Genomic DNA, 461,373 nt, shown 5'->3' on the forward strand with positions numbered 1-461,373 from the left:
AGGTTCATCCTCTTCCTTTGCTTTCTGAAATTGTGCTAGCAGCATAAATACGATATTTGGTAACCAGCATGCTAACCCACCAGCAAGAGCAGAGGCCCCCCATTCTATACTATTTGCACAGAAAGCCCCACTGAGGATCACTAAAGTTATAAACTGAACAGACAACTGCTTTGCAGCATGCTTGTTGTCATAAAGGGATACAGACATAACTTTTTTGATACTCCCAGCTCTTCTCAGCCTCAGAAACGCTAAGTGTTGTATAAAACTGCCTTTGCTTAAATGTGTCAAGAGACAAAAACGAGCAAATTATACGGGCAGGCGAAATGAATTCAATCAGTAAGTAGCGAAAAGGTGAATAAATATTTAATTTTTTCGAGTTAGCGCAGAATTGTCGCAGTAATAATTAATAAATAGTTAATGATTTGCTACATACTTACAGTTAAACGTGATCAATATCACATTTCGTATTATTCGCTTTATTTATTCATTCAATTTTCTTCGTAAGAAAAAATAGAATTAATCTGTAAATCAAATAATTAAAGAATTCAATTTTTGAACAAAAAACTGCCGCTATAAAGCAAATATTTCAATATTAACTAACTATCAAGCTAAATCGATTAAGTAAAAATTGGCAATTAACCCCATATTTACTTTCAAAACGCTGTTTTGGAAACTTATTCGTTATTGCCGTGTAAACAGTACGTAAAATTCGAGTGTTAACTACCCCGTTAAAAATAATAATAGCCGTCAGTTTTTTAAACCTTCGGCTATCGCTCTAAATGATAAATTTTTTTGACGAGAAGCAACTTTATTTTATAGATATTTTAACTAAATGGCGTTGTTCATCAAGTTCAGGAACTTCCAGTTCAATGATTGATTCAACCTTAAACTGCTCAGGTAATGAGGTGATTTCGTCATTATGGATCATACCTTTGAGCGCATAAAAATGCCCTGTCGGGGAGGGTAAATGGTGACACCAGCTCAACATATCATCCAATGACGCGAAAGCTCGACTGATAACCCCATCAAAACCAGACCCAACTGGGTATTCTTCAACACGAGATTGAATCGGTTCGATATTCGTCAAACCAAGTTCGTGTTGAACCTGTTTTAAAAAGCGTATGCGCTTCCCTAAGCTGTCTAATAAAACAAAGTGGGACTCAGGTCGAACAATAGCTAAAGGAACCCCTGGTAAGCCAGGACCTGTTCCTACATCGATAAACGTGGTCCCGTTGAGTTGACCGTTCACCACTATGCTATCCATAATATGGCGAATCAGCATCTGTTGCGGGTCACGTACAGAAGTTAGATTATAAGCTTTGTTCCATTTAACTAATAACTCAACGTAACCAATTAATTGCTGTTTTTGTTTATCTGTTAGGTTGATATCCGCTTTTGCTAACAATTGGTTAAGTTTTGATAATAAATCCATTTTTATGCGCTCCGGCGTAACATGCCTTGTTTTTTAAGCCAAACAAGTAAAATAGAGATTGCAGCCGGGGTAATACCTGAAATACGTGAAGCTTGGCCTATGGATGTTGGTTTATGGTCGTTCAGTTTAGCCATTACTTCGTTAGATAACCCTTTGACTTGTTTGTAATCAAGGTCAATAGGTAATATCGTGTTTTCATTCCGTAGCTGTCTTTCGATCTCTTCTTTTTGACGAGCGATATAACCTTCATATTTAACCTGTATTTCAACCTGATCGGCAGCTTGAGGATCATCAATACCTGGAGCAAAAAGGTTAAGTGAGGTTAACATTTTATAGGTCATTTCAGGGCGACGTAGTAAATCTTCCCCGTTAGCTTCTTTTGATATTGGTACCGTTAAAATTGCGTCGATTTCTGCATGGTTATCAGATTTTGGATGAACCCAAATATCTTTTAAGCGTTGACGCTCTTTTTCAATCAATTCAACTTTGTTATTAAAATGAGCCCAGCGAACGTCATCAACTAACCCTAGTTCACGCCCTTTTTCAGTTAAACGTAAATCTGCATTGTCTTCACGCAGCATCAAACGGTATTCTGCACGTGAAGTGAACATGCGGTAAGGTTCTTTAGTCCCCAAAGTACACAGGTCATCGACTAAAACCCCAATATAGGCTTGGTCACGACGAGGGAACCAACCTTCTAACCCAAAGGCATATTGTGCAGCATTAAGGCCTGCTAGTAGCCCTTGAGCACCAGCTTCTTCATAACCTGTTGTGCCATTAATTTGACCAGCAAAGAACAGGCCATTAATAAATTTACTTTCTAGAGTTTGTTTGAGATCTCTAGGGTCAAAGAAATCATACTCAATAGCATAACCAGGGCGAATGATCCTTGCATTTTCCATTCCTTTCATGGAATGAACTATTTGCATTTGGACATCAAATGGTAAGCTGGTGGATATACCATTTGGATAGATTTCGTTGCTGGTTAAGCCTTCGGGTTCTAAGAAGATCTGATGTGAGTCTTTGTCTGCAAAGCGCATCACTTTATCTTCGATCGATGGGCAATAACGCGGGCCTATACCTTCGATGATCCCTGCGTACATTGGGCTACGATCAAGGTTATTTCTGATCACATCATGGGTTTTTTCATTGGTGTAAGTGATGTAACAAGGCATCTGTTGTGGATGTTGATCCTGTGAGCCTAGGAATGAAAAAACAGGCATAGGATTATCACCTAGTTGTTGTGCTAACTGGGTGAAATCGATGGTTCTTGCATCAATACGTGGTGGAGTTCCCGTTTTTAAGCGGTTAACTCGTAATGGCAATTCCCTTAAACGTTGAGAAAGGGAAACTGATGGCGGGTCACCAGCACGACCACCACTGTAGTTTTCTAAACCTATATGAATTTTTCCATCAAGAAAAGTCCCTACCGTTAATACCACTGCTTTTGCTTTAAATTTTAAGCCCATGCGGGTAACAGCGCCTGTGACTTGATTATTTTCAACAATTAAGTCTTCAACAGGTTGTTGGAAAATCATTAAGTTTGGTTGATTTTCTAAAGCGGTTCTAACTGCTTGTCGATAAAGAACGCGGTCTGCTTGTGCACGAGTTGCACGTACTGCCGGCCCTTTACTGGCATTTAATGTTCTAAATTGAATGCCAGCTTTGTCAGTTGCAGTTGCCATTAAACCACCAAGGGCATCAATTTCTCTAACCAGATGTCCCTTACCGATCCCACCAATGGCTGGGTTGCAAGACATCTGGCCCAATGTATCAATATTGTGAGTCAGTAATAGGGTTTGACGCCCCATACGTGCAGCTGCCATTGCTGCTTCAGTACCGGCATGACCACCACCAATTACGATGACGTCAAATTGCTCTGGATAAAACATGTGTGAACCTTAAACGTTAGAAAATGCTGACTGTGCATTTGAGGAGAGGATTCTACTCAAGTTTTAGGAAGACACCAAGTTTTAGGTATCTCCCTTATATAGTATTAAGATCTTTTTATTTAAAGATCTCTTTATTAGATCTATTATTAGGATCGCTCGTTTCTGTGGATAAGTGGATTTTCACTTTAAAGATCATAAAAGTGTAAAGGATCATATACTGTGAATGATCCGTGATCCTATTGCGTATAAGCTGGGATCAAAAAGGTGACTTATACACAGGCAGTGGTCGACCTAAAACTTATACTATGGATAACTACCGGTTAATACCGTGATCTTCCCTGAGTTACCCACAGCTGACTGCTGGTTTAATAACCAAATCATAGTTCGTTTGCCCAAATTTTAACCCATTCTCCCGCGGGATCTTCAGGTATTTCGTGTTGCTGGACATCAATTTCAAAACATTCACCGATCCTTTTTGCCCCTTTTTCGCTTAATAACGAATCAAGTTTGTGGATCGCACCACAAAAAATGTCATACTCGGAACTACCGATCCCGACTGCACCAAATTTAACTTTACTTAGATCTGGGGATTCTTTTTGTATGCTTTCAAATAAAGGCTGAATGTTTTCTGGTAAATCACCTGCACCATGTGTAGAGCTAACCACCAGCCATAACCCTTCAAGTGTTAAGTCATCAAGACTAGGACCATGTTGAATTTCTGTTTCATAACCTAATTCGTCCAAAATCTCAGCCATATGCTCTGCAACATATTCCGCACTGCCCATTGTACTGCCACTTATTAAGGTTACTTTTGTCATGGTGATTCTCTTTCACGATAATTGCTGGCTATTGTACGCTGTGAATGAGCTGGGATCTACCTGTGGATAATGTGGTTATATAATTTTTTTTTCTAAGGGCTAATTGTTCGCAAGATTGGGTTCTGTAAGGAGATCAACGTTTCGGTGGATTGTATTTCATCAATCGTTTGAATTTTGTTGATAAGTACGTCTTGTAACGCATCAATTGACTTGCACATGACTTTGATAAAAATGCTGTATTGCCCAGTTGTGTAATAAACCTCAACCACTTCTTCTAAGGCATCCAGTTTTTTTAGTGCTGTTGGGTAATCTTTAGCACTTTTTAAAATGATGCCAATAAAACAGCAGACATCAAAACCTAACCGTTTTGGGCTGATATCGATACGAGTTCCTTGAATGATTCCAGCTTGCTTCATTTTCTCTACGCGAACATGAATTGTACCTGGGCTAACAGAGAATTTTTTTGCTAATTCCGCATATGGTGTACGTGCATTTCCCATTAATTCGTGAAGTATGTCACGATCGAGATTATCGATTTGATAATTTTCAGGCATTATTTCACCTCCATTTTAACGATTATTCATTTTTATACCCTTTTTTTTGATTAAAATAAACGCCAATGGCTTTTTTTAATGAAGTATATTGAATTTATACCTCATTTTGTTGCTTAATCTATACATCAGCTAATACAGCAATCAAATTATGGGTACAAAATTATGGACAAGTCATTCATCGAACATCAGCAACAAATTAGTTTTGTTAAATCATATTTCTCACGTTTACTTGAAAAGGAATTAGGCTTAATTGAGGTTCAAGGCCCAATCCTGAGCCGTTTAGGTGATGGTACACAAGATAACTTATCCGGTAGTGAAAAAGCCGTTCAAGTAAAAGTGAAATCAATTCCAGGTGCAACCTTCGAAGTCGTTCACTCATTGGCTAAATGGAAACGTAAAACGCTCGGTCGTTTTGGTTTTAGTAAAGGCCAAGGTTTATATACACATATGAAAGCGTTGCGTCCGGACGAGGATCGCTTAACCCCTATCCACTCTGTCTATGTTGATCAGTGGGATTGGGAAAAAGTGATGGCAGATGAGGAGCGTACTCTTCCTTATCTGAAACAGACAGTGGGTAAAATCTATAAGGCAATAAAAGAAACAGAAGCTGCCGTAAGTAAAGAATTTGGTTTGGCACCGTTCCTGCCAGACCAAATTCACTTTATCCACAGTGAAGAGTTACTACAGCGTTACCCTGACTTAGACGCTAAAGGTCGTGAGCGCGCTATCGCGAAAGAACTGGGTGCTGTATTCTTGATTGGTATTGGCGGTAAGTTATCGAGCGGTGAATCACATGATGTACGTGCACCAGACTATGATGACTGGACGACAAAAAATGAAGATGGTTTTTGTGGTTTAAACGGTGACATCATTGTATGGAACCCAGTATTACAAGATGCTTTTGAGCTGTCCTCTATGGGTATTCGTGTAAGTCCTGAGTGCTTGACATACCAATTAGGCCTGACAAATGATGAAAAGCGTATGGAATTAGAGTGGCATCAAGCGTTAGTGAAAGGTGAAATGCCGCAAACTATTGGGGGTGGCATTGGTCAATCACGTTTAGTGATGTTGCTTCTGCAACGTCAACACATTGGCCAAGTACAATGTGGCGTGTGGGGCGAAGAAATGCAAGAGTCAGTTGAAGGTATGCTGTAGTTAATGAATGTAGTTAGCGACTAAAGCGGCGTAGTAGCCTGCTTTTTAACCCAGTATCAAAGCGCCAAATATGGTCAAAAATTTTCATGATGCTGGGTTTCCCATAATTTGATACGGATACCGCATGGAAGCGGTATTTCCCCATCTTCTGCATTGATTTAATCTTCTGAATTAATTCATCGGGCAAACGTTGAGCCACAAAATCAGAAATTACCACTGCATCTGCATCAGCCCACTGCTTTGACTCTAATTTTATTGCTGTTTCTTGCAAACAAGCGGCGAGATCGGTCCCACCTTTAAAGGTCTGATGTAAAAAACGAATACATTGATCTAAGCCATCGGCAGATAATAAATCGTAGTGCACTATTTCAGTGGAGAATAACATGACATGGCATGACCGGTTATCTGCCAGCGCAATTTTCATCAGGGCAAGGCAAAAGGCTTTGGCACATCGTTCATTTAACCCCCCCATTGAACCAGAGGTATCGATACATACAACGAATGGTCCTCTTGGTTGCTCTTCGTTATGATGATGTGTGATTGGCCGAAGTATTTTTCTTTCTTGCCAACTCTCACCTTGTAAACGATAAGTCAAAAGTTGTTTTTCAAGCAATTTGCGATAAAACTCAAACTCTATATCTTCAAGTCCTAACATGGCTAATTCCGCGGGTAATAACCGTAAAATATCATCGCTTTGATTTAAACCATTAACTTGTTCGGGGACAGTTTCAGGGACTTTTTCCATGATAGTCATTGGTTCAAGTATGACGCTATCATCTGGAATGGCTTGGGCTGTTTGGCTGCGCCCTAACAATTGGGCTATTTTTTCCAGTTCAGGTTGTTGGCGTAAAAACTCACTATAACGATTTAACAATTGGTCATTATAAGCTGAGGTCATATTGGCCCCTTTGCTTAGATCCCATAAGCGGCCTGCTGCACGCTCATTTTCACCGAGTATATCTTCTAAATTTCCACTTAACGCTAGCCGACGCTGTAATTCCGCCAGCAACTGTTCTTTTTCTTGCTCCAACAGTTCTTTATGAAGAGTCGTAACTTGAAAAATTAAGCTAATACGCCATCTTTGGACAAACAGTGATTGTCTTGCACCACGGTTTTCTATTTTGCCACTCTGTAACTGATAAGCTTCACGATAAAAAGGGGAATCAAGTTGATGAAGCTTTTCAATTACAGTAGGGAGTTGGGTAAAAAAAGCATCAGTGGAAATTCCTAATGACTGGCGATACAACTCAAACTCTTCAGAAAGCTGTAAAGGGACGAGTGCATCTTTCATCCTTTGTTTGAGATCTTTTTTCCAACTGGATAAATCTTTTAGTAAGGCTTTTTTCAAACGTGGGTGTTTTTCGAAAAATACGGCCAATTGTGGGGTAGCGAGAAGAGAAATAATGATCTCTTCAATTAATTGACCTTCATTAACCGAAAGTAGCATTTCGAGTGTGGCTAAACTCATCATAATTATTCAGCCACTTTACCCGTGATTTGGTTGCGTAGTTGGATGAGTCTCTCGGATACGTTAATAAAGCTTTGTTCTATATCTGCTATCCAATGGGGCTCGATAAATAAATTTGGTTGCTGTTTTTCAAATTGATAGCGAGCTGCTTGGATATCATTTTGAATTTTATCCAACTTATCTAACCATTCTTGGTTATTTATCGTAGGTATGTTACTTGCTGTTTTATCCTGTAGATATAAAGTCGATGATTGGTGACTCACATCTAATAATTGAATTTGGTTTAAATTATTAATCTCTGCGGCCAATTCTTGGGCAAAACCAATTCCGTTGAGGTGAGCTGATAACGTTGTTCCTTTATTTAAAAAGTTTATCAGGGATTTTTTATCCGTTGTCACAAAGGTGACTTTCATATTATGTAACTGCAATGGGCGATGTAAAAATAGCGTAATACGCCCTTCAGCAATATTCTCTGGGAGTACATATGAGGCTTTGCGAGCAAACATTGCATTGTTTTTATTTACTTTAAATGCGTCTTGGTTGTTTTGATCTTGGGTTGATGACATCCATTGTTGGTAAGTTAGCTCTATTTCGTGCATTAATTTACGTTGTTGCCAGCCATCCTCTTGCAGTAGAGATTGCAATAATTTAGGCAAGGTGTTCATGGATTGCATATCGTGCCATAGGCAATCTTTTAGTAGCACAATATCAAGGGGGGATACACTACTTCTACCATTGAAAAATGCACTTGCTTGCAGTAGATAAACCGCTTTTTTCCATCGCCTGTCAGAAACATAAACTTGCTTATCTGTTGCATCTAATTGTTGACGTAGTTGATAAATAAGCTCAAAACAGTGATCGGGTAGCGTAATTTTCGGTATTTCTTGTTGCCACTGTTGGTATTCTTCATCACTGATTTTTAAATGTTCAGGTACTTGTGCTTCATCTAAGGATGATTTTCCAGTTAGAAGTGCGCGGAAATTTTGTTTTTCTTGTAGTTTATCTAACCAAATACGCACTAACATACGGTCAAATAGTGCTTCTAGGCTACTATCTGCATCAGGAAGTTCATTAGAAGCGGTAACTAATAGCCGCATCGGAATACGTTTTTCTTCGTCACCATTACGAAACTTGCGTTCATTTACTGCCGTTAGCAAAGTATTTAAAATAGCGGGGCCGGCTTTCCAAATCTCATCAAGAAAGACAACTTCAGCATCAGGTAAATAGCCTTTAGTTAGCCGTTGGTAGCGCCCTTCATCTTTTAGTGCCTGTATTGATAGTGGGCCAAATATTTCTTCGGGAGTCGAAAAACGTGTCATTAAGTATTCAAACGCATTTGCATGGCGAAAAGCAAATTTCATTCGTCTCGCTATCAAGCTTTTTGCAATACCTGGAGGGCCTAAGAGAAAAACACTTTCCCCACTTAATGTGGCTAATAAACATAAACGAATAGCCTGCTGGCGTTCATATAAACCGCTTTCAAGGTAATTGCTAAGTTGAGCTATCCGTTCAGATAATTGCATCGATATTCCTTTCATTGAATAACAAAATTCAATAATGTTGTAGTTACGCTTAATTCTTAGGTTATCCGTCCTTTTATAAACAGTGCAATCAAATTTGTCATTTTTCTTTTGTGTTATTTGATTTAAATCGTGTGTAGCTGTATTAAGGCGAGAAAATCTTAATCGAAAGAGGGCTGATTTGAACTGGGTGGGCTCATGAGTATAAAACTATGAGCCCGCGCTGAGGATTAATAATTATTAATAAGGTGCATCTGGCGTGGTAACTCGAATTAATTTTTCATTCACAAACTCACGAATGCCCGCAAGTGATTGTTCTCGACCATAACCAGAAAGCTTAGTTCCACCGAAGGGGAGCTCAGGGGCAATTCCTGTGGTATGATTGATATAAACCATCCCTGTGACTATTTGGCGAGCCACTTTTATTGCTTCCGCTTCATTCTTACCAAAGACAGTTCCACCTAAACCGAATTCAGTCGCGTTAGCTAATTGAATGGCTTCATCTATATTTTTTACAGCATAAATACAAAGTACTGGGCCGAATATTTCTTCATGATAAGCTTTCATATTCGGTTTTATATCTGTCAATATTGTGGGTTGCATAAACGCCCCTTCACGATCTAATCGCTTACCGCCAAATACCAGTGTTGCTCCCTCTTTTACAGCCACTTCAACTTGATTAATAACGTCGTTTACTGCTCCTTCGCTACTTAATGGGGCGAGTTGCGTAGCTGGGTCCATTGGGTCACCCACAATAATTTTTTCATAGATTGCTTTTGCTTTTGCGATAAATTCTTTCGCAACGTTTTCTAATACAATAATACGTTTTGGTGAAACACAAACTTGCCCTGCATTCCATAGACGGCCAGCAGTCGCTGTCGCAACCGCACTATCAATATCTGCATCAGCTAGCACAATAAAAGCATCACTCCCTCCTAGCTCAAGTGTTGATTTTTTTATTACTTTGCTTGCTTCAGAGGCAAAATTGGAACCAGCAGGTTTACTTCCTGTTAAAGATACGGCTTTGACTCGTTCATCTGAAACAAGAGCTGAAACTTTTGAGCCAGGAATGAATAAATTGTTGTAAACGCCATCCGGTAGGCCTGCTTCAATAAATATTTTTTCCATTATTTCAGCGCATTGGGGAATATTTGAAGCATGCTTTAAAACAATGGTATTCCCTGCCATTAGATTAGCAGCAGCTGTTCGAGTTATTTGATAAAATGGAAAATTCCATGGTTGAACAGTCAGGAGTACTCCGATAGGTTCATAAGTTAAGAAGGCTTTTCCGTGTTTAACATCAATTTCTTTATCCGCTAATAAACGGCTTCCTTCATTCGCATAGTAGTCAAAAATATTTGCGCATAATTCGACTTCGCTTATCGATTCACTTAATAGTTTTCCCATTTCTGTTGTACAGATTTTTCCGAGAAGCTCTTTTTTATCTCGCATAGTTTTTGCTATGTTATGTAAAATTACTGCTCGCTCTGTAAATGAGCTTTTTTTCCAAGTCAGGTAGGCGTTATCTGCTTTGCTGAGTATTGTATCGACTTCCTCCGCACTCATTTCTTGATAAATCTTTTCTACTTTATTTGTTGCTGGATTAACTGATTTTATTGATGATGTCATATTCATTTTTTATTCCTTACCGCAACGGTTAAAGATAAATAATTTAACCTATCTTAAATTACATTTGATATGTCACCATAAAATGAGCTTAAAATGAATTTAAATGGCATTTTTCATCAAAAAATTCGTGTAAACAAATTTTAATTGTTTTTGAATGTTTTTTTTTATGTTTATTTATGAATCAATAGAAACGATTCAGCTTAAGCTATTCAATTAGTTATCATTTTTTATTTTTTTAACGCTAACGAAACGTTTCGATGTTGATCACAAATATTAACCATCAATATTGAGTTGTGACTCATCTTTACTATGATTACATGAGCGAAACGTTTCGCTTACTAGAATGGCGGTGAAAAATGAAAAAGGGTGTTTTACTTAATGCCAACGTGACCTCTGTAATTGCCAAGTTAGGTCATACGGACCAAATAACGCTTGCTGATGCTGGTTTGCCTATTTCTCAAGGAACTGAGCGTATTGATTTAGCCATTACTCAAGGCTTACCCGATTTCATGTCAGTTTTAAGTGTTATTACTCAAGAGATGCAAGTCGAAAAAGCCATTCTAGCTGAGGAAATTAGTACCAATAACCCACAAATGGAAGATGCTATTTTAGCTCACTTACAACAGCTAGAAGTCACTCAAAATAATACGATTGAAATTATCTATTGCAGCCATGAACGTTTTAAACAACTGACTCATGACAGTAAAGCGGTGATCCGCACCGGAGAATGTTCACCGTTCGCTAACATTATTCTTTGTTCTGGTGTGACTTTCTGAGGTGATTATGCAACCTTTATTAGAACTTATCGGAATCGATAAATCATTTCCAGGGGTAAAAGCCCTTAATGGGGCGACATTAAATGTCTATCCTGGAAAAGTCATGGCGCTGGTGGGGGAAAATGGGGCTGGCAAATCAACCATGATGAAAGTACTAACCGGTATCTATAGCAAAGATGCAGGTAAAATCCGCTATCTAGGCAAAGAAGTAAAATTTAATGGCCCTAAAAACTCCCAAGAAGCAGGCATTGGTATTATTCACCAAGAGCTAAATCTTATTCCTGAATTAACTATCGCGGAGAATATTTTTCTTGGTCGAGAATTTGTTAATGTATTTGGCAAAATCGACTGGAAAAAGATGTTTAGTGAATCAGACAAACTTCTTCAACGTCTTAATCTTGATTATAACAGCCACCAAACTATTGCTGAGCTCTCTATTGGTGAGCAGCAAATGGTCGAAATAGCTAAGGTTCTGAGTTATCAATCCCAAGTTATCATCATGGATGAGCCAACCGATGCTTTAACTGATACAGAAACAGCTTCTTTATTTAGAGTTATTGAAGACTTAAAAGCGCAAGGCTGTGGCATTGTGTACATTTCTCATCGGCTAAAAGAAATTTTTGAAATTTGCGATGATGTAACTGTTTTTCGTGACGGCCAATTTATAGGTGAAAAACCTGTTAGCGAATTAGAAGAAGAAAAGCTAATTGAAATGATGGTAGGACGAAAACTAGAAGATCAGTATCCGAGAGTTGATGTTCCTACTGGTAGTGTGCGCTTACAGTTGCAAAATATATCCGGTCCCGGAGTCACTAATGCCAGTTTTAGTCTAAAAAGTGGTGAAATTTTAGGGGTTTCAGGGTTGATGGGGGCAGGTCGCACGGAATTGATGAAAATTATTTATGGCGCGGCAGCGAAGAAAACAGGGACTATTACTCTTGAAGGTAAGGAAGTCACATTAAGAACTCCTCAAGATGGCCTAAATAACGGCATTGTCTATATTTCTGAAGACCGCAAACGTGATGGTTTAGTACTTGGCATGTCAGTGAAAGAAAATATGTCATTGACGGCACTACGTTATTTTAGCCGCGTAGGTGGTAGTTTAAAACATAAAGAAGAACAACAAACTGTCAGTGATTTCATTCGATTATTCAATATTAAAACGCCATCAATGGACCAAATTATTGGCAACCTTTCTGGTGGTAATCAGCAAAAAGTGGCAATTGCTCGGGGGTTAATGACGCGACCTAAAGTCCTGATCCTTGATGAACCAACTCGCGGGGTTGATGTTGGAGCCAAAAAAGAAATTTATCAATTAATTAACCAATTTAAGAAAGAAGGACTGAGTATCATTTTAGTTTCTTCAGAAATGCCAGAAGTGATTGGAATGAGTGACCGTATTTTGGTTATGCATGAAGGTCATATCAGTGGGGAGTTTTCCGCCAAAGACGCAACTCAGGAAGCCTTAATGGCTGCTGCAGTGGGTAAACATTATGGCTCAGTTCAGGAGTTATCAGCATGAGTTCAACTACCGCATCATCAAAACGCTGGTTCAGCAAAGCATGGCTGATGGAGCAAAAATCATTAATAGCACTATTAATTTTAATTGCGATCGTATCGACATTAAGCCCTAATTTTTTTACGGTTAATAACTTTTTCAATATCTTACAACAAACCTCTGTGAATGCCATTATGGCTGTTGGAATGACATTGGTCATTTTAACCTCAGGAATTGACCTGTCTGTCGGCTCATTATTAGCATTAACTGGGGCTGTGGCAGCTTCTATGGTGAGTACTGATGTAAATGCTTTAGTCGCTGTTGCTGGTGCATTAGCATTGGGGGCTGCAATTGGCGCATGTACCGGTGTTATTGTCGCAAAAGGTAAAGTTCAAGCTTTTATTGCAACTCTAGTCATGATGTTATTACTACGTGGGGTTACTCGCGTGTACACCGACGGAAGCCCTATTAATACAGGGTTTAGTGATAACGCAGATTTATTTGGTTGGTTTGGTATTGGGCGTCCATTTGGCATTCCGACCCCTGTTTGGTTAATGATCATTGTTTTTGCGGCTGCATGGTACATGTTGCATCACACACGTCTAGGTCGTTATATCTATGCATTAGGGGGGAATGAATCAGCAACTCGCCTATCTGGTATTAACGTCGACCGCATTAAAATTATCGTTTATGCCTTATGTGGCTTGTTAGCTGCATTGGCGAGTGTAATCGAAGTTGCGCGTTTATCATCAGCACAACCAATGGCGGGTAATGGATATGAATTGGATGCCATTGCTGCGGTTGTTCTTGGTGGTACCAGCCTTGCTGGTGGTAAAGGCCGCATTGTCGGAACCTTGATTGGTGCCTTGATCCTTGGTTTTCTAAATAATGGCTTAAACTTATTAGGTATTTCGTCAAACTATCAGATGATTGTAAAAGCTGTCGTCATCTTACTTGCGGTACTTGTTGATAATAAAAAATAACCCTACAGGAAAATTATTATGAAGATGAATAAATTAGCAACACTATTATCTGCGGTTGCACTGAGTGCAACGGTCAGTGTTAATGCGATGGCGAAAGATAGCATTGCATTAGTTATTTCTACACTTAACAATCCATTCTTTGTGACGATGAAAGACAGCGCACAAAAAGAAGCTGATAAACTGGGGTATGAATTGATCGTCTTAGATTCTCAAGATAACCCAGCTAAAGAGTTGGCAAACGTACAAGATCTAACTGTGCGTGGCACAAAACTTATGTTAATCAATCCAACTGATTCAGACGCGGTCGGGAATTCTATTTTAATGGCTAACAAAGCTAACATTCCTGTGATTACATTAGATAGAGCAGCAAATAAAGGTGAAGTTGTCAGCCATGTGGCATCAGATAACCGCATGGGGGGGAAAATGGCGGCTGACTATATCGCAAAAAAAACGGGTAATGAAGCAAAAGTCATTCAATTAGAAGGGATTTCCGGTACTTCAGCAGCGCGTGAGCGTGGTGAAGGTTTTAATACTGGAGCAAAAGAGCATAAATTTAATTTACTGGCGAGCCAACCTGCTGATTTTGATAGAACAAAAGGCTTGAACGTCATGCAAAACTTGTTAACGGCACATCCTACTGTCCAAGCGGTATTTGCTCAGAATGATGAAATGGCTCTAGGTGCTTTAAGAGCTTTACAAACTGCTGGTTACTCTGATGTTCTTGTTGTTGGGTTTGATGGCACTAATGATGGCATCAAAGCAGTAGAAAGCGGTAAATTAGGGGCAACCATAGCACAGCGCCCAGACCAAATCGGTATCGTTGGAGTACAGATAGCGGATAAAGTCTTAAAAGGTGAAAAAGTTGAATCTACGGTTCCAGTTGAATTGGAATTAGTGGTAAAACAATAAAAAATAAAAACCGCCGTTTACTATTATAACGGCGGTTCATTTAGTTTGTGGGTTATTACGTCACAATAAAAAGGAAATAAACGTTATGGCTACAGCAAAGCTAGTGGTTCTCGGTAGTATCAATGCTGATCATATATTAAATGTTAAGCAATTTCCGCAGCCGGGTGAAACGGTGAGGGGTGATCACTATCAAGTTGCATTTGGTGGTAAAGGCGCAAATCAAGCTGTCGCCGCGGGTAGAAGCGGTGCTGACATAACTTTTATTGCTTGTGTTGGTGATGATGGCATTGGTTCTAGTATTAAAAAACAGCTTAGTTTGGATAATATTAAAACTGAGTGTATTGATGCCATTCAAGATGAAACTACTGGTGTGGCATTGATTTATGTGAACCAACAAGGTGAAAACATTATTGGTATCAGTGCAGGCGCAAATGCACAATTGACGACAGAAAGGCTTGCTAGCTATCAACAAAAAATTATCGAAGCTGATGCTGTTTTAATGCAATTAGAGTCACCTCTTGATACGGTACAAATGGCTGCTGAAATTGCCAATAAAAATAATACACAGGTAATTTTAAATCCAGCACCAGCCCAGTCATTGCCAGATTCATTATTAACACTAGTCGATATCATTACACCAAATGAAACCGAAGCTGAGCATCTAACAGGGATTGCTGTTAATGATAATAAAGGGGCACAAGCAGCTGCACAGGTATTGCACGAAAAAGGGATCAGCAAAGTGATGATAACGCTAGGGTCCCGAGGGGTTTGGTATAGTGAACAAGGCTCACAAGGGAAAATAATTCCTGCATTTAACGTAAAAGCAGTAGATACTATTGCGGCAGGTGATACATTCAATGGGGCTTATGTCACTGCACTATTGGAAGGTAAGGCAGATGAAGACGCAATTATTTTTGCTCATGCTGCCGCAGCAATTGCTGTAACTCGTCCTGGCGCGCAGCCATCGGTACCTTGGCGTAAAGAAATTGAACAATTTTTGACTCAACAGGATTAGCTTGTGGCAACAATGAAAGATGTGGCACGTTTAGCGGGGGTGTCGACATCCACAGTCTCTCACGTGATTAATCAAAATCGCTATGTTAGCGAAAGTATAACTCTGCGCGTCAAAAATGCGATAGAAGAGCTAAACTATGCCCCTTCAGCATTAGCTAGAAGCTTAAAAATGAATCGCACTAATACAATAGGGATGTTACTAACAACAAGTAATAACCCATTTTATGCAGAAGTAGTACGTGGTGTTGAACGTAGTTGCTACGAGCGCGGTTATAGTTTGATCTTATGTAATACTGAAGGTGACCTTCAACGTATGAACCATAGCTTAGAAACGTTATTACAAAAACGTGTTGATGGGCTATTAATTATGTGTACAGAAGTTCAAGGCCCATCGAAGGATGTGTTTACTCGCTACCCTAGCGTTCCGACCGTTATGATGGATTGGTCACCATTTGATTCAGTAGGAGATGTGATTCAAGATAACTCATTTCTTGGGGGGGAAATTGCTACCCGTTATCTTATTGATTCGGGTTTTACCCGAATAGCCTGTATTGCGGGGCCTCAAGATAAGTCTCCAGCAAGGGCTCGTTATCAAGGTTTTATTCAAGCGATGGAACAGGCTAAAATTGAAGTTAATGAAGATTATATTATTTTCAGTGACTTCGAATTTGCTGGTGGTTTTGAATCAATGAATAAACTGCTTGAGTTATCAACGCCTCCACAAGCTATTTTTGCAGGGAATGATGCCATGGCTGTTGGGGCTTATCAGGCTATATTCCAAAAAGGAATCAAAGTGCCTGATGATATTTCAATCATTGGTTATGATGATATCGACCTTTCACCTTATATGATCCCACCATTGACGACGATCCATCAACCAAAAGATAAACTAGGCAAACAGGCTGTTGACCAACTTATTTATCGTATGGATAACCCTGAAGCAGATGCCAGTGTTTTAGTATTAACACCTGAACTTATTGAGCGTCAATCGGTCAGGAAATGCTAATTTTTAGCCTTTTTTGCTTTATTTTTTATTAAGTTATCCCCATCAGTCTTACTTAATAATAAAAAGACAAAAGCGGATATTAAGGTGATAGCACCGACAGTAATAAAGGTATAATGGAAATTATCGACGGTATTGCTGTTAGGCTGTCCACCATAGAAGTTCAATATTGCTGCGCTCACTGCAATACCGAAACTTATCGATAGCTGTTGAGTCACGGCTAACATACTGTTCCCCGCACTTGCATTATTATCTGTTAGGTCAGCCAAACATATCGTATTCATTGCGGTAAATTGTACAGACATTACCATACCTAAAATGAATAAAGGGACTATTAACAGATAAATCGACATACTTGGTGACTGCAAGGAAAATTGAGCAATCATTAATCCAATAATGATGGTGATAACAAATAATGTATTACGGTACCCATATTTAGTGAGTATTTTTGTAACAGCGGATTTTGCTGTGATTGAACCAATCGCTAATGGTGCCATCATCATACCAGCAACAACAGCTTCATAGCCAAAACCAACTTGTAGCATTAATGGCATTAGAAATGGAATACTGCCAGTACCTAGTCGAGTTGCAACATTCCCACTGATACCAATAGAAAAAGTGCGAGTTTTAAATAAATTTAAAGGAATAATGGCGTGCTTAATTCGCCTTGCATGGAAAATATAAAGAAATAGGAAAAGAAACCCAATTGCAACAAGAGATACTGGTATAGATGTAGGTAGCGATTTATCACCAAAGAAATCGAGGCTGACAGATAGCATTACTAAACCGAATCCAAACAATAAGAAACCGAGGGTATCAAATTTTCGCTTCGGCATTTTAAAATCAGGCATATGTTTTAACGCATAAAAAATACCTAAAACGCCAATAGGAATATTAATAATAAATATCCAATGCCATGTGGCGTAGGTCACTAATATACCACCTAGCAGAGGCCCTAATATTGGCCCAACTAACCCCGGTATTGTGACAAAGTTTAATATTGGCAATAATTCACTACGTGGATAAGCTCTAATTAGCGCTAAACGTGCAACTGGCATCATCATTGCCCCACCAACCCCTTGAATAACCCTTGACGTTACTAAAAAATCTAGGGAGGGTGAAAGTGCACACAATAAAGAACCTAAAGAAAATAATGAAACTGCTAAAATAAAAACACGCCGTGTCCCAAATCTATCAGCAAACCACCCACTTACAGGGATCAATAAGGCAACAGTTAATGTGTAACTGACTACTGCTGATTGCATAGCAAGGGGGGAGTGATGAAGGCTCTTGGCAATATCAGGTAAAGCCGTATTCAAAATAGTGGCATCAAGTGCTTGCATGAAAAAGGCCATGGCCGCAATCCATGGAAGACCAGACATATTTTTGGCTGTCTTGAACATCAGTTACCTATCTAAAAAATTGAATTCCAAAATCGGTGAGTTATCTCGTTAGTTTTATTTCTGAGTATTCGTTAATAAGCTATAGCAAAAATTAAGGGCATCTGCACTTTTGCCTTCAATAATTGCATTCGCGAGCTGTTGATGTGTATCAACTTCAATTACTTCATTATCAGTGATTACATCAAAATAACGCTGATAGATAGAGCGAAACAGATTAGCAAAAGAGATCAAAAAAGGGTTAGCGCAAGCTTTATAGATAGTTAAATGAAAATGGTAGTCAATTTTTATCCATCGTTCTCTATCAAATTCTTTTGCTAGTAATTGCATTTCACTCGCTAAAAGTTGTAAAGATTGTTTTTGTTCTTGTGTTGCATGTAATGCAGCAAGATAACAAGCTTGGGGCTCAATTGCGAGACGAACAACTTTAAAATGTTTAATAACAACGGACTGTTCTTCGCTATTCGACCACCACTTTAAAAGGTCTTGGTCCAAAAAATTCCAATTTGAAGAAGGCATCACACGAGTGCCAATTTTAGGGCGGGCTAATACCATTCCTTTTGCCGCGAGTATTTTTATTGCTTCTCTTATTGCTGTTCTGCTTGCTTGGAATTGTTCTGATAAATCTAATTCATTGGGTAAAATGGAGTCAGGTAAATAGGTACTGCTTAAAATTAACTGTCCAAGATTCTCTGCAATAATATAAGAGCGGTTCTTCTGTGAGGCAGTTTGTTGCTTACTTAATTCCATAATTCATCTCAATACGCATTTCTTAGATACTTATATTACGCGAGTAAATGAATAATTGCTGCTGAAATAGTCAATATACAGACCTTATTTAACTTATAAAGCCTGTTTTGGCTAAAAAAAACGCGAACAAAATAAAAAAACAAAAAAACACTTGCTAGATTTTCTGGGCTCCCTATAATGCGCATCCGTTGTCACGATAAACCGGCTCGAAGAAAACCTCGAAGCCTTGTGATAACAGAGGTGAGAAAGAAAAAGTTGAAAATAAACGCTTGACTTTCTAAATAAAAAACGTAATATACGTCACCTCGCGACAACGACCTAAGTTAATAAAAACTGGGTCGAATTTCCAAAAGAAATGTCGCAACGCTCTTTAACAATTTATCAGACAATCTGTGTGGGCACTCACAGGACACTATCAAAAAAATATTTGATTTTAAGTCTTGAAGAGTGACTAACACGTTAATTCATATATATGAACTAATAGGTAATCTGGTTTCTTCGGAAATCAGGCGACAGTAAACATTCTTTGAGCATCAAACGCTTTTAATTGAAGAGTTTGATCATGGCTCAGATTGAACGCTGGCGGCAGGCCTAACACATGCAAGTCGAGCGGTAACAGGGGAAGCTTGCTTCCCGCTGACGAGCGGCGGACGGGTGAGTAATGTATGGGGATCTGCCCGATAGAGGGGGATAACCACTGGAAACGGTGGCTAATACCGCATAATCTCTTAGGAGCAAAGCAGGGGAACTTCGGTCCTTGCGCTATCGGATGAACCCATATGGGATTAGCTAGTAGGTGGGGTAATGGCTCACCTAGGCGACGATCCCTAGCTGGTCTGAGAGGATGATCAGCCACACTGGGACTGAGACACGGCCCAGACTCCTACGGGAGGCAGCAGTGGGGAATATTGCACAATGGGCGCAAGCCTGATGCAGCCATGCCGCGTGTATGAAGAAGGCCCTAGGGTTGTAAAGTACTTTCAGTCGGGAGGAAGGCGTTGATGCTAATATCATCAACGATTGACGTTACCGACAGAAGAAGCACCGGCTAACTCCGTGCCAGCAGCCGCGGTAATACGGAGGGTGCAAGCGTTAATCGGAATTACTGGGCGTAAAGCGCACGCAGGCGGTTGATTAAGTTAGATGTGAAATCCCCGGGCTTAACCTGGGAATGGCATCTAAGACTGGTCAGCTAGAGTCTTGTAGAGGGGGGTAGAATTCCATGTGTAGCGGTGAAATGCGTAGAGATGTGGAGGAATACCGGTGGCGAAGGCGGCCCCCTGGACAAAGACTGACGCTCAGGTGCGAAAGCGTGGGGAGCAAACAGGATTAGATACCCTGGTAGTCCACGCTGTAAACGATGTCGATTTGAAGGTTGTTCCCTTGAGGAGTGGCTTTCGGAGCTAACGCGTTAAATCGACCGCCTGGGGAGTACGGCCGCAAGGTTAAAACTCAAATGAATTGACGGGGGCCCGCACAAGCGGTGGAGCATGTGGTTTAATTCGATGCAACGCGAAGAACCTTACCTACTCTTGACATCCAGAGAACTTAGCAGAGATGCTTTGGTGCCTTCGGGAACTCTGAGACAGGTGCTGCATGGCTGTCGTCAGCTCGTGTTGTGAAATGTTGGGTTAAGTCCCGCAACGAGCGCAACCCTTATCCTTTGTTGCCAGCGATTCGGTCGGGAACTCAAAGGAGACTGCCGGTGATAAACCGGAGGAAGGTGGGGATGACGTCAAGTCATCATGGCCCTTACGAGTAGGGCTACACACGTGCTACAATGGCGTATACAAAGAGAAGCGACCTCGCGAGAGCAAGCGGAACTCATAAAGTACGTCGTAGTCCGGATTGGAGTCTGCAACTCGACTCCATGAAGTCGGAATCGCTAGTAATCGTAGATCAGAATGCTACGGTGAATACGTTCCCGGGCCTTGTACACACCGCCCGTCACACCATGGGAGTGGGTTGCAAAAGAAGTAGGTAGCTTAACCTTCGGGAGGGCGCTTACCACTTTGTGATTCATGACTGGGGTGAAGTCGTAACAAGGTAACCGTAGGGGAACCTGCGGTTGGATCACCTCCTTACCATTGAAGTGTTTTTGTGAAGTGCTCACACAGATTGTCTGATGAAATAGAGTAGCAGTATCAATAGGCTTGTAGCTCAGGTGGTTAGAGCGCACCCCTGATAAGGGTGAGGTCGGTGGTTCAAGTCCACTCAGGCCTACCAAAATCGAATTGATGCAGCGTTATAAATCAGCTCGTTTACTCAAAAGTAAACGTCGCCAATTTATGCCTTGCCTAAATCCGATTTGTCATTTTAATGACTGAGATTGATACTGAAATTACCTTTATGGGGCTATAGCTCAGCTGGGAGAGCGCCTGCCTTGCACGCAGGAGGTCAGCGGTTCGATCCCGCTTAGCTCCACCATAAATTTTTCTGATTATTCAGAATAGATTAGTCAAATAGTCTATTGCGAATAATTATGCTCTTTAACAATCTGGAACAAGCTGAAAATTGAAAACAACGCACATTGTTTATCGCTTAAACAATGTGAGAGTCTCTCAAAAATCTCAACTTGAAGTGTTTTTCAAACACACAAGCGAGTGGCATGAGCGAGCAGTGTGAAATTCAAGGCGGCTAGCGCACAGCAAGCGCAGCGTACAATAGTACGTGAGCATTGCGAGCACTACCCAACGAAGAAGTTCACCACGCACAGCCATGACGTTAAGTGTCGTCTGATAAGAAGACACCTTCGGGTTGTGAGGTTAAGCGACTAAGCGTACACGGTGGATGCCTAGGCAATCAGAGGCGATGAAGGACGTGCTAATCTGCGATAAGCGTCGGTAAGGTGATATGAACCGTTATACCCGACGATTTCCGAATGGGGAAACCCAGTGCAATCCGTTGCACTATCGTTTGATGAATACATAGTCAAACGAAGCGAACCGGGGGAACTGAAACATCTCAGTACCCCGAGGAAAAGAAATCAACCGAGATTCCCCTAGTAGCGGCGAGCGAACGGGGAGCAGCCCAGAGTCTTAATCAGCATTAGTATCAGGAGAACGGTCTGGAAAGTCCGGCAGTAAAGGGTGATAGCCCCGTATCTGAAGATGCTAGTGTTGTGAACTCGACGAGTAGGGCGGGACACGTGTTATCCTGTCTGAATATGGGGGGACCATCCTCCAAGGCTAAATACTCCTGATTGACCGATAGTGAACCAGTACCGTGAGGGAAAGGCGAAAAGAACCCCGGCGAGGGGAGTGAAATAGAACCTGAAACCGTGTACGTACAAGCAGTGGGAGCCTTGATTTATCAGGGTGACTGCGTACCTTTTGTATAATGGGTCAGCGACTTATATTCTGTAGCAAGGTTAACCGTATAGGGGAGCCGTAGGGAAACCGAGTCTTAACTGGGCGAATGAGTTGCAGGGTATAGACCCGAAACCCGGTGATCTAGCCATGGGCAGGTTGAAGGTTGGGTAACACTAACTGGAGGACCGAACCGACTAATGTTGAAAAATTAGCGGATGACTTGTGGCTGGGGGTGAAAGGCCAATCAAACCGGGAGATAGCTGGTTCTCCCCGAAAGCTATTTAGGTAGCGCCTCGTGAACTCATCTTCGGGGGTAGAGCACTGTTTCGACTAGGGGGTCATCCCGACTTACCAACTCGATGCAAACTACGAATACCGAAGAATGTTATCACGGGAGACACACGGCGGGTGCTAACGTTCGTCGTGAAGAGGGAAACAACCCAGACCGCCAGCTAAGGTCCCAAAGTCATAGTTAAGTGGGAAACGAAGTGGGAAGGCTCAGACAGCCAGGATGTTGGCTTAGAAGCAGCCATCATTTAAAGAAAGCGTAATAGCTCACTGGTCGAGTCGGCCTGCGCGGAAGATGTAACGGGGCTAAACTATGCACCGAAGCTGCGGCAGCGATATGTAAATATTGTTGGGTAGGGGAGCGTTCTGTAAGCCTGTGAAGGTGTACTGTGAGGTATGCTGGAGGTATCAGAAGTGCGAATGCTGACATAAGTAACGATAATGCGGGTGAAAAACCCGCACGCCGGAAGACCAAGGGTTCCTGTCCAACGTTAATCGGGGCAGGGTGAGTCGACCCCTAAGGCGAGGCAGAAATGCGTAGTCGATGGGAAACGGGTTAATATTCCCGTACTGGTGATAATTGCGATGGGGGGACGGAGAAGGCTAGGCTGGCCGGGCGACGGTTGTCCCGGTTTAAGGATGTAGGCAGGTGAATTAGGCAAATCCGGTTCACTATATGCTGAGGTCTGATGACGAGTCACTACGGTGGCGAAGTAGCTCATGCCCCGCTTCCAGGAAAAGCCTCTAAGCTCTAGATTATCACTAATCGTACCCCAAACCGACACAGGTGGTCAGGTAGAGAATACTCAGGCGCTTGAGAGAACTCGGGTGAAGGAACTAGGCAAAATGGTGCCGTAACTTCGGGAGAAGGCACGCTGGCGCTAGGTGAAGTGGTTTACCCATGGAGCTGAAGCCAGTCGCAGATACCAGCTGGCTGCAACTGTTTATTAAAAACACAGCACTGTGCAAACACGAAAGTGGACGTATACGGTGTGACGCCTGCCCGGTGCTGGAAGGTTAATTGATGGGGTTATCCGTAAGGAGAAGCTCTTGATCGAAGCCCCAGTAAACGGCGGCCGTAACTATAACGGTCCTAAGGTAGCGAAATTCCTTGTCGGGTAAGTTCCGACCTGCACGAATGGCGTAATGATGGCCAGGCTGTCTCCACCCGAGACTCAGTGAAATTGAACTCGCTGTGAAGATGCAGTGTACCCGCGGCAAGACGGAAAGACCCCGTGAACCTTTACTATAGCTTGACACTGAACATTGAGCCTTGATGTGTAGGATAGGTGGGAGGCTTTGAAGTGTGGACGCCAGTCTGCATGGAGCCAACCTTGAAATACCACCCTTTAATGTTTGATGTTCTAACGTTGCCCCGTTATCCGGGGTGCGGACAGTGTCTGGTGGGTAGTTTGACTGGGGCGGTCTCCTCCCAAAGAGTAACGGAGGAGCACGAAGGTTGGCTAAGCATGGTCGGACATCATGCGGTTAGTGCAAAGGCATAAGCCAGCTTGACTGCGAGAGTGACGGCTCGAGCAGGTACGAAAGTAGGTCTTAGTGATCCGGTGGTTCTGAATGGAAGGGCCATCGCTCAACGGATAAAAGGTACTCCGGGGATAACAGGCTGATACCGCCCAAGAGTTCATATCGACGGCGGTGTTTGGCACCTCGATGTCGGCTCATCACATCCTGGGGCTGAAGTAGGTCCCAAGGGTACGGCTGTTCGCCGTTTAAAGTGGTACGCGAGCTGGGTTTAGAACGTCGTGAGACAGTTCGGTCCCTATCTGCCGTGGGCGTTGGAAGATTGAAAGGGGCTGCTCCTAGTACGAGAGGACCGGAGTGGACGCACCACTGGTGTTCGGGTTGTCATGCCAATGGCATTGCCCGGTAGCTAAGTGCGGAAGAGATAACCGCTGAAAGCATCTAAGCGGGAAACTTGCCTTGAGATGAGTCTTCCTGACCCTTTAAGGGTCCTAAAGGAACGTTTAAGACTAAGACGTTGATAGGTTGGGTGTGTAAGCATAGCGATATGTTGAGCTAACCAATACTAATGAACCGTGAGGCTTAACCTGACAACACCGAAGGTGTTTTAGAGATTGAGATGACGTTGATTCAATGAGCGTGAGAAGCCGAAAGGCGAGGGACATGGCAGCTTGTTCAAGATTGCAGTTCTGGTTTAGTGACGAAATGTGCTAAACGGGAACGAACCGAATTTGTCTGGCGGCAATAGCGCGGTGGTCCCACCTGACCCCATGCCGAACTCAGCAGTGAAACGCCGTAGCGCCGATGGTAGTGTGGGGTCTCCCCATGTGAGAGTAGGGAACTGCCAGACATTAAATTAGTGAGAAAGCCACCCAATGGGTGGCTTTTTTGCGTTTGGGGGTTAGGTGATGAGGCGTGGCAGTGTGGAGCGAAGAGTGATGTGTTCAGTCTCAGGGCGACTCTGATTGTGAGGGCTCTGCCTAGGGGAATGAGGCATTGAGACCACTGCATATTTTATTATCCTGTAGGCTAACTTCTAACTTCTAACTTCTAACTTCTAACTTCTAACTTCTAACTTCTAACTGCTAATGTCTAGCTTTTAAATTAACAGTCTGATTAGCAGAGGACTAGGTTAACCCCTCATTAGTACAGAGATATTCTTTTCCTGCCCATCTCGTTTTAACTTGTTTATTCCTTTATTCCTTATGAACTGAGCGGACTCTGTTTTGTAACCCATCATCCTGATTTTTTATTCCTCAAGTTTTCGTTTGGCCGTGATTTGAGGCGGTGTTAATCCTCCCTCAACGGTGCAATAACATTGTTATGTTGAATAAGTGTGTGGAATTTAAAGTAGTAAGTAACAGCTCACTTATCGAGGTTGGTTTAATCCACTGAAAAAATAAGAATAAATTAATCAGCTAGGGAGGGGTAGAGATGTTTGGCACTAGTTCATGCGGAAAGTGTAATGATATTGGTGTGGTGAATAGGCGTGTCGGATCTAGAGTAGTGAGTAACAACTCACTGAGTTGGGGGATCAAATGCAGTGTGAAGCTAGCGTGAGTTTGGCTGTAGAGTAAGGACTGAGCAAGGCATGAGGAAGTTGGGCATCTGTTCACTCTGAATGCACTGTGATATGGATGTGTTGAATGGGCATGTCGGATTTAAAGTAGTAAGTAACAACTCACTTGTCGGGGTTAGTTTAATATGCTAAAAAACAAAATTAAATCAATTACTTAGGGTGGTAGCTAAGCTGGGAGTAGAGACGTTTGGCACTAGTTTATGCGGAAAGTGTAATGATATTGGTGTGGTGAATGGTAGTGTAGGAATCAAAGTAGTGAGTAACAACTCACATTTCTAATGTAGTAACAGGAATGAGGAAAATTATTTGTCTTTACTGCTAATATGTCGCTAGCTTGCTTTATTGAGAGATAGATTATTTATAATTGATTAAAAATAATAATGACTAAATGAAACTACTTTACTTGTTTTTCCTTCTTTTGCCATAAAATATCTATCGGTTTAATGGTTTTTATGGTGTTAATTAGTTCATTAATAACGTCTGTTTTTTCATCAATAAACTCATAAATATCAATAGATAAAAATAAACTAATCAATTTTACTCATATAGAAAATTAATATTTCTTTAGCCAGTTTATGATGAAAAAAAACTCAATTGTTTATTTTTTTATATAAAAATTGTTAAATTGATGTTTCATTTACTTGCATTTATACTATTTTAAAGTAGTTAATATCATTTCAAGTTATCACGTTATAGATGAAGTTTGCTTATAAATGAAATTATCAAAGGAAATAGTTAGCGTTCGGATACGAAAGATAATCGACTAAGCGCGCTGTATTTCTGGTTAACAATGTCTGTGTACCAAAGGTGGATCAGATGAATAAAACAAAAAGTGCGAATCAAAAAATTTTTGATCAGATCCTTTCTGTGAATAAGCAGAAAGAGAATGAATTTAACAATGGCCAAGATGGCGCCACGATCCTTTCCTTACTTGTGATGTTCTTTGTTCCATTTTTACTGCTAAATGTCGTAAGAAATGCTGTTGGGATTGATTATAGTTTTGCTTCTGTTATTGGGATGCTGGCAATTAGTGGGATTATTACTATCGCACTGTTTAAGACATTAAAAATTAGCTCTCAATTTGCAGATAAACATATTGTTTTAGACCGATTGCTTTCTCGTTACACACCGAAAAATAAACAAGAATTCCAACAATTACAAGAGGAAAGAAAAACAAAATCTGCCGATTTTTATTCTCTTGTAGAAGATTGGGTTAATGTAGAAAAACAATACTATGCAAGATAGAACCGAATAACGATAATAAAAATATTCTTAAATATTATTAATATCCTTCTTTTCTCTACGCAGAAAGAAGGATTTTTTTTGTCTGACCTAAACCACCCACCTCCTTATGAGGCTGTCTTTTATACATAAGTCCTTCACATTATCTGAGAAATTTTTTTGAACTAAATGCTTAGCTTACGATCAGCTCTTCAACGGATTTAATTGGGGCTCCTGAGATGATGGAAAGTAATAATGAGCGGGCTAAAGAACAACATGCACATACTAAACTTGGAGAACCAAAAAGACCGGTCAGGTTTGTAATAAATGGCCTCAAACTTAGCTCGGTATCCAAGTAAATCGGTAGTAAAATCGTTTAGCTCACTGGCCAGTATGGAGGGAGATAGGAACGTTAACATATTCGCAGAGAATATTAGTGAAGCCATTTTTAGTGCGACAGTAAAACTGGTCACTGCTATTCCTTTCTTCTCGCGATAGAAGATGCTACCAAGCTACAATTATCGTCCTACTCAAGCAGATTTAGGGTATGTGAACCAAGGTAATCATCATCGAGGTTTGCTTACTCATAGCCTTTTGTTGTTTGCTCCTAAAACACTTAATATATCGGGTTAATTGAACAATAAAGATGGTCGCAAGACCTGAGGTATCCGTTGTAAGGGTTTAAAATGACCTTACAAAGAAAAAGAAGGTGATAAATGGGAAAGAGCATTATGTAATATCGCTGCTTATCTAGGCACCACGGTAGCTAATGTTATCGTGAAGCTGACGTCTAGAAAAAGAGGTAGATAAGTTTTACTCGAAAGATTGCTGATAGGGTTACACTATTAGCCTGTATCCTTATTGGAGCAATCACTGCGTGGTTTTAGTCTGACAATAACAAACGGCTCGATACACTGAACCGTTTGTTGTGGTAATAAAGTCAGATTTAGTGAGACTTACCTTGTTCAATACCCAAACCAATTTGTGAACGAATAAATTGCTCTTTAAAGCGTTCTCTTTCCATTTTCCCTTGTTCTGAATTGTCAGTAACAGAGAATAACCATGAGGCAACGAATGCAACAATCATGGAGAAGAAAGCAGGATATTCATATGGATAGATTGGTTTTTCATGATGAAGAATGCTGACCCATATAGTTGGACCTAGGATCATTAAGACAACGGCGGTAATCAGCCCTAACCAGCCTCCTGCTAATGCACCGCGAGTCGTGAGTTTGCGCCAGTACATTGATAGTAAAATAATAGGGAAGTTACAGCTTGCAGCGATGGAGAATGCTAAGCCGACCATGAAAGCAATATTTTGTTTTTCAAACAAAATACCAAGGCCAATTGCAACAAAACCTAAGATGACAACCGTAATTTTTGAAACGCGTAATTCATCTTTTTCGTCAGCCTTACCATTTTTTATTGCCATCGCATAAAGGTCATGAGATACCGCAGAAGCGCCTGCGAGTGTCAATCCAGCAACAACCGCAAGGATGGTGGCGAAGGCAACCGCAGAAATAAAGCCAAGGAAGAAATTGCCCCCAACAGCATCAGCAAGGTGAACTGCAGCCATATTAGTTCCGCCAATGAGCGCCCCAGCAGCATCTTTAAATGCAGGATTTGAACTGACAAGCACAATAGCGCCGAAACCAATAATGAAAGTCAGTATATAGAAATAACCGATAAATCCTGTTGCATAGAACACACTCTTACGCGCTTCTTTGGCATCACTTACGGTAAAGAAACGCATAATAATATGAGGAAGACCGGCGGTACCAAACATTAATGCCAAGCCAAGCGATAAGGCGGATATCGGGTCAGATACTAGGCCTCCAGGGCTCATAATAGAAATGCCATTCTTATGGATTTCTACAGCCTCTTTAAATAATGTATTGAAATTAAAGCCTACATGTTTCATGACCATAACCGCCATGAATGTTGCACCAGCAAGTAAGAGAATGGCTTTGATGATTTGTACCCATGTAGTTGCTAGCATCCCACCAAATAATACGTACAACACCATGAGAATACCAACGATAACCACGGCTACATGATAATTTAAGCCGAATAATAATTCGATCAGTTTACCTGCCCCAACCATCTGGGCAATGAGATAGAGTGCTACAACGACAAGTGAGCCAACAGCAGACAAAATACGAATTGGTCTTTGTTTTAATCGGTAAGATGCTACGTCAGCAAAAGTGTAGCGACCTAAATTTCGTAAGCGCTCGGCAATTAAGAATAGAATGATCGGCCAGCCAATTAAAAAGCCAATCGAGTAAATTAAGCCATCATAGCCAGAAGTATAAACAAGAGCGGAGATCCCCAAGAAAGAAGCTGCAGACATAAAGTCCCCTGCAATTGCCATCCCATTTTGGAACCCTGTAATTTTCCCACCGGCAGTATAGTAATCGGAGCGAGAACGTGTTCTTTTTGATGCCCAGTAGGTGATATATAACGTGAAGCCAACAAAAAGTAAGAACATGATAATTGCTTGGATATTGATAGGCTGACGTTCCACATCCCCTGTCAATGCGTCTGCAAACACGATTGATGAGGTAAAAAAGAGAATGAGTGAGAGCAATATTTTCATTTTTCTACCTCTTTTAAGATTTCTGCCGTTAAACGGTCATATTCACCGTTGGCACGAATAACATATAGCCCAGTTAATACAAATGAAATGACGATTAGCCCAACACCGACAGGGATCCCCCTTGTGATGTAAGAGCCTTCAGAGATAGGTGTACCTAACCAGCTTGGATCAAAAGCGATAAGAAAAATAAAACCTACATACAACACGAGCGTTATTATCGATAACAACCATGAAAAGCGACTACGTTTCCTGACCAATTCCTTGAAGCGAGGGTTATCCTCTACCTTTTCGTAAGCAGTAGCATTCATCAGAGTTCTCCTCTGTTATACTCGTCATACTTCAAGTTGCAGTGTCGTTGGCGGTGTTCACTCGTACTAGTCACATATCTATATATGCTCTTAGTGACTCATTCACTTGCCTTCTAGTTGCACCTCAAATTATTTAGAGTAAATCGTCTTATTGGGATGTATGTAAGGCCACCCGGTAAAGGCGGCCCTTTTGGCGTTATGACATACTCATAGACTGTTTTTCTTCGAGTAGTTTTTCGACAACACCTGGATCTGCCAGAGTGGAGGTATCTCCAAAGTTACTGGTATCTCCTGATGCAATTTTTCGTAGGATACGACGCATGATTTTACCGGAACGGGTTTTTGGTAATGAATCCGTCCAGTGAAGAACATCCGGTGTTGCAATTGGACCAATTTCTTTACGAACCCAATTGCGAACTTCTGTGTATAGCTCTGGAGATGGCTCAACCCCTGATATTAATGTGACATAAGCATAAATTGCTTGGCCTTTAATATTGTGAGGAATACCAACTACTGCGGCTTCAGCCACTTTTGGATGTGCAACGAGGGCTGATTCTATCTCTGCGGTACCTAAACGGTGACCTGAGATATTCAATACATCGTCAACACGACCTGTGATCCAATAATAGCCATCTTCATCACGGCGAGCACCATCTCCACTAAAGTACATACCTTTAAAGGTTGAGAAATAAGTTTGCTCGAAACGCTCGTGATCGCCAAATAAAGTACGGGCTTGCCCCGGCCATGAATCGACAATCACTAAATTACCTTCTGTAGCCCCTTCGATAGGCTCACCAAGGTTATCAACTAATGCAGGTCGAACACCAAAGAAAGGTAAAGTTGCGGAACCGGGTTTCAATGTTGTTGCACCGGGAAGTGGTGTGATCATGAAGCCACCAGTTTCTGTCTGCCACCATGTATCAACCACAGGGCAGCGGCTATTACCAATTTTTTTGTAGAACCATTCCCATGCTTCAGGATTAATGGGTTCCCCCACAGAGCCTAAGATGCGCAGAGAACTACGATCAGTGCCTTCAATGGCTTTATCACCTTCAGCCATTAACGCACGGATTGCAGTTGGTGCAGTGTAGAGGATATTGACTTGGTGTTTATCAACAACCTGACTCATTCTGTTTACTGATGGATAGTTAGGCACACCTTCAAACATTAAGGTTTTTGCCCCATTGGATAATGGCCCATATAACAAGTAACTATGGCCGGTAACCCAACCCACATCAGCAGTACACCAATAGACTTCACCTGGGTGATAGTCGAAAGTGTATTTAAACGTGAGCGTTGCATAAACTAAATAGCCCCCAGTGGTATGGAGGACACCTTTAGGTTTACCTGTAGAACCAGAGGTATACAGAATGAATAGGGGGTCTTCAGCACTGATTTCTTCAGGAGGACAGTCTGTACTGACACCTTTAACCACGTCATGCCACCATAAGTCACGTCCTTCAACCCAACTCGGTGGATTACCAGTACGCTGATAGACGATCACATTGGATACGGTGGTTACATGTGGGTTGGCTAGTGCATCATCCACATTTTTTTTCAGGGGGATTGCACGGCCTGCGCGTAGGCCTTCATCAGCAGTGATGATAAGCTTGGCTTTACAGTCAATGACACGACCAGAGACTGCCTCAGGAGAGAAACCCGCAAAAATGACTGTATGGATGGCACCAATACGAGCACAAGCTAGCATGGCTACAGCGGCTTCTACAACCATTGGCATATAGATAGCAACGACATCGCCTTTGCGGATACCTTGTTGCTTTAACACATTTGCAAACTGACAAACATCTTGATGCAATTCACGGTAAGTGACATTTTTTGACGATGATGGGTCATCGCCTTCCCAAATAATAGCTACTTGGTCGCCTTTTTCAGCCAGATGACGATCCAAACAGTTTGCACTTAAATTTAAAGTGCCATCTTCAAACCAACGGATATCGATATGTCCGGGGTCAAAAGATGTGTTCTTGACACGGGTGTACGGTTTAATCCAATCAACGATTTTTCCTTTTTCGCCCCAAAATCCTTCAGGGTCTTGAATCGAGCGTTGGTACTCATCGTTATACTGTTGTTCGTTTATCAGGGCATTTTTTGCAATTTCAGCAGGAACGGGATGTTTAGTTATTTGAGTCATATTATTATCTCCTTGCAGATGTTAATACTATGTCAAAAAATGGTTAACTAAAGCACGAAATATAAATTTGTTTTTCTTTTGCGCGGAAGATCACGTATTAATTGTAATGGGATTTGCAGAATTATCATTTGATGCTAAATATTAAATTAGTGTATTAACCTTAAAATATAGCAAATGTTAGAATTAAAGAAAAATAAAAGGCGGTGATATTGGTATTAGTTACTGTATAAGGGAGTTCTTGTAGCGAATGAGAAAACCCACATTTTTTTTATGGATTTGATAATGATTTTCATTAACAGTAAAATAACTATAATAGATAGTAATTCACAAGGTGCGAAGTTAAGCAAGTGCATACCCTATGAGCCTTGTGGTGAAAAATGAGAAACATAGCGGTATTTACGTCACTGGAGACAATAATATGAGTTATACATTACCTGCTTTACCTTATGCTTATGATGCGTTGGAACCACATTTTGACAAACAGACCATGGAAATCCACCACACTAAGCACCATCAAACCTATGTGACTAACACAAATACAGCGTTAGAAAAACTGCCAGAATTAGCAGGTTTGGACATCGATGTTCTGATTCAAAAATTAGATCAAATTCCAGCTGATCAGCGCACTTTTGTACGCAACAACGCTGGTGGTCACTCAAACCATAGTCTGTTCTGGAAAGGTTTGAAATTAGGTACTGAATTAAAAGGCGAACTGAAAGCGGCTATTGAACGCGATTTCGGTAGCGTTGATGCATTTAAAGAAGTATTTGAAAAAGCTGCTGCAACTCGTTTTGGTTCAGGTTGGGCATGGCTGGTTCTGAAAGATGACGGTAAATTAGCTGTTGTTTCTACAGCTAACCAAGATAGCCCATTGATGGGTGAAGCTATCTCAGGTGCTTCAGGCTACCCTATCATTGGTTTAGATGTGTGGGAACACGCTTATTACTTGAAATTCCAAAACCGCCGTCCTGATTATATTAAAGCGTTCTGGTCCGTTGTTAACTGGGACGAAGCTGCCGCACGTTTTGCAGCAAAAGCTAAATAATTAATTTTTTAATTAAATAGCGAGTGGGCGTAGCATCATAGATGCTACGCCTTTTTATTTTCCGGTGTATTGGATTGTTATCTGTCTTGGCATTCTTTATGATGAAGTCTCTATCGCTATTCAAATGGAGAATATCGTCAATGTCATGTTTACCCCAAGTTTTTATCGGTAAAGTCCAAGAGACTCAATCTTGTGGTCAAAGTGCGATCCATAAACAGGCTGCGGATGGTTTGCTGGCTTTAGGGCAATTAGGGCTAGAAGGGGATGAACAGGCAGAAAAACGTTTCCATGGTGGGCCAGATAGAGCCCTATGCCATTATCCACGTGAGCATTATCATTATTGGTTGAACGCTTACCCTGAGCTTGAGGATTTATTTGTTGCCTCTGCATTTGGGGAAAATATATCAACACAGGGTATGACCGAAGAAAACGTATTTATCGGGGATATTTTTGCATGGGGTAATGCGCGGATACAGGTCACGCAGCCTCGCTCTCCATGTTATAAGCTTAATGGGCTTACGGGGATCGAAAACTTTGCACAGTTGATGCAAGAGCGTGGTTGCTGTGGGTGGCTTTATCGGGTGATAAAAACAGGAAATGTCAGCGAAAACGAACCATTAACGCTATTAAGCCGTAATAGTGACGTTTCAGTACAAGAAGCGATTATGATTGCTTTTCATGCCCCCTATGATGAACAACTCTATCAGCGGTTGCTAAGTGCAGCTGGGTTATCCGCAAGCTGGAGTTTAACCATGCAAAATCGCTTAGAACACCACCAGATTGAAGAATTTAGCCACCGTTTGTTTGGAAAACGGGGCTAGGTTGCCGTATCTCAAAGTTAGACATGCCTAATTTTTAATTAGGCGTTTTTTTTTTGGCGTTCCGTTAATTTTTTACTTTATTATTTACTCAATTCACTACGTTTACTTTGTAGTTCGTTTTGTAATTGCGCTAATTCTGATTCAATTATAGGTATTGCCCTTTTTAAATGAGCTAGCTCTAATTTATAGATTGAAGGCATTTCATTATCGCTCAAGATACGCTGATTATCTGAGGTACTACCACGGATTAGCTTGTCATAATCGTTTTGTAATTTCTCTGTAAGCTGTGTTAATTGCGATTTTAACTGAGTTAATGCTTTAAATTTATTTGGGTTATGTTGATAACTTGAACTGAGTATATTATTTCTCGACTTTTCTATATCACTTTTTAATTTCGATAGGTTAGCCATTAGCCCTGAATATTCTTTATCATTTGGTCTCCAATACGGTTCTTTATATAAGTCATTAATAAATATATCAACTTTAGCTTTTATATTCTGGGTGTTTTCCTTAAGTTCAATAACTCTTTTTTGCTTTATCGTTTTATTTTTGGTCATTAGTTCAATGATATTGAGCGTATTGGCTCTTTGTGGCGCATTGCGTCTGATCTCATGAATAGAGGCATCAGATAATTTATTAAATGCCATTGTGTATGCCTTATGGATACAGAGAGACTTGTTTTCAATAACGTTAGAGTGCTGAAGTGTTAAGGTTTTATTTAGTCTACTAACAGACTCTTGGATATTATAGTAATTGTTAACGGTAAGTTTTTCAGATGAATTGGAGATGTTCTTTAGGAGTTTTTTTATATCAGAATGGCTGATTTTTCCTTTTTTATCCGCTTGGTTAACAGCGGTTTCAAAAAAACACTCAAGTGATGAAGTTGATGGAGTCTGTGGTAATTCTGTACGCATGATATTCTCATTTTAACGGTAGAGGATAATTTTCATGTTTACATAAAATTATTAAAAAAGGCTTTCATTAATACCCCAAAATTATCTGTTTTTTATAATAGGGTCTTTGTTGGCTCGTACGATAAAGCTGAATATAGGTGCGAAAGAATAAATATCGAAGAGGACATTTTTTGAATTTTGAGTAAGATAACGATTTCAAACCTCCAAGCACAAAGGTTGGTAAAAACGTATGCTGCAATATGATTTAAATGATCTCTATTACTATGTGAAAGTCGTTGAGCATGGTGGTTTTTCCCAAGCGGGTTTAGCTCTTGGGGTTCCTAAATCTAAGTTAAGCCGACGTATTGCAGATTTAGAGAAAAAGCTAAATGTTTCTTTAATTTATCGTTCAACTCGCCAATTTCATGTCACAGATGTAGGGCAGGTTTTTTATCAGCAATGTAAAAATGTGGTGGATGAAGCCGAAATTGCTCACGAATTGATTTGTTCTGTTCAGTCTCACCCGAAAGGTACGATAAAACTGTCTTGTCCTGTTGCATTGTTGCAAGTGTATCTTAATGAATTACTTGTTGATTTTATGGCGCAATACCCAGATATCGATATTCAGATATTGGCAGTTAATCGCCCTGTTGATGTGATCAGTGAAGGGCTGGATTTGGCAATTAGGGTGCGTTCTTTACCTCTTGATGACTCCGGTCTAATGATGAAAGTGCTGGGGTATTCTCGCAGGATATTGGTTGCAAGTCCGCAGTTATTTGTAGAACGAGGGGCACTTATTGAGCCTGAAAAGCTGGTGGATTACCCGATGTTAGCGAATACAGAGCACTCGCAAAACTATACGTTAACACTGAAAAATAGCGATGACCTGAGTTTTACACAGCATTTCACCCCTAAATTAGCCACAACTGATGTGTTAACGTTATACCGCGCGGCACTTAAAGGGATTGGCATTGCAAGGTTGCCTTATGGCGTGGTGGAAAAGGAAATTGCCTCAGGGGACTTGGTGGAGGTATTACCTGAATGGCGTTTCCCTGAAGATATTATTCATGCGGTTTATCCATCTCGCAAAGGGTTGTTACCATCAGTACAATTATTATTGAATTATTTAGCAGATAACATTTCACCGTCAGTAAAATAACCCCCCAATAGCCTAAGGTTATCGAGGGGTCATACATTATTTATTGTGTTTCAGGAATACGGCCAAATTTGCCGCTGTTGAAGTCATTTACAGCTTTATTAATTTCGTCCATGCTATTCATAACAAATGGGCCGTAACCAACAACCGGTTCGTCAATCGGGTCACCGCTTAGCAGTAATACTAAGGCATCTTCTGTTGCTTCTAGCACAATGTTGCTTTCTGTATTATCAAGGATCATCAGTTCACCTTCATTTAAGGCAGAACGCCCATCAACAAATATTGAACCGCGTAGCATGACTAACCCTACGTTACGACCTGATTTTGTCTGTATGCCAACAGTTTTTCCCTGATTGAGTTGTAAATCCCAAACATCTAACGGGGTATAGGTTTTGGCTGCCCCTTTGTGGCCTAAATAATCCCCTGCAATCACACGCAGTGTGCCTGCTTCGTTCGGCAGTGTGACTTTTGGCATAGTTTGGCTTTCCAATAACTGGTAGCCGGGTGCCGCTGATTTGTCTTTTGCAGGTAAATTGACCCACAGTTGCACCATATCAAGAGTGCCACCTTTTTTCATAAAGGCATCAGACTGATATTCTTGATGCAAAATACCCGATGCCGCAGTCATCCACTGAACATCGCCTGGACCTATCACACCGCCTTCACCAGTAGAATCATGATGAGCTACTTCCCCATCATACACTATCGTAACGGTTTCAAACCCACGATGAGGGTGCTCACCAACTCCTCGATTCTTTGCTTCTGAGCTGGGGAAATTGAAAGGACCTGCTCTATCGAGTAATAAGAATGGGTTGAGGTATTTCCCATGGTTATCGTAAGTAAACATTGAACGGACAGGAAAGCCGTCTCCTACCCAATGGCTACGAGGAGATTGATAGATACCAATAATTTTTTTCATGGTTTTGCTCCTAAACTGTTTTGATGACTGAATAATAAAGGAGCAAATCATTCGGCAGTAGGGGCAAAAATAGGTTTCATTGTTCCAATAAAAGAACAATCAAGGTTGAGGTTATTATCCTATTTATAGAACAGAGTTTATCAAAATCCAGACTACTCAGCTTAAAACTGATGAATTAATCTAAATAACACGAAAACGGAGCGGTTATCGTTCTATTTTTGATTCTAAATAAATTTCTGACTTCATCGATTGAGAGGCTTTATCATGAGTATTCCAGCAAACTTTAATGGCCAGCGCCCTGTTATTAACCCAAACGATGCTGTGATGTTATTAATTGATCACCAAAGTGGGCTTTTCCAAACTGTAGGTGATATGCCAATGACTGAATTGCGTGCTCGCGCATCTGTACTGGCTAAAATGGCTTCACTGGCAAAAATCCCAGTGATCACTACGGCTTCTGTACCTCAAGGCCCCAATGGTCCGTTGATCCCAGAAATTCACCAAAATGCACCACATGCACAATATATTGCACGTCGTGGCGAAATTAATGCATGGGATAACCCTGAGTTTGTGGCAGCGGTAAAAGCGACAGGCAAAAAACAACTGATTATTGCAGGTACCATTACTAGTGTTTGTATGGCTTTCCCTGCGATTAGTGCGGTGATGGATGGTTACCAAGTATTTGTTGTTATCGATGCATCAGGTACTTATAGCAAGATGGCACAAGAAATTACCTTGGCTCGTGTGGTTCAAGCAGGGGTTGTCCCTATGGATACAGCCGCGGTTGCTTCTGAGTTACAAGGCACTTGGAACCGTGAAGACGCTGCTGAATGGGCAATGGCCTACACGCAAATTTTCCCTGCTTATCAATTATTAATTGAAAGCTACAGCAAAGCGCAAGATGTTCTGAAAAATAATGAGCAATTAGATTCTGAACGTTAATTCGCGATAACCCCCACATTTAACTTACGAAATTAATTCAGGCAGCTTAATGACTGATAAAGCTGCCTATTTGTAATTGAATTTTAAGGAAATATGATGAAAAAGCTTACATTACCTTTGCTGGTTTCTTTGTTTGCGCTTGGTACAGCACAGGCCGCAGACTATAAATTAGATGCAACTCATACTAAAGCCGTGTTTTATATTGACCACTTTAATACTTCTACCAATAGTGGCGGTTTTCACAATATCACCGGAGATATGAGTTATTCTCCGGAAAAACAAACTGGTAGCGTCAGTGTAAAAATTCCAGCGGAGACCTTAAATACTGGGTTATCAGCATTTGATAATCATATTAAAAGTGAAGATATGTTAGATGTTGCAAAATATCCGACCATTGAGTTCAAATCGACTAAATGGAATTTTGCAGACAACAAACCTGTTTCTATTGATGGTGTGTTGACTATGAAAGGCCAATCACATCCAGTTCAGTTAAAAACTACCAAATTCGGTTGCTATTTCAGTCCAATTTTTAATGCTGATGTGTGTGGTGGTGATTTCGAAACCACTATTGACCGTACGCAATGGGGGGTTGATTTCCTAGTGAAGGATGGCATGGCCAAAAATGTCACTATCCAAATTCAAGCCGAGGCTATTAAACAGTAATTGATGGGGAGTTAAAGATTTATTATGTTGAGTTTTACACGAAAAAATACGTTTGTGACATCGACATTATTTGCTGTTGCACTGACTCTTGGTACCGCACAGGCGGCGGAATATAAAGCTAGCGATAAAGAAGGCCCAATTAAAATTGTGAACTTGGATGAATTAGAAAGCCAAGTTGCCAAAAGTATGGATAAAGGTGCTTTTGGTTATATTCGTGGTGGTGCTGAAGATGAATTGAATCTGAAGAAAAATACGCAACATTTTGATAATAAATATATTATGCCAAGAGTGATGCAGGGAATTGAAATTTCAGATATCGACCTTTCAACTGATTTTTTAGGAATTAAACTAAAAACCCCTATTATTCAAGCGCCGATGGCGGCCCAAGGATTAGCACATAAAGACGGGGAAATTGCGACAGCAAAAGGTATGGCTAAAGCAGGTTCTATTTTCTCGTTAAGTACCTACGGTAATAAAACAATTGAAGAAGTGGCTGAAGTTTCAGGGGAAAACCCGTTCTTTTTCCAGCTTTATATGAGTAAAAATAATGCATTTAACGAATTCACGTTGAAGAGAGCCAAAGCAAGTGGTGCTAAAGCGATTATTTTAACCGTTGACTCTCCAGTTGGTGGGTATCGTGAAGATGATATTCGTAATAACTTCCAATTCCCACTAGGCTTTGCCAATTTAGAGCTATTTGCTAAGCAAAATAGTGATGGTTCAAAAACAGGTAAAGGTGCAGGGATCAGTGAAATTTATGCGCAAGCAAAACAAGCCTTTACACCAGCAGATATTCAATACGTGAAAAAGTTATCAGGATTGCCAGTAATAGTTAAAGGTATTCAATCGCCCGAAGATGCTGATGTTGTGATCAAAGCAGGTGCTGATGCGATTTGGGTCTCTAATCATGGTGGTCGCCAGTTAGACAGTGGTCCCGCGTCTTTTGATGTATTGCCGTCAATTGCTAAGGTCGTTAATAAACGTGTTCCAATTGTATTTGACAGTGGTGTGCGTCGCGGTTCACACGTATTTAAAGCCTTAGCAAGTGGGGCAGATGTTGTGGCTGTAGGCCGTCCTATTTTATATGGCTTAAATTTAGGTGGTGCTGAAGGCGTAAACTCGGTGATCCAGCAACTGAATAAAGAACTTTCTATCAATATGATGCTAGGCGGGGCCAAAAATATTGAAGGAGTTAAAGCGACGAAGTTGTATACCGACAAAGATTTTCAATAATTAAAGTCAAACTCATTGGTTAATAAAAAACGGGAAAATTTTCCCGTTTTTTTATTCATTAATAAACCAATATTTAAGCTGTAAACCCGCCATCGATATTTAAATTTGCTCCCGTTATATAAGCAGCAGCTGGGCTAGCTAGGTACAATACAAAATCAGCAATCTCATCAGCGCTAGCATAGCGTTTTAAAGCCATTATTTGTTTTAGACTATCTGCGAACTCGCCTTGTTCTGGATTCATATCAGTGTTTACAGGACCTGGCTGAACATTGTTGACAGTGATCCCTCTAGCAGCTACATCTCGAGCCATACCTTTTGTTAAGCCAATAATAGCTGATTTACTCATTGCGTAGGCAGCTCCACCTTCGAATGGAACCCGTTCTGAGTTAACACTACCAATGTGAATTATTCGTCCATTATTATTCATAACAGTTAGGGCTGATTGGCTAGCAATAAATAAGCTGCGTACATTTAGGGAATAGGAGCGATCAAATGATTCTAGAGGGAGAGTTTCTACTGAGCCAAATTCAAGAATACCAAGACTGTTAATTAAAATATCAATAGAACCAAATTTATCAAATGATTGTTTGATTGCAGCTATAATTTCATATTCATTTGCACTATTGGCTTTTATTGCCATGACTGTACCGGAATACTGGGCTGTTTCAGTGATCAACAATTTTGCATTTTTATCTGATGAGGCGTAGGTGAAAGCAACATTTGCACCTTCTTTGGCTAGTTTTTTTACTATAGCAGCGCCAATACCACGTGATCCGCCTTGGACAATAGCATGTTTATTTTTGAATAACATAGAATGACCTTATTAGTTAAATAATTTAAAAATCACTAAATAAGGTATTTAATAGATAAAAGAGGATAGACTCCAGATAGAAAAGTAGAAGGAGTTTGTGAAAATAGTTGGCTATGTGTTAATGAAAGAAAGCGCTCACCCATTGATGAGTAAGCGCTTTTTATTTGATTAGCGTTATGGGCGTTTTACAAAACCAATAGCTTCATACACTTTATCTAAAGTTTGTTGTGCACGAGCAGACGCTTTAGTCGCTCCTTCATCCATGATTTGATTCAGAAGCGCTTCATTATCGCGGAATTCATGATAACGAGTCTGTAAGTCAGTCAACATGCCAGAGACGGATTCTGCAACAGCACCTTTAAGGTGACCGTACATTTGGCCTTCAAACTCAGCTTCTAGCTCTGCAATTTTTTTACCAGTGACACCTGACATAATATCTAACAGGTTAGAAACGCCAGGTTTGTTTTCTAAATCATAACGAATGCGTGGTGGCTCTTCTGAGTCCGTCATGGCCCGTTTGATTTTCTTCACAACCGATTTTGGGTCTTCGAGTAGAGCAATGACGTTATTGCGGTTGTCATCAGACTTAGACATTTTCTTGGTTGGGTCTTGCAGTGCCATAATTCGTGCACCGCCACCTGTAGGGATGAAAGGGTCAGGAACAGTAAATATATCACCATAAATTGCATTGAAGCGTTGGGCTATGTCACGGCTTAGTTCAAGATGCTGTTTTTGGTCAATCCCAACAGGAACCTGATTAGTTTGATAAAGCAAGATATCAGCAACCATCAAAACGGGGTAGTCAAACAGGCCTGCGTTGATATTTTCTGCGTGACGCGCTGATTTATCTTTAAATTGGGTCATACGGCTTAATTCGCCGAAATAGGTATAGCAGTTTAATGCCCAACTTAATTGTGCATGCTGTGGGACATGAGACTGTACAAAAATGGTGCTTTTTTTCGGGTCAATCCCACAGGCTAAATAGAGCGCAAGTGTATCGAGGGTTCTTTTACGCAGTTCGACAGGGTCTTGGCGAACAGTGATAGCATGTTGGTCAACGATACAGTAAATGCAGTCATAGTCGTCTTGCATTTGTACCCACTGACGTAATGCACCCATATAGTTACCGATGGTTAATTCACCGGAAGGCTGTGCGCCGCTGAATACGATAGGTTTTTGGGGTTGCTGTAAATTTTCAGTGGGAGTGCTCATGTTTGTTATGTCCTTGCTTATTTTATTTCAGATAAACCAATTGTGGGTAACAAGCCTGCAAAGTGTGTCAAGACACAGTCAGGTTCGCTCAAAGCAATAGATTCACCGTAGTTATAGCCGTATGTCAGCCCGACACTCGGGCATCCTGCGCTTTGTGCTGCAATAATATCATTACGGGAATCGCCGACAAAAAGCAATTCTTCTTTACGTAAACCGAATGTGCCCATTGTTAAGTAAAGGGGAGCAGGGTGTGGTTTTAGGGCTTTTACATCGTCACTACCCAATACAAGAGAAAAATAGCTATCAATGCCTAATTTTTTTAGTAGTGGAGCAATAAACGGCGTAGCTTTATTTGTGACGATCCCCATCGGTATGTTGTGTTTTGCTAATTGTTCTAAGGTTTCTTTTACTTCAGGGAATAGCTGACTACCTGTTGTGACAGAAACTGCATAGAATTTATCAAAACTGGCTCGAGCTTTTTTTTGTAATTCAGCTGTGATGTCGGCTCCTGCCCAAGAAAGCGCGCGTTCAACGAGAACATCAACCCCGTTACCTACCCAAATAGAGACGCGCTCTTTACCTGCTGGAGGAAAACCAAACTCTTTGAGCATATTATCGATGGCTTCAGCTAAGCCACCGGCACTGTCAACGAGAGTACCATCTAAATCAAAGGCAATCGCTTTAATATCTTCTAATACAACTTGAGTCATTGAGATACCTTTTGTAGTTCGTTACGCATCGCATCGATGACTGTTTTATAGTCTGGTTGATCGAAGATGGCTGAGCCTGCAACAAAGGTATCCGCTCCAGCCGCCGCGATTTCTGCAATATTGTTCACTTTCACACCGCCATCGACTTCCAAACGAATATCATAGCCACTTTCATCAATAAGTTTGCGGACTTGGCGCAATTTATTGAGGGTTTGTGGGATAAAGGATTGACCACCAAAGCCTGGATTAACTGACATCAGTAAAATCATATCCACTTTATCCATTACATAATCAAGGTAACTCAGTGGTGTTGCTGGGTTAAATACCAACCCCGCGGTACAGCCATGTTCTCTGATGAGTTGTAATGAACGATCAACATGTTCACTGGCTTCAGGATGGAAGCTTATATGAGTTGCACCTGCTTTGGCGAAGTCAGGGATAATCCTATCAACAGGTTTTACCATGAGGTGGACATCAATCGGCGCAGTAATACCGTAGTCACGCAGGGCTTTACAAATTGGAGCACCAAAAGTTAGGTTAGGAACATAATGATTATCCATTACGTCAAAATGCACGATATCAGCACCAGCTGCAAGAACATTGGCGGTATCTTCGCCTAAACGAGCAAAGTCAGCAGATAAAATAGATGGGGCAATGAGAAAGTTTTTCATTATCGTCTCCGATTATTAATCGTTATCTGAGAGCCATTCAGCACTAGTCACAAGGCTTTGCATTTTTTTGTCAGTTTTTCTAGGAGAAAGGCTATTAGGTTCCCCCGTATATAAAGCCAGTAATTCATTGACTTTGCTACGGTTTAATATATTTCTACTAATGGTACGACGTACTTTTACAATATGTAATTGAGCTTGATGATACCACTCTCTGGTTAACGGGGTATCATGATTCGATATCAGCACTGGGATCCTGTTTTCCGTTGATAACTTCTGTGCCAAAATCGCTAAATTTTGTTGCTCGCTCGCATTAAAGGAATTGGTATGATAAGCCGTAAAATTGGCAGTATCAGATAAAGGAGCATAAGGCGGGTCACAGTAAATGACGGCACCTTCTTTAGCATTGAGCAAGGTCTCGCCATAGTGCTGGGTAATAAATGTTGCTTTTTGCGATTTTTCAGCGAACCACAGTAATTCTTCTTTAGGGAAATAGGGCTTTTTGTAGCGACCAAAAGGCACGTTGAACTCACCGCGTGAATTATAACGGCATAACCCATTATAACAGTGACGATTTAAGTATAAAAAAAGGATACTACGTCTTTCAGTGTCATTGGATTGGTTAAAGGCTTCACGCATTAAATAGTATTGTTCTGAAGTATTATATTCAGGTGTGAAGATTTGCTGGGCCTCTTCGATAAAAGAATCAGCATGGTCTTTAACAGTATTATAGAGGTTGATGAGGTCACTGTTGATATCTGCCAGCATGTAAGAATCATAGCTAGTATTTAAAAACACTGACCCTGCACCAACAAAAGGCTCAATTAAGCAATCACCTTGTGGAAGATGTTTTTTTATTTCTTCCACAAGGGGGTATTTACCCCCAGCCCATTTTAAAAAAGCGCGTTTTTTTTTCATGCCGTCTTATTATTACAATCGTTTAGAGTAAAAACATTCATACTCTGTCAGGACAACACAATGCGCCCGGGGAAAAACGTTGTTATTTTTGATCCTGTTTGACTTGTTTCATATTTCTAACCCACGGCTTTTTCGCTTGAACAGCAGAAGGTAGAGTTGCTATTGCATTTTTTGCGTCAGTGACTGAATTATAATTACCGTGAATGAGAACATACCAAGTTTGCCCATTACGAATAGTTTTGTAGACCTTGTAATTGGCAAGTTTGTTTTCTTTAGCAAATGCTTCCAGCGTATCTGAACGGCTTGCACTACTAAGTTGCAGAGTGTAGGTACCCGCAGGAGCTGACATGACATTGCTGCCATGGTTATTGGCCGCAGCCTTAGTCGGTTGCTTAGGTTGTACCGGATGTTTTGGCTCAACCACTTTCGCAGGGGTTTTTTCAGGTGCTGTTGGCGGTGCCACAGGTTGCTGTTCTGCAGGTTTGATTGCTGGCGGTGTTACATTTTGTGGTTGTGTTGTTTCAGCGGTTGGTGTTTGGCCTTGATTTAAAGCATCTACCACATCACCTGGGATTTCGATCCGCTCACCCAAGCCATTAGGTTGAGTTTTTGGCTCACCTTGAGTTGGTGTCGGTGTGATTTGAGATCCTGAGATTTCTTGTGCCTGACCCGTCTGAGCTTGCTCTTGTGAGTTTGTCAAAGAGGATGAGTTAGACAAATCAATATTTTGTTGGTTGTTAGTGCCGGTTGTTTGCAACTTTTCATGCTCAGTAGGCGCTTTTAACGCAGAACTGATCGCAATAATGAGTAGTAATAAAACTAAAACACCGACACCAATCATAATATGTTGGCGTGAGAGTGCTAATTTAGGCTTTGTAGCAGCGGATTGGCGTGAACGCCCTGTCGGTCTATCTGATGTATCTGGCCTAAGATCATTTTGGCCTTGATTATCTGGTTTAAATTCGTCCATCTTCCTCTCCCGAATAAAATTTGCCTATAGTAGAGATAAAATGTCTCTTATCAGTACAACCTGTTAGCGACCAAGCAGAATATCGATGCTTATTTTTAAAGCATATATGCTTTCGTAATACCGTGCTAGCCATATTGGTATTGTGCATTTCCAGATTATTGTATCTAGGCGTAGGCATACCTTATAATTTAACGACTTTAGCGTACATCTACCAGTAACATTTTAAAACGCTTGTAAAAATTCAGGGTTTTCTCTGTTTTTGGTAACGTATCTGACCATTTTGTCATATTTTTATGGCATGCAGGAAGATATCGCTGCAATGACAGTTTGCGCATCGATGTCCGCGCGCATTTCTGAATGCCCGATAGTGGTAGGTAAAATTAAATGCAGTTTTCCACCCATTACTTTTTTATCGCGCATCATATGCGGTAGATAATCATCTGGCTTCATTTGTGAAGGGCCTTTGACAGGAAGTGATGCACGTTCTAAAAGTGCTATCACCCGTTGGGTTTGCTCCGGTGTAAATTGGCCTATCAATTCAGCAGTTCTTGCTGCCATAACGATACCTGCTGCAACGGCTTCACCATGTAACCAGACACCATAGCCCATATGAGCTTCAATGGCATGCCCAAAGGTGTGACCTAAATTGAGAAGCGCACGTAACCCACTGGTTTCTTTTTCATCAGCAGCAACGACTTGTGCTTTCAATTCGCAACAACGACGTATGCAGTAGGCCATCGCTTGGTTATCTAGCGCGACCAGAGCATCAATATTGTTTTCTAACCATGTAAAAAAGTCACCATCAAGAATTATTCCATACTTAATCACTTCTGCTAAGCCGGAGGCTAATTCCCTTTTGGGTAAGGTTTTTAAACAATCAAGGTCAATAACTACCGAGGCAGGTTGGTAAAATGCCCCAATCATATTTTTCCCTAGAGGATGGTTTACTGCGGTTTTACCGCCAACAGAAGAGTCCACTTGAGATAATAAGGTGGTAGGAATTTGGATAAAACGTACTCCGCGCTGATAGCTAGCAGCAGCGAAACCCGTAAGGTCACCGATAACCCCCCCACCAAGAGCGATGAGGGTAGTATCTCGGTTATGGTGCTTTTCAAGTAGTGCGGTAAAAACATCGTTCATGATGAATAGCGATTTGTATTGTTCGCCATCAGGAAGAATGATGCTGTCAACCTTTACGCCAGAAGATTCAAGAGCGTGTTTTACCTTTTCAAGATAAATTGGTGCAAGCGTTTCATTTGTCACTATCATTGCGCGTTGCCCAGTAGTTAATGGCCAAAATGCCCCAGGTTCGTTATATAAACTTGGCGCGATATTGATTGGATAACTACGTTCGCCCAGAGTAACAGTGACTTTTTCCATCTTGCTTTACCTTGAGTTCATTATTTTATGAAAATAACACCATGATTAATTAGTTTTTCTCTAATAGCTCAATGATTTGGCTTGCGACAACTTTAGCGCTTTGTTCATCAGTATGAATGGTAATATCAGCAATTTCTTCATACATAGGATTGCGCTCGTCAGCCAGTTTTTCCAGTACTTCACGTGCCGGTTCGTCAACTTGTAATAGAGGACGCTTTTTGTCACGTTGTGTACGGGATAATTGTTTCTCAATGGTCGTTTCAAGATAGACAACGACTCCACGAGCGGACAAGCGGTTACGGGTTTCTTTGGACTTAACAGAACCGCCACCCGTTGCTAATACGATGCCTTGTTTCTCAGTGAGCTCATTGATGATTTTTTCTTCGCGATCGCGAAAGCCTTCTTCACCCTCAAGGTCGAATACCCAGCCTACATCTGCGCCAGTACGTTTTTCTATCTCGTGATCAGAGTCGAAAAACTCCATATTAAGCTGTTGAGCCAACTGACGGCCAATAGTGCTTTTGCCAGCACCCATCGGTCCAACCAGAAAGATATTGCGTTTCTCTGCCATGTTTTTTGGTATTACTACGATTATTCGTTAATGATCACCCGCCCCGCCAATCGAATTAGCGGCGGGACCTATAAACTGAAACCTCATTAGTGATGATGTGAGATCAGATAAGAAAATTATCTCAATACATCAACCCGAATTGCAACTATATAAATGCGGCACTAAGCGAACAAAGTGCCACATTTAAAATTACAGGTCTCAATGTTTGAGCCGTCTATATTGCCTAATGCATTGTTTAGCATAGTTTTAACAGGTTTTGCCTATAGGTAGTAGCGCATGATTTCTGTTATTTTTAGAGCAAAATTGTTGTGGCTGTTTTATAAGCGACTGACAGCTTGTTCTTTAATCTACGGATAGTTAGAACACTCAATGGATAACCTTGTATGCTAAAACGACGCCAGCGTCAAATTTATCCGGTAGGTTTATAGCATAAAAATATTTTTTTTGACTAATCTTTGGCTTATTGTTTATTCAACTCATTGAAGTATATGTGTTATTTTATTCGCGTTAAATATTGATAAGTTTTGGCGTTATAAAAACAATAAGAACCCTTCTATCTATATGTTCCGCAGTATTTGTAAATAATGACCCTAAGAGAGGAATTTGAGAGATAAATGGTAAACCTGTCTCTGTTTTTTCTTGTTTTTGCTGAAAAATGCCACCTAATATTAGGGTTTCATTATTTTTAATAGTGACGGATGTTGATATTTCTTGCTTATTTATTGCTAAATGGTGACTTTGGCTACTGGTTAGTGCGGTATCTGGCGAGTTATGGCTAATTTTTAGGTTCAACTCTACTTTTTCATTGCGGATAATGGTCGGGGTGACATCCATACCTAGTACAGCATCTTTAAATTGTACGTGAGTTTTCTTTTCATTGCTTGTGACATAGGGTATTTCTGTACCTTGTTGAATACTCGCAGGTTGTTGGTGTGAGGCGATTAACCGAGGGCTAGCAATAATGGAGAGTAAATTTTCTTTTTCTAAAGCGTTTAATTTTAATTCAAGTAACCCATCGCTTAGTTTTAACACATTAAACGAAAATTGCCCCGGTGCGGAATGATAACGGTTATAACGGTTAAGATGACTGTTGGCTGTATTCCCCGCTAATATTCCCCACTCAAGCCCTAATTCTTGTAATGCGGTTCGGCTACTACTAATAATATGCGCTGTTATTTGAACTTGTTTATTGGGTTTATCTTTTTGTTTTATCCACTCTTCTAGTAAGGCTATTCGCTGTTGATTATCTTTGACTATCACACTATTTGTGGTGTGGTCATGATGAATAGATGCATTTTTTGATAACAATAAAGTTTTGGGGTGCTCTAGTTGAGTGCGTATTTCTAGAGCATCGATTGAAATTAATTGAAAAATTTTTTCAATTAAAGGGTCTGTATGTTGAGAAGATAGGCTCGTAGCCATCACTGGACTAGACTGTGTTTGTTCCTCTACGGGATGTAAAGGCGCAAATGGGTCTCGTATTTCTTGAGCTGATAGCCAAAAAGCAGGCAAAAAGAAACACCCTATGATAGCTACGAGTATCGGTGTGTTAATTAACTTTCTATTCATTACTATTATCATCCTTGATAGCGAAAGTGTGGTTAATTGATGAAAAAGTGACTGATGCGAGTATGGCACCTTGCTTTGAAGTTAATTTTATATCTGAGTAACGGTATCGTTGAGTATTAGGCAAAGTGAGAAGTTGCTCTATAAAGCGATAGACACTGATGAAATCCCCTTGAACTTCGAGGAAATAGCCATGGCTACTCGTTGGTTGTAGTTGGTTTAATATGACAGTTGAATGGTTCAGTAATGTATTAAGTTGTGAAAGTAGTTCTAGTGGTTCACCTTTAGCATCGACAATTTGCTTTAGAACATCTGCTTGCTGTTCTAATAGATGTAAGGGCGGAAAGTGCTGTAATTGTCTGGTTTCTTTTGTTATTTTTTCAATTAAACTATTGTTTTCCGATTCTAATTCAAGACGTAGTATTTCATTTTCTTTCCAGTATGAAAAATAGCCTGCAAATAAAAATAAACTGATAAATAGCCAAATGGGTATGGTTTGCTGCCAAAAAGGGCGATACCAAAAAGCATGAAGTGATTCACTCATTAGCTTCTCCTTGGCGTATAGCGGTTAAATGTAACCGGTGTACTTGGTTTGTACGGCTGAGCTTTTTTAATTGGATGTGGTTTAGCCCTCGCTCTTTAAGCTTAGGGCTTAGTAAGCTAACATTTTGGAAGTCATAACTGCGGGCTTTTATTTCTATTTTATTATCAACTAATTGGACGGTAGTAAGCCAACTTTTTAATGGTGTGATTAATGGCAAGTCTTGTAATAATTTGAGTAAAAACTGGTTATTGTTCATAACCTCATCCAATCTGTTTTTTTGGTTAATCAATTCGAGGAGTTGTTTTTTCTGGAGAGATACTCGTTGTGCTAACTGTTGCGTTTGCTCATATTGTTGTTGATGGTGATATTTTATTTTTTGTTGCTTTTCAATTTCCAATTGGTGAAAAAAGACTAAAAAGCAACAAGTGATAAGCACTGAGCAACCAGCAACCAGAGAAAAAATAATAAATAACCGTTGTTTCTTCACAATTTGCTGCTGCCGCCAAGGCAGAAAGTTAACTTGATATAGTTTTGATAACCCCATGAGTTAAATATCTCCATGCCGTAATGCTAGCCCTGCTGCTATCACAAAATCCCCTAACTGATGGGGGATTTTAAGATTGTTATGCTGAAAAGCTTGGCGTAACTCCCAGCTATGTATTGCTTCAATGCTATGTTTATCATGAATGTTTTGATGGTCGGTAATGAGGTAAATGGGTAATATCGGTGATGACTCTTCTTGGTTGAGTAAAGACAATAATGCAGATAGCGTCGGGGTTTCGGTGTCGGGTAGATGGTTATAGTTGGCAGGTTGACTAATAGGGCCAGACCACAGCCACTCACCTTGCCTATAGTGAACTAGCCAGCTTTCATCGGGTAAGCCCGCATGGCGAGCAACATAACGCAGCGCAACGGGGGCGACATCAATTGCCAGTAGATTGAATCCGCTTTCTGCTAATAATTTTTGCCAAAAGTTAATTTCTGATTTTCGAGCCCCATTAAAATAAACGTGTTGATTGATTACTCTATAATCCATTGCCAGTTCTTGAGCATGCATAGGAAAACGTTTTTCAGCTTGCAGTTGTAGGTACCAACCTAATTCTGGTTGCTGTAGATTAATTTGGCTAGGTAATGCAAATTGTTGTTTTAGTGTCCTAACTGCAGGTAATGCGATAGATACAGAACAGTTTTTAGGTAATTTCTGACGCCATTGTATTAAAATATTCAGTAGAATCTTGTATTGTTCATGGTCTGATTTGTCAGCAATTTCGAAGGGAAGTTGTTGTTGCCAGCATTCACACAAAGACCAGTGTTTCTTGCGACGTTTAGCGGCAACTAGCTGAATTTTGCTTTGATATAGGTCGATTCCAATGTTCCATTTTGATGTGTACATAGTTAATTTCCTTATCATTAACCAATAAATTACATTTTCTATTGTGCTGTATAAGCTTTATACTATGCGTTAGTGATATCTAAACCCTCTTGTTTGCCAGGCATGGGAATTTTCAGGTGAAGTTCGTAAAATATTTTTTTATTCTTGTTTTCTGTTGCATTTTTTTGGGAACCGCTTCGATATATGGCATGTATAAATATGTTGAAGGTGAGTTGCCTGATGTAGCAACAATGAAAGACATCCGTCTGCAAATTCCAATGCAGGTATACAGCGCTGATAATGAACTGATTGCTCAATACGGTGAAAAACGTCGTATTCCATTACCGCTGACAGAAATTCCACCATTGATGGTAAAAGCATTCATCGCAACCGAAGATAGCCGTTTTTATGACCACCACGGCATCGACCCAATTGGTATTTTTCGGGCTGTTTCGGTGATGGCTTCATCGGGTCATGCATCTCAAGGGGCGAGTACGATTACTCAGCAACTGGCGAGGAATTTTTATTTAAGCCCTGAAAAAACCCTTATGCGTAAAGCTAAAGAGGCTTTCTTGGCGATTCGTATTGAGCAGCTTTTTACTAAAGATGAAATTATGGAGCTATACCTAAATAAAATTTATTTGGGTAACCGCGCTTATGGTGTTGGGGCTGCTGCTTATGTGTATTTTGGTAAAACTGTTGATGAGTTGACGCTCAGTGAGATTGCAATGATTGCAGGTTTGCCTAAAGCACCATCAACGTTTAACCCTCTTTATTCGTATGATCGCGCGGTAAACCGCCGTAATGTCGTACTTTCTCGTATGTTTGAAGAAAAATATATTACGCGAGATCAGTATGAACAAGCGAAAAATGAGAAAATAGTTGCTTCTTATCATGCACCAAAAATAGATTTTTCCGCACCTTATTTAGCCGAGATGGCTCGCCAAACACTGTATGATAAATACGGTGAAGACGCCTACACTGACGGGTATAAAGTATATACCACGGTGATCCGTAAAGATCAGGAAGCGGCAACAACCGCGGTACGTAATAACTTGATCGATTATGATACTCGCCATGGTTATCGTGGCCCTGCTGATGTGTTATGGAAACCAACAGAAACAGCTTGGGCATCAGATAAAATTATTGAAAAATTGAAAAAGATGCCAGTCTATGGCCCTTTGATGCCAGGGGTTGTTGTATCGGCAACAGGGTCTGAAGCTCAGGTCATGTTGGCTGATGGTTCGCAAATTTCAATTACGATGGCTGGTGTACGTTGGGCTCGTAAGTTTATATCGGATACGCAACAAGGCGCCTCACCAAGAGCCGTTAATGCAGTGGTACAAGCTGGCGAACAAATTTGGGTGCGTAAAGTTAAAGACAACTGGTGGTTAGGGCAAGTACCAGATGTTAATGCCGCATTTGTTGCATTGAACCCTAACGATGGGGCTATTATTGCCCTTGTTGGTGGGTTTGATTTTAATATGAGTGAATTTAACCGCGTTACTCAATCTTTACGCCAAGTTGGTTCAAATATTAAGCCGTTTCTTTATACCGCAGCAATGGATAAAGGCTTGACGTTATCATCATTATTAAATGATGTGCCGATTAGCCGTTGGGATGCGGGTGCGGGCTCAGATTGGCGTCCAAAAAATTCCCCTGCTCGTTATGATGGTCCTATCCGTTTGCGTCAAGGGTTAGGGCAATCTAAAAACGTAGTTATGGTGCGAGCAATGAGGGCTATGGGCGTTGATTATGCAGCCGATTATTTGACTCGCTTTGGTTTCCCACCTGAGAATATTAACCGTACAGAAGCGTTGGCATTAGGTGCACCTTCATTTACGCCAATGCAAATGGTACGTGGTTATGCTGTTATGGTGAATGGGGGTTACCTTATTGACCCATATTATATTTTGAAGATCGAAAATCATAATGATGAAGTCATCTTTGAAGCGAAACCAAAATTAGCTTGCCCAGATTGCACTCATATTCCAGTTATTTATGGTGATACAGAACGTACGATTGCGATTAAAGGCATTGATGATGAATCAACAGAGGAAGTGACACAATCCGGTAATAACGCAGTGGTACAAGAGCCTACAATGGAGCTGGCGACAGCTGGGAATACTGACGCAAATTCTGATGACCGGTATGCACCGCATGTGATAAATACGCCTCTCGCTTTCTTAATTAGGGATGCGATGATGACGAATATCTATGGGGAACCTGGCTGGTCTGGAACTGGCTGGCGTGCGGCAAGAGATTTAGGTGGTCGCCGTGATATTGGTGGGAAAACAGGAACAACCAATAGCTCAAAAGATGCTTGGTTCTCTGGTTATGGCCCGGATGTAGTCGCATCGACGTGGATTGGTTTTGATGATAATAAACGAACACTCGGTCGCGGTGAGGCAGGGGCGAAAAGTGCTCAGCCGATGTGGGATGATTTTATGAAATCCATCTTAGAGGGGGTGCCAGTGAAAACAATGAAGCCACCTAAAGGTGTGATTTCGGTATCGATTGATAGTCGTACAGGTAAATTAGGCTCTTCCCGTAGAGAATACTTTATTGAAGGAACCGAACCGAAAGAACATGCAATACAAGAAGTTGGAACAACAATTTCAACAGAAAGTGGCTCTACTCAAGAGTTATTTTAGGGTTATTGCCTTGTTTAACGCACCCCATTGTTGACTAAGAACATGGGGTGTTTTTTTATCATGAAAGTTAAGGTAGGCATGAAAAAAATACAGAATATATGTATTATTACTTACTGCTTTTTAAGTAACGCTCAAGGTAGAAAAGTGCGCTAATATTCCTTGCCTCGTTGAAGTCAGGGTGCTCTAGCAACTCCATCATGCGTGATATAGGCCAGATTATTTGTTGTAGTGGTTCCGGCTCGTCACCTTCGAGTTTTTCGTGGTATAAGTTTTCAGCTACGAGGATATTCATTTTACTTGAAAAGTAAGAGGGGGACATGGTGAGCTTGGCTAGCTGAATAATATTATTAGCACCATAACCAATTTCTTCTTTAAGCTCACGCTGTGCAGCTTCTAGAGCGACTTCGCCGGGGTCTATAGCGCCTTTAGGGAACCCTAATTCATAGTTTTCAATCCCGACTGCGTATTCGCGGATTAGGATTAGGTTATCACCCATAATAGGAATAATAAGAACAGCTTCGCGTTTTGCTGGGCGCATTCTTTCATAGACTCGTTTTTCACCGTTGCTAAATTCGAGATCAACTGACTGGATGCTGAATAATTTTGATTGAGCAACATCTTGAATATTCAAGATTTTAGGTTTTTTTAACTCTGTCATAACGATTTCCGAACAGGATGAGTGAAATCTATTGCTAAAAGCGTATTTCATTTATTTATGTGGCACATTTACCTAGTACTCTAACTATGACCTATATCAAAAAAAAATGATAGATATTATCGAGTAGATAAAATGCTGCTAGTATAACCATCGCATAAACATAGCACAGATAAATAAATAAAATATTTTTTTACAACATATTGTAATTTAAAACAAAAACCATAAATAGAATAGGAATTGGCTTATTTTGAGAAAGCAGCAGGGTTGCTATGCTTTTCTTATTCATTTTTCATTGGGGAAACAATGCTAAACCATGTCATTATAACGGCTATAATTGTTATTAGCCTAACTATAATGGCTTCCTTCCTTTATTTCAGGCGGGGGCGGCGTTCTGCTGTCTATCAAATACCCTCAGTAGCAGCTCCTTCCTTCAGAAAAATGATTGATTCAGACTACCAGATAATATCCCAGTACTTAAATTATTGTTTATCTGTATCAATGACTCCCTCTCAACTTCCGTGGCAAATCAAAAAAAACTCGATTATTGCGACCGTTTGCCATTCACTGACGCGTTTTAATTTACGCCAAGAGCAAGGGAATAGTTGGCGCTATTTTATTGATACAATTGAGGTTCAGTTACCTTCACAGCTCGAACCTTTCTTACAACGTCAAAATGTTATGGAAATAGTGGAGACCGATCACTTACCGTTAATTATCTCCATCAATAGTCATTCCTTAAGGGATTTTAGTCACGAGTGGCAGGAAGAACAAAGTTTGGGTTCAGACTGGCCTGAGGCAGCTATTCAAGAACGTGGTCAACAAAATATCGAGCGGCTACGGGTTCGTAAGGAAACAGTTGAAGAGCATCGACTTCATAATTCTACAGGCTGGCTTGGTGCCGCGATTGTTTGTTTAAGCTTTTTGTTTGGCTATTTAACGCTGATTTCTATTCCTTTGTTACAGGAGTGGGGCTTGGTGATTACGATTATTTGTTTTGTTAGCGGGCTGCTGGTCTTATTTCGCTCAAGAATGTTTCCTCGTAAATACCAAGATATTCAGTGTATTCACGGGGAACCAAAGCGTTGGGAACTCTATGGTGAGTTAGATAAAAAATATTCTACGAACACCTCAATTGGCGGTATTGATTTACATTATCCAGCTCATTGGGAAAATTATTTAAAATATGAATCAAATCAACCTGTTAATATTGATTTTTATGCATCGGGTGAGGTTGTCAGACATGGAAAATACCTTTCTTTGCATGAAGAAGAACGTTATTACCCTTACAAACGATTCAAAAAAAATGTGTTGATGCTAATAGGTGCCTTGTTTGCCATAGTATTAGTTTTTTCATATCAATCAATGAGTTTACCTATAAAACTAGGTTTTGCTTGGTTTGGCGGCACAGAAAAAATTACCGTTGAAAACCCAAGTGACCTCGCTTCCCGCCAACTTAAAATTGGGGATACGTTAGTGGCTCAAGGGAAAGGGATGTGTTACCGACCTCCTAATTTGAATAAAGAAAACCAAGCACAGTTTGTGCCGTTTGATTGTTCAGGTCTTTATTGGAGCGATGTCCGTTTACTAACAGAGCCCCAGTCTGAGGTGGTTGAACAGTCAATTTTATTACTCAATACGGTTAAAAGCCAATTACACCCGGATAAAAACGCCGTTGGTGTTAACCCTAGATTACAGCGTGATATCATGAAATCAGGTATGAATATTATCTTTGATTTCTCTGCCATTATTCTGAATACCGAACAGCTGTGTCATACTTCTAATCGCTGCCTAAAGCTAAAAAGTGCCTTAATGAATCTTGGAAGCACTGAGGATTGGCCAACTCTGGTGAGTAAAGCTTCTGCTGGAAAATTGAACGGAGCGCATGTTTTATTACGCGCAGGAAGTGCAGAGGCCTTGGAAAACATCGTAGAAGACACCACATATGAATTCATTAAGGCAGAAATAGACAGAGAAGTACGGAAAATTAATAGTCCGCCACCTGGAGGCGTGTTATTGATTAGCGATGAGAATAAGCCTTTAGTTGATTTGATATCAGGGGCTTCCTTTAATGAACTGTCACCGTTGCAGCGTTGGTATGAACTACAGAGGTTATCGAGCCTTCTGAGTAATACACCTTTTAATATTGAAGGTATAATTACCAATCTGTCTACGGATGCTAATGGCACATTGCACATTACTTTACATGAGGAGCCAAATGCAGCTGTGGTATCCCAGTATGTATGTAGCTCGCTTTTTGTACTGTTTTTGATGGCTTGTGCATTGCTCAATGGCTCACTGATTGTGCTGCGTATTTTGAATAATAAGAAGCGTTTGCGTAATATTACACAATATTATGATAAGTGCTTTGAGGCTAATAATCCTTCCTATCGTCGATAGTGTTATCCCGAAAATAGTGGGAGCCTCAACTTAGTTTGATTCAGACTGATTTTGAGGAGGCACTATGAATCAACCTTCTGTAGAACCTGTACGCCTCGATAAATGGCTGTGGGCTGCGCGATTTTATAAAACCCGTGCAATTGCTCGAGAGATGATTGAAGGCGGCAAAGTACATTACAATGGGCAGAGAACAAAACCTGGCAAAATTGTTGAACTGCGAGCATTAATTAAGCTTAGGCAAGGTAATGATGAGCGAACAGTTGAAATTATTGAAATTAGCAGTCAACGCCGAGGAGCTCCGGATGCACAGCGACTTTACTGTGAAACAACAGAAAGTATTGCTCAACGGGAAAAATTAACGCAAGCGCGGAAAATGAATGCGCTGACGATGCCACACCCAGATCGGCGCCCGGATAAAAAAGAACGGCGCACTCTGTTAAAGTTTAAACATACAAATTCTCATGAGCCGTCTTAATGATGGCCAGAGTAATAGAGAGATATTATGGCAAAGCAAGATTTACTCCATCGTTTTCTATTTGAACAACATTCTGTTCGTGGGGAAATGATCAGTGTCGATGACACTTTTGAACGTATTTTAGAAAATCATGACTATCCTGCCGCAGTAAAAGGCTTATTAGGTGAATTACTCGTTGCAACTAGCTTATTAACAGCAACATTAAAGTTTGATGGTGATATTACTGTTCAAATCCAAGGTGATGGGCCAGTTAAGCTAGCGGTTATCAACGGTAATAACTTACAGCAAATGCGTGGCGTTGCCCGTATTGATGGCCCTGTTGTTGCTGGTAGCACACTGAAGCAAATGGTTGGCAACGGGTTTATTGTGATCACCATTACACCGACCCAAGGTGAGCGTTATCAAGGTATTGTTGCGATTGAAGGCGACTCTATTGAGGAAAGTATTGATGCTTATTTCCGCCAATCTGAACAGCTACCGACTCGTTTATTTATTCGTGTAGGTGAGGTAGACGGTAAAGCGACTGCTGGTGGGATGTTGTTGCAAGTTTTACCCGCGGCTGACGAAACCAGCCATGATATTTTTGACCATCTTGTGCAACTCACTGCGACAATTAAAGGTCAAGAGCTCAGCACATTAGATGTGAAAGAGGTTTTACATCGTCTTTATCATGAAGAAGATGTCACCTTGTATGACCCTCAAACTGTGGAGTTTCGTTGTACATGTTCAAGGGAGCGTTGCGAAAGTACATTAGCAACTTTACCAAAGGAAGATGTTAAGGATATTTTGCAAAAAGATGGGAAAATTGATATGGAGTGTGAATTTTGTGGCTCACACTATGTATTTATTGAATCCGATATTCAAGGGTTAAATAATGAGCTAAATCAGCAACTTCACTGATACGATTTAGCAACCTAATTATGTGACAAGGGTGCAATTCTGCACCTTTTTTTTATAATTTTAAAGCATTATTACGTGCTCTAAGTCTCATTATGAATTAAAAAAAATTATACATTTTCAATTCTTTGATAGCAATCGCTGTTAATTAGTCGTAAAGAATTATGATCATCCGCAGATTAATTATGTTTACCAGGAGCAATATAATGAGCGCTAAAAGCATTACCCTGAAGGAACTTGAAAAGTACGGTATTCATGATGTGGCTGAAGTGGTTTATAACCCAAGTTACGAGCTATTATTCACGGAAGAAACTAAGCCCGGGCTAGAAGGTTATGAGCGCGGTACTGTGACCACCTTAGGTGCAGTTGCGGTTGATACAGGTATTTTTACCGGTCGTTCACCAAAAGATAAGTACATTGTTCGTGATGATGTGACTCGCGATACAGTGTGGTGGGCAGACCAAGGTAAAGGTAAAAACGACAATAAGCCAATGTCACAAGAAGTTTGGGCGGATCTCAAGCATATCGTGACAGAACAGCTGTCAGGTAAACGTTTGTTTATCATTGATGCATTCTGTGGCGCTAATGCCGACACTCGTCTAAAAGTCCGTTTCATCACTGAAGTTGCTTGGCAGGCACACTTCGTTAAAAACATGTTCATTCGGCCATCAGATGAAGAGTTAGTGGGTTTTGAGCCTGACTTCATTGTGATGAACGGTGCTAAATGTACTAACCCTAACTGGAAAGAGCAGGGGCTAAACTCTGAAAACTTTGTAGCGTTCAACCTGACTGAGCGTATGCAGTTGATCGGCGGCTCTTGGTACGGCGGCGAAATGAAAAAAGGGATGTTCTCAATGATGAACTACCTTCTGCCGTTGAAAGGTATTGCTTCTATGCACTGCTCTGCTAACGTCGGCGAAAAAGGCGATGTTGCTATTTTCTTCGGTTTATCAGGAACAGGTAAAACCACACTGTCGACTGATCCAAAACGTAAGTTAATCGGTGATGATGAGCACGGCTGGGATGATGACGGCGTATTCAACTTCGAAGGCGGTTGCTACGCGAAAACTATCAATCTGTCTAAAGAAGCAGAGCCAGATATCTATGGTGCTATCAAACGAGATGCACTGCTTGAAAACGTCATGGTGTTAGCAGATGGTACGGTTGATTTCAATGATGGTTCAAAAACAGAAAACACCCGTGTTTCTTACCCGATTTACCACATTGATAACATTGTAAAACCTGTTTCTAAAGCAGGCCATGCGACAAAAGTTATCTTCCTGACGGCGGATGCATTTGGGGTTTTACCACCAGTTTCTCGTTTGACGCCAGAACAAACTCAATACCATTTCCTTTCTGGTTTTACCGCCAAACTCGCGGGTACAGAGCGTGGTGTGACTGAGCCAACGCCTACTTTCTCAGCATGTTTTGGCGCTGCATTCTTATCGTTGCATCCAACACAATATGCAGAAGTATTAGTTAAACGTATGGAAGCAGCAGGTGCGAAAGCATATTTAGTGAATACAGGTTGGAACGGTACGGGTAAACGTATTTCAATCAAAGATACCCGTGCAATCATTGATGCTATTTTAAGCGGTGATATTGAAAAATCTGACATGATTAAATTGCCAGTCTTCGATTTAGAAGTCCCAACAGCATTACCTGGTGTGGATACTAATATCCTTGACCCTCGTAATACTTATGCAGACAAAGCACAGTGGGATGAAAAAGCCAAAGATTTAGCTGAGCGTTTCGTGAAGAATTTCGATAAATATACGGATACCCCAGCGGGTGAAGCATTAGTTAAAGCAGGTCCGAAACTGTAATCGTTGAATGTATATTTTCATGAAAAAGGCTCTACCTTAGGTAGAGCCTTTGTTGTTTTAGGCGTGTTATTCAGCGGCAGGTAAATCAAATAATAAGATTTCGCTGTCTTCATCTGCTTTAATTGTTAGGCTGTTTTCTTGCCAAATTGCTAAGCCGTCGCTAGTTGTGGCTTGTTGCCCATTGACTTCTACAGTCCCTTTTACCACTTGAATCCATACAACTCGTTTATCTGCAATGTTGTGAGTTTGTATTTGATCCGCGGGCAATGCCCAACGCCATAATTGCATATCTTGATAGACTTTTAATGAACCATCTTGCGCATTTGGTGAAAGCACAAGTTGTTTGCCATCTTTTGAATCAAAACGCTTTTGTTCATAACGTGGTTCAATGCCTGTTTTTTCAGGGATAATCCAAATTTGGTACAAATGCAGTTCTTTTTCATTGTCCGGGTTATATTCTGAGTGACGAATACCGGTGCCTGCACTCATAATTTGAAATTCACCTGCGGGAATTTGCTCCATATTGCCCATGCTGTCTTTATGTTCCACCGTGCCATTAAGCACATAGGTTAAAATTTCCATATCTTTGTGCGGGTGTGTCCCAAAACCTTGGCCTGCAGCAATAAAGTCTTCGTTAATCACCCTTAGTGCTGAGAACCCCATAAAATTTTCATCATAGTAACTAGAGAATGAGAAAGTGTGCCAACTATCGAGCCAACCATGATTAGCATGACCTCGTTCATTTGCTTTACGTAGATAGATCATAGTGTTATCTCCTTTACGGACTTCAACTTTGGTTGAACTCACTCTTAATGTATTGATGATAGTTTAACCTGTTTTCACTTAGAGAAAAGTAGCTACCATTAACCATAGAGTTCAAATAATTTGAATAAGTATGCCATTGTTGGATGAGATAAATCGTTAGATGAGGAAGATTCGATAGTGAACATATTACAGAACTGCTGTATCAGGTAAAAAAATAGCCAGCGCAAGGCTGGCTAAAGTAAACACTGGAAGCAATGTGAGCAATGTCGTACCCCCAACAAAAGGTGACTAAGTAACCGTATTGAGGAGGTGATGATAATGATAATAGTTATCACTATCGTTTGTAAAGCATTATTTTTAACCAAAATAATATATATTATAATTAAATCTGTAATTATATGATTTGTATGAATTTAAATATTAACCATTATTTTTCAATGGATTAAGTATATTAGTATTAGTCGTAAAAAATAATTTTCTATTTAAAATATCTTGAATTAGCAAATACCTAATCGATATGCCCATTTGACGAGCCCCACGGAGCTGTGTGTACCTAGTTTTCTCATTAAGTTAAGACGGTGTGTTTCAACTGTTTTTATGGTGATTTTTAAATCTTCTGCAATATCGCGGTTACGGCGTTCTTCTGAGATTAGCTTTAATATTTGCCTTTCCCGAGTTGTTAGTCGTACTGGTTCTTTAGTTTGGGTTAACTCAAATATTTGAGCTTCACTTAAAGAAGGGTCAATAAAAACTCGATTCATAAAGACAACAGATTGCAAGGCTGATAATAAGGTTTGCTGAGAGCTATTCTTTAAAACATACCCCATAGCGCCCGCATTCAGTGCAGAACAGGCCCGATGCTCCACCCGATCTGCTGTCAGTACAATAATATTGAGGTCATGCCAACGTTGTTTTAGCCGACAAATGACGTCAATACCATCCATGCCAGGTAAGCCTAAGTCTAATATAACAAGATCGGGATTTAATTTCTGACAGGTTTCATAGACCTGTAAGCCATTACAGACAACACCGATAACTTCATACTCAGGAAGATATGAAAGAAAATGCTTAATACCAGCACTTAATAGTTCATGGTCTTCGACTAATAAAACTTTTTTCTTCATATTAAAATTATAGATTCAATTATTATTGATTACATTTTTATCGATAAATAGCTATGGATGTCAAATAATATTTTTTATTTAAATTAATATATATAAATAAAATATTAAATTTATATTCTATTTTTATTTAATAAATATACTAGCCAATTATCACCATTAATCATTTCCCACGTTGCACCTTGGGATAAAAGTGATTGAGCTAACCGCTCTCTGAGTTCCGTAACTTCAGGGTTCGGGCTAGCTAACAGTAACCCACGAATGGAATTAAAATCAAAACAGCAAGATTCTAATTCGTGAATAAATTTAATAAATGAAATGGTTGCCATTCTTTTATTTTTTGAATGTGCTGTGGAGGAAAAGTCACAAATTATTAGTTCTTTATCATTTAACCTATAAGTTAATTCAAAATGAGTGAACTCAACCTTCCAACCAATAAAAATACTGCTATTATTAAAGAAAGCTTTTTGAGGCTGCTTCCCTTTTCTATATAAATACTCGGTGACTGCATCTAATTGAGCCATATTTTGTATTCTTTCTTAATTTAGTATAGTCATTATTCTATTTGCACTATTTACATTCTTACAGAGGATGTAATTCTTTCTTGTAATGATATAATTTCGCGTGTTATATCTAACATACGTTTTGACGCTTCAGAGGCTTTATCGGCTGTATTTGAGAGCAATTTATGGTACTCAATCGCTGAGTTAGACTGAAAATCGCCTAATAATTGTTTTTTTTGTGCATCACGAGTTGTACTCGCCATACTTACTGATACCGACCCTTCTACCATTTTTCCAATCCCGTTAGTCCCTGCGGAAATAAACTCACCACCTAGACTTGCCCCCTTAGCCATGCCGAAGCCTGCACCACCGATACTGACGACGCCTGAAGTTGTTTTTGCAATAGCGTTGGATAAAGCTGCTTTATAATTAAGTTGTATTGAATCCTGTTTGGTCGATATTGCCGTGAGCTCTTTTTTGAATGCGGTGCTTTGTTGAGATGCAAAGAAGTCACGTTGCATATCGCGAATGTCACTATTCATTTTTTGTAGCATTGAAATGATGGCATCCATCATGGCATAAACATTCGTTGATGAGGATATCGAAGCGTTTTTTATATCAGATTGATTTGGACATATTTGTTCTATATCTATTGTATTTGAGTTGATGTTATTCATTTTTAATCCTTATTTAAGGTAATTAGTTATTTTCTAGAGAAATTTAAATAAGCGTTATCATTATTGCTAATTGCCGATGCAATTAACCCGTCATCTATGTTAATAAAACAGCTTGTGTCATTAATTAATGACTTAATTGTATTAGAGTCAATAGACTCTAACGAGTCTAGTATGGAATGACTGATGTTGGTAATTTGATTACCTAATTCAGTATAGTCATTTAATTGTTGGGCGAATACTTGTTGTATGGAACTCACCCCCTCATTTAAAACTTCACTTTTGCATGAAGTCGTTTTATTTATTTCTGGAATAGTCACTGTTGGATGGTTTTTATTTTCTGGGGAGTAATGATAATTCACTCCTGAGGTTGATATTTGTTTTAGTGCATCAGTAAATACTTGTTTACTGGAATTTATTGTACTCTGGTTAATTAACTCGGCACTCATATGGCCTAATGTATAATTTACCATATATACAGTACATAAAAGAGGTAGCACTTGCTCTCCTCTTTTGCGCATACTTTCACCAACTTTTCCTATTAATTCAATTAATAATGAAGTGATATCTGTAAACCTTGTTTTATTACAATGTGAATTTATTGGTTTAATGGCATCGTTCCAATCTGCATTTTCGGGTATACAGTTGGAAAAACTACCGGGAGCTGCCTCTTCTAATTGAGATAATAATATTTGCTGTTGGGGAAGGTTGTTTCTGACAGTATTTAATGCAATAGCGACTTCACTCAGTGCCACCTCGATAAGTTCTGAACTTAATGGTTTTTCGCTTAAGTTTCTAAGTAAAGGTGCTAATAAGCTCCCGTTAGAAACGAATATTGCGTTTGATTGATTTTCCTCTCTTTTCGTTGAAAAATAATCAATAAATTCACTATTCGGGTGCTCATGAGTTATTGAAGTGGTATGCATAGCATTAAACCATTGAAGAAGCGATATGTGCTTGGGTTGATGCTATCGTACTTAGTAATTTAGTACCATCTTGAACTACAGCGGCTTTGTCTTCTTGCAATGAGCGTACTTTTTTTACGGTTTCTTCTTTTTCTCTTTCAAAGAATTCAAACATATTTTGCAGCCAAGTTTGATCTAGCATTAATTGGTCAATTTGTTTTTGTAATTTTGCCTTTTGGATTTCTAAAGACCCCATCGTTACTTGCTGTGCGCCTGATATCACACCTCGGGATGTTTGCAAAAACATATCAACGCGAGATACTGATGCTTTACTGACGGCTTTTAAAACATCTTTTTGTATTTGTCTGGTAGTATTGCTAATCAATTGCTCTGTGGTTAGTTCTATTCCATCTTTAGCCACTTTTTTAGCTGCTTTCTTTGCCGCTTTTTCAACGGATTTAGTGACAAGTTCTTCTATTGCTTTTTGTGAAAATGAATCAATCATTTTATTAAATATTGTTTTTCCTGCTTTTTCAGCAGCTTGCTTCCCTAGTTGATTGATAATTTGATTACCAATTTGCGTACTGACTTCTTGGCCAACTGATTTAGCTATCCCTTTAATGGCTGTTTGACTGCCTTCTTTTATTGCCACATTTAGTGCTTCTCCTGCTCCTTCTTTTAAGACTTGAGTTGCCACTTTTGGAACAATTTTAGTCGCGATTGCATTACGCACTGCACTGGTAATATCAATAGCCGCCCCCATAAGTTCAAATGACATCTGTGTGATAGCAAACTTGTTGGCCGCAGCATGATATTTTTCAGCGTTATTGGGGTCTATCAGCGCCATGGTATTGGCTACCGCTTTGCCAATACCTGCAAGCCCAGCCATGAAGTCCATGCTTCCACTTGCAGCCATCATGGCATTACCTGATAAGAAGCCACCAACCATTTTGGTCACACCGACGACAACTTCTACTGCGGCAATAACCCAGTCAAAAATAACACCAAAAACACCGGCTTTTCTGGCTTTATCTTGTTGTTCAACGGCTTTTTCCATTTGCTCGCGAATATTTTTGACTTCTTCCATTCGTAGCATGTCTTGTTTTTTAGTCAGAATTTCAAGCATTTCCCCTTTAGTTGAGGCAATGTCCCCTAAAACCTGACCAACGAGTAGTAATGATGCGGCAAACATTGAGTTCATTGGTAACCCTTCAATTTTGGCTAAAGACATATTTAGCATAGGGTTAGATGTATTATTTCTTTCATTATCAGGAGAGAGCTGCTGTAATGTTTGGAATACTTCTTCTAGATCAGAAGCAGCTTGTGTTTGAGAAACCTCTTCTTTACTGGCTCGTGGAGTTGCCAGTTTTATCATTGGTGTATTTTGCGCTGTAGCAACATTATTTAACTCACCAAATTGCAAAGGGGTTGTCTGATGAGTACTTTTAGGTAAAGTGGTCGATATATCATGTAACCTATTTTCTGTAGATATATCTGTTCGATAAAGAGAACGCTCAAGAAGCATTGTCATTGTGATATCTCCGATATTGGATTTAGCATTTTTTGAGCACTTTGTTTGATTTCTTGATACTCTTTTAAGTCATTACACCAGCGAATGGCAGCATGAAATGCTTTATTTGCGTATTCAGTATTACCCAGCAAGTGATAACTGAGGCCTGTAAAAAAGGCGGGGCGAGGGTCATCTATTTTAATCGTCCCTGCACGTACGAAGTTATTTATGGCATTTTCATGTTCACCTAAACGTTGATGGCATAACCCTAGAGCAAGTAAATTTTCGGGGTTCCATTGTTCTAAACAAGTTAATAGATAATAAATATTGCGTGCAGCGGAAAAATCATTGGCATTAAACAATTGGTTGGCATATGCATAGAGTCGTTCTAATTGCTGGTTATCTAAGCCAGCAATTAGTTTTAAAGAACCACCACGCGCTAAAAAATGCTGCAAATTGTCGCTATTTTCATTTTGTGACAGAGTGCTAACTGTTTTTGGCATATAAATCTCATGATGATAAAAGTATCAAAACGTTAATTAGACGAAAGTACGATACTGTTTTTTAACTACACTTTTGTTTTTTTCTGGTGAAAAAAGGTCTCTGTTTTGACCCGTATTTTCAACAGAAAGTTGTTTAAATTGTTTGCTTAATTGATTAAAAATCAGTTTTACTTCTTCTGATTTTTTAATGATTTTTTCTGCTCCAATATCACTTTGCATTACATCATTAAATTTCGCTAACTTACGTAAAGCAATTGGGTCCTTATCTGCTTTTTTATGTAACTCGCTAATTTCATTCTGTAGTACTTTGAATTCATTAATTTGCTTTTTAACATTTATTCTGCAACGTTGCAGTTCGTTAAGCATGCTTTGAAATTGATCTAATTGTTGCATCTTTAATCCTACGATATTTGGTTTTATAGATAGCTATCAATTTATTTTTAGGCTGTTAACGAATAGATTGAGCGATTGATTTAGTTGATTCAGCATTCATGCTTTGGATACTGTTTGCCATTGTGACTGCGGTATTAAAGTTTTGCATGAGTTGCTGTAGTTTAAGTTGGCTTTGTTGAACAAAATCAGAAGCACGACCGGAAGCTGATTCTAAAGCTGATTTAACGGCAGTGAGGTCACCTTTATCTAATTTGCCATTTTTTCCTTGCATAAAGTCATCAATATTTTGGTTGCCATCAATCATGATATTGTTAACGCGCATATAATGAATGACATCAGGTGGAAGCTCTCCAGTAGAGTCTGGTTTATCTAAATCAGCAATAATACGGTCAACTCGATTCGCCATATCTTGTGCATCACGAGAAACTTCTGTTTTCTTTGACATGGCTTCAAATTTAGAATTTGCTAATTCAGTAAATAACAACATAATGTTTTCCATTGTGACCATGGCTGTTCCCATAAGAGAATGATTTGTCATGGCACTTCGATAATTATTATTTTGAATACTGTTATTGTTATTATTTTGAATGCCATTATTACCATTATTTACTATCACATCACCTGTTGAGGGAGTGGTTGGTGTATAATAGCTATTTTGACCTTCATAATACCCGTTTTGATCGAAATCTATATAAACCATGTTATTACCCTTTTTGTTAAAGTTAAAATATAAAAATTTCTTAATTTAGAAGTTAGATAATAAATATTTTGATTTTGAATTTTTTCAAATTTACATGGAAACTATCATTTTTGATTTTACAATTATGATGTTATATGTAATTTATATGCTTAGTTATTGTTTTAATGAGGAACAATGATGTCAGGTTAATACCTTATATTTTCTCATGCGTTTTTACTAGAAAATAAACGAATGTCTTTTTATTAATAAGGGTAATGTATGTCTGCGATAAAGTTTATTATCAGCAAAAACTCAGGTCAGTTATCTTTGAATGGAAAAACCTATACATTCCCAGAAAATTGTTTAGTCATTACCAATGATGAGGCAATTATAGTAGAGTCGATATTAAAGAATCAGCTATTATCTGTAGACTTTGATTCGAGCAGTTTACATAAGGTTTACCCTGAAATAATTAACCTATTGCTTCCTCAAGAAAAAATAACTTATTCAATTGAACCCATCAGAATTATTCGAGCAGAAAGGAATGTATTGGATGTTTTTACCTATCTATTGCAGCTTTCAGAGGATAATTTTTTACACTTTGCTTATACTTATTGTTTAGGGTTAGATAACGTATATTTTTCCTCTCTACTTTATAAATATATTTCAGGTAATAAAGACTTTTGTAGTTTTATTGAAAACCATTTTATGCGTCAGTGGTCCGTTGTTCGCTTAGCTCAGGAATTTGATTTACCTGTGCGTAAGTTTAATGAGTTATTTTTATGTACATATGGTCAAACAGCTAAACGCTGGTTGTTGGAGCGACGGATAAAACATGCAAAGAAACTGTTAAGTACAACATCCATGAGAGTCATTGATATTGCCATAGAATGCGGGTTTTCAAGTCATGCCCATTTTACGGATAGATTCCGTCGTTATATAAATTGTAGTCCAAAGCAATTTCGCAATCGTTCGCTTCAAATAAACAGCTATAACACGAGGGAGTAACTATGGACATAGAAGCGATTACTAACCAACTTTCGCAACTCGTTGATAAAGCGGGTAATGAAGTGCAATCAAAGGTGACCGCAGCTGACCTTAATGACCCAGCAAGGATGTTACAGGCACAATTTGCGATACAACAATATTCTGTTTTTGTGAGTTATGAAAGTGCGATTATGCGGGCAGTGAAAGATATGTTGTCAGGGATAATTCAGAAGATATGAATTTATTAGATTTCAGTATGAGGCAACTTATTATTGAAAGTGGATTAGCGGCTGTAAATAATGGGCTTTATATTCAAGCTGAAGCTATTCGTCATGTATTACCATATCTGACGGAAAATGAAAGTGCCTGTAATATTATTGATGCAACCATACTTATTGGAATGAATAATTTATATCTTGCCGAAGAAAAATTACAGAGTGATAAGTCTCCAGAAGCAGAGCTACTAAAGCAATTTATTGAATATATAACAATAAGCAATAATTGATTGTTATACTCATAATATATTAAAAATAGGATATTAATACGATGGATATTACATCTGTATCTACTGCCGGTGTGCAAACATTAACAGAAAAACTCCCCTCCATTGAACGAGCTGAGGATGTCGATTTATTTACAAATATGCTTTTTGAACAACCCACACTTAACCCAGAAGAGATGATAATCGCTTCATTACAAGATAAATCATTGTCAATTTCAAATACAATTAATAATGCACGAGCAACTGTCGATGTTCTGAATAACCCGGCAACTATGTTAACGGCACAATCTTTTCTTAAAAATGCTATGGTGGAAGTGGATTTAATTGCAAAAGTGACTGGGCAGCTATCTCAAGGAATTAATAAACTGGTAAGTATGCAATAATGAAGTTTTTTATTCGTTTTAGTTCTATCGTGTTAATTTTATTTTTTTTAACGGGTTGTAAAGTTGAGCTTTATAGTGACTTATCTGAAGAAGAAGCAAATCAGATGATTGCTTTATTGATGCTGAGAAATATTGATGCAGAAAAAAACATTATTAAGGGAAGCGGCGTTACTATTAATGTAGAAAAAGATGATTTTGCCAATGCAGTTGAAGTATTACGCCAGCAAGGTCTACCTAATAAACGAACAGAAAATATTGCTGATTTATTTCCTCCGGGGCAGTTAGTCACTTCTCCAGCACAAGAACAGGCAAAAATAACTTATTTAAAAGAACAAAATATAGAAAAAATGCTACTGAGTATGGATGGGGTTATTATTGCTCAAGTTGCTATATCGGAAAGTACCAATGTAAATCGTCGTGAAATACCGCCGCCTACCGCTTCAATATTTATTAAGCATGCGCCGGGTATCAATATGCAAAGTAGAGAGCCAGAAATTCGTAGAATGGTCCAAAAATCTATCTCAAATTTAACAGTAGAAAATATCAGTATCGTTATGCAAATGGCTGATTATCGACATAAACAGGCGAAGTTTCTGGATAAGACCAAAAATGGCTGGGAATGGCGAAAGTACCTTCCCTGGATAGTTGTGGCAGCCATAATGACCAGTGCTATTGTATTATTAATTGTATTAAGAAATAGACCTAATATATGAATAATATTATTGAGGTTGAACAACAACGATTACATGAGTTGGTATGGCGTCCAGGTAAATGGATGCATGCATCTTGGTGGAGAGCATTCGAGTTATCTCAATGGCAACAGGTGTATCAGCAATCTCCATCTTGCCAAGGCGCAATAGATAACATGATTCTTCGCCGCAAAGACTTATCTTTTTCTCCTATATTAAAGCAGCTTGAACCACGTCAGTATCAAATTTTGGCATTAGAAACACGTTTAATGAAGTTGTTTCTTGCGATGGGGATTCTGGTATTAGCTTGCCCTGATTATCTGGTACTTCGTCGATATCGTTGCCGTTTGACGGATATTTTCGGTGAGCAGGGGTGTGAGCAGCTATTGGCAATAGGGACCTTCTATCATTCTCCTTCTCAGGTTATTTATTCTGAAGAGGATTTCATCGAGAAAGCCCAAGGGATAGGACTAAGTTGGTGGTATGCAGAGAAAACCGATTGTGTGGTCTATCACGCGTTGAAAACAACCTTTCCAAATTACCCGCCCCAAGAAGCCCCCCGTCTTGGTAGTATTTTTCCTTGGCTATTACGTATTGGGCGTTTTTTATGAAGGTGATTTCAGTTCCTGTAATTTCATTGCCTGACTTACCTGTATTTGGGCCTATTATTCCGACAGAGGAGTTAATAAACTGTTTTTCTGCAAACAATATTATAGAAATAGCCCAACAAAAAGCTCAAATTATCTATCAAGAGTCTCAAAAATATCTAGATGAAACAAAACAGGAATGTCAGAGCTTACGAGAACTAGCTTATCAAGAAGGCATGGCTTTATTGGAAGAGGAAGCTCCATTGATTAGGCAGAAGATTGCTACTGAGTCTATTGAGTGGTTAGTGTCAGAACATCAACTAGAACAAAACATTTTAATGTGTTTGGAGCCACGTTTAAGGGAAGTGCTAGTTAGCGTGCTTGATATGTTTTTTATTGAAAATGATAGTACTGGATTATTGTTCAATCAGCTTCGCACTAAACTAGAGGAAATAAAGAATGAAAAGTCAGCAACGCTTTATATTCATCCTAGTCAGTACAATAAATTAATAAAGCTTTTTTCTGGTTACCCGTGGCTACATATTCAAGTTGATGAGACGAAAGACAAAGATGAGGCATTGCTTTCATCATCTTTATTTAATCTCCATATTAATCTGAAAGAACAATTAGAATCAATTTGTGCACATTTGTTATTAGCTGAAGAGGAAACATGTAATGCCTGTTAAAGTAGAATCTATAGACCCGCGACTCTCTTTAGTGAAAAACCAGCAATTGGCCCAACAAAATATTGAGTTGACGCGCCAAAATGAACAAAGAAAATTAGTGACGCAAGTCATCCCTGCACAATCAGCTCTTGAAATAGCGCAAAATCAATTGAATACAGAAGTTCCTGAACTTGATAGTTATCTCTCTGATGGTTATTTGATACAAGAAACCCAAGGAAACATTGGGTTAGCCATTGGCAACTTTGTGCGAATGAGAGGTGGTCATAACCCTAGAGTATCTGAACGTCCAACCCGCAGCATGTTGCAGCGTCTAGCCAAAAACTTAGAGGATTCAGACCCTACAAGTGTGGGAGAGTTGCGCCATCGAATTGGCGGAGTAACTAAGGTTGAAGAGATTGACGACCTTCTGAATAGTTTTCAACGGCATCATTTAGATACTGCCGAATGTATTTTGCTACTTGCTAGTATGTTAAATGAAAAAGAAAATGATCAATCCTCTAGCCATGTACTGAAACAAACACTAGAAAAAGTGATGGCAGGAGATAATGAGTGGGTTTTAAAACTATTTACGCATTTAGAGTGCGGTGCTGTTACCCCACAAGCATTAGGTGAATTACGTTTTTTATATCAGCAAGCAACAAGTAACCAACCTGAATTACTTTATTGGTTTAAACAATTTAGTCAATTTGAAGGTAGTCAACAACAGCTAAGAACACTTATTCGTACTTTATCTTTTGAGCTCTCAGCAGGTTATAAGGCAACGGATATTCGCCTAGCGGCAGTGATTACTGATTTAAAATGGTTATTGCAGTTTTTAACTATCGAAGTACAAAGCAAACATTTAGCAAACTCCCTAGATTTACCAAATATAACAGATAAGCATGTGACCTGCTTATTATTGGAAATAGTACAACAATCTTGGTTATATTCTGATTGGCTAGAAAGTAAAATTAGTTTACAGACATCAGAAAAACAGTATAAATATGCTAGAGGATTAATGGAGTTAATCAAATTATTACCGGATGACTGCTTTTCGGATTACGACCAACGAGAAATGGTTATTAGTGTATTTATTGAATACTTACAACAATTAAATGAATTAGAATAGTGACTTTTTTCGTTTTTATCAGGTAAATACCTGATTATATCTATCTAAGTTTTATTAGAATATGTTAATAATAATGAAAAATACCTTTATTTTAAATTTCTTTTTAAGAATGTAGATGGAATTACAAACAAAACGGTGGTTAGAAAGGTTTTTGCAGCTGGTTGAATTACCTAGTGATGGTATTTCTGCAAAAATGGAGTTTTTACATCCATGTTATCGTTTTTATATTGAATATATCAACAATAATATCATTCTTACCGTAGGTAAAAAGGTAGAGCTTGTTTATCAAGAAAATATATTAGAGAAATTATTAACACAACGCATCCCTGCGAGGACTAAGGGGACATTATTACGTCCTTGGGTAGGGGGAGGTTATCAAATGCTAAGTTGTAAATTAAATACAACGAGCTCTATTTCTCATTGGGTTTATTGTTTTAAAACAATGCAACGCTTACTTGATGAGGCTATCGGATTAAAATAATGGAATTTATTAGGCAATTTTTAATCGTTATTTCTCGCCGACAAGATATTTTTCTCGTTATTTTGTTGTTAGTCGCTATATTTATGATGATTATCCCGTTACCAACAGGGCTAATTGATTTCCTTATTGCACTGAACCTAATGATATCCATTCTCTTAATGATGATGGCCATTTATATTAAAAGCCCATTAGAATTCTCGACTTTTCCTGCGGTGTTATTAATTACCACTTTGTATCGCTTATCTTTAACAATTAGCACGACTAGGCTGATCCTCTTACAAGCAGACGCCGGCGATATTATTGATACATTTGGTAAATTTGCTGTTGGTGGTAATTTAGGCGTAGGGCTTATTGTTTTTATGATCATTACTATCGTGCAGTTTATCGTGATAACTAAAGGCTCTGAGCGTGTTGCAGAAGTTAGTGCTCGTTTTTCATTGGATGCAATGCCAGGTAAACAAATGAGTATTGATGGTGATTTACGTGCAGGCACTATTGATGCCGATGAGGCACGGAGGTTACGCGGTTTAGTCCAAAAAGAAAGTCAGCTTTTTGGTGCTATGGATGGTGCTATGAAATTTGTTAAGGGCGATGCTATCGCGGGTATTATCATTATATTAGTGAATATATTAGGAGGAACAGCTGTTGGTGTGATGGTGCATGATATGAGTGCTAGTACTGCATTTTCTACTTATGCGATTCTTTCTATTGGTGACGGTTTGATCAGCCAAATACCTGCTTTATTAATATCGATCACTGCTGGGATTATTGTGACCCGTATATCTGGAGAAGAAAAAAATAACCTTGCGGGTGATTTGGTTATGCAAATAAGTAAGCAATCGCAAGCAGTCGTATTAACCTGTGCTATTTTACTGGTATTTGGTTTTTTACCTGGTTTCCCAACGGTTTATTTCTTTATTCTATCAGCTATTGTCTTTGCAATTTCATTTTTTACTAAAAAAAGAACGGCGACGGAACAGGATGAATATATCAATTCAGATTTAAGTGGTAGTTCAGCTAACCAAACTATCAGCCCCGGTTCAACCCCATTAATTATCCGGATGGCTAAAGATTGCTGCAATAAGAATATATTGGCTTCTCAAATTGATATCTTCCGTTTCCAAAAGTTTGAGCAAATTGGTATCCCTTTGCCGGAGATTAATTTACAAGTAGATAATAATTTACCCTCTGGTTCTTTAAAGATTTTATTATATCAGGAGGTTGTCCTCGATATCATTTTACCTAAAGGCCTGATGTTAGCCGATATTAGTTCACCAGATATTACCCAAGCTAAACAGAGAGATAAACTATCGTTCGGTGGTAATCAATCATTACAGTGGGTTTCACCTGATAATAAAGACGTATTATCAGCCATGAATATTACGCTTTATCAAGATGAAGCGACAATTATTCATTGTTTATCAATTGTAGTCGACCGCAATGCAAAAGAATTTATAGGCGTGCAGGAAACACGTTTTCTGATGGATGCAATGGAAGGGAAATATGCTGATTTAGTTAAGGAAATACAGAGGCAATTACCTATTGGGCGTATTGCAGATATACTTCAGCGTTTAGTTTTAGAAAATATATCTATTCGTGATCTACGCACAATCTTTGAGTCATTGATTGAGTGGAGCCCTCGAGAAAAAGACCCTGTCATGATAACTGAGTATGTGCGAATTGGCTTACGTAGGCATATTATCGCTAGACATAGTATAGGGCAGCCGTGGATCAGTGGTTGGGTTATTGGTGATAATATTGAGAATCATATTCGTGAAGCTATTCGGCAAACTGCTTCAGGTTCTTATTCTTCATTAGAGCCTAACTTTAGTGAAAGGCTAATAGAAAAGATTAAAGAGGTGACTCAGAATAATTATCAAACTCAAAATGTGCTAATAACGACAATTGATGTGAGGCGTTTCCTCCGTAAAGTTATTGAACGGGAGTTTTATGGGTTAAAGGTACTCTCATTCCAAGAGATTGGTGAAGATGCTGAACTACGTATTATTGGTAATATTGATCTTATTGGGGAACATGAGTAATGCGTCAGCCCGATTATAATATTATTTATAATACATTGTTTGAACGTTTAAAGTTCCCTGTAAATAGCGAAAGCTTAAGTGTTCGACTAACGGGGAAAATCGTTAAAATTGGCCCAACATTGTTACGTGCATCATTACCAGGTGTCAGCCTTGCTGAGTTTTGCCACTTAAAACCTAGCGGTATTGATGCTGAGGTCGTTTCTATTGATGGTGATTATGCATTGTTATCCCCTTTTTCTGAGCCTCTGGGAGTTACCGTTGGGTCGGATGTTATTCCTACAGGGCATTGTTACCAAATTTGTGTTGGTGACTTTTTGCTTGGCCGTGTACTTGATGGTTTAGGTCGACCGCTTGATCACTCCAATCTACCTCAATATGGAGAGTATCGAACTCTGAACGCTGATGTACCCAATCCTCTCCTTCGGCAAATTATTGACACGCACTTGCCATTAGGTGTGCGTGCGATTGACGGGTTATTGGCTTGTGGGATAGGGCAGCGAATAGGTATTTTTGCGGCGGCAGGGTGTGGCAAAAGTACCTTGTTAGGCATGATTAGTGAAGGGTGTGAGTCTGACATTATTGTATTGGCTTTGATTGGTGAAAGGGGACGAGAAGTTCGTGAGTTTTTAGAGCACACTTTAACCCCGCAAGCATTGAAGCGTTGTGTGATAGTTATTGCGACCTCTGATAGATCTGCGCTAGAGCGTTTGAAAGCTGCATATACGGCAACAACAATCGCTGAATATTTTCGCGACCAAGGGAAAAATGTGTTGTTAATGATGGATTCATTAACACGTTTTGCCCGCGCATCAAGGGAAATAGGGCTTGCTGCGGGGGAGTGTGCTACATCGGGTGGATATCCCCCCAGTTTTTATGCTCAATTACCCCGTCTATTAGAGCGAGCTGGGCGAGCTGAATCAGGAAGTATTACCGCTATTTATACTGTCCTTGTTGAGGGCGATAACATGAATGAGCCCGTTTCAGATGAGGTTCGTTCAATTCTAGATGGACATATAGTTCTTTCGCGAAAACTAGCGCAGGAAAATCATTACCCTGCGATTGACATCAATGCGAGTATTAGCCGAGTTATGGGGCAGGTTACCAGTGAGCAGCACCGTAAAAATGCAGGGAAATTGAGAAAATTACAAGCTGCTTGGAAAGACATTGAACTGTTAGTCCGTGTTGGTGAGTATCAAACAGGGCAAGACCCTGAATCCGATGAAGCATTAATGAAAAGGCCAATAATCAGGGAGTTTCTTTGCCAACCAACCGATGAGCGGGTTAAGTTCCAAGATACACTGGATATGTTATGCAAAATTATCAAACAACCTTAACGGCTTTATTTGCTTTAAAAAAGCGCCGTGAAACGCGACTTCGTTCTATTTTAACGCAATTAAATCAACAGATAAGTGAGCAAATTCAGGTTAATGAAAGTTTGATGAAACTCAGGGAGGAACTCTGTGAGCAATGGAAACATTATGGTTCACATGAACAATTACTGACACCCAGTGCTATTAGAGAGTATCGCACTACGTTGACAAATTATTACCTGCAAGATCAGGCAATTCTACAAAAAAGTAGTATGGCTAAAAGAATATACAGTGAATTACAGATAGAAAAAGAACAACAATTAAGTTTATTACAAGAAAATATAATCGAGCAAGAAAAACTAAAACTCCTAATGGAATAAACTATGTGTACTAAAGTAATGTCATCACGCCGCAATGTTATTATATTAAATAATGGTATGGACGATACGGCATCTCACCAAGATGCTCAACATCAGTTTGAAGAATTATTGACTATTCCAATAAAAGGAGGGGTCAATAATAATGATATAACACAAGAACGAAAGTGTTTAAGTTATATAGATGTGTCAAATAGCGCTGAATTATGTGAGCAGTTACTGAAAAAATTATCGTTGAATTGTTCTAACAATCAAAATAATCAATTAAAGTGGTGTTTAACAAATGGCCCATTAGCAGGGATGATTATTGAGGCTGATTATAATGAGGTAGGTATATCTATTTGTCTTTATTTGAATACTTCTTTATATAATCAAGAGTTGAATAAAATTATTGAGCAAATAAAAAGGGGGCTTTCGATAAAATTTAATTGCTCGATTTTTTTAAAGGTTAATCATGCCGATACCTGAAATTAATAATAGAACAGCAAAACTTATTCGTGCAGTAGGTACAGGTTGTCAATTAATCGGCGATGAAGGAACTCTATCTTTAACATTTGAGCATCGGAATTTGGCAATCGGTTTGTTACTGACAACTTGTATAAATGGTAATTCTATTGATTTTTGGGTAGATGAAAATGAATGGTGTCAATGGGTTAGTCCAGTACTTGCTATTCCATCATTTTCTATGGTTTCTGATGAGTTTAAGGACGTACTCGCGATATGGACAATAGATACTCTCAAGGCATGCATTGATATTGATGATTTTCAGTGGCCAACAGTTAAACAGATAAGCACGGGCTCTTTACCGCAAGGCGTGGGGTGGCAGTTGTGTGCGAAACATCATAATAGAATACTTAATTTTCACGTTATTGAAGCCCCTGATAGCTGGTTAGAGGTACTCATAGAGAACGGTTCGATAACTGATGAACAAGAAATAAGCTCGCCAATTATGATTGGGGCAAAGTTAGTGGCGGGTTGGTGTTTATTAAATAGTCAGCAAATATATTCTATACAAGAAGGTAATGCGCTGGTGCTTCAACAGCAAGCAGAGATTACTCGTGGGGAGTTTTTTCTTTTTACTCATCGGCCACTTGCCATTGTTTGTCAAGATGGCGAGTCAGGCATATTTAGCGTGGAGACATTAATGGATACTTTTGATGACTGGATTGATATACCTACAGATAGCTTAGCCAATACAGATAATCAAATTTCAAATACATTGATTCCTGTTTCAGTGGAAGTTGCTAATTTGAATATTTCAATTAATGAGCTAAGCCAGATCCGGCCGGGGTACTTATTTGAAAGTGAAAAACATTATAATACACCTGTTTCATTAAAAGTTGGTCATCGTATTTTTGCTTTTGGTACACTATTACGCATAGGGGAACGATTAGCGGTTAGAATAGATACATTATGCTAATTGATTTTATAGTGGCTGGTTAAGCTTGACTGCTTGTTGAGGCAATAGGCTAACAAGCAGTCAATAAATTAAATTTCATCATCAGGTGATAAATGATGATTGTCTGTGGGCGGTGATGATAAAAATAATGAAATTAATTTATTTGCTATATTAGTGTTATTTTCTGATATTGGTTCAATATCAAGTAATTCATCTGCTTCGTCATCTTCATTAAATTTATATATATCATTTCTCTCCTCTGAAACCTTATTTAGATTTATATTGTCGATATTTTTTTCTTTATTAATCAATGTGTTGTTTATTTTACTTTCAAGGCTATTATTATATTCATCTAAATTTGACTCCATAATTTTCAATTCGGAGTTGGAAGAGATTTCGTCAAAAAACTCACTCCAGGTTAAAGTGTTTTCCGTATTTTTATTGTTTAAATTCAATGTGTTATCATTAATTAATGGACGCTCATTATTAGGCTCTTTTTTTACGGTAGTACAAGCGATTAGCGCCATACACGGTATTATTAAAAGAATGAGTTTAATCTTCATTTTTGGGGTTTTCTTTTTCATAGCTTAAATTCATAACCATACGCAAAATATTAGCGACAGGTTCAAATAAGCTTGGGTGAATATAATGACCTACTGAGGTTTTCTTCGCTAATGCACGGGCTAAATCAATACTCTCTACAATAGGTACTCCTGATTTCTCTGCAAACCTAATAATATTTAAGGCTCGGCTATTAAAGCCGACTTCAATGACTTTCGGTAATGGTGTTTCATTAATTTTATAATACAGACATACTGCAACATGTGTTGGGTTCTTAATCACGACTGTTGATTTAGCGACATTTTTAGATAAGCTCCCACTTTGAATTTCTCGGTGTATTGCTTTCCGTTTGCTTTTTAATTCAGGGTTACCTTCACTATTTTTATATTCTTTTTTAATTTCATCAATAGACATCATCAATTTCTTGGTGTTGTTATATCTCTGAAATGCGAAGTCAGCAATACCAAATATAATATAGAATCCAATTAGAGTTAAAATCATCCAGTAAAGTAAATGAATACATAAAATAACGCCATTAATAACAGGGTTCAAAGGTAAAAACTGTATTGAATTAGTGTTTTGAGCTAGTAACAAGTAAAAAATAAGTGCTAGTGTTACTGTTTTAAATATAGATTTAACAAATTCAAATAGATTCTGCATTGAGAACATCTGTTTTGAATTAGATAATATATTGAGTTTTTTAAATGATGGTGTTAACGCTTCTGTTGCCAATAATGGCCCAACTTGAGCCATTATGGTAAAAACAGACGTCAATATGATAACGCCGGCTAAACCACCAGTAAAACGGATCACGATAGAAGAGAAAGTATTTAGCCACTGGCCAATCGCTAAATGACTATCATTGTTAATAAAATTAATATTAGTATTAATCATCAATTTTAAGGCATTCCAAAGTTCAGGGCCTTCAAAACTAAAATAAGTCAGTAAAATGACTAGCTGCATACCGCTGGTTATTTCATTACTTTTCGCTACTTGGCCTTTTTTTCGCGCATCTTTGATTTTCTTCGATGTGGGCTTTTCTGTTTTCTCACTCATTGAAAAAGTCCCATAAATTTAGGCTGATATTCAAATAGTCTAGGCTATAGGCCAATAAATGTTGGAACGCAAAACTGAAGCAGATAATCAGCATTAATAAGGAGAATGCACTTTTGATTGGCATCGCTAAGAAGAAAACATTAAGTTGTTGCGCTGAGCGGTTAATTAACCCTAAAGCCATATCAACTAAGACGATGACGACTATGGCTGGCATTGCAAAGCGAATACCTAGTTCATACATGAGTTGCCATAAACTGGAGATAAAAGAAAAAGCATCAATATGATAATTTAATGTACTGGCTGGTGGGATAGAAATATAGGAATTATAGATAGCTGCTATTAGTTGGTTAAAACCTCCACTAATAAGAAAAATAACATTAAATACTTGGCTAAATAACACTCCAAATAGCGAGGATTGTTGCCCTAATAATGGGTTAATGATACTTGCCATTGAAGAACCGCGCATGGTATCTATTATTGTTCCTGCTGCATCCATTGCCCAAAAGGGAATTGCAGCACAAAAACCGAGTATTAACCCAATGCTCACCTCACTAATAATTAACCATAAGTATCCACTAATATTAAGGTTAGATTGGGTCCAATTGGGGTACATATAAGCAATAGGTAATATAATCACTAAAAGTAGTGAGTTCCTAACTAAAGTACCGCCTAGGTTAGAGCTATTCAGCAAAGGAACAAGAAGAAAAACACCTAAGCAGCGTAACATGCTTAGTCCAAGGATGGGTAGGTATTCAATCCAGATGGTCAAGAGCTTACTCCCTCATATGAAGTATCATGTCAAAAACTTGATCTGCATAAGTAAGAATTACGTCACCCATCCAGCGATAGCTGATTGCAAGTGTAATAGAAACAGCAATTAACTTGACAAGAAATTGAATTGTCTGTTCTTGTATTTGGGTTAATGCTTGTAACAAACTAATTAAAATTCCCACACATGATGCGACGACGACGACAGGTAAAGATAAAAGTAAAACAAGCCACATCATTTGTTTTGCTAATTGGATTACCATAGTTTCACTCATTATTTATGGCCTTAGTGTTACGAAAATGAAAGAATCAGTTGCCTAAGTAATTTTTCCCAGCCCCCCATCAATACAAAAATTAATAGTTTTAAGGGCATAGATATTGTCATCGGCGAAACCATCATCATTCCCATTGCGAGTAATACATTGGAAACAATTAAGTCGATTGCAATGAACGGTAGGAATAACAATAAACCTATTTTAAAGGCTTCAATAAGTTGGCTAACGGTAAAAGCGGGGAGTAGGATAAGTAAAGATTCATCTGGAATTTTATCATGATACTTTTCAGGCCAAATTTGATGACCGATATTGGCAAAAAAAAATTGTTGTTCAGGGTCTGTATTTTTTTTAAGAAACTCTCTATAAGGTAATAATATATTTCTTTCAACTTTCTGAATAAATAGCGGTGATTCTATTTCTATAGGCTCATTAATTAAATTACTTTGGATAGCAAGAATAATAGGGGCCATTGTAAATAAGGTTAAGACGAGTGCTAAGCCATAGATTGCGATATTTGGTGGTGTTTGCTGGATACCTAATGCATTACGCAGTAAAGAAAATACAATCGCTATTTTTAGGAATGACGAACCTAATACGAGAGCTAAAGGAAAAATAGATAGCATAAATAATATAAGAATCAATTGTAATGGCTGGTCTAATAAAGGCATCTAAAAATTCCAGAAATATCATGTGAATGATATTATGAAGTTGGATGCTGTTTTTGAGTATAAGGTAAAAGCCTGAGTTTATAAGGCTTTTAGTTCCCTCACCATTGTTCAATGTTTATTTTTTATGGATAAGTTGTTAATTTATATGGTTGGTTACGCTAAAGTGTAACTGTATATTAATATAAATATCGTATTTTTATTTATGCTAGAAATAATTCCATGTTTTATTTGTGATATTATCCTGATTAAAATGTTTATGAGGTGAATGTAATTATAGTTAACAGTTAAATATAGTAATTGTTTTGTGTGTTTCAATAAAGTAATTACAAAATTAATTTTATCATTTCTATATTGATAAGTTATATTAGTGATATTTCAAGTATATTCAAATATTACTTTTTTTGTTGCTTTTTTAAATTTAATCATAATTAAAATTCATGTTGTATACTTATTGATAATTTCATTTTTTTACAAGGAATGATATTTATCAAGAAAATTATCTGGCGGGTGACATATTATTTAATTTTGTTTTGTTACTATTTGTATTTGTGAATGATTTATTGTTTTGTATTATACCAAAAATGTATGGGAGAAAAATTAATTCTGACTGAATATCTCAGGGCTATAGATTATTAGATGATATTTTTATAATCTCTGTCTGTAAAATTATAGGTAAACCAATGAAAAAAGATCATATGGCTGAAATAAGCGAAAGTATTATTCATGAAATAAGAACCCCGATGAATGGTATTATTGGTGCTTTAGAGTTATTGCAACAGACATCACCAACACATCAGCAACAAAATTTATTAGCAATCATGCGTACATCTGCTGATTATATGCTAGATGTTATTAATAATTCATTCAATTTTAAAGAGATAAACTATAACTTAGGTTATGAATTGGTTGATTTATTTGAGCTTATTGATAAGGTCATGGTCATTGTTAGTTTTGAGGCAAAAAGAAAAGGATTAGCGTTATCAACGTATATTTATCCAGATACTCCTAAAAAGGTAAGGGTAAGCCAAATAAGTTTAATGCAAATACTTATTAATCTAATTGGAAATGCGATTAAATTTACAACTGAAGGTTCTATAAAGATTAAAGTAGGTATAGATAAATCTAATTTAGTTTTCGATATTATTGATACTGGAATAGGTATTGATATCAGCCAACAAAATAAAATATTTAAACCATTCTTTAAGGTGAATTTAAATGAAAATGGCAGTGGGTTAGGGTTAAGCATATCAGCAAATCTTATTAAGCTAATGAATGGTAAAATAAAAATACAAAGTCAGTTAGGGAAAGGAACTCATTTTAAATTATATATTCCAATGAAAAGCGATGAGTGTTTAAGGAAAGTGTTTAATTCATCAGCTATAAAATATATTGGCTTTGGTCAACAATTACGTTTATGGGAAATTAATCTGAACTTAGGAAAGAGCAAGTTATTAGACTATTCAGATTTTAATGTCCCATCTGGCTTTTTTTGTAATAATTCATCTGGATTTAATAGGAAACATAAAGGGAAGCAACATAACTTAGCGTCTTCTACTTTATGGTCATTAAAAATTTTAGTTGTTGATGATGTTTCCCTGAATCAAAATATAATAAAAATAATATTGGAAAATATGGGGCATCAAGTAGATTTAGCAAGTTCTGGTTCTATAGCTATTGATTTAGGCAAAAAAAACATTTATGACATGGTTCTAATGGATTTGAATATGCCAATGCAAAATGGGTTTGAAACGCTTTTACGTTGGAGAACATTAGAAAATGAAATATTAGACAATGACACTCCTATTATTGCCACAACAGCGGGGGATAGAGGTATACAGTATAATGATAATACAAATGTGAAGTTTAATGATTGTTTATTGAAGCCATTTAATATTGATAGATTGTCTGATCTTATTGAAAAAGTTATTATGATTCAGTTGGGAAGGGGGATTGAATTAGCTCAAAATAAAAGAAAAAATGATGCCATAATTAATATCAATGAATGTGATGATTTGAGGTCTAGGTTTAAATCAACATTTGAACAGTTTTCAACGCAAATTGAAATTGCATGGCATGAAAAACAGGGAAATAAATTTTTAGCAGTATTGCATTCAATAAAAGGGTGCGCAGCGTTGACAGGTATAAATGGTATTTATGATGCTTGCCAGTACTTAGAGAGCAAAGTTAAAATTGGTGAATGGTCTGAGAAAGATAAGCATATTTTATTAGAGCAAATATCTCTTTATTGCTAATTTTTATTTATTTAAATTAATATGTAAATGATAAATGATAAATGATAAATGATTTATCGACTAATCATTTATCATTTTAAATGTATTTTTATATTTTAAATATAAAAAAGATCGGGCTAAGTTATAATGAAATTTCTATTTGGTTTTACTGTTTACATAAATTAATAATTTTACTCATGAAAGAGACGAAAGTATTTATTGCATCTGCTGCGGATTCTCCATTTTTTAAAGCAAAAGGTGAAAAAACAGCTCTCAATTCTATATAGTCATTAATATTTAATAAGGCAGGCTGCCCAAAGTAAAAATATTGGTTAGTATTATCCATTAATTTTGACAATATTATTTCACTATGTAAAGCAGTATTCAGCTCATCTTTGGGGCTTAATACTGACCATATCATGGGCATCTCATCTACCGTGAATATATTAATGTCAGGCATCTCATGTAAACTAATAGTGATTGCAGAGTGGTTATCAATTTTATTATTTTGAAGTATATCTTCACGCCCTATATGGCTAATTGCACTAGTAACTAATTCAGCTAAATCAATATACATTCAGTACCTCCGGATGATAACGTTTCCATATTATGACAATGATTTCTTCTACTTGGTAATGAGAGTTTAAGATATGGTATATTTTCTCTCTCAATATTGAATTGTTTGTTTCATTCAGTCTATTAGTCAGGTCTTCTTTAGAAGCATTGATTCTGAATAATAAGCCATCACGATAACCACCTGATTTATCTTGTTTTAATTTACGTTCTAAACTTGTTAACTGTGACATTTTTTTATATTTAAAGGTTAATTGGAATTGATAAAAAATTTTGTTTATATATTAACATTAGAGTATTCATACTGAGAGAATACACCTTATAGCCATTTGGTAAAATACTTCCTTTATATAGTCTCATATTGTTAGATAGTTGTAGGTAAATATATTCATCATTACCTCCAATACTTATAATTTTCCCAGGTAAAAATTCATCAATAATATTTTTGTTAGGAATATTTTGATAGTTTATTTTCATTCTTGTTTTTTGTGACTTATTGAAATCACTAATGATAATATTTAATTTTTCTAAATCTTTATCTGGAACTTTTCCGCTAACTAATAATTTATTATTTTCAATTGAAATATTCAGTCCCTCTAAAAGTGATTCTGAATCAAGAAAATGAAGTGTTTTTTTAAATTCTTCTGAGCGGTCATTAATGACAACCCAACTTTTTAATAAACTAATTTGATTTATTTGAGCTTGTGTTTGCTGCCAATGATTATCAAATTGAATATCACCATAAATTTTCACGCTATCTAAGCTATTACCTTGAGTAATATCAATATCATGATAACCATTCATTTCTAGTGTTTGACGAACTAGGTTATGTAGTGTGCTAACATCGATGCTTTTATTATAAAAGGAGAAACCAAATTGGGCGAATTGCTCTTGTAGTTGATAAATCGTATTTTTTGAAACTGATACGCCGCTGAGATGAATTATGCCATTATTATCAAAGCTTGCTTGCAAACCTAGGTGATCTGGTTGTTTCATTTGTTGCTCTAACCAAATAACTTTATCAAATGGCTCCTCATTTTCTGGAGATATGTCAGTTGAGATCCCTATAGCAAGGAGTACTAAGAATAAAAAAATGATGGCTATTGTTAGTGTAACAACGTGAGTTTTATTTTTATTTCTTCTTAGCGGAATTGCTAATGTTGGTAATGGTTGTTCTATATCTCCAAATATAAAGACTAATCCAGCGAGGTCTATCACTCTTTTTTGAGGCAATAGCTCATTAGTTTCCCAAGGCAACCCATCTACCCAAAGGGGAACAGGCTGAGACAAGCGAATGCCTTGTTCATTCACGATCAATAGTGTTTCCGCATTTAACTCTAGTGGTAAGGCGATATCAGGTGTTTCTCCCCCTAAGCGAATTTCACCGAGTGGGAGTGCTAATTCTCGACCCGCTAATATTCCACTTAGCCATTTTAATTTATAAAGAGGTTTCATCATTGGTATAGGTTGGCTGGCTGTGCTTTAATAAGAAACAAGCGTATTGTGCTACGATTATTTTTTTGAGAAGAGTTAAATAAACCTCCAATAATAGGAATATCACTAAGCAATGGGATTCTGCGTTCACCCTCACTATGCTCATCTTGTACAAAACCACCTAATAATAAGCTTTGCCCAGCTTGCAAAAGAGTTTGGGTAGAAACTTCAGAACTTAGTGTTTGAGGTAGTGGTTCTAATTCACTAGTTGAATGGATTTGCCTACCATCTTGAATTGATAGGGTTAGCATGATTTCTTTTTTTCCCTGCTCTTCAATTAGCCGAGGTGTTACCCGTAATAATGAGCCTGTTGATATCGAGTCCAATTTTGCTGTATTGTCAGCTATGAGTTTTGTATGGAATGTGATACTCCTATCTAGAACAGCTTGGTTATTATCTAATGTTACAATTGAAGGGCGAGATAATATTTGTGCTTTAGCATTTTGCTGAAGTGCATTGAGTTTAATCATAAAATTACTAGTATTAGAAACGATAGAAGAGAAGCTGCTGGTATCAGGTATTCCGTTATTATTTAAGCTTATATTTCCACCGCCAATTTGGGCGGATGCTGACCAATCAATGCCCAATGTACTTAAGTCTTCGGCATTAACATCAACAATGAGCACTGATATTTCGATAATAACTGGTTTTTTATCTAATTGAGTTATGAGTGAGGCATAGCGTGGCATTGTTAGTTTTCTATCACGAATAATAATTGCATTTTGTCTTTGATCTACAGAAAACATAGGAAGATTGCTATCTGTTGGAGATGGTTGCCCTTGGTTTTGTAATAATGGTAATGTTCGGCCCTGAGCCATATCTTTTAGGACACTAATAATGCCGGGGACAATAATTTTTTGGCCTCGATATTCATAATTTCCATCCGCTGCATTAGCGTACTTGAGAGGAAATACACGGATCTCTTCTTGGTTTTGGTCTTGATTTAATTTTTGTGCATCAATACGGGTTGCCATTGCCTCAATGCGTTGAATACATATGGGAACACCTTGTATTTGTAGGGTATTAGATGCAGAAATAATACTAGCTTGGCAGTAAGGTTGACCTAATATATTACTGTTTTTTAATTGCTGAATAAAAGTATTTATATTTAAATAAGTTGGAGCTATAAGTTCGGAGCTTACTTCTTGAGCTTTGTAGAAATAAAGTGCTTGTCCATCATAGTACCAAGCGAGCTTATGCATACGAGAAATCTTATTTAATGCTAATTCAGGGAGCATTTTAGGGATGGTCCCGACAAAAATATCATCTATTTGATTACTCACAATTACAGGAATATTATAATTTGCTCCGAAATCACGTAGGACTTCTGAAAGCTTATTTCCTCTACTCGAAATAAAAAAAAGTGAGTCATTTTTCCATGGTATTGTCGATGCTAAAGCCCCATAGCAATGTAAGGCAGCTATTGTTATAAAAACAAATAATATTCTTATCATTATATTAGTTCTAATTATCGGTTAATATCGTGTTTGTATAGTGTTTAAATAGCCATTTAACTAGTTTAGTCTGTTGATATATTAGCTTTTTATACTGCTGATGATTTAGTTCTTTGCTGTAATGACGTAGTAAATATAAACGGTTAGATTCTAAAATAAGGCTATCATCAGTAAAACTGCACTTAGATGCCAGCCATAAACAAACATGCATTAGCCATTTTGTATTTATATTTTGTAAGCCAGTATCTATCGCTAAGCACATACCATAAGCATAGTTCCCCACCCACGCTGGGGTACCATTAATATCAAGGAGCACTCTATCGGTTAGTGAAGTTATCTGTTTTATGTTTTCTTGGGCTATGAATGGAGCTGGGAGTTTCATATAACCTCTACAATGATAAAAATAGAAGCGTATTTTGAAGCGTTTTAGAATTTAAGATATAAGGTAATACCCTGAGTTATATTTATTTATATTTCAGCCAGTTTTATTTTTTAGTATAAAAATATAATATTAATTAACTTTCTGATTAGCAAAAAATATTTCACTATAAATTATTATCTTAAATATATAGGGTCTATAGATATTCCACTGGCTTTCATGATAAGTTTTAGATTAAATATGTGATTGGAACGATATCATCAAAACATATCAATTTATTTGTGCTGTCTTTTTATGGCAACTTAATAAAACCTATATGAAAGTTAACGGATAAATGCTTTTATCTTTACCGTGTGATTGATAAAAATAGGGAGACAGTAGATGTCTATTATTCACCAATCTGTAATCGTCATGCTACCTATAAATTTCTCAAAGGATATTAAAAACGTATGTCTTGGGGCTGCAATCAAAAATCGTAAATACCGATAAGCACGCCGTTTTAATTAAAAGGACTAATTATGCCAATATCAGCGTTGCAGTACAGAGTTACAGCAGGAGCTTATCAGAATAAGCTGCACAATAGTTTTAGGATGAACTCTATAGAACAGACTCGAGGCATAAACTCTGACCATTCAGCCATTCCGGATGAAATACACCTTTTAGGACGAAGTATTAGCAGAGTTGTCAATTCTCATGAACAGTTGAGCAGATCATCGTACCAGACTACAAATCCGCGACAGGGTATAGCAGCCCCACTGCTAATGTTGCTAACCGAAGTTCAGTTAACCTATACCCCTGTTGTTGCAACTAGCCCAACAACGGTATCCGAGAGCGAAATGAAACCTTCAATGTCTGAAAATGTTGAGCGATCGGCTAACAGTAATCACTTCTGGGAGACCATCCAAGAGGCCAGTGTATTACCTGCAGCAGGATATCAAGATAAAGAAAAAAAGCTGCCTATAAAAAATCGGTCATCTAGATATGCGGTTTTTAAACAGAAAACGACGACCTCTCCACCTGAACCTGATGATGTTAAAACCGTAAAGTTGGATTCTTCGTGTTTTGAAAAAAGACAAAACTTATCCCGCCCAGATGTATTCAGACAGATTGGTGAAACTTTAAAGAACCCAGTAAGTGAACTTGCAAAGGAATCTCAGGTTATTCATTATTATAATAATAATTACGGATGCCCAACCCCAGAAGAAAGGGTAAATCTTTTATCGATAACCTCAAAGGTAGACAAAACGATATCGGCAATTACAGCATTGCTACCTGGTAGTCAGCCACTTGTGGTTACACAAAGATTGGGTGGGGCTCTATTCAGAATGATAGCGGATAGCATCGATAATCAACAACTGAATACGGATGATTTATTTGAAGTAAATGACCAACTTATTACTTTGGGTAAAAGCATCGTAGCTACCTCCCCAAAAGATTCAAAAGGACAAACAATTGAAGGTCAGTTAAGGGTGCCTGAGGGCTTATCTTTTAAAAATAACAAATTGTCAGTTAATATTAAAGGGACTGACAGAGAGTTTATTATTAAAAATGGTAGATATTTTACTAATATTGATGGTAAGCACCGAAGAATATCTTACTCTTTGAAAAATAAGCAATGGGTAAGAACTCCCAAGTACATTAAAACATCAGGTGAAAAAGTTTACTTCCCATTTAGGATAGGTAAACTATTAAATGGGAGCATAGACAAAAAAACACTGGTTTCAATAAGCCCAAATCAGCATGGTATCTATACCGTAACAAGTCAAACATCTGCAAGATCCTTTCATGCAATAAAAATTGGTTATAAGTTCTATCGTTACATCCCAGAAAATGGAAGGAGTGCGAGTTTAAGTGGTGTTATAAAAACTGACAGTGCTGACATAAAGGTGTCTCGGTTCGGTAAAAGATATTTCATTGTCAATGAAAAGAAGAAATTATCCGTAAACTACTCACCATGTCGACTGGGGCGATCACCGGGTTCTTCGTGCTTACATTTTTCTGACGGGCTGATAAGCAAGCTTAATGAGAACAGGAATAATGGGGTCCCCGAAAGACGAATCCGAGGGATTAAACCATCTGAAACTAATCCTGGATTATATGAGTCAGAAAAAGGGACACTTTATCTAAAATACGATAATGTTTATTTCAAGTTAATTAGCTCACAGGGTTGGATAGATGAGCCACAGTTTATGGTTACGGGTAAAAAAATATTTGGTAGTAAGAAAATAACCCCTGTTTGTTTTAGCAGGGAACGAGGATTTAATTATATAAATACGCCTCTAGAAAATATGATGGAAAGTGTTGGCATGCCAGAAAAAGTGGCAATGTCTCATATAAAAAACCAATCTAAGATACAACCAGTTGTCATTGGTACAGGAAGTTTAAGTGAGGTTTATGATATAGGGGATGGGTTTGTTAGCAAAATCTATAAGAGCAGAATTAATAAGACTCACAAAAGTAGGCTCTCTTCAGCAAAAAAAAATGCAGAAGGATTTAATCGGTATTATGGAAAAGGTTCAGGTACAGTAAGAGTTACTCCATACAAAGATGGTTCTGCAACGGTGTCAGTGAAATTGAAGAAAATAGATGGGTATGTATTAAGTAGTATTAAAGACTTATCTAACCCTGTGTTATTAGAAGAAATAGAGACGGCAATTAAAACGAGTAAACCATCTGAGAAACTATCTTCTTTATTGCAAAGTCATGGGATCTCACATAACGACATAAATAAGGGGAATATCATATATAATAATGGCGAGTTCTTTGTGATAGATTTTGACTCAGCCGATTTTTTACCAAAAGGTGAGATAGTTAGTGAGTCAAAAACTAATACTATGAGAAATAGTTTCGACCGTATCTTTAATGAAATCTTAAGAGAGATAGGAAACCGCAGAAAGGAGCACTAAAGGCTAGAACCTTGTGAGGGCCTGTGCCTGATAAATGGGCTATCCGTGCGGGTAATGAACCGGTATTGATATCCGATAAGGGGTTCGGATATAAATCAATATTTCTATAGTGGTTATAAATATATTTATAATATTAAATCAAGCACACTAACTATTCGTTTATGATATGAAAGATAATTTAATGATTGCTGCTAATGGCTGAGGTCTATTTTTAAAAGTGAGTTAGATGTAAAGCCAGTTATGGTAATGTGTGTATCTAATCTAGCTATTCGGTTGATTTTAGGGAAGATGGATGGCTTCTCCTAAATGCATGAATAATATTGATATTTAATATTTGTTACTTTTTATTTTTTGTTTAGAACTGTTAATCGTTTTATATTGTTTCACCTTAAATTTAGATGATGTTAGTCACATTCCTACACAGATACATACAAGGTTATAAATCAACGCAATGGTGATTTTATGTTAAAAAAAGCAAAGTTAATCAATATTCCAATTGAATATATAGAAAAATATCAATACTTTAAAAAAAACGGATATACTTCCTTATCTCTTAGTTCCTTCATTATTGAGGCGACTAGAAAAGCACTTGATGAAAACAAAGTAGAGGATCAAAATGAAATGTTAAAATCGCGTACTCGAATTACTCTAACTCGATAATACTATCTCAGTATTTTATAATGACACCGATAGCCCCGAAAGGGGCCATTTAATATAAAAAATATAAATTTAATATCTAAAAAACATATTTTAAACTAACTAAATATTATTGATAATAAGTTAATGTCTAGCAATCTCACTCTTATTTATAATTTAAATAGGGTGTAAATGGTTTTTTACTGTATGTTAGAATACACATTTTTAATAGTTCAACCGCTGTGAGTTTAAAGCTGGTTAAGCACCCAAGTAATGAACGAAAGTTTGAATATAAAAAAATATCTAAACTTATAGAACTGTCTATAGGTTATATATAATAAAGGAATAATATAGATAATGGTTTTTTACATGACTTCCTAACATGAAAGGTTAAAAAAGAGTTTCATGGGAAAATCTCAAGGATAGTTATGAATATGGTTCTTTGTTAAGTAAGGGCTTTATTGGCTGTCTTAGACAGTGCTGATTGAGTATAGTGAGAATTAAAAACCCGAGTTCTATGGCGTAACCTAACCACCTTAAAGCGTTTAGAATTATTAGAGCTATCTAATTATAAATTTCAATTTCGAAAAATTTAAATTGGGGGTTAAGTGTACGGCGGTTCTGTCTTCCGAGATGATTGCTTATTTTAATTCGATCATGACCTCGGCCGCGCTTGGGACTTTTCGGTGATGGCTTTAATCAAGCAATGAGCAGATTGTTTTGGTTGATGGTGAGCAATATCACGCTCACCAATTCGGATGACCGTATTTTTATGCGTTCAGTTTAAGGTAAATTTTCAGCACATGCTGCTGCTGAACTCCATGCCCACTGGAAATTATAGCCGCCTAACCAACCCGTCACATCCATGACTTCACCAATAAAATACAAGCCAGATACTTTAAGCGATTCCATCGTTTTAGATGAAATTTCATGTGTGTCCACTCCACCAAGTGTAACTTCAGCGGTACGATAGCCTTCAGTTCCATTAGGTTGTACCTGCCATTGATGTAAGGTGTTATGTAGTGCTTCAACCTGAGGGTGATTAAGTTGCTTTAGTGGACACTCAGGGATTTGCCCTAGCGCCTGTAATACCTCGATTAACCGTTTTGGTAATAATTTAGCCAGTGTATTTTTAAGTGATTGGTTAGGGTGTTTTTGTTTTTCTACCATAATAAAGTCTGTTAATGAAAGGTTAGGAAGTAAGTTAATACTTACATACTCGCCAGGAAGCCAGTAACTAGAAATTTGCAAAATTGCAGGCCCAGAGAGACCACGGTGGGTAAACAAGATATTTTCTTTAAATACGGTCCCATCCATTGCTGTAACCTCAGCAGGAACGGATATACCTGAAAGTACTTGTAATGCTTCTAACAGTGGCTTGTGTAAAGTAAAAGGCACTAATGCTGCACGTGTAGGAATAATGGTATGCCCAAACTGTTCTGCGAGACGATAACCAAAGGGTGTTGCACCGAGACCGGGCATAGATAACCCTCCGGTTGCAACAACGAGTGAGTGGGCACTCACATTTTCCCCGTTGATAGTAACTAAGAAACCATTATCTGTTTTTTCGACGGCGGTGACTTCACTGCGTAGCTTGATAGCCACATTTGGTAAATCACATTCAGTTTTTAGCATATCGACGATATCTTGTGCGCTATTATCACAAAAAAGCTGCCCTAATGTTTTTTCATGGTAAGCAATATTATATTTTGCGACCAAGGCAATAAAATCCCATTGTGTGTAGCGAGCAAGTGCTGACTTACAAAAGTGAGGGTTACTTGAAAGGTAATTGCTATGTTCTGTGTACATGTTTGTAAAATTGCACCTGCCACCCCCGGACATCAATATTTTTCTGCCGAGTTTTTTTCCGTTATCAAGCACCAGCGTATTTAAGCCTCGTTTGCCAGCGAGTGAGGCACAAAATAAACCTGCTGCACCTGCACCTAAAATAATAACGTCAATATTTTTCACAATAAGGTTCTCTATATATTTGATTTTAAGCATAATTACATTATGAACATAGATATTTTACGTCATCTTGTCATGATTGTAATGTAAAGCTTTGAGGTAGAACTGATGAAAAGTATGTAGGACGTATTATAATTAGAGAAATTCGGCAAAAAATAGCAAATGATGATTATTTTCTGGAAACATCGTTAAAAAGTTGCAAAAATTCAGAATAAATTTGTTTAAGCCAATCTATTGAAATATATGGGGTAATTACTATGAGGTACTTTTTTGATGGGTAGTTAAATCAAAAAAAGGTTAGATTTTGCTTCCACCGCCAGCGTTTGTCACTGATAATGCGCCGCGTTCATGTCCAACATATAATGGCTTAACGTCTATGCTACATCTTTTTACAGGTTTAGAATTTCATACAGGTCTATTATTAGTTCTAGCACTGTTATTTGTGCTGTTCTATGAGGCTATAAATGGCTTCCATGACACCGCTAACGCGGTAGCAACGGTTATTTATACCAGAGCAATGCGGGCTCAGTTCGCAGTTGTCATGGCAGGGGTTTTTAACTTTTTCGGTGTCTTGCTGGGAGGGTTGAGCGTTGCGTATGCAATTGTCCACCTCTTACCAACAGACCTCTTGCTTAATGTGAGCTCAGCTCACGGCCTTGCAATGGTTTTTTCATTGCTTCTGGCTGCAATCATTTGGAACCTTGGAACGTGGTACTTAGGTATCCCTGCTTCAAGTTCACATACGCTGATCGGGGCGATTATCGGGGTGGGTTTAACCAACGCGATTGTAACTGATTCATCTGTAGTTGATGCCTTGAACGTACCGAAAATGATCAGTATTTTCATGTCATTGATTTTATCTCCCGCAATTGGTTTTGTGATAGCTGGTTTGATGATTTTCTTTTTGCGCCGTTATTGGAGTGGCACAAAGAAACGTCGTCGAATTCACTTAACCCCAGCAGAACGTGAGAAAAAAGATGGGAAGCGTAAGCCACCATTTTGGACGCGTACTGCATTGATTTTATCTGCGGTTGGTGTCAGTTTCTCCCATGGTGCGAACGATGGCCAAAAAGGCATCGGTCTTATCATGCTGGTGCTAATTGGTGTTGCGCCAGCGGGCTTCGTGATGAATATGAATTCAAACGGCTATGATATCGCTAAAACGCATGATGCGGTTGTCCACCTGCAACAATACTATGAAACACATAAACCAGCGTTAAACCATGCGATAGAAAATGCCCCTGTGGTGGCTGAAAGCAGCGATGAGCCCGGTGGTGAATTCCACTGTGATAGTTCCCGTACTGGTGCGATTTTAAATCAAGCGCAAACCATGCTGGATGGCATTCAAAGCTATGAAGAGCTAACGCCTGATCAACGTAATCATGCACGTCGTTTATTGATGTGTATCTCTGATACCGCAAATGCTGTTGCTAAGTTACCAGAAACGAGTTCGAAAGATGCGAGTTTACTGAAAAAATTGAGTAATGACTTGCTGTATACCGTTGAGTATGCGCCACTTTGGATCATCATTGCTGTTGCCTTAGCGTTATCGTTAGGTACCATGTTTGGTTGGCAGCGCGTTGCTGTTACCATTGGTGAGAAAATTGGTAAGAAAGGCATGACTTATGCGCAAGGTGTTTCCGCGCAAGTCACGGCGGCGGTTTCCATCGGTGTTGCAAGTTACACTGGGATGCCTGTTTCAACGACGCAAGTTTTATCTTCAGCAGTCGCTGGTACCATGGTTGTCGACGGTGGTGGTGTGCAAACTAAAACCATCAAGAGCATTGCTTTAGCGTGGCTACTGACTCTGCCTGTCTCAATTGTGTTATCTGGCGGTTTGTACTGGCTATCATTGCTGTTTATCTAACAGCGCTTAACTTGGCTTCATATCGTTTGTATGGGGCCTTTAAACGTTACATGAACATAGTAATATAAATATACGAAAGAGTGATGGCCGTAAGGCCATCACTCTTTTTTTATCGTTAGGTGGGTGAATATTATTAACCTGTCACTAATAAGTAGATTAGGCTTACAGCAACAAGAATGCTAAGTCTACTTATCATCATAAATTGCTTACGAATTCGCTCACAGCGTAAAATGACTTCTGGGTCGTAGTGGTCAATATATTGTTTATTATTGATGTACCTAACCAATCGCAGCTGTTTGTTCAGTTGACCATGGGTGGTAAAAAAACCATTACCATCAACGGATTGGTAGAGCAGAGGGTCTGAATCCCTTAAAATGGACAATAAAACACGAATTGAAGAAAAATACCGCATCATATTCAAGATACATAAAATACATAATGCCCAAAACAATGCAATCATACTGAACATAATCCCCTCCTTAGAACCTAGGGGCTATTGACCTTTTGATTGGTTCTCTCAGCAGCAAAGCTATCGCTTTACCGTAATGCTATTGATTTTCATGCCTTGTATTAATGAGAAGTGACCAGCAAAGTTCAACTGCGCCTAGCTCACTGCAATTGTCACAAAGGAAATACAGCAAAACGTTGCACTTAAACTAAGTTTTTTTATTGTAGGATATATTCTTGCTTAAAAAAAGTGCAGCGGGCACAAAATTATGATGACTATTTGTTTATATTGAGAAAATTGTCAGTAGTTTCTATGTATGTTCGTCTAAAATATAAAAGAGCATGGGAGAATGTTTTACGCAATTTTAGTGTATCCTTAGCTCAAATTGTTTAGGCAAATATATTAATATTGAATGAATGATGTTATTGTTTTATAAAATGTTATATGAACTGATGATTTAAAGGTTAATCTGCTTAGATGTGATCAAAGCAACACTTAATAATCACAATTTGCAGGTATAGTATTCATAAAGATGTGGTGAAGGCATAACCACTGGATAATCAGCATTTGGAAGGAGTTTACTTATGGCTTACAAACATATTCTTGTGGCGGTAGATTTATCACCTGAAAGTAAAGTATTACTGGATAAGGCTGTCTCTATGGCAAAACCTTACGGGGCCAAAGTATCCATGATCCATGTTGATGTGAACTATTCGGACCTCTACACAGGTCTTATTGATGTCAACCTTGGTGACATGCAACAGCGTATTACGGATGAAACTCGTAACGCTCTGAAGGACTTGTCTGCAGGTGCAGATTATGAAATCCAAGAAACTCTTAGCGGTAGTGGTGATTTAGGCCAAGTACTGGTTGATGCGATTAAAAAATATAATATGGATTTAGTCGTCTGTGGTCATCACCAAGATTTCTGGAGCAAGTTAATGTCATCTGCTCGTCAGCTAATCAATACAGTTCATGTGGATATGTTGATTGTGCCATTAAATGACGATGAAGAATAAGTCACATCGCTAAATTAGAAAAATTATTCACTAAAAACGCTTGCTTATGCAGGCGTTTTTTTTGTTACAAAATATGTACTTCGAGGTGGTTATTGGCAGGTCAAGCGATTTATTTTGCATTACAGTGAAAAAAAACCTTGAATTTAGAATACAAACTAATGATATATTCAATAGGCAAACACAAATCAACCTCACATTTCCTAAAAATAATGACAAGAAAGAGTGAGGCACATCACAACAACTACATGTTAAAAAGGAAGACATAGATGACACAATCACTATCTTCGTTCTTGGAGTCTGTCCAAAAAAGAGATCCTTCACAGCCTGAGTTTTTACAAGCTGTGCGGGAAGTATTCACTTCTCTTTGGCCTTTTTTAGAACAAAATGCAAAGTATCGTGACCAAGCATTACTTGAACGCTTCGTTGAACCTGAGCGCGTTATTCAGTTCCGCGTATGTTGGGTTGATGACCACGGCAAAGTGCAAGTGAACCGTGCTTGGCGTGTTCAATTCAGTTCAGCCATTGGGCCATTCAAAGGTGGAATGCGCTTTCACCCATCCGTTAACTTATCAATTCTGAAGTTCTTAGGCTTTGAGCAAACACTGAAGAATGCGTTAACAACATTACCGATGGGCGGAGGCAAAGGGGGGTCTGACTTCGATCCTAAAGGGAAAAGCCATGGTGAAGTGATGCGTTTTTGCCAAGCCTTGATGACTGAATTATATCGCCATATTGGCTCAAACACTGACGTACCTGCTGGGGACATTGGTGTGGGTGGACGTGAAGTCGGTTTCATGACCGGTATGATGAAAAAACTGTCTAACGACACCTCTTGTGTATTTACGGGTAAAGGTCTGTCTTTCGGTGGGAGTTTGATCCGCCCAGAAGCGACTGGCTATGGTTTAGTTTACTTTACTAATGCGATGTTAAAACGCCATGGCTTAGGTTTTGATGGTATGCGAGTTGCTGTTTCTGGTTCAGGTAACGTAGCACAGTATACGATTGATAAATGCATGGAACTGGGTGCTAAAGTTGTCACAGCTTCTGATTCAGGCGGTACTGTGGTGGATGAAGATGGTTTTACAACAGAAAAACTGGCTCGTTTAGAAGAAATCAAAAATAACTATGGTCGCATTGAAGAGTATGCCAAGGAGTTTGGTTTAACTTACTTAGCGGGTCAGCAACCGTGGAATGTGCCAGTGGATATTGCGTTACCTTGTGCAACACAAAATGAGCTAGATATTGATGCTGCAAAAGTGTTGATTAAAAATGGGGTCAAAGCAGTCGCAGAAGGGGCGAATATGCCAACAACTATTCCGGCAACGGAGTTGTTCCTAGAAGCGGGTGTTTTGTTTGCGCCAGGTAAAGCCGCGAATGCGGGTGGGGTGGCAACGTCAGGTTTAGAAATGGCGCAAAATGCGGCTCGTCTCAGTTGGAAAGCTGAAAAAGTAGATGCTCGCTTACATCACATCATGCTGGATATTCACCAACACTGTGTTGAATTTGGGGGTGAGGAGAAACAAACAAACTATGTTCAAGGCGCTAACATCGCAGGCTTCGTGAAAGTCGCAGATGCAATGCTTGGGCAGGGTGTGTTGTAATTCTCTGACCTGTAAACGTACGCGAAAGGGCGGCTGTATTATATTGATAATTTCACCTGTACATACGCCCTTCGCCGTTACGTTTTAATCACTATTTTTAATGCACGGATATATATCAAATCGATGGCTTTTTGTCGTAATTGCAGAAGGCGCTTTTTGTCCCGCTAGGGGCTCTGCGTAATCAGGGCGTTTAACAACCACTCTTCGTTTTGCTAAGGCGATAGCTGGTGCGAGTAAGGAATCCGCATCATCATCAGCCCCTACCAATGACTGAAACACCCGCATTTCTTTCTTAACTAAAGCGCTTTTTTGCCGATGTGGATACATTGGATCAAGGTAAATAACATCGGGTGCGTGAGTCACTTCTTTTAAAGCGGTAATGCTAGAAGCATGGATCAAAGACATACGCTCTTTTAACCACTCTCCAATTTCAGCGTCTTGATAGCCCCGCTGTAGGCCATCATCTAATAATGCAGCCACAACAGGGTGGCGTTCTAACATACGGACACGGCAGCCTAGAGAGGCTAAAACAAAGGCATCACGGCCAAGGCCAGCCGTCGCATCTATCACGTCAGGAAGATAATCTTTTTTAATTCCAACAGCTTTGGCGACAGCTTCACCACGACCACCACCAAACTTTCGTCGATGAGCCATGGCTCCTGACACAAAATCCACAAAAATCCCCCCGAGTTTGGGTTCATCCAGTTTACGTAGTTGTAAGTTTTCAGGGGTTAGTACCAGAGCCATCACCGCGTTAGGGGTATGAGAAAGCTGCCATTTTTCAGAAAGTTGGGAAAGGGCGCCGCGATCGGCACCCTCTTCACAGATCAATTGGATCGCAGTGCTATTAGCCATGAATACCATAGCTCTTTAACATCGCGTCTAGTTCTGGTTTACGGCCACGGAAGCGCTCAAATAGCGCCATTGGTTCTTCAGAGCCGCCGCGGCTTAAAATATTGTCAAGGAATGACTGACCAGTTTGGCGATTAAAAATACCTTCTTCACTGAAACGCGAATATGCATCTGCGGCTAAAACATCTGCCCATAAATAGCTGTAATAACCCGCAGCATAACCCCCTGCGAAGATATGGCTGAAGGCATGCGGGAAGCGTGCCCATTTAGGTGAAGGCACTACCGCGACTTTATCTTTAATGGCGTATAAGGTTGGCATAACTTGAGCCCCTTTAGCTGGGTCATATTCAGCATGCAAGGTGAAATCAAATAAACCAAACTCTAATTGGCGTAGCACAAACATTGCAGATTGGTAGTTTTTCGCAGCCAGCATGCTACTTAGCATTTCTGCAGGTAATGGTTCGCCTGTTTCATAATGCCCTGAAATAAACTCGAGTGCTTCAGGTTCCCAGCACCAGTTTTCCATAAACTGACTTGGTAGTTCTACCGCATCCCATGGTACCCCATTGATCCCTGCTACATCAGCAACATCAATCTTCGTTAACATATGATGTAAGCCATGACCAAACTCGTGGAATAGTGTGATCACCTCATCATGGGTAAAGAGTGCTGGCTTATCACCTAATGGTTTGTTGAAGTTACAGGTTAGATAAGCAACTGGGTTTTGTAATGAACCATCTTTATGCACCATACGGCCCATGCAGTCGTCCATCCAAGCTCCACCACGTTTGTGTTCACGTGCATAGAGGTCTAGGTAGAAGCTACCGCGTAAAGTATTGGTATCATCGTATAACTCAAAGAAACGCACATCTTTATGCCATGTTTCTACATCATTGCGTTCTTTTGCCGTTAACCCATAAATACGGTGAACGACTTCAAATAAGCCATTAAGGACACGTTGCTCCGGGAAATAAGGGCGTAGTTGCTCATCACTTAATGAGAATTTATGCTGTTTCTGCTTTTCGCTATAATACGCTAAGTCCCAAGACTCTAGGGTATCGACACCATAATGCTGTTTTGCAAAGGCGGCTAATTCAGCAAGTTCATCTTTACCTTGCTGGTGGGCGCGTTGTGCTAAGTCATTTAAGAAGCCTAATACTTGCTCTGGTGATTCTGCCATTTTTGTTGCCAGAGATTTATCAGCGTAGTTTTTAAAACCTAATAATTGTGCAAGTTCATGGCGTAATGCCATTAACTCATCAATGAGTTCGCTGTTATCCCATTTACCGGCATTTGGCCCTTGGTCTGAAGCACGAGTGCTATATGCATGGCTCATTTCACGGCGCAATTCTGCGTTGTCGGCGTAAGTCATGACAGGTAGGTAGCTTGGCATATCGAGGGTTAATAGATAACCTTCTTCACCTTTGGCTTCTGCCATGGCTTTAGCTGCCGCGATGGCGCTTTCTGGCATACCCGCTAATTCTTTTTCATCTTTAATGAGTTTCGTCCACCCCATGGTGGCATCAAGCACATTATTGCTAAATTTAGAGGCAATCTCTGACAAACGCGCAACAATTTCACCATAACGTTGCTGTTTTTCAGGGGGTAAGCCAATTCCAGATAGCTCGAAATCACGTAAAGTATTCTCGATAGATTTCCGCTGTGATTGGCTGAGTGAGTTAAATTCAGCGCCTTCTTTTAATGATTTATAGGCTTGATATAAAGGTTCGTGCTGACCCATCCACGTACTGAATTCAGACAGCAGCGGTAAACATTGTTCATAGGCTTCACGCAACTCAGGGCTATTTTTTACCGAATGCAGGTGGCTCACTGGCGACCAAACTCTGGAGAGTTTATCGCTGGCTTCTTCTAACGGTTGGCACAGGTTATCCCAAGTATATTGGTCTGTGGCATCAAGGAGGTTTTCAACTGTTTGACGGTACTCGGTGAGTACGTGCTCGACAGCAGGAAAAACATGTGCAGGCTCTATAGTAGAAAAGCGAGGTAGGGCAGAATCGGTTAATAATGCATTTGTCATAAAACATCCTGTGATTGCAGGCTTGTGCTCGTAGGCCAAGGCTTACTGTGTTGACAATAAAAGTTAAATGGTGAATTTATACCCAAATACGATTGGTGTATGGGACATAAAATTAGCGCACCATTATGAATATAAGAAAGTATATGGGGGCAGAAATGTAAACCTCAATATCAAGATAACGTTTTTTCTTATCAGCGCTTATCAATAAGTGGGGTTTTTATTAGCTTTTATCAATAAAGGTGATAGTTGCAGTTTCAATGCTTTAGAAAATAATGGATTCAGTCTATAATCATGCTCCAATCTATAGGTTATAGAGGAAGATCGTCGTCTCCGGTGAGGCGGCTGGATTTCAAATCCAGTTGGGGCTGCCAGCAGTCCCGGGCAGGTTCGACTCCTGTGATCTTCCGCCACTCAAGTTCAATACACCTCCACTGAAGTCAATTAAACCCTTTAAATTCAACATATAAAAGCAATTCATAATCAACTCAGTTCAACTGGGGTTACCCCACATCAACCCCCAGTTGGGGGTTGATGTGGGGGTGCATTTAGGTATGGTATATCTTGCACCCCCAAATTCTCATTTTTTTGTAACAGATAGGGCTTACGGAGGTTTTGTTATGGCTCTGAGTGATATAAAAATTAAAACGGCAAAGCCGCTAGATAAGCCCTACAAACTTTCTGATTCAGGTGGGTTATATCTGATCGTTAATCGCAATGGTTCTAAATATTGGAGAATGAAGTACCGCTTCGCAGGTAAAGAAAAAATGCTTTCTATTGGTGTTTACCCGAAAGTGACATTAGCGGAAGCAAGAAATCAACGTGATGATGCGAAAAAACTGTTGGCTCAAAATAAAGATCCAAGTGAATAAAAAGGTCACTTCCGGTTAAAAAGCAGTCTATCAATCACCGTCGTAGGAATAAGTCCTTGCAGTTTTAGATAAATTTGATAAATAATTTAAATATAAATACCCGCAATAGAGGGGCTTATAACTAACACCGCCCTAATTTAAGAACCCTGTTTTATTAACTTATCGATATACGTAAAGAAATTTATACTACGAACACGATAGAATTATTAAATAGTGTTGTTCGTTACCCGATTAAAAAATCATCGGGTAATTTTTTTTGGGTATTTAACAGGCATGAATTTACCATAAAAGTGAACTATGCTGATATAAAATTATCTACAGGTTCGATTTTTATCTAAAAACACTTGTATTATATACTTCTGCATATTTTTAATTATTTAAAAATTAAAGTATCTTAAATAAGTTAATATTAAATATACTCAAAAATTAAGACCCCACCACCACTGATGTTGCCAAAAGATACATTGGATCTACTTTTTCCTAATGTAATTCCTATATCTAGTGTTTTATTAGTAATACTTTGAAGTGTCGTGATTAATTGCTTTTTACCATCAACTGCCAACTCACCGTACCAACCAGATGACACATTTCCTAAATCTAAACTTGTACGAGTTGGATTTGCACTATCAATAGGTTTTGAGGGCTGGTAAGTTACTTTAATATTTCCAGGATAAGTACAGCTAACGGTTACACTTTTAGTTAGATTTACTCCATCAGCTATTGATTGTGGTAAAGATCCAAAATTAAAATCTAGTTGAGTCTTATCTACACGACAAGTATTAATAACGGTTACATTAAAAGTAAGTACAGCTGAATTTTTAGGTTGGATAAGCGCAACAGAACTTAACCATTTAGCTGGTATATTTGGGTTTCTGACACCAAATAAAGTCGTGTTTACTTTAATAATATGCGGTGTATTTCTAATTGGGAGATTCGTATTACTGATTAATGTAATAGGAGTTTCTCCACTAAATGATTGTGGCGTATAAGGGGTTCGCGAACAGGTTGCACGGCCAACATTACCTGAGCTTTGCCCTATCTGTGCATATTGTGTATTTGGATATCCATTGATTGTACCTAATGATTGGGGTAATAAAATTCTAAAAGTAAATTTTTCATTGGTAATAGGATCTACATAATCCACTGTATTTGGTGCAATCACATATTGCATATTAGTTGAATTAGGTGAATTCCCGTATGGAGGACATGCACGAGATCCCCATGCATACTCAGTCATTTTTCCTCCCATACTACTTAGCTTAGCTCTTAACGTTAAATTGACACCATTAAAGTTAGCGCCCGTCCAAGTCGTATCAGCTGTAAATTGAGTACCACTATACCCCATGACTGTCCAGTCATCTGGATCACCAGCATTGCTAATACTAGAAATAGCCAGTAGTGAAGCAGGTAACAAATAAAAAACGGTTTTCATCATAAAATATAATCCAAATTATAAATAACTCATTAGGATAGCAACAGTACTATCGAAGCTACCTTCCGTTAATAGTAATTTATTGGGGGTAATTAACGAAGCTCGAAGGATAAATGAGCCTTGTAGCTCATTACTACCAAAAGGAATCCATTTATTTAAATCAAGATTAGCATTACTCTTGGTTAAAGAGATTCCCAGCCCATTCTTTGATGTTCGTAATACGTTGTTACCAACTTGTGTATAGACACCATATTTAGTTGGATATAGATACAAGTTCATAACTTTATTAGCTGGAACTGAACTTCCTGTACAGTTATATTTTAACTGAATATCCTTATAGGCTGTTCCATTTTCAACTTCAGAGAAGTCAACATTATCAAAATTTATAAATAATGGTGATTCATTATTTTCACCTAAAATAGTACAAACAGGAGCAACTATAGTTGCTGTAATATTAATTTTTACATCAGCACGGCCATTATTAAAATCAGCAGCAGTTACTACTCTAGAAAAAAGTAATAATAATAAGAGTGACTTTCTTATTTTCATTATATAACTTCCTATTATTAGTTATAATTAACCATAATGCTTGCAGTTCCATGTACGGTTCCTGGTCTAGCAAAGTCACCTTTTTTTAGATATGTATTCAGTACTAACTCTGCTTTATTTTCTGAACTCACTCTAACCTCAAGTGGTTGATTAAACGAAATTAGTTCGCCATCAAGGCTCTCAAGACCAACGATTAGACCTGTTCCTCCTTGTGTTGTTAAATAATCAATTCCATTTTGTTTATATATATTTGTAGAAGATAATGAAATTTTTATTATTTTATCCATCATAGTAGGCGTACAGTTTTCAAATTCAATTTTTAATGGTTTTTTATCTGAAATATTGCCATTAACCTCAATATAACCTAGTGAATAAGGAATGAATTGAATGGTTATCTCTGACTGTTTAATTTCACATTTTTTATCAATGAGATTTCCATTGAAATTAATAAGCAAATCACTCGAAAAAGCAATAGGAGTCATAGTAATAATTAATATGGAAAATATGAATTTAATCATAATTTAACTCCATGATAGCTGAGCTGCCTTTAGTATTTTTATTTTGTATATAAAGTATGTTTTTACCAGAATAAAGTGGATGATAAATATCATATACTGTAGTTGTTATGTTGTTTTTTTCGATCAATTTAGCCTTGGCTTGTAAAGGTATTTTAATATTTTGATTATTTACTAAACATTGTTCTAGTTCAATAAAAAAAATATCGTTATTATATTCATCACCCAAAATAACGCACGGAGAGTACATTAATCCTACTTTAAAATGCAGTTTTCCACTTAAACTATCCATTTTAATAGCCGATGTTACATCATGTGATGGAAAAGAACGATTTTCATCATATTGACTAGCTACACTGCTTAATGAAATAAAAAGTGAGAAAATTACTACAGAAAAATATTTCATTGTACCCTCATTTTATAACTGGCTATTGTTGACTATCAGCTTTGCATACTGATGATTTGCAGTTAAAGGAAACAGTTGGTCTACCACCGTAATCATTTATGTAGGTTAAGTACGGTTTCTGGAAATGTGTACTTTTAACTTGATGACTTCCAAAAGGGTCAATCATAAATGAATCAAATGCGCCATTTTCAGATTTGTTTTTGTCACCCGCTAACCCAATGACCGTTAAATAAAATGGAGAGGTATTTTTAATAATATACCCATCATTTACTGTATTCAGCTCTAGATCTAAGGCCCAATCAGTTTTTGCTTTATCTAAAATAGGCTCTGGGCGATAAAATAATTTAATTCTTGATTGTAATGCAACTTGCATTACGTTTGGCTTATCGCTTTTCGGTGGTATCTCTCTTAAATTAAAATAATAAATAGACTCTCTATCTTTAGGTAATTTAGATACATCCGTAGTTGAAATTCTAATCATACTTTTTATATTTGGTTCTAAGCGCTGAACTAACGGTGTCGCAATTAATGGTCCTGTTGTAATTTTATTTCCACCTTTATCGTCAATCCAAGCTTGAGCTAAATACGGCAAGGTGTCACTCTGGTTTTCGATATTAATAATTACAGGGGTAGAATCACCTTCTACTATTGCTCTAGTTCTATCAAGAGATACTGCCGCTATGCTATTTTGTGCTACCAATAATAGCGGAAGTAATAAAAATTTATTTTTCATAAAATTCTCTACTTTTTGCAAATTAAAATAATTTGGTTTGCATTATCTAAATTGGGTAATGTTGTATTACACTGATTTTTATTAGACCAATTGATATTTAGCTTTTCTTCAGATTGAACAGCTGTTAACCATACTAATCCGTTATCGCTAATTATCCCGACTTCTCTACCTTTTTCATTTAGTACTTGAGCACCAAATGGAGGAGAACCTGAATTATCTGCCATTTTAATAGTTGCAAATAATTTGAATCCCTTATCTGCACTTATTTTTCTGTATCCAATTGCACCTTCTGTTAATGCAATATCATATATCGTATTTGATGACTCAATATTATCTGGTAATTTACTCATATCAACATTATAGCTATTTTTGTAATAGCTGGTCATATTCGGAATAACTCCGATCCCTATTCCATTTGTTACTGTTGAACCATTATTTAAAGGAACATCAGCGATATTATTTGTATCTATCATTAACCTAGCTGCAGATGAATATGATGAGCTATGTAAAGCAATACCATGCTGTGTTAATGTTACACCACCATTTAACCCCATACCTAAGCTAGAATCACCTTTATCTGAGATTGAAATATTACTATTTAAAGACGCATAACGAGTTGATAAATCATACATACCAGCTAGCGTACTTTGTTTTTTAGCATCCTTACCATAACTTGTTGATGCGCTTAAGTTATAGTAATCATTATCCTCAGTTAAGGTAGATACAGAAACACGCGAATTATAGGTGTCATTATATTTCATTGTGTCAAAAGTGTAGAACTGCTTGCCAAATGGAACTGAAAGCATCAAGCTAATTTGGTCATCATATTTATTTTGGTAATAACTTCTATTTGCTGATAGCGTTATACTTCCTCCTTGTAAATTTAAATAAGGAATATTAACGCTTTTACCTATATTTAGGCCGTATTGATGAGTTTGACCTCGATCCCAATACTGTTGTAATTGATAATTTAAATTTATATTAAATTCACCTAGACGCTTTGAAAGACTTATTTGATAGCGTTCTTTTTCATTATCAATAAATTTATTATTTCTTAAATCTAAATATTGAGACATAGTATAAAATTTTCTATCAGTAAAACGATACCCCGCAAAAGTTAGATCCATATCGTAATCATCAAAAGTTTTAGAGTAATTAATACTATATGAGTTACCTGATGGACTATCATGATCTAACTGCGAAAAAGAGCGAGCTATATTTACAGATAAAGCACCAAACTGATTCATAAATCGGCCAAAGCCTAATGAAACTTGTTGATAACCTTGGCTTATATCTGAGGCTGCATTTAATGACCAATTATTATTTAAACCATGTGAGACTTCTCCTCTGAAGAAAAAAACGCCTCTATATACTGAATGGTCTCGTTTAATTGGTTGCCCTGCAGTTACATTATATCGAGTAGTTCCAGGACGAGTTAAATAAGGCACATTGGAACTATTAACAATAAACTGTTGTTCAGATCCATCTTGCTCCATAATTTTTACGTGTAATTCACCACGAGTACCACTATTCAATGATTGAATTTTAAATGGACCAGCAGGTACATTGCCATCATATATTACCCTTCCTAATTGAGTAATAACAACGCGAGAATTAGTTTTAGCTATTCCTGTAATTTCAGGAGCATATCCTCTTAGTCTAGGAGGTAACATTGAATCGTTTGTAAATAAAGATAATCCTGTAAATCTAAAAGGTTCTAGTATCTGTGATGGTGTTGTACTTTCACCCACGACTAATTTAGCATCTAATGCTTTAATATTTCTATATAAATAAATTGCATTAAATAAAAAATTACGAATTGTTGATGTTTGGCTATTTGACTCTTGTCTTTGATAATTACCATAATATTCACTTCGTAAACGCCAAGCACCCATATTAGCACCAAGATATCCACTGATCGATGCAATTTGATTTTTTAAACTGTCATTATCGCTATATTGATAGTTGGCATTGTAATCTAATAATAACCCGCTGATCCCTTCATCCCAAAGGGTTTTGGGTAACCAGTTTACATCCATATACTCTAAATATAATTGAGGTATATTTATGATTACCGTTCCCTCAGGTAAATTAGGAGTAACACTAACACCCTTCAAAGCCAAGAAATTAATACATTCCCCGTTATTCCAATAGGTCAGTTCTTTCACATATTTTTCTTTAAGGCCTAAACTATTAATATAGTCTTTATCAATACATATATCACTCACAGAATCATCATTATCATTAGCTATAATTTTAATAGGAGAGGCCGATTGAGTTAATTGAGTACTATTAATAATTATATTAAAAAAATAAGTTCCAGGAAGAATAAAATTTGGATTTTGAAACCTTGATACGTCAATATTCGCTTTATCTGTGCTATCAAGTATATCTGTATTGAACTCTACAGAATAGGATACTTTGTTAAAAAAAAGCATCGACACCATTAAAATGGTCATTTTTTCTTTTATTGATAACATCGTAAATACTCATTAAATTAATAGTAATCAATATCAAATGTAATGATACTTGAAAATTCTCCTACTTGTGGCCTAAGCCCATCATCAACAACAATTTCAGATAAAAAGTTTAATTGTTGTTCATTGACTGATTTCGTTTTGCCTGCAACTCTTTTTAAATCATAAATGGGATAATATTCATTAGGCTTGACAATGTTATTTCCGTTTAATATATAAATAGCCAAACCATCGGCATCATTAAATTTAAATCCATTAAAGTTGCTTGTTACTGAACCTGAAAATTTTATTCTTATAGGTGATTTCTCATCCTCAAAATAAGAATTTGATAGCTGACAGTTTTTTAATATTATTTTAAATGGTTTGATTATCTTTTTATCTTTAATTCTACTTAAAGGGTAATCACCAAATTGAATAATTTGATCTTTACTTGTTAGTTGCATTGAACAACCCGAGGCTAATATTTCACCTTTAACTGTTGCTTGTCCCCAATTCATTGCTGCAAATGCTGGAATGCTAAAAAAATGAGCAAAAAAAGTGGCAATAATTAACAAGTTTTTCATAATAATATTCTTTTTCAGGTAATATACTCCTCCACATAATAGTGAAGGAGTGTATATAACTTACTGGTATGCGATTTCGAAAGTAGAAATAGTTGTGAAATCGCCCGCTGTTACAGCAGCAGCACCTGCTTTTTTAACAAAAGCAGAGTAAGTTAATGTATTGTCACCATCGCGCAAATTTAAGTTAGCAGGAGTACCAAAAGTAATATCTTTAATACCTACAGCAACGTTTGCAGCACTGCCTGTAGTTGCTAAAAGATTTTGACCTGCAATTTTACTTACACCATCAAAAGTAATAGTTGCTGTTTTAGTTACTGTAGTTGGATTTTGTGGATCGCTGTTATCAATTGATGTTAATTTACAGCCTTTCAGATTTAAATCGAAGTTTTTATACTTTGAATCTCCATCATTTAATTGACTTAATGATAGTTGGCCAAAATCAACAATTGTAGCAGTACCACCTTGTCCTGCATCTAAGTTACAAGGCGTATCGCGAACTTCACCTTTGAAAGTAACAGTACCAGTATTAGTATCTGCAATTGAAGCAAATGACGTTGTTAACATTGCTGCTACTAATACAGACATATATTTGTTATGTTTCATACTATTTCCTAATATCATTGTTAAGATGTTAATATTTATGTTTTTGAGAATGGAATTATATTAATTTCATTGACTAACACAGATAAGTATATCTGTATAAGAAAGAGTTTTTGCTATATAAATTTCTTTATTATACAGGAATATGAATAATGTATTATTATTTGATAATGTAGTGTTTACTCATTACTAAAATTTTATTTCTCTCATTTCAAATAGGATGAGTATGAAACAAAATCTGAAAATGATGCATTCATAATTGATAAAATAAATATCAAATCTGGTAATGATAGGCCATTTGAACCTCGTTCATATCGTGATATTTGCTGTTGACTTACTCCTACTAATTTACCTAATTGTGCACCAGTTAATCCATTTTTAAGTCTGGTTTTTCTTATAAAATCACCAATTTCTAGGTTTATATTTTTTACAATGAAATTTTTTTGGGTGCTAATCATAATAAATTCCTCAATAATTTATTTAATTAAACTAGTGAAGTTATAATTTCTTACTGATTTAATTTTCATTTAATCTAGCTTTTATTTTTATTTATTTAAAGATGTTTATATCGATCGATTAGTTAACTTTGATAGGTTTGCCCTATTAAAGTGCTGTTATTGATCGGTTGTTCGGATCAAAATGTGACTTTAACTACTATTTAAAGAACATAACAATATGATTTTATGGTTTTTTTTTGATTCGATATTATGTTGTTAATTTCGAGCAGGACTATAATTTATTTATTTACATTACAACTTACGTATTAAATAAAAAACATTTTGTTACATATAAGTACGTATTTATTATATTTTGTTTCATAATAATATTGTTACATTTTAAATTAATTACAGTAAAAACTATAACGGTAGGGTTATTTTGATTTTATATTAGGGTAAGATTATTCTTAGTATCGTCTGTCTTTTTAATTAACATAATAGTATATACATTCTACATTTTAGAGTGTTAAATAGAATGAAAGAGTTATAGATGTTTTTAGAATTAATGTAGTCCTCTATAACATAAAGCTTAGATTTTATATGAGTTTTATTCGGGTTTAATAGTTTCTCTATTTAAATCCTCTTCTTTTCATTTTTCGTAGAGTATGATAATTGCCGTTACTACTAGCTATGATGAATTTTGCTATAGCGGTTAACTATTAGAGTTTACATTGTTTACTCGATTATCAATGAAGTTACATGACATGTATATTCGCCCAATGATAATACTTAAGCTTATTGAGGGTGATTTTAACGACTGAGTCATTGACTTCAATTGATATCTTTAGCATGAAAATGGAGTTTATCTACTGCTGTATTACGTTCAGAGTTAGAGTGCTTAGGCAGTAAATCATAAATTGGCAAAGGAGGGGCTTCTCTCACTAGAAGTCAGTCTTAGAAAAACCAGTCATACCATCCAGCCCCATTTCACGACCTAATGCCGTCATGGGGTGGACAATGACCAGCCCTCGCACGGTTTTTTTCAGCTTACCAAGATCAGCTTGTTCTTTCTTCGTAATAGGGCGTTTGAATGGCATATCTACCAATTTTTGCGCTTCTTTACTTAATTTTTTGTTACGTACCTCTTTTAGACGAGCGATTTCAATTTCCAGCGTCGCTTTTTCTTTCTCTAGCTCGGCGTATTTTTCTGCTTCATTCGTCAATTGCATACTGGTCATTTGGTGACGAATAAGGTCTAAACGGTCGCTAAGAAGCTTAATTTGTGTTTTTTCGATTTCTTTCATTATTTATTAACCGTGGATAAATTTTATTGTGGGCAAGTATACACTATTGCGGGAAAGAGAGGGAAAAGAGATGCTGGCTAATGCCCCTTTGAAGTTACCTTTATCGTTCACATCCATGTGATGAAAACAACATAACTACCTTATAAATCAACTTATCACTCAACTATCCATCGTATTTTATTCTTTTATGTCTTAGTGACATCATGATTAAGTGCTTGCATTGCGGTATCATCACTGCCCTTTCTGACATATTATATTTAATTTTCTAAAAAATTATTATTTTTAGTTAATTTATCGTTGGTATATAGCGAAATATAACGAGGTATAGATGAGATCATAATGACTAAACGTAAATTTATTACACGTACAGAAGTTAATTCTTTATTGGAGGCTACAAAGCAAGGTCGCTATCCTAATCGCGACTATTGTTTGTTATTAATGAGCTTTTTGCATGGGCTAAGAGTGAGTGAGCTCACTCATATCACAATGTCTGATATTGATTTGGTGCAGAAAGTGATATTTATTAGGAGACTAAAAGGAGGGTTGTCTACCGTACAGCCTATAATTCCCGAAGAGTTTACTGTGATTGAAAAATGGCTAGTTGAACGAAATTCTTGGAAAACAGCAGGATCAGATTGTTTATTCATTTCACAGAAAGGAAGCCAAATTTCTCGTTATCAAATTTATCGTTTATTTGAACAGTATGGAAAAATAGCAGGGCTTCCTGTAAAGCTTCATCCTCATATGCTAAGGCACGCATGTGGTTATGCATTAGCTGATTTAGGTAGGGATACACGATTAATCCAAGACTATTTAGGGCATCGAAATATCGCTCATACTGTCATTTATACTGCTAGTAATGAAAAAAGATTTAGCGGTATTTGGTCGAATAAATAAGCAATTTAATGACTTGTGTCAACATAAAGCTAACATTAAACATAATAATATGAACTAAACACCAAGAATACCTCAGTTATTTAGGCAATTGATATGATAAAGCTGAGGTATTCTTATGCATATTAAGGGCAAGAATTATTTTTAAAGCCATAAATAACATGTTCAAATGACTTATTTTCCAACCTCTAAAAATAAAATTAGTTAATAATTTTATCTATTCTTTTTTTTTGAATTATCATAACTTAATTACTCCAATTAAGGGTATCAGTAACCCGCTTGCGTTGTTAACTAATTGTTATCATATTTTAATCATTTCTTTTACAGTGATAGTCTATTTTGGATTATCTAATAAAGTTTCTCTGTTAAATGGCGTGTTATAAGCGAGGTTTTTTAGATGATAAATTCATATTTTTTGTTTTTGTAAGATTAAAAATCTATATTTTGTGGTTTTTGATGTATTAACGCAGTATGTAATAAAAAAATTAATCAATTATCGATGATAATCAACTGAATGAATAAAATGCCTATAAAAATCAAGCTACAACGCAACATAATAAATCAAAATGTTTAAATTACCTAATAAGTATAATTATCAGGCTAACCAAAATCAAATAGCATAAAATTCTGTTACTGTAATGCATTTTAGAGGTAATTATTAATTAATGTAAAAAATTGTCATTAACAACAAAAAGTTATCATTCATGATTTTTATATGCAATAAAACCAACCAGTCAAATAATCTAAATCTACCAGTTTAGTAGATATATTAAAGATTTTAATTCTGACGATTCTTATATAAAAAACAATTTGTCTAAAACTTATTTAACGCAACATTTTGATTTATTTTGTTGCGTTTTTTTTCATGTAAAAAATGAATTGTTTGTTTTATGAGCAGCTCTGATTGTTTTGCCACATTACACAAGGCTTTATTGGTGAGATATGAAAAGTAATAAATTAAAGACCAGTATAGATAGCTTTCAGAAAATACTAACCGAACAAATTGGCATGGAATTATCCTATCTTAGAAAGGAGAAAGGGCTTAGTGGTAGTGAGTTAGCTAAAAAATTAAAGATATCACAACAACAAATATCTCGTTATGAAAGAGGAATATGTAGCATTAACTGTGGAATGCTATTTTCAATTTTATTCTATCTAGAAATCAGCCCGAGTGCATTTTTTGAAAGTGTATCATTGAAAATAAATGAAAAACATCCTAGTGCTAATTCATTTATTCATAATAGTGAGTGTTTGTCCGATGGAAAGGATAACTACCATTATATTTTTAATCGACAAACAGAAGTTATTTTAAATTCTTTATACAGCAAATAGTTATTTTAAAAATAATAAATTCTAACTATGCCCTACATCATGTCGGGTAATCATCACGTTGTTATATATAAATGAGGTTCAAATGAAAAAAGTATTTTTAGCCGCACTAGTTTCTGCCGCTATTGCATCTCCAGCACTGGCTGACCAAGGACATGGTAAAGTCACCTTTAAAGGTGAAATTATCGATGCACCTTGCTCAATTAGTTCAGATTCTATTGACCAAACAGTATGGTTAGGCCAAATCGCTAACTCTATTTTAGCGAATGGTGGTACTTCTAGCGCTAAACAATTCAATATTGAATTGGAAGACTGTGTATTCCCGAAAGATGCAGATGACAAAGTGTACAACGATAAAGTGAGTATCACATTCTCTGGTTCTAGCGCTGCTTTCAACTCTAAATTATTGGGTGTAACAGGTTTAGATGCAACAGACCCAACTATTGCTGGCAACGTAGGTATTCAATTAACGGATACTAATGGTGCAGCATTAGATATGGGAGTTGCAACAGCTCAAGAACACCAATTACAAGCGGGTGATAATACATTGCGTTATAGCGCTTATGTACAAGGTGCGAATGTTGCGGTTGATAAAATTCCATTAGGTAAATTTGAAGGCGTAACTAACTTTACCTTAACTTATAACTAATTGATTAGTTTAAGAGGAATACCTTTGTGTTCCTCTATTAATCACCAAACTAAGTCAGAGGTTAAAGTGAAAGGATTTATCTATTTGCGAAGAAAAGCATCTTCTCTATTTCTTCTAACATTATTTCTTTCGCCACAAATGGCAGCATCATCTCATGGATGGGGAAAAGTCACGATGAATGGCGAAATAGTCGATACTGCCTGCGCAATAGATATTGGGTCTAGGGATCAGACCATTAATATGGGGGTGCTTCCAACAAGCTATATTCGTGAAGTTGGGAAAGGCCCCATAAAAGAATTCAATATTAAGCTCATTGATTGTCGTTGGGAAAAATATTCGAAAGATAATAACGAATGGAATTCACTCGAAGTCACTTTTGATGGCCCATCTGAAGGTGATTTTTTCACACTCTCGGGTGAAGCAAAAGGAGTGCAATTGGCATTGCATGATATATCTGGATATTCCATTACACCAGGAAAACCATTACCTGTATTAGGAATTACGCCAGGGACAATGATCCTGAAATATCAAATGCAATTAGTCACCAATTATCATCCTGTTAAAGCGGGTAATTACCAAACCTTATTAAGGTTCAAGGTCGATTATTATTAATTCTAAGAAATTATATTGGTGTTTTAGGGATGTTTTTTATGTTTTTTAAACAACACAAAATAAATATAATAACGACAACGATAATGATTACATTTGGAACATTATCCGCTCAGTTATATGCTGCTGATACTATACAATTTAATACGGCGTTATTTGATTTAGAAGACAAAAAAAACATTGATATTAAGCAATTTTCACGTGCAGGCTATATTATGCCTGGCACCTATCCCCTCAAAGTACAAGTCAATAAAGAAACTTTACCTGAGCAACGGTTTTCATTCTATGCGCCAGAGAATGACCCTGAAGATAGCCTCGTTTGTATCACACCAGAACAAGTCCAACAGCTAGGGTTAACAGCCAGTTCGTTGAAGCAAATTACGTGGTGGCATAATAATGAGTGTCTTGATTTATCCAGCTTACCCGGCTTTCAAGCTCGAGGGGATTTATCTGACTCAACATTGTATCTGAGTATACCTCAAGCCTACCTTGAATATAGAACAGCTAATTGGGACCCGCCCTCTCTGTGGGATGAAGGGGTTTCAGGGGCTATTTTAGACTACAATATAAACGCAAGAGCGAATAAGCCTCATGATAACAATAGCAACTATAATGTGACAGCAAATGGTGTCGCAGGTGTGAACCTTGGTGCATGGCGTTTCAGGGGAGATTGGCAGGGACGTGCTCAACGAGAAAATGGCTCGAACAGTAAAAATGAGCATGATTTTCAATGGAGCCGACTATACGCCTATAAAGCGTTAACCAGTATTAAAGCGAAATTGACCTTAGGTGAGGACTATTTTAACACGGATTTATTCGACAGTTTTCGATTTACAGGTATTGGCTTACGCTCTGATATCTTAATGTTGCCGCCTAATTTACGTGGCTATGCACCTGAAATAACGGGTGTTGCGACGACAAATGCGACGGTGATTGTTAGCCAACAAGGGCGGATTATTTATCAAGAACAAGTCGCTGCGGGTCCTTTCCGTATCCAAAATTTAAGTGATGCGACGACGGGAAAACTGGATGTTCGAATCGAAGAGCAGGATGGTTCGGTTCAAGAATATCAGGTTGAAACAGCCAATATCCCTTATTTAACTCGACCAGGCAGTATTCGATATAAATTAGCGATGGGTCGTCCAACGGATATGGATCATCATGTCAATGGAGATACATTTGCGAGTGGTGAAATGTCGTGGGGTGTCACTAATGGTTGGTCATTGCTTGCAGGCTCATTAAATAGCCAAGACTATAATGCATTCAACGTGGGTGTAGGCCGAGACTTACTGGCATTTGGTGCCTTATCTTTCGATATTACGCATTCAATTGCAAATATTCCTAATGATAAAAAACTCACGGGTAATTCTTATCGAATAAACTATTCAAAACGTTTTGATGACTATGATAGCCAAGTTCAATTCGCGGGTTACCGATTCTCAGAACGCAGCTTTATGACTGTAACCGATTTTTTAACGGCTAAAGATTCAGGTGAGCGTCAAGGTAGTAATAAAGAAATGTATGTGATTTCTTTAAATAAAAACTTTAGGGAATCGAGAATTACAGCTTATTTAAACTACTCGCACCAGACTTATTGGGATAAGCCAGAAAGTAATCGCTACAATTTAATGGTGACAAAAACCTTAGATTGGGGAAGCCTGAAGAACATTAATATTTCGTTATCGGCTTATCGCAATAAATATAATGAAACAAATGATGATGGCCTGTATATCTCAGCGTCAATGCCTTGGGGAAATGGTGCAAATATTGGTTATTCATTGCAAGCAACACGTGATGATACCGTTAATCGAGCAACCTATTATGACAAATTGTCCGATAGAACCAATTATCAAGTCAGTGCAGGTTCGACCAACAAAGGTGGAACCGCAAGCACCTATATTACCCATTATGGTGATAATACTAAGTTAACTGCAAATGCCAGCTATATTCACAATAATTACACGTCATTTGGGGTAGGGGCACAAGGCGGGTTTACCATGACTTTAAATGGTGCGGATGCTCACCGAGTCTCAAATATTGGCGGAACTCGTTTACTGATTGACACCGATGGTGTGGCTAAGATCCCTGTATCAGACCGAGGTATCCCTATTGCATCAAATGCATTTGGTAAAGTGGTTGTTCCTGACTTAAATAGTTACTACCGCAGTAAAGTTAAAGTTGATTTAAACGCATTACCGAATAATGCCGAAGTAACGGATTCTATTGTTCAAGCGACATTAACAGAAGGTGCGATTGGCTATCGCAAATTTAATGTACTGTCTGGTGAAAAGATGATGCTTTCAATGCGTATGTCTGACGGTTCTGCACCACCATTTGGTGCTCAGATTACGAATTTGAAAGGAAAAGAAACGGGAATAGTCACCGATAATGGATATGCCTATGTTAGTGGTATCAACCCAAATGAAGTCATGATTATTCATTGGGGTGGCGAAGCACAATGTGAAATTAATTTTCCAGAAAATTTAGAAACAATTCATCAAGGATTATTTATTCCTTGTAAACCATTATCAAATAAACGTAATGAAGCAGATAATAATCTGTAGATGAGTGATTGCTATGAAAAAATTAACTAATTTATATATCAGTACTATTTTACTAAGTTGTTTAGTTAGCGGAAGCGCATTCTCGGCAATTGCTTTAGATAGAACCCGAGTTATTTTTAATGGCGATCAAAAAAGCGTTTCAATTACTATTACTAATAAAAATAATCAACTGCCTTATTTGGCTCAAGGGTGGGTTGAAAATATTCAAGGGGTAAAAATTACTTCACCGTTTGCAGTATTACCTCCGGTGCAAAGAGTTGAACCCGAAAAATCAAGCCAAGTCCGTATTGAAGCGCTCCCTGAAATTAGTCAGTTACCTCAGGACAGAGAAAGTGTTTATTACTTTAATTTAAGGGAGATCCCACCAAAAAGTGATAAGCCGAATGTTTTGCAATTGGCGTTACAAAGCAAAATTAAATTATTTTATCGCCCTAAAAGTATCATGCTAAGTGAAACAGAAATGCTGAATAACCCTTGGCAAGAAAAAACACAGCTTATTAAGCAAGGTGACCAATATATCATTAAAAATCCAACTCCCTTTTATATCACGATTATTGGTGCAGCTGAACGTAAAGATTCACCAGTAAATCAGAATTTTAAGGCAGTTATGGTTGCACCATTTAGTGAAGAAAAATTAGGGGTTCCAAGTTCTACTGTGGGATCAAACCCAGTATTGACCTATATAAATGATTATGGTGGCCGACCAAAACTTCAATTTAAATGCCAAGCAAACACATGTCAGGTTGTTCCTGAAAATAAATAGAGAGGAAAATGATGATTAATCAAAAAAGCTTTTCCCTACTCTTTGGATTATCTCTCATATTTCATTCATCTGTTATATATGCGGCATCAAATAATGCCTTTTATAACACGACAGGAAATTGGGATGTTGAAGGTGCAAATGGCAAAATTTTCGTTTATGGCTCGTTAACGGAAAGCGCCTGCCATTTATCGATGGATTCTGCATTTCAATCTGTTGATTTAGGTAACATTGAAACGGCATCATTAAAAACAATTGGGGCTCAAGGCCACAAGACACCGATAAACATCGAATTACTGGATTGTATCGAAACCCCAACTGTTTTGCGAAACAATAAATCAGGTAATGTTACATGGAGTATTTCTCAGCCTGGCATGAAAATTAGGTTTATCACGCCAGTTGTTCCTTTTAGGCCGAACATAGCGAAAGTTGAAGGTGTGAATGGACTTGGATTACAGATAACTAATCCTAAAGGGAAAGAAATTGCTTTTGGTGAGTATAGTGAACCTGAGCTTATTTCTACGGGGCAAAATATTTTAACTTATTATGTAGCACCCGTAAGAATTGCAGAGAAATTACAAGCAGGGGCTTATCGAAGTGTTATTTCTTTTCAAATAACGTATGAATAATCTTAATAGATTGTCTGATATAGCATTGAAGGTATTTATATGAATAACTTAAATTTCAATTTTTATAAATTTAAAAAAATAATACTCTCCATGCTATTTAGTTTGTTATTTTTTTCGTTACCGAGCCATGCCAAAAATGGCCAAATAGGTGAAATTAAAATACGAGGGCAGCTTGTCGCTGAAGCTTGTACAGTAAGGCCTGGTGATGAAAATATCATTGTGGACTTTGGTACTATCGTTAATAAGTACCTCTATATTAACCAAAAAACGCCACTTGAAAATTTTAATATTCATTTAGATGATTGTGATAATAGTATTTTTAAAACGGTGACCGTTAAATTTACAGGAAGCGAAAATACTCATTTACCTGGCCTTCTTGCATTAGACTCTGGCAGCATGGCTTCGGGGATCGGAATTGAAATCTTAGAATATAGTGGTAAAAAAATTCCCATTAATAGTACGACATCTGCATACAATCTAGAGAATGGTACGAATATTTTAAGTTTTAATGCAAATGTACAAGGGGAACCTGACGCAATAAAAAATAAAAGTATTGCGTTTGGCCATTTTACTGCAACCGCTGTTTTTAGTTTAATTTATGATTAAGGTATCAGTAACAATGAAGATATTAATATTACTTCTCGCAACCTTATTATTTTCTCCGGCCATTTTTGCATTCCAGTGTAAAACTAATGGGGGACAAGAAGTTGGTGGGGGAACGCAAAGCATTTATGATGTTCCTCTCGATAATGATATTTTTGCTGTACCTAATCGTATAAATGAATTCGCGGATGTGAGTGATTTTATGACCTGCCGTAATGAAGCCCCCAATGCTTATGTCGATTATTTAAATGTGACTGGTGCTGACCTTGGCCCTGTATTTAAGAATAACCCTGAATTAAAAGCGGGTGTCGTAGTGCGCGGTGCTTATTATTTAGCACCATTTAGCGGTAAAGAAATTCAAGTATTTCGTTTAACTACAGCAAGTGAACCTTTACAAATTAAATTATATTTACAGGTAAATGTTAAACCAACGCCATCAGTATTGGTTAGAAAAGGCGATTTGCTGATGACATTAGATCTCCATAAATATGCGACATTTGTAAATAGTAATCAGCATATTGACCACGCCTATTTTAAATGGAATTTTTATGCAGGTAACGACGTGGTTGTTGGAACAGGTACATGTGATATTAATGATAACCAAATCATCATTGTTGATTTTGAAACAGTAAATGCATCGGGTATTTCAACGGTGGGGAGTGCAAGCCGTTTTCAACGTAACGCAGAAATCACTTATAGTTGCGAAGATAATAATCTGACAGCGCCAATAAAGATGATTATTAGCGGAGAAACGTCGACTTTTTCATCTGATGCTTTACTTGTTAGAACTGGAGATATTGGTAGCCAAGGTCCTATTATGCCTGGATTGGGTGTTGAGATTTATCATCAAGGACAAAGAGTTTCCCCTATGAATGGGCACTTCGATTCAAAAATAGAAAATGGGCATGGTAGAGATACATTAATGTTTACGCTAGTTAAAAAACCTAATTTATCTCCAAATGAATTGATAGAAGGCCAGTTTAGTTCAGCAGCGACCATTATTATGTCCACTCCGTAGCAATTAAAGTAGAGAGGTTTTTATGTTGATGAAAGCCTCTAACTTTTCTCGTCAACTCCCTATGGTTACTGAGTAAATTGTGTGTATAAGAAAATAATTTTTTATAGACACATTTTGGATTAGACAAAATAAGTTAAATACACCAAATTTTGAATTGTCATCGTTATTATATTTTCTTAAATATCATCACATAATTTCTCTATCAATGAAGCTCAAAACCTATCAGGTCTCAGCAGCTACAGGTATAATCACATAATTATCTGATAGATTTAGAGGCAAAGATGGCAAAACTTACCTTACAAGAGCAAATGTTAAAAGCGGGATTGGTGACAAGCAAGAAAATGGCCAAAGTCCAAAGAACAACAAAAAAGTCACGGGTCCAAGCTCGCGAAGCCAGAGAGGCTGTTGAGGAAAATAAAAAGGCACAACTAGAGCGTGATAAACAGCTAAATGAGCAACAGAAACAAGCGTTGTTAGCAAAAGAATATAAGGCGCAAGTGAAACAATTGATTGAAATGAATAGGATTAATATTGCAAAGGGCGATATTAACTTTAATTTCACAGATAATAATGTAATAAAACAAATCGTTGTAGATAAAACCACTCAGACTCAGCTGATTAATGGTCGTCTCGCAATTGCACGCTTACTAATTGATAACACGGATGTATGTGAATATGCCATTATTCCTGCGAGTGTAGCCGATAAAATCATACAAAGAGAGGCAGATTGCATTGTATTAAACAATGCATTAAGCCAAGAGCAGCAAGATGAAGACGACCCATATGCTGACTTTAAGGTGCCCGATGATTTGATGTGGTAATACTTTTCCATGTTTTAAGTTACCACATTAGTATGATTTAATTGCTTTTTAAAAGGGGCTCGTGCTGTATGCTTTGACCCGTTCCTTGCTAATTGGATGGATAAAATGCAGTTCACTCGCATGCAACATTAAGCGCAGAGCATGTTCTGTATTGGCAAGTAGGCAGCCACCATATAAGTCACACCCTAAAATAGGGTGGCCTAATAGTTGGCAGTGAATACGGAGTTGATGGGTTCGGCCCGTTTCGGGGGTTAATAGTACTCGAGTTAATGGCAATGTTGCTCCATTGTCGAGTGTGTGAGTCAAGCGTTCGATAACTTGATAAGCCGACCGCGCGGGCTTGCCTTGGTGTTCACAAATGGACATTCGAGGGAAAAGCTCAGGCTTTTTGGCGATTGCGGCGTCTATTACTCCATGGTTATTATTCAAGTGCCCACAAAGGAGTGCATGGTATTTTTTCGTCACGGATCTTTGGCTAAATTGCTGGTTAAGTGCCGCGTTTATCTGTTTATTTCGCGCTACAACCATTAACCCCGAGGTGCCAAAATCGAGGCGGTGCACTAAGGTGCAATTTGGAAATATTTGCGCTAAGCGGTAGTGCACAGAATCTAAGTTTTGTGGGTTTTTTCCTGAAAGGCTTAGCAAACCACTTGGTTTATTAATAAGAACAAGGTACTCATCCTGATAGACAATTTCTATCTTATCGTGACAGGGCGGCGCAATAAAGGTGTCGATGATTTCAGTCATTAGCCTTTCCAACAAAAAATAGCGGTTGATAATAACCAATTTTTAGTCGGCAGGCGAATGCTTGCCACTTGCATCACGTAAATTTATCACTCAGACTAAAAGCAAAGCCGTAGTTTACACATGTATTGTGCTCTATACTGCGCATTGTAAAAACTGAGTCAATAAATGATTAACTAGGTGGTAATGGCAATGAATGGAACAATCACAACATGGTTTGAAGATAAAGGTTTTGGATTTATCAAAGATGAAAATGGCGATAACCGTTATTTTCATGTGGTTAAAGTTGCCAATCCTGACTTAATTAAGAAAGATGCTTTAGTGACTTTTGAACCTACCACGAATACAAAAGGGTTATCTGCTTATTCGGTAAAAGTTATACCTGAGAGCAAATATGTATATATTGCGGGTGAGCGCATTAAAATAACCTCCATCAAGTCTTATCGAGTTTATAGCGAGGAAGTCCCTGCGGATACCCGTATTGATAAAGAAAATACTGTGTTATCTGTCGGTGCATTGATGAATAGTATCAAGCCAAAATCTGCTACTCAGCCGGGTGAAATGCGTTCACTAAAAAAATTGGATATTCATACGTTACATGGTACGACGTTAACTTTCTCTGAAGATGAAATTGACATTGATGACGCAGTAAAACTACTCAAGTTTTAATTATTCGGTTAACTCTATATTTAAAAATTGATTTTATCATCAAAGAGCCGTGAATGACGGCTCTTTTGTTTAAGCATCATCAACTGACCTTCCACCTTCTATATAGTATGTCATATCTCACCTCCTCCTTCTTTTAGTTAAATAGCTAAAATTGTCTTTATTTAGTACGTCGGAGGGTATCGGCCGAAAGTTCGAAGAGCGCTAAAAAACTTATCAACCTGAGAAGCCAGTTAAGCAGGTGGGTTCTTAAGGAGTAGGCTTGTTTGGATCACCGATAAAATAGGTGGCACAGTTATCAGAGTGCTTATCTAGTATGAATATCTTTAGATTGAATGACAGAATAAAGAATTTATACGTTGAATCTTAAATGCATCAGAGTATTCTTAAGTGATTAAATGATGCTTGATTTAATAACAAGCGGATGGATGAGTATTAAAAATGATCAAGATTAATTTAAGTGTTAATAGAAAATCAATAAAAGGTATTTTTATCACACCTCGTAGTTATTCGTAACATTTAGCCCGCATACGCATCTTGTGTGTTATTTTTAGCGACAAATTATGTACAAATATTAATTTCGGTATTTATGTCTGAATAAACTCAACAATGAACGCATTCTTGGTATATAACACTGAAATACCTCTCTAAATATCAGTTAAGTTACATATAAAACACATAACTTATTGATATCAAATGAAAATAACAATTTGAAAACTATTTGAAAACCATAAAAATGGATTTCCCACCGGTTTGACAACCTATATGAGTAGAATTAATATTATCCACGAACTCTGGTAGACAAGAGTTAATTAAATAGACATAAAGATATTTTAAAATTAAGTTTTTAACCCTAAGCTAATTTAATTTTTTATTAAATAGCCAAATAAATGTATTTATTTTTTGGATTTAATAATGAGATAAATCATATTAAATCTTCATTAATAAAATAAAAACTTAATCTGTAATTCTAAAATTTATATACCCATTAATTTAATCTTTAAATTAAGACGTTCTCACATACTTAGGAATGATTATTATGAAATTGAATAAACTTGCTTTAGTTGGTGCATTCGCGGTTGCTACTCTTTCTTCTCAAGCTTTTGCTGCACAAGATGCAACTGTTAACTTTAATGCACGTTTAGTTGCTGCAACTTGTGATATCAGCGCTTCTAAAGATTTAGTTAGCTTAGGTACACACTCAACTGAAAACCTAGACACAACTAAAGCATTATCTGAAGCAAACTTTAACTTAGTTTTAAATAACTGTACTAAAGTTTATGACGATTCTGCAAACCAAACTGCTGATGCAACGACTGTTTCTATCTTAGCAATAGGTGAAGCATTAACTGGTCACTCAGATATGTTTGCTGACGCTCAAGCATCACAAATCGGTGTTAAATTAGCTGCTGGTAAAGCAAAAACTGAAGTTAAACCTAACATTGCAACTGAAATTACTGACCTGAAAATAACCGGTAAAAATGACTACATCATCCCAGTTGTTGCTGGTCTGTACGCAACGGCTTCTGATGCTGTCGCACAAAACTTAAATGTGCCAGTAACATTCAGCGTAGCATACGACTAATCACCGTCGTGCGTTAATTTAGCTAGTAAAGCAGGCAGTTATTTATTACTGCCTGCAAATTATAAGAGAAAAAAAGAATGCTAAAATTAAAATCCTTACTTTTTATCTTATTTGCTTTTTCGTTTTCTTCTCAAGCGGGTGTCGGTTTAAGTCAAACCCGTATTGTTATTGATGAAGCAACAAACTCTGCTGCAATTACTGCACGAAATGAAGACAGTAAATCGTATTTAGTCGCCAGTTTTATTACACAAAAATTAGATAGCAAAACACCTTCTGAAGGTTACTTTGTCATTACGCCTTCTATTTTTAAATTAGCGCCAAAACAACGTAATATTATTAAAATAAAAGCGCTCACACACAAGTTTCCAAAAGATCGTGAAAGTATGTATTACTTTCACTCAAGAAATGTCCCTGAATCCGATAAAGCGGATGGGGTAAAAGTCGGGTTAGAAAGTGTTATTAAAATTTTCTATCGACCGGCTAATCTGCCGATGCAGCAAGAAGAAGCATTTAAAGGCATCAAAACTAAAAGTACCTCCAATGGCGTTAAGGTAGTCAATAACTCGCCTTACTATATCAATTTGGCTGGTTTATCTGTTAATAACAAAGCGATTAAGCTTAATAAACAAAATAATGTTATTGCCCCATTTGCTGAAATGAACTTTGTTTCTCAATCAAAAGTGGGCGCTGTTAAGTGGGCTGTTATCAACGACCTTGGAGGATACAATGAATATCATGGGACTGTTGAGTAAAGGGATATTAGCGCTAAGTGTCATTGTATTCTCAGGCTCAATTATTGCTCAGAATGGGCAAATACAGTTCAAAACCAAAATCATAAAAGGAACTTGTGAGTTTGATGATAACAGTGAGTTAGATAAATATATTGATTTTAATAAAAGTGGAATGCTAACAGCATCTGATGTTGACGAAAGCCCAATTAATCAACCGATAAAAACTGAAAGTTTTTCTTATACCATTACTTGTCAGAATTTCCCGGCAGGTACTGAAAAGAAAATTAAAATAAAATCTAAATCGGCCGCATCAACAACATTTAATAATGGTATTTTTTTTGGATTAGCAGATACAACTAAAACGGGTTTTTTACTTGAATCCTGCGACAATAACAACCAAAATTGTCAGGCGGTGAAAGATGAAGGGATTTCCACATTTCCTTCCACAACCAGCGATTCAATTGTTGTGAATTACCAAGTTAGCCTTGTCAAACGAGAGAATAACGTTAAGCCAGGCGATGCTAATGCTGCGGTTACTTTTGAATATTATCAGGATTAAGAGCCATGAAAAAAATAAAACAGGGGTTACTGACTTTTTTAATGCTCCTCATGCATTACCCCGTGATGGCGGCAGATGATTACAAAGTAGAATACCAATTTTCTGTTTTATTTTTAGCTAAGACCTGTGAAATTGATGTCCCAAATGAAATTATATTTGGTAATGCATCTGGTGTCACAACCGTCAGTGAAATTAAAAAGGATACGGTGGCAAAGAATTTCTCGATTGGTTTAAGAAATTGTACTACGACGGATCAAAAAACGGCGGCGGTTTATTTAGCATCAGGTAATACATTAAATGGCAGCAAAAACTTCTTCAATGATGACCCAAATGGTGTCATCGGTGTTCAGTTATTAGAAGGAAATCGGGTTATTGATGTTAATCAGAACTCATTATTAAAGCCAGATGCAGCCTCAATAATTTGGGATAATATTCAAAGTGTCAGTGAAACAAAAATGGTGACAGCCAAATTACGTTGCGCTGAAAGCAATTGCAACCCTAGCGATGGTGATTTCTCTGCAACATTAACTATTGGCTATTATGCCGATTAATAATATAGCGGAAGTTTAAATGAAAAAGATAATACAAGCCTTATTAGGCATAGTTTTTGTATCACAAGCTTCATTTGCTGCGGTTTCACTCGACCATTCAAGGGTTATCTTTACTCAGAATGATAAAAGTCAAAGTATTACAGCACATAATAGTGGTGGGAAAAAATATCTGGTACAAAGCTTAATTTTTTCAACCTTAGAAAAGGAGGGTGAGGCTAGTGAAAATTTCACAGTCATACCTCCAATTGTAACACTAAAAGAAAATTCAAATAACGCATTGAAAATCATACCAAAATCATTAGGCGATTTACCTAATGATAGAGAGTCCTTATTTTATCTCATGTCTAATTTTATTCCTGAGACACAACAAAGGAATAATGATGATAGCGATAAGGTGAACACAAGATTCAACTTATCAACAAAAATTGTAATAAAGATGTTCTACCGTCCAAATGGAATTAATGGTCATGTTAATGATTACATTAATAAACTAACAGCAACTCAGGTAGGAAAGAAAATTGTAATTAAAAACCCATCTCCTTATTACTATACCTTAGTAAATATAAAGATGGATAACATCGATTATGATAGTGATAGAGCACCAATGGTAGCCCCATTCTCAACAGTTGAATTAAATACAAATAGAAAAATATCAAAGTTAGAGTGGAGCATAATCAATGATTATGGTGGAGAAACAAAAGCAAAACCACTCATCTTAAAGGGTACTCAACATGATTAAAAATAGCGTATGGTCCTTTTGGTTTATTATTCTACTTTATCCACTAATTGCATCGGCGGATAACTCAACAGGATTTGACTTTGTACTAAAGCGTTATGTTTATAATGAAAGCAACTCAGGCGGTATTAGTGTTGATATGACTAATGCAAACCCCGATAGCTATTTAATGGAAGCTTGGGTTGCTAATATTGATGAAGCGACCTTACTTCCTAAAAGTGAAAATAAAAATGAGCAAGTTCCATTTATTATCTTACCTCCGCTAAAGAAAATGGACCCGAATACTCAAACCTCATGGAATATCCGTCGAATTAGTAATCAAATTAATAATACTGATATACCAAAAGATAGAGAAAGTTTGTATTGGATTGGGATTAGAGCTATTCCTGGTGAAGGGAAAAATAAAAAAGAAAATAGCGTCCAATTGAATATTATCCCAAATTTCTATTTTAAATTAATCTATCGTCCTAAAGCGATTGAAGAACTTAAGACAGCGGAATTAGCGAAAAAAGTTAAGATAACTCGCAAAGGTAATTTATTACAGATTGAAAATCCAACCCCGTTCTATCTATCATTTGATTATTTAAAAGTGGCTGGAAATAGTATTAAAAATGAAGGTAGGGAAATAACATTAACGCCTTTTTCAACCAAAGATATTACATTACCTAATTCGAAGGCTGGAAAAATCGAATGGCGATTTACCGATGAATATTTAATGGAATTACCTCCTCAATCCATAGAATAAACATCGATTGAAACATAAATAACAAGAATAAATAACGAAAGGTGATGCAGTGAAAGGGATAAAAATAAAATTAATTGCATTAGAGGTCTTTATTTGTTGCTATGCAATGGCCCCCTCTTTTATGCATGCCGAATCGTATTTTGACCCCGGCCTATTAATGCACGGCAGTGGGATAGACGTTTCTCAACTCGATTTAAATGACTTTGCGGATAACAATACATTAACGCCCGGCGTCTATGACGTGGTCGTTAATGTTAACATGATCCCGTCAGGGGAATTTAATCTCGCATTTGAAAAACAGCAAGATGGTCATGTTGCCCCCGTCTTTACAGTCGGCGAACTGAAAAAACTGGGTGTTAATACGGCATCTCTGCCCAAGTTAAGAGATTTGAGTGAAGACACGAAGATTGAAAACTTATCCAGTTACATTGCCGATGCTGCCATCACCTTTGATGTACAAACGCTGACGGTGAATTTATCCGTCCCTCAAATTGCCATGGTGCCAAACTTTGCAGGCTATGTACCGCCTGAATTACGCGATGATGGCGTTACAGCGTTAGTGATGGACTATGTCTTTAACTACAGTAATAACCGCCAACTGGGCAAATATCACCAAAAAGCAGGAACCAGTGATTCTCTGTTTAGTAATATCAATGCAGGGATCAACATGGGGCCATGGCGCCTAAGAACGAGCTATTTATATAACTACAGTAAAAGCAGTGGGTCTTCCAGCACAAGTGACTCCAACTTTTCCAATACTTATATCTATCGCACCATTAATGCGATTAAATCAACGCTAAAAGCCGGGGAAATCTCGACAGGCGGGAATATTTTTGACGCCATTCCTATGAAAGGCGCCACGCTAAAATCAAACCCTCAGCTTGACCCTAGCAGCATGCAAGGGTTTGCACCTATAGTGGAAGGGGTGGCGAACACCAATGCGACTGTCACCGTGCGCCAGAACGGCAGTGTGGTCTACCAAACTTTTGTGGCGCCTGGGCGTTTTATTATTCGTGACATCCCTGCCAGCGGCTTAGCCGGGGACATGGAAGTCACGGTTGAAGAAGAAAATGGCAAACAAACTGTTTTCACTCAGGCTTATTCCTCGCTGCCAATGATGGAGCGCCAAGGCGCTTATAATTATGAAATTTCCGCGGGTCGTTACAATGGCGGAATTGCCGTGGACTCTGAGCGGAAAAACTTTACGCTTGGTTCCTTCAGCATCGGGCTACCACATAACATTACCACCTATGGTGGGGTGTTAGTTTCTAATGGGTATAACTCCTTTGTGGGTGGGGTCGGCTTATCGTTGGGTGTATTAGGGGCGTTATCTACCGATATTACCCACTCGGATGCTCGATTTTCAGGGAAAAGCCTCAAAGGGCAATCCTATCGTATCCGTTACTCAAAAAGTTTGTTGTCAACAGGGACCTCATTTGACTTAACGGCATTACGTTATACCTCTGAGAACTTCTATTCGTTCTCAGATTACAATAATGCCGGTTATGCGATTAAAGATGACTTAGCGCCTTGGACGGGAGCGCGTCAACGTTATAGTTTCCAAACCTCAATTAACCAATCTTTTGACTCTTATGGTTCCCTTTCTTTAAGAGCGTCAAAAAATACTTATTGGGGCGGCCAAAACTCAAATACCTCGGTTGGGATGTCTTATAACAATAACTATAAAGGGGTTTCTTATAGTCTCAGTTATATGGTTGACCGCGTGAAGAGCTATAACAATACTTGGCCTGAGAACCGCGTGGTTTCCTTTGATGTGTCTGTGCCGCTCAGCTTATTGACGAACAGTGAAATGGCACAAACCATGAGCGCGCGTTATGGGGTCAGTGTAGATCAGCACGGTGAAACTCGTCATCAAGTAGGGTTAACTGGTAGCGCGATGAATAGCCGCTTTAGTTATGGTCTTTATCAGAACTATGACAGTTATAATAACAATTACGGGGGAAGCCTGAATGGGACTTACTCCGCGAATAATGCAACATTATCAGCCGGTTACAGCTATTCAGATATGAGTCGCTCAATGAACGGTACCCTAAGTGGCGGTGTAGTTGCGCATTCAGATGGGGTCACATTATCGCCAAACGTGGGGGATACGATTGCGATTATCACCGCAGAGGGGGCAAAAGGGGCGTCATTATCCTCTGGCGCGCAATTTGACCGCTTTGGGAATGCCATTATTCCTCAGTTATCCAGTAACACGGCTAACCAAATTGCGGTTAATGTGAACACATTACCGGATGATACGACCTTTAAAGACACCTCGATGATGGTATATCCAACGGAAGGGGCGGTTATTAAGCGTAGGTTTAAAACCAAAATTGGTTATCAAGCGATTATTAATCTGAAAGCCACGGGGAAAATCCCACCTTTTGGGGCGATCGCGACGTTAGTATCAGAAGACGATGAAAACGATATCAATACCGGAATTGTGGGTTCAAATGGCCAACTTTACATGAGTGGGTTACCAAATACTGGTCGTATTAACGTTAAATGGGGTGGTCAATCGGGTCAGTGTACCATTAACTATTCTGCATTAGACACGATTGCAGTTACTGCAGATTCGCCAGTAAGAACTTTAACGGCGGAATGCCAGTAGTCAGACGGGCTAAAAAGACACATTATTATTTATTTTTTACCTATTTTTTGCTTATGTTCATTCATCGATACTAAGCAAAAGATAGGTAATTTTTTTGCTTTCATTAAATTGTCGGGCTAACTCACAAAAAACTCTCTTTAACTCCCCCATTGCACTATGATCTATCGTATAATCGGCGGATTGAGCACCTACATTGATTTAATGTGACTGACTAAGTTATTTTTGGGTCAATAATATGATGGGTTAACTCATCACATTGATAGGAGGGGGTATGCTAGATTTTTTGAAAAATTACGATAATTTAACCATTAGCGAAAAGAAAGTATTAAAATATCTTACAGATAATATAGCGGATATCCCTTATTTAAATATCAATGAATTAGTTGCTAAAACCTTTGTATCAAAAACGGTAATTATTAATTTATCCCAAAAATTAGGGTTTAGTGGGTTCAAAGAGCTTAAGTTTCAAATTAACAACTCTATTTTAGAGCAAAATAAAATAGAAAAAGTAAATATATCATCGTATAAAAAACAGTTAGAAAAGAATATTAATAAGAGCTTTACCTTAATAAATGAAGAACAAATTAAGGATTGCGCTAAGATTCTGCATGGCTCTAGAAATATTTTTATTGTTGCAAGAGGGACAAGCAAAGCGGTTGGCTACTACCTTGAGCATTTACTTTTTGCACTCGGTTTACACTGCTTTTTTATCAATGACTACAATCTTTCTGATTCCTTCACTCGGTTAGTCAGCAAAGATGATACCGTGATATTTATTTCTTTATCTGGTGGGACTAAAAAAATTATTGAAACGGCTAAAATTGTTCAGTTAAAAGGGGCGAATATCATTAGTATGACTGCATTTAACACGAATGAGTTAACCACCTATACTGATAACTCGCTTTTCTGCTTTGCTGATAGTTATGACACTAAGCGCGATGACACAAAATCGAGAATTGGTTTTTTTATTCTCGTCGATTTACTGATTAATGAACTAGAAAGCTTACTTTAGTTACTGCTCCACTTAGTTTTAATTTTCACTTAACACGCTTTTAAAAAGTGTCGTTTCAAAATGACCTAGGTCATAAATCATGACCTAAGATAATCTTTAAAACCGAGACATCATTTCTTTTATAAAACCCCCGAGCTAGTATGCCTTTAATTCTAATAATAGAAGTCATAAGGAAAAAGTATGGCCAGAAGAAAGTTTGGTGAATCTGTTCAACGCTTTGGGAGAACATTACTCCTTCCGATCGGTGTTTTAGCACCTATTGGTATGATATTGGGCATCAGTGGCGCGTTAGTTCAAACTTATATGATCGCGCGTTTTCCATTCCTTGGAAATGAAACTGTTAACGCATTACTCATCAGTATTCGTTCTATTGCAGGGGTAATTTTCGATAATATTCCTCTTTTGTTCGCCATGGGGGTTGCTTATGGTATGAACCAAAGAGATAAGGGGATTGCGGTTTTTGCCTCCGTAGTCGGTTACTTGACCTTGTTGATTACCATGAATATCTGGTTAGTTCTAACAGGTAAACTTGCTGATGCAGCAATCATGAGTCAAGTGGGGCAGATAAAAGTACTTGGCATACAAACCTTAAATATCAGTGCTGCGGGGGGGATCATTACAGGGTTAATTGCATCATGGGCAACCGAAAAATACTATAACCTTGAACTACCAACCGCATTTGCATTTTTCTCAGGTAAGAAATCTGTTTCCATCATTATGATTGGCTTGATGATCATAGTTGGTGCGACACTTCCTTTCATCTGGGAAGTGTTAGTTATGGGATTAATGAAACTATCAGCCGTCTTTTTAAGCCCAGTAGGTCCGTTCTTTACTGCGGGTGGTGAGCGTTTATTTATTCCTTTTGGTTTACACCACGTTTGGAACGTATTATTTAGATTTACAGAAGCGGGTGGTACGTATGTTATTGATGGACAAACCTTTGTCGGTGTTGTTCCTGCATTAACAGAAGTCTTATTTAAACAAGGCCCTGACAGTGAATATTGGGCTATGATGCCAAGCTTGACTCGCTTTATGGCACAGCAGCAAATGTTAGTGACCTTGTTCTTGTTCCCAGCGATCGCATTAGCGATTTATAAAACATCGAAAAAAGAAAACCGTGCAGAAGTGAAATCCATGTTAGTTACGATGGTATTAACTGCGATGCTCGGAAACGTGACTGAACCACTCGAATTTACTTTCGTATTTATTGCACCTTTACTGTATTTAATTTACGCCATCATTGTAGGTATCGGCGCGGTATTATTGTCTTTGGCCGGCGTCGCTATTGGTTATATTCGAGGAACAGTATTCGATTTTACTATCTTTGGATTGCTGTACGAGCACACTAACTGGATATTCTTAGTCATCATCGGGAGCTGTTTAGCGGTTGTCACTTATTTCATCTTCTACTGGGCGATTATCAAATTTGATATTAAAACGCCAGGACGTGAAGAATCGAGTAACTTGAAAAATACATTAATTAAAGAAAAGCGTTATGGGGAAATTGCGGAAATTCTGGTTGAAGCTTTAGGCGGTAAACAAAATATTCGTAACGTAGATAACTGTATTACCCGTATGCGTATCGATGTCGCAGAAGTCAATAAAATCAATAAAGATTTAATGTTGGAATCAGGATGTACCGCATTCTTCTTTCCATCGGCAAACCATGTCCACGTTGTTTATGGACCGAAGGTTGAGTTTGTTCGCAATGCTGTTGATGAAGCAATGAAGAAATAGAGAAGGGACACAAAATGAGAGCATTATACGATTCTAAAAGTAAAACAATTGATGACCGTGGTATAAAAGATCTGCTATCTAATGAAGCGAAATATAAAACTTGGTTAATGTTTGAATCAATGTTAGCTCAAGCGCAAGCAGAGTTGGGGTTTATTCCCCAGTCTGCGGCAGATGAAATAAAAGAAAAAGCGGTTATAGAGAATATTGATTTTGAAGAAATGAACCGTATTTACCAAAAAATTGGCCATGGCTTTGTACCTTTTTTGAAGGTACTCGTGAACGCCTGCTCAGAAGAAAGTGGTAAATACATTCACTACGGTATTACTACGCAGAATATTCAGCAAAGTTCACAGCTGTATATGATGAAAACAGTACACAACAAATTTATGTTGTTGCTGAGCGAAATTATTGAGAACTTATCGAATTTAGCCGAAAGAACCAAACATATGGTCATGCCAGGAAGAACTCATGGGCGTCATGCTATTCCGATTACCTATGGCTATAAGGTTTCAGTTTGGATCAGTGATTTCATTGATTGTTATCAGCGCATGCAAGAATGTGAAAAACGCGTATTCACCATTATGATGGGAGGGGCGGTTGGTGCATTTAACTCGATGCCAGAAGTTGGCATGGCAGTGCAAAAAAGAGTCGCTGAATTAACTGGAATGGAAGCGATGGAAGTGCCATCAAGAAACCTCAGTACCCATAAATTAGAATATATGGCGAATTTGGCACTGATGGCTAACATTTGTCATAAAATCGGCGAAGAAGTTTATAGCACAACCTTAGAAGAAATAGCGGAAGTTTCTGAAGGGTTTACTAAGGGTACCGTTGGCAGTAGTACGATGCCCCATAAAATTAACCCAAAATTAGCCAAGGGAATTATTGCTAATTCGCAGAAACTTTATTCCTTACCAAGTGTAGGAATGTATTCTGCAGTAAGACCATATGAAGGGGACAGTAGTTCCTATATGTTATTCGATGGGCTAATAGAAGAAGCTTTAGAATTGACGACAGAAATTCTCTTAAGGACGGAAGAGCTGTCTAGAACCATCGTTCCTCATGAGGACAGAATGCTACATAACGTACTGAGAAATAAAGGATTAGATAATACTGAGTACGTCATGATGAAGATGGCAGAAAAATTAGGTAAAGATAAAGCTCACGCACTGTTATATGAAGAAGCGATTAAGACGGCAGCTGATGGTGAAGATTTTTATACCAACCTGACTAAAAATAGTGTGATCACCGCAGCGTTCAGTGATGACGAAATCAAAGCCATGTTGGACCCAAGATCCTATATTGGTTTATCGGTGGAAATCGCGGAAAAAGAAGCAAGGCGAGGATTGGCTATTTCGCAACAAATCAAGCAACACTATAAATAAAATCATTAGTCATTTCTAAATAAAGAGTTACCTATTTTATTAGGTAACTCTTTTTAATTATATAACAGTGCTGTTATATAATTTTATAGTTTGTGTTAATTGATATGTTTGAATATAAGAAACTTATTCATTATATATAGATATACTTTTTAAATTGGTGGTAATTATTATCTCATCAAGATGGATATTATCTATGTTAAAACAATATCGATTTACTGCGAAAAAAATTGATTTCTTATTACCGAGTATTAACCACGCCTCAGAAAAACAAAGTACTATTTATATTTATGCTACGGGCTATTTTGATAATGACGAGGAAATAAAAAAAATCAAATTAGATCTCACTGATTTGGCCGTAAACTCAGCACCATTTACGGCTTTGCTCGCCTTTGTTTTTGGTTCAAAAGGGGTTGATGCCAAAACGGGCTTTGTTCCTCCAACTGAACTCGTTTTCACTTGTACAGAAAATAAATGGAATAAAAATACCTATGATATCGTTTCGTTAGCGATTGAATCTGAGGGGCTTTGGCCGTCGTAAAACCATCGCTACTCACTGCTGAGTAGCGATATGCTATGACGATAATTTTAATTTCCAGCTAATGCTCTAGGGAATAATAAATTATTTTCTAAATTAATATGGTTCATTAAATCATCGATTAGTTCATTAATACCATTATATAAAACGCGCCAAGTCGTACAGGCTTCTGGTGGTGGCGTTACATTATGAGTAATGCTTTTGATCGCTTCTAATAAATCGCCAGCGTCATCATGTTCTTGCTCCATAACACTAATGGGGCCAGCTGCATTTTGCCCTAATCCATTTTTGATCATTGGAAATAAAATACGTTCTTCTTTCATCATATGACTTGCAAGCTCTTCAAGTAGAGCTTCTAAGTATTTGGATAACCCATTGGGTACCGTGGGTTTGTTGGCATGAACTCGTTCTACTTTTTGCGCTTGTAATATGAGCTCGGGTAACTGTTCTCTATGCCTGTTATGATAACGAACAACAATGAAATCAATAATTTCACTAAGTGGTGCTTCTCGCCAATCTTTTTCTAATGTCTCTGTAGATAATTCAGCTAATTGGTTTTCTAACAGCTCAATATCTAAATTTAACTTTTCCGCGGAACGGCTTAGCGTTTGCTTTCCACCACAACAAAAATCCATATTATATTGGCGAAAAAATGATGAGGCTCTTGGAATAGATAACGCCAATTGTCCGAGTGTTTTATCTCTTAATTGCATGTTGGGGTCCTTTAAAAATAATACAGCCTTGAGGTTGTTATTGTGAGTCGGTTTTAAGCTGGCAGCGCCCATTGACGAGCAATATCTCGTCCATATGCACGGCAGTCATCTAACGTTTTTGTATCTGGTTTCCATTTGGCTTTTAAAGACAAGGCGGTATTAAAGCCAGCATCCATTAAACGAGTTTGCACGCGGTCAACAGCGCCGCCATTCCACCCAAAACTACCAAAAGCCGCGGCCTTTTTATTTAAGAAACGTAAACCCGTAAGTTCCTCTAGCATTCCTGCAATTTTAGGCATCATGACATTATTCATCGTTGAGGTACCGACTAGTGTACCTTTAGACCTAAATACATGAGTAATAATGTCATTTTTATCACTGCGAGCGACATTGAATATTTTAACTGCAACGTTCGGATCTGCTTCATTGATGCCTTGGGCAATTGCATCTGCCATTAAACGCGTATTATTAGACATCGTATCGTAGAAAATAGTAATGCGATCTTCTTGGTAGTCCGCAGCCCATTTTAAATATAATTCAATAATTTGTGTTGGGTTATCGCGCCATACAACACCATGAGAGGTTGCAATCATATCGACGGGTAGGTTAAAGCCTAAAATTTCGTTCACTTTTGGTGTGACAAGACGGCTAAATGGCGTCAGGATATTGGCGTAATAACGCTGACATTGTTCAAAAAGTTCATTTTGGTCAACTTCATCATTAAACAAGCGTTCATCACAATAATGCTGTCCGAAAGCATCGTTACTAAAAAGTACTGCATCTTCAGTAAGATAAGTCATCATGCTATCTGGCCAATGCAGCATTGGCGTTTCAATAAAAATTAATTGCTTATTATTGCCAATATCGAGGGTGTCACCGGTTTTAACAATTTGGAAATTCCACTCTGGGTGATGATGGTGACCATTGATTGAGTCTATGGCATTGGCGGTACAGTAGATAGGAGTGCGAGGGATATAGCTCATCAGTTCAGTCAATGCACCCGCATGGTCTTCCTCTGCATGGTTAATCACAATATAATCAATCGTGTTTAAATCTATTTGTGCACGGAGATTACGAACAAATTCACGGCTAAATTTATGGTCGACGGTATCAATGAGTACATTTTTTCCTTCACAAATCAAATAGCTATTATAGCTGCTTCCCTTTAGTGTTTTGTATTCAGTTCCATGAAAGTCTCGTACTTCCCAATCACGTTGCCCAACCCATTGAATATTATTTTTTACATGAATAGCCATCTTAATTTTCCCTATATTTTCGATATATAGAGATACATAATCAATATTCATGCCAATAATATAATTTATTGATTTTATGCGTTTTTTGTATTTTGAGAATTAAATGTAGGTCATAATGACTATACTTAGAGTTGTCATTATGACTATAATCTTAGTCAAATTGACTATAAGGATGCATGATGGGGTTTTCCGTAGAGGCCTTGGCAAAAATCGCAATAGAGTTACAAAGTGGCATCGAGCATTCAGACCGCTTTCAGCGCCTGATCACCACATTAAGGCAATCACTAAAATGTGACGCCTGTGCTTTGTTGCGTTATGAATCGGGTCAATTTATTCCGTTGGCTATTGATGGGTTAATGCCTGATGTTTTAGGGCGGCGGTTTTTATTAGACGCTCACCCACGCCTTGAAGCCATTGCAAGGGCTGGAGATGTCGTACGTTTTCCTGCCGACAGCCAACTTCCAGACCCCTACGATGGACTAATACCGCATCATCAACACCTTAAAGTTCATGCTTGTGTCGGCTTACCTTTGTATGCAGGGCAAAATTTAATTGGTGCGTTGACGTTAGATGGTATGGAGCCAGACCAATTCGATGCATTTAGTGATGAAGCGTTAAGATTGGTTAGCGCACTAACCGCAGGAGCATTAAATAATGCATTGCTGATTGAACAGCTTGAAAAGCAAAATATACTCCCCAGCCAGCCCGCTTTATTTAAACCGACAGGTCAGACTGAAATTATTGGTTTATCAATCCGTATGCAACAGTTGAAGAAAGAAATTGAGATTGTTGCGACCTCTGAATTAAATGTTTTAGTGGGGGGAGAAACCGGAACAGGCAAAGAACTCGTTGTAAAATCCATCCATGAAAAATCCCTTCGTGCTGACCATCCATTAATTTATTTAAATTGTGCGGCATTACCAGAAAGTGTTGCAGAAAGTGAATTATTTGGGCATGTAAAGGGGGCTTTTACGGGGGCAATTACCCACCGCAGGGGCAAATTTGAAATGGCCGATAATGGCACTCTATTCTTAGATGAAATTGGTGAATTGTCACCATCATTGCAAGCTAAATTACTGCGAGTTTTACAATATGGTGATATACAAAGAGTGGGGGATGACGGTAGTTTACGGGTAAATGTGCGTGTATTAGCTGCAACGAACAGAGATTTACGTGAAGAAGTTTTGGCAGGAAGGTTCCGTGCAGATTTATTTCATCGTTTAAGTGTATTCCCATTATTTGTGCCGCCTCTAAAAGAGCGCGGCGAAGATATTATGTTATTAGCAGGCTATTTTTGTGAACAGTATCGGCTGCGATTTGGGTTGTCTAGTGTGGTATTGAGTGCGCCATTGCAGCAGTATTTACTTAACTATTCATGGCCGGGCAATGTCCGTGAACTAGAGCATGCGATACATCGTGCGATAGTTTTGACTCGTGCATCAAGTGAGACTGGCGATATTATTTTACAGCCACAACATTTCACATTTGATTACCATGACCATGAATTAACAACTACGGCTCCATTAGCAATTCCAACGATAAAAAATTTACGCGATGCGACAGATGATTTTCAGCGCAAACTGATCACACAGGTATTAGAGCAAAACCATCAAAACTGGTCTGCTTGTGCAAGGGAGCTCTCTTTAGATATTGCCAACTTACACCGATTAGCAAAACGACTAGGCCTTAAATAAGCTCTAGAATACTGAGAGTTTGTTAGCCTTTGGTGCTTATTTTCTCTAACCCATTGATAATAAGATTTAGCCCATCAATAAATCGCTGGTCGTAGTTGTTAGAAAATAGCATTTCTTTTGCTTCCCATGTGTAGGGGAATTTGTCTTGCGACAACTGATTAAACTCAGACTCTTTATTAATTAAATCGCTATCAGCAGAAAAAATAGCGGCTTGCTGTTCAATACAGCAACCTAAAATAAAATAGAAAACAGTCATGGTGCTGCTAGCGGCTTGATTGGCAGAAACCCCTGATTGCACAAATGTTTTAATCAACGCGTTATTAATGCGTAATACGTTATCGGAAATAACATAGGTTCCAGCAAAAACACGGGCGCCGTCTCGATGTTGTAATAATGCATCTCTTAGTTGAGATGTGAGCGTAATCAGATTCGCTTTCCAATCTTGTTTATATTGAAAATTAATCGCCACTGTCGCGACAATGTGATCAGCCATTCCTTCAAGCAAGGCTTGTTTATTACTGAAATGCCAATATAACGAAGCTGCCTTAATACCTATGGCATCGGCAAGTTTTCGCATGGTTAACCCTTCAATCCCCTCAGTTTCAAGCAGTGTTAAGGCTGTTTCAAGTACCTGTAAACGTGTGATTTTTGGCGTTCTCATAAATAATTCTCATTTTGTTCTTTATTATCTAACAATGTTAGTTTAACATATTTTATAAACCTAACAATGTTAGATTATCAATATTATTCATCCAGTCGGCAATGCTTAACATACTGTTAGGCTGCATTGAGGTTAATAAAATGACGACAAATGAATCTAAAACATTATCAAAAAGAATCATTTCCTTAACACCGTGGCTTAGTGTGTTATGCATTGGTTTTTTGATCTTTTTTGCAACCTTGAATTGGGACCAATGGCAGGGAACTAAACGTTACCAAGAATCAAATAATGCTTATATTAAAGCAGATTCAGCTATCTTAAAGTCGCGTATGACAGGGTATATTTCTCGTATTTTAGTTGATGATTATCAATTGGTTAAGCGTGGTGACGTTATCGCAGAAATTAATAATCAAGAAGAGCATTTCAAGCAGCAAATAGCGCAAGCTAATTACCAAAAGGCTCAACAAAATCTCAGCAATCTAGCGGATGAAATTAAAGAGCAAGACCTGACTGTTCAAATGTTATTTAGCCGTTACCAAGCCGCGAGTATTGAAGTTCAGCAAATGAAGCGGAGCCCATTGCTACGTAAAGCATTAATTAAAAGTGGCGCAATTACCCAACAAAATTATTTGGATGCCAATTCAGATCTACAACGCTTAATGAAATTAGAACAAGCAGCGAAAGCGGAATGGGAACAAGCCAAACAATCGTTACATATATTAAGCCAGCAAGAATCAATACGGGTCGCAGAACGGGATATTACCTTTGCGAATTTAAAACAAGCGGAGACTCAAACTTCTTATGCCACTATTACCGCTCCATTTGATGGGCAATTAAATAAAGTTAAATTGAATATTGGTAGCCTTGTTACACCCGGTACAGAGATTGTTACTGTCACACCTAATAAGCAGCCTTATATCATTGCAAACTTAAAAGAGACACAACTGAAAAATGTCTATGCGGGGCAAGCGGTATCTATCATGGTTGATGCTTTTCCAGATTCCACTTTTAAAGGTGTTGTGCGCGATATTGGAGCGCAAAGCAGTGGGGAATCCGCATTAATTCCCGCGGATAACAGTAGTGGGAATTTTACTAAGGTTGTTCAACGTATACCGGTTTATATTAGTTTTTTATCTGAACAAAATCATTTAGATAGGTTGCGTCCAGGTATGTCAGTAGTTGTGGATATTGATACACAAAGTATGGCTAGAAAAGGTAAATAAGATGTTCTTAAGCTTATTTCACGGTGCAAAGGAAACAAAACCTTTATTAGCTGTAGTTTCTGTTTTTCTTGGCGCTATTTTATCGACATTATTTACTCGTATGTTTTCCCTTTCATTAGGTGATTTACGGGGGGTTTTTGCGCTTGGTGTTCAGGAGGGAAGTTGGTTAAACATTGCTTTAAATGCAGCTCAATTAACCAGTATGACATTAACCCCTTGGTTTATGGTTATTTTAGGCGCTGAAAGGATATTGATGGCAACAAGTGCTATTTTACTGGGTGTTTTTGTTGTTTTTCCTATTATTGGAGGAAATTATGGGTTTACAGAATTACTAGTTATTCATTTTATTATTGGTTTGAGCTTAGGTGTTTATTTGCCAATGACAATTTCTTTAGCACTAAGAAATTTACAACCTAATGTCTGGTTGATTGTCATGGCTGCTTACAGCTTAAGGGTTTCTTTAGGAATGGATGCGGGGGTTGGTGTTTCTGGGTCATTTATTGAGGTTATTGGCTGGCAGTGGCTGTATTGGGGATGCGCATTGTTTGCTGCAATGATATGCATATTCGCATGGAAAGGATTACCGCTAAGTGAAATAAATTATGGGCTTTTTGAGAAAACAGATTGGGGAGGAATGCTCCTTAAAATTCTAAGTTTGGTTTTATTATATATAGGTGTTGTACAAGGTGAGATGTTGGGTTGGGGGGATTCCGGCTTTATTATTTCTTGTCTTATCGGGAGTGCTTCACTGTTTACTATTTTTATCGTGAGAGCATTATATTTTGAGCAGACCTTTGCTCATCCCAATTGGTTAGCTAATCGAAATTTGTGTATTTGTTTTATTATTTCTTGTTTGTACGGTTTCTTAATGTTGACTAATTCCCTATTTATTCCTTCATTTTTATCGTCTGTGGGGGGGTTAAAACCATTCCAAATTGGTGAAGTCACGAATATTGCGTTTATCGCTTATTTAATTTTTAGCCCAATTGCCGTTTGGTTTGCTAAGCGGGTTGATGGCCGATTACTAATGACGCTTGGTGTTGTATTAATGGGTTATAGTTGCCTGCTCGGTATGCAAATTGATTACCAATGGCGTATACATGAATTTATTCCGTTAATGATCATACAATCCGTTGGTGAATGTTTAGTATTAATCGGGTTAATCTCGTTATTTGTCGTGAATATGCAACCGCAATTTGCGCTGCATTTAGGTGCTTATGTTTCAATTGCAAGAGTACTAATGCCCGGGCTTGCTGGGGCATTAATGAATACGTATTTACGTATTTCTTTTGATGAGCATTTTGGCCATAAAACTGCGTTTATTCAAACAGGTGAACAAATGCTAAGTACTGAAAATAATACTATGTCTATAGTATCGTTAATTAATCGAGAATCATATGTTGGCTCGTTTATTGATGGATTTAGTCTTATTTTCGTCATTGCTATCATCGTACTTGTACTGATTTGTTTTTTAAAACCTAGCCCAGAGAATCATATTGTCCCTTTTAGTCGCTAATCTCTAACCTCCTTCAGGGGGAGAGAAAACAATGCATTGAGTTTTTCTTGATTAAGTATTCTTTCAATTGTTCAAGTTCTTTAATCGGCTTATTTTGGTTTTGTAACCGATTAATAAGTTGGTTTAGCTTATTAGGTTCTAAGTGATTTTGCTGTATTCGTTTTTCAAGGACAAGTAATGCACGTTTCTTGGATGGAGAATGGGCAAATTTTTTGTTAAGGATAAATAAATTTAGCCAAATACCATGGTTGATTTCAAAAAAATGTATTGTAGAGGTAAAAGGTTGTTTATTTTTCCTTGCTAGTAATAACCCGCTAAGTAAGCGATGCATTATCTGGGTTGTTGATGGTTTGTTGCCTTTTAATAGCAAATTTATCCCTTGCTTAAATTGCTGTTCTGAGAGATGAATTAATTGCTGGTAACGTTTTTTAGGGTTGGTTGGGAAAATCCAAGCAAAAGCCGCCATCGCGACGAGCGGGCCGGATACCACTGCGATAGCATTACCCACATTTTGCGCAAATGTGAGGGGAAATGGGTAGCTAGGTTGTAGTAAAATCAGCGAAACCATGATGTAGTCAAATGCGATCAGAATTAATTTATTGTGTGAATAAATCACAACGCCACTGATGATTACTGGGATGATTAACAATGTCATCTGCCATGATGATGAGGCGAAAGGCCATAAACACCAAGTGCAAATTAATGCGACAATCGCGCCAAAAAATTGCCCGGTAAAGATGTATTTCATAAACTTTGCTGGGTAATCGATAGAAGCAAACAGTGCTAACATTACGGAAAGACCGAGTGTGAGATAGGCTAAAGCTTGCCATTGTGTCCATAGCCACAAAACCCCCACGGCACCTATGGTAACAAAGGAACGCGTAAAAGCATGCCAAGCAGAAATCTTATTTTGATGAAGTTTTAGCGGGTCATTTTGATTCGTGCGTTTGATTGATTTACCTAACATTGCGTAGTAAAGGGGGATTAGCAGTGTTTTGAGCGCACCATTCGGGCACAAAGATAAAATATGTTTCCATTGGGTATCCGTGGGCTCCTGTGATGGGAAATAGAAAGATGGCATGGATTGAAATTGTTCTAAGTGTAGCAATATCTGGCTTTGGGAAATAAGTTTTTGCCGTGCTTTGGCGACCTGTTTACGGTGATAACGCCAGCCAATACGGTTAGCTTCTAAAATATCTTCATAGCTCACCATTGCCTGCCACAGTTGTTCAATATCCTGTTGTTTGATAGGCTTTTTTTCCTCGATCACTTGGTGCATAACTTGATAAAACTGCGTATCAATTTGGTTTTTAAGGGTAATCACAGGTTCTTGTTCACGTTTTGGGGTAAACAAAAAATTGAATACCACCGCTGAAAGCACTCCGACAAGGATTGTCCACAATCTATCCCAAGCTACCATAAACAAGTCATCGGTGCTGTGAACACTGAGCATACTGACCATCACCGCAGAGTAACCTGCCAAAAAGGTACCATAGGCCACGAAGCCTTTTTGTAGTTGGCCTATGCCACTACATGCACCTAACCACATAGCTAATCCTACGATAAACAATAAGGGGTTGATGAGATGTAGTTGAATTAATACCACCCCAGCTAATACGCCTATCACGGTTCCCGCGAAACGCCACCAACTTTTTTCCAGTAGGTTTTCACGCCAAGGTTGTGCTGAGGCCCAGACGGTCATAGCGGCCCATTGTGGGTGAACAAGTTGTAAATATTGTGCAATAAAAAGGGCGGCAATCGATGCGCAAGCGGTAATGATAGCAAAACGAAAGCGCATAGGGTTAAACCCTAAGCGAAGCAGTAAATTTGTATTATGTGGCATAGATTATCGATAAATTTGGCGTGTTAAATGGGTTAGTAGTTGATAAAATCAACCAATTGCGGTGTGATTATCGACTAATTAGTTGATAAAATCAACTAAAGAGGGTTTTATGCGTACAGAACAGGCTCGGGTATTTGGGGTGATCAGTCGAGCGGCTCACCATTATATGAAATGGATGGGGGAGCCTTATGGGCTCAATGCGATTGAATGTTTGATGATTTTACATGTTCATCAATATGATGCCTCTACACTAGAACAAATTTCGAAAGCGATGGTGGTGGATAAATCGGTAACAACGCGAGGGATCGGTAAGTTTTTAGACAAAGGCTGGATAGTGAAAACCAATAGCCAAACTGATAAACGGGCTTACCATATATCGTTGACGCCACTTGGTCACACTATCGTGGGTGAATTGAATGATAAGTTAGATAAGTGGAATGACTACTTAGCCGCTGATCTATCTGAACTGGAAGCGCAGCAATTATTTGCTTCCTTGGAGAGCCTAGCTAAGCGTGCGGTTGAAAGTTCAGCAGATGATTTTCCTTTGATATGCGAAGGGAAAACACAGTGAGACTCAATAAAAAGCCAGTTGAGTTTAGCAACTGGCTTAGTGATTAAATCAAGTTGTTATTTAAATACTAGGTTTATGAGGATATCGGTTTCCTCCTTCCCAATAAAATTCTATTTCGTTAACAGTTGCTGATTTATCACCAAATTTCAAATGAGTTTTTAGATTCCCCGTTCCATACTCACTGCGTAAACAATTACTTAGTACAGAGTACTTTCTCTCGATACTATTGAATTTATATCGTCCTGACGTGGTAAATTCAAAATAGTTCTGAAAATCAACATTATCTGCACTATTTTTGACGTGTTCAACGGTATGGTTAATACGCAGTGGCGTCAGTAATTTTTTACTGCCTATATCCAGTTTAGTGATTGGCTGGATCATAAAATGTCGCGGGTTTCTAAAGATATCCAAATTCGCTTTACATTTATTATTGCTATCATCTTTATTAACTTCAAATTTATAGTCGGGCTTTATGATGCTGTATTTGCCATTTTTTTCATCAATAATTTGACCGACGGCTGCAACGACTTGAGGGGCTAACGATTTGACGTGATCGAAGCCATTCTTGCTATTCACATTGAAAGGTAAAGGTTTTTTCTCTCCCGCAAAACCAGTGATAACATCAGTGAATGACAGGTGGATCACATCACTTTTTTGATATTGTAGAATGATATTATTATTTCGGTTAACAAAATCGTAGCGACTGCCAACTAATGAACGAAGCTTACTAACAGCTTCTGAGTCAATATGTTGTTTTCACGTTTTTCCTAAATAATAGTTAATGTTGAGGCCAATGCGTGAATCTTGCTGAGTGAAAAATCCTTGTCTGCCTCGAGCCGAACTTGAGCGTTGCCAGTTCGATTTAGCCATTGTTGAATAGAATCACTTGCTGTTGACATCGCCATATTGCGAGCTAGCTTTTCGGCTGAATCTACACTGGGTTTATTTGAGAGAAATTTACCCGCTTGAGTGGTGAATTGAGCGAACTTCATTTCTTCGGGGGTTGGCGTTGCTGCCGGTTGGGGCTGTTTTATATCATCCCACTGGATTGTTGGGAGGGGAGCCATGGGGATATCTAATTCATCACCCGGCTTTAATTGTTCAAATGAATGGGCGAAGGTACTGAATTGATTCAATTTCCTTAGTGAATTCACGGACATATTATAGTGTTTAGCGATGGTCGCCGTGCTTTCTCCCTCTTTTAAAACATAGGGTTGGGTTTGACGGTAGTTTAGAGAGGCGGTGTTTGGCAACCATTTAACGTTATTGTTATTTGAACTACTCGCCATAATTGGGGTGAAGGTACAGGCCAAAGGAAAATTAATTTGGCTAATAATATTTAGCCAAGTTATTATTTTGTAATGTTTAGGAATAGGGTCCCGTGCTCCGGTTTTCATCAAATAGCTCCGAATAGAATAAATTAAGAATATGTTTATGGTGTATTTCAATGGAAATACCTAGCTCCATCCTTGGGGCTAAAATAAACGTCATAGAGTGATAATTAATTTATTTTATGGTTTTATTTGAGCGGTTATTTCATTAATGATATTGTTTTTTGTATAAACTCGTCACGGAATTTTAATTGAATTATTATTTATATACTTATTTTGTTGATGATACTGAAAGTGTGATTTTTTCTGACAAACTCCTAGGTAATTCTGTTACTTTATTGTTCATCAAGATTAACTCACCATTTTTTTCAACTCGGATGCTAATGCCTAAATTTGGAGCATTATTAACAAGCTCCTCAAGTAAATCGAGTTTGAAACTAATGACCTTGCTAGCTTCATTGGTGTGTAGTTGATAGTTTAATAAACTCTCTTTTGGTGATGCTAATGTATCTATTGGGCTGATAGATAGAGTAATTTCTGAATTTTCAGGAATGATTGACTGTGAATAAATCTCCCCTTGTAATTGGTGGTCTGTGTTGCTTAGAAAGTTTTTAGGAAAATAGCTACAGCCTAACAATGTGCTAATAAATAATATAGGTAACAAAGACTTATATGCTTTTCTTAATGCTTTAATAATTAGCATGATAATAACTCAACTTATTGGAATGAACGGACAAAGATTTTCTGGAAGAAACATTTAATATAAGAATATAATGTGTTTCCTAAATTGTATTTTGATAAAATAGGCATCTCTGATTTTTCCCCAGTATATAAAATGCCAATTCTAGGTAAGGTCATAATCAAATTTTCGTCTAAATCAACCTTTTTAAAAGATTGGCGTAACTGCCTAACTAGCTTGTAATAGCTACTTTCAGTCACAATAGTTCCTCTTTTCTCCCAAATTTCATACATAACTTCTCTCTTGTTGCTTGTCTTAGTTAATAATATTTTTAATAAACAAGACTCGTTTTCGGTAAGATTAGCGGATATTTTCCCTCGTGAAAGGGTTCTTTTTAATGGGTCATAAACGACTTGTTCAGCTAATAAGACCGTTGGCTCGATTTCATTGTAATCAACACTACTCATACATTTTTCCATAATTAATAAACTGATAATAAGTCATATCTACCCTAACTGGCGATAATATATGCTTCAATATAAAAAAATGATGTTACATAAAAATAAGGTCGTTTTTTTATATTAAGACATATTATGACAACAGGGTAAATTTAAGGCATTTATGGTGGGTATATATATCAAAAAAATAGTGATATTTTTTATTTTTTTGTTGGGCGAGTTCAGGTCGTATGTTTTTTATTAAAAATTAAGACGAAATTTATTAATGATTGATAATACCCCCAACAATTGAAATTGATGGGGGCGGTAAAATTAAATGATCTCAACATCATCCTCATCATCAGTTTCTAATTTTATCTGACCAATATTACGGTTGAGTTGTTCTGATATAGGTGCACTCATCAGGCTGATTGAGATATAACGCTTTAAAGCTTTATTAAATCGGTCATTAAGTGACGGGACTTTTTCATCTGGGCGTGATGAAAGGGCTTGAGAAGCTCCAGCAATAAACTCTTCTTTTTCATTTTTACTTAAGTGGATCATGGTCTTAAAAAAGTAGGCAAAGAACTCTTTCTCGCTATCTTTTTGTTCTAATTGATTAATGAAAAGATCAATTTTCATTTTTGTCTCCGATGACATGGGGATAGCCGTAGTTTTTTTATCATTTAAAGTAGATGAAGAGGTTGGGTTGGACGCCGCTGTCATTTTTTGTTGAATGTCTTGCTTCGATGACAAAGTAAGTTCTGGCGTTAACGTCAACAGTGGTGATGAGTTTAGATTATTTACTAATAGAGTCATGTTCGCCTCGATGAATGTTCAATAATGTAATTAGCGCTTGATACGCTTTTTTCCGTTTTTCTATAATTTGGCAGCGGTTAGCGACAGAAAAAATTTGCGGTAACGTATTTTTGGCAGCAATTGATGGCGAAAAATAACAAATTTTATTATCTACCTCTAATGCAATGGTTGTGCTACTTGTATTTGTTTGAACTTGTATTCCAGAATGCTGCTCTTTCAAAAAGGGTTGCATATCAGCGGGAAGGTGTAGGTTTATATTACAAGGGTTTTCCTGTTGATGAAGAAAATAATCTGCCACAATATCCTTTATGCGTGGGTCACTAAACAATTTAACGAGTAACGTTTCAAGTTGTTCTGCACTTTGGCTAAGTCGTTTTTGTAATGCGATTTCGCTGTTATTAAGGCTTTCAATGAAATCGGCAAGTAATTGTTTAGCACCATCATTATAACCTTGCTGATAAGCGGTTTGGTATATGCTTTCTTTTTCACTTACTGCCTGCTGGTAGTAATCATTTGCCTTAGATTGAGCATATTGAATTACATTTTTTTGGTATTGAGAGGCACTTAAAGCTCGTTTTTTAATTAACACTCTTTCTTGTGAAGTCTCTTTAACTGATGGCGGTATTTTCATTGTTTTTGTTTCTATTAATATAATGGCATATTTCTTCAATGATATTCCAAGGCAACATTGTTTCTCTATGTGCTGGGATCATTTGTTGAATTTCACGATTAAACATATACTTAGCACGTAGGATATAAGCGCTGCCAAAAGGGGCTAAACTCGATAAAACCTTTGCAGCACCTAATGCAATTAATGCGGTAGGTGCATTATTGTTTAATATATCTTGGGCATTTAATGGCCTGCGGAAATATCGGCGTAATGTTTCACTATTTGGTAATTTCCTTGATTGTTGCTGAGACTCAGTTTGCATTACCCCTCCAATGTGCACTGCCACAATGGGTAATTGCTTCCAGTGTATGGATAGTACGTTAGGCAATAAGGGAGTACGAGGGTTTGCGCTGGGTAATGCGTATTGTTCTATCAGTTTGTGGTTATGCTGCTCCTGTAATAAAACAGGTAATTGATGATAAAAATCACCATTAAATTCCGAGTGGAAATAGCTACCAGGTGCAAGAAAAATATCTTGCTGTTGAATAAGGAGTTTATTTAGTCTCTGCATTGGGCGCATTCTCAACCATTTTTATGGGGGCTTTTTTATTTGCTTGGCGCTTCCAGATAAAAACTAATAAGCCAAACAATAAAACGATAATGCTAATAATGGCACCCAGAATGATTGGGTTAATTAAACCTGTCGGTTCTGATTTAATTTGGTATTGCAATGGTGGTCGGTTAACAATCACCACAGAAACATTATCGTAAGTGGTTTCTGCAAAGCTACTGTTTAAAAACAGTTTGATCTTATTCATCATCATCTTGGGGTCTTCATTCCCTGAATATGTCACCAGACTTGATATTTTTTGTACTTGTTTAGCCGAACCATTGCCATTTAATGGGTAGCTGACATGTACTCTGGCATTGACGACTTGTGGAATAGACAGTAATGATTGTTCAAGGCGTTGTTCAATCAAAGAAAGTAAACGTGTTCGCTCTGCTTGCGGAGAAGCGACCAGTGAATCACCAGGAAAGGCTTGGATAATTTCGACTGGGTCTTTTGATGGCAAGTTATACTGGCGCAATAAGTCGACAGCAATCACGAAGTTGTCGGGGGAAACTCGAATGGAGTCTCCCGTTTTATTATCGTGTTTACGGTGAGCTTCAACGCCATGCTCCTGCAAAATCGCTAGCACCTCGTTGCTTTGCCGTTGGCTTAAGTTACTGAGTAGTAATTGGTTATCACACCCCAGTAATAAACCTACAAAGCTAATTAACAGTAGTTTCTTTAAAATATTCATGGCTTATTGTGCTTTTAATACCGTATCAATCGCGGAAACACTTTTATGTGTTAGTGTACTCACCATACTCATGGCTAAATTGTAATTACCGACTTGATTTTGAATTTCAAGTAATTTAGCTGGGTTACTGACATCTGTATTATTGGCTTGATTAATTAAATTGGCTTTTTCATTACTAGCTGCTGCAGTATATTCTGCAAATAATTGTTTTACTTTGTCTTCAAATGAACCTATCGGTACTGCTGTTTTAATATCATCGGTAATATTAGGTAATGTAGAAAGTGATATTGGGGTAATCATAAATTTATCCTATAGAAAATAAGGGTGCTATATATAACAGCTCCCTTATAGGCTTATTAAACGTTACGGATGATTGCTTGAGCGGCGTCTTTAATCGATTTCATGACGTTGCTTTGTAATTGACGTGCCATATTATAGTTACCACTTAATGCGGTAATCTGACCTAGTACTAATGGATTGTCTACTTCAAGTGTGGAATTATTAAGCATAGCATGTAATTCGTCTGCGATCGCTTTTGTTCTTGTACTGATACCAGCGGAAGCACGGTACATCATCCCATATTTACTTCGTATAGAGTCGATGGTTTCGAAGGTTGATGCGTCCCATTCTCCTGTAGTTGAACCTGTAGTTGAACCTGTAGTTGAACCAGTAGTTGGCATAATAACTTCCTCTTTTTTGTTAATATTAAAATCTATTTGAATTGAATAACCAATGGTTGTTACCTAATAAAATATAACCATTGGATTTTGTGATAAAAGACTTGCCTGTTAATTCATTATTGGCTAATGAAATAGAAAATTGAATTTGTCTTTCTCCCCATTGTTGATAAAACGAACTTACGAAAGTTATTAATGAAGTAGTTTGTTTGTCATTTAAACTATCTTTAATAACGAAGATTGTTTTGTTATTTTCGGTTATTTTATGCCATTGAACATTACTTTCTGTTAATCCTAGTTCGGATTTTTTTATTAATTCATCAATGTTTGAAGTTTTAAATTCACTTTTACTATAACATTGAAAATAACTTGAGAATGTTTGGTTGATAAACTCTATTTCTTTACTTGATATTTTTTCTTTTAATAGTTTTATAGTAGGGTTGCATGGGTTATCAATATTTATTTTTAACAAGTTAGGAATGAATTCTGCTAGTTTATTCTCTATTTCATATTCAACATAACTGATTTTATTTATTTTAAATTGATTGCGATACTTAGATTTTAATAGACGTTGCATGCTCCAATCTAAATCCCTTTGAGTTTTAACTAAAACCAGGATTTCATCTTTTTTGCCTTCAGTGACCACGACTGGGTAATGGTTTCCATTAATCAACTCTTCAATAGCGTGTCTTTTTTTCTCTACTATTGTTTTTGTTGTTTCGGAATTATAGGGAATAGACATGAAACCGATAAATGCCAGTGTGATTATTGATATACCGATTATTATTTTGCTGGCGTATGGCGATTTTTTAAATTTATGCCTCATTTTTTCTGTTTTAATAGTACTGTCTGGAATAGTTTCCTCCATAAGAGGGAGCTCCCAAGGTGTATCGATACGTTTAATCGCAAAAGGAAATAGCTCTTTTAAAACAGTCTCATGCAGATTGATTGGGATGATTTTACTTTGATTTTTAGTATGAAGGTCAATCGCGATCTGGTCTTCATAGGAAATGATTGAGAAGGTAAAAGCTTCCTGATGGCTGGGTATCGAGTAACTCGTGAACCCTTCATCAGAAATATTAGTTTTGTAATCATTATCCTCACCAATAATAATCAAGTTAGCATCTAAATTTATTATTATTTCCTGATCGCACATTTCACCACTGGCGATCCTCATAATGTAAGTGCGGTTATTTATGTCTGTCATACATGTAATCTCAATAAAATTATTTAAACGTATTAAACAGTGAAAATATTATTCAGTCAGCTGAATAGATCTTATTCATTTACACTAAGGGGTGAGGAGGCAAAGTATGAAGTATTCTGCTTTATTCCTTTGTGTTTTGTGCGAGCATCCCGCACCCTGATTCTAAATATTAATCAATAGAAAGGGCTTATATAATGCTAAAGAAAGACATTGCTGCATTATTGAAACATGGGGATCTCTGTTTTTCTTTGCAGGATAAACTGATTTTGGCAGTTCCCTCTGAGGGAGCAGCGACTTTTTGTTATAAATCTCCATATTCAAACTTAAATATTCAATTTGAAAAAAACGCTATATTTATCGCCAATGATGCAGTGTTGAGTACTAATAACAACCCAAACTGGGATATTTACTCAATAGAGTTATCAGAGTTAGTTGAAATTCTTGCTGTTATTGATACTGCAACAAAGCAATCTTTCCTTTCTAAGAAAGCGAAATGTGGTTCTAGTAATGAAATAGTACAAGAATATATTCCATTGGATGAAGAGTTTTTTACAACCATATCAGTTAAAAATGTTGTCATCGATTTAGTCATTAGAGAGCAACCTGAATTTGAGTTTTGGTGCAATATATTGCGTAAATATGAAGCCTACGGAATGATGCGATTTATTCTTTCTGCAGCGCAGAGTGATAAAAATGCCAATATTAATCAGCTTTGTGCTCGTTATGGAGTTTCAGCCTCTTATTTTAGACAGCTTTATCGAGAAAACTTTAATAAAACAGCGAAGCGAAAGATTATGAGTGTTCGCATGGCAAACGCTATTTTGCAATTAATTGAAAGTGAAAGCTCAATTTTGGATGTGGGATTAGAAGCGGGTTACTGCTCTGCCTCACACTTCACCAATGATCTTAAAAAAGAGTTGGGACTTACCCCTTCAGAAATAAGACATCTTGGAGACAATTTATATGAGCAGTAACAAAAGAGGAGTGGTATTACTGGCACTCCTTTTATTATCGATGAGTGGTTATTCAGCTCAGTCTGAAGTTTTTGTTGCACAACCTGTAGCTCAAGAAAAAAACCATGACACATTTGTTGCAAATAATATTGCTGTTGGCAAAGTTTTTGAGGCGGTCGCTGAGCAATTAAACAAGCCTATTATTTTAAGTAAATTAGCGGCACAGAAAAAAGTAACGGGCAATTTTAATCTAGCCAATGCGGATGAGATGTTTAAAGCATTAACTCGCCGTATTGCATTAGTGTGGTATGACGATGGTGCCAGTATTTATGTTTACGATAATAGTGAAATGCGCAGTACGATTATACCGACTCATGGTGTTAGTAGTGGGCAGGTTCTCAATTATATTCAACGTAATGGCATTTATGATGAACGCTTTCCTGTTCGTTCTCAAGGAGGTGATAGCTTATTGTTTGTTTCGGGGCCGCCTTTATATGTTGAGCTAATTAAGGCTGCGGCACTGTATTTAGATAAGCAGATTCAACAAGAAGAACAAGTGGGCAGTGAGGTTGTGGTTATCTCTTTAAAACATGCCTCAGTTACTGACCGAAGCTATACATCGCGCGGCCAAAGTACAACGGTACCTGGCATGTTAACGGTCATTTCAGCTTTATTTAAAGATAACGGAAACACCGTTGAAGAAACGATTAATGTTCAGCCAGCCAAATTGAACTCAGTAGAAGATTCAATTGATGAATTATTAGATGCTCCTATTGGTGAAAGTGTTCCATCACAGAAACAAGTGATAGTGAAAAGCTCGTCAGGGAGAAATGTACTCTCGCTGGTGGCGCACTCTGATAGCAATAGTTTGATTGTCAAAGGTAGCCAAGAACAAATTAACTATGTTAGGCAACTGGTTAGGACCTTAGATACTCGTCGTCGACAAGTCGAATTATCTTTGTGGATTATTGACATAACACGATCAGAGTTAGACAACTTGGGGGTGAATTGGGAAGTTGGCACCTTTAAAGCGGGTCGAGGGGCTGTCGCATTTAACCGTAGCACACTATCAAATAGCCAAGATTTTTTATTACAGATTGATGCATTAAGTAAAAAGGGAAATGGGCATATTGTGTCACGTCCTGTTTTATTGACTCAAGAAAACATTCCTGCTTTATTCGATAACAACACCAGTTTTTACGCTAAGTTACAAGGTGAGCGCATTGCGACATTAGAGCAAGTGACTTACGGAACCATGATCAGTGTGATGCCTCGTATTTCTGCGGGTCATCAGGTCGAAATGGAAGTTAACATTGAAGACGGTGCACAAAGTCATGGAAGTGATGGTAAAGCTTCAAGTGTTGAGGGGTTGCCATCGATTAACCGCACGACCATTAATACTGTTGCTCGTATCGCGAAAGACAGCAGTTTACTTATCGGTGGTTATACGCGTGAACAATATATTGAAAATGAAAGCAAAATTCCTGGACTAGGCGATATTCCTTTTGTTGGCGGCTTATTTAGTAGCTCGTCAGTTAATCAGCAAAAAATGGTAAGGTTGTTTTTGATCCAACCGCGTTTATTAGATGAAAACGAAGCTTGGGATGGGCGTCAGTTTTCAGAAAAAACGCGTATTACACAGCACAATAGTCAGTTGCATGGCACGGTACAATTTCTCCAACAGTATATGAGCGAGTCATGGCAATAACGCCACTGAACTATAGCAACCGTTTTTCGGTTGGTACGCAAGATAAAAGCAGGGCGTCAGCGAAGAGTAATACTGACGACAGTGACGAGGTAACCCGAGGGTTAGGGGTCATTGACAGCAGCAGCGAATATGCCTCAATGGCCATGTTAGCGGCAAGCCATATTCGCAGAGGAAGTTCTCGTAAAGACCCTGAAGAAGAATGGATGCGCTTTGCTGAGCGTATTTTAGATAGCAATGCAGATGGAAAAATTACCCAAATTGAGGCTCTGCTAAATAAGCAGTTAATGAATCCTCGGCAATTACGCACTTTATTATTGCAATTTTTTCCAGATCCTAGTGATTTATTAATGGCGCTTGCTTCATTAATTCATCGAAAAAAGTTTAAAAATGAGCAAATAGCATATCTCGAAACACTTTATGAGCAATTATTGAATGAAGAAAATGCGCGTAGTGCACAAGCTGGCGCTAACGTGGCATTACTTGCCAAGGCATTTGCTCAAAAATTGAAACAAAGCGCAGGGAACTTGCGTAGTGTTTACCGTGAATTCATTGGTTATGACGGCCCTGTCGTATATTTATATGAACAATGGGTTGAAGTCATGGAACTCCAAGAGCGGGAAAATATGATGCGTTATTTGGCTCGAGCCTTAGCGTGTGATCTACAAGCATTGCCGCTTGGTGATGTGAATATCAGTGAATTTGGTAATTTTTTTATTCGAGTTGGTCGTTTACGTGAACTGCAATCTCTTGATTGCATCTTTAGCCAGAAAATTTTTCAAGCGGATTTTTTTCGTTATCAAATAGATAACCAAAAATTGGTGTTAGAGAAATCCCTCAGCCAAATATTTATTAGCGGTATTCGTGGGCTAGCTGATTTTGAAGAGCAAATTGTCATATTTGTGAATAAAGAATTACGGTTCATGCACACAGAGACGCGAGCAAGGTTTTTGCAATTAGTATTTTTGGCCTTTTCTACTATTCCGATTTCGGTATTTCCTATATTGGAATCAAGGGATGAAATATTGGAACATTTAAAAAAACAAATGAATGACATTGTGGCACAAGAAATTATCAAAAAATAAAAATAGGAAATAAATAACTCTATGAAAAGCATAACTGGATTTTTATTACAAATCCGCCAACGGCCAGAGTTAATGGTATTGGTTATTATGGTGATGGTAATTGCGATGTTAATTATTCCATTACCTACAATATTGGTCGATTTATTAATTGGCTTAAATATTATGATTTCAGTCCTCATTTTTATGAGTTCTTTCTATATTACACGGGTACTGAATTTTCAATCATTTCCATCCATATTATTAATAAGTACATTATTTAGATTGGCGCTATCAATTAGTACTAGTCGTTTGATTCTATTAGAGGCGGATGCTGGGGATATTATTGCCACGTTTGGTGAGTTTGTTATTCAAGATAACTTAGTCGTTGGGATGGTGGTTTTTGCCATTGTGACTATCGTACAATTTATCGTTATTACCAAAGGTTCTGAACGTATTGCTGAAGTTGCCGCTCGCTTTTCTTTGGATGCGATGCCTGGTAAACAAATGAGTATTGATGCAGATTTACGTGCAGGTGTTATCGATGAGGCAACCGTTAAAGAGAAACGAGGCGATTTAGAAAAAGAAAGCCAGTTATTTGGTTCATTCGATGGTGCAATGAAGTTTATTAAAGGGGATGCTATCGCCGGTATTGTTATCATTTTTGTAAACTTAATTGGTGGTATCTCTGTTGGGACAGCCCAGCAAGGTATGGATGTATCAACGGCCTTAAATACTTTTTCATTATTAACGATAGGTGATGGTTTAGTTGCACAAATTCCAGCGCTGCTGATCTCTATTAGTGCGGGCTTTATTGTCACTCGTGTAGGGGGCAATGATAAAAACTTAGGGGAAAACATTGTCTCTGAGCTATTTGCCAACAATTTTACTATTTTAATTACTGGTTTAATTGTATTTTTCATGGGCTTTTTGCCGGGCTTCCCGACGAGTATATTTTTACTTCTCTCTGCTCTTCTTTTTGGGTTGTTTGGTGTTCGTCATTACAAAAACCGTAAGAAGAAAACTCATGAGACCCAACAAGAAAGTCAGTGTGTTAATCCTGAAGTGACCGAAGGGGAAACTCAGCGTGCAAATCAAGAATTTGAGGAAGAATATATTCCTGAAACACTACCCATTATTATTTCTGTTAATCAGGATTATAAAACGCATTTAGAAGAACATCGTTTTCTAACGCGAATGAAAAAAGATGTGTTTATTCGTTATGGGTATCGTATTCCTGATATTGCGATTAATTACTCTCCTATTGTACCCGAAAATAAAATTGTGGTTTTAATTAATGAAGTTAAAGCGGGTGAATACGATATTTATTTTCATGGTCATCGCCTATTAACACAAACGGATGAGTTGGAGCATCTTGGAATCGAATTAACCAAGTACACTGATGAATATGGTGTTACGAGCCATTGGGTTGCGGACCAAGAGAAACAAAGCATTGAACAACTAGGGTTATATAGCCGTGATGATATTACGGAAATGATTGATTGTGTTAGTACCTTGATGCTGCGTCATATTAATGAATTTTTTGGTATCCAAGAAACTAAAAACCTACTTGACGACCTTGAGAGAAAATACCCTGAACTACTGAAAGAGTGTTATCGCCATGTAACAGTACAGAAGGTTACAGAGGTTTTCCAGCGTTTATTGATGGAAAAAATATCAGTACGGAACATGAAGCTCATTATTGAAAATTTGGTGCAATGGGTACCTAAAGAAAAAGATAGTTTGATGTTAGTTGAGCATATTCGCAGTGGTATGGCGCGTTATATCTCTTCGCGTTTTGCCGTCGAGGGGCGTTTAAATGTATTAATGGTCAATTCAGTGACTGAAGACACGATCCGCCAAGGAATTCGCCAATCATCTGGAGGGGTGTATTTACACCTTGAACCAGAAACCAGTAATGCGTTGATTCAAGCAGCTGAGCTAGCGTTAGAAAATAGCTACTTGTCTGTTAGAGATATCAGCATGTTAGTGCCAGTTGATATTCGCCGTTTTGTTAAAAAAATCCTAGAGGCTCGATTCCCTGAATTGGAAGTGCTCTCTTTCAATGAAGTTTCTGAGACCGTAAAAGTTAACGTTATTAATACAATATAACCAATAGCAATTACCGATAGTAAAACATTATCAAATAAACATAAGGAATAAAAATATGAAATACCGTTTTGTAGAAGTACTAAATGAATATTTAGGTGAAATGGGACGTGATGATTTAATTAATACCCAATTAGATTGCCACTCGAATATTCAATTAGAAATGAATGATTCACCGGCAATTAATATTGACCTAACATCGGACGATATTATTATTTGGTGTGCTTTATCAGAGTGTAATTATAGCCGTTTAGATTCGGTGAGCGGTTTATTATTGAAATCTATGATGGAGTATCCGCCTAATAATTTCCAAGTTGGTCAGCCTGCTTTAAATTTGGTTGATGACACGCTTATTTTATCTGCAGTTTTAAAAAATTCAGCTTTGAATGAAATGTCATTATTTTCAAATAGTTTTGAAGAGTTTTTTGAGCGCGCAAATGTATTGCGTGATCAACTTTCAGCCTAAATTATCAAGATAAAAAATGAAACTCTTTGATATCTGCGCGCATCCTGCGCGCATTCATGGATGCCTAATTGAAGCACCCCTACAAGGGGTGTTTATTGGTGAAATTTGTTTTATCGAACGGTCTATTTCGTATCCAGAGATTATTGCGAAAGCCCAAGTTGTGGGCTTTAAAGAAGGTTTAACGGTATTAAGTTTAATTGGGCGTATTCAAGGTTTAACGCGTGAGGTGGTTATTCGCCCAAGTGGCTACCCATTTGTTTTTTCTGTGAATGAATCGTTGGCAGGGAAAATTTTTAATGCGGCGGGTGAGCAAGTTGGACAATTAACTGAGAATGCTGATGAAGTTTCTTATCTTGATAACCGTTTGCAACGAATTGATAGTCCACCGGCTAACGTTACACAACGGCGTCCAATTGATGAGCCTTTAATGACAGGTGTCCGTGCAATAGATGGGCTATTGACCTGTGGTTTAGGGCAGAGAATTGGTATTTTCGCTGCGGCGGGAAGTGGAAAAACGTCATTGATGAATATGATCATTAACCATGCTAGTGCGGATATTCATGTGGTGGCTTTAATTGGGGAACGAGGTCGAGAAGTTATTGAGTTTATAGAGGAATTGAAGCATTCCCCTCATGCTGCACAAACTATTTTAGTGTATGCCACATCGGATAGCCCGCCAATAGAGCGTTGCAATGCCGCATTATTAGCGACGACTATTGCGGAGTATTACCGTGATTTAGGGCGTAACGTGTTGCTATATGTTGATTCCATGACGCGCTACGCAAGGGCGTTACGAGATGTTGCATTGGCAACGGGGGAATTACCGGCAAGGCGTGGATACCCTGCCTCTGTATTTGAGCAATTACCCATGTTACTCGAACGTCCCGGGCGTTTGAAACAAGGTGCCATCACGGCTTTTTATACGGTTTTGCTTGAGAGTGAAGATGAGGCTGATCCTATTGGTGACGAAATTCGCTCAATCCTCGATGGACATATTTATCTTAGTCATAAACTTGCTGGCCGGGGTCATTATCCCGCCATTGATATTTTGCAAAGTATCAGCCGTGTTTTCCCCAAAGTCACTTCACTAGAGCATAGAAAAGCCGCGGGCGAAGTACGTGAAATGCTTGGGAAACTTGAGCAACTTCAGTTGTATTTAGATTTAGGTGAATACCGTGAAGGGGAAAATGTGGATAACGATAGGGCACTAGCAAAGCAAACGGATATTGAAATGTTTTTAAAACAAGGGATGGAACAGCCTGAAAGTTCTGAAGATATATTGACGCAACTCAATCGATTAGTGTCATGAGTGTTAAAAACTTATTACTTCTCACTGAGCGCCGCTTAGATAAAACACGGCAAGAACAAGGAAAAATAAACTTAGCTATCTATGAATTACAGCAAAATATTTCCGAAGTTCAGGAGCGGGTCAGAATTTTAGCGGCACAAGTTATTTTATATGAAAAGTCTCAAGAACTAAAACCGATTGCATTTTGGGAACGCCAACGCCTCAAAGCTGCGGTTTTGGCAAATATTGCGCAATTTGAATATCAAATCGACAGCATGTCGGTACAAATAGAAAAATACCAACAATTAGCAGAACAAATAAAAGCACAGGCACTTTTGTTACACAACAAGTGTGAAAAATTCCAAAAATATCTCAAACAGCAACGTACTAAACAATGTTTAAAATCAGAGCGTCAGCAGCAACATGAAATAGAGGAGCTATTTGTTCATGTCAGCAATTAAATCACTTTCGAGTGAAAAAGTAATCAATAATACCACTGAGCTAGTTGGAGCAATCGTAAAACCAACACATGGCTATAACCAACAAGGTAAAGAAAACGCAAATGCTCTTTCTTTTCAGCGACTCGCTAAGAAAGTCGCAAATGTTTTTGCACAAAAGACATTACTTAAACCAAAAACACAATCCGATTTTGCGAGTAATACCCTATGTTTAGGGGGGCAATATACTGCTTCTATGGGGATTGCGGAGCCGGTCGTTTCTATGCCTTTACGCTATTTACCCCAAAATACAGACCACATGATGTTGGAAACTGAACCGCAGAATGTATTACAAGTGGAAGCGCTGATTGTAGAACATTTTACTCCCCAATTAGAGATAGATGGCACATGGTTACTTAACGGTGAGTCTAACCCGTTGTTATTAGAGGGGAATGAGGAAGATAGCACATTGATTCTAGGCGATGTTCAAGACGATTTAGAAGATTATACGCTGTTAGATGATGATATTCCGTTAATCAATATGAGTGGTATGCCAATTCTTCATACACACAATTCTGATGCAGTGTTAAAGCCGAATAGCTTATTGCGTTCATCCGGCGCAATGGAAGGTGAGGCTACTGAACAACCGGTGTTAAATTTATTCAACAATGAAAATGATGTGAAAGCTTCAGTTGCGAATAAAGGTCAACAGCATGTTTTTTCTACCCTGTTGTCCCCCGAAAAGCCATTTATCTCAGAGGTGATTACCGCTGAAAAAATGATGGGGTCACCAGAGTCAATACAGACAAGTAGTGAGGGGCAAAGCAGTAATGAGCATGGGGTAGCGGCCTTAGAAACAATGCTAGAAGGTCACCAACCGAGTGTTGATGAGCATGCAGGAATATCCACAGAGCGTTTTATGCAAATTCTGACGAAAAGTGAGAAAAACCAGTCCGTTTTGCAAGAGAACACAAATAATGATGGCGCTAATATAGCTCGAAATAGCCCGATGCCTGTTGAAGTTGCGATGGTGCCACAGGCTCAGGTTGCCGTGGGGACCCCAGCTAGCGAGCTGTCCTCGACCGCGCAAAAGGTGGAACAATGGATTGAGCATAGTAATGCAATTAAGAATGCTCAAGTGAATGAGAGTTCACCGCGAACCTTAACTTATACCTTTCAGCAATGGAAGAATGCACCGTCGGTAACGTTTGAATTAGCGACAAAAACAGATGTTATTGCCTCTACCTATAGCCGCGAGGTACAGCATGTGTTGCAGGACAATAAACATTTATTAAGTAGTGAAAAAAATATTTATTTCCGCCAAGAACAAGAACGCGGTCAGCATGACCAACAGCAAAAACAGCGTCAGCAGGAACAGCATCAGCAAGAAGAAGATTAAATATGTTGAAAATTCGGCGAGTCAGTCAGCGAGAAAGGCAGTTAAAAACTTGGCAGCAACAATACCAAGTCGAGGTGGTTACCCACGGTACACATTCACAGCAGCGTTATTTCAATGTGTGTTTACAGAAGGAAATGCAACAGGTGAATGTGTTGACGCATGTTGAGGATTGGTGCCGGTATCGCTGGCCTGACTTGGCGCATTATGCATGGAGTTCATTAAGTAGCCAAATGCTCTGTGACATTTTTGCTTTCGAAAATAAGGACAAATGCTTTTTTGATAGCCAGTTTAATTACCAATCGGTTGAAGTTATTGATGGTAACGCGATTAACCAGTTTAGTTTGTCTGTGAAAGAAAAGCATCTTGGAAAGGCTTTTCTTTGTGCTCCAATTGACGGTTTGGCAGTACGTGAGCAAGCAAATGGTGGTTTGGAAAACCTCTCACTCCTCGCTGATTGGGTGTTAGGGGGCAGTTATATTAGCCTCTCATTACTGCGTTCATTAGCACTGGGAGACGCACTTTATATTCAGCAACTACAGTTGCACATGTTGGTCGCTGGGCGTGTATTTGCTCGGTTCCAAAAACAAGAAGAAGGCTTATTTATGATTGAAGAAATATTATTACAAGAAGACGGTACAGATACTCAACCGACAGAAGAATATCAAGATGAAATTGAACGCCCATTTAATTTAGCGGATATGAATGTCAAACTTACATTTGTATTAGGTCATAGTGATATTGCGGTTACTGAGCTTAATAATATCCAACCAGGTTCTATTTTTTCTATTGGGGAAAATAAAGAACGCGAAGTTAAAGTCTATGCAAATAAGCAACTCGTTGCTGAAGGTGAGCTTATTTACTTAGGTGATGATAGTGAATTAGGTTTGGAAATCACTCGCATAATTAGCCTAGGTGACTCAAGGGTTTAATATGCCAACGGTACCACAAGAAATCCCTTTATTAGCATTAGTTGCATTTTCAACATTATTACCCTTTATTATTGCCGCAGGAACGTGCTATTTAAAAATATCGATTGTATTAATTATGGTTCGTAATGCAATGGGTGTACAGCAAGTTCCTTCGACCATGGTATTGAATGCAATTGCTCTATTATTATCTCTATTTGTGATGATGCCAGTATTGCAGGACGTGAATAACTATATGCGCCAAGAAAGCGTCGATTTTAGTAATGTTGAATCGATTGATAACTTTGTTGATGACGGGCTAGGACGCTATAAAACGTATTTGCAAAAGTATTCTGACCCACAATTAGTGACTTTTTTCGAATCCCTTCAACAGGGGCGTACTGAAGACGAAATTAGTAAAGAAGAAGCCGAACCAACATTATTTTCATTATTACCTGCTTATGCGTTAAGTGAAATTAAATCTGCATTTGAAATTGGCTTCTATGTGTACTTACCATTTGTTGTTATCGACTTAGTTATTTCCAGCATTCTATTAGCATTGGGAATGATGATGATGAGCCCTGTAACTATTTCAGTTCCTGTGAAATTAATTTTGTTTGTTGCTATTGACGGATGGACGTTAATTTCCAAAGGGTTGGTAATGCAATATTTTGAACTTGCACAGCATTGACGTGGGATATTGATATGGATGAAATTGTATATATCAGCAATAAAGCAATGTTATTAATTGTTGTTTTATCAGCAATCCCTGTCATTGTTGCGACGGTTGTCGGGTTATTAGTAGGGTTAATACAAACCGTGACCCAACTGCAAGAACAAACGCTACCTTTTGGCGTTAAGCTATTAGCTGTATTTGGTTCGTTATTTATGATCTCCGGGTGGTTAGCCGATAAGGTAATAAATTATACAATAGAGGCAATTACCATTGCGATTCCTGCGGTAGGGTTATTCTAATGAGCCAAGAGTTAGTTTCGCTGGCATCATATTTGTTTTTTTTGTTTCAGCAGGAACTCATAAAACTAGCATTAGCATGGTTACGAATAGCGCCCGTGATGTTCTTTTTGCCTTTTTTTAGCAATAAGCTATTAAATGGAGGGGTCATCAAAAACTGTGTAGTTATGTATATTGCATTGGGGTTATGGCCATTTTTTGCAGGGGCAAATATTCAATGGGATCAAACAAATTTAGCTGAAATTTTTTTATATGAAATCGTAGTCGGTTTAATATTGGCTTTCATCTTAGGTTTACCTTTTATGATCGCAAGTGTGATTGGTGAGCTAATTGACACTCAGCGTGGTGAAACCATTAGCAGTATTGTTGACCCTGCAAGTGGGACGGAAGCGTCTGAACTTGCTGTTTTCTTGAGTTACATTGTTTGTATGGTATTTTTAGCGCAAGGAGGGATGTATCAACTTTCTGTAATTTTTGCACAAAGTTATCATTTGCTGCCATTGGGGCAAGGGTTTTCCTCTTTTAATAGTCTGCCTCTGGGGGAATGGTTGAATAACATGGTATTAAAAGGTGTTATTTTAGCTGCGCCGATTATTGTAACTTTATTTATTACAGAGGTTGCACTAGGTTTATACTCCCGCTTTTGTCCTCAATTAAATGCGTTTTCATTATCATTGGCAATAAAATCAATAATTGCATTTATTGTATTCTTACTTTATTTTCAAAATGAAGTGCCAGATATATTAGTAAATATGATTTCATTGTCACCATTACAAAGTGTTTTTCTTGCTGATTAATTTTAATTAGGCTAAGAACTATGGTGAAAAATTATGGCAGAGAAAACAGAGAAGCCTACTGACAAAAAAATTAAAGACTCCGCTAAAAAAGGGCAAAGTTATAAAAGTAAAGATTCAGTAGCAGCAATTGTATTAGTCGTAAGTGCTTTTGTATTCGATGGAATGACAAGTTTAGAAGACTTGGCATTTTTAATGAGGAAAATACTACAATCACCGTCGAATATTAATATCGATACTTTACTCTGGGAGTTTTTTGTTATTTTTATTGGTGTTTTATTACCTATTTTACTAGCATGTTTTTTAGCGGGAACAATAATTTCATTATTACAAAGCCGTTTTAGGCTCGCAACAGAAGCAATAAAGCTTGATTTTACTAAATTAAATCCTATCGCGGGCTTAAAAAAAATATTTTCTTTGAACTCACTAAAAGAACTGATCAAAGCATTTTTATATTTAATTGTATTTATTGTATCTGCAGTGGTCTTTTTTTATCTTTGGCGGCACGATATTTTTATGCTTTATCGTACTGTCATCGATGGGATGATCCATCAATGGGCAAGTTTATCGACTACATTTATTGTGGTATTTTTGTCTGTTGCACTGTTGATTATTTTAGTGGATATGATCACTGAGTTTTTCTTATTTATTAAAAACTTAAAGATGGAAAAACAAGAGGTTAAAAAAGAGTATAAAGATAACGAAGGGGACCCTCATATTAAAAGTGCACGTAGAGGGTTGCATCAAGAGTTGTTATCAGAAGAAGTTAAATCTAATGTCCGTAATTCGACATTTGTTATGGCCAACCCCACTCATATTGCAATGTTAATTTATTATGATTCAGATATTGCTCCATTACCTTTTTTACTGTCAAAAAGTCGAGGCATGCAAGCTAAAGCTATTATTAAATATGCTGAGCAACAAGGTGTCCCAGTTGTTAGGGATATTCCTTTAGCAAGGAACATTTGGCGGTTATATAAGAAAGACAGTTTTATAGATGAAAATGGGTTAGAGGAAATCATGCAAATTATATCTTGGTTAATTAGGGTCGAATTAGTGCAAATGGGAATAGATGTGGATGAAGCTTTGAATGAATTAATGAGGAAGGAAAGACATTGATTTATAATTTTCTCGAATGAAATTAAATAATTCATAGAATAAATCGTTTTTTTAAAGCCAAAAAAAATCTGATTAATTATGATGCAAAAGTAAAAATGCATCATATATTCAATATTAATGCAAAGGTAAATAAATGAATAATACCCAATATGAAGAATCACAAAATATTGATATGGACGAATTGCTCGGAAATATCACAACAGCACTAATGGATGGTGCGACTTATAAAGATATCCATGGTATCCCACAAAGTACAATGGACGGTATCTATTCCTATGCTTACGAATTTTATCAGCAAGGAAAATTAAAAGAGGCTGAAACTTTTTTCCGCTTTTTAAGTATTTATGATTTTTATAATACAGATTATGTCATGGGGCTTGCTGCAGTTTATCAATTAACGAAACGTTATGACAAGGCCACTGAATTGTATGCTTTAGCGTTTGTTCTTGCCAAAGACGACTACAGGCCGTTATTCCATGCGGGGCAGTGTAATTTAATGATGAAGAAAAGTAGTGCGGCACTGCATTGCTTTGAAAGTGTATTGGAAAGCAGTACTGATGTTGATTTACAAAACAAATCACAGGCTTATTTAACGGCATTAAAGAAAAATCTTGCAACAGTAGAGCCCAAGGACCCAAGCTCTAATACTTAAGGATATAAAAATGGTTGATATTTCAAATAGTGGAAATAGCGAACGAATAAAAAATATTCACACTTTTCTGAAGGGTGAGAACCCGTTAGCTTTGACGGAAGATATCACGAAATCAGTTCTAGTCTTAGAAGAAGCCTGCGGGGCATTAGCTTCAACAGAACAAATGAAACGTTCTCGTGCTGAAAATTCGCCACAATTAAATGCACCAAAAATGCGGGCGATGGCTAAAACAGCAAACCCGCAAGGGGCAAATTCGCCTCAGCAAGAAAAAAGCTTTAATGCAAAGTCGTTACTGATAGAAACTTTTTCAACAATACGCCAATTGTTGCACGAAGGGAATATTAGTGAGTTGAGTAACAAAATAAAGCTACTGAATGTAGAGTCTGAATCAATCAGAGAACAAGGTAATATCCTTTTAGATACTTTTAAGAAAAACACCGATGCATTGAGTAGCTTGCATGACCAATTTGAGGAGCAGCAAAAAGAAGATAAAACACTGCGAGCGGAGTTAAATAGCTTAAACAGACAATCTGATTCTTTACAAGAACAGTTCGAACAGGCTGGCCTTAAGCTACAAACTGCACAGGAACAATTAGCTGAAATCAATGAGTTAATTACCATACCTCCAGTCAACTCCACCGATGCAGAAGATATTGAAGCATTGAATAAATTGTCACAGGCAAAGCAATCTTTAACTCAGACAATTGAAGGGTTAACCAGCCAAAGCAATAAATTATTAGCAGATAAGCAACAGTTAAACCAATCAATAGCCACGCTAAATCACCAAATCAACCTATTAAATATTCAAGTACTGGCAACAGCTGAGTCGGTAACAAAACAGGCGGAAATTGCACAGGAAGATAGCCATAAGCTAAACCAGTTCTTTGAAAATGCACCACGCAGACCTGACATTGATGGTGATAAATGGGAGAACACGTTAGCACTTTTAACCATGCTAACGGCCCAGCTTAAAAAAGCGATGAACGAAGACTCTATTCGTAGCATGAAAGAGCAAGAAGAGGTCATGATGAAAATCAATGAAGCCTCTCGGAAAGACTCAGAGAAAAAAGCCAAAGAGGCCGCGGAAGCTGAACGTAAAGCGGCAGAATCAAATAAAGCCGCTTCTTGTGCGAGTAAAATTTTCAGTTATGTCTTATTGGCTGTTTCAGTGATTGCTACGGTGGCAACTTTTGGTGCTGCTGCACCGTTGACGCTTGCTATTGCCGCCATTGGGATTGCGATGTCAGTTGCAGATATTGTTCTGGAGGAAACGGGACATGGCAGCTTAATGCAAATGCTGGCAACTGAAATTTCTTCTGTAGTAACCGATATGCTGATTGAGTTTGGTGTTGATAAAGATAAAGCGCAGCAGATCGGCAGCATTGTTGGAATGATTGTTGCCGCGGTAGCGTTCTTAGCTGTCTCATTAATTTCAATGGGGTCGATGATAAAAAACATTGTTAACACAGTGAAAAGTGCCGCTAAATTATTAATGAAAAACGTGGGGACATTGCTAAAAAATACTATTAAAGCAATGCCTAAAAACCTAACGAATGCATTAGGGAATATTGCAAATAATACTGCCAAAGTAAGTGATTCAGTTGCTGATAGCGCAGACAGTATGGTGAAACTATCTAAGTTGGCTAAGTTATCGGATAAGTTTGATGAGGCAAAACATGTCACCAAAGCGATTAGCCAAGTGGTGGCTAAAGCTGAGAAATCCTCAGACTTAGTCTCCATTGGTGGGCAAATGGTAAAAGTGAGTGATTCTGTTGCGGATGGTGCAGGTAGCGTTGCGAAATTAAGCAAACTCACTAAGTTAGCTGACAAAGTTGATGATGTGAAAGATACGGTAAAAACTGTTGAAAAAACAATAGATAAAGCCCAAAAAATCGAGAAAGTGAAGAATCAAAGTGTGGCGATGGCAAAAGTGGAAGTCGTAGCAAAAGGCTCGGGTGCTGCGCTAACCGTAGCCAGTGCAGCAACAACAGGAGGACTCAATTTACATGCAGCATCTATGGGGGAAAAAATGAAGGAGATGCTTGCAGGGATGATGCTAAACAATGCGGCGATAGAAGCCATTACTGAGTTGCTAAATCAGTTAATTAAAGCCATGTCAAAGAATTATGAACAGTTTGATGAAATGTTCACAACCATGCTTAACGGTCTTCAGCAATCTAGCCAAAACAAAGTCGATATGATGAAAACAGCGCGTTATGCGTAAATTAAGGAGTAATTAAAATGACAGCCATTACTATGCAACCAGCGATTTCAAATAAAACTATCTTCAATACTGGAGGAATAACTAACTCTAAAGAGATACCTACATCAACGTTGGTAGGAGGAAGTCAGGAAATCAGCTTGTCTAATTTACCATCACTTATTGAGAATGAACTATCTGAAAAGCCAATATTAAATCTACCTGTAATTGAGCAGATGAAGCCAGAGCAATTAATATATGCGCTTTCAAGCCTTGATGTGCAAGAAATGGAAAATATTGAGCAGATCTCAAGCCTATTACAACCGAAAATTGCGAATGAATTGCAACGTATTTTTGAACAAGCAGAGCAAAAGGCAATTGGGCAAGTTGATTTAGCCAAGCCTCGTCAATTTCTTGGAATTATAAGTAGTGACATTATTGTAGAAATATCAAAACTTATTCGTAAAGTTGCCTCTGAGATAAAAATTTCTGACCGTCAAATAAGCACCGCTTTTAATGTGTTGAGTGGCAAAATGGTAGAAGCAGCAGCCGCATCCACAATTAAAGAAGGCAAAAAAATGATGGAAGGCGCTATTATCAATTTTAGTGTTTCTTTAGGCGTGAGTGGCGCAGGGGCAGCATTCCAAGCAAAATCGCTACATACCCAGAGTAAATCAATTAATACGAATTTAAAATCAGGTATTAACAATATCAATGCAGGTGACAGGTTATCGCAGCTAAATGGTCAAGCATATGCATTAACGGGTAAAACCAATGGTGGAGCTGTGTTAAAAGGCAAGGATGGATTGTCTATTGAACTAACTGATCAAGCCACAATGGGGCAAAAAGCATTAGTCGCTAAAAATGGTCAAGATGCCGCCAACAGTACGAAAGCTTATGGTCAAAATCAGCTTAACGAACACAATAATATTGCTACTAAAGAGAGTATAAAGCGTGGTGTTGCAGAGCAAGGCGCTCGTTTATCCGATAGTGCGGGGAATATGGCGGCATCAACATCACAGGCAGAAGCAAAAGCCCAAAGTGCTAACGCGATGATAGAGCAAGACATTTCATCCGCTGCGCGTAAAGTGTCTGAAAATGCGGATAAAGCGATTAGTGAAAGTGGTGAATTGCTGAAGAAAATGAATGAGACGCTAAGAGATGTTCGCGATGGCAATATACGCACATTCCAAGCTGTGGTAAAAGGCTAATAGGAGCTAATAATGGAGGTAATATTCTCAACTGTATTAGCCAATTCTCAAGTTTCCTATGTTAAGCCTTTTGTAGAAATGGATTTCCCGCCTATTGGGTCGGGTATTCTTATTGACCCGAATGCCGATATTTACCAGCAAGTGGACAGTTATTTTCAACAGTTGGGTTATGAAGTACCAAGCCCTGCAGTGCGCACCCAAGTAGAATCAAACCAACTTGCTCAAATCACTGAGCAAGTAAAAACGTTATTGCGTGAGTTAAAAATATCGGGAGATAAGGCGTCGAGAGTACTATTAGGCTTAAACGAAGAGTTTGAACTTGAACCTAGTGGCGCAACGATGATGCGAAAGAAATCATCGAATACATTACCCCCGATTGAAGATGGTAGAAAGCACATTGGTGCCATTAGTGGCATGATTGATAATATTCATAAAGGTTACCAAAAAGAATTTGGTGAAATAATAAAAGCAACCACAAAATATATGCAAGGTGTGAATACGGCATTAGGTAAAATACCCGAATATATTAAAGCAGGAGACAGTGGAAAGATAAAACTGCAAAGAACAGCTTTATTAAATAGGCTAGATGAGCTTTTTGAGCCTTATACCGACCATAAAAAAGTAAGAGGAAATAAACCGTCAATTAAAGATTCTGATGCGGCAAACATTAAATACTATGAAGATTGGTCTAAGCCAGAAACTAGCGCCGAAAAAATCTATGAAATCAAATATAGTGAGCCTGTTTTTGAATTTTGGAAAAAGAAACTGGACGGCCAGGGATTTAAAGTCGAAACAAGAGGTTCTGATGATAGTAAAGTTATTCGAATTTATCCAGACCTGAAGCCACTACGCGAAATTATGAAATCAATCTATGATATTGATTCTTCTGGTGATGGGTGGGCAAGTAAAGGCGTAAATTTGCTTGCACAGAGCGTACAAAGTATGCAAACAGCGATTGACGCACAAAAAAATGTGATTAATAACTCTGTTTCACGTTTATTAGAAACATTCCGTCAAGATAATAGCCACTTTGATACATTAACTCAGTTGCTAGTTCAATTAATAAAAGATTTAAACCAATATAATAGTGGTTTTATCAGTATGTGATCTTTCTTGGTATAAATTAAAAATATTAATTATCATAAGGACTAACTATGATTAGTACTCAGAATAACTCTGGGATTCATAACATCTCTAATTCTCTCCATCATAATTTAGTTAATAAAGATGGTAATGTATTTTCTTCTAATTTAAATAATATTCATTCATTGGAATCCGAAAGTATTTTACCTAAAAATAATATTAAGAACGAAATTAATATTTCTGGTAATGTTAGTGATTTACACCGTAATAACCACCAGAAGCAAATAGACAATATAACACAGCTAGTTATTAAGTCAGATAGTAGCATTACTCGTAATATGGTGGCGAAAGTTTTAGGAGCGGGTGCTCATGGCAGTACAATTCAGCAAGAGTTAAACCTTCGTCCAGAAACAGCTTTAGTGACATTAACGTTATTTGCTCCTGAAGAACTCCCCTCAGCATTAGTTTCTGCAGCCGCAAAATTAATTAAAGAAATAGATGGAATACAAGATTTAAATACGGATGAGAATATTGAGGTTACGCTAAAAAAAACACAGGGAAATTTAGATAAACAGTTAGATAAATTCTTATCGGATAATATTACACTGGAGAAATTAGCTATTTGTTATCAAGAAAAATATGTTGACTCTGCAATTAAACACCAACTTAGTGCGTTTTTTTCTGACGAGGTGATTAATAGCCGTTCAACGGATAGCTTTTTGGTGAGTGATTTAAATATACAAAAAGGAAGGGATATCGAAAATACTATAAAGGAGTACAGTAACCTTGAACAGAAAAAATATGGTGATAAATATCAGCATTTAAATAATTTATTTCGTTATATTGAACAAAAGATAGAAATTATTAGCCCATTAAAAATAAAAATGGCATTGAGTGAGCCTGTAAAATCAGCAACACCATCAGTGAAAACAGAGGATGACGTTATTGATGGCATGTATAATCCAACAGAAAAAATGGGTGCTCCATCATCCAAGATAACAAATAGTTATAATACAGAATATCACTATCACTTAGGCTCTCCATTTAGCGAAAATATTAGTCAGATAAGTCATCAAGAACCTGGAGTAAGTAACACATCGTTTCAGGAGCCTACACAGGCTACAAATGATAAGGATTCGGCATTACCACCATCGAAAAAACCACTAACACGTGTTGTATTCAGCCAGCCAGTACAAGAGCCCGATGTGGATTATGATATGGACAATGCTAAAGACCAGGAAAATACTGAAGTAAAACAGCCTATTATTGAAAAGCCAGTTACGGCATCTAATAAGGTATCACCGTTGAATAATACCTCTTTGGAGCCACAGGATAGCTCTCACTTGATTAGGACTGAAGCTTTGGAAGAGTCTCGTTTGCCATCAGGGGAAAAATCCATTGAGGCGAAGCCAAAAACAACGGAGTTTTTCATTAACACTCAGCCAAAAAATGATTTTACGGTTAACCGTTACCAGAAAGATGAAAATAATCATTGGGTGCTGAAAAAACCTGATGCACAAAAACCAGTGACTTTAACGGCGAATGGGGCACTGACTCGTAATCAGTCAGATAAAGAGGTTTATCGTGGTGAACGTGAAGCAACAAAAGTCGTTGTGGATACTAGCTCACATCTCCCTAATGCGGGGTCGCTAGTGACATTAACTGAGCGTGGTGCACTGACGCGAGGCCAAGCGGAAAAAGAGCGTTATGCTGTTGCAACGGAAGAACAGATGAAACCTCTAAATGGTATTATTGGCTATCAGAACGCGGCGACTAAAGGTGGATCACAATGAGTCAAGTTCACCAACAATGGTTAGAAAATACTATTTATGCGCTGCGGGCTTATTCAGGTATTAAATTACAGGTTACGATGGATTCAAGTATTATCGAAGATCTGCATATTGACTCATTAGAAATGCTGGAATTGATAACGGAAATTGAGCGATACACTGGTTTGCCCCTTCTAGACGAAATCTGGATGAAATGGCGCTATTTACGCGATATTGTTAATTACCTATTGAGCGTGAAATGAAGATGAAAAGCCACTTAATATAAATAGTGGCTTTTCTATTTCCGTAATCAATATAACTAACATCGAGGTATTTTACATTTTCTGATTCTTTATGTTTTCCCCAAAAATTTCTTCTTTTATTTTCAGTCATATAAATTTCATATTTCTATCATCAAGTGATAATGCTCACAAAATAACATTCCCTCGTTTGCTTAATTCTACGCGCGTAGACTATCCTTTAAGTAAATAAAAATACCAGTTAGATTATTTTACAAATAGGCTTTGCGCCAATACCAAGGGTTTATGACTATGGCAACACATTTAAATACCGAGGCTAACCAACAAGCCGCACAAGAGCGGTTAAATACGCCTGAAGGGAAAAAAGATTTTCGCCGAGCGATTTTTTCCTGTTGGTTAGGGACAACCATGGAATATGCCGATTTTGCTCTCTATGGTTTAGCAGCAGGTATTATTTTCGGTGATGTTTTCTTCCCTGATGCGACGCCGGTTATGGCACTGTTATCCAGTTTTGCCGCGTATTCTGTTGGGTTTATCGCTCGCCCAATCGGTGCATTATTTTTCGGCTGGCTAGGTGATAAACATGGTAGAAAAATGGTGATGGTGATTACCATTGCACTGATGGGGATATCTACAACCCTAATTGGCGCAATTCCAAGTCACGCGCAGATTGGTGTTTGGGCGCCGGTTTGTTTGGTTATTTTACGGTTTGCTCAAGGACTTGGCGCTGGGGCTGAGCTATCTGGTGGAACTGTGATGCTCGGGGAGTACGCTCCGGTCAAGCGGCGTGGGTTAGTCTCTTCGATTATTGCCCTAGGTTCAAACAGCGGAACATTACTGGCTTCAATGATTTGGTTGATAGTCTTACAGTTAGATAAAGAAAGCCTCATGTCATGGGGATGGCGTATTCCGTTCCTTGGTAGTATTTTGATCGCGCTGGCAGCGTTATTTATTCGCCAACATATGCGTGAAACCCCTGTATTTGAACGGCAAAAAGCCCAACTGGCAGAGGAGCGTCGCCAAGCGTTGGCGTCTGATGCTGTAAGTCACCCTGTTGATAACCGTACCTTTTGGCAGAGAACGCGTGCATTTTGGACCATGGTTGGCTTACGGATTGGCGAAAATGGGCCGTCTTACCTAGCCCAAGGTTTTATTATTGGTTATGTCACCAAAATATTGTTGGTGGATAAATCGGTACCGACAACTGCGGTTTTAATTGCCTCGATCCTCGGTTTTGCCATTATCCCTTTTGCCGGCTGGTTATCTGACCGATTTGGTCGCCGTATTATTTACCGCTGGTTCTGCTTATTGTTAATGTTGTATGCAGTCCCCGCCTTTATGCTACTGGATTCACGGGAACCGCTGGTTGTGATCCCAACGATTATTGTTGGAATGGGGTTAGCATCTCTGGGGATTTTTGGCGTGCAAGCGGCATGGGGTGTAGAGCTATTTGGGGTACGTAATCGCTATACAAAAATGGCCTTTGCTAAGGAGCTTGGTTCTATTTTGTCGGGGGGAACAGCACCGCTTGTCGCCTCAGCGTTATTATCTTGGACTGGGCATTGGTGGCCAATTGCTATTTATTTTATGGGGATGGCATGTATTGGTCTAGTTACCACATTTTTTGCACCAGAAACGCGAGGCCGTGACCTTAACTTGCCAGAAGATGCAATATAAGTGAACGCCGGTGGTATATAAAAACCAGAGTGGCTGCTATTCTTTCGTAAGATAATAGTAAGTGAAAAAGGAATTGCTGCGTGCCTGATGTGAACTATCGTAAAGTGACGCGGGTAGATGTTGCCCGCGAAGCCGGAACTTCTGTTGCAGTGGTCAGTTATGTGATTAATAACGGTCCCCGTCCTGTTGCTGAGGCGACGAAACAGAAGGTGTTAGCGGCGATAAAAAAAACGGGGTATCGCCCGAATGGTATCGCTAAAGCACTGGCGTCTGGCAGTACACAAACCTATGGGTTGGTGATCCCTGATATCTCTAACCCTTTTTTGGCTTCTATTGCACATGCATTGCAACGTGAAGCTTTCAAGCATGGTCATGTCTTGTTATTAGGGGATGCAGGGGATTCCCGTGTGCGTGAAAAAGAACTGATTAACAACCTACTTTTACGCCAAGTCGAAGGGTTGATTTATACCAGTGTTGACCGTCATCCGTACATTGACCTGATCCAATCTTCGGGTACCCCTTGTGTGATGTTAGATAGGGTCGACCCTACCGAAGGCGTCAGTGCTCTTCAAGTCAATGAAAAGTTGGCAGCCTATAAAATCACTCGCCATCTCATTGAGCATGGTTTTAAAGATATTGGCATTATTTGTGGGCCGATTGAAATGCTTAATACCCAAGACCGGTTAAGTGGTTGGGAAAACGCTTTGGTAGAAGCCAACCTTGGAATACAGAAAAAATGGGTTATTGCAGGGCAATATACGCGTGATTGGGGTTACCAAGCTATCTATCAAATGCAGAAAATAGGGTTCCCTGAGGCCATTTTTGCAACCAATGAGTTACAAGCTTTTGGTTGTTTGAAAGCCTTAGCTGAACTAAAACTGCGGGTACCAGAGGACATTGCTCTGGTGTGTTTTAATGGTACTGTGCAATCGGAGTATACTGTTCCTACACTCACGACTGTTCGACAACCTGTTGATAAAATAGCAGAAAAAGCGATACAGATTCTACAAAACTGGCCAAATAAAGAAGCCATTTGTGAGGTGGATTTTGAGCTACAAATTGGGCACTCCTGCGGGTGCTGATAATGTATTATTTCAGGGAAATTTATGCGTGTAATTATTGATTGTGACCCGGGAAACGGCGTTGCAGGCGCGAATGTTGATGATGGGCTTGCTCTTGCACTTGCGATAGCAGCGCCAGAAATTCAACTAGAGATGATCACAACCGTTTCAGGGAATACGCCTAGTGAGGTTGGTTTTAATGTGGCCAGCCATTTAGTCAACTCGCTGAATGAGGACATTCCTGTTTACCGCGGGGCGTCATCGGCACTAATTGAAGCTAGCGGACCATGGCGCGAATTATTAGATAATGGCGCACAGCGGGCGCAACTTAACTATTTGTGGGATAACCTTCCCCCTGTGCCTGCTTTACCTAAATCAGCACCAGAAGCTGCGTGGCGTATTGGTGAGCGGGTGTGTCAGAACCCGCATCAGGTCACTATTATTGCGATTGGTCCTTTAACCAATATCGCCATGGCCATGCAATTGTTCCCTGAAATGGCAGAGAAAGTGGCTGAAATTGTTATTATGGGAGCGGTATTTAATGTCCCTGGTTATATTAAAGATACCAATTTTGGGCTAGACCCAGAGGCGGCCCATGCGGTTTTGAATAGTGGTGCCAATATTACTTTAGTGCCAATGGATGTTACGGTACAAACACAGATGGTACAGAGTGACCTCGATAAGTTTTCTGTACTTCAATCCACATTGAGCCAATTTCTTGTTAATACTATGCGCCCGTGGATTGATTATTCGCGGGCTACGCGTCAGCTGGCGGGGTGTTGGGTTCACGATGTGTTAACCGTTGCATGGCTATTAGATAAAAGCCTAGTAACCTACGAGAAAAAACAAGTGGGTATTGAGCTGCAAGGGGCATTACGTGGAAAAAGCTATTATTATGATGCGTTACGTTTACGAGTCGGTATTCCTGAGCCAATGGCAAAACCGATTACAGTATTACAAACTGTAGATAATCAAGGTTTACTGGGTTTAATTTTTGCCTCGGTTAGCCGATATACTGCAAAGCCAGCCTGAAGCTAGCGCCATTCGGCGCTAGTTCAATGAACTGACATTAAGCTATCGATTTTTGCATTGTGCCGTAGGCGAGTTTGCCTTTATGGAAAGAGGCATGCCTTGGTGAAATTCGCGCAACGGCCTCAGCTGAGCAAGATGCGTCGACGAGAACAAAGCTAGCATCATCGCCTTTGGTGGGCCAAATTTGCTGGCCTTTGGTATCTAATGGCAAAATATTCCCTGTCGCAATTGCTAAAGCGCGAGACAGTGCCAGTTCATCTGGGCGAGTATACAACTGAGCATACAAGTTGGCTTTTTCGAGCATATCACCCAGCCCAAACGGTGACCAATGGTCGATAACGCTGTCTGTTCCGGTCATCACAAATACGCCATTATTATTTAATATTTTCAATGGCATATGTAATGTACCTATCGGTACTGTTGAGGCGATAGTCATTTGTTGTTCCGCCAGTTGCCTTGCGGTTTTTTCGGCTTGTTCTGGGCTCAGTGTTGCAAGAGCAAAGGCATGGCTAATCGTTACTTTACCGCGCAAACTTGGGTTTTCATTCACTGTTTTGATCATATACTCGATGGCAGCAAAACCCGCAGGGCTGGTTTCATGTAAATGAATGTCTACGCCTTTATTATAATCGAGAGCGATTTGGAACATCGTATCGAGAGATTTTTCCATTGCCCCATCAACGTTAGTGGGGTCTAAGCCTCCCACATAATGGGCGCCAGCTTGCATGGCTTCGCGCATTAAGGGTTCTGATTTTGACAACAATAACCCATGCTGTGGGAAAGCGACAATTTCACAAGTTAAATCTTGTTGGTGTTCATTAAGTACTTTTTGTAGGGTTTCTAAATTTTTTAATCCAGAAACGGGTTCGATATTACAATGGCTTCTGGCAATGGTTGATCCATGGGATTGGATCAACGTGATCAGCGCATTGGCTCTTTCTTCGGTGAAGGGTTGCAGTTCAGGTAACAGTTTCTGCTCTAGGGTGATCATATCCATAATTGTTTTACCTTCACGTGACTGTGGCGCTTGCCATGGCCCGCCATAGAAGGTTTTATCAAGGTGGATATGCATATCGCGAAACGCCGGTAGCATCAATTTGCCTTGAGCGTTATAAGCATTTAGCTGGTGATTAGTATGTTGTTTATTCGGTAAAATGGCGACAATTTTACCTTGATCGATTTCAACCGTTTGCAATGCGGTTTTAGTGCCAATCACCGTAGTATCGCGGAAATTAAAGCCTGTTTCGAGTAATACATCGTCAAGGTAATAATGGCTGTCGGTAATGCGAGTAATATCGGATGACATTGTGGGTTGATTTTGCGCGGATGCAATACCTGATACGGTACCAAAAAGGGTACAAGCAGCGGCGACTTTGGCGCTAGTGGAAAGGAACTCTCTTCTGCCGGATGATTGGTCTGCTTTCATAGAAACTCCTTGTGATCATGAAATAGAGTCGAATTTCCAGTTTTTGATCAGCAGTTCACCATCCAGATCGCTATTTTGCGATCTGGGGGTGATATTGAGACATTAACGAGAAACTCTAGCGTTCCAAAATAATGGTACGTTGTAAATAACCCTTACCCTTGGATGATATGGGTTCCCGTCTCACCTCGTAAGGCTTCCGGTAGTTTTTCTGGTGTGGTGATAATCACACGTTTACCGCCATTGGCAATAAATGACAGGCTCGCTTCGATTTTCGGTAACATACTGCCTGCGGGGAAATGGCCTTCTTCCATATAGCGTTGCATGTCGCTAGTGGTCGTTTCACCAAGAGCTTTTTGCTCTGGTTTACCGAAGTGAATGCAGACTTTTTCGACACCGGTAGTAATAATCAAAATATCGGCATTTAATTCTTTCGCCAGTAATGTCGTGGAGAGGTCTTTATCTATCACTGCATCAACGCTTTGGTAGCCACCATCGCCATTTTGAATAACAGGAATGCCACCGCCTCCAGCTGCAACCACTACGTAGTCATGTTCCGTTAAGGTACGGATCGCTTTTGATTCAACCACACGTTTTGGTTCTGGAGATGCGACTACTCGGCGATAGCCTCGACCGGAATCTTCGACAAAATGCCAGCTCGGGTTCGCTTGTTGTAATTCTTTAGCCTGTTGTTCTGTAAAAAATGCACCAATTGGCTTGGTTGGGGCGCTAAAGTTAGGGTCGTTCTTATCGACTTCAACTTGTGTAACAACTGTAATAGCTTGGCGATTGTGACGTTTCGCTAGCACGTTAGTGAGTGCCTGCTGAACTAAATAGCCAATGCCACCTTGAGTATCAGCGACGCAGTTAGCAAGGGGGGTTAACGGCAAACCTTCTGTTTCATGGGCTATTTCAGCGCGGCGTAGGTCTAATCCAACTTGGGGTCCATTTCCATGGGTCAAAACAATGTTGTAGTTACCCTCAAGCATGTCACTAATATGCAGTGCCACTTCTTGAACGGCTTTTTCTTGAGCTTCGATAGACTGGCTGTTGTTATCTTTGATAATACTGTTGCCCCCGATGGCAACAACCACGAGTTCTTTCATTGTTAATGTTTCCTGATACAGAGATTTAGCTCACAGCCGGTGTACTGTAGACACCGGCTATAAAAGGTTGGTTTGATTACACTGACTTACTGAGTTTCTCAGATTGTTCAGCTTGTTGTTCTTCCACCGATTTACGGCTATCTAAAAAATATTTGAGTACAAATAAAGCTGCCATCATGAGGTAAGCGTAAACAAACATCAAGGTTGAACCGGTTGCAATTCCTACTGCTGGGGAGTGAATAATTCCAAAGAATACTAATATTGCGCCAGCTGCCGCAGCAATTGCCCCACGTAGTGGTTGGTTGAGGATAGCGAAGATAGCGATACAACCCCATAGCATACTTGCCAATGGCGCACCGTTACCTAAGTGTACAAGACCTTGATAATAAACACCTTTGTGTAGTAATGTTTCAACGCCTATTGCACTTGCTGACGTCCCTGCGGCCCCCATCACACTGTTGACCATAGTGAGCGCCCAGTTAGCAATCCATGGGAATAGACAGATAAAGATAACAGGCACTTCAATCTTCGGTGTTTCTCGTACCACTTGGTTGGCAGTGACAACACCGATAAACACCAATATTGGTACGATAGCTGTCATTGGAATGATAGCGAGCATGAATGCACCGATACCAAACAATGGGACAATAAACATGGTGATACCTGATGCTAGCGTATAACCAACACTGGCCCCCATTGCTTTCCAGCCAGCATGCCCAACATAAACAGTGACTGGGAATGGGTTACCCATGAAGCAGCCAACAGTTGAAGATAAGCCGTTAGCTAACATAACCTTACGGGTATTGTATTCATCACCTGCAGCGTGAGCACTTTCAATGTTTTCAAGGTCAAAGATATAGTTTGCTAAGCCCAATGGTACCGCAGAAGCTAAATATGGAAGTGCATGCGGTAAGCCTTGGAAGAAGCTGTCAATATGAATCCCTGGAGGGTTAAAGCCGAATGACGCCATAGAGTCTTTTATTGCCTCTGCACTTTGCAGCCCAGAAGCCCACGCAAGTACTGTTCCCGCGATAAGCAATAATAAACCGGTAGGAATACGTGCAAAGATAGGCTTTTTACCAAACCAGTTAATGAAAATTAATAATAAAACAATAAATGAAACGGTTGGTGCTTCAAAGGCTTGCAGCATTGGGTTCATTGCTAGCAATAATAGCCCAAGCCCAGAAAGACAAGATAACAGCACCGTACGAGGGATCATTTTACGGATAGTTTCGCCTAAGAATGAGCCACCAACGAGGATCATTGATTCAACGAAACACCAAACCAATGCGATTTGGATAGCAAACTCAGCATTCTGCGTGGTTTGGTACACCGGCATAATGACTAAGAAGGTCACGGTAAAGATAGAAGGTGCACTTGGCCCTGATGGCAGAGCGGTTACATCGCTGCGCCCTGTTTGTTTGATCATTTGCTGGCCAAAGTAAGCATAGCTAATACTGGCAAGTAAAACGGCGAGACCAAAAGCGGGTGCAATGCGACCATAAACAAGTTCAGATGGGATACCAACAACGAAAATTAATAAGCCCATCATGGTGAGTAGATTAGTTAAGTTATTGGTCATTAAGCCAAAATAGGCAGCCAAGTCCCCACGTTTCCACTTTATATTAAATATACTCATATAGTATTCCCCTGTATACCCGTCATACTTTGAGCCACAGCTGTGTTGGCTGCTCTTAGCTATCTAAGTCACATACATAAGTATGCTCCTTGGGATATCTTCGTTTGCCGCCTTGCTGCAACTCAAATTATTTAGGGTATACACGCTAGAGGGTGTATATCATGATATTCAAAGTTGCAGTTTATCTGTGTTGCTGAATATTCAGGGTATTTGTTTTATTTTTATTGCCCAACCGAAGTTGGGCGTCTTTTTTATGATTGAAAACTAAGCATATTTCTGTGCGTAGGCCAACATGGCTTTTTCAAAGCAATCAAATGGCGGGTGAACAATACCTGCTCCAATCATACCGATACCTGCATCTTTGTGGGCAATTGCTGTGTTGATAACAGGTAAAATACCGCTGGCTGAAACTTTGGTAATATCGATGGCTGTCGGGATACCCATAAAGCCGAGTAATGGGATAGTCACATTCGGGTTTTCACCGAGTGTGATTTCGCGCATTTGACGTGAGAAATCTACCGCCTCTTCTACCGTACCACCAACCAGCGCAACGATGGCAGGTGCGGTTGCCATTGCAAAGCCCCCAATACCGTAGGTTTCTGTGATTGCCGAGTCACCAATATCTAAGCCAGAATCCTCAGGCTTATAACCTGCAAACATTGGGCCAATAACTTGCTGTGAAGGCCCTGTAAACCACTGACCCGGTAATCCGCTGATACGTAAACCAAATTCATAACCATTACGAGCCATGGTGGTGACAACGGTACTGTATTCAATACCATGTGCTGCATCCATTGACGCTTTACACATTGCCATCCAAGTTGGGCCGGAGAAGTAATCACTACTTGCCACAAAATCAAACACTTCTTTTTGTTGTGCGACAGAGAAATCAGTTTGAATAATTCCTGTCGTTAATGCTTGGATCAGTAAGGTGGTACCAGCGTTATTACGGTTATGGCACTCATCCCCCATGTGTAAGGCTTGGGCTAGCATTAAACGCAGGTCAATTTCACCTACAATTTTCATTGCGTCGCGTAGCATTGGCCCTAATACATCACGCATCCAATTTAAACGGTCAATAACGCTTTGGTCATTGGCACCCATGCGTAGGATTTTCGCCATTTGTTCACTGAGGTTGGTGAATGCGCGGTTGCCATAGGTTTTGTTTTCAACGATATGCATAAACATAGATGCAGACGTTACCCCAGCCATTGACCCAACACAGTCGTGTTCATGGCAAGGGGAGAAAATAACCTCACCAGATGCCGCTACGCGCTCTGCATCGGCTAAATCTTTCGCGAGCCCTTCAAAGACCAGCGCACCAGTAACTGCCCCTTTCATAGCTCCACACATGTCTTTCCAAGCAACGGGTGGACCGGCGTGTAGGATGGTGTTTTTAGTCATGCCCGGTACCACATTAATCGCTTGGTCATAGCCAACTAATACTGGTTGGGATTGAATAATGCGCTCAAGGGCTTGTGCGTTAGCCGCTGCAATTTTTTCTTGTAATGCCGCATTACCTTCAATTTGGTCGAGGGCGCGGATCACTGCCACGTTCCCTTGTCCTGGAGGCGTCCAGTTTAGGTGAGTGACTGGAACATGTTGTTTTTTCAGGTCATCACTGAACATCTCGATGCCAACGTTGATAACATTTAGCGGTTGTTTAAATAATGAAGTCATTATGCGTTCTCCCCTTTCCACACAAACTCACGTCCTAATAAACCCGTATTGGTGCTGCTACTTGCCCAGATGACCCCTGCATCTGTCAGCATTTTGACTTGTGCATCCATGGATGGAGTATCTTGGTCCGTACCGAGTACATAGCCTAAAATTTCAAGTTCACGACCATCTTGTTTAGCGATGTTTTTAGCTTCTTTGATAGCATCAATCATGACGCCAACGGGGTCTTCGTGAGAACCGAAGCCTAAAACAAAGTCCATCATAATCACGCCGACCTCAGGGTCGCGAGCTTCTTGTAATAAGCGTTCGATACGGTTGGTCGGGTCGATCATTGGGTGAGGTTTACCATTAGTGAAATCATCATCACCAAAGTCGAGGAAAGTGTGAGCGATACTTTGATTTAAGTCTTTCAGGCGGTAGTCAGGGTTTGGTTGAATATTGCTGTAAACATCATCGTATTTTTCCAAAGCGGCAAACATCGCTTCATCGCATAGCGTTCCGCCACAGAATAAGCCACGAATATATTTTTGCTCAGGTTTGAGCTTCGCTCTGACTTCTTCAATTAAAGGCCAGTTTAGAGAATGTAAATCTAAATCTTCTTTACGAATACCCGTTAATAGCACTGCTTTTAGTGCCGCCTCTTTGGGGCTTTGTGCAAACGTTAGCCCAGGTTTATCTTCTGGTAGAGGCTGGCTACCTAAGAAACAAACAACGACTGGTTTGTGGCATTTTTCAGCTTGTTCTAGTACTTTCTTTGCAACAGCGGCGGCTGGTGGCTTAGAAATGAGGGCAATAACTTGGGTTTCATCATCGGCATCTAACATCTTTAGGGCATCAATCATCATGATCCCGCCAATTTTCTCACTTAAATCGCGGCCACCGGTACCAATTAGTTGAGAAACACCTGCACCAAATTCATGAATACGAACGCTAAGCTCTTGGCTGCCAGTACCGGATGCACCGATGATCCCAATGCTGCCACGGCGCACGCTATTACCAAAACACAATGCAGTGCCATTGATAATTGCGGTTCCGCAGTCTGGGCCCATCATGAGTAGACCTTTCTTGCTAGCGAGTTGTTTGAGTGCTAATTCATCTTCAATTGAAACGTTGTCAGAAAATAACATCACGTTGAGGTCGTTTTCTAATGCAATGCGGGCTTCACGGGCGGCAAATTGGCCATTCACAGAGATTACCGCAAGGTTAGCATCGGGGATGTGGGTTTTCGCAGAATTAACCGTGGCATATTTGGCTTCGTGTTGGCCACCACCTTGGTTTTTTTTATTAAATAAGTCTTCAATGGCAATTAATGTGGCATCGTTAGCATCATCGCTTGGCCCTTTAATGACAATCATTAAATCGCCATTTTTAGCCTCTTCCAATTCAGGGGTTAATAGCCCTAAATTTCTGAGTACGCCTTTATTCATTTCTGTTGCCATCGCAACAAAGGCTTGTTCAACATTATCAAGTTGATTGGCCTTTGTTGAAATAGACATCAGTGACACGGAATCAAAATAAGTATTCTTTTTTATGACAACTTTAGTCGACATAGTTTTCTCCGAAATAATGGGTGAGATACAGGGCATCACGTAAGCCAAATAGCATGTCGCTGCCAGAACTTGACCCGATATTTAAAATCTCTAAAAATTGTGGATAAATATTTGTCTCTTTCGCATCAACTAACATTTGAATTAATTGCTGCATATTTTCGCGATATTCTTGGTTTAAGGCTTTCTCTAGGGTTATGGCACTTATAGGCGTTGTTTGGCTTTTGCTTTGAATAATTCCTTGATAAAACTCAGGATAAAAAGCAAAAGCAGGGTGCTCCTTTAACAATAAAAATGCCATTAACCCAACTAAATAGTCATCACCGGATGGTGTTAACCCGATACCTAAGCCAACAAATTGGCGAATGATATGGGGTAATTTTTGTTGGTCTTTATTAATCAATAAATCAATCAGTTTTAACCGTAACTGAGCCAGTTGTTTAGCTATTGATAGATAAAAGACGTTATCTCCCTGATAATTAAATAGGGAATCCACATTATGATTTAAAATTATGTCCAAACTTTTTATTTGGTTTGCTATATATAATAAATAATCTGGGTTAGTTAATTTTTTATAATCAAAAATAATAATGGGTAATTGCCATTTTTTACATAACGAAAATGAAATTAAATAATTTTCACCAATAACCATTTCATTATCTGAAAAATAAATTGGGTCTCCTACTTTTAAGGTTAAAAGAGAAAAGTCTTTATTTATTAATCGGCAACTATTTGGTGCATTGTCTAACTGAGAGCTTAATAAAGTATAAAGAATATTGCCTATTGAGATATTTATCGCTTTATTGAAAACCTGCTCTACTTTTCCTGTAAGCTGCGGCTGATGTAAAACCTGAAGAAAATGTGTATCAGCCGTAAGCCCGTATAACCTTTGCCGATGAGATATGGATGCGTTCACATGCCTCCTGATCGGGACGGTTCGATTATGCCCCCGCGGCAATCAATAATTCAGCTATTTCGTTATAGCCTTTTTCACGAGCCAACTCTAACGGCTTTTTACCATATTTATCGGTCATATGCGGGTTTGCGCCGTGGTCTAATAGTAATTTGACAATTTGTTGTTGCTTTTCGCCACCATCATTTAAAACGATTGCTTCAAGTAATGGTGTCCAACCGACGAAGTTGGTATGGTTTACATTGATATCAGTTTTTTCGAGTAACTCACGAACAATATCTACATGCCCTTTTTCGCTTGCTGGGGTAATTCCAACGCCACCAAAGCGGGTCAATAAATCTAAATTTGGTTTTGCAGGTAATACAAGGCGCAATAATGTTAAATCATCATTTAAACAGCTTAATAAAAAAGGGTTAAAACAAGTTTGGTCCTGTTTATTAATGTCAGCACCTGCACTAATCAGAAAAGAAACACATTCATAATGTTTATTCAGGCTAGCATTGACGATAGCAGTGCGGCCTTGACGGTTGGTGGTGTTAATATCCACACCTTTTTCAAGGCAATTTTTTAATAATTCTAATTGTCCTTGTTCAGCTGCAGTTAAAAATTCGTGAGCGAGAGTATTGGAGGTCATCATTTTCCCCTTAGGTTGGTTTATTGTTATCACCAACATAGATAAAGACAATTTAAAGATTATTTATGATGTCCAAAGCATAGCAATTGTCATTAATAAAAAGAATCCGTTTAAATTTAATTCATCAATTAAGCACTCGATTATTGAATTCAATTCAACAATAAGCCTTTTTTGTGCGTGTAAGCATTATTTTTCATCGTTTTTTGATGTGTTTTGGGTGTTTTATAGCCAAAATAGTGTGATTTTTTTTGTTAATTAAACAGGCTAATAATGATTTGATCAGTTCTGTGATGGACATCAACTTGAAAGTGTTAAATTTGTTAAGATTGTGAATTGTTTGATCATTTTAACATTGAATGTTAATACTTGGTTTGAGTATTTAATTCAATAATATTAAGTATTTTGAATATTAATAGCCACATTTAAAAATGTGCTTTTGTATTTAAAAAAGCTAAATAGAATTAAACCTCTTCTCGTTATGAATAATTCTGTTAAGCTATAAATATATGGTCGAAAAATAGTCTATTATTCAGCCTGTTGAATTTTATTCACAGATAGTCGTCATATTTTGAGTGCTAAGAGTTAAAAAAAAACAGTTTGGTTTATTTTTGTTCAATTTGGGAATACAACGATGAACTCAATTTTCACTGAAGAAAATTTACTGACTTACACGACAGCAGCAAAATTTGCCAGTTTTAGTAAGGCGGCAGAGGAGTTAGGGGTGACAACCTCTGCGGTGAGTTACACGATTAAACGTATTGAAACCTATTTGGATGTCGCGTTATTTATTCGTAATACGCGGAATATTGAGCTGACAGAAGCTGGCTATTACTTTTATCGTAAAGCAACTGACCTACTGAATAACTTTCATTTAATTCAAAAAAGTATTTATTCCATTGAGCAGGGGATTGAAGCGCGAGTTCGTATTTGTATTAACCAGTTATTATATACGCCTTACCATACCGCTAAGTTACTGCAAATATTAAAAAAACAGTTTGCTACTTGCCATATTACGGTGACAACCGAAGTGTATAATGGTGTGTGGGATGCGATTATTAATAACCATGCCGATATTGCGATTGGGGCTCCGGGAACACTGATGGATGGCGGGGGGATTGATTACACTGAAATTGGCGCCATCCATTGGCAATTCGCTATCGCTGCCACGCACCCTTTGGCATTAATGCCTGAACCGATTGCTGAAAGCCAGTTGCGTTTGTATCCCAATATTATGGTCGAAGACACCGCGCATACCATTAATAAACGTGTAGGGTGGCTGCTTCATGGGCAAGAAGCCATACAAGTTCCTGATTTCAATACTAAATGCCAATGTCAGATATTAGGGGAAGGGATTGGCTTTTTGCCTGATTATATGGTGAAAGAACATGTAAAGACTGGCCGGTTAGTCACTAAAAACATACAAAACCCGCGGCAGGATTCACATATGTTATTAGCGACACAGCACTCAGCGACTGGGCTTGTGACTCAATGGATCCGTAAGGAATTCGCAGAAAAAGGGGTTTTAACAGAATTATACAGTGACTTACTAAAACCCATTAATTAACGGCTATTGGCTAGCAACTTCGAGTGCTTTATCAATAGCATCGGGGATCACCGAACCGTGAGTTTTTCCATCAAATAAGGTAAATTCACAGGTTCTTTGCTGGTTTTGTATTTCCTCACACACTTGGCGAGCGTTGATCCAGCTTTTACGTTCTTGATAATTCTGTATTTGCTCTTGACTGAGCTTAGATAAATCAGGGCTTTCTTCCAATCCTCCTAATGTGACGAAAAGCGGCGCAGCGGCTTGTGGGCGCGTCAGTTTTGCTAAATCGACCATTTCCCCTTTACCCCACCAAAGAGACGGGCTAGCCGTGATGTAGAATTGAAAATCATTAGGCTGCTGCTGATAAGCCATTAAGGTAAATAACCCACCAAATGAATGGCCAAATAGGGTTTGCTTGCTTTTATCAATAGGAAACTGTTGCTCAACCCATGGACGGATTGTGTGAGTTAAAAATTGGTATAGCGCAGGGGAACCGCCACCTTGTTTAAAATCGTCACCTGAAACGGGTGGGGTGTAGTCGAGAGTTCGCCACGTTTTGGGAAATGCTTCGTCGACAGGGTAGCCAAGGCCTATAATAATCGGTAGTTTATCCGCTGGCAGCTTTTCAACTGCGCGATTAACCGCTTTGGGGTATAGGCCATTGCCATCAAGCATGTACAGTACAGGGCGCTTGACCGTGGAGTGATAAGGTACAGCGCTATAGATACGTAATGCGCGGTCACCATACGCCATATCCGTTTGTTGAATATCGTAAAACTGGCTGACTCGCTCATCCATACTAGGGATAGTTTGGCTAGGGCGTGCTAATGCGGAACTTGTCATACACAGTAGTAAGCTGGAAATTAACAGTTTATTCATGTTTTTTTAAGCTAAAGAGGCTACCTCAATTAAGGTAGCCGTCAAAAATTAACAAGATAAGCGCTTAGAAACTGACGTTGACGTTTGCCCAATAACGGCGTCCGTCTTCGACGTCCCAGTTGCCATAATTTTTATCAATCGCAGGGCCTTTTTCATTACCAATATTTAACACAGCAAAATTAAGCTTAGTATTTTTAAACAATTGGTAAGTTGCACCGACATCCATAGTGGTGTAACCGCTACGATAACGCGGGTACTTAGAACCATTACGTTGTGCTGCCCATATTTGTTTGCCTTCATAGCGTGCACGGGTATATAGGCTTAAATCTTCGCTGTACTGCCAGTCCAATTTTGCGTTAGCCATATGTTTTGGCGTTTTATCCAATGCATAGCCCTTGAGTGAAATACCGTTACCTAATTTTTCATCATCACTTTTACGTTCTGAATCAGTATAGGTGTAGTTTAAGCTCAATTTCCAATCTTGGGCAATTGGAATACCTGTTGCAACTTCAACCCCTTTGGTATTGGCTTTACCGACGTTATCGTAAGTGTATAACGTAAGTTTAGGGTGTGCAGGATCAGGTTTGTTCAATGAATAGCTAGTGAGTTTATTTTTAAAATCAGTATTAAACAGCGTTAAGCTGGCATTAAAACCAGATTCATGATCATAAGCAATACTGATTTCTTCGCTGATACTTTTTTCAGGCTTTAGGTCTGGGTTACCGTAGATAATGCCGTTACCACCTTGGGTTGAGGTACCATAGCCTTTGCTGATTTCACGTAACGTTGGGGCGCGAAATGCAGATGAAACACCACCTTTGATGGTAATTTCATCCGTTAAATAGTAAACGGCATAACCCCGAGGGTTCCAGTGGTTACCATAAGTTTCATGGTGATCCAAACGCAGCCCTCCGGTGAGGATCAGATCGTCAGTTGCGGTGAATTCATTTTCAACAAACAGAGCCGACTGATCGACCGACATACTGGTTTTTTCCATAATGCCTTTTCCGACTAAAGAACTGTCCTTTAGCTTGGAATATTGATACTGCCCACCGACAGTAAGAATGTTATCTGGCAAGAAAGCGACCACTTTTCCATCAACGACCGTATTAGTAATTTCAGGTACACGAGCTTCATAGCCACCTTCCCAGTAGCCTGTTGTTTTATTGCGATCTTGAGACTTGATTTTACGTTTGGTTTGTTCTTGGTAAACACTCAATTCGGTATGGAAAGTATCCCATTCGCCTTTATAAGTAAGGGCGGCATGGTTGCGATCATTATGCCATTCGTCTTTTGAGTTATATTGTTTATCACCACCACGAATTTCATACTCACCAACTGATTTACCTGGTGTAGAGGTTTTTTCTTGGGTGCTGCGACCTGCTTCAAGTAAGAAGGTTTGGTTTTCTTGTGGAGTGAAGGTTAATTTTGCGGTTAAGCTACGGTTATCGCGCTGATGATGGCCTTCTAAAATTTTATCTTCTTGGCGATAATTACCACCACCATATAACTGCAAGCCTAATTTATCTTGAATTAATGGCCCCGATAGGTAGAAGTTACCGTCAGTCGAATTACCACTATCACTATTTTCTTGGATAATGGTACCTGCGGTGACGCTACCGCGCCACTCATTGGTCACTTTTTTGGTGATGATATTAATCACACCACCCATTGCATCGGAGCCATACAGAGAGGACATTGGTCCGCGGATGACTTCGATACGCTCAATCGCTTCCACTGGTGGCATAAAGCCAGCTTCAAAACCACCGCTACCATTTGGACGCGATTCACGGCTATTTTGGCGACGACCATCCACAAGGATCAACGTATACTCGCCGGGTAAGCCTCGAATATTAATATCTTGTTTATTAGCGGCACCAACTACACTGACACCTTCAACATCTTTTACGGCGTCAGCTAAATCACGTACCGGTTTATTTTGCAATTGTTTTGCGCTGATTACGGTCACACTGGCAGGGGCATCACGTAATTGTTGTGAGTAGCCTGAAGCACTGACGACCATGGTATCTGAATTGTTATCTGCTGCTGTAGCATTAAACGTGGCTAATGCCGCACAAACCCCTGCGGCAATAAAAGAGTAGTGATAGTTCGAAGTCATGATTATCCCTGTAAATATAAATGAGAATGATAATTATATTGTTTGCGAATACTATCACTAAAACATATCAAAAATAAATAATTGCCTAGCTAATTTATAGTCAATATTTGATCTCGAATAAGGTTTTTTACTTACTCTTAACTTGTACAGCTCATTGATGTTTCAGTCTTAACATAAAATTAATATTTAACATTGGGTTAGGAAAATTTGTGATAAGTAAATGTACAGTAGACGGAGTGTTTGTGACGAAAAAAGAGAACAATGATTTCACGAGTACCGCAGCAAAGGGTGAGCGCTTTATGGTTCTTGACGGAAGGGAAAAACAGAATATACGAATCTGTAAGGGCAAGAGGATATTACAGAGGCTAAGTCGTGATTAAACGATTATTATTCAATGTAACCACAATATATTTTTACTATTGAGTATTTATCTAATCTAAAAAAGAAGATTAATTATAGGTTAAGTTATTTTATTTGTCGGTGCAATTAACTTTATTTTTATATAAAATAGTTAGTGCAGGTATGTTTATAAAATTAATCTCATATACTATGGGGTTGTGTTTTTTATGTTTAAATATCATTATGTTAACTTTTATTTTGGAATGGTTTTAATTTTAATGCACGTGTTGTCTATTGCTTTATTATATATACTCCGTAAATATAGAGTAAAACATAATATTGAATTTGGAATTTGAGACTTATTATGAGCCAATCGCCACAGACAGAAATAAATAATCAAAAAACGACAAATGAAAAGCGCAGAAAAATATGGATGGTTATTGCTACAATTATTATCATTCTATTATTTGTTGCTTATGGTATTTATTGGTTTCTCATTTTACGTTTTCAAGAATATACCGATGATGCTTATGTTTCAGGCCTACAAATCCCCATTGTTGCGCAAACAACAGGGAATGTTACCCAAGTTAATTTCGAAAATACCGACTTAGTTAAAGCTGGGGATGTATTGGTGGTGTTAGACAAAACCAATGCACAACTATCCTACGAACAAGCGAAACATGACCTTGCCACTACTGTGCGCAAAACCAAAGAGTTATATATCAATGGCGATGAATATCAGGCACAAATCCAAAAAAATCGGGTGACACTTGCGCAAGCCCAACAAGACTATCAGCGCAGAGCAGCGTTAGGGCGTAGTGGGACGATCTCAAAAGAAGATTTACAACACTCCCAAGAAGCCGTACAGCTTGCGCAAGCCGCGCTCGATATTTCCATTCAACAATATAATGCAAATCGCGCTTTGTTACGCAACACCGAGTTGAAAAAGCAACCTGCAATTTTACAAGCGGCTGATAGCGTGCGCAGTGCATGGATTAATTTGCAGCGGACAGAAATTAAAAGCCCAATGACAGGGTACGTTTCGCGGCGTAATGTCCAAGTGGGTTCCCAAGTTAGCCCACAAAGCTCATTAATGGCAATTGTCCCTGTTCAGCCAGTGTGGGTAGATGCCAACTTTAAAGAAACCCAGTTAGAGAAAGTGCGTATTGGTCAATCTGCGACTATTAATAGTGACTTTTATGGCGAAGATATTGTGTACAGTGGCACCGTTGTGGGGCTAGACATGGGGACAGGGAGTGCATTTTCTTTATTACCTGCACAAAATGCGACGGGTAACTGGATCAAAGTTGTTCAACGTTTGCCCGTACGTATCGAATTAGACCCTGAACAAGTAGCAAAATACCCACTTCGTATTGGCTTATCAATGAATGTAACTATTGATATTAAAGACCAAAGTGGCCCAGTTTTAGCGGAAGTTCAGCGCACAACACCTGCATTTGAAAGTGATGCGCTGGTCTTAAAACTTAATGATGTTGACCAGATAATCGACACCATTATTACGAATAACGCAGATTAGCCTGAAAGGAGCTATTGTGGCAGATATTCAACCGCTGAAGGGGGCGAAGCTGGTATGGGCAACCATTGCGTTATCCCTTGCGACTTTTATGCAGGTTCTCGACTCAACAATTGCTAACGTCGCTATCCCAACGATTGCCGGTAATCTTGGTGTTTCCGTGTCTCAAGGGACATGGGTCATCACTTCTTTTGGGGTATCGAATGCAATCTCTATCGCTATTTCCGGTTACCTTGCCAAGCGTTTTGGAGAAATACGGGTTTTCTTATGGGCAACCGCACTTTTTACTTTATTTTCATTGCTTTGTGGTTTCTCTGATAGTTTAGGAATGCTGATTCTGTATCGTGTTTTACAAGGTGCGGTTGCTGGGCCAGTTATCCCACTGTCACAAAGCCTGATCATGCGTTGTTATCCACCTAAAATGCAAAATATGGCATTGGCATTTTGGTCAATGACGATTATTTTAGCGCCGGTATTCGGCCCTATTTTTGGTGGCTATATCAGTGATAATTTCCACTGGAGTTGGATCTTTTTCATGAATATACCACTCGGTATTTTTGTGATTATTGTCGGTTCTATCATCTTAAGAGGAATGGAATCAACCATAGTGAAAGTGCCGTTTAATGTGATTGGCTTAGCATTGTTATCGGTAGGTGTAGGCTGTTTACAGGTGTTGTTAGATAAAGGCAAGGAGCTAGGTTGGTTAGCTTCAAATGAAATTGTCATATTAGGCGTGATTTCAGCCATTGCACTGGTGTTCTTAGTGATTTGGGAGCTAACAGATAAAAACCCAATTGTTGAACTATCTCTCTTTAAGTCGCGTAATTTTACGATAGGGACGGTGTCAGTTAGCTTAGCCTATATGGCATATTTTGGGGCGATTGTATTGTTGCCGCAACTTTTACAGGAAGTTTATGGTTATACCGCCACATGGGCTGGGCTTGCTTTAGCACCGATAGGCTTGCTTCCTGTACTTTTTTCGGCACCAGTCGCAAAACTCTCCGATTTCCTCGATATTCGCTGGATAGTCACCTTTAGTTTTGTGTTTTATGCGATTTGCTTTTTTTGGCGGGCGTATACTTTTGAACCGAGCATGGGGTTTTCTGCGGTAGTATGGCCGCAGTTAGTGCAAGGCATGGCCGTAGCTTGTTTCTTTATGCCGTTGACGACATTGACGTTATCAGGGTTACCTCCGGAAAAACTTGCCTCTGCCTCTAGTTTAGCCAACTTTTTCCGTACCTTAGCAGGGTCGATTGGGACTTCAATTACTACGACTATGTGGAGCGATAGAGAAGCCCTTCATCATAGTCAACTGACAGAGCATATTACGGATTACAACCCTGAATCTTTAGATATGTACCAAGGTATGGCCGCTCATGGGCTCAGTACAGAACAAACATCTGGTTTTATTGCGAAGGAAATTACCAACCAAGGGCTGATTATCGCGGCTAATGAAATTTTCTGGTTATGTGGCTGGGTATTTATCGCATTGATTATTACAGTGTGGTTCGCTAAACCCCCATTTGGTAATAAAGCGAAGTGATGTTATCTGGTTTTGGCCCAAAAGAGGGAGCAAATAGGTTTGCTCCTTTTTCATTCTATAGCTGAGATTTGGGAATGATGTTCTCAAAGCTAAGTTTAGGACGGTTGGTTTCAACTTTCTGTAAAGGGGCAACTTCTTTAAAGGTACTTAGGCAGCGGATCACTAAATTTTGGTAATCTTTTGTCCCACTGCTTTTCCAAGCAATTTCTTTGTCTGATAACGCACGTAACACTTTGGCAGGCGTTCCAACAATCAAGCTATTTTCTGGAAATATGGCCTCAGCTTTTACAAAGGCACAGGCGCCCACAATTGAGTTTTCACCAATTACTGCTCCATCCATAATCACGCTATTCATACCGATTAAAGCGTTACGTTTGATATGGCAACCATGCAAAACCGCACCATGACCGATGTGCCCTTCTTCTTCGACGATGGTTTCGTACTGTGGAAACCCATGCATGATGCAATTATCTTGAATATTGGCACCATCTTTAATGATCAAGCGGCCAAAATCACCTCGTAAGCTGGCATTGGGGCCGATATAGACATTTTTGCCAATGATTACGTCACCAATGACAACCGCGGTAGGGTGAACAAAGCTTTCAGTGCTGACGACAGGTGTAATACCATCAATTTGATAAAAAGGCATATAGGCTCCTTTAATGTAAGTTTAGGCGGCGATATCTCTTAAAACTCCGCCAAAACGCCGATAGTAGGCGCTCGAAGGTTGAGGAAGTTCCCCTACCGTGGTTTCACATCGTTCTGAAACATATTGTGTTGCGGCTTGGTCAATTCGTTGGTAAATATTGGTACAAAGGTGGCGAGCAATATGGCCCTCCCATTGTGCTGGAAGCAGTTCATCAGGCAACAAAGGGTCTTTTAGTGTGACTCGGCGATAGAAGTGAATTAACAACAAACGTAATTGGAAGCAATGTTCTGGGGATATTTGTGGCTCAGTATTCTCTTTAAGGAGTAGTGCCAAGGGCCTAAATAATGAAATAAATTGGTGGTAATGCTCTGATATTTCTTGCAAAGACCAAGCTTGTGATACTAACTCTTTCAAGTTTTTTTCTGAACGGCTATAAGGGTAATCTGCATGAAAATAGATGGCGTGCTCAGTGGCATTGAGCTCATTTAATAGAGAAGGAACATCAGCTTGTGCGCAGCTCGGTGCTGCCATGAGAGAGGTATTAAATTGGCCAAACCCTAACCAGCTAAGTTCTTTTTTTAGCCTGGTTTTTTCATCTTTATCAGCCGCTTCCAATAATAGTAGTTCCCATTTCCCATCCCAATCAGGCTGTTCAGCAAGGTAGATTTTACTTTCTGCTCGGCGGAATCGGCTTTGCCCGCGTTCAGAAATGCGGTAGTAGCTACGGCGACCAATTTTCTCAACATCTAGCCAGCCTTCTTTTTGTAAACGAAACACAGAAGTGCGAACAAAGCGATCGCTAAACCCCATCGGCTCTAATAGTTTGGTTAAACTGCCTAACCACACCTCGCCTCCGCGGTGATGTAAAGCATCACCGTAGAGTGAACTAATCAGAGAGGTCCCGCTAATGGGTTGGCTTTCTATGGCATGTTGTATAAATTGGCTGAGTTTATTATCCATTTATATTTCATCTATAAAATTTATGTATCAGAAGGCTTACTGAATAGTAGACATAAATTTAAAAGTTGTCTTCCATTACCTTTAATTAGTGCTATTTTTTGGCATTAAGGCATACCAAATAAGCTAACTTCAATATGCCTTAATGAGTTGAATTAAATCGCAATTCGAGTATCAATAACACGCTCCGCTTTACCTTGGGAGCGGGGGATATCACCGCAATTGACAATACTGATCCGGGTGCTAATCCCTACCATCGATTTGATACGATGTTTTAAATGATGGCAAATATTGCAGCGCTCATCATAGGTAAGTTGCTCAGGGTGCTTGAGCTCCACGCGGACTGACAAATTATCCATATTACCTTGGCGACCAATTTCTAATTGGTAATGTGGAGATAGCTCTTTGAATTGCATAATTTGTTCTTCAATTTGGGAGGGGAAGACATTTACGCCACGTATAATCATCATATCGTCAGAGCGACCAGTGATTTTACCAATACGGCGCATATTACGATTTACCCCGCTCATTAAGTGAGTCAGGTCACGAGTCCTATAGCGAATAACAGGCATAGCCTCTTTTGTCAGGGTAGTAAACACTAACTCACCATGTTCACCATCCCCCAGTGTTTTAAGTGTATCAGGGGAAATGATTTCTGGGTAAAAATGGTCTTCCCAGATGGTTGGGCCGCTAGCGCCTGCGTCAGCACACTCCATAGCTACGCCTGGCCCCATGACCTCTGATAAACCATAAATATCTAATGCTTTGATCCCAAGGCGAGTTTCAATTTCTGAGCGTAGTGATTCAGTCCAAGGTTCCGCACCAAATACACCTAATCTAAGTGAGCACTTACTAGCATCTCCACCCATGATTTTTTCAAGCTCATCGATGATACTTAAGCAATACGATGGGGTTACCATAATGACATCAGGCTTAAAATCGGCGATTAGTTGCGCTTGCTTTTCTGTTTGGCCACCAGACATTGGGATCACCGCAGCACCAAGGCGCTCTGCACCATAGTGAGCACCTAGACCACCGGTAAATAAACCATAACCATAGGCGACATGAACTTTATCACCGCGAACAGTCCCCGCTGAGCGTAGGCTACGGGCAATTAAATCAGCCCAATTATCGATATCCCGTTGGGTATAGCCAACAACTGTCGGGCGGCCTGTCGTGCCAGAGGATGCATGAATACGAATAATTTGGTCCATTGGCACTGCGAAAGTACTAAATGGGTAGTTTTCACGTAAATCTTGCTTTGTTGTATAAGGGAATTTTTCGATATCACTAAGTTGTTTAAAGTCGTCAGGATGTACCCCTGCATCGTCGAATTTCTTACGGTACATAGGCACATTTTCATATGCGTGAGTGAGTGTCCACTTCATCCGAGAATACTGTAATGACTCGATTTCATCGCGTGAGGCAAATTCGATTGGGTCGATGTTGTCTTGTATCATGCTCATAATTGCCAGTCCTCATAATTATTATATTTACCAGTTCACATTGATGTTGTTTCTGGTTTTAGCCTGAGCAGGTGTAGGGTTCAGGCTGTTTTTATTGGTATTAAGACGTTGTTTAGACTCGTTCAATAACCATAGCTATCCCTTGACCAACACCAATGCACATGGTGCACAACCCGTAGCGACCTTGTTTGCGATGGAGTTCGTTGACAGCGGCAATGGCCAGCCTTGCACCACTCATACCTAATGGGTGACCCAAGGATATTGCCCCACCGTTGGGGTTAACATGTGGGGCATCGTCAGGTAAACCTAACCCCCTTAAGACAGCCAGTGCTTGTGCTGCAAAGGCTTCGTTTAATTCAATAACATCCATTTGCTCTATACTTAGACCGGCAACCTCTAGGGCTTTTAATGCAGCAGGAAGTGGGCCAATTCCCATCAACCTTGGTTCAACACCACAAGTCGCTGTCGCGATAACGCGTGCTCGTGGGGTAAGCCCTTGCTGCTTAGCAATGCTTTCGGATGCAATGATTAATGCAGCAGCACCATCATTGACCCCTGAAGCATTACCCGCGGTGACCGTTCCGTTTTCACGAAAAGGGGTTTTTAGTTTTTGTAATTGTTCAAAGGTTGTTTCCGCACGAGGGTGCTCGTCTTCAGTGACAAGTAACTCATTTTTGCGTTGTTTAACGGTGACAGGGGTTATTTCTTGCGCAAAAAACCCTTTGATTCTTGCGGCTTCAGTACGTTGTTGGCTGCGCAGGGCGAAAGCATCTTGGTCCTCACGGCTGATCTGATATGTTTCAGCAACGTTTTCAGCTGTTTCTGGCATAGAGTCAGTTGAAAACTGTTGTTCCATTAACGGGTTAATAAACCGCCAGCCAATTGTCGTATCAAAGACTTGAGCTTGTCGTGAGAAAGCCGATTCGTGTTTTCCCATTACGAAAGGGGCGCGGCTCATTGACTCTACGCCACCTGCAATCATCAAACCAGACTCTCCCGCTTTGATACTTCTTGCCGCAAACGCAATAGCATCAAGGCCTGAACCACATAATCGGTTAATGGTGGTACCGGAAACAGAAACTGGTAAGCCCGACAGTAAACTGGCCATACGCGCGACATTGCGGTTATCTTCCCCTGCTTGGTTTGCGCAACCTAAAATAATGTCATCGACTAGTGACCAATCTAGCTGTGGGTGCCGCGCCATTAATGCTTTGAGAGGCACAGTGGCGAGGTCATCGGGGCGTAATGATGCAAGCGCACCACCATAGCGGCCAATAGGTGTGCGAACACCGTCGCAAATATAGGCGTCAATCATGATGGTTCTCCTACTAGACGGTGCCCCAGCCGATGTGAACGACCATGAAATAAGGCTAATGTTTTGCCGTCTTGGTTGACTATTTCAACTTCATATAGGCCATTTTGTTTACCTTGATGTTTCATTTGCGCTATTGCAGTGAGTAAATCACCTTCAAAACCGGGGCGAATGAAATCGATAGAGCACATAGAGGCAACAGCAGCGTGCCCTTGGCTGTTGCAGGCATAGGCGAAGGCGGTATCTGCAAGGCTAAAGAGTTGCCCCCCGTGACAGGTTTTATGGCCATTTAGCATTTGTGCTGTAATCGGCATTTTTAGTTGCGCAAAACCTTCCTCTACTTTTTCAATAGACATGCCCATAGCTTTTGCGCATGCGTCATCTTTGTACATCATGTGGGCTGATTGTTGAGCAAGGGTAACATTTGGTACGGAAATCATAGCAACTCCTTGAAAGATAAAGATTGATGGCCTACAGCTAACTGCCTTAATAATGGGTTGGGCCGATAGCGGCTATCCCCATAAAACTGTGTTAAGTGCTCAAGTACTGTTAATACTCGTTGCCAGCCAAGTTGCGCTCCCCAAGCTAAAGGGCCTTTGGGGTAATTCACACCAAAACGCATGGCGTTATCCGTATCCAGTGTGGTTGCTATCCCTTTATTGACGACATCCAGCGCTTCATTACATAACATCGCAACAGTTCTCATTGCTAAGAGTGCAGGGTAGTCAGGTAGTACAATCACGTTTTTCCCAAGCGATTGAAAAAATGCAATTGCTTGCTGGTTTTGTTGCACGTTATTTTGTGCAGCACAGCTGAGAGTGACTGCCGTTGCAGCAAGGTAATTAGCAGATAAATCAAATTGCACGACAGCTTGCCCCAACTTTTGCGCATGAGATGATGTTGATTCACCATTTGTTAACATAATAATAACGTCATTAACAATGAGTGTTGGGGATTGTTCTTGCTGTTGTGTTGATCCTTCGAGTGAGATCCCACTTTCAGATAAAAGCTGCACAAATTCAGGAAATATTTGCCAATTCCCACATACTTTGACCTGTTGTGGTTGGTCAAGAAGGGCTTTTGCTGAAAATAATGGCTTAGGTTGCGGTTTGTTATCATCGTAATGATAGAAACCTTGTTTTGATTTACGACCGAAATGCCCAGCCTGAACTAATTCTAACTGCATTAATGAGGTTTGAAATCGTGGGTCATAGCCGAAGGCTTTAAACACCGATTCAGTCACCGCATAGTTGATGTCATGGCCGATTAAGTCAGTAAGTTGTAATGGCCCCATGGCAAATCCACCTGCATCGCGTATTGCGCAATCTAACGTTGCGGGGCTGCCAATTTGCTCTTCAAGGGCTCGTAATGTTTCTGCGTAAAATGGTCTTGCCACTCGGTTAACAATAAAACCAGGGGTAGAACGGCAAATAACAGGGACTTTACCGAATGACTTGGTCAATATTTTTAATTGTGAAATAACGTGGTCTGATGTTTCTAACCCACGAACTACTTCGACTAACTTCATCACGGGGGCGGGGTTAAAAAAATGCAGCCCAGCAAGGCGTTCAGGGTGCTTTAATTGACTGGCAATGGCAGTAATTGAGAGCGATGAGGTATTACTTGCAAATATAGTTTTTTCGCTACAAATAGCTTCTAAATCGTTAAAAATAGCTTGTTTTATCTCTAATTTTTCTGCGATAGCTTCAATGACCAGTTGCGCATTCGCTAATTGAGATAAATTTTGCACCACAGTAATGTTTTCGATGATGCTTTCTGTCGCTTTGGCTTCAGCTTTCCCTTGGGTAACCCGTTTGCGTAAACGTTGGGTCATTGCTGATACTGATTGGGTTAATACCTGTTGATTAACATCAAACAGTAAAACAGTTAAGCCTGCTGTAGCTGCCACTTGCGCAATACCAATGCCCATGGTGCCTGCGCCAATTACGGCTACAGTCTGGATGCGAGTATTCAAAGGTAAAGTCATGGTTATCTCCCTTTGAATTGCGGTTCGCGTTTATTTAAAAAGGCACTGACCCCTTCGCGGTAGTCTTCACTACGCCCCCCTAAGCGTTGTAAATCACGCTCAAGGTCAAGTTGTTCATCAAGGGTATTGGTTGCCGCGGCGTAAATCGCTTTTTTGATTAACCCTAAACCGTAAGTCGGTTGAGTAGCTAAATGCATAGCCAACTGGTTTACGGTATCGGATAGCTCTTCGTTTTCCGTGACTTGCCAAATCATTCCCCACTGCAAGGCTTGCTCTGCACTAATTTTATCGCCTAATAATGCCATTCCCATGGCTCTTGCATGGCCTGCAAGTTGGGGCAAAAACCAGCTTCCACCAGAATCGGGAACTAGCCCCAAGCGGCAGAATGATTGAATAAAACTCGCACTTTTTGCTGCAATTACGATATCCCCTGCAAGGGCAATGGCAGCGCCTGCGCCCGCAGCAACACCGTTAACGGCGCAGATGATTGGTTTTGGCAAAGAGGTTAAACGGCGGATTAACGGGTTATAGTAGGTTTCAACGGAGAAACCAAGGTCAGGCGTTTCGTTACCTACGCTGACGTTCCGGTCGTTAAGGTCTTGACCAGCACAAAACCCTCTACCAGCTCCGGTGATCACTAAACAGCGTATCGTTTCATCTCGTTCCGCAAGCTTGATAGCATCACTAAGCTGACGATGCATTTCATCGTTAAAGCTATTAAGTCGATCGGGGCGGTTTAATGTAATAGTGAGGACCCCATTCTCTTGCGTTGCGAGGATCATCGCTTGGTTTGTCATAATTATTTCCCTGTAAACTGAGGTTTTCGTTTTTCAAAGAATGCATCGATCCCTTCGCGTCGATCTTCGGTGCCGGCTAAGGCGACAAAGTACTGACGCTCAAGTTGTAAACCTTCAGCCAAATGATTTTCTTGGGAATGAATTAGCGAAGCTTTTGCCGCCCGAACCGCTAAAGGTGCATGTATTGCAATGCGTTGCGCAATTTTCTGAGCTCGTTCAACAACTAATTCATCCACACAAATTTCGCTAATTAGCCCTGCCTGAAGAGCGTGTTTTGCATTGATAGGCTCCCCTGTGAGTACCATTTGCATGGCAAGAGACTTACCAACGGAGCGGATCAGCCGTTGTGTCCCCCCCGCACCGGGTATTAGACCGAGTGTTATTTCAGGCAAGCCGAAACGTGCGGACTCCCCCGCAATAATGATGTCGCTAGCAAGCAGTAGTTCAAACCCAGCGCCTAAGGCGTAACCATTAGCAGCGGTAATGATAGGTTTTGATATCATTGAGAGCCGCTGCCATACTTGGGGTCGTCTATCAGTGATAGCGTTAGCAACGGTTTGTTGCTGTAATTCTTTAAGATCAGCGCCAGCAGCAAAAAAACGTGAATTCCCAGTGATAACGATCGCGCCAATCTCATCATTGGCAGCTGCTTGCTCTAAGTTTTGCACTAAGAGTTCTAAACAATCGGTACTTAATGCATTGCGTACTTCTGGCCGATTGAGTGTCAGTGTCAGTACCCGGTTGTTTTGGTGAGATAAAATCCAAGGGTTTTCCATTGTGGCTCCTACACATCAAAATCCAGAACGACGCCATCTCCTTTAGGCCAAGACTGGCAGCTAAGAATATAACCATCAGAAATTTGGTCAGGCTCTAAGCTATAATTGACGCCCATTTCGACTTCTCCTGCACGCAATTTACATTTACAAGTTGCGCAAACCCCACCTTTACAGGCATAGGGCAAGTCGGCTCCTTGGCGTAAAGCGGCATCAAGAATGCTGTCATCTTGGCTATCCATACTGATGTTCATTGTGCGACCATCAAGGTGGATACTGACTTGACGAGTTTCGGTGGCGAGGGCGGAGGTCGGCTTGAATTTGATACCGGATGTATTAAAGCGCTCGGTATGAACAAACTCTTTTGGCATACCATAATTGATTAATGTGTCGTGTACTTCATCCATCATACTTTCTGGACCACAAATAAAAGCGCGGTCAAATTGTTGAAAATTCAATAACGTTTTACCTAATGCATTGAGCTGCTGTTGGCTGATGCGTCCACTTAATAACTCGCTATCTTGTTGCTCTTGGCTAAATAGGTAAAGTACTTGAAAACGCTGTGCAAACCGGTTTTTGAGGTCTGCAATGCTTTTTTTAAACATCACCGAACGGCTATTGCGGTTACCATAAATCAACACAAAGTGACTTTTGGTTTCCGTCTGTAATGTGGCTTTAATAATCGAAAGTAGGGGGGTGATCCCTGAACCGGCAGCGATAGCAAGATAGTGCGCCTGAGTATTCGGCTCAGGTTGATAGCCAAATTGCCCTTGAGGGATCATCACCTCAAGGCTATCACCGACAGTTAGATGTTGGTTGATAAAATTGGAAAACCGACCTTCGTAGATCGCTTTAACGCCAATTTTCAGTGTGTTTTCATCGGGTGAGCTACAAATAGAATAACAACGGCGTAAATTTTCCCCCTGAATGGAGGCTTTTAAAGTCAGGTGTTGCCCTGGTCGATAATGATATTGCTCGCGTAACGCATCAGGAACACTGAATGTCACTGCGACAGCATCAGGGGTGTCACGTTCAATAGCGGCAATATTTAAACGATGGAATACAGTCATGAGGGTGCCCCTAAATACATTTAAAGTAATCAAACGGTTCTAAACATTCAGTGCAGCGATACAATGCTTTGCAGGCTGTTGAACCAAACTCACTAATTTTTTCTGTTTGTTGGCTATCACAGCGTGGACAACAGACAGCACCTTTGTGTTCAGGGTGTTCACAGGATGTTCCTTGCGGGGGTGCGATACCGAATTCCCGTAAGCGCCTTTTGGCGTCTTGGTTCATCCAGTCAGTTGTCCAAGCTGGGGTCAGCATCACTTCAATATCGATATTTTGGAACCCTGCTTTACCAAGAACCGTTTTGATTTCATTGATTAAAAATTCAGTTGCTGGGCAACCAGAATAGGTAGGTGTAAAAATAACTTTCCACCCTTGTTTGTTAGGTACCACATTGCGGATCATGCCAAGATCAGTAATAGAGAGTGCTGGCAGCTCAGGATCAGGAATTTGCTGAAGCTGTTGCCAGATCACATGAACTTGGGGGGATTGAAGCTGGTTAGGTTGCAGTCTCTGTTCCATCACGTCACCACTGGCTATTTGGGTAAGCACGTTGCATAAATTGCAGCTGTGTTAATAACAGACCTAAGTGTTCAGTGTGGCTACCTTGCTTACCACCGATGCGATAGGCCTCTTTTTCAGGTATGTTGAGTGTCGCCTCGGCAAATGTTTCATTGACCGTATTTAGCCAAGTTTCTTTTAGGCTGCGTGGGTCAACGGCTATGCCCACCTCGCTGAGTGCAACTTCAATAGCGTCTGCATGGAAGAGTTCACCGGTAAAGCGCCATAATTCATCAACGGAGCGCTGAATTCTCCTGTGACTCTCTTCGCTACCATCCCCTAAGCGGATCATCCAATTACGGCTAAAACGTAAATGATAAAGGGCTTCTTTTAAGGATTTTTCAGCTATCGCTGAGAGTTGTTTATCGTGGCTATGAATCAGTGATTCATATAATGGAACGTGATAAGCATCTATAAAGAATTGGCGCACTAGGGTATCGGCAAAGTCATTATTCGGTTGTTCGACGAGTAATAGGTTGCTAAATTCCCTTTCATCACGCAAAAAAGCGAGGGTGTCCTCATCATATCCGGCCCCTTTTAATTGCGCTGCATAACTTAAAAAATGACGAGCTTGCCCCAATAAGTCTAAGCCGATATTAGACAGTGCAAGGTCAATTTCAATTTCAGGGGCATGGCCACACCATTCGCATAGGCGCTGTGCAAGAATTAATGGGGTATCACCGAGCCTTAATGTGTAGTGGTGGAGCTGTTGTTGTTGATCCATCGTAAGCTCCTTACATGTTTTTGATACCATCAGGGATGGTATAGAAAGTTGGGTGGCGATAGACTTTGGTATCTGCAGGGTCAAAAAATGTGCTCTTGTCTTCGGGCTGTGAGGCGATTAAATGTGCAGCTTTTACCACCCAAATCGAACAGCCCTCGCTGCGCCTTGTGTAGGCGTCGCGGGCATTTTCCAGCGCCATTTGGTCATCGGCCGCGTGTAAGCTACCAACGTGGCGATGAGCAAGCCCTTGTTTGCTACGGACAAAAACTTCATACAGTGGCCAATCTTGATTGCTCATGGGGTTTTCCTTTTCAGTAAGTGGTTAAATGAGTTAAGCGGCAGATTTAACGGCTTTTTGTTTGCGACTATGTGCCATTGCGCCTTCACGTACCCAAGCACCGTCTTCCCATCCTTTGCGTTTCGCACCAACACGTTCGTGATTACAAATGCCATTACCTTTAATGACTTGATAAAATTCTTCCCAGTCAATTTCGCCAAATCGGTAGTGACCAAGTTCTTCATCCCAAACCAAATCAGGGTCAGGAATAGTCATGCCGAGTGCTTCAACCTGCGGAACTGTGTTATCCACAAATTTTTGGCGTAATTCATCATTACTGAAGCGCTTGATTTTCCAAGCCATACTTTGTGCGCTATGCGGTGAGTCTGAATCATTTGGGCCAAACATGGTCAGTACAGGCCACCAAAAGCGGTTTATTGCATCTTGCAGCATTGCTTTTTGTTCTTCACTTCCTTGTGCAAGCGCCATAACTGCTTCATAACCTTGACGTTGATGGAAACTTTCTTCTTTACAGATTTTCACCATGGCGCGTGCATATGGCCCATATGATGCGCGGCACAGAGCCACTTGGTTCACAATGGCTGCCCCATCGACTAACCAACCAATTACACCAATGTCAGCCCAGCTTAATGTGGGGTAATTGAAAATGGAGGAATACTTCATTTTTTCATCAAGTAGTTTTTGGTAAATGTCTTGGCGAGAGCAACCGAGGGTTTCTGCTGCGCTATACAGATATAGACCATGCCCTGCTTCATCTTGAATTTTGGCCAGTAAGATAGCTTTGCGGCGCAGTGTTGGTGCGCGTGTTAACCAATTTGCTTCCGGTAACATGCCAATCACTTCCGAATGGGCATGTTGGCCTATTTGGCGGATAAGGTTCTGCCGATAAGCATCGGGCATCCAGTCCTTGGGCTCGATGGAAATATCGGCTTCGATTTTGGCTTCGAAGTTAGCCTGATTTTGCTCGCTCATTGATTTTTCCATTAAGTGATTCGAAAATTAAATGTAATTTTTGAATGATGAATCATATTTATTTAACATTAATGCTAGGAATGGTTAACAAAAAGGTCAATGTTTATTAACCTGCTTTTGCGATGCGCCTCACAATTAATAATTATTAAATCAATATAAACAGTTGGTTATATTCGGTATGTTTTATGTGGTTTTAATATGAAAGATGGTTTTTATGCGGAAATGTTTTTAATTTGTTAAATTTAAATTGGCATCTATGCTTGTATTTATGATACATATTTACAATCAAATATTATTTAGTGTTTTTATTTCTGGAGAGGAATATGTCACATTTAACAAGTTATATTATGGGGAAGTGGGTACAAGGTGAGGGGGAAGGGCGGAAAATTTACCATGCTCTGACGAATGAAACCTTATATACGGTAACGACCGAGGGGCTGCCATTAGCGGATAGCTTAGAATATGGTCGAAAAGTGGGTGGTGAAACCTTGTCTGCACTCACATTTCAGCAACGTGGTCAAATGCTCAAATCATTGGCGAAGTACCTGCTAGAACATAAAGCACACCTCTATGCTATTTCAGCACAAACCGGGGCGACGAAAGCGGATAGTTGGGTTGATATTGAAGGGGGGATTGCCACTTTATTCTCCTATTCAGGTTTAGCAAACCGTGAATTACCAGATGATACTATTTGGCCAGAAGATGAAATGATCCCGCTATCGAAACAAGGGCAATTTATTGGTCGTCATATTTTGACATCTCGTCGTGGGGTTGCTTTGCATATCAATGCGTTTAATTTTCCTTGCTGGGGGATGCTGGAAAAGCTGGCTCCAACGTGGTTGGCTGGTATGTCTGCGATTATCAAGCCTGCAACAGCATCCGCGCAGGTGACTCAAGCGATGGTGAAGCTAATGGTTGAGAGTGGTCTGGTTCCCGAAGGGGCGATCCAGTTGGTTTGTGGTGGTGTGGGTAATATGTTTGACTACCTTGATTTTGAAGATGTCGTGACATTTACCGGTTCTGCGGCGACAGGGCAGAAGCTAAAATCACATCCCACAATTATTGCGAAATCGGTTCCATTCACCATGGAGGCAGACTCACTAAACTGCGCGGTATTAGGGAATGACGTACATCCGGAACAACCTGAATTTGCTTTATTTATTAAGGAAGTAGTTCGTGAAATGACGGCAAAAGCAGGGCAGAAATGCACCGCTATTCGTCGGGTTATTGTGCCCAAAAATCAGCTTGAAAATGTCAAGCAAGCGCTACTTAAGCGTTTATCGAGCACGACGATGGGTGACCCTGCGGTTGAAGGGGTTCGTATGGGGGCATTGATTAACTTAGAACAGCGCCAAGATGTGCAAGACAAAGTCGACTATTTGCGTCAAAACGGCTGTGAAGTCTTGTGTGGTGGGCAGTTTAATCAACTGGATATTGTGGGGGGAGACCCCAAGAATGGGGCATTTTATCCACCAACTTTACTCTATTGTGCGGAACCTTTTAAACACCATGCGGTACATGAAACCGAGGCTTTTGGGCCAGTCGCAACCTTAATGTGCTATGACAATGATGATATTCAGCAGGCTGTACAATTAGCCATTTTAGGGGGAGGAAGCTTAGCGGGGACATTAGTGACCGCAGACCCGCAAGTAGCTCAATCGGTAATCCGTATGAGCGCAAGGGCTCACGGCCGGATGCTGATTTTAAATGAAGCTTCAGCGTTGGAGTCAACAGGGCATGGTTCTCCACTCCCCTTATTGGTACATGGTGGGCCTGGGCGTGCGGGTGGTGGTGAGGAGCTTGGCGGGCTTCGGGCAGTGAAACACTATATGCAGCGTACAGCCATTCAGGGCAGCCCATCGATGTTAACTTCTATTACAAAACAATGGATTAGGGGCGCAGATACCGTTGCTGACGTAGTGCATCCATTCCGCAAACACTTTGAGGACCTCGTGATTGGCGATACGCTGCTAACAGCAAGACGCACAGTGACAGAAGCGGATATTACTCATTTTGCTTGCCTGAGTGGTGACCATTTCTATGTACACGTCGACAAAATTGGTGCGGCGCAATCCTTATTTGGTGAACGCATCGCTCATGGGTATTTTGTTGTTTCGGCTGCGGCAGGGTTATTTGTAGATGCGGGTGTTGGGCCTGTCATCGCTAATTATGGAATGGAAAACCTACGTTTTATTGAACCTGTTAAAATTGGTGATACGATCCAAGTTCGCCTAACATGCAAGAAAAAGATTAAAAAAGTGCAAAAACTTGCTGAAGATACACCAAATGGCGTGGTTGAATGGGATGTGCAAGTCTTTAATCAGGACAACACAGTGGTGGCGTTATACAGTATTTTAACCTTAGTGGAACGACGGGAAGGGGATTTTTAGTCATTACTTGTTGCCAAACTATTGGTTGAATAAATAGGTGCTTTTTCAATCATTTTCTGCTTTTATTGAGTTATTGTTAATTTGACCTAGGGAAAGTGAAATGAAAACGCACCACCAAGCGGTTTACCAACAATTTGACGAGCAGGCTAATTCGTATTTAACCAGCCAAGTTCATGCGCAGGGTGAAGACTTACAGATTTTACAGCAATTGCTGCAAGCGAGTCAGCAGGCACATGTGCTTGACCTAGGTTGTGGTGCGGGTCATGCCAGCTTTCATGCGGCTCAGTTAGTAAAGTCAGTGGTTGCCTATGACTTATCGGATTCGATGCTCAATGTGGTCGCTAAAAATGCACAGGAACGCGGGCTCAACAATATTACGACATGCAAAGGGACTGCGGAGTCATTACCATTTGAAGATAATTCGTTTGATATGGTGATTAGCCGTTATTCAGCGCACCATTGGCATGACGTAGAAAAAGCGCTGCGTGAGGTGCATCGTGTTTTACAGCCTGCAGGAAAAGGCATTTTTATTGATGTTGTTTCTCCGGGGCACCCGTTGTTAGACATTTATCTGCAAACGGTTGAAGTTCTCCGTGATACTTCACATATTCGAGATTATTCGGCGGGTGAATGGTCTGGTATGCTAAATAACGCAGGGTTGTTCGTCAGTGGGGTCAAAAGTTTTCGTTTGCCGCTGGAGTTTACCAGTTGGGTTGAGCGGATGCGAACTCCAGAGCTTTTGGTTAATGCGATCCGTCAATATCAAAAAACATTAAGTCATGAGGTAAAAAGCCATTTTGCGGTTCAGGAAGATGGCTCATTTACCTCAGATGTGATGCTATTCGAATTTCAGCGCCAGTAAATAATTACTCGCTTATAAACTGTGCTTGGTTCAATTGGCTAAGCGCAGTATTTACTGCAAAAATTTCACCACGAACTTCAGGAATACCAAATGATTTCAAGCGTGCGCTGTGTTTTTGTAGGTAAGCTTTGGCATCAGCCTCAGAAGTAAACAGATAAACCCCACCGGCTTGTTGGGTTTGCTGGTTTTCTGTCCAAATTTTCCATACAAAGCCAGGTTCTTGGTTAATCGAATTGGCTAATTCATCCATTGCTATGGTCATTTCTGCGCCCCAAGGCCCTTGGTAGGGGAAATCAACTTGTAAGATAACGTTCATATATACTCCTTATTGTTAGCGCCGTATGATATCCCCTAACGCAAATAATAACTTTGCGATTTATCGTATTTTAAACAGCCTACTGTTTTAGACTATTACGTTTCCCTGCTTCAAAAGCTTCTAAAGTGGCTAAACGGGCTTGCTTATGGTCAACAATCGGTTCTGGGTAATCGAGAGGTGTATTGTTGATTAGAGACCATTCATGGGGGGTATGAATATATTTATCGGGTACGTTATTTAGCTCTGGCAGCCAGCGGCGTATAAATTTCCCTTGGGCATCGAACTTTTTCCCTTGGGTTGTTGGGTTGAAAATACGAAACCACGGGCAAGCGTCGACCCCCGTTGATGCAGACCACTGCCAACCACCATTATTTGCGGCTAGGCTGCCATCAATCAGTTGGCTGATGAAATATTTTTCACCTTTGCGCCAGTCGATAAGCAAATCCTTTACTAAGAAGCTTGCGACAATCATACGCAAGCGATTATGCATCCAACCAGTTTCATTAAGTTGTCGCATGGCGGCGTCAACAATAGGATAACCTGTTTTTCCGGTTTTCCATGCGTCGAAATCAGTTGATGAATTATTCCAATGAATATGTTGAGTCCATTGAATAAATGGCTGATAGCGACAAAGACGTGGAAATGCGACGAGTAAATGGCTATAAAATTCACGCCAGATCAATTCATTTAACCAAGTGAATGCACCGCTATCAGGGTAATCTAAAACATCTGGGTTTTCTGCTTGTAACCGGTTAAAACACTGCCGAGGTGATAGTACACCAATGGCAAGATATGGCGATAATTGGCTGGTCCCGTGAATAGAGGGGATATCTCTATCTTGCTGGTAGCGTGTGACGTGTTGAGTACAGAACTGCCTTAGCTGTTTTAAGGCGGCTTGTTCACCAATAGGGAATTGCTGGGAAACCGCTATGTGCTCATGTGGGAATAAAGGGGCGGTTTCTTTGATATTTAAAGAGTCGGCTCTTTTGTTTGGTACACGCAATGAACGGCAGTCTGTGGCGGTTAATTGGGTGAGAAAGGCACGACGAAAAGGGGTATACACTTGGTACATTTCCCCCTTTTGGTTGGTCACAGAACCCGGCGGCAATAACAAAAAATCATCAAAAGCATGAATATGCATTCCATGAGCATTTTTTACCAGCCAGTCATCCCTTTGTTTTTCATTCCATTCATATTGGCGATTAAAGAACAAGGCATCAGCTTGCTGAGTTTTAGCATAGTTTAATACCCACTCGGCCGCATCCATAAAATTCGCCACCGTTTGGCAAACTAATGGGATACCTAATTTGGCAAGAGAACGTTGTAATTCAATGAGATGCTGGTGGATAAACGAAATTTGCCTTGGCGATACATCGTGTTGTTGCCATTGTTCCGGCGTGGCGGTGAAGAGGGCGATAACATTGGCTTGGGGGTCCGCACAAGCAGAGGATAGTGCTTTGTTATCAGTGACCCGTAAATCATTGCGGAACCAGATAAGATGACAAACTTGTTTGGCTGCCATCGCCTCCCTCCTTGGGATATTCAGTTTTATTCGTTGTGTTTAAAAAGCAGAAGGGCCATATTTCAGGCCCTACAGTGTTTAATCTAATTTAGGGTGCTGGTTGATTAAAGATTGGCGTTTTTTCTCAAGCTCAGCAATTTCTTGATCAATATCTTCAACTCTTTGCTCAATATTGTCAAAGTGCTCACTTAAAATTTCTTTTGCTTCTGCTTTATCTGATGCCGCAGGTGTTGCCCCTCGCAATGGTTTATTGGCTGTTTCTGGCATTCGAATACCGGTGTATAAGCCAATTAGTGCGATTACAATCAGGTAATAAGCAGGCATATACAAGTCGGTAGTTGATTCAACTAACCAAGCCGCAACGGTTGGAGTGGCACCCGCAATTAACACGGAAATATTAAATGCGATGGCAAGGGCACTGTAACGAATATGCGTTGGGAAAATCGCCGGTAAAATTGATGCCATAACCCCAGTAAAACAGTTCAGTAAAACAGCTAGAATTAATAAGCCAAGGAAAATTAAGCCAACTGAACCGCTATTTATTAACATAAATGCTGGATAGGCTAAAAGAATTAACCCTACGCTACCAGTGATAACAAATGGGCGACGGCCAATTTTATCACTGGTTAAACCGATAATCGGTTGAACAAATAGCATACCAATCATAATTGCAATGATGATGAGTACACCATGGTCAGTCGAGTAATTTAAGTTATGTGATAAATAACTTGGCATGTAGGTAAGCAACATATAATAAGTTACATTAGTTGCTATCACTAATCCAACACAAATAAGTAAGCTTTTCCAGTACTTAGATGCAACTTCACGCACGGAGACTTTTGGTGGATCTTGAATATTAGCTTTATCTTGTTGCTCTAATGATTCGATATGTTGTTGGAATGCAGGCGTTTCCTCAAGGGAATGACGCAGATAAAGGCCGATGATCCCTAATGGTAATGCTAAGAAGAATGGAATTCTCCACCCCCAATCATGGAAGTTAGCCTCACCAACGATACTGGAAATAAGCACCACAACACCGGCACCCAATACGAAGCCAGCAATAGAACCGAAATCTAACCAGCTTCCCATAAACCCACGTTTACGGTCGGGTGAGTATTCAGCAACAAATATAGCGGCCCCGGAGTATTCGCCACCCACAGAGAAACCTTGAGCTAATTTAGCAATTAATAGCAGTATGGGTGCCCAGATACCAATCGTTTCATAAGCGGGAATTAAACCAATACAGAAGGTACTTACAGCCATAATAATAATGGTCATTGAAAGCACTTTCTGACGACCGTATTTGTCGCCAAGTATCCCGAATACGACCCCACCTAAAGGCCTAACTAAGAAAGGTACTGAGAAAGTCGCTAATGCTGCAATCATCTGAACGCTCGGTGATGCGTCCGGAAAGAAAACCTGACCTAAGACATAGGCTAAGAAGCCGTAAACACCAAAGTCAAACCATTCCATCGCATTACCCAGCGAAGCGGCGGTAATTGCTTTTTTAAGTTTCCCGTCATCAATTATTGTAATATCACTAATATTTAACGGTTTTTCTTTTTTCTTCTTGAATTTCATGAAACCATCCTCTTATTTGAATGTGAACAACCAAAACAACTGCATTTAAGATGTGGGTTTTCATATCTGAATAAAATGCAAAACCTTATTATTTAGAATAGTCGTTGTTTAAGTAATAGATAAGTTTTTAATATTTTAATGTAGCGCTGAATAACAGGCCTAAAGCAGGGAATTTGTGGGTAGAGTAATGAGAGAGTTTGTCCTGTAAATACAGCAAGAAGATCACCTTAAGTTATAAAATCCGAGGGTAATATTACATTAATATCGCTTAAATGTAAAATATAGGTATTTTATGCTAGTTATTAAGGGGAAGCTAAGCGCTAATTTCATAAAGTGTATTTTATGATTGTTACTGTTGTATTGTCATAGTTTACTGGCTAAATAGCCTCTTGGTGATACTATTAAAACCATATTAATCAATGTGTTGTATTTTAAAATAAGAAAAGCCGTCTATGATAAATATTAGTGCATCATAGGAGGGTATCATGAATTGTACAATAAGAATTTCAGCAATTAACATCTATCGACCATTCTTGATAAGTAAAAATAATTGCATTGTAGAGGAATGCCTGAGTGCAAGAAGAGACAATCAGAGACGGATAAATCTTCATTCAAAGAAATCTCACATTATGTTTTCATCAAATAAAAACGCGTTAACGATGTTAATTAATGCGGCAAAACCAATTATCAAGGATGATGATATTGATGTTCTTATCCTTGCCTCTACAATGATTAAGTCTTTTTCATCGACTCAAGCAACTGTCATTCATAATAAATTGAATATTAAAAATAATTGTTTATGTATTGATGTGAATGCATATTGCTTAGAAATACAAGGAGTTATTGAGCAAGCGATAATGCTACTTAAGTCAAAATCCGCTTATCGTAAAGCGCTTGTTGTTTTTTCTGACCACCTTTCATCACCTGTAAACTCCAATAAATTATTAGGTTCAAAATTATTCAGAAATACAGCTATAGCTACAGCTATTATTTTAGAAAAAATAGAGGGTCGTTTAAGCGTAAGCCTAGCGGATAAATGGCACTATTTTGATCAGAATCATTATTTTCACGGGTAAGTTTCGGTGGCTAATATTAAATAATTGAATCATTATTTTATTGTTGATAGTCATATATAGATGGGTAGCAAAAAAGCAAATAATACTCTCTAAGAATTATTTATTTGAAAGTGTATTGTAACCCTTCGCTAATTAATTTGTGCTGTCAGTGCCTTCTTCTTTTGATAATAACGGTGGATTATGTTGTTCTTTTTTATAATCAGCTAGACAAGTAGGAATGCCGAATTGACTTAGTTACAATCAATTAAATAGTCAGTCATTTGTATGCTTAGTTATAAACGAGAGTGGCAGAATATAAAGAAGGACTTTGTTGCTTACCTCAATAATATGCAGTTTATTTTAGGAAAAAATATGCTGTGTATAACATGCGATTTAAAAGAGTGCCAATATGAAAAAACAGAGTGTTGCATCCTATATTGCAAAAGTACTTGATAATGCAGGTGTTAAACGTATTTGGGGCGTTACTGGAGACTCATTGAATGGCTTAACCGATAGCTTACGCCGTCAAGGTGCTATCGAATGGTTAGGAACCCGCCATGAAGAGGTTGCTGCTTTTGCCGCTGGGGCAGAGGCCCAGTTGACAGGAAACTTGGCAGTGTGTGCAGGTTCCTGTGGACCAGGTAACATGCACCTTATCAATGGGTTGTATGACTGTCATCGTAATCGAGTGCCAGTATTGGCGATTGCAGCGCATATTCCATCAAGTGAAATCGGCAGTAATTATTTCCAAGAAACGCATCCTACAGAACTGTTCCGCGAATGTAGCCACTACTGTGAAATGGTGTCTAATCCAGAACAAATTCCACAGGTTTTAGGGATTGCCCTGCGTAAAGCGATTTTGAATAAAGGGGTGTCTGTTGTTGTGATACCCGGTGATGTAGCATTAAAAGATGCACCTGAAACCGCAAAAGAAACATGGTATCAGCCTCAAGCTCCGTTAATCATGCCTCAGCGTAGTGAAATTGAAAAATTAGCTCAGGTACTTAATCAATCTAAGAATGTGACCCTGTTTTGTGGGAATGGTTGCGCGGGTGCTCATGATGAAGTGGTTAAGTTAGCTGAAACACTGAAAGCTCCTGTTGTACATGCTTTACGAGGTAAAGAACATATTGAATGGAATAACCCGTATAGCGTTGGTATGACTGGGTTAATTGGCTTTTCATCAGGTTACCACGCCATGATGAATGCGGATACTGTTGTATTATTAGGAACTCAATTCCCTTACCGTCCTTTCTACCCCAATGAAGCAAAAATCATTCAAATTGATATTAATGCAGGTAGCCTAGGGTCACACTGCCATATTGATATGGGGTTAATTGGTGATATTAAAGCGACACTTGATGCGTTACAGCCTCATTTACAGACCAAGCAGGAAACAAAACACCTCGACGGTGCTTTAAAACATTATGCAGAGGCACGTAAAGGGTTGGATGACCTTGCTAAACCGGGGCATGAGGGGTTGATCCACCCACAATATTTGGCAACAAAAATCAGTGAACTTGCTGCGGAAGATGCTATTTTCACTTGTGATGTTGGCACTCCAACCGTTTGGGCTGCGCGTTATTTGAAAATGAATGGCAAGCGTCGTCTTATCGGCTCATTTAACCATGGTTCAATGGCGAATGCGATGCCACAGGCTATTGGTGCACAGGCGGTTGATAAGAAACGCCAAGTCGTTGCGATGTGTGGCGATGGTGGTTTTAGTATGTTAATGGGGGACTTTATTTCCCTTTCACAAATGCAACTGCCAGTGAAGATTATTATCCATAATAATGGGGTGCTTGGGTTTGTCGCGATGGAGATGAAGGTTGCAGGTTTCTTAACCGCAGGGACTGATCTACATAACCCTAATTTTGCCGCTATTGCCAATGCTGCTGGTATCAAAGGGATCCGTGTTGAAAAAAGCGAAGACCTAGAGGGAGCCTTGAAAGACGCATTTGCTCATGATGGTCCGGTGGTAGTTGATGTACTGACTGCTAAGCAGGAACTGTCAATGCCGCCAGAAATTGAAGCTCAAGAAGCAAAAGGTTTTAGTTTGTATATGTTAAAAGCGATTATGACTGGTCGTGGTGACGAAGTTGTACAATTAGTGAAAACTAACTGGTTACGCTAAAACGTTATTGTTAGTCATCAGAAGCCCAATTCGCCTGAGTTGGGCTTCTGTGTTTGTGGCACCGTGACTGTTTACGAGTCAGTCAGAGTAACGTGGCTTTAGGATTAAATTACCCCTTCAGATATCGACTTTATGGCTTAGCAAATCTGTTGTTTCTGGTACTGCGTTATAAATCAGAATCTAAACCAGCAGGAATGATAGGGCTGTTAACTAATGGGTTATGGGATGCATACAGTTCCCTTAGGGTAGGGGGTAGATAGGGAAGCTGAGTAAACTGGTTATGAGAAATATCTAAGGTTATTAGCGGTGTTTGGCTTGTTTGTAGGTAAGTCAGCTGATTATTCGATACGTTTAAATCAGATAAAGCGTATGGCAGCATTGGCATGTTGGTTAATTGATTATTATTGGCCTGTAAGCTAACCATATAAAGTGGAAGTCTTGGTAAGTTGGTTAACTGGTTATTAGCGATATTTAATCGTTCTAAATCTTCAGGAAGACTCGACAAACTCGTTAGCTGGTTATGAGAAAGATTTAATGTTATTAGTGAGTCTGAAAATATGGGCAGGGAGGTTAACTGATTATTAGCCACATTAAGCGAACGCAAATTAGGCGGTAGAAAAGTGGGTAAACTACTAATATTCTGGTTTGATAAATCAATATTATCGCTATTTTGCGCAAAACATCGTTGTATTATATCGGCAGCCTCATTTCGGTTCTCTCCTATCGGCGCGTTATTTACCCAGCTATTTAAAGCAAAATTAAGATGTTCAGCATGATAATCGCGTTCAATTAATGGTATATCCATGCACATGGAACCATTTTGACGAAAAGTATCTATGGTGCAGGTAACGGTATTTGTTCCTGAATAATAGCCAGTTCTAAAATTACTTTGGGTACTGGGTGAAGCTAATGATTGTAATGTCAAAAAAATTGCTAGTTGCTCATTCGGTTGTAACCTAGCATTCGAAAAAAGGTTATTAAAGTGTTCATTTGCTCGTTCATGAGTTTCTGGTGGAAAACATTCTTCTATTGCTTGCCATAGAGTATTTAATTGGAATGTACCTATATGATTGTTAATACTATTAATTTGGTTGCTATTATGACCAATGCTAAAATTATTCAATGTTACCCCCTTATAAATACTGGTTATTTCTGGGCGATATAAATATAAAGTTATAAGAAATCAAATCAGGGGATGACCTTAAATTTAAAGCGGTATGGCCTTCCAAGAAAAATATTTAATAAGTGAAAAGGAATTACCTTCTTGCTGTAAAGTCTGCCAAGCTCCCCAAATATTCAGGTTCACTTAATGGTATGAGGACAGACTCAGCTAGACCATGAGTGGCGTTTATTATAGTGCACTCAGCGGCCTCCATTCCCCTTACATATTCTGTCGTAAAATTGTTTTGATGCCCTTGTGAAGCTAATGATTTTAATGTCAAAAAGCTTTCAAGTTGCTCAGGCGGTGTGACTAATAGATCACCATGATAAAAATCATTAAGGCATTCATATGCAAGGGGTTCTAATTTGGGAGAGAACCATTCTCTTATATGGCCCCATATTTCGTCGGCTTCGTTAGGTAGTTCATCGTCAAAAAGCCTGTCACCTTGAACATGATGTAAATGGTTTGCACCCACATTGAAATTATCCATAATTATTACCTGATAAAATTTAAGCGATTCAGATAATAAAACATAAGGCCAAAATGAATTAAATCAGGTCATTACCTTAACTTTTAGCTGAGGGTTAATAACCCGCAGCAGATTGACTACGCCACAAATGGGCGGCAACAAGGGCTCGCCAAGGAGAAAACTGTGTTAGCCATTTTTCTGTTTCCTTAGCCGTTGGTGGCTCTTGTGTAGTCAACAACGTTTGCAAATTACGCCTGACCGCAACATCGCCATGTAAAGAGCCATTTAAGTAATTAAATCCACGAAGGAGTGCATAGCTAACCGTCCAAGGACCAATACCTTTAATTTGTAATAGTTGTTCAGTGATGAAATTTACGTTCTCATGGTTTATTTGCTGTGATAAGTCAATTTGTTGGTTCTCTATTGCGTCACAAAGCGCTCTCAGAGCAACGACTTTACCAATTGAAAACCCTGCTTGGCGAAGGGTATCGTCACTAACTCGAGAAACTTGCAGTACATCCGGAAAACACCAAATTCCTGAGGTATGTTGAAGCCCAACTGCTTGGATAAATCTTCGGCGAATTGCAATTGCGGCATGAACACTGATTTGTTGACCAATAATAGCCCAAACTAAGGCTTCAAAGGCATTAGCTGATTGATAAATTCTTAATCCCTGTTGTTTTTTAATCAGTTTCCCAATTATTGGGTCTGTCATGTATTGCGCTTCAAACTGTTCAACTGGTTGGTTTAATCCTAATAAATGTTTTGCGAGAGAATGAAGCTCAGACTCTTGAGGTATAACGGTTGGCGAGTCAATTTCCAGTGATAGCGTTGCTTGCTGATTTTTAATCATTAAATTTAATTTTGCAGCTTGTTGTTGCCAGATTAATCCTTTGTGCAAGGTATTTCCTTCAACAATTTCTGCGACATTTTGTTGGTCTCTAAGATGAAAGGCGAAGAAATCACTAGAAAGATAATGTGAGGGTAGGGGGAGTTTAACTAAAAATGTTTTCATTATTAAGACCTTATAGGATTTTTCTTTATTCACTATATATTGTGATTAAGCGCATTTAGTTACTCATTTTTTATTAATTAAATATGCTATCTTACTTAAGTCTATTATTTTTGTAATGACATGATGGTTATCTCTAATAAGGACGTGTAGATGAAAATTGAAAATGGGAGTTTACCAGATAGTACTTCGACACCACCGCCAAAACCTACCCCTGAACTAAAAGGGATTGGTGGGTGGCTAATTTTGCCTATGTTAGGGATCGTGCTGTCTCTTATTGTGCTCCCTTTTGTAATTTATAGCCAAAATGCCCAAGTGATCGAATATTGGCATGAACTAACTAACCCACAATCCGATTCATTTATTCCGTTATTTAAAGAGCTGATTTACTTCGAAGTGCTAGGTAACGTTATTTTATATGCTGTCTTACTTTTTCTTTGCTACGTCTTTTTTACTAAGAAAATGTTGACGATTAAAGTGTATATTTTTTTCCAGCTTTTTTCCTTAGCTTTGACCATCACGGATATTCTATTAGCGAGTAGTTTGTTAGGTATAGCGGTGGATGCCTCAGATATTAAGGATATATTCAGAGGTTTAATTGGTTGCGCTATTTGGATACCCTATTTCTTAGTATCAAGACGCGTTAAAAATACGTTTGTGAACTAGTTTGTGTTGTTTCAACGATAATTTATTAAGCAGGAGGCATGATGATTAAGTGTAAAAGAGTCTATGACCCTGTTGCAGATGACGATGGTTACCGGGTACTCGTTGACCGGCTATGGCCAAGGGGGATCAAAAAAACCGACTTACAGCATGATGAATGGAATAAAGATGTCGCACCAACAAATGAATTGCGAAAATGGTTTCATCAACACACTGATCAATTTGTACAATTTACCGAGCACTACCTGCAAGAATTAAACCATACAACGGCATGGCAGCCGTTAGTTTCACAAGCAAAGCAGGGGAGTTTAACGTTATTATACAGTGCAAAAGACACGCAACATAATCAGGCTATTATACTCAAAGCATTTATTGAACAAAAAATGCAAAACTCATAAAGGTTATCGGAATGGATACGCACCAATCAACCACTCAAATAGGGCAGCCAATAGTACAAGGTGTTTCTCAGACGGTTGCGAAAAAACCACTACAAGGGGTCAGTGGATGGTTGATTTTACCCGTTATAGGGTTATTTTACATGTTATACAAAACGGTCATGATGTTATTGTTAGATATTGCACAAGTAAAAACCGTTTGGCCATTAGCGACACAAGCTGATTCTGACTTTTACGTTGCTGGTTTTTCGACAGGGTTTTACCTGTTACAAACAGGCTATGGGGTTTTGATAGCCTTATTTCTGTGGACATTTATTGCTGCAGCAAAATGGAAAAAAAGCGCGAAATGGTTATTTATCATTACCATGTTACTGTATACCGTGATGATTATTGTGGCTCGCTTTGTTTTCCCCTATACATTCGGTATTGAAGTTAATTATTCGAATGTGATTACAGCGATTAATGGGAGTTTCTACTGCGCCTTATGGGTCCCCTATTTTTTGGTGTCTAGCCGAGTAAAAAACACCTTTATTCGTTAAAAATTGGCCACCTTGGGTTATGGTGGCCAATAGTGTTAATCATCAGAGAGATTTAACGTGTTGGTGATATTGCACCGTTCAATGAATGCTTCATCATGAGAAACCAGTAATAAACTACCTTGATAATCGTTGAGTAAGTCCTCAAGTAACTGTTTTGAGTCCAAGTCCAGATGGTTATCGGGTTCATCAAGTAACAAAATAGCCGGCGGGTTAGGGCTATGAGTGAGCGCTAACAAGGTGGCTTTCAATTGTTCACCGCCACTAAGTTGTGTTAGTGGCTGTAATGATTTCTCCCCTCGAATGCGTAGCATACCAAGCTGTGTGCGCCATTGTTCAACGGAGAATAATGGTTGGTATTGATGAAGTGCTTCCCCAACCGGCAAGGATTTATCCAGTAAACTCAAATGCTGATCTAAATAACACACTGTGCCACTTAAACGATATTCTCCTGAGACCGCCGGAAGATACCCCATTAATACCTTGAGTAACGTGGATTTCCCGCAACCATTGTTGCCCTGAATATGCCAGTGTTCTCCACTGTATATAGTGAATGAAAGTGGTGATGAATGGCCATAAGGTAACATTAATTCAGAAGCGAAAACGGTTACTTTTCTTCCCTCACTTTGGTAGTTAATCGCCATTTTTTGCGGTTTGATATGGCGAATTTTTTCATGGTTTTCTTGTTGCTGATTTTGTAAGTTATCCATGATGCGCTGATGGCGGTCGGCAACTTTTGACTGCCTTTTTTCGGCACGATTTTTCTGCATATCAAGTAGTAACAAGGATTGAGAACCACCATAGCGAATCTTCTCTCCTTGTTTTTTACGTTGAGCCGCTTTTTTCAATGTGATCTGTTGTTGTTTTTTCTCTTGATTAATTTGTTTTTCTAAACGTTCGGCTTGTGCATCAATTGCCGCTATTTCGAAGTTTTTCTGAGTGTCGTATAAGTCATAATTCCCTCCATATTCATACAACCCTTTAGCGGTTAGCTCAAAGGTGGCGTCCATCTCCCCGAGCAATGCCCGATTATGCGATATAACTAAGCACCCAGCGGTATGTTCAGATAACTTTTCACTTAGCCATTGTCGACTCTGCGCATCTAAGTGATTATCGGGTTCATCAAGTAATAGAAAACTATTTTTCTGCAAAAAAGCACGGCAAAGGGCGAGACGTGTGCGTTCGCCACCACTTAAAGATGCAATAGGGGTTTCCATGGAAACGGGTAGTCTGGCTGAGTCCAATAGATTTTCCCATTGAGATGGCAAATGCCATTTATCTTCAACCTGTTCGAAATCATCAAAGGTGCCATTTCCTGATTTAATGCGGGCAAATGCATAATAAATCTCAGAGATGCCTAAAGCATCAACCAATGTATCACCCGCTAATCGAGTTAACTGATCGACGTGGAGAAAGGGAATATTCCAGTGTACGTTACCTTGTGTAGGGGGGAGAGTTTTTGCAAGAAGTCGCATTAAAACCGACTTACCAGTGCCATTATTCCCGATTAAGGCGTTTTTTTGGCAAGATAAAGTCCCGCTCAGTGGGGGAAATAGGGCGGTTTGGTTAAATTCAATATTAAGTTGTGAAAAGTGACAAGCAACAGTCATATGCACCTCCAAAATTGCGAGGACAGACAACGTTGTTGACTTATCAATAAGCGTCGATGAAAGTGGTTGCCTGCCAGGAACAGAAAAATGAATACCAAATTGGTATTGGAAAATATTTTCTGGCAGTGCTTAATTCATCGTGGGGCGTACCTACTAAGTTGAGTAATTTGGTAAGGTGAATGGATATTATAAGCTGTTTAGCGATAAAGTGTCCAATTTTGTTGGCGACTTTAGGCGCGTTGATTTCTCACCACTCCCTCTTTCTAGGGGTTAAGATAGAGCCGCAGCGCCTTTACAGAAACCTCATACTACGACCAGTCATTTGAATGCTCTTTTGATAAATGAGGTAAGAGTGATAAGAAAACCTCTATTTTTCTTTCGTTGGTCATATCGACAAAATCATCCATCGCAATTTCCACACTATTGATAACATTATTACGGATGGCAAACTTATACATCAAATGCCCAGTCCAGCTTCGATGAACATAAACATAACCCTCTTCACTATAAGAGAGCCATTTATCTTCCATACATAAGGGTAGCCAACCATTCAGTATGTTCTTCACCTCGGTTTCTGTCAGTGTGTAGTTTAAATGATGAACTAGTGGTTCGTTTTCAAAGAACTTTAGGTTTTTAAACTTATTTATCATTATATTTAACTATCAATAGATATTTATAAGCACAGATTATCAGATATGGGGTTGAGGTCAAAGTGAACTCACGGTTGCTTACGCATTAAACTAACAGCATGCGTGCGCGTCCCGTAAGATGACGTTAGGCCTAGATGTGACGAGTAAAATTTAAGGGGTATTTTGATTCAATAGGGATATGTACTTTATTAGGATTAGGTTTCAAAAAGCGGATGACATGGCATAAATGAGAGGGAACTAAGGTAGTAAGGTATCATCAAAGTTACCTTATCAGTGATATAGCGCCAAATTAAAAGGCCTGACCCCTGTTGAACAGTAAAATCAGGCCTTACAAGTCACTTAACTAAAAGCCCCTAATCTAGGGAAACATTGTTTAGCGAGTCATGATATTTTGCCGTTATACAGAAGCACGCTCAGATAGCGAATGCTCTGATAACCACTGTGCAATACGTTGTTTTTCTTCATCATTTAGCCACATACCGAGCTTAGTACGGCGCCAGATAGCATCATCTAATTCAGTTACCCATTCATGTTTAACTAAATAACGTAATTCAGCCTCGTAAACATTGGCACCAAAGGCTTCACCGAGATCACTGAGTGAATTCGCACCTTCAAGGATTAATTTACTGTTGCTACCGTAAGTTCTGGCAAAACGCAGGGCTAAGCCTTCAGGTAGCCATTGATAATGTTGGCGCAGTACACGTGCATAGCCGTCACGGTCGCAACCTTCAATATCCCCGCCAGGTAATTGACCATTTTTAGTCCAAGGGCTACCTGCATTCGGGTAGTAGGTGGCGAGCTTATTGACAGCGGCTTCGGCTAATTTTCGATAAGTCGTTAATTTACCACCAAATACAGACAGTAATGGGGCTTTACCTTGTTCATCGTGAATATCTAATGTGTAGTCACGAGTGATGGCTTGTGGTGAATCAGATTCGTCATCACATAGTGGACGAACACCTGAGTAATCCCAAACGATATCGCTAACCGTTAGCTGTTTTTTGAAGTGGTCATTATATACTTTCAGTAAATAGTTAACTTCGTTTTCATCGATTTTGACATCTTTCGGATCACCTTTGTATTCCACATCAGTGGTACCAATGATTGAGAATTCATCCATCCAAGGGATCACAAATACAATACGGTTATCTTCGTTTTGTAAAATATATGCCTGTGGTTCGTCGTGTGCACGAGGAACCACAATGTGGCTACCCTTGATTAAACGAATACCGTAGGGTGATTTCAGTTTCAAGCCATCATCGAAGAACTCTTTTACCCAAGGTCCTGTCGCGTTTACTAACCCTTTAGCTTTCCATGTGTGGGTCTCACCAGTACGTAAGTCTTGAGCTTCAACCACCCATAGGCCATTTTCGCGATAAGCACGAGTTACTTTTGTGCGAGTACGAACTTCACCATTCTTACGTACTACTTCTTGAGCGTTTAACACAACTAAACGCGCATCATCAACCCAACAGTCCGAATATTCAAAACCTTTGGTTAATTCAGATTTTAATACGGAGTTTTGGTTAAATTTTAAACTTTTACTGCTTGGTAAACTGACGCGTTTTCCCAAATGGTCATATAGAAATAAACCAATACGGATCATCCAAGCTGGGCGTAAATGGGGTTGGTGAGGTAAACGGAAACGCATTGGAAAAGCAATATGCGGAGCCAAGCGTAGCAGCACTTCACGCTCTGCTAATGCTTCACTTACCAACCTAAATTCGTAATGTTCAAGGTAGCGTAAGCCACCGTGGATCAGTTTTGAACTCGCAGATGAAGTTGCACTCGCTAAGTCTTGAGCTTCGAGCAGTAATACCGATAATCCACGACCCGCAGCGTCTGCTGCAATACCAGCGCCGTTGATCCCGCCGCCGATGACAATCAAGTCTTTAGTTTCCATGCATCCCCCTGAGATGTTCGAAACACTTTCAATAATGTTCGTTTTCGCTCATTTGATTGTAATCAAATTCCATTAGTATGCCAACTAATAATGAAGAAAAAATAAAAAGTGCGTGATATTGGTAACAAACTTTTTCCAATACCCACATTTAAAATAATGTTATTTACAAAGGGAAATTTGAGTTTCGAGCGAAAAAGAACAAGGAACGGAGGATATAAAAAATTAAAGCGAGGGGCAGATATTCAGAAGCATGATGGCAGGCTGGTGCGCTGCCATCATGAACATAATGATTTGATTAGCAAAGTTCGAGCTGGACGTTATGTTGTTCAATCACTTTGAGAATGCTATCAGGTGGTTGTTTGTCGGTGAATAGGTAATCGATTAAGTTCATGTTACCGAGATTAACCATCGCATTACGGCCAAACTTAGAGTGGTCGGTGACTAACATGACACAGCGTGAATTCTCAATAATTGCGCGTTTGGTACGAACTTCGTGGTAGTCAAACTCAAGCAAGGAGCCGTCCATATCAATACCACTAATACCAAGAATGCCATAATCCAACCTAAATTGAGAGATAAAATCCAACGTGGCTTCACCAACAATTCCGCCATCACGGGAACGGACTTCACCTCCCGCTAAAATTAAGCGAAAGTCTTCTTTTGGCATCAATAGAGTAGCAACGTTCAAGTTATTGGTTACTACTCGCAAATTTTTATGATTCACTAACGCATGGGCGACCGCTTCAGGCGTCGTACCAATATCAATAAATAATGTGGCGCCATCAGGGATTTGACTAGCGACATGTTGTGCAATACGCGCTTTTTCATCTGACCACATAATTTTACGGTCGTTATAAGCGGCATTTACGGAACTTGAAGGTAGTGCCGCGCCGCCATGGTGCCGCTGAATTTTATTTTGTTCAGCGAGGTCATTGAGGTCTCGTCGGATGGTTTGAGGGCTAACCTCAAAATGTTCGACAAGTTCTTCAGTACTGACATATCCCTGAAGACGCACAAGTTCAACGATTGCATCATGTCTCTGGGTTTGTTTCACAGCGTTGGCCTCTAATTATTAAAATGTTTTATCTGGAGCTCTGGTGTTTGAAACTTTGCCTATTATCCCATACTCCCATCAATAAGCCGATAATTAACCCTGAAGTATGTGCGGCATTGGCAATATGCATCCCTAAAATATCGAAGTAACCGAAAAAGAGCCAGATAATTGAAAATATCATTAGCCCCCGTGGGATGCTGATACCACTTTCTGGCCGGCGTTCGCCGGTTAACCAAACGTAGCTAACCAAGGCATATACCACACCAGATAAGCCGCCAAAATTATTTTCACTAAATAGTGATTGACCCCAATTACTGAATAAGGCTGAGACCAATAGAATGGTGAAGAGTTTCCCTGTTCCCAGTTTTCGTTCAACTTGCCCAGCAAGGAACCACCATAATGCAAGGTTGAAGCCAATGTGCGATAACGAAAAATGCACCAATGCAGGGCTAAACCAGCGCCAAAGTTCAGATTGTTGGTCGCCAATTGGCCAAGCTAGGTAACGTAAAACTTCACGCGCATCTGTTATTTCTACCCAAAGATATACAATAATCGACAACACAATAACAGCGATAGTTAAAGGGCCTGATTGCTCTTTTAGGTAATTCCATGTGAGGTAATTTCGGTACTGAAATTGGGTATCTGCACTACCGGTATGCCAACTAGCTTCTAGATAGCGGGGGTGGTTAGGGTCTTGTAAAAAGATATCGAGTTCTTTGCGTACTTGAGAAAGATGTTGGTCATCTTCTAACCAAAGTTCAAATAGCGGTTGCTCCTGCGATGGCTGCATTTTTAAATGAATATTTTGGCTTGCCATGTAATCAACAAATGCTTGCGCCATTCTCGGGTTAGCAAAAGAAGTGATGTGGATCATGAATACGTTTTCTCATCTAGAGCGCCGTGACGGCTTGTGGATATTCCCTTAACCAAGCTTCAAACCCGCCATTAATGCTGTAAACAGATTCATAGCCGATGTTGATCAGATATTGTGCAGCACCTTGACTGCTATGCCCGTGGTAACACATGACCATGACGGGTTGTTCATAATCCGTTTGTTCCAAAAACTGACTGAGTGACTCGTTGGTAAGGTGATAAGCCCCACTTGCATGGCCTGCACGGAAGCTTTGTGGATCACGTACATCAACAAGTATAGCAGTGCCTTCTAACCAATGTTGATAGGCTTGCTCGGGTGTTAGTGTCTCGAAATGGTCCATAAAATACCGAATATAGTAGGGAAACTCCCATAAAAGATAAAATTAGGCACCTGTAAGCAGAAAAACAGGTGCCAGACATCAATGGCAATTAGTAGAAAGAGTGCTCGCCACGTTGGTGCTCAGTTAGGTCTTTAACGCCTTTTAACTCACCATCAAACATTTTCAGTAATTCTTTTTCGATACCCTCTTTGAGGGTGACATCGACCATAGAACAACCATTACAACCACCACCAAATTGTAGGATAGCAAAACCATCATCGGTGATTTCCATCAGAGAAACACGGCCGCCATGGCTGGCTAATTGAGGGTTTATTTGTGATTGTAAAACATACTCAACACGCTCAATTAATGGCGCATCATCAGAGACTTTACGCATTTTTGCGTTTGGTGCTTTTAACGTTAGTTGTGAACCCAGTTGGTCAGTGACGAAATCAATTTCAGCATCGTCCAAGAATGGGGCACTAATTTCATCAACATAAGCAGATAATTTTTCGAACTTCAGTTCTTTATCTGTTGCTTCAACGGCACCCGGTGGGCAGTAAGACACACCGCATTCTGCTGTTGGTGTACCTGGGTTGATGACAAATACACGGATTTGGGTTCCTGGCTCTTGATTTTCCAACAACTTGGCAAAATGAGCCTGTGCTGCTTCAGTAATATTAATCATAATCATTTGCTCAATAATAGTTGACTGCTTTAGTTGGTTATAATACGCCCATTTACCCCTTTCCTACAAGGTGCGACAGAGTGACCACGCATCAACAGTATGCGCACCCGCACAAATCAACAATTTTGCTGCGGAGTTCATTGTAGAACCTGTGGTAATAACATCATCAATAATAGCGACATGTAGGCCTGAAACTGACGTTTCTAAGGTAAATGCACCTTTAAGGTTAGCTCGGCGATGCTCTCTTTTTAGTGTAATCTGTGCCAGTGTATCATGACTGCGTAATAATGAATTTTGTGAATAGGGAATATTTAACCATCTGGACAATATTTCACCAATTAAGGCCATGTGATCAAAGCCGCGAAACCATAACCGACGGCGATGTAAGGGAATAGTCATGATTAAATCAGGTTTTTGCCATTGATGATGGCGGTAACCAGTGAGCCAAAATAAAACAAAAATTCGGGCTAAGGAAAAGGCAAGTTGTGGCTGTTTATTAAATTTAAAACAATGAATGAGTTTACGTAATGGGGCTTGATACGGTGTTACAGTGATCAACTGGTGCCAAGCTGGGGGGCTCTTTAGGCAACGACCGCATTCATTAATAGGCAGCTCACAGGGCAAAGCACAACGAGAGCAACTCACCGGCATTTTCGGTAACCCTTTGAGGCAAAATGAACAAATGCCCTGATGACTTAATTTTAGTGATTGGTGGCATAGCCAACAGACCCCTTCCATTGTTAGCATGGTAATGTCCTGTTAAAAATATTCGACTAAGAAATGAACGAAGAGAGTGTAACCATGACAAAGTTATATTGGCAGACCGTTGGCGATGGAAAGCAAGATATTGTGTTACTACACGGATGGGGGCTGAATGCGCAAGTTTGGCAAACCATTATTCCGCGGGTCGCTTCGCATTTTCGTATTCACTTGGTTGATTTACCTGGTTACGGTCGTAGCCAAGGCTTTCCGCCAATGAGTATTCAATCTATGGCGGATATTTTATGGGCACAGGCTCCGAAAAATGCCATTTGGTTAGGGTGGTCATTGGGGGGGCTGGTGGCAAGTCGTATCGCTCTTGACCATCCCTATGAAGTGACAGGGCTAATAACAGTAGCATCATCCCCTTGTTTTAAAGCCGATGGTAGTGACTGGGCGGGGATCAGACCTGAGGTTTTATTAGGTTTTGAGCATCAGCTCGCCGCTGATTTCCACCGCACCGTTGAACGTTTTCTAGCACTGCAAACGCTTGGGACAGAAAGCGCAAGAAATGATGCAAAGTTGCTAAAATCAGTTGTTCTCGAGCAGCCTATTCCGACGGTAGAAACGCTAAATGCGGGGCTTGAGTCATTACGTACCGAAGATTTGCGTGAGGAATTGAAAAAACTGCCAGTGCCATTCTTACGCATTTATGGTTATCTTGACGGGCTTGTCCCACGTAAAGTGGTGCCCGTATTGGACGAGCTTTATCCACACTCTCCGTCTGTGATTATGCGCAATAGCGCTCATGCCCCGTTTATTTCACATCCTGATGAGTTTTGTGAGTATTTATGTGACTTTCAAAGCCGATTGGAAGAGTAAATAGAACCATCAGTCATTAAGGGGGTTTTTAAAGCGTATATTCTGCTAACTATAGTTCCATAGCAGGCTTTTTATTACAGCACTTTATGCTATCCCCTTACTTCAAAAGGAATCGATGATGGTTAATGATTTATTGACACAAACTAAACCCCAATATTCCGGCAGAGGTCTGGTTTTTTAAGAATTCAACTATGCGATAAAAAGAATTGCAGGTTTATGACATTCCTTCAAGGTGCCTCACTTTATCTTATACACAAAGTGCGCACAGTCGGTGCTTTCGGGGCAACCCTTGCAACTGCTACCTGTCAAACAAGCACTCACATCGACTTTTTCAATTTTGCCTAGACTCACTAGCTTTTCAGCCATGGCTTGAACCAACGGAATTGGGGTATTGAGGCGTTCACTCAGTAAAGTGATGTCAGCTTGCCCATATAAGGCGATTAAATCTCGAACTTGTAACAAGCTGACCATCACGTTATTCCTTAGTGGCAGGCATTGCCTGAACATCCAGAGCATTGCGCCGCAGTTTTACTTTTTATATTCAATGTGACCCGACTACGGACACGGCGTAAGAACATAAATAAAACAAGATTGAAAGCAACTACCGCAATGATAGTTATTAAGCTACTTTGTGGGTGCTCACTAAATGTCGCTATTTGGTAAAACAGTGCAGAAAGGCTATAGGCCACATTGAGCCCCCAAAGAATGGAAAAACTCATCCAGCTTTTATTGGTTTCGCGAGCGATAGCCCCCATCACAGATACGCAAGGCACATATAGCAAGACAAAAATTAGATAACTATAAGCCGCGATGCCAGAACCAAATTTCGCCGCCATGGTACCCATAGAGCCTGACTCCATCTCACCGTCCCCTTTACTGGCTTCGATAGGGTTCGATAGCGCACTTAATGTAAAGGTTTCTTTTAAGCTATCCCAAGTATCGGATACCGCATCCTCTAACTCTTCCCACAAATTGAAAGATTCAGCATCAAATGGTTCGGCGGTGATCGCTTCGGCGGTATACAGGGTATTTAATGTACCCACGACCACTTCTTTGGCCATTGCTCCCGTGATTAATCCGACGGTGGCTTGCCAGTTGTCCGCGTGAACGCCGATTGGCTGTAATGCAGGCGTGATAACTTTACTGACCGAAGCCAGTGCCGAATCATTAATATTATCAACGGGTTTACCTGAGAAGGAGAAGCTGTTTAATGCACCGATAAAGATACTGGCAACGACGATAACCTTACCAGCACGTACCACAAAGCCTTTCAAGCGTTGCCAAGTTTGGATCAGTAACGTTTTGACGTGAGGAACGTGGTAAACCGGTAATTCCATAACGAAAGGGGAGGCTTCACCGCGCATTAAAGTGTGTTTGAGTAGCAATCCTGTCAGGATAGCGACCACAATCCCTAAAATATACAGGGAAAAGACAACACTAGCGCCGTTTTTACCGAAAAAGGCCGCGGCAAATACTGCAAAAATTGCCAGCCTTGCGCCGCAAGACATAAATGGTGCCATTAGAACAGTAATCAGCCTTTCACGCGGTGCATCAAGAGTACGTGCGCCCATAATGGAAGGAACGTTACAGCCAAAGCCAACAATTAAGGGCACAAATGATTTGCCGGGTAAGCCCAGTGCTTGCATGAGCCTGTCCATTACAAATGCCGCACGAGCCATATAGCCGGAGTCTTCGAGTATTGAAAGAAATAGGTACATCATCCCGATTTGTGGTACGAGTGGTAAAACGGTATTAATACCACCACCAACACCTTGGGCAAGGAAGATGGTTAGCCAATCAGGGAAACTCAAATAATCTCCCAGCCACTGGAGACCATGAATAAATATGGCTTCTGATGCCCCCTCGAAGAAAGGTTGTAGTGCTCCTCCGATATTAATTGCTAATACAAACATCAGGTACATGACAAACAAGAAAATCGGGACACCAAGCCAGCGACTGAGAATAAATCTATCCAGTGATTGCGTTAATTTGTTGGGTTCAGCAGCACTATTATTAATAGCGGCATGGCAAATAGTCGCAATAGACTGATAGCGAGAGTCTGCAATGAGTAACTCGGGTTCTTCATTCAAACTCTCTTTAAGTTGTTGGCGTGTCGAAAGTAATTGCTCTTCTGTTATTTCTGCACGTTGGCGGCTGTAAATATCCCCTTCGAGGATTTGTAATGCTAACCAGCGGCGTTGTTGGTGGCTAAATTGCTGTGATGATATTTGATCTGACAGTGAGTCTACCGCTTGTAATAATTGAGGTGGATATTCGACAAGGGCTTTTTGGCTATTTTGTGGATGAGTATCAATGGTTTTCTTTAATTCATTAATACCAGTCGCACGTGTTGAAACCATTGGAATGACAGGGCAACCCAGTTGTTTCTCCAATTGAGCAATATCAATATCAATATGTTGGCTTTGTGCGATATCCAACATATTAAGAGCAACAATACAAGGAACACCGAGTTCAACTAACTGTAATGTAAGATAAAGGTTGCGCTCTAGGTTTGATGCATCCACCACATTGATTAGCATGTCAGCTTCGCCACTTAGGATAAAGTAACAGGCAATTTGTTCATCTAGTGAGGTTTGCTCGGAAATTGTGGTGAGGGAATAAGTCCCTGGAAGGTCAACAAGCTCAATCTTATGGTCGTCTGTGTGGAAGCGGCCAACTTTGCGTTCAACCGTGACACCTGCCCAGTTACCGACGCGTTGTCTCGAGCCCGTTAGCTGGTTAAATAGGGTCGTTTTGCCTGCATTGGGGTTGCCAATTAAGCCGATAGTCAATCGTTTCATAGTGTTTGCCAATAATATAAAAAGAATACTTAAGCGGTAGGCGCTTCATCAAGGTTAAGCAGGGCGAGATCCTTTTTACGTAATACTAAGCTCACGCGATGCGTTTCTATCTGCACAGGGTCACCAAATGGCGCTAAGCGCACGACTTTAAATACAGAACCCGGTAGCAAACCAAGGGAAAGAAGTTTTTGTCGGTAAGCGGGGCTTATCTCTGGTGAAAAACCAATTATTTTATAGCTGCATTGAGGAAGTATAGCCATAGTGTCTTCCTATTAATTCAATTTATAATGATATCAATACTTATTGCTAGAAATATGGGTATCAATAACTTGATAGCGTAACCCAACAAAAATTAATCTAATTAACAATGAGAATTATAATCATCTACTTTTGTTCTATTTAGCCTCTTTTTTCGTCAATTTGACTTGATGTGGATCAACGAAGCATTGAGTTAGCCCTGTTTTCTTAATCGGTGGGGCTGTTGAAACGCTGGGGTATAAGAGTATTTTGAAGTGTATTAACGAGTGTGAAGTGAATTAATTAAAAATAATAGGCATCGCAATTATTTTATAGCGATGCCTATTTAACGTAATTAACGTTTTTTGCCAAATGCGGCAGCCAGTGCATCGCTCATCGCACTGTTACCAGAAGATGATGAGTTTTGGCGTGCATTACCCCTTGGTTGTGCTGCTTTGCGTGGGTTTTTGTCTTGCGTTGGAGCTGCTCGACGAGGTGCGCTATTCGTATCACCAGCTTGCTCATCCAGACGCATCGTTAGCGCAATACGTTTACGCGCGATATCGACATCTAGCACTTTGACTTTTACGATATCACCCGCTTTTACCACTTTGTGAGGGTCTTCAACGTAACTATTTGATAGAGAAGAAATATGAACGAGCCCATCTTGGTGAACACCAATATCTACAAACGCGCCAAAGTTGGTTACATTGGTAACTGCGCCCTCTAAGACCATCCCAGAGACAAGGTCATTCATGGTCTCAACCCCTTCGGCAAAGGTGGCCGTTTTAAACTCAGGGCGAGGGTCACGACCCGGTTTTTCTAATTCTTTAATGATATCCGTGACGGTTGGGACACCAAATTGTTCTGTGGTGAAATCACGTGGGCTTAAGGCATTAAGCACTTGTGAGTTACCCATAATTTCTTTTAGTGGTTGACGGACAGACTCAAGGATTTTTTCAACAATTGGGTAAGACTCAGGGTGAACGGTCGAAGCATCCAATGGGTTCTTACCATTAGTGATACGTAGGAAACCTGCACATTGTTCAAATGCTTTTGGCCCAAGGCGCGTGACTTTCAGTAACTGCTTTCTATCATTAAATTGGCCATTTTCATCACGCCAATCCACCACATTTTGGGCGATCATCTTGCTTAAACCGGCAACGCGAGTCAGTAAGGCAACTGAAGCTGTGTTTAGGTCGACACCAACGGAGTTTACGCAATCTTCAACTACAGCATCGAGTTTACGTGCCAACTGAGTTTGGCTAACATCGTGTTGATATTGACCAACTCCGATAGATTTAGGGTCAATTTTTACCAGTTCAGCGAGAGGATCTTGTAGACGGCGTGCAATAGATACGGCACCACGCAAAGATACATCCAATGTTGGGAATTCAAGCGCAGCAAGCTCAGAGGCGGAATAGACCGAAGCCCCCGCTTCACTGACGATGACTTTTTGGGCTGTTACTTCAGGGTATTGTTTTTGGACTTCTGCAAAGAAGCGTTCAGTTTCTCGCGATGCAGTCCCATTACCGATTGCCACGAGTTCCACATGATGTTTTTGACACAGCGCGGCAACAATCGTTGCTGCTTTAGCCGCTTGGCCAGTGTGTGGGTAAATAGTATCGGTTGCAATCAGTTTACCTGTTGCATCAACTACTGCGACTTTTACCCCTGTACGCAGGCCAGGATCGAGCCCCATAGTTGCACGCATGCCTGCGGGGGCGGCCATCAGCAAATCACTGAGATTACGGGCGAAAACGTTAATAGCCTCTTCTTCTGCTTTTTCGCGCAGAGAACTCATTACTTCCGTTTCCAAGTGCAGAAGCACTTTGACTCGCCATGTCCAGCTGATCACCGCTTTACGCCATTGGTCAGCTGGGGCGTTATTCAAATGTACATCTAAGTGGCGAGTGATGATCTCTTCACAGTAACTTTCTTTTGGTGGCTCATCAAATTGTGGGTCACAATTTAATGACAGCTGTAAAATACCTTCATTACGACCACGGAACATAGCAAGTGCACGGTGCGAGGGGACTTGAGCTACAGGCTCTTGGTGCTCAAAGTAGTCACTAAATTTAACGCCTTCTTCTTGCTTACCTTCTGCAACAACAGAAACAAGGTGGGTATTCTTCCAAATATAGTCACGAACTTTGGCCAATAAGGCGGCATCTTCGGCAAAACGCTCCATAAGAATATAACGTGCGCCATCTAAGGCTGCTTTTATATCCGCTACGCCTTTATCTGCATCGATGTAAGCTTGGGCTAGTTCTTCAGGGGACTGGCTTGGGTCTGTCCACAAGGTATCCGCTAATGGCTCAAGCCCTGCCTCAATGGCGATTTGCCCACGGGTACGACGTTTCGGTTTATACGGTAAATACAGGTCTTCAAGTTCAGTTTTATTGAGGGTAGTATCAATCGCAGAGGCAAGCTCTGGGGTTAATTTCCCTTGCTCTTCAATCGATTTCAGGATGGTTTGCTTACGGTCATTCAGTTCGCGTAAGTACCCTAAGCGGCTTTCTAGCTGGCGAAGCTGAGTATCGTCCAACCCTCCGGTAACCTCTTTACGGTAACGAGCGATAAACGGGACAGTATTACCTTCATCTAATAAGGTGATGGCAGAAAAAACCTGTTTCGGTTGGGCATGCAGTTCTGCTGCGATGATTTGGCTTAGAGTTTCATTCATGTCGTGTTTAAATACCTACTGAAAGAACAATTAAAAAAATTTACTGCACTGTTATACTTGGTGATAGCCATAATTTCCAGACTGAATTTAAGCCTATTGGTAGGAAAGTCTCAGATTATGTTCTATAAATTATTATAATCACTGTCTCTATTGACGAATATTTTAAGGTTATGACAAAAAGTCTTTTAATTACGCGCGAAGGTTGGGATGCGTTAGACAAAGAGCTAAAGTATCTGTGGAAAGAAGAACGGCCTAGAGTAACCCAATCTGTTTCTGAAGCAGCAGCCCAAGGGGATCGTTCAGAAAACGCAGAGTACATATACGGTAAAAAAAGGTTACGTGAAATTGATCGGCGTATCCGGTTTTTATCTAAAAGATTGGATCAACTAAGGATAATCGAACCTGACCCTCGGCAAGAAGGCCGTGTCTTTTTTGGTGCTTGGGTTAAACTTGAAGATGAAAATGAAAATATCAGAATATTCCGGATAGTCGGGGCTGATGAGTTTAACCCTACAAAACAATGGATTTCAATCGACTCTCCCGTGGCGCGAGCCCTGATTGGTAAACGAGTCGATGATGAGATAATAGTAAATACGCCAGGAGGGCAAGTAACCTATTTCATATTGGAAATAAGTTATCGTCCACTAAGCATCTGAAGTGTAAAATGATTCATTAAATCCTATGTTAGTGGTAAATTAGTAGGCATTAATATTTTTTTGCTTACTTTGATTAAAAAAATAATTTGAAAGATGCACATCTTGAGGGCTACAAAATGCAGGAAAGTTATAAGGTTCTTGTCGTCGATGATGATATGCGTTTACGTGCACTGCTAGAGCGTTACCTCACAGAGCAAGGCTTTCAGGTAAGAAGTGCCGCAAACGCTGAACAAATGGACAGAATCCTGACGAGGGAATCAATTCATCTGATAGTATTAGATTTAATGCTACCGGGTGAAGATGGGTTATCAATTTGTCGTCGTTTACGCAGTCAAAATAACCCAATCCCTATTATTATGGTTACCGCGAAAGGTGAAGAGGTTGACCGCATTGTTGGTTTAGAAATTGGTGCTGATGACTATATTCCAAAACCTTTCAATCCACGCGAATTACTGGCTCGTATCCGTGCGGTACTTCGTCGCCAAGCAAATGAACTACCGGGAGCGCCATCTCAAGATGATGCTGTCATTACATTTGGTAAATTTAAGTTAAATCTTGGAACTCGTGAAATGTTTCAAGGTGATGAAAATATGCCATTAACTAGTGGTGAATTTGCGGTATTAAAAGTGTTGGTTTCTTATCCAAGGGAACCATTATCTCGTGACAAGTTAATGAGCTTAGCGCGAGGCCGTGAATACAGTGCGATGGAACGTTCTATCGATGTTCAAATTTCACGTTTACGCCGTATGGTTGAAGAAGACCCTGCCCATCCACGCTATATTCAAACAGTTTGGGGCTTGGGTTATGTGTTTGTTCCAGATGGAAGTAAAGCATGAAGCGACTGAGGTTCTCACGACGTAGTACATTTTCTCGCTCGTTATTTTTGTTCGTTGCGTTGTTATTCGCAAGCCTAGTGACCAGCTATATGGTCGTGTTGAATTTTGTTGTGATGCCTAGCTTACAACAGTTTAACAAAGTACTGGCTTATGAAGTTAGGACGTTGATGACAGAGAAAATGGTTCTACAGGATGGGACCTCGGTGCGGGTATCCCCCGCGTTACGTAAAAAAATCTATAATGAATTAGGTATTACCTTTTACGCTCATTCAGCTGCAATGGAAGAAGGGTTGAATTGGGCGAAAGAGTATGATTTTTTAAGCGAACACATGTCGGATTATTTAGGCGGTAAGGCAAATGTTCACCTCGAATTAGGCCGTGAATATCCGATTTTGTGGCTGACATCTTACCTCGCGCCTGATATTTGGGTGCGAGTCCCCTTGACTGAGATAGGTCAAAATCAATTTTCCCTCGTTTTCCGTTATACACTGACTATTTTCCTGACAATTTTTGCCGGAGTGTGGCTGTATATTCGTTATCAGAACAAGCCGTTGCTTGAATTGGAATACCATGCTGGTGAGGTTGGAAAAGGGGTTATTTTACCGCCCATGCAAGAAAAAGGCGCGACTGAGGTAAGGGCGGCAATTCGTTCCTTTAACCATATGGCCGCTGGAATCAAAACGCTAGAAAACGACCGAACTGTTTTAATGGCAGGGGTTAGCCACGATTTAAGAACGCCATTAACTCGTATTCGTTTAGCAACAGAAATGATGAGCCCAGAAGATAGCTACCTTGCGGAGTCTATCAATAAAGATATTGAAGAGTGTGATGCGATCATCGGTCAATTTATGTCCTACCTGAAAACAGGGCAAGAAATGGATATGGAATTCTGCGACCTTAATTCAATCCTTATGGAAGCGGTCAATTCAGAAAGCAATGTGATCGGTGAAATCGAAACAGCGCTGGAGCCGGGCTCAATGATAGTAAATGGTAACCCGTTAGCTATCAAACGCGCTATCACGAATATGATTGTCAACGCATATCGTTATGGTAATGGTTGGATTAAAGTAAGTAGTGGTAAAACGGAAGATTCTGTTTGGTTCCAAGTGGAAGATGATGGTGTAGGTATCAAAGAAGAAGATATTCACCGGTTATTCCAACCCTTTGTACAAGGCGAAAAAGCACGTAGTAATAAAGGGACTGGTTTAGGCTTGGCGATTATTCGCCGGATTGTCGATGCCCATGAAGGGAGCATTGAAATCCATAAGAGTGAGCGCGGTGGGTTTGCGATTAGGGCTTTGCTTCCCCTTAAAGAGAAAGAAGACTAAATACTCTTCACACTTTGCGCCGCAGCGTTGTTGGCTGCGTTCGGCTACTCGGGTCACATACTTATGTATGCTCCCCGAGATATCCTCTCTGGCCGCCTAGCTGCAACACAAATTGTTTTGAGTATTATTTGTATCAAGTAGGAAAAAGAGGCTCTCTTTTTTAGGGTCTACCTACAACTTGAACTATTTAGCGCTATTCCTTTACTTTTCACACTTTGCGCCGCAGCGTTGTTGGCTGCGTTCGGCTACTCGGGTCACATACTTATGTATGCTCCCCGAGATATCCTCTCTGGCCGCCTAGCTGCAACACAAATTGTTTTGAGTATTATTTGTATCAAGTAGGAAAAAGAGGCTCTCTTTTTTAGGGTCTACCTACAACTTGAACTATTTAGCGCTATTCCTTTACTTTTCACACTTTGCGCCGCAGCGTTGTTGGCTGCGTTCGGCTACTCGGGTCACATACTTATGTATGCTCCCCGAGATATCCTCTCTGGCCGCCTAGCTGCAACACAAATTGTTTTGAGTATTATTTGTATCAAGTAGGAAAAAGAGGCTCTCTTTTTTAGGGGCTACCTACAACTTGAACTATTTAGCGCTATTCCTTTACTTTTCACACTTTGCGCCGCAGCGTTGTTGGCTGCGTTCGGCTACTCGGGTCACATACTTATGTATGCTCCCCGAGATATCCTCTCTGGCCGCCTAGCTGCAACACAAATTGTTTTGAGTATTATTTGTATCAAGTAGGAAAAAGAGGCTCTCTTTTTTAGGGTCTACCTACAACTTGAACTATTTAGCGCTATTCCTTTACTTTTCACACTTTGCGCCGCAGCGTTGTTGGCTGCGTTCGGCTACTCGGGTCACATACTTATGTATGCTCCCCGAGATATCCTCTCTGGTCGCTTAGCTGCAACACAAATTATTTTGAGTATTATTTTATAGTTGCAGGATAAAAATATTTTTCGCTTTTATGACAGTCTGTCATTTTTCTTTTTGATATTAGTTTTGAAGTTTTGTTTTTATAACTAATTGAATCTTAAGTTATAAAATTGTATTTTTCTTCGATTTTGTTTTCTCGCCAGCGAAAAAATCAGCAATTGTCATAAAACTGTCATAAAAACGACATGTTGTCGTAACTAAATTGTCCTATTTTTCCTACCGTGACATACACCCAACAATTTTATACTTGATTGTTTCTATACATCCCCGGAGGGATTATGAAAATGACGCGTACCACCTTAGCAAGCGTAATGGCAGCAACTTTATCTTTGACCGCAATGTCTTCTTTTGCTGCTACCAGCCTGACCGGAGCTGGCGCGACTTTCCCCGCTCCTGTTTATGCAAAGTGGGCAGACTCTTATCAGAAAGAAACAGGTAATAAAGTAAACTATCAGGGGATTGGCTCTTCTGGTGGTGTCAAACAAATTAATGCAAAAACCGTTGATTTCGGTGCCTCTGATGCGCCATTAACTGACGAAAAACTGAAAAAAGATGGTTTATTCCAGTTCCCAACAGTCATTGGCGGTGTTGTTCTGGCTGTCAACGTAAAAGGCATTGAGTCAGGGCAACTGACTTTAGATGGCAACACTTTAGGGGATATCTATTTAGGTAAAATTACCAAGTGGAATGACCCTGCTATTGCTAAGTTAAACCCAAATGTTAGCCTACCAGACCAAACTATCGCAGTCGTCAGACGTTCTGATGGCTCAGGTACCACTTTCGTATTCACTAGCTACTTAGCGAAAGTTAGTGCAAGCTGGAAATCAGATATTGGTGCGGGCTCAACAGTTAACTGGCCAAAAAATAGCGTAGGTGGTAAAGGTAACGATGGCGTTGCAGCATTTGTTCAGCGTCTGCCAGGTTCTATTGGTTATGTGGAATATGCTTACGCAAAACAGAATAATCTTGCTTATACTAAACTGATATCTGCGGATGGCGAAGCAGTCTCGCCAACAGGTGAAAGTTTCAGCGCAGCAGCGAAAAAAGTTGATTGGTCTAAATCTTTTGCTCAAGACCTCACGAACCGTGATGGTGCCAATGCATGGCCAATCACATCGACAACTTTTATTTTAGTACACAAAGAGCAAGCTAATGCTGAAAAGGGCAAAGCAACGCTCGACTTCTTTAACTGGGCCTATGAGAAAGGTGGTAAGCAAGCGGAAGCATTAGACTACGCAATTTTACCTGAAGAAGTGGTGACAGCTGTTCGCGCAGCATGGAAAACAGAAGTAAAAGATAGCCAAGGTAAAGCACTTTTCTAAGTGAACCTCGGGTTGGCAGTGGCAGGCGGATGTTAGAGGATCTAACATCCGCTTTCTAAATGAAGTAAATTAAATCCTACGTAAGCAAGTAGGTGTGGAATGAGAACAAAGCGCATGGCCGAAAAAACAACGGCATTTAAAGCTCCTAGCAAATCAGGTGATGTGATTTTTGGTGCATTGGTAAAGATTGCCGCGCTAATCACTTTATTAATGCTTGGGGGTATTATTATCTCCCTTATTTTTGCATCTTGGCCAAGTATGCAAAAATTTGGTTTTTCGTTTTTATGGACCAAAGAGTGGGATGCTCCAGCGGAAGAGTTCGGTGCGCTTGTGCCTATTTATGGCACGATTGTGACATCGTTAATTGCTCTGATCATTGCGGTACCCGTGAGTTTTGGTATCGCCTTATTTTTAACTGAGCTTGCACCTAACTGGTTAAAACGGCCTCTAGGTATTGCAATTGAACTCCTTGCTGCTATCCCAAGTATTGTTTATGGGATGTGGGGGTTATTCGTCTTTGCGCCGTTGTTTGCGGAATATTTCCAAGAACCAGTGGGGAATGTGATGTCGAGTATTCCGATTGTTGGTGAGTTATTCTCAGGCCCAGCATTCGGTATCGGTATTTTAGCTGCGGGGATCATCCTCGCGATTATGATTATTCCTTACATTGCGTCTGTTATGCGCGATGTATTTGAACAAACTCCTGTGATGATGAAAGAGTCAGCTTATGGTATTGGCTGTACTACATGGGAAGTGATCTGGAACATCGTTCTGCCTTATACCCGTAATGGGGTAATTGGGGGGGTGATGTTAGGTCTAGGCCGCGCATTGGGTGAAACCATGGCGGTGACATTCGTGATTGGTAATACTTATCAACTAGATAGCGTGTCATTATTTATGCCAGGTAATAGTATCACCTCTGCATTGGCGAATGAGTTTGCAGAAGCAGAAAGCGGCTTGCATACCTCTGCCTTGATGGAGCTTGGGCTGATTCTATTTGTTATCACATTCATTGTGCTAGCAATCTCCAAGCTGATGGTTATGCGCCTTGCGAAGAATGAGGGCCGTTAATATGTCGTTATCTCAACCTATTGCCGTCAATCAAAAAGAACGCGCTCGCCGTCAAGCATGGCGCCGTCAAATCAATAGAATGGCTCTATTGGTTTCGATGTTAACCATGGCTTTTGGCTTGTTTTGGTTAGTTTGGATTTTATTTTCTACAGTGACGAAAGGGATTGATGGGATGTCCCTCAATCTGTTTACTGAAATGACCCCACCGCCTAATACAGAAGGTGGCGGCTTAGCAAATGCCATTGTTGGTAGTGGTTTACTGATCCTCTGGGCTACGGTTATCGGTACTCCTTTAGGGATCTTAGCGGGGATTTATTTAGCAGAGTATGGCCGTAAGTCATGGTTAGCTTCGGTAACTCGTTTTATTAATGACATCTTATTATCAGCGCCATCTATCGTTGTAGGTCTGTTTGTGTACACCATCGTGGTTGCACAGATGCAGCATTTTTCCGGTTGGGCTGGGGTTGTTGCACTTGCATTGTTGCAAATTCCAATTGTTATTCGGACAACTGAAAATATGTTGAAGTTAGTGCCGGATAGCTTGCGTGAAGCCGCTTATGCACTCGGCACACCAAAATGGAAAATGATTTTATCTATTACGCTAAAAGCATCTGTATCCGGGATTATCACGGGGATTTTGCTGGCTATTGCACGTATTGCGGGGGAAACCGCACCGTTACTGTTTACTTCACTGTCGAATCAGTTCTGGAGTACAGATATGAGCGAGCCAATTGCCAACTTACCAGTGACTATCTTCAAATTTGCAATGAGCCCATTCTCTGAATGGCAAGAGCTTGCATGGGCTGGGGTGTTATTAATTACCCTATGTGTCCTACTGATTAATATCATTGCGCGTGTTGTGTTTGCACAGAAAAAACACTAAGCCCGGATAACTAAAGATTTAGAGAGAAAAGTAAACCATGATTAATGCAAACGAAATTGCAAACAGTAAAATTAAAGTTCGTGACCTCAACTTCTACTATGGCAAGTTTCACGCGCTGAAAAATATCTCTTTAGACATTGAAAAGAATAAAGTGACGGCATTTATCGGCCCATCAGGCTGCGGTAAATCCACATTGTTACGTACCTTTAATAAAATGTATGAGCTGTATGGCGAACAACGTGCAGAAGGTGAAATTTTATTAGATGGTCAGAATATCCTGACGGACAAACAAGATATCGCGTTATTACGAGCAAAAGTAGGAATGGTCTTTCAAAAACCCACTCCATTCCCAATGTCTATCTACGATAATATTGCATTTGGAGTCCGTTTATTTGAAAAATTATCGCGTGTAGAAATGGATGAGCGTGTGCAATGGGCACTGACAAAAGCTGCATTATGGAATGAAACTAAAGATAAACTCCACCAAAGTGGTTATAGCTTGTCTGGTGGTCAGCAGCAACGTTTATGTATTGCTCGTGGGATAGCTATTCGCCCAGAGGTATTGTTACTGGATGAGCCTTGCTCTGCACTTGACCCTATCTCAACGGGTCGTATTGAAGAATTAATTAGTGAATTAAAATCAGAGTACACTGTGGTGATTGTTACCCATAATATGCAACAGGCAGCACGTTGTTCTGATTATACGGCATTCATGTACTTAGGGGAGTTAGTTGAGTTTAATCACACTGACAAGATGTTTACGACCCCTGAAATGAAGCAAACTGAAGATTATATTACTGGCCGCTACGGTTGATATGGAGCCGACGATGGATACGCTGAATCACAACAAACATATATCGGGGCAGTTCAATGCTGAACTGGAACATATCCATACTGAGTTGATGACAATGGGAGGGCTGGTGGAAGAACAGCTCACCAAAGCCATTACGGCCATGCATAATCAGGATGAAGCCTTAGCACGTGAAGTTATTGAGAATGACCATAAAGTCAATATGATGGAAGTGGCGATTGACGAAGAGTGCGTAAAAATTATTGCCAAGCGCCAGCCAACAGCGAGTGATTTGCGTCTGATTATGGCAATTTCAAAAACCATTGCAGAATTGGAAAGGATTGGCGATGTTGCGGACAAAATCTGCCAAACTGCATTGGAGAAATTCTCTCATCAGCATCAGCCTTTGTTAGTGAGTTTGGAATCATTAGGCCGTCATACGGTACAAATGCTACATGATGTACTTGATGCATTTGCACGAATGGATCTTGAAGAAGCCATCCGTATTTACCGTGAAGATGAAAAAGTTGACCAAGAGTATGAGGGTATCGTACGTCAATTAATGACCTATATGATGGAAGACCCGCGAACAATCCCAAGTGTATTAACGGCACTGTTCTGCGCACGCTCCATTGAGCGCATTGGCGACCGTTGTCAAAATATCTGTGAATTTATTTTCTACTATGTGAAGGGGCAAGATTTCCGTCACGTCGGTGGGGATAGTCTTGAGAAGATGTTAACGAATAAATAATTACTCGAATACTCGTCATATTTCGTGCTGTGGCGGTGTTGGCTTCGCTCGGTTACTCGGGTCACATACTGATGTATGCTCCCCGAGATATCCTCGCTTGCCGCCTAGCCACAACGCGAACTATTTAGAGTATTAATATATGAGGTTAATGCATTCAATACCTATCATACCTCAAGCTGTAGTTCTGATATTTGAGTTCGACTACTCGGGTCACATACTTGTGTATGCCCTTAGGGATAATTTTATTTGCCGCCTAGCTACAGGCCGAACTATTTAGAGTATTACTCTTGAATATCGGCGTCAGCTTACTTTAGAACAAATTGTTTAGCGTATAAAACGTTCTTCTACCGACTTTCTTCTTGCTCAATAAGAGTCTATTGATGGTTTAACCATGTTCGGGGTCCTTGTATAAAGTTTCCCCCTTTCTTTATTCACTTCATTTATTCCTCTTAGTTATAAATATATTATTTAATAGTATTTCAAGTGCTAAGAGATAGTTGATAGCTTGTGACGGTCGATTTACATAAATTTACCGCCAGAGGTGTTCAATGAAAGCTCGTATTCTCTCAACTGTTCTACTCACAGGTTTGGCGCTGACAGCGAATGTCGCTAGCGCAGATAAATTAGATGATATCAAGCAAGCCGGAGTGATCCGCATTTCAGTCTTTGATAGCAACCCGCCCTTTGGTTTTATTGACCCTCAAACTAAGAAATTGGCTGGTTATGATGTGGATATCGCACAAGAAATTGCTGATGGCCTAGGGGTAAAACTTGAGCTTCGTCCGACTAACCCTGCGAATCGTATTCCACTTTTAACTTCTGGCAAAGTTGATCTTATTGGGGCGAATTTTACCATTACCGATGAACGCGCAAAACAAGTTGATTTTTCCATCCCTGATTTTGCTACCGGGCAAAAATTTATTGCCCGTAAAGGCGTCTTAAAAACCCCTGATGATATTAAACCTCTGCGTATCGGTGCAGATAAAGGCACCGTACAAGAAGTCACTTTACGTGAGCGTTTTCCAGACACTAAAGTGATTTCTTACGATGATACCCCACAGGCATTTGCTGCACTGCGTAATGGTAACGTACAAGCTATTACCCAAGACGATGCAAAATTGGTGGGTTTATTAGGTAATTTACCTGAGAAAGTTAAAGTTGATTTTGAAATTTCGCCATTCAGCCTAACAAAAGAATATCAAGCACTTGCAGCAAGCAAAGGCGAAACACGTTTGGTTGAAAACGTCAATGAAACACTGTTGAAATTAGAGAAAGACGGCAAAGCCGAGGTGATTTACAACCGTTGGTTTGGCCCAGAAACTAAAGCCGCTCAACCACGTGGTGACTTTAAGTTTGCACCATTAAGCGAACAACAGCCCCAATCTTAATGGCCTGAAATAAAAAAATAACTTGTTGGTTACCCTGCACATTGTGCGGGGTTCTTGGTTAATAGAACCAAGTAGAATGGTGATTGACTATGTTTGAGAAATTTTTCAGCGGTAATTTTTGGTCAGAACATCTGCTGGCACCACAGTACCTTGAATGGTTCGGCTATGGTTTTTTGATCACAGTTTGGATCTCTGTGTGTACCATTATTGCGGCTACTTTATTAGGTTTTCTAGTTGCATCAGCAAAGGATAGCCAGATTGCTCCTCTTCGTTGGGGAGTGAACATCTATATTTCTATTTTTAGAAACACGCCTTTGTTGGTGCAGCTATTTTTTTGGTATTTCGCTTCTGGTGAAATTTTACCATCTGCCACAATGGAATGGTTGAATACACCCCATGAAATCCAATTGTTGGGGATACCCGTGGGGTGGCCATCATTTGAATTTTGGGTATCCGGAATTTCTGGTTGATAAAATGTCAAAGATGTAAAGAAGAAAATCTTTCTCAGCGGATTATCTGATTGATCCTCTTCAGCCTACTCTACTGCCAATTTTCTGTTTCCACCTTCGCCTGAGTCTTCATAGCGATGCTGACTAGGGAGGACAGCGAGAGCTGGGCAAGCGTCAAAGCGGTTCTGGTTCATGCGCAATCCGGACACCTGCACAACATTCCTCTTGTAAGAAACCGATCAAATTCTCTAGGTGCCCATACTCGGGTATACAGACAATCGTGCGGCTATGTTTCTCCTGCCGGATCAGCCCTACCTTGGCCATGCGCGCAAGGTGATGTGATAGCGTCGAAGCAGGAATACCCAGCCCCTTCTGGATATCTCCGACCGAAGCCCCATCATGGCCAGCTTTGACCAGAAAGCGGAACACGGACAGTCGGTGACTATTCCCTAGCTCAGCTAAGCTGGCTGCAACCTTTTCGTGATCCATAGCACGCCCCAATAATTCGATGTTTCTAGAATTATAGTTGACAGGTCGGATAAACGCAAGTAGACTGCGTACATCATTTCGATAAAACTAGAAATATAGGAGTAATATTGAATGTCACCTCAACTCCAAGACGCTCTAGGCATGTTCGCCTTTCTCGCTATCGAGCTATCGGTTTTATTCATTGGCATTAGCTTGCTGGTCGGAGTTCTTCAACGTCACATCCCACCATCCAAGGTGGAAGCGTTACTGACTTCCAGTGGGAAGCGAGGCTATTTTCTTGCTGCTGGTTTAGGAGCTATAACGCCCTTCTGTAGTTGCTCGACTATCCCCATGTTGAAAGGGTTGATTCAGGCACGGGCCGGTTTTGGGCCGATGATGGTGTTTCTTTTCACATCTCCGTTGCTGAATCCTATCGTCGTCGGCCTGCTGGTTGCCACGTTTGGATGGACACTTACTGCTATCTATGTGCTCGCCGCTTTGGTGGTCGCGGTAGGTGCCGGATGGCTGCTTCACACGCTTGGCTTCGAGCGTTATGTGCGCCGGACGGCGACACAAGAGAGCAGTGGATGTAGTTCATCAGCAAGCCCGTGCAGTGCTACATCGACCGCATCGAGTTGCGGCACCAACAGCTGCGACACCACTCCGAAGACGGCTTCTTGCGGGGCTGATAGGAAGACAACAGTCTCTACGTCTAGCGAATGCTGTGACAGTCAACCCACTGTCACGGTTAAGAAAGAAGGGAAGTACAATGGTGTGTGGCGGGAAGCTTGGTCGGACTTTATCGATGTGTTGCCTTACCTGCTCATCGCTATTGCGATTGGCAGCGTGATCTATGGTTTCATGCCCACTGACTTATTGGAGCAGTATGCAGGCCCAGATAATCCCTTTGCCATTCCAGTTGCCGCTGTCATCGGCGTGCCGTTGTATATTCGCGCTGAAGCCGTCATACCTCTGGCAGCGGCTCTGATGGCCAAAGGCGTGGGTGCCGGGACGGTGCTTGCGTTGATCATCGGCAGTGCCGGAGCCAGCCTGACTGAGCTCATTCTGTTGCGCTCTTTGTTCACGCTGAAGCTTTTAGCGGCGTTTTTAGCAGTCATTTTTGCTATGGCGATGATTGCCGGTTACGCCACCTACCTGTTTTTCTGATCAAGGCGGGAGATGATTAATTCGTTAAGCCTTCCTGGTTACCAGTTGGTGGATTCTGATGAGCAGAATGAAGACATACATTTTCGGCTTGAAGCACCTACACCAGTAGCCTGCGAGGGGTGCTGCGTGCAGGGTGAGTTCGTGCGGTTCGGCAAGCGTGATGTTCCCTATCGTGACCTGCCCATCCACGGCAAGCGGGTCACCCTCTGGGTAGTTCGTCGCCGGTACACCTGCCGGGCCTGCAAGACCACCTTCAGGCCCCAGCTACCGGAGATGGTGGACGGCTTCCGCATGACGCTGCGGTTGCATGAGTACGTGGAGAAGGAAGCCTTCAATCACCCCTACGCCTACGTGGCTGATACCACGGGCCTGGACGAGAAGACGGTACGCGACATTTTCAACGCCCGCGCCGAATTCCTGGGGCGCTGGCACCGCTTCGAGACGCCCCGCATTCTCGGCATTGACGAGTTGTACCTGAACAAGCGCTACCGCTGCATCCTGACCAACATCGAGGAGAGGACCCTGCTCGACCTGCTGGCCACCCGCCGTCAGGACGTGGTGACCAACTACCTGATGAAGATGAAAGACCGGCAGAAGGTCAAGATCGTCAGCATGGACATGTGGAATCCCTACCGAGCAGCGGTCAAGGCGGTGCTGCCACAGGCCCGCATCGTGGTCGATAAGTTCCATGTGGTGCGCATGGCCAACGATGCCCTGGAGAAGGTGCGCAAGGGCCTCAGGAAGGAGCTGATGCCCTCCCAGAGCCGAACCCTCAAGGGTGACCGGAAAATCCTGCTGAAACGCGCTCACGAAGTCTCAAACCGGGAACGCCTCATCATGGAGACCTGGACCGGCGCATTCCCACAACTGCTGGCCGCCTACGAGCACAAGGAACGTTTCTACGGCATCTGGGACGCTACCACACGGCCCCAGGCAGAAGCCGCCCTGGACGAGTGGATAGCCACCATCCCGAAGGGCCAGAAGGAAGTCTGGAGCGATCTGGTCAGGGCTGTAGGCAACTGGCGCGAAGAGATCATGACCTACTTCGAGACGGACATGCCCGTCACCAACGCTTACACGGAGTCCATCAACCGACTGGCCAAGGACAAGAACCGTGAAGGACGTGGTTACTCCTTCGAGGTGATGCGGGCACGAATGCTCTACACCACGAAGCACAAGAAGAAGGCCCCGACCGCGAAGGTCTCTCCGTTCTACAAGAAAACCATCGGTTACGGACTGCCGGACTTCGCAGAGGAACTCAACTACGGGGTCGATCTATCAACCATCTGATAATGGTATCAGGTTGGTGGGGTAAAGGTGCCCCATCAACCATTAAATCCGTATACCCTGAATTTTTAGCGGGTTTTGTTGGTTTGACCTTGTATACCGTACCCTTTATTGCTGAGGAAATTCGAGCAGGTATCAGGGGCGTTCGTCAGGGGCAAAAATATGCTGCTTTCGCTTTGGGGCTAACTTCTTGGCAGGCGATGAAACTCGTGGTGTTGCCTCAAGCGGTTAAAATCGCTATGCCGCCTTTACTTGGCCAATATATGAATGTGGTAAAGAATTCATCGTTAACGATGGCGATTGGGGTGGCGGAGCTTTCTTATGTATCGCGGCAAGTGGATAGCCAGTCATTACAAACTTTCGCCGCATTTGGTGTTGCCACAGTGTTGTACATTGCCATTATTGCATTAATGGAAGGCTGGGGGCAGTGGCGCCAACAACGTAATTTAGCTCAAGGGGCATAAAATGGATTTTTCGATTATTGAGCAAAACTGGCAATATTTATTATTAGGTACTTTCCCTGACGGCCCACTCGAAGGCGCTGCTTTAACCTTACTCATGAGCTTACTTGCAGGGGCGGCTTCTATAGTATTGGGGACGTTGGGTGGTATTGCGTTAGCCATGCTGCGTGGTTTCTGGGTTAACCTATTTGCCGCTATTTTAGGCTTTTTCCGTGCAATTCCTGTGATTATGTTGATTTTTTGGACCTACTTTCTGTTGCCTATTTTGCTTGGCGCAGAAATCCCTGGGATTGCTACTGTGGTATGTGCATTAGCGTTGATTACTTCAGCATATCTAGCTCACGCGGTAAAGGCGGGGATTTTAGCGATTGGTAAAGGGCAGTGGCAAGCTGGCATGTCTTTGGGTTTTAGCCGTTGGCAGGTGCTTTGGCACATTGTTTTACCACAAGCGTTACGAATGATGGTACCTTCATTTATTAATCAATGGGTTGCATTAATTAAAGATACCTCTCTAGCTTATATTGTGGGGGTTGCTGAATTATCATTTTTAGCTACTCAAGTGAATAACCGTGAAATGGTATACCCGCTCGAGGTTTTCTTATTTGTGGCGTTTATTTATTTTGTGATGTGTTTTGCGGTGGAAATTATTGCGAATAGGGTAGCGAAAAGGCTAAGCGCACAAAATGAACCTCAAAAACGAGCCGCGAAGCGTAGCTTATTGTTTTGGCGTAGGCAAAAGCTATTGGCGCTGTCTTAAGTCAACATAGCGGTGTAATAACCGCTATTATCTCAACAACACTTATCTGATTATTTTTCTTATTTCAGCTTGCTGTATCAGTTAGTTAGGACATTTTTGCCTATTATGGTTTACGCAATCGTTTTCTTTTGTGATTTTTAATTGTAGTATAGGGCGAAAAAAACTTTTTTTGGGCGCTATATCTAATGAGTAATCAATCTTCTAGCTCGGCACAACCGCAGGGCTTGTTTCAGCGTGTTTTTAAATTACAGGAACACGGCACAACCGCACGAACAGAAGTTGTTGCAGGCTTCACGACCTTTCTGACGATGGTGTATATCGTCTTTGTTAACCCACAAATTCTTTCTGTTGCAGGGATGGACATTAAAGCGGTGTTTGTTACCACCTGCTTGATTGCTGCTATTGGTAGTATCTTGATGGGGCTATTAGCAAACTTACCAATCGCGGTAGCACCTGCAATGGGGCTGAATGCCTTTTTTGCTTTTGTTGTCGTCGGGGCCATGGGGTATTCGTGGCAAGTCGCTATGGGCGCGGTATTCTGGGGAGCGGTTGGTTTATTTATTCTGACATTGTTCCGTATTCGTTATTGGATTATTGCTAATATCCCGCTTAGTCTTCGTGTCGGGATCACCAGTGGTATCGGTTTATTTATTGCCATGATGGGGTTAAAAAACTCAGGCATTATTGTTGCAAACCCAGATACACTGGTCTCAATTGGTAACTTAACTCACCATAACGTTTGGCTGGGGGCGCTGGGTTTCTTTATCATCGCAATTCTGGCAGCGCGTAATATTCATGCAGCAGTTTTGGTGTCTATTGCCGTGACTACATTGATCGGTCTTGCGCTGGGTGATGTGAAATATTCGGGTGTGTTTTCCATGCCACCAAGTATCACTAGTGTGGTTGGGCAAGTCGATTTTGCTGGTTCTTTAGATTTAGCGCTATCAGGTGTTATTTTCGCCTTTATGTTAGTAAACCTGTTTGACTCATCGGGCACTATGATTGGCGTGACGGATAAGGCTGGGATTACCAATGAACGCGGGACATTTCCACGAATGAAACAAGCCCTGTATGTGGATAGTTTGAGTTCGGTAGCAGGTTCTGCAATGGGAACATCATCAGTGACTGCGTATATTGAGAGCTCTTCAGGGGTATCTGTTGGTGGGCGTACTGGCTTAACCGCAATTGTTGTGGGCGTTCTATTTCTATTGACCATGTTTATCTCACCTCTTGCAGGTATGGTTCCTGCTTATGCAACCGCAGGTGCCCTGATTTACGTGGGTGTGTTGATGACTTCAAGCTTAACGCGGGTGAAATGGGACGATTTAACCGAGTCTGTGCCTGCATTTATTACCGCAGTAATGATGCCGTTTAGTTTCTCTATTACCGAAGGTATCGCACTGGGCTTTATTGCCTACTGCGCAATGAAAATTGGTACGGGGCGCTGGCGTGATCTGGGGCTGTGCGTCATTTTAGTTGCGGCGATGTTCCTGTTAAAAATGATCCTAGTCGACGCCTAACATGTGCTTCATATTTTGAACTGTAGCGGTGTTGGCTGCGTTTGCTAACCCTAGTCACATACTTTTGTATGCTCCTAGGAATTAGAAATTCTTCCGCCTTGCTACAGCTCAAACTATTTAGCGCATTAATATTCGTCATACTTCAAGCTGTGGCGTTGTTGCCTACACTTGGTTACTCGGGCCATATACTTGTGTATGCTCCCCGAGATAACCTCGCTTGGCGCCTAGTCACAACTTGCATTATTTAATGAGTTAATCATTTCTCTTTTTATTATTTGCCCCCTCCATGCCCTAAATAATTTGTGTTGCATGAGCGTACATGCAACGCAAATTATTTAGGGTATAATTAATAAACTACTGCTGTGAAGGTCAGGTGAGATAAAAATCTACTGAAATTGCAAACTAGTACTTTCCCCCTTCATGGGAAACTGCTAGATTTCGCAGCAGAAACTGACTTTATCAAGGTATCAGGCCATGAATTCACCAAAAAAACCGGCAAGTAAGCCAAAGAAAAAATACCGTAAAACGAAAGAAGAATTGAACGCAGAAGGTCGTGAGCGTAAGCGCGAAAGTAAACATCGTGGTAATAAATCAGGTAGTCGCTACCAAGATAAGTCATCAAGCAGCCAAAATAATGGGCAAAATAACATTGTTGACCCACGCTTAGGCAGTAAAAAACCAGTGCCTTTAATTGTTGATGATAACTCAGCGACTAAACCTGTGGTTGAGAAAAAACAGCCAGTGGTTAAAGAAAAATTAACCCCTGAAGCTGAGTTAGCATTGTTAGAAAGTGATGACCGTTTAGATGGTTTGTTAGCACGTTTGGAAGATGGTGAGACCGTTACCGCAGAAGAACAGAAATATATCAATACTTGTTTAGACCGTATTGATGAGCTGATGAACATTTTAGGCATAGAATATGCTGAAGAAGAAGAGGAAGAAGACGAAGAAAAACTCGATGACATCATGCGTATCTTAAAAAGTAAATAACTTCGTTTAACCATCCCTCGTATATTCGGGGGATGTCGCTATTATTTTTCATAAATACACTTTTCTTTGATGTTGCATCAAGTCTCTTTTCTTTAACATCTTTATACTCGTCATATTTCAAGTTGCAGCGTTGTTGGCTATGCTCATTCGCTCTAGTCATATACTTATGTATACTTTTAGCGACTCATTCACTTGCCGCCTAGCCACAACTTGAAATATTTAGAGTCTATAACGTTATGTATGCTATAAAATTTTCACATCACCGAATAACAAATTAAATAAGGTGCAACCCGTTGTGATGGTTTAAGCTTTTGGTCAATTGAGGAATGTTATGTCAGAGCAAAATATTGTTTGGGACCTCGCTCTCATTCAAAAATATAATTATTCAGGGCCGCGTTATACATCGTACCCCACTGCCTTGGAATTTAACCAAGATTATGACGAAAGTGCGTTTGTTCAAGCAACTCAGCGTTATCCCGACCGTCCTTTATCGCTCTACGTTCATATTCCTTTTTGCCATAAGCTTTGTTATTTCTGTGGCTGTAATAAATTAGTTACTCGCCAAAAACATAAAGCAGATGAATACCTACAAGTCATTGAAAAAGAAATTATTCAGCGTGCAGCTTTATTAAAAGGACGTATTGTTACTCAGATGCACTGGGGAGGCGGTACACCAACTTATCTTGATAAAGTGCAAGTTAGCCATCTAGTCGGTTTATTGAAAAAGCACTTTCATTTTGCAGATAACGTAGAGATGTCGATTGAAGTCGACCCGCGTGAAATTGAGTTGGATATGATAGACCATTTACGCGCTGAAGGGTTTAACCGCCTGAGTATGGGGGTACAAGACTTTAATAAAGAAGTGCAAGTATTGGTTAACCGAGAGCAAGATGAAGAGTTTATTTTTGCTCTAATTAAGCGAGCAAAAGAAACAGGGTTTACTTCAACCAGTATTGACCTTATCTATGGCTTGCCAAAGCAAACGCCAGAAAGTTTTGCTTTTACCCTGAAAAAAGTGGCAGAGCTGTCACCTGACCGATTAAGTGTATTTAATTATGCACATTTACCTAATTTGTTTGCAGCGCAGCGTAAAATTAAAGATGAAGATCTGCCAAGCGCAGAGCAAAAACTGGATATTCTTCAAGATACGATAGCTACACTCACTGGAAATGGTTATCAATTTATCGGTATGGATCACTTTGCACGCCCAGAAGATGAACTTGCGGTAGCCCAGCGTGAAGGCATACTGCACCGTAATTTCCAAGGATATACCACCCAAGGGGACTGTGATCTGTTAGGGCTCGGCGTCTCGGCGATTAGCATGTTAGGGGATAACTACGCTCAAAACCAAAAAGATTTAAAAACCTATTATGCACAAGTCGAAGAGCAGGGGCATGCGCTGTGGCGTGGGTTGGTATTAACGGATGATGACTGTTTACGTCGTGATGTTATCAAAACCTTAATTTGTAATTTCCAACTGAATTTCGCACAAATAGAAGCACTATATCCAATTGATTTTAAATCTTACTTTGCAGAAGACTTAAACTTATTGATACCAATGGCAGAAGATGACCTAGTCGAAATTAGCGAAACAGGGATTAAGGTGACTCCTCAAGGACGTTTACTTATTCGTAATATTTGCATGTGTTTTGATGTGTATTTGCGTAGGCAGATGAGGCAGCGGCAGTTTTCCCGCGTCATCTGAATGCTCGTCATATTTCGTGCTGTAGCGTTGTTGGCTACGTTCACTAACCCTAGTCACATACTTTATGTATGCTCCTAGGGCTTAGTTTCTCTTGCCGCCTAGCTACAGAACGAACTATTTAGAGCATTTACTCTTCGTCATATTTTATGCTGTAGCGTTGTTGGCTACGTTCACTAACCTTAGTCACAACTTAGCGTATGCTTCCCGCGCTGTTTTCACTTTGACGCCTAGTGGTACTCGAACTATATAGAGCATCTACTCCTCGTCATATTTCGTGCTGTAGCGTTGTTGGCTACGTTCACTAACCCTAGTCACATACTTTATGTATGCTCCTAGGGCTTAGTTTCTCTTGCCGCCTAGCTACAGAACGAACTATTTAGAGCATTTACTCTTCGTCATATTTTATGCTGTAGCGTTGTTGGCTACGTTCACTAACCTTAGTTACAACTTAGCGTATGCTCCCCGCGCTGTTTTCACTTTGACGCCTAGTGGCACTCGAACTATATAGAGCATCTACTCCTCGTCATATTTTATGCTGTAGCGTTGTTGGCTACGTTCACTAGCCCTAGTCACATACTTTATGTATGCTCCTAGGGCTTAGTTTCTCTTGCCGCCTAGCTACAGAACGAACTATTTAGCGCATTTACTCTTCGTCATATTTTATGCTGTAGCGTTGTTGGCTACGTTCACTAACCCTAGTCACATACTTTATGTATGCTCCTAGGGCTTAGTTTCTCTTGCCGCCTAGCTACAGAACGAACTATTTAGAGCATCTACTCTTCGTCAGAAATCTAATTTATTCATTAATCTTTTCAATTAATTGATAAGCTGCGGTGATGCGGTCGGAAATTGGGTACCATTTATTGGATAAAATCACGATGCCGATTTGTTCTTCAGGGATAAAGGCGGCATAAGCTGCAAAACCATTTGTGGAGCCTGTCTTGTTGTAGAACGCTCGCGTTTCTGGCGGCATTGCCGGTTTAATTGCTTCGATTTTCTGTGGTTGTAATGCCATTTCATCACGGTTACCTTGATGTAATTGTGATAAAGAGACAGGCCACGGGTAACTTTCCCACATCATATCTTGTACAAATGAATCTGTTAGATAAAAGCCTGTGTGGGTATCTTCTACCGCTTCTTGCCATGATTTTGCGACTTTTACCGTCTGCATATTAATATCTAAGAAACGGATCAAATCTTTGGCAGTAGATTTCAAACCATAGGATTCGGCATCTAAAATCTGTGGTGCCACTCGCGATGGGTGATCTTTCTTATTATAACCCTGAGCATAATTTTTCATTTGGTGCTTAGGGACATGAATATAGGTATGTTTGAGCCCCAGTGAAGGCAGCATTAATTTTTCCATCGCTTGTTCAAATGGCATTTTGAGTTGTTTAGCGGTGACGATGCCTAATAATCCAGTACCTAAATTTGAGTAAGAACGATATTCTCCAATGGTTTTTTCAGGGAGCCAATGTTGGTAATAGCTTATTAATTCAGCTGAATTCGTAATGGTCTCCGGCACAAATAATGGTAATCCAGAGGTGTGGGTGGCTAAGTTCATCACGGTGATATGGTCAAATGCTGAATCTGTTAACTCGGGTAGGTAATGACTCACTTTTTGTGAGAAATCTAATTTACCTTGTTCTTGTGCATAAGCGGCTAATGTTGCTGTAAATGTTTTCGAAAGAGAGCCAATTTCAAATAATGTGTTGTTATTGATAGGGGCTTTGTTTTGCTTAGACAATACACCGTAATGATAAAAATAGTGCTTTCCTTCAATCGAGATTGCCACCGACATTCCGGGTATCTGTTGTTGTTTCATTAGTGGTTTAATAATGTTATCAACGTTTTGTTGAGTTAGCGCGTTGGCTGAAATTGTGGTTAAGGCTAAGCTAAGAGCGGCAAAAATCCGCCCCTGACGAAAAACATTTCTCATAGGTAGTCCAATTAAATAAAAGTTTAAGTTGTTGCTAATATAAATAAGGAAGAACTTCATTGCATAACTGAAGTGCTTTAGTATAGATTTCTAGGCTGTTATACCGTTGTTGTATAGCAGTATGCGTGTTTTACGCCTTCATTTAAAACGATATAAAGTTCGATGAGGTAAAAGAAAATCTTATGTCAGGGAATTATCGTCATCGACTACCTTTAAATGCTTTGCGTGCATTCGAAGCATCTGCCCGCCATTTAAGTTTCACGCGAGCAGGTATGGAATTGAATGTGACCCAAGCGGCGGTAAGCCAGCAGGTTCGGTTATTAGAAGAGCAACTAGGTTTAGAATTATTTATCCGCTTACCTAGAGGGTTGGCCTTAACAGATGAAGGCTTAGCTCTCCTACCTGTGTTGAGTCGTTCTTTCGACCAAATTGAGTCTTTATTGCAGCAGTTTGATGATGGGCACTACCATGAAGTGTTGAGTATATCAGTAGTGGGAACATTTGCGGTGGGTTGGTTACTACCTCAATTATCAAAATTTTCTAATTTATACCCGTATATTGATTTACGGATTATGACACATAATAACGTAGTCAATTTGGCGGCAGAAGGTGTTGATTTTGCCATACGCTTTGGGGAGGGGTTATGGCCTCTGGCTGAGAATATTCCATTATTTAGCGCATCGCATACTGTGTTATGCTCTGAGAAAATGGCTAACCGCTTAACGACTCCCCTAGATTTAAAAGCGCATCATTTATTACGCTCATACCGTAAAGATGAATGGGAAAAATGGTTTCTTGCCGCAGGTTTAGAGCCGTGGCGAGTGAAAGGGCCTGTGTTTGACTCGTCTCGTCTAATGGTTGAAGCTGCGTTATTAACGGATAGTGTGGCATTGGTACCGAGTTGTATGTTTGAACATGAGTTGAGTGCTGGGAGTTTAGTGCAGCCATTTGATATTTCAGTGACATTAGGGGGCTATTGGCTTAGTCGCTTGAAGTCCAAACCATGTACACCTGCGATGATGATATTCCGTAATTGGTTATTGGATGAATCCCAACAAAGATAAATCGGTGCAATAATGTCATGCACCGACATTTAATAAATCAGCATATAATGATGCTCATATTTAAATATTAAAATACTAACGCCTCAGCAGAAAAATAATTTTTTTTACTAAGTGGGGTGTCTGTATTTTTATTTATTTCTGTCTCGTCAGTTAAAAAATAGGCAGGGTCAATATTAAATATCTGAGATAATTGATATATCGTATCAACATGGATATTGACTTCGCCATTTTCATAACGTGATTGATGTTGTTGGCTAATACCTAATAAGCTACTTAATTCTTTTCCGCTCATACCATTAGCTTCTCTTAATGCTCTAATTTTTAGACCAACAGATTTTGATATTTTTCGTTTCATAATGTTCTCTCTAATTTTAATAACACAAAATTAATTAAGGATTTTTAATATTATTAATGTTTCTTATATGGTTTAATTCTCTTTTTTAGTACTAAAAAAATGAAAAAAAGATTTAATATCAATCTTAAAGTATTCTGCATATTGAGATAACCTATCTATATTTATTCTATTCACTCCTCGTTCATATCTAGATTGTTGTTGTGGACTAATTCCTATTTCCTTAGATATAATAGATATAGGAATACCTAACTTTTTTCTATGATAATAAATTTGATATCCAATTTGTTTGGATATTGAATAATTTTTTGACATGTTTTCCCTTTATAAAATAAATCATAAACAACAGGGCTACACTAGATATAGATAAGGCAAAAACTAGAGCTTAATAGTTAATATATAGATAATTTAAAAAAAAGCATGTGTTTAAATCAAGATATTGTATTTTTATATGGAATGGTATTATTTAATGACCACCCATTTTAGATGGTCGTAATATGATACTTAAAACTAGGCCAATTATTCATATCGAATATTGACTGTTGCTGTACTGTTCGCTTTCCCAGGCGTTATTTTAGCTGCCGTTTTAATATAGCGAGCTTTCCAGTTGAACCGGATATCTCCAGCAGCTGAATTAGTTATGGTATTGTTTTTAGTAGCTAGTTTTATAGGGGCATTACTTGCATTTAGTAGTTGTATGGCAATACCTGTTGCAGAGCCCGTGCCAGATAACTTGATTTTCCCTGTTTGCGTATCAACATACCCCGCACTACTGGTAATGGTTGTTTTAATATTAGTTCCGGCAGCACAACTTAAGGTAATCGGGATATTAACACTAGCACTTACTGCGCCAATATCCTTAAATTGTGTGTCATACCAATCACCTAAAACAACGGTATAGTTGTTCGACTTTGTTGTGCATTTTGCTACATTTATTCGCACGGCATTCATCGGTATATTTAATGTACTGATATTCCAATTTATATGGTTAGGGTTTTCTTGGATTAATCGGCCAACTGGCCCTGCTGTGAGCGCATTAGACTGCGTTACATTTCCAGTTTTTTTTATTGTAAAAGCCCACTTAGGTGTTGTAAGCTCCCATGGTAATCTACCTGCGATGGCTGGATATGGGCCATAAAAATTTAATGCCCCTGATACGGCTCGTATTTCTACACTGATACCTGGAATATTAGTGGCGGCTATTTTATTTACATTTGGCACCCAACCATTTATATATCTGCCATGTAATCTTGCCTGTCCACATTGACCATCTTTGCCTGAGTATGTCTTAACATTATCATTAGCAAAACGAATGATATATGTACCTAAATCCCTTGTTGAGTTATCATCATATTGAATAGTATGAGTTTGTGTAGGAACATTGACATTAATATTCCTTAAGTTTGGGTTTTGAATACAAGCAGAATATGAATATGTAGAATACAATAGTGTTGTCATTAATAATGCTTTTATATTAGATTTCTTCATAGATGTTTCCTCTGGTTTTTATAGGGAATTCTTTTTTAATATATTCTTTCTCTATTTCAGTGAAGATGAAAAACTCTAATATACTAATGTTAAATATCTCAGCATACTGATTTAGCCTATCTAAATTTATTCGGTTAATACCATGTTCATATCTTGATTGTTGTTGTTCACTCACACCAATTATGTTTGCAATCTGGTTTAATGTCATTCCATTCATTTTTCTATAATATGTTATTTTACTTCCAACTATTTTGGAAATAGGGTAGTAATTAGACATAATGTATCTCCTATTAAAATAAATATAGGCGTAATAAGAAATTATATTTAATTACTGATAAGTAAATGTAAATTCTAAGTGGCTTTTAAAAGACCCTGCAATCATTCCATTACCATAACCTGAAACTCTAGCTGATAACGGAATTTCTACGCTTCTAGTTTGTGTGTTGACATTTGTTGTAATGGTATCGCCGTTTTTTATAGTCGCTTTATTTGCAGTTCTTGCTAAATTCAAAGCAACATTTTTTGCTGTCCCGTTGTTTATAAAATACTCTGGAGTTGTTGGGTCTGGAGTACCTGATATAGCCATTACAGCTTGGCTTGTTCCTACAGGGCAATTTTTGAGCTTAACTGAAAAATCAACCCATGACGATTTTTGTGTATCCTTAATATTCCAAATATTAATCTTTTTTAAATCAATAAGGTAATTAGATTTTTCAAGTTCACAAGGCGCAGCTATGACAGTACCGTGTACTTTAATATTCGCAGCTTGCCCAAAAACAATGAAAGAGCAGCTCATTAGTGATAGAAATAAAATAAAGTGTCTCATATTCTTTTCCCTGTTTATAAATAGGTAATTGTTGCTGTAATATTTGCAGAAATAGTTCCAGGGGTGACATTACCTAATGAGCTAAACGCACGTGTTCTTAATGGGATGTTAATATTTGTTTGTCCATTTGTAGTGACTTGCAAAACTTTTTGGTTACCTAAAGCGGTTGTTCCATTACCATTTTGTAGTTGTACAGCTAGGTTCCTTGCCGTACCTTGGTTTTTGTATAAACTTGTTGCATCCGCAGTATCCGCGGTTCCTGTAAACGTCAGTTTTACTTGGTTAATATAGGTAGAACAGTTATTTAAGCTAATATTAAAGTTTTTCCATGGGGAACCTGAATTGGTATTTTTAAAGACATCTGCAGAAATACTTTTTAGGTCAATATCAATATTATTCCCACCAGTAATATTACAAGTAGCCGCTTTAATATTTCCGGTAAAATTCAACGTGACAGTGCTAGCAGCGAATAAATTCCCACTGAATATTAAGCTACTAAGTAAAAGTAAATTTTTAGGTATTATTTTCATTTTTTATTCCTACTCATAGCGGATATTTACAGTAGCGGAGGCATTCGCTGTACCCGGCGTGATATTATCTGCCGTTTTTATATAGCGAGCTTTCCAATTAAACATATAATCACCAGCCGGCACATTATTTTGCAGGCTGTTCTTGGTATTCAGCTTGATTGGATTATTATTTTTATCCAATAATTGTATTGCGACACCAGTAGCACTATCAGCTCCTGTTAGCCCTAATTTTCCTGTCGCCGCATCTTCATATTTAGAACTTGTGACAGTCGCTTTAATATTGGTGCCAGCTGCACAAGTTAATGTAATTGGAATATCAACCGGTGTGCTGGTTGAGCCTATATTGGGAAATTGTGTATCATACCAATCTTGCATATCAATATTGTAGGTTGACTGATTATTCTTTAATGAACAGCTAAGCACATTGATACGAATAGCATTAGTTGGCATATTTAAGGTTGTTAAAGTCCACGTCACACTGGTTGGTGCACGGTAAGTTACGGTTAACCTTGCGACATTTCCGGCTCTTAATGTGCCACCTTGTGTTACCGAACCAAGTTTTTTTACTGTGATGCCCCAATGCGTTGTTAATATATTATAATTGGAGTTGTTTTTATCCCATGAAGCATTAAACGCTCCAATGCCTGCGGTTGTAACAGAAATGCCAATACCCGGAATATTAGATAGGGCAACTTTATTGGCATTTGGTGACCAGCTATTGATAAAACTCCCCGTTAAGTATGAAGTAGCACAAGAACTCGAATCACTAGCTACCCACTGAGATGTAGATGAAAAATCAGCACGGAGAGACCCTAAATCTCTAGGTGTAATATCATCATATTGAATGTTATATACTGCGGTCGGTACGTTAGCGAATTTATTATTTAAATTTGGGTTTAAGGTACAAGCTGCATTAGCATACCCTGAGTATAAATATATAAAACTCATAGCCAATATCGATTTATAAATAAAATTTTTCATTATTTATTCCTTATTATCGGCAAACCGCTGCTGTTTTATATAACCCCATATAATTCGATATACCTGCTAAGTTATAATTGACTTGGCATTGTTGTTTATCGTTATATTGAATAATAAAATTGCCGTTTTCAGCTAAGCCTGATAAATAAATTTCGCCATCATTCCCCACCATACTGTTTAACTGCGGGTTATCGTTAAAGATAGCTTGGGCGCCAAAAGGTACAGGTTTACCGTCAGTAAAAGTCAGCAGCATAATTGCGCGGTAGCCAACGTTTGCGGTAAAGCTCGCTTTGACTAAAGCCCCTCGGCTTGGTGAAACACTTCGACTGGATAAATCCATCTCAGTATTCTCAGGTAATGCAGAGGTATCTATATCGATCATATTTTTGCGATAAGCAGTGACATAAGGTACCAATGCGTAACCTTGGTTATTTGTAGTCACCCCAGCTTGGTTTAGGATCGGTACATCACCTGCATCAGGAATTTCAACAAGCGCCGCGGTTTCTCCCAACTGTTGGCCAAGTACAAGGCCGCCAGAATGTGCGACTAAGCTACCGTTAACCCCGTAATAGAGGTTATAGCTGTCTTTGCTGTAGCCACTACCGCCTGAGACTTCACCATATTGGCCTTTATAAGAAGCATTCATATTACCGTTAGTGCCTTGGTCTCGAGTAGTAAAGCCTTGTTGAACGCTCCAATTTAACCGGTTATTTAACTGTGATGCTGAAAGACCAATGCTTCCGGTACTTGCACTATTACTGCTGCTACTACTGTTAAAGTTGTAATAGAAGGTATCGTCAAATACCGAAAAGGGTACGCTGACGGAAAGCGCTAATTGATGGTCATCTTCGCTTTTTGAACGACTTCCTGACCGATAAGAATAGCTATTGGTATTTTTGTTATAGGTATAATTCAAACTATAACTGACACCTTGCCAACTATTGTTATAACCCACCGTGGCAGATTGCGTTTTTCGGTCACTGTTCCAATAATCTTCATTAATATAACCAACAGAAATTGAACCAAAACTATCCCCTAAGTTTTGGCTGAGGGTAATTTCACCACGATTACGGCGTCGTTCAATTTCAGGGGCATAGTTTGTATCCCTATAACCATCAAACACTTCCGCTAAACTATAAAAGCCTTTGGTGGAATAACGATAACCTGCCAATGCGATATTAGTACCAATATCATTGATATTTTTGTTATAGCGGAAACGGTATGATTGGCCTTTTTCCTTAACATCATTACTGAGCGTTGAATTTGCATGAGTAACGTCAATTGATAAGGCACCAAAGCGCCCAAGGTTTTGCCCTGCACCAATGGAATAAGACTGGTAATGTTCACTAACTTGGCTTCCTCCATATGCGGTGATGCCATAAGGCAAGCCATAGATTAAGGTGAACTGACCAAATTTTGTTTTATCAATGCTATTATCATAAGCGCGGTATTCACCGCCAGTTACGCTATAAGAAAAATACCCTTCACGTTGTAATACGGGTAATGAAGCGAAAGGAACAATTTGGTATTGCTCGCTACCATTAGACTCTTTTATTGTGACATGTAAATCGCCGCTCCCCCCTGTTGGGTAGAGGTCTGTAATTTCAAAAGGACCAGCAGCCACTTCAGTTTGGTAGATAATGTAGCCATTTTGGCGGATTGTTACTTGTGCATTGCTACGTGCTATCCCGCGAACTACAGGCGCATAACCACGCAAGCTTTCAGGGGACATATCGTCATCTGTTGCCAATTGTGCACCACGAAAGGGCACACTATCAAAAACCATCGAAGGCGAAACACTATCACCTAAAGTTAATTGGCTTTTGATACTATTAATGCCACGCGATGCATAAGTGTAAATGGTGTCCCATTTACCGGATTGGTCATTATTACTGGACCATGTTGTATAGTTACGCAAACGCCAGGCCCCAAGATTTATACCGGGTCTTAAATTCACATAATGAGATGTACTATCTGAATCATTATTTTTTCGGTCGTAATTTTTTGAACCATTATAGCTATAGTTTAATAATAACGCGTTGATTCCATTGTCAATGTTAGCTAAATCAACATATCCCCTTGGGTTTCTATCCAAGGCAATTTGAGGAATACTAAGATATAAACGTTGTGAACCAAATTCAAAATCACTTTTTGCATCAGGAATGGCAGCAAGGTTTATACAGTGGCTTCCTGAATGTTGCAATTCAGGGTAATCATTAACTTTAATGCCAAATTCTTTGAGATCATTAAGAGATAAACAAGGAGCTAACTTGTTATTACTGTCTTTATCAAACTTAAGGCTTTTAGCACCAATTAGGTTGGTATTAACATAGATATCAACATAGTAATCCCCAGCTAATTGTTCATCATTTTCAAATTGTGATAGGTCAACTGAATCTTTATTAGGTAGCTCTAAAAAATCAGGGTCAAAATAGACTGTATCATCTGGTTTTTCTTCAGCATATAATGCCGTCGTATAGCCTAAATATAATAATAGGCCAAGAAATATTTTATTTAATTTCATATCGTAACCTAACTCATTTTATAAGTTTATATTTTCTTTTCGAGTGTTTCTGGTGCAGACCCATAGTCATTAATAACTTCCCATTTAATTATTCCATTAGAACTAGGGTTATTAACGTCAAAAGATGCACTTGCAAATGGTGCGACATAAGAAACATCATTTGCTTTAGTTCCATTAAAGCTAATGCTTTGAAAGTTCATAAAATAGGGAGTTGGGTTTTTAACAATAATGTTATTTCCTGACTTAGACCATACTAATTTTTTTTGTTCTTCAATAAAATCAACATTCTTTAAGCTTTTTGGACGATAGATCAGCTTCATTTGTGTTTTAAATGCAATTTGCAATGAATTTTCTGTTCTTTCTGTCGCAGGGATCGTTTTTATATTCAGCCAGAATAATGACTCTCTATCATTAGGTAGTTTATTCTCAGTTAGAAAGATTCTAAGTGCATTTGTGTTATCTGGATTCAACCTAAATAATGGTGGTGTTATAGCAAAATCAGATTGTTTTTTTTCATCGATATTATCAATCCAAGACTGAATTAAATAAGGGATCTTATCTGGATTTTCTACACTAATGCTGACATCTTTGTTTCCCTCATTGTAAATAACACGAGTTCCACCAATAATGACACCTGCATATGCAGTGTTTAATAGTGTAAATACAGAAATGAAAATATAGATAATGAATTTCATAATACCACCATTGATTATAATTATATAAGGCTTAATTCCTTTTAAACCTTATTTGTTATTTAGTTATAATTGATTGTAAATGTTGCAGTGCCGTTAGCAGGACCAGGAGTTACAGTGTCAGATTTAGCAATATAACGTGCTCTGAAGTCTAAATTATTTTCAACACCATCTTTTAATGGGTATGTTTTAGAGGCAGTAAATAGTGGGACTACTTTATTAGCATCATCAGTAATTTGAATACCGACACCAGTTGCAACACCAGTTTCTTCTTTTAATTTAATAACTTCATCATCGCCGATATAAGAATCCGCATCAAACTTAACAGAAGCACTTGTTACAGTCGTTGGGCAATTAATTAATTTAATGGTAAATTTAGTGGCGGCAGCAGTACTACCTGCACTTGGTAATGCGGTTTTTGAAACTTTACCTAAATTAACTTTTAATGCATCAGAACCAGCAGCTAATTCACAGGCTTGGTCAATAATTTCACCAGTAAAATCAATAGTACCATCCGCTGCTAATGCATTATTAATAGCAAAGATTGAGGATGCAGCAATTAATGATGCAAGTAAATTCTTTTTCATCTGTTTTTCTCCGGAATATAATTTATTTATTTTTCATTGAGTGGTTGAAAATATCAATTACTCAACTGAAGAGTATTTTGAATCTATTTTTTAAAATAAACAAGTTTTGTTATATTTGGTGAAATATAATTAAATTTTAATATGATTAATATCATAATAAGTAATTAACACACTATGGGTTAATAATTAACTCCATGTGCTTACTTAAAGTAAATTTCATTTTTACTGGGTTTTTTACTAAAGTTAAATAACGATATAAAACTAAGATTACCTATAAAGTGGTGGATAAATTTAATTTATCTCTTATATGGTGATTGTTTGGGTTTATCAGGCGTTAGCATATAGAGTATACTTGAAGTGTTTGTCATTTATATTATCTAATAATGAAAAATCATTATAAATATCAAATCACGATGGTCTAAATATGCTTGTTTTGGTGTTTTTATTATGGATGTCATTTATTAACCATCGCATTTCAATGGTCTATATAAGTGATTGCTTATTGTTTTTATTATCAATGGCTGAGAGAAAAAATTAAATGTTAAGCTAATTATCATAAATAAGATGGAGATGTATTCTTTTATTTCGCCACCTTATTTTAATGATATGCTTTTGTTTTAATTAGGCTTACATAAACAAATAATGAATTACTCAAGCCCTAATTCTTTTAATTTTCGAGTTAAAGTATTCCTTCCCCAGCCTAATAAACGGGCAGCTTCTTGTTTATGGCCCTTGGTATATGTCAATGCGCAACTTAGCATAGTACGCTCTAATATAGGAATTGTTTGTGCTAATAAATCGTCTTTACCTGCTGATAACGCGTTATTAGCCCACTTTTCTAATAATTCAAACCATTGTGCTTCTGAGTTGGCTTGATGTGTAGGTAAAATTACGTATTCATTGGCCTTCAGGTTATTTTCTTCAGTATTTTGTATCGGGCGCTCTTCCAGCAAATCTTCCGGTAGGTCTTGCGGTAAAATTTCTTGGCTAGCGGCCATCACTGTGAGCCAGCGACAAACATTTTCTAATTGGCGGACATTACCCGACCAATAATAGCGCTGGAGGATTTTTTCGCTATCAGCATGTAGCACTTTACTCTCTACACCTAACTCCTTAGCGGTATTTTGTAAGAAGTAATGCGCAAGGCGTGGGATATCTTCGGTACGCTCGCGTAATGGTGGTAATTGTACTCGAATGACATTCAACCGGTGAAATAAGTCTTCACGAAAAAGCCCTTCTTTGACGCGTTTTTCGAGATCTTGGTGGGTTGCTGCAATAATACGCACATCCACTTTTACAGGAGTATAACCACCAATCCGGTAAAATTGCCCTTCAGCGAGAACGCGTAGTAATCGAGTCTGCACATCGAGGGGCATATCGCCAATTTCATCTAAAAATAATGACCCATGATTGGCTTGTTCAAACCGGCCTTGGCGCACTTGGGTTGCACCGGTAAATGCCCCTTTTTCATGACCAAATAGTTCGGATTCAATTAAATCTTTTGGGATCGCAGCCATATTCAGTGCAATAAATGGCTGATTAACACGAGGACTATGCTGATGTAAGGCGTGAGCAACTAACTCTTTCCCTGTTCCTGATTCACCATTAATTAGCACGCTGATGGATGAGCGAGATAAGCGACCAATGATTCGATAAACCTCCTGCATGGCAGGGGCTTCACCAATCATGGTTGAAGACACAATAGGAGCCTGCTGTTTAGTATCCCGATCAGTGTGATTTTGTTCACGGCTGTGATTGAGTGCCCGTTCGACCAGTGCCACTGTTTCATCAATATCAAATGGCTTTGGTAGATAATCAAAGGCCCCAGATTGGTAAGCATTGACCGCGGCATCAAGGTCTGAATGCGCCGTCATGATAATAATCGGCAGTAAGGGATGAGATTGCTTAATAGTATTTAGTAATTCAATACCATTTGTGCCTGGCATACGAATATCAGATAACAACACGTCAGGAAGTGAGGTCTCTAAGGCAGCGAGAACAGCATCAGCGCTATCAAAACAGGTGCATGAAAATTCAGCACTGCTAAGTGCCCGTTCTAATACCCAGCGAATAGAACTGTCATCATCAACAACCCAAATTTTTCCCTGTGCCATAGATATCTCCTATTTTTTGATTGGTAGATAAATAGAAAACTCGGTATGCCCCGGCCAACTGGTAAATTCGATTTTACCCGCGTGTTGGTCGACTAAGCTTCGAGCAATAGATAAACCGAGCCCTGTACCATCAGGTCGCCCACTAACCATTGGGTAAAATAAAGTGTCTTGAATTGCTAATGGGATACCTGGGCCATTATCTTCAATATCAATACGCGCTGTTAGTCGATAGCGTTCACCTTGTAACATCACCTGAAATGCGGTGCGTGTCCGTAGCGTAATATTTCCCCCAGTTACCGCGAGAGCTTGCAGCGCATTGCGTGCTACATTTAGTAGTACTTGCTCGATTTGATCAGGGTAATATTCGAGTTCAGGTAAGCTTGGGTCATAATCACGAACCAGTGTGACGTTATCCGGCTTTTCTAAGGATAGCAAACGCGTCACATTTTCCATTATATGATGAATGCTTTGCTGGGTTTTAGGACCCGGATATTGCGGACCAAGCAACCTATCGACAAGTGCCCTTAAGCGGTCAGCTTGCTCAATGATAACTTGAGTATATTCATTCAGTTGAGGGTCAGGCAGTGCTTTAGATAATAACTGCGCAGCACCTCGCAAACCGCCTAGTGGGTTTTTTATTTCATGGGCAAGTCCGCGAATGAGCTCGCGGGCTGCAAGTTGTTGGGCATTTTGCGCTAATTCTTGGCTTAGACGCCGTTGACTATCAAGTTGAGAAAGCTCAACTAAAATAAATTGTTCAGAAAATGGCTGAGCACTGAAAGACATCACATGGGAATGGTTATTAAACACCAGTGTGACCTCATTTTCTGTAAAGCTATGCCCTTCCTTTAAACTACTCAACATCAGTTCATCATTGAGTGAACAATAACTAAAGAGAAGAGGGAGAGGGGTACCATATAGCTTACGCTGGCTTTGAGTTAAAATCTGGAGTGCAGCATGATTGGCATAGTGGATAACCAGGTCGTAATCCAAAATCAGCACGCTATTAATTAGTGAATCGAGAAGTTGTTCTGGTGCTGGCAAATGTTCGGTTTTCATGTAATGTTGCTCCTGCACTATTTTGGTGCATTATACCTGATAGACCAAACAACCGATATTTGATTTTGTTCCGCTAATATTTTACAGAGAAAAGGCCCCATCAAAAGATGGGGCAAGTGCTTCACGGCAACAAAGACTAGCAGTGGAACGGCGTGTTACACACTGTAGTACATTTCAAATTCGAGAGGGTGTGGTGCCATACGGACACGCTGGATATCGCTGCGAACTAATTCGATATAAGCGTCAATGGCGTCATTCGTGAATACACCGCCACGAGTTAAGAATTCACGGTCTTTATCTAACTCAGCCAAGGCTTCGTCTAAAGAGCCTGAAACTGTTGGGATTTCTTTGGCTTCTTCAGGTGGTAAGTCGTATAAGTTTTTATCCATTGCATCGCCTGGATGGATTTTATTGATAATGCCATCAAGGCCTGCCATTAACTGTGCAGCAAACGCGAGGTATGGGTTAGCCGCAGGGTCTGGGAAGCGTACCTCAATACGACGTGCTTTAGTGCTGGCAACCACCGGAATACGGATAGATGCAGAACGGTTACGCGCTGAGTAAGCCAGCATGACTGGTGCTTCAAAGCCCGGAACTAAACGCTTGTATGAGTTGGTTGTTGGGTTGGTAAATGCGTTCAGCGCACGAGCGTGTTTAATGATACCGCCGATGTAGTACAGCGCCATCTCAGATAAACCGCCGTATTTGTCACCAGCAAACAGGTTAACACCGTCTTTAGACAAAGACATATGGCAGTGCATACCTGAGCCGTTATCACCGACGAGTGGCTTTGGCATAAAGGTTGCGGTTTTACCGTATGCATGGGCAACATTATGAACAACATATTTATAAATCTGGGTTTCATCCGCTTTTTTGGTCATAGTATTAAAGCGGGTAGCAACTTCGTTTTGACCTGCTGTTGCCACTTCATGGTGATGCGCTTCAACCACTAAGCCCATTTCTTCCATTGTGGTACACATTGCAGAGCGCAGGTTTTGTGATGAATCAACGGGGGGAACTGGGAAATAACCGCCTTGTACTGCTGGGCGATGACCTTTATTGCCGCCTTCGTATTTTGTGCCAGTATTCCACGCTGCTTCGATATCATCGATATGGTAGTAGCTACCATGCATATTATTGCCAAAACGGATATCATCAAAAACGAAAAATTCAGGCTCTGGACCAAACAGAACGATATCAGCGATACCGCTAGAACGTAAAAAGTCCTCAGCGCGTTTTGAAATTGAACGCGGGTCCCTGTCATAACCTTGCATAGTGCCTGGTTCTAAAATATCGCAACGGATAATTAAGGTTATGTCAGCAAAGAATGGGTCGATAACCGCGGTTGATGGGTCTGGCATCAATACCATATCTGATTCATTAATCCCTTTCCATCCACCGATAGATGAACCATCAAACATCTGGCCTTCTTCAAAGAAGTCTTCGTCAACTTGGTGAGCAGGGATAGTGATGTGTTGCTCTTTACCTTTAGTATCGGTAAAGCGCAGATCAATAAATCTAACATTTTGCTCTTTTATTAACGATAAAACATGTTCAGCGGACATTCTCGGCTCTCCTGGTCGGGTCTAATCAACAATCGTCTAGATGATGCGCTTGTTGTTTTTTGTCTAGCGGTAGTGAGTCGTGTAAAACGAGGCACTGTTATTCGCTCTGTAAATATATAAGCGAAAATCATGCCAACTTTTTAAATTATAGTAAATTCTGATTGTTACAAAGAAATGATGGGAGAGAAAATGATAAAATGGAATAAAATGCACTAAATTGGTGCTTTTTGTTGGTTGTTTGCACTATTTTGGTGCGTTTTTTAAATGCGAATCATTTATGTCATGCATTCATCATAAATATAATATTTTATGTTCTTCGCTTATGCCAGTATTAATAAGGATATATTTGAGCAACATTGAGTATTGAATCTAAATATATTTTTGTACTTTACATAATATTTATGTGGAAAAGTGACGACATAGTTAATAGGGGTATAAATATATGGCAAGATCTCAAGGTTGGGCTCCACCATTAGCATGGGGACCGTGGGTTAATCTTCATACGCACGTAGGGAATAGCGCTTATACTGTTTCATTTGATGCAGTATCAAGTCTGCAATCAACATTTGATGCTGAAATACAATATGTAACCAATTCAGGTGATAGAACCGTTCGTACTATGGGGCCTGGCTCATATAGAATTAATGGAAATAATGGGGCAGGACAAGACCGGATTAGGTTTAAGAGCCATTCAGTAGGGCTGACGATAGAAGTTAGGTACTAAATATAAAAGTGGCTTTATGCTAACTTTACTTATTCATCAAAGATTTAAATAAATTTAAATTAGATTGATTGTTTAGATTTTGGTAAAAACCATCATCTAATGAATGGATGTTTCCTAAATGAATGTTTTTTTGAATAAGAACGTTATTAAAATAAACATTCATTTTTTTATTTTTATTTTTGGTTAGAAAATCATATAGTTTAGGCCGGCAATTATTTGTATTGCTAAGTGTTATAAAAACAATATGTTCATTATTTTTTGATTCATCCTTATATGATTCGATACATTCTTTATCTAATTGAAAAAAAGAATTATTTGTAGAGTAAGATAAAATGTTATCGCTTTTAATTTTGCAACTAATGAGCAATAGCCCCGTTATAATTGCTATAGATGAAATAAAAAAGATTTTTTTTGAATTATTCATAAATGTTATTATCATTCCAAATACTCAATTGTTTATAGTATAAACTATAAACAGAATATTTCATGTTATTTATTCTGAGGTGCGAGAAGAGTAGGACTCGTATATATAAAGAAAGCCCATATAACAAAGAATATGGGCCTCTTACATTATTCATCGTTACTATTGGTTAGTAACGTATTCACTTCTTCAATTTGTTTTACTGCATCATTGATAATGGATGCAATTTGGCGAGTTTGTTCTTCATTGAGTTGCTTTAAAACCATTTTATGGCGTAATAATGCTTTAAAACGACTGACCGCCATTTCAATGTCTTCCGCTAAATTACCACCTTGTTGCATATCGCGTGCTTTTGCCAGTTTACGGGCAATCACCACTTCGATGTCTTTATTCTGAGCTAAATGCGATGCTCCTTCAGGCGTGATAGTAAAGCTTTTACGGTTCCGCTCAACAATTTGTGATTCCAAGAAGCCTTGTTCTTCTAGTAGTGTAAGAGTTGGGTAGATTACACCAGGGCTAGGCACATAAAGGCCGTTAGAGGCTTCTTGAATATCTTTAATTATCTCATAGCCATAACTTGGTTTTTTGGCAACTAATGAAAGCACCATAATATGAAGGTCACCATGGTCAAATAGACGACGCAGACCTTTGCCTCTTCCTCGACCCCTTTGGCGCTCACCGCCATGTCCGTGGCCATGACGGCCTTCACCGTGGCAGCATTTTTCACCATGTCCGTGACCATGACGGCCTTCACCGTGGCAGCGTTCTTCACCATGTCCGTGACCATGACGGCCTTCACCGTGGCAGCGTTCTTCACTGTGTCTGTGACTATGACGGCCTTCACCATGGCAGCGTTCTTCACTGTGTTCGTGAATATGACGCCCTTCACCATGGCAACATTCTTTGTGTTCATGACGATGATTACCATGACAGCCGTTATGGTGGTGGTCATGCTGATTTTCGTCATGCTGTGCATAATATACATGACGACAAGATTTAATTAGCATATAGTTATTCCTTAGTTTGTAACTTTAGATATATCGAATCTATTTTGTCGTTTCACTATATTTAGATATATCTAATTAGTCAATTTAGATATATCTAAATGACACAAAAAGACATTAAAAAAGGTAGTTAAGAAAGAAAGTCTATTTTATATTCTTTTTTTTGGCTGCTAATATTGAGTTTTTAGCGTATTATTCTGCTACTTTGTGAATTATTAGTGCTGATACTCACTATTTTATTGGGTATTTTGGCGCTGTTATGCAACTGAATGTTTTTTCGTTAAAAACTTTTTATACAGTGATGGGTTTCACATTTATTCCACTTCTGCGGAAAAACGTGTAAAATAACAGCAAATTAACGTAGAAAGTATGTTTTGGTCGATAATAACGGCTAAAAAAGCATATTCCTTTCCTGTCAATTAAACGGTAAAAATCCTTGTCAATTCAAAATTTAAGAAACATCGCCATCATCGCTCACGTTGACCATGGCAAGACCACACTGGTTGGTAAATTACTGCAGCAGTCAGGTACGTTCGGTGAACGTGAAACTGTTGATGAGCGTGTTATGGACTCCAACGACTTGGAGAAAGAGCGTGGTATTACCATCCTTGCTAAAAATACCGCTATCCAATGGAATGGTTATCACATTAACATCGTAGACACCCCAGGCCACGCCGACTTTGGTGGTGAGGTTGAGCGCGTTATGTCTATGGTTGACTGCGTTCTGCTGGTTGTTGATGCGATGGATGGCCCAATGCCACAGACTCGCTTCGTAACGCAAAAAGCGTTCGACCACGGCTTACGTCCTATTGTTGTTATCAACAAAGTTGACCGCCCAGGTGCACGCCCTGATTGGGTTGTAGACCAAGTATTCGACTTATTCGTGAACTTAGGTGCAACGGATGAGCAACTCGATTTCCCTATCGTTTATGCATCTGCATTAAACGGTATTGCAGGTCTTGACCATACTGAAATGGCTGAAGACATGACGCCACTGTACGAAGCTATCGTAGAGCACGTTGCGCCGCCAGCAGTTGACATCGATGGTCCATTCCAGATGCAAGTATCGCAATTAGATTACAACAGCTACTTAGGCGTAATCGGTATTGGCCGTATTAAACGTGGTGTTGTGAAGCCAAACCAACAAGTCACTGTTATCGATAGCGAAGGCAAAACTCGCAACGGTAAAATCGGTAAAGTTCTGACGCACTTAGGTTTAGAGCGAATTGACTCACAGCAAGCCGATGCGGGCGATATCGTTGCTCTAACTGGTTTAGGTGAACTGAATATTTCTGACACTATTTGCCAAGTGGGTAGCGTTGAAGCTCTGCCTGCATTAGCCGTTGATGAGCCAACAGTTAGCATGTTCTATTGTGTTAACACCTCACCATTCTGCGGTAAAGAAGGTAAATTTGTGACTTCACGTCAAATCCTTGACCGCCTGAATAAAGAACTGGTGCACAACGTGGCACTACGTGTTGAAGAAACTCAAGACCCAGATGCATTCCGTGTTTCTGGTCGTGGTGAACTTCACTTATCTGTTCTGATTGAAAATATGCGTCGTGAAGGTTTCGAATTAGCCGTTTCTCGTCCGAAAGTTATCATTCGTGAAATCGATGGCCGTAAACAAGAGCCATTCGAACAAGTTACTTTAGACGTTGAAGAGCAAAACCAAGGCGATGTGATGAAAGCGTTAGGTGAGCGTAAAGGTGACCTACGTGACATGATGCCAGATGGTAAAGGCCGTGTGCGTCTTGACTACATTATCCCAAGCCGTGGTTTGATTGGTTTCCGTACAGAATTCATGACGATGACCTCAGGTACTGGTTTACTGTACTCTACATTCAGCCATTACGACGATGTTCGCCCAGGCGAAATCGGTGGTCGTCAGAACGGTGTTCTGATCTCTAACGGTCAAGGTAAAGCAGTTGCTTATGCACTGTACAGCTTACAAGATCGTGGTAAGTTATTCTTAGGTCACGGTGCAGAAGTGTATGAAGGCCAAATCATTGGTATTCACTCTCGTTCTAACGACTTAACAGTTAACTGCTTAACGGGTAAAAAACTGACTAACATGCGTGCGTCAGGTACTGATGAAGCGACAACATTATCACCACCAATTAAAATGACTCTGGAACAAGCTCTTGAGTTTATTGATGATGATGAATTAGTTGAAGTGACTCCGCAGTCTATTCGTCTGCGTAAGCGTCACCTGACTGAAAACGATCGTCGTCGCGCGAGCCGTACAAAAGAAGACTAATTTTTAGTTAAATTAGTTAATAAGAAGGCGCCGAAAGGCGCCTTTTTTTATGGGTTGAGTTGTGGGTAAACACCCGGCCCTATAGGCAGTCCTGCAAAGTACCAGCCAACAAGCAATAACATCCAAACTATAAAAAAGACAATAGGATACGGTAATATTAAGGTGTAATAAGTTCCGAGCTGTGCATTTTTATAGTAGCGTTGTAAAAAACCTAAAAAGAGAGGAAGAAAAGGTGACATAGGTGCAAGTGGTAGCACCGCTGAATCTGCGATACGAAACACAATCTGAGCAAATGCAGGGTGAAAACCTAGTAGCACAAACATAGGAACAAATATTGGGGCGAGGATCGACCAGATAGCTGAACCACTTGCGATAAACATACAAAGGAAAGCGGATAGGAACATCAAACCAATAAACGCAGGTACTCCGGTCATACCAAGGGCTTCCAGTAAGTCGGTTAACCCAATCGCCATAAATTTCCCCATGTTACTCCAGTTAAAAAAAGCAACGAATTGTGAAAGGGGGAAAACCATAACAATAAACCCTGCCATACTTTTCATTGGGTCAACTAATAAATCAGGAATATCATTAGGCTTTTTGATTTGCTTTGTTGATACACCATAGGTAATGGAGACCACGAAAAAGAAAATAATAATGACAGGAACAATCCCTTTAATGAAAGGGGATGGGATCACTGTATTGGTGATTGGATCGCGTAGTGGGGCACCTTCAGGCACAACAAGTAAAGCCACTAGACCGATAAAAACTAATGCAGACAGCCCACTCATCAATAATCCACGGTTTTGAATTGGTGTTAATTGTTCGATTCGGTCATGGGATGTGCCTTCCCATATAGGCAGGCGAGGTTCGATAAATTTATCAGTAAGTAGTGCCCCCGCAATCGTGAGTACAATCACTGACGTAGCCATAAAATACCAGTTATCAATAACACTAACATGAAGGCTTGGGTCAATGATCATGGCCGCTTCTGTACTTATCCCTGACAATAAGACATCCGTCGTGACAATCAATAAGTTAGCAGTAAAACCTGAAGCGACCCCTGCAATTGCAGCTAGTAAGCCAGCAACAGGATGACGGCCTACAGCAATAAAAATTAGCGCTCCTAAGGGTGGCATGACGACCAGCGCAGCATCAGAAGAGATATGGCTAAAAAAAGCAATAAATAGCACCATATAGCTGGCATAACGTTTATTAATGCCGGAAGCCATTTTATACATCAGAGCTTGGAGTAAACCGACTTTTTCGGCTAAACCGGCACCAATCACCAGTGCAAGAATGGCACCAAGAGGGGCAAAACTACTAAAATTTTTAACAATATTGGGCAAAATCCATTGTAATCCCTCAACGCTTAATAAATTTTTAACGCTAACCATTTCGTCATTGGCTGGGTTTTTAACGGATAAACCAAACCAAGACAAAATTGCAGTAGCAATCATGAGTACCGCAATCAAATAAACAAATAAAATAAACGGGTTAGGTATTTTATTTCCCACGCGCTCTATCCAGCGAAAAATCGCACCGGGGCTTTTGTGATGAGTTGTTGTGTCACTCATAGAATTTCCTTGTGTCTGTATTCATTGTTATTGTTATGACTATTGAGCGGGATAAATCCCGCCAGTATAAGGAACTACTTTAATTTTGAAGGCGTTACATCTTTAGGGATAGGGCATTGATAGGGTGCGGTTTGTCTTTGTTGATGAAACTCAGCTTTAGCTTGTGCTAATAATTCTGGTTTTAAGAACAACTCAAGTGCACTGGATGCCATAATTTTTCCTGCGAGCAGCATTCCTTTATGAGCAATGGATGTGCGCCCCTGAGCGACTAACTGCCATGTATGTAGTGCGGTACCGAATGCGAAGCATGGGCTAAAACACTGCGCAGTAGGGGTCACCCAACTGACATCTCCTACATCTGTTGAGCCATACATTAATTCTTTTGACTCAACGTAAGGTAGCACTTCGTCAGTGAGTACTTTATTACCTTGCCTTTCACACCAAAGCATCCCTTTTTCACCGCCACTACGAGCTGCATTCAATTTGGCATTGCGCAAATCATCTTTAGTCAAAGTGCTATAGATTTGTTCAGCGAATTGGCGTTCTTGTTCTGTATATTCAGGGATGCCAAATTCCGTAATATGATTAAACATCGCATGTTCTAGAGTGCGATTCGGTACATAGTTTGAACATGCTTTGTCAAAACGCACCTCTAACTGAGTGCCGGTCATTAAGGCCGCGCCTTCAGCAATCTTAATAACGCGTTGGTAAATATCTTGCGCTTCATCGAGCTGCGGAGCGCGCACAAGGTAAAGAACCTCTGCATCTGCTTGTACGACATTCGGAGAGGCACCGCCCGTATTGGTGACGGCATAATGAATGCGTGCCTCTTGAATAATGTGTTCGCGTAGAAACTGAACGCCGACATTCATGAGCGTTACTGCATCTAAAGCACTACGTCCAAGATGAGGTGAGTTTGCTGCATGTGATGCAATACCTTTAAAACGAAAAGCCGTTTGAATATTAGCAAGAGACTTGACGTTGAAGACGCCACTAAAAGATTCTGGATGCCAAGTAATTGCGGCATCAACATCATTGAATAGTCCTTCCCTCACCATGAAGGTTTTACCTGAACCGCCTTCTTCACCCGGACAGCCATAGAAACGTACCGTACCCGATAAGTTATTTTCTTTTAGCCATGCTTTGACTGCATAAGCGGCGGATAAGGCAGCGGTACCTAACAAATTGTGACCACAGCCGTGGCCATTTCCATTTTCAATAACTGGGCTAGGTTCACTGCATGCCGAATGTTGGCTCAGGCCTGCAAGGGCATCGAATTCCCCGAGTAGTGCAATAACGGGAGTGCCTGAACCGTAACTTGCGATAAAAGCGGTTTCGATATTACCAACGCCTCTTTCGACGTGAAAACCTTCCTTTTCTAACGCATCAGCGAGCAGAGTCGATGAGTAAGTTTCTTCAAAACGTGTTTCTGGATGATCCCAAATATCATCACTTAATGTAGTGAATTGATGTTGGTTTTTTTCAATATAATCATTAATAAATGATGTAAATGTATTATCCATTTTGAGCTCCGAATTCAGGTAAATGCAGGGCGATAGTGGACAGCGTTTTAACGGCGGTCGTCATCACTTGTTCATCGAAATCAAAGCGCTCATTGTGGTGACCCGCGCTGAGCTGGGTGCCAAAAATCATATAAGTTGCTTGTCCCCCGAGTTGTTTGACGCGCTCCATAAAGTAGGTCGCATCTTCAGAGCCCGCGGCTTGGGAGCGGTCTTTCACCACAGATGTGAATTCAGGGAGGTGGGCTTGAGCCAAATCGCAAATAAAATCAACCCATTGTGGACTTGGATGGCTACTTTGTGCAGCGCCCATTAATTTAATATCAACGGAAACATCTTGCATCTTGGCTGCACCCTCGATGATATTTAGGGCTTTTTGATAGATAAACTCATTAATTTCATTAGTTTCACCTCGAGTTTCTACTTTTAATAACGCAGAGTCTGGAATGACATTTCGACCGATCCCTGCTTGTAAAACCCCAACATTTATTCGAGAACTACCTTCACTATGGCGTGGAATGCCATATAAGCCTAAAGTCGCATGGGCTGCGGCCAGTAATGCATTTTTACCATCTTCAGGTTTTGCACCTGAATGAGCAGCAACACCTTGATAGGTAACATCAAATTTAGTTGTCGCTAAAAAGTTTTTGCTGCCACAAACGACTTCGCCTTGTGGGACTCCAGTTCCAAGGTGAATAGCAACAAAAAAATCGACATCATCGACAACACCTGCCTCCATCATGGATTTCGCGCCGCGAGTGCCTTCCTCCGCTGGTTGGAAAATAATTTTAATACGACCGGAGAGTTTGGATTCGTATTGTTTGAGAACATGCGCAAGCCCTAATCCAATAGCGGTATGGCCATCATGACCACAGGCATGCATCATGTGTGGGTTACAAGAGGCAAACCCTTCATTGTAAGGACGGTGTTGGCACGAAAGGTCTTCGTTTAGGTCAAGGGCATCCATATCGACTCGGAAAGCTAGAGTTGGACCGGGTCTTTCGGTATCTAATGTCGCGACAATTCCTGTAAACCCCCCAGAGAAATGCCCTAGCCATTGGGTAAGAGCCCCTTGCTCAATTGCTCTTTTTTCTTGTTTTTCTAATTCAGCAGGAGAAGGGAGCCCCATTCTAGCGTCAGCTTTAATCACTTCTTTGCCAAGTTGTAATTGGTAGCCAAGCTGATGCAGCTCTTCTGCTACTAGAGTCGCAGTACGAAATTCTAACCAACCAGACTCTGCATATTGGTGAAAATCTCGACGCCATGTCTGTAACTGCTGTGCCATTTGATTGATAGTGGCATATAAGTCAGTATCCATTTTTTATCTCTTTTAGTTATCACAAAAAAAGTAAATTCTGTTATGTTTGATTACGAATTATTAACATTTAGCGAGATAAAATTTTGTTTATTAATTAAAAATAAATTTATTTAGATGCTGATGTATTTTTTACCTTTAAAAATTATTTTAAAAGGCTAAATGTTAATTATTTGTTTCTTTGTTTTTAGACTTTACACAATCAAATCAGAGCAAAAAAGATACAATTATCTTTCGCTATATAACTAAAAGTTATCGGGGTAAACACATGGCTCCAGCAATAAAATTGAATCAGCTTAGGGCATTTGTAGAGGTAAGCCGTCATGGCAGCATTCGAGCCGCTAGCCGTTTTTTACAACTCTCCCAACCGGCACTAACGAAATCGATTCGTGAATTAGAAAGTACGTTAGGGGCAAAGTTATTTATTCGCAGCAACCAAGGGATTTACTTAACAGAATGCGGTGAGGGTTTTTTAAGGCGTGCGAGCTTAATTCTTGAAGAGTTAAGGGTTGGGCAAGAGGAAATCTCCCAACGGATTGGTTTGATTGGCGGGACTGTCAATATTGGTGTGGCAGGAAGTATCGCTCGTTCTTTGATGCCTAAAGTCGTCACACAATTTCACCGCGATTTCCCCAATATTAAATTGCGTATCATGGAAGGGCAGCTACTAACCATGTTAACTCAGCTAAGGCAAGGAGAGCTGGATTTTACGATTAATACATATTACCCAGGCAGTTTAGACGCAGAATTTAATTTTGAGCGGCTGATGCAAAAAGAGTACAAGGTGATTATGCGTAAAGACCATCCTTTACGGCATGCGAAATCTTTGAGTGAGTTGGTTGATTGTGATTGGACGATGCCAACTCCCAAGGGGACGTATTATAAGCAACTTGCTGACGTTTTTTCGTTGATGGAGCGTCCCATGGTCTTTAGCGTAACTTGCGAAACGTTAATTGGCTGCTTAAGTTTAGTTGCTCAAAGCGATTTTCTAACCATTGTTTCTGTGGATACGATCGACGAGCCGTTATTCGAACAAAGGTATATCGCTTTAGATTTAAAAGAACAATTACCCTATGCCACCTTTGCTTTGGTTCAACGAAGAGATGCCACATTGACACCCGCAGGGGAACACCTAGCCCGATTATTTCGTATTTATTGCCGTAATAATGATGATGGGAATAAGGTAGGTAGATAATATTTTTGCATTTATCTATTAAAGGAATGGTTAAGTAAGGCGGTTTCCTGAGTCAGTGGTTCACCAATATTTTGACAAAATAACGTGAAATATCACCAATTAGGGCTGTTCAGTTGCATGAATAATGATTAAAGTAAATTTAGTGAATAACAATGAGGAAAATTTATGCTGTATATCTTCGATATGGGTAATGTGATTATTGATATCGACTTTAATCGTGTGTTTGATAAATGGGCTGAGCTTAGTGGTACACCAAGTGAAGAAATCAAATCGCGGTTTTCTTTTGGTAATATCTTTCAATTGCATGAATGTGGCAAAATTTCAGATATCGAGTTCGCAGAGCTTCTGTGTGAAGAAATGGGCATTACACTGAGCTTTGAAGATTTTGCTGAAGGCTGGCATGCTATTTTTATTTCGTTAAGAGCTGAAGTGATTGATATCATGGAGCGCTTGCGCGAACAAGGGCACCGTGTTGTCGTCTTATCAAATACGAATCGCCTACATTTAGACTATTGGCCAGAACACTACCCAGAAATTGCAGCTAGCTCTGATTTCCTTTACCTATCCCAAGATTTAGGCATGCGTAAGCCTGACCCGGAAATTTATGAATATGTTCTGCAATCTGAAGAATTTGATGCTGCAGATGCTATTTTCTTTGATGATGTTGAGGAAAATGTAAAAGCCGCGGAAGCACTTGGCATTCGCAGTATCCATGTTACCAGTAAAGACACCATTCCCGAATATTTCCGGACTTACGATTTTAGTGCCGAAGTTAAGTAACTTACTGGTTTTTATAATGGAGTAACTGTAAAACGTTGCTCCATCTTTTTGTTATAGAGTAAACATGATTGCATTAATTCAGAGAGTCACTCACGCGAGTGTCGTTGTTGATGAAACCGCCGTAGGGCAAATTGATTCAGGTCTACTGGTTTTGCTTGGTGTCGAAAAAGACGATGATGAGCAAAAGGCAAAGCGTTTATGTGAAAAGGTGCTGGGCTACCGTATTTTTAGTGACGAGCAAGGGAAAATGAACTTAAACGTCCAACAAGCTGGCGGTAGTTTACTGGTTGTTTCGCAATTTACTTTAGCCGCAGATACCAAAAAGGGTATGAGACCCAGCTTTTCTGGTGGGGCAGAGCCAGAGCGTGCAGACCGCTTGTATCAATACTTTGTTGAGCAAAGCCGCCAACAAGGCATTAATACGCAAACAGGCCAGTTTGCTGCAGATATGCAAGTCAATTTAACTAATGATGGACCGGTCACCTTCTGGCTACAGGTGTGAATCAACTTTTTAAGGGGGAAACGATGTACCATCTACGTACGCCGAAAGATGAACTTGAGTTTGCAACTTACTACCATTTTCGTTGGGAAATGTTGAGAAAACCTTTTAATCAACCCCTAGGTTCAGAGAAAGATGGCTATGATGCCACTGCACATCATCAAATGGTTGTTGATGATAAAAACCGTATTCTTGCGATCGGCCGCTTATATATTAATGCAGATAACGAAGGTGCGATCCGTTTTTTAGCCGTCAACCCAGTAATGCAAGGTAAAGGGCTGGGGAAGCTGATTATCATGGCACTTGAGTCTGTTGCACGCCAAGAAGGGGTGAAGCGGATTGTATCCAGTGTGCGTGAAGAAGCGGTTCCTTTTTTCGATAAAATGGGGTTTGCAAATCGCGGAATAGTCGCAGGGCAGTTAAAAACACCAGTTCGTCATTATTTGATGATTAAACCGATTGAAACCTTAGATCAAATTTTACACCGTCCAGATTGGTGCGGTGAATTGCAACAAGCTTGGTATAAATACATACCATTGAGCGAGAAAATGGGAGTACGGATAGAGCAGTACACTGGGACTCGCTTTATAACAACCATGCCCGAAGCGGGCAATCAAAATCCCCATGAAACTATTTTCGCAGGCAGCCAATTTTCGTTAGCAACATTAACGGGTTGGGGGTTAATTTGGTTATTGATGCAGGAACACCAGTTAGGCGGTGAGATTGTGTTAGTGGATGCGAATATCCGCTACGGTAAGCCTGTCAGTGGTAGGCCAACCGCCACTGCTGATTTAGCAAATATGAGTGGTGACCTTGACCGATTAGCTCGTGGCAGCCGAGCCCGAGTGAAACTTAAGGTCGAGGTAAGTAATACTGATAACCAAGTGGGTGCTGTTTTTAGTGGGACTTATATGGTATTACCCATTGAAACAACAAAATAAAGTATATTTTTGATTATTAAATAACAGAGGCAGGTAATTTATATAATTAGCGTTACCTGCCTTAGTTTTGTGTTTATTATGGCGTACCTAGTACAGGGACCTCTTCTTGAAGTATTGCTCCTTCCATTGGCGGTTGTTCTGCTTCGGTTTCAACTGAAGAAGTCACTACCCCGTTAACAACGGTTCTGAACATACGTTTACCTTGTAACGGAACGGCCATTAGCTCCCCGTTTAGGCTTTTTGAGAGAGACGGTGCGAGTAAATCGCCTTGTAGAGTCGCATCAAAATCACCAATAACCTGTGCTGGGAAACCAGACCAGCCCCACTGATTTAAATCAGTTAAATCAATATTAGAACCGGATGCACGTAACAGGAATGGCACTTTATTTGGCGTTTGCTTAACCAGCAAACCGATTTTGCTGATACCTTTATCAGTACTGACCGTTAAACTTGCAGCGGCTGAAGATTTGCCACTTTGACGAACTTCTAAGAATGGACGTCGAACTGGAACTTGGTTAATTGTGCCGCTATCTGCATTAAACGTCGCTTTACCGCTCCAAACTCCCCATTTTTTTTGTTTGACCAAATCAACGTTTTCAATGTTGGCACTTAACGCTGTAAACTCGAAAGGGAACTCGGGTTGGATATTCATTAACAGAGACTGAGATAAGCTAAATTTCTTGATGGATAACCCAGATAACCATGCAGGAGCTGGCTCTGCCAAGAAGGATAGCCATGTTTCAGGTAATGTGTACAAAATACCCGCTAGCTTGCCTTCATTGATGGTCAGTACTTGGTCATTACGTTGCCAAGTGCCGTTTAGGTTGAATACCCCTTTATTGTAGTAACCAGATAGCTTATCGATATTAAGGGCATCGCCATCAATATTTAATTCGCCAATCAGTGTGCTGAGTTGTTGGTTTTTCACAACCAGTTGCTCAACATTGAAACTGATTTTACTTTTAGGGCTAGACCAACTTCCCCGAACGAGGTCAAGGTGGTCGATTTCAGTACTCAGCCCTGAAAGAGCCCAATCTTTACCTTGAATATCAATATTGGCTAATTCAAGGTTTTTGATTTTTATGGTTCTATCACTTTTAATCGCAGTAAATAATGTATCGAAATCAATACTGTTTTCCCAGCCTACTTTATTCATGATGAGAGAACCGATTGTGATTGAACCATCAGCAAATAGTTTACCTTCCCCTGAGACATAGCCATTATTTAGGTAGGCACTTGCTTTGCTAATTTCAGTGGTTTGCGTTTGCCGTTTCCCTGTCACTGCGACATTTTTTAACGACAGTTTATTCATTTTTAATTGGTTGGCTGTAAAACGAAAATCACCATAGCCAAAAGGGGAGTTAACTGTTGGTTGCCAAGGTGTTATTCCCCCAGTGAACCCATCAACCTGAATATCATCATCACCTTGTTTTAGCAGAACTTTACTGTTCTCGAATTGCAAGATATCCGCAGTGATAGGTAAGGGCATTTCCCCTTGTGTGATGGCAGCTGATAAGTCACCTTGTGTAATAACAAAACGCCGAATAGCATTTCCACTGAATAAATTACGCCAGTTGATATCGACGACAATTTGCCGTGCATCCAAGACGAGGTTTTTGTCTTCTGAAGCTAACTTAACATCTTGAAAGATAAATTCCCCAGGGTTGGAAAACTCATGCCCCATGACCCCGACATTAATATCATAACGGGTAAATTGACTTAAAAATTGGCTGGAATAGGAGGCTCCTAGACGCGTCTGTAAGCCAATATAGGCAAAAATAAATAGAAGTAATAGTAGCAAAAGTGCATAGGTAACAAATTTGATTAACCATTTCACGGCTTGCTACTCCTTCATCATGTGGGTGGATAACAAGATAGAGACTTGTTTAATATCGCGGCAGTTTAAGGATAGCATACAGAAGAACCGCCAGAATATTCAACTCTGACGGTTAAAATGAAAGCTTATTTTTCGAGGGGAAAGACTAAATTCAGAACAATTGCAGTTAAACCACCGGCAGCAATTCCAGAAGAAAATAAGGTTTTTAGCCAGTCGGGCGCAAATTGTAGGATCAGAGGTTGCTGTGAGACCCCCATTCCTACCGCAAGTGAAAGGGCGATTATCATGATTGCTCGACGATTTAATGGCTCTCTAGACACAATACGTACACCTGACGCGGCGATAGTGCCGAACATCACGATGGTCGCGCCACCCAGAACAGGTTCAGGGATTTGCTGTACAAAGCCTGCAACAGCAGGGAATAAACCTAGCAATACGAGCATTAAGGCGACGATATAACCGACGTAGCGGCTAGCGACCCCTGTTAACTGGATCACCCCGTTATTTTGCCCAAAGCAGGAGTTCGGAAAGGTATTAAATACAGCAGAAACCATCGAGTTTAAACCATTAGCGAGCACCCCACCTTTAATACGTTTCATATACAAAGGACCACGAACGGGTTGTTCTGATACATCCGAAGTCGCAGTGATATCACCAATCGTTTCTAAAGAGGTCACCATAAAAATAAGAATAAGTGGGACGAGTAGGTTCCAATCAAATGATAACCCATAATAAAACGGTTCTGGTACGGTAATTATCGCTTGGTTAGCTTCTGCTGGTTGCGCAGTTGGCAACATGTCCATCCACCAAGCAACAATATAGCCGACAGCCATGGCAATGACGAGTGAAGCAACACGTAAGTACGGGTTTTTCTGGCGATTTAATAAAATAATAACGGCGAGTACCACTCCCGCTAAAATTAAATAATCGGGGGAACCGAAGGTATTGTCGCTAATTGCACCGTAGCCACCACCGATGGATGTTAGGCCAACTTGAATTAACGATAACCCGATGATCATGACCACAACACCAGACACTAACGGTGTGATGACGCGGCGAGCTAAATGTAAGAAGCGGGAAAGAATCACTTCAGTTAGTGCGGCAACGAGTAGAGTACCAAATAGTGCTGCCATCATTGAGGGAATATCTGCCCCACCTTGCTTTAGTGCGACTCCGCCCATGATTAAAGGTGCAACAAAGTTAAAACTGGTGCCTTGAATAGAAAGTAAACCTGAACCAATAGGGCCCCATGCTCTAATTTGTATTAAAGAAGCAATCCCTGAAGCGAATAAGGACATACTAATAATACGTTGGGTGTCGTGAGCTGGTAGCCCAAGCGCTTGGCAAATTAACATTGCTGGCGTGATAACAGCTACAAACATAGCCAGAAGGTGTTGCCCCGCGGCAAACAGAGCCTGTGGTAGCGGTGGTTTGTCTTCTAATTTATAGATAAGCTCACTTTGTGTTTGTATGGTTGCTTCTGTAGTTTGTTTTTCAGACGTTGCAGTATTCATTGCCTTCATTTCCCCCACCAAAAAACGCATTGTAATGCGGCGAAATTAAAAAGCAATCGTTTGCGCAGAAAAAGTTTTATACGATAGTTAAATAACGCTGTCACATTTTTATATCTTTTAACTTGTATTTATAACAGTTTTTTTTTCTAATCCTATAACCTGCTTTTGGCGTTTTAAGGAAGATATTAACGTCTTATTGGTTTTTAATAATTTTAACAACAGACGAGGTACGTAAATGTATCATCTCGATGTCTACGGTACGCTAGTAGCTGCTACCTTAGTATTATTGCTTGGGCGTAAACTGGTAAAATCAGTTCCCTTTCTTGAAAAATACACTATCCCAGAGCCCGTTGCGGGCGGGTTGTTAGTCGCTTTTAGTCTTTTATTGCTGAAGCAATTATTTGACTGGAGCCTTTCTTTTGACTTATCACTGCAAGAACCAATGATGCTGGCATTTTTTGCCACAATCGGCCTAAATGCTAACTTAGCGAGTTTGAAGGCAGGTGGTAAGGCATTGTTTATTTTCATTTTTGTTGTTGTAGGGTTACTGCTTGTTCAAAACACGGTGGGTATTGCTCTTGCTGAGTTACTTGGCCTAGACCCATTAATGGGGCTGTTAGCGGGTTCTGTAACTTTATCCGGTGGTCATGGTACTGGTGCGGCATGGGGTAAAATTTTTACCGAGAGTTACGGTTTCCAGAGTGCAACAGAAGTTGCTATGGCTTGTGCAACGTTTGGTTTGGTTCTGGGTGGGTTAATCGGTGGGCCTGTTGCTCGCTTCTTAACTCGAAATATCCCAACGCCGGGAAATACTGACGATGATAAAGACGTTCCTAGCGCATTTGAAAAACCGCAATCAGGGCGAATGATCACTTCAATGGTTTTAATTGAAACTATTGCATTAATTGCTATCTGTTTGCTGGTGGGAAGCTATATTGCAGGTTTATTAGCGGACACAGTGTTCGCGTTACCGAAATTTGTGTGTGTGCTGTTTGTCGGTGTGATTTTAAGTAATAGCTTATCATTGCTGGGTTTTTACCGTGTATTTGATCGCGCGGTTTCCGTCATGGGGAACGTCAGCCTTTCATTATTCTTAGCAATGGCATTAATGAGCTTAAAATTATGGGAATTAGCATCATTGGCAATTCCGATGATAGTTATTTTGGCTGTTCAAGCTTGTGTTATGGCAGGGTATGCGATTTTTGTCACCTTCCGAGTGATGGGCAAAAATTATGATGCTGCTATTTTAGCTGCGGGTCATTGTGGCTTCGGTCTTGGTGCAACACCGACTGCAATTGCAAATATGCAGGCGGTAACAGATAGGCTAGGCCCATCTCACCTAGCATTCTTAGTAGTGCCAATGGTTGGAGCATTCTTTATTGATATCGTTAATGCAATCGTGATTAAACTGTATCTATTGCTACCGATATTTCCAACGATTGCTGGATAACATAGATTAAATAATAATAAGTAAAGCAGGTATTGCCGTGAAATTTTTCACGGCAATTTTCGTTTTAAGATATGAATAAACAATAATGATAGGTTGCTATGTAATAATTAAGCGTGGCTATATTGTTCCCGCTCTGGTAACCAGCGATCAATAATTTGCTGCGCGTTTTCAGGGTAGTGTTGCTGAATATGACGAGCAATGCGTTGCACTTCTGGCAACATATATTGGTCGCGTAATAAATCAGCGACTTTAAAATCGGCATTACCCGTTTGCTTCGTCCCTAATAGCTCCCCAGGCCCGCGAATTTCAAGGTCTTTTTGGGCGATCACAAAACCATCATTGCTGTCTCGTAAGACTTGCAACCTTTGCTTTGCGGTGTGAGTTAACGGTGTTTTATAGAGTAATACACAGTGGGAGGCGATAGCCCCTCGCCCTACACGCCCTCTTAATTGATGCAGTTGTGCGAGGCCTAAACGTTCAGGGTTGTCGATTATCATTAAACTGGCATTAGGCACGTCTACACCGACCTCAATAACCGTGGTCGCAACAAGTAGCTGAATTTCATTATTTTTAAAAGCAGCCATGATGCTTTGTTTTTCTGCGGGTTTCATACGACCGTGTACCAAACCCACTTTCAATTCAGGCAATGCTAGGGCTAATTCTTCACTTGTTACCTGAGCGGCCTGAGCTTCTAATAACTCCGAATCTTCAATCAAAGTGCATACCCAATAGGCTTGGCGGCCTTCTTCGATACAAGCTTGGCGAACTCGTTCGATAATATCATTACGCCGTGTATCCGGTATTGCAACCGTAGTTACAGGTGTTCGACCCGGTGGAAGTTCATCAATAATTGATGTATCTAAGTCTGCATAGGCGGTCATTGCTAGCGTGCGTGGAATGGGCGTTGCGGTCATAATTAATTGATGGGGGTGGAAGCCTTGTTTTTCGCCTTTTTCACGCAGAGCGAGCCGCTGATGAACCCCAAAGCGGTGTTGTTCATCAATAATTACCAGCCCTAAAGCTTTAAAGCTGACTTGTTCTTGGAAAATAGCATGCGTCCCAACAACCATTGCCACTTCACCATTGGCTATCGCTTCTTGTTGCTGTTGGCGTGCTTTACCTTTTTGCTTCCCAGCGAGCCAGCCAACTTTGATACCTAAAGGTTCGAACCATTGCTTAAATGTATTAGCATGTTGCTCCGCTAAAATTTCGGTAGGTGCCATTAAGGCAACTTGTTTGCCATTCTCGATAGCACAGAGAGCCGCTAAGGCCGCGACAAGGGTTTTCCCTGACCCGACATCACCTTGAATTAAGCGCATCATAGGCGCGTTTTTAGCAAGGTCTGCTTCGATTTCACTGACAACTCGATTTTGAGCCTTGGTGGGTGAAAAAGGAAGTTGGGCTAAGAGTTGTGTTTTTAGCTTACCATTATTGATTAATGGCTCTGCATACAGACGCTCATTACCTGCACGGATCGCTAACATACTTAGGTGGTGAGCGAGTAGCTCTTCAAGCACTAAACGTTTTTGGGCTGGGTGATGACCTTTTTCCAGTTCACTCAACGCGACGTTTGGTGGAGGGGTGTGCAACAGGCGTATTGCATCTGGTAAGCTAATCATCCCCCGGCTAAGTTCTTCAGGAAGTAGTTCTTTAATTTTCCCATTACTAAGCAGAGCAAGAGCTTGATCGATGACTTTGCGTAATGTGGCTTGGCGTACCCCTTCTGTTGTGGGGTAAACCGGTGTTAAATTTTCTTGTAAAGTAACATTATCGGCATCTTGAGAAACTTTATATTCAGGGTGAATAATTTCTGGGCCTGTATTTCCTCGACGTACTTCACCATAAGCTGTAACCCGACGCCCTTCGGCTAAGTTGTTTTTCATCGCCGCAGAAAAATTGAAAAAACGTAAGGTGAGGTTGCCGGTTCCATCTGTTATCAGGCAAGTCATCATCCTTCGTCGTCCAAAGACAACTTTTGTTTGTAACACCTCGCCAGTAATAGTTGCTGTAGTTCCAGGTAAAAGATCTTTGATTTGGTAAAGGCGGGTATGGTCTTCGTAGCGAAGAGGAAAATGGAGGAGCAGATCTTGAACGGTGTTCAAACCGATTTTACGCATCTTTTCTGACTGGCTTGCACCAATTCCATGCAATGAGGTCAGAGAAATGGTATCAAGTAGCCCATTATTCATATTATGTCCTTTTCCTTAACCAAATTGCCGTCTTTTCATTTTTTCAGTTAATTGCATTTGTACCCACCATTCGTCATCAGCTTCAATCTGCCCCTGATCATTAATAAATGGGCGAGGAAGGCCTTTACGTTTAGCAACCTCTGCCAGTACAGGGTAGCCACCTTCAAATAGCCATTCTTGTTGTTCATGTGGCGATAGTAGGCTGTATTCGCGTTCATACATGCCCGCTTGCTGCCGTTGCCTTTGTGCTTCATATAGGATTAATGCACAAGCAACTGAAACGTTTAGAGATTGCACCATGCCTGCCATTGGAATGATGATATGGCTATCCGCTAATGTGAGAGCTTGTTGTGAAATTCCTTTTTTCTCTTGCCCCATCATAATACAAGTTGGACGGGTATAATCAATCTCGCGAAAATCAACCGCATGCTCAGATAAGTTGGTTGCTAGAACTTGCATATTTTGTGATTTTATTTGGGTAATCGCATTTTCAGTTGATTGATGCGAAATGATTTTTACCCAACTATTGCTTCCCGCGGCTGAGGAGACAGAGAGCCTCATCTGTTGGTCGGGCCAAATAGCATGAATTTGATGGACCCCTACGGCGTCAGCGCTACGTACAATAGCGGAAACATTGTGAGGTTTGTGAATTTCTTCAAGACAGAGAGTTAGGTCGGGTTGCCGCATCGCCATCATTTGGCAAATGCGGCGATAGCGGCGTTCATTCATAGTAGTTAATTACGGTTTCGGCTAACACGTAGGACATCTGGCATGATACGAATTTTACGCATGACATTCGCCAATTGAACACGGTTTTTAGTTGTTAGGCGGATAAAGGCACAATACACGCGACCATCTTTTTCTTCAGTATTCATACTTTGAATACTAGAGTTTGCATCATTGATTGCGGCAGTTAAGTTTGCAAGAGCACCTTGGTGGTTGATCATATCCACTTTAATTTCAGCGATGAAATCGGTATTAGTGTCGTTATCCCAGTCGACCGGCATAAATTTATCGGGTTCTTTTTGATAACCGCGTATATTGCGACAAGATTCATGGTGGATAACCAAACCTTTACCGGGACTGATATGTGCGACAATTGGGTCGCCGGGAATAGGGCGGCAACATTTGGCGAAAGTAATTAAAACGCCATCAGCCCCTTTGATTGATAATTTGTTGCGACTTTCTACGACAGGTTGTTCTTCCGGTGTCGTTTGAGCGTTATTTTGTAAATTACGGGCAACGACTACGCTCATTGCATTCCCCAACCCGATTTCTGCCAGTAGGTCATCAATTGAGTTTAGTTTCATGCGTGCCAGTTCAGCATCGATGTTCCCTTGGGGGATATCCGCTAATTTATTTCCGGCTCCTAAAGCGTGATTCAGTAAACGGCGACCTAAGTTGATAGAATCTTCACGTTTTAAATTCTTTAATAATTGGCGTATTTTGGCGCGAGCCTTCGAACTCACGACAAAATTAAGCCAAGCTGCATTTGGCCGCGCACTAGGAGCAGTAATGATTTCGACAGTTTGACCACTAGTGAGTGACTGTGATAACGGATAAGGCTGGCGGTCAACACGGGCGCCTACGCAGGCATGGCCAATATCAGTATGCACGGCATACGCAAAGTCAACAGGCGTTGCTCCGGTCGGTAATTCAACAATTCGCCCTTCCGGTGTAAAAACGTAAATTTCATCAGGGAATAAGTCTGATTTAACGCTTTCAATAAACTCAAATGAACTGCCCGCACTTTGTTGTAATTCAAGCAAACTTTGCATCCAGCGCTGTGCTCTAACTTGCGCTGTAGTGCCTTGTTCACCTTGTTCTTTATAAGCCCAGTGTGCAGCAACCCCCATTTCAGCCATTTGGTCCATATCTTCAGTACGAATTTGTACTTCAACAGGTACCCCGTGAGGCCCAATTAGAGAGGTATGTAGCGATTGATAGCCGTTAGCTTTAGGAATAGCAATATAGTCCTTTATGCGCCCCGGACGTGGCTTATATAGACTATGCATTTGGCCTAACACGCGGTAGCAAGTATCCACATCTTTGACAATAACCCTGAAAGCATAGATATCCATGATGGAATGGAAACGCTGCTCTTTTTGGTGCATTTTACGATAGATGGAATAAAGGTGTTTTTCCCGCCCACTGACTCGGCAAGGTACACCAGCTTCGGTTAGGCGGCCGTCAATTTCAGAGAGGATTTTTTGGATCATCTCTTTACGGTTACCTCTAGCCGCTTTTACCACTTCTTTGATTACGCGGTAACGGTTAGGATATAACGCTTCAAAACCGAGTTCTTCGAGCTCTGTTTTTATATGATGTATACCCAATCTATGAGCTAAAGGGCTATAGATTTCAAGGGTTTCACGAGCAATGCGACGGCGTTTATCAGGCCTTAAAGACCCTAAGGTGCGCATATTGTGAGTGCGGTCTGCCAGTTTGATCAAAATGACCCGGATGTCTTTTACCATCGCCATGATCATTTTGCGGAAGTTTTCTGCTTGAGCTTCTTTTTTGTCGCGAAAGTTAAGCTTGTCTAGTTTGGATACCCCTTCGACCAAACCGGCCACCGTGGTACCAAACAGCTCTTCTATATCTTGGAATGTCGCTGGAGTATCTTCAATCACATCATGAAGTAGCGCTGCCATAAGTGTTTCATGATCCAGCCGCATTTCAGCAAGAATACAAGCAACAGCAACTGGGTGAGTTATATAAGGCTCACCACTCGAGCGGGTCTGTCCTTCATGGGCATCCCGCGCGACAACATAGGCTTTTCTTAGTAATTCAACTTGTTCTTTAGGGAGATACTTTTGAATGACTAAATTAAGGCTTTCAAACAGATACAAGGCAGACCCACCTTAGTGATTAGCGACGACCTTCAGCGATTGCAGAGACTGCCTGCATTTCAGCCGCTTCTTGCTCTTGCTGCTCTTGGCGCTCACGCACATCTAAAATGTGACCGTTGATTAAGCCTTCTTCTACTTCACGTAACGCGATAACAGTATATTTATCGTTTTCTTCAGGAACTAAAGGGTCTTTTCCGCCCGTTTGTAACTGACGAGCTCTACGTGCTGCGACCAATACGAGGTCAAAACGGTTACCAATTTTCTCTACTGCGTCTTGAACAGTTACGCGTGCCATAAGTGTGCTACTCCAAAGAAATAAAAAAATGACCTGATATGATACTGAAACTATTCTCAGTCTGCTAGTAATTTGCTGATTAAAGCACCATGTCTTTGAACTTGGCGCTCTAATTTCAAACGTTCAGTTCGGATGATAGATTGTAAATCACTTAATGCCGTGTTGAAATCATCATTAACAATAAGGTAATCATACTCGTTGAAATGTTCAATTTCACCTACTGCTTGCGACATCCGTTTTTCAATCACTTCATCGCTGTCTTGCCCACGGCCTCGTAACCTACGATATAACTCATCTTTTGATGGAGGGAGAATAAAAATACTACGCGCTTCAGGCATTTTTGCCCTAATTTGTTGCGCTCCCTGCCAATCAATATCTAAAAAAACATCGACACCGCTATTTAGGACATCTTCGATGATAGGTTTAGACGTTCCATAATAATTACCAAAAACACAAGCATGTTCTAAGAACTCACCTTTTTCGACCATACCTAAAAAATCAGCTTCAGATACAAAGAAATAGTGTTCGCCATGAACTTCCCCAGGACGTGCTGCTCGTGTTGTATGAGAAACAGAAACTTGAGTGTCATACAATGGTTGTGTTTTTAATAAAGCCTGAATGAGACTTGATTTACCCGCACCGCTAGGCGCAGAAACAATATATAACGTGCCTTGTATCATGATGATTTCTTGAATAGTCGAGGATTAAACATAAAAGATGGTGATAAACCCGACATAGTATACACATACTTGCGCTAACATGCAGCGATAACAATAAACCATGAATTTTAGATAAAAATATTTAATTTGCGATCAAGTTGTGAGCCGGTTCCAGAAATTAGTCTTTTACTTATGAAAATCACATTTTTTTTTGCGAAGACTTTTGTAAATAACGGCATTTTGATATGAGTGCTACAAAAAATAGCTTCATGCTTAAGGGGGTAGAAAAGAGCTAAATGAAGGCACCGCCATCGGTGGATAACGACAAGGAATGTTTATGTTTTCTATTATCTGTAGGTATATATTGGTTTTAGTTTATAGGCTAAGCAAATTAATTGTTGGGTTAGTGGTTGGTGTAAATGTGGTGCAGGCGGCGAGTAATCATTCAGTTGACGGACTGTGCGAAGCAAAAAACCTCACCTCAATAGCTCAAGAGAGTAATAGGTTAGGGGGACAATTACAGAAGTGGGATCAGGCTTATCAGTTATCAGGTAGTAGCCCAATTAGTGATGAAGCCTATGACCAATTACTCAACCTATGGCGCTCTATGCAGCGGTGTCGCCAGCTTTCAGAAAAACTTCCCCCTGTCCCTCTTCCTGAAAAAGTGTTATTGGCTAAACACCCAATCCCCCATACAGGGTTAAAAAAACTTAATGAACGAGAAGTCTATAACTGGATAAATACACGCAAGGATATTTGGCTTCAACCAAAAATCGATGGTGTAGCAGTCAGCTTGGTTTATGAAGATGGGCAACTTATTTCAATGATAAGTAGAGGTAATAACCTTGAAGGCATAGAGTGGCGAGCAAAAGCGGATTTTATCCCTACAGTACCTAAAAAAATTAAACATCAGGGGACATTAATCCTTCAGGGGGAGCTTTTTTGGCAAATGCATGAACATATTCAAGCAGAATATGGGGGAATGAATGCGAGAAATAAAGTCGCTGGGTGGTTAATGCGAAAAAATTTGCCAACATCCAATGAAAATAATATTGGCATTTTCATTTGGGCGTGGCCATCGGGAAATACTGACCCCAAAACACAGCTGTCATTACTTTCTAAAATCGGCTTCCCACTTGCAGAGCAATATAGCCATAAGATTGAAAGTAAAGCTGACGTTAAGCAATTACGTGAATATTACTATCAAAGTAAATTACCTTTCGTAACCGACGGCATAGTATTAAAAAGTTTCCCTGCCCCAAGCGCACAAGCTTGGCAGGCTAAGCAAAATAGTTGGGCGATAGCGTGGAAATACCCGTTTCGTAGCACGTTGTCAGGTATCGTCGAATTACAGTTCAAAGTAGGTCGAACAGGGCGGGTCAGTGTTGTCGCAGTCATTAGCCCAGTGACGATTGATTCAAAAAAAATTTCTAGGGTAAGTCTAGGGTCGCTGTCTTCATGGAAAAAACGTGATCTGTTAGTCGGAGATAAAGTCCTTGTCTCCCTTTCAGGGTTGGGGACACCGAAAATTGAAGAAGTTGTTTGGCGACGAGAAGAACGACTTTATCCTGATACCACCAATTTTATACAATTCCACTCATTAACTTGTTTTACTTATACGAGGTCTTGCCTGCAACAGTTTGTTGCGAGGCTCGTTTGGTTAGGTAAGCAATTAAATATGAAAGGGATCAGTGAAGCCACATGGCAGCAGTGGGTCACTCATAATAACCTCACTCAGCTAACAACATGGCTATCAGAGTCATGGCAAAATAGTTTACCTAAAAATAAAAGAAATCAGTTATTAATTGAGCAATTAAGATTGGCCAGTGTCCAACCACTTTCTGCATGGTTAAGGGGGCTAGCGATCCCTTTACCAAAAGAATATATAGGGCGAATTACTGATTTGAAAATGTTGGATAACCAATCTGTGATTAACAAAATGAAATTAACCGCCAATCAAAAGAAAAAACTTAGCAAATGGTTAGCAGAGCCTGAAGTCCAATTGATTCTACAAGTGTTGGCGGGTAGACAAGTAAACTCCCCTTAATTTAGTGTTGTTAATGGGGAGTAAGTAATCACTCAAAAGTTGTTATTCAACATACGGCAGAGCCCCGTCGTTCAGTTCACTTTGGGGCGAGAAGTTTGGTTATAGAGGTAATTAATCTTGGCTTTCATAATTAAAAATGGGAAGCCCAAGGCGATAGCGAATTGCTATTAACCTAGCACTTAAGCCAACAACAAGGGTAATGATAACGACAATATCTTTGGGGAGTGGGGTATGCACCAAACCGATGTAAATCCAAGCAGCGGCAAAAGAGACACCCGCATAGACTTCTTTTTGGAACACTAAAGGTATGGTATTACACAACATGTCTCTTAAAACACCACCAAAAACACCAGTAATCACTGCGGCGATTGCTGCAATGATTGGGCTGTAATTCATATCTAACGCAATTTGAGCGCCAAGTATAGAAAAAACAATAAGCCCGATAGCATCCAAAATTAAAAATAACCGTCTTAAGTGTTTCATCATCGGAGCTATCCAAATTGTTACAATAGCGGCTCCAGCAACAGTCAGAATATACTCTGGGTGTTCGACCCAACCAAGAGGGTAGTGACCAAGTAAAATATCACGGACGGAGCCACCGCCAATCGCAGTGGCAGATGCAATAATGATGACGCCAAAGACGTCCATTTTTCTCCGACCAGCAGCAAGCGCCCCAGTCATGGCTTCGGCGGTGATACCAATGATATAAAGTACACTTAATAACATGATGGTTTTATTCGATGCTAAGGTTATTACTAAAGGGTATTATTACTTTAATAACTTCTCGACTGAGATTTTCTAGTACTCAATAGGGTAGATTAGTTAAAGTAATCCGATAGTGATAGTTAATGATGCCAAAGGATAACAGATTGAATAGCAAATTACCTTATAAAGAAACACGTTTAACCTATGATAATAGATGTCATCAGCTAACTAATATTAATGTATGGACGCCTGATAGCGAATGGTTAGCTTATGATGTCCGTCCAAGCGGGAGCTCTTTTACTGGTTTATCGATAGAAAAAATTCATGTAAATACGTTACAACTGGTTGAGATTTATCGTGCGAGTCACGGGGCTCATGTCGGTGTTGTTACTGTCAGCCCAAATTCACCGGCCAAATATGCCTTTATACACGGCCCTGAATATCCAGATGAGCATTGGCAGTATGACTTTCATCATCGTCGAGGAGTATACGTTCATGATGAACAGCTAAATGTTGCCTATCCTATTGATGCCATGTGTATTACACCTCCTTATTTAGTGGGGGCGTTAAGGGGAGGCACTCATGTACATGTTTTTAGCCCTGATGGAAAATGGCTGAGTTTTACCTATAACGACCATGTAATGCATGAATTAGATGCAAAATTAGACCAACGGAATGTAGCGGTAGCCGTTCCAGCTGGGCCTGTTGAGGTCGCTGTGAAACAGCATTGTAGGGAATATAATGGGGATTATTTCTGTTGCGTAGTAACGCAAACCACATTAGAGCCTGCGCCAAATAGCGATCAAATTAGCCGAGCATATGAAGAGGGGTGGGTCGGGGTTAGAGGGTATCAAAAAAGCAATGGGGAGTGGCAAGAAAGGGCATTAGCATTTATTGGTGATACCCATTCTATAAATGGGGACATTGTGCCAGAGGTTTATCTTGTTGATCTCCCAGCAAAGCCTGAAAAATACACAATAGCAGGGGAGTTCCCCATTCAAGGCACGGAGTCACGGATGCCCTTTCCACCAAAAGGGGTGTCTCAAAGGCGTTTAACCTTTACACATCACAGAAAGTTCCCAGGGCTAGCAAAGCAGCCAAGGCATTGGCTTAGAGCCTCACCGAATGGTCAATCAATCGCCTGTTTGATGGCAGACGACCACGGTAATGCTCAGTTATATTTAGTAAATACACTTACAGGGGGGATATTACAAATTACTCATAGCTTATCTCCAATTCAATCAGCATTTAATTGGGATAGCACTGGTGAGTATATCGCTTTTATCTGGGATAACAGTGTAGTTCGTTGTCATGTTGCATCTGGGGCTATAGAAAGATTAACAGAGAGAACCCAGCAACCTCCAGTAGCAGATGCTGTTGTTTTTTCTCCTAACAATAAACTGATTGCTTTTATGCGTGACCTAGATGGTTTCAGGCAAATTTATATCGTAGAAACAGGGTTATCTTGTTAAATTTTAGTAAGGTATTCACTATTATTATGAATAAAAATGTTCTAGTTAACTTTTTTATTCATAATTTGCTTTATTTTATTCTGTTGTTATTTCTCGTCAAAGTAGGAAGATAACATTTAATTTAGGCTATATAAATAAGCATCTATAGTTTAATTACTTTGACCCAATAAAAAGATAATTCTAATCAAAACTATTATAAAAAATAGGTTGTTAGTTGCCTTTAAGTTTACAAAAATCCCATAAAACTAGTGGGTATATAATTATTTAAATTAAGTCATTACCATTAAAAAACAGGTAACATTAAATAAATTCATTAATTTATTGCTTTTTTATCTAATTCTTCCAAGCGCTTTTTGGGGGAATCTTCTTTTGAGTCGTTATTCGACCTAGAATAGTCTAATGGAATTAAAAGGGTATCCATTATGAAAGAAAATGGAAGGTCAATAGCAAGTAGCGGCCTAACAACCCAACCTGTTTCATCATCTTTAATCATTTTAATACTATTTTTAGAACCCGGATAATAGCCTTCTGAAGGGCCGGCATGAGTCATAATACTTGAACAACCACTTAAAATAACCGGTATTATAAGGGTAAGTAACCGTGCTGAAATTAAACTCGACATATGCTAGTTAACCTAAATTGGTTTGTTAGTTCTAACTTGTAGTTATAATAACTAAAAACAAAAAATTCACAATGACAGAGCGATATTATTATCGAATTTAACAAGATATATTTTTTATGTTAATGCATTATTTTTAAGTATTAGCTGAGGTTGTTTATTCTTTGTGTATCTATATAGACTGTGAATAACGTTAAAGAATAAAGGTTTACTATTCTATATTTGTTATCAGATTGAAAACTCAAATAAATAGCCATTTTAATTCATCCTGAACTGTGCTCTATGGCACATATTACTGCTGTGCTATTTGGCATAATCGATTCAGTAGTATGTTTTCTCGCCTATTTAGGTTGAGGTAATGGGTTACTTATCGTCAAAAGGATGCGGTCTATGAGTGAATTAGCTCTTACTGTAAGTTTGTTGGCGTTGGCTGCCGCGCTTGGATTATGGATTGGTAATTGGAAAATCCGTAATGTTGGGTTAGGTATCGGAGGTGTCCTTTTTGGAGGGATCATCGTTGGGCACTTTGCTCAAAGTTATGGTTTACAACTCAATAAAGACATGCTGCATTTTATTCAGGAGTTTGGCTTAATACTTTTTGTATACACGATAGGTATTCAAGTTGGACCCGGTTTTTTCTCTTCGCTTCGAGTTTCGGGCTTGAAGCTTAATGGCTTTGCATTGATGGTCGTTGTATTAGGGGCTGTTGTAACTGCAATTATTTATAAAGTCGCTAATATTCCTTTGCCAATCATATTAGGTATTTTCTCAGGCGCAGTAACCAATACTCCATCTCTGGGGGCAGGGCAGCAAATTTTAACAGATTTAGGCTCAGACCCAAATCTTGTTGACCAAATGGGAATGGGGTATGCCATGGCATATCCTATGGGGATTTGCGGTATTTTATTGGTGATGTGGCTTGTACGAATTATCTTTCGAATTTCAGTGGATAAAGAAGCGTCTGCATTCAATAGCTCTAATTTTCAACAGCGCGATGCCCTACAAACAATGAACATTGCTATTCGTAACGCGAATCTTGATGGTTTGATGATGCAAGATGTTCCATTGCTTGGTAGTGAAGCCATTGTTTGTTCAAGGTTAAAGCGTGGCGATATGCTTGTTGTCCCTCAACCAACAACAGAGATTCACTTAGGTGATTTACTTCATGTTGTTGGTCAGAAAGAAGATTTAAACAAAGTTCGTTTAATTTTGGGTGAAGAAGTCGATGCCTCGTTATCGACATCAAATTCAACTTTACATTCTGTCAGAGTGGTAGTGACCAATGATGCTGTACTAAGTAAACGGCTTAAAGAGCTAAATTTAAAACAAAAATATGATGTTGTGGTTACACGCCTAAATCGTACAGGTATTGATTTGGTGGCAAATAATAATTCAGTTTTACAGTTTGGCGATATTCTAAATATTGTTGGACGGCCTGAATCTATTGAAGCGGTGACTGCTTTATTAGGTAATGCGAAACAAAAGCTTCAACAAGTACAAATGCTTCCAGTCTTTCTTGGTATTGGTCTTGGGGTTGTATTGGGGTCTATTCCCGTTTTTGTACCAGGTTTTCCTGCCGCACTTAAATTAGGTTTAGCTGGTGGGCCGCTGGTTGTCGCATTAATTTTAGGCCGGATAGGGACTATTGGCCGCTTATATTGGTTTATGCCACCGAGCGCTAACCTTGCTTTAAGGGAGCTCGGTATTGTGATGTTTTTAGCTGTGGTGGGGCTAAATTCTGGCGGTGGGTTTATTGATACCTTAATTAAAGGTGATGGGTTAACGTGGATTGGCTATGGTTTGTTGATTACGTTTGTGCCTTTATTTATTACGGGGGTCGTTGCCCGAATTTTTGGCAAAATGAATTATTTAAGCCTTTGTGGAGTATTAGCGGGTTCGATGACTGACCCTCCGGCACTGGCATTTGCGAATGGTATTCACCCGACGAGTGGTGCCCCTGCATTATCTTATGCGACAGTATATCCATTGGCGATGTTTTTAAGGATTATTTCTCCTCAATTACTTGCAATCTTATTTTGGGCGGTTTAGCGTTTTTTTATAAAATAAATATATATTTTTCAATTTGATAGGGTGAGTTAGAAGGGCTGTGATTGATAAGGTACATAAAAAATAATAGTTAGTATCACGATATATAGAGATAAAAAGTACCGTTGTTCAAGCAATCACCAAGTCTAAAACCTGTTTTAATAGTTTTGAATGATATTCGTATTGAAAAATAAATTTGATTTCAATTACGGAGTTCTCGCTAATTTTAGCCCTTTCTATCATTGAAAGGGCTTTTTTTTACTTCAATTTAAGAAGTGACTTCTTGATAAGCTTTTTCTAATTCTTCAGCCAGTATTTTAATGCCTTGTTCAATTTTTGCGGGTTCAGGAACATAGTTCATACGCATACATTGGTGTGCATGTGGCCAATCTTGCTCGATACCAGGAAAAAAGTAGTGGCCGGGAACCATTAAGACCCCCCGTTTTTTCAAGCGTTGGTATAATTCTAAACAATTAATAGGTAAATCTTTAAACCATAGCCACAGGAAAATAGCCCCTTCAGGCTTATGTATTAAGCACTTATCTTCAGGGATATAACGGCGAATGATGTCAATTGCCTCTTCTACACGTTGTTTGTAAAAAGGCCCTATGACATTTTGGGACAGCGATATAAGGTCGTCTTTTTTCAGCATCTCTAAAGCTAGGGCAGGCCCAATCCCACCGGGAGCTAAGCTAATAATGCCATTCATGTTACTGACAGCTTCTATGATTTCTTCATTCGCGATGATAATACCGCAACGAGTCCCCGGTAAACCAAGTTTAGATAAGCTCATACATAGAATGACATTTTCATTCCAAAATGGTGTGGCTTCACTGAATATAATACCTGGAAAAGGAACACCATAAGCATTATCTATTAATAGTGGAATGTTATTTTGTTTAGCTAATTGATCTAAGTGTTCAACTTCTTCATCGGTAATTACATTACCAGTTGGGTTTGTTGGACGAGAAACACAAATAACACCAATATCATCAGTGACTTCTAGTGTATTGAAATCCACACGGTATTTAAATTGACCATTAGGTAGAAATTCAATTTGCGGTTTGTTGGCGACAAATAAATCATCGTCGAGCCCAGAATCGGCATAACCCACATATTCAGGCGCTAAAGGAAATAGAACTTTACGGGTGATACCATCTTCAAAGCGACCAGCTAGCAAGTTAAATAGGTAGAAAAACGCACTTTGGCTACCATTTGATAGAGCGATATTCTTCGCACTAATATTCCAACCTAGTTTTGCTTTTAGTGTTGCAGCAAGCGCTTTCAACATGGCATCTTTGCCTTGAGGACCATCATAATTACATAAAGTGTCCGTCAATTGGCCATTAGCACACATTTCAGTTAACAGATCTTGGAAATACTTGTCCATTTCAGGGATATGAGCTGGGTTCCCTCCCCCTAACATTATGGAGCCGGGGGTTCTTATGCCTTCATTCAAGTCTTTCATTAATAATGAAATACCTGAATTTTGAGCAAATTTATTACCAAATTTAGAGAATATCATCGCATTTATTCACATATGTCTATATAAATTGTTAATAGGATTTAAAACATACTCTGCTGAACCTTAGAGTTCAACCGCTCATTTGCATATATTTGTGATTTAAATATCTGGCAATGGATAAATTAAAGGATGAAAATTCTGCGATGTTAATGGTTTGATAGTTTCTTTTTCTTTTTATACGCTAAGTATCATCCATAAACACTAATTTATTTAAACTGGCAACAATGTATTAAATGGTCATTTATCATGCCAGTGGCTTGCATAAAGGCATAACAAGTAATTGAACCGACAAACTTAAACCCACGTTTTTTGAGCGCTTTAGAAAGCAGCATAGAAAGTTCTGTTTCGGCGGGGACTTGGGACGAGTTTTCCCAGCCATTGACAATAGGTTGGCCATTAACAAATTGCCAAAGAAAAGTGGAAAAGTCCTCTCCGCTTTCTTTCATTGCTAAATAGGCTTTTGCGTTGGCAATTATCGCTTTAATTTTTAACCTATTACGGATAATACGGGGCTCTTGCATAAGGCGTTCTATATCACTGTCGTTCATCAAGGCGATTTTTTTAGGATCAAATTGATAGAATAATTCCCGATAACCTTGGCGTTTTTTCAAAATAGTGTACCAAGAAAGACCTGCTTGTTGCCCTTCAAGGCAGATCATTTCGAACAGGGCTTGGTTATCATGGGTTGGTTTGCCCCATTCATGATCATGATAAGCAATATATTCAGGGTCTTTATTAACCCAATGGCAACGTGTTGATGCTGTATTCATTTTTCATCCTTTTTACAATCATATTAATCTTTTTTAAAAATGAGATATTTATACTGTATAAATAACCAGCTTAAAAGGGGTGAAAGTATTTTTTTTTATTTTTAGAATAAATACAGACATATTCAATGCTGTATATCTTGCGGTCAAAGGGTATACTGACGTACTTTCATTAATTTAACGTATCGCGTGCGGATCTAACATGCAAAAGTTTGATACCAAAACCTTTCAAGGTCTTATCCTGACATTGCAGGATTACTGGGCGCGCCAAGGCTGTACCATTGTTCAACCACTGGACATGGAAGTCGGCGCAGGAACCTCCCACCCAATGACATGTTTGCGAGCATTAGGCCCTGAGCCTATTGCGGCGGCTTATGTTCAGCCATCTCGCCGGCCAACAGATGGCCGCTATGGTGAAAACCCAAACCGTTTGCAGCATTATTATCAATTTCAGGTGATTATTAAACCATCACCAGATAACATCCAAGAATTATACCTCGGTTCTTTAAAAGAACTGGGTGTTGACCCAACTGTTCATGACATTCGCTTTGTTGAAGATAACTGGGAAAACCCAACTTTAGGGGCTTGGGGTTTAGGTTGGGAAGTATGGTTAAATGGTATGGAAGTGACTCAATTTACCTATTTCCAGCAAGTGGGTGGGCTTGAGTGTAAACCTGTGACTGGCGAAATCACTTATGGCTTGGAACGCTTGGCGATGTACATCCAAGGTGTTGATAGCGTATATGATCTTGTATGGTGTGATGGTCCGCTGGGCAAAACCACTTATGGTGACATTTACCATCAAAATGAAGTTGAACAATCAACTTACAACTTCGAATATGCAAATGTTGATTTCCTTTTCAAATGCTTTGAAGAATATGAAAAAGAAGCTCAACATCTGCTCGCTTTGGAAACTCCACTTCCACTGCCGGCTTATGAACGTATCTTGAAAGCTGCTCATACTTTTAACTTACTTGATGCGCGTAAAGCTATTTCTGTTACTGAACGCCAACGCTATATTTTACGTATCCGCACCCTGACGAAAGGGGTTGCTGAAGCTTATTATGCTTCACGCGAAGCGCTTGGATTCCCTATGTGTCATAAGAATTAAGAGGCTGTCATGACTCAACAGACTTTCCTTGTGGAAATCGGCACCGAAGAGTTACCGCCGAAGGCTCTTCGTTCATTAGCTGAATCATTTGCTGCAAATTTTACCAGCGAACTTGATAGCGCGAATATTGCGCATGGCGCGGTAACGTGGTTTGCTGCACCCCGTCGTTTGGCACTAAAAGTTGCTGATTTAGCATCTTCCCAACCTGACCGTGAGGTTGAAAAACGTGGTCCTGCTATTTCTCAGGCTTTTGGCCCTGATGGCCAACCAACTAAAGCCGCAGAAGGTTGGGCTCGAGGCTGTGGTATCACCGTTGACCAAGCTGAGCGTTTAACAACCGATAAAGGCGAGTGGTTACTTTATCGTGCCCAAGTTAAAGGGCAAGCCGTGAATGAACTACTGGTTGATATGGTTAGCCGCTCACTTGCTAAACTACCTATTCCTAAATTAATGCGTTGGGCAGATAAAGACACCCAATTTGTTCGCCCTGTTCACACTGTAACATTGCTGTTAGGTAGTGATGTCATTGAGGGTGAAATTTTAGGTATTAAGAGTGGGCGCACAATTCGTGGGCACCGTTTTATGGGTGAAGCAGAATTCACCATTGATAACGCCGAGCAATATCCTGCTATCCTACGTGAACGCGGTAAAGTGATGGCTGATTACGAAGAGCGTAAAGCCGTAATCAAAGCGGATGCAGAAAAGGCGGCTCAAGCTTTAGGTGGTAACGCTGATTTAACTGATAGTTTACTTGAAGAAGTTGCTTCATTGGTTGAGTGGCCAGTTGTTTTAACGGCGAAGTTTGAAGAGAAATTTTTAGACGTCCCATCTGAAGCATTGGTTTATACCATGAAAGGTGACCAGAAGTATTTCCCCGTCTATGATAATGCGGGTAAATTAATGCCTAATTTTATCTTTGTGGCGAATATTGAATCTTCTGATCCTCAACAAATTATTTCAGGTAACGAAAAAGTTGTACGCCCTCGTTTAGCTGATGCGGAGTTTTTCTTTAAAACTGACCGTAAGCAATGTTTAGAAGACAACTTACCGCGCTTAGAAACGGTGCTATTCCAAAAGCAATTAGGTACTTTGCGTGATAAAACAGACCGTTTAGAAGCACTATCGGGTTGGGTTGCCAATAAAATTGGTGCAGACGTTAATCATGCGACTCGTGCTGGCTTACTCGCTAAATGCGACTTAATGACCAATATGGTGTTTGAATTCACAGATACTCAAGGTGTAATGGGTATGCATTATGCTCGGCATGATGGTGAATCAGAAGACGTCGCATTGGCTCTGAAAGAGCAATACCAACCACGTTTTGCCGGTGATGCACTTCCCTCTACTGATGTTTCTGCTGCATTAGCCATTGCTGAGAAAATGGATACACTTGCCGGTATCTTTGGTATTGGGCAGCACCCTAAAGGTGATAAAGACCCATTTGCTCTTCGTCGCGCGGCTTTGGGTGTGTTACGCATTATCGTTGAGAAAGGCTATCAGCTTGATCTCGTTGAAATGACCGCCGAAGCAGCTCGTTTATACGGCGATAAATTAACGAATAAAGACGTCGTTAATGATGTGGTCGAATTTATGCTTGGCCGATTCCGTTCTTGGTATCAAGAATTAGGTTATAGCATTGATACCATCCAAGCTGTATTAGCTCGTCACCCAACTCAACCTGCTGACTTCGATGCACGAGTTAAAGCTGTGACTCACTTCCGTACGCTAGATGAAGCACAAGCGCTTGCAGCGGCAAATAAGCGTGTTTCTAATATTCTGAGTAAATCAGAAGAAAAATTAGCGGATACTGTCTTAGCTTCTGTACTGAAAACACCAGAAGAAGTGAAACTAGCAACTCATGTTGTAGTTCTACAAGAAAAGCTTGCTCCAATGTTTGCGCAAAGAAATTATCAAGAAGCATTAGCTGAGCTAGCTTCTTTACGCGATGTAGTGGATGAATTCTTTGAAAATGTGATGGTAATGGACGAAGACCAAGCGGTTCGTGTTAACCGTTTGACGCTATTAAGCCAATTACGTGAGCTGTTTTTAAAGGTAGCAGATATTTCTTTACTGCAATAACTTAAAATTAGGCCATAAACTGGTTTTATGATGCTATTTTTATAAAAGTTAATCTGTTTGATAAATAAGCACTAAATTAATTTAGTGCTTATTTTTTTAGTAAAATAAGGTGAGTTGCCTATAAACCTTACCATTTTGGTGGTTTTATCAGCACTCGAGCCAAATTAATAAAAAATGGGTTGACGACCCCCATTCTTGGCAGTATTATTCACACCGTTTTCGGCGAGTAGCGCAGCTTGGTAGCGCAACTGGTTTGGGACCAGTGGGTCGGAGGTTCGAATCCTCTCTCGCCGACCAAATTTTAAAACCCACCTCAATGAGGTGGGTTTTTCCGTTTATGGCACTTCTCATTTCCTCTCCATTTTTAAGAATAACTTTACTTGCATCCAACACCTAGATTCTGCTGATATAGATAAAAGCATACGGTTTGAGAATATCTCATGGGTTACGTATTTTTTGCTGGCAGCTCCCTCTATTAGGGTGGTTTTAGCTAATAAAACAGTTTTTCATGACAAGGACCTGTTAATGAAAGCAAAATACGTTGTACCAAAACACATTCGTTTTTTATTGTTAGGGTTATATATTCTTGTTACTTCTCACGCTTATAGTTCCGCTATAACTCAACCTATTAATACCGCGCAATGCATTCTTATTAATCAAGTTCATTTGGTAAATTCCCAGCGGTTAACTAAAGTAGAGCCAAGACGTATTAATGCATGGAGGCAGCAAATTGAAGGGCAATGCGTTGATGATCGTAAGCTATTGGAGTATGCCGATTATATTACAGCTGACCTTGTCCGCGCAGGTTATTTAACCTCATATTTATACTATCCTGAGCAAACATTTTTGTTTGGTATTTTGCGTATAAAAATCGTTGAGGGGACTATCTCTGCGGTGAGTTACCAAAATGAAAAAAACAAAGATCGCTCTTTATTATCTATTTTTCCACTGAAGCCAGGGGACCTATTAAATCTCCGCCATATTGAACAAGGCTTATCTAATTTACAGAATGTATCTTTACTTCCATTTCATATAAATCTAGTGCCTGATGACGTCGATAAAAATGCCACTCAAGTTATCGTTGTTGGCCAGCAACGCCGTGCATTAAATGGGGTGATTTCTTATGAAGCTCACAGGGCTGCTGGGCAAACGACTAATGTTATAAGCCATATATGGATGCTTGCAAATCCTTTACTACGAAGTGATTTTTTGTATTCAGAGGTTAACCATCACTTAAATGCTTTTAACGGAAGCGAAATGAAATCAATGGTATTGTTATATTCTCTCCCATACCACTATTGGCTATTTTCTGTATCTGCTGAGTACCATAAAAACCAAGTAGTAATAACAAATTATGATGTTAATTTACCTTTTCAACAGCGTAGCTGGGGTTTATTGCTACAAATTGAGCGCATACTGAATCGCACTGAAAACGCAGTTACTTCATTCGGTATTGGTAGCCAAGTTCAAAAAAGTGATACTTTTTTATCCGACTTACGTTTACAGACGCAAAAACGTCTGGCGAGCTATGCTATTGCTGAATTCTCACATCAGGTTGATTTTTTAAAGGGGAATACGCTTGTTTCTTTAAAATATAAACAAGGGGTAGATTGGTTTGGTGCTAATGCACAAAAAACGACAGGTTTGGATAAAGCACAAATCTTTCAGTTTTCACTGTCTAACTTGAGAGAAATACAGCCGTTTTATTATCTAAGCCAACTTGATGTGCAGTTAAGTCGTTCCAATCTAGATGCTTTATTAGAACGTGATACATTCATAGGAAATGGCGGTGTGAGTGGTTTTCTTACGGGGGTAAAACATTTTGAAATGGGGGATCATAGCTTAAAATTTCACAATGAGCTGCGGTGGCAGACTCCTTGGCCACATGTACAGTTGTATTCGTCATTAGGCTTAGGAACAACGGCGAATGACCGAGCGACATTTTGGAAAGAGAACCTACTGTTAGGCTGTAAAATAGGCGCGAAAGGTCAGTTAAAGGGCTTGTCTTACCATTTATTCATTGATACCCCTTTATGGCAATCTCAGCCGCTTGCTTTCAATACAGTCAGTTCCGGTATTAAATTCAGTTTTCATTATTAATTTAATTGGTTTTTCCTGTATCCATTTGTTTTTATTCTATATATTTTAATTTTGGATAATTATATCTTTTATGGTGGGTATAAAAGCATTTTCTGTATTCAGTCTAATTAAATAAAAAAGTGACATATAGCGATTTTATTCTTTAAGTTATCAAATAGTTAAAATTATGTTTAGCTTGTTTAGTTGAATGTTTTTTGTCTGCATGAAAAACAAGCTAAATAATAACAAACTAAAATAGTTTCTAACTTTATTTCCTTTAGAGTTTTATTTTGCATACCTCCGTATAGCACGCTATATTCGTTCACTAATTCAGCACTTAATCACAAATATAAAAATAAATAGCTCAAACATAAAACACTAATCATCAATAATAATGTGGTTATAACGTCTGCCTTTTGTCTTGATTGGTAATATATTAAGCTAATTTAGCGTGACAAATGTTTCTAATATGTTACGAGAGTTGTGGGTGTGTAGCAAATATGGCTATTGACGAAGTGAGTGACAGTTGATTAATTGCACAATGAATAACAAAAAATACAGATACTACATCTGTCATTTATATGACGGGTTTAGGCATTAAGCAAAAACAACATAGGAGCATACAGATGCGCTCTATTAAAAAGACAGGTCTACTTACTGTAGGGTTAACATTAGCAGCATTGGCTGTATCGGCCTCAGTACAAGCAAAAACATTAGTTTATTGTTCAGAAGGTTCTCCTGAAGGTTTTAACCCTCAACTCTTTACTTCTGGAACAACGTATGATGCAAGTTCAATCCCATTATATAACCGTTTAGTTGAATTTAAATTAGGGACAACAGAGATCGCACCTGGCTTAGCTGAAAGCTGGGAAGTAAGTGATGATGGCAAGGTATATACCTTCCATTTACGCAAAGGGGTTAAATGGCACTCTAATAAACAATTTAAGCCAAGCCGTGACTTCAATGCAGATGATGTGATCTACACATTTATGCGCCAAAAAGACGCTAATCACCCATATCATAAAGTATCAGGTGGTAGCTATGAGTACTTTATGGGCATGGATATGGACAAAATCATTGATAAAGTTGAAAAAGTTGATGATAACACAGTAAAAATTACGCTAACTCGCCCTGAGTCTCCATTCTTAGCGGATATGGCTATGGACTTTGCATCAATCCTTTCTGCGGAATATGCGGACCAAATGCTCAAAGCAGGTACGCCAGAAAAAGTGGACTTAAACCCAATAGGGACGGGCCCATTTGTTTTACAGCAATACCAAAAAGACTCTCGTATTTTGTATAAAGCCAATGATCAGTATTGGGGTACAAAACCGAAACTTGACCGCTTAGTTTTCTCAATCACGCCGGATGCTTCAGTACGTTATGCTAAGTTACAAAAAAATGAATGCCAAGTTATGCCATATCCAAACCCGGCTGACTTAGAGCGGATGAAGCAAGATAAAAACATTACATTGATGGAGCAGCCAGGTCTGAACGTTGGCTATCTTTCATATAATGTTGAGAAAAAACCACTGGATAACCAAAAAGTTCGTCAAGCCCTCTCAATGGCAGTGAATAAAGACGCCATCATTGATGCGGTTTATCAAGGCGCAGGTCAGAAAGCGAAAAACTTAATCCCGCCAACAATGTGGGGATATAACGACGCTGTGAAGGATTATGAATATAACCCTGAAAAAGCAAAAGCATTATTAGCAGAAGCAGGCTTCCCTAATGGCTTTGAGATTGATTTATGGGCAATGCCAGTACAACGTCCGTATAACCCAAATGCGCGCCGTATGGCTGAAATGATCCAAGCGGATTGGTCAAAGATCGGTGTTAAATCTAAAGTTGTGAGCTATGAGTGGGGCGAATATCTCAAACGTGCGAAAGATGGTGAGCCTCAAACCGTGATGATGGGTTGGACTGGTGATAATGGTGACCCTGATAATTTCTTCGCAACATTATTTAGCTGTGCAGCAAAAGAACAAGGTTCTAACTATTCAAAATGGTGTAATCAAAGCTTTGAAAACTTGATCCAACCTGCACGTCAGACGGCTGATCATGACAAACGCGTCGAATTGTATAAACAGGCACAAGTCGTAATGAATGAGCAGGCTCCTGCGCTTATCATTGCACACTCAACGGTGTTTGAACCGGTACGTAAGGAAGTGAAAGGCTATGTGGTTGATCCATTAGGTAAACATCACTTCGAAAACGTCGACATTGAGAAGTAATCGTATCTAATCTGTTAATGCCCTTCGTTGCTAATTTGCAGCGCGGGGCGTTTTCTCCTCTAAGGGGTATTCTTCTAGATGATAATTTTGCACGGTGAGTTTTGTATTAAGTAGTCTGTAAATTAATCATGTTAACGGTTTCTTGCATCTAAGCGTGCTGTAAGCAGCACCCAGAAGGATCAATAACCCAAAGACTTAGAAGAAACAGAGAAGTTCAGTTGTTTGTGAGCACCCGGAAAATTTATTTTCTGAGTAGCCAAACGGACTAAGAGCCGTCAACGGCATTATTAAAGAGATTCAGGATATGCTGCAATTTATCCTCCGACGATTGGGGCTTGTGATCCCGACGTTTATCGGTATCACACTACTTACTTTTGCTTTTGTTCACATGATCCCCGGTGACCCAGTTATGATCATGGCTGGGGAGAGGGGGATCTCTCCTGAAAGGCACGCCTACTTAATGGCTGAGTTAGGCCTTGACCAGCCACTTTGGAAGCAATATCTGCATTATGTTAATGGGATATTTCATGGTGACTTAGGGATTTCTCTAAAAAGCCGTATTGGTGTTTGGGAAGAGTTTTTACCTCGCTTTTTAGCGACAGTTGAATTAGCCACTTGTGCAATGATTTTTGCGGTTTCTGTTGGTATCCCTGTTGGGGTTTTAGCCGCTGTAAAACGTGGGTCAATCTTTGACCACACCGCGATTGGTCTTTCTTTAACGGGTTATTCAATGCCGATATTTTGGTGGGGGATTATGCTCATCATGTTAGTGTCGGTGCAATTAGACCTCACCCCAGTTGCTGGGCGGGTGAGTGATATGGTCTTCCTTGATGATTCAAACCCACTGACCGGTTTTATGTTAATCGATACTTGGATTTGGGGTGAAGAAGGTAACTTTATTGATGCTGTTGAGCACTTGATATTGCCTTCTATTGTATTAGGGACGATCCCTCTGGCGGTTATTGTTCGCATGACGCGTTCATCAATGTTGGAAGTGTTAGGCGAAGATTATATTCGAACAGCGCGAGCGAAAGGCCTTGGCCGTGCACGCGTGATCCTAATCCACGCACTACGCAACGCTTTACTTCCCGTTGTAACGGTTATCGGTTTACAAGTTGGCGTCATGTTAGCAGGCGCTATTTTAACAGAAACTATTTTCTCATGGCCTGGGTTGGGACGTTGGTTAATCGAAGGGCTGCAACGTCGTGACTACCCTGTCGTACAAGGTGGCGTACTGCTCGTGGCAACGCTGATCATTTTTGTTAACTTAGTGGTCGACTTGCTATATGGCATTGTAAATCCACGCATTCGTCATAAAAAATAAGGAGCGCTAAATGTCTCAATCTACTGAGCCAACTGTTGTCAGCGCCCCACAGCCGATGACACCATTACAAGAATTTTGGCATTATTTTAAACGTAATAAAGGGGCCGTTGTTGGGATGTTTTATATCATCCTGATGGTACTAATTGCTATTTTTGCGGGTGTATTAGCACCACATGCCCCTGATGAACAGTTTCGTGATTTTTTATTGGCTCCACCAGTTTGGGATGAGGGTGGGAGCTGGCAGTTTATTCTAGGAACGGATGATGTTGGGCGTGATTTACTTTCTCGCTTGATGTATGGCGCTCGTTTATCTTTATTAGTTGGGTGCTTGGTTGTCGTGCTGTCCTTGATAATGGGCGTGACCATTGGCGTAATTGCAGGTTACTTCGGTGGTATTGTTGATGCGCTAATCATGCGTGTAGTTGATATCATGTTGGCATTACCTAGCTTGCTATTGGCTTTAGTTTTAGTCGCAATTTTTGGGCCTTCTATTGTTAATGCGTCTATTGCTCTGACTTTTGTTGCTTTACCTCACTATATCAGGTTAACGCGTGCCGCCGTTTTAGTGGAAGTGAACCGTGATTATGTGACGGCCTCTCGAGTTGCTGGTGCAGGCTCAATACGTCAAATGTTTGTGAATATTTTACCTAACTGTTTGGCTCCATTGATTGTACAGGCCTCTTTAGGTTTTTCGAATGCTATCTTAGATATGGCTGCTTTGGGTTTCCTCGGTATGGGCGCTCAGCCACCAACTCCTGAGTGGGGAACTATGCTGTCTGATGTGCTGCAGTTTGCACAGAGTGCATGGTGGGTGGTGACTTTCCCAGGACTGGCGATTTTACTGACGGTGCTTGCGTTTAACCTGATGGGTGATGGTTTACGCGATGCATTCGATCCAAAACTCAAGCAGTGATGAGGTAATCTAATGGCACTGTTAAATGTAGAACAACTCTCGGTTCATTTTGGCGATGGAAAAGCGCCATTTCGCGCGGTTGATCGTATCAGTTATAGCGTTGATAAAGGGCAAGTCGTTGGTATCGTCGGTGAATCTGGTTCTGGGAAATCGGTTAGCTCACTTGCCATCATGGGGTTAATTGATTACCCCGGGAAAGTGATGGCAGAATCGTTGGAGTTTGATGGACGCGATTTATTGTCTATGCCTGAAAAAGAACGTAGACAAATTATTGGTGCGGATGTCGCGATGATTTTCCAAGACCCGATGACCAGCCTAAACCCATGTTTTACCGTGGGTTATCAAATCATGGAAGCACTCAAAGTGCATCAAGGCGGCAGTAAAAGCACACGGAAACAGCGGGCTGTCGATTTACTCGACATGGTAGGTATCCCTGATCCTCAATCACGCTTGGATGTCTATCCCCATCAATTATCAGGTGGGATGAGTCAGCGGGTGATGATTGCAATGGCGATTGCTTGTCGCCCTAAACTGTTGATTGCTGATGAGCCAACAACAGCTTTGGATGTCACAATTCAAGCGCAGATTATTGAGCTACTTTTGGAGCTACAACAGCAAGAAAACATGGCGTTAGTGTTGATCACCCATGACCTTGCACTTGTGGCTGAAGCTGCACACCATATCATCGTGATGTATGCAGGGCAGGTGGTTGAATCAGCAAAAGCGAGTGATATTTTTAAACACCCACGTCACCCTTATACCCAAGCACTATTGAGAGCATTACCTGAGTTTGCAACGAATAAATCACGTTTAGCATCACTCCCTGGTGTTGTTCCCGGTAAATATGACAGGCCTGTCGGTTGTTTATTAAATCCACGTTGCCCATACGCAACGGATAAGTGCCGTCAAGAGGAGCCAATGTTACAAACCGTTGGTGATCGCCAAGTCAAATGCCATATGCCGTTAGATGATATGGGGAGGCCAACATTATGAGTGACAAACAACATACCCCATTGCTAAAAGCCGTGGATTTGAAAAAGTATTATTCTGTTAAAAGTGGTTTTTTTTCTGCGGAGAAAACCCTTAAAGCGTTAGATGGGGTTTCTTTTGAATTAGAGAAAGGTAAAACGCTAGCCGTAGTTGGGGAGTCGGGGTGTGGTAAATCCACACTTGGTCGTTTATTAACGATGATAGAGCAACCTTCTGATGGCGAATTGTATTATCAAGATCAAAATTTGCTGATTAGAGATAAATCAGCGGAGAAGCTGCGCCGTCAGAAAATTCAAATTGTTTTCCAAAACCCATACGGCTCATTGAATCCCCGTAAAAAGGTGGGGCAAATTTTAGAAGAACCTTTATTGATTAATACTTCGCTATCGAAAGAACAGCGCAAAGAAAAAGTATTATCAATGATGGCAAAAGTAGGTTTAAAAACAGAACATTATAGCCGATACCCACACATGTTCTCGGGAGGGCAAAGACAACGTATTGCGATAGCACGAGGTTTAATGCTTGACCCAGACATTGTTGTTGCAGATGAGCCTGTTTCTGCGCTGGATGTCTCTGTTCGCGCTCAGGTATTAAACTTGATGATGGATTTACAACAGGATCTTGGCTTGTCTTATGTGTTTATTTCCCATGACTTATCTGTGGTTGAGCATATTGCTGATGAGGTCATGGTAATGTATTTAGGACGTTGCGTTGAAAAAGGCACGAAAGAGCAGATTTTTAATAACCCTTTGCATCCTTATACACAAGCCTTGTTATCTGCAACACCAAGGTTAAACCCAGACTCAAGGCGTGAACGTATTAAGTTAACAGGGGAATTGCCGAGCCCACTGAACCCACCTCCAGGCTGTGCTTTCGCGGCTCGTTGCCGTAGAGCTTTTGGCCAATGTACTCAGTTCCAGCCGACATTAAATGAGTATGACCAACAGTTGGTAGCGTGTTTTGCTGTTGATGAAGACGAGAAACAATCTGTTGTCGTGAGTTAATGTTTAATACGGCGGAAAGTCTGACTTTCTGCCGTTTTTCTCTTCTATTTTATATTTAATTCTCTTTAGGATATCGTTTATCCTAAATATCCAATCTTTCTTTTTAAATTACTCTTTTGGGGATAAAATCAAGTATACTGATTGACGTTTCTATTTTTCTTTAAAAAGCTGCTTGATTAGGAAGGTTGTGGTCAAATGAACACACAGGTCCAACGCTCACTAACGTTAAAAAGTATGATCGTATTCTTTGGAATTACGTTACTCTCTCTCGCGCTTTTTTTAGCTATCCAATTCAGCTACTTAATCGAACAACGTAAGCAAGATTATTTAGACCAGCTTAGTAATGCTGTTGTACAAATTCAGAAACCATTAACCGACGCATTGCTAAGTTCGGACCTTAGCGAGGCGAAAAGATTACTCATTAGCTTAAAGACATCAGGTATTATGGGTAATGCGATTGTGACGGTTGATAATGCAACGGTGATGAATTTAAGTTTTGCAACACCGAAGCCAATCCCCGAGTGGGCGACTTACTTTGTCGGCATTCCAGTCGAAATGACGGTACCTTTATATGCATACGGCAATGCTGTATTGCAAGCGAAGCCTCAAGGGTATTTAACCTTACAAGTCGACCCTAATCGTGTATATCGGTTTGCTTTAAACACACTGGCATTGATGACAACGACTTACTTATTGTTGGTGCTTATCATTGCTATTGCAATGACGTGGTGTGTCAGCAGGATGATTGTCAGGCCATTGCGTAAAATGGCTATCGAGTTACAGACAAATGATCAAGTTAATCAGCTGGTTGTTTCTGAATATCATCATGATGATGAGCTTGGGTTACTTGCAAAAGGTTACAACCGTCAAAGAAAACAGCAAAATTCAGACTAAGCCATGAACATGAACTCAGCTTTATGGTCTAATATCGTTATAGTGGTGAAAATTAAAATTGGATAAAGCCAAACGGTATTGTTTAACCCGGTAAGTTCACGCTTTTCGTTAATTTACCTGTCGTAATTTGCGGTTAAATATAAAGATATAAAACACATAGGGGTTTACATGCAGGGCTTGAAAGTTCGGTATATTATCAGTGTTGTATTATTATCAGTGACTCAATTTGCAAGCGCTGAATCTCTGCAACCTGATCCAGCATGGCAGCAAGGAAAGCTAGAAAATGGCTTTAGCTGGCAATTATTACAAACACCACAGCGTCCAAATGACCGTATCCAACTCAGATTAGCAATTAAAACAGGTTCATTAACAGAAAAAGCGAGTGAGAAAGGGTACAGTTATTTAATTCCTAAAATGGCGTTGTATCATCAGACTGAAACATTTCCAACCGCAACGTTACAAGAGTTTTGGCGTCAGGCAACAGACCCAGACATGCCAATTCCACCTGCGGTTGTTTCTTATGATTACACAACTTACAGCTTAAGTTTACCTAACAACAGGCCTGATTTAATCAAGCAAGCATTGAGTTGGCTAGCTACCTCTGTAGTGAAAGCCGAATATACCGAAACGACACTGCATAATGGCTTAACAGCTGAAAACGTGCCTGTTGCAACACTGCCTTTAAATGCAAGCGACCCAGTTTGGCGAGCTCGTTTAAAAGGTTCTGCGATGATGGGTTATGACCCTGGCCAAAAACCAAATGACAATGTCGATCTCGAAAGCGTGAACGCTTTTTACCAAAAATGGTATACGCCGGATGTGATGACGTTATACGTTGCTGGTCATGTGGATTCTCGGATGTTATCTGACTCGATATCGCAAACTTTTTCATCTCTAGAAGGCAGACGCTCTGAGCCTGTTTCTGTCGCGGTGCTATCGACGGTAAAACCACAATCTATTGATATTTTACAAGAGCAACTGGCGCAGGATACCCTTTCTTTGATTTGGGATATCGATTGGTTACCAATTAAAGACTCAAATATATTATTACGTTATTGGGCAAGTGACTTAGCGCGCGAAGCGGTTTATCGTTCTTTGCAAAAAACGTTTAATCAAAAATTTAACCAAGGTGAAGTGGTCCCCGGGCTTGATTGTCGTGTGCAATACCAGAAAGCCACTTGTACGCTATCTGTCAGTGCTGCACCCGAAAAAATGGCCGCGGTGACTGATATTGTCATTAATGAGTTAGCTACAATTAACCAAAATGGTATCCCTGCCGAGCTGTTTGATGACATGATGAAAGAAAAACAGGTGCAGCTATCGCAATTGTTTGCTGCCTATGCCCGCACTAGCACTGATGTTTTGATTAGTCAGCGTTTGATTTCCCAGCAAAATGGGGTCGTTGATATTGCTCCCGAACAGTATCAACGTTTAAGGCAGTCTTTTTTAGCATCGCAAAGCCTTGAGCAAGTTAACATGGAAGCGCGTCGCTTATTATCGCAAGAAGCAGCTTTTGTTTTATCGCAGCCAAAAGATAAACAAACAATGGATGCGGAACAAATTCGCCAAAAATTTATTAAAGCACTTTGGCCACAAGCCTCCACATCAACTGCCACGCAAACAGATCTCGTGCCTGCTAAACCGGCCGTTGCACAATAAATGATGAAGGGTAGCCGTTGGTCGCCATTGGCTATCCTTTTTCAAACTTGTTGGCTTAGTAACGATTCAATAGCCGTTATTAGTATTTCTCGTGAACCCCTGTTATCGACAAACCCTGCGGCACTTGTTTTTGTTTGAGGGGAGTAATAAGCCACAGAGCCCCAAAAACCTAAATGAGAATATAAGGTAATGCCGTTAACAACATTTGCCATAATGCCGAGTCGATAATTTTCTGCTCCATCATGGGGGCCGGTACTTAACATGGTTGTTAGGGTCGCTGGCGATGAAAAAATAGCCCCCCCGAAAAGCGCCTCTAAAAACACTGCCATCTGCTTTGATGACATCACTAAACCACCACCGCCATAAGCATCCATAGAGGCGTGGATATGTGTCCCTTCCAACTTCCCTAAATATTGGCGTGATCTAGGTGCTGCTATTGTTGGGGGAGATTCTAGATGTTCCCAATAGGCAGTTTCTAGTCCAATTGAATCAAATTTGAGTAATTCTCTTACTGCTAGACCAAGTGATTTGCCTGTTATTCGCTCAATAATATCCCCCAACAAAATATAGCCAGTATCTGAGTAGATGTACGATTTAGCAGGTGGAAAAAATGGAAACTGCTTGTGGATGTACATTTCTAATTGCTCTGCACGGCTCCACTGATAATTAGGGCGTTTGAGAACTTCAGTTAGGTAGTCGGCATCAGCATGGTCTAATAGCCCGCTACTGTGATTGAGTAAATGACGCACGGTAATTGCATTCGTGTCATATTGGGCACTTAGTAATAAATTATATTTTGGGTCGATATGTTTAGAGATAGCATCATTGATGCTCAGTTTGCCTAATTCAGCAAGTCGTAAAATCGCTGCCGCGGTAAAGGTTTTTGTATTACTCGCTATCCGTAGTGGTGTATCGACAGTGAGTGGGGAGCCTGCAAGGTCTGATCCCCTAGAACAGAAACTAGCAACACTGCTTTTCGTCTGGTTGTGATAATAGAGAACAACCCCACAGGTTAATTCTTCAAGTTGTTTCACAAAGCTAGTCATCATGACCCCATGTTAGGTAATTATAATGGGTATCCGGAATTTCTGGTTGATAAAATGTCAAAGATGTAAAGAAGAAAATCTTTCTCAGCGGATTATCTGATTGATCCTCTTCAGCCTACTCTACTGCCAATTTTCTGTTTCCACCTTCGCCTGAGTCTTCATAGCGATGCTGACTAGGGAGGACAGCGAGAGCTGGGCAAGCGTCAAAGCGGTTCTGGTTCATGCGCAATCCGGACACCTGCACAACATTCCTCTTGTAAGAAACCGATCAAATTCTCTAGGTGCCCATACTCGGGTATACAGACAATCGTGCGGCTATGTTTCTCCTGCCGGATCAGCCCTACCTTGGCCATGCGCGCAAGGTGATGTGATAGCGTCGAAGCAGGAATACCCAGCCCCTTCTGGATATCTCCGACCGAAGCCCCATCATGGCCAGCTTTGACCAGAAAGCGGAACACGGACAGTCGGTGACTATTCCCTAGCTCAGCTAAGCTGGCTGCAACCTTTTCGTGATCCATAGCACGCCCCAATAATTCGATGTTTCTAGAATTATAGTTGACAGGTCGGATAAACGCAAGTAGACTGCGTACATCATTTCGATAAAACTAGAAATATAGGAGTAATATTGAATGTCACCTCAACTCCAAGACGCTCTAGGCATGTTCGCCTTTCTCGCTATCGAGCTATCGGTTTTATTCATTGGCATTAGCTTGCTGGTCGGAGTTCTTCAACGTCACATCCCACCATCCAAGGTGGAAGCGTTACTGACTTCCAGTGGGAAGCGAGGCTATTTTCTTGCTGCTGGTTTAGGAGCTATAACGCCCTTCTGTAGTTGCTCGACTATCCCCATGTTGAAAGGGTTGATTCAGGCACGGGCCGGTTTTGGGCCGATGATGGTGTTTCTTTTCACATCTCCGTTGCTGAATCCTATCGTCGTCGGCCTGCTGGTTGCCACGTTTGGATGGACACTTACTGCTATCTATGTGCTCGCCGCTTTGGTGGTCGCGGTAGGTGCCGGATGGCTGCTTCACACGCTTGGCTTCGAGCGTTATGTGCGCCGGACGGCGACACAAGAGAGCAGTGGATGTAGTTCATCAGCAAGCCCGTGCAGTGCTACATCGACCGCATCGAGTTGCGGCACCAACAGCTGCGACACCACTCCGAAGACGGCTTCTTGCGGGGCTGATAGGAAGACAACAGTCTCTACGTCTAGCGAATGCTGTGACAGTCAACCCACTGTCACGGTTAAGAAAGAAGGGAAGTACAATGGTGTGTGGCGGGAAGCTTGGTCGGACTTTATCGATGTGTTGCCTTACCTGCTCATCGCTATTGCGATTGGCAGCGTGATCTATGGTTTCATGCCCACTGACTTATTGGAGCAGTATGCAGGCCCAGATAATCCCTTTGCCATTCCAGTTGCCGCTGTCATCGGCGTGCCGTTGTATATTCGCGCTGAAGCCGTCATACCTCTGGCAGCGGCTCTGATGGCCAAAGGCGTGGGTGCCGGGACGGTGCTTGCGTTGATCATCGGCAGTGCCGGAGCCAGCCTGACTGAGCTCATTCTGTTGCGCTCTTTGTTCACGCTGAAGCTTTTAGCGGCGTTTTTAGCAGTCATTTTTGCTATGGCGATGATTGCCGGTTACGCCACCTACCTGTTTTTCTGATCAAGGCGGGAGATGATTAATTCGTTAAGCCTTCCTGGTTACCAGTTGGTGGATTCTGATGAGCAGAATGAAGACATACATTTTCGGCTTGAAGCACCTACACCAGTAGCCTGCGAGGGGTGCTGCGTGCAGGGTGAGTTCGTGCGGTTCGGCAAGCGTGATGTTCCCTATCGTGACCTGCCCATCCACGGCAAGCGGGTCACCCTCTGGGTAGTTCGTCGCCGGTACACCTGCCGGGCCTGCAAGACCACCTTCAGGCCCCAGCTACCGGAGATGGTGGACGGCTTCCGCATGACGCTGCGGTTGCATGAGTACGTGGAGAAGGAAGCCTTCAATCACCCCTACGCCTACGTGGCTGATACCACGGGCCTGGACGAGAAGACGGTACGCGACATTTTCAACGCCCGCGCCGAATTCCTGGGGCGCTGGCACCGCTTCGAGACGCCCCGCATTCTCGGCATTGACGAGTTGTACCTGAACAAGCGCTACCGCTGCATCCTGACCAACATCGAGGAGAGGACCCTGCTCGACCTGCTGGCCACCCGCCGTCAGGACGTGGTGACCAACTACCTGATGAAGATGAAAGACCGGCAGAAGGTCAAGATCGTCAGCATGGACATGTGGAATCCCTACCGAGCAGCGGTCAAGGCGGTGCTGCCACAGGCCCGCATCGTGGTCGATAAGTTCCATGTGGTGCGCATGGCCAACGATGCCCTGGAGAAGGTGCGCAAGGGCCTCAGGAAGGAGCTGATGCCCTCCCAGAGCCGAACCCTCAAGGGTGACCGGAAAATCCTGCTGAAACGCGCTCACGAAGTCTCAAACCGGGAACGCCTCATCATGGAGACCTGGACCGGCGCATTCCCACAACTGCTGGCCGCCTACGAGCACAAGGAACGTTTCTACGGCATCTGGGACGCTACCACACGGCCCCAGGCAGAAGCCGCCCTGGACGAGTGGATAGCCACCATCCCGAAGGGCCAGAAGGAAGTCTGGAGCGATCTGGTCAGGGCTGTAGGCAACTGGCGCGAAGAGATCATGACCTACTTCGAGACGGACATGCCCGTCACCAACGCTTACACGGAGTCCATCAACCGACTGGCCAAGGACAAGAACCGTGAAGGACGTGGTTACTCCTTCGAGGTGATGCGGGCACGAATGCTCTACACCACGAAGCACAAGAAGAAGGCCCCGACCGCGAAGGTCTCTCCGTTCTACAAGAAAACCATCGGTTACGGACTGCCGGACTTCGCAGAGGAACTCAACTACGGGGTCGATCTATCAACCATCTGATAATGGTATCAGGTTGGTGGGGTAAAGGTGCCCCATCAACCATTAAATCCGTATACCCATTATAATGAAGGCACTATATTAATCATGACTAGATGCACTAATACACGCTTTAAATGCGCTAAAAGCAGGGACATGGTAATTTTCGCGGTAAATCAAAAGGGTATCACAGTGAGTCACTGTAATTCTGCCTAATTTTAAAGATGAAACAGGCATTGATTCGATTAATTTTTTTGGAAGAAGTGCCACACAGCTCCCTGCGGTAACACAAGCCACCATCGCGTGATAAGAGTTCATTTCTTGTACATTCCAATCGAAACTTGCTGGAATATTTAACCATTGCTCCGCAATATTCCGATAGCTACACCCTTGTGCAAAAGCCGCTAAACAACGGGTTTTAACTTGATTTACAATGGTTGCTGAATATTCATGTTCAGGAAGCAACAATTGCAATTCTTCTTGCCAAATGACCTCGGTCTTGATCCCCATTTGTGAGAGTTGGTTAGGTTCATATAGCGCAGAAGGCAGTGCGACAAACGCACAATCCAGTTTGCCGCTATTGACTTGTTCTAGCAATGAAAGTGAAGACCCAGTACGTAATAACAATTTAGTATTTGGGTTTTGCTGATGAAATTGTGCTAAAGGTATGGGTAGCCGACAAGCCGCCGTACTTTCCATGCTTCCAATACGCAACTGCCCACCTTCTCGCCCCCCACTAATGACATGGCGAGCTTCTTCCTCAAGGGCTAATAACCGATAAGCATAATCAAGAAATTGCCTACCAGCCTCTGAAAGTTCAAGGCGTTTATTTTGCCGAATAAACAACAGTTCGCCAAGATTTGACTCCAATTGTTGAATTCGTGTTGTGATATTCGATGGTACGCGACCTAAACGTGCAGCTGCGCGGGTGATATTGAGCTCAGCAGCAACGGTACAGAATATTTTAAGAGTTTCAGTGTTCATTTTCTCTTTATGTGAATATAGTGCTATATTCATTCTCAATGTAAGAAAGTAAAGTGTATCCCGACATTACAATAAAGGAAAGAAAATGGCTAAAGAAAATGCATTTTTACACCGGTTAGGCTTACGCTATCCTATCATTCAAGCACCGATGGTGGGGGTGTCTACACCTGCATTAGTGGCGGCAGTTTCTGAGTCCGGTGGGTTAGGTTCATTAGGGTTAGGGGCAAGCACAGTTGAACAAGCACGTCAGGTGATAGCTCAAACACAGGCACTGACAGATAAGGCATTCAATGTGAATCTATTTTGTCATCAACCACCAAAACGCAACCAAACTAATGAACGCGCATGGATAGAATATCTGGCGCCTTACTTTGCTCAGTTTAATACGGCTCCTCCAACTCATCTTAATGAAATCTACCAAACTTTTTTAGGTAACTCTGAAATGTTGGCGATGTTGTTAGAGATGAAACCAGCTTCAGTCAGCTTTCATTTTAATATCCCTTCAGCCGAGGTCGTACAGCAATTAAAGTCGCAAGGCATTTATACCTTAGCCACCGCGACTAATTTGCAAGAAGCCCAGTTAATAGAACAGGCCGGGATTGATGCAATTGTTGCTCAAGGTATTGAGGCTGGTGGGCATCGCGGTATATTTGATGTAAATATGCAAGATGAACAATTAACGACTAACGCATTGGTATCATTACTTATAAAACAGACCCAGTTACCTATTATTGCAGCAGGGGGAATGATGGATGGTTATGATATCAAAGGGGCATTAGATGGCGGTGCAGCCGCAGCGCAGTTGGGAACGGCGTTTATTTTGTGTCCTGAATCTGCCGCAAATAGTAGCTATCGGCAAAAATTGAAAAGCCAGACAACGGATACCACCACTTTAACAACTGTAATCTCAGGGCGGCCGGCAAGGGGGATTGCGAATCAATTTACGCAAATAGGCCTTGATTATAAAATAAATGAATTACCTGATTATCCAATTGCTTATGATATTGCAAAACAGTTAAATGCCGCAGCAAGTCAGTTGGGGTGTGATGACTTTTCTGCTCATTGGGCAGGGAAAAACCTAGTGAAAATACGCGAAATGCCAGCCGCCTTGCTTGTGAAAACGTGGGTTGAAGAGATGAATGGATAAATTGTGTAAATAGTAGGGCGGCGATTATCGCTGCCCTAATTGGATGATTAAAGCGTTGTTTCGGTAGGCAATGAGTCTTTTTGCTCATCGGTAGCTATCCATGCTGCACAAAATAGGGTTAAACGGGCAAAAAAGTAGAAAAAAGCCATTAAACCTAGTACTGAACCAAATGCTGCACCGGAAGGAGATGACGCTAGGTTCGGTAAAATCCATGTCATGATTGATTTAATAATTTCAAACCCGATGGCAGCCAGAAAAGTCCCTTTGATGAGGGACCGACGACGATGTTGCATACGAGGTAAAATCCAAAAAATCCATAAAAATAATAGGAAATTAGCCATGATAGAAATAGTTAACCCTATTAGTGTCCACGCAGGTTTTAACCACTCGATACCATCAAGCCCTAATGTGCTGACAATGGTTGCTTGTGCAGAACCGGCCACTGAAGTGAGCATGATTGTGACAACCAATGCGATCAGCAAACCAATCAAAGCAAAAAAATCGCGGATATAGCGGAAAATAATGTTTTCGTGCTCATCTTCATTTCGCTCCCATACAGGGCGCGATTGAGCCAAAATAGCTAAACGTAAGTTATTTACCCAGTTGACCCCTGAATATACAGCTAAGGCTAAACCGGTTAACCCGACCGTCGTACGTTGGCGAATTGCAGTATCGATGGTTCTTTCTAATGTATTAGCTAGGGTTGGGTCAGTAATATTTGCAGAAATTCCTCGGACTAATTTTTCAAGTAGTTCAGGGTTACTGGCTAAGACAAAACCCGCAGCTGCAAATGAAAACATTAAAACAGGAATTAACGATAGAAATGAGAAATAGGTAATTGCGGCACCAAACTGGTTTCCCATACGGTCAGTAAAACGTTGTGCGGTTCGAATGAGGTGTGCAATAAATGGAATTGCACAAATAAAATTAACAACACGCATTGAGAATGTGAGCGCTTTTTTACTGCCATCAATACTTTTATTCAGTGTCGCTTTCAGCTTGTTGCTATCTTTTTGTTCTTCTTCCTGCATATTCGACATTTAATCCCCTTTTCCTGCAACGAAAACTGTCTTACTTTGGCCTTGTTCAGTGGCTAGTTATGAATGATATGCACAATACTATAGCCTAAAATAAAGGGTAACTTCATCCCAATGCCTATTTTTTAGATAAACAAATGTCATTGGAATGATATTGTGCAGTGAAAGTAACCAATTCATTAATCAGGAAAAAGGGAATATATCAAAATTAAAGAGCCCCTTTGTATATCTGCATCTCGTCTTGTGCTTCTTTTAATTCAGCCTGCGCTTCAGCTAATTTGCGTTCACGTTTTTTAATCTTTTTGAGGTCATTACCTTGTTGCTTTTCTTCTTTTAATTCAGCTTCGCGTTCTTGCACTTTTTCACGTTTTTCGTCGACATTCTTTTGGCTATCACGATATAAAGACTCTGGGGTGCAATAACGATTAACGTTATCTAACGCTTCTTCTAAGCCGCGAACACGGTATTGGTTGCCATGCTGTTTCGCGTATTTTATCTGTGCTTCAATTCTTTGTTTTTTAATGTCGCAGCCATTTTGTGTTTTAGCTGCCATGACTGATGAACTTACAAAAAACAAAGCGGAAGCTGTGGTTACTATCAGTAGCTTCTTCATGATTTACCCCTGGTTATGTTGAAATTTGTATTTAGGATAGCGTTTTATTTCATTTAGGTCATGTGAATTTTAGCGCTGCCTTCACTGTGACAATTGTGGCTAAATTTAGCTATAATGAGGCTGAAGAATTAATCCGGCCTATTTTTTGTTCAAAAAGGCACTCTTTAAAGCACCTATTTAATAGTAGTCATCTTATTTGGCTAGTGTTGAATTTCCTCAGGAAATAAACGTTACATGTTAAGTTATCGTCACAGCTTTCACGCAGGCAACCATGCCGATGTGTTAAAACACACGGTACAGAGTTTGATTATTGAGTCTCTAAAAGAGAAAGAAAAACCTTTTCTGTATTTAGACACGCATTCAGGTGCAGGTCGTTATCAACTAACCAGTGAACATGCAGAAAAAACAGGTGAATACCTCGAAGGGATTGCGCGGATATGGGAGCAACCAGATTTACCTGAGGAATTACAGCCCTATATGAGTATTGTACGTAAGCTCAATGATAATGGCCGTTTGCGTTATTATCCGGGCTCGCCTTTATTAGCCAAATATTTATTGCGTGAGCAAGATAAACTGGTATTAACGGAATTACATCCGAGCGATTATCCGTTATTACGTACTGAGTTTTCACGTGATAATCGAGCACAAGTTTCTAAAGAAGATGGCTATCAACAATTAAAATCAAAGTTACCACCACAAAGTCGTCGAGGTTTTGTGTTGATGGACCCACCTTATGAAATGAAAACAGACTATGAAGCGGTCGTTAAAGGTGTGGTTGAAGGGTACAAACGTTTTGCAACGGGAACCTATGCAATTTGGTATCCCGTCGTGTTGCGCCAACAAATAAAACGTATGCTTAATCAATTAGAAGCAACAGGGATCCGCAGAATTTTACAAATCGAATTGGCTGTGCGACCTGACAGCGACCAACGCGGCATGACGGCATCGGGTATGATTGTCATCAACCCACCGTGGAAATTGGAACAGCAAATGAAAAATGTGCTGCCTTGGTTACATAAAACACTGGTGCCTGAAGGTATAGGGCATACTTTAGTTGAGTGGGTTGTACCAGAATAATTCGCACAATAGGATAGGTATAGCCAATTGAATTAACAGGTATTAGCTATCATAAAACGCTATTCATGCCATGGCAATCAATAGCATGATGCGAGAAAATGAATCAATGAGTCATTCAATCAATGGGAATAACCAAATTATGAGCAAACATTACGACTATATTGCAATTGGTGGCGGAAGCGGTGGTATTGCGTCGATGAACCGTGCAGCAATGTATGGGCAAAAATGTGCCTTAATTGAGGCTAAAGCATTAGGTGGAACTTGTGTGAACGTAGGTTGCGTACCGAAAAAGGTTATGTGGCATGCGGCACAAATTTCTGAAGCCATTCGTAATTATGGTCCTGACTATGGTTTCGATACGACAATTAATCGTTTTGATTGGAAAACATTAATTGATAGCCGTACTGCTTATATTGATCGCATTCATCAATCTTATGACCGCGTTCTTGGCAATAATAAAGTTGATGTGATCAGTGGTTTTGCTCGTTTTGTTGATGCACATACTGTTGAAGTGGATGGCGAAACTTATACCGCGGATCATATTTTAATTGCCACCGGTGGTCGCCCTGTGATCCCTGCTATCCCTGGTGCAGAGTATGGTATGACTTCTGATGGTTTCTTCGAGCTGGAAGCGCTACCAAAGCGTGTTGCTGTGGTGGGTGCGGGTTATATCGCTGTTGAATTGGCAGGTGTTTTAAATGGACTCGGTGCGCAAGCACACTTATTTGTTCGTAAACATGCGCCACTGCGTTCATTCGACCCTCTGATTGTAGAAACGCTGGTTGAAGTTATGAACACGGAAGGGCCAAAACTGCACACAGAGTCTATTCCAAAAGAAGTGGTAAAAAATGCCGATGGTTCTTTAACGTTAAAATTGGAAAATGGCCAAGAGCATACAGTTGATGCATTGATTTGGGCTATTGGTCGTGAGCCAATGACGGATAACCTGAATATTGAAGCCACGGGTGTTGAGCTGGATGAGAAAGGCTACATCAAAGTGGATAAATACCAAAATACCAATGTCGCTGGTGTATATGCAGTGGGTGATAATACTGGTGCTGTTGAATTGACTCCTGTGGCTGTTGCGGCAGGGCGTCGTTTATCCGAACGTTTATTTAATAATAAACCAGATGAACATTTAGATTACAGTAATATTCCAACGGTAGTATTTTCACACCCACCAATTGGCACTGTGGGTTTAACTGAGCCAGAAGCCGTTGAAAAATATGGCGCTGAAAATGTGAAAACTTATAAATCGTCTTTCACAGCCATGTATACTGCGGTAACTTCTCATCGTCAACCTTGCCGTATGAAGTTAATTTGTGTGGGTGAAGAAGAAAAAATTGTCGGTATTCATGGCATTGGTTTTGGTATGGATGAAATTCTGCAAGGCTTTGCAGTAGCGTTAAAAATGGGCGCAACCAAGAAAGACTTTGATAACACTGTGGCTATTCACCCAACCGCAGCGGAAGAGTTTGTGACTATGCGTTAAGCATACGAATAATATTGGTTATACTGTTAATGAATAAAAGAGCCAAGTAGTTAATAACTTGGCTCTTTTTACATGGGGATTACGCGAGTAGCTCGGCAATTTCAGGAATAGTTGACAAGCTTTTCATGTAAGCTTTCATTGCTGGTGTGACTTCCATCATATTGTATTTAGTGAAGAATATTACAAATGCCCCTACATACACATCCACTGCGGTGAATTGCTCGCCACAAATAAAAGGTTTAGCGTTATTTAAACCGGTTTCTAAGCACGCCATTGTGCGTTCAACAGAACCAAATCCAGATGATTTTTGTTGTTCTTCATTGAGCTGAATATTAAGGCCGTTAATTGTGAACGCAGTTTCTATTGGGCCCGCGGTAAAGAGGAACCATCGATAATAATCAGCACGCTTGGCGTCGTTAAGTGCAGGAGCTAAGCCTTTTTCAATAAATTTGTCCGCTAAATATAAACAAATCGCCGCTGTTTCAGTGACGATAGCCTCACCATCAACCAATGCTGGGACTTTTGCCATTGGGTTAATTGCCAAATATTCGGCCGTGTGCATATCTGCACCATAATCTAATTCAATACGTTTATAAGGAACATCTAAAATTTTTAACAGTAGGTCAACAGTATTACCGCGTGACATTGAATTAGTAAAAAGCACCAGTTCGCTCATGATTATTCCCTTATAAGAAGTTGAGCACTTACTATAAGGTAGAGCTGTGTCAGAAATTGTCAGTAGACACGCAGAGGACTTCTTTACTCCATCGTTCAAGCAAATAATTTTTAGGGTAGGGGAGTTTATGCTCAAGGGCACGATAGGATTGAATGCGGTCTAAACGAAAATGGCGATAACTTTCCCGTAATTCACACCAAGCGGCGAGTACTTGGGAATCTTTCATATAACCAATTGCAATCGGCCAAATAATTCGTTCACTCTGTTGGTTCTGGCCATCTAGGTAAATAATTTGAGCTTTACATTCTTCGCGCAAGCTTAGGCGCAAGTCTTTAGCAATAATATCGTTTATTTCATGGAAATGTGTGGTGGGCGCAAACAAGGTGTTTTGGTTTAAGATTTTCTGTGAATTACCTGCTACGACAGCATTTATTTTACTAATGGCACGTATTGCTGAGTTTTTTAGCTCTCTATCGGCATTACTTTTAACCCAGCGCAAACCTAAAACCAGTGCTTCCAGTTCATTTTCATCGAAAGTGAGTGGAGGCAATAATAAGCCGGTTTTTAGTTGGTAACCAATACCCGCCTCACCTAAGATTTCAGCGCCTTGGTTGCGTAACGACTCAATATCTCGGTAAATAGAGCGGATACTGACTTGTAGCTGAGAAGCAAGAGCTTCTGCCGTAATGGGGTAGCGGTTTTCTTTGAGTATTTGCAATAAAGTCAGTAAGCGTTGAGTGCGAGTCATTTATCAGCCTAGCTAGAACGATAGATTAAGAAATTAAACACAGAATAGGGTATTACAGGGAAAAATCAAAGCTGCGAAAGATGGCGGAAAATTATTGGCCTGATAGCCGGTAAGTTTAGCTTTCAGGCCTGATATGTTTAGAAAGTGACGACGGTTTTTAAGCCGAGTACCCATGCATCAGAGGTTTGCTTAATCCCCCCTGGATTGTGCCAGTATTGGACATCAGGTTGTAGCTCTAGCCAAGAAACCGGTTTGAAACGGTAATACAGTTCTGCGTTAAACGCGTTAGAGGTTATAGGGCGAAAGAAAGGGTCATGGTAATCTGTGATGCCAAATTGTTGGTTATACTGTTTTTGGCCTTTGGCAAAGTGATCACTTAATTCAATATAAGAAACACCTAAACCCACCCAGTCTTCAGGCCTTGCATCGAATAATCCACGATAACGCAAGGAACTTGAAACCACATAATTCATAAAATTACTACGTTCATCGTGGTAGCTTCCACTTAAGGATAAACTTAAACCTCTATTGGGGTCGTCTTGGTGGCGAGTTAATTGTTGGTTCATGCCACCATAGATAAACCATGTGCTGTGGTAGGTTTTATCTTTGTAGAGATCTTGCTGTTTGGCATTGGTGTACAATAATCCTACATTATAGGCCCCCGGTAACCCATTGACGAAAGTGCGGCTTTCGACCTCTAAAGGTAATACAATGCCTTTACTGCCTTTAGTTGACCAGCTCCAAGCGTGGCTTCTATCAGTTGCTTGAGGATTTTGTTCCATAACCCCTGTTTTAATAGTCACCTCTGGTGTGATTTTATAGCTGACAGTGGTTCCCCACGTGTGAATATTCCAGTTACTCCAGACAAGAGCATTTGCAGATTTACCACCACACTGGGTGCGCAATTGAAAATCACATGGAATAATTTGGTCGAATTCTTGTACTTTATTCATCATGCCAATACGCCAAGTGAGACGGCGTTCGTCAAAACTTCGGGCGAAAGTTAGCCAACCTAAGCGTGTAATAGAACCACCGCCAGCACTTTCTTGGGTTTGGTCATAATTAGGAGTTCGTGGGTCTTGAACCCGTTTTAAGGTGAGGTCATCATTGTGATTGCGGTTAACAATATTCCCTTCAATACGAGCATCTGGGATGCCTGTCCACCGCTCTAGGTCTTGGGTAAAGGTGAAGGCAAATTGGTCAATATAAGCGGTGTATTTATCATCATCATAACCGCCACTTGCATTATAGGCAACTTGGCTTAAATAATTACTATGAAATGAAAAACCATGATCCGATAAAATAGGGCGAATGCCAAGCATGTCGCCAAATAGCCCTTTAGGGGCAGGTTCAAACCCTAATACAGTACCATCCCATGATTGTTCATTAGCAATAGCGGGTAATGTTAAAAATAACAGGGGAAATATAATTTTTTTATTCATTTATTATGGAACCTATTTTAAGGCGCAAAAAACTAATAAATACAAAATAGTATTTATTAATATCTACGTAAATTTTATATATTAAATATAGGATGTAGAAACTACCTATATAATATCTGTAATATTACTAGAGAGGCTTATAAAGTATAAACCCCTCAATATTTAATTAGGTTAATTAACGAATTAATAACTCCCCTTTTGACTTAATGATTTTTTGATACCAATAAAAGCTTTTTTTCCGTTTGCGTTCAAGCGTGCCATTGCCTTGGTCATCTCTATCAACATAAATAAACCCATAACGTTTAGACATTTGCGCATTTGAGGCGCTAACAATATCAATCGGTCCCCAACTAGTATAACCCATAACATCTACACCATCTTGAATGGCTTCATGTACTTGGACTAAATGGTCGTTAATATATTGTATGCGGTAATCATCAATAATATCTCCCTCAGGAGTCACTTGGTCGATAGCCCCTAGCCCATTTTCAACAATAAATAATGGTTTTTGGTATCTATCCCATAATAAATTTAATATTGTTCTTAGCCCTTGAGGATCAATTTGCCATCCCCACTGTGAGCTTTCTAAATGAGGGTTTGGGATCATACTGAGAATATTACCTCGTTTCTTATTATATTCTTCTTTATCTGCGGTAATGCAGCCAGTCATATAATAACTGAAAGAGATAAAATCAATAGTTTGTTTAAGATCTTGTTTATCTTCTTCGGTAATATTCAGATGAATTTGGTTATCTTTAAAATAACGTAGCATATAACCGGGGTAAGCCCCACGGCATTGAACATCACCAAAGAATAACCATGTGCGATTTTCAGTCATGGCTTCCCAAATATCATTGGGCTTGCATGTTAGGGGATAAACTAACCCACCGAGCAACATGTTCCCTATTTTGGCATCAGGGATAATTTCATGGCAGGCTTTTGTCACTCTTGCGCTGGCAACAAGTTGGTGATGGATAGCTTGATAAATCGCTGTTTTTGAACTGGTCTCTGCTAATCCTACACCTGTCATCGGGGCGTGAAGTGACATGTTGATTTCGTTAAATGTGAGCCAAAGTTTGACTTTGTCTTTATACCGTTGAAAAACAGTGCGTGCATAGCGTTCAAAAAATGTAATGACTTGGCGACTTCCCCAACCACCATATTCCGTGACTAAGTGATAGGGCATCTCATAATGAGATAAAGTAACTACAGGTTGAATATGGTATTTCGCCATTTCTGCAAATAATTTATCGTAGAAAGCCAGCCCTTCTTCATTTGCTTCTTGCTCATCGCCACGTGGGAAAATACGGCTCCATGCGATAGAGGTACGTAAACAGGTGAACCCCATTTCAGCAAAAAGAGCAATATCTTCTGGGTAACGATGATAAAAATCGATAGCGATATCTTTAATATATTGGTCATTATTGGTGCGTTTAACGACTCCACCAAAAATACCATTTGGTTGAACATCAGAGGTACTTAACCCTTTTCCTGCTGTCAAATAAGCGCCTTCGGCTTGGTTTGCTGCAATGGCGCCTCCCCATAAAAATGTCTCAGGAAATTTTGTCATCATTTTATTCCTTATTTCGGATTAACTGTCATGAATGTAATACCGGGATTGATTGTTTGGTTGAGTGTGATGGTTTTAACAGCAGCATAGTCATCACTATTACTAACAATGATTGGTGTTGTTACGTCATAACCAGATTCAATAATTTTTTCTAAATCGAAGGTGAGTAACAGGTCACCGGCTTTGAACGTATCCCCCTGTTTTACCTCAGGAGTAAAGTAGAGACCGTCTAGTTTCACGGTGTCTATACCCACATGGATCAACACCTCAATACCGCTTTGACTTAATAGACCTAGCGCATGCCCAGTTTTAAAAAATGAGGCCACTTCCCCATCAAATGGGGCATATACCGCACCAATGTTTGGAATAATTGCGGTACCTTGGCCGAGTAATCCACTTGCAAAGGTTTCATCGGGAACTTCATTTAAAGGTAATGTACGGCCAGACATTGGCGATAGAATGTCATTCGGAGCAACGGGTTGCACTTGAACATCAGTAGGTTGAGCTTGTTGTGGCTGCTTTTTAACGCCAAAAAAACGGGTTGCTAGGCAAGCGAAGGTAAATGAAATCAATGAGCCGATGATTGCTCCCCAAACGGTTTTGTCAAAGCCGCTTGCAGGGATGATTTGGGTAAAGGTAAAAATATTCACTAGCCCAAAAGAGTAAGTTAGCGTTTGGCTGTAGCCGATGATTGCACCACCGACACCGCCTCCAATACAGCCGAAGATAAAAGGTCGGCGTAGTGGTAGGGTAACACCGTACACAGCGGGCTCAGTGATACCAAAGATCCCCGCGGTGACGGAAGAGCCTGCCATAATTCGCATTTTTGCATTATGGGTTGCTAACATGACGCCAAGTGCTGCACCGACTTGCCCAGCAACAGCAGGGAGAAGTAATGGCACGAGTGCATCTTGCCCAAATACACTGAGGTTATTGATACTAATTGGAACAATTCCCCAGTGTAGACCGAAAATAACACACACCTGCCAAATTGCGCCCATAAATGCGCCAGCAATAATGGGGGTAAAGTTATAAATAGCTTGGAATGTATCTGCAATTAATAGGCTTAACCAAGTTGCTGACGGGCCGATAACCAAGAAAGTGAGGGGGACGATAATTAATAAACATAAAAATGGTGAAATAAAATTTTTCATCGCCGCGGGTAATAAGAGGTTCAGCCTTTTTTCTAATAAACAGCTCAGCCAAGCTGCAAAGATAATAGGAATAACAGACGTACTGTAATTAATAAATGTGAGTGGAATTCCTAAAAAATATTCGGGAGCTGCACCCGCAAGGCTTTGTTGAAACGCAGTTAACATGGATGGATGTACTAGCGCACCTCCAATAGCCATGGTTAAGAATGGGCTACCCCCAAATTTTTTCCCTGCGGTATAACCGAGCACTAGCGGGAAGAAATAAAATAGTGAATCACTGGCTGCAAACCATAATTTATAGGTGGCACTTTGTTCTGATAGCCAATGAAGTGTAACAAATAAAGAAAGAAAGCCTTTTAAAATCCCTGATGCAGCCATAACTCCCAGTATTGGCGTGAATATACTGGAAACAATATCGATAAAATGGCTAAAAATATTTTCTTTATCCTCTTTTTCGCTGGATAGGTTTTTATCTTTTTTAGAGGGAGACACTACGGTTGTATCTTCTTTGCCAATTAATTGATTTATTGCGTTATAGACTTCATGAACGTGATTGCCAATGACAACTTGAAATTGCCCACCGCTTTCAACAACGGTAATCACCTCTGAATTTTGTTTCAAATGTTCAGGGTTGGCTTGTTTTATTTCCTTAAGTTTAAAGCGTAAGCGAGTGGCACAATGAATAACATTGACGATATTGTCTTGACCGCCAACATCGTGAATGATTTGTTCTGCTAAAGGTTGGTACTTCATAAAATATTCCTTTATCACATGATGATAAACATTAGTGCTATGAATGTGCAAAAAAAAACCTGATACCCTCTTCTTATCAGTAAGAAGAGTCATTATCAGGTTTTGCCCACCAGAATTGGCGGTAACAATCCATTAGGTTTTTATTATAAGTCAGTCACATAGCGTATTTAATTAAGTTATATCGAGTTCTCTTTTCTGACACGCTCAATGTGGATAGTAAGAAACATACATTCCTCATCCGTTAAAGTGCGTTGGTATTTTTTTTGTAAAAACTGGCTTATTTTTTCGGCGCATCGCCAAGATGTTGAATAGTTTTCTTTAATGACAAGATGCATCGAAGCATCATCATTTGGCACGGGTGTATTATTCATCATGCGATGGGCAAAAAACTTTAAGTGAGTAATAAAACGTTGATAACTCAAAGTTTCTTCATGATAGTCAACTTTGAGGTTATATTTCACGATATTAATGATTTCTTGCATTACTTTCATTGTTTGTATGACAACGGGCATTTCCCCAGTAAGTTGTGCATTTACAAAATGTAAAGCAATGAACCCCGCTTCATCAACAGGTAGCTCGATACCGTGTTTTTCATTAATTAGAGCTAATGAATCTAAGCCTAATTGGTACTCTTTTGGATATAAACGTTGTATTTCCCATAGCATGGTATTAGTGATTGCTAAGCCTTTTGTTTGCCTTTCAATGGCATAATTACAATGGTCGGTTAATACAATATATAAACTTTCGTTTAATTCACCTAACTGGTATTTAGCTCGTTGAATTATCTCATCACAGGTTTTCATGATGGAAATGGGAATATGGCTAAGTAATTCGCTAAGCCGAGCAGTTAACTCGTCGCTACGTAACTCATAAATTTTTTCAATTTTTGTTATATCGACATCGTCATGTGCTTTTTTTTGAAATGCCAAGCCCCTCCCCATGACAACGATTTCCTGTTGTTTCTCATTCAGGGCAATGACCACATTGTTGTTTAATATTTTTGCGATCTTCACTTTCAATCCCTTAGAAACGAAAAAAACCCGATAGCCCAATGAAAAATCATTGGTATATCAGGTTTTGCCTGTCAGTAATGACAGTAACAATCCAGTATTTTTACTTTTCTGCACTTTAATCAAATTGGGATATGAATTCAAATGCCAAAGCTTGAAAATGTGAGGAACCTCGTATTGCTATGTATAGTTAATCCAAATTTACTTGTTTATTAATTACACAAAAATTAGCAAGCTAATGGCTCTTTTGCCACCAAGATACAATATAATCAGCAATTTGCTCAGGGTTATTAATATCTAACTGTGGCACATTGGTATCGATAATTTCATTACTAGCAACAGCAACGACATAGTTGTCAATCAAGCCGTTGAGTGGCTTACCGACCTCTGAACGAAACAAGGCAATTTTATCGATCGTTTCCTGTTTAAACCCTTCGACTAAAATAAGGTCTAATGACGCGGGGTCGAAGCGACTCGCTAAATAATACAAATCCATTTTATTGGCATCAGGGGTTTCAGTCATCAGTGCCCAGCGTTTTTGACTGGCGACTAAGGTTTGGTCAGCCCCAGCTTTGCGTAGTTCAAAGCTGTCTTTGCCCGGTTTATCTACTTCCATATCATGGTGTGTATGTTTGATTAAGCCAACACGTAAGTTACGCTGGCGGAGCAAAGGGATCACTTTTTTCAACAATGTTGTTTTACCGGTACCGCTATAAGCAGTAATTCCTAGTAGAGGTAGAGTATTTTGCTTCATAGTTATTTTTGTTGTAACTCCCAATTACGACTATCTTCTAAGGTATTTAGGTTTGCAAATGCATCGAATTCTGATGAAAAAATAATCCCTTTTGCATTAACTTCTTGCATAAATATCATCAATTTACGATCACCTCTTGCAAGGTAATCATCAAGTTGTGTTTTTAATGAACGATGGAGCAAGGCAAATGTAGGGTGCTCGCGTCTTTCATCTTGTGCATAACAGGCTAAATGATTGCCTTTTTCGTTAAACATTTTTTCAGCTAAATTTAGCGGAAAAGCGGGGACATCGCAGGGGACAAATAGCAACCAATCAGTTTTGGCATAATGCATTGCAGATTGCATACCTGCAAGAGGGCCAGAAAAGTTATTCTCTAAATCAGAAATAACCGTTAACTGACTTTCATTGTAACGAGCTTGGTTACGGTTGGCATTGATCATTATTGACCCTACCTGTGGGCTTAGGCGCTCTAATATGTGTTGGTAAAGAGGTTTACCCATCAAAGGGACTAAACCTTTATCTTGCCCCCCCATTCTGGTGCCTAGGCCACCTGCAAGTATGACACCTGTTATTGACTGGCGAAACGTCATGTTCAATATCCTTGAATATCTTCAATAAAATGTTTTAACATTCCCAGAAAACACCTTCGAGTATAGTAATTGCTAAAATTTATTCTATTTGGTTATAAAATCAATGAATATTCGTCACAATTGCAGTTAAACTTTACGTAGATTGACAACAGTTCGCTTTTTCTCTTGTATGATTATTGGTAACTTGTATCGAATATTCGTGATAAAGGAATAAACATGAAATGCCATCGTTTAAATGAAGTTATTGAGCTACTACATCCTGTTTGGAAAGATAATTCAGATTTAAACCTAGTAGAGTTATTACAAAAGCTGGCAGATGAAGCAGGTTTTAAAGGCAGTTTGTCTGAATTGACAGATGATGTACTAATTTATCATTTAAAAATGCGTGGCACGAACAGTAATGAAGTGATCCCTGGTCTAAAAAAAGATTATGAAGATGACTTTAAAACAGCCATTTTGCGCGCTCGCGGCATCATTAAAGATTAAACTGTGATGGATAAAATAGAGCATTCGAATTTCCATTTCAGTGGAATTTCTCCTGATTTGATTCTAGATGCCTTGATGGAAGTGGGGATTTACCCTGAATCGGGCTTAACAGAGTTAAACAGCTATGAAAATCGAGTTTATCAATTTCAAGACGAAAACCGTCAGCGTTATGTGGTGAAATTTTATCGCCCTGAACGTTGGAACCGCTCACAAATTCAAGAAGAACACGACTTTACATTGGAATTAGTCGAGGAAGGTCTCTCTATAGCTGCACCAATTGAATTTGCAGGGCAAACAGTATTAGAGTTCGGTGGTTTTTTATTTGCTGTTTTTCCGAGTATCGGTGGTCGGCAATATGAAACTGATAATTTATTTCAATTAGAAAGTGTAGGGCACTTATTAGGGCGAATACACCAGATTGGTAAACGTAAAAACTTTGCATTTCGTCCTACAATGGGTGTTGAGGAATACCTTGATCAACCTCGGCACATAATTACATCTAGCCTACTGATAACTGCACGTTATAAAGAGCAGTTTATTGAGTCACTGGATGCATTAATTGCACAAGTAAAATTACTGTGGCCTACAACATTGTCGTCAATTCGCTTACAAGGTGATTGCCACCCCGGTAATATTTTATGGCGAGATGAGGCTTGGCTGGTGGACTTTGATGATGCTCGAAATGGTCCCGCAATCCAAGATTTATGGATGTTATTAAATGGCCCTCGTCAAGAGCAGGTCATTCAATTAGATACATTATTAGAAAGTTATAATGAGTTTTGTGACTTTGATGTAAAACAGCTAAAGCTTATTGAACCTCTCAGGGCTATGCGTATGGTGCATTATCTTGGATGGGTTATCCGTCGCTGGCAAGACCCTGCATTCCCTCGTGCATTTTCATGGCTGCAAGCTGATGATTTTTGGAAAAAACAATCACTCGAATTTATACAACAAACCGAACGATTGAAAGATCCCCCTTTGCAGTTAACCCCTCAGTTTTAACTTTTAAGTCTTTGTTTTTGGAGAATGTAGTATATGAAAAAAATTATGTTGGCTTTGCTTGGTATTGCTATGTCATTTGGTGCTGCTGCGGCAAATTATACCGAAGGTAAAGAGTACACTGAGGTACAACCTGTGCAAGGTTTACCACAAGTTATTGAGTTTTTCTCTTTCTATTGCCCACACTGTTACCAATTTGAAACTGTGTATAAAGTACCTGCAACAGTAGAAAAAAACTTACCAGACAATGTAACAAAAGCGCGCTATCACGTCGATTTCCTTGGTCCTTTGGGGCCTGATTTAACTGAAGCTTGGGTGGTTGCTACTGTTCTGAAAGTAGAAGATAAAATGACCCCTCTTTTGTTTGAAGGTATTCAAAAAACGCAAACTATTAACACCAAAGCAGATATCCGTAATACCTTTATCAAAGCTGGTATTCTTGCTGAGGAGTATGATGCAGCTTTAAATAGTTTCGCTGTTAAAGGTCTTGTTGAGCAACAAAGACAAGCCGCGCAGAACTTAAAGCTTAGAGGCGTTCCAGCCGTATTTGTTAATGGTAAATACCAAGTACGTAATAACGGCATCACTGTAGATAACGCCGCAGACTATGGTAAAGAATTCTCTAACGTTGTGAATTTTTTAGTCAATAAAAAATAAGTATGATTGATGGTGGTAATATCGCCACCATCAACTGTCATATAAAGTATATTGAATCAATATCCACAATTACTTAATCTCCTCTTCTTTGCATTAAAGCAATTCTTAATTACACTAAGTCATTGATATTACTTTCTTGTTTTAGTCTTTTTAATGCATGTTACTTGTTGAATTTACTGAGCAACATAAATTTATACACACGGTTATCCACAGGTTTTGTCAAAGCAGCTAGTAACATTAAGTGACTAGAGTTAATGAAAGTAATCACTTAGGTTAACTATAGCTAGGTCGTTTACTTGAAAGAAGATGCTGATCGGCGAGATTTTAACAAAGTGACTAAGTGGAAAAAACTTGGGATGTATCTGAAGCGACATTATGGCATCCTATTAGCATTCGTTCCCGATAAAAGATGATGACAGATTATGGCTCAGATTGCAGAAAACCCTCTTATTTTGGTTGATGGTTCCTCTTACTTATACCGTGCTTACCATGCATTTCCACCTTTGACCAACAGTGCTGGTGAACCTACAGGGGCTATGTATGGCGTAATTAATATGCTGCGTAGCTTGGTCATGCAATATAAACCTAGCCATGTTGCTGTTGTCTTTGATGCGAAGGGAAAAACATTTCGTGATGAGTTATTCGAAAGTTATAAATCTCATCGCCCGCCGATGCCAGATGATTTACGCGCACAAATTGAACCACTACACAGTATGGTTGAAGCTATGGGGCTACCGTTGCTCGTTGTTTCTGGTGTAGAAGCTGATGATGTAATAGGTACTTTGGCCTGTGAAGCTAGTCGTAACGGTACACCTGTTTTGATTAGTACTGGTGATAAAGATATGGCACAACTTGTGGAGCCTAATATTACGCTCATCAATACCATGAATAACACTATTTTAGGTCCGGATGAGGTTCAAGAAAAATATGGGGTTCCACCTGAGCTTATCATCGATTTCTTAGCGTTAATGGGGGATTCATCAGACAATATCCCAGGTGTGCCTGGTGTTGGTGAAAAAACAGCGCTGGCTTTATTACAAGGGATTGGCAGCTTAGAAAAAATATATGAGAACCTAGAAGCTATAGCGCCTTTGGGCTTTAGAGGGTCTAAAACATTAGCGCCAAAAATGGCTGAAAATCGTGAATTAGCTTTCTTATCATACCAACTGGCCACTATTAAAACGGATGTTAAGTTAGACAAAACCTGTGAAGAGTTACGCGTCGATCAACCTGATGTAGACAAATTGCATCAGTTGTTTAGCCGTTATGAATTCAAGCGCTGGTTGTCTGATGTAGAAAATGGGACGTGGATGGAAGGTAAAGGTTCAACTGCTAAAGCAAATCCGGCTATAGCAACATCTACGGCAAAAGTCTCAGTACCGACAGCCCCCACCTTAAATGCTGAAAATTACCAAACAATTTTAGAAAAGGCAGACTTAGACCGCTGGGTGGAAAAATTGAGCTCAGCATCTTTGTTTGCTTTTGATACTGAAACAGATAGCTTAGACACACAAGAAGCGCGCCTTGTGGGGATGTCATTTGCAATTGAAGCGGGTCATGCCGCCTACCTACCGTTAGCCCATGATTATCTTGATGCACCAGCTCAGTTGCCACTGGATGAAGTTTTACAAGCAATGAAACCGATACTGGAAAGTGAAAAAATCCTCAAAATCGGGCAAAACTTGAAATACGATGCGGAAGTTCTTGAAAATTATGACATTGAGTTAAAAGGTATCGGCTACGATACGATGTTGGAGTCGTATGTGCTCAATAGCGTTGCGGGGATGGGCCGTCATGATATGGACAGTTTGGCTGAGCGTCATTTGAACCATAAGACAGTGAGTTTTGAAGAAATTGCGGGCAAAGGCAAAAAACAGCTAACTTTCAATCAAATCGCGTTAGAGCAGGCCTCGAACTATGCGGCAGAAGATGCTGATGTAACATTATTACTGCACCAAGCACTGTATCCTCAATTGGAAGCTGAGCCAAAACTTAACCATATTTTTAAGAATATCGAAATGCCATTAGTTCCTGTTTTAGTCAGAATGGAGCGTAAAGGGGTTTTGATTGATGCAACAGTATTAGCCGCACAGTCGAAAATCATTACTGCGCGTTTAGCAGAACTTGAAAAAGAAGCGTTTGAGCTCGCTGGTGAAGAGTTTAATCTGGCATCACCAAAACAATTACAGGCAATTTTATTTGAAAAATTACAACTACCTGTTATCAAAAAAACGCCAAGTGGTGCAGCCTCGACCAATGAAGAAGTACTTGAAGAACTTGCATTAAACCATGCTTTACCAAAATTACTTCTGGAGCATCGTAGTTTAGCTAAATTGAAATCGACTTACACAGATAAACTACCGCTTATGATAAACCCACGTACGCAGCGTGTGCATACGTCGTATCATCAAGCCGTTACGGCGACTGGGCGTTTGTCTTCAAGGGACCCAAACTTACAAAATATCCCAGTAAGAACAGAAGAAGGCCGCCGTATTCGCCAAGCTTTTGTTGCACGCGAAGGCTATAAAGTCATGGCTGCGGACTATTCACAAATTGAATTACGTATCATGGCACATTTATCTCAAGATAAAGGCCTACTCACTGCATTTGCGGAAGGCAAGGATATTCACAAAGCAACGGCAGCAGAGGTATTTGGTGTTCCACTTGAACAAGTAACCAGTGATCAGCGTCGTAGTGCTAAGGCAATTAACTTCGGTCTTATCTATGGGATGAGCGCATTCGGGCTAGCAAGGCAATTAGGTATCCCGCGTGGTGAAGCTCAACGTTATATGGATCTCTATTTTGAACGTTACCCGGGTGTTCTACGCTATATGGAAAATACACGTCTACAAGCATCAGAACAAGGCTACGTTGAAACACTAGAAGGGCGCAGGCTTTATTTGGCTGATATAAAATCAAGTAATGGTATGCGCCGTAAAGCTGCTGAACGTGAAGCTATCAATGCTCCAATGCAAGGAACAGCTGCTGATATTATTAAAAAGGCAATGATTGCTGTCGATGAGTGGCTACAAACAGAGAAACCCCATGCTGATATGCTAATGCAAGTTCATGATGAATTAGTGTTTGAAGTTAAGGAGTCAGAACTCGAACAGGTACAAGCACAGGTTCAGACATTAATGGAGCAAAGCATGAAACTGGATGTTCCGTTAAAAGTAGATATTGGAATAGGTAATAATTGGGATGAAGCTCATTAATTATTAGTTTTATCTGACTGACAATAAAAAACGCCTAATAAAACCATTAGGCGTTTTTTTATGCATTTGACATTATTCACTATAAATTGAATATAACTACCCGATAAACCACTAAACTAACAATGAAAACAGAATGATTTCATGACATATTTATGCGACTTACCTCTCATAAATATGTAATTAAAATACGTTTTTAGGGCTGTATTTTTAAGATGTACTTGCTGAATCGTAGTAAGCTTTGAAAAAAAACTACAAAAAGCCTTTTTTTCGAGCGAAAAATAAAGTACATTAATAGGCGTAGGGTACAGAGGTAAGATGTTCTATCTTTCAGACCTTTTACTTCACGTAATCGGATTTAGCTGAATATTAGCTGCTCCAGTCAATTTTTTTGATTGGAGCATTTTTTTTGCCTAAAATTCAGTAGATTAGACTATCAAAGGCTTAGTGAGCTATTTCTAGCTCACACAGTGATGGGATTAAATTGGTGTGTTATACCAGCTATCTAACTTAATACGAAGTTTATCAACGCCTATTTTTTTCAGTGCTGAGAAATATTCAACTTCAATATCCCCCTCAAGTGGTGCAAGAGCTTGACGCACTTCCGTCAGCTGTTTTTTTCTCGCGCCAGAGGCAAGTTTGTCCGCCTTAGTCAGTAAAACGAGGACTGGTACACTCATTGCAACAGACCATTCTATCATTTGCATATCAAGATCTTTCAATGGATGGCGAATATCCATTAGCACCACAAGCCCTTTAATACATTCCCGCTTTTGTAAGTATTCACCGAGCGCTTGTTGCCATTTGCGTTTCATTTCTTCGGGAACTTCGGCATAACCATAACCGGGAAGGTCAACAAGGCGAATGCCTTCCTCAACTTCAAATAGGTTGATTAGCTGAGTTCTTCCTGGGGTTTTACTGGTGCGTGCTAAACCTTTTTGTTGAGTTAATGCGTTTAAAGCGCTTGATTTACCCGCATTTGAGCGGCCAGCAAAAGCAACCTCGATACCGGTATCTTTTGGTAAATGCCGAATATCCGGTGCACTGATGACAAATTTTGCCATCTGGTAGTTATGATTCTTAATTGCCATTTGTCGTTCTCCCTGAGTTAGCCTCAAAAGGCTGGGGGATTATAGCTTTGCTTACGCCATCCCGACAACTTGAAATATCCCTTGTATTGGTTTTACTGACTTAATAGTGAAATGCTTTACCTTTAGCGTGATATAAATCGTAAAATCTAGCTAATTGATAAATAATCATTATCTGTGAAGTTTTTTGTCTAAATTAGTCTACAATTTAACACGCTTGGTAGGTTTGACCGTTTTTGGCGTAAATATAGGTAAATCTTCAGCAATCTTGCTAGCTTCGCTCTAGAATTGCTTGATTGTAGTTGTAATGAGTCACAATGAAAGGGATCTTACATGTTAAAACGAATTTTTGTGCCAATTTTGGCCATTTGCGCAATTAGCGCGTCCTCTTTTGCATTATCGGCGGGTGAGACTTATGTTAAATTAGTCACTTCAGCGGGTGATATTGAATTAGAACTGAATGGTAAGAAAGCCCCTGTTTCGACAGAAAACTTTGTTCAATATGTTAATGAAGGTTATTACAACGGAACCACTTTCCACCGTGTTATTCCTGGGTTTATGATCCAAGGCGGTGGCTTTAATAAAGATTTGCAGCAAAAACAAACTCGAGCGCCAATTAAAAATGAAGCAGATAATGGGCTACGTAACCTACGTGGCACCATCTCTATGGCTCGTACTGCAAATAAAGATAGCGCAACAAGCCAGTTCTTTATTAACGTTGCTGATAACGCGTTTTTAGACCATGGTCAACGTGACTTTGGTTATGCGGTTTTTGGTAAAGTGGTAAAAGGTATGGATGTAGCGGATAAAATCTCTAAAGTGAAAACAGAGAATGTTGGTCCGTATCAAAATGTTCCTGTTGAACCCGTTACTATCATTTCAGCAGAAGTGATTAAAAAGCCTTAATCTTATATACACAGTGGGTAGGTGAATTTACCTGCCCGCTTGAGTTGTAAATATCGGTTCTGTGACATGTTCTGATGCACCTTACTTGTGTTATCCACTAAAAGTTAATCCGATTTTTCTATTTTTTGAGGTGGCTTTTACTTCCTTGTATTTAAAGTAATTCTTAACTTCAATATCATTTTGTTATCGTAATGTAAATATAATTCCATGATTTTTATATGGAAAATTATTTCTGATAAAAGCATTCATTGACTTAAATAGGCTATTTTCTTGTCTTGGCTGTGCTATGATAGCCGACCTTATTATTTTTTAGCGTTTTTAATCATCGTTCTGATTGCCAAGACCTAAAAAATATGCATAAGAAAATAATATATAATGATAAAAATCAGTCGGATAGCCTAATATGCTTCTACTTATTGATAATTACGATTCATTTACCTACAACTTATACCAATACTTCTGTGAGTTAGGTGCTGAGGTTGTTGTAAAACGTAATGATGAAATTACCATCGAAGAAATTGAACAGCTTTCGCCTACCCATCTTGTGATTTCGCCTGGGCCATGTACGCCTGATGAGGCTGGTATCTCCCTTGAGGCAATAAAATATTTTGCGGGTAAACTCCCTATTTTGGGTATTTGCTTGGGGCATCAGGCGATTGGGCAAGCTTTTGGCGCATCAGTCGTTAAGGCTCGTCAAGTTATGCACGGCAAAACATCAGCAATCCATCATAATCACCAAGGTGTGTTTAAAGGTTTAAACCGTCCTTTGACTGTGACTCGTTACCATTCTTTAGTTATTGCAGCAGAGACACTTCCTGTTTCTTTTGATGTGTCAGCATGGTCATTAAATAACGGTGATGTTGATGAAATCATGGGAATACGGCACAAAACTTTACCTATAGAAGGTGTTCAATTCCACCCAGAAAGTATTCTAAGTGAACAAGGTCATGAATTACTGAATAATTTTCTGAAGTATTAGTTTGCGAATATCATTGATAACAAATTAATTATGCATATTTCTCCGTTAACTATTGCTCTTTTGTGATTTTTTATTCATATTTGATGATTATATTTTCATTTTAGCAGAGAGTAAGGGTAGGTGAGGGGTATGTCAGAACAACAATCAGTCAATCGGCAGACTTTTGATCAAGTTATGTTGCCTATTTTTTCACCCGCTGAGTTTATCCCAGTTAAAGGTGAAGGTAGCCGTGTTTGGGATCAGCAAGGTAAAGAATATATTGATTTTGCAGGGGGGATTGCCGTTCTTGCCCTTGGGCATTGCCATCCTAGCTTAGTGTCGGCAGTGCGTGAACAAAGCGAAAAACTGTGGCATGTCAGTAATATTTTTACCAATGAGCAAGCACTTAAGTTAGCGCAAAAATTAACTAGCGCTACTTTTGCTGACCGTGCATTTTTTGTTAATTCAGGTTCTGAAGCGAATGAAGCCGCATTTAAGTTAGCGCGTCGTTATGCCATCACCAAATATAATCCTTATAAAACTAAGATTATTGCATTTAAGCAAGCTTTCCATGGCAGAACATTATTTACGGTCTCTGTTGGTGGGCAAGCGAAATATGCAGATGGTTTTGGGCCAAAACCTGCCGATATCATCCATGTCCCTTTCAACGATCTTGAAGCAGTAAAAGCGGTTATAGATGAAAATACCTGTGCGGTAGTGCTTGAGCCTGTACAAGGTGAAGGTGGAGTGACCGCGGCAACATCTGCATTTTTACAAGGTGTACGTAAGCTGTGTGATGAAAATAATGCACTGTTAATTTTTGACGAAGTACAAAGCGGTATGGGGCGTACAGGGAAATTATTTTCATATATGCATTATGATGTGACCCCCGATATTTTAACCACGGCAAAAGCACTGGGGGGCGGCTTTCCTATTAGTGCTATGATCACCACAGAAGAAATTGCTAAAACAATGGAAGTTGGGTCTCACGGTACAACCTATGGTGGTAATCCATTGGCTTGTGCGGTAGGGAACGCGGCCTTTGATATTATTAATACTGAGGAAGTACTAAATGGTGTCGAAAAACGTCGTGAATTATTTATCGCTCATTTAAATAAACTGAATGATAAATACCACGTTTTTTCTGAGATCAGAGGAATGGGCTTATTAATTGGTGCTGAGTTAGACGGCAAACTATTGAACCGTTCGAAAGATATCCTGCAAGCCAGTGCAGTAGAAGGTTTAATGATGCTTAATGCGGGTGCTAATGTATTGCGGTTTACGCCGTCACTGATTATTTCTGAAGAAGAAATTAATAGCGGTATGGTGAAATTAGAGACAGCGATTGGGAAGTTGTTGAAATAACTAAGAGATAAGTTGCAGAATGATTTCTGCAACTTATTGAAAATTTAATTTTTATAGCATTTACTGAGTTGGTAATTGTATTTTTATTGCCTTCAATCGTGCTTGTAATTGCTCTTTTGAACTACTAATTGGTATTCCAGCAGCTAGGCATTGAACTTTATGTGTATATAAATATTTTTTTACTCCTTTATTATTGGCTAAAGGATATTTATTTTTTAGTGTCTCTTCTTTTTGAGCTATTTTTTCCTCACTAACCTTAACATCTGATGTAAGGTTATTGTCTTCATTATCGGAATGGTAGCCAGAAGATAACGAGGTGAGACTAATTGAGGCCATAGATAGCGCTTTGTTGGCAAGCTTTTCCTGTAGTGCTCTAATTTCATGATTTTTATTATTATTATCAATTCTTAAGTCTTGGACTAAACCTCTATAATCAAGGTTATCATTATCTAACACTTCAATTGAATTATATAACAAGTCATTTTCTAATATTAAGTTTTTAATAATTCTGTTGTCTTTTGTGTTTTCAGTTTCTAATTTTTTTTCAAATAGGTCATCAAAATCAAAGTCGTGAGACTCATTGTGGTAAATAGGTGTATTATCTTCATCGTAGGTAATGAAAGATTCACATATTATCGGTTTTTTCAGAGCTAAAATATTTTTTTCTAGAGCATTTTTATCCAATGTAATATTGTGAACTTTATTTTTTATATCTTTTAACTCATTACTCAATAAAATTTTTACTGAGTTTTGTATTTTAATTAATTTTTCAATTTTTTTATTTTTTCCTTCTATGTTATTTTCCATTGGTATTTCTTTTTCTAATGACACTAAGTATTTACTTTCTTTTTTTAAGTATGCAATTCCTCTTATTTTTGATTCATATCTTATGGCTGATTTCAGATCATCAATTTCGTTTTTTAGCTCTTCGCTTTTATTGGTCAATTTTTTATTTTTGTCTAATAAATCTAGGTAATGTTTAAGATAGCCTATTGTTTCATTTTGTTTCTCTATGATTTTATCTGTAGCTGGAATTTCGCTAAAAAAATCATTCTTACCTAGTAAATTATCAATGGAGTTTTCTGTTTTATTTTTTAAATCCTTAATGAATTGTGGGATATTAAATGAATTATCTATAAGCTTATTTTCAAGGGAAGAAATTGTTTTTTTGTTTGAGTTTAATTTATTAAGTAAATTTAAATCACTTCCCTTTGAACCAGCTTCTGGTAAGCTAATATAGAATTTTGATTCCGTATTTTTTTTGTTAAAATGAAAAAATGAGAATGGATTATTTATTTTCAAATTTTTAATTTTTTGTGTAATAGTGGGTGTTTCTTTCTTAGCCCCAGTTGATGAGTTTTTTCTGTATAGTGAGCTAGTTGTGGTGGTATCTAGGGGGGTGGTTTTCATAGTCATATCCTATATTAATATTAAAAAAGTAATTTGCTAAATAAATATTCATGCTTAATATTGAAATAATTAATTTATTCAATGCATTGATTTTATCTTATGGCATTATGATTTTACTAATAATGTATTATTAATCATTTGAATTAATAATGATCTTAAATAAAATAGAGATGTTTTATTTAATGGTTTGTTTTTTTAATTCTTTCAATAAATTATCGTTAATATGAATTTGGTTTTGTATTTCAAATATATTATCTTTAAGTGCCTTCATTTCCATGGTTAGTCTTTTTTCTTTTTCAATGCTATTGCTTATTTTTATTAAGTCAGCGGTTTTAATTGAATTAACATTTCTATTAAAGTGATTTTTTCGTGGTTTATAGTCTAATGGCATAGATTTGTTAGATAGTTTGTAATGTTGCATGATATATTGTGTTCTTAATACTGAAGTTTTTGTTTGTTGTATATTTCCCTTGAATTCAAAAGTGCTTTTAGGTAGAGGAATGTATTTGGAATTATCTTGATTATTATCAGCGACTTTATAGTGCACATATTTAAATTTTTTCTGAGAGGAATTCTTTGTTTTTTTTTTCATTGGTTCCAAAGGTAAATCAATATTATTGGTATTTTTTTTGTTTGTTCTGGTTATTAAAGGGGTTTTAGTGCTATTTTTATTTTCTAGTTGCTTAGGATGATGGTGATTTTTTATGATTTCGTTTTTTATTTCTGAGTTTTTGATGTTAATCCCTGGAGTTTTAACGTGCGGATACAAAAAATCAGCATATTTACGAATTTCTTTATCAGCACTATTAAAATCCTCAAAAACTGTCTGGTTTTCTGTTATTAGTGAGTCTGCATCTTGTTCATTATAAAAAGTAGATGCATAAAATTTATACAAGCGGACTTTCAATTGATTAACTTTATGCTTAAATTCGTCAGCGCTCAATAATTTAGTATTATTTATACTTTCTGAATCACTTTCATAAGCTGAGTCAATGCTTTCTAGGCTATAAGCATCTGATAGTTTAGATTGTTGCTGAGTGGATAAGGGCTCTTTTCTCGATGATGCAGTCACAGCAAAGATTTTCTTTATAAAATCATCGGAATTGCTAATGTTTTTAAAAATTTCGGAATGGCCTGACAAATTGCTAAGTGTAATTTTCATAAATATAACCCTACTTAATATTATGATTATTATTTTATAGAGAGCTAAATAGATAAAATATAAAGAAACGATACTCATTAATATAAGCATATAAATATGTTGCTATAATTAAACTGAAATAGCCTTATATCGACGATATAAAGCTATTTTAAATTGCATGCCTCGCCAAGAGAGCGAGGCTGAAAGGTTAATTAACGTGTACCGTAAACAACGATGGTTTTACCGTGTGCAGAGATCAAGTTTTGATCTTCCAGCATTTTTAAAATACGGCCAACAGTTTCACGGGAACAACCGACAATTTGGCCAATTTCCTGACGGGTAATTTTGATTTGCATACCGTCTGGGTGGGTCATTGCGTCAGGTTGTTTCGCTAGATTCAATAGGGTTTGAGCGATACGGCCTGTGACATCTAAGAAGGCAAGGTTGCCGACTTTTTCGGATGTTGTTTGTAAACGACTGGCCATTTGCGCTGAGAGACGCATTAAAATATCAGGGTTAACCTGAATCAATTGACGGAATTTTTTGTAAGAAATTTCAGCAACTTCGCAAGCGATTTTAGCTCTCACCCACGCAGTACGTTCTTGCCCTTCTTCAAATAACCCCAGTTCACCAATGAAATCCCCTTGATTCAGGTAAGAGAGGATCATTTCTTTGCCTTCTTCATCTTTAATTAAAACAGCCACTGAACCTTTAACGATATAGTAAAGGGTTTCTGCTTTCTCACCCTGATGGATCAGTGTGCTCTTGGATGGATACTTATGAATATGGCAGTGTGACAAAAACCATTCAAGAGTAGGGTCTGTTTGTGGCTTGCCGAGAACCATTAGCGTTATCCTCTGTATGTTATTGCAGCCATCCGGAAAAGCTTACCAGAAAGGCTGGCTTTAAAGTCACTAGCTTAGCATATTAATTTGCCTTATATACCCTAAATAATGTGAAGAGCTGAATAACTTCAGCGCATTCGATAGGCTAGGGTAAACAAATTGATATCAACACTATAATATAATCAATTAAACCGCTGAGTTTTGATCTTAGTCCTATCAACTAAGTATTGTTTGTAGCATATCCAATGAAGAAAGTCTCCCCTGTATCGCTTCAGCCTAATAAAGCTGATATAACATTCATTATATCTATGGAACAATGTAGCCTTTAAACCGATTTCATTTCAAGGGGAATAAAATGGAAGCAAGAGTAAAATGGGTAGAAGGACTTTCCTTTCTAGGTGAGTCAGCTTCAGGGCATCAAGTCATGATGGATGGTAATGCAGGTGATAAAGCACCTAGCCCAATGGAAATGGTGCTAATGGCGGCAGGTGGATGTAGTGCAATAGATGTCGTTTCAATTTTACAAAAAGGGCGAAATGATATTACTGATTGTGAAGTTAAATTAACATCGCAGCGCCGTGAAGAAGCTCCACGTTATTTTGTTAAAATACATTTGCATTTTATCGTAACAGGAAATGAATTAACGGAAAAAACGGTTGAAAGAGCTGTTCAGCTCTCGGCTGAAAAATATTGCTCAGTGGCACTGATGCTAGAAAAAACGGTTGAAGTCACTCATAGCTTTGAAATAAAAAATTAAAAATAAATTTATTTTTTATATTAAAATTTTAATAAAAAGATGCTTACCTTAATTAATGGTAAGCGTCTTACTTATTATTTGAGAAATAATTTAACTGTTTTTCTGATTAATTAACTTTTCAACTAATGGCATCATGATCAATTCCATTGCTAGACCGAGTTTTCCTCCGGGTACGACAATGGTATTCATAGCCGAAATAAAAGAACCGCAGATCATTGAAAGCAAATAGGGGAAATCGATGTGTTCGAGCCCTCTAAAGCGGATCACAATAAAACTTTCATCTTGTGAAGGGATAGTTTTGGCTGAAAATGGGTTGGAAGTGTCTACAGTCGGAACTCGTTGGAAATTGATATGAGTACGCGAAAACTGAGGGGTAATGTAGTTGATATAGTCCCCCATTGAACGCACAACAGAGTCCATAACCGCTTCACGGGAATGGCCCCTTTCGGTCGTATCACGAACCAACTTTTGAATCCATTCAAGATTGACAATCGGGACAACGCCAACAAGTAAATCAACATGTTGCGCTACATTATGCTCAGGTGTAACAACCCCACCATGCAGACCCTCGTAGAATAACACATCAGTTTTTTCAGGGAGTGGTTCCCAAGGTGTAAAAGTACCTGGTTGTAGACCGTACGGAACCGCTTCATCATAGGTATGTAGGTATTTTCGTGATTGTCCACAACCTGTTTTTGCATAATCAATTAAAGTTTGTTCTAGCAAAGCAAAGTCATTCGCTTCAGGACCAAAATAACTGATATGCCGACCTTGTTCTCTCGCCTTGCGGATAGCCATGTCCATTTCAGGCCGCGTGTAACGATGAAAGCTGTCCCCTTCTAATGTAGCTGGTTGGATATTGAGTTGGTGGAAAACTTTACGGAATGCTTGGCTAGTTGAGGTCGTGCCTGCACCACTGGAACCGGTGATAGCAATAATCGGATGTTTTTTGGACATAGCGAACTCCCTGTGTTGCGCTTATGTCCACTATGGCAAAATAGCGAACAAAGCGGGTTAGCGGGTTTTAGGCATGAAATTAACCGACTCATGCAATTCAGACCAGACTAGCACAATTTCGCCAGAAACTAACTGCCGTTTCACATCATTAACTTTGTCTTGTAAGCTTTTCTCATGTGCCCCATAGTCAGTTCCTTCTCGTAAAACATAGCTTTCGATGAGGCTTTCCAGTGCTTCTGGAGATAACTCACGCCAAGGGATAATCATGGGTTTTCCTTATTTAAATAAGGGGTTAACCATTGCGGAATTCGAGTTTCTAGCCACATTTGCGGTTTTCTAAAGGTCCCGCTGACAAAACCAACGTGCCCGCCATGTTCTGTCATTTGATATTCCACATTATGGGGAAGAAAAGATAAATCAGGAACAACCTCAGGAGCCATAAATGGATCATCTTTGGCGTGAATAATTAATGTTGGTTTAGTAATGTGAGCCAATTTAGGTAATGCACTGCATTTCTGATAGTAATCTGAGGCATCATCAAAACCGTGGATACGTGCAGTGATAACATCATCAAAATCACGAATGCGTTTAACTTGCTTAAGCTGCAATAAATTCAGTGGTAATGACCCAGGATAGCGAACGAGTTTACGAGTTGCGTTACGTTTTAAGCCATTTAATAAATAGCGCTGATAAAACTGGGAAATGCCTTTTTCCATTCGTAGGGAGCAAGCCTCTAACATTAATGGGGCAGATACAACCACTCCCGCATCTAAATCCGCATTTTGACCACTTTCAGCCAAGTAACAAGCCAACATATTCCCACCAAGGGAATACCCCACAGCAGCCGTTGGCGTATCACCAAAAGTTTGTTTTAACCAGCGTAAGAAGTAGCGAGCATCATCGGTTTCACCTGAATGATAAATACGCTGTTGGCGATTGGGTTCGCCGCTACACCCACGAAAGTGCATGACAACGCCTAGCCAGTCGTGTTTTTCCGCTGTTTCTAACATTCCATGAGCGTAAGGGCTCTTAAAATTACCTTCTAACCCATGAAAAATGACTAAGCGTGGTTTATGAGCCGCAAGCTCAGGTTTTTCACTCCATGCGAGATCAATAAAATCACCGTCAGGCAATTCAAGTCGCTGCCAAATAGGTTTAATTTTCGGGGTTCTACGAAAAATCCTAGGCAGTAGAGTTTGGAGGTGTGGATTTTTAGCCCAACTGATTGGACGAAAGTTTTCAGACATAACCTTATTTTTATTTAATAGGAGCTCTTGTGAGTCACATAACATACTGTTATTTTTTTGTGATGCAAGTAAACAAATTTGGGTTTGAGGATTAAATTATAAATGACACTGGGGCTGATCTTTTCTCTTTTTACATTTCTATTCATTGCAGCAGTCACACCCGGCCCTAATAATATGTTGCTAACATCAAGTGCGGCAAACTACGGTTTTCGTCATGCGATTACATTATGCTTAGGTATTATGCTAGGTATGCAATCGATACTTTACCTCTCAGCATTTGGTATTGCTGCACTTTTATTGCTCTATCCTGCGATTCATATTGCCTTAAAAGTGGTGGGCAGTGTGTATCTTCTCTGGTTGGCATGGAAAACAGCAACAGCTAATTATGCACCAATTAAGACGGATAGCGAAGTGGGGAAAAGCGTAACATGGTATCAGGGGGGCTTATTACAATTTCTAAACCCTAAAGCTTGGATGATGGGGCTAGGGGCAGTTGGTGGCTTTAGCCTGCCTGGTGAGTTATTCAGCCAATCTATTTTAGTCATGAGCGTGGCATTTGTAATCGTCAACTTAGTGGCAGGTTTGATTTGGATGGGCTTTGGCTCATTGATTAGCTTATTTTTACGTAGTCGCCAAGCTTGGTTTATCTTTAATTTAGCGATGGGGCTGCTAACTGCGCTGTGTGTCCCATTGATTTGGTTGGAATAGCGTTTTTTATTGATTGAAAAAAGCAGCCCTAAGAGCTGCTTTTTGTTTAGGGCATGATTAACTTAAATCTACGCCTTTACTACCAAACAGGTAGGTAAATAGGAAGCCGCACACATAGGAAACCAATACTCCCCCCGCGTACACAGCCATCCCGGCGAGGACACCTTGACCGGATGTCATTAATGGAATGGCAATTAACCCAGATGGCCCAAACACAGTATTTAAACCGACAGGTAACCCCATCCACGCGACGGCCCCGATAAAGAAACCACCAGCTGCGCCACCTAAACAGGCGGTGACAAACGGTTTGACGCGCGGGAGTGTGACACCATAAATCAGCGGCTCACCGATCCCTAAGAAACCGGGGAACAGGGCGCCACCAATTTGCCCACGGGTGACTGAACCTTTTTTCGCTTTCACATACAAGGCGAGGGCTGCACCCACTTGACCAGCACCCGCCATTGCCAATATCGGAAATAGTGAGTTAAACCCTTGTGCATCAACGAGGGCAACGTAGACAGGAATAAACCCTTGATGAACACCAAACATCACGGCGATTAAGAACACCCCAGCCAAAATAGCTGTTCCAATAGGATTGCCATTTAAGTGCATGAATAACCAAGACATTCCATCAAACAGCCAAACACCAATCGGCATGATAAAGATAAAGGTTGCTGCGCCCACAATTAACAGAGTTATGGTTGAGGTTAAAATAATATCAAGGCTGGATGGGATAATTTTGCGAACTTGTTTTTCAACCCATGCCCCAAAAATACAGGCAATTAAAATTCCAATGATGTTGCCTCGAGGGTCAATGTGCCAGCCGAAGAAGTTTGACATCCCCGAATAAAAGCCTTTTGTTGCTTCTGGGTCGTAACCTAAAATAAATAAAGCGGCAATAATGGCACCATTAACGCCACTACCTCCAAAGGCTTTTTGGGCATTATAGCCAATTAATAGTCCCATAAAGGTAAATAAACCTTTGCCGAATATCGCGAGATAGGCAATGGCACTTTTTAACCAGCCCAACTGTTGGGAGTCCGGTGGAAATAAGTTTTCATTGGCGACTAACAACCCAAGCAATGAGGCTATCCCCATCAAAAGACCCGCTCCGATGAATCCTGGAATCAATGGGGTAAATATGGTGGCGAATTTTGAGAGAAAGCGGTGTACTGCGCTAGTTTGTTTCTTTTTTAACTGCTGTTTATTAGCAGAAGCAATTTGGTTAAGGTCTTGGGTCTGATGAGAAGACTCGTCGATATCATCTTCAGCATCTTCTAGCATTTGGTTCATTAAGTCCGCGGCAGTTTGGGCTTTACCGGGGCCCAGAACAATTTGCAGTTGTTCATCACTTTCGATAACGCCAAGCACACCTGCGATTTGTTTTAGTGCGGCTTTATCGACTAATTGATCATTATTGAGTGTGAGTCGTAAACGGGTCATACAGTTACCCGCTAATTTAATATTGCGACGACCCCCAACCTGTTGCAGGATCTGCTGCATCATTTCTATTGTTATTTTAGCCATACCATTTATCTCATTAAAATCCGCGAATTAGGCGGAAGGTGCCATATTGAGTGCTGTACGAATAAAACCATGATTGTCCGAGAGTAGTTGACGTGCATCATCGGCATTCAGGCCGGTTAACACCATCAAAATGGCCGTTTTACAGTGCCTATCACATTGTTGAAGCGCGGTTTCTGCGGTTGCTCGGTCGCAGTCTGTTGCCTCCATGACAATCTTCGTTTGCCTTTCAATTAATTTGGCATTGGTGGCTTCTACATCGACCATCAAATTACCAAATACTTTTCCAATGCGGATCATCGCGCCAGTAGTGATCATATTCAGCACTAATTTCTGAGCGGTTCCCGCTTTCATGCGTGAAGAGCCTGTGACCACTTCTGCGCCCACAACAGGGGTGATAGCGATATCTGCTGCATTAGCGATAGGGCTATTTGGGTTACAGCTGATGGCAGCTGTGGTTGCACCAATCTTGTTTGCATAGGCTAACGCACCTAACACATATGGGGTACGCCCACTCGCAGCAATACCAACGAGTATATCTTTTTCATTAAATTGAATATTTTTCAGGTCTTGCTCACCTAATTCGGGTTTATCTTCTGCATTTTCAACGGCACGGAAAATCGCTTGGTGGCCGCCTGCAATAAGCCCAACGACTTGCTCATGGGGGGTACCGTACGTTGGTGGGCACTCGCTGGCATCAAGTATTCCTAAACGCCCTGATGTTCCTGCTCCCGAGTAAATTAACCGCCCGCCGTTTAGAAATGCGTCTGCGACCTTATCAACCAATTGTGCAATTTCAGGAAGAACTTTCTCGACTGCCAAAGGGACTTGTTTGTCTTCGTTGTTAATCACTTGCAGCATTTGCAAGGTCGGTAGTTGGTCAATATGCGTACTCGCCGCATTGCGGCTTTCCGTTACCATTTTGCTTAAATCGATAGCCATAAAAAATTGCTCCTAAATCCATAATTGGATTAATATTAAGGAATTATTTATTCCAATGGTGTGATTGGAATCACGGTGTTATCTATTCTAACTTGCGAATATAAAAGAATATTTTGTTATTTTTCTAATGGCTTTAAATTGTATGCGATTGAATTATAGTTATTATTTTTGATTCATCAGCGAATTAAAAGAGGAATAATTTATTATTATTTTATTTTTATGAACCCTGATATAGCGATTATCAGCTGAGGTTGTCATGACATTATTGGATATCATTACTTATTCATTACCGCGATTAGCCGAAAATCAACGTAAAATTGCACAATTTATTATTGAAAATCCGGAAAACGTACTGAACTTATCTTCTCAACAATTGGCAGAAATCTTAGATGTGAGCCAATCAGCTATTGTTAAGTTTAGTCAAAAAGTTGGGGTAAAAGGCTACCCAGCGCTAAAACTGGCATTAAGTGAGATTATTGGGCGTCAACAGCTTAATGAAAGTGCCCCTCACGTGGCTTTGCATAACCGTATTGCACCGAATGATAACTTGATGGTGGTAGCTCAAAAATTAGCGATGGAAAAGAACCATTCCATCACGGAAACAACAAAATTAATTGATTTCAAGCAATTTGAAAAAATTGTCGAACGAATAGACCAATCTCAGCGAGTACAAATTGTTGGCATTGGTGGGTCAGGGCTGACGGCAAAGGACTTGAGCTACAAGTTACAAAAAATAGGTATTACGACACTCGTCGAATCCGACCATCATGTGCAAATTGCCGCCGCTTTAACACTTAATGCCAATGACATACAGATAGTTATCTCTTTTACAGGTAAGCGCAAAGACATGCTAACAGCGGCTAATATTGCACGTAAACAAGGAGCCTGTGTGGTTGCCATTACCCGGGACCGGCATTCACCTCTTGCACAAATTTCTGATTACATTCTTGAAAGTGTCGCAGAAGAAGATGAATGGCGTAGTTCTTCTATTTCATCGAGAACCGCTCAGAATACGCTGACCGATTTAATCTTTATGGCGCTATTACAAAGGCGAGAAGCCAAAGCAAAATCGCTAGTAATGAATGCAAGAGTTGTTATTAATAAATTAGATGAATAGCGTTGAAAAGGAAGAATGGGCTCATCGATAACTTTGCAAAAAATCCTTATTTACGTTAAGACTAACGATATAAGTATTTTAATTTTAACTAGTTTAAGAGGAATTATTGATGAGAGCACTCATTGTTTATACTGAGTTAACCGACGAAGATTCCGTTATCAGCCATGCCGTAGCAAGGCTTGCTAGTGAGCTTAATGATGAACACGTAGAGACCGTGATTATCCGCGATTTTGAAGATGGAATGGCATACATTCGCTCGAATACCAGCATTGATTGTTTGTTATATGGGCGTGATATGTCCGACAAACAAGAACAAACACAAGCACATCAATTAATTACTCAACTTCATCGCCGCCAAGAAGATGTCCCCGTTTTTTTATTGAGTGATCGCGAAGAAGCTTTAACGGCATTTGACCGAAAAATGATGGAACAAGTCGATGAGTTTGCATGGATTTTAGAAGATTCAGCTGATTTTATCGCAGGGCGCGTCCTCGCCGCTATTATTCGTTATCGTGCGCAATTATTGCCGCCACTGATGAAAAGCTTAATTAAATATAGCGATGTACATGAATACTCGTGGGCAGCACCGGGTCACCAAGGTGGCGTTGGTTTTACCAAAACCCCTGCGGGCCGCATTTATCATGATTTTTTTGGTGAAAATTTATTTCGTACTGATATTGGTATTGAACGCGTCGCAGTAGGCTCTTTACTGGATCATACCGGTGCTTTTGGTGAGTGCGAAAAAAATGCAGCGCGTATTTTCGGGGCTGACCAGTCTTATTCCGTGGTTGTGGGAACCTCGGGCTCCAATCGAACCATTATGCAAGCCTGTATGACTGATGAAGATGTGGTGGTAATCGACCGAAATTGCCATAAATCTATCGAACAAGGGCTGATCCTTACCGGAGCTAAGCCCGTATACATGACCCCGAGTCGTAACCGCTACGGAATTATTGGGCCAATTTACCCGACAGAGATGACGCCGGAAGCGATCACTGAAAAAATCGCTCAAAATCCACTAACATCGGATAAAATCGGCAAACGCCCAGCTTATAGCGTGGTAACCAATTGCACCTATGACGGTGTTTGCTACCATGCACGTAAGGTGCAAGATTTACTCGATAAATCCTTAGATAGAATCCATTTCGATGAGGCATGGTACGGTTATGCACGTTTTAACCCAATTTATCATGGCCATTTTGCCATGCGGGATGAACCACGAAATGGCGATGAACCGACCATCTTTGCTACACACTCCACTCATAAATTACTTAACGCGCTTTCCCAAGCCTCATTTATTCATATCCGAAATGGCCGTAATGCTATTGATTTCAATCGCTTTAATCAGGCTTATCATATGCATGCCACCACCTCACCGCTGTATGCGATTTGTGCCTCGAATGATATCGCAGCAGATATGATGGATGGTAATAGTGGGCGTTCTTTGACAGATGAAGTTATTCGTGAAGCTATCGATTTTCGCCAATCATTAGGTTACTTGTATAAAGAGTTTCTTAACGATGATGAATGGTTCTTTAAACCATGGAATCAGGAAATGGTGAAAGACCCTGCAACAGGTAAAGGTTATGCCTTTGAAGAAGCCCCTGTTGAATTGTTGATGAAAGAGCAAAGCTGCTGGGTAATGAATCCTGAAGATAAATGGCACGGTTTTAAGGATATCCCTGAAAACTGGGCGATGCTTGACCCAATTAAAGTCAGTATTTTGTCACCGGGAATGGGGGAGGATGGCAAACTGCTGGGTACAGGTGTACCCGCGGCACTAGTGACCGCGTGGCTAAATCATTATGGTATTGTGCCGACCCGCACCACTGACTTCCAGATTATGTTCTTGTTTTCTATGGGGATCACCAAAGGGAAGTGGGGGACTTTGGTCAATGCGCTGCTGTCTTTTAAACGCCACTATGACAATAATACTGGGCTGAAGAAGGTATTACCGGAAGTGGTGGAAACCGCTCCTGAGATTTATGGTCATATGGGGTTACGTGACTTAGGTGATAAAATGTTCACTTATCTGCAAAAAAATAACCCCGGAGGGCAACTGAACCAAGCTTATGAGCAACTGCCTGAAGTAATGATGAGCCCAAGGGATGCGTACCAAGAGATTGTCGCTAACCGTGTTGAAGCGGTGCCCCTTGATAAACTGGCAGGGCGCATTGCTGCTAACTCAATAATTCCGTATCCACCGGGTATCCCAATGTTGTTATCAGGTGAAAGCTTCGGTGATAAAAATAGTCCACATATCGGTTACTTGCATAGCTTGCAAGCGTGGGACAGTGAGTTCCCCGGTTTTGAACACGAAACCGAAGGGACTGAAATTATCGATGGGCAGTATTATGTGATGTGTGTGAAAGGATAAGATTCAACTATGATAAAAACGAAAAGCTATCAAAGATAGCTTTTCGTGATTTTAAGGAATTGTGATGTTTTATAACTAATTTATTTCAAACTCACTGGTCATGGTTTCTAACTGTTCTTGCAGCTCCATCCATTCCATTTCAACGTCTTCAAGTGCTGATTTGTGCTCAGTCTGCTTTTTCAAACATTCTGCCAAATCGGCTTTTTTATCTTGTTCATAGATAGCTGCATCAGAAAGTTTTGCCTCTAGCTCACTCAGGGCGTTGGAATGTTTATCCATCTGCTTTTCCAATTCCGTGATTTTTTTACGGATTGGCTGAGTCAGTTGACGGAACTCTGCTTCGCGGCGCTTTTGGTCTTTTCTATCTTGGGCGGTGACTGTTGAAGTTGCCGCAGGCTTATCTTTTTCTTGTTGATCTCGGACTTGCTGTAGTTCCAGCTTGTTTTGCTCGGCAAGCCATTGTTGGTAATCTTCTAAATCACCATCAAATTGCTCGACCGCGCCGCCGTGAACTAAATACAGCTCATCGGTAGTTGAGCGCAATAAATGCCTATCATGGGAAACCACCACTAAAGCCCCTTCAAATGCCATTAAGGCTTCTGTCAACGCTTGGCGCATGTCTAAATCCAAGTGGTTGGTTGGTTCATCGAGTAACAACAGATTCGGGCGCTGCCAAACAATCAACGCTAAGACTAAGCGTGCTTTTTCACCGCCAGAGAAACGGCCACTAGGGTCTGTCACTTGGTCACCCTTAAAGCCAAAACCGCCTAAATAGTCGCGTAACTGCTGCTCAGTTTGCTCAGGAGCCAAACGAGCTAGATGCTGCAAGGGCGATTCTTCAGGATGCAGATACTCTAATTGATGCTGAGCAAAGTAACCTAACTTAATACCTTTAGCGAGGGAGATCTCCCCTTGTAATGGTGGTAAATCGCCAGCTAGCATTTTAATTAAGGTGGATTTACCAGCACCATTACGGCCTAATAAACCAATACGTGAACCGGGCACTAAATTCAATTTTATCGATTGCAAAATGACTTTTTCGCCATAACCCGCACTGACTTTTTCCATTTTTAATAATGGGTTAGGTAAGCTTTCAGGTTTGCGGAATGAAAAATGGAACGGGTTATCCACATGAGCGGGCGCCACCATTTCCATTTTTTCTAACATCTTAATACGGCTTTGCGCTTGCTTGGCCTTTGTCGCTTGCACTCTAAAACGGTCAATATAGCTTTGTAAATGAGCGGCTTTTGCTTGTTGGCTTTCATACAACGCTTGTTGTTGTGCTAATTTAGTTGCACGTTGGCGCTCAAAAGAAGAATAGTTGCCCGTGTATTCGAACAGGCTTTCTTGTTCTATATGCAGGACTTTATCAATAATTGGATCAAGGAAATCCCTATCATGGGAAATTAAAATTAATGTACCTTGGTAGCCTTTAAGCCACTTTTCTAACCAAATAACCGCATCTAAATCAAGGTGGTTAGTTGGTTCATCGAGTAGTAATAGGTCAGAACGGCAAAGTAGAGCCTGAGCGAGGTTCAAACGCATACGCCACCCACCAGAAAAAGATTTCACTGGTGAGTCTAATTGCGCTTGGCTAAAGCCTAAGCCGTGTAGCAAGCTGGATGCGCGAGAACGAATTGTCCATGCATCAATTGCATCGAGTTGCCCATGGATAACCGCAATGGCATGGCCATCATTTTTTTCATTGGCTTGTTGTAGTTTTTGTTCTAGGGCGCGGAACTCACGGTCACCGTCAATCACATACTCAAGGGCAGGGACATCAAGGGCAGGGGTTTCTTGGTTGACCCATGCCATGGACCAATTACTTGGGAAGGTTGCAGAACCTGCTTCAGCTTGTAATTCGCCTTTTAATAGTGCTAGAAGGGTCGATTTACCGCAGCCGTTTTTACCCACTAAACCAACTTTTTGGCCAGGGTTAATCGTCGCAGTGGCGTTATCCAGTAGGACACGAACACCTCGGCGAATTTGGAGTGAAGAGAAAACAATCATAGCAACCGTCTATTAAAAATATGTTAAATTATCAACGTATATACTCTAAATAATTCACGGTGCTGTTAGGCGACAAACAAATGAGTCGCTAGGAGCCTATTTAAGTAGGTGACTAGTGCGAATGCGCGTAGTCAACAACACAGCAACGTGAAGTATGACGAGTATAGCAGGCTGCATGGTAACGGAAAATGTTCCGTCTGACACGCCTTTGAGGAGGGAAAGATGTCAAATACACCTAAAGTACTGGTGATCTACGCTCACCCAGACCCTGATGAGTCTATTGCTAACAAGGCATTACTTAGTGTGGTGTGTGGTTTTGAACATGTGACAGTCCATGATTTATACGCAACCTATCCTGATTATTTTATTGATGTAACTGCGGAACAAGAATTACTGTGCCAGCACGATATCATTGTTTTTCAACACCCTCTCTATACTTATAGTTGCCCTGCGTTGTTGAAAGAATGGTTTGACCGTGTTTTAACGCGCCGTTTTGCAACGGAGATGGGCTATCAAAAACTGAAAGGGAAATACTGGCGTTCTGTGATCACGACAGGCGAACCCATTCATGCATATCAACATGACGGCTATAATCATTACCCACTTAACGAAATACTTCGACCATTTGAATTGACCGCATTGATGTGTGATATGCAATGGTTGGAACCTATCATTATTTATGCAGCACGTCGGCAGCCCACTGAGCGGTTTCAACAGCTGGTTGATGACTACCGTCAATGGATACAACAACCGCTAAGCGCGGGAGGGCTCTCCTAATGTCAGAATTGGGGCTATTTGAATCTGTCATTATTTTTTTATGTGCCGGTGTGGTGATGGTACCTATTGCACAAAAAATCCGTTTAGGGGCGGTGCTTGGGTATTTACTCGCGGGGATTATGATTGGGCCATTTGTTTTGGGCTTTATTCATAACGTCGATGACATTTTACATTTCTCTGAAATGGGGGTGGTATTCCTAATGTTCTTAATTGGTTTAGAGTTAAAACCATCTAAACTGTGGGAACTTAGGCGCTCTATTTTTGGTGTAGGAACCGTGCAGGTGGTTGTTACTGCGGCAATAATGGCATCACTGTTATTTTTAGCGAAGTTTTCTTGGCAAGCTGCTGTGGTTGGTGGGCTGGGGATGGCAATGTCTTCAACCGCTATGGCTTTGCAACTCATGAATGAAAAAGGCATGTCCAACAAAGAAAGCGGGCAGCTTGGTTTTTCTGTGTTGTTATTCCAAGATATGGCGGTGATCCCCATTATGGCATTGATCCCCTTATTAGCTGGGGATTCAGCCACAAGTGATTGGCAAAAGATTGGCTTAAAAGTTATCGCATTTGCCGGTTTATGGGTGGTGGGGCGTTACTTGTTACGCCCAATGTTTAAATTAGCGGCGAAATCAGGCGTACATGAAATTTTTACAGCTGCAGCACTATTGGTAGTGTTAGGGTCTGCATTAATAATGGAAAGCCTTGGGTTCTCTATGGCATTAGGGACGTTTATGGCAGGTGTGATGCTAGCAGAAACAGAATTTCGCCATGAACTCGAAATTAATATTGAGCCATTCAAAGGGCTATTGCTGGGGTTATTTTTTATCTCAGTTGGGATGTCACTAAATTTACAAATACTCTGGGCGTATTTACCACAAGTTTTGGTTGCTGTGGTCATTCTTGTCGCGGTAAAAGCCCTTGTCCTTTATGGCCTGAGCCATGCAGCAAGGCTTAGGAATGGTGCTAGAGCACAATTTTCTGGTGTTTTAAGTCAAGGCGGGGAATTTGCTTTTGTCATTTACGCAACCGCATCTGGTGCAAGTGTGATTGACGAGCGCCAAATGGACCTCTTATTGGTGGTCGTCACCCTTTCTATGATGACAACACCACTTGTGATGCAGTTGATAGATGCTTATCTGAACTACCGCTATAATCGGCAACCAACGTCAAGTGAAAAACCATTTGTCGAAGATAACGACCCTCATGTTATTTTGGTTGGTTTTGGTCGTATGGGGCAAGTGGTAGGCCGCCTATTAATGGCCAATAAAGTCAAAATTACCGTACTTGAACAGGATGTTACAGCGATAGGTACAATGCGGCGCTATGGCTATACTGTTTATTATGGGGATGCGCGTGAGCTACAATTATTGCGCTCAGCGGGAGCAGAAAAAGCGAAGGCAATTGTGATCACTAGTGATGTGCCCGAAGAAGTTATGGAAATTGTACATTTATGCCAAGAGAATTTCCCTAATTTACATATCATCGCACGCGCGAAAGGCCGTGTAGAGGCACACGAATTATTGCAAAGTGGTGTCACTGACTTTAGTCGAGAAACCTTCTCTAGCGCATTAGAATTGGGGAGTAAGGCATTAATTAGTACCGGTATGCATCCACATAAAGCATACCGAGCTAAACAACATTTCCGCCGTCTAGATATGCGTGTGCTTAGAGAGATTATTCCTGAAAATGAAGGGGATAGCGGCCAAGTTTCTCGTGTCAAAGAGGCAAGGCGCGAGTTAAATGAGCTGTTTGAAAAAGAAATGCTTAGAGAGCATCGCCAGCCACATGGCTGGAATAAAGATGAATAAAGGAAACCAACATGTCGTCAACACGTAAACGGTTTATTGCAGGTGCAATTTGCCCTAAATGTAAGTCACAAGACACGTTAATGATGTGGCGTGAAGATAAAATTGATGTAGTTGAATGTGTCAATTGTGGCGATCAGCAGCGTCAAGCTGGGGATGAAACAACTGGGCATATTAGGGAAAAAGAGCAAGTTATAGGGATTTTTACACCTGAATGAGAGAATTTTGTCAATTCTCAATACATCACTATAGTTTTTCGGTACAATTGGCAGAAAAATTTTCCCCATATGGGTAGTAGGAGATGTCATGAAAGTAGCAAAAGACTTGGTGGTCAGCTTGGCTTATCAAGTAAGAACAGAAGACGGTGTTTTAGTTGATGAGTCCCCAGCAAGCGCGCCAATGGACTATTTGCATGGCCGTGGGTCTTTAATTTCAGGTCTAGAAAAAGCATTAGAAGGCCGTGCTGTCGGTGAAAACTTTGATGTTGAAGTTGCTTCAGACGATGCATATGGTCAATACGATGACAACTTAGTTCAACGCGTTCCTAAAGATGTATTCATGGGCGTTGATGAGCTAGAAGTGGGTATGCGTTTCTTAGCTGACACTGACATGGGCCCAGTTCCTGTTGAAATCACCGGTATTGAAGGTGATGAAGTTATCGTTGATGGTAACCACATGTTAGCAGGCCAAAACTTGAAATTTAATGTTGAAGTCATGGCTATTCGTGAAGCAACAGAAGAAGAAATTGCACATGGGCACGTTCATGGTGCAGGCGGTCACGACCATGACCACGACCACGAAGGTGGTTGCTGTGGCGGTGGCGGTCATAGCCACGGCTCAGAAGGCGGTTGTTGTGGCGGCGGCGAAGGCCATGGTCACAAACAAGGCGGCTGCGGTTGCCATTAATAACTAGCAATAGCTAAGTATTAGAAGGAAGCGAAAGCTTCCTTTTTTGTGGCCTCATTAATAATGAGGCGGGGGTGTTTCTTCTTCTGGCCTTGCTAAATGGCTATCTTGCGAAGATTTCAGCCTTTCCGTCACAATGCGTAAATGCTCTTGCATACGGTTAAGTTGCATTTGTTGGTCGGTGATAACCTGGTTGAGTTGTTCAATCGCCAATTCTTGAAAGGCGACTTTGCTTTCTAAAAGTTCTAAACGTTGTTCTAATGTATCAGATGAGCCCATCTTCGACTCTCCTTAGATGTATTTGTCATAATTAAACCATCATAATAACCGAACATTACAAATCCATAGATAAGTTTTAGTTAAAGATGTAGGCGATGAAACCTCTTTTTGTTAATGTAGTCTAAGAAATTCTTATTTTTTTCTATACTAATTGGTAATCAGTTTCTAAAGTTAAAAGTTGATTATCAATAAACATAAAAACGAATAGTTCGCTATTCGAACATACTCGAATAAAAGTTATCGGAGATTAGGATGAAATCACTGTTTAAGGCAAGCCTTTTAGCAACTACGCTAGCATTTACTTTCGCTGCTCCACAGGTGATGGCAGCGGAAGCCAAAGCACAAAGCAGCGCATTCAAAAACGCAGAAGAGCGTAATGCGTATGCATTAGGTGCTTCATTAGGCCGCTACATGCAGAATTCTTTAGAAGAACAAAAAACCATTGGTATTAACTTGGATAACGCTCAATTACTGGCGGGTGTTCAAGATGCTTTCAATGGCAAAAGCAAAATGACGGATGCAGAGGTTGAAGAAACACTGCGTCAATTTGAAGGGCAAGTCAAAGAAGCTGCCGACAAAAAAATGAAAGAAGAATCAGCAAGCAATGAGAAAAAAGGTGCTGAGTACCGCGAAAAATATGCGAAAGAAAAAGGCGTAGTAAAAACTAAGTCTGGCTTACTGTACAAAATTGAAAAAGAAGGTACAGGTGCAAAACCTAAAGCAGACGAAACCGTTGTTGTTCACTACAAAGGTTCTCTGATTGATGGTACTGAATTTGACAGCTCATACACACGTAATGAGCCACTGACTATTCCTTTAAACTCAGTCATTAAAGGCTGGACTGAAGGTCTAGTTAACCTGAAAAAAGGCGGTAAAATGCAGTTAGTGATCCCTGCTGATTTAGCGTATGGCGAAAACGGCGTTCCGGGTATCCCTGCAAACTCAACTTTAGTCTTTGATGTTGAATTATTAGATATCAAACCAGCGGCTAAATAAGCGCAAATAAAGTTTGTTTCAAGAGCCCAAGGCGTCAGGTCTTGGGTTTTTTTTGTATAAAGCATTTTAATTATCTCTATGGCGACTCATTAGCATCTATAAGATATCTTTGTTTCCTGCCATGAAAGCTCCTTATTTAAAAATAAAGAAAATACAGTAGATAATACGGTTAAAAATATAAATGTTTTAGGTGAGTTTCTAATGATATGGAAAGGCGTAAAATATGAAATGTCAATATCTGATAAATAAAAAACAAAAAGGTTAATCGCATCAACAATTAATACTAATGAAATAGCTAACATAAAAATACGTTTAATTATGGATTTGATATGTAATGAATAATTTAGAACAGAGGTAAGTAACAGTGAGCGCATTACCATAATTAGTAAAGTAAAGGCTATTGAATAGATAGTCAGTTCATCGATGTACACTGTTACAATGCCGGTGATTAACAGTAATAAGTCATATATTTCATTGAATGAAATTATTAGAAAGTAAATAGTTATAACTATAGATTTTTATTTTGGCATAAGAAACCTTACGAATTAATAAAATTGTTTAGTGAAATTGCTTTTTAATTATAATGGTGAGTTTTTGATGTTATTTCAGCTAAGTAAAATTGTAAATAATTATACCTTTATTATTTAATTAATAATTATGAGTTGGTTTTACATATATTATTAATAATAAATCACTATCGCGAATAGTCCCATTTATATGAATAACGAAAAAACTAAATTTACTCTGTTATAGATCCTGCTAAGTCGAGGTGCTTACGGCTAATGAGTAAGTTGCAGATAAGCCACACCATGATAGTGGCGACAGAAGCAAACCTTGATGAACTTTCGGTAAAAAAAATCCTCAAATTGTTTAAAACTTGTGATAAAACAGACTGTCTTGCATTCATTCGCTTGACGGCAACGTCTTGGAGTTTTAACTTCACAAGACTCTATTTTATTTTTTATCATCATAATTGTTGATTACAAGTCGTATAATTAAGGTAAATTAGTCGAATAATGAATGCCTTATTAGTCAACGGGATGAATTTTTACATTTAGAAGGATGATGTTGAAAATGTCAGATTCTTTACAGTCACACGACCTCAGCGATATCAATATACTGGATAACCAGCCGTTTACTGAGACCGACCACGAAATCTTAAAATCATATGAAGCGGCGGTTGATGGCTTAGCAATGTTAATTGGTGGGCACTGCGAAATTGTTCTTCATTCTTTGGAAGACCTAAACTGTTCAGCAGTGAGAATAGCGAATGGGCAACACACTGGTCGTAAAATTGGCTCGCCGATAACGGATCTCGCACTGCGCATGTTGCATGATATGGCAGATGAAGAATCCAACGCTTCCAAGGCTTATTTTACGAAAGCCAAAAGTGGCGATTTAATGAAATCAGTGACGATTGCTATCCGTAATCGTAAGCAGCGTGTTATTGGCTTGCTATGTATTAATATGAACTTGGATGTGCCATTCTCTGAAATTATTCAATCGTTTGTTCCAGAAACAAAACAAGAAGTCACTTCAGATGTTAACTTTGCATCTTCTGTTGACGATCTTGTTGCACAAACACTGGAATATACTATCGAAGAAGTCGGTAATGACCGTAATGTTTCGAATAATGCGAAAAACAAGCAGGTAGTACTTAACCTTTATGAAAAAGGGATTTTCGATATCAAAGACGCGATAAACCAAGTTGCTGATCGCCTGAATATTTCTAAACACACAGTTTATTTATATATTCGTCAATTCAAGAGCGGTGAATGAGTCACGTAAATTCATTAAGTTACTGTTTATTAGTTACTGGTCCGGCTTATGGAACGCAACAAGCCACAAGTGCGTTCCAATTTGCGAAAGCCCTTCTTGCAGAAGGGCACCAATTGAAAACCCTATTTTTTTATCGGGAAGGGGTGACCAATGCTAATTTGTTGACCTCGCCTGCAACGGATGAATTTAATTTAGTTGCAGCATGGCAGGAACTGGCAGAGCAATCAGGGTGTGAAATGCACATTTGTGTTTCTGCCGCATTACGACGGGGTATCGTTGACCAAGAACAAGCGCAAAATTTAACGCTGCCCGTCGCTAATCTTGCAAATGGCTTCATCATGAGCGGCTTAGGGAGCTTAGCTGAGGCTATGATGACCACAGACAGAACAGTCCAATTCTAAGAACAGCCCAACACTAAGGTATTGTGTGAAAAAAATTGCCTTTGTCTTTACAACTATGCCTCATGGAAATGCAAGTGGCCGAGAAGGGTTAGATGCCTTATTGGCGACTTCAGCGCTGACAGAAGACATTAATGTATTTTTTATTTCTGATGGTATTTTTCAGCTTCTTGCAAAACAACAACCTAGCAAAGTTCTGGCCCGAGATTACATCGCTACGTTTAAAATTTTACCGCTGTATGATATTGAAAATATTTATCTTTGCCGCGCTTCTATGCAAGAAAGAGGGTTGGATGAACATCATGAATGGGTAGTCCCGCCTAAGATCCTTGGCGTTGAAGAGATTCGCAAGAAAATTGCGGAATGCGATGTGGTGCTTAGATTTTAATCTTTTGTGTGGTTTTTGATCTATGATAGGATCTTTTCTATGCTGTATACATTAGCAACATCTCCGTTTAGTTGTGATTTTTCGGCAGTGTTACGTTTAATTACTGATAAAGACGTAGTTTTACTGATGCAAGATGGCGTGGTTGTCGCGGTACAGCAGTCGCCTTACCTTGATGCATTGCAAAAAACAGGGGCTCAGTTGTATGCATTAGATGTAGACATCAACGCGCGGGGGTTACAAAATTCCCTCTCAAACGCAGTTTCTGTAATCACTTATCAAGGTTTTGTGAAGCTAACAGAAGTCCAAAAACAACATTTTGCCATATAAAGGCACTAAAAGTTGTATATTTCTTGACACCTGAGCCAGTCAGCAATAAAATTTCGCGTCCTCGTGTATCGTCATGTTGGCGAACGAGGTCGAAATCCGTGTTTACGAAGCAAAAAAACCAGGAGCTTTTTTAATAATGGCAACTATTAATCAGCTGGTACGCAAATCCCGTAGCTCGAAAGTTGTGAAAAGCAACGTTCCAGCACTGGAAGCTTGCCCGCAAAAACGTGGTGTATGTACACGTGTATATACTACTACTCCTAAAAAACCAAACTCAGCATTACGTAAAGTATGCCGTGTTCGTTTAACTAATGGTTATGAAGTTTCTTCCTACATTGGTGGTGAAGGCCACAACTTGCAGGAACACTCCGTAATTCTTATCCGTGGTGGTCGTGTTAAAGACTTGCCAGGTGTGCGTTATCACACCGTTCGCGGAGCACTGGACTGTTCTGGTGTTAAAGACCGCAAACAAGCACGTTCTAAGTACGGCGCTAAAAAGCCTAAGGCTTAATGGATATCCGTTAAGTAAGGCCAAACATTTTTAATCTTAATGTCAAAATAAACTCGTAGAGTTTTGGACAAACCTGAATTAACAACGGAGTCATATCCATGCCACGTCGTCGCGTAATAGGTCAACGTAAAATTCTTCCAGATCCTAAGTTCGGATCAGAATTACTGGCCAAATTTGTAAATATCCTGATGGTAGACGGGAAAAAATCTACTGCTGAAGCAATCGTATATAACGCACTTGAGACCCTTGCTCAGCGTTCTGGTAAAACTGAACTTGATGCATTCGAATTAGCACTGGATAACGTGCGTCCGACTGTGGAAGTTAAATCCCGCCGTGTTGGTGGTTCAACTTACCAAGTTCCAGTTGAAGTTCGCCCGGTTCGTCGTAATGCCCTGGCAATGCGTTGGATCGTTGATGCTGCTCGTAAACGCGGTGATAAATCTATGGCTCTGCGCCTGGCAAACGAATTATCAGATGCTGCTGAGAACAAAGGTTCCGCTGTTAAGAAACGTGAAGACGTTCACCGTATGGCAGAAGCTAACAAGGCGTTCGCACACTACCGTTGGTAATTTTTTATCGACCTTAGTGCTGTATCTCAGGGTAGCCTTTGCTACCCTTTATATGAAGAAATGAACGCCCACGAGAGAGGAAAAAATGGCCCGTCAAACGCCCATAGCACGTTATCGTAATATCGGTATCAGTGCACACATCGACGCCGGTAAAACCACAACTTCTGAACGTATTCTGTTCTATACTGGTGTAAACCATAAAATTGGTGAGACTCACGAAGGTTCTGCAACAATGGACTGGATGGAGCAGGAGCAAGAGCGTGGTATTACTATCACATCTGCTGCGACTACTGCATTCTGGTCTGGTATGGCAAAACAGTATGAGCCACACCGTGTTAACATCATCGACACCCCAGGACACGTTGACTTCACCATCGAAGTAGAACGTTCTATGCGTGTTCTTGATGGCGCAGTAATGGTTTACTGTGCGGTTGGTGGTGTTCAGCCACAGTCTGAAACTGTATGGCGTCAGGCTAACAAATATAAAGTTCCACGTATTGCGTTCGTTAACAAAATGGACCGTATGGGTGCGAACTTCTTACGTGTTGTTGAGCAATTAAAAACACGTTTAGCAGCTAACGCAGTTCCACTGCAATTACCAGTCGGCGCAGAAGAGTCGTTCACTGGTGTTATTGACTTGCTGAAAATGAAAGCAATCAAGTGGAGCGATGAAGACCAAGGCGTTACCTTCGAATACGAAGATATCCCTGCGAACATGCAAGAAGCAGCTGAAGAGTGGCACAACAACCTAATCGAAACCGCAGCAGAAGCATCAGAAGAACTGATGGAAAAATATCTGGGCGGTGAAGAACTGACTGAAGCAGAAATTAAAGCTGCATTACGTCAACGTGTTCTTGCAAGTGAAATTATCCTGGTTACCTGTGGTTCTGCATTTAAGAACAAAGGTGTTCAGGCGATGCTGGATGCAGTTATCGATTACTTACCTGCGCCAACAGATGTACCTGCGATCAATGGTATTCTGGACGACGGTAAAGACACTCCAGCTGAGCGTCACGCAAGTGATGATGAGCCATTCTCATCATTAGCATTTAAAATTGCAACTGACCCATTCGTGGGTAACTTGACGTTCTTCCGTGTTTACTCTGGTGTTGTTAACTCAGGTGACACAGTATTGAACGCAGTTAAAGCGAAAAAAGAGCGTTTTGGCCGTATCGTACAGATGCACGCTAATAAACGTGAAGAGATTAAAGAAGTTCGCGCTGGTGACATCGCGGCAGCTATCGGTCTGAAAGACGTTACTACAGGTGATACTTTATGTGCGATTGATGCACCAATCATCCTAGAGCGTATGGAATTCCCAGAGCCAGTAATCTCTGTTGCAATCGAACCAAAAACTAAAGCTGACCAAGAAAAAATGGGTATCGCATTGGGCCGTTTGGCGCAAGAAGATCCATCTTTCCGCGTATCAAGTGATGAAGAGACGAATCAGACTATCATCGCTGGTATGGGTGAATTGCACTTGGACGTTCTGGTTGACCGTATGCGTCGCGAATTTAAAGTTGAAGCGAACGTTGGTAAACCTCAAGTAGCTTACCGCGAAGCAATCACTGCTAAAGTGACTGATATCGAAGGTAAACACGCTAAACAGTCTGGTGGTCGTGGTCAGTATGGTCATGTCGTTATCGATATGTTCCCACTGGACAAAAACGATAAAGACGGTGCTCCAATGGACTACGAATTTGTCAACGAAATCAAAGGTGGTGTAATTCCTACTGAATACATCCCTGCGGTTGACAAAGGTATCCAAGAGCAGCTGAAATCTGGCCCATTAGCGGGTTATCCTGTGGTTAACATGGGTGTTCGTCTACATTTCGGTTCTTACCATGATGTTGACTCCTCTGAATTGGCGTTTAAACTTGCGGCATCAATCGCGTTTAAAGATGGCTTCAAAAAAGCTAAACCAGTTCTGCTTGAGCCAATCATGAAAGTCGAAGTGGAAACACCAGAAGACTACATGGGTGATGTTATTGGTGACCTGAACCGTCGTCGTGGTATGATTGAAGGTATGGATGACCTACCTACTGGTAAAGTCGTTCGTGCACAAGTACCATTGTCGGAAATGTTCGGTTATGCTACTGACCTGCGTTCTCAGACACAAGGTCGTGCTTCATACTCTATGGAGTTCCTGAAGTACAATGAAGCACCAAACAACGTTGCACAAGCTGTTATCGAAGCTCGTAACGCTAAATAATCGGTTTTTTATCGATTAACTACTTTAATTTAAGTTCCTTCTTTATAGTGAAGAGGGAACTCCATAAGGAATAGAGTCGTGTCTAAAGAAAAATTTGAACGTTCAAAACCGCACGTTAACGTTGGTACTATCGGCCACGTTGACCATGGTAAAACTACTCTGACAGCAGCTATCACTACTGTTCTGGCTAAAACTTACGGCGGCGCAGCGCGTGCATTCGATCAAATCGATAACGCACCAGAAGAAAAAGCGCGTGGTATCACCATCTCTACTTCTCACGTAGAGTACGATACTCCAACTCGCCACTACGCACACGTAGACTGCCCAGGACACGCCGACTATGTTAAAAACATGATCACTGGTGCTGCTCAGATGGACGGTGCAATCCTGGTTGTTGCTGCGACAGATGGCCCAATGCCACAAACTCGTGAGCACATCCTGTTAGGTCGTCAGGTTGGTGTTCCATACATCATCGTTTTCCTGAACAAATGTGACATGGTAGACGACGAAGAGCTGTTAGAATTAGTTGAAATGGAAGTTCGTGAACTTCTGTCTCAATACGATTTCCCAGGCGACGACACTCCAGTTGTTCGTGGTTCAGCTCTGAAAGCGCTGGAAGGCAACCCAGAGTGGGAAGCGAAAATTGTTGAATTAGCAGGTTACTTGGATTCTTACATCCCAGAGCCAGAGCGTGCAATTGACAAGCCATTCCTGCTGCCAATCGAAGACGTATTCTCAATCTCCGGTCGTGGTACAGTAGTAACAGGCCGTGTTGAGCGTGGTATCATCAAAGTTGGTGAAGAAGTTGAAATCGTTGGTATCCAAGACACTGTAAAAACTACCTGTACTGGTGTTGAAATGTTCCGTAAACTGCTTGACGAAGGTCGTGCAGGTGAGAACGTTGGTGTTCTGTTACGTGGTACAAAACGTGAAGAAATTCAACGTGGTCAAGTATTGGCTAAACCAGGTTCAATCAAGCCACATACTCAGTTCGAATCAGAAGTTTATATTCTGAGCAAAGATGAAGGTGGTCGTCATACTCCATTCTTCAAAGGTTACCGTCCACAGTTCTACTTCCGTACAACTGACGTAACAGGTACTATCGAACTGCCAGAAGGCGTAGAAATGGTAATGCCAGGTGATAACATCAACATGATCGTTACCCTGATCCACCCAATCGCGATGGACGACGGTTTACGTTTCGCAATCCGTGAAGGTGGCCGTACTGTAGGTGCGGGTGTTGTTGCAAAAATCATTGCATAATACCGCTCTTTCTGAATAAGAAAGAACTACTTTAGTAAAAAAGGGCGTCTATTAGACGTCCTTTTTATACGTTGCAAAATTAAGAACCTATCTCATCAATCGTTTATATAATTATTGGTGAGATAGGCTCTGAAACAACGATTTGAAACAATAAATTGGTAACTGCGTTGTTTACTTTACGCAGTTATATGAGATTTATTAAGGTTTTGCTCAGAAGATATGGTATATTTTACCGCTGCCACAAAAAAGAAGGTTATTTTCCTATTGGTGTGGTTGAAAAATTTGCTGAGCATGCTGAAATTCCTGCGGAATGGATAGCACTTGTGAAATGGATAGTACTGGCCAACAAATAGTACTTGCGAAATAGAATGTGACTGCATTTAGTCGTATTTGCAGAACCAATAGCGCTAATTTAACTCCATTAAACAAGGCTAATCGCCTTTAACTCGCAGGTGATGTTATTGATATCCTTATCAGGTGCTACAGGTTGAGTTGGTAGTATTTGGGGGATATGTTGGCATATTCTATTGGTTTGGCTTGCTTGTTTTACCTTTGTAAACAAGCTGGCTTTGTACATACTTCATGGTAACAGGTTGAATTATGAGTGCGAATAGCGAAGCTCAAGGAAGTGGACGCAGTGCAGACATCTTCAAATGGGTAATTGTCTGTGCCCTATTAATAATTGCTATTGTCGGCAACTATTACTTCCGTCAATATAATCTCGCCCTGCGTGCTTTTGCGGTCGTGGCTGTTGTCGCTATTGCGGGTGCTGTCGCTTTATGGACTGCAAAAGGTAAAGCAACACTGGCGTTTGCGCGCGAAGCTCGCATTGAGATGAGAAAAGTCATTTGGCCTACTCGCCAGGAAACATTACAAACTACATTGATTGTTGCCGCAGTAACGGCGGTTATGTCATTAATACTGTGGGGATTAGATGGTATCCTGGTGCGTTTAGTTTCATTTATTACAAGCCTGAGGTTATTCTAAATGTCCGATTCACCTAAAAAGCGCTGGTATGTCATTCAGGCATTCTCTGGTTTTGAAGGTCGCGTAGCACAGTCTTTACGTGAACATATCAAATTACATGCTATGGAAGATTCTTTTGGCGAAGTTATGGTTCCAACAGAAGAGGTTGTTGAAATCCGTAGCGGTCAGCGCCGTAAGAGTGAACGTAAATTCTTCCCAGGCTATGTCTTAGTCCAAATGGTCATGAACGATGACTCTTGGCACTTAGTACGTAGTGTACCACGTGTAATGGGGTTCATTGGTGGAACGTCAGATCGACCTGCACCTATTAGCGATAAAGAAGTTGATGCGATCATGAACCGCTTACAACAAGTTGGTGATAAGCCACGTCCGAAAACACTGTTTGAACCTGGTGAAATGGTTCGCGTTAGTGAAGGTCCATTTGCTGACTTTAACGGTGTTGTTGAAGAAATCGATTATGAAAAGAGCCGCTTAAAAGTCTCTGTTTCTATCTTTGGTCGTGCAACTCCAGTCGAATTGGATTTTGGCCAAGTCGAAAAAGCCTAATCTAAACGACAAAACTGACTTGCAAAAGGCGTGAAATTTGACTACAATTTCGCGCCTTTTGTTTTTATGCTTTGCCAATTTAGCCTCTTAACTGGCTTAATATAGGGCGGGGCATGTTTAATGTAACGGGGAGCCTTGCAAATCGTAAGGCGCTATCACCCATCTAGAGGAAATATCATGGCTAAGAAAGTTCAAGCCTACGTTAAGCTGCAAGTTGCAGCTGGTATGGCGAACCCAAGTCCACCAGTTGGTCCAGCTCTGGGTCAACAAGGTGTTAACATCATGGAATTCTGTAAAGCGTTCAACGCAAAAACAGACAGCCTAGAAAAAGGTTTACCAATTCCTGTTGTTATTACTGTTTATGCAGACCGTTCTTTCACTTTCGTTACCAAAACTCCACCTGCAGCAGTTCTGCTGAAAAAAGCAGCTGGCGTTAAGTCTGGTTCAGGCAAGCCTAACAAAGACAAAGTTGGTAAAGTGACCTCTGCTCAGATTCGCGAAATCGCTGAAACTAAAGCTGCGGACATGACTGGTGCTGATATTGACGCAATGATGCGTTCAATCGAAGGTACTGCTCGTTCCATGGGCCTGGTAGTGGAGGACTAAGACAATGGCTAAACTGACTAAGCGCATGCGCAATATCCGTGAGAAAGTTGATGCAACTAAACAGTACGACATCAACGAAGCCGTTGCACTGCTGAAAGAATTAGCAACTGCTAAATTCGTAGAAAGCGTTGACGTAGCTATCAACCTGGGCATCGATGCTCGTAAATCTGACCAAAACGTTCGCGGTGCTACTGTACTGCCACACGGTACTGGCCGTTCAGTTCGCGTTGCTGTATTTGCACAGGGCGCAAACGCTGAAGCTGCTAAAGCTGCAGGTGCTGAACTGGTTGGTATGGAAGATCTGGCTGATAAAATCAAAGCTGGTGAAATGGACTTCGACGTTGTTATCGCATCTCCAGATGCAATGCGCGTTGTTGGCCAATTAGGTCAAGTTTTAGGCCCACGTGGTCTGATGCCAAACCCGAAAGTTGGTACTGTAACACCAAACGTTGCTGAAGCAGTTAACAATGCTAAAGCAGGTCAGGTTCGTTACCGTAATGACAAAAACGGAATCATCCACACCACTATCGGTAAAGTTGATTTCGATGCTGACAAACTGAAAGAAAACTTAGAAGCTCTGTTGGTTGCTCTGAAAAAAGCAAAACCAGCTTCAGCTAAAGGTGTTTTCATCAAGAAAGTTAGCCTGTCTACGACGATGGGTGCAGGTGTTGCTGTTGACCAAGCTGGTTTATCAGCGACAGTTTAATTTCCATAGCTTTGGCTAATTGGTAATTAGGCTTTACCTTTGCGTCAATTTTGTATAGAATTTGACGCCTTGAGTTTGTTGGGTATGGAAATATGCTCAACAAACCACGAATTTCGGTATGGAGTCTGGCCTTTCCAGACCCCGTCCAAGACCGCAGGTGTAGTTTATTAATTATTAATAGCTACTTAATTTGCCTGCGTAGACGGTGACAGAGATACCTAGAATTTTATTCTGGATTCTGCTCACCGTGTTTTAGCGCTCAAACACATGTTGTGTCTGAGTGATGTGAGTCCCGGGGGTTTCCCGGTTAATCCAGGAGCAAGAAGCTAATGGCACTAAATCTTCAAGACAAACAAGCGATTGTTGCTGAAGTTAGCGAAGTAGCCAAAGGCGCGCTTTCTGCAGTTGTTGCTGATTCACGCGGCGTAACTGTAGCAAAAATGACTGAACTGCGTAAAGCAGGTCGCGAAGCTGGCGTTTATATCCGTGTTGTTCGTAATACACTGATCCGCCGTGCTGTTGAAGGTACTTCTTATGATGTACTGAAAGACGCGTTTGTTGGTCCAACCTTAATTGCTTTCTCTAACGAACATCCGGGCGCTGCTGCTCGTCTGTTCAAAGAGTTCGCGAAAGCGAATCCAGCATTTGAGATTAAAGCTGCGGCCTTTGAAGGTGAGTTAATCCAAGCGAAAGATATCGATCGTCTGGCAACTCTCCCAACTTACGAAGAAGCAATCGCACGCCTGATGGCAACCATGAAAGAAGCCGCTGCCGGCAAACTGGTTCGTACTCTGGCTGCTCTGCGCGATCAGAAAGAAGCTGCATAAGCCCTTTCCTTCGTTGCTTTTTAACGTATAAACTATTTCTGAATTTTAGGAACACTTGTTATGTCTATCACTAAAGACCAAATCCTTGATGCAGTTGCAGAAATGTCTGTAATGGACGTTGTTGAACTGATTACTATGATGGAAGAAAAATTCGGCGTTTCTGCTGCTGCTGCTGTTGCTGCTGCACCAGGTGCTGCTGCTGAAGCTGCTGAAGAAAAAACTGAGTTTGATGTTGTTCTGACTGGTATTGGCGGCAACAAAGTTGCAGTCATCAAAGCAGTTCGTGGCGCAACTGGTCTTGGCCTGAAAGAAGCTAAAGACATGGTAGAATCAGCTCCAGCGACTATCAAAGAAGGCGCAAGCAAAGACGAAGCTGAAACTCTGAAGAAAGCTCTTGAAGAAGCAGGCGCTTCTGTTGAACTTAAATAAGTTTAACTTCAAGAACGCAGCCTAGTTTATTTAGGCTGACGGCTGGTGATTTTTTAATCACCAGCCTTTTTGCGCTGTAAAGCGTGATGGGTGTTAACAGCTTTTCACGCAGTTTTAATGTTAACAACAACCCTCCAATACTTCTTTCTATTGACGACTTAATATACTGTGTTCTTAGCTACGACCCGCTCGGGTAGCTCGGTAGCAAATGTAACGCAATGAAATGATTTAAGAGTAATAGCAATGAGTATTAAGGAAAGTATTCATTTTCCGTTTCTAATAAAAAACGCGTTGCGGTTCAGACTCTTACTAAAAGAGCTAACCACTTGGGTCACTGATCAACGAGCTGAGGAAACCTATGGTTTACTCCTATACCGAGAAAAAACGTATTCGTAAGGACTTTGGTAAACGTCCACAAGTTTTGGACATACCATATCTCCTTTCTATCCAACTTGACTCGTTCCAGAAGTTTATCGAGCAAGATCCAGATGGCCAGAATGGGCTAGAAGCAGCTTTCCGTTCTGTGTTTCCAATTCAGAGCTATAGCGGTAATGCTGAACTACAATATGTCAGCTATCGTTTAGGCGAGCCTGTTTTTGATGTTAAAGAATGTCAAATTCGCGGTGTAACTTACTCTGCACCTTTACGAGTGAAATTACGTCTCATCGTTTATGAGCGTGAAGCGCCAGAAGGTACAGTTAAAGACATCAAAGAACAAGAAGTCTACATGGGTGAAATTCCACTCATGACTGAAAACGGAACTTTCGTTATCAACGGTACTGAGCGTGTTATCGTTTCTCAGTTACACCGTAGCCCTGGTGTATTCTTTGACAGCGATAAAGGTAAAACACACTCTTCAGGTAAAGTGCTATATAACGCACGTATTATCCCTTACCGTGGTTCATGGCTTGATTTCGAATTTGACCCGAAAGATAACCTATTTGTACGTATTGACCGTCGCCGTAAATTACCAGCGACCATTATTCTACGTGCAATGGATTACAGTACTGAAGATATCTTAAATCTGTTCTTCGAAAAAACTGTCTTCCAAATCCGCGATAACAAACTGATGATGACGCTAGTTCCTGAGCGTTTACGTGGTGAAACAGCTTCTTTTGATATCGAAGCGAACGGTAAAGTCTATGTAGAAAAAGGCCGCCGTATCACAGCACGTCATATTCGTCAGTTAGAAAAAGAAGAAGTTAGTAACATCGAAGTACCTGTTGAATATATTGCAGGTAAAGTTGTTGCAAGAGACTACATTGATGAAAGTACTGGTGAGCTGATTTGTGCAGCGAACATGGAACTTTCTTTAGATATGTTAGCGCGTTTAAGCCAGTCAGGTCATAAAACAATCGAAACATTGTTTACTAATGACTTAGACCACGGTGCTTACATTTCTGAAACTGTTCGTGTCGACCCAACTAACGATCGTTTAAGTGCACTGGTAGAAATCTACCGTATGATGCGCCCTGGTGAGCCACCAACACGTGAAGCTGCTGAGAACTTGTTCGAAAACTTATTCTTCTCTGAAGACCGTTACGACTTGTCTGCAGTAGGCCGCATGAAGTTCAACCGTTCACTGAACCGCGAAGAAATCGAAGGTTCTGGTATCTTGAGTGAAGAAGACATCATTGATGTTATGCGTAAACTCATCGATATCCGTAACGGTAAAGGCGAAGTTGATGATATCGACCACTTAGGTAACCGTCGTATTCGTTCTGTTGGTGAGATGGCAGAAAACCAGTTCCGTGTAGGTCTGGTCCGTGTTGAGCGTGCAGTGAAAGAGCGTCTTTCTCTGGGCGACCTTGATGCATTAATGCCACAAGACATGATCAACGCGAAACCAATTTCAGCGGCAGTTAAAGAGTTCTTTGGTTCCAGCCAGCTGTCCCAATTTATGGACCAGAACAACCCGCTATCTGAAATTACGCACAAACGTCGTATCTCTGCGTTAGGTCCAGGTGGTCTGACTCGTGAGCGTGCGGGCTTCGAAGTACGTGACGTTCACCCAACTCACTACGGTCGTGTATGTCCAATCGAAACGCCTGAAGGCCCGAACATCGGTCTGATTAACTCATTATCTGTTTATGCACAGACCAATGAGTACGGTTTCTTGGAAACCCCATACCGTTTAGTTCGTGATGGCTTAGTTACTGACGAAATTCACTATCTGTCTGCAATCGAAGAAGGCAACTTTATCATTGCTCAGGCGAACACCGTTTTAGGTGATGATGGTAGCTTTGTTGAAGAACTGATCACTTGTCGTAACAAAGGTGAATCAAGCTTATTCAGCCGTGAACAAGTTGAATATATGGACGTTTCGACCCAACAGGTTGTTTCTGTAGGGGCGTCACTGATCCCATTCCTTGAACACGATGATGCTAACCGTGCATTGATGGGTGCGAACATGCAACGTCAAGCGGTTCCTACTTTACGTGCTGACAAACCGTTGGTAGGTACAGGTATGGAACGCGCAGTAGCGGTTGACTCAGGGGTTACTGCTGTTGCAAGACGTGGTGGTTCAGTTCAGTACGTTGATGCTTCTCGTATCGTGATTAAAGTTAACGAAGATGAGATGTACCCGGGTGAAGCTGGGATCGATATTTATAACCTGACCAAATATACACGTTCGAACCAAAATACCTGTATTAGCCAGATGCCTTGTGTATCTTTAGGTGAACCAGTTGAACGTGGTGACGTGTTAGCTGATGGTCCTTCAACAGACCTCGGTGAATTAGCGCTTGGTCAAAACATGCGTGTGGCATTCATGCCATGGAATGGTTATAACTTCGAAGACTCCATCTTAGTCTCTGAGCGTGTTGTTCAAGAAGACCGTTTCACAACTATTCACATTCAGGAACTTTCTTGTGTGTCTCGTGACACTAAATTAGGGCCTGAAGAAATCACTGCGGATATTCCAAACGTCGGTGAAGCTGCACTTTCTAAACTTGACGAATCCGGTATCGTTTATATCGGTGCAGAAGTGAAAGGCGGCGACATTCTGGTCGGTAAAGTGACACCTAAAGGTGAAACACAATTAACGCCAGAAGAGAAACTGTTACGTGCTATCTTCGGTGAAAAAGCATCAGACGTTAAAGACTCTTCTTTACGTGTTCCTAACGGTGTTTCTGGTACGGTTATTGACGTACAAGTATTTACTCGTGATGGCGTAGAGAAAGATAAACGTGCATTAGAGATCGAAGAAACTCAGTTACGTGATGCGAAGAAAGACTTAACAGAAGAACTGCGTATTTTTGAAGCAGGTCTGTTTGCTCGTATCCGTTCTGTACTGGTTAACGGTGGAATTGAAGCTGAAAAACTGGATAAACTGCCTCGCGATCGTTGGTTAGAGCTATCTTTAGCAGACGAAGAGAAGCAAAACCAGTTAGAACAGTTAGCCGAACAGTACGATGAACTGAAATCTGAGTTTGAGAAAAAACTCGATGCGAAACGTCGTAAAATTACTCAAGGTGATGACTTAGCACCGGGTGTACTGAAAATTGTTAAGGTTTATCTGGCTGTTAAACGTCAGATCCAACCGGGTGATAAAATGGCGGGTCGCCATGGTAACAAAGGTGTTATCTCAAAAATCAACCCAGTTGAAGACATGCCTTACGATGAAAACGGTAACCCAGTTGATATCGTTCTGAACCCGCTGGGCGTACCATCACGTATGAACATCGGTCAGATTTTGGAAACCCACTTAGGGATGGCTGCGAAAGGTATTGGTGAGAAAATCAATGCTATGCTTAAACAGCAAGAAGAAGTTGCCAAACTGCGTGAGTTTATCCAAAAAGCATACGATTTAGGTGATGACCCGCGCCAGAAAGTTGACTTGAACACTTTCTCTGACGAAGAAGTTATGCGTTTGGCTGAGAACCTGAAAAAAGGTATGCCAATTGCAACACCAGTATTTGATGGTGCGAAAGAGAAAGAAATCAAAGAACTACTGAAATTGGGTGGTCTACCAACTTCAGGTCAGATTACATTATTCGATGGTCGTACTGGCGAGCGTTTTGAACGTCAAGTTACTGTTGGTTATATGTACATGCTGAAACTGAACCACTTGGTTGACGATAAGATGCACGCCCGTTCAACAGGTTCTTATAGCTTGGTTACTCAGCAACCGCTGGGTGGTAAAGCGCAGTTCGGTGGTCAGCGTTTCGGGGAGATGGAAGTGTGGGCACTGGAAGCATACGGTGCAGCCTATACTCTTCAAGAAATGCTTACAGTTAAATCGGATGACGTTAACGGCCGTACGAAGATGTATAAAAACATCGTCGATGGCAGCCATCAGATGGAACCTGGTATGCCGGAATCTTTCAACGTATTGCTGAAAGAAATCCGCTCACTGGGTATCAACATCGAGCTGGAAGACGAGTAATTCGTTTTGTGCCGGAGGGCTCGCCTTCCGGCCTATGTAAGCACTGGGATTTGGGGAGAGTGGCTTTGAACACTCACCTGACAGGTCTAACTCCGACAGGAGCCATTTTGTGAAAGACTTAATAAAGTTTCTGAAAGCGCAAACCAAGACCGAAGAGTTTGATGCGATCAAAATTGCTCTGGCATCACCTGATATGATCCGTTCGTGGTCATTCGGTGAAGTGAAAAAGCCAGAAACCATTAACTACCGTACGTTCAAACCTGAGCGTGACGGTCTTTTCTGTGCACGTATTTTCGGGCCAGTAAAAGATTACGAATGTCTGTGCGGTAAGTACAAACGTTTAAAACACCGTGGTGTGATTTGTGAGAAGTGTGGCGTTGAAGTTACACAGACCAAAGTCCGTCGTGAGCGCATGGGTCATATTGAACTTGCTTCTCCGACTGCACATATCTGGTTCTTAAAATCACTGCCATCACGTATCGGTTTGTTGCTCGATATGCCACTGCGTGATATCGAACGCGTTCTGTACTTTGAATCATATGTCGTCGTTGAAGGTGGTATGACTAGCCTTGAGCGTGCACAGATTCTGACAGAAGAGCAATATTTAGATGCGCTAGAAGAGTTCGGTGACGAATTTGATGCGAAAATGGGTGCGGAAGCTATCCAAGGCCTGCTGAAAAACCTCGATCTTGAGAACGAGTGTGAAACGCTGCGTGAAGAGTTAAACGAAACTAACTCTGAAACTAAGCGTAAAAAGCTGACTAAGCGTATCAAACTACTGGAAGCATTTATTCAATCTGGCAACAAACCAGAGTGGATGATCCTAAATGTGCTGCCAGTATTACCACCTGATCTGCGTCCATTAGTTCCATTGGATGGTGGCCGTTTCGCAACGTCCGATCTCAACGATCTGTATCGTCGCGTAATCAACCGTAATAACCGTCTGAAACGTCTTCTGGATCTGGCTGCGCCAGACATCATCGTACGTAACGAAAAACGTATGTTGCAAGAAGCGGTTGATGCTCTGTTAGATAACGGTCGTCGTGGTCGTGCTATCACTGGTTCTAACAAACGTCCTCTGAAATCTTTGGCTGATATGATCAAAGGTAAACAAGGTCGTTTCCGTCAGAACTTACTTGGTAAGCGTGTTGACTACTCAGGTCGTTCTGTTATCACCGTAGGTCCATACCTACGTCTGCATCAGTGCGGTCTGCCTAAGAAAATGGCACTTGAGTTATTCAAACCATTTATCTATGGCAAATTAGAATTACGTGGTCTGGCAACAACCATTAAAGCTGCGAAGAAAATGGTTGAGCGCGAAGAAGCTGTTGTTTGGGATATCTTGGATGAAGTTATCCGCGAACACCCAGTTATGCTGAACCGTGCACCAACACTTCACCGTCTGGGTATCCAAGCTTTCGAACCTATCTTGATCGAAGGTAAAGCTATCCAATTGCACCCACTCGTTTGTGCGGCATATAACGCCGACTTCGATGGTGACCAAATGGCGGTACACGTTCCTCTAACTCTGGAAGCTCAGTTAGAAGCACGTGCGTTGATGATGTCAACAAACAACATTCTGTCACCTGCAAGTGGTGAGCCTATCATCGTTCCTTCTCAGGACGTTGTATTAGGTCTTTACTACATGACTCGTGACTGTGTAAACGCGAAAGGCGAAGGCATGGTGTTAGCCGGCCCTAAAGAAGCTGAGCGTGTTTACCGTTCAGGTCATGCATCACTGCATGCCCGTGTTAAAGTCCGTATCACTGAAGAAGTTAAAGATTCGGAAGGTAACATTACGATTAATACTGGTTTAGTTGATACCACGATTGGTCGTGCAATTTTATGGATGATCGTACCGAAAGGTCTGCCTTATGCATTGGTTAACCAAGCACTCGGTAAGAAAGCGATTTCCAAAATGCTGAACACCTGCTACCGCGTATTGGGTCTGAAGCCAACCGTTATTTTTGCTGACCAAATCATGTACACCGGTTTTGCCTATGCGGCACGTTCTGGTGCATCGGTTGGTATCGACGATATGGTTATTCCAGAGAAAAAAGCTGGGATCATCGCAGAAGCAGAAGCAGAAGTTGCTGAAATTCAAGAACAGTTCCAATCTGGTTTGGTAACAGCAGGCGAACGTTATAACAAAGTTATCGATATCTGGGCTGCTGCAAACGAACGCGTTGCAAAAGCAATGATGGAAAACTTGTCAACTGAAACGGTTATTAACCGTGATGGTGAAGAAGAACAACAAGTTTCTTTCAACAGTATCTTTATGATGGCCGACTCCGGTGCTCGTGGTTCTGCTGCTCAGATCCGTCAGCTAGCGGGTATGCGTGGTCTGATGGCTAAGCCAGATGGCTCAATCATCGAAACACCAATCACGGCAAACTTCCGTGAAGGTCTGAACGTTCTCCAGTACTTTATTTCGACGCACGGTGCGCGTAAAGGTCTTGCCGATACCGCATTGAAAACAGCGAACTCCGGTTACTTGACTCGTCGTTTAGTTGACGTTGCACAGGACTTGGTTGTTACTGAAGACGACTGTGGTACTCATGAAGGTATCCTGATGACTCCGGTTATCGAGGGTGGTGACGTGAAAGAACCACTGCGTGAGCGTGTACTGGGTCGTGTGACTGCAGAAGACATTCTGGTTCCAGGTACTGCGGATATTTTAGTTCCACGTAACACATTACTGCACGAAAAACTGTGTGACTTGTTAGAAGCTAACTCAGTCGACAGCGTTAAAGTTCGTTCAGTAGTAAGTTGTGAAACTGACTTCGGTGTGTGTGCTCACTGTTATGGTCGTGACCTTGCTCGTGGTCATATCATCAACAAAGGTGAAGCTATCGGTGTTATCGCGGCACAATCAATCGGTGAGCCGGGTACACAGTTGACGATGCGTACGTTCCACATCGGTGGTGCGGCATCTCGTGCGGCAGCTGAATCTAGCATTCAAGTTCGTAACACAGGTACGCTGAAATTAGTTAACGCGAAATATGTTACTAACTCAGAAGGTAAGTTGGTTATTACTTCACGTAATACAGAACTTCGCCTGATCGATGAGTTCGGTCGTACGAAAGAAAGCTATAAAGTCCCTTACGGTGCGCACTTGACGAAAGGCGATGGCGCTGCGGTAACAGGTGGCGAAACTGTTGCTAACTGGGATCCACATACGATGCCAGTCGTCAGTGAAGTTTCAGGCTTTATCAGCTTCTCTGACATGCTTGATGGTCAAACGATGACGCGTCAGACTGATGAATTAACTGGTCTGTCTTCAATCGTTGTACTGGATAGCGCTGAACGTACTAGTGGTGGTAAAGATTTACGTCCTGCTTTGCGTGTTATTGACGCAAAAGGTAACGATGTTCTTATTCCTAACACTGATATGCCAACTCAGTATTTCTTACCGGGTAAAGCGATTGTTCAGTTAGATGATGGTGTTGCTATCAGCGCGGGTGATACTTTAGCACGTATTCCACAAGAATCTGTGGGTACAAAAGATATCACGGGTGGTCTGCCACGCGTAGCTGACTTGTTTGAAGCTCGTCGTCCGAAAGAACCAGCTATCTTGGCTGAAATTAGCGGTATTATCTCGTTTGGTAAAGAAACCAAAGGTAAGCGTCGTTTGGTTATCACACCATTAGATGGTAGTGATCCATACGAAGAGATGATCCCTAAATGGCGTCAGCTCAACGTGTTTGAAGGTGAGATCGTCGAACGCGGTGATGTTGTTTCCGATGGTCCAGAATCTCCACATGATATTCTGCGTCTGCGTGGTGTTCATGCAGTGACACGTTATATCACTAACGAGGTTCAGGAAGTTTACCGCTTACAAGGCGTTAAGATAAACGATAAACACATTGAGGTTATCGTGCGTCAGATGCTGCGTAAAGTTACCATCGCGGATGCTGGAAGTTCAGAATTCCTCGAAGGTGAACAAGTTGAGTACTCACGTGTTAAAGTTTCTAACCGTAAACTGGAAGTTGAAGGTAAAATTCCAGCTAACTATGCTCGTGACCTGTTGGGTATTACTAAAGCATCTCTGGCAACAGAATCCTTTATCTCGGCAGCATCGTTCCAAGAAACAACACGCGTACTGACTGAAGCAGCGGTTGCAGGTAAACGTGACGAACTGCGTGGTCTGAAAGAAAACGTTATTGTTGGACGTCTGATCCCTGCAGGTACTGGTTTTGCGTATCACCAAGACCGTATCCGTCGCCGTCATCTGAATGATGTTGTGGAAGCTCCACAAGTGAGTGCAGATGAAGCAACAGCGAACTTAGCTGAACTGTTAAACGCTGGCTTTACTAGCGACAAAAATTAAGACCTATTAGTCTTAGTTTTCTAGAAAAAACCGATGCCTTATGTGCATCGGTTTTTTTATATATAAATTAAATATCAACCGATAGTATTTTTAATTATTCAATTGGTAGCTATATGACTTGCTGCATTATTATTTTGATTTTTATTTATAAATAATAGCGTTAATTAAATTTAATATTGAATGTTAAATTTAACTATAAGCTGATTTTATAAATTAAGTGATTATTGAGGGAAATAAATTAATAATGTTTATCTCCGATGTGTGACGATAAACTTATAATTTCACTTTTAATTTATTATTAATAAGTTTGAATTATAAAAATATTAATTAATAAACGATAGGATAATCATTTTGAATAAAAATATAGATAATAGTAAAGATAGTATTTTCCCTCCGAATATCCAGACATCCCAAGCATCTATTATGCATAATAAAAATACAGCACAAATAGTGACAGGTAACGGCCCTATTGCTTTAGATTTAGTCGTTATTATTGATACCAGCGGTTCAATGGCTGATGAAGCAGGGGATTTAAGTCAACAGATTGATGCGACGATTGAAGCGGCATCAGCAAAGTGTCCATCCCATCTTAGAGCGACATTTTTAGGCATAGAAGGGAATTGGGCAAACACAAAGTTTGATCAATCTGCCAGCGAATATTTAATCAAGATAGGTGCAAACGAAAGGGATCTACAAGCTAGATTGCCGTTTAAAGAATCTGACGGGCGAGATCACGCTGGAAATAAAGAGGATTTATGTCGCGCGGTTATTGATATTAGTAAACATTTTGATTGGCGCGATGATGCCCGTAGGGCTATCTTTGTATTGGGTGATGAAGGAATGGAAGGGGGCGGCGGAATTCTCACTCGTGCTGCTATCGCCAAAAATAATGAAGCTATATCAGTGGCTCAAGAAAGAGGAATTAAAGTATATACCTACCAAGGTACGCCAGACGATAGCCCCACCAATCTAGATCGTTTTCCAACTCTTGCTGATAGAGATAACGTGACGAGAGAGTATGAACGACTCGCCAAAGAAACCGACGGGCGTGCGTACATTTACACCACAGGAATTGCGAATTTCTCGTTGGTTTTACAGGAAATACTGTGCGATAGCTTAACCCCACCAGTAAAACCAGATAAAGGTTTATTAAGTTGTGATGCGGTGTGTGACAACTTGCCATTAATTATTAATACGGTAAACACATTATCCAATATCATCAATAAAACAATCAACTCTTGTTGCCCAATAGACTCAGATACAAAACATGATGAGCCATGCCAGTGTCAGCATTAATGTTATGTTATTAAAAAATAAAAGCGGGAATATTTTCCCGCTTTGTCATTATTATTGATAAGTTTCGTGATTAATAAAAAATACCTATAATTGCACAGTGGGCAACAAACCCGACCATCAATGGTACAGCAGTACGTTTGACTACATCGAAAGGTTGTAGTTTAGCTCCACTGGAAACCGCAATGATAACCCCTGCAACAGGGGACATACCACGCCCCATATGAGAAGCCTGTTGCATCGGCAGGATCATAGCGATTGGGTTAACGCCCATACTGTGAGCAATTTGTGGGATTAACTCCACGAATGCTAAGAATGGTGCATTACCTGAACCCATAATAATTGCTGCAGCAAGAGTGACTAAGGCAAACACAATTGCCATTGCAAATGGCGGTAAGCCGACTGATTCTGCACCAAGGATAAGTTGGTCTATAGCACCACTGACTTTAATACCATGAGCAAAAACACCAGCCGCAACTAATAACCCGACGACATTACTAAACGCATGGCCCATTCCATTTAAAAAGGTTTGGAAGCCATTACAAACTATTTTGAAATTACGGACTCGTGCAGTTTCAATCACCATACAGATTGCCATAGCAATTAATACGATTGTGACGACATCCAAGTGAATACCATTAAAGAATAAGTTTGAAGTACCAACAGCCATCACGATAGGTAACATAGGAAGAAATGCATAGTATCCGGGTACGGATTTTTTGTTTTCTTCTTTTTCGTGAGACTGTACCGCTTTTCCAATCTCTGGTACAAAGCCTTGTTTACGGTCACAATGGCGCTGCCAAAATATATGTGTAATTCCTACAACAAGGACGGTTGCTAATGCGGCAGGGCCTTGGTAATAAAGTACATATTCAACGACAGACATATCAACAGCTTTTGCGCCACGGATAGCATCAATCGCCGTTGGTGTATAGGCAACACCAAGGGATGTCGCGATAACCCCAGCCGCAGATGCCGGTGATAACCCCAAGCCAATCATGATTGGGAACATGGTACCCATTAACAATACGGCCAAGCCTGTTGCTGATGGAATGGCTAATTGCAAGATACTCGCCAACAAGAAAGAGAAAAATAGTAGTACATAAGGTGAACGCATATTTTTCAGTGGCTTGGTTGCAACACGCACTACCGCTTCATTGGCACCGATATGGTCCATATAGTGCGCAAAGCCCATCAATGCCATGATCATTAAACCGAGATCAGCAGCGCGACTACTGAATAAATCACGCATGACCTCAAATGGGTCGAGCCAAGTTATCCCTGTGGTGGTGACATTTTTAGGGAGGATAGGCCCCCAGCCAAGGGCTAGGGTGAATATCATCAATACTAAACCAGCAATTAATAATACTGGTTCAGCTTTGTATCCCTTCAAAATAAACCGCGCAACCAAAACAACGATAATCAGAACCGTTAGGATTGGGATCATGCTTTAGCTCCTGGTTTGAAGCGCTCAGCAGTAATTTGTACGACTTGTTTTAATACGTCACTTGCAGCATACAGTGATTTTACTGGCAAATATTCATAGATGGAGTGGAAATTATGTGCACCAGTGAAAATATTTGGGCAAGGCAAGCCATTTTGTGACAATGCTGCGCCATCATACCCACCACGCATTGGGATCACTTTAGGTGTGATACCACAAGCTTGGTACGCCTCAACGGCGATATCGATCGGATAGCGGTTTTCACCTTGCAAGCTGTTATAAACGTTAGAATAACGGTCTGATAATTTACAAACAACGCTCTCTTTACCCCATAAACCTTCACAGCTTTCTGCTAATTTTTTTAAGAAAGCCATACGGGTGCGGTAACCTTCTTCTGTAAAATCACGCACATCCATTTTTAGGACAGTACGTGCGCTGTTACCTGACATTTGTTTTACCCAATAATAACCTTCACGGCCATCGGTATATTCAGGTGCTTCACCGCCTGGTAACATAGCAATAAACTTCTGCGCCATTAATAGTGAATTGATTAATTTACCTTTTGCAGACATTGGGTGTGCTGATTTACCGGTAAAGATAATTTCGGCATCGCCAGCGTTCCAATTTTCATACACTAATTCACCTATCCCGCAGCAGTCTAATGTATAAGCAAAATCCGCCCCAAATTCTTGCACATCAAAAGCTTTAGCGCCGCGGAGCCCCTGTTCTTCATCTGGAACAAAGCCAATTTTGATGGTGCCATGTTTGATTTCTGGGTTTTGTTTGAAATATTGCAGCATATCCATGATAGAGGCTATTGCCGCTTTATCATCAGCGCCTAATAGGCTGGTTCCATCGGTGACGATGATGTCATCACCAATGTAATTCACCAGTTCAGGGAACTCACTCTTACGTAGATAAATATTGAGTTCTTTATTCATGCATAGGTCTTCGCCAGTGTATGGCAAAATCTGTGCTTTAGTGTCATTGGTTTGTTCTGCACTGGTGTCTAAGTGGCCGAAGAAAGCGACTGTTGGGACATCATAATCAAGGTTGGAAGGTAAAGTGGCGGTAACAATAGCCGTATCTCGCAATTTAATATCTTCAACGCCAAGAGCCTCTAACTCTTGAACAAGTTGTTTCGCTAGAACGCGCTGTCCTTCTGAAGATGGCATGATCCCAGCTGCGCCCTTTTCCCTGTCAGTGGTGGTGTTAATTTTTGTATAAGAAATAAACCGATCAACAATATTCATTCTTTTAATTCTCCGATATTTTATCGAATGTGTTTTACATTAGTTTTTTCTGCGGTTGTAATTTGATTTCACAACATCATTCTTTTATCACGAAGAAAGAGGTTTTGAATATCAGACCTGTTCATTTTTTTTAAGAAATGCTAGTTACAATATAAATTTGATAATTAATAGTGGCTTTATTTGCGTAATGAATTAAAATGAGATACTTTATTTCACCCTCATGTTTTATTGTTAATATATTGATATTAAAGCGTAATAACTATCCTTCTATTGTATGTTATATTTAACAAACTATTTCCTATTCACTTATCTTAAATATATTAATAAAGACATCCTTCTTAATGAATAAAAATATTTTAAATAATATAGTTAATTTTATATGTTAATTTTACAATATATAAATACAACTTTAAGTAGATGTTAATTCTGATTTATAACAATAATTAAGTACAAAAAGCTAATTCCTTACATCGTGAACGTCTTTTTATATTGAGATTATTTTTATAATAATCATGCATTTAAGTATTATTACTTATTTTCGTTTTCGAAAAAAAACGAAGATTATAGAAGCTGTAATCTAAAAAGGAGTATCTTGTTTTTATATGTGATTATAAAAATACGTGAAGGTGGTTTGATTTATACTATGGTAAATTTATCGATAACCTAATAATGAATAAATAAAATTGATTAATTAATATAAAGAGACCATAAAATTCAATATATAGATAAAAATGTATTTTAATGGTACTTGCGCTATTTTTTTGTCATGATGCAAATAGATAACATTGAAAATACTTAAGTAGATAGAACAAAAATTAAATATTACTACGCTGTAGTACGCTAAGTAAGATAAAGCAAGGAACCAATATGCAATATTCCCTCATTAAAAAAAATAATATTATTTCTGGTTTTCAATGGTTCTTTTTTATTTTTTGTAACACGGTCGTTATTCCCCCTACATTACAATCCGCTTTCCATTTATCGTCACAGACCACATTTGTGATCACGCAATATGCTTTTCTCTTAACGGCATTAGCCTGTCTACTTCAAACTTTTTTAGGTCATAAACGCGCTGTAATGGAAGGTCCTACAGGGTTATGGTGGGCAACTATTTTAACGGTGACATTATCAGAATCTATGCAAGGAACAGCGCTTGAGACGGTGGGGTGGAGCTTAGCTATTGGTATTTTTTTGTCTGGATTACTGACTGTTTTAATTGGTCTAAGTGGGGTAGGTGGTTGGCTAGCTAAATTATTTAAACCTGGGGTACTTGTAGTATTTATGTTTTTACTTGGGGCCCAGTTAGTCACTATTTTCTTAAAAGGGATGCTAGGTTTACCTTTTGGTGTAGCAGGGGACAGTGTTACAGTTAATTACCCAGTTTTCTTTCTGGCATTAGCAGTACTTATTTTTGTTATTGGGGTGATTATTTATTTGCCTTCGAATATCAGTAAGTATGCACTATTAATGGGGACCATTATTGGTTGGGTTACATATAGCGGGCTATTTGGTAATACAGTGTCATCAGTTTCTTCTGCCCAATGGATGTTATTTCCATTAGGAAAATCTGATCAAATCAGTATCAGTATTGTACTCACAGCTATTTTGGCTGGGATATTAAATACGTCAAACACGTTTGGGGCTATGCGGGGGACGGATGTGTTTTATCCTCATTCATTACCGACTAAGTCCTTATATCGCCGAAGTTTTATTATGTCGGGTTTGGTCACTATGTTGTCGGCCCCGATAGGGGTAGTGCCTTATTCTCCTTTTGTTTCCTCCATTGGGTTAATTACGCAAACCAAAGACAGTTCACGGCTCTCTTTTTGTATCGGTAGTCTGATCTTATTTTGTGTTGGTGGGGTTGCCATATTAACGCAGTTTTTTCGATCATTACCGCTTGCTATCGGAAGTGCGGTCATGTTAGCGACTTATCTACCTTTACTTTTTTCGTCGTTTTCATTTCTCGCAGATATAAAACTGAACGCACGCAACATCTATCGTCTTGCCTTACCTATTTTTATTGGCATATTTTTAATGTCAGCGCCCGCAGCTGTACTGGATTCCTTACCCATTATGTTCAGCTCTCTGTTAGGAAATGGTTTATTAATGGGGATCATATTGGCATTGGTTTTAGAAAATACGATTAACTGGGATAAAATTGCTTAGGAATAAAAACAAAATTAATCAGTATTAATGGGATGCTTTCCATTAATACTGATGATACTTAGCGTCCTAAATAACCATCCCAATCTTTCCAAACAGGTTGTAACCCTGCTTTAACAAGTACGTCCGCGACTTGTGCTGCACTGCGATTATCATTTGGCGAAAATTGTTCCAATTCTTCTTTGGTATCCGCATATCCACCCGGCTGGGTTTTCGAGCCAGCACTTATGTTATTAATTGCGAGAGGCACAACATGGTCACGGAAGTAGGGGGATTCACGTGTAGAAAGTGATAGCTCTACATTGGGTGCAAGGATGCGAAAGGCGCAGATAAGCTGGACGAGTTCCGCTTCATTCATAATCGATGCTGGGACTACTCCCCCCGCACAAGGGCGTAAGCGTGGAAATGAGATAGAATAGCGGCTCTGCCAGTAATATTGTTGTAAATACAGTAGATGCTCAGCCACCATATAACAGTCAGTACGCCAACTATTTGATAAACCAATCAAAGCGCCCAAGCCAATTTTATCAATACCCGCTTCCCCTAAGCGCTCAGGTGTTGCTAAACGCCAGTGAAAATCCTGTTTTTTACCTTTTAGGTGATGTAATTGGTAGGTCGGTTCATGGTAGGTTTCTTGGTAGACCATTACCCCGTCAAGCCCCAATGATTTCAATTCCTTATATTCGTCAGTGTGCAATGGCTGTACTTCCATCATTAACGAGCTAAAGTATTGGCGAATAATTGGGAGTGTATGACGAAAATAATCCATTCCGACTTTATTTTGGTGCTCACCTGTGACTAATAATAAGCTATCAAAGCCAATTTTACGGATGGTTTCGCATTCATTAATTATCTCATTATCATTTAAGGTTTTACGCTTTATTTTATTACTCATTGAAAAACCACAATAAGTACAGTCATTTGCACATAAATTCGATAAATAAAGTGGGACGTAAAACCCAACTGCATGGCCGAAGCGTTGACGAGTCAGCATTTGTGCTCTTTGCGCCATCGTTTCAATGAAAGGCTGCGCAGCAGGCGATAGCAATGCCATAAAGTCGTCGAGTGTGAGCATATCATTGGCTAAAGCCCGTTCCACATCATGAGACGTTTTGCTGTTAATACGCAGTGTAATATCATCCCAATTCAGTGTTTCTAAGCGTTCTTTGAAACTCGGGATCATGATAATGCTCCCAAGAAACTGGTTAATGGGCTAGATGCTTGAGCCTGTTGTTGAGGCGCAGCTAACCCGCTTTGGTAAGCAAGTTCAGCGGCTTCGACGGCGAGCTTGAAGGCTTTTGCCATTAAGACCGGCTGTTTAGCGACAGCAATTGCCGTATTGACTAAGACCGCGTCGGCCCCCATTTCGATAGCTTCTGCCGCATGGCTGGGAGCACCAATCCCTGCATCTACTACAACAGGCACAGTAGCTTGTTCGATAATAATACGTAACATTTCTTTCGTAGCTAAGCCTTTATTGGTGCCAATAGGTGCACCTAGCGGCATAACCGCAGCACAACCGACTTCTTCAAGGCGGCGGCAAAGTACGGGATCTGCACTGCAATAAGGTAGAACGACGAAGCCTTCTTTAACCAATTGTTCTGCGGCCAATAAGGTCTCAATTGGGTCTGGTAGCAAATAACGCATATCAGGGTGAATTTCGAGTTTAACCCAGTTAGTGCCTAATGCTTCACGGGCGAGTTGTGCGGCAAAAATGGCTTCCTGTGCGTTTTTTGCTCCGGAGGTATTGGGTAATAGTTTTACGCCAAGTTCTTGAAGTGGCTGTAAGATACCATCATTTTTTCCACGTAAATCAATACGTTTCATTGCCATAGTCACTAATTGGCTCCCTGAGGCTTGAATAGCATCTTGCATCAGGCTCGCGCTGGCAAATTTGCCTGTTCCAGTAAACAGACGTGATTGAAAAGTAAAATCTGCAATTTTTAACATCATTAGCCCCCAGCGATAGCTTGAAATAACAAGATATTGTCTTGGTCATTGATGACATGAGAATCCCACTGACTTTTAGGAATAATCACTTGGTTAATGGCAAGTGCGGTTCCTGCTGTTTGTCGTTGAAGAGCGGCAAACAATTGATTGACCGTAAGCGGTGCATCAAAATCCATGGGTTGGTCGTTAATTATGATATGCATATTTCCTCCCTACAGATTGGGCATTGCGAGGATGGAGAGAGTTGCAATGTGTTCCAGAGCTGCTGCTTGCCATCGAATAACCGCAACTTACCGCTCAAAGAGGAAGGAAGGCCGACAAGGAGTTTTATGGCTTCTAATGCTTGTAATGTGCCAATAACACCGACGACAGGGCCTAGGATACCGGCGGTGCGGCAGTTACGTTCCGGTTCGCTTTGTTCAGGGTAGAGGCATGCATAACAGCCTGAACGAAATGGCGGTTCGAGCACCATCAGTTGCCCACCAAACCCAACAGCACTACCACTAACGAGAGGAGTACTTGTCATAACACAGGCGGCATTGACTGCATGGCGGGTCGCCATATTGTCACAACAATCAAGGACAAGATCGACTTGCTCAGCTAATGGAATTAAGCTTTTAACATCAAGTTGTTGGGCTATGACATGTGTTTTTACCAGCGGATTGAGCTGGTTGAGTCTATTGGCTGCTAACTGAGCTTTTGATAGCGAAATATCGTCACTATCGTATAAAACCTGCCTTTGTAAATTAGATACATGTAAGTCATCATGGTCGGCTAGCCATAGTTCCCCTACACCAGCCCCAGTTAAATAGAGAGAGGCAGGTGAACCTAATCCCCCTAATCCAACAATCAGCACTTTGCTATTTTTGAGCTTTTGCTGACCTTCAGGGCTGATATCTTCGAGTAAGAGCTGGCGGCTGTAACGCATAAATTCTTGGTCACTCAACATGATAGATCCTTTCGAGTTATCATCATGGAGAAATCACGAGAAATCGCAATAACTCCATGATTATCAAGTATTAATATAAACGCTTGTTTTCAACTAAATCTAACAGTGTCTGTGTTGCGGCTAACCAATCGTCAGCCAGCGTAATTGCGCTCACGAGGGCAACACTACCGACGCCGGTTGCAAGCACTGCAGGAACTCTGTCGATAGAAATTCCCCCGATTGCGACGGTTGGGTAGTCAGGTGTTGCAGCAACCATTTGCCTTAATGTTTCCAATCCTTGAGGGGAAGATGGCATCTCTTTGGTCTGTGTTGGAAATATATGTCCCATCGCAATATAGGAAGGGCGCACTGATTTTGCGATGGTGAGTTCATGTTCATCATGGGTTGAAATGCCTAATCGGAGGCCTGCTTGATGAATTGCCAATAAGTCCGTGGTTTCTAAGTCTTCTTGGCCTAAGTGTACGCCGTAGGCTCCTAATTCAACGGCTAATTGCCAGTAATCATTGATAAATAACCGGGCGTTATGCTTTTTCCCTAAGGCAATTGCTTGTTGAATATCATCGCGTACTTCTTCATCAGTTTTATCTTTGATGCGCAATTGGATGGTGGAAACACCTGCATTTAGCAGGCGTTCAATCCATTCAACCGAATCGACAACAGGATAAAGCCCGAGGTATTTTTCGGTAGCTGGAAAAGGTGTACTAGGAATAGTGACAGCGCTAGGCGATTTTTTCATTATTAGTCACCTCTGCATTGACGATTTCAGCACCATGGTAAAGCTCACTGCCATGTGCGCGAAATGCTTCGGACATTTGTTCCATGCCAGCTTCTTTTTTAGCGGCATAGTCGCGGACCTCTTGAGAAATCTTCATTGAGCAGAATTTCGGCCCACACATTGAACAGAAATGCGCAATTTTTCCAGATGCTTGTGGCAAGGTTTCATCGTGGTATTTGCGTGCGGTTTCAGGGTCAAGTGCTAAATTGAATTGGTCTTCCCAACGGAATTCGAAACGCGCTTTAGACATGGCGTTATCTCGAATTTGTGCTCCGGGATGGCCTTTGGCAAGGTCAGCGGCATGGGCGGCAATTTTATAGGTGATTAGCCCTTGTTTTACATCGTCTTTATTAGGCAACCCTAAGTGTTCTTTAGGTGTTACATAACAAAGCATCGCACAGCCAAACCAGCCGATCATTGCTGCACCAATACCCGAGGTAAAGTGGTCGTAACCCGGAGCTATATCTGTCGTGAGTGGTCCTAAGGTATAGAATGGGGCTTCGTGACAATGTTCCAATTCTTCCGTCATGTTGCGGCGGATCATTTGCATCGGGACGTGACCTGGGCCTTCGATCATTACTTGGACGTCATATTCCCATGCAATTTTGGTCAGCTCGCCAAGGGTATGAAGTTCAGCAAATTGTGCTTCGTCGTTCGCATCTTGGATTGATCCTGGACGTAAGCCATCGCCTAATGACAAGGAAACGTCATAAGCGGCACAAATTTCACAGATTTCGCGGAAGTTTTCGTATAGGAAGTTTTCTTGGTGATGAGATAAGCACCATTTTGCCATGATAGAGCCACCGCGAGAGACAATTCCCGTAAGGCGTTTAGCCGTCATTGGTACATAACGTAGTAGCACTCCCGCATGGATGGTAAAGTAGTCAACACCTTGTTCGGCTTGCTCTAGCAGGGTATCGCGGAATATTTCCCAAGTTAGGTTTTCAGCTACACCATTTACTTTTTCGAGCGCTTGATAAATAGGAACCGTCCCGATAGGCACAGGGCTATTGCGTAAAATCCATTCGCGAGTTTCGTGAATATAACGCCCAGTTGATAGGTCCATAACGGTATCAGCCCCCCAGCGGGTTGACCAAATCAGTTTTTCCACCTCTTCTTCGATAGATGAAGTCACGGATGAGTTACCGATATTCGCATTCACTTTAACTAAGAAGTTGCGACCGATTATCATGGGTTCAGATTCTGGGTGGTTAATATTCGCAGGAATAATTGCTCGACCAGCCGCCACTTCTTGGCGGACAAACTCAGGTGTAATATTTTCGGGCAAATTTGCCCCAAAAGCCTGTCCAGGGTGTTGTTGTAATAACACTTCGCCGCGAATACGTTCGCGGCCCATATTTTCACGAATAGCAATAAACTCCATTTCTGGGGTAATTATCCCTTTGCGCGCATAATGTAATTGGGTGACACATTTATTATTTTGCGCTTTTAATGGTTTAGGGCGGTTGTTAAAGCGGAGATGGTCAAGGCCTGCATCTGCTAAGCGTTGTTGTGTGAAGTCTGAGCTTAAGCTTTCTACGGTAATGGTATCTGCTCGCTCGTTTATCCAAGGGGCTCGAATTTTTTTTAAGCCTATGTGGACATTTAACTCAGAAGTTGGGTCGCCGTATGGGCCAGAAGTGTCATAGATAGGAACAGGTTCGTTATCTTCAAATTGTGGGTTGTCTTTATCACCCCCAATTAAAGTTTGAGAGAGTTGAATTTCTCTCATAGGGACTTGGATATCTTCTCTAGAACCTTGTAAATAAATGCGTTTAGAGTTAGGGAATGATACGCCAGAAACTGTATTAATAAAGTTTTCTGCTGCATCTCTTTGAGCTTTACGTGTACGTGCCGGTGCCGCTTGTGGCGATAAGTCTGCAGTAGGGATGACGTTTTGTTGTGTATTATTGGACATAGCAATTTCCTGACATTGTCTCGGCTATCACAGTTTTGTGTAGCGGGTTTATCGAAAGAAAGTTGCTTGTCAGGAGTTCGGAGGAGTAATAAAAAGATATTGCGGCTAATTTATCACCTTACAAGGCAGTGATAATTGCGCTAAATGATTACTCTTGTTCCCTTCGCGGGTATTAACCCGATCAGGTTCCGCGGATCCCGAATTAACGGTCTCAGCCTGATGTTTTCACATACTAGGCACTCCGACAAGAATTAATCAGTATAAGCCTTCCTCGTCATTCTTCAAGCGATAAGTGCGTTGGCTGCACTCGGCTATCCAAGTCACATGCTGATGTATGCTCCTTGGAATACCCTCGCTTGCCGCCTGCTTCTTACTTGAATAATTTAGAGGAAGTGGATAGTGGTTGGTTTAGAGGAACCAAGTCTAAAGTAAGTGGTCAGTTATAATTAATATGTTGTTCAAGGGCAGCCAATATTTGTTGCTTATCTATTTCTAGCTCACCATAAGGTGCGTAGTATTGTTCTGCGCCTTGATGAGTAAATAATGTTGCTTTTGGCGTATCCGTAATAAATACCCCACAGGATTCAAGCCAGCCCGGTGATTGCTTAAGTTGCTCTGGCGTGAGTCGAGATTCATCGTTTTTGAATATTAAATACATATTGACTTGCCTATCCCCCAAATGTTGGAACACTGATGTCGTACTAATATGTTTTTCGCCTGATAATTTTTGGCAAAAGTCTTGGATTAATAAGGTCTGTTCCTGCCAGTCAACTTTTGCGCTATCCATTTCAATGCATAGCGTTGGTAAAAACCAATCCACCCATTTATATTTTTCATTGTCAGAGGGCAATGTTTTTTGCTGTAACAGCGGTAACTTCACATCATGCGGAATAAATTGAAAATGAGGGGTATTTTCGTCACTACTACACTCTAGCGAATTTTGTACTAAGAGATCTTTTATTTGACCAAAATGAGTCAGGTATTCCACCATAGGAATAAAATACTTAGCTTCATTTAAAAAATTATTGCCCTGACGTATTTGGGATTCTTGCTTGTATACCTGATCATTATAGGTTTGCAGATCAAGGATAGGCTGTTTATTAAAGTATAAGGCACAATCATCACGCGTTTTACTCTGTAATAACGTGTTTTTCTGTTGCTGTTCTTGTGCTCTATGGATTGTAAAATCAGGGGTTATAACTTTCTGACCAAGAAAATAAGGTTTGGTTGGCTGTTGTTCAATAAATGGTTGGCCATTTAGCTCAATCTTTTTTAATTGTGACTGTTGATCACGAAAGTAAAAACGAACAATGGTATCTAGCTGAGTACATTTATCAGTATAGCTTTGGCATGTATTATCTATTCCCCATTGGTCGAACAGGCGCTGTTTTGGCGATTGAAACACTTTTTCAGCAAAGCGTAAGCTTGCTTGGTCGCCGAGTAACGATATCATATAGGGGGACATCTCTGTCGATTTATGGCTCCCTGCTAATGGATGTGTCATTTTTTCTATACTACTCGAACTACTTCCGGGTACAGCATCTAATTTAATATATTCACTAGAAGGTCTCTCAATGGAGAGCCTAGCCGTGTATGGCTGGGTATGATCTGGGGGAAGACTTGTAAACTGGGCAATCATCGTACGGTAATCATGGTTCATCATATTAATGTATTTCCTATATTACATCATTGGGTCGGCTGAGGGCTTGACTTGCATTAGCCATCCGAGAGCATGTCGTTGAGTAAGCGGTGACTGGCAAAATGTTGTAATAAAGGACGCTGTTGGGCTTCAATCTTATGGAATAGCGCTTGGTTGTTACGTTGAAGCTCAGAGTCTGATTTTAAATCTTCAATCATATAATAAGTAAATAATGCTAATACCTGATGAGTCTCAGGGTATGTCGCTCGTTTATCAAACTGGCTGATATATTCTTCCGCTAGTGCCGCTCGGCTTTCATATAAGGCAATTTGTTTTGGCTCGGTATTGGATATCGTCAGGGATTGAACCACATCTTGGTAAAACTGCTGAATATCTTTGGCCAACTGAATAATATGTTGATTCGCGATTAAGTGATCGGCGGGATCGTGAAACGTTATATTAGGTAGGTCACGTAGGAGCGGTTTTGTAAAAGCTTCTTTAGTGCGCTCTCTTAGCTGTGTTCTTGCGGGAAACGCTTTATTTTCAGAACAGTCAGGTTTCAGTTCTGCATTTTGGTCGTAATTCATTAGCAAAGGGACTATCGCGAGAACCGTTTTTTGTTGCTCAGTTAATGGGTGGTCAAGTTTCAGTTTGGGAATTTTATCTAATACTTCGGGTAAATTATCATAGGTTGACACTTGTTTATTAAATAATGATTGATTAGTGACTTGTATGCCTTGTTCACTGAATTTAGCAACAGTAATGTTATCTAAAGGGACGAAATGCTGATGTTGAATGCTTTGTTTGACTTGTGCATTTAAGGTCTCTTTCTCCTCCCTTAACTTGTCAATAAATTCGTTGGGGTCAGTATCAATGAATCCACCTAATACAAAGCGTTGTAGTGATGTCAGGTGTGGTGCACTCGCAAGCTCTTGTATTGAAAGAAAAGGTTGGCAGCGTTCTGTACCATGAAATGTCATCAATTCAGCATCTCGTGATTGGGTTTCATTTTGACCGCTAGCAGAACGGTGGTGGACAATCATTTCAGTGCGAATGCCAGTTTCAATCGGTGTTGTATTATTGGGGTTGCGAATAACAGTATAGTGCGCACCTGGAACATGGCTAAACTCATGCTGTAGGTTGTCCATTGTTGGGAATTTGGTGGCGGCTTCGTTTTTCGTAAAGCGGATTGTACTTTCTGTATCATATGGAAATGCGGCTAAGCATTGTTCGGTATTTGCTTCAAGGCTATTTGCAGTGCGCGTGGTGATCAGCTTAAATTCAGCAGCATAATTACTATTATCAAAGTGATACATCCACTCGCGGTATTTGCCATCGTCTTTACTTGCAGGGTTGAACATAAAACGAAAGTTAGAAACGGCAGGAATATCACCTAACTGATAGGCTGCTTTGAATATTTGAAGTGGGGTTAATTTAGCATTAAGGCAGCGGGGGTCTGTAATGGCGGTTTTGATGTTTTGGGTAGCAAAGTCGAGTTTTTTGTAGTCATCCTTACAGACGGCATGTTCCTTCATTTTTTCGTCATAGAATTCCTTGAATAGGGCATAGCTTTTCTTATCAACTTCACAAGCAGACACGCCATACATCCCCCATTCTTTGGCCATTATATTCAGCTCACCTTTTACCTCATCATCAATGAGCGAGAGTAAAGCGGCTCGGAGTTGTGCGGTATCAGTTGATCTTGTGAGTTGTTGGTATTGGTTTTTTTCAACTTGACTTAATTCAGAGATAGCTTTGAATCTATTGGGCTGTGTAATAACAGTATTATATTGGCTAAGAATTAATTTCGTGAAATTTGGGTTTGTAGTTAAGCTTGAATTACCCGTTAAATTAATACCTTGAATTAATTCTGAAAGGTTAACGTGAACCATCCTGTTTGCTAGAAGAGAACCATTTTTTTTTAAGATATCTAATATTGATGGGGCTGTTTGATGAAACTGGATTTCACGGTTTTTCAATGAAACTAATTGATAAGCCGTATTTGTATGGTTATCAATAAAAAAATTCTTAATACCATCATCAGTATCTGCCTGCGCTAATGTAATAATATAGTCAGTATTGGCATGTAGTAAGTGAGTGTTGTTAATATTTGGCATTTTGTCCTCAATGGGTATTGTGAATAGGAGGACATTGTCTATTAGCGGAAAAGCTATTTCTTTCGAAAAGGCAGAACAAATTTTCTGTAATCAGATTCTGATCTGATACAGGAAATAGTGTGAGTAAAATGAAAGTTGTACAGTCTGCATATCATACTCGTTATATTTTAGAGTCTCTAACACTATTCCCAAGGGGTTATTTTTTATAAGTCATAAGTGCCAAGTATATTGTGGCCAGTTATATTCCGTAGCAGCTTGTTGCAAACGAGAGTCACCGTTGACGATAAAGGTTTCGTCAGCAAATTGGCACATTGGCAGGTCATTAGCTGAGTCAGTATAGAAATAAATGTAGGCATCAGTAATTGGCTGGTGGCGAACCCAAGCTAACAGGCGTTTGACTTTGCCCTCTTTAAAGGTTGGAACGCCGTCAATCTCTCTGGTGTAGCAGCCATCTTTTTGTTTGATATCGATCCCCATTGCGACATCTGCATTTAATTGATCTGCAATTTTTTTCACGATAAAGGCCACCGTTGCGGAGATCACAATAATTGGCAAACCTTTTGCTCGATAATTTGCGATCGTTCTAATCGCTTCAGGGTAGATCCGCGGTGAAATCACGGTTTGTACAAAATCGTCCAACCAGATATCTACTTGCTCAACTTTTACATCGGCGAGAGTTTGTAGGTTAAAGCGTAAGTAAGTTGGCATATCTAATGTGCCTGCATTATATTGTGCCATCATGGCTTTATCTGCTTCTACAAATTGTGGGTCGCGGATAATTTGCTTATCCCACAGATATTGTGTCCACAGTACGCTGCTATCTCCTTGAATTAAGGTATCATCCAAGTCGAAAATGGCTAATTGGTTTTGCATTATATTCCTATCTAATTATTAGCTAAGTGCGCGAATTTCGTTTTTATTAAACATTAATTCAAGGTGAGTACCTGGCTCGAATAAACGCTCTGATGAGCGATTGAGTAAATCGACAGTCATGACCCCGACAGGCGTATTTACATTATAACGAATAATATTCCCCAGTAATTGGTGGTCTACAATAATAGCATCAACAGGGTGCGATATATGTTCACCGTATTGACGACCCGATTCTTTGACATAAATCGACTCAGGCCGAATCGCGAGTAACCCTTGCAAGTTAAGGCCTAGTATTGCATTTGCTTTTTCCGAATCAACAAGGTTGTAATGACCCATAAAGCGCGCAACAAACTCGTTAGCTGGCTGAGTATAAATATTTTCTGCGCTATCACTTTGTACTATTTGCCCTTTATTCATCAGAAAAATTCGGTCTGACATGATCATGGCTTCATCTTGATCGTGGGTAACAAAAATGGTGGTTAAACCTAATTCACGCTGAATATGGCGAATTTGTTGGCGTAAACGCTTACGAATACGTGCATCAAGTGCAGATAATGGCTCATCAAGTAACAAAATTTGTGGCTTCATGACCAAGGCTCTCGCTAAGGCAACGCGTTGGCGCTGACCTCCAGATAATTGATGTGGATATTGCTGTTCTTTGCCTTGTAATTCCACCATTTCAATTACCTCAGCAACGGCTTTGACTCTATCGTTACTATCGACCTTACGCATTTTTAAACCAAACGAAATATTTTCAGCCACAGTCATATTGGGGAATAAAGCATAACTTTGAAATACCATTCCGACACCACGCTGTTGTGCAGCTTGTTGTGTAACATTTTTACGATTAATGTAAAGTTCACCATGGTTGAGCTGTTCAAGCCCTGCAATGCAACGTAACAGTGTCGACTTCCCGCAGCCACTAGGCCCTAATAAAGTAATAAACTCGCCTTTTTCAATCGTAAATTGGATATCAGAAAATACATTGTTTGAACCAAAGGACTTCGTTAAATTATCAGCAATAACATAACTCATCATTCATCTCCTGAACGATTTAACCGCATTGCTAACCATGTCAGCAATAATGTAAACAGAAAATAAGACATCACGAGTGCAGAAGTGAAATGCCCACTCGTTTGGCGCATATTGAAAAGGTAGATTTGCAAGGTTTCATAGCGTGTTCCCACCAAAATATTGGCAAACACAAACTCACCCATTAAAAAAGAAAATGAAATTAATAATGAAACCAACATACCTTTACGAATATTAGGTAGCACTATCATCATGAACGCTTTAAAACTACTGGCACCAAGTAAATGAGCCGCATCCATTAAGTCATGTAAATGAATACCTTGGAAGCTATTGGCGAGTGCCCGATACATAAAAGGTAAAGTGATAGTGAAATAGGTACCAATGAGGACCCACGGTGTGCCGACTATCATAAATGGCTCATCTGCAAAAATTTGCAGTAAACCGACAGAGGACACCACGGGAGGAATAGCAAAAGGTAAAATGACCAATAAATCCATTAAACCTTTGAGTTTTGGAAAACGATAAAATACCGCGAAAGTCATCGGTAAAATGACTAGCGTACTTACTAGCAATGTGCCAAAACAAATAATGAGTGAGCGACCAAACGCCATTAAAAAGCGCGGGTCTTGCCACAATTGCAGATACCATTTTATGGATAGAGCATCGGGTAGCACCGTTGCGCCCCATGAACTGGCAATTGAGTAAAGAAAAGTCGCTAATATAGGTAGGGCTAGTAGACTAGCAACACTAATTAATATCAGTTTATGAACCCACATTTTGGAATGGGGATTATGTATGTTAGCAGAGCCAATAGCAGAGTTACTTTGCATGGTAGCTCCGTTTTATTAACCAGTGATGGATTGCAGTAATGAACCCCAAAATAGTAATAAGCAACATAGATAATGCAGCGGCCATATTGGGTTCTAAGAACAAATCGCCAGAGACTAAACTGGCGATACGAATAGTCACAAGGTTGTAATTACCACTTGTCAGTGCATAAGTACTGGCATATGCCCCCATCGCGTTCGCAATCAAAATAATAAATGTGCCAAGTAAAGCGGGAGAAAGCACCGGAATCGCAACTTTTAGCCAGTATGTTAGCTTACTGGCGCCCATCGTTTTTGCGGCATCTTCCCATTCAGGTTTTAAAGCATCAAATGCAGGATAAAGTAATAAAATACCTAATGGGATTTGGAAATAGATATACAGCAGCATCAAGCCACTCGCACTGTAAATATTGAAGTCTTCAATAATCCCCCATGCTTTAAGTTGTAGAGTGATAGCGCCATTAAATCCCAGAATAATAATAAAGGCGAAGGCAAGTGGGACACCACTAAAGTTACTTGCCATAGTGGTGAAAGAAATCATAATCCGGCGTACTTTTCCCTGCATTTTATAGATGGAAAAGGCGGTTATACTGGCGATAAATAAGCCTATCACGCTACAAATGACAGAAAGCCATAAGGTATTTTCGAAAGCTTGCAGATAAAAGTCATTACTAAAGGCTTCGAGATAGTTACCTAGTGACCAAGTTTCTTCATAAATAAAACTATTCACTAGTACCCAAACCATAGGGGCTATCTGGAATAAGCAAAATAGTATGATAAATGGCAGTAGTAATAGTGAGGCATGCCAATGAAAACGAGATAATCGTTTTTTTAACATGGCTATTTTTCCCTGTTGTTGGTTAGCCTGCTCACAGGGGGCGATAATATCAGCCATGATTTTCTCCTTGTAATAGGGATTCACAAACTGATTTATCGATAGGGTCCACGCCAAGTAAACGGCAAACAGTGCCACAGATGGCAGTTTGTTCTATATCACAAGGTTGGTGTGAAAATTTTGAACCAATAACAAACAGTGGTACTGAGCATTCTTCTGGTAACGTGCCACCATGGCTGCGGTCGTTATTCATACCATGATCGCTAGTAATGAGGATTTGATAACCGTGCTTGATCCACTCGGGAATATAATTTGACAGGATGATATCCGCATGACGTGCTGCATTGCGATATTGAGAAGAATCAAAACCAAATTTATGCCCAGTATCATCAATATTCATTGGATGAATTAATAAAAAATCAGGGGAAAATTGGTTGCGAAGATACTCGGCATCCATAAATAAGTGGTCATCAGGGTAATGGTCTGCTTGGTAAAAACAGCCATATTGAATAGGTAGCAATTCATTTTGAGTAAAGCGGTCACGAACAGCAACGAATGGTGCTCGGTTATATAGTTCACTAACCCAGTAATAAGCTGCTGCTGCCGTAGTTTTACCCGCAAGACGAGCGAGGGAGAAAATACTATCGAAATTTGATAACTGTACGATATCATTATTCACAATACCGCTTTTAACGGGGGGAACTCCCGTTAAAATACATTCGTACAGTGGGCGGGACATTGAAGGGAGTTCGCATTCCAACTTGTATAGTGTTGCGCTGTCGGCTTTGATAAGACCATTGAGATAGCCCATGCAATGATGGGCTACTGAATAATTTAAACCGTCTAGGACAACAAGTATGACTTTATCAGACATCAGACTTTTATTCCTAAAATCAAGTGATTAGATTACTGCTGGTGGATTAGCACTTGCTGTTGCCACATTTTCGGTAAATTGCGAGAGGATTTTTCCCAACCATCAGCATCTTTGATTGGCTGAACATTTTTGTATTGTTCTTCTGGTAGTAACTTAGCTTGAATATCTGCTGGTAAAGTTAGATATTGTGCGCGAATTGGGCGAGCGTAGCCTTCGGCAAGGTTAATTTGCCCTTTATCACTGAAAATAAACTCACGGGCTAGTTTTGCTGCATTTGGGTTTTTCGCGTATTTATTAATAATAGTGGTATAGCCGGAAATCACAGAACCATCAGATGGGATCACGACAGTAAAGCGATCGCGGTTGATCTGATCACGATAATTCAAGGCATTAAAGTCCCACAAGATCCCAACTTCGACTTCACCTTTTTCAATATTAGCTACGGTTGGGTCATTAACGGATAGACGTTTTTGTTTTGCCAGTTCGGCAAAAAATTCAATGGCAGGTTTTAGGTTATTTTCGTTACCACCACGAGCAAATGCAGCAGCTAGAACGGCATTATTTGCTTGTGCAGCAATCCCGACATCACCAACGGTGACTTTATATTTACCTTTTAGCAAATCATCCCAGCTCTTTGGTGCATCTTTGACTAACTCATTGTTAATCATAAAAGCGATGGAGCCGGTATAGGCCAACGCCCAATGACCATCTTTATCTTTTGCCCAATCGGGGATCTGTGACCAAGTAGTTGGTTTATAGGGTTGGGTGACCCCTTTTAACACTGCAACTGGCCCAAAAGTTGCGCCCACATCACCGATATCGGCAGTGGCATTATTTTTCTCAGCAGCAAATTTCGCTATTTCTTGCGCCGAGCTCATATCGGTATCTTGGTGTTTTAAACCATATTGAGAAGCTAAATCCTGCCAAGTGCCTTTCCAATTTGCCCAAGTATCAGGCATGCCTACACTATAAACTTGGCCTTCTTTTTTCGCGGCATTGATTAATTCTGTTAGGTTAGCATCTGAGGCAAATGCCACGCTGGAGGTTGTTAGTGATAGGAAAATTGCCGGTACAATTGCTTTCATCTTTGTTCTCACTCTTGAGGAGCCGTATTGGTTACCTAGCATCCTAATTTTAACAGGTGACAGACAGTTGACCTTTTTGTGACACTTTTTAGACATTTTATGGAATGGTTCGTCTAAAAAGTGTCAAAATTAGTGATGAAAAAAGATGAAACAAACGTTTGAATGACATTCTTTAAAAGAAGTGTATTGTGTGAATAATTGTCTCGTTTTTATCAATATACAAATTAACGAAAGATACTAAAAATGGATAAATTAACATTAGTAGGAACAGAAAGTGGCTGGTGGTTCGTCTGTTTCGCTGGTCGCTTATGGCTACCTCGTGGGGATATTCCTAGAGGAACGGCTAAGGACTATTCATTAATTGGAAAAATAGCGACACCAATTGGTGAGTGGCAAGGTGAAATTGTTTGGTTAATTGCGGAAAAAATGCCATCGGATATGGCCTCTCCACGCTTAGTCGCTTCCCAAGATGAGGGGTTATTTCGTTTAGCCGGACGCGGGGTACAACTCGCTGAATTTTATCGCTCACATCGTTATTGTGGATATTGTGGTACCGCGATGCGCCATAGTAGCACCGAATGGGCGTGCTTATGCGACCATTGCCATGAGCGATATTACCCACAAATTGCGCCTTGCATTATTGTCGGGATCCGCCGTGATGATCATATTCTCTTAGCCCAGCACCGACGACACTCACAAAACCCATTATTTACTGTACTTGCTGGTTTTGTTGAGGTGGGAGAAACATTAGAAGAAGCTGTAGCCCGCGAAGTCATGGAAGAAAGTAATATAAAGATAAAAAACATTCGTTATGTATCTTCGCAGCCATGGCCTTTTCCTCATTCATTAATGATGGGGTTTTTAGCAGATTATGAAAGTGGTGAAATCCAAGTTGATCCAAAAGAATTAGTGAGTGCAAATTGGTATCATTACAATGAATTACCGCTTATCCCTCCGGGGGATACAATTGCAAGGCGCTTGATTGAAGACACGGTAGCGCTATGCCGCCAACAGGAATATGAAATAAGTAAATAGTACTGCGCTGATAATGTTACTTTTTACATGTTACAATAGGTATATTCGCTTTTAGCCATTTGCGGCGGCCACTTATAATAATGGAGTAAATAATGACTGAGTTAAAAAATGACCGCTATCTACGTGCTTTGCTACGTCAGCCTGTAGATGTAACCCCTGTATGGATGATGCGTCAAGCGGGGCGTTACCTGCCTGAATATAAAGCAACACGTGCTGAAGCTGGTGATTTTATTGCTTTGTGTAAGAACACAGAGTTGGCTTGTGAAGTTACGTTACAACCATTACGTCGTTTTCCATTAGACGCGGCTATTTTATTTTCTGATATTTTAACAATCCCCGATGCTATGGGGCTTGGCCTTTATTTTGAAACTGGCGAAGGCCCTCGTTTTCACAAGCCCATTACTTGTGCGGCAGATGTGAAAAATATTCCTATTCCTGACCCTGAGATGGAACTAGGTTATGTGATGGACGCAGTACGTGCCATCCGTAAAGCCCTCGAAGGTAATGTACCTCTAATTGGTTTTTCAGGAAGCCCTTGGACATTGGCGACCTATATGGTGGAAGGTGGTAGCAGCAAAGCCTTTACCAAAATCAAAAAAATGATGTATGAAGATCCAAATACGTTACATTTATTATTGGATAAACTGGCGGACAGCGTCATTTTATACCTTAATGCGCAAATTCGAGCTGGTGCGCAATCTATCATGATTTTTGATACTTGGGGTGGGGTGCTCACTAAGCGTGATTATTTGCAGTTCTCCCTAAACTATATGCAAAAAATTATTGATGGGTTGATCAGGGAAAACGATGGTCGCCGTGTGCCTGTTACCTTATTTACCAAAGGTGGCGGTCAATGGTTAGAAGAAATGGCGGCAACAGGCTGCGATGCTTTAGGGCTAGATTGGACAACTGAAATTGCCGATGCTCGTCGCCGTGTCGGTGATAAGGTCGCTCTGCAAGGAAATATGGACCCATCAATGCTCTATGCTCCCCCTGCTCGTATAGAAGAAGAGGTGAAAAATATACTTGCAGGCTTTGGCCAAGGTGAGGGTCATGTATTCAACTTAGGTCATGGCATCCATCAAGATGTTCCACCTGAGCACGCTGGTGCTTTTGTGGACGCAGTTCACCGTTTTTCTCGCCAATACCATCAGTAATTATCATTTATTGATGTTCTTGATTTGTGGTGTATTTATTGAACCTTGTAAGTACACCATTATCATCTATGATTAAGAATAATTAAGTTCGATAAGCATTGGACGCATTATGGTTCTAGATACTCAATCATTACGACAACAACAAACTGACCAAGCTTCACAAATTATTTTGCATGATGAAATGTTGCATCCAAAATGGGTTGGTGGGGCAGATGTAGGTTTTGAGCAACAAGGCACAGTCACGAGAGCCGTCATTGTTGTTTTATCGTGGCCACAATTAGAATTGGTTGAGTACCAAATAGCGCGAGTCCCTACCCAATTGCCTTATATCCCGGGGTTACTTTCATTTCGGGAAGTACCTGGCTTAATGGCGGCTTGGGGAAAAATACAGCACAAACCTGAATTAGTCTTAGTTGACGGCCAAGGGATTGCGCATCCTCGGCGTTTTGGTGTTGCTTGTCACTTTGGCTTACAAGCAAATGTGGCAACAATTGGTGTCGCCAAAAGCCGTTTATGTGGTGATGATGTTGTATTAGGTGAAGAGCCTGAAAGTTGTTGCCCATTAATGATGGGTGAAAATCAATTAGGTTGGGTATTACGTAGCAAGAAACGCTGCAAACCCTTGTATGTTTCGCCAGGTCATAAGATAGGTTTTTCATCATCATTAACATGGGTTAAGCAGTGTCTAAGAGGATATAAATTGCCAGAACCAACCCGTTTTGCTGATGGAATTGCATCAAATCGAACGTTTTTTAAGCGAATGAATGAGAAAATCAGCTAATTATCAGCAAAATATGTGGCATTGACAGATTTTCAGGTAAACTGCGAAGTATTAAGATTGATGAGTCAGAAATTATGTTAAGAAATCCCATTCATTTGAGGTTGGAAAAATTAGAAAGCTGGCAGCATGTCACATTTATGGCAAGCTTATGCGAAAGAATGTATCCCAACTTTCAAATGTTTTGTCAGCAAACTGAATTTGCAGATGCCAAAGTGTACCGCTCTATTCTCGATATAGTATGGGAAACATTGGTTATCAAAGATAGCAAAGTTAATTTCGACAATCAGTTAGAAAAATTAGAAGAAATTATCCCTACAGCCGATGATTTCGATATGTATGGTGTATATCCAGCTATTGATGCCTGTATTGCATTAGGGGAAATCATTCACTCAAAATTGAGTGGTGAAACACTCGAACATGCAATATTGGTTAGCGAAGCATCCATTCGTACAGTTGCCATGCTCGAAATGACTCAAGCAGGGCGGGAAATGACAGAAGAAGAACTCAAAGACATACCTGCTATAGAAGAAGAGTGGGATATCCAGTGGGACATTTTCCGTTTACTGGCAGCTTGTGAAGAGCGCGACTTAGAGTTAATTAAAGGATTAAAATCTGACCTCCGTGAAGCGGGGGTGAGCAATATAGGTATTACTTTAAGCTAATATTCATGTTTTCATTATCGAAAACGTGACTTAGCGCAGTAATGCTGAGTACTAAGGCTTCACATTTGCCCCGACTCTGGTCTACATTTAGGGGCAAGAAGAAGTGGCTATCGGGGGCGTGTATCAGGGGCTGTCAATTTGGCATATCCGACGCACTCGATGCTTTGCAAACGATAAACACACTGTGTAAGGATAATTTATGAATAAGACTGAATTAGTTGATGCTATCGCAGAATCAGCGGACCTGACCAAAGTTCAGGCAAAAGCAGCATTAGAATCTACTTTAAATGCTATTTCAGAAACGCTGAAAAAAGGCGAGCAAGTCCAACTGGTCGGTTTCGGTACTTTTAAAGTTAGCCATCGTGCAGCTCGTACTGGTCGCAACCCACAAACTAAAGCAGAAATCCAAATTCCTGCAACAACTGTACCTGCTTTCTCTGCCGGTAAAGCATTGAAAGAAGCAGTAAAATAAGTACATTGTACAGACGAATTGCCAGAAGGGGTAAACAACTACCCCTTTTGCTTATTCAAAAAGGGTTGCTGGTATTGGGAGTCATCTCAATACTAAGCGCCTGCTCTTCTAATGCGCCAAAACTCCCTGAATTTAGCGCAAGTGGTTTTATTGCTGATGATGGCGTCATTCGTATGTGGCGGCTCAACGATGCAAAAAGCCAACCTCTTGTCTTAATGGTCGTTTATAGTCCTTATAAAGGTACGGGGACTTCCGTTAATTTCTTTGAATATCGCTCAGGTGCTCTCTGGCAGATCCGCAGCCAAGTTCTAAACCAACAAAGTGGCGATATCATGGAACAATTACGCTTTAATAAAAATGATGAAGTTATTTTTATGCAGCGTGTCCAGCAAAATAGTAAAACCCCACTTTCAACAGATGAGATTGCGCGTTGGCGTTTTGAGGCTGAACGTATTCTTGAAACTAATACCGCTTTGATTGTTGGCGATGTAAAACTTTATCAAGGGCATTGGCAGCAAGGGAAGGTGACAACTTGTGAAGGGGAGGTTCGGGATGTCACTTTCGAACCCTATGCACAAAATTGGATAGAAAGTCGTGCAAAAATTTGGCACTCACAATTAAATTTAGCGTGGTTAGAGTCTCCAGAGGGGACACAACTTTTGATGGTAGCGGATACTGATTTTTGCCGCTGGCAACCTTCTAGAGATAGTTTATAAATAACCGCTCGTCGTTTTTCGAACCACTGCTGCATTGCTACGTTCGTTCACCCTAGTCACATACTTATGTATGCTCCTAGAGATTCTCTCTCTTGCAGCTTTGCTGTGATTCGAAATACATAGAGCCATTTGCGGTGTGAAGGTAAAAGGCAAAAACAAGTTCAAAAAATAAAAAGATAGAAAGAAATAAAAAGAAAGATAAGCAATAAAAAAGCTGATAAAAGTTTCCTCTTATCAGCTTATGGTCTTTTGTTTCTATTATTTGTTCTATTACTTAATACGGGCGATAGCGCGGTAGCCAATATCGCTACGATAGAAGCTATCATTCCAGTGAATGTTTTTAGCTGTCTCGTATGCTTTTGTTTGGGCTTTTTCAATATCATCACCCAGTGCGGTAACACATAATACACGGCCACCGGCAGTAACCACTTCGCCTTCTTTCATGCGAGTACCAGCATGGAATACCTTGCTATCAGCTGCTTCACTGGTTGGCAATCCAGAAATTATATCGCCATTGCGGTAATCACCTGGGTAACCGCCGGCAGCAATCACAACACCTAAAGCCGGGCGCTCATCCCATAATGAATCTTTGCCTGCCAGTTCACCTTTTGCACCCGCTAAGCATAGAGCGACTAAGTCTGACTGTAAACGCATCATAATAGGTTGAGTTTCAGGGTCACCAAAGCGGCAGTTAAATTCAATCACTTTGGGGTTTCCTGCTTTATCAATCATTAAACCTGCGTATAGAAAACCTTGATAGCGGTTTCCTTCTTTATCCATACCTTTAACTGTTGGGTAAATAACTTGTTCCATAACGCGCTGATGTACTTGGTCAGTAACAACAGGAGCCGGGGAATAAGCGCCCATTCCGCCTGTATTTGGGCCAGTATCGCCGTCACCTACACGCTTGTGGTCTTGGCTTGTTGCCATTGGGATGACATTTTCACCATCGACCATCACGATAAAACTAGCTTCTTCACCATCAAGAAACTCTTCAATTACGATCCGATGCCCTGCATCACCAAACGCATTACCAGCCAACATATCATGTACTGCATCTTTAGCTTCTTGCAGAGTCATCGCAACAATAACGCCTTTGCCGGCCGCAAGCCCATCCGCTTTAATCACGATTGGCGCACCAACTTTATCTAAGTAAGCCAAAGCGGGTTCTATTTCAGTAAAGTTCTCATATGCTGCGGTTGGAATATGATGACGAGCTAAAAAGTCTTTAGTAAACGCCTTAGAGCCTTCAAGTTGGGCAGCACCTTGAGTTGGACCAAAAATAGTTAGCCCAGCTTGTGTAAATGTATCAACAACACCAATAACTAAAGGAGCCTCAGGACCTACAATGGTTAAATCGATTTGATTATCTTTCGCAAATTGTAGTAATCCATCAATATCAGTAGCAGAAATATTAACGTTCTCAATAGCTGGTTCTAATGCGGTACCTGCATTACCCGGTGCCACATAGACTTTATCGGCTAGAGGAGACTGAGCCGCTTTCCACGCTAAAGCATGTTCACGACCACCGCCACCAATAATTAATATATTCATTATTAAACTCCTAATAACTAGTGACGGAAATGACGCATATTTGTGAAAATCATTGCGATGCCATGTTCATTTGCAGCATCAATGACTTCATTATCGCGAATCGACCCGCCAGGTTGGATCACACAAGTCACTCCAACAGCGGCAGCGGCATCAATACCATCACGGAATGGGAAGAATGCGTCAGATGCCATTGCACAACCTGCAACTTCTAAGCCTTCATCGGCAGCTTTGATCCCAGCAATTTTTGCTGAGTATACTCGGCTCATTTGACCAGCACCGATCCCCACTGTCATGTCATTTTTGGCATAAACGATGGCGTTTGATTTCACAAACTTAGCGACTTTCCAGCAGAATAAGGCATCTTTTAATTCACGCTCAGTTGGTTGGCGCTTTGTGACTATGCGTAACTCTTCGGCTTCAACCATACCTAAATCGCGGTCTTGGACTAATAAACCACCGTTGACACGTTTAAAATCTAAGCCAGCAACAGGTTTACTCCATTCGCCACATTCAAGTACGCGTACATTTTGTTTGGTTTCAAGAATTGGCAGTGCATCCTTAGCAATCGAAGGCGCGATAATCACCTCAACGAATTGGCGCTCAATAATTGCCTGTGCAGTTTCTTTATCTAATGGGCGGTTAAAAGCGATGATACCGCCAAAAGCAGAAGTTGGGTCAGTTTTAAACGCTTTGTCATAAGCGGTGTGAATATTATTGCCAATTGCGACACCACAAGGATTAGCATGCTTAACGATCACACACGCAGGCTCATCAAATGACTTAACGCACTCAAGGGCTGCATCAGTATCAGCAATATTATTATAAGAGAGTGCTTTACCTTGAATTTGTTGTGCAGTCGCGATAGACGCTTCTTTTGGGCTTTCTTCTATATAGAACGCCGCATCTTGATGACTATTTTCCCCATAACGCATATCTTGTTTTTTGATGAAATTTAGATTCAATGTGCGAGGGAAACGGCCAGAAGGTTGTGTGGTATCACCATAATAAGGGGCAACTAATTCACCGAAGTAATTAGCAATCATACTGTCATAAGCGGCTGTATGCTCAAATGCTTTGATAGCAAGGTCAAAGCGTGTTGACCAATTAAGGGAGTTTTCGTGACCATCCATTTCATCAATAATGGTTTGGTAATCATTACTATTTACCACAATTGCAACGTCTTTATGGTTTTTTGCTGCGGAGCGTACCATTGTTGGACCACCGATATCGATGTTCTCAACAGCATCTTCAAGTGTGCAGTTTGGTTTTGCTACTGTTTGAGCAAAAGGATATAAATTCACAACTACCATGTCGATAGGTGCAATATCATGGGATTGCATGATGGCATCATCAGTGCCACGGCGACCTAAGATCCCTCCGTGCACTTTTGGGTGCAATGTTTTTACCCGACCATCCATCATTTCAGGGAACCCTGTGTAATCTGACACTTCAGTTACTTTAAGTCCTGATTCAGCTAGTAACTTTGCAGTACCACCAGTAGATAGAAGCTCAACACCACGTTGAGATAGCGCCTTAGCGAATTCAACAACCCCTGTTTTATCAGACACACTAAGCAGGGCACGACGAATAGGACGAAGCAGTTGCATGAGATAGATCCCTTGGATTTGAATAAATAAGGCAATAACAATATCTAATTAGCGAAAAGCCAGAGTGCTCTTCTTATATACCTATTTATAAAAGCAGTGCGGAATTTGCAAGCTTCTTCAATAGCAATATATAAGTCACTAACAATTTCAGAACATAAAAATAAAATCAATGCTGAAATTTCGCGCTAATTGTAACGCAAACGTTTGCGTAATGCGCGATAAATTTTAAATTATTTTTAGCCTGTGGATAATTTCGTGGATAACTCAGTATAAGTGGGGGTTTTGCTGTGGAATGCAGCAGTTGAACTAAAAATGCCAAAAAATCTTAAAAAAAAGGTTGCGAGATTTCTGAGACCCCCTATAATGCGCATCCACTGACCGGGAACAAGACAACGCAAAGCGCGATGAACACTGAAACGGCAGCGAGAGATTCTGAAAAGAAAAAGCAAAAAATTGCTTGACTCTCACAGAGGAAAGCGTAATATACGCCACCTCGCGACAACGACCTAAGTTAATAAAAACTGAGTCGAATTTCCAAAAGAAATGTCGCAACGCTCTTTAACAATTTATCAGACAATCTGTGTGGGCACTCACAGGACACTATCAAAAAAATATTTGATTTTAAGTCTTGAAGAGTGACTAACACGTTAATTCATATATATGAAATAAGGTAGTAACGCTTATTTTGGAAGGATAACGCGAAGGCAAGCAGAGATAACCCGAGACAGTACTTAGGTACGGCGAGGGGAAGCGATGTGAAGCCGACAACGTTAGCCGAACAAAAGAACGTTACGGTCAGTAAGACATTCTTTGAGCATCAAGCTACTTTTAATTGAAGAGTTTGATCATGGCTCAGATTGAACGCTGGCGGCAGGCCTAACACATGCAAGTCGAGCGGTAACAGGGGAAGCTTGCTTCTCGCTGACGAGCGGCGGACGGGTGAGTAATGTATGGGGATCTGCCCGATAGAGGGGGATAACCACTGGAAACGGTGGCTAATACCGCATAATCTCTTAGGAGCAAAGCAGGGGAACTTCGGTCCTTGCGCTATCGGATGAACCCATATGGGATTAGCTAGTAGGTGGGGTAATGGCTCACCTAGGCGACGATCCCTAGCTGGTCTGAGAGGATGATCAGCCACACTGGGACTGAGACACGGCCCAGACTCCTACGGGAGGCAGCAGTGGGGAATATTGCACAATGGGCGCAAGCCTGATGCAGCCATGCCGCGTGTATGAAGAAGGCCCTAGGGTTGTAAAGTACTTTCAGTCGGGAGGAAGGCGTTGATGCTAATATCATCAACGATTGACGTTACCGACAGAAGAAGCACCGGCTAACTCCGTGCCAGCAGCCGCGGTAATACGGAGGGTGCAAGCGTTAATCGGAATTACTGGGCGTAAAGCGCACGCAGGCGGTTGATTAAGTTAGATGTGAAATCCCCGGGCTTAACCTGGGAATGGCATCTAAGACTGGTCAGCTAGAGTCTTGTAGAGGGGGGTAGAATTCCATGTGTAGCGGTGAAATGCGTAGAGATGTGGAGGAATACCGGTGGCGAAGGCGGCCCCCTGGACAAAGACTGACGCTCAGGTGCGAAAGCGTGGGGAGCAAACAGGATTAGATACCCTGGTAGTCCACGCTGTAAACGATGTCGATTTGAAGGTTGTTCCCTTGAGGAGTGGCTTTCGGAGCTAACGCGTTAAATCGACCGCCTGGGGAGTACGGCCGCAAGGTTAAAACTCAAATGAATTGACGGGGGCCCGCACAAGCGGTGGAGCATGTGGTTTAATTCGATGCAACGCGAAGAACCTTACCTACTCTTGACATCCAGAGAACTTAGCAGAGATGCTTTGGTGCCTTCGGGAACTCTGAGACAGGTGCTGCATGGCTGTCGTCAGCTCGTGTTGTGAAATGTTGGGTTAAGTCCCGCAACGAGCGCAACCCTTATCCTTTGTTGCCAGCGATTCGGTCGGGAACTCAAAGGAGACTGCCGGTGATAAACCGGAGGAAGGTGGGGATGACGTCAAGTCATCATGGCCCTTACGAGTAGGGCTACACACGTGCTACAATGGCGTATACAAAGAGAAGCGACCTCGCGAGAGCAAGCGGAACTCATAAAGTACGTCGTAGTCCGGATTGGAGTCTGCAACTCGACTCCATGAAGTCGGAATCGCTAGTAATCGTAGATCAGAATGCTACGGTGAATACGTTCCCGGGCCTTGTACACACCGCCCGTCACACCATGGGAGTGGGTTGCAAAAGAAGTAGGTAGCTTAACCTTCGGGAGGGCGCTTACCACTTTGTGATTCATGACTGGGGTGAAGTCGTAACAAGGTAACCGTAGGGGAACCTGCGGTTGGATCACCTCCTTACCATTGAAGTGTTTTTGTGAAGTGCTCACACAGATTGTCTGATAGAAAGTAGAGCAATGGCTTTACGTGGGAGACTTATTCGAAAGGATAAGACTTACACGAAAATAGCAAAACGGTGTTTTGCAATTGAATTTTCGTGTCCCCTTCGTCTAGAGGCCTAGGACACCGCCCTTTCACGGCGGTAACAGGGGTTCGAATCCCCTAGGGGACGCCAATTGCGCCGATATCGAGTGAAAGACGATGTCCCCAATAATGATTAAGCCAATTACGTTGTAGTTGGTTTAACAATTATGCTCTTTAACAATCTGGAACAAGCTGAAAATTGAAAACAACGCACATTGTTTATCGCTTAAACAATGTGAGAGTCTCTCAAAAATCTCAACTTGAAGTGTTTTTCAAACACACAAACGAGTGGCATGAGCGAGCAGTGTGAAATTCAAGGCGGCTAGCGCACAGCAAGCGCAGCGTACAATAGTACGTGAGCATTGCGAGCACTACCCAACGAAGAAGTTCACCACGCACAGCCATGACGTTAAGTGTCGTCTGATAAGAAGACATCTTCGGGTTGTGAGGTTAAGCGACTAAGCGTACACGGTGGATGCCTAGGCAATCAGAGGCGATGAAGGACGTGCTAATCTGCGATAAGCGTCGGTAAGGTGATATGAACCGTTATACCCGACGATTTCCGAATGGGGAAACCCAGTGCAATCCGTTGCACTATCGTTTGATGAATACATAGTCAAACGAAGCGAACCGGGGGAACTGAAACATCTCAGTACCCCGAGGAAAAGAAATCAACCGAGATTCCCCTAGTAGCGGCGAGCGAACGGGGAGCAGCCCAGAGTCTTAATCAGCATTAGTATCAGGAGAACGGTCTGGAAAGTCCGGCAGTAAAGGGTGATAGCCCCGTATCTGAAGATATTAGTGTTGTGAACTCGACGAGTAGGGCGGGACACGTGTTATCCTGTCTGAATATGGGGGGACCATCCTCCAAGGCTAAATACTCCTGATTGACCGATAGTGAACCAGTACCGTGAGGGAAAGGCGAAAAGAACCCCGGCGAGGGGAGTGAAATAGAACCTGAAACCGTGTACGTACAAGCAGTGGGAGCCTTGATTTATCAGGGTGACTGCGTACCTTTTGTATAATGGGTCAGCGACTTATATTCTGTAGCAAGGTTAACCGTATAGGGGAGCCGTAGGGAAACCGAGTCTTAACTGGGCGAATGAGTTGCAGGGTATAGACCCGAAACCCGGTGATCTAGCCATGGGCAGGTTGAAGGTTGGGTAACACTAACTGGAGGACCGAACCGACTAATGTTGAAAAATTAGCGGATGACTTGTGGCTGGGGGTGAAAGGCCAATCAAACCGGGAGATAGCTGGTTCTCCCCGAAAGCTATTTAGGTAGCGCCTCGTGAACTCATCTTCGGGGGTAGAGCACTGTTTCGACTAGGGGGTCATCCCGACTTACCAACTCGATGCAAACTACGAATACCGAAGAATGTTATCACGGGAGACACACGGCGGGTGCTAACGTTCGTCGTGAAGAGGGAAACAACCCAGACCGCCAGCTAAGGTCCCAAAGTCATAGTTAAGTGGGAAACGAAGTGGGAAGGCTCAGACAGCCAGGATGTTGGCTTAGAAGCAGCCATCATTTAAAGAAAGCGTAATAGCTCACTGGTCGAGTCGGCCTGCGCGGAAGATGTAACGGGGCTAAACTATGCACCGAAGCTGCGGCAGCGATATGTAAATATTGTTGGGTAGGGGAGCGTTCTGTAAGCCTGTGAAGGTGTACTGTGAGGTATGCTGGAGGTATCAGAAGTGCGAATGCTGACATAAGTAACGATAATGCGGGTGAAAAACCCGCACGCCGGAAGACCAAGGGTTCCTGTCCAACGTTAATCGGGGCAGGGTGAGTCGACCCCTAAGGCGAGGCAGAAATGCGTAGTCGATGGGAAACGGGTTAATATTCCCGTACTGGTGATAATTGCGATGGGGGGACGGAGAAGGCTAGGCTGGCCGGGCGACGGTTGTCCCGGTTTAAGGATGTAGGCAGGTGAATTAGGCAAATCCGGTTCACTATATGCTGAGGTCTGATGACGAGTCACTACGGTGGCGAAGTAGCTCATGCCCCGCTTCCAGGAAAAGCCTCTAAGCTCTAGATTATCACTAATCGTACCCCAAACCGACACAGGTGGTCAGGTAGAGAATACTCAGGCGCTTGAGAGAACTCGGGTGAAGGAACTAGGCAAAATGGTGCCGTAACTTCGGGAGAAGGCACGCTGGCGCTAGGTGAAGTGGTTTACCCATGGAGCTGAAGCCAGTCGCAGATACCAGCTGGCTGCAACTGTTTATTAAAAACACAGCACTGTGCAAACACGAAAGTGGACGTATACGGTGTGACGCCTGCCCGGTGCTGGAAGGTTAATTGATGGGGTTATCCGTAAGGAGAAGCTCTTGATCGAAGCCCCAGTAAACGGCGGCCGTAACTATAACGGTCCTAAGGTAGCGAAATTCCTTGTCGGGTAAGTTCCGACCTGCACGAATGGCGTAATGATGGCCAGGCTGTCTCCACCCGAGACTCAGTGAAATTGAACTCGCTGTGAAGATGCAGTGTACCCGCGGCAAGACGGAAAGACCCCGTGAACCTTTACTATAGCTTGACACTGAACATTGAGCCTTGATGTGTAGGATAGGTGGGAGGCTTTGAAGTGTGGACGCCAGTCTGCATGGAGCCAACCTTGAAATACCACCCTTTAATGTTTGATGTTCTAACGTTGCCCCGTTATCCGGGGTGCGGACAGTGTCTGGTGGGTAGTTTGACTGGGGCGGTCTCCTCCCAAAGAGTAACGGAGGAGCACGAAGGTTGGCTAAGCATGGTCGGACATCATGCGGTTAGTGCAAAGGCATAAGCCAGCTTGACTGCGAGAGTGACGGCTCGAGCAGGTACGAAAGTAGGTCTTAGTGATCCGGTGGTTCTGAATGGAAGGGCCATCGCTCAACGGATAAAAGGTACTCCGGGGATAACAGGCTGATACCGCCCAAGAGTTCATATCGACGGCGGTGTTTGGCACCTCGATGTCGGCTCATCACATCCTGGGGCTGAAGTAGGTCCCAAGGGTACGGCTGTTCGCCGTTTAAAGTGGTACGCGAGCTGGGTTTAGAACGTCGTGAGACAGTTCGGTCCCTATCTGCCGTGGGCGTTGGAAGATTGAAAGGGGCTGCTCCTAGTACGAGAGGACCGGAGTGGACGCACCACTGGTGTTCGGGTTGTCATGCCAATGGCATTGCCCGGTAGCTAAGTGCGGAAGAGATAACCGCTGAAAGCATCTAAGCGGGAAACTTGCCTTGAGATGAGTCTTCCCTGACCCTTTAAGGGTCCTAAAGGAACGTTTAAGACTAAGACGTTGATAGGTTGGGTGTGTAAGCATAGCGATATGTTGAGCTAACCAATACTAATGAACCGTGAGGCTTAACCTGACAACACCGAAGGTGTTTTAGAGATTGAGAGATGAGGTTGATTCAATGAGCGTGAGAAGCCGAAAGGCGAGGGACATGGCAGCTTGTTCAAGATTGCAGTTCTGGTTTAGTGACGAAATGCGCTAAACGGGAACGAACAGAATTTGTCTGGCGGCAATAGCGCGGTGGTCCCACCTGACCCCATGCCGAACTCAGCAGTGAAACGCCGTAGCGCCGATGGTAGTGTGGGGTCTCCCCATGTGAGAGTAGGGAACTGCCAGACATTAAATTAGTGAGAAAGCCACCCATTGGGTGGCTTTTTTGCGTTTGGTGGTTAGGTGATGAGGCGTGGCAGTGTGGAGCGAAGAGTGATGTGTTCAGTCTCAGGGCGACTCTGATTGTGAGGGCTCTGCCTAGGGGAATGAGGCATTGAGACCACTGCATATTTTATTATCCTGTAGGCTAACTTCTAACTTCTAACTTCTAACTTCTAACTTCTAACTTCTAACTTCTAACTTCTAACTGCTAACTGCTAACTTCTAACTTCTAACTTCTAACTTCTAACTTCTAACTTCTAACTTCTAACTTCTAACTTCTAACTTCTAACTTCTAACTGCTAACTGCTAACTGCTAACTGCTAACTGCTAACTGCTAACTGCTAACTGCTAACTGCTAATGTCTAGCTTTTAAATTAACAGTCTGATTAGCAGAGGACTAGGTTAACCCCTCATTAGTACAGAGATATTCTTTTCCTGCCCATCTCGTTTTAACTTGTTTATTCCTTTATTCCTTTATTCCTTTATTCCTTTATTCCTTTATTCCTTATGAACTGAGCGGACTCTGTTTTGTAACCCATCATCCTGATTTTTTATTCCTCAAGTTTTCGTCTGGCCGTGATTTGAGGCGGTGTTAATCCTCCCTCAACGGTGCAATAACATTGTTATGTTGAATAAGTGTGTGGAATTTAAAGTAGTAAGTAACAGCTCACTTATCGAGGTTGGTTTAACACATTGAGAAATAAAAATAAATCAATCAGCTAGGGGAGAGACTAAAGCTAGGAGTAGAGAGGTTTAGCATCAGCTCATCCGAAAAGTGTAATGATATTGGTATGGTGAATAGGTGTGTCGTATTTGAAGTGGTAAGTAACAACTCACTGAGTTGGGGGGAGCAAATACAGAGTGAAGCTAGCGTGAGCTTGGCTGTAGAGTAAGGACTGAGCAAGGCATGAGGAAGTTGGGCATCTGTTCACTCTGAATGCACTGTGATATGGATGTGTTGAATGGGCATGTCGGATTTAAAGTAGTAAGTAACAACTCACTTATCGGGGTTAGTTTAATATGCTGAAAAATAAAATTAAATCAATTACCTACGGGAGGAGCTAAGCTGGGAGTAGAGAAGTTTGGTACTAGTTTATGCGGAAAGTGTAATGATATTGGTATGGTGAATAGGTGTGTCGTATTTAAAGTAGTAAGTAACAACTCACTTATCGAGGTTGGTTTAATCCACTGAAAAAATAAGAATAAATTAATCAGCTAGGGAAAGGCTAAGCAGGGGGTAGAGATGTTTGGCTCTAGTTCATGCGGAAAGTGTAATGATATTGGTATGGTGAATAGGTGTGTCGGATCTAAAGTAGTGAGTAACAACTCACTGAGTTGGGGGGAGCAAATACAGAGTGAAGCTAGCGTGAGCTTGGCTGTCGGGGAAGTATCGCACAAGGCATGAGGAAGTTGGGTATTAGTTTACGTGGAAAGCGTAATGATATTGGTGTCTTGAATAGGTGTGTCGTATTTAAAGTAGTAAGTAACAACTCACAAGTTTTGGGATATAGGGCATTTTAGAGCTTAAATTAACGACTACATATTATTTTAGTAATAGCTAAAGCTGCCATTTGATAATGACATAAAGACGTTTATTAAATAATTTTTGGTACAGTATTTTGAAATAATTTTGCGATGTATAACTAAATAATACAGTCACTGCTCAGCAGCGATGAATACTGCCCTAGTTTTACCTAATGCTTAAAACGTCTAAGTAGAATATCTATCTATAAAATATCACTATTGATTAAAAAATATATAAAATCAATACATTATAAGATAGGTATACTCAAGTTAATGCCATGACAAATGAATCTACGTGAAATTATTTCAATTAGTCTTGAAAAGCTCGACAAGGTAAGTAACATTGGTTAGATTATTTAGCATTCTAGAAGTCTAAACGTATAAAAGTATATAAAAGGGGATGAATGATGCCAATTCGTTTACCAGACGAGTTACCCGCAGTTAATTTCTTACGTGAAGAAAATGTTTTTGTCATGACAACGACAAGAGCTAGCCTTCAGGAGATCCGCCCCTTGAAAGTGTTAATACTGAATTTAATGCCTAAAAAAATAGAAACGGAAAATCAGTTCTTAAGGCTTTTATCTAATACACCATTACAGGTTGATATCCAGTTATTGCGTATTGACCAAAGGGAATCTAAAAATACTCCTACAGAGCATTTGAATAATTTTTATTGTGATTTTGAAGATATTAAAGACCAAAATTTTGATGGTTTAATCGTAACAGGAGCTCCGTTAGGGCTAGTTGAATTTACCGATGTATGTTATTGGGAACAAATAGAAAAGGTAATTAGATGGGCGAAAAGCCATGTAACTTCAACGCTCTTTGTGTGTTGGGCCGTACAGGCTGCATTGAAAGTTCTTTATGATTTGCCAAAATGGACTAGAGAAGAAAAACTTTCAGGCGTATATCAGCATGATACATTGGAGCCGTATGCATTATTAACGCGAGGGTTTGATGCTTCATTCTATGCTCCACACTCTCGTTATGCGGATTTCCCTGAAGAGCTTATCCGCAAGCATACCGATCTTGAAATTTTAGCCAGTTCAGAAGAAGCCGGTGCTTATTTATTTGCATCAAAGGATAAACGCTTGGCATTTGTTACTGGCCACCCTGAATATGATAGAGATACGCTCGCTCAAGAATACTGGCGAGATGTTGATGCAGGTATTTCACCAGAAATCCCATGTAATTATTTTAAAAATAATGATCCTAATAAAGGCCCAACAATTAGCTGGCGAAGCCATGGGCACTTACTTTTTTCGAATTGGCTTAATTATTATGTGTACCAGATCACACCATTCGATCTTACTCACATGGAGCCTACACTAGATTAAAATAAGGGGTATTAAGCTTAAAATGTTTGTTATGTCACTCTAACTAATTATATTTAGCATTTTATTTAGATTAATATTCCAGAAAATTTACAATATTTAAAACTAAAGCAGCCATTTATGGCTGCTTTTTTTATTTTTGGGGTAAATTATTTAACAATTTTACTTTTTAGTAATTGTTTTATTTAACAAGCGCTTAACACTATTTATCTTGTTATAAGAATCGTTGTTCAAAAATAAATAATTGTAAAATACCATTAATATCATAAAGATAAGGTGTATTTTATATAAAATGGAAACGGTTTTTGATTTATCTGTTATTTGATCGTAAGCTTAATTCATAGTCAGATGTGAATGAGGAAAGGTCAATGGAAAATCAATTGTTAATATCAAAGTTAGCATTTTCAAAGGAAATATCTCAGCAAGATACTAGGGTCTTACATAATGATTCTATTGAGTTTCTTTCAAATTTGGTTGAGGCGTTTTTACCACGTCGTGAAGAGTTACTAAAACAAAGAACCATAAGGCAACAAAAAATTGATGCGGGCGAATTGCCGGATTTTATTTCGGAATTTGATTCCATTAAAAAATCAGAATGGAAAATACAGAATATACCTGAGGATTTACGTGACCGCCGGGTTGAAATAACAGGTCCTGTCGAACGAAAAATGGTTATTAATGCTTTGAATTCCAACGTTAAAGTATTTATGGCTGACTTTGAAGACTCTCTTTCTCCCTCATGGGAAAAATTGATTGATGGGCAAATCAATTTAAGTGATGCAATTAATGGCGATATTTCTTACACCAATGAAAAAGGTAAGGTTTATCAGCTTAAATCTGACCCTGCTGTTTTAATTGCACGTGTACGAGGGCTACATCTAGACGAAAAGCATGTATCACTTGCGGGAAAAAATATTCCGGGGGGGCTATTTGATTTTGCACTTTACTTTTTTAATAACTATCAAACGTTGTTGAAGAAAGGAAGTGGGCCTTATTTTTATATCCCTAAATTGGAATCTTGGCAGGAAGCAAAATGGTGGAGTGATGTATTTAGTGCTGCAGAAGATGCTGTCAGTTTGCCTCGTGGAACAATTAAAGCAACAGTTTTAATTGAGACTTTACCTGCGGTATTCCAGATGGATGAAATTTTGTATCACATGCGTCACCACATTGTCGGGTTAAATTGTGGTCGTTGGGATTATATTTTTAGTTATATCAAAACATTAAAAGAGCACCCAGATAGGGTACTACCCGATCGCCAAGTGGTTACGATGACCCAAGATTTTCTAAGTGCTTATTCACGTTTGCTTATTAAAACTTGTCATCGTCGTGGGGCTTTTGCTATGGGGGGAATGTCCGCATTTATCCCAAGTAAAGATGAAACAGAGAACCAAGCTATATTGGCTAAAGTAAGAGCAGATAAAGAGCTTGAAGCAAAAAATGGTCACGATGGTTCGTGGGTTGCTCACCCAGGTCTTGCAGATACAGTGATGGATGTCTTTAACCAAGTTCTAGGAGAGAACACCAATCAACTGCATGTTACTCGTGATTCTGACGAACCAATCACAGCGGAGCAACTATTAAAACCTTGCGCAGGTGAACGAACCGATGCAGGTATGAGGGCAAATATTCGGGTCGCTGTGCAATATATTGAAGCATGGATTTCAGGTAATGGGTGCGTTCCTATCTATGGGTTAATGGAAGATGCTGCTACCGCTGAAATTTCTCGAACTTCGATTTGGCAATGGATCAGGCATGAAAAGTCACTAACCAACGGCGAAAAAGTGACAAAAGCGTTGTTCGAAGAAATGCTAGATGAAGAGCTTCAAGTTATTCAAAAAGAACTTGGTGATAAGCGTTTTCAGCATGGTCGTTTCCGTGAAGCAGCGGAGCTAATGCGCCAAATTACGACACAAGATGAACTTATTGAGTTCTTAACTATTCCTGGTTACCAATTATTAGATTAGTAACAACAAATATAAATTCGATAAACCCTACATATTCTTATAAAGGAAGTTAATCATGACGACATCGCGCTTAGACCAAATTGCCCAATTAGAAAATGAATGGAAGAAACCACGTTGGAAAGGCATTAATCGCCCGTATTCTGCTGAGGAAGTTATCAAACTTCGCGGTTCTGTTAATCCGGAGCATACCCTTGCTCGTAGGGGGGCAGAGCGCTTTTGGGAACAACTGAATGGCAAATCTAAGAAAGGCTACGTCAATGCACTAGGTGCATTGACAGGTGGGCAGGCATTACAACAAGCGAAAGCTGGTGTTGAGGCCATTTATCTTTCTGGTTGGCAGGTTGCTGCTGATGCAAATACAGCCTCAAGTATGTACCCTGATCAGTCACTTTATCCAGTTGATTCGGTTCCTTCTGTCGTTCAGAAAATTAACAATACTTTTCGCCGGGCAGATCAAATTCAATGGGCGAATGGCATTGGGCCAGATAATAAAGAATATATTGATTTCTTTTTACCGATTATTGCAGATGCAGAAGCCGGTTTTGGTGGGGTATTGAATGCCTTTGAGTTAATGAAAAATATGATAGAAGCAGGGGCAGCGGCTGTGCACTTTGAAGACCAATTGGCTGCGGTGAAAAAATGCGGTCATATGGGCGGTAAAGTATTGGTTCCGACTCAAGAAGCTGTTCAAAAATTAGTTGCCGCACGTTTAGCCGCTGATGTCTCTGGTGTACCAACGATCCTGATCGCAAGAACTGATGCCGATGCAGCTGATCTTCTGACATCTGATTGTGACCCATATGATTCGGCATTTGTCACTGGTGAGCGTACTTCTGAAGGGTTCTTCCGGACTAACGCAGGTATCGAGCAAGCGATTAGTCGTGGTTTGGCATACGCGCCTTATGCAGACCTCGTGTGGTGTGAAACATCAAAACCAGACTTAGATGCTGCGCGCCAGTTTGCTGAAGCAATTCATGCTAAATACCCAGGTAAATTATTGGCTTACAACTGCTCACCTTCATTTAATTGGAAGAAAAATTTAGATGATTCCACAATCGCACGTTTCCAAGATGAGTTGTCAGCCATGGGTTATCGCTTCCAATTTATTACTTTAGCGGGCATTCATAGTATGTGGTTCAACATGTTTGACCTTGCACATGCTTATGCACAAGGTGAAGGTATGAAACATTACGTGGAAAAAGTGCAAGAGCCTGAATTTGCAGCGATAAATAAAGGCTATACCTTCTCTTCTCACCAACAAGAAGTAGGTACTGGTTATTTTGATAAAGTTACAACGGTTATTCAAGGGGGGACTTCTTCAGTCACTGCTTTAACAGGGTCGACAGAAGAAGAACAATTCTAGTTAATTGGCTTCATTTCATTCGGTGTCCTTATTGGTTAGGTGTATCTATTAATTTGCAGGCACGTTGAGTGCCTGTTTTTTTAAATTAGTTCAAATAGGAGCGAGTATGATACTCACGACTGAACAGATAATAGCCCAAACCATTCTACAAGGATTTGATGCGCAATATGGGCGTTTTCTAGAGATAACCTCAGGAGCTCAGGAAAGGTTTGAGCAAGGGGATTGGCATGCTATCCAACATGCAATGAAAAGAAGGATCCAACTTTATGATCACCATGTTGGTTTGGTTGTTGCCCAGCTACAATTCATGGGGTTAGTTCAATCTTTAACACCAAACAAACTATCAGAAATAAAAAATGTGTATAAAACGTTGTTGCCAGATTACCCACGCTTCGAGATAGCAGAAAGTTTTTTTAATTCAGTTTATTGCCGTTTATTTCAACACCGAGACCTTACACAAGATAACTTATTCATTTTTACTTCTCAGCCTGTAAGGCGGTTTTCTATTTCCCCTCGGCCATTGGCTTGGGAGTATCAGGTTGATGATAATCTGTATGGGTTACTATTTTCGATTCTAAGTGGGTTACCATTAAGAATAAAATGGCGAAATTTAGAGTTTGATATTCATTGTATTATCAATATATTGCACTCACGGTTTTCAGGATTTGAAAAGCGAAAAGTCTGTTTTCATATTGCCAATGAACTGTTTTATCGTAACAAAGCTGCTTGGTTAGTTGGTAAAATTTATATTGATGATGAAGTCTATCCATTTTTACTTCCCATTCATCATGATGATGATAAGCAAATTTACATCGATACCTGCCTCACCGAATTTGATGAAGCGAGTATTGTGTTTGGCTTTGCTCGCTCTTATTTTATGGTGTATGCACCTTTCCCTGCGGCATTAGTATTTTGGCTGCGGGAAATTTTGCCCAGTAAATCCATTGCTGAATTATATATGGCGATTGGTTGTCAAAAACATGGAAAAACAGAGTATTACCGTGAGTATCTTGCTTATATTAATTTTGCCCGTGAGCAATTTACGCTTGCACCAGGCGTTAAAGGAATGGTGATGCTTGTATTTACAGCACCTTCTTTTGACCGTGTTTTCAAAATTATCAAAGATAAGTTTGCCCCACAAAAGGATGTCACGAAAGAAAGGGTGCAGGAATGTTATCGGCTTGTCAAAGAACACGATAGAGTTGGGCGTATGGCAGATACACAAGAATTTGAAAATTTTGTGATTGATAAAAGCGCTATTAGTGAAGAATTGATGACAGAGCTATTAAACGAGGCTCCTTCACAAATTGAAGATTTAGGAGACCAAGTGTTGATCCGCCATTTGTACATGGAAAGAAAGATGGTGCCTTTAAATATCTATATGGATAACGCAAATGAGGAACAGCTAAAAAGTGTTTTGAATGAGTATGGCTTGGCAATTAAACAGTTGGCGGCGGCGAATATTTTCCCTGGTGATATGTTATTTAAAAACTTTGGTGTTACGCGTCATGGTCGGGTTGTTTTTTATGACTACGATGAAATTTGTTATATGACAGAAGTTAATTTCCGTAAAATTCCTGTGGCATTGTATCCTGAGCAAGAGCTCGCTAATGAGCCATGGTATAGCATTGGTGAACAGGATGTTTTTCCTGAAGAATTTGTTTCTTTTATTTGTCAAACGGCAGAAATTGGTGATTATCTGCGACGTTATCATGCCGATTTATTTTCGGCAGATTACTGGCAAAAGTTGCAAAAGCGAATTTTGGCAGGTCATGTCGAGGATGTTTATGCATATCGAGAAGAGCTACGTTTTTGCCATAGGTTTAATGAAATAGCTTATGATTCATGAGATAAAAAATTGATAGGGTTAAAGAAAGCTACATTGAGAACGACTCAGTCAGTAGTATCGAATCGTTCTCAACGGTAAATAGAATTTCGCTGTTTTAACGCTTTGCACCCAATACTGCTTCTTGGGCAAGTTGGGTTATTTTTTCGTAGTTGCCAGTAGTTAAAGCCTCTTCGGGCACTAACCAAGAGCCACCAATACACAGAACGCTCTCTAGTTCTAAATAACTACGATAGTTTTCTGGTGAAATTCCCCCTGTTGGGCAGAACTTTACGTGTGAGAAAGGGCCGGCAATGGCTTTTAAGGCTTTAACGCCACCATTCGCTTCTGCTGGGAAAAACTTGAATGCTTTCAAACCATAATTCATACCCAGCATTAGTTCTGAAACCGTTGAAATGCCGGGGATCAGTGGGATATTTCCTTGGGTTGCAGCACTCAATAATTCTTCGGTTAAACCGGGGCTAATAGCAAATTTAGCGCCAGCTTTTGTCACATCAGCAAGTTGTTTCGCATTGAGTACAGTCCCTGCCCCAACAATGGCGTCAGGGACTTCTTGAGCAATCAGGCGAATTGCTTCAATTGCACATTCGGTACGTAATGTGACCTCAAGTACATTAACGCCGCCTTTCACCAAGGCTTTAGCGAGAGGGACGGCTTGTTCTAGTTTTTTAATGACAATGACTGGGACCACAGGGCCTTGTTTGAGCACGCTTTCAGCGGTTATGTTCCAATTATTCATTTTTTATTCCTATTTAATACCAATAGATTAAAAATCAATGCTACAAGCACCTTCTTCTGCGCCAGACAAGTTTCTTCTTAATGCGCCAAAAAGTTCTCTGCCACAACCGCTACGTTCTGCGATTAAGTCCGGTTTGAAAGATTGTCGTTTGTTTAATACAGTGTCATCGACAAGTAATTGTAATTCACCAGTTAACGCATTTACTCTAATGATATCGCCATCTTTTACTTTTGCGAGTAATCCACCGTTATAGGCTTCGGGAGTGACATGGATTGCGGATGGAACTTTACCTGATGCTCCTGATAGCCGGCCATCAGTCACTAAGGCAACTTTATAACCTTTATCGATAAGCACCCCCAGTGGTGGCATTAATTTATGAAGTTCAGGCATCCCGTTAGCGGATGGGCCTTGGAAGCGAACTACGATGATACAATCTCGATTAAGGTTGCCTGACTCAAAGTGTTTTGCGATATCATTTTGGTTATTAAATACTACAGCAGGCGCTTCAATAATTTGATTTTCTTCGGGGACCGCGGACGTTTTCATCACAGCACGGCCTAAATTACCTGAGAGTAATTTAGTACCTCCATGGGGTGAAAAAGGCGTGTCAATTTCAGCAATAACATCTGTATTGAATGAATGTTTTGGGCCTTCTCGCCATTCAAGTTGCCCGTTATTTAACCAAGGTTCTAATGTGTAACGCGTTAAACCAAAGCCTGCTACAGTATGAACATCTTGGTGTAACAAGCCTTTTTGCAGCAGTTGGTGGACTAGTAATGCGACGCCACCTGCGGCTTGAAATTGGTTGATGTCAGCTTGGCCATTAGGGTAAATTCGGCAAATGAGCGGTACAATTGCAGAAATATCAGAAAAATCATCCCAGTTGATAATGACCCCGGCAGCTCTAGCGATGGCAACAAGGTGCATCGTTAAATTGGTAGAGCCGCCAGTTGCTAGTAAGGCAACAATACCATTGACGATAACTTTTTCATCAATGAGGCGACCAATTGGTAAATAATGGCCAGATTGCTCGGTTAACCGGGTAATTTGCTGTGCTGTTGCATCTGTTAGCGCATAGCGTAATGGGGAATCAGGGGGGACAAACGATGCACCTGGTAAGTGTAACCCCATGACTTCCATCATCATTTGGTTTGAATTAGCGGTACCATAGAATGTACAGGTACCAATACCATGGTATGATGCTGCTTCAGCTTCTAATAACGCAAGTCTATCGACTTTTCCTTCCACATACAGTTGGCGAATACGTACTTTTTCTTTATTCGGTAGGCCCGTGGCCATCGGCCCAGCAGGGACAAATATAGCAGGTAAATGCCCAAAAGAGAGGGCTCCAAGTAATAAGCCTGGAACAATTTTATCGCAAATACCCAAATAAAGAGCGCCATCAAACATATTATGGGATAAACCAATTGCTGTAGACATCGCGATGACATCTCTACTTAGCATAGAGAGCTCCATCCCATCTTGCCCCTGAGTTACACCATCACACATGGCAGGGACACCAGCTGCAACTTGCCCAATAGAACCCGATTCAAGTAACGCTTTTTTTAGTTGTTCAGGGTATTTATCATAAGGTCGGTGAGCAGAAAGCATGTCATTGTAAGAGCTGATGATAGCAATATCAGAACGCGTCATACTTTTAAGGATCTGCTTTTCATCATTTTGGCAGGCAGCAAAACCATGAGCAAGGTTACCACAAGCCAGCGAGGCTCGATGGACAGTTGTACTACGAGCACGTTCAATTTTATTGAGGAAAGCTGCTCGAGCTTGTGCAGAACGAGAGATAATGCGCTGTGTAATGCGCTCAAGTTCCTCATTGAGTGCTGGAGATTTTGTCACTTCAGAGATATTAGAACTCATGGTAATTGCTCCATCATGCAGACCTATAGTCAATTAATCTGCAAGTCATGTAAGTTGTGCTTATCGTTATACCTATTCCAGATAACGTTACAAAATAAATGTTACCGGTAACATTGTTAAATGAAAATAGAACAGTTGCAATATTCAAAATGAATATTTGAAGTTATATGTGATCTTAATCAAGGTTGACTATGGAATAAATCGAACAAGAAATGGACTAAAACTCATGCTATAGTCATTAAATAGAAGCAGTTGCCTGCAAAATTAAGGTAAATTGGGAATATTGTTAATGTGTATACTAAAAATTCAAATAGTGGGCGAATGCGTCGCTTAGTTACTGCAACCTTGATGTTGCTAATGGTTAATTATGTCCAAGCTCAGGTAGTGTTGACATCGGGGTCGCATAAAATTTTAACCAGTATATTCAACCAACAAAATGAAATGCAGCGATATCATTCAACATCGGCAGAAAAAATTGATGTGCTCACTCAGTATTTTTTAAATACCCCCTACGATAAACAAACGTTAAATATGAGCCCACTCTTTGCTGAAAACTTAGTCGTTAATTTAGAAGCGATGGATTGTATGACCTTTATTGAGTACGTTGAGGCATTTAAAGGGGCTGAAAATAGTGCACAATTTTTTAGGAACCTGACTAGTATTCGTTATTTTAATCAAAATGTTACATACAAAAACCGCCGCCACTTTTTTTCGGATTGGGCACAAGGTGATAGCGCGGTTGCAGAGGACATTACGGCTAAAATTAGCCCATATGCCGTTAACGTTTCTAAGCAGCTTAATTTAAAAGGTAATCGAAAGACGTATATTTTAGGGTTGCCCATTACCTATAGAGATATAAACTATATTCCATCTAAATATATAGATAATGATTTGATTACAAGGCTTAAGACCGGTGATTATATTGGTGTTTACTCAACGAATAGAGGCTTGGATGTTAGTCACGTTGGTATTGTAATACAAAAAGGAAACAAAACAATTTTTAGGAATGCTTCTTCATTACGTGAAAATTTCAAAGTTAGTGATGTTGAATTACAGCACTACATACAAGGAAAAGAAGGCATTATTGTATTTAGGTCAAAAATAGATTATTAATCTGTTAATTGGTGGTTATTGAATTGAAAGATGAACTTTTGACCTAATTATATTGTATAAATATGAGTTAATCTTTGTTTTTATATGGTTTAGCTGCGAATATAAAATATATTTTAAATTAAAATATTCTAAGAATTGAAAAACATAATCGTTTTTATTGGTTGCTAATTATTTCTAGTGACATTTAAAGTGTAAAATTATATTAAATTATCGATTTGATCAAGAAAAACCAACAAAAGAAATTATGTAATTAAGAAGTGAAAAACTTTTTATAAAGCAATGCATTGCTACATAAATAATACAAAGGTCTCATTTTTTTGTATATAAAAAACATGTTTACCTATCAATTGACATGTATTTGATTGTTCATAACTATTTTAAATGATGAAGATTAATTTTATAATGAATATTACTAGCTAAAAATTTTTTTTCTTATTTAGGAGATGGTATGCATATGCATATAGTTAAAAAGGAAAATATTTATGCTTTATTAGGAAATTATTTACGAAAAGCTAGGGTGAGCAAGGGGTTATCAGGCAATGAATTAGGTTCGGTCATTCATTTGAGCCAGCAGCAAGTATCACGCTATGAACTAGGAATTAATAAATTAAGTTTAGATAAATTAATTGAAATTGTCATTTTTCTCGATATTGATATTAACGAAATAACTAAAATTATTTCTAAACAGGTAGAGAATGAAAAAAAGAGTTAGATGGGGTTAGTATCTTTATTTTGGTAAGTTTTTATAACTATTTTATATTATTAGAAAAGTATTAAACTTAAAAAACATGCTTTGAATCATAATTTTAATTTATAGGAAATAACCAATTAATTTGACTAATCTCCTTTGGCACTATTTATTGTGGTAATTACTTAAAGGAAAAAACTGATTTTAAAATAAATTCTATAAATATAAATAATCAATTGTATTTTTAAATTGAATTTTTATGATTTTATATATGGTTAGGGACGGGGTTGTAGCTAACTGATTATTATAGATAAAATATAGTGCTATTGTTCAATAAACCTTTTCAGTTTCAGTAAAGGGCTTAAAAGGTTTAACGTGAATATTCATGTGCATTTTATCAAATTTCTTATTTATAAGTAACCTTTATTATTATACATAACTAGTTGTTATTTATTTTATATTATTACTTTTTATCTTGAACCCTGCGTTTTTTCCTACTTTTTTTCTTTAAGATGTCATTATTTAATAGTGTTCCCTATAACATTATGCTTAAATAAAACTTAACTAATTATGAGTTAAGGTTATGGTTTTATGTTCAAATATATAGGGATATTATTTGTGTTTTTGCTTGTTGGTTGCTCGATTTCAGCATCTAATAAAGGCTACTACCTTGATAATCGTTACCCATCAAGAAATACGAGTGAACGGATTCAATATATTATTTTACACTACACTGTTTCTAATGATGCACGTTCGATAGAGCTTTTAACAAAAGGGAATGTGAGTTCACACTATCTTATTCCCAGTAAACCTGAATTTAAATACGGTAAACCAGTTGTATTACAATTGGTACCCGAACAGCTAAAAGCTTGGCATGCTGGTTATAGTCGTTGGCAACATCAAAAAGGTTTGAATGACACTTCCATCGGTATTGAGATAGTAAATCCCGGTCTTCAAGAAAATAGCCTTGGGAACCAAACTTGGGTACCTTTTAATGAATCGCAGATTGTTGCATTGATTCCATTAGTTCAAGATATTATGCAACGGTATAATATACCGCCTGAAAATATTATCGGTCATAGCGATATTGCACCATTACGTAAACAAGATCCAGGTAGGGCATTTCCATGGCAGCGTCTTGCTCAGCAAGGAATTGGTGCATGGCCTGATGCTAAAACAGTTAGTAAATACTTAGCGGGGCGAAATGCTAACGAACCCGCTAATGTGTTACGTGTTCAAAAGGCTCTGAAATTTTATGGTTATTCGGCGATCCCTCTATCTGGCGAGTTGGATGACCAAACCAAAAAGACATTGCGTGCCTTTCAGCTGCACTTTCGTCAGCGGGATATTGAAGGGTTAGCCGATGCAGAAACAGAGGCAATTGCGTTAGCCTTAATTGAAAAATATCGAGATATGGAAAATTTCAAATTATTTGAGCAAACGGAGTAGTTATAAATATAAGCTACATAATGGTTAACATTGCTGATGAGTATAATAAAAGTGAAATGAGGTTTGGGCCTCATTTCACTTTTTGTCATTTAACGGTTTGCGCCGTACTCACGGCTAATTTCTTTTGCAGCCTTGATAACCATCGCACCTAATTCAGTAATGCGGTCATCTGTAATACGTGATAACGGCCCTGAAATAGAAATAGCAGCAAAGGCTTCTTTATGTTCATCATAAATACAGGCACCAATGCACCTTAAGCCTAAAGCATGCTCTTCATCATCATAGGAAAACCCTTGTTTTTTAGCTTGTTGCAAGTTTTCTTTTAAGGCTGATGGGTTAGTTAACGTGTATGGAGTATAGGCATGTAACCCTTTGCGGCTTAAAAGAGGGATTAGCTTTTCTTCGGGTAAGTTTGCAATAAACGCCTTACCGGCTCCAGAGGCGTGTAAAGGCAGTTTCCCGCCAATAGGTGCTGACATCCTCATTAATGCGTTGCATTGCACTTGATCGACAATAACAGCATCATATTCCGAGTGGTCGAGGATAGCTAAATTGACGGTTTCCCCTGACCCATCCATTAAACGGCGTAATATAGGGTGAACCAACGCTAATAAATTACGACTTTCTAAAAAGCTACTTCCAATAATAAAGGCATGAGATGCAATAACCCATAAGCCAAGATCGCCCGTTTGGCGCACAAAACCATGCTGTTCTAATGTCATCAACAGTCGATGTGTCGTTGAATTTGGTAAGCCAGCTTGTAATGCAAGGTCAGTGAGTGCAATGCCACCGGTGGATTCAGAAATGTATTCCAACAGTGTCAGCCCACGACTTAATGATTGAACTTGCCCCGCAGCGGTAGCTCCACTTGCTGGCCCTTTTGCTTTTTTTATCTTTTTAGTAATTGGTGCCGTTGCCATTAAGTCTCTCCTGACGGTAATTTTGTTTCTATTATGTACTATCTCACCTAAAAATACTCATCGGATCAGTTGAAAGACCGATTTTATGCAACCTGAAAAACTCTCATCATAACAGCGAATTTTCGAGTTAAAAGTTGTGATAGGATGTTATAAGTAAAAATTTGACTTATTTCTCAGTGTTCCATTTTAGGAGGGCAGTGCAGTGTCCGAAAAAATTAATCAATTAGAACAAGAATTAAAAAAACGTATATTGGTATTAGATGGTGCAATGGGAACAATGATCCAACAACATAAGTTGTCGGAAGAACAATTTCGTGGGGATAGGTTTGCTGACTGGCCCTGTGATGTGAAAGGTAATAATGACTTATTAGTACTAACACAGCCTGAGATTATTAGAGATATACATCATCAATATTTTGCAGCAGGTGCAGATATCGTTGAGACAAACACCTTTAACTCCACGCCTATTGCGATGGCTGACTATAAAATGGAAGCCATTTCCGATGAAATTAATGAAACTGCTGCACGTATTGCGCGCGAATGTGCCGATGAATGGACACGGAAAACGCCAGAGCAGCCTCGCTATGTGGCGGGTGTTTTAGGCCCAACCAATCGTACGGCTTCTATTTCTCCGGATGTAAATGACCCTGCTTATAGAAATGTTACTTTTGATCAACTTGTTGAAGCTTACAGGGGATCTACACGATCTTTAGTTAAAGGTGGGGTCGATCTAATTATGATCGAAACTATTTTTGATACCTTAAATGCTAAAGCGGCGATTTTTGCAGTTGAAACAGAATTAGACGCGCTAGGTGTTTCGCTGCCTATTATGATTTCAGGCACTATTACTGATGCATCTGGGCGTACTTTATCGGGGCAAACGACAGAAGCATTTTATAACTCATTGCGTCACGCGGCCCCACTTTCATTTGGTTTGAATTGTGCACTGGGTCCTGATGAACTTCGTCAGTATGTTTCAGAGCTATCAAGAATTGCTGAGTGTTATGTCAGTGCTCACCCAAATGCCGGCCTGCCAAATGCATTTGGTGAGTATGACCTTGATGCACAAAATATGGCTGAACAAATTCATGAATGGGCAACAGCAGGTTTTTTAAATATCGTCGGTGGGTGTTGTGGCACAACACCATTACATATTAAAAAAATGGCGGAAGCGGTGAAAGGGGTGATGCCGCGTCAGTTACCTGAATTGCCTGTTGAATGTCGTTTATCAGGTTTAGAACCATTGAATATCAGCAAACAGTCACTGTTTGTAAATGTTGGGGAAAGAACGAACGTAACGGGTTCAGCAAAATTCAAAAGGCTGATTAAAGAGGAAAACTATTTAGAAGCGTTAGATGTGGCGCGCCAACAAGTGGAAAGCGGTGCTCAAATCATCGATATCAATATGGATGAGGGGATGCTGGACTCCCAAGCTGCTATGGTACGTTTTCTGAATTTAATCGCGGGTGAACCTGATATTGCTCGTGTTCCTATTATGATTGATTCTTCAAAATGGGAAGTCATCGAAGCTGGGCTTAAGTGTATACAAGGTAAGGGAATTGTTAACTCTATCTCCATGAAAGAGGGGGTTGAAACCTTTGTCGAACACGCCAAACTGCTGCGTAAATACGGGGCTGCGGTGGTTGTTATGGCCTTCGATGAGGTAGGGCAAGCCGATACACGTGAGCGTAAAATTGAGATTTGCCGACGCGCCTATCAGGTGTTGACCGAAGAGGTTGGCTTTCCCCCTGAAGATATCATTTTCGACCCAAATATTTTTGCTGTCGCGACAGGGATTGAAGAGCATAATAATTATGCTGTTGATTTTATTGATGTTTGTAAGGATATTAAACAACAACTACCACATGCCATGATATCCGGTGGGGTATCGAATGTTTCCTTCTCTTTCAGGGGGAACGACCCAGTCCGTGAAGCTATCCACGCCGTTTTCTTGTACTACGCCATTCGTAATGGAATGGATATGGGGATCGTGAATGCAGGGCAATTAGCCATTTATGACGACCTACCCGCTGAGCTGAAAGATGCAGTTGAAGATGTGGTATTAAATCGCCGTAATGATAGTACTGAGCGGTTATTGGAATTAGCGGAAAAATACCGCGGGGCTGGTGCTCAAGAACAGCAAATCCAACAGGCGGAATGGCGAGGTTGGGACGTAGAAAAACGCCTTGAATATTCGCTTGTTAAGGGGATCACTGAATTTATCATTCAAGATACAGAAGAAACTCGCCAACGTGCATCAAGCCCCATCGAGGTTATTGAAGGCCCGCTGATGAACGGGATGAATGTTGTGGGGGATCTGTTTGGTGAAGGAAAAATGTTTTTACCACAAGTGGTGAAATCTGCCCGGGTGATGAAACAAGCAGTTGCGTATTTAGAACCGTATATTCAAGAACTTAAACAATCGGGAAGTAGTGCTGGTAAAGTGTTGTTAGCAACAGTTAAAGGGGATGTTCACGACATTGGTAAAAATATTGTTGGCGTAGTGCTTCAGTGTAATAACTATGAAATCATCGACTTAGGCGTGATGGTGCCATGCGAAACAATTTTAAAAACGGCACGTGAGCAAAATGTCGACATTATCGGCCTGTCAGGCTTGATAACGCCATCCCTTGATGAAATGGTTCATGTGGCAAAAGAGATGGAAAGACAAGGCTTTACGTTGCCGTTATTGATTGGGGGGGCAACAACGTCGAAAGCACATACCGCAGTGAAAATTGAACCTAACTACAGTGGACCAACCACGTACGTCCAAAATGCATCACGTACTGTTGGTGTGGTTTCAGCGTTATTGTCTGATACTCAAAAAGCAGATTTTGTTGAGCGTACTCGCCGTGAATATGACACGGTACGTTTACAACATGGGCGTAGACGACCAAAAACACCACCAGTCACTCTTGATATTGCCCGAGCCAATAAGGTGAAAATTGATTGGTCTAATTATCAGCCGCCGGTGCCGAAATTTTTGGGTATTCAAGAGGTCAATGCATCAATAACAACCTTACGTGAATATATTGACTGGACGCCATTTTTTATGACGTGGTCGCTCGCTGGGAAGTACCCACGTATCTTAGACGACGAAGTCGTGGGGTCAGAAGCACGTAAATTATTGAATGATGCTAACGCGATGTTAGATAAGCTCGAAAAAGAACGTTTACTGACACCAAAAGGTATTTTTGGCTTATTCCCCGCGAACTGTGTTGGTGACGATGTTGAAATCTATACAGACGAAACACGCCATCATGTGCAAGCAGTGAGTTTGAACCTACGTCAGCAAACCTTAAAGACGGATTTCCCGAATTATTGTTTATCTGATTTTGTGGCACCTAAAGACAGTGGTAAAGCCGATTATATCGGTGCATTTGCTGTTACTGGTGGTTTAGAAGAGGATGCGCTGGCGGGTGAATACGAAAAACAGCATGATGATTATAATAAAATTATGGTTAAAGCGCTGGCGGATAGGCTTGCTGAGGCATTTGCTGAATTTTTACATCAACAGGTTCGTATGCAGTATTGGGGTTATGCGAAAGATGAAAATTTAAGTAATGACGAGTTGATCCGTGAAAATTACCAAGGTATTCGGCCTGCACCGGGCTATCCAGCTTGCCCTGAGCACACAGAAAAAGAGAAGATTTGGCAGCTATTAGATGTTGAAAACCAAGTGGGAATGAAACTCACTAGTTCATATGCGATGTGGCCTGGGGCATCTGTATCAGGTTGGTATTTTAGTCATCCAGATAGCAAATATTTTGCAGTGGCTCAATTACAGAAAGACCAAATTGAAGATTATTCAAAACGTAAGGGGCTGTCGGTGACGGAACTTGAGCGTTGGTTAGCGCCTAATTTAGGCTATGATCCAGAAGATTAATAAAACAGTGTATTGATTTTTCAGGTGTTCGGCACCATCTTATGGGTAAAGACATTAAAGGGGTCTAATGATGAGCTATGAATTTATTATTGAAAATGAACTGCCGCATTCAGTGGCATTTCCTTATCAGATCCAAAACAGTGCGGCGCCTGAAACATTTCTCATGAGCGAAGATGCGGTCAGTGCGATGATGAGTATCTTACAAATTATGGACAAACTCGATACGGATGAGTCCCTTGATGAGCACTGTTTTAACCAAATTTGGCTAAAAAGCGAGTTAACACCGGCGCGTGCAGAAGAAATTTATTTATTTCTGGAAGAGCGTTTAGCCGTAGAACCAGTGCCTTCACAAGACGAAATAGCTGCATTTCATCAAGCACAACTAGATGAAAACAAATTGTTATCGCAAGAAAGTAGTAAAGAAGGCATGATCCCAGTCCATAAATTTTCTACCAATGATGGTTGGTTGGTCACGGCTAAAGAATGTGAATGGATAGCTGAAGTTTTCGCCCCAGAATTAGTGAGTGAAAACCACTTTGTTGTGTCGCAAATTTCTGAGTTATGCAAAATTAGTCACCAAAAACTGGAACATTTACTGATTGAGTGGGGTAAATTCAATTTATTTGCCAGTAAACATGGTGGTTACCGCGTTAATTAAGCCTTTGATAGGTTAATCTTTGGTTTAGGTAGTGGCCGTTTTAGCGATGAATGAACACTACCTAAATTTTTCGACGAAATTTCTTCCTAATAGCGTTTTTTCAGCTTGAATCCCTTATGAATTTTTTATTGGAATGTTATGTTAATAACATAACGCCAATGAATGGGTAATGGTGATGAAATTACGGTATTTATTTCTAGCAGTGTGTTTGAGCACCGCGTCTTTGGCTCAAGCGACTTCGGAAGCTCCTTCTACAAAAAATAAGCCGCTAGAAACCGCAAGTCAGGCCAACGATGTCGTATTTCCTGATGATTTTAAAGCTAAATTAAAATCTGCTAAGGAAGGGGATGTCGATGCGATGGTGGATGTCGGGCTAGCCTATATGGATGGAACCGATTTTTTGCAGAGCAATGATCAGGAAGCTTATCGCTGGTTTAAAAAAGTTTCTGATTTAGATAATACAGATGGCGATTATTATTTAGGTATGCTGCTGCAAAATCAAAAAAAATTTAAACAAGCGGAGTACTGGTATCGCCGAGGCGCTGAAAAAGGGGATGCTTATTGCCAATATGCCATGGGGTATTTATATGAACATGGTGTAGGAGTTGAGCAAAACTATCAGCAGGCTAAAGCGTGGTATTCAGAGGCTGCGGAGCAAGAGCATGCAAATGCACAGTTTGCTATGGGGTTATTTTATCATGATGGGCTTGGTGGCGAAGTTGATTATTCAAAGGCTCGTGAATGGTATGAAAGAAGTGCGGTAAATAATGTTGCAGCGGCGGTTAATAACCTTGCTGTTATGTATGAAAACGGTGACGGGGTAGAGCAGGATGATGATACGGCCGTTTACTTGTATCGACAAGCCGCAAATATGGGTTCAGCAATTGCGCAAGTCAATATGGGCGATTTTTATCAGGAAGGCCATAACTCGATTGAGAAAAATAGTTATCAAGCCATGTATTGGTATAAAAGGGCTGCGCAGCAAAACAATGCTTCGGCGCAACTGGCTATTGCAAAAGTTTATGAGCTTGGCAATGGGGTAACTAAAGACTTAGCTGAAGCATTCACATGGTATGAACGAGCTGCACAAAACAAATCATTTGAAGCAGGAATGAAGGTCGCTGAGTTTTATGAGAAAGGGTTAGGTGGCATTCAAAAGAACCCTGTAAAGGCAGTAGAATTGTATCAAAATTTAGCCAATCAGGATTATAACGCAGCACAAATTAAGCTCGCCAAATTATATTTGGCTGGTGAATGGAAAGAAGCCGATGTTACGCAAATTGCAAATTGGTTAATACTGGCACAAGGGGATAGCATTGAGGCGAAAAACCAATTAGCAATTTTCTATTTAACGGGGACTGGCGTTGCGCAAAACTCGTTAAAGGCCCGAGAGCTTTTGGAAAATGCGGCATTTAAGAAAAACAGTGATGCACAGAATAACCTTGCTGTAATGTATGCTCGTGGCGAAGGGGGAGAAAAAAATATCTTCCGTGCAGTCATGTGGTTTGAGCGCGCAGTCGAACTCGGTAATGCCACTGCCAAACATAATTTAGCACTATTACAGCAGAACAAAGGTGTGAAAGCCGCAATGTTAAAGTACACTGACAGTGTTAAAACAAAAAATAAGTCAACTGATTGAATAAGAAGGCGATTATGAATATCGCCTTCTTTGTTTTAGAGCGGTAGTTTGGTTACTCGAATAAATTACTATGTAATGTACGAACGATATCTTCAGCATCGTCACCGGGAACCAGTAAACAAATATTGTGGCTACTGGCCCCGTAGCTGATCATGCGAATATTGAAAGATTCTAAAGCACCAAAGATTTGTTTCCCTAACCCATTTACTTGCGATAATTCATTACCGATGATGGCCACTAAGGCTAAGTTTTCTTCAACTTCAACACGGCATAGAGCCGAAAGCTCAGTCATCAGTGCATTAGTTAGCAAACTGCCATTTGTCCCTGTTGAACCGGTTGTATCTAAGGTTAGAGCGACACTCACTTCGGAAGTTGTGATTAAATCTACCGAGATATTATGGCGTAGTAAAATCGTAAATATTTCAGCTAAAAAACCACGTGCATGTAGCATTTTTAGGCTATGCAGAGTTAATAATGTTTGTTTACGGCGTAGCGCTAATGCCCTGAATTGTGGTGGATTACTGGTTTTATCAGAAACAATGGTGCCACCTGCTTCTGGGGATTTACTTGAACCAACGAAAACCGGGATACCAGCACGTACAGCGGGGAGCAGTGTTGCCGGATGCAAAATTTTTGCCCCAAAGGTTGCCATCTCAGCAGCTTCATCGAAAGCTATTTCATCAATACGCTGTGCATTTGGCACGACGCGTGGGTCAGTAGAGTAAATACCTGGAACGTCAGTCCAAATATCAACGCGAGATAAGCTTAGGACTTCAGCTAGCAGTGCAGCGGTATAATCACTCCCACCACGCCCAAGTGTTGTTGTACGGCCTTTTGGATCACGGCCAATAAACCCTTGGGTAATAACTACCGATTCTGCTAAGCGAGGTAACAGCTGTTGTTCTGCAAGGGTTTTCAACTGCTCCAACTCAGGTTCTGCACGACCAAAACTTTCATTGGTTCTCATGACTTTACGGACATCAAACCATTGTGACTCGGTATTGCGCTGGCGGAGGACTTCTACGAATAATAGGGTCGACATTAATTCACCATGACTAACCATTTCATCCGTCAATGCGTCAGAAGTGGCGAGAGACGCGGAATCAGCTAAATGAGCGATATTATCAAGTAATCGATTGATTTCTTCACGGATCACATCAGCAGTTTGCAGATTATCAATAATCGCATATTGGATATCTTTAACTTTTTTCAGTAGCTCATTGCGTTTATCAATATCACAACCTTCAGCGAGTTCTATTAGCAAATTAGTGACTCCAGCGGAGGCAGAAAGCACAACGACTCGAACATTTGGATTAGAAAGAATGATATTGGCACTATTGTTCATTGCCTCAAAGTTCGCGACACTAGTGCCGCCAAATTTTGCGATAACAAACTGACTGTTGTCTGATAAAGACGCTACTGTATTCATGGTATCGATCCCTGTCGTTAAACTATATTTTTATATAGATTTATCGGGTAATTAGCGTTGCGTCAATCAAGAATCGAAGTAAATCAGTAATTCTAATGATAGGTAATTCATTATCGGTTTTCTCAATATACTCGTCATCCTTCAAGCTGCATGGGTGTTGACTGCGCTCAGATAGCCGAATCACATACTTTTGTATGCTCATCGGTCTATCTTCCCTTGTCGCCTACATGCAACTCGAATGATTTAGCGTATATGGCGGTGGTCATCCTTCAAGCTGCATGGGTGTTGATTGCGCTCAGATAGCCGAATCACATACTTTTGTATGCTCATCGGTCTATCTTCCCTTGTCGCCTACATGCAACTCGAATGATTTAGCGTATATGGCGGTGGTCATCCTTCAAGTTGCATGGGTGTTGACTGCGCTCAGATAGCCGAATCACATACTTTTGTATGCTCATCGGTCTATCTTCTCTTGTCGCCTACATGCAACTCGAATGATTTAGCGTGTACGCGCTGCTGTTAAAGTTAAATGACATTGAAAGTGCGTATTTCAGTGAAAGAGTTAATTATGTCTGGAAAAGTGCCGTGGAATTGGGGAATATCAACATAACGCAGAAAACCGATAAGTCTCGTATCTTTGACGAGGTACAATATATTTATATTTTAAATTATTTTGGAGAGTGTTATCCATGAAAAGTATTAATCCAAGCCAAACGGCTGCATGGCGGGCGCTAGAACAACATTTTGCGCAAATGAAGGATGTTCATATGCGTGACTTGTTTGCGCAGGATAAAGACCGCTTTACTCATTTTTCGGCAACGTTCGATGGTCAAATCTTAGTGGATTTCTCCAAAAATAGAATTACACAAGAAACATTAGATAACCTGTTAGCGTTAGCAAAAGAAACTGAGCTAGAAAGCGCGATCAAGAGCATGTTCAGTGGTGAAAAAATCAACCGTACTGAAGACCGAGCGGTGTTACATACGGCTTTACGTAACCGTGATAACACACCGATTTATGTTGATGGTAAAGATGTAATGCCAGATGTTAATGCTGTATTAGAAAAAATGCAGAAATTTAGCGAGCGCATTATTCGCGGAGAGTGGAAAGGTTATACAGGTAAAGCGATAACAGATGTTGTTAATATCGGTATTGGTGGTTCTGATCTTGGGCCATTTATGGTTACAGAAGCATTGCGTCCATATAAAAACCATTTAAATATGCATTTTGTTTCTAATGTGGATGGCACACAAATTGCGGAAACGCTGAAGAAACTGAACCCTGAAACGACATTATTTTTAATTGCATCAAAAACGTTTACGACCCAAGAGACCATGACAAATGCGCATTCAGCACGTGAATGGTTATTGGCTACCGCAAAAGACGAACAGCATATTGCCAAACACTTTGTGGCACTATCAACGAATAGTGAAGAAGTTGCTAAGTTTGGTATTGATACTAATAATATGTTTGAGTTTTGGGATTGGGTTGGAGGCCGTTACTCTTTATGGTCAGCAATTGGCTTATCGATTATTTTATCCGTGGGTTTTGACAATTTCGTTCAGTTATTGAATGGTGCCCATGCTATGGATAAACATTTCACCCAAACACCACTAGAAAAAAACATCCCTGTACTGTTAGGTTTGATTGGCATTTGGTACAACAATTTTTTTGAATCAGAAACTGAAGCGATTCTGCCATACGACCAATATATGCACCGTTTTGCAGCGTACTTCCAGCAAGGCAATATGGAATCAAATGGTAAGTATATAGGCCGAGATGGAAAACCAGTTTCATACCAAACGGGCCCAATTATTTGGGGGGAGCCAGGAACCAACGGTCAACACGCTTTTTATCAGTTGATTCACCAAGGGACAAAAATGATCCCTTGTGACTTTATTGCGCCTGCGGTGACCCATAACCCGTTAGGCGATCACCATGAAAAATTATTATCTAACTTTTTTGCGCAAACTGAAGCGCTAGCTTTTGGAAAAACTCGTGAAGTTGTTGATGCGGAATTTGCTGCGCAAGGTAAAAATGTCTCTGACATGGAATATGTGGCACCGTATAAGGTATTCGAAGGTAACCGCCCAACCAACTCAATCTTATTGAAATCCATTACCCCTTATTCACTGGGGGCATTGATCGCAATGTATGAACATAAGATTTTCACGCAAGGGGCGATTTTGAATATCTTCACTTTCGATCAATGGGGTGTGGAATTAGGAAAACAATTAGCCAGCCGTATTTTGCCTGAGTTAGAAAATAGCGAAACAGTCAATAGCCATGATAGTTCGACTAATGGTTTGATTAATAACTATAAAGCTTGGCGTTAACCTTTCTTATTACGTCATATCACTGTCTTATGAAGAAAAAGCGGGAAGCTGTAAAAACTTCCCGCTTTATTGAGATAATGAATGACGGAGACTTGCCTAATAAATTCTTATTATTACGATGTTAATAAATTTTATTATCGTTTATAACTCGTTAGTAATTAAAAATTTATTCACTATTTTTTTACATTTTGTGTTGAAAATGTGACTTTTTATATAAATTGTTAGCTAACTTTAACCCTGTAGCAAAACAACGTGATATCCTACCGTCTAAGAAATACAGTAAATCATAACCATGTTATCCATGGTGGAAATTTAAGTAATGGATGAAACACTATTTACCTCCCATCCCATTCATTGGTTGGCTGAGGATGATAAAATAGTTCCTGCCAATACGTTAGATTGGTTGTTAGAACTTGGTTCCATGACAAAACGCTTTGAACAACACAGCCAGCAAGTTACCGTGATACCTTATTTAGAACGCTATGTATCGCAAGGTATGTTGAGCACTGAAGAGGCACAGTCTTTACCTGAAAGCCCTCGTTATTGGGTCAGGGAAGTCGTCATGTATGGGGATGGTATTCCTTGGTTACTAGGCCGTACTGTCATTCCAGAAGAAACATTGACTGATGAAGACCAGCAATTGGTTGATATAGGTAGAATGCCTCTAGGGCGTTATTTATTCAGCCGTGATGGCTTAACTCGGGATTATATTCGCATAGGTTCTAGTGCTGGTCGTTGGGTTCGCAGTTCTCGATTAAAACTATCGGCTAAACCATTGTTATTAACAGAAATATTTTTACCTGAATCACCTGCATATCGTTAATTATCCTAAATATTTTAAATTTTCATAAATTCAGTAAGTACGCAACACCAACAAACATAAATCAGTGGCTTACAGAATTGAGTGGTATAAACATATACCCAATTTGAAGTATGATGGAATCGAATAAGGAGCACGACAAAGTGGAGGGAAGTATGACGCTAAGTAAATGGCATGCATACAGCCGTTTAATGCGTATAGATAGGCCCATTGGTTCACTATTACTCTTGTGGCCAACGTATTGGGCATTATGGATTGCAGCTCAAAGCACACCAAGTTTACATCTTTTGATCGTGTTTACTGCTGGGGTGTTTTTTATGCGTGCCGCAGGTTGCGTCATTAATGATTTTGCCGATCGTCATTTTGATGGTCACGTAGAACGCACTAAGCATCGGCCACTCCCTAGTGGGGATGTGACTGAAAGGGAAGCTAAAATACTGTTTGCGGGGCTTGTTGGCTTTTCCTTCTTACTCGTTTTAACGCTTAACTCAATGACAATTTGGCTATCTATTGCGGGCCTAGCTTTAGCATGGGTGTATCCTTTTGTTAAGCGAGTCAGTCATTTACCTCAGGTAGTATTAGGTGCTGCATTTGGTTGGTCAATTCCGATGTCGTTCTCTGCAGTCAATGAAGCACTGCCTCTGGTGTGTTGGTTATTATTCTTAGTGAATATTATTTGGTCTGTGATTTACGATACACAGTATGCCATGGTTGACCGTGATGATGACTTAAAAATCGGTGTGAAATCGACAGCAATCTTATTTGGTCAATATGACAAATTAATTATCGGCTTATTGCAATTGCTGATGGTGGGTTTGCTGGTGGTTGTAGGTTCTTTAGCAGGCTTAGGGATAACTTATTATCTTTCTTTGGCGCTTGTTGCAGGGTTATTTATTTATCAACAACAACTAATGGTGAACCGCGAGCGTGCTCCTTGCTTTAAAGCCTTTATGAATAATAATTTCGTTGGTTTGATTTTGTTTATTGGCATTATGGTGAGCTATTTTTAGCGAGTAAATCATTTTCCATGAGCCAACAAAAAAGGTAATGTTGAAAAACATTACCTTTTTGCTTTATAGGCTTCACAAAACCGAACTAGTCTTTTTCTGGCTCAGTAGTTTGTGCCGTTACCTCGGGTATTGCTTCTTTCTTTTCTTCTGAAAATTCATCAGCTTGGCTAACACTTTCAATGGTTAAACGAATTTCTGGGGACATTAGGCGCACAAGGACTGCATATAGCTTCTTGGCGTTAGTGGTAAAAATATCGTTTTCATTATTATCGATATAGCCTTCTTCTCTAAGCGTTTCAACGAGAGTTGAAAACACTGCTTTATCAAAGAACTCAGGGGCGTTAATACCGTGCAGCACAGAAAGGCGTTGAGCAAGGATGCGGCTTTCTTTTTCCAACGTATTACGGCTGATTTCAGGGCTGGCATTGAGTAATGACAACGTGATTGCGTAGCGCTGTAGTGTTTCACGGACACCTGCTGCTAAGAGCTGTAATGGGCGAATACGGCGTGGGTTCAACACTACCATATCGTCGTCTCTTAAGCAGATAAGCTTTTGATTATTTAGTTCATCAATTAGAGTATCTACCGTTTCACGCAGCTGTTCATCGTTATAACGCATAAACAATTCTGCTTTTAGGAACGGGTAGATTTGGCTCACTTGATAGTAAATTTCTTGACGGCTGATGCGTTCATGATGCAGCACAATACTGGTTATTAATGACGGTAGTACCAGTAAGTGATGGATATTGTTACGGTAGTAGGTCATTAAAACGGCATTTTCGCGAGGAAGAATAATAATATCCCCCATGCTGTCTTTTTCTACCTCGAATTTATCCATCTGCAATGCATGTTCGAGCAGTTGTTCCGGCGTTTTATTAGGCGTTGTCGCATCAGGCGTATACGGCACATTACGTAATAATTGCAGGTAACATTCCACTTGCTCAATGAGTTGTTCACGTGTTAATGAACGTTGGCGTGAGGCCAGTAAAGCCGTTGCACATAAATTTATCGCGTTAGCGGCGGCAGCATTATTGATATTTACCATAATGTTATCCGCTAACGAGCTAACTGTTGGGTTTAGCCACGATGGGCGCTGTGGCTCAATTGGATCAATTGAGTCACGCCAATCTGGGACACGCTGGTTCAGATAATGAGAAAGAGAAATTGGCTGACCAAAGTTCACATACCCTTGACCTAAGTTACGCAGTTTGCGCAACCCGCGGATCATGGAAAATAAACCTTCTTTCTCTTTTTCTGCCCCGCGCAGTTCTTTTGCGTAGGTCCCTACCTCCATTACGTGTTCATAGCCAATATAGATAGGCACAATAGTAATAGGGCGTGAGTCGCCACGTAGCATGGCTTGCAGCGTCATTGATAGTGTCCCGGTTTTGGGCTGCAATAAACGGCCTGTTCGGGAGCGCCCACCTTCAACGAAATACTCGATAGAGTAACCACGAGCAAACAGTTCACTTAAATATTCACGGAAAACCGTGGAATACAATTTGTTGCCTTTAAAAGTACGGCGGATAAAAAATGCGCCAAGACGGCGAAAAATCGGACCGGCAGGCCAGAAGTTTAGGTTAATACCAGCAGCAATGTGCGGTGGAACGAGACCTTGATGGTAAAGAACATAGGAGAGCAGTAAGTAGTCCATGTGACTTCGGTGGGAGGGCACATACACAATTTCATGACCATCTTGCGCTAATTGGCGAACGCGCTCAGCATGCTGCACGTTAATACCTTGATAGAGGCGGTTCCATGTCCAACTGAGCACACGGTCAGTTAAACGCACGGCTTCATAGGAGAAGTTCGCAGCAATTTCTTCCATCATATTCACTGCGTTTTGCTGCGCTTTTTTCAATGGAATTTTTTTACTGCGTGCTTCGTCTTCGACGGCTTTTTCAATTGCTTTTGAGGTCAGAAGCTTATTGAATAGTTCATAGCGTGCCGGCAGTTTCGGGCCAACCGCAGCAAGGCGCTGGCGTGAATAGTGAATACGGGCGACACGTGCCAGTTTATTGGCAATAATGGTGTCAGTACCGTGGTCCTGAGCCATTTTCCCAATAGAAACGGGTGGCGATAGGCGAACAAAACTGTCACGACCTAACCACAGGATAGCAAAAAACTTTTGCACCCCATTTAATAGTTTCAGTGGTGGTGCAGGGGTATGCCCTTCACGACCAGGAGAGCGCCCGAACATTACAGACGCGGGTAACATTTGAATATCTAGATTAGGGTTGTTTTTGTGCAAATCTAAATAAGCATGGAATGTTTTGACGGAATCTTTACGCGGGTCCGGTGAATAATAGCGAAATACGCGAGGGCCATCATCGATAAACACATAAGCAGGGAGCTTAGTGCCATTGATGTCGTTATCAACCAAAGGGTCAGGTAAACCGATAGCCAAGCATTGATGCCGTAGCGTTAGGAGGTCGGACTTAGAGTGGTAAGGCAATACATACAGTGTTGGCCTGTTAGTATCAAGCTGCAACTCTGCAATAGGGTCCGATGGAATTAGTTTACTTTTTACCAATAATTTAAGTGGTAAATTCAACGTGTTGTAATATATTTTACGCCATAGTGACATAAATGATTATAGCCTCTTGTTAACAATGCTGCGCAATCATACCAGAAATCTACTGGCAGATCTGTTACTGACAATTCACTTTGACCGTAAAAATCGATTATTGTTTGTATTTTTTAAGGAATAAATATGGCAAGTCAAACTAAGGGCTTTACCCGTGTAATTAAAGCCGCGGGATATTCCCTTAAAGGGCTAAAAGCCGCTTGGGTAAACGAAGCGGCATTTCGTCAAGAATCTGTTGCAGCAGTAATTGCGATTATTATCGCCTTTTTCTTAGATATCAGTTATATAGATAGAATACTGCTAATTAGTTCAGTGGTGCTGGTGGCGATTGTTGAGCTATTAAATAGTGCCGTAGAAGCTGTTGTTGACCGTATTGGTAGTGAATACCATGAGCTTTCAGGCCGCGCGAAAGATATAGGCTCTGCCGCAGTGTTTGTCAGTATTGGTTTAGCACTTTTTATTTGGGCTCTGGTTTTATGGCAACGTTATTTTGCCAGCTAGTTAATAAAAACAGTTTAAAGTCGAAAAAGAAGTCAATCGATAACAAATGCCTAAATTCAGCAATTTAACTGTTCCAAATCTTCATTTACCTGTATATACTCACAGTCTGACTGTATAAACAAACAGGGGAACGGAATGAAAGCACTGACGGCTCGACAACAGCAGGTTTATGATCTGGTGCGTGATCACATTTCGCAGACGGGTATGCCTCCTACACGTGCTGAAATAGCAGCAAGCCTGGGTTTTCGTTCGCCTAATGCGGCAGAAGAACATTTAAAAGCCTTGGCTCGCAAGGGTGTAATTGAAATTGTTTCTGGGGCATCACGGGGTATCCGCTTGCTTCTTGAAGAAGAAGCTGATGATCAAGGGCTACCTTTGATTGGGCGTGTTGCCGCTGGCGAACCTTTATTAGCGCAAGAACATATCGAAAGTCACTATCAAGTTGATCCAGAACTCTTCAAACCTCACGCAGATTTTCTATTACGTGTGAATGGTATGTCGATGAAAGACATCGGTATTATGGATGGTGACCTACTAGCGGTTCATAAAACACAAAATGCACACAATGGCCAAGTGATTGTTGCGCGTATTGATGATGAAGTGACTGTTAAACGCTTTAAACAGCAAGGTAATCGTGTTGAGTTAATTGCTGAAAATCCTGAATTTGCACCAATTATTGTCGATTTACGCGAACAAAGCTTCACAATTGAAGGTTTAGCGGTTGGCGTGATCCGCAATAGTGATTGGTATTAATTCTTAAATTATCAGGTTGGTAAGCGGTAAGTTGACGCTGCTTGTTTGATAATTCAATGATTGCTGGCAGATTTCAAATTGATGTGTAGAGATCTGCCTGCTTTACTTGTTCCTTTTCTTTTGTCTCTTTTCTTTGCATCTCATCGAATATTCTTTTCTTATATAAGCAACACCGTTAACTCTACCACTTCTATTTATTACTTTTTCTTTGTAGTAATAGGCTGTTGATGGTCATGGTGGCAATGTGCGTGATCTTGGCAGCTATCAATCTCATCACAGTTTTTACATAAGCCATGGTTTTCAACCACAGTATGACGCAAACGGAACTGGTTGGTTTCCGCTAGGCTGATAATAGCGGCTTCAATGGTTGTGCAATCACTTTCAGTTACGCTACCGCAGTGGTCACAAATTAACATCACTGAAATATGGCTAGGGTTATCAAAGTGGTGACAAACGACATAACTGTTGGTTGACTCTATTTTATGAATAAAGCCTTGTTCCATTAAAAACTCAAGCCCACGGTAAACGGTAGGGGGCTTTGCTTGTGGTTCAACTTCACGTAATAAGTCTAATAAATCGTAGGCACTGATAGCACCGTGTTGTTGCGCGATAAGGCGTAATACAGTTTCTCTCTGTGGAGTCAATCTAACGCCTCTTGACTGGCAAATGCGTTCTGCCATTACCAGTATCTTATCTTCATTCATTTTTTTCATTTTACTGACCCCAACACCGAAAAATTCCAAAATCAACTGTGCATAAGTTTATCATATTTTTGATATTGAAAGCGCATCACAGTTCAAGGCGTAGAAAATAACTAAGTGAATATATTATCTATCTAATTCCCATTAGAAAATAAATATAAGCAAACGATTATCTTAAAATAACCTAGGTTGAAACGAATACAGCAGATAAATAATACGAGTTTAACTGAAACAAAAGTCATTATTTTTTTTAACAAAATCAACACAAAACATGAGGTTTTTATTTATTATTTAATGTAAGTCTCAATTAAGACTTATCTTATGATGATTTTGCAGTATGAGATAAAAATCTGGTTTTAACTTAATTTGTTGTTATTTGCATTGATAATTGTTTTTTGCTTGTTGTTTTTGATTGTTAATTGTGAAATTTTTAACACTAAATATATTAACGTTAATTTACACAACTACTTACAACTTGAAATAATTATAAGTAAGTGTTTTTCGATTTATATAAATTAACCTAAGTCACGATCTTAAATATATCATAAAATCTATAATAAAGAATTTAAATCTATTTTATTTAGCAAGTATAGATTTAATGTCTCATTGAATATCTTTATAAGCGTAATTTTGACAATAAATATTGTTACCTTAGAATTAGTCTCAGAAAACAACGGAGCGTTTGAATATTTGATTAAGTGTTTTTACTTGTTTGAAATAGAGGTGGTTTAAGTAAGAAAGGAATAACTAAATATTGAGAGGCTTATATAGATTCTCAATTTTAGCACAGGAAGTAATAAAAATTAATCGAACTCTCTAATGTTTTAAAGTTTTAAATTTTTGTCCTTTTACTATTTCTATATTGATTCTGGTCTCTCAAATTTGGCGATATAGAAATAGCTCTTTTTTAAAACCATCTCTACTGACTTGGTTTTAAAAAGGGATTAAAAGGATTTTTAATGCTCTTAATGTTGGCTTTAATAAAGTTAACAATAACTTCGTCAAACTCATAACAATGATTTTAGTGCTGTAAACGGATGTTGTGGGTTTGGCTTTTAATAATAAATTGTGTCTTTCACTACTTACATGACGACATAAATACAGAGGTATTTACATATGTTATTCAATAAAAAATTAGCAGTATTAGCAGTATTAGCGGGTTCTATGGTTGCTGGTTCTGCATTCGCAGCAGATGAGCCAAGCAAAACAGGTACAACTGTAAAATTTAAAGCTCAATTACGTGCAGCGTCTTGTGATGTTAATTCTACAACTGAAGGTTCTGTTGTTGATTGGGGTGTTTTCACTGTTGACCAAACAACGGGTAAAAATGTGAAAGACCAATTAGGTCCTAATAAAGAATTTAACTTAGTTCTGACTAACTGTTCTAAAGCCGCAGCTAAAGATGCAGCTATCTTCGTACGTGCAGATGGTGAAGAGTCAACTCGTTACAAAGAATTCTTCGCAAACAAAAGCGCTCAAGCTTTAGCTGTTAGCTTAGAATCAGGCGCTACAGCAGTAACTCCTAATGCTGATACTGAGCTGAAATTAGCTTCTGATATCGAAGCTAATGGTACTGCAACTATTCCTATGGTTGCTAAATTAGTTCTGACACAAATTGGTGTGTCTCCAGATGTGTTGAACGTGCCAGTAACTTTCACTGTTTCTTATAACTAATTATTTTATTAGTTCGAGTAAGAAGAGGCTTTACTTAAAGCCTCTTCTTTAATCTTTAGTTTGTGGATATTGATAATGAAAACAAAAGAGATGAAAAATTTTATGCACAAGAAATTATTAGGAATTAAGTCACCTTTTTTAGCTCTGTTGTTTTCGTTAACGACTTTACCTGCGTATTCAAGTGGGATTGGTTTAAATGCAACTCGTTTAGTGTATATACAAGGTGAAGAAAGTACTTCAATAAGTGCCAGAAATAATACGGATATTAATTATCTAGCTAAATTTACCATTTCTAAAACACCTAACGGTGTTGGTGAGGCTCCATTTACTATTTCACCACCATTAATTAAAGTTGATGCTGGTAAAAGTCAAGATATAAGAATTTACGCATTACCTAATGCGTTACCAAAAGACCGTGAATCAATATTTTATTTTAGCGGTAGAATGATCCCTGCGACAAATGGCCCATTGGAAAGTACGGCACTGAATATTGGCTATAACAATATCATTAAATTATTTTACCGACCTGCAAATTTGACAATGTTACCGACTGATGCGTATAGCCAGTTGGCTATTAAATCAACTCCAACAGGGGTTATGGTTGAAAATAATTCACCCTATTTTATTTCACTAAATGAACTGAAAATTAATGGTGTTAAGGTTGGCTTAAGCCTACAAAAAAATAATACCATGATTTTTCCGTATAACTCATTGAGCTATATCGTTCCAGAGAATGGACGTCGTGGAACTGCCCAATGGACTGTTATAAATGATTTAGGAGGCGAAAATGTTTATAGCGGACAGGTACGTTAATGTTTTTACTAAATGTCATAATATAATACTGACAATATTAGTATTATTACTACCAATGGCAAAACTATCGTATGCGCAAACAACATTGGAAGTAATAGGCAGTGTTTCTAAAGGTACATGTAGCGTTGCAGTACCAGATAAGGAAGTTGTTTTTTCAGATGTAATTTTGACACGTAATGTTAAATTATCGCTGAATGATAAAACGTATGTGAAACCATTTACATTTAATTATTCTTGTGAGGATTTTGATTTTTCTAATAATGCAACTTCTCCTTTTATGATGAAAATCACAGCGGCCAACGGTACGTCTGTAACGCAAGATAATCGCCTTCATCCAGCTAATAATGTTACACATGCAGCGTTTATTTTATCTAGTTGTGATAACGATAAGAAAAATTGTGAAATAGTAGATGTTAATTCAGGTGGTATTATTAATTTTAACATTGAGCAAAATGGTAATTTAGAAAAACATTTTGAAGTTAGTATTGTTAAATTAGATTCTTCCCAAGAACTAACGCCTGGAGAGTTGGTTTCTTCAGTGGATATCACATTAGTTCAACCATAATTTAAGGTGATATAAAATGAGTGCTTTAGTAAAAAACAATTATGGTTATATTTTATTATTATTCAGTTTAATGGGTGGGGCTATTGCTAATACGCCTGGTACACATGAATTTACTTTTAATGTTACAGTACCTAAAAATACATGTGAAATAGCAATTAAAGGTACATCAAATAATGTTGTAGATTTTGGAAATATACCATTGCATAAGTTTAAAAAAGATGCATCTGATGGAAAACTTAAACTTCCATTTACAGTTACATTATCAAAATGTAAAACTAAAAATTTTGAAAATAATTATCTTACCCTTGAAGGGAACTATACTCAAAATGATGGTTTTCTTGATGATCCAGGTAAGACATTTGCAGTAAGAATCTCTAAAAAGGATAATGCTAAGCCTGCTGATCAAGATTTTATCACAAATACAAATAAAGTTATTTGGAATAATATTGTTGAAGACCAACTTTCAAAAGATTTTTATGCATATGTTATGTGTAAAAACAATACTGTAAATTGTGCGGTAGATGACAATATTGGTAAGTTTAAAGCTACCTTAACATTAACCTATATTGCAGATTAAGAGATTTATCATGTCTATTATGGTTATTAGGTTTTTTTTGTTATCTTTCTCATTTGTTTTTATTTTTTCATGTGCAAAGGCTGATGGAATAGCTTTGAATCAGAGTCGAATTATTTTTTCTGAAAAAGATAATAGCCAAATAGCTCAGGTACGTAATGAAACAAATGATGCTTTTTTAATACAATCTGCGATTTTAAAGGAAGTTGATGGGGGGGCAGTTAATAATTTTATTGTCGCACCACCTCTTTTTAAAATATTACCTAAAAGCGAATATTCAGTTAGGATAATACCAAATAAAATTGATGAGCTACCAAAAGATAAAGAGTCAATATTTTACTTTAAAATCAGAGCATTACCATCAGTAAATAAAAATGAAAGTGATGAGAATAAAATTGGGATGGTATTTGTCACAGCGATTGTTATAAAGCTTTATTATCGACCGGAATTAATTAAATCTCCGAGTCAACAAGATTATAAAAAGCTTACCTTAGTAAAAAAAGATGGCGGTTGGAGTTTTTATAATCCAACACCTTATTATATGACTGTGGTTGATTTTAATGTGGGAGGTAATATGCAAAGCTCATCAGTGCTAATTCCTCCGTATGATTATTACAAAATTAACAGAAATAATATTAATGGGGAAATAAGTTGGCGGTTATTAAATGACTTTGGTACTCCAACTGAAAAATTTTATTTAAAGATCAGTGAAAATACTGGCTCGTAAATAGCTATTTACGAAAAATTTATAATACTTTTTTATTAAACTGATAGTTCAGTTTTCAGTAGGCTATCGATTAAATTAATATAAAGATAAATAAAGGCTATTGGGATGGAAAGAAAATTTTTAAAAGTCAGCTTATTATCTACATTGATCTGTTTATCTCTATATTCTTATGGCGATGACTACTTTGACCCTAGTATGCTGGAAAGCCAATTAGGAGTTGACCCAACTCTTGTCGATCTCTCTCAATTTAGTGCATCAAATAGTGTTCCAGCTGGAGAGTACCATATTCGAGTGCATGTTAATCGCAATAACTTAGGTGATAAACTCATTAAGTTTGTGCCAAATGTACAAGGTACTATTGTTCCTGAATTTACTCCTGCGCTTTTAGAATCTTGGGGAGTGAATGTTAAAGCTATACCATCACTTAAGTCGTTACCTGCTGATACTAAAATTTTAAATATTGCAGATTATATTAAGGATGCCACAGTCACACCAGATATTGGAAGTTTGCAATTAAGAATTTCTATTCCACAAATTGCAATGCTAGACAAGTCTGAAGGGTATATTGATCCTAAATTATTGGATGATGGTATCCCTGCGCTATTTTTTAATTATTTTGTGAGTGGTAATAAATCAAGTACTGATATCAAGTCTATAGGTACTCAAAAAACGGATAGCATATTTTCTACTATAGGTGCAGGTTTAAATGCGGGTCCTTGGCGCTTACGTTCTAATATGTCCTATTCAAGAAGTTCTGGTGATTTTGGAACAAATTCGTCAACGCACTTCTCAAATACTTACATTATGAGAGCCCTTCATTCAATTCGTTCATCGCTAACTATTGGCGAGACTAATACGGGGGCGGATGTATTTGACCCTATTCCCTTTAAAGGAATTAAACTTACATCAGATGAACAAATGCTACCTAGCAGTCAGCGCGGGTATGCACCAGAGATCAACGGTATTGCACAGTCTAATGCACAGGTCACAGTTCGTCAGAATGGTTATATTGTTTATCAAACCTATGTATCCCCAGGCGCATTTAGCTTAAAAGATATTTATGCGACAGGTAACGCAGGTGACTTAGACGTGACTGTCCGAGAAGAAAATGGGACAGAAAAAACCTTTACTATCGCGTTTTCATCATTACCAGTGATGTTACGTCCTGGTGGTTATAAGTATGAAACGAGTGCTGGACGATATGATGGTGGTTATACAAGAGGATCTCGAGAGTCTGATTTTTTCTTAGGTTCACTTATTTATGGTTTACCAACGAATAGTACCCTATACGGCGGTTTGTTGATGGCAAAGAACTATTTTTCAGCGGCGGCAGGTGTAGGGGTTTCATTAGGCCGGTTTGGTGCATTATCTGCGGATATAACCCATTCAACGGCTAATATGGATGGTGAGTTAGGTGATAGATCTGGGCAATCTTTTCGTCTTCGTTATTCTAAAAGTTTAACAACAACGGGTACTTCTATTGACTTAACGGCACTACGTTATTCGACTCGTTCTTATTTTAGCTTTGCTGACTTTAATAATCATGACTATCGTTTGAAAGATGATGTGGCACCGTGGTTAAATCAGCGCCAACGTAGTAGCTTCACGACAGCAATAAGGCAATCATTAGGTGAATATGGCAGCATCTATTTATCTGGCAGTATTTATGATTATTGGGAAATTAATCGAGAAGTTCGTCAATTAGCTATGGGTTATAATGCTACGTTTAAAAAGATTAATTACTCAGTGAACTATAGTATAGATCGAGTAAAAGATGATGGTAAATGGCCAGAAAATCGTCAAATATCGGTGAATGTTAGCGTACCTTTCAGTATTTTCTCGAATAATGAAATGGTTAGAAATATGTCTAGTACTTATTTTTATAGCCAAGATAACAATAACAACATTACTCAGCAAGTCGGTCTAAGTGGTAGTTTCTTAGATAATAAGCTGTCTTATGGTGTTTCTCAGGGGTATGGCAATAAAGGTGTCGGTAATAGCGGCTCTATTTATGGAAACTATTCTGGATCAAAAGGAACTGTTTCAGCTGGCTATAATTATTCTAAAAATAATCGCTCTGTGAATGGTAGTGTGAACGGTGGTGTTGTTCTTCACCAAGGTGGCGTTTTACTCGGCCGCTCTATGGGAAGTAGTATGGCGATTATTGAAGCACCAGAAGCAACAGGTGCGAAAGCGAATAATAAAGATAGTGTTGTAAATAGTTCAGGTTATGCGCTTTATCCATATGTTTCACCATATAACTCTAACATTATTTCTATGGATGTGAACACACTACCTGAAAATGTGATGTTAAAAGAAACCACTAAAACAGTTTACCCTTCTGACGGTGCGGTGGTAAAAGTGAAGTTTGATACGAAAGTAGGTTATCAAGCGATTATTACGTTAAAAATGGCGGATGGTAGTATTGTGCCATTTGGCGCCATTGCTACGCTCATAGAGAGTAATGTAACTGAAGAGAACACGGGTATAGTTGGTGATAATAATCAGTTATTTATGAGTGGACTTCCTACAGAAGGTAAATTAAATATTCGTTGGGGTAATGGCCAAAGCCAGCGTTGTATAGCTGCATATTCAGGTTTAGATAATGTGGTGTCGACAAAAGCGCAACCAGTACGTTCAATTACTGCAACATGCCAGTAATAGCTTAGTTTATTTAGAGAAGGTTAAAGTAAAATGATGATTAGACACAAAGAAAAAACTTTTCTATTAAAAGGCATTCCATTGCTGTTATCGACATTAATGCCTAATATTGCGGAAAGTTCTGTTCTTTTACCACCAATATCCCTTGTACTACAGGGTTTAATAGATTTAGATGAGCCGAAAGGTGTGAATCAACCCTATTTAGTCGAAGGACGGCTAACTGGTGGAACGTCAATAACACTATCTCCAATATACTCACCTTCATATCAAAAATCTTGGAATCAAAGCTTTTCTTTACTTTCAATTTCAACAAGCTCAATTAGGTGTAACGGAAATATAGGTGAGAAAATTGGAAATAGCAGTCGTCGTGGTTTTCCTTTAGTACATTCAAGGGATAGCACATTGAAAGCTTGGGTTGTCCCTTCAATTCGTTATCATATTGCTCTCACAGGTGCAGGGGCTGGAAATGGTGGAAAGTATTTAAAAACAAGCTACTCTGGTAGGCTGTTTACTCAGGAACATGATGGATTAGTTGACTTAGAGTCATGGTATAACCAAAATACTTGTTTGATACCTGGTACTGATACCATTACAACAGGTGGGGGAACTAAAGCTATTAATCTATATGCTGATGGGAAATTTGAACTTTATACAAATAAAACTATTTCCCCAGGTCGTCTTAGCTATACCGGTGATAAACTATATATAGTGGCTCATGGAAATTCAACGGATGTTGATGCCACAGCTCCACTAAATTTTGTAACGGATTTGAACATTGTGAGGATTTGCAAAATTAGTCAAGTTGTTAATGACAATATCAATGTTACGATAGGGCGAGATAACCAAGTTATTGAAGAGTCGAGTTTTCAATATACATGTACGGGTGAAAATAAAGATTTGGCAATGTCTGCGGTAGTGAAAGAGGGAACATTAAAATCAGATCCCACCAAACTATTTTTTGATACTCTAGAAGGTAAACCAGCATCAAGCCCTCCTTGGTTAATGGGAATGCCTTATCGTGAGGGTGATAATTCTGCTTTTTCTTGCAAGGATGAAAATAAGAAAGGAATGATCAACTTTAATAACCAACCCGTAGATTTCAGTTTTAAATCTATTTCGAATATTGCACAAACAATGCGTATTAAGTGGGCTATTTGTTCTAATGATAATGTAACCCCTGGTAAGTATCGTGCTCGTGTAGAACTTGCTGTTTATACTAAAGTATAATTCTTTTATCTTTCGAAAGGTTTTTAGATGAAAAATTTGTCTCATATTTTACTTTCATGCTTGCTCTTTTTTAGTGTTACTGGCGTTAATGCCGGTTATGCTGAAACTAGTATAGATACAATTATTTTTCCCTTTGAGAGAAAAACCTTTATAGAAGGAAATAAAAGCGTATCTTTTCATTTACGTAATGGAACAACAAATATTCCTTACCTTATACAGGGGTCCATGGAATATTTTAGTGAAGCGACAGGAAAAAATGCAGAAAAGGAGAATAAAGTAGAAAAACTCCCTTTTATTATAACACCTCCATTATTTAAGCTAGAACCAGGTAAAGCTTATGATTGGCGAATTTTATTTTCAGGTAATGCAGATAGTTTGCCAAAGGATCGTGAGTCTGCTTATATTGTCAAGTTTAGAGCTATCCCGCCAAAGAAAATAGATACAGATGAAGAAGTTAAAGGTGATAATAAGAAAACAGATTTTACGGCAATTCAAGCTATTCATTTTAAAGTTTACTATCGGCCAAAAGCATTTGAAAAATTATTAATTGAAGATGCTCAAAAGAAGCTAAGTTTTAGGGTTGAAGGTAACGAGTTAGTAGTAAAAAATGATTCTCCTATTTATATGGCATTAGATAGTTTTGAAGTTGCTGGTGTAACATTTGAAGAAGATGAATTATTTAAACCTTTAATTCCACTTGGTGAGCAACGATTTAAATTTAGCGGTAACATTAAATCAGGTAGTAAAGCAACATGGTCAGTACTTGATGAATTAGTTCTTGATTTACCTAAAGAAACGAGTGTTATACAGTAATTCTTCATCAGATAGTTATTTCAACTGATTACTTTTATTTATAGTGGCTAAGTTGAATATCTGTGCTTTTTTATGGGTATGTAAATATATGTTAATTAAAAAACACAATATATTAAAAAGATTAGAATTAAAAATGAAGGTTAGTGTTTTTTATTTATCTCTATTTATTTTACCTATATCTGCAATGGCAATAGATAAGAATAACTTCCGTCTCGTTATTCACGGTGGGGCTGGAGATATCATCTCAAAATCAGTTTCTTATGATATACAAAAAGAACACGAAGCTAAGTTAACCGAAGCCCTGCAAGCTGGATATGATATTTTATCTAAAGGTGGAGATAGTTTGGATGCTGTCCAAGCCGCGGTGATCATTATGGAGGATTCGCCTCTTTATAATGCAGGTAGAGGTTCTTCATTGACCGTTGATAATAAAGTTGAGTTAGATGCTTCGATTATGGAGGGACGTGATCATAAAGCAGGGGCAGTTGCAGGCGTTTCTAATATTAAAAATCCAATTATGGCTGCATACAAAGTGATGACAAAAAGCCCTTACGTCATGATGGGGGGAGTCGGTGCAGAGCAATTTGCACAATCTGAGGGGCTAGATATTGTTGACCCATCTTATTTTATTATTGAATCACGTATTGAACAGTTAAAAAAGGTTAAAGAAATTAGTCATAAAATTGACCAAGAAAAAGGCGTTGATGCTGCTTTATATCAAGATCCACTGATGTATGACTACAAATATGGCACGGTGGGGGCAGTGGCTGTCGATATTCGGGGTAATTTAGCAGCAGCAACGTCGACTGGTGGAAGTACAAATAAACATTATGGCCGCATTGGTGACTCACCAATTATTGGTGCGGGTACCTACGCGGATAATAATACGATTGCAATTTCAACCACGGGTCTAGGTGAAGTTTTTATTCGTGCGCTGGCGGCTTATGATGTGGCGGCTCAAATAAAGTATCGTAATACCCCATTAGCAGAAGCAGCGGTAAATACGTTGAATTCTGTGAAAGATATGGGAGGAAGTGGCGGTATTATTGCAGTGGATAATCAAGGTAATTTTGTTATGCAATTTAATACCAAGGGAATGTTCCGCGGAACGATTGGCCCTGATGGTGTTCCACAAGTAGCGATGTTTGGCCCGTAATTTAATTTTTATTTTTCTATTCTGGTTTATTTATTTTATATCTTACTGATTGTATTAAAACGATTTCCCATGTTGACGGTTTTGCCTACTATAATTAGTAGGCTTTTTTTTATCACTGTATATTACAGGTAAAAGAAGAATACGCTTCATCTTTTAGGATATAAATATTATCTTCCATCTTAGTGATATTTACATAATACTTTATTTTATCTTGTTCCAGTTGGATAAAATTGGAAAATACTTCTGGAGGGGTATTATCTGATGAAGTGATGGAAAAAGAGGTAAAGTTTATGGAGAAATTACCTTTATAGTCAATTTGTTGATAATTAAAGTAGATAGCCCTATTTAACCGATATGTGAATTCATGGTTTTTAATATAACCATACATGTTCATTCTACCATGACTATCTTCTGCAAGTTGAATTGTAACTTTAGATTGTAAATTTAGCCCACTTTGAGTGCCATCATCTTTAATCCATACAATTTCAGAATTACAGATTTTTATATCACTTTTTTCTTTTTTTACAAGATACGATGCAATAGTCACTGAACTCACTAAAATTAATGAGACGACAATATATTTTTTCATTTAAATTCTCTGATCGTTAATTGATACACAATCATATTTGCTATTCATTTCTTTACAGATACTAATAGAAAGGTTTTTATCAACTGAATATGACCTGCTTAAATCAGATAAAAGAATTATTCTTTTAGGTTCATCACAGGATATATTATATTTATCGAGTTTAGCTTTTATGAAAGTAATATTATCATCTGAAGTTTTTCCTATCATATCAAGGGGAGTTTGTATCACACATTTCCCTCGATTACTTAATGTTAAATAGCCATTTGTGGTGTCAGGTTTCGGTGATAGATTATAAATAGATAGATAGACTAAATAACACGCTGCTAATGTTGATATTGTTAGTAGCAATAATTTTATAGATTTTTTATTCTTTTGTGCTTTTTTGATTTGATGATTATGTATTGTGATTGTCTTTTGTTTTCCAATTGGGGGTTGAGTGAGTTCTATTGCTGTTTCTTTATTATCTAAATCCATTGTAATAATATTAGGAGCCAAAATAGGGGGTTCTATATGTGTATGTTTTTTTTGACTATAGATGATCTCATCATATTGATTTTCGGTATCGATAATTTCACTTTCATGGATAGAAATATGACTATCAAGACGGAACCCTTTTTTAGGTACCGTCACGATTGATTTAGGATCAATGCCAATCTGCTCAAGTTTTTTTCTTATTTCACTGATGTAAGTGTTTAAATTATTATTTGAACCTACAAGACCGTACTCTTCCCACACATTAGTAAGAAGTTCATCTCGTGTTGCGATTCCTTTTTTCAGATTTAATGAAATAATCTCACCGAACAATCGAGACGCTGGTTTTGATAATTCGATATTTTGACTGCGGTCAAGTTTTAAATAAATTAAACTTGAATTTTGCTCAAAAATATACTTTTCATCAATAGTGTAGTCATGTGAATAATTCATAAATGCTGTTTGCTCTCTCTAAATTAAATGTTGAAATAGCAGAATTCTATAAAGATGTAAATTTTTAACATCAGACTTAATTAATTTAAGCTAAGTTATTTTTTTTGGTTTTTATTCTTATTCTTATAGTCTAAATAGGGAATCAATTAACTTCAAGTATTGTTAGATGAGCATTTTTGTGATTTATTGGTAAATTTATTGAATTAAAGTGCTTATTGTTATTTTAAACTAAGTATATTTTTTATGGTGATTTTAAAATCTATAAAATAATCATGATTATTGTTAAAAAAACATAAAAATCTTTAAAGATGTTAAAGTGTGGAGAGGGGCTGTTTTGTGGGAATATTCCTAGGTAATTACACTTAATATTAGTGGTTTTTATTTTTAATATAAAATAATTTTTAATTAAATTATATTAGGCAAAGGATTAAACCTCTGCCTAATATATTAAATGTTAGTATTTATATTCAATACCTAACCAATAGTTACGACCTTCTTCTATATAGCCATTGGTGTATTCGTAGGATTTATCAAATAGATTATTTACAGAGGTGTTGACTGAAATACCTTTCCCTAATTCATAATCGAAACGAAGGTCAGTTTTGGCGAACCCACGTACTTTGCTGTCATTATCGACATAGTTAAATGCCCAACTTCTTGCTTCTTCGGTAAGCGTAATGCTAAACGGTTCGTAAGGAGTCAATTTCACCCAAGCAAAGGCTTTGTGGGTAGGTAGCTCGGCGACATGTTTGACACTGTAGTGTTTTGGATCAGCATGAATATAGCCGTAGCTTAAGCCTGCTTCTAACCAATCGGTGATTTGCCCTGTTGTTCCTACATCAATGCCAAAGTAGTCGACTTTGCCACTATTGCGGTTTTGTAGCAAATCACCGCCATCAGCATTTTTGCCAATATGGTGTGCCATGATGGCATCCGAAACGTGGTTATAGTAAACACTGGTTGTATAGGTCCATTGTGGTGTGACATATCCTTTGTAGGTTAAGTCGTAGGTAAGGGCACGCTCTGCATCAAGGTGAGGGTTAATAACGAAGGAATCATCACTCTTCATTTTGTTTTTTGTATAACGCTCTTTTTGCGTTGGGAAACGGCTTCTTTCTGACACAGAAAATTGGATGGTATCTTCATTCGTTAAGTGGTAGCGAGCCATCACTTCCCAGTTAAATGCATGTTGGTTATTTCCATCATAGGTATTAAAGTCGCCTGATTTATAATCATAACGTTTACTATCAGCACTTTTGCGCCAGTCATAGCCAATACCGCCGACAATATCTAGCTTATCAGTCGCAACCCATTGATATTCCGTAGCAATGGAATAGGTATTATCTTTATAGCGGTCGAATGGCATATCTCTTTTAGACCTAGCGCGGTGTATGTCTTCTTTCCAGTGTGCGGCAAATGAAAGCATATCTAATTCACGCACCGTGAAGTCAACACGCATATCGGCACCATTGCTATAGTCATCATAACGACTGTAGTTGTAAGTACCTTTCTTATAGTCTTTCACAGACTTATATTGATGGAGTGTATTCTTAAAGGTATCGTGATATAGGCGGCTTTGTAGTGCGATATCATTAGTTATTTGAGTTGTACTATTGAAGTAGATGCTTTCTTTATCATAGGCAGGCCATTGCCAAATTTGTTGTTTCTTACTGGTAACGCTCGGTGCACTGTTTTTATCACCATCTTGTTTTAGGTAAGTAATCACATACTCGTCGGCTTCGCGGGGTGTCCAACCGACTTTTACCATCATACGTTTATCATCTGTGGCTGAATTCGGGCGGCGACCATTGCTACCTGCTAATGGATTGTTATTTTCTGCATCTGGTATTCCCATAAAACGCTGCTTATATTGGCTACCGCTAACTTGGATAAAACCTAGGTCGTTACGGCCACCTAAGCGTGCACTAATATTGTGAGCGTTATCTGCACCGCGGGCAAAGCCTTGGTTGAAGTTGATATTGGCTTCAAATGGCTTTTTAGGTGTAGCGGTCGTTAAGTTAATCGCACCGCCCATCAAGTTAGGCCCTTGCAGTAATGAGGTATAGCCTGTAGAGAGTTCAACACTCGCGAGTTCGCTAGTCATAAAACGCCCAAGATCAAGGGTGCCGTCATAAGGGACATACGTTGGGACCCCATCAAAAAAGATAGGGACTTGGCGGCTATCAAAACCTCGCACATTAACTTGAGTTTCGTTACGATTCCCTGACTTTTGAATAGAAACCCCTGGCATGGTACTCAATGCTTGTGCCACGTTGGTTTTATTCAACTGTGTCATTTGCTCTTGCGTGATGATATTCGCATCCGCAGCAAGTGGTGTACTCCAAACTGACATTACATCAGTATTTTTTTCGCTGTTAACTGAGGCGGCGTGCCCTTGCGCTGTGAATAAAGCCATCCCAACCAAATAGGTTATTTGTTTTATTTTCATTATGTCTTTCCCGTTTCATTAATTTCGATACATTGTTTTTTATATAACGATATGCGTGATTAGCCATAAGTTAATGCAGCCTACGGGGTAGGCTGTTTTTGGCAAATAGCTTTTTTTATGCGAACTTTTTCGGTTATTGTTTAAAAATGTTCACTTTTATGTCTCGAGGCGCCGCATAGTAGGGAGCTGATGTGACTAGCAACGGCACACCTATTTGGGCAAACTCTTCAATGGTTGTTAAATTAATTCCCCCTGCAATCGATAACTGGCAAGGAGAATGTTGCTGCTGTACGAGTTTTTGTAATTGCTGAATTTGGTCAGGTGGGAGTTTATCCAGTTGCACAATATCGGCCTGTGCCTCAATCGCCAAAACGGCCTGTTGGTAGTCATCGGCCTCAACAATAATCAGTTTTTCGGGGGCGTTTTGGCGCAATGTTTTTACATGTGTATGCCAATCATCTGGTTGTTCAAGGCACTGCCGGTGGTTGGTGAATAACAAGATACTTTCAGCACTACCTGCTCGATGAACAATAGCGCCCCCCGCCAAAATCGCAGTTAAGGCAAGGGGCTTAGTGTTTGGGATTGTTTTTCGCGTACAGGCTAGCTGTGCGTTAGGTTGATATTGTTTCAAGATACTGACCATTTGCTGAGTATAGTGACTCACACCGCAACACCATTCGAGCACGTTTTGTGTGGCTTTCCAGCC

The 461,373-nt window shown here is 40.0% G+C and carries 403 protein-coding genes, 5 tRNA genes, 6 rRNA genes, 5 pseudogenes and 1 riboswitch (2 of these 420 running past the window's edge); of the genes and pseudogenes, 219 read left to right on the forward strand and 200 right to left on the reverse strand.

The features are described from left to right. The 5 genes from atpI to asnC all read right to left on the reverse strand — a co-directional run. Nucleotides 1-207, reverse strand: partial view of a F0F1 ATP synthase subunit I gene (gene atpI, locus P3L56_RS00240; RefSeq protein WP_042846804.1) — the 5' portion only. It extends 171 nt beyond the left edge of the window; 207 of the gene's 378 nt are visible here — the first part of the coding sequence; its start codon is at nt 205-207; the stop codon falls past the left edge of the window. 601 nt (nt 208-808) lie between these two features. After that, entirely contained in the window at nt 809-1,432 is a 624-nt protein-coding gene (gene rsmG / locus P3L56_RS00245) for a 16S rRNA (guanine(527)-N(7))-methyltransferase RsmG (RefSeq protein WP_042846805.1), read from the reverse strand. Between the two features lie 2 nt (nt 1,433-1,434). Further along, nucleotides 1,435-3,324 (reverse strand): tRNA uridine-5-carboxymethylaminomethyl(34) synthesis enzyme MnmG, encoded by a 1,890-nt coding sequence (mnmG, locus tag P3L56_RS00250; protein ID WP_042846806.1) that lies wholly within the window; start codon nt 3,322-3,324, stop codon nt 1,435-1,437. 377 nt (nt 3,325-3,701) lie between these two features. After that, nucleotides 3,702-4,142 (reverse strand): FMN-binding protein MioC, encoded by a 441-nt coding sequence (gene mioC / locus P3L56_RS00255; RefSeq protein ID WP_042846807.1) that lies wholly within the window; start codon nt 4,140-4,142, stop codon nt 3,702-3,704. Between the two features lie 92 nt (nt 4,143-4,234). Next, nucleotides 4,235-4,696, reverse strand: coding sequence for a transcriptional regulator AsnC (asnC, locus tag P3L56_RS00260; protein WP_042846808.1), 462 nt, complete (start codon nt 4,694-4,696; stop codon nt 4,235-4,237). A 162-nt stretch (nt 4,697-4,858) separates the two neighbouring features. On the opposite strand from asnC, the gene asnA reads away from it, so the two are divergent. Beyond that, nucleotides 4,859-5,851, forward strand: coding sequence for an aspartate--ammonia ligase (gene asnA, locus P3L56_RS00265; RefSeq protein WP_042846809.1), 993 nt, complete (start codon nt 4,859-4,861; stop codon nt 5,849-5,851). 13 nt (nt 5,852-5,864) lie between these two features. Here asnA and viaA read toward each other — a convergent pair whose 3' ends face one another. From viaA to P3L56_RS00280, 3 genes are all read right to left on the reverse strand, one after another. Beyond that, nucleotides 5,865-7,322 carry an ATPase RavA stimulator ViaA gene (gene viaA / locus P3L56_RS00270; RefSeq protein ID WP_272686185.1) on the reverse strand — a complete coding sequence of 486 codons (1,458 nt, stop codon included), beginning with the start codon at nt 7,320-7,322 and terminating at the stop codon, nt 5,865-5,867. Between the two features lie 2 nt (nt 7,323-7,324). Then, nucleotides 7,325-8,842 carry an ATPase RavA gene (gene ravA / locus P3L56_RS00275; protein ID WP_210856027.1) on the reverse strand — a complete coding sequence of 506 codons (1,518 nt, stop codon included), beginning with the start codon at nt 8,840-8,842 and terminating at the stop codon, nt 7,325-7,327. A gap of 237 nt (nt 8,843-9,079) precedes the next feature. Continuing rightward, nucleotides 9,080-10,474, reverse strand: a complete 1,395-nt coding sequence (locus tag P3L56_RS00280; protein ID WP_048605632.1) for an NAD-dependent succinate-semialdehyde dehydrogenase — start codon at nt 10,472-10,474, stop codon at nt 9,080-9,082. Nucleotides 10,475-10,824: 350 nt separating this feature from the next. On the opposite strand from P3L56_RS00280, the gene rbsD reads away from it, so the two are divergent. From rbsD to rbsR, 6 genes are all read left to right on the forward strand, one after another. Further along, entirely contained in the window at nt 10,825-11,244 is a 420-nt protein-coding gene (rbsD, locus tag P3L56_RS00285) for a D-ribose pyranase (protein WP_042846813.1), read from the forward strand. A gap of 7 nt (nt 11,245-11,251) precedes the next feature. Then, nucleotides 11,252-12,766: a ribose ABC transporter ATP-binding protein RbsA gene (gene rbsA / locus P3L56_RS00290; protein ID WP_042846814.1), complete on the forward strand. Its 1,515-nt coding sequence runs from the start codon at nt 11,252-11,254 to the stop codon at nt 12,764-12,766. Then, on the forward strand, nt 12,763-13,725 hold the full coding sequence (rbsC, locus tag P3L56_RS00295; protein WP_042846815.1) for a ribose ABC transporter permease: 963 nt from the start codon (nt 12,763-12,765) through the stop codon (nt 13,723-13,725). Before rbsA ends, rbsC begins: the two co-directional genes overlap by 4 nt. Nucleotides 13,726-13,743: 18 nt before the next feature. Further along, nucleotides 13,744-14,634, forward strand: coding sequence for a ribose ABC transporter substrate-binding protein RbsB (rbsB, locus tag P3L56_RS00300; protein ID WP_042846816.1), 891 nt, complete (start codon nt 13,744-13,746; stop codon nt 14,632-14,634). Nucleotides 14,635-14,719: 85 nt separating this feature from the next. Next, on the forward strand, nt 14,720-15,649 hold the full coding sequence (rbsK, locus tag P3L56_RS00305) for a ribokinase (RefSeq protein ID WP_042846817.1): 930 nt from the start codon (nt 14,720-14,722) through the stop codon (nt 15,647-15,649). Between the two features lie 3 nt (nt 15,650-15,652). After that, a complete protein-coding gene (rbsR, locus tag P3L56_RS00310; RefSeq protein ID WP_164975540.1) occupies nt 15,653-16,654 on the forward strand; it encodes a ribose operon transcriptional repressor RbsR in 1,002 nt (333 codons plus the stop codon). Here the strand turns inward: rbsR and mdtD are convergent. Together mdtD and P3L56_RS00320 are read right to left on the reverse strand one after the other, a co-directional pair. After that, on the reverse strand, nt 16,651-18,054 hold the full coding sequence (gene mdtD, locus P3L56_RS00315) for a multidrug transporter subunit MdtD (RefSeq protein ID WP_042846818.1): 1,404 nt from the start codon (nt 18,052-18,054) through the stop codon (nt 16,651-16,653). The two genes, rbsR and mdtD, sit on opposite strands and share 4 nt — an antisense overlap. Before the next feature lie 54 nt (nt 18,055-18,108). Beyond that, a complete protein-coding gene (locus P3L56_RS00320; RefSeq protein WP_042846819.1) occupies nt 18,109-18,801 on the reverse strand; it encodes a FadR/GntR family transcriptional regulator in 693 nt (230 codons plus the stop codon). A gap of 544 nt (nt 18,802-19,345) precedes the next feature. Here P3L56_RS00320 and P3L56_RS00325 point away from each other — a divergent pair. From P3L56_RS00325 to P3L56_RS22595, 7 genes and pseudogenes are all read left to right on the forward strand, one after another. After that, nucleotides 19,346-20,885 (forward strand): 16S ribosomal RNA (locus tag P3L56_RS00325). Between the two features lie 65 nt (nt 20,886-20,950). Next, a tRNA-Ile gene (locus P3L56_RS00330) sits at nt 20,951-21,027 on the forward strand. Nucleotides 21,028-21,152: 125 nt separating this feature from the next. Continuing rightward, a tRNA-Ala gene (locus P3L56_RS00335) sits at nt 21,153-21,228 on the forward strand. A gap of 336 nt (nt 21,229-21,564) precedes the next feature. Further along, nucleotides 21,565-24,472, forward strand: a 23S ribosomal RNA gene (locus P3L56_RS00340). A gap of 144 nt (nt 24,473-24,616) precedes the next feature. Then, nucleotides 24,617-24,732: ribosomal RNA gene (gene rrf, locus P3L56_RS00345) — 5S ribosomal RNA — on the forward strand. Together the 16S, 23S and 5S rRNA genes with 2 tRNA genes alongside form the textbook arrangement of a ribosomal RNA operon. 1,545 nt (nt 24,733-26,277) lie before the next feature. Continuing rightward, the gene (locus P3L56_RS00350; RefSeq protein WP_129467221.1) at nt 26,278-26,706 is read left to right on the forward strand and encodes a hypothetical protein; all 429 of its coding nucleotides are present in this window, start codon (nt 26,278-26,280) and stop codon (nt 26,704-26,706) included. A gap of 215 nt (nt 26,707-26,921) precedes the next feature. Then, nucleotides 26,922-27,459, forward strand: a pseudogene (locus P3L56_RS22595) (IS4 family transposase); the annotation flags it as partial. Between the two features lie 169 nt (nt 27,460-27,628). Here P3L56_RS22595 and actP read toward each other — a convergent pair. The 3 genes from actP to acs form a co-directional block, all read right to left on the reverse strand. After that, a complete protein-coding gene (gene actP, locus P3L56_RS00355; RefSeq protein ID WP_166685575.1) occupies nt 27,629-29,278 on the reverse strand; it encodes a cation/acetate symporter ActP in 1,650 nt (549 codons plus the stop codon). After that, entirely contained in the window at nt 29,275-29,586 is a 312-nt protein-coding gene (locus P3L56_RS00360; RefSeq protein ID WP_004906633.1) for a DUF485 domain-containing protein, read from the reverse strand. The genes actP and P3L56_RS00360 overlap by 4 nt, the downstream gene beginning before the upstream one ends. A gap of 196 nt (nt 29,587-29,782) precedes the next feature. Continuing rightward, a complete protein-coding gene (gene acs, locus P3L56_RS00365; RefSeq protein ID WP_042848644.1) occupies nt 29,783-31,738 on the reverse strand; it encodes an acetate--CoA ligase in 1,956 nt (651 codons plus the stop codon). A 418-nt stretch (nt 31,739-32,156) separates the two neighbouring features. On the opposite strand from acs, the gene sodA reads away from it, so the two are divergent. Continuing rightward, a complete protein-coding gene (gene sodA, locus P3L56_RS00370) occupies nt 32,157-32,783 on the forward strand; it encodes a superoxide dismutase [Mn] (RefSeq protein WP_042848668.1) in 627 nt (208 codons plus the stop codon). Nucleotides 32,784-32,923: 140 nt separating this feature from the next. Further along, a complete protein-coding gene (gene yiiM / locus P3L56_RS00375) occupies nt 32,924-33,604 on the forward strand; it encodes a 6-hydroxyaminopurine reductase (protein ID WP_042848643.1) in 681 nt (226 codons plus the stop codon). Between the two features lie 80 nt (nt 33,605-33,684). Here yiiM and P3L56_RS00380 read toward each other — a convergent pair whose 3' ends face one another. Further along, nucleotides 33,685-34,518: a hypothetical protein gene (locus P3L56_RS00380; RefSeq protein ID WP_210831438.1), complete on the reverse strand. Its 834-nt coding sequence runs from the start codon at nt 34,516-34,518 to the stop codon at nt 33,685-33,687. Between the two features lie 232 nt (nt 34,519-34,750). Here P3L56_RS00380 and P3L56_RS00385 point away from each other — a divergent pair, with 232 nt between their 5' ends. After that, entirely contained in the window at nt 34,751-35,656 is a 906-nt protein-coding gene (locus P3L56_RS00385) for a LysR substrate-binding domain-containing protein (protein ID WP_042848667.1), read from the forward strand. 40 nt (nt 35,657-35,696) lie between these two features. Here P3L56_RS00385 and P3L56_RS00390 read toward each other — a convergent pair whose 3' ends face one another. Continuing rightward, complete coding sequence (locus P3L56_RS00390) at nt 35,697-36,572, reverse strand: pirin family protein (protein ID WP_042848640.1); 876 nt, start codon at nt 36,570-36,572, stop codon at nt 35,697-35,699. 264 nt (nt 36,573-36,836) lie between these two features. On the opposite strand from P3L56_RS00390, the gene P3L56_RS00395 reads away from it, so the two are divergent. From P3L56_RS00395 to P3L56_RS00405, 3 genes are all read left to right on the forward strand, one after another. Next, nucleotides 36,837-37,514, forward strand: a complete 678-nt coding sequence (locus P3L56_RS00395; RefSeq protein WP_042848639.1) for a hydrolase — start codon at nt 36,837-36,839, stop codon at nt 37,512-37,514. Between the two features lie 96 nt (nt 37,515-37,610). Then, nucleotides 37,611-38,177 carry a YceI family protein gene (locus P3L56_RS00400; RefSeq protein ID WP_042848638.1) on the forward strand — a complete coding sequence of 189 codons (567 nt, stop codon included), beginning with the start codon at nt 37,611-37,613 and terminating at the stop codon, nt 38,175-38,177. Nucleotides 38,178-38,201: 24 nt separating this feature from the next. Beyond that, nucleotides 38,202-39,410 carry a lactate oxidase gene (locus P3L56_RS00405; RefSeq protein ID WP_071547560.1) on the forward strand — a complete coding sequence of 403 codons (1,209 nt, stop codon included), beginning with the start codon at nt 38,202-38,204 and terminating at the stop codon, nt 39,408-39,410. A 73-nt stretch (nt 39,411-39,483) separates the two neighbouring features. Here the strand turns inward: P3L56_RS00405 and P3L56_RS00410 are convergent, their stop codons facing one another. The 12 genes from P3L56_RS00410 to pilM form a co-directional block, all read right to left on the reverse strand. Beyond that, nucleotides 39,484-40,221: a 3-oxoacyl-ACP reductase family protein gene (locus tag P3L56_RS00410; RefSeq protein WP_166685573.1), complete on the reverse strand. Its 738-nt coding sequence runs from the start codon at nt 40,219-40,221 to the stop codon at nt 39,484-39,486. 174 nt (nt 40,222-40,395) lie between these two features. Continuing rightward, the gene (trpS, locus tag P3L56_RS00415; RefSeq protein ID WP_042848635.1) at nt 40,396-41,433 is read right to left on the reverse strand and encodes a tryptophan--tRNA ligase; all 1,038 of its coding nucleotides are present in this window, start codon (nt 41,431-41,433) and stop codon (nt 40,396-40,398) included. Nucleotides 41,434-41,450: 17 nt separating this feature from the next. Then, complete coding sequence (locus P3L56_RS00420; RefSeq protein ID WP_042848634.1) at nt 41,451-42,143, reverse strand: phosphoglycolate phosphatase; 693 nt, start codon at nt 42,141-42,143, stop codon at nt 41,451-41,453. Further along, entirely contained in the window at nt 42,140-42,814 is a 675-nt protein-coding gene (rpe, locus tag P3L56_RS00425; RefSeq protein ID WP_004263207.1) for a ribulose-phosphate 3-epimerase, read from the reverse strand. The genes P3L56_RS00420 and rpe overlap by 4 nt, the downstream gene beginning before the upstream one ends. Before the next feature lie 15 nt (nt 42,815-42,829). Further along, nucleotides 42,830-43,729 carry an adenine-specific DNA-methyltransferase gene (gene dam, locus P3L56_RS00430; RefSeq protein ID WP_048605600.1) on the reverse strand — a complete coding sequence of 300 codons (900 nt, stop codon included), beginning with the start codon at nt 43,727-43,729 and terminating at the stop codon, nt 42,830-42,832. A gap of 82 nt (nt 43,730-43,811) precedes the next feature. After that, on the reverse strand, nt 43,812-44,699 hold the full coding sequence (locus P3L56_RS00435) for an SPOR domain-containing protein (RefSeq protein WP_166685572.1): 888 nt from the start codon (nt 44,697-44,699) through the stop codon (nt 43,812-43,814). Nucleotides 44,700-44,990: 291 nt separating this feature from the next. Further along, the gene (gene aroB / locus P3L56_RS00440; RefSeq protein WP_048605596.1) at nt 44,991-46,079 is read right to left on the reverse strand and encodes a 3-dehydroquinate synthase; all 1,089 of its coding nucleotides are present in this window, start codon (nt 46,077-46,079) and stop codon (nt 44,991-44,993) included. Between the two features lie 49 nt (nt 46,080-46,128). Then, nucleotides 46,129-46,650, reverse strand: coding sequence for a shikimate kinase AroK (gene aroK, locus P3L56_RS00445; protein ID WP_004906592.1), 522 nt, complete (start codon nt 46,648-46,650; stop codon nt 46,129-46,131). A gap of 507 nt (nt 46,651-47,157) precedes the next feature. Beyond that, complete coding sequence (locus tag P3L56_RS00450) at nt 47,158-48,219, reverse strand: secretin N-terminal domain-containing protein (RefSeq protein ID WP_072065726.1); 1,062 nt, start codon at nt 48,217-48,219, stop codon at nt 47,158-47,160. Then, a complete protein-coding gene (locus P3L56_RS00455; protein ID WP_166686987.1) occupies nt 48,212-48,760 on the reverse strand; it encodes a hypothetical protein in 549 nt (182 codons plus the stop codon). Before P3L56_RS00455 ends, P3L56_RS00450 begins: the two co-directional genes overlap by 8 nt. Then, nucleotides 48,753-49,304 carry a PilN domain-containing protein gene (locus tag P3L56_RS00460; protein ID WP_042848629.1) on the reverse strand — a complete coding sequence of 184 codons (552 nt, stop codon included), beginning with the start codon at nt 49,302-49,304 and terminating at the stop codon, nt 48,753-48,755. The genes P3L56_RS00455 and P3L56_RS00460 overlap by 8 nt, the downstream gene beginning before the upstream one ends. A gap of 3 nt (nt 49,305-49,307) precedes the next feature. Further along, nucleotides 49,308-50,153, reverse strand: a complete 846-nt coding sequence (gene pilM, locus P3L56_RS00465; protein ID WP_048605594.1) for a pilus assembly protein PilM — start codon at nt 50,151-50,153, stop codon at nt 49,308-49,310. A gap of 116 nt (nt 50,154-50,269) precedes the next feature. Here pilM and mrcA point away from each other — a divergent pair, with 116 nt between their 5' ends. After that, nucleotides 50,270-52,786: a peptidoglycan glycosyltransferase/peptidoglycan DD-transpeptidase MrcA gene (gene mrcA / locus P3L56_RS00470; RefSeq protein ID WP_071547564.1), complete on the forward strand. Its 2,517-nt coding sequence runs from the start codon at nt 50,270-50,272 to the stop codon at nt 52,784-52,786. 106 nt (nt 52,787-52,892) lie between these two features. Here the strand turns inward: mrcA and nudE are convergent, their stop codons facing one another. Then, nucleotides 52,893-53,444: an ADP compounds hydrolase NudE gene (nudE, locus tag P3L56_RS00475; RefSeq protein ID WP_071547565.1), complete on the reverse strand. Its 552-nt coding sequence runs from the start codon at nt 53,442-53,444 to the stop codon at nt 52,893-52,895. Nucleotides 53,445-53,747: 303 nt separating this feature from the next. Between nudE and P3L56_RS00480 the strand changes: the two genes are divergently transcribed. The 4 genes from P3L56_RS00480 (at nt 53,748) to pckA (ending at nt 59,039) form a co-directional block, all read left to right on the forward strand. Next, a complete protein-coding gene (locus P3L56_RS00480; RefSeq protein ID WP_129467227.1) occupies nt 53,748-55,841 on the forward strand; it encodes an IgaA/UmoB family intracellular growth attenuator in 2,094 nt (697 codons plus the stop codon). Between the two features lie 64 nt (nt 55,842-55,905). Then, nucleotides 55,906-56,316, forward strand: a complete 411-nt coding sequence (gene hslR, locus P3L56_RS00485) for a ribosome-associated heat shock protein Hsp15 (protein ID WP_129467228.1) — start codon at nt 55,906-55,908, stop codon at nt 56,314-56,316. Between the two features lie 27 nt (nt 56,317-56,343). Beyond that, nucleotides 56,344-57,216, forward strand: a complete 873-nt coding sequence (gene hslO, locus P3L56_RS00490) for an Hsp33 family molecular chaperone HslO (protein WP_042848622.1) — start codon at nt 56,344-56,346, stop codon at nt 57,214-57,216. A gap of 203 nt (nt 57,217-57,419) precedes the next feature. Beyond that, a complete protein-coding gene (pckA, locus tag P3L56_RS00495) occupies nt 57,420-59,039 on the forward strand; it encodes a phosphoenolpyruvate carboxykinase (ATP) (RefSeq protein WP_042848621.1) in 1,620 nt (539 codons plus the stop codon). 66 nt (nt 59,040-59,105) lie between these two features. On the opposite strand, the gene P3L56_RS00500 is transcribed toward pckA, so the two are convergent. The 9 genes from P3L56_RS00500 to P3L56_RS00540 form a co-directional block, all read right to left on the reverse strand. Then, a complete protein-coding gene (locus tag P3L56_RS00500; RefSeq protein WP_048605591.1) occupies nt 59,106-59,804 on the reverse strand; it encodes a pirin family protein in 699 nt (232 codons plus the stop codon). Nucleotides 59,805-60,301: 497 nt separating this feature from the next. Beyond that, entirely contained in the window at nt 60,302-60,928 is a 627-nt protein-coding gene (locus tag P3L56_RS00505) for a two component system response regulator (protein WP_042848619.1), read from the reverse strand. Nucleotides 60,929-61,038: 110 nt separating this feature from the next. Beyond that, complete coding sequence (locus tag P3L56_RS00510) at nt 61,039-61,449, reverse strand: hypothetical protein (RefSeq protein WP_210815654.1); 411 nt, start codon at nt 61,447-61,449, stop codon at nt 61,039-61,041. Between the two features lie 50 nt (nt 61,450-61,499). Further along, nucleotides 61,500-62,105: a hypothetical protein gene (locus tag P3L56_RS00515; RefSeq protein ID WP_042848618.1), complete on the reverse strand. Its 606-nt coding sequence runs from the start codon at nt 62,103-62,105 to the stop codon at nt 61,500-61,502. Between the two features lie 26 nt (nt 62,106-62,131). Beyond that, a complete protein-coding gene (locus tag P3L56_RS00520) occupies nt 62,132-63,028 on the reverse strand; it encodes a hypothetical protein (RefSeq protein ID WP_071547568.1) in 897 nt (298 codons plus the stop codon). A gap of 4 nt (nt 63,029-63,032) precedes the next feature. Continuing rightward, nucleotides 63,033-64,538: a type III secretion system translocon subunit SctE gene (sctE, locus tag P3L56_RS00525; protein ID WP_210831833.1), complete on the reverse strand. Its 1,506-nt coding sequence runs from the start codon at nt 64,536-64,538 to the stop codon at nt 63,033-63,035. Beyond that, nucleotides 64,535-65,020, reverse strand: coding sequence for a SycD/LcrH family type III secretion system chaperone (locus P3L56_RS00530; protein WP_210831834.1), 486 nt, complete (start codon nt 65,018-65,020; stop codon nt 64,535-64,537). The genes sctE (P3L56_RS00525) and P3L56_RS00530 overlap by 4 nt, the downstream gene beginning before the upstream one ends. Before the next feature lie 36 nt (nt 65,021-65,056). Continuing rightward, nucleotides 65,057-65,413 (reverse strand): hypothetical protein, encoded by a 357-nt coding sequence (locus P3L56_RS00535; protein ID WP_048605587.1) that lies wholly within the window; start codon nt 65,411-65,413, stop codon nt 65,057-65,059. Between the two features lie 55 nt (nt 65,414-65,468). Further along, nucleotides 65,469-66,113, reverse strand: a complete 645-nt coding sequence (locus P3L56_RS00540) for a secretion protein EspA (RefSeq protein WP_129467231.1) — start codon at nt 66,111-66,113, stop codon at nt 65,469-65,471. A gap of 258 nt (nt 66,114-66,371) precedes the next feature. Here P3L56_RS00540 and P3L56_RS00545 point away from each other — a divergent pair, with 258 nt between their 5' ends. The 14 genes from P3L56_RS00545 to P3L56_RS00610 all read left to right on the forward strand — a co-directional run bounded on the left by P3L56_RS00545 (nt 66,372) and on the right by P3L56_RS00610 (nt 76,664). Further along, the gene (locus tag P3L56_RS00545; RefSeq protein ID WP_042848615.1) at nt 66,372-67,100 is read left to right on the forward strand and encodes a helix-turn-helix domain-containing protein; all 729 of its coding nucleotides are present in this window, start codon (nt 66,372-66,374) and stop codon (nt 67,098-67,100) included. Between the two features lie 2 nt (nt 67,101-67,102). Then, the gene (sctF, locus tag P3L56_RS00550; RefSeq protein WP_042848614.1) at nt 67,103-67,318 is read left to right on the forward strand and encodes a type III secretion system needle filament subunit SctF; all 216 of its coding nucleotides are present in this window, start codon (nt 67,103-67,105) and stop codon (nt 67,316-67,318) included. Next, a complete protein-coding gene (locus tag P3L56_RS00555; protein WP_042848613.1) occupies nt 67,315-67,584 on the forward strand; it encodes an EscG/YscG/SsaH family type III secretion system needle protein co-chaperone in 270 nt (89 codons plus the stop codon). The genes sctF and P3L56_RS00555 overlap by 4 nt, the downstream gene beginning before the upstream one ends. 41 nt (nt 67,585-67,625) lie before the next feature. Further along, complete coding sequence (gene sctI / locus P3L56_RS00560; RefSeq protein ID WP_129467233.1) at nt 67,626-67,964, forward strand: type III secretion system inner rod subunit SctI; 339 nt, start codon at nt 67,626-67,628, stop codon at nt 67,962-67,964. Beyond that, nucleotides 67,964-68,677, forward strand: coding sequence for a type III secretion system inner membrane ring lipoprotein SctJ (sctJ, locus tag P3L56_RS00565; RefSeq protein ID WP_247605643.1), 714 nt, complete (start codon nt 67,964-67,966; stop codon nt 68,675-68,677). The genes sctI (P3L56_RS00560) and sctJ (P3L56_RS00565) overlap by 1 nt, the downstream gene beginning before the upstream one ends. Then, complete coding sequence (locus P3L56_RS00570) at nt 68,674-69,264, forward strand: type III secretion system domain-containing protein (RefSeq protein ID WP_048605583.1); 591 nt, start codon at nt 68,674-68,676, stop codon at nt 69,262-69,264. Before sctJ (P3L56_RS00565) ends, P3L56_RS00570 begins: the two co-directional genes overlap by 4 nt. Then, on the forward strand, nt 69,261-69,926 hold the full coding sequence (locus tag P3L56_RS00575; protein ID WP_272686206.1) for an HrpE/YscL family type III secretion apparatus protein: 666 nt from the start codon (nt 69,261-69,263) through the stop codon (nt 69,924-69,926). Before P3L56_RS00570 ends, P3L56_RS00575 begins: the two co-directional genes overlap by 4 nt. Then, a complete protein-coding gene (locus P3L56_RS00580; RefSeq protein ID WP_272686205.1) occupies nt 69,916-71,034 on the forward strand; it encodes a TyeA family type III secretion system gatekeeper subunit in 1,119 nt (372 codons plus the stop codon). Before P3L56_RS00575 ends, P3L56_RS00580 begins: the two co-directional genes overlap by 11 nt. A 115-nt stretch (nt 71,035-71,149) precedes the next feature. Next, complete coding sequence (locus P3L56_RS00585) at nt 71,150-71,515, forward strand: type III secretion chaperone SycN (RefSeq protein ID WP_272686204.1); 366 nt, start codon at nt 71,150-71,152, stop codon at nt 71,513-71,515. After that, entirely contained in the window at nt 71,515-73,557 is a 2,043-nt protein-coding gene (locus tag P3L56_RS00590) for an EscV/YscV/HrcV family type III secretion system export apparatus protein (RefSeq protein WP_048605578.1), read from the forward strand. Before P3L56_RS00585 ends, P3L56_RS00590 begins: the two co-directional genes overlap by 1 nt. Continuing rightward, nucleotides 73,557-74,891: a type III secretion system ATPase SctN gene (gene sctN / locus P3L56_RS00595; protein WP_210831930.1), complete on the forward strand. Its 1,335-nt coding sequence runs from the start codon at nt 73,557-73,559 to the stop codon at nt 74,889-74,891. Before P3L56_RS00590 ends, sctN (P3L56_RS00595) begins: the two co-directional genes overlap by 1 nt. Further along, on the forward strand, nt 74,867-75,247 hold the full coding sequence (locus P3L56_RS00600; RefSeq protein WP_048605576.1) for a hypothetical protein: 381 nt from the start codon (nt 74,867-74,869) through the stop codon (nt 75,245-75,247). The genes sctN (P3L56_RS00595) and P3L56_RS00600 overlap by 25 nt, the downstream gene beginning before the upstream one ends. 3 nt (nt 75,248-75,250) lie before the next feature. Then, complete coding sequence (locus P3L56_RS00605; RefSeq protein ID WP_048605574.1) at nt 75,251-75,712, forward strand: hypothetical protein; 462 nt, start codon at nt 75,251-75,253, stop codon at nt 75,710-75,712. Then, entirely contained in the window at nt 75,699-76,664 is a 966-nt protein-coding gene (locus tag P3L56_RS00610) for a FliM/FliN family flagellar motor switch protein (RefSeq protein WP_131680860.1), read from the forward strand. The genes P3L56_RS00605 and P3L56_RS00610 overlap by 14 nt, the downstream gene beginning before the upstream one ends. Before the next feature lie 68 nt (nt 76,665-76,732). On the opposite strand, the gene P3L56_RS00615 is transcribed toward P3L56_RS00610, so the two are convergent. From P3L56_RS00615 to sctR, 5 genes are read right to left on the reverse strand one after another with little or no spacing between them, the layout of a single operon-like run. Next, the gene (locus P3L56_RS00615) at nt 76,733-77,227 is read right to left on the reverse strand and encodes a hypothetical protein (RefSeq protein ID WP_210855390.1); all 495 of its coding nucleotides are present in this window, start codon (nt 77,225-77,227) and stop codon (nt 76,733-76,735) included. Continuing rightward, complete coding sequence (locus tag P3L56_RS00620; protein WP_042848602.1) at nt 77,196-78,260, reverse strand: EscU/YscU/HrcU family type III secretion system export apparatus switch protein; 1,065 nt, start codon at nt 78,258-78,260, stop codon at nt 77,196-77,198. The genes P3L56_RS00615 and P3L56_RS00620 overlap by 32 nt, the downstream gene beginning before the upstream one ends. Then, entirely contained in the window at nt 78,253-79,029 is a 777-nt protein-coding gene (gene sctT, locus P3L56_RS00625; protein ID WP_042848601.1) for a type III secretion system export apparatus subunit SctT, read from the reverse strand. The genes P3L56_RS00620 and sctT (P3L56_RS00625) overlap by 8 nt, the downstream gene beginning before the upstream one ends. Nucleotides 79,030-79,033: 4 nt before the next feature. After that, nucleotides 79,034-79,303 carry a type III secretion system export apparatus subunit SctS gene (gene sctS / locus P3L56_RS00630; protein WP_042848600.1) on the reverse strand — a complete coding sequence of 90 codons (270 nt, stop codon included), beginning with the start codon at nt 79,301-79,303 and terminating at the stop codon, nt 79,034-79,036. 17 nt (nt 79,304-79,320) lie between these two features. Then, entirely contained in the window at nt 79,321-79,971 is a 651-nt protein-coding gene (sctR, locus tag P3L56_RS00635) for a type III secretion system export apparatus subunit SctR (RefSeq protein WP_042848599.1), read from the reverse strand. Nucleotides 79,972-80,651: 680 nt separating this feature from the next. Here sctR and P3L56_RS00640 point away from each other — a divergent pair. After that, nucleotides 80,652-82,223, forward strand: coding sequence for an ATP-binding protein (locus P3L56_RS00640; RefSeq protein ID WP_042848598.1), 1,572 nt, complete (start codon nt 80,652-80,654; stop codon nt 82,221-82,223). Nucleotides 82,224-82,368: 145 nt separating this feature from the next. Here the strand turns inward: P3L56_RS00640 and P3L56_RS00645 are convergent, their stop codons facing one another. From P3L56_RS00645 to P3L56_RS00660, 4 genes are all read right to left on the reverse strand, one after another. Next, on the reverse strand, nt 82,369-82,779 hold the full coding sequence (locus tag P3L56_RS00645; protein WP_048605565.1) for a hypothetical protein: 411 nt from the start codon (nt 82,777-82,779) through the stop codon (nt 82,369-82,371). Between the two features lie 239 nt (nt 82,780-83,018). Beyond that, nucleotides 83,019-84,233, reverse strand: coding sequence for a type III secretion system inner membrane ring subunit SctD (gene sctD / locus P3L56_RS00650; protein WP_071547572.1), 1,215 nt, complete (start codon nt 84,231-84,233; stop codon nt 83,019-83,021). Then, nucleotides 84,230-85,723, reverse strand: a complete 1,494-nt coding sequence (locus P3L56_RS00655) for an EscC/YscC/HrcC family type III secretion system outer membrane ring protein (protein WP_129467240.1) — start codon at nt 85,721-85,723, stop codon at nt 84,230-84,232. The genes sctD and P3L56_RS00655 overlap by 4 nt, the downstream gene beginning before the upstream one ends. A 10-nt stretch (nt 85,724-85,733) precedes the next feature. Then, nucleotides 85,734-86,105: a hypothetical protein gene (locus P3L56_RS00660; protein WP_042848594.1), complete on the reverse strand. Its 372-nt coding sequence runs from the start codon at nt 86,103-86,105 to the stop codon at nt 85,734-85,736. 515 nt (nt 86,106-86,620) lie between these two features. Here P3L56_RS00660 and P3L56_RS00665 point away from each other — a divergent pair. Beyond that, a complete protein-coding gene (locus tag P3L56_RS00665) occupies nt 86,621-89,008 on the forward strand; it encodes a hypothetical protein (protein ID WP_272686203.1) in 2,388 nt (795 codons plus the stop codon). Between the two features lie 462 nt (nt 89,009-89,470). Further along, the gene (locus P3L56_RS00670) at nt 89,471-89,668 is read left to right on the forward strand and encodes a hypothetical protein (protein ID WP_042848593.1); all 198 of its coding nucleotides are present in this window, start codon (nt 89,471-89,473) and stop codon (nt 89,666-89,668) included. A 759-nt stretch (nt 89,669-90,427) separates the two neighbouring features. Here P3L56_RS00670 and P3L56_RS00675 read toward each other — a convergent pair. Next, on the reverse strand, nt 90,428-91,615 hold the full coding sequence (locus P3L56_RS00675) for an NAD(P)/FAD-dependent oxidoreductase (RefSeq protein WP_042848658.1): 1,188 nt from the start codon (nt 91,613-91,615) through the stop codon (nt 90,428-90,430). A 373-nt stretch (nt 91,616-91,988) separates the two neighbouring features. Here P3L56_RS00675 and pitA point away from each other — a divergent pair, with 373 nt between their 5' ends. Next, complete coding sequence (gene pitA, locus P3L56_RS00680) at nt 91,989-93,479, forward strand: inorganic phosphate transporter PitA (protein WP_042848657.1); 1,491 nt, start codon at nt 91,989-91,991, stop codon at nt 93,477-93,479. 133 nt (nt 93,480-93,612) lie between these two features. Here pitA and uspB read toward each other — a convergent pair whose 3' ends face one another. Continuing rightward, nucleotides 93,613-93,948 carry a universal stress protein UspB gene (gene uspB, locus P3L56_RS00685; RefSeq protein WP_042848591.1) on the reverse strand — a complete coding sequence of 112 codons (336 nt, stop codon included), beginning with the start codon at nt 93,946-93,948 and terminating at the stop codon, nt 93,613-93,615. 563 nt (nt 93,949-94,511) lie between these two features. Between uspB and uspA the strand changes: the two genes are divergently transcribed. Together uspA and gdhA are read left to right on the forward strand one after the other, a co-directional pair. Continuing rightward, nucleotides 94,512-94,946 carry a universal stress protein UspA gene (uspA, locus tag P3L56_RS00690; RefSeq protein ID WP_042848590.1) on the forward strand — a complete coding sequence of 145 codons (435 nt, stop codon included), beginning with the start codon at nt 94,512-94,514 and terminating at the stop codon, nt 94,944-94,946. Nucleotides 94,947-95,212: 266 nt separating this feature from the next. After that, on the forward strand, nt 95,213-96,547 hold the full coding sequence (gene gdhA, locus P3L56_RS00695; RefSeq protein WP_042848589.1) for an NADP-specific glutamate dehydrogenase: 1,335 nt from the start codon (nt 95,213-95,215) through the stop codon (nt 96,545-96,547). Nucleotides 96,548-96,631: 84 nt separating this feature from the next. Here gdhA and rsmJ read toward each other — a convergent pair whose 3' ends face one another. Together rsmJ and prlC are read right to left on the reverse strand one after the other, a co-directional pair. After that, the gene (gene rsmJ / locus P3L56_RS00700) at nt 96,632-97,402 is read right to left on the reverse strand and encodes a 16S rRNA (guanine(1516)-N(2))-methyltransferase RsmJ (RefSeq protein ID WP_048605560.1); all 771 of its coding nucleotides are present in this window, start codon (nt 97,400-97,402) and stop codon (nt 96,632-96,634) included. Next, entirely contained in the window at nt 97,395-99,437 is a 2,043-nt protein-coding gene (gene prlC, locus P3L56_RS00705) for an oligopeptidase A (protein ID WP_198861053.1), read from the reverse strand. The genes rsmJ and prlC overlap by 8 nt, the downstream gene beginning before the upstream one ends. 315 nt (nt 99,438-99,752) lie before the next feature. Here prlC and P3L56_RS00710 point away from each other — a divergent pair. Both P3L56_RS00710 and P3L56_RS00715 read left to right on the forward strand, forming a co-directional pair. Further along, nucleotides 99,753-99,847, forward strand: a tRNA-Sec gene (locus P3L56_RS00710). Between the two features lie 207 nt (nt 99,848-100,054). Then, nucleotides 100,055-100,303, forward strand: a pseudogene (locus tag P3L56_RS00715) (Arm DNA-binding domain-containing protein); the annotation flags it as partial. A gap of 412 nt (nt 100,304-100,715) precedes the next feature. Here P3L56_RS00715 and P3L56_RS00720 read toward each other — a convergent pair. The 10 genes from P3L56_RS00720 to P3L56_RS00765 form a co-directional block, all read right to left on the reverse strand. After that, entirely contained in the window at nt 100,716-101,741 is a 1,026-nt protein-coding gene (locus P3L56_RS00720) for a hypothetical protein (protein ID WP_048605551.1), read from the reverse strand. Nucleotides 101,742-101,756: 15 nt separating this feature from the next. Then, nucleotides 101,757-102,287, reverse strand: a complete 531-nt coding sequence (locus P3L56_RS00725) for a fimbrial protein (protein WP_208292499.1) — start codon at nt 102,285-102,287, stop codon at nt 101,757-101,759. Between the two features lie 17 nt (nt 102,288-102,304). Beyond that, nucleotides 102,305-102,805, reverse strand: coding sequence for a fimbrial protein (locus P3L56_RS00730; RefSeq protein ID WP_042848575.1), 501 nt, complete (start codon nt 102,803-102,805; stop codon nt 102,305-102,307). Further along, nucleotides 102,798-103,208 (reverse strand): hypothetical protein, encoded by a 411-nt coding sequence (locus P3L56_RS00735; RefSeq protein WP_166685559.1) that lies wholly within the window; start codon nt 103,206-103,208, stop codon nt 102,798-102,800. Before P3L56_RS00735 ends, P3L56_RS00730 begins: the two co-directional genes overlap by 8 nt. Before the next feature lie 22 nt (nt 103,209-103,230). Further along, nucleotides 103,231-103,941: a molecular chaperone gene (locus P3L56_RS00740; protein WP_166685558.1), complete on the reverse strand. Its 711-nt coding sequence runs from the start codon at nt 103,939-103,941 to the stop codon at nt 103,231-103,233. Nucleotides 103,942-103,949: 8 nt separating this feature from the next. Then, complete coding sequence (locus tag P3L56_RS00745) at nt 103,950-106,421, reverse strand: fimbria/pilus outer membrane usher protein (protein ID WP_272686202.1); 2,472 nt, start codon at nt 106,419-106,421, stop codon at nt 103,950-103,952. A gap of 17 nt (nt 106,422-106,438) precedes the next feature. Next, nucleotides 106,439-106,981, reverse strand: a complete 543-nt coding sequence (locus P3L56_RS00750) for a fimbrial protein (protein ID WP_048605548.1) — start codon at nt 106,979-106,981, stop codon at nt 106,439-106,441. Between the two features lie 60 nt (nt 106,982-107,041). Further along, entirely contained in the window at nt 107,042-107,584 is a 543-nt protein-coding gene (locus P3L56_RS00755; RefSeq protein WP_042848569.1) for a fimbrial protein, read from the reverse strand. Between the two features lie 203 nt (nt 107,585-107,787). Further along, nucleotides 107,788-108,039: a helix-turn-helix domain-containing protein gene (locus P3L56_RS00760; protein WP_042848568.1), complete on the reverse strand. Its 252-nt coding sequence runs from the start codon at nt 108,037-108,039 to the stop codon at nt 107,788-107,790. Nucleotides 108,040-108,959: 920 nt separating this feature from the next. Beyond that, a complete protein-coding gene (locus P3L56_RS00765) occupies nt 108,960-109,322 on the reverse strand; it encodes a YibL family ribosome-associated protein (protein ID WP_042848564.1) in 363 nt (120 codons plus the stop codon). 339 nt (nt 109,323-109,661) lie between these two features. Here P3L56_RS00765 and P3L56_RS00770 point away from each other — a divergent pair, with 339 nt between their 5' ends. The 10 genes from P3L56_RS00770 (at nt 109,662) to P3L56_RS00815 (ending at nt 119,198) form a co-directional block, all read left to right on the forward strand. Then, the gene (locus tag P3L56_RS00770; protein ID WP_042848563.1) at nt 109,662-110,219 is read left to right on the forward strand and encodes a tyrosine-type DNA invertase; all 558 of its coding nucleotides are present in this window, start codon (nt 109,662-109,664) and stop codon (nt 110,217-110,219) included. A 939-nt stretch (nt 110,220-111,158) separates the two neighbouring features. Beyond that, a complete protein-coding gene (locus P3L56_RS00775; protein ID WP_042848562.1) occupies nt 111,159-111,548 on the forward strand; it encodes a helix-turn-helix domain-containing protein in 390 nt (129 codons plus the stop codon). Nucleotides 111,549-111,630: 82 nt separating this feature from the next. Next, nucleotides 111,631-112,194: a fimbrial protein gene (locus P3L56_RS00780; protein WP_042848561.1), complete on the forward strand. Its 564-nt coding sequence runs from the start codon at nt 111,631-111,633 to the stop codon at nt 112,192-112,194. 66 nt (nt 112,195-112,260) lie between these two features. Next, entirely contained in the window at nt 112,261-112,806 is a 546-nt protein-coding gene (locus P3L56_RS00785) for a fimbrial protein (protein WP_225833133.1), read from the forward strand. Nucleotides 112,807-112,835: 29 nt separating this feature from the next. Next, complete coding sequence (locus tag P3L56_RS00790) at nt 112,836-115,367, forward strand: outer membrane usher protein (protein ID WP_042848560.1); 2,532 nt, start codon at nt 112,836-112,838, stop codon at nt 115,365-115,367. A 13-nt stretch (nt 115,368-115,380) separates the two neighbouring features. Further along, nucleotides 115,381-116,130 carry a fimbria/pilus periplasmic chaperone gene (locus tag P3L56_RS00795; RefSeq protein WP_048605543.1) on the forward strand — a complete coding sequence of 250 codons (750 nt, stop codon included), beginning with the start codon at nt 115,381-115,383 and terminating at the stop codon, nt 116,128-116,130. Nucleotides 116,131-116,138: 8 nt separating this feature from the next. Next, entirely contained in the window at nt 116,139-116,756 is a 618-nt protein-coding gene (locus tag P3L56_RS00800; protein WP_048605542.1) for a fimbrial protein, read from the forward strand. A gap of 39 nt (nt 116,757-116,795) precedes the next feature. Continuing rightward, on the forward strand, nt 116,796-117,362 hold the full coding sequence (locus tag P3L56_RS00805; protein WP_129467243.1) for a fimbrial protein: 567 nt from the start codon (nt 116,796-116,798) through the stop codon (nt 117,360-117,362). Nucleotides 117,363-117,375: 13 nt separating this feature from the next. Continuing rightward, nucleotides 117,376-118,377 carry a fimbrial protein gene (locus tag P3L56_RS00810; protein WP_225833140.1) on the forward strand — a complete coding sequence of 334 codons (1,002 nt, stop codon included), beginning with the start codon at nt 117,376-117,378 and terminating at the stop codon, nt 118,375-118,377. A gap of 281 nt (nt 118,378-118,658) precedes the next feature. Continuing rightward, a complete protein-coding gene (locus P3L56_RS00815; protein WP_042848556.1) occupies nt 118,659-119,198 on the forward strand; it encodes a DUF2058 domain-containing protein in 540 nt (179 codons plus the stop codon). Nucleotides 119,199-119,246: 48 nt separating this feature from the next. On the opposite strand, the gene P3L56_RS00820 is transcribed toward P3L56_RS00815, so the two are convergent. Further along, entirely contained in the window at nt 119,247-119,945 is a 699-nt protein-coding gene (locus P3L56_RS00820) for an RluA family pseudouridine synthase (protein WP_042848555.1), read from the reverse strand. Nucleotides 119,946-120,128: 183 nt separating this feature from the next. Between P3L56_RS00820 and P3L56_RS00825 the strand changes: the two genes are divergently transcribed. From P3L56_RS00825 to P3L56_RS00880, 12 genes are all read left to right on the forward strand, one after another. Further along, a complete protein-coding gene (locus tag P3L56_RS00825; RefSeq protein WP_042848554.1) occupies nt 120,129-120,611 on the forward strand; it encodes a cold-shock protein in 483 nt (160 codons plus the stop codon). Between the two features lie 1,036 nt (nt 120,612-121,647). Continuing rightward, on the forward strand, nt 121,648-122,193 hold the full coding sequence (locus tag P3L56_RS00830; protein WP_272686337.1) for a fimbrial protein: 546 nt from the start codon (nt 121,648-121,650) through the stop codon (nt 122,191-122,193). Nucleotides 122,194-122,270: 77 nt separating this feature from the next. Beyond that, on the forward strand, nt 122,271-122,945 hold the full coding sequence (locus tag P3L56_RS00835; RefSeq protein WP_048609192.1) for a molecular chaperone: 675 nt from the start codon (nt 122,271-122,273) through the stop codon (nt 122,943-122,945). Further along, nucleotides 122,920-123,483: a hypothetical protein gene (locus P3L56_RS00840; RefSeq protein ID WP_042848884.1), complete on the forward strand. Its 564-nt coding sequence runs from the start codon at nt 122,920-122,922 to the stop codon at nt 123,481-123,483. The genes P3L56_RS00835 and P3L56_RS00840 overlap by 26 nt, the downstream gene beginning before the upstream one ends. A gap of 5 nt (nt 123,484-123,488) precedes the next feature. Next, nucleotides 123,489-124,034, forward strand: coding sequence for a fimbrial protein (locus P3L56_RS00845; protein ID WP_198860876.1), 546 nt, complete (start codon nt 123,489-123,491; stop codon nt 124,032-124,034). 19 nt (nt 124,035-124,053) lie between these two features. Further along, nucleotides 124,054-124,773: a molecular chaperone gene (locus P3L56_RS00850; RefSeq protein ID WP_042848886.1), complete on the forward strand. Its 720-nt coding sequence runs from the start codon at nt 124,054-124,056 to the stop codon at nt 124,771-124,773. Further along, a complete protein-coding gene (locus P3L56_RS00855) occupies nt 124,766-125,515 on the forward strand; it encodes a molecular chaperone (protein WP_166686146.1) in 750 nt (249 codons plus the stop codon). The genes P3L56_RS00850 and P3L56_RS00855 overlap by 8 nt, the downstream gene beginning before the upstream one ends. Before the next feature lie 49 nt (nt 125,516-125,564). Next, nucleotides 125,565-128,129, forward strand: coding sequence for a fimbria/pilus outer membrane usher protein (locus P3L56_RS00860; RefSeq protein WP_198860877.1), 2,565 nt, complete (start codon nt 125,565-125,567; stop codon nt 128,127-128,129). Between the two features lie 271 nt (nt 128,130-128,400). Then, on the forward strand, nt 128,401-129,141 hold the full coding sequence (locus P3L56_RS00865; protein ID WP_042843313.1) for a MurR/RpiR family transcriptional regulator: 741 nt from the start codon (nt 128,401-128,403) through the stop codon (nt 129,139-129,141). A 180-nt stretch (nt 129,142-129,321) separates the two neighbouring features. Then, a complete protein-coding gene (locus P3L56_RS00870; RefSeq protein ID WP_042843314.1) occupies nt 129,322-130,878 on the forward strand; it encodes a PTS transporter subunit EIIC in 1,557 nt (518 codons plus the stop codon). 14 nt (nt 130,879-130,892) lie between these two features. Continuing rightward, entirely contained in the window at nt 130,893-132,263 is a 1,371-nt protein-coding gene (locus P3L56_RS00875; protein WP_042843315.1) for an adenylosuccinate lyase family protein, read from the forward strand. A gap of 193 nt (nt 132,264-132,456) precedes the next feature. Then, nucleotides 132,457-132,801 (forward strand): hypothetical protein, encoded by a 345-nt coding sequence (locus P3L56_RS00880; RefSeq protein WP_042843316.1) that lies wholly within the window; start codon nt 132,457-132,459, stop codon nt 132,799-132,801. Nucleotides 132,802-132,848: 47 nt separating this feature from the next. On the opposite strand, the gene ytfE is transcribed toward P3L56_RS00880, so the two are convergent. Together ytfE and norV are read right to left on the reverse strand one after the other, a co-directional pair. Then, on the reverse strand, nt 132,849-133,511 hold the full coding sequence (ytfE, locus tag P3L56_RS00885) for an iron-sulfur cluster repair protein YtfE (RefSeq protein ID WP_042843317.1): 663 nt from the start codon (nt 133,509-133,511) through the stop codon (nt 132,849-132,851). A gap of 62 nt (nt 133,512-133,573) precedes the next feature. Further along, nucleotides 133,574-134,767 (reverse strand): annotated as a pseudogene (gene norV / locus P3L56_RS00890) (anaerobic nitric oxide reductase flavorubredoxin); the annotation flags it as partial. A gap of 179 nt (nt 134,768-134,946) precedes the next feature. On the opposite strand from norV, the gene norR reads away from it, so the two are divergent. Then, complete coding sequence (gene norR / locus P3L56_RS00895; RefSeq protein WP_198861056.1) at nt 134,947-136,461, forward strand: nitric oxide reductase transcriptional regulator NorR; 1,515 nt, start codon at nt 134,947-134,949, stop codon at nt 136,459-136,461. Between the two features lie 22 nt (nt 136,462-136,483). Here the strand turns inward: norR and P3L56_RS00900 are convergent, their stop codons facing one another. Then, entirely contained in the window at nt 136,484-137,122 is a 639-nt protein-coding gene (locus P3L56_RS00900) for a TetR/AcrR family transcriptional regulator C-terminal domain-containing protein (protein WP_071547578.1), read from the reverse strand. Nucleotides 137,123-137,262: 140 nt separating this feature from the next. Between P3L56_RS00900 and P3L56_RS00905 the strand changes: the two genes are divergently transcribed. Then, a complete protein-coding gene (locus P3L56_RS00905; protein WP_198861057.1) occupies nt 137,263-138,345 on the forward strand; it encodes an HlyD family secretion protein in 1,083 nt (360 codons plus the stop codon). 1 nt (nt 138,346) lies between these two features. Further along, the gene (locus P3L56_RS00910) at nt 138,347-139,861 is read left to right on the forward strand and encodes an MFS transporter (RefSeq protein WP_042843325.1); all 1,515 of its coding nucleotides are present in this window, start codon (nt 138,347-138,349) and stop codon (nt 139,859-139,861) included. A gap of 13 nt (nt 139,862-139,874) precedes the next feature. On the opposite strand, the gene P3L56_RS00915 is transcribed toward P3L56_RS00910, so the two are convergent. After that, nucleotides 139,875-141,704 carry an FUSC family protein gene (locus tag P3L56_RS00915; protein WP_129466896.1) on the reverse strand — a complete coding sequence of 610 codons (1,830 nt, stop codon included), beginning with the start codon at nt 141,702-141,704 and terminating at the stop codon, nt 139,875-139,877. 109 nt (nt 141,705-141,813) lie between these two features. Between P3L56_RS00915 and P3L56_RS00920 the strand changes: the two genes are divergently transcribed. Continuing rightward, nucleotides 141,814-142,275 carry a MarR family winged helix-turn-helix transcriptional regulator gene (locus tag P3L56_RS00920; protein ID WP_042843327.1) on the forward strand — a complete coding sequence of 154 codons (462 nt, stop codon included), beginning with the start codon at nt 141,814-141,816 and terminating at the stop codon, nt 142,273-142,275. Nucleotides 142,276-142,335: 60 nt separating this feature from the next. On the opposite strand, the gene P3L56_RS00925 is transcribed toward P3L56_RS00920, so the two are convergent. From P3L56_RS00925 to P3L56_RS00975, 11 genes are all read right to left on the reverse strand, one after another. After that, a complete protein-coding gene (locus P3L56_RS00925) occupies nt 142,336-142,920 on the reverse strand; it encodes a hypothetical protein (protein ID WP_198861058.1) in 585 nt (194 codons plus the stop codon). 122 nt (nt 142,921-143,042) lie between these two features. Continuing rightward, complete coding sequence (locus tag P3L56_RS00930; protein ID WP_166685475.1) at nt 143,043-143,672, reverse strand: LysM peptidoglycan-binding domain-containing protein; 630 nt, start codon at nt 143,670-143,672, stop codon at nt 143,043-143,045. 205 nt (nt 143,673-143,877) lie between these two features. Then, the gene (locus tag P3L56_RS00935; RefSeq protein ID WP_272686186.1) at nt 143,878-144,309 is read right to left on the reverse strand and encodes a hypothetical protein; all 432 of its coding nucleotides are present in this window, start codon (nt 144,307-144,309) and stop codon (nt 143,878-143,880) included. Between the two features lie 14 nt (nt 144,310-144,323). Further along, nucleotides 144,324-144,752: a transcriptional regulator gene (locus P3L56_RS00940; protein WP_129466901.1), complete on the reverse strand. Its 429-nt coding sequence runs from the start codon at nt 144,750-144,752 to the stop codon at nt 144,324-144,326. Between the two features lie 303 nt (nt 144,753-145,055). Continuing rightward, nucleotides 145,056-145,541, reverse strand: coding sequence for a hypothetical protein (locus P3L56_RS00945; protein WP_129466902.1), 486 nt, complete (start codon nt 145,539-145,541; stop codon nt 145,056-145,058). Next, nucleotides 145,522-146,172, reverse strand: a complete 651-nt coding sequence (locus P3L56_RS00950; protein ID WP_129466903.1) for a hypothetical protein — start codon at nt 146,170-146,172, stop codon at nt 145,522-145,524. Before P3L56_RS00950 ends, P3L56_RS00945 begins: the two co-directional genes overlap by 20 nt. Then, on the reverse strand, nt 146,150-146,722 hold the full coding sequence (locus P3L56_RS00955) for a hypothetical protein (protein ID WP_071548810.1): 573 nt from the start codon (nt 146,720-146,722) through the stop codon (nt 146,150-146,152). The genes P3L56_RS00950 and P3L56_RS00955 overlap by 23 nt, the downstream gene beginning before the upstream one ends. After that, the gene (sctJ, locus tag P3L56_RS00960; protein WP_129466904.1) at nt 146,706-147,455 is read right to left on the reverse strand and encodes a type III secretion system inner membrane ring lipoprotein SctJ; all 750 of its coding nucleotides are present in this window, start codon (nt 147,453-147,455) and stop codon (nt 146,706-146,708) included. Before sctJ (P3L56_RS00960) ends, P3L56_RS00955 begins: the two co-directional genes overlap by 17 nt. A gap of 3 nt (nt 147,456-147,458) precedes the next feature. Next, nucleotides 147,459-147,755, reverse strand: a complete 297-nt coding sequence (sctI, locus tag P3L56_RS00965; RefSeq protein ID WP_164975530.1) for a type III secretion system inner rod subunit SctI — start codon at nt 147,753-147,755, stop codon at nt 147,459-147,461. A gap of 56 nt (nt 147,756-147,811) precedes the next feature. Then, entirely contained in the window at nt 147,812-148,135 is a 324-nt protein-coding gene (locus P3L56_RS00970) for an EscF/YscF/HrpA family type III secretion system needle major subunit (protein ID WP_129466905.1), read from the reverse strand. 25 nt (nt 148,136-148,160) lie between these two features. After that, nucleotides 148,161-149,339 (reverse strand): PrgH/EprH family type III secretion apparatus protein, encoded by a 1,179-nt coding sequence (locus P3L56_RS00975; protein ID WP_129466906.1) that lies wholly within the window; start codon nt 149,337-149,339, stop codon nt 148,161-148,163. A gap of 194 nt (nt 149,340-149,533) precedes the next feature. On the opposite strand from P3L56_RS00975, the gene P3L56_RS00980 reads away from it, so the two are divergent. From P3L56_RS00980 to P3L56_RS01085, 22 genes are all read left to right on the forward strand, one after another. Continuing rightward, nucleotides 149,534-150,313 (forward strand): AraC family transcriptional regulator, encoded by a 780-nt coding sequence (locus P3L56_RS00980; protein WP_042843339.1) that lies wholly within the window; start codon nt 149,534-149,536, stop codon nt 150,311-150,313. Then, nucleotides 150,303-152,000, forward strand: a complete 1,698-nt coding sequence (gene sctC, locus P3L56_RS00985) for a type III secretion system outer membrane ring subunit SctC (protein ID WP_166687011.1) — start codon at nt 150,303-150,305, stop codon at nt 151,998-152,000. The genes P3L56_RS00980 and sctC overlap by 11 nt, the downstream gene beginning before the upstream one ends. Next, nucleotides 151,991-153,082 (forward strand): type III secretion system gatekeeper subunit SctW, encoded by a 1,092-nt coding sequence (gene sctW / locus P3L56_RS00990; protein ID WP_048605520.1) that lies wholly within the window; start codon nt 151,991-151,993, stop codon nt 153,080-153,082. The genes sctC and sctW overlap by 10 nt, the downstream gene beginning before the upstream one ends. A 21-nt stretch (nt 153,083-153,103) precedes the next feature. Beyond that, nucleotides 153,104-155,170, forward strand: coding sequence for an EscV/YscV/HrcV family type III secretion system export apparatus protein (locus tag P3L56_RS00995; protein WP_042843342.1), 2,067 nt, complete (start codon nt 153,104-153,106; stop codon nt 155,168-155,170). 55 nt (nt 155,171-155,225) lie between these two features. Further along, nucleotides 155,226-155,633 (forward strand): type III secretion system protein, encoded by a 408-nt coding sequence (locus P3L56_RS01000; protein ID WP_048605518.1) that lies wholly within the window; start codon nt 155,226-155,228, stop codon nt 155,631-155,633. Nucleotides 155,634-155,649: 16 nt separating this feature from the next. Beyond that, nucleotides 155,650-156,942, forward strand: coding sequence for a type III secretion system ATPase SctN (sctN, locus tag P3L56_RS01005; protein WP_210831751.1), 1,293 nt, complete (start codon nt 155,650-155,652; stop codon nt 156,940-156,942). Then, the gene (locus tag P3L56_RS01010) at nt 156,939-157,382 is read left to right on the forward strand and encodes a hypothetical protein (RefSeq protein WP_042843347.1); all 444 of its coding nucleotides are present in this window, start codon (nt 156,939-156,941) and stop codon (nt 157,380-157,382) included. Before sctN (P3L56_RS01005) ends, P3L56_RS01010 begins: the two co-directional genes overlap by 4 nt. After that, nucleotides 157,369-158,757, forward strand: coding sequence for a hypothetical protein (locus P3L56_RS01015; RefSeq protein ID WP_129466910.1), 1,389 nt, complete (start codon nt 157,369-157,371; stop codon nt 158,755-158,757). Before P3L56_RS01010 ends, P3L56_RS01015 begins: the two co-directional genes overlap by 14 nt. A gap of 2 nt (nt 158,758-158,759) precedes the next feature. Next, the gene (locus tag P3L56_RS01020) at nt 158,760-159,686 is read left to right on the forward strand and encodes a FliM/FliN family flagellar motor switch protein (protein ID WP_042843349.1); all 927 of its coding nucleotides are present in this window, start codon (nt 158,760-158,762) and stop codon (nt 159,684-159,686) included. Between the two features lies 1 nt (nt 159,687). After that, complete coding sequence (locus P3L56_RS01025; RefSeq protein ID WP_042843350.1) at nt 159,688-160,353, forward strand: EscR/YscR/HrcR family type III secretion system export apparatus protein; 666 nt, start codon at nt 159,688-159,690, stop codon at nt 160,351-160,353. 14 nt (nt 160,354-160,367) lie between these two features. Next, complete coding sequence (sctS, locus tag P3L56_RS01030; protein ID WP_210831752.1) at nt 160,368-160,637, forward strand: type III secretion system export apparatus subunit SctS; 270 nt, start codon at nt 160,368-160,370, stop codon at nt 160,635-160,637. Beyond that, nucleotides 160,637-161,431, forward strand: a complete 795-nt coding sequence (sctT, locus tag P3L56_RS01035; protein WP_071547587.1) for a type III secretion system export apparatus subunit SctT — start codon at nt 160,637-160,639, stop codon at nt 161,429-161,431. Before sctS (P3L56_RS01030) ends, sctT (P3L56_RS01035) begins: the two co-directional genes overlap by 1 nt. A 33-nt stretch (nt 161,432-161,464) precedes the next feature. Beyond that, nucleotides 161,465-162,547 carry an EscU/YscU/HrcU family type III secretion system export apparatus switch protein gene (locus tag P3L56_RS01040; protein WP_131680907.1) on the forward strand — a complete coding sequence of 361 codons (1,083 nt, stop codon included), beginning with the start codon at nt 161,465-161,467 and terminating at the stop codon, nt 162,545-162,547. Nucleotides 162,548-162,680: 133 nt separating this feature from the next. Further along, nucleotides 162,681-163,199: a type III secretion system translocator chaperone SicA gene (gene sicA, locus P3L56_RS01045; RefSeq protein ID WP_042843355.1), complete on the forward strand. Its 519-nt coding sequence runs from the start codon at nt 162,681-162,683 to the stop codon at nt 163,197-163,199. Between the two features lie 10 nt (nt 163,200-163,209). Then, entirely contained in the window at nt 163,210-165,423 is a 2,214-nt protein-coding gene (gene sctE / locus P3L56_RS01050; protein WP_129466913.1) for a type III secretion system translocon subunit SctE, read from the forward strand. Between the two features lie 17 nt (nt 165,424-165,440). Then, nucleotides 165,441-166,610, forward strand: coding sequence for a hypothetical protein (locus P3L56_RS01055; RefSeq protein WP_129466914.1), 1,170 nt, complete (start codon nt 165,441-165,443; stop codon nt 166,608-166,610). Between the two features lie 12 nt (nt 166,611-166,622). Beyond that, a complete protein-coding gene (locus tag P3L56_RS01060) occupies nt 166,623-167,717 on the forward strand; it encodes an IpaD/SipD/SspD family type III secretion system needle tip protein (RefSeq protein WP_129466915.1) in 1,095 nt (364 codons plus the stop codon). A gap of 47 nt (nt 167,718-167,764) precedes the next feature. Next, nucleotides 167,765-169,486 (forward strand): hypothetical protein, encoded by a 1,722-nt coding sequence (locus P3L56_RS01065; RefSeq protein ID WP_166685481.1) that lies wholly within the window; start codon nt 167,765-167,767, stop codon nt 169,484-169,486. Beyond that, nucleotides 169,483-169,725 carry a phosphopantetheine-binding protein gene (locus P3L56_RS01070; protein WP_048605503.1) on the forward strand — a complete coding sequence of 81 codons (243 nt, stop codon included), beginning with the start codon at nt 169,483-169,485 and terminating at the stop codon, nt 169,723-169,725. The genes P3L56_RS01065 and P3L56_RS01070 overlap by 4 nt, the downstream gene beginning before the upstream one ends. 288 nt (nt 169,726-170,013) lie before the next feature. Then, on the forward strand, nt 170,014-171,399 hold the full coding sequence (locus tag P3L56_RS01075) for an MFS transporter (protein WP_042843359.1): 1,386 nt from the start codon (nt 170,014-170,016) through the stop codon (nt 171,397-171,399). Nucleotides 171,400-171,479: 80 nt separating this feature from the next. Continuing rightward, nucleotides 171,480-172,481 carry a LacI family DNA-binding transcriptional regulator gene (locus tag P3L56_RS01080; RefSeq protein WP_129466918.1) on the forward strand — a complete coding sequence of 334 codons (1,002 nt, stop codon included), beginning with the start codon at nt 171,480-171,482 and terminating at the stop codon, nt 172,479-172,481. A gap of 24 nt (nt 172,482-172,505) precedes the next feature. Further along, a complete protein-coding gene (locus tag P3L56_RS01085; RefSeq protein ID WP_042843362.1) occupies nt 172,506-173,492 on the forward strand; it encodes a nucleoside hydrolase in 987 nt (328 codons plus the stop codon). 37 nt (nt 173,493-173,529) lie between these two features. Here P3L56_RS01085 and P3L56_RS01090 read toward each other — a convergent pair whose 3' ends face one another. The 7 genes from P3L56_RS01090 to P3L56_RS01120 all read right to left on the reverse strand — a co-directional run bounded on the left by P3L56_RS01090 (nt 173,530) and on the right by P3L56_RS01120 (nt 182,434). Then, nucleotides 173,530-174,918 (reverse strand): amidohydrolase family protein, encoded by a 1,389-nt coding sequence (locus P3L56_RS01090; RefSeq protein WP_230233301.1) that lies wholly within the window; start codon nt 174,916-174,918, stop codon nt 173,530-173,532. Nucleotides 174,919-175,070: 152 nt separating this feature from the next. Then, a complete protein-coding gene (locus tag P3L56_RS01095) occupies nt 175,071-176,021 on the reverse strand; it encodes a carbamate kinase family protein (RefSeq protein WP_042843364.1) in 951 nt (316 codons plus the stop codon). Between the two features lie 76 nt (nt 176,022-176,097). After that, on the reverse strand, nt 176,098-177,660 hold the full coding sequence (locus P3L56_RS01100; protein ID WP_042843365.1) for a xanthine permease: 1,563 nt from the start codon (nt 177,658-177,660) through the stop codon (nt 176,098-176,100). Between the two features lie 264 nt (nt 177,661-177,924). Beyond that, nucleotides 177,925-179,340, reverse strand: a complete 1,416-nt coding sequence (locus P3L56_RS01105) for a DUF1116 domain-containing protein (RefSeq protein WP_042843366.1) — start codon at nt 179,338-179,340, stop codon at nt 177,925-177,927. After that, nucleotides 179,340-180,890, reverse strand: a complete 1,551-nt coding sequence (fdrA, locus tag P3L56_RS01110; RefSeq protein ID WP_272686187.1) for an acyl-CoA synthetase FdrA — start codon at nt 180,888-180,890, stop codon at nt 179,340-179,342. The genes P3L56_RS01105 and fdrA overlap by 1 nt, the downstream gene beginning before the upstream one ends. After that, a complete protein-coding gene (locus P3L56_RS01115; protein ID WP_187550791.1) occupies nt 180,880-181,803 on the reverse strand; it encodes a DUF2877 domain-containing protein in 924 nt (307 codons plus the stop codon). The genes fdrA and P3L56_RS01115 overlap by 11 nt, the downstream gene beginning before the upstream one ends. A gap of 25 nt (nt 181,804-181,828) precedes the next feature. After that, entirely contained in the window at nt 181,829-182,434 is a 606-nt protein-coding gene (locus tag P3L56_RS01120) for an ankyrin repeat domain-containing protein (RefSeq protein ID WP_048605491.1), read from the reverse strand. Between the two features lie 631 nt (nt 182,435-183,065). Here P3L56_RS01120 and P3L56_RS01125 point away from each other — a divergent pair. Next, entirely contained in the window at nt 183,066-183,998 is a 933-nt protein-coding gene (locus tag P3L56_RS01125) for a LysR substrate-binding domain-containing protein (RefSeq protein ID WP_042843373.1), read from the forward strand. 3 nt (nt 183,999-184,001) lie between these two features. On the opposite strand, the gene P3L56_RS01130 is transcribed toward P3L56_RS01125, so the two are convergent. Both P3L56_RS01130 and P3L56_RS01135 read right to left on the reverse strand, forming a co-directional pair. Beyond that, entirely contained in the window at nt 184,002-184,859 is an 858-nt protein-coding gene (locus tag P3L56_RS01130) for an alpha/beta hydrolase (protein ID WP_166685483.1), read from the reverse strand. Nucleotides 184,860-184,923: 64 nt separating this feature from the next. Next, entirely contained in the window at nt 184,924-186,978 is a 2,055-nt protein-coding gene (locus P3L56_RS01135) for a TonB-dependent receptor domain-containing protein (RefSeq protein ID WP_210831977.1), read from the reverse strand. Between the two features lie 703 nt (nt 186,979-187,681). On the opposite strand from P3L56_RS01135, the gene emrA reads away from it, so the two are divergent. Then, a complete protein-coding gene (gene emrA / locus P3L56_RS01140; RefSeq protein WP_042843376.1) occupies nt 187,682-188,854 on the forward strand; it encodes a multidrug efflux MFS transporter periplasmic adaptor subunit EmrA in 1,173 nt (390 codons plus the stop codon). Nucleotides 188,855-188,870: 16 nt separating this feature from the next. Next, the gene (locus tag P3L56_RS01145) at nt 188,871-190,394 is read left to right on the forward strand and encodes a DHA2 family efflux MFS transporter permease subunit (RefSeq protein WP_129466924.1); all 1,524 of its coding nucleotides are present in this window, start codon (nt 188,871-188,873) and stop codon (nt 190,392-190,394) included. 55 nt (nt 190,395-190,449) lie between these two features. Here the strand turns inward: P3L56_RS01145 and paaY are convergent, their stop codons facing one another. The 13 genes from paaY to paaA form a co-directional block, all read right to left on the reverse strand. Beyond that, nucleotides 190,450-191,043 carry a phenylacetic acid degradation protein PaaY gene (paaY, locus tag P3L56_RS01150; RefSeq protein WP_210831747.1) on the reverse strand — a complete coding sequence of 198 codons (594 nt, stop codon included), beginning with the start codon at nt 191,041-191,043 and terminating at the stop codon, nt 190,450-190,452. Nucleotides 191,044-191,064: 21 nt separating this feature from the next. After that, nucleotides 191,065-192,003 carry a phenylacetic acid degradation operon negative regulatory protein PaaX gene (gene paaX, locus P3L56_RS01155; protein ID WP_042843379.1) on the reverse strand — a complete coding sequence of 313 codons (939 nt, stop codon included), beginning with the start codon at nt 192,001-192,003 and terminating at the stop codon, nt 191,065-191,067. Nucleotides 192,004-192,155: 152 nt separating this feature from the next. Then, nucleotides 192,156-193,466 carry a phenylacetate--CoA ligase PaaK gene (gene paaK / locus P3L56_RS01160; RefSeq protein ID WP_042843380.1) on the reverse strand — a complete coding sequence of 437 codons (1,311 nt, stop codon included), beginning with the start codon at nt 193,464-193,466 and terminating at the stop codon, nt 192,156-192,158. Nucleotides 193,467-193,578: 112 nt separating this feature from the next. Further along, on the reverse strand, nt 193,579-194,781 hold the full coding sequence (pcaF, locus tag P3L56_RS01165; RefSeq protein ID WP_042843382.1) for a 3-oxoadipyl-CoA thiolase: 1,203 nt from the start codon (nt 194,779-194,781) through the stop codon (nt 193,579-193,581). Continuing rightward, a complete protein-coding gene (gene paaI, locus P3L56_RS01170) occupies nt 194,778-195,218 on the reverse strand; it encodes a hydroxyphenylacetyl-CoA thioesterase PaaI (protein ID WP_042843383.1) in 441 nt (146 codons plus the stop codon). Before paaI ends, pcaF begins: the two co-directional genes overlap by 4 nt. Beyond that, nucleotides 195,215-196,765, reverse strand: a complete 1,551-nt coding sequence (locus P3L56_RS01175; protein WP_210831746.1) for a 3-hydroxyacyl-CoA dehydrogenase — start codon at nt 196,763-196,765, stop codon at nt 195,215-195,217. The genes paaI and P3L56_RS01175 overlap by 4 nt, the downstream gene beginning before the upstream one ends. Before the next feature lie 2 nt (nt 196,766-196,767). After that, the gene (paaG, locus tag P3L56_RS01180; protein ID WP_042843386.1) at nt 196,768-197,562 is read right to left on the reverse strand and encodes a 2-(1,2-epoxy-1,2-dihydrophenyl)acetyl-CoA isomerase PaaG; all 795 of its coding nucleotides are present in this window, start codon (nt 197,560-197,562) and stop codon (nt 196,768-196,770) included. Nucleotides 197,563-197,564: 2 nt separating this feature from the next. Continuing rightward, nucleotides 197,565-198,338, reverse strand: coding sequence for a 2,3-dehydroadipyl-CoA hydratase PaaF (paaF, locus tag P3L56_RS01185; RefSeq protein WP_048605483.1), 774 nt, complete (start codon nt 198,336-198,338; stop codon nt 197,565-197,567). Nucleotides 198,339-198,346: 8 nt separating this feature from the next. Continuing rightward, nucleotides 198,347-199,405 (reverse strand): 1,2-phenylacetyl-CoA epoxidase subunit PaaE, encoded by a 1,059-nt coding sequence (paaE, locus tag P3L56_RS01190; RefSeq protein ID WP_272686188.1) that lies wholly within the window; start codon nt 199,403-199,405, stop codon nt 198,347-198,349. Nucleotides 199,406-199,415: 10 nt separating this feature from the next. After that, the gene (gene paaD / locus P3L56_RS01195) at nt 199,416-199,925 is read right to left on the reverse strand and encodes a 1,2-phenylacetyl-CoA epoxidase subunit PaaD (protein WP_042843389.1); all 510 of its coding nucleotides are present in this window, start codon (nt 199,923-199,925) and stop codon (nt 199,416-199,418) included. A 4-nt stretch (nt 199,926-199,929) separates the two neighbouring features. Beyond that, nucleotides 199,930-200,688, reverse strand: coding sequence for a 1,2-phenylacetyl-CoA epoxidase subunit PaaC (gene paaC / locus P3L56_RS01200; protein ID WP_071547599.1), 759 nt, complete (start codon nt 200,686-200,688; stop codon nt 199,930-199,932). Between the two features lie 10 nt (nt 200,689-200,698). Continuing rightward, complete coding sequence (gene paaB, locus P3L56_RS01205) at nt 200,699-200,986, reverse strand: 1,2-phenylacetyl-CoA epoxidase subunit PaaB (RefSeq protein ID WP_004262911.1); 288 nt, start codon at nt 200,984-200,986, stop codon at nt 200,699-200,701. Between the two features lie 33 nt (nt 200,987-201,019). After that, a complete protein-coding gene (gene paaA / locus P3L56_RS01210; RefSeq protein ID WP_042843391.1) occupies nt 201,020-201,958 on the reverse strand; it encodes a 1,2-phenylacetyl-CoA epoxidase subunit PaaA in 939 nt (312 codons plus the stop codon). Nucleotides 201,959-202,281: 323 nt separating this feature from the next. Here paaA and paaZ point away from each other — a divergent pair, with 323 nt between their 5' ends. Both paaZ and P3L56_RS01220 read left to right on the forward strand, forming a co-directional pair. Continuing rightward, nucleotides 202,282-204,348: a phenylacetic acid degradation bifunctional protein PaaZ gene (gene paaZ, locus P3L56_RS01215; RefSeq protein ID WP_210831897.1), complete on the forward strand. Its 2,067-nt coding sequence runs from the start codon at nt 202,282-202,284 to the stop codon at nt 204,346-204,348. Between the two features lie 100 nt (nt 204,349-204,448). Beyond that, a complete protein-coding gene (locus P3L56_RS01220; protein ID WP_048605480.1) occupies nt 204,449-205,210 on the forward strand; it encodes a class I SAM-dependent methyltransferase in 762 nt (253 codons plus the stop codon). Nucleotides 205,211-205,214: 4 nt separating this feature from the next. On the opposite strand, the gene P3L56_RS01225 is transcribed toward P3L56_RS01220, so the two are convergent. From P3L56_RS01225 to proP, 3 genes are all read right to left on the reverse strand, one after another. Next, the gene (locus P3L56_RS01225) at nt 205,215-205,526 is read right to left on the reverse strand and encodes a monooxygenase (RefSeq protein ID WP_042847792.1); all 312 of its coding nucleotides are present in this window, start codon (nt 205,524-205,526) and stop codon (nt 205,215-205,217) included. A gap of 79 nt (nt 205,527-205,605) precedes the next feature. Continuing rightward, entirely contained in the window at nt 205,606-207,048 is a 1,443-nt protein-coding gene (phrB, locus tag P3L56_RS01230) for a deoxyribodipyrimidine photo-lyase (protein ID WP_187550786.1), read from the reverse strand. Between the two features lie 78 nt (nt 207,049-207,126). Then, the gene (gene proP / locus P3L56_RS01235) at nt 207,127-208,629 is read right to left on the reverse strand and encodes a glycine betaine/L-proline transporter ProP (RefSeq protein WP_129466929.1); all 1,503 of its coding nucleotides are present in this window, start codon (nt 208,627-208,629) and stop codon (nt 207,127-207,129) included. A gap of 485 nt (nt 208,630-209,114) precedes the next feature. Here proP and P3L56_RS01240 point away from each other — a divergent pair, with 485 nt between their 5' ends. Then, the gene (locus tag P3L56_RS01240; protein ID WP_129466930.1) at nt 209,115-209,705 is read left to right on the forward strand and encodes a hypothetical protein; all 591 of its coding nucleotides are present in this window, start codon (nt 209,115-209,117) and stop codon (nt 209,703-209,705) included. Nucleotides 209,706-210,093: 388 nt separating this feature from the next. Continuing rightward, nucleotides 210,094-211,818, forward strand: a complete 1,725-nt coding sequence (poxB, locus tag P3L56_RS01245; RefSeq protein WP_042847788.1) for a ubiquinone-dependent pyruvate dehydrogenase — start codon at nt 210,094-210,096, stop codon at nt 211,816-211,818. 166 nt (nt 211,819-211,984) lie between these two features. Here the strand turns inward: poxB and P3L56_RS01250 are convergent, their stop codons facing one another. The 3 genes from P3L56_RS01250 to P3L56_RS01260 form a co-directional block, all read right to left on the reverse strand. After that, nucleotides 211,985-212,941 (reverse strand): leucine-rich repeat domain-containing protein, encoded by a 957-nt coding sequence (locus P3L56_RS01250; protein ID WP_129466931.1) that lies wholly within the window; start codon nt 212,939-212,941, stop codon nt 211,985-211,987. Between the two features lie 133 nt (nt 212,942-213,074). Beyond that, on the reverse strand, nt 213,075-213,470 hold the full coding sequence (locus tag P3L56_RS01255; RefSeq protein ID WP_042847787.1) for a hypothetical protein: 396 nt from the start codon (nt 213,468-213,470) through the stop codon (nt 213,075-213,077). 94 nt (nt 213,471-213,564) lie between these two features. Beyond that, nucleotides 213,565-214,464, reverse strand: a complete 900-nt coding sequence (locus tag P3L56_RS01260; RefSeq protein WP_129466932.1) for a DNA-3-methyladenine glycosylase family protein — start codon at nt 214,462-214,464, stop codon at nt 213,565-213,567. 150 nt (nt 214,465-214,614) lie between these two features. Here P3L56_RS01260 and P3L56_RS01265 point away from each other — a divergent pair, with 150 nt between their 5' ends. The 3 genes from P3L56_RS01265 to P3L56_RS01275 are packed head-to-tail and all read left to right on the forward strand — an operon-like array spanning nt 214,615 to nt 216,058. Then, nucleotides 214,615-215,127 carry a DUF2569 domain-containing protein gene (locus tag P3L56_RS01265; RefSeq protein WP_048605477.1) on the forward strand — a complete coding sequence of 171 codons (513 nt, stop codon included), beginning with the start codon at nt 214,615-214,617 and terminating at the stop codon, nt 215,125-215,127. Nucleotides 215,128-215,168: 41 nt separating this feature from the next. Then, the gene (locus tag P3L56_RS01270; protein ID WP_042847782.1) at nt 215,169-215,522 is read left to right on the forward strand and encodes a DUF488 domain-containing protein; all 354 of its coding nucleotides are present in this window, start codon (nt 215,169-215,171) and stop codon (nt 215,520-215,522) included. An 11-nt stretch (nt 215,523-215,533) separates the two neighbouring features. Then, complete coding sequence (locus tag P3L56_RS01275; protein ID WP_080750921.1) at nt 215,534-216,058, forward strand: DUF2569 family protein; 525 nt, start codon at nt 215,534-215,536, stop codon at nt 216,056-216,058. Nucleotides 216,059-216,093: 35 nt separating this feature from the next. Here P3L56_RS01275 and P3L56_RS01280 read toward each other — a convergent pair whose 3' ends face one another. From P3L56_RS01280 to P3L56_RS01315, 8 genes are all read right to left on the reverse strand, one after another. Then, on the reverse strand, nt 216,094-217,665 hold the full coding sequence (locus P3L56_RS01280) for an ATP-binding cassette domain-containing protein (protein WP_198861068.1): 1,572 nt from the start codon (nt 217,663-217,665) through the stop codon (nt 216,094-216,096). A 308-nt stretch (nt 217,666-217,973) separates the two neighbouring features. Beyond that, nucleotides 217,974-218,315 carry a hypothetical protein gene (locus P3L56_RS01285; RefSeq protein ID WP_196299261.1) on the reverse strand — a complete coding sequence of 114 codons (342 nt, stop codon included), beginning with the start codon at nt 218,313-218,315 and terminating at the stop codon, nt 217,974-217,976. 397 nt (nt 218,316-218,712) lie between these two features. After that, nucleotides 218,713-220,218 carry a glycerol-3-phosphate dehydrogenase gene (glpD, locus tag P3L56_RS01290; RefSeq protein ID WP_131680895.1) on the reverse strand — a complete coding sequence of 502 codons (1,506 nt, stop codon included), beginning with the start codon at nt 220,216-220,218 and terminating at the stop codon, nt 218,713-218,715. A gap of 295 nt (nt 220,219-220,513) precedes the next feature. Further along, the gene (locus P3L56_RS01295) at nt 220,514-221,272 is read right to left on the reverse strand and encodes a DeoR/GlpR family transcriptional regulator (protein ID WP_004262881.1); all 759 of its coding nucleotides are present in this window, start codon (nt 221,270-221,272) and stop codon (nt 220,514-220,516) included. 28 nt (nt 221,273-221,300) lie between these two features. After that, nucleotides 221,301-222,146: a rhomboid family intramembrane serine protease GlpG gene (gene glpG / locus P3L56_RS01300; RefSeq protein WP_042847773.1), complete on the reverse strand. Its 846-nt coding sequence runs from the start codon at nt 222,144-222,146 to the stop codon at nt 221,301-221,303. Between the two features lie 16 nt (nt 222,147-222,162). Beyond that, complete coding sequence (gene glpE / locus P3L56_RS01305; protein WP_042847772.1) at nt 222,163-222,486, reverse strand: thiosulfate sulfurtransferase GlpE; 324 nt, start codon at nt 222,484-222,486, stop codon at nt 222,163-222,165. A gap of 88 nt (nt 222,487-222,574) precedes the next feature. Further along, nucleotides 222,575-223,153, reverse strand: coding sequence for a Fe-S biogenesis protein NfuA (gene nfuA, locus P3L56_RS01310; RefSeq protein ID WP_042847770.1), 579 nt, complete (start codon nt 223,151-223,153; stop codon nt 222,575-222,577). Nucleotides 223,154-223,216: 63 nt separating this feature from the next. Further along, nucleotides 223,217-223,900 (reverse strand): phosphoribosyltransferase family protein, encoded by a 684-nt coding sequence (locus P3L56_RS01315; RefSeq protein WP_042847768.1) that lies wholly within the window; start codon nt 223,898-223,900, stop codon nt 223,217-223,219. Nucleotides 223,901-223,954: 54 nt separating this feature from the next. On the opposite strand from P3L56_RS01315, the gene bioH reads away from it, so the two are divergent. Beyond that, entirely contained in the window at nt 223,955-224,734 is a 780-nt protein-coding gene (gene bioH, locus P3L56_RS01320) for a pimeloyl-ACP methyl ester esterase BioH (RefSeq protein ID WP_042847766.1), read from the forward strand. Between the two features lie 237 nt (nt 224,735-224,971). Here the strand turns inward: bioH and P3L56_RS01325 are convergent, their stop codons facing one another. The 4 genes from P3L56_RS01325 to P3L56_RS01340 form a co-directional block, all read right to left on the reverse strand. Next, nucleotides 224,972-225,205, reverse strand: a complete 234-nt coding sequence (locus P3L56_RS01325; RefSeq protein ID WP_042847763.1) for a FeoC-like transcriptional regulator — start codon at nt 225,203-225,205, stop codon at nt 224,972-224,974. Between the two features lie 11 nt (nt 225,206-225,216). Next, a complete protein-coding gene (gene feoB, locus P3L56_RS01330) occupies nt 225,217-227,535 on the reverse strand; it encodes a Fe(2+) transporter permease subunit FeoB (RefSeq protein ID WP_129466936.1) in 2,319 nt (772 codons plus the stop codon). A gap of 29 nt (nt 227,536-227,564) precedes the next feature. Next, nucleotides 227,565-227,795, reverse strand: a complete 231-nt coding sequence (feoA, locus tag P3L56_RS01335) for a ferrous iron transporter A (protein WP_048605471.1) — start codon at nt 227,793-227,795, stop codon at nt 227,565-227,567. Between the two features lie 332 nt (nt 227,796-228,127). Further along, nucleotides 228,128-230,458 (reverse strand): Tex family protein, encoded by a 2,331-nt coding sequence (locus P3L56_RS01340; protein WP_272686189.1) that lies wholly within the window; start codon nt 230,456-230,458, stop codon nt 228,128-228,130. Nucleotides 230,459-230,628: 170 nt separating this feature from the next. On the opposite strand from P3L56_RS01340, the gene greB reads away from it, so the two are divergent. The 10 genes and pseudogenes from greB to P3L56_RS01390 form a co-directional block, all read left to right on the forward strand. Then, nucleotides 230,629-231,114: a transcription elongation factor GreB gene (gene greB, locus P3L56_RS01345; RefSeq protein WP_042847754.1), complete on the forward strand. Its 486-nt coding sequence runs from the start codon at nt 230,629-230,631 to the stop codon at nt 231,112-231,114. A 116-nt stretch (nt 231,115-231,230) separates the two neighbouring features. Continuing rightward, entirely contained in the window at nt 231,231-231,950 is a 720-nt protein-coding gene (gene ompR, locus P3L56_RS01350; protein WP_042847751.1) for a two-component system response regulator OmpR, read from the forward strand. Beyond that, nucleotides 231,947-233,278, forward strand: coding sequence for a two-component system sensor histidine kinase EnvZ (envZ, locus tag P3L56_RS01355; protein WP_042847749.1), 1,332 nt, complete (start codon nt 231,947-231,949; stop codon nt 233,276-233,278). Before ompR ends, envZ begins: the two co-directional genes overlap by 4 nt. Nucleotides 233,279-234,492: 1,214 nt before the next feature. Further along, the gene (gene pstS, locus P3L56_RS01360; protein WP_042847746.1) at nt 234,493-235,536 is read left to right on the forward strand and encodes a phosphate ABC transporter substrate-binding protein PstS; all 1,044 of its coding nucleotides are present in this window, start codon (nt 234,493-234,495) and stop codon (nt 235,534-235,536) included. Nucleotides 235,537-235,650: 114 nt separating this feature from the next. Continuing rightward, nucleotides 235,651-236,607 carry a phosphate ABC transporter permease PstC gene (pstC, locus tag P3L56_RS01365; RefSeq protein ID WP_042847813.1) on the forward strand — a complete coding sequence of 319 codons (957 nt, stop codon included), beginning with the start codon at nt 235,651-235,653 and terminating at the stop codon, nt 236,605-236,607. 1 nt (nt 236,608) lies between these two features. Next, nucleotides 236,609-237,490 (forward strand): phosphate ABC transporter permease PstA, encoded by an 882-nt coding sequence (gene pstA / locus P3L56_RS01370; protein WP_042847744.1) that lies wholly within the window; start codon nt 236,609-236,611, stop codon nt 237,488-237,490. A 37-nt stretch (nt 237,491-237,527) separates the two neighbouring features. After that, nucleotides 237,528-238,304: a phosphate ABC transporter ATP-binding protein PstB gene (gene pstB / locus P3L56_RS01375; protein WP_042847741.1), complete on the forward strand. Its 777-nt coding sequence runs from the start codon at nt 237,528-237,530 to the stop codon at nt 238,302-238,304. 13 nt (nt 238,305-238,317) lie between these two features. Then, nucleotides 238,318-239,031, forward strand: a complete 714-nt coding sequence (gene phoU / locus P3L56_RS01380; RefSeq protein ID WP_036958602.1) for a phosphate signaling complex protein PhoU — start codon at nt 238,318-238,320, stop codon at nt 239,029-239,031. A gap of 548 nt (nt 239,032-239,579) precedes the next feature. Further along, nucleotides 239,580-240,419 (forward strand): ABC transporter substrate-binding protein, encoded by an 840-nt coding sequence (locus tag P3L56_RS01385; RefSeq protein ID WP_042847740.1) that lies wholly within the window; start codon nt 239,580-239,582, stop codon nt 240,417-240,419. 89 nt (nt 240,420-240,508) lie between these two features. Then, nucleotides 240,509-240,865, forward strand: a pseudogene (locus P3L56_RS01390) (ABC transporter permease subunit); the annotation flags it as partial. 177 nt (nt 240,866-241,042) lie between these two features. Here the strand turns inward: P3L56_RS01390 and P3L56_RS01395 are convergent. Then, nucleotides 241,043-241,357: an ArsR/SmtB family transcription factor gene (locus P3L56_RS01395; protein ID WP_000349485.1), complete on the reverse strand. Its 315-nt coding sequence runs from the start codon at nt 241,355-241,357 to the stop codon at nt 241,043-241,045. 111 nt (nt 241,358-241,468) lie between these two features. On the opposite strand from P3L56_RS01395, the gene P3L56_RS01400 reads away from it, so the two are divergent. From P3L56_RS01400 to hemN, 7 genes and pseudogenes are all read left to right on the forward strand, one after another. After that, entirely contained in the window at nt 241,469-242,503 is a 1,035-nt protein-coding gene (locus P3L56_RS01400) for a permease (RefSeq protein ID WP_029396327.1), read from the forward strand. Between the two features lie 12 nt (nt 242,504-242,515). Further along, nucleotides 242,516-243,793, forward strand: coding sequence for an ISL3 family transposase (locus P3L56_RS01405; RefSeq protein WP_000610829.1), 1,278 nt, complete (start codon nt 242,516-242,518; stop codon nt 243,791-243,793). Between the two features lie 59 nt (nt 243,794-243,852). After that, nucleotides 243,853-244,254 (forward strand): annotated as a pseudogene (locus tag P3L56_RS01410) (ABC transporter permease subunit); the annotation flags it as partial. Nucleotide 244,255: 1 nt separating this feature from the next. Continuing rightward, nucleotides 244,256-245,008 carry an amino acid ABC transporter permease gene (locus P3L56_RS01415; RefSeq protein ID WP_042847738.1) on the forward strand — a complete coding sequence of 251 codons (753 nt, stop codon included), beginning with the start codon at nt 244,256-244,258 and terminating at the stop codon, nt 245,006-245,008. A 185-nt stretch (nt 245,009-245,193) separates the two neighbouring features. Beyond that, nucleotides 245,194-246,528 carry an NCS2 family permease gene (locus P3L56_RS01420; protein WP_042847736.1) on the forward strand — a complete coding sequence of 445 codons (1,335 nt, stop codon included), beginning with the start codon at nt 245,194-245,196 and terminating at the stop codon, nt 246,526-246,528. A 474-nt stretch (nt 246,529-247,002) separates the two neighbouring features. Next, nucleotides 247,003-247,518, forward strand: a complete 516-nt coding sequence (yihI, locus tag P3L56_RS01425; RefSeq protein WP_048605465.1) for a Der GTPase-activating protein YihI — start codon at nt 247,003-247,005, stop codon at nt 247,516-247,518. A gap of 331 nt (nt 247,519-247,849) precedes the next feature. Further along, a complete protein-coding gene (gene hemN, locus P3L56_RS01430) occupies nt 247,850-249,223 on the forward strand; it encodes an oxygen-independent coproporphyrinogen III oxidase (protein WP_166686116.1) in 1,374 nt (457 codons plus the stop codon). Nucleotides 249,224-250,019: 796 nt separating this feature from the next. Here hemN and ampC read toward each other — a convergent pair. Then, a complete protein-coding gene (gene ampC / locus P3L56_RS01435) occupies nt 250,020-251,162 on the reverse strand; it encodes a class C beta-lactamase (RefSeq protein WP_210831989.1) in 1,143 nt (380 codons plus the stop codon). A gap of 182 nt (nt 251,163-251,344) precedes the next feature. Between ampC and P3L56_RS01440 the strand changes: the two genes are divergently transcribed. Further along, a complete protein-coding gene (locus P3L56_RS01440) occupies nt 251,345-252,226 on the forward strand; it encodes a LysR family transcriptional regulator (RefSeq protein ID WP_042847728.1) in 882 nt (293 codons plus the stop codon). A gap of 67 nt (nt 252,227-252,293) precedes the next feature. Here the strand turns inward: P3L56_RS01440 and P3L56_RS01445 are convergent, their stop codons facing one another. The 13 genes from P3L56_RS01445 to glnA all read right to left on the reverse strand — a co-directional run bounded on the left by P3L56_RS01445 (nt 252,294) and on the right by glnA (nt 264,944). Beyond that, complete coding sequence (locus P3L56_RS01445; RefSeq protein WP_129466941.1) at nt 252,294-252,581, reverse strand: helix-turn-helix domain-containing protein; 288 nt, start codon at nt 252,579-252,581, stop codon at nt 252,294-252,296. Nucleotides 252,582-252,653: 72 nt separating this feature from the next. Continuing rightward, complete coding sequence (locus P3L56_RS01450) at nt 252,654-252,893, reverse strand: helix-turn-helix domain-containing protein (protein ID WP_042847724.1); 240 nt, start codon at nt 252,891-252,893, stop codon at nt 252,654-252,656. Between the two features lie 204 nt (nt 252,894-253,097). Next, a complete protein-coding gene (locus P3L56_RS01455) occupies nt 253,098-254,066 on the reverse strand; it encodes a fimbrial protein (protein WP_166685425.1) in 969 nt (322 codons plus the stop codon). Beyond that, nucleotides 254,053-254,343, reverse strand: a complete 291-nt coding sequence (locus P3L56_RS01460) for a helix-turn-helix domain-containing protein (RefSeq protein ID WP_048605457.1) — start codon at nt 254,341-254,343, stop codon at nt 254,053-254,055. The genes P3L56_RS01455 and P3L56_RS01460 overlap by 14 nt, the downstream gene beginning before the upstream one ends. A 51-nt stretch (nt 254,344-254,394) precedes the next feature. Further along, nucleotides 254,395-254,892, reverse strand: coding sequence for a fimbrial protein (locus P3L56_RS01465; RefSeq protein ID WP_042847721.1), 498 nt, complete (start codon nt 254,890-254,892; stop codon nt 254,395-254,397). 14 nt (nt 254,893-254,906) lie between these two features. Continuing rightward, nucleotides 254,907-255,422 (reverse strand): fimbrial protein, encoded by a 516-nt coding sequence (locus tag P3L56_RS01470; protein WP_131680889.1) that lies wholly within the window; start codon nt 255,420-255,422, stop codon nt 254,907-254,909. A 9-nt stretch (nt 255,423-255,431) separates the two neighbouring features. Next, the gene (locus P3L56_RS01475; RefSeq protein ID WP_042847719.1) at nt 255,432-256,403 is read right to left on the reverse strand and encodes a fimbrial protein; all 972 of its coding nucleotides are present in this window, start codon (nt 256,401-256,403) and stop codon (nt 255,432-255,434) included. Nucleotides 256,404-256,416: 13 nt separating this feature from the next. Further along, nucleotides 256,417-258,927 (reverse strand): fimbria/pilus outer membrane usher protein, encoded by a 2,511-nt coding sequence (locus P3L56_RS01480; protein ID WP_048605456.1) that lies wholly within the window; start codon nt 258,925-258,927, stop codon nt 256,417-256,419. A 26-nt stretch (nt 258,928-258,953) separates the two neighbouring features. After that, nucleotides 258,954-259,622, reverse strand: coding sequence for a molecular chaperone (locus tag P3L56_RS01485; RefSeq protein WP_048605455.1), 669 nt, complete (start codon nt 259,620-259,622; stop codon nt 258,954-258,956). A 59-nt stretch (nt 259,623-259,681) separates the two neighbouring features. Continuing rightward, complete coding sequence (locus tag P3L56_RS01490; RefSeq protein ID WP_042847716.1) at nt 259,682-260,206, reverse strand: fimbrial protein; 525 nt, start codon at nt 260,204-260,206, stop codon at nt 259,682-259,684. Nucleotides 260,207-260,853: 647 nt separating this feature from the next. After that, complete coding sequence (gene glnG, locus P3L56_RS01495; RefSeq protein WP_131680886.1) at nt 260,854-262,320, reverse strand: nitrogen regulation protein NR(I); 1,467 nt, start codon at nt 262,318-262,320, stop codon at nt 260,854-260,856. A gap of 9 nt (nt 262,321-262,329) precedes the next feature. Then, complete coding sequence (glnL, locus tag P3L56_RS01500) at nt 262,330-263,379, reverse strand: nitrogen regulation protein NR(II) (protein WP_042847714.1); 1,050 nt, start codon at nt 263,377-263,379, stop codon at nt 262,330-262,332. Between the two features lie 155 nt (nt 263,380-263,534). Then, nucleotides 263,535-264,944: a glutamate--ammonia ligase gene (gene glnA / locus P3L56_RS01505; protein WP_042847713.1), complete on the reverse strand. Its 1,410-nt coding sequence runs from the start codon at nt 264,942-264,944 to the stop codon at nt 263,535-263,537. 442 nt (nt 264,945-265,386) lie between these two features. On the opposite strand from glnA, the gene P3L56_RS01510 reads away from it, so the two are divergent. Then, a complete protein-coding gene (locus tag P3L56_RS01510; RefSeq protein ID WP_129466943.1) occupies nt 265,387-265,668 on the forward strand; it encodes a colicin Z C-terminal domain-related protein in 282 nt (93 codons plus the stop codon). 25 nt (nt 265,669-265,693) lie between these two features. Here P3L56_RS01510 and P3L56_RS01515 read toward each other — a convergent pair whose 3' ends face one another. Together P3L56_RS01515 and P3L56_RS01520 are read right to left on the reverse strand one after the other, a co-directional pair. Next, nucleotides 265,694-266,092, reverse strand: coding sequence for a hypothetical protein (locus P3L56_RS01515; protein WP_042847710.1), 399 nt, complete (start codon nt 266,090-266,092; stop codon nt 265,694-265,696). Nucleotides 266,093-266,238: 146 nt separating this feature from the next. Then, nucleotides 266,239-267,096: a PadR family transcriptional regulator gene (locus P3L56_RS01520; RefSeq protein ID WP_272678572.1), complete on the reverse strand. Its 858-nt coding sequence runs from the start codon at nt 267,094-267,096 to the stop codon at nt 266,239-266,241. Between the two features lie 433 nt (nt 267,097-267,529). On the opposite strand from P3L56_RS01520, the gene typA reads away from it, so the two are divergent. Continuing rightward, nucleotides 267,530-269,353, forward strand: coding sequence for a ribosome-dependent GTPase TypA (gene typA, locus P3L56_RS01525; RefSeq protein ID WP_042847704.1), 1,824 nt, complete (start codon nt 267,530-267,532; stop codon nt 269,351-269,353). Nucleotides 269,354-269,400: 47 nt separating this feature from the next. On the opposite strand, the gene abgT is transcribed toward typA, so the two are convergent. From abgT to P3L56_RS01540, 3 genes are all read right to left on the reverse strand, one after another. Further along, nucleotides 269,401-270,927, reverse strand: a complete 1,527-nt coding sequence (gene abgT / locus P3L56_RS01530) for a p-aminobenzoyl-glutamate transporter (protein ID WP_042847702.1) — start codon at nt 270,925-270,927, stop codon at nt 269,401-269,403. Nucleotides 270,928-271,001: 74 nt separating this feature from the next. Continuing rightward, nucleotides 271,002-272,450: a M20 family metallopeptidase gene (locus tag P3L56_RS01535; protein WP_198861071.1), complete on the reverse strand. Its 1,449-nt coding sequence runs from the start codon at nt 272,448-272,450 to the stop codon at nt 271,002-271,004. Continuing rightward, entirely contained in the window at nt 272,443-273,765 is a 1,323-nt protein-coding gene (locus P3L56_RS01540; protein WP_129466945.1) for a M20 family metallo-hydrolase, read from the reverse strand. Before P3L56_RS01540 ends, P3L56_RS01535 begins: the two co-directional genes overlap by 8 nt. Before the next feature lie 265 nt (nt 273,766-274,030). On the opposite strand from P3L56_RS01540, the gene P3L56_RS01545 reads away from it, so the two are divergent. From P3L56_RS01545 to fabY, 4 genes are all read left to right on the forward strand, one after another. Beyond that, complete coding sequence (locus P3L56_RS01545; protein WP_071547616.1) at nt 274,031-274,957, forward strand: LysR family transcriptional regulator; 927 nt, start codon at nt 274,031-274,033, stop codon at nt 274,955-274,957. A gap of 165 nt (nt 274,958-275,122) precedes the next feature. Next, a complete protein-coding gene (yihX, locus tag P3L56_RS01550) occupies nt 275,123-275,737 on the forward strand; it encodes a glucose-1-phosphatase (RefSeq protein WP_042847693.1) in 615 nt (204 codons plus the stop codon). Nucleotides 275,738-275,801: 64 nt separating this feature from the next. Then, nucleotides 275,802-276,239, forward strand: a complete 438-nt coding sequence (gene dtd / locus P3L56_RS01555; protein ID WP_042847691.1) for a D-aminoacyl-tRNA deacylase — start codon at nt 275,802-275,804, stop codon at nt 276,237-276,239. Between the two features lie 23 nt (nt 276,240-276,262). Next, a complete protein-coding gene (fabY, locus tag P3L56_RS01560; RefSeq protein WP_042847688.1) occupies nt 276,263-277,177 on the forward strand; it encodes a fatty acid biosynthesis protein FabY in 915 nt (304 codons plus the stop codon). 76 nt (nt 277,178-277,253) lie between these two features. Here fabY and P3L56_RS01565 read toward each other — a convergent pair whose 3' ends face one another. Beyond that, entirely contained in the window at nt 277,254-279,014 is a 1,761-nt protein-coding gene (locus tag P3L56_RS01565; RefSeq protein ID WP_272686253.1) for an AsmA family protein, read from the reverse strand. A 125-nt stretch (nt 279,015-279,139) separates the two neighbouring features. Then, nucleotides 279,140-280,528 carry a uracil-xanthine permease family protein gene (locus tag P3L56_RS01570; RefSeq protein WP_042847810.1) on the reverse strand — a complete coding sequence of 463 codons (1,389 nt, stop codon included), beginning with the start codon at nt 280,526-280,528 and terminating at the stop codon, nt 279,140-279,142. Between the two features lie 235 nt (nt 280,529-280,763). Here P3L56_RS01570 and gltS point away from each other — a divergent pair, with 235 nt between their 5' ends. Beyond that, nucleotides 280,764-281,978: a sodium/glutamate symporter gene (gene gltS / locus P3L56_RS01575; protein ID WP_042847684.1), complete on the forward strand. Its 1,215-nt coding sequence runs from the start codon at nt 280,764-280,766 to the stop codon at nt 281,976-281,978. A 107-nt stretch (nt 281,979-282,085) separates the two neighbouring features. On the opposite strand, the gene recG is transcribed toward gltS, so the two are convergent. Genes recG through gmk form a run of 5 tightly spaced genes read right to left on the reverse strand, consistent with a single transcriptional unit; the run spans nt 282,086 to nt 287,994 of the window. Then, on the reverse strand, nt 282,086-284,167 hold the full coding sequence (gene recG, locus P3L56_RS01580) for an ATP-dependent DNA helicase RecG (RefSeq protein ID WP_129466947.1): 2,082 nt from the start codon (nt 284,165-284,167) through the stop codon (nt 282,086-282,088). A gap of 15 nt (nt 284,168-284,182) precedes the next feature. Next, on the reverse strand, nt 284,183-284,896 hold the full coding sequence (gene trmH, locus P3L56_RS01585; protein WP_166685433.1) for a tRNA (guanosine(18)-2'-O)-methyltransferase TrmH: 714 nt from the start codon (nt 284,894-284,896) through the stop codon (nt 284,183-284,185). Nucleotides 284,897-284,901: 5 nt separating this feature from the next. After that, nucleotides 284,902-287,019 carry a bifunctional GTP diphosphokinase/guanosine-3',5'-bis pyrophosphate 3'-pyrophosphohydrolase gene (spoT, locus tag P3L56_RS01590; RefSeq protein WP_272686252.1) on the reverse strand — a complete coding sequence of 706 codons (2,118 nt, stop codon included), beginning with the start codon at nt 287,017-287,019 and terminating at the stop codon, nt 284,902-284,904. 19 nt (nt 287,020-287,038) lie between these two features. Further along, complete coding sequence (gene rpoZ, locus P3L56_RS01595) at nt 287,039-287,314, reverse strand: DNA-directed RNA polymerase subunit omega (protein ID WP_004262665.1); 276 nt, start codon at nt 287,312-287,314, stop codon at nt 287,039-287,041. Nucleotides 287,315-287,370: 56 nt separating this feature from the next. Further along, nucleotides 287,371-287,994: a guanylate kinase gene (gene gmk / locus P3L56_RS01600; protein ID WP_042847679.1), complete on the reverse strand. Its 624-nt coding sequence runs from the start codon at nt 287,992-287,994 to the stop codon at nt 287,371-287,373. 316 nt (nt 287,995-288,310) lie between these two features. Between gmk and ligB the strand changes: the two genes are divergently transcribed. Next, nucleotides 288,311-290,020 (forward strand): NAD-dependent DNA ligase LigB, encoded by a 1,710-nt coding sequence (gene ligB / locus P3L56_RS01605; RefSeq protein ID WP_210831520.1) that lies wholly within the window; start codon nt 288,311-288,313, stop codon nt 290,018-290,020. A 111-nt stretch (nt 290,021-290,131) separates the two neighbouring features. Here ligB and P3L56_RS01610 read toward each other — a convergent pair whose 3' ends face one another. Beyond that, on the reverse strand, nt 290,132-290,746 hold the full coding sequence (locus tag P3L56_RS01610; protein ID WP_042847674.1) for a trimeric intracellular cation channel family protein: 615 nt from the start codon (nt 290,744-290,746) through the stop codon (nt 290,132-290,134). Between the two features lie 122 nt (nt 290,747-290,868). Here P3L56_RS01610 and P3L56_RS01615 point away from each other — a divergent pair, with 122 nt between their 5' ends. Beyond that, on the forward strand, nt 290,869-292,197 hold the full coding sequence (locus tag P3L56_RS01615) for a DUF3748 domain-containing protein (protein ID WP_198861075.1): 1,329 nt from the start codon (nt 290,869-290,871) through the stop codon (nt 292,195-292,197). A gap of 313 nt (nt 292,198-292,510) precedes the next feature. On the opposite strand, the gene P3L56_RS01620 is transcribed toward P3L56_RS01615, so the two are convergent. Beyond that, complete coding sequence (locus P3L56_RS01620; RefSeq protein ID WP_166685436.1) at nt 292,511-292,819, reverse strand: YceK/YidQ family lipoprotein; 309 nt, start codon at nt 292,817-292,819, stop codon at nt 292,511-292,513. A gap of 387 nt (nt 292,820-293,206) precedes the next feature. Here P3L56_RS01620 and P3L56_RS01625 point away from each other — a divergent pair, with 387 nt between their 5' ends. Next, nucleotides 293,207-294,865, forward strand: coding sequence for a putative transporter (locus P3L56_RS01625; protein ID WP_042847668.1), 1,659 nt, complete (start codon nt 293,207-293,209; stop codon nt 294,863-294,865). A 265-nt stretch (nt 294,866-295,130) separates the two neighbouring features. Here P3L56_RS01625 and P3L56_RS01630 read toward each other — a convergent pair whose 3' ends face one another. Next, nucleotides 295,131-296,387: a valine--pyruvate transaminase gene (locus P3L56_RS01630; RefSeq protein WP_042847666.1), complete on the reverse strand. Its 1,257-nt coding sequence runs from the start codon at nt 296,385-296,387 to the stop codon at nt 295,131-295,133. A gap of 206 nt (nt 296,388-296,593) precedes the next feature. Then, a complete protein-coding gene (locus tag P3L56_RS01635) occupies nt 296,594-297,157 on the reverse strand; it encodes a DNA-3-methyladenine glycosylase I (RefSeq protein WP_042847664.1) in 564 nt (187 codons plus the stop codon). Nucleotides 297,158-297,356: 199 nt separating this feature from the next. On the opposite strand from P3L56_RS01635, the gene glyQ reads away from it, so the two are divergent. The 11 genes from glyQ (at nt 297,357) to P3L56_RS01690 (ending at nt 311,441) form a co-directional block, all read left to right on the forward strand. Continuing rightward, complete coding sequence (glyQ, locus tag P3L56_RS01640) at nt 297,357-298,265, forward strand: glycine--tRNA ligase subunit alpha (protein ID WP_004262647.1); 909 nt, start codon at nt 297,357-297,359, stop codon at nt 298,263-298,265. 9 nt (nt 298,266-298,274) lie between these two features. Continuing rightward, nucleotides 298,275-300,344 (forward strand): glycine--tRNA ligase subunit beta, encoded by a 2,070-nt coding sequence (gene glyS / locus P3L56_RS01645; RefSeq protein ID WP_210831519.1) that lies wholly within the window; start codon nt 298,275-298,277, stop codon nt 300,342-300,344. A gap of 220 nt (nt 300,345-300,564) precedes the next feature. Further along, nucleotides 300,565-300,641, forward strand: a tRNA-Pro gene (locus P3L56_RS01650). A 228-nt stretch (nt 300,642-300,869) separates the two neighbouring features. After that, nucleotides 300,870-302,444: a ShlB/FhaC/HecB family hemolysin secretion/activation protein gene (locus P3L56_RS01655; RefSeq protein ID WP_166686798.1), complete on the forward strand. Its 1,575-nt coding sequence runs from the start codon at nt 300,870-300,872 to the stop codon at nt 302,442-302,444. A gap of 605 nt (nt 302,445-303,049) precedes the next feature. Continuing rightward, nucleotides 303,050-304,657, forward strand: a complete 1,608-nt coding sequence (gene dppA, locus P3L56_RS01660) for a dipeptide ABC transporter periplasmic-binding protein DppA (protein WP_042847660.1) — start codon at nt 303,050-303,052, stop codon at nt 304,655-304,657. A 304-nt stretch (nt 304,658-304,961) separates the two neighbouring features. Further along, nucleotides 304,962-305,981: a dipeptide ABC transporter permease DppB gene (gene dppB, locus P3L56_RS01665; protein ID WP_048605437.1), complete on the forward strand. Its 1,020-nt coding sequence runs from the start codon at nt 304,962-304,964 to the stop codon at nt 305,979-305,981. Nucleotides 305,982-305,991: 10 nt separating this feature from the next. After that, on the forward strand, nt 305,992-306,894 hold the full coding sequence (dppC, locus tag P3L56_RS01670; protein WP_042847657.1) for a dipeptide ABC transporter permease DppC: 903 nt from the start codon (nt 305,992-305,994) through the stop codon (nt 306,892-306,894). Between the two features lie 12 nt (nt 306,895-306,906). Further along, a complete protein-coding gene (dppD, locus tag P3L56_RS01675) occupies nt 306,907-307,887 on the forward strand; it encodes a dipeptide ABC transporter ATP-binding protein (RefSeq protein ID WP_042847656.1) in 981 nt (326 codons plus the stop codon). After that, entirely contained in the window at nt 307,884-308,888 is a 1,005-nt protein-coding gene (gene dppF, locus P3L56_RS01680; RefSeq protein ID WP_042847655.1) for a dipeptide ABC transporter ATP-binding subunit DppF, read from the forward strand. The genes dppD and dppF overlap by 4 nt, the downstream gene beginning before the upstream one ends. Before the next feature lie 195 nt (nt 308,889-309,083). Continuing rightward, on the forward strand, nt 309,084-309,782 hold the full coding sequence (locus tag P3L56_RS01685) for a HAMP domain-containing protein (protein ID WP_071547621.1): 699 nt from the start codon (nt 309,084-309,086) through the stop codon (nt 309,780-309,782). Nucleotides 309,783-309,950: 168 nt separating this feature from the next. Next, nucleotides 309,951-311,441: an insulinase family protein gene (locus P3L56_RS01690; protein WP_166685438.1), complete on the forward strand. Its 1,491-nt coding sequence runs from the start codon at nt 309,951-309,953 to the stop codon at nt 311,439-311,441. Nucleotides 311,442-311,482: 41 nt separating this feature from the next. On the opposite strand, the gene P3L56_RS01695 is transcribed toward P3L56_RS01690, so the two are convergent. Both P3L56_RS01695 and P3L56_RS01700 read right to left on the reverse strand, forming a co-directional pair. Beyond that, nucleotides 311,483-312,487: a serine hydrolase domain-containing protein gene (locus tag P3L56_RS01695; protein WP_166685439.1), complete on the reverse strand. Its 1,005-nt coding sequence runs from the start codon at nt 312,485-312,487 to the stop codon at nt 311,483-311,485. Nucleotides 312,488-312,690: 203 nt separating this feature from the next. Beyond that, nucleotides 312,691-313,005 carry an ArsR/SmtB family transcription factor gene (locus P3L56_RS01700; RefSeq protein WP_000349485.1) on the reverse strand — a complete coding sequence of 105 codons (315 nt, stop codon included), beginning with the start codon at nt 313,003-313,005 and terminating at the stop codon, nt 312,691-312,693. A 111-nt stretch (nt 313,006-313,116) separates the two neighbouring features. On the opposite strand from P3L56_RS01700, the gene P3L56_RS01705 reads away from it, so the two are divergent. After that, on the forward strand, nt 313,117-314,151 hold the full coding sequence (locus P3L56_RS01705; protein WP_029396327.1) for a permease: 1,035 nt from the start codon (nt 313,117-313,119) through the stop codon (nt 314,149-314,151). A 12-nt stretch (nt 314,152-314,163) separates the two neighbouring features. Then, entirely contained in the window at nt 314,164-315,441 is a 1,278-nt protein-coding gene (locus P3L56_RS01710; RefSeq protein WP_000610829.1) for an ISL3 family transposase, read from the forward strand. Nucleotides 315,442-315,519: 78 nt separating this feature from the next. Here P3L56_RS01710 and P3L56_RS01715 read toward each other — a convergent pair whose 3' ends face one another. Beyond that, the gene (locus P3L56_RS01715; RefSeq protein WP_210831482.1) at nt 315,520-316,401 is read right to left on the reverse strand and encodes a LysR family transcriptional regulator; all 882 of its coding nucleotides are present in this window, start codon (nt 316,399-316,401) and stop codon (nt 315,520-315,522) included. An 85-nt stretch (nt 316,402-316,486) separates the two neighbouring features. On the opposite strand from P3L56_RS01715, the gene P3L56_RS01720 reads away from it, so the two are divergent. Further along, entirely contained in the window at nt 316,487-317,548 is a 1,062-nt protein-coding gene (locus P3L56_RS01720) for an NAD(P)H-dependent flavin oxidoreductase (protein ID WP_166685440.1), read from the forward strand. A gap of 47 nt (nt 317,549-317,595) precedes the next feature. On the opposite strand, the gene yhjD is transcribed toward P3L56_RS01720, so the two are convergent. Next, nucleotides 317,596-318,588 (reverse strand): inner membrane protein YhjD, encoded by a 993-nt coding sequence (yhjD, locus tag P3L56_RS01725; protein ID WP_370661209.1) that lies wholly within the window; start codon nt 318,586-318,588, stop codon nt 317,596-317,598. A gap of 205 nt (nt 318,589-318,793) precedes the next feature. Beyond that, entirely contained in the window at nt 318,794-319,198 is a 405-nt protein-coding gene (locus P3L56_RS01730) for a DUF1090 domain-containing protein (RefSeq protein WP_042847646.1), read from the reverse strand. Nucleotides 319,199-319,432: 234 nt separating this feature from the next. Between P3L56_RS01730 and P3L56_RS01735 the strand changes: the two genes are divergently transcribed. Both P3L56_RS01735 and gorA read left to right on the forward strand, forming a co-directional pair. Next, nucleotides 319,433-320,275 carry a 23S rRNA (adenine(2030)-N(6))-methyltransferase RlmJ gene (locus P3L56_RS01735; protein WP_048605429.1) on the forward strand — a complete coding sequence of 281 codons (843 nt, stop codon included), beginning with the start codon at nt 319,433-319,435 and terminating at the stop codon, nt 320,273-320,275. Nucleotides 320,276-320,414: 139 nt separating this feature from the next. Then, the gene (gorA, locus tag P3L56_RS01740) at nt 320,415-321,767 is read left to right on the forward strand and encodes a glutathione-disulfide reductase (protein WP_042847802.1); all 1,353 of its coding nucleotides are present in this window, start codon (nt 320,415-320,417) and stop codon (nt 321,765-321,767) included. A gap of 79 nt (nt 321,768-321,846) precedes the next feature. On the opposite strand, the gene P3L56_RS01745 is transcribed toward gorA, so the two are convergent. The 8 genes from P3L56_RS01745 to mobA form a co-directional block, all read right to left on the reverse strand. Continuing rightward, nucleotides 321,847-322,443, reverse strand: coding sequence for a glutathione S-transferase family protein (locus P3L56_RS01745; protein ID WP_042847644.1), 597 nt, complete (start codon nt 322,441-322,443; stop codon nt 321,847-321,849). A gap of 49 nt (nt 322,444-322,492) precedes the next feature. After that, nucleotides 322,493-323,191, reverse strand: a complete 699-nt coding sequence (locus P3L56_RS01750) for a helix-turn-helix transcriptional regulator (protein ID WP_042847643.1) — start codon at nt 323,189-323,191, stop codon at nt 322,493-322,495. A gap of 137 nt (nt 323,192-323,328) precedes the next feature. Continuing rightward, a complete protein-coding gene (locus P3L56_RS01755; protein WP_071547625.1) occupies nt 323,329-324,633 on the reverse strand; it encodes a carbohydrate porin in 1,305 nt (434 codons plus the stop codon). Nucleotides 324,634-324,808: 175 nt separating this feature from the next. Further along, complete coding sequence (locus P3L56_RS01760; RefSeq protein ID WP_198861423.1) at nt 324,809-326,203, reverse strand: glycoside hydrolase family 1 protein; 1,395 nt, start codon at nt 326,201-326,203, stop codon at nt 324,809-324,811. A gap of 11 nt (nt 326,204-326,214) precedes the next feature. Next, nucleotides 326,215-328,110, reverse strand: coding sequence for a PTS beta-glucoside transporter subunit IIABC (gene bglF / locus P3L56_RS01765; protein ID WP_131680827.1), 1,896 nt, complete (start codon nt 328,108-328,110; stop codon nt 326,215-326,217). A gap of 176 nt (nt 328,111-328,286) precedes the next feature. Continuing rightward, nucleotides 328,287-329,123: a BglG family transcription antiterminator LicT gene (gene licT, locus P3L56_RS01770; protein WP_042847639.1), complete on the reverse strand. Its 837-nt coding sequence runs from the start codon at nt 329,121-329,123 to the stop codon at nt 328,287-328,289. Nucleotides 329,124-329,355: 232 nt separating this feature from the next. Next, nucleotides 329,356-329,874: a molybdopterin-guanine dinucleotide biosynthesis protein MobB gene (gene mobB / locus P3L56_RS01775; RefSeq protein ID WP_131680828.1), complete on the reverse strand. Its 519-nt coding sequence runs from the start codon at nt 329,872-329,874 to the stop codon at nt 329,356-329,358. Nucleotides 329,875-329,876: 2 nt separating this feature from the next. Beyond that, entirely contained in the window at nt 329,877-330,464 is a 588-nt protein-coding gene (gene mobA / locus P3L56_RS01780) for a molybdenum cofactor guanylyltransferase MobA (protein WP_048605421.1), read from the reverse strand. Between the two features lie 216 nt (nt 330,465-330,680). Between mobA and P3L56_RS01785 the strand changes: the two genes are divergently transcribed. The 4 genes from P3L56_RS01785 (at nt 330,681) to polA (ending at nt 335,821) form a co-directional block, all read left to right on the forward strand. Next, complete coding sequence (locus P3L56_RS01785; protein ID WP_042847634.1) at nt 330,681-330,950, forward strand: YihD family protein; 270 nt, start codon at nt 330,681-330,683, stop codon at nt 330,948-330,950. 6 nt (nt 330,951-330,956) lie between these two features. Continuing rightward, nucleotides 330,957-331,952, forward strand: a complete 996-nt coding sequence (locus P3L56_RS01790) for a serine/threonine protein kinase (RefSeq protein WP_247605586.1) — start codon at nt 330,957-330,959, stop codon at nt 331,950-331,952. Nucleotides 331,953-331,985: 33 nt separating this feature from the next. Then, nucleotides 331,986-332,606 (forward strand): thiol:disulfide interchange protein DsbA, encoded by a 621-nt coding sequence (gene dsbA, locus P3L56_RS01795; RefSeq protein ID WP_042847629.1) that lies wholly within the window; start codon nt 331,986-331,988, stop codon nt 332,604-332,606. A 422-nt stretch (nt 332,607-333,028) separates the two neighbouring features. Then, nucleotides 333,029-335,821: a DNA polymerase I gene (gene polA, locus P3L56_RS01800; protein WP_131680831.1), complete on the forward strand. Its 2,793-nt coding sequence runs from the start codon at nt 333,029-333,031 to the stop codon at nt 335,819-335,821. A 476-nt stretch (nt 335,822-336,297) separates the two neighbouring features. Here the strand turns inward: polA and yihA are convergent, their stop codons facing one another. After that, complete coding sequence (yihA, locus tag P3L56_RS01805) at nt 336,298-336,909, reverse strand: ribosome biogenesis GTP-binding protein YihA/YsxC (RefSeq protein ID WP_042847624.1); 612 nt, start codon at nt 336,907-336,909, stop codon at nt 336,298-336,300. A 330-nt stretch (nt 336,910-337,239) separates the two neighbouring features. Here yihA and ppiA point away from each other — a divergent pair, with 330 nt between their 5' ends. The 3 genes from ppiA (at nt 337,240) to P3L56_RS01820 (ending at nt 340,135) form a co-directional block, all read left to right on the forward strand. Further along, nucleotides 337,240-337,812, forward strand: a complete 573-nt coding sequence (gene ppiA, locus P3L56_RS01810) for a peptidylprolyl isomerase A (RefSeq protein ID WP_042847622.1) — start codon at nt 337,240-337,242, stop codon at nt 337,810-337,812. A gap of 403 nt (nt 337,813-338,215) precedes the next feature. Further along, the gene (locus tag P3L56_RS01815; RefSeq protein ID WP_042847620.1) at nt 338,216-338,791 is read left to right on the forward strand and encodes an aminodeoxychorismate synthase component II; all 576 of its coding nucleotides are present in this window, start codon (nt 338,216-338,218) and stop codon (nt 338,789-338,791) included. 129 nt (nt 338,792-338,920) lie between these two features. Continuing rightward, a complete protein-coding gene (locus P3L56_RS01820; protein WP_042847617.1) occupies nt 338,921-340,135 on the forward strand; it encodes an aspartate aminotransferase family protein in 1,215 nt (404 codons plus the stop codon). A gap of 60 nt (nt 340,136-340,195) precedes the next feature. On the opposite strand, the gene P3L56_RS01825 is transcribed toward P3L56_RS01820, so the two are convergent. The 3 genes from P3L56_RS01825 to crp all read right to left on the reverse strand — a co-directional run bounded on the left by P3L56_RS01825 (nt 340,196) and on the right by crp (nt 343,531). Continuing rightward, nucleotides 340,196-341,545 (reverse strand): hypothetical protein, encoded by a 1,350-nt coding sequence (locus P3L56_RS01825; RefSeq protein WP_272686254.1) that lies wholly within the window; start codon nt 341,543-341,545, stop codon nt 340,196-340,198. Between the two features lie 175 nt (nt 341,546-341,720). Next, nucleotides 341,721-342,707: a hypothetical protein gene (locus P3L56_RS01830; RefSeq protein ID WP_272686255.1), complete on the reverse strand. Its 987-nt coding sequence runs from the start codon at nt 342,705-342,707 to the stop codon at nt 341,721-341,723. A gap of 191 nt (nt 342,708-342,898) precedes the next feature. Next, complete coding sequence (gene crp, locus P3L56_RS01835; RefSeq protein ID WP_004262556.1) at nt 342,899-343,531, reverse strand: cAMP-activated global transcriptional regulator CRP; 633 nt, start codon at nt 343,529-343,531, stop codon at nt 342,899-342,901. A 355-nt stretch (nt 343,532-343,886) separates the two neighbouring features. Between crp and P3L56_RS01840 the strand changes: the two genes are divergently transcribed. Then, nucleotides 343,887-344,288 (forward strand): OsmC family protein, encoded by a 402-nt coding sequence (locus P3L56_RS01840; RefSeq protein WP_042847613.1) that lies wholly within the window; start codon nt 343,887-343,889, stop codon nt 344,286-344,288. A gap of 90 nt (nt 344,289-344,378) precedes the next feature. Here the strand turns inward: P3L56_RS01840 and P3L56_RS01845 are convergent, their stop codons facing one another. Genes P3L56_RS01845 through P3L56_RS01855 form a run of 3 tightly spaced genes read right to left on the reverse strand, consistent with a single transcriptional unit; the run spans nt 344,379 to nt 346,492 of the window. Beyond that, nucleotides 344,379-345,245 (reverse strand): phosphoribulokinase, encoded by an 867-nt coding sequence (locus tag P3L56_RS01845; protein ID WP_042847611.1) that lies wholly within the window; start codon nt 345,243-345,245, stop codon nt 344,379-344,381. Nucleotides 345,246-345,302: 57 nt separating this feature from the next. Next, nucleotides 345,303-345,512, reverse strand: a complete 210-nt coding sequence (locus tag P3L56_RS01850) for a YheU family protein (RefSeq protein ID WP_034783253.1) — start codon at nt 345,510-345,512, stop codon at nt 345,303-345,305. Further along, on the reverse strand, nt 345,509-346,492 hold the full coding sequence (locus P3L56_RS01855) for a hydrolase (protein WP_042847799.1): 984 nt from the start codon (nt 346,490-346,492) through the stop codon (nt 345,509-345,511). The genes P3L56_RS01850 and P3L56_RS01855 overlap by 4 nt, the downstream gene beginning before the upstream one ends. 102 nt (nt 346,493-346,594) lie before the next feature. Here P3L56_RS01855 and P3L56_RS01860 point away from each other — a divergent pair, with 102 nt between their 5' ends. Continuing rightward, complete coding sequence (locus P3L56_RS01860) at nt 346,595-347,200, forward strand: LysE family translocator (protein ID WP_048605414.1); 606 nt, start codon at nt 346,595-346,597, stop codon at nt 347,198-347,200. A gap of 57 nt (nt 347,201-347,257) precedes the next feature. Here the strand turns inward: P3L56_RS01860 and murP are convergent, their stop codons facing one another. Then, nucleotides 347,258-348,727: a PTS N-acetylmuramic acid transporter subunit IIBC gene (murP, locus tag P3L56_RS01865; protein ID WP_042847605.1), complete on the reverse strand. Its 1,470-nt coding sequence runs from the start codon at nt 348,725-348,727 to the stop codon at nt 347,258-347,260. A gap of 27 nt (nt 348,728-348,754) precedes the next feature. Next, nucleotides 348,755-349,666 carry an N-acetylmuramic acid 6-phosphate etherase gene (murQ, locus tag P3L56_RS01870; protein WP_042847603.1) on the reverse strand — a complete coding sequence of 304 codons (912 nt, stop codon included), beginning with the start codon at nt 349,664-349,666 and terminating at the stop codon, nt 348,755-348,757. Nucleotides 349,667-349,922: 256 nt separating this feature from the next. On the opposite strand from murQ, the gene P3L56_RS01875 reads away from it, so the two are divergent. Further along, entirely contained in the window at nt 349,923-350,783 is an 861-nt protein-coding gene (locus P3L56_RS01875; RefSeq protein ID WP_042847601.1) for a MurR/RpiR family transcriptional regulator, read from the forward strand. Between the two features lie 109 nt (nt 350,784-350,892). Then, nucleotides 350,893-353,160 (forward strand): arginine decarboxylase, encoded by a 2,268-nt coding sequence (gene adiA / locus P3L56_RS01880; protein WP_048605411.1) that lies wholly within the window; start codon nt 350,893-350,895, stop codon nt 353,158-353,160. Nucleotides 353,161-353,235: 75 nt separating this feature from the next. Here adiA and P3L56_RS01885 read toward each other — a convergent pair whose 3' ends face one another. Continuing rightward, nucleotides 353,236-355,170 carry an ABC transporter ATP-binding protein gene (locus P3L56_RS01885; RefSeq protein ID WP_042847598.1) on the reverse strand — a complete coding sequence of 645 codons (1,935 nt, stop codon included), beginning with the start codon at nt 355,168-355,170 and terminating at the stop codon, nt 353,236-353,238. A 222-nt stretch (nt 355,171-355,392) separates the two neighbouring features. Here P3L56_RS01885 and kefG point away from each other — a divergent pair, with 222 nt between their 5' ends. From kefG to slyD, 4 genes are all read left to right on the forward strand, one after another. Beyond that, nucleotides 355,393-355,947 (forward strand): glutathione-regulated potassium-efflux system ancillary protein KefG, encoded by a 555-nt coding sequence (gene kefG / locus P3L56_RS01890; protein WP_198861086.1) that lies wholly within the window; start codon nt 355,393-355,395, stop codon nt 355,945-355,947. Continuing rightward, complete coding sequence (gene kefB, locus P3L56_RS01895) at nt 355,947-357,752, forward strand: glutathione-regulated potassium-efflux system protein KefB (protein ID WP_042847594.1); 1,806 nt, start codon at nt 355,947-355,949, stop codon at nt 357,750-357,752. The genes kefG and kefB overlap by 1 nt, the downstream gene beginning before the upstream one ends. Before the next feature lie 11 nt (nt 357,753-357,763). Next, the gene (locus tag P3L56_RS01900) at nt 357,764-357,967 is read left to right on the forward strand and encodes a YheV family putative zinc ribbon protein (RefSeq protein ID WP_042847592.1); all 204 of its coding nucleotides are present in this window, start codon (nt 357,764-357,766) and stop codon (nt 357,965-357,967) included. 88 nt (nt 357,968-358,055) lie between these two features. Beyond that, entirely contained in the window at nt 358,056-358,655 is a 600-nt protein-coding gene (gene slyD / locus P3L56_RS01905; RefSeq protein WP_042847590.1) for a peptidylprolyl isomerase, read from the forward strand. A gap of 57 nt (nt 358,656-358,712) precedes the next feature. On the opposite strand, the gene P3L56_RS01910 is transcribed toward slyD, so the two are convergent. Beyond that, nucleotides 358,713-358,934, reverse strand: coding sequence for a SlyX family protein (locus P3L56_RS01910; RefSeq protein WP_042847589.1), 222 nt, complete (start codon nt 358,932-358,934; stop codon nt 358,713-358,715). Between the two features lie 252 nt (nt 358,935-359,186). Between P3L56_RS01910 and fkpA the strand changes: the two genes are divergently transcribed. The 19 genes from fkpA to P3L56_RS02005 all read left to right on the forward strand — a co-directional run bounded on the left by fkpA (nt 359,187) and on the right by P3L56_RS02005 (nt 381,491). Next, nucleotides 359,187-359,930 (forward strand): FKBP-type peptidyl-prolyl cis-trans isomerase, encoded by a 744-nt coding sequence (gene fkpA, locus P3L56_RS01915; RefSeq protein WP_042847796.1) that lies wholly within the window; start codon nt 359,187-359,189, stop codon nt 359,928-359,930. Nucleotides 359,931-361,004: 1,074 nt separating this feature from the next. Further along, nucleotides 361,005-361,709, forward strand: a complete 705-nt coding sequence (locus P3L56_RS01920) for a transcriptional regulator (protein WP_042847586.1) — start codon at nt 361,005-361,007, stop codon at nt 361,707-361,709. Next, a complete protein-coding gene (tusD, locus tag P3L56_RS01925; RefSeq protein ID WP_042847585.1) occupies nt 361,706-362,110 on the forward strand; it encodes a sulfurtransferase complex subunit TusD in 405 nt (134 codons plus the stop codon). Before P3L56_RS01920 ends, tusD begins: the two co-directional genes overlap by 4 nt. A 55-nt stretch (nt 362,111-362,165) precedes the next feature. Then, entirely contained in the window at nt 362,166-362,495 is a 330-nt protein-coding gene (gene tusC / locus P3L56_RS01930; RefSeq protein ID WP_208292484.1) for a sulfurtransferase complex subunit TusC, read from the forward strand. Nucleotides 362,496-362,534: 39 nt separating this feature from the next. Beyond that, nucleotides 362,535-362,822 carry a sulfurtransferase complex subunit TusB gene (gene tusB, locus P3L56_RS01935; protein WP_042847582.1) on the forward strand — a complete coding sequence of 96 codons (288 nt, stop codon included), beginning with the start codon at nt 362,535-362,537 and terminating at the stop codon, nt 362,820-362,822. Nucleotides 362,823-362,958: 136 nt separating this feature from the next. Next, the gene (rpsL, locus tag P3L56_RS01940; protein ID WP_004923923.1) at nt 362,959-363,333 is read left to right on the forward strand and encodes a 30S ribosomal protein S12; all 375 of its coding nucleotides are present in this window, start codon (nt 362,959-362,961) and stop codon (nt 363,331-363,333) included. 98 nt (nt 363,334-363,431) lie between these two features. Then, nucleotides 363,432-363,902 carry a 30S ribosomal protein S7 gene (gene rpsG / locus P3L56_RS01945; RefSeq protein ID WP_004262486.1) on the forward strand — a complete coding sequence of 157 codons (471 nt, stop codon included), beginning with the start codon at nt 363,432-363,434 and terminating at the stop codon, nt 363,900-363,902. 85 nt (nt 363,903-363,987) lie between these two features. After that, nucleotides 363,988-366,114 carry an elongation factor G gene (gene fusA / locus P3L56_RS01950; protein ID WP_042847580.1) on the forward strand — a complete coding sequence of 709 codons (2,127 nt, stop codon included), beginning with the start codon at nt 363,988-363,990 and terminating at the stop codon, nt 366,112-366,114. 78 nt (nt 366,115-366,192) lie between these two features. After that, on the forward strand, nt 366,193-367,377 hold the full coding sequence (tuf, locus tag P3L56_RS01955) for an elongation factor Tu (protein WP_166686806.1): 1,185 nt from the start codon (nt 366,193-366,195) through the stop codon (nt 367,375-367,377). Nucleotides 367,378-367,544: 167 nt separating this feature from the next. Further along, nucleotides 367,545-367,730, forward strand: coding sequence for a hypothetical protein (locus tag P3L56_RS01960; RefSeq protein WP_129467292.1), 186 nt, complete (start codon nt 367,545-367,547; stop codon nt 367,728-367,730). Nucleotides 367,731-367,977: 247 nt separating this feature from the next. After that, nucleotides 367,978-368,364 carry a preprotein translocase subunit SecE gene (gene secE, locus P3L56_RS01965; protein WP_042849047.1) on the forward strand — a complete coding sequence of 129 codons (387 nt, stop codon included), beginning with the start codon at nt 367,978-367,980 and terminating at the stop codon, nt 368,362-368,364. Further along, nucleotides 368,365-368,910 (forward strand): transcription termination/antitermination protein NusG, encoded by a 546-nt coding sequence (nusG, locus tag P3L56_RS01970; protein ID WP_004264378.1) that lies wholly within the window; start codon nt 368,365-368,367, stop codon nt 368,908-368,910. It begins immediately after the preceding gene. Between the two features lie 177 nt (nt 368,911-369,087). Next, a complete protein-coding gene (gene rplK / locus P3L56_RS01975; protein ID WP_042849046.1) occupies nt 369,088-369,516 on the forward strand; it encodes a 50S ribosomal protein L11 in 429 nt (142 codons plus the stop codon). Between the two features lie 4 nt (nt 369,517-369,520). Beyond that, entirely contained in the window at nt 369,521-370,222 is a 702-nt protein-coding gene (rplA, locus tag P3L56_RS01980) for a 50S ribosomal protein L1 (RefSeq protein ID WP_042849045.1), read from the forward strand. A gap of 329 nt (nt 370,223-370,551) precedes the next feature. Beyond that, on the forward strand, nt 370,552-371,049 hold the full coding sequence (gene rplJ / locus P3L56_RS01985; protein ID WP_042849044.1) for a 50S ribosomal protein L10: 498 nt from the start codon (nt 370,552-370,554) through the stop codon (nt 371,047-371,049). A 60-nt stretch (nt 371,050-371,109) separates the two neighbouring features. Then, nucleotides 371,110-371,478 carry a 50S ribosomal protein L7/L12 gene (rplL, locus tag P3L56_RS01990; protein WP_042849043.1) on the forward strand — a complete coding sequence of 123 codons (369 nt, stop codon included), beginning with the start codon at nt 371,110-371,112 and terminating at the stop codon, nt 371,476-371,478. A 358-nt stretch (nt 371,479-371,836) separates the two neighbouring features. Then, nucleotides 371,837-375,865: a DNA-directed RNA polymerase subunit beta gene (gene rpoB, locus P3L56_RS01995; RefSeq protein WP_042849042.1), complete on the forward strand. Its 4,029-nt coding sequence runs from the start codon at nt 371,837-371,839 to the stop codon at nt 375,863-375,865. A 109-nt stretch (nt 375,866-375,974) separates the two neighbouring features. Further along, nucleotides 375,975-380,195: a DNA-directed RNA polymerase subunit beta' gene (gene rpoC, locus P3L56_RS02000; RefSeq protein WP_042849041.1), complete on the forward strand. Its 4,221-nt coding sequence runs from the start codon at nt 375,975-375,977 to the stop codon at nt 380,193-380,195. A gap of 423 nt (nt 380,196-380,618) precedes the next feature. Continuing rightward, nucleotides 380,619-381,491 (forward strand): VWA domain-containing protein, encoded by an 873-nt coding sequence (locus tag P3L56_RS02005; protein ID WP_226619214.1) that lies wholly within the window; start codon nt 380,619-380,621, stop codon nt 381,489-381,491. A gap of 70 nt (nt 381,492-381,561) precedes the next feature. On the opposite strand, the gene dcuC is transcribed toward P3L56_RS02005, so the two are convergent. Together dcuC and pepT are read right to left on the reverse strand one after the other, a co-directional pair. After that, nucleotides 381,562-382,935 (reverse strand): C4-dicarboxylate transporter DcuC, encoded by a 1,374-nt coding sequence (gene dcuC, locus P3L56_RS02010; RefSeq protein ID WP_129467291.1) that lies wholly within the window; start codon nt 382,933-382,935, stop codon nt 381,562-381,564. Then, nucleotides 382,932-384,185 (reverse strand): peptidase T, encoded by a 1,254-nt coding sequence (pepT, locus tag P3L56_RS02015; protein ID WP_042849037.1) that lies wholly within the window; start codon nt 384,183-384,185, stop codon nt 382,932-382,934. Before pepT ends, dcuC begins: the two co-directional genes overlap by 4 nt. Nucleotides 384,186-385,052: 867 nt before the next feature. Between pepT and P3L56_RS02020 the strand changes: the two genes are divergently transcribed. Beyond that, the gene (locus P3L56_RS02020) at nt 385,053-386,354 is read left to right on the forward strand and encodes a uracil/xanthine transporter (RefSeq protein ID WP_129467290.1); all 1,302 of its coding nucleotides are present in this window, start codon (nt 385,053-385,055) and stop codon (nt 386,352-386,354) included. A gap of 58 nt (nt 386,355-386,412) precedes the next feature. Here the strand turns inward: P3L56_RS02020 and thiH are convergent, their stop codons facing one another. From thiH to P3L56_RS02090, 14 genes are all read right to left on the reverse strand, one after another. Further along, on the reverse strand, nt 386,413-387,534 hold the full coding sequence (gene thiH / locus P3L56_RS02025) for a 2-iminoacetate synthase ThiH (RefSeq protein WP_048605397.1): 1,122 nt from the start codon (nt 387,532-387,534) through the stop codon (nt 386,413-386,415). Further along, nucleotides 387,531-388,301 carry a thiazole synthase gene (locus P3L56_RS02030; RefSeq protein WP_042849034.1) on the reverse strand — a complete coding sequence of 257 codons (771 nt, stop codon included), beginning with the start codon at nt 388,299-388,301 and terminating at the stop codon, nt 387,531-387,533. The genes thiH and P3L56_RS02030 overlap by 4 nt, the downstream gene beginning before the upstream one ends. Before the next feature lie 2 nt (nt 388,302-388,303). After that, a complete protein-coding gene (gene thiS, locus P3L56_RS02035; RefSeq protein WP_048605395.1) occupies nt 388,304-388,504 on the reverse strand; it encodes a sulfur carrier protein ThiS in 201 nt (66 codons plus the stop codon). Further along, nucleotides 388,492-389,250, reverse strand: coding sequence for a HesA/MoeB/ThiF family protein (locus tag P3L56_RS02040; RefSeq protein WP_272686262.1), 759 nt, complete (start codon nt 389,248-389,250; stop codon nt 388,492-388,494). The genes thiS and P3L56_RS02040 overlap by 13 nt, the downstream gene beginning before the upstream one ends. A gap of 70 nt (nt 389,251-389,320) precedes the next feature. After that, complete coding sequence (gene thiE / locus P3L56_RS02045) at nt 389,321-389,986, reverse strand: thiamine phosphate synthase (protein ID WP_042849031.1); 666 nt, start codon at nt 389,984-389,986, stop codon at nt 389,321-389,323. Then, nucleotides 389,970-391,943 carry a phosphomethylpyrimidine synthase ThiC gene (thiC, locus tag P3L56_RS02050; protein ID WP_210831546.1) on the reverse strand — a complete coding sequence of 658 codons (1,974 nt, stop codon included), beginning with the start codon at nt 391,941-391,943 and terminating at the stop codon, nt 389,970-389,972. The genes thiE and thiC overlap by 17 nt, the downstream gene beginning before the upstream one ends. Nucleotides 391,944-392,084: 141 nt before the next feature. Next, a riboswitch (TPP riboswitch) is annotated at nt 392,085-392,197 on the reverse strand. Between the two features lie 182 nt (nt 392,198-392,379). Beyond that, nucleotides 392,380-393,606 (reverse strand): hypothetical protein, encoded by a 1,227-nt coding sequence (locus tag P3L56_RS02055; protein WP_210831547.1) that lies wholly within the window; start codon nt 393,604-393,606, stop codon nt 392,380-392,382. Nucleotides 393,607-393,659: 53 nt separating this feature from the next. Further along, on the reverse strand, nt 393,660-395,699 hold the full coding sequence (locus P3L56_RS02060; RefSeq protein ID WP_042849028.1) for a hypothetical protein: 2,040 nt from the start codon (nt 395,697-395,699) through the stop codon (nt 393,660-393,662). Between the two features lie 210 nt (nt 395,700-395,909). Next, the gene (locus P3L56_RS02065; protein WP_210831548.1) at nt 395,910-396,572 is read right to left on the reverse strand and encodes an HAD family hydrolase; all 663 of its coding nucleotides are present in this window, start codon (nt 396,570-396,572) and stop codon (nt 395,910-395,912) included. Between the two features lie 18 nt (nt 396,573-396,590). Further along, a complete protein-coding gene (locus P3L56_RS02070) occupies nt 396,591-397,607 on the reverse strand; it encodes an ABC transporter ATP-binding protein (RefSeq protein ID WP_042849026.1) in 1,017 nt (338 codons plus the stop codon). Beyond that, nucleotides 397,607-398,380: an ABC transporter permease gene (locus tag P3L56_RS02075; protein ID WP_094301225.1), complete on the reverse strand. Its 774-nt coding sequence runs from the start codon at nt 398,378-398,380 to the stop codon at nt 397,607-397,609. The genes P3L56_RS02070 and P3L56_RS02075 overlap by 1 nt, the downstream gene beginning before the upstream one ends. A 43-nt stretch (nt 398,381-398,423) precedes the next feature. Continuing rightward, complete coding sequence (locus tag P3L56_RS02080) at nt 398,424-399,326, reverse strand: ABC transporter permease (RefSeq protein ID WP_042849023.1); 903 nt, start codon at nt 399,324-399,326, stop codon at nt 398,424-398,426. Next, on the reverse strand, nt 399,319-400,140 hold the full coding sequence (locus tag P3L56_RS02085) for an alkaline phosphatase family protein (protein WP_198861093.1): 822 nt from the start codon (nt 400,138-400,140) through the stop codon (nt 399,319-399,321). Before P3L56_RS02085 ends, P3L56_RS02080 begins: the two co-directional genes overlap by 8 nt. A 32-nt stretch (nt 400,141-400,172) precedes the next feature. After that, nucleotides 400,173-401,225, reverse strand: a complete 1,053-nt coding sequence (locus P3L56_RS02090) for an ABC transporter substrate-binding protein (RefSeq protein ID WP_042849021.1) — start codon at nt 401,223-401,225, stop codon at nt 400,173-400,175. 243 nt (nt 401,226-401,468) lie between these two features. Here P3L56_RS02090 and nudC point away from each other — a divergent pair, with 243 nt between their 5' ends. The 6 genes from nudC (at nt 401,469) to P3L56_RS02120 (ending at nt 406,048) form a co-directional block, all read left to right on the forward strand. Next, nucleotides 401,469-402,260, forward strand: a complete 792-nt coding sequence (nudC, locus tag P3L56_RS02095) for an NAD(+) diphosphatase (protein WP_042849020.1) — start codon at nt 401,469-401,471, stop codon at nt 402,258-402,260. 92 nt (nt 402,261-402,352) lie between these two features. Beyond that, complete coding sequence (gene hemE / locus P3L56_RS02100; RefSeq protein ID WP_042849018.1) at nt 402,353-403,417, forward strand: uroporphyrinogen decarboxylase; 1,065 nt, start codon at nt 402,353-402,355, stop codon at nt 403,415-403,417. A 109-nt stretch (nt 403,418-403,526) separates the two neighbouring features. Continuing rightward, entirely contained in the window at nt 403,527-404,198 is a 672-nt protein-coding gene (nfi, locus tag P3L56_RS02105) for a deoxyribonuclease V (protein WP_048605386.1), read from the forward strand. A gap of 74 nt (nt 404,199-404,272) precedes the next feature. Next, on the forward strand, nt 404,273-404,860 hold the full coding sequence (locus P3L56_RS02110; protein ID WP_042849016.1) for a YjaG family protein: 588 nt from the start codon (nt 404,273-404,275) through the stop codon (nt 404,858-404,860). A gap of 199 nt (nt 404,861-405,059) precedes the next feature. Next, nucleotides 405,060-405,332, forward strand: coding sequence for an HU family DNA-binding protein (locus P3L56_RS02115; protein ID WP_004264522.1), 273 nt, complete (start codon nt 405,060-405,062; stop codon nt 405,330-405,332). A 74-nt stretch (nt 405,333-405,406) separates the two neighbouring features. Next, on the forward strand, nt 405,407-406,048 hold the full coding sequence (locus P3L56_RS02120) for a DUF1481 domain-containing protein (RefSeq protein WP_306804129.1): 642 nt from the start codon (nt 405,407-405,409) through the stop codon (nt 406,046-406,048). Between the two features lie 270 nt (nt 406,049-406,318). On the opposite strand, the gene purD is transcribed toward P3L56_RS02120, so the two are convergent. Both purD and purH read right to left on the reverse strand, forming a co-directional pair. After that, nucleotides 406,319-407,602 (reverse strand): phosphoribosylamine--glycine ligase, encoded by a 1,284-nt coding sequence (purD, locus tag P3L56_RS02125; RefSeq protein ID WP_042849014.1) that lies wholly within the window; start codon nt 407,600-407,602, stop codon nt 406,319-406,321. Between the two features lie 17 nt (nt 407,603-407,619). Further along, nucleotides 407,620-409,209, reverse strand: coding sequence for a bifunctional phosphoribosylaminoimidazolecarboxamide formyltransferase/IMP cyclohydrolase (gene purH, locus P3L56_RS02130; RefSeq protein ID WP_042849013.1), 1,590 nt, complete (start codon nt 409,207-409,209; stop codon nt 407,620-407,622). Between the two features lie 829 nt (nt 409,210-410,038). Between purH and P3L56_RS02135 the strand changes: the two genes are divergently transcribed. The 8 genes from P3L56_RS02135 to aceK all read left to right on the forward strand — a co-directional run bounded on the left by P3L56_RS02135 (nt 410,039) and on the right by aceK (nt 423,391). Next, a 16S ribosomal RNA gene (locus P3L56_RS02135) occupies nt 410,039-411,578 on the forward strand. A 138-nt stretch (nt 411,579-411,716) separates the two neighbouring features. Then, nucleotides 411,717-411,792: transfer RNA gene (locus P3L56_RS02140), tRNA-Glu, on the forward strand. A gap of 357 nt (nt 411,793-412,149) precedes the next feature. Then, nucleotides 412,150-415,058, forward strand: a 23S ribosomal RNA gene (locus P3L56_RS02145). Between the two features lie 146 nt (nt 415,059-415,204). Beyond that, a 5S ribosomal RNA gene (gene rrf / locus P3L56_RS02150) occupies nt 415,205-415,320 on the forward strand. A gap of 1,965 nt (nt 415,321-417,285) precedes the next feature. Further along, the gene (gene metA / locus P3L56_RS02155) at nt 417,286-418,215 is read left to right on the forward strand and encodes a homoserine O-succinyltransferase MetA (RefSeq protein ID WP_048608842.1); all 930 of its coding nucleotides are present in this window, start codon (nt 417,286-417,288) and stop codon (nt 418,213-418,215) included. A gap of 365 nt (nt 418,216-418,580) precedes the next feature. Then, nucleotides 418,581-420,179: a malate synthase A gene (gene aceB / locus P3L56_RS02160; RefSeq protein WP_166686093.1), complete on the forward strand. Its 1,599-nt coding sequence runs from the start codon at nt 418,581-418,583 to the stop codon at nt 420,177-420,179. 55 nt (nt 420,180-420,234) lie between these two features. Next, complete coding sequence (aceA, locus tag P3L56_RS02165; protein ID WP_042848540.1) at nt 420,235-421,542, forward strand: isocitrate lyase; 1,308 nt, start codon at nt 420,235-420,237, stop codon at nt 421,540-421,542. Nucleotides 421,543-421,648: 106 nt separating this feature from the next. After that, nucleotides 421,649-423,391 carry a bifunctional isocitrate dehydrogenase kinase/phosphatase gene (gene aceK / locus P3L56_RS02170; protein WP_042848538.1) on the forward strand — a complete coding sequence of 581 codons (1,743 nt, stop codon included), beginning with the start codon at nt 421,649-421,651 and terminating at the stop codon, nt 423,389-423,391. Between the two features lie 94 nt (nt 423,392-423,485). On the opposite strand, the gene P3L56_RS02175 is transcribed toward aceK, so the two are convergent. Both P3L56_RS02175 and edd read right to left on the reverse strand, forming a co-directional pair. Then, complete coding sequence (locus tag P3L56_RS02175) at nt 423,486-424,127, reverse strand: bifunctional 4-hydroxy-2-oxoglutarate aldolase/2-dehydro-3-deoxy-phosphogluconate aldolase (protein WP_166686092.1); 642 nt, start codon at nt 424,125-424,127, stop codon at nt 423,486-423,488. Nucleotides 424,128-424,154: 27 nt separating this feature from the next. After that, nucleotides 424,155-426,005 (reverse strand): phosphogluconate dehydratase, encoded by a 1,851-nt coding sequence (gene edd / locus P3L56_RS02180; RefSeq protein ID WP_048608838.1) that lies wholly within the window; start codon nt 426,003-426,005, stop codon nt 424,155-424,157. A 291-nt stretch (nt 426,006-426,296) separates the two neighbouring features. On the opposite strand from edd, the gene P3L56_RS02185 reads away from it, so the two are divergent. From P3L56_RS02185 to P3L56_RS02195, 3 genes are all read left to right on the forward strand, one after another. Then, nucleotides 426,297-427,118 (forward strand): N-acetylmuramoyl-L-alanine amidase-like domain-containing protein, encoded by an 822-nt coding sequence (locus P3L56_RS02185; RefSeq protein ID WP_272686182.1) that lies wholly within the window; start codon nt 426,297-426,299, stop codon nt 427,116-427,118. 448 nt (nt 427,119-427,566) lie between these two features. Further along, nucleotides 427,567-427,830 (forward strand): helix-turn-helix domain-containing protein, encoded by a 264-nt coding sequence (locus P3L56_RS02190; RefSeq protein ID WP_173424841.1) that lies wholly within the window; start codon nt 427,567-427,569, stop codon nt 427,828-427,830. A 567-nt stretch (nt 427,831-428,397) separates the two neighbouring features. Then, nucleotides 428,398-429,255, forward strand: a complete 858-nt coding sequence (locus P3L56_RS02195) for an N-acetylmuramoyl-L-alanine amidase (RefSeq protein WP_042848535.1) — start codon at nt 428,398-428,400, stop codon at nt 429,253-429,255. An 89-nt stretch (nt 429,256-429,344) separates the two neighbouring features. On the opposite strand, the gene iclR is transcribed toward P3L56_RS02195, so the two are convergent. Next, the gene (gene iclR, locus P3L56_RS02200; protein WP_042848533.1) at nt 429,345-430,175 is read right to left on the reverse strand and encodes a glyoxylate bypass operon transcriptional repressor IclR; all 831 of its coding nucleotides are present in this window, start codon (nt 430,173-430,175) and stop codon (nt 429,345-429,347) included. A 202-nt stretch (nt 430,176-430,377) separates the two neighbouring features. Between iclR and metH the strand changes: the two genes are divergently transcribed. The 3 genes from metH (at nt 430,378) to P3L56_RS02215 (ending at nt 436,358) form a co-directional block, all read left to right on the forward strand. Further along, nucleotides 430,378-434,061 carry a methionine synthase gene (gene metH, locus P3L56_RS02205; RefSeq protein WP_272686181.1) on the forward strand — a complete coding sequence of 1,228 codons (3,684 nt, stop codon included), beginning with the start codon at nt 430,378-430,380 and terminating at the stop codon, nt 434,059-434,061. A gap of 67 nt (nt 434,062-434,128) precedes the next feature. After that, nucleotides 434,129-434,719: a hypothetical protein gene (locus P3L56_RS02210; protein ID WP_210831686.1), complete on the forward strand. Its 591-nt coding sequence runs from the start codon at nt 434,129-434,131 to the stop codon at nt 434,717-434,719. 175 nt (nt 434,720-434,894) lie between these two features. Then, nucleotides 434,895-436,358, forward strand: coding sequence for an SEL1-like repeat protein (locus tag P3L56_RS02215; RefSeq protein ID WP_210831687.1), 1,464 nt, complete (start codon nt 434,895-434,897; stop codon nt 436,356-436,358). Between the two features lie 52 nt (nt 436,359-436,410). Here the strand turns inward: P3L56_RS02215 and lysC are convergent, their stop codons facing one another. Beyond that, nucleotides 436,411-437,787 carry a lysine-sensitive aspartokinase 3 gene (gene lysC, locus P3L56_RS02220; RefSeq protein WP_210831688.1) on the reverse strand — a complete coding sequence of 459 codons (1,377 nt, stop codon included), beginning with the start codon at nt 437,785-437,787 and terminating at the stop codon, nt 436,411-436,413. A gap of 40 nt (nt 437,788-437,827) precedes the next feature. Continuing rightward, nucleotides 437,828-437,989: a hypothetical protein gene (locus P3L56_RS02225; RefSeq protein ID WP_155405749.1), complete on the reverse strand. Its 162-nt coding sequence runs from the start codon at nt 437,987-437,989 to the stop codon at nt 437,828-437,830. A 487-nt stretch (nt 437,990-438,476) separates the two neighbouring features. Here P3L56_RS02225 and pgi point away from each other — a divergent pair, with 487 nt between their 5' ends. The 3 genes from pgi (at nt 438,477) to ubiA (ending at nt 441,953) form a co-directional block, all read left to right on the forward strand. Then, nucleotides 438,477-440,123 (forward strand): glucose-6-phosphate isomerase, encoded by a 1,647-nt coding sequence (gene pgi / locus P3L56_RS02230; protein WP_048608830.1) that lies wholly within the window; start codon nt 438,477-438,479, stop codon nt 440,121-440,123. A 319-nt stretch (nt 440,124-440,442) separates the two neighbouring features. Beyond that, nucleotides 440,443-440,946 (forward strand): chorismate lyase, encoded by a 504-nt coding sequence (gene ubiC / locus P3L56_RS02235; protein WP_131680234.1) that lies wholly within the window; start codon nt 440,443-440,445, stop codon nt 440,944-440,946. A 152-nt stretch (nt 440,947-441,098) separates the two neighbouring features. Then, nucleotides 441,099-441,953, forward strand: coding sequence for a 4-hydroxybenzoate octaprenyltransferase (ubiA, locus tag P3L56_RS02240; protein ID WP_198861097.1), 855 nt, complete (start codon nt 441,099-441,101; stop codon nt 441,951-441,953). An 85-nt stretch (nt 441,954-442,038) separates the two neighbouring features. Here the strand turns inward: ubiA and plsB are convergent, their stop codons facing one another. Continuing rightward, nucleotides 442,039-444,540, reverse strand: a complete 2,502-nt coding sequence (plsB, locus tag P3L56_RS02245) for a glycerol-3-phosphate 1-O-acyltransferase PlsB (RefSeq protein ID WP_042848520.1) — start codon at nt 444,538-444,540, stop codon at nt 442,039-442,041. 126 nt (nt 444,541-444,666) lie between these two features. Here plsB and P3L56_RS02250 point away from each other — a divergent pair, with 126 nt between their 5' ends. Both P3L56_RS02250 and lexA read left to right on the forward strand, forming a co-directional pair. Beyond that, entirely contained in the window at nt 444,667-445,041 is a 375-nt protein-coding gene (locus tag P3L56_RS02250; RefSeq protein ID WP_042848519.1) for a diacylglycerol kinase, read from the forward strand. A gap of 135 nt (nt 445,042-445,176) precedes the next feature. Further along, the gene (gene lexA / locus P3L56_RS02255) at nt 445,177-445,794 is read left to right on the forward strand and encodes a transcriptional repressor LexA (RefSeq protein WP_042848518.1); all 618 of its coding nucleotides are present in this window, start codon (nt 445,177-445,179) and stop codon (nt 445,792-445,794) included. A 197-nt stretch (nt 445,795-445,991) separates the two neighbouring features. On the opposite strand, the gene zur is transcribed toward lexA, so the two are convergent. Then, complete coding sequence (gene zur / locus P3L56_RS02260; RefSeq protein WP_042848516.1) at nt 445,992-446,507, reverse strand: zinc uptake transcriptional repressor Zur; 516 nt, start codon at nt 446,505-446,507, stop codon at nt 445,992-445,994. Nucleotides 446,508-447,611: 1,104 nt separating this feature from the next. Between zur and P3L56_RS02265 the strand changes: the two genes are divergently transcribed. The 9 genes from P3L56_RS02265 (at nt 447,612) to P3L56_RS02305 (ending at nt 456,705) form a co-directional block, all read left to right on the forward strand. Continuing rightward, nucleotides 447,612-448,169, forward strand: coding sequence for a fimbrial protein (locus tag P3L56_RS02265; RefSeq protein WP_198861099.1), 558 nt, complete (start codon nt 447,612-447,614; stop codon nt 448,167-448,169). 75 nt (nt 448,170-448,244) lie between these two features. Further along, entirely contained in the window at nt 448,245-448,982 is a 738-nt protein-coding gene (locus P3L56_RS02270) for a molecular chaperone (protein WP_166685601.1), read from the forward strand. Further along, complete coding sequence (locus P3L56_RS02275) at nt 448,957-449,547, forward strand: hypothetical protein (protein ID WP_166685600.1); 591 nt, start codon at nt 448,957-448,959, stop codon at nt 449,545-449,547. The genes P3L56_RS02270 and P3L56_RS02275 overlap by 26 nt, the downstream gene beginning before the upstream one ends. Nucleotides 449,548-449,563: 16 nt before the next feature. Beyond that, nucleotides 449,564-450,124 carry a fimbrial protein gene (locus P3L56_RS02280; protein ID WP_166685599.1) on the forward strand — a complete coding sequence of 187 codons (561 nt, stop codon included), beginning with the start codon at nt 449,564-449,566 and terminating at the stop codon, nt 450,122-450,124. 10 nt (nt 450,125-450,134) lie between these two features. Further along, the gene (locus P3L56_RS02285; protein ID WP_233102484.1) at nt 450,135-450,848 is read left to right on the forward strand and encodes a molecular chaperone; all 714 of its coding nucleotides are present in this window, start codon (nt 450,135-450,137) and stop codon (nt 450,846-450,848) included. A 105-nt stretch (nt 450,849-450,953) separates the two neighbouring features. Continuing rightward, on the forward strand, nt 450,954-453,509 hold the full coding sequence (locus tag P3L56_RS02290; RefSeq protein ID WP_210831923.1) for a fimbria/pilus outer membrane usher protein: 2,556 nt from the start codon (nt 450,954-450,956) through the stop codon (nt 453,507-453,509). A gap of 33 nt (nt 453,510-453,542) precedes the next feature. Next, complete coding sequence (locus tag P3L56_RS02295; RefSeq protein ID WP_166685597.1) at nt 453,543-454,736, forward strand: hypothetical protein; 1,194 nt, start codon at nt 453,543-453,545, stop codon at nt 454,734-454,736. A 27-nt stretch (nt 454,737-454,763) separates the two neighbouring features. Next, a complete protein-coding gene (locus P3L56_RS02300; protein WP_166685596.1) occupies nt 454,764-455,549 on the forward strand; it encodes a molecular chaperone in 786 nt (261 codons plus the stop codon). Between the two features lie 133 nt (nt 455,550-455,682). Next, nucleotides 455,683-456,705, forward strand: coding sequence for an isoaspartyl peptidase/L-asparaginase family protein (locus P3L56_RS02305; RefSeq protein ID WP_166685595.1), 1,023 nt, complete (start codon nt 455,683-455,685; stop codon nt 456,703-456,705). Between the two features lie 112 nt (nt 456,706-456,817). Here P3L56_RS02305 and P3L56_RS02310 read toward each other — a convergent pair whose 3' ends face one another. The 4 genes from P3L56_RS02310 to modD form a co-directional block, all read right to left on the reverse strand. Continuing rightward, a complete protein-coding gene (locus P3L56_RS02310; protein ID WP_166685594.1) occupies nt 456,818-457,294 on the reverse strand; it encodes a FidL-like protein in 477 nt (158 codons plus the stop codon). After that, nucleotides 457,295-458,218: a transcriptional regulator gene (locus P3L56_RS02315; protein ID WP_198861104.1), complete on the reverse strand. Its 924-nt coding sequence runs from the start codon at nt 458,216-458,218 to the stop codon at nt 457,295-457,297. Between the two features lie 454 nt (nt 458,219-458,672). Further along, complete coding sequence (locus P3L56_RS02320; RefSeq protein ID WP_198861105.1) at nt 458,673-460,667, reverse strand: TonB-dependent receptor plug domain-containing protein; 1,995 nt, start codon at nt 460,665-460,667, stop codon at nt 458,673-458,675. Nucleotides 460,668-460,800: 133 nt separating this feature from the next. Beyond that, nucleotides 460,801-461,373: the 3' portion of a ModD protein gene (modD, locus tag P3L56_RS02325; protein ID WP_042848502.1), read on the reverse strand. Its footprint extends 273 nt past the window's final position; only the last 573 of its 846 coding nucleotides appear in the window; the start codon falls outside the window, past its right edge — the gene reads right to left on this strand; it ends in the stop codon at nt 460,801-460,803.

The sequence above is a fragment of the Providencia sp. PROV024 genome (assembly GCF_032709665.1).
In the GTDB taxonomy this organism is placed as follows: Bacteria; Pseudomonadota; Gammaproteobacteria; order Enterobacterales; family Enterobacteriaceae; genus Providencia; species Providencia huashanensis.

Excerpts from the sequence above, each read along its gene's own strand:
- rsmG (WP_042846805.1), bottom strand. The coding sequence starts at position 1,432 with ATGGATTTATTATCAAAACTTAACCAATTGTTAGCAAAAGCGGATATC.
- mnmG (WP_042846806.1), bottom strand. The coding sequence starts at position 3,324 with ATGTTTTATCCAGAGCAATTTGACGTCATCGTAATTGGTGGTGGTCAT.
- mioC (WP_042846807.1), bottom strand. The coding sequence starts at position 4,142 with ATGACAAAAGTAACCTTAATAAGTGGCAGTACAATGGGCAGTGCGGAA.
- asnC (WP_042846808.1), bottom strand. The coding sequence starts at position 4,696 with ATGCCTGAAAATTATCAAATCGATAATCTCGATCGTGACATACTTCAC.
- asnA (WP_042846809.1), top strand. The coding sequence starts at position 4,859 with ATGGACAAGTCATTCATCGAACATCAGCAACAAATTAGTTTTGTTAAA.
- viaA (WP_272686185.1), bottom strand. The coding sequence starts at position 7,322 with ATGATGAGTTTAGCCACACTCGAAATGCTACTTTCGGTTAATGAAGGT.
- ravA (WP_210856027.1), bottom strand. The coding sequence starts at position 8,842 with ATGCAATTATCTGAACGGATAGCTCAACTTAGCAATTACCTTGAAAGC.
- P3L56_RS00280 (WP_048605632.1), bottom strand. The coding sequence starts at position 10,474 with ATGAATATGACATCATCAATAAAATCAGTTAATCCAGCAACAAATAAA.
- rbsD (WP_042846813.1), top strand. The coding sequence starts at position 10,825 with ATGAAAAAGGGTGTTTTACTTAATGCCAACGTGACCTCTGTAATTGCC.
- rbsA (WP_042846814.1), top strand. The coding sequence starts at position 11,252 with ATGCAACCTTTATTAGAACTTATCGGAATCGATAAATCATTTCCAGGG.
- rbsC (WP_042846815.1), top strand. The coding sequence starts at position 12,763 with ATGAGTTCAACTACCGCATCATCAAAACGCTGGTTCAGCAAAGCATGG.
- rbsB (WP_042846816.1), top strand. The coding sequence starts at position 13,744 with ATGAAGATGAATAAATTAGCAACACTATTATCTGCGGTTGCACTGAGT.
- rbsK (WP_042846817.1), top strand. The coding sequence starts at position 14,720 with ATGGCTACAGCAAAGCTAGTGGTTCTCGGTAGTATCAATGCTGATCAT.
- mdtD (WP_042846818.1), bottom strand. The coding sequence starts at position 18,054 with ATGTTCAAGACAGCCAAAAATATGTCTGGTCTTCCATGGATTGCGGCC.
- P3L56_RS00320 (WP_042846819.1), bottom strand. The coding sequence starts at position 18,801 with ATGGAATTAAGTAAGCAACAAACTGCCTCACAGAAGAACCGCTCTTAT.
- P3L56_RS00350 (WP_129467221.1), top strand. The coding sequence starts at position 26,278 with ATGAATAAAACAAAAAGTGCGAATCAAAAAATTTTTGATCAGATCCTT.
- actP (WP_166685575.1), bottom strand. The coding sequence starts at position 29,278 with ATGAAAATATTGCTCTCACTCATTCTCTTTTTTACCTCATCAATCGTG.
- P3L56_RS00360 (WP_004906633.1), bottom strand. The coding sequence starts at position 29,586 with ATGAATGCTACTGCTTACGAAAAGGTAGAGGATAACCCTCGCTTCAAG.
- acs (WP_042848644.1), bottom strand. The coding sequence starts at position 31,738 with ATGACTCAAATAACTAAACATCCCGTTCCTGCTGAAATTGCAAAAAAT.
- sodA (WP_042848668.1), top strand. The coding sequence starts at position 32,157 with ATGAGTTATACATTACCTGCTTTACCTTATGCTTATGATGCGTTGGAA.
- yiiM (WP_042848643.1), top strand. The coding sequence starts at position 32,924 with ATGTCATGTTTACCCCAAGTTTTTATCGGTAAAGTCCAAGAGACTCAA.
- P3L56_RS00380 (WP_210831438.1), bottom strand. The coding sequence starts at position 34,518 with ATGCGTACAGAATTACCACAGACTCCATCAACTTCATCACTTGAGTGT.
- P3L56_RS00390 (WP_042848640.1), bottom strand. The coding sequence starts at position 36,572 with ATGAAAAAAATTATTGGTATCTATCAATCTCCTCGTAGCCATTGGGTA.
- P3L56_RS00395 (WP_042848639.1), top strand. The coding sequence starts at position 36,837 with ATGAGTATTCCAGCAAACTTTAATGGCCAGCGCCCTGTTATTAACCCA.
- P3L56_RS00400 (WP_042848638.1), top strand. The coding sequence starts at position 37,611 with ATGAAAAAGCTTACATTACCTTTGCTGGTTTCTTTGTTTGCGCTTGGT.
- P3L56_RS00405 (WP_071547560.1), top strand. The coding sequence starts at position 38,202 with ATGTTGAGTTTTACACGAAAAAATACGTTTGTGACATCGACATTATTT.
- P3L56_RS00410 (WP_166685573.1), bottom strand. The coding sequence starts at position 40,221 with ATGTTATTCAAAAATAAACATGCTATTGTCCAAGGCGGATCACGTGGT.
- trpS (WP_042848635.1), bottom strand. The coding sequence starts at position 41,433 with ATGAGCACTCCCACTGAAAATTTACAGCAACCCCAAAAACCTATCGTA.
- P3L56_RS00420 (WP_042848634.1), bottom strand. The coding sequence starts at position 42,143 with ATGACTCAAGTTGTATTAGAAGATATTAAAGCGATTGCCTTTGATTTA.
- rpe (WP_004263207.1), bottom strand. The coding sequence starts at position 42,814 with ATGAAAAACTTTCTCATTGCCCCATCTATTTTATCTGCTGACTTTGCT.
- dam (WP_048605600.1), bottom strand. The coding sequence starts at position 43,729 with ATGAAAAAAAAACGCGCTTTTTTAAAATGGGCTGGGGGTAAATACCCC.
- P3L56_RS00435 (WP_166685572.1), bottom strand. The coding sequence starts at position 44,699 with ATGGACGAATTTAAACCAGATAATCAAGGCCAAAATGATCTTAGGCCA.
- aroB (WP_048605596.1), bottom strand. The coding sequence starts at position 46,079 with ATGGAAAAAGTCACTGTTACTCTGGGCGAACGTAGTTATCCAATCAAT.
- aroK (WP_004906592.1), bottom strand. The coding sequence starts at position 46,650 with ATGGCAGAGAAACGCAATATCTTTCTGGTTGGACCGATGGGTGCTGGC.
- P3L56_RS00450 (WP_072065726.1), bottom strand. The coding sequence starts at position 48,219 with ATGAATAGAAAGTTAATTAACACACCGATACTCGTAGCTATCATAGGG.
- P3L56_RS00455 (WP_166686987.1), bottom strand. The coding sequence starts at position 48,760 with ATGAGTGAATCACTTCATGCTTTTTGGTATCGCCCTTTTTGGCAGCAA.
- P3L56_RS00460 (WP_042848629.1), bottom strand. The coding sequence starts at position 49,304 with ATGGGGTTATCAAAACTATATCAAGTTAACTTTCTGCCTTGGCGGCAG.
- pilM (WP_048605594.1), bottom strand. The coding sequence starts at position 50,153 with ATGTACACATCAAAATGGAACATTGGAATCGACCTATATCAAAGCAAA.
- nudE (WP_071547565.1), bottom strand. The coding sequence starts at position 53,444 with ATGACAGAGTTAAAAAAACCTAAAATCTTGAATATTCAAGATGTTGCT.
- P3L56_RS00480 (WP_129467227.1), top strand. The coding sequence starts at position 53,748 with ATGCTAAACCATGTCATTATAACGGCTATAATTGTTATTAGCCTAACT.
- hslR (WP_129467228.1), top strand. The coding sequence starts at position 55,906 with ATGAATCAACCTTCTGTAGAACCTGTACGCCTCGATAAATGGCTGTGG.
- hslO (WP_042848622.1), top strand. The coding sequence starts at position 56,344 with ATGGCAAAGCAAGATTTACTCCATCGTTTTCTATTTGAACAACATTCT.
- pckA (WP_042848621.1), top strand. The coding sequence starts at position 57,420 with ATGAGCGCTAAAAGCATTACCCTGAAGGAACTTGAAAAGTACGGTATT.
- P3L56_RS00500 (WP_048605591.1), bottom strand. The coding sequence starts at position 59,804 with ATGATCTATCTACGTAAAGCAAATGAACGAGGTCATGCTAATCATGGT.
- P3L56_RS00505 (WP_042848619.1), bottom strand. The coding sequence starts at position 60,928 with ATGAAGAAAAAAGTTTTATTAGTCGAAGACCATGAACTATTAAGTGCT.
- P3L56_RS00510 (WP_210815654.1), bottom strand. The coding sequence starts at position 61,449 with ATGGCTCAATTAGATGCAGTCACCGAGTATTTATATAGAAAAGGGAAG.
- P3L56_RS00515 (WP_042848618.1), bottom strand. The coding sequence starts at position 62,105 with ATGAATAACATCAACTCAAATACAATAGATATAGAACAAATATGTCCA.
- P3L56_RS00520 (WP_071547568.1), bottom strand. The coding sequence starts at position 63,028 with ATGCATACCACTTCAATAACTCATGAGCACCCGAATAGTGAATTTATT.
- sctE (WP_210831833.1), bottom strand. The coding sequence starts at position 64,538 with ATGACAATGCTTCTTGAGCGTTCTCTTTATCGAACAGATATATCTACA.
- P3L56_RS00530 (WP_210831834.1), bottom strand. The coding sequence starts at position 65,020 with ATGCCAAAAACAGTTAGCACTCTGTCACAAAATGAAAATAGCGACAAT.
- P3L56_RS00535 (WP_048605587.1), bottom strand. The coding sequence starts at position 65,413 with ATGCAACAATTAGATCAATTTCAAAGCATGCTTAACGAACTGCAACGT.
- P3L56_RS00540 (WP_129467231.1), bottom strand. The coding sequence starts at position 66,113 with ATGGTTTATATAGATTTCGATCAAAACGGGTATTATGAAGGTCAAAAT.
- P3L56_RS00545 (WP_042848615.1), top strand. The coding sequence starts at position 66,372 with ATGTCTGCGATAAAGTTTATTATCAGCAAAAACTCAGGTCAGTTATCT.
- sctF (WP_042848614.1), top strand. The coding sequence starts at position 67,103 with ATGGACATAGAAGCGATTACTAACCAACTTTCGCAACTCGTTGATAAA.
- P3L56_RS00555 (WP_042848613.1), top strand. The coding sequence starts at position 67,315 with ATGAATTTATTAGATTTCAGTATGAGGCAACTTATTATTGAAAGTGGA.
- sctI (WP_129467233.1), top strand. The coding sequence starts at position 67,626 with ATGGATATTACATCTGTATCTACTGCCGGTGTGCAAACATTAACAGAA.
- sctJ (WP_247605643.1), top strand. The coding sequence starts at position 67,964 with ATGAAGTTTTTTATTCGTTTTAGTTCTATCGTGTTAATTTTATTTTTT.
- P3L56_RS00570 (WP_048605583.1), top strand. The coding sequence starts at position 68,674 with ATGAATAATATTATTGAGGTTGAACAACAACGATTACATGAGTTGGTA.
- P3L56_RS00575 (WP_272686206.1), top strand. The coding sequence starts at position 69,261 with ATGAAGGTGATTTCAGTTCCTGTAATTTCATTGCCTGACTTACCTGTA.
- P3L56_RS00580 (WP_272686205.1), top strand. The coding sequence starts at position 69,916 with ATGCCTGTTAAAGTAGAATCTATAGACCCGCGACTCTCTTTAGTGAAA.
- P3L56_RS00585 (WP_272686204.1), top strand. The coding sequence starts at position 71,150 with ATGGAATTACAAACAAAACGGTGGTTAGAAAGGTTTTTGCAGCTGGTT.
- P3L56_RS00590 (WP_048605578.1), top strand. The coding sequence starts at position 71,515 with ATGGAATTTATTAGGCAATTTTTAATCGTTATTTCTCGCCGACAAGAT.
- sctN (WP_210831930.1), top strand. The coding sequence starts at position 73,557 with ATGCGTCAGCCCGATTATAATATTATTTATAATACATTGTTTGAACGT.
- P3L56_RS00600 (WP_048605576.1), top strand. The coding sequence starts at position 74,867 with ATGCAAAATTATCAAACAACCTTAACGGCTTTATTTGCTTTAAAAAAG.
- P3L56_RS00605 (WP_048605574.1), top strand. The coding sequence starts at position 75,251 with ATGTGTACTAAAGTAATGTCATCACGCCGCAATGTTATTATATTAAAT.
- P3L56_RS00610 (WP_131680860.1), top strand. The coding sequence starts at position 75,699 with ATGCCGATACCTGAAATTAATAATAGAACAGCAAAACTTATTCGTGCA.
- P3L56_RS00615 (WP_210855390.1), bottom strand. The coding sequence starts at position 77,227 with ATGAAAAAGAAAACCCCAAAAATGAAGATTAAACTCATTCTTTTAATA.
- P3L56_RS00620 (WP_042848602.1), bottom strand. The coding sequence starts at position 78,260 with ATGAGTGAGAAAACAGAAAAGCCCACATCGAAGAAAATCAAAGATGCG.
- sctS (WP_042848600.1), bottom strand. The coding sequence starts at position 79,303 with ATGAGTGAAACTATGGTAATCCAATTAGCAAAACAAATGATGTGGCTT.
- sctR (WP_042848599.1), bottom strand. The coding sequence starts at position 79,971 with ATGCCTTTATTAGACCAGCCATTACAATTGATTCTTATATTATTTATG.
- P3L56_RS00640 (WP_042848598.1), top strand. The coding sequence starts at position 80,652 with ATGAAAAAAGATCATATGGCTGAAATAAGCGAAAGTATTATTCATGAA.
- P3L56_RS00645 (WP_048605565.1), bottom strand. The coding sequence starts at position 82,779 with ATGTATATTGATTTAGCTGAATTAGTTACTAGTGCAATTAGCCATATA.
- sctD (WP_071547572.1), bottom strand. The coding sequence starts at position 84,233 with ATGATGAAACCTCTTTATAAATTAAAATGGCTAAGTGGAATATTAGCG.
- P3L56_RS00655 (WP_129467240.1), bottom strand. The coding sequence starts at position 85,723 with ATGATAAGAATATTATTTGTTTTTATAACAATAGCTGCCTTACATTGC.
- P3L56_RS00660 (WP_042848594.1), bottom strand. The coding sequence starts at position 86,105 with ATGAAACTCCCAGCTCCATTCATAGCCCAAGAAAACATAAAACAGATA.
- P3L56_RS00665 (WP_272686203.1), top strand. The coding sequence starts at position 86,621 with ATGCCAATATCAGCGTTGCAGTACAGAGTTACAGCAGGAGCTTATCAG.
- P3L56_RS00670 (WP_042848593.1), top strand. The coding sequence starts at position 89,471 with ATGTTAAAAAAAGCAAAGTTAATCAATATTCCAATTGAATATATAGAA.
- pitA (WP_042848657.1), top strand. The coding sequence starts at position 91,989 with ATGCTACATCTTTTTACAGGTTTAGAATTTCATACAGGTCTATTATTA.
- uspB (WP_042848591.1), bottom strand. The coding sequence starts at position 93,948 with ATGTTCAGTATGATTGCATTGTTTTGGGCATTATGTATTTTATGTATC.
- uspA (WP_042848590.1), top strand. The coding sequence starts at position 94,512 with ATGGCTTACAAACATATTCTTGTGGCGGTAGATTTATCACCTGAAAGT.
- gdhA (WP_042848589.1), top strand. The coding sequence starts at position 95,213 with ATGACACAATCACTATCTTCGTTCTTGGAGTCTGTCCAAAAAAGAGAT.
- rsmJ (WP_048605560.1), bottom strand. The coding sequence starts at position 97,402 with ATGGCTAATAGCACTGCGATCCAATTGATCTGTGAAGAGGGTGCCGAT.
- prlC (WP_198861053.1), bottom strand. The coding sequence starts at position 99,437 with ATGACAAATGCATTATTAACCGATTCTGCCCTACCTCGCTTTTCTACT.
- P3L56_RS00720 (WP_048605551.1), bottom strand. The coding sequence starts at position 101,741 with ATGATGAAAACCGTTTTTTATTTGTTACCTGCTTCACTACTGGCTATT.
- P3L56_RS00725 (WP_208292499.1), bottom strand. The coding sequence starts at position 102,287 with ATGAAAATAAGAAAGTCACTCTTATTATTATTACTTTTTTCTAGAGTA.
- P3L56_RS00730 (WP_042848575.1), bottom strand. The coding sequence starts at position 102,805 with ATGATTAAATTCATATTTTCCATATTAATTATTACTATGACTCCTATT.
- P3L56_RS00735 (WP_166685559.1), bottom strand. The coding sequence starts at position 103,208 with ATGAAATATTTTTCTGTAGTAATTTTCTCACTTTTTATTTCATTAAGC.
- P3L56_RS00740 (WP_166685558.1), bottom strand. The coding sequence starts at position 103,941 with ATGAAAAATAAATTTTTATTACTTCCGCTATTATTGGTAGCACAAAAT.
- P3L56_RS00745 (WP_272686202.1), bottom strand. The coding sequence starts at position 106,421 with ATGTTATCAATAAAAGAAAAAATGACCATTTTAATGGTGTCGATGCTT.
- P3L56_RS00750 (WP_048605548.1), bottom strand. The coding sequence starts at position 106,981 with ATGAAAAACTTGTTAATTATTGCCACTTTTTTTGCTCATTTTTTTAGC.
- P3L56_RS00755 (WP_042848569.1), bottom strand. The coding sequence starts at position 107,584 with ATGAAACATAACAAATATATGTCTGTATTAGTAGCAGCAATGTTAACA.
- P3L56_RS00760 (WP_042848568.1), bottom strand. The coding sequence starts at position 108,039 with ATGATTAGCACCCAAAAAAATTTCATTGTAAAAAATATAAACCTAGAA.
- P3L56_RS00765 (WP_042848564.1), bottom strand. The coding sequence starts at position 109,322 with ATGAAAGAAATCGAAAAAACACAAATTAAGCTTCTTAGCGACCGTTTA.
- P3L56_RS00770 (WP_042848563.1), top strand. The coding sequence starts at position 109,662 with ATGACTAAACGTAAATTTATTACACGTACAGAAGTTAATTCTTTATTG.
- P3L56_RS00775 (WP_042848562.1), top strand. The coding sequence starts at position 111,159 with ATGAAAAGTAATAAATTAAAGACCAGTATAGATAGCTTTCAGAAAATA.
- P3L56_RS00780 (WP_042848561.1), top strand. The coding sequence starts at position 111,631 with ATGAAAAAAGTATTTTTAGCCGCACTAGTTTCTGCCGCTATTGCATCT.
- P3L56_RS00790 (WP_042848560.1), top strand. The coding sequence starts at position 112,836 with ATGTTTTTTATGTTTTTTAAACAACACAAAATAAATATAATAACGACA.
- P3L56_RS00795 (WP_048605543.1), top strand. The coding sequence starts at position 115,381 with ATGAAAAAATTAACTAATTTATATATCAGTACTATTTTACTAAGTTGT.
- P3L56_RS00800 (WP_048605542.1), top strand. The coding sequence starts at position 116,139 with ATGATGATTAATCAAAAAAGCTTTTCCCTACTCTTTGGATTATCTCTC.
- P3L56_RS00805 (WP_129467243.1), top strand. The coding sequence starts at position 116,796 with ATGAATAACTTAAATTTCAATTTTTATAAATTTAAAAAAATAATACTC.
- P3L56_RS00810 (WP_225833140.1), top strand. The coding sequence starts at position 117,376 with ATGAAGATATTAATATTACTTCTCGCAACCTTATTATTTTCTCCGGCC.
- P3L56_RS00815 (WP_042848556.1), top strand. The coding sequence starts at position 118,659 with ATGGCAAAACTTACCTTACAAGAGCAAATGTTAAAAGCGGGATTGGTG.
- P3L56_RS00820 (WP_042848555.1), bottom strand. The coding sequence starts at position 119,945 with ATGACTGAAATCATCGACACCTTTATTGCGCCGCCCTGTCACGATAAG.
- P3L56_RS00825 (WP_042848554.1), top strand. The coding sequence starts at position 120,129 with ATGGCAATGAATGGAACAATCACAACATGGTTTGAAGATAAAGGTTTT.
- P3L56_RS00830 (WP_272686337.1), top strand. The coding sequence starts at position 121,648 with ATGAAATTGAATAAACTTGCTTTAGTTGGTGCATTCGCGGTTGCTACT.
- P3L56_RS00835 (WP_048609192.1), top strand. The coding sequence starts at position 122,271 with ATGCTAAAATTAAAATCCTTACTTTTTATCTTATTTGCTTTTTCGTTT.
- P3L56_RS00840 (WP_042848884.1), top strand. The coding sequence starts at position 122,920 with ATGAATATCATGGGACTGTTGAGTAAAGGGATATTAGCGCTAAGTGTC.
- P3L56_RS00845 (WP_198860876.1), top strand. The coding sequence starts at position 123,489 with ATGAAAAAAATAAAACAGGGGTTACTGACTTTTTTAATGCTCCTCATG.
- P3L56_RS00850 (WP_042848886.1), top strand. The coding sequence starts at position 124,054 with ATGAAAAAGATAATACAAGCCTTATTAGGCATAGTTTTTGTATCACAA.
- P3L56_RS00855 (WP_166686146.1), top strand. The coding sequence starts at position 124,766 with ATGATTAAAAATAGCGTATGGTCCTTTTGGTTTATTATTCTACTTTAT.
- P3L56_RS00865 (WP_042843313.1), top strand. The coding sequence starts at position 128,401 with ATGCTAGATTTTTTGAAAAATTACGATAATTTAACCATTAGCGAAAAG.
- P3L56_RS00870 (WP_042843314.1), top strand. The coding sequence starts at position 129,322 with ATGGCCAGAAGAAAGTTTGGTGAATCTGTTCAACGCTTTGGGAGAACA.
- P3L56_RS00875 (WP_042843315.1), top strand. The coding sequence starts at position 130,893 with ATGAGAGCATTATACGATTCTAAAAGTAAAACAATTGATGACCGTGGT.
- P3L56_RS00880 (WP_042843316.1), top strand. The coding sequence starts at position 132,457 with ATGTTAAAACAATATCGATTTACTGCGAAAAAAATTGATTTCTTATTA.
- ytfE (WP_042843317.1), bottom strand. The coding sequence starts at position 133,511 with ATGCAATTAAGAGATAAAACACTCGGACAATTGGCGTTATCTATTCCA.
- norR (WP_198861056.1), top strand. The coding sequence starts at position 134,947 with ATGGGGTTTTCCGTAGAGGCCTTGGCAAAAATCGCAATAGAGTTACAA.
- P3L56_RS00900 (WP_071547578.1), bottom strand. The coding sequence starts at position 137,122 with ATGAGAACGCCAAAAATCACACGTTTACAGGTACTTGAAACAGCCTTA.
- P3L56_RS00905 (WP_198861057.1), top strand. The coding sequence starts at position 137,263 with ATGACGACAAATGAATCTAAAACATTATCAAAAAGAATCATTTCCTTA.
- P3L56_RS00910 (WP_042843325.1), top strand. The coding sequence starts at position 138,347 with ATGTTCTTAAGCTTATTTCACGGTGCAAAGGAAACAAAACCTTTATTA.
- P3L56_RS00915 (WP_129466896.1), bottom strand. The coding sequence starts at position 141,704 with ATGCCACATAATACAAATTTACTGCTTCGCTTAGGGTTTAACCCTATG.
- P3L56_RS00920 (WP_042843327.1), top strand. The coding sequence starts at position 141,814 with ATGCGTACAGAACAGGCTCGGGTATTTGGGGTGATCAGTCGAGCGGCT.
- P3L56_RS00930 (WP_166685475.1), bottom strand. The coding sequence starts at position 143,672 with ATGAAAACCGGAGCACGGGACCCTATTCCTAAACATTACAAAATAATA.
- P3L56_RS00935 (WP_272686186.1), bottom strand. The coding sequence starts at position 144,309 with ATGCTAATTATTAAAGCATTAAGAAAAGCATATAAGTCTTTGTTACCT.
- P3L56_RS00940 (WP_129466901.1), bottom strand. The coding sequence starts at position 144,752 with ATGAGTAGTGTTGATTACAATGAAATCGAGCCAACGGTCTTATTAGCT.
- P3L56_RS00945 (WP_129466902.1), bottom strand. The coding sequence starts at position 145,541 with ATGACTCTATTAGTAAATAATCTAAACTCATCACCACTGTTGACGTTA.
- P3L56_RS00950 (WP_129466903.1), bottom strand. The coding sequence starts at position 146,172 with ATGAAAATACCGCCATCAGTTAAAGAGACTTCACAAGAAAGAGTGTTA.
- P3L56_RS00955 (WP_071548810.1), bottom strand. The coding sequence starts at position 146,722 with ATGCAGAGACTAAATAAACTCCTTATTCAACAGCAAGATATTTTTCTT.
- sctJ (WP_129466904.1), bottom strand. The coding sequence starts at position 147,455 with ATGAATATTTTAAAGAAACTACTGTTAATTAGCTTTGTAGGTTTATTA.
- sctI (WP_164975530.1), bottom strand. The coding sequence starts at position 147,755 with ATGATTACCCCAATATCACTTTCTACATTACCTAATATTACCGATGAT.
- P3L56_RS00970 (WP_129466905.1), bottom strand. The coding sequence starts at position 148,135 with ATGCCAACTACTGGTTCAACTACAGGTTCAACTACAGGTTCAACTACA.
- P3L56_RS00975 (WP_129466906.1), bottom strand. The coding sequence starts at position 149,339 with ATGACAGACATAAATAACCGCACTTACATTATGAGGATCGCCAGTGGT.
- P3L56_RS00980 (WP_042843339.1), top strand. The coding sequence starts at position 149,534 with ATGCTAAAGAAAGACATTGCTGCATTATTGAAACATGGGGATCTCTGT.
- sctC (WP_166687011.1), top strand. The coding sequence starts at position 150,303 with ATGAGCAGTAACAAAAGAGGAGTGGTATTACTGGCACTCCTTTTATTA.
- sctW (WP_048605520.1), top strand. The coding sequence starts at position 151,991 with ATGGCAATAACGCCACTGAACTATAGCAACCGTTTTTCGGTTGGTACG.
- P3L56_RS00995 (WP_042843342.1), top strand. The coding sequence starts at position 153,104 with ATGAAAAGCATAACTGGATTTTTATTACAAATCCGCCAACGGCCAGAG.
- P3L56_RS01000 (WP_048605518.1), top strand. The coding sequence starts at position 155,226 with ATGAAATACCGTTTTGTAGAAGTACTAAATGAATATTTAGGTGAAATG.
- sctN (WP_210831751.1), top strand. The coding sequence starts at position 155,650 with ATGAAACTCTTTGATATCTGCGCGCATCCTGCGCGCATTCATGGATGC.
- P3L56_RS01010 (WP_042843347.1), top strand. The coding sequence starts at position 156,939 with ATGAGTGTTAAAAACTTATTACTTCTCACTGAGCGCCGCTTAGATAAA.
- P3L56_RS01015 (WP_129466910.1), top strand. The coding sequence starts at position 157,369 with ATGTCAGCAATTAAATCACTTTCGAGTGAAAAAGTAATCAATAATACC.
- P3L56_RS01020 (WP_042843349.1), top strand. The coding sequence starts at position 158,760 with ATGTTGAAAATTCGGCGAGTCAGTCAGCGAGAAAGGCAGTTAAAAACT.
- P3L56_RS01025 (WP_042843350.1), top strand. The coding sequence starts at position 159,688 with ATGCCAACGGTACCACAAGAAATCCCTTTATTAGCATTAGTTGCATTT.
- sctS (WP_210831752.1), top strand. The coding sequence starts at position 160,368 with ATGGATGAAATTGTATATATCAGCAATAAAGCAATGTTATTAATTGTT.
- sctT (WP_071547587.1), top strand. The coding sequence starts at position 160,637 with ATGAGCCAAGAGTTAGTTTCGCTGGCATCATATTTGTTTTTTTTGTTT.
- P3L56_RS01040 (WP_131680907.1), top strand. The coding sequence starts at position 161,465 with ATGGCAGAGAAAACAGAGAAGCCTACTGACAAAAAAATTAAAGACTCC.
- sicA (WP_042843355.1), top strand. The coding sequence starts at position 162,681 with ATGAATAATACCCAATATGAAGAATCACAAAATATTGATATGGACGAA.
- sctE (WP_129466913.1), top strand. The coding sequence starts at position 163,210 with ATGGTTGATATTTCAAATAGTGGAAATAGCGAACGAATAAAAAATATT.
- P3L56_RS01055 (WP_129466914.1), top strand. The coding sequence starts at position 165,441 with ATGACAGCCATTACTATGCAACCAGCGATTTCAAATAAAACTATCTTC.
- P3L56_RS01060 (WP_129466915.1), top strand. The coding sequence starts at position 166,623 with ATGGAGGTAATATTCTCAACTGTATTAGCCAATTCTCAAGTTTCCTAT.
- P3L56_RS01065 (WP_166685481.1), top strand. The coding sequence starts at position 167,765 with ATGATTAGTACTCAGAATAACTCTGGGATTCATAACATCTCTAATTCT.
- P3L56_RS01070 (WP_048605503.1), top strand. The coding sequence starts at position 169,483 with ATGAGTCAAGTTCACCAACAATGGTTAGAAAATACTATTTATGCGCTG.
- P3L56_RS01075 (WP_042843359.1), top strand. The coding sequence starts at position 170,014 with ATGGCAACACATTTAAATACCGAGGCTAACCAACAAGCCGCACAAGAG.
- P3L56_RS01085 (WP_042843362.1), top strand. The coding sequence starts at position 172,506 with ATGCGTGTAATTATTGATTGTGACCCGGGAAACGGCGTTGCAGGCGCG.
- P3L56_RS01090 (WP_230233301.1), bottom strand. The coding sequence starts at position 174,918 with ATGAAAGCAGACCAATCATCCGGCAGAAGAGAGTTCCTTTCCACTAGC.
- P3L56_RS01095 (WP_042843364.1), bottom strand. The coding sequence starts at position 176,021 with ATGAAAGAACTCGTGGTTGTTGCCATCGGGGGCAACAGTATTATCAAA.
- P3L56_RS01100 (WP_042843365.1), bottom strand. The coding sequence starts at position 177,660 with ATGAGTATATTTAATATAAAGTGGAAACGTGGGGACTTGGCTGCCTAT.
- P3L56_RS01105 (WP_042843366.1), bottom strand. The coding sequence starts at position 179,340 with ATGACTTCATTATTTAAACAACCGCTAAATGTTATCAACGTTGGCATC.
- fdrA (WP_272686187.1), bottom strand. The coding sequence starts at position 180,890 with ATGTCGACTAAAGTTGTCATAAAAAAGAATACTTATTTTGATTCCGTG.
- P3L56_RS01120 (WP_048605491.1), bottom strand. The coding sequence starts at position 182,434 with ATGACCTCCAATACTCTCGCTCACGAATTTTTAACTGCAGCTGAACAA.
- P3L56_RS01125 (WP_042843373.1), top strand. The coding sequence starts at position 183,066 with ATGAACTCAATTTTCACTGAAGAAAATTTACTGACTTACACGACAGCA.
- P3L56_RS01130 (WP_166685483.1), bottom strand. The coding sequence starts at position 184,859 with ATGAATAAACTGTTAATTTCCAGCTTACTACTGTGTATGACAAGTTCC.
- P3L56_RS01135 (WP_210831977.1), bottom strand. The coding sequence starts at position 186,978 with ATGACTTCGAACTATCACTACTCTTTTATTGCCGCAGGGGTTTGTGCG.
- emrA (WP_042843376.1), top strand. The coding sequence starts at position 187,682 with ATGAGCCAATCGCCACAGACAGAAATAAATAATCAAAAAACGACAAAT.
- paaY (WP_210831747.1), bottom strand. The coding sequence starts at position 191,043 with ATGCCTTTTTATCAAATTGATGGTATTACACCTGTCGTCAGCACTGAA.
- paaX (WP_042843379.1), bottom strand. The coding sequence starts at position 192,003 with ATGGATAATAAACTCAGCCAATTTATACAACATGCCATAGAAAGCCAA.
- paaK (WP_042843380.1), bottom strand. The coding sequence starts at position 193,466 with ATGAGCATGATACAAGACAACATCGACCCAATCGAATTTGCCTCACGC.
- pcaF (WP_042843382.1), bottom strand. The coding sequence starts at position 194,781 with ATGATTGACGCCTATATTTGCGACGGTGTTCGCACACCTATTGGCCGC.
- paaI (WP_042843383.1), bottom strand. The coding sequence starts at position 195,218 with ATGATTTCCGTACCAAATGTTACCCTTGCTCAACAATCAGCCCACATG.
- P3L56_RS01175 (WP_210831746.1), bottom strand. The coding sequence starts at position 196,765 with ATGACTTTACCTTTGAATACTCGCATCCAGACTGTAGCCGTAATTGGC.
- paaG (WP_042843386.1), bottom strand. The coding sequence starts at position 197,562 with ATGACAAACCAAGCGATGATCCTCGCAACGCAAGAGAATGGGGTCCTC.
- paaF (WP_048605483.1), bottom strand. The coding sequence starts at position 198,338 with ATGGAAAACCCTTGGATTTTATCTCACCAAAACAACCGGGTACTGACA.
- paaE (WP_272686188.1), bottom strand. The coding sequence starts at position 199,405 with ATGACTGTATTCCATCGTTTAAATATTGCCGCTATTGAACGTGACACC.
- paaD (WP_042843389.1), bottom strand. The coding sequence starts at position 199,925 with ATGGAACAGAGACTGCAACCTAACCAGCTTCAATCCCCCCAAGTTCAT.
- paaC (WP_071547599.1), bottom strand. The coding sequence starts at position 200,688 with ATGGATCAACAACAACAGCTCCACCACTACACATTAAGGCTCGGTGAT.
- paaB (WP_004262911.1), bottom strand. The coding sequence starts at position 200,986 with ATGAGCAATCAAGATTGGCCACTGTATGAAGTTTTTGTCCGTAGCAAA.
- paaA (WP_042843391.1), bottom strand. The coding sequence starts at position 201,958 with ATGAGCGAGCAAAATCAGGCTAACTTCGAAGCCAAAATCGAAGCCGAT.
- paaZ (WP_210831897.1), top strand. The coding sequence starts at position 202,282 with ATGTCACATTTAACAAGTTATATTATGGGGAAGTGGGTACAAGGTGAG.
- P3L56_RS01220 (WP_048605480.1), top strand. The coding sequence starts at position 204,449 with ATGAAAACGCACCACCAAGCGGTTTACCAACAATTTGACGAGCAGGCT.
- P3L56_RS01225 (WP_042847792.1), bottom strand. The coding sequence starts at position 205,526 with ATGAACGTTATCTTACAAGTTGATTTCCCCTACCAAGGGCCTTGGGGC.
- phrB (WP_187550786.1), bottom strand. The coding sequence starts at position 207,048 with ATGGCAGCCAAACAAGTTTGTCATCTTATCTGGTTCCGCAATGATTTA.
- proP (WP_129466929.1), bottom strand. The coding sequence starts at position 208,629 with ATGAAATTCAAGAAGAAAAAAGAAAAACCGTTAAATATTAGTGATATT.
- P3L56_RS01240 (WP_129466930.1), top strand. The coding sequence starts at position 209,115 with ATGAATTGTACAATAAGAATTTCAGCAATTAACATCTATCGACCATTC.
- poxB (WP_042847788.1), top strand. The coding sequence starts at position 210,094 with ATGAAAAAACAGAGTGTTGCATCCTATATTGCAAAAGTACTTGATAAT.
- P3L56_RS01255 (WP_042847787.1), bottom strand. The coding sequence starts at position 213,470 with ATGGATAATTTCAATGTGGGTGCAAACCATTTACATCATGTTCAAGGT.
- P3L56_RS01260 (WP_129466932.1), bottom strand. The coding sequence starts at position 214,464 with ATGAAAACATTTTTAGTTAAACTCCCCCTACCCTCACATTATCTTTCT.
- P3L56_RS01265 (WP_048605477.1), top strand. The coding sequence starts at position 214,615 with ATGAAAATTGAAAATGGGAGTTTACCAGATAGTACTTCGACACCACCG.
- P3L56_RS01270 (WP_042847782.1), top strand. The coding sequence starts at position 215,169 with ATGATTAAGTGTAAAAGAGTCTATGACCCTGTTGCAGATGACGATGGT.
- P3L56_RS01275 (WP_080750921.1), top strand. The coding sequence starts at position 215,534 with ATGGATACGCACCAATCAACCACTCAAATAGGGCAGCCAATAGTACAA.
- P3L56_RS01280 (WP_198861068.1), bottom strand. The coding sequence starts at position 217,665 with ATGACTGTTGCTTGTCACTTTTCACAACTTAATATTGAATTTAACCAA.
- P3L56_RS01285 (WP_196299261.1), bottom strand. The coding sequence starts at position 218,315 with ATGATAAATAAGTTTAAAAACCTAAAGTTCTTTGAAAACGAACCACTA.
- glpD (WP_131680895.1), bottom strand. The coding sequence starts at position 220,218 with ATGGAAACTAAAGACTTGATTGTCATCGGCGGCGGGATCAACGGCGCT.
- glpG (WP_042847773.1), bottom strand. The coding sequence starts at position 222,146 with ATGATCCACATCACTTCTTTTGCTAACCCGAGAATGGCGCAAGCATTT.
- glpE (WP_042847772.1), bottom strand. The coding sequence starts at position 222,486 with ATGGACCATTTCGAGACACTAACACCCGAGCAAGCCTATCAACATTGG.
- nfuA (WP_042847770.1), bottom strand. The coding sequence starts at position 223,153 with ATGATTAATATTACTGAAGCAGCACAGGCTCATTTTGCCAAGTTGTTG.
- P3L56_RS01315 (WP_042847768.1), bottom strand. The coding sequence starts at position 223,900 with ATGCTAACAATGGAAGGGGTCTGTTGGCTATGCCACCAATCACTAAAA.
- bioH (WP_042847766.1), top strand. The coding sequence starts at position 223,955 with ATGACAAAGTTATATTGGCAGACCGTTGGCGATGGAAAGCAAGATATT.
- P3L56_RS01325 (WP_042847763.1), bottom strand. The coding sequence starts at position 225,205 with ATGGTCAGCTTGTTACAAGTTCGAGATTTAATCGCCTTATATGGGCAA.
- feoB (WP_129466936.1), bottom strand. The coding sequence starts at position 227,535 with ATGAAACGATTGACTATCGGCTTAATTGGCAACCCCAATGCAGGCAAA.
- feoA (WP_048605471.1), bottom strand. The coding sequence starts at position 227,795 with ATGGCTATACTTCCTCAATGCAGCTATAAAATAATTGGTTTTTCACCA.
- P3L56_RS01340 (WP_272686189.1), bottom strand. The coding sequence starts at position 230,458 with ATGAATGAAACTCTAAGCCAAATCATCGCAGCAGAACTGCATGCCCAA.
- greB (WP_042847754.1), top strand. The coding sequence starts at position 230,629 with ATGACAAAAAGTCTTTTAATTACGCGCGAAGGTTGGGATGCGTTAGAC.
- ompR (WP_042847751.1), top strand. The coding sequence starts at position 231,231 with ATGCAGGAAAGTTATAAGGTTCTTGTCGTCGATGATGATATGCGTTTA.
- envZ (WP_042847749.1), top strand. The coding sequence starts at position 231,947 with ATGAAGCGACTGAGGTTCTCACGACGTAGTACATTTTCTCGCTCGTTA.
- pstS (WP_042847746.1), top strand. The coding sequence starts at position 234,493 with ATGAAAATGACGCGTACCACCTTAGCAAGCGTAATGGCAGCAACTTTA.
- pstC (WP_042847813.1), top strand. The coding sequence starts at position 235,651 with ATGGCCGAAAAAACAACGGCATTTAAAGCTCCTAGCAAATCAGGTGAT.
- pstA (WP_042847744.1), top strand. The coding sequence starts at position 236,609 with ATGTCGTTATCTCAACCTATTGCCGTCAATCAAAAAGAACGCGCTCGC.
- pstB (WP_042847741.1), top strand. The coding sequence starts at position 237,528 with ATGATTAATGCAAACGAAATTGCAAACAGTAAAATTAAAGTTCGTGAC.
- phoU (WP_036958602.1), top strand. The coding sequence starts at position 238,318 with ATGGATACGCTGAATCACAACAAACATATATCGGGGCAGTTCAATGCT.
- P3L56_RS01385 (WP_042847740.1), top strand. The coding sequence starts at position 239,580 with ATGAAAGCTCGTATTCTCTCAACTGTTCTACTCACAGGTTTGGCGCTG.
- P3L56_RS01395 (WP_000349485.1), bottom strand. The coding sequence starts at position 241,357 with ATGGATCACGAAAAGGTTGCAGCCAGCTTAGCTGAGCTAGGGAATAGT.
- P3L56_RS01400 (WP_029396327.1), top strand. The coding sequence starts at position 241,469 with ATGTCACCTCAACTCCAAGACGCTCTAGGCATGTTCGCCTTTCTCGCT.
- P3L56_RS01405 (WP_000610829.1), top strand. The coding sequence starts at position 242,516 with ATGATTAATTCGTTAAGCCTTCCTGGTTACCAGTTGGTGGATTCTGAT.
- P3L56_RS01415 (WP_042847738.1), top strand. The coding sequence starts at position 244,256 with ATGGATTTTTCGATTATTGAGCAAAACTGGCAATATTTATTATTAGGT.
- P3L56_RS01420 (WP_042847736.1), top strand. The coding sequence starts at position 245,194 with ATGAGTAATCAATCTTCTAGCTCGGCACAACCGCAGGGCTTGTTTCAG.
- yihI (WP_048605465.1), top strand. The coding sequence starts at position 247,003 with ATGAATTCACCAAAAAAACCGGCAAGTAAGCCAAAGAAAAAATACCGT.
- hemN (WP_166686116.1), top strand. The coding sequence starts at position 247,850 with ATGTCAGAGCAAAATATTGTTTGGGACCTCGCTCTCATTCAAAAATAT.
- ampC (WP_210831989.1), bottom strand. The coding sequence starts at position 251,162 with ATGAGAAATGTTTTTCGTCAGGGGCGGATTTTTGCCGCTCTTAGCTTA.
- P3L56_RS01440 (WP_042847728.1), top strand. The coding sequence starts at position 251,345 with ATGTCAGGGAATTATCGTCATCGACTACCTTTAAATGCTTTGCGTGCA.
- P3L56_RS01445 (WP_129466941.1), bottom strand. The coding sequence starts at position 252,581 with ATGAAACGAAAAATATCAAAATCTGTTGGTCTAAAAATTAGAGCATTA.
- P3L56_RS01450 (WP_042847724.1), bottom strand. The coding sequence starts at position 252,893 with ATGTCAAAAAATTATTCAATATCCAAACAAATTGGATATCAAATTTAT.
- P3L56_RS01455 (WP_166685425.1), bottom strand. The coding sequence starts at position 254,066 with ATGAAGAAATCTAATATAAAAGCATTATTAATGACAACACTATTGTAT.
- P3L56_RS01460 (WP_048605457.1), bottom strand. The coding sequence starts at position 254,343 with ATGTCTAATTACTACCCTATTTCCAAAATAGTTGGAAGTAAAATAACA.
- P3L56_RS01465 (WP_042847721.1), bottom strand. The coding sequence starts at position 254,892 with ATGAGACACTTTATTTTATTTCTATCACTAATGAGCTGCTCTTTCATT.
- P3L56_RS01470 (WP_131680889.1), bottom strand. The coding sequence starts at position 255,422 with ATGAAAATAATACCTAAAAATTTACTTTTACTTAGTAGCTTAATATTC.
- P3L56_RS01475 (WP_042847719.1), bottom strand. The coding sequence starts at position 256,403 with ATGAAAAATTTTATTTATAAATCGATATTGGCTATGAGTTTTATATAT.
- P3L56_RS01480 (WP_048605456.1), bottom strand. The coding sequence starts at position 258,927 with ATGAAATTAAATAAAATATTTCTTGGCCTATTATTATATTTAGGCTAT.
- P3L56_RS01485 (WP_048605455.1), bottom strand. The coding sequence starts at position 259,622 with ATGAAATTCATTATCTATATTTTCATTTCTGTATTTACACTATTAAAC.
- P3L56_RS01490 (WP_042847716.1), bottom strand. The coding sequence starts at position 260,206 with ATGAAAAAGAATTTACTTGCATCATTAATTGCTGCATCCTCAATCTTT.
- glnG (WP_131680886.1), bottom strand. The coding sequence starts at position 262,320 with ATGGCACAGGGAAAAATTTGGGTTGTTGATGATGACAGTTCTATTCGC.
- glnL (WP_042847714.1), bottom strand. The coding sequence starts at position 263,379 with ATGAAAACCGAACATTTGCCAGCACCAGAACAACTTCTCGATTCACTA.
- glnA (WP_042847713.1), bottom strand. The coding sequence starts at position 264,944 with ATGTCCGCTGAACATGTTTTATCGTTAATAAAAGAGCAAAATGTTAGA.
- P3L56_RS01510 (WP_129466943.1), top strand. The coding sequence starts at position 265,387 with ATGGCAAGATCTCAAGGTTGGGCTCCACCATTAGCATGGGGACCGTGG.
- P3L56_RS01515 (WP_042847710.1), bottom strand. The coding sequence starts at position 266,092 with ATGAATAATTCAAAAAAAATCTTTTTTATTTCATCTATAGCAATTATA.
- P3L56_RS01520 (WP_272678572.1), bottom strand. The coding sequence starts at position 267,096 with ATGCTAATTAAATCTTGTCGTCATGTATATTATGCACAGCATGACGAA.
- abgT (WP_042847702.1), bottom strand. The coding sequence starts at position 270,927 with ATGAGTGACACAACAACTCATCACAAAAGCCCCGGTGCGATTTTTCGC.
- P3L56_RS01535 (WP_198861071.1), bottom strand. The coding sequence starts at position 272,450 with ATGGATAATACATTTACATCATTTATTAATGATTATATTGAAAAAAAC.
- P3L56_RS01540 (WP_129466945.1), bottom strand. The coding sequence starts at position 273,765 with ATGGATACTGACTTATATGCCACTATCAATCAAATGGCACAGCAGTTA.
- P3L56_RS01545 (WP_071547616.1), top strand. The coding sequence starts at position 274,031 with ATGGCTCCAGCAATAAAATTGAATCAGCTTAGGGCATTTGTAGAGGTA.
- yihX (WP_042847693.1), top strand. The coding sequence starts at position 275,123 with ATGCTGTATATCTTCGATATGGGTAATGTGATTATTGATATCGACTTT.
- dtd (WP_042847691.1), top strand. The coding sequence starts at position 275,802 with ATGATTGCATTAATTCAGAGAGTCACTCACGCGAGTGTCGTTGTTGAT.
- fabY (WP_042847688.1), top strand. The coding sequence starts at position 276,263 with ATGTACCATCTACGTACGCCGAAAGATGAACTTGAGTTTGCAACTTAC.
- P3L56_RS01570 (WP_042847810.1), bottom strand. The coding sequence starts at position 280,528 with ATGAATACTGCAACGTCTGAAAAACAAACTACAGAAGCAACCATACAA.
- gltS (WP_042847684.1), top strand. The coding sequence starts at position 280,764 with ATGTATCATCTCGATGTCTACGGTACGCTAGTAGCTGCTACCTTAGTA.
- recG (WP_129466947.1), bottom strand. The coding sequence starts at position 284,167 with ATGAATAATGGGCTACTTGATACCATTTCTCTGACCTCATTGCATGGA.
- trmH (WP_166685433.1), bottom strand. The coding sequence starts at position 284,896 with ATGAATGAACGCCGCTATCGCCGCATTTGCCAAATGATGGCGATGCGG.
- rpoZ (WP_004262665.1), bottom strand. The coding sequence starts at position 287,314 with ATGGCACGCGTAACTGTTCAAGACGCAGTAGAGAAAATTGGTAACCGT.
- gmk (WP_042847679.1), bottom strand. The coding sequence starts at position 287,994 with ATGATACAAGGCACGTTATATATTGTTTCTGCGCCTAGCGGTGCGGGT.
- ligB (WP_210831520.1), top strand. The coding sequence starts at position 288,311 with ATGTTTTCTATTATCTGTAGGTATATATTGGTTTTAGTTTATAGGCTA.
- P3L56_RS01610 (WP_042847674.1), bottom strand. The coding sequence starts at position 290,746 with ATGTTATTAAGTGTACTTTATATCATTGGTATCACCGCCGAAGCCATG.
- P3L56_RS01615 (WP_198861075.1), top strand. The coding sequence starts at position 290,869 with ATGATGCCAAAGGATAACAGATTGAATAGCAAATTACCTTATAAAGAA.
- P3L56_RS01620 (WP_166685436.1), bottom strand. The coding sequence starts at position 292,819 with ATGTCGAGTTTAATTTCAGCACGGTTACTTACCCTTATAATACCGGTT.
- P3L56_RS01625 (WP_042847668.1), top strand. The coding sequence starts at position 293,207 with ATGAGTGAATTAGCTCTTACTGTAAGTTTGTTGGCGTTGGCTGCCGCG.
- P3L56_RS01630 (WP_042847666.1), bottom strand. The coding sequence starts at position 296,387 with ATGATATTCTCTAAATTTGGTAATAAATTTGCTCAAAATTCAGGTATT.
- P3L56_RS01635 (WP_042847664.1), bottom strand. The coding sequence starts at position 297,157 with ATGAATACAGCATCAACACGTTGCCATTGGGTTAATAAAGACCCTGAA.
- glyQ (WP_004262647.1), top strand. The coding sequence starts at position 297,357 with ATGCAAAAGTTTGATACCAAAACCTTTCAAGGTCTTATCCTGACATTG.
- glyS (WP_210831519.1), top strand. The coding sequence starts at position 298,275 with ATGACTCAACAGACTTTCCTTGTGGAAATCGGCACCGAAGAGTTACCG.
- P3L56_RS01655 (WP_166686798.1), top strand. The coding sequence starts at position 300,870 with ATGAAAGCAAAATACGTTGTACCAAAACACATTCGTTTTTTATTGTTA.
- dppA (WP_042847660.1), top strand. The coding sequence starts at position 303,050 with ATGCGCTCTATTAAAAAGACAGGTCTACTTACTGTAGGGTTAACATTA.
- dppB (WP_048605437.1), top strand. The coding sequence starts at position 304,962 with ATGCTGCAATTTATCCTCCGACGATTGGGGCTTGTGATCCCGACGTTT.
- dppC (WP_042847657.1), top strand. The coding sequence starts at position 305,992 with ATGTCTCAATCTACTGAGCCAACTGTTGTCAGCGCCCCACAGCCGATG.
- dppD (WP_042847656.1), top strand. The coding sequence starts at position 306,907 with ATGGCACTGTTAAATGTAGAACAACTCTCGGTTCATTTTGGCGATGGA.
- dppF (WP_042847655.1), top strand. The coding sequence starts at position 307,884 with ATGAGTGACAAACAACATACCCCATTGCTAAAAGCCGTGGATTTGAAA.
- P3L56_RS01685 (WP_071547621.1), top strand. The coding sequence starts at position 309,084 with ATGAACACACAGGTCCAACGCTCACTAACGTTAAAAAGTATGATCGTA.
- P3L56_RS01690 (WP_166685438.1), top strand. The coding sequence starts at position 309,951 with ATGCAGGGCTTGAAAGTTCGGTATATTATCAGTGTTGTATTATTATCA.
- P3L56_RS01695 (WP_166685439.1), bottom strand. The coding sequence starts at position 312,487 with ATGACTAGCTTTGTGAAACAACTTGAAGAATTAACCTGTGGGGTTGTT.
- P3L56_RS01700 (WP_000349485.1), bottom strand. The coding sequence starts at position 313,005 with ATGGATCACGAAAAGGTTGCAGCCAGCTTAGCTGAGCTAGGGAATAGT.
- P3L56_RS01705 (WP_029396327.1), top strand. The coding sequence starts at position 313,117 with ATGTCACCTCAACTCCAAGACGCTCTAGGCATGTTCGCCTTTCTCGCT.
- P3L56_RS01710 (WP_000610829.1), top strand. The coding sequence starts at position 314,164 with ATGATTAATTCGTTAAGCCTTCCTGGTTACCAGTTGGTGGATTCTGAT.
- P3L56_RS01715 (WP_210831482.1), bottom strand. The coding sequence starts at position 316,401 with ATGAACACTGAAACTCTTAAAATATTCTGTACCGTTGCTGCTGAGCTC.
- P3L56_RS01720 (WP_166685440.1), top strand. The coding sequence starts at position 316,487 with ATGGCTAAAGAAAATGCATTTTTACACCGGTTAGGCTTACGCTATCCT.
- yhjD (WP_370661209.1), bottom strand. The coding sequence starts at position 318,588 with ATGTCGAATATGCAGGAAGAAGAACAAAAAGATAGCAACAAGCTGAAA.
- P3L56_RS01730 (WP_042847646.1), bottom strand. The coding sequence starts at position 319,198 with ATGAAGAAGCTACTGATAGTAACCACAGCTTCCGCTTTGTTTTTTGTA.
- P3L56_RS01735 (WP_048605429.1), top strand. The coding sequence starts at position 319,433 with ATGTTAAGTTATCGTCACAGCTTTCACGCAGGCAACCATGCCGATGTG.
- gorA (WP_042847802.1), top strand. The coding sequence starts at position 320,415 with ATGAGCAAACATTACGACTATATTGCAATTGGTGGCGGAAGCGGTGGT.
- P3L56_RS01745 (WP_042847644.1), bottom strand. The coding sequence starts at position 322,443 with ATGAGCGAACTGGTGCTTTTTACTAATTCAATGTCACGCGGTAATACT.
- P3L56_RS01750 (WP_042847643.1), bottom strand. The coding sequence starts at position 323,191 with ATGACTCGCACTCAACGCTTACTGACTTTATTGCAAATACTCAAAGAA.
- P3L56_RS01755 (WP_071547625.1), bottom strand. The coding sequence starts at position 324,633 with ATGAATAAAAAAATTATATTTCCCCTGTTATTTTTAACATTACCCGCT.
- P3L56_RS01760 (WP_198861423.1), bottom strand. The coding sequence starts at position 326,203 with ATGACAAAATTTCCTGAGACATTTTTATGGGGAGGCGCCATTGCAGCA.
- bglF (WP_131680827.1), bottom strand. The coding sequence starts at position 328,110 with ATGAAGTACCAACCTTTAGCAGAACAAATCATTCACGATGTTGGCGGT.
- mobB (WP_131680828.1), bottom strand. The coding sequence starts at position 329,874 with ATGAAGCAAAATACTCTACCTCTACTAGGAATTACTGCTTATAGCGGT.
- mobA (WP_048605421.1), bottom strand. The coding sequence starts at position 330,464 with ATGACGTTTCGCCAGTCAATAACAGGTGTCATACTTGCAGGTGGCCTA.
- P3L56_RS01785 (WP_042847634.1), top strand. The coding sequence starts at position 330,681 with ATGAAATGCCATCGTTTAAATGAAGTTATTGAGCTACTACATCCTGTT.
- P3L56_RS01790 (WP_247605586.1), top strand. The coding sequence starts at position 330,957 with ATGGATAAAATAGAGCATTCGAATTTCCATTTCAGTGGAATTTCTCCT.
- dsbA (WP_042847629.1), top strand. The coding sequence starts at position 331,986 with ATGAAAAAAATTATGTTGGCTTTGCTTGGTATTGCTATGTCATTTGGT.
- polA (WP_131680831.1), top strand. The coding sequence starts at position 333,029 with ATGGCTCAGATTGCAGAAAACCCTCTTATTTTGGTTGATGGTTCCTCT.
- yihA (WP_042847624.1), bottom strand. The coding sequence starts at position 336,909 with ATGGCAATTAAGAATCATAACTACCAGATGGCAAAATTTGTCATCAGT.
- ppiA (WP_042847622.1), top strand. The coding sequence starts at position 337,240 with ATGTTAAAACGAATTTTTGTGCCAATTTTGGCCATTTGCGCAATTAGC.
- P3L56_RS01815 (WP_042847620.1), top strand. The coding sequence starts at position 338,216 with ATGCTTCTACTTATTGATAATTACGATTCATTTACCTACAACTTATAC.
- P3L56_RS01820 (WP_042847617.1), top strand. The coding sequence starts at position 338,921 with ATGTCAGAACAACAATCAGTCAATCGGCAGACTTTTGATCAAGTTATG.
- P3L56_RS01825 (WP_272686254.1), bottom strand. The coding sequence starts at position 341,545 with ATGAAAACCACCCCCCTAGATACCACCACAACTAGCTCACTATACAGA.
- P3L56_RS01830 (WP_272686255.1), bottom strand. The coding sequence starts at position 342,707 with ATGAAAATTACACTTAGCAATTTGTCAGGCCATTCCGAAATTTTTAAA.
- crp (WP_004262556.1), bottom strand. The coding sequence starts at position 343,531 with ATGGTTCTCGGCAAGCCACAAACAGACCCTACTCTTGAATGGTTTTTG.
- P3L56_RS01840 (WP_042847613.1), top strand. The coding sequence starts at position 343,887 with ATGGAAGCAAGAGTAAAATGGGTAGAAGGACTTTCCTTTCTAGGTGAG.
- P3L56_RS01845 (WP_042847611.1), bottom strand. The coding sequence starts at position 345,245 with ATGTCCAAAAAACATCCGATTATTGCTATCACCGGTTCCAGTGGTGCA.
- P3L56_RS01850 (WP_034783253.1), bottom strand. The coding sequence starts at position 345,512 with ATGATTATCCCTTGGCGTGAGTTATCTCCAGAAGCACTGGAAAGCCTC.
- P3L56_RS01855 (WP_042847799.1), bottom strand. The coding sequence starts at position 346,492 with ATGTCTGAAAACTTTCGTCCAATCAGTTGGGCTAAAAATCCACACCTC.
- P3L56_RS01860 (WP_048605414.1), top strand. The coding sequence starts at position 346,595 with ATGACACTGGGGCTGATCTTTTCTCTTTTTACATTTCTATTCATTGCA.
- murP (WP_042847605.1), bottom strand. The coding sequence starts at position 348,727 with ATGGCTAAAATAACAATAGAAATGATGCAGCAGATCCTGCAACAGGTT.
- murQ (WP_042847603.1), bottom strand. The coding sequence starts at position 349,666 with ATGGCTATCGATTTAAGCAAAATGGTAACGGAAAGCCGCAATGCGGCG.
- P3L56_RS01875 (WP_042847601.1), top strand. The coding sequence starts at position 349,923 with ATGACATTATTGGATATCATTACTTATTCATTACCGCGATTAGCCGAA.
- adiA (WP_048605411.1), top strand. The coding sequence starts at position 350,893 with ATGAGAGCACTCATTGTTTATACTGAGTTAACCGACGAAGATTCCGTT.
- P3L56_RS01885 (WP_042847598.1), bottom strand. The coding sequence starts at position 355,170 with ATGATTGTTTTCTCTTCACTCCAAATTCGCCGAGGTGTTCGTGTCCTA.
- kefG (WP_198861086.1), top strand. The coding sequence starts at position 355,393 with ATGTCAAATACACCTAAAGTACTGGTGATCTACGCTCACCCAGACCCT.
- kefB (WP_042847594.1), top strand. The coding sequence starts at position 355,947 with ATGTCAGAATTGGGGCTATTTGAATCTGTCATTATTTTTTTATGTGCC.
- P3L56_RS01900 (WP_042847592.1), top strand. The coding sequence starts at position 357,764 with ATGTCGTCAACACGTAAACGGTTTATTGCAGGTGCAATTTGCCCTAAA.
- slyD (WP_042847590.1), top strand. The coding sequence starts at position 358,056 with ATGAAAGTAGCAAAAGACTTGGTGGTCAGCTTGGCTTATCAAGTAAGA.
- P3L56_RS01910 (WP_042847589.1), bottom strand. The coding sequence starts at position 358,934 with ATGGGCTCATCTGATACATTAGAACAACGTTTAGAACTTTTAGAAAGC.
- fkpA (WP_042847796.1), top strand. The coding sequence starts at position 359,187 with ATGAAATCACTGTTTAAGGCAAGCCTTTTAGCAACTACGCTAGCATTT.
- P3L56_RS01920 (WP_042847586.1), top strand. The coding sequence starts at position 361,005 with ATGTCAGATTCTTTACAGTCACACGACCTCAGCGATATCAATATACTG.
- tusD (WP_042847585.1), top strand. The coding sequence starts at position 361,706 with ATGAGTCACGTAAATTCATTAAGTTACTGTTTATTAGTTACTGGTCCG.
- tusC (WP_208292484.1), top strand. The coding sequence starts at position 362,166 with ATGCCTCATGGAAATGCAAGTGGCCGAGAAGGGTTAGATGCCTTATTG.
- tusB (WP_042847582.1), top strand. The coding sequence starts at position 362,535 with ATGCTGTATACATTAGCAACATCTCCGTTTAGTTGTGATTTTTCGGCA.
- rpsL (WP_004923923.1), top strand. The coding sequence starts at position 362,959 with ATGGCAACTATTAATCAGCTGGTACGCAAATCCCGTAGCTCGAAAGTT.
- rpsG (WP_004262486.1), top strand. The coding sequence starts at position 363,432 with ATGCCACGTCGTCGCGTAATAGGTCAACGTAAAATTCTTCCAGATCCT.
- fusA (WP_042847580.1), top strand. The coding sequence starts at position 363,988 with ATGGCCCGTCAAACGCCCATAGCACGTTATCGTAATATCGGTATCAGT.
- secE (WP_042849047.1), top strand. The coding sequence starts at position 367,978 with ATGAGTGCGAATAGCGAAGCTCAAGGAAGTGGACGCAGTGCAGACATC.
- nusG (WP_004264378.1), top strand. The coding sequence starts at position 368,365 with ATGTCCGATTCACCTAAAAAGCGCTGGTATGTCATTCAGGCATTCTCT.
- rplK (WP_042849046.1), top strand. The coding sequence starts at position 369,088 with ATGGCTAAGAAAGTTCAAGCCTACGTTAAGCTGCAAGTTGCAGCTGGT.
- rplA (WP_042849045.1), top strand. The coding sequence starts at position 369,521 with ATGGCTAAACTGACTAAGCGCATGCGCAATATCCGTGAGAAAGTTGAT.
- rplJ (WP_042849044.1), top strand. The coding sequence starts at position 370,552 with ATGGCACTAAATCTTCAAGACAAACAAGCGATTGTTGCTGAAGTTAGC.
- rplL (WP_042849043.1), top strand. The coding sequence starts at position 371,110 with ATGTCTATCACTAAAGACCAAATCCTTGATGCAGTTGCAGAAATGTCT.
- rpoB (WP_042849042.1), top strand. The coding sequence starts at position 371,837 with ATGGTTTACTCCTATACCGAGAAAAAACGTATTCGTAAGGACTTTGGT.
- P3L56_RS02005 (WP_226619214.1), top strand. The coding sequence starts at position 380,619 with ATGCATAATAAAAATACAGCACAAATAGTGACAGGTAACGGCCCTATT.
- dcuC (WP_129467291.1), bottom strand. The coding sequence starts at position 382,935 with ATGATCCCAATCCTAACGGTTCTGATTATCGTTGTTTTGGTTGCGCGG.
- pepT (WP_042849037.1), bottom strand. The coding sequence starts at position 384,185 with ATGAATATTGTTGATCGGTTTATTTCTTATACAAAAATTAACACCACC.
- P3L56_RS02020 (WP_129467290.1), top strand. The coding sequence starts at position 385,053 with ATGCAATATTCCCTCATTAAAAAAAATAATATTATTTCTGGTTTTCAA.
- thiH (WP_048605397.1), bottom strand. The coding sequence starts at position 387,534 with ATGATCCCGAGTTTCAAAGAACGCTTAGAAACACTGAATTGGGATGAT.
- P3L56_RS02030 (WP_042849034.1), bottom strand. The coding sequence starts at position 388,301 with ATGTTAAAAATTGCAGATTTTACTTTTCAATCACGTCTGTTTACTGGA.
- thiS (WP_048605395.1), bottom strand. The coding sequence starts at position 388,504 with ATGCATATCATAATTAACGACCAACCCATGGATTTTGATGCACCGCTT.
- P3L56_RS02040 (WP_272686262.1), bottom strand. The coding sequence starts at position 389,250 with ATGTTGAGTGACCAAGAATTTATGCGTTACAGCCGCCAGCTCTTACTC.
- thiE (WP_042849031.1), bottom strand. The coding sequence starts at position 389,986 with ATGAAAAAATCGCCTAGCGCTGTCACTATTCCTAGTACACCTTTTCCA.
- thiC (WP_210831546.1), bottom strand. The coding sequence starts at position 391,943 with ATGTCCAATAATACACAACAAAACGTCATCCCTACTGCAGACTTATCG.
- P3L56_RS02055 (WP_210831547.1), bottom strand. The coding sequence starts at position 393,606 with ATGATGAACCATGATTACCGTACGATGATTGCCCAGTTTACAAGTCTT.
- P3L56_RS02060 (WP_042849028.1), bottom strand. The coding sequence starts at position 395,699 with ATGCCAAATATTAACAACACTCACTTACTACATGCCAATACTGACTAT.
- P3L56_RS02065 (WP_210831548.1), bottom strand. The coding sequence starts at position 396,572 with ATGCAAAACCAATTAGCCATTTTCGACTTGGATGATACCTTAATTCAA.
- P3L56_RS02070 (WP_042849026.1), bottom strand. The coding sequence starts at position 397,607 with ATGAGTTATGTTATTGCTGATAATTTAACGAAGTCCTTTGGTTCAAAC.
- P3L56_RS02075 (WP_094301225.1), bottom strand. The coding sequence starts at position 398,380 with ATGTGGGTTCATAAACTGATATTAATTAGTGTTGCTAGTCTACTAGCC.
- P3L56_RS02080 (WP_042849023.1), bottom strand. The coding sequence starts at position 399,326 with ATGGCTGATATTATCGCCCCCTGTGAGCAGGCTAACCAACAACAGGGA.
- P3L56_RS02085 (WP_198861093.1), bottom strand. The coding sequence starts at position 400,140 with ATGTCTGATAAAGTCATACTTGTTGTCCTAGACGGTTTAAATTATTCA.
- P3L56_RS02090 (WP_042849021.1), bottom strand. The coding sequence starts at position 401,225 with ATGAAAGCAATTGTACCGGCAATTTTCCTATCACTAACAACCTCCAGC.
- nudC (WP_042849020.1), top strand. The coding sequence starts at position 401,469 with ATGGATAAATTAACATTAGTAGGAACAGAAAGTGGCTGGTGGTTCGTC.
- hemE (WP_042849018.1), top strand. The coding sequence starts at position 402,353 with ATGACTGAGTTAAAAAATGACCGCTATCTACGTGCTTTGCTACGTCAG.
- nfi (WP_048605386.1), top strand. The coding sequence starts at position 403,527 with ATGGTTCTAGATACTCAATCATTACGACAACAACAAACTGACCAAGCT.
- P3L56_RS02110 (WP_042849016.1), top strand. The coding sequence starts at position 404,273 with ATGTTAAGAAATCCCATTCATTTGAGGTTGGAAAAATTAGAAAGCTGG.
- P3L56_RS02115 (WP_004264522.1), top strand. The coding sequence starts at position 405,060 with ATGAATAAGACTGAATTAGTTGATGCTATCGCAGAATCAGCGGACCTG.
- purD (WP_042849014.1), bottom strand. The coding sequence starts at position 407,602 with ATGAATATATTAATTATTGGTGGCGGTGGTCGTGAACATGCTTTAGCG.
- purH (WP_042849013.1), bottom strand. The coding sequence starts at position 409,209 with ATGCAACTGCTTCGTCCTATTCGTCGTGCCCTGCTTAGTGTGTCTGAT.
- metA (WP_048608842.1), top strand. The coding sequence starts at position 417,286 with ATGCCAATTCGTTTACCAGACGAGTTACCCGCAGTTAATTTCTTACGT.
- aceB (WP_166686093.1), top strand. The coding sequence starts at position 418,581 with ATGGAAAATCAATTGTTAATATCAAAGTTAGCATTTTCAAAGGAAATA.
- aceA (WP_042848540.1), top strand. The coding sequence starts at position 420,235 with ATGACGACATCGCGCTTAGACCAAATTGCCCAATTAGAAAATGAATGG.
- aceK (WP_042848538.1), top strand. The coding sequence starts at position 421,649 with ATGATACTCACGACTGAACAGATAATAGCCCAAACCATTCTACAAGGA.
- P3L56_RS02175 (WP_166686092.1), bottom strand. The coding sequence starts at position 424,127 with ATGAATAATTGGAACATAACCGCTGAAAGCGTGCTCAAACAAGGCCCT.
- edd (WP_048608838.1), bottom strand. The coding sequence starts at position 426,005 with ATGAGTTCTAATATCTCTGAAGTGACAAAATCTCCAGCACTCAATGAG.
- P3L56_RS02190 (WP_173424841.1), top strand. The coding sequence starts at position 427,567 with ATGCATATGCATATAGTTAAAAAGGAAAATATTTATGCTTTATTAGGA.
- P3L56_RS02195 (WP_042848535.1), top strand. The coding sequence starts at position 428,398 with ATGTTCAAATATATAGGGATATTATTTGTGTTTTTGCTTGTTGGTTGC.
- iclR (WP_042848533.1), bottom strand. The coding sequence starts at position 430,175 with ATGGCAACGGCACCAATTACTAAAAAGATAAAAAAAGCAAAAGGGCCA.
- P3L56_RS02210 (WP_210831686.1), top strand. The coding sequence starts at position 434,129 with ATGATGAGCTATGAATTTATTATTGAAAATGAACTGCCGCATTCAGTG.
- P3L56_RS02215 (WP_210831687.1), top strand. The coding sequence starts at position 434,895 with ATGAAATTACGGTATTTATTTCTAGCAGTGTGTTTGAGCACCGCGTCT.
- lysC (WP_210831688.1), bottom strand. The coding sequence starts at position 437,787 with ATGAATACAGTAGCGTCTTTATCAGACAACAGTCAGTTTGTTATCGCA.
- P3L56_RS02225 (WP_155405749.1), bottom strand. The coding sequence starts at position 437,989 with ATGAGCATACAAAAGTATGTGATTCGGCTATCTGAGCGCAGTCAACAC.
- pgi (WP_048608830.1), top strand. The coding sequence starts at position 438,477 with ATGAAAAGTATTAATCCAAGCCAAACGGCTGCATGGCGGGCGCTAGAA.
- ubiC (WP_131680234.1), top strand. The coding sequence starts at position 440,443 with ATGGATGAAACACTATTTACCTCCCATCCCATTCATTGGTTGGCTGAG.
- ubiA (WP_198861097.1), top strand. The coding sequence starts at position 441,099 with ATGACGCTAAGTAAATGGCATGCATACAGCCGTTTAATGCGTATAGAT.
- plsB (WP_042848520.1), bottom strand. The coding sequence starts at position 444,540 with ATGTCACTATGGCGTAAAATATATTACAACACGTTGAATTTACCACTT.
- P3L56_RS02250 (WP_042848519.1), top strand. The coding sequence starts at position 444,667 with ATGGCAAGTCAAACTAAGGGCTTTACCCGTGTAATTAAAGCCGCGGGA.
- lexA (WP_042848518.1), top strand. The coding sequence starts at position 445,177 with ATGAAAGCACTGACGGCTCGACAACAGCAGGTTTATGATCTGGTGCGT.
- zur (WP_042848516.1), bottom strand. The coding sequence starts at position 446,507 with ATGAAAAAAATGAATGAAGATAAGATACTGGTAATGGCAGAACGCATT.
- P3L56_RS02265 (WP_198861099.1), top strand. The coding sequence starts at position 447,612 with ATGTTATTCAATAAAAAATTAGCAGTATTAGCAGTATTAGCGGGTTCT.
- P3L56_RS02270 (WP_166685601.1), top strand. The coding sequence starts at position 448,245 with ATGAAAACAAAAGAGATGAAAAATTTTATGCACAAGAAATTATTAGGA.
- P3L56_RS02275 (WP_166685600.1), top strand. The coding sequence starts at position 448,957 with ATGTTTATAGCGGACAGGTACGTTAATGTTTTTACTAAATGTCATAAT.
- P3L56_RS02280 (WP_166685599.1), top strand. The coding sequence starts at position 449,564 with ATGAGTGCTTTAGTAAAAAACAATTATGGTTATATTTTATTATTATTC.
- P3L56_RS02285 (WP_233102484.1), top strand. The coding sequence starts at position 450,135 with ATGTCTATTATGGTTATTAGGTTTTTTTTGTTATCTTTCTCATTTGTT.
- P3L56_RS02290 (WP_210831923.1), top strand. The coding sequence starts at position 450,954 with ATGGAAAGAAAATTTTTAAAAGTCAGCTTATTATCTACATTGATCTGT.
- P3L56_RS02295 (WP_166685597.1), top strand. The coding sequence starts at position 453,543 with ATGATGATTAGACACAAAGAAAAAACTTTTCTATTAAAAGGCATTCCA.
- P3L56_RS02300 (WP_166685596.1), top strand. The coding sequence starts at position 454,764 with ATGAAAAATTTGTCTCATATTTTACTTTCATGCTTGCTCTTTTTTAGT.
- P3L56_RS02305 (WP_166685595.1), top strand. The coding sequence starts at position 455,683 with ATGAAGGTTAGTGTTTTTTATTTATCTCTATTTATTTTACCTATATCT.
- P3L56_RS02310 (WP_166685594.1), bottom strand. The coding sequence starts at position 457,294 with ATGAAAAAATATATTGTCGTCTCATTAATTTTAGTGAGTTCAGTGACT.
- P3L56_RS02315 (WP_198861104.1), bottom strand. The coding sequence starts at position 458,218 with ATGAATTATTCACATGACTACACTATTGATGAAAAGTATATTTTTGAG.
- P3L56_RS02320 (WP_198861105.1), bottom strand. The coding sequence starts at position 460,667 with ATGAAAATAAAACAAATAACCTATTTGGTTGGGATGGCTTTATTCACA.